This window comes from Comamonas sp. SY3, assembly GCF_041730275.1.
Taxonomy (GTDB): Bacteria; Pseudomonadota; Gammaproteobacteria; order Burkholderiales; family Burkholderiaceae_C; genus Comamonas; species Comamonas sediminis.
In genome coordinates this window covers 57672-396148 of record NZ_JBGTYN010000003.1, presented here as the reverse complement: position 1 = coordinate 396148, position 338477 = coordinate 57672, and the positions used below count along the sequence as shown (strand labels likewise).

At 63.6% G+C, this 338477-nt stretch carries 295 protein-coding genes, 2 pseudogenes and 1 riboswitch (1 of these 298 only partly in view); of the genes and pseudogenes, 180 read left to right on the top strand and 117 right to left on the bottom strand.

The annotated features are described in order from the left end of the window. The first annotated feature begins 14 nt into the window (after positions 1–14). The 4 genes from ACCQ08_RS06635 to ACCQ08_RS06620 all read left to right on the top strand — a co-directional run bounded on the left by ACCQ08_RS06635 (position 15) and on the right by ACCQ08_RS06620 (position 4462). Positions 15–2855, top strand: a complete 2841-nt coding sequence (locus tag ACCQ08_RS06635; RefSeq protein ID WP_373449271.1) for an RHS repeat-associated core domain-containing protein — start codon at positions 15–17, stop codon at positions 2853–2855. A gap of 52 nt (positions 2856–2907) precedes the next feature. Next, positions 2908–3189, top strand: coding sequence for a hypothetical protein (locus tag ACCQ08_RS06630; RefSeq protein WP_373449270.1), 282 nt, complete (start codon positions 2908–2910; stop codon positions 3187–3189). 294 nt (positions 3190–3483) lie between these two features. Next, complete coding sequence (locus ACCQ08_RS06625) at positions 3484–3942, top strand: hypothetical protein (protein WP_373449269.1); 459 nt, start codon at positions 3484–3486, stop codon at positions 3940–3942. Between the two features lie 58 nt (positions 3943–4000). Beyond that, entirely contained in the window at positions 4001–4462 is a 462-nt protein-coding gene (locus ACCQ08_RS06620; RefSeq protein ID WP_373449268.1) for a hypothetical protein, read from the top strand. 157 nt (positions 4463–4619) lie between these two features. Here the strand turns inward: ACCQ08_RS06620 and ACCQ08_RS06615 are convergent, their stop codons facing one another. The 4 genes from ACCQ08_RS06615 to ACCQ08_RS06600 all read right to left on the bottom strand — a co-directional run bounded on the left by ACCQ08_RS06615 (position 4620) and on the right by ACCQ08_RS06600 (position 10022). Beyond that, positions 4620–6335, bottom strand: a complete 1716-nt coding sequence (locus ACCQ08_RS06615; RefSeq protein ID WP_373449267.1) for an FAD-dependent oxidoreductase — start codon at positions 6333–6335, stop codon at positions 4620–4622. A gap of 42 nt (positions 6336–6377) precedes the next feature. Beyond that, positions 6378–7865: a polyamine aminopropyltransferase gene (locus ACCQ08_RS06610; RefSeq protein WP_373449276.1), complete on the bottom strand. Its 1488-nt coding sequence runs from the start codon at positions 7863–7865 to the stop codon at positions 6378–6380. A gap of 304 nt (positions 7866–8169) precedes the next feature. Further along, positions 8170–8388 (bottom strand): DUF350 domain-containing protein, encoded by a 219-nt coding sequence (locus tag ACCQ08_RS06605; RefSeq protein WP_021027983.1) that lies wholly within the window; start codon positions 8386–8388, stop codon positions 8170–8172. A gap of 68 nt (positions 8389–8456) precedes the next feature. Continuing rightward, positions 8457–10022: a DUF4178 domain-containing protein gene (locus ACCQ08_RS06600; protein WP_373449266.1), complete on the bottom strand. Its 1566-nt coding sequence runs from the start codon at positions 10020–10022 to the stop codon at positions 8457–8459. A gap of 214 nt (positions 10023–10236) precedes the next feature. On the opposite strand from ACCQ08_RS06600, the gene ACCQ08_RS06595 reads away from it, so the two are divergent. Together ACCQ08_RS06595 and ACCQ08_RS06590 are read left to right on the top strand one after the other, a co-directional pair. After that, positions 10237–10497, top strand: coding sequence for a DUF2061 domain-containing protein (locus ACCQ08_RS06595; protein ID WP_239810043.1), 261 nt, complete (start codon positions 10237–10239; stop codon positions 10495–10497). A 68-nt stretch (positions 10498–10565) separates the two neighbouring features. Then, positions 10566–10865, top strand: a complete 300-nt coding sequence (locus ACCQ08_RS06590) for a hypothetical protein (protein WP_373449265.1) — start codon at positions 10566–10568, stop codon at positions 10863–10865. A 9-nt stretch (positions 10866–10874) separates the two neighbouring features. On the opposite strand, the gene ACCQ08_RS06585 is transcribed toward ACCQ08_RS06590, so the two are convergent. From ACCQ08_RS06585 to ACCQ08_RS06540, 10 genes are all read right to left on the bottom strand, one after another. Beyond that, the gene (locus tag ACCQ08_RS06585; protein ID WP_373449264.1) at positions 10875–11663 is read right to left on the bottom strand and encodes a peptidoglycan DD-metalloendopeptidase family protein; all 789 of its coding nucleotides are present in this window, start codon (positions 11661–11663) and stop codon (positions 10875–10877) included. Beyond that, positions 11660–12295 carry an FMN-binding negative transcriptional regulator gene (locus tag ACCQ08_RS06580; RefSeq protein ID WP_373449263.1) on the bottom strand — a complete coding sequence of 212 codons (636 nt, stop codon included), beginning with the start codon at positions 12293–12295 and terminating at the stop codon, positions 11660–11662. The genes ACCQ08_RS06585 and ACCQ08_RS06580 overlap by 4 nt, the downstream gene beginning before the upstream one ends. Before the next feature lie 23 nt (positions 12296–12318). Beyond that, on the bottom strand, positions 12319–13578 hold the full coding sequence (locus ACCQ08_RS06575) for an amidase (RefSeq protein WP_373449275.1): 1260 nt from the start codon (positions 13576–13578) through the stop codon (positions 12319–12321). A gap of 12 nt (positions 13579–13590) precedes the next feature. Continuing rightward, positions 13591–13755, bottom strand: a complete 165-nt coding sequence (locus tag ACCQ08_RS06570; RefSeq protein ID WP_373449262.1) for a hypothetical protein — start codon at positions 13753–13755, stop codon at positions 13591–13593. Between the two features lie 91 nt (positions 13756–13846). Beyond that, the gene (locus tag ACCQ08_RS06565) at positions 13847–15409 is read right to left on the bottom strand and encodes an ABC transporter substrate-binding protein (RefSeq protein WP_373449261.1); all 1563 of its coding nucleotides are present in this window, start codon (positions 15407–15409) and stop codon (positions 13847–13849) included. A gap of 48 nt (positions 15410–15457) precedes the next feature. Continuing rightward, complete coding sequence (locus ACCQ08_RS06560; RefSeq protein ID WP_312453227.1) at positions 15458–16321, bottom strand: alpha/beta hydrolase; 864 nt, start codon at positions 16319–16321, stop codon at positions 15458–15460. Positions 16322–16350: 29 nt separating this feature from the next. Then, positions 16351–18027, bottom strand: a complete 1677-nt coding sequence (locus ACCQ08_RS06555) for a dipeptide ABC transporter ATP-binding protein (RefSeq protein ID WP_373449260.1) — start codon at positions 18025–18027, stop codon at positions 16351–16353. Beyond that, positions 18024–18842, bottom strand: coding sequence for an ABC transporter permease (locus ACCQ08_RS06550; RefSeq protein WP_312526375.1), 819 nt, complete (start codon positions 18840–18842; stop codon positions 18024–18026). The genes ACCQ08_RS06555 and ACCQ08_RS06550 overlap by 4 nt, the downstream gene beginning before the upstream one ends. Continuing rightward, positions 18839–19783, bottom strand: a complete 945-nt coding sequence (locus ACCQ08_RS06545) for an ABC transporter permease (RefSeq protein ID WP_182326223.1) — start codon at positions 19781–19783, stop codon at positions 18839–18841. Before ACCQ08_RS06545 ends, ACCQ08_RS06550 begins: the two co-directional genes overlap by 4 nt. A 5-nt stretch (positions 19784–19788) precedes the next feature. Further along, complete coding sequence (locus ACCQ08_RS06540; protein ID WP_239810034.1) at positions 19789–20940, bottom strand: C45 family peptidase; 1152 nt, start codon at positions 20938–20940, stop codon at positions 19789–19791. A gap of 242 nt (positions 20941–21182) precedes the next feature. Here ACCQ08_RS06540 and ACCQ08_RS06535 point away from each other — a divergent pair, with 242 nt between their 5' ends. Then, positions 21183–22058: a GntR family transcriptional regulator gene (locus ACCQ08_RS06535; protein ID WP_312414622.1), complete on the top strand. Its 876-nt coding sequence runs from the start codon at positions 21183–21185 to the stop codon at positions 22056–22058. Between the two features lie 9 nt (positions 22059–22067). Here ACCQ08_RS06535 and ACCQ08_RS06530 read toward each other — a convergent pair whose 3' ends face one another. The 11 genes from ACCQ08_RS06530 to ACCQ08_RS06480 all read right to left on the bottom strand — a co-directional run bounded on the left by ACCQ08_RS06530 (position 22068) and on the right by ACCQ08_RS06480 (position 32932). Next, a complete protein-coding gene (locus tag ACCQ08_RS06530) occupies positions 22068–22814 on the bottom strand; it encodes a siderophore-interacting protein (RefSeq protein ID WP_373449259.1) in 747 nt (248 codons plus the stop codon). A gap of 141 nt (positions 22815–22955) precedes the next feature. After that, entirely contained in the window at positions 22956–23945 is a 990-nt protein-coding gene (locus ACCQ08_RS06525; protein ID WP_373449258.1) for a 2-hydroxyacid dehydrogenase, read from the bottom strand. 23 nt (positions 23946–23968) lie between these two features. Beyond that, a complete protein-coding gene (locus ACCQ08_RS06520; protein WP_373449257.1) occupies positions 23969–24919 on the bottom strand; it encodes a sugar kinase in 951 nt (316 codons plus the stop codon). Between the two features lie 46 nt (positions 24920–24965). Further along, on the bottom strand, positions 24966–25772 hold the full coding sequence (locus ACCQ08_RS06515; RefSeq protein ID WP_373449256.1) for a sugar phosphate isomerase/epimerase family protein: 807 nt from the start codon (positions 25770–25772) through the stop codon (positions 24966–24968). Between the two features lie 223 nt (positions 25773–25995). Next, a complete protein-coding gene (locus ACCQ08_RS06510; RefSeq protein WP_312414637.1) occupies positions 25996–26751 on the bottom strand; it encodes an amino acid ABC transporter ATP-binding protein in 756 nt (251 codons plus the stop codon). Positions 26752–26893: 142 nt separating this feature from the next. Then, on the bottom strand, positions 26894–27685 hold the full coding sequence (locus tag ACCQ08_RS06505; RefSeq protein ID WP_373449255.1) for a transporter substrate-binding domain-containing protein: 792 nt from the start codon (positions 27683–27685) through the stop codon (positions 26894–26896). 44 nt (positions 27686–27729) lie between these two features. Beyond that, positions 27730–28383, bottom strand: a complete 654-nt coding sequence (locus ACCQ08_RS06500; protein ID WP_230774107.1) for an amino acid ABC transporter permease — start codon at positions 28381–28383, stop codon at positions 27730–27732. Positions 28384–28399: 16 nt separating this feature from the next. Further along, positions 28400–29071, bottom strand: a complete 672-nt coding sequence (locus ACCQ08_RS06495) for an amino acid ABC transporter permease (RefSeq protein WP_230774108.1) — start codon at positions 29069–29071, stop codon at positions 28400–28402. A gap of 118 nt (positions 29072–29189) precedes the next feature. Then, on the bottom strand, positions 29190–30341 hold the full coding sequence (locus tag ACCQ08_RS06490) for a LacI family DNA-binding transcriptional regulator (protein ID WP_373449254.1): 1152 nt from the start codon (positions 30339–30341) through the stop codon (positions 29190–29192). Between the two features lie 240 nt (positions 30342–30581). After that, positions 30582–31562 carry a LysR family transcriptional regulator gene (locus ACCQ08_RS06485; protein ID WP_373449253.1) on the bottom strand — a complete coding sequence of 327 codons (981 nt, stop codon included), beginning with the start codon at positions 31560–31562 and terminating at the stop codon, positions 30582–30584. Between the two features lie 206 nt (positions 31563–31768). Further along, positions 31769–32932, bottom strand: coding sequence for an NADH:flavin oxidoreductase/NADH oxidase (locus ACCQ08_RS06480; RefSeq protein WP_373449252.1), 1164 nt, complete (start codon positions 32930–32932; stop codon positions 31769–31771). Positions 32933–33607: 675 nt separating this feature from the next. Between ACCQ08_RS06480 and ACCQ08_RS06475 the strand changes: the two genes are divergently transcribed. Continuing rightward, the gene (locus ACCQ08_RS06475; RefSeq protein WP_373449251.1) at positions 33608–34435 is read left to right on the top strand and encodes a hypothetical protein; all 828 of its coding nucleotides are present in this window, start codon (positions 33608–33610) and stop codon (positions 34433–34435) included. Position 34436: 1 nt separating this feature from the next. On the opposite strand, the gene ACCQ08_RS06470 is transcribed toward ACCQ08_RS06475, so the two are convergent. Genes ACCQ08_RS06470 through ACCQ08_RS06460 form a run of 3 tightly spaced genes read right to left on the bottom strand, consistent with a single transcriptional unit; the run spans position 34437 to position 36911 of the window. Then, positions 34437–35111 (bottom strand): hypothetical protein, encoded by a 675-nt coding sequence (locus ACCQ08_RS06470; protein ID WP_373449250.1) that lies wholly within the window; start codon positions 35109–35111, stop codon positions 34437–34439. After that, positions 35092–35694: a 7-cyano-7-deazaguanine synthase gene (locus tag ACCQ08_RS06465; RefSeq protein ID WP_373449249.1), complete on the bottom strand. Its 603-nt coding sequence runs from the start codon at positions 35692–35694 to the stop codon at positions 35092–35094. The genes ACCQ08_RS06470 and ACCQ08_RS06465 overlap by 20 nt, the downstream gene beginning before the upstream one ends. Then, positions 35691–36911, bottom strand: coding sequence for a PfkB family carbohydrate kinase (locus tag ACCQ08_RS06460; RefSeq protein ID WP_373449248.1), 1221 nt, complete (start codon positions 36909–36911; stop codon positions 35691–35693). The genes ACCQ08_RS06465 and ACCQ08_RS06460 overlap by 4 nt, the downstream gene beginning before the upstream one ends. A 717-nt stretch (positions 36912–37628) precedes the next feature. Here ACCQ08_RS06460 and ACCQ08_RS06455 point away from each other — a divergent pair. From ACCQ08_RS06455 to ACCQ08_RS06440, 4 genes are all read left to right on the top strand, one after another. Then, on the top strand, positions 37629–38168 hold the full coding sequence (locus ACCQ08_RS06455) for a cysteine hydrolase family protein (protein ID WP_373449247.1): 540 nt from the start codon (positions 37629–37631) through the stop codon (positions 38166–38168). Positions 38169–38417: 249 nt separating this feature from the next. After that, on the top strand, positions 38418–39374 hold the full coding sequence (locus ACCQ08_RS06450; protein WP_373449246.1) for a sulfurtransferase: 957 nt from the start codon (positions 38418–38420) through the stop codon (positions 39372–39374). Between the two features lie 81 nt (positions 39375–39455). After that, complete coding sequence (locus ACCQ08_RS06445; RefSeq protein ID WP_373449245.1) at positions 39456–40736, top strand: YeeE/YedE family protein; 1281 nt, start codon at positions 39456–39458, stop codon at positions 40734–40736. Between the two features lie 164 nt (positions 40737–40900). Then, on the top strand, positions 40901–41764 hold the full coding sequence (locus tag ACCQ08_RS06440; protein ID WP_239810018.1) for a methylglyoxal synthase: 864 nt from the start codon (positions 40901–40903) through the stop codon (positions 41762–41764). A gap of 18 nt (positions 41765–41782) precedes the next feature. Here ACCQ08_RS06440 and ACCQ08_RS06435 read toward each other — a convergent pair whose 3' ends face one another. After that, positions 41783–42187 (bottom strand): VOC family protein, encoded by a 405-nt coding sequence (locus tag ACCQ08_RS06435; RefSeq protein WP_373449244.1) that lies wholly within the window; start codon positions 42185–42187, stop codon positions 41783–41785. 172 nt (positions 42188–42359) lie between these two features. Next, positions 42360–43967, bottom strand: a complete 1608-nt coding sequence (locus ACCQ08_RS06430; protein ID WP_373449243.1) for an alkaline phosphatase — start codon at positions 43965–43967, stop codon at positions 42360–42362. A gap of 312 nt (positions 43968–44279) precedes the next feature. Between ACCQ08_RS06430 and ACCQ08_RS06425 the strand changes: the two genes are divergently transcribed. From ACCQ08_RS06425 to ACCQ08_RS06415, 3 genes are all read left to right on the top strand, one after another. Then, a complete protein-coding gene (locus ACCQ08_RS06425; RefSeq protein ID WP_230774122.1) occupies positions 44280–45641 on the top strand; it encodes an aspartate aminotransferase family protein in 1362 nt (453 codons plus the stop codon). An 81-nt stretch (positions 45642–45722) separates the two neighbouring features. Further along, positions 45723–47240 carry a CoA-acylating methylmalonate-semialdehyde dehydrogenase gene (locus ACCQ08_RS06420; protein ID WP_373449242.1) on the top strand — a complete coding sequence of 506 codons (1518 nt, stop codon included), beginning with the start codon at positions 45723–45725 and terminating at the stop codon, positions 47238–47240. A gap of 89 nt (positions 47241–47329) precedes the next feature. After that, positions 47330–48268 carry an IclR family transcriptional regulator gene (locus ACCQ08_RS06415; RefSeq protein WP_373449241.1) on the top strand — a complete coding sequence of 313 codons (939 nt, stop codon included), beginning with the start codon at positions 47330–47332 and terminating at the stop codon, positions 48266–48268. A 7-nt stretch (positions 48269–48275) separates the two neighbouring features. On the opposite strand, the gene ACCQ08_RS06410 is transcribed toward ACCQ08_RS06415, so the two are convergent. Further along, entirely contained in the window at positions 48276–49529 is a 1254-nt protein-coding gene (locus ACCQ08_RS06410) for a Zn-dependent hydrolase (RefSeq protein ID WP_373449240.1), read from the bottom strand. A gap of 162 nt (positions 49530–49691) precedes the next feature. On the opposite strand from ACCQ08_RS06410, the gene ACCQ08_RS06405 reads away from it, so the two are divergent. The 6 genes from ACCQ08_RS06405 to ACCQ08_RS06380 all read left to right on the top strand — a co-directional run bounded on the left by ACCQ08_RS06405 (position 49692) and on the right by ACCQ08_RS06380 (position 56686). Then, complete coding sequence (locus ACCQ08_RS06405; protein WP_369460306.1) at positions 49692–51362, top strand: ABC transporter substrate-binding protein; 1671 nt, start codon at positions 49692–49694, stop codon at positions 51360–51362. A gap of 126 nt (positions 51363–51488) precedes the next feature. Continuing rightward, positions 51489–52439, top strand: coding sequence for an ABC transporter permease (locus ACCQ08_RS06400; RefSeq protein WP_239810011.1), 951 nt, complete (start codon positions 51489–51491; stop codon positions 52437–52439). 27 nt (positions 52440–52466) lie between these two features. Further along, the gene (locus ACCQ08_RS06395) at positions 52467–53369 is read left to right on the top strand and encodes an ABC transporter permease (protein ID WP_230774131.1); all 903 of its coding nucleotides are present in this window, start codon (positions 52467–52469) and stop codon (positions 53367–53369) included. 3 nt (positions 53370–53372) lie between these two features. After that, entirely contained in the window at positions 53373–54422 is a 1050-nt protein-coding gene (locus tag ACCQ08_RS06390; protein ID WP_373449239.1) for an ABC transporter ATP-binding protein, read from the top strand. A 15-nt stretch (positions 54423–54437) separates the two neighbouring features. Next, the gene (locus tag ACCQ08_RS06385) at positions 54438–55454 is read left to right on the top strand and encodes an ABC transporter ATP-binding protein (RefSeq protein WP_373449238.1); all 1017 of its coding nucleotides are present in this window, start codon (positions 54438–54440) and stop codon (positions 55452–55454) included. Between the two features lie 41 nt (positions 55455–55495). Further along, entirely contained in the window at positions 55496–56686 is a 1191-nt protein-coding gene (locus ACCQ08_RS06380) for an amidase (protein ID WP_373449237.1), read from the top strand. A gap of 16 nt (positions 56687–56702) precedes the next feature. Here ACCQ08_RS06380 and ACCQ08_RS06375 read toward each other — a convergent pair whose 3' ends face one another. The 3 genes from ACCQ08_RS06375 to ACCQ08_RS06365 all read right to left on the bottom strand — a co-directional run bounded on the left by ACCQ08_RS06375 (position 56703) and on the right by ACCQ08_RS06365 (position 58393). Continuing rightward, positions 56703–57236: an ureidoglycolate lyase gene (locus tag ACCQ08_RS06375; RefSeq protein ID WP_373449236.1), complete on the bottom strand. Its 534-nt coding sequence runs from the start codon at positions 57234–57236 to the stop codon at positions 56703–56705. Positions 57237–57308: 72 nt separating this feature from the next. Next, positions 57309–57680 carry a hypothetical protein gene (locus ACCQ08_RS06370; RefSeq protein WP_373449235.1) on the bottom strand — a complete coding sequence of 124 codons (372 nt, stop codon included), beginning with the start codon at positions 57678–57680 and terminating at the stop codon, positions 57309–57311. 80 nt (positions 57681–57760) lie between these two features. Then, entirely contained in the window at positions 57761–58393 is a 633-nt protein-coding gene (locus ACCQ08_RS06365) for a hypothetical protein (protein ID WP_239810004.1), read from the bottom strand. 321 nt (positions 58394–58714) lie between these two features. On the opposite strand from ACCQ08_RS06365, the gene ACCQ08_RS06360 reads away from it, so the two are divergent. The 3 genes from ACCQ08_RS06360 (at position 58715) to ACCQ08_RS06350 (ending at position 62324) form a co-directional block, all read left to right on the top strand. Then, positions 58715–61027, top strand: coding sequence for an NADP-dependent malic enzyme (locus ACCQ08_RS06360; RefSeq protein WP_239810003.1), 2313 nt, complete (start codon positions 58715–58717; stop codon positions 61025–61027). 326 nt (positions 61028–61353) lie between these two features. Further along, positions 61354–61764, top strand: coding sequence for a ribonuclease (locus ACCQ08_RS06355; RefSeq protein WP_239810002.1), 411 nt, complete (start codon positions 61354–61356; stop codon positions 61762–61764). A gap of 134 nt (positions 61765–61898) precedes the next feature. Further along, positions 61899–62324 (top strand): barstar family protein, encoded by a 426-nt coding sequence (locus ACCQ08_RS06350; RefSeq protein ID WP_027010748.1) that lies wholly within the window; start codon positions 61899–61901, stop codon positions 62322–62324. 74 nt (positions 62325–62398) lie between these two features. On the opposite strand, the gene rsmA is transcribed toward ACCQ08_RS06350, so the two are convergent. The 3 genes from rsmA to ACCQ08_RS06335 form a co-directional block, all read right to left on the bottom strand. After that, positions 62399–63178 carry a 16S rRNA (adenine(1518)-N(6)/adenine(1519)-N(6))-dimethyltransferase RsmA gene (gene rsmA / locus ACCQ08_RS06345; protein WP_312453390.1) on the bottom strand — a complete coding sequence of 260 codons (780 nt, stop codon included), beginning with the start codon at positions 63176–63178 and terminating at the stop codon, positions 62399–62401. A gap of 119 nt (positions 63179–63297) precedes the next feature. After that, entirely contained in the window at positions 63298–64707 is a 1410-nt protein-coding gene (locus ACCQ08_RS06340; RefSeq protein WP_239810000.1) for a peptidylprolyl isomerase, read from the bottom strand. A 14-nt stretch (positions 64708–64721) separates the two neighbouring features. Next, on the bottom strand, positions 64722–67187 hold the full coding sequence (locus ACCQ08_RS06335) for an LPS-assembly protein LptD (RefSeq protein ID WP_373449234.1): 2466 nt from the start codon (positions 67185–67187) through the stop codon (positions 64722–64724). Between the two features lie 123 nt (positions 67188–67310). Here ACCQ08_RS06335 and ACCQ08_RS06330 point away from each other — a divergent pair, with 123 nt between their 5' ends. From ACCQ08_RS06330 to ACCQ08_RS06260, 15 genes are all read left to right on the top strand, one after another. After that, positions 67311–68456: an aminoglycoside phosphotransferase family protein gene (locus tag ACCQ08_RS06330; protein ID WP_373449233.1), complete on the top strand. Its 1146-nt coding sequence runs from the start codon at positions 67311–67313 to the stop codon at positions 68454–68456. Positions 68457–68509: 53 nt separating this feature from the next. Then, positions 68510–69244: a 16S rRNA (uracil(1498)-N(3))-methyltransferase gene (locus ACCQ08_RS06325; protein ID WP_312414721.1), complete on the top strand. Its 735-nt coding sequence runs from the start codon at positions 68510–68512 to the stop codon at positions 69242–69244. A gap of 314 nt (positions 69245–69558) precedes the next feature. Continuing rightward, positions 69559–70338, top strand: coding sequence for an IclR family transcriptional regulator (locus tag ACCQ08_RS06320; RefSeq protein ID WP_239809996.1), 780 nt, complete (start codon positions 69559–69561; stop codon positions 70336–70338). Between the two features lie 45 nt (positions 70339–70383). Continuing rightward, positions 70384–71124 (top strand): transporter substrate-binding domain-containing protein, encoded by a 741-nt coding sequence (locus ACCQ08_RS06315; protein WP_312414727.1) that lies wholly within the window; start codon positions 70384–70386, stop codon positions 71122–71124. A gap of 63 nt (positions 71125–71187) precedes the next feature. Then, positions 71188–71856 carry an amino acid ABC transporter permease gene (locus ACCQ08_RS06310; protein ID WP_239809994.1) on the top strand — a complete coding sequence of 223 codons (669 nt, stop codon included), beginning with the start codon at positions 71188–71190 and terminating at the stop codon, positions 71854–71856. After that, positions 71853–72629 (top strand): amino acid ABC transporter ATP-binding protein, encoded by a 777-nt coding sequence (locus tag ACCQ08_RS06305; protein ID WP_312414731.1) that lies wholly within the window; start codon positions 71853–71855, stop codon positions 72627–72629. The genes ACCQ08_RS06310 and ACCQ08_RS06305 overlap by 4 nt, the downstream gene beginning before the upstream one ends. 10 nt (positions 72630–72639) lie before the next feature. Continuing rightward, positions 72640–73236, top strand: a complete 597-nt coding sequence (locus ACCQ08_RS06300; RefSeq protein ID WP_373449232.1) for a HutD family protein — start codon at positions 72640–72642, stop codon at positions 73234–73236. 4 nt (positions 73237–73240) lie between these two features. Further along, a complete protein-coding gene (locus ACCQ08_RS06295) occupies positions 73241–74638 on the top strand; it encodes a formimidoylglutamate deiminase (RefSeq protein ID WP_373449231.1) in 1398 nt (465 codons plus the stop codon). Between the two features lie 3 nt (positions 74639–74641). Further along, entirely contained in the window at positions 74642–75469 is an 828-nt protein-coding gene (gene hutG / locus ACCQ08_RS06290; protein ID WP_373449230.1) for an N-formylglutamate deformylase, read from the top strand. A gap of 134 nt (positions 75470–75603) precedes the next feature. Continuing rightward, positions 75604–77031 carry an FAD-binding oxidoreductase gene (locus ACCQ08_RS06285; protein WP_239809990.1) on the top strand — a complete coding sequence of 476 codons (1428 nt, stop codon included), beginning with the start codon at positions 75604–75606 and terminating at the stop codon, positions 77029–77031. A gap of 243 nt (positions 77032–77274) precedes the next feature. After that, complete coding sequence (locus ACCQ08_RS06280) at positions 77275–78507, top strand: ammonium transporter (RefSeq protein WP_312453463.1); 1233 nt, start codon at positions 77275–77277, stop codon at positions 78505–78507. A 98-nt stretch (positions 78508–78605) separates the two neighbouring features. Next, positions 78606–78929: a hypothetical protein gene (locus ACCQ08_RS06275; protein WP_373449229.1), complete on the top strand. Its 324-nt coding sequence runs from the start codon at positions 78606–78608 to the stop codon at positions 78927–78929. A gap of 157 nt (positions 78930–79086) precedes the next feature. After that, positions 79087–80427, top strand: a complete 1341-nt coding sequence (locus ACCQ08_RS06270; protein ID WP_373449228.1) for an aspartate aminotransferase family protein — start codon at positions 79087–79089, stop codon at positions 80425–80427. 34 nt (positions 80428–80461) lie between these two features. Continuing rightward, complete coding sequence (locus tag ACCQ08_RS06265; RefSeq protein ID WP_373449227.1) at positions 80462–81031, top strand: carboxymuconolactone decarboxylase family protein; 570 nt, start codon at positions 80462–80464, stop codon at positions 81029–81031. Between the two features lie 33 nt (positions 81032–81064). Continuing rightward, positions 81065–81592, top strand: a complete 528-nt coding sequence (locus ACCQ08_RS06260) for a GNAT family N-acetyltransferase (RefSeq protein ID WP_373449226.1) — start codon at positions 81065–81067, stop codon at positions 81590–81592. Between the two features lie 66 nt (positions 81593–81658). Here the strand turns inward: ACCQ08_RS06260 and ACCQ08_RS06255 are convergent, their stop codons facing one another. Next, positions 81659–82177 (bottom strand): PepSY domain-containing protein, encoded by a 519-nt coding sequence (locus ACCQ08_RS06255; RefSeq protein ID WP_239809984.1) that lies wholly within the window; start codon positions 82175–82177, stop codon positions 81659–81661. Between the two features lie 217 nt (positions 82178–82394). On the opposite strand from ACCQ08_RS06255, the gene tkt reads away from it, so the two are divergent. Then, a complete protein-coding gene (gene tkt / locus ACCQ08_RS06250) occupies positions 82395–84434 on the top strand; it encodes a transketolase (protein WP_239809983.1) in 2040 nt (679 codons plus the stop codon). 112 nt (positions 84435–84546) lie between these two features. Here tkt and ACCQ08_RS06245 read toward each other — a convergent pair whose 3' ends face one another. Beyond that, complete coding sequence (locus tag ACCQ08_RS06245; protein WP_312414759.1) at positions 84547–85542, bottom strand: glycosyltransferase family 2 protein; 996 nt, start codon at positions 85540–85542, stop codon at positions 84547–84549. Between the two features lie 368 nt (positions 85543–85910). On the opposite strand from ACCQ08_RS06245, the gene gap reads away from it, so the two are divergent. Further along, positions 85911–86912 carry a type I glyceraldehyde-3-phosphate dehydrogenase gene (gap, locus tag ACCQ08_RS06240; RefSeq protein WP_239809981.1) on the top strand — a complete coding sequence of 334 codons (1002 nt, stop codon included), beginning with the start codon at positions 85911–85913 and terminating at the stop codon, positions 86910–86912. Positions 86913–87065: 153 nt separating this feature from the next. Continuing rightward, complete coding sequence (locus tag ACCQ08_RS06235) at positions 87066–87473, top strand: OsmC family protein (protein WP_373449225.1); 408 nt, start codon at positions 87066–87068, stop codon at positions 87471–87473. A 162-nt stretch (positions 87474–87635) separates the two neighbouring features. On the opposite strand, the gene ACCQ08_RS06230 is transcribed toward ACCQ08_RS06235, so the two are convergent. After that, the gene (locus ACCQ08_RS06230) at positions 87636–87878 is read right to left on the bottom strand and encodes a hypothetical protein (RefSeq protein ID WP_239809979.1); all 243 of its coding nucleotides are present in this window, start codon (positions 87876–87878) and stop codon (positions 87636–87638) included. Positions 87879–88190: 312 nt separating this feature from the next. Between ACCQ08_RS06230 and ACCQ08_RS06225 the strand changes: the two genes are divergently transcribed. Next, complete coding sequence (locus tag ACCQ08_RS06225; protein WP_239809978.1) at positions 88191–89102, top strand: pirin family protein; 912 nt, start codon at positions 88191–88193, stop codon at positions 89100–89102. Here ACCQ08_RS06225 and dinG read toward each other — a convergent pair. Next, positions 89099–91279, bottom strand: coding sequence for an ATP-dependent DNA helicase DinG (gene dinG, locus ACCQ08_RS06220; RefSeq protein WP_373449224.1), 2181 nt, complete (start codon positions 91277–91279; stop codon positions 89099–89101). The genes ACCQ08_RS06225 and dinG overlap by 4 nt on opposite strands. Before the next feature lie 309 nt (positions 91280–91588). Here dinG and ACCQ08_RS06215 point away from each other — a divergent pair, with 309 nt between their 5' ends. The 9 genes from ACCQ08_RS06215 (at position 91589) to ACCQ08_RS06175 (ending at position 102613) form a co-directional block, all read left to right on the top strand. Further along, entirely contained in the window at positions 91589–91942 is a 354-nt protein-coding gene (locus tag ACCQ08_RS06215) for a DUF2304 domain-containing protein (protein WP_239809976.1), read from the top strand. Positions 91943–91981: 39 nt separating this feature from the next. Further along, positions 91982–93442, top strand: coding sequence for a mannose-1-phosphate guanylyltransferase/mannose-6-phosphate isomerase (locus tag ACCQ08_RS06210; protein ID WP_373449223.1), 1461 nt, complete (start codon positions 91982–91984; stop codon positions 93440–93442). After that, on the top strand, positions 93439–94248 hold the full coding sequence (locus ACCQ08_RS06205; protein ID WP_312414772.1) for an ABC transporter permease: 810 nt from the start codon (positions 93439–93441) through the stop codon (positions 94246–94248). The genes ACCQ08_RS06210 and ACCQ08_RS06205 overlap by 4 nt, the downstream gene beginning before the upstream one ends. Then, positions 94245–95462, top strand: a complete 1218-nt coding sequence (locus ACCQ08_RS06200) for an ABC transporter ATP-binding protein (protein ID WP_312414775.1) — start codon at positions 94245–94247, stop codon at positions 95460–95462. The genes ACCQ08_RS06205 and ACCQ08_RS06200 overlap by 4 nt, the downstream gene beginning before the upstream one ends. Then, positions 95459–96736, top strand: a complete 1278-nt coding sequence (locus tag ACCQ08_RS06195) for a class I SAM-dependent methyltransferase (RefSeq protein ID WP_373449222.1) — start codon at positions 95459–95461, stop codon at positions 96734–96736. Before ACCQ08_RS06200 ends, ACCQ08_RS06195 begins: the two co-directional genes overlap by 4 nt. Positions 96737–96740: 4 nt before the next feature. Next, complete coding sequence (locus ACCQ08_RS06190) at positions 96741–99233, top strand: glycosyltransferase family 4 protein (protein ID WP_373449221.1); 2493 nt, start codon at positions 96741–96743, stop codon at positions 99231–99233. Between the two features lie 193 nt (positions 99234–99426). Next, positions 99427–100461, top strand: coding sequence for a GDP-mannose 4,6-dehydratase (gene gmd, locus ACCQ08_RS06185; RefSeq protein WP_373449220.1), 1035 nt, complete (start codon positions 99427–99429; stop codon positions 100459–100461). Next, the gene (locus ACCQ08_RS06180) at positions 100461–101408 is read left to right on the top strand and encodes an NAD-dependent epimerase/dehydratase family protein (protein ID WP_373449219.1); all 948 of its coding nucleotides are present in this window, start codon (positions 100461–100463) and stop codon (positions 101406–101408) included. Before gmd ends, ACCQ08_RS06180 begins: the two co-directional genes overlap by 1 nt. A gap of 8 nt (positions 101409–101416) precedes the next feature. Next, on the top strand, positions 101417–102613 hold the full coding sequence (locus tag ACCQ08_RS06175; RefSeq protein WP_312414788.1) for a glycosyltransferase family 1 protein: 1197 nt from the start codon (positions 101417–101419) through the stop codon (positions 102611–102613). A 33-nt stretch (positions 102614–102646) separates the two neighbouring features. Here ACCQ08_RS06175 and zigA read toward each other — a convergent pair whose 3' ends face one another. After that, the gene (zigA, locus tag ACCQ08_RS06170; RefSeq protein ID WP_373449218.1) at positions 102647–103888 is read right to left on the bottom strand and encodes a zinc metallochaperone GTPase ZigA; all 1242 of its coding nucleotides are present in this window, start codon (positions 103886–103888) and stop codon (positions 102647–102649) included. Between the two features lie 174 nt (positions 103889–104062). Here zigA and ACCQ08_RS06165 point away from each other — a divergent pair, with 174 nt between their 5' ends. The 11 genes from ACCQ08_RS06165 (at position 104063) to ACCQ08_RS06115 (ending at position 117623) form a co-directional block, all read left to right on the top strand. After that, positions 104063–104317, top strand: coding sequence for a hypothetical protein (locus ACCQ08_RS06165; RefSeq protein WP_373449217.1), 255 nt, complete (start codon positions 104063–104065; stop codon positions 104315–104317). A gap of 27 nt (positions 104318–104344) precedes the next feature. Beyond that, on the top strand, positions 104345–104773 hold the full coding sequence (locus tag ACCQ08_RS06160; RefSeq protein WP_239809965.1) for a Fur family transcriptional regulator: 429 nt from the start codon (positions 104345–104347) through the stop codon (positions 104771–104773). Between the two features lie 328 nt (positions 104774–105101). Beyond that, complete coding sequence (locus tag ACCQ08_RS06155; RefSeq protein WP_373449216.1) at positions 105102–105833, top strand: metal ABC transporter ATP-binding protein; 732 nt, start codon at positions 105102–105104, stop codon at positions 105831–105833. Then, a complete protein-coding gene (locus ACCQ08_RS06150; protein WP_239809963.1) occupies positions 105833–106723 on the top strand; it encodes a metal ABC transporter permease in 891 nt (296 codons plus the stop codon). The genes ACCQ08_RS06155 and ACCQ08_RS06150 overlap by 1 nt, the downstream gene beginning before the upstream one ends. Further along, on the top strand, positions 106720–107712 hold the full coding sequence (locus ACCQ08_RS06145) for a metal ABC transporter substrate-binding protein (protein ID WP_373449215.1): 993 nt from the start codon (positions 106720–106722) through the stop codon (positions 107710–107712). Before ACCQ08_RS06150 ends, ACCQ08_RS06145 begins: the two co-directional genes overlap by 4 nt. A 673-nt stretch (positions 107713–108385) precedes the next feature. Continuing rightward, positions 108386–108880, top strand: a complete 495-nt coding sequence (locus ACCQ08_RS06140; protein ID WP_373449214.1) for a type IV pilin protein — start codon at positions 108386–108388, stop codon at positions 108878–108880. After that, positions 108880–109380, top strand: coding sequence for a GspH/FimT family pseudopilin (locus ACCQ08_RS06135; RefSeq protein WP_369460271.1), 501 nt, complete (start codon positions 108880–108882; stop codon positions 109378–109380). The genes ACCQ08_RS06140 and ACCQ08_RS06135 overlap by 1 nt, the downstream gene beginning before the upstream one ends. Then, entirely contained in the window at positions 109374–109898 is a 525-nt protein-coding gene (locus ACCQ08_RS06130) for a hypothetical protein (protein WP_312526501.1), read from the top strand. Before ACCQ08_RS06135 ends, ACCQ08_RS06130 begins: the two co-directional genes overlap by 7 nt. Before the next feature lie 145 nt (positions 109899–110043). Then, positions 110044–111099 (top strand): PilW family protein, encoded by a 1056-nt coding sequence (locus ACCQ08_RS06125; protein ID WP_373449213.1) that lies wholly within the window; start codon positions 110044–110046, stop codon positions 111097–111099. Then, positions 111096–111680, top strand: coding sequence for a hypothetical protein (locus ACCQ08_RS06120; protein ID WP_239809958.1), 585 nt, complete (start codon positions 111096–111098; stop codon positions 111678–111680). Before ACCQ08_RS06125 ends, ACCQ08_RS06120 begins: the two co-directional genes overlap by 4 nt. A gap of 81 nt (positions 111681–111761) precedes the next feature. Continuing rightward, positions 111762–117623 carry a PilC/PilY family type IV pilus protein gene (locus tag ACCQ08_RS06115; RefSeq protein WP_373449212.1) on the top strand — a complete coding sequence of 1954 codons (5862 nt, stop codon included), beginning with the start codon at positions 111762–111764 and terminating at the stop codon, positions 117621–117623. Positions 117624–117748: 125 nt separating this feature from the next. Here ACCQ08_RS06115 and ACCQ08_RS06110 read toward each other — a convergent pair whose 3' ends face one another. Further along, positions 117749–119674, bottom strand: coding sequence for an ATP-binding protein (locus ACCQ08_RS06110; protein ID WP_373449211.1), 1926 nt, complete (start codon positions 119672–119674; stop codon positions 117749–117751). A gap of 86 nt (positions 119675–119760) precedes the next feature. After that, positions 119761–120471 (bottom strand): response regulator transcription factor, encoded by a 711-nt coding sequence (locus ACCQ08_RS06105; RefSeq protein WP_239809955.1) that lies wholly within the window; start codon positions 120469–120471, stop codon positions 119761–119763. Positions 120472–120949: 478 nt separating this feature from the next. On the opposite strand from ACCQ08_RS06105, the gene ACCQ08_RS06100 reads away from it, so the two are divergent. From ACCQ08_RS06100 to dld, 6 genes are all read left to right on the top strand, one after another. Further along, the gene (locus ACCQ08_RS06100; RefSeq protein WP_373449210.1) at positions 120950–131503 is read left to right on the top strand and encodes a putative Ig domain-containing protein; all 10554 of its coding nucleotides are present in this window, start codon (positions 120950–120952) and stop codon (positions 131501–131503) included. Further along, the gene (locus ACCQ08_RS06095; protein ID WP_373449209.1) at positions 131500–132060 is read left to right on the top strand and encodes an SMI1/KNR4 family protein; all 561 of its coding nucleotides are present in this window, start codon (positions 131500–131502) and stop codon (positions 132058–132060) included. The genes ACCQ08_RS06100 and ACCQ08_RS06095 overlap by 4 nt, the downstream gene beginning before the upstream one ends. Before the next feature lie 734 nt (positions 132061–132794). Next, on the top strand, positions 132795–134477 hold the full coding sequence (gene lldP / locus ACCQ08_RS06090) for an L-lactate permease (protein ID WP_373449208.1): 1683 nt from the start codon (positions 132795–132797) through the stop codon (positions 134475–134477). Between the two features lie 66 nt (positions 134478–134543). After that, on the top strand, positions 134544–135320 hold the full coding sequence (gene lldR / locus ACCQ08_RS06085) for a transcriptional regulator LldR (protein ID WP_239809951.1): 777 nt from the start codon (positions 134544–134546) through the stop codon (positions 135318–135320). Between the two features lie 68 nt (positions 135321–135388). Next, positions 135389–136525: an FMN-dependent L-lactate dehydrogenase LldD gene (lldD, locus tag ACCQ08_RS06080; protein ID WP_239809950.1), complete on the top strand. Its 1137-nt coding sequence runs from the start codon at positions 135389–135391 to the stop codon at positions 136523–136525. A 22-nt stretch (positions 136526–136547) separates the two neighbouring features. Beyond that, complete coding sequence (gene dld / locus ACCQ08_RS06075; RefSeq protein WP_373449207.1) at positions 136548–138308, top strand: D-lactate dehydrogenase; 1761 nt, start codon at positions 136548–136550, stop codon at positions 138306–138308. 121 nt (positions 138309–138429) lie between these two features. Here the strand turns inward: dld and ACCQ08_RS06070 are convergent, their stop codons facing one another. Then, a complete protein-coding gene (locus tag ACCQ08_RS06070) occupies positions 138430–139344 on the bottom strand; it encodes a LysR family transcriptional regulator (RefSeq protein WP_239809948.1) in 915 nt (304 codons plus the stop codon). Between ACCQ08_RS06070 and ACCQ08_RS06065 the strand changes: the two genes are divergently transcribed. Together ACCQ08_RS06065 and ACCQ08_RS06060 are read left to right on the top strand one after the other, a co-directional pair. Further along, positions 139343–139639 carry a hypothetical protein gene (locus ACCQ08_RS06065; protein ID WP_373449206.1) on the top strand — a complete coding sequence of 99 codons (297 nt, stop codon included), beginning with the start codon at positions 139343–139345 and terminating at the stop codon, positions 139637–139639. The two genes, ACCQ08_RS06070 and ACCQ08_RS06065, sit on opposite strands and share 2 nt — an antisense overlap. 404 nt (positions 139640–140043) lie before the next feature. After that, complete coding sequence (locus ACCQ08_RS06060; protein ID WP_239809947.1) at positions 140044–140295, top strand: hypothetical protein; 252 nt, start codon at positions 140044–140046, stop codon at positions 140293–140295. Positions 140296–140421: 126 nt separating this feature from the next. Here the strand turns inward: ACCQ08_RS06060 and ACCQ08_RS06055 are convergent, their stop codons facing one another. Beyond that, the gene (locus ACCQ08_RS06055; protein WP_373449205.1) at positions 140422–141918 is read right to left on the bottom strand and encodes a CitMHS family transporter; all 1497 of its coding nucleotides are present in this window, start codon (positions 141916–141918) and stop codon (positions 140422–140424) included. Between the two features lie 174 nt (positions 141919–142092). Further along, positions 142093–142344: a TIGR04438 family Trp-rich protein gene (locus ACCQ08_RS06050; protein ID WP_239809945.1), complete on the bottom strand. Its 252-nt coding sequence runs from the start codon at positions 142342–142344 to the stop codon at positions 142093–142095. Between the two features lie 3449 nt (positions 142345–145793). Between ACCQ08_RS06050 and ACCQ08_RS06045 the strand changes: the two genes are divergently transcribed. Next, positions 145794–148787, top strand: coding sequence for a DUF5979 domain-containing protein (locus tag ACCQ08_RS06045; protein ID WP_373449204.1), 2994 nt, complete (start codon positions 145794–145796; stop codon positions 148785–148787). Positions 148788–150520: 1733 nt separating this feature from the next. Here ACCQ08_RS06045 and ACCQ08_RS06040 read toward each other — a convergent pair. Together ACCQ08_RS06040 and ACCQ08_RS06035 are read right to left on the bottom strand one after the other, a co-directional pair. Beyond that, positions 150521–151777 (bottom strand): hypothetical protein, encoded by a 1257-nt coding sequence (locus tag ACCQ08_RS06040; protein ID WP_373449203.1) that lies wholly within the window; start codon positions 151775–151777, stop codon positions 150521–150523. A 608-nt stretch (positions 151778–152385) separates the two neighbouring features. Continuing rightward, on the bottom strand, positions 152386–153117 hold the full coding sequence (locus ACCQ08_RS06035; protein ID WP_239809939.1) for an SDR family oxidoreductase: 732 nt from the start codon (positions 153115–153117) through the stop codon (positions 152386–152388). 128 nt (positions 153118–153245) lie between these two features. Between ACCQ08_RS06035 and ACCQ08_RS06030 the strand changes: the two genes are divergently transcribed. Next, positions 153246–154073 carry a LysR family transcriptional regulator gene (locus ACCQ08_RS06030; RefSeq protein ID WP_239809938.1) on the top strand — a complete coding sequence of 276 codons (828 nt, stop codon included), beginning with the start codon at positions 153246–153248 and terminating at the stop codon, positions 154071–154073. Positions 154074–154147: 74 nt separating this feature from the next. Here the strand turns inward: ACCQ08_RS06030 and ACCQ08_RS06025 are convergent, their stop codons facing one another. After that, positions 154148–154639: a putative signal transducing protein gene (locus ACCQ08_RS06025; RefSeq protein WP_373449202.1), complete on the bottom strand. Its 492-nt coding sequence runs from the start codon at positions 154637–154639 to the stop codon at positions 154148–154150. A gap of 1193 nt (positions 154640–155832) precedes the next feature. On the opposite strand from ACCQ08_RS06025, the gene ACCQ08_RS06020 reads away from it, so the two are divergent. Both ACCQ08_RS06020 and ACCQ08_RS06015 read left to right on the top strand, forming a co-directional pair. Then, complete coding sequence (locus ACCQ08_RS06020; protein WP_312414871.1) at positions 155833–156087, top strand: hypothetical protein; 255 nt, start codon at positions 155833–155835, stop codon at positions 156085–156087. Between the two features lie 759 nt (positions 156088–156846). Then, the gene (locus tag ACCQ08_RS06015; protein WP_373449201.1) at positions 156847–157452 is read left to right on the top strand and encodes a hypothetical protein; all 606 of its coding nucleotides are present in this window, start codon (positions 156847–156849) and stop codon (positions 157450–157452) included. 212 nt (positions 157453–157664) lie between these two features. Here ACCQ08_RS06015 and ACCQ08_RS06010 read toward each other — a convergent pair whose 3' ends face one another. The 8 genes from ACCQ08_RS06010 to dnaA form a co-directional block, all read right to left on the bottom strand. Beyond that, positions 157665–157952 carry a GNAT family N-acetyltransferase gene (locus tag ACCQ08_RS06010; RefSeq protein WP_373449200.1) on the bottom strand — a complete coding sequence of 96 codons (288 nt, stop codon included), beginning with the start codon at positions 157950–157952 and terminating at the stop codon, positions 157665–157667. An 81-nt stretch (positions 157953–158033) separates the two neighbouring features. Further along, a complete protein-coding gene (locus ACCQ08_RS06005) occupies positions 158034–158444 on the bottom strand; it encodes a DUF2251 domain-containing protein (RefSeq protein WP_239809933.1) in 411 nt (136 codons plus the stop codon). Between the two features lie 98 nt (positions 158445–158542). Then, positions 158543–159385 carry a hypothetical protein gene (locus tag ACCQ08_RS06000; RefSeq protein WP_373449199.1) on the bottom strand — a complete coding sequence of 281 codons (843 nt, stop codon included), beginning with the start codon at positions 159383–159385 and terminating at the stop codon, positions 158543–158545. 197 nt (positions 159386–159582) lie between these two features. Then, the gene (locus tag ACCQ08_RS05995) at positions 159583–159786 is read right to left on the bottom strand and encodes a hypothetical protein (protein WP_373449198.1); all 204 of its coding nucleotides are present in this window, start codon (positions 159784–159786) and stop codon (positions 159583–159585) included. 47 nt (positions 159787–159833) lie between these two features. Beyond that, positions 159834–160244, bottom strand: a complete 411-nt coding sequence (locus ACCQ08_RS05990) for a helix-turn-helix domain-containing protein (RefSeq protein WP_373449197.1) — start codon at positions 160242–160244, stop codon at positions 159834–159836. 332 nt (positions 160245–160576) lie between these two features. Beyond that, positions 160577–163153, bottom strand: coding sequence for a DNA topoisomerase (ATP-hydrolyzing) subunit B (gyrB, locus tag ACCQ08_RS05985; RefSeq protein ID WP_373449196.1), 2577 nt, complete (start codon positions 163151–163153; stop codon positions 160577–160579). Positions 163154–163272: 119 nt separating this feature from the next. Then, a complete protein-coding gene (gene dnaN / locus ACCQ08_RS05980) occupies positions 163273–164391 on the bottom strand; it encodes a DNA polymerase III subunit beta (protein WP_133856196.1) in 1119 nt (372 codons plus the stop codon). 129 nt (positions 164392–164520) lie between these two features. Then, positions 164521–166056 carry a chromosomal replication initiator protein DnaA gene (dnaA, locus tag ACCQ08_RS05975; protein WP_312414898.1) on the bottom strand — a complete coding sequence of 512 codons (1536 nt, stop codon included), beginning with the start codon at positions 166054–166056 and terminating at the stop codon, positions 164521–164523. Between the two features lie 446 nt (positions 166057–166502). Between dnaA and rpmH the strand changes: the two genes are divergently transcribed. From rpmH to ACCQ08_RS05940, 7 genes are all read left to right on the top strand, one after another. After that, positions 166503–166637: a 50S ribosomal protein L34 gene (gene rpmH, locus ACCQ08_RS05970; protein ID WP_084635723.1), complete on the top strand. Its 135-nt coding sequence runs from the start codon at positions 166503–166505 to the stop codon at positions 166635–166637. Between the two features lie 59 nt (positions 166638–166696). After that, positions 166697–167179 carry a ribonuclease P protein component gene (locus tag ACCQ08_RS05965; protein ID WP_373449195.1) on the top strand — a complete coding sequence of 161 codons (483 nt, stop codon included), beginning with the start codon at positions 166697–166699 and terminating at the stop codon, positions 167177–167179. Beyond that, positions 167176–167460, top strand: a complete 285-nt coding sequence (gene yidD, locus ACCQ08_RS05960; RefSeq protein WP_084635722.1) for a membrane protein insertion efficiency factor YidD — start codon at positions 167176–167178, stop codon at positions 167458–167460. Before ACCQ08_RS05965 ends, yidD begins: the two co-directional genes overlap by 4 nt. Continuing rightward, positions 167457–169160: a membrane protein insertase YidC gene (gene yidC, locus ACCQ08_RS05955; RefSeq protein ID WP_239809927.1), complete on the top strand. Its 1704-nt coding sequence runs from the start codon at positions 167457–167459 to the stop codon at positions 169158–169160. The genes yidD and yidC overlap by 4 nt, the downstream gene beginning before the upstream one ends. Positions 169161–169292: 132 nt before the next feature. Next, entirely contained in the window at positions 169293–170876 is a 1584-nt protein-coding gene (locus tag ACCQ08_RS05950; protein WP_239809926.1) for an ABC transporter substrate-binding protein, read from the top strand. A gap of 172 nt (positions 170877–171048) precedes the next feature. Next, entirely contained in the window at positions 171049–172518 is a 1470-nt protein-coding gene (gene mnmE, locus ACCQ08_RS05945; protein ID WP_373449194.1) for a tRNA uridine-5-carboxymethylaminomethyl(34) synthesis GTPase MnmE, read from the top strand. Positions 172519–172688: 170 nt separating this feature from the next. Then, positions 172689–172904, top strand: coding sequence for a plastocyanin/azurin family copper-binding protein (locus tag ACCQ08_RS05940; RefSeq protein ID WP_373449193.1), 216 nt, complete (start codon positions 172689–172691; stop codon positions 172902–172904). Between the two features lie 161 nt (positions 172905–173065). Here the strand turns inward: ACCQ08_RS05940 and ACCQ08_RS05935 are convergent, their stop codons facing one another. Continuing rightward, complete coding sequence (locus tag ACCQ08_RS05935; RefSeq protein WP_312414935.1) at positions 173066–173992, bottom strand: class I SAM-dependent methyltransferase; 927 nt, start codon at positions 173990–173992, stop codon at positions 173066–173068. 185 nt (positions 173993–174177) lie between these two features. On the opposite strand from ACCQ08_RS05935, the gene ACCQ08_RS05930 reads away from it, so the two are divergent. Both ACCQ08_RS05930 and ACCQ08_RS05925 read left to right on the top strand, forming a co-directional pair. Then, positions 174178–174654, top strand: a complete 477-nt coding sequence (locus ACCQ08_RS05930; RefSeq protein WP_021024746.1) for a Crp/Fnr family transcriptional regulator — start codon at positions 174178–174180, stop codon at positions 174652–174654. 180 nt (positions 174655–174834) lie between these two features. After that, positions 174835–175602 (top strand): hypothetical protein, encoded by a 768-nt coding sequence (locus tag ACCQ08_RS05925; RefSeq protein WP_373449192.1) that lies wholly within the window; start codon positions 174835–174837, stop codon positions 175600–175602. A gap of 33 nt (positions 175603–175635) precedes the next feature. Here ACCQ08_RS05925 and ACCQ08_RS05920 read toward each other — a convergent pair whose 3' ends face one another. Next, complete coding sequence (locus ACCQ08_RS05920) at positions 175636–176190, bottom strand: adenine phosphoribosyltransferase (RefSeq protein WP_133856207.1); 555 nt, start codon at positions 176188–176190, stop codon at positions 175636–175638. A 140-nt stretch (positions 176191–176330) separates the two neighbouring features. Between ACCQ08_RS05920 and ACCQ08_RS05915 the strand changes: the two genes are divergently transcribed. The 4 genes from ACCQ08_RS05915 to ACCQ08_RS05900 are packed head-to-tail and all read left to right on the top strand — an operon-like array spanning position 176331 to position 179325. Further along, positions 176331–177329, top strand: a complete 999-nt coding sequence (locus ACCQ08_RS05915) for a KpsF/GutQ family sugar-phosphate isomerase (protein WP_312835113.1) — start codon at positions 176331–176333, stop codon at positions 177327–177329. After that, the gene (locus ACCQ08_RS05910) at positions 177329–177901 is read left to right on the top strand and encodes an HAD family hydrolase (RefSeq protein ID WP_239809915.1); all 573 of its coding nucleotides are present in this window, start codon (positions 177329–177331) and stop codon (positions 177899–177901) included. The genes ACCQ08_RS05915 and ACCQ08_RS05910 overlap by 1 nt, the downstream gene beginning before the upstream one ends. Further along, positions 177898–178497: an LPS export ABC transporter periplasmic protein LptC gene (gene lptC / locus ACCQ08_RS05905; protein WP_373449191.1), complete on the top strand. Its 600-nt coding sequence runs from the start codon at positions 177898–177900 to the stop codon at positions 178495–178497. The genes ACCQ08_RS05910 and lptC overlap by 4 nt, the downstream gene beginning before the upstream one ends. A 6-nt stretch (positions 178498–178503) precedes the next feature. Beyond that, positions 178504–179325 carry an SDR family oxidoreductase gene (locus ACCQ08_RS05900; RefSeq protein WP_239809913.1) on the top strand — a complete coding sequence of 274 codons (822 nt, stop codon included), beginning with the start codon at positions 178504–178506 and terminating at the stop codon, positions 179323–179325. A gap of 85 nt (positions 179326–179410) precedes the next feature. On the opposite strand, the gene ACCQ08_RS05895 is transcribed toward ACCQ08_RS05900, so the two are convergent. Both ACCQ08_RS05895 and ACCQ08_RS05890 read right to left on the bottom strand, forming a co-directional pair. After that, positions 179411–180028, bottom strand: a complete 618-nt coding sequence (locus ACCQ08_RS05895; RefSeq protein ID WP_373449190.1) for an RNA recognition motif domain-containing protein — start codon at positions 180026–180028, stop codon at positions 179411–179413. A gap of 255 nt (positions 180029–180283) precedes the next feature. Continuing rightward, a complete protein-coding gene (locus ACCQ08_RS05890; RefSeq protein WP_256460942.1) occupies positions 180284–180697 on the bottom strand; it encodes an RNA-binding protein in 414 nt (137 codons plus the stop codon). Positions 180698–180928: 231 nt separating this feature from the next. Further along, positions 180929–181042, top strand: a riboswitch (yybP-ykoY riboswitch). 96 nt (positions 181043–181138) lie between these two features. Here ACCQ08_RS05890 and ACCQ08_RS05885 point away from each other — a divergent pair. After that, entirely contained in the window at positions 181139–181711 is a 573-nt protein-coding gene (locus tag ACCQ08_RS05885) for a TMEM165/GDT1 family protein (RefSeq protein WP_373449189.1), read from the top strand. Between the two features lie 105 nt (positions 181712–181816). Here ACCQ08_RS05885 and putA read toward each other — a convergent pair whose 3' ends face one another. Continuing rightward, positions 181817–185680: a trifunctional transcriptional regulator/proline dehydrogenase/L-glutamate gamma-semialdehyde dehydrogenase gene (gene putA, locus ACCQ08_RS05880; protein ID WP_373449188.1), complete on the bottom strand. Its 3864-nt coding sequence runs from the start codon at positions 185678–185680 to the stop codon at positions 181817–181819. Between the two features lie 104 nt (positions 185681–185784). On the opposite strand from putA, the gene ACCQ08_RS05875 reads away from it, so the two are divergent. From ACCQ08_RS05875 to ACCQ08_RS05840, 8 genes are all read left to right on the top strand, one after another. Continuing rightward, complete coding sequence (locus tag ACCQ08_RS05875) at positions 185785–186276, top strand: Lrp/AsnC ligand binding domain-containing protein (RefSeq protein ID WP_230780145.1); 492 nt, start codon at positions 185785–185787, stop codon at positions 186274–186276. Between the two features lie 151 nt (positions 186277–186427). Next, on the top strand, positions 186428–187585 hold the full coding sequence (locus ACCQ08_RS05870; protein WP_373449187.1) for a homoserine O-acetyltransferase: 1158 nt from the start codon (positions 186428–186430) through the stop codon (positions 187583–187585). Continuing rightward, positions 187582–188169 (top strand): methionine biosynthesis protein MetW, encoded by a 588-nt coding sequence (metW, locus tag ACCQ08_RS05865; RefSeq protein WP_239809909.1) that lies wholly within the window; start codon positions 187582–187584, stop codon positions 188167–188169. Before ACCQ08_RS05870 ends, metW begins: the two co-directional genes overlap by 4 nt. A 143-nt stretch (positions 188170–188312) precedes the next feature. Beyond that, positions 188313–189791 (top strand): M20 family metallopeptidase, encoded by a 1479-nt coding sequence (locus tag ACCQ08_RS05860; RefSeq protein ID WP_239809908.1) that lies wholly within the window; start codon positions 188313–188315, stop codon positions 189789–189791. Between the two features lie 95 nt (positions 189792–189886). Next, complete coding sequence (locus ACCQ08_RS05855) at positions 189887–190249, top strand: Rieske (2Fe-2S) protein (protein WP_373449186.1); 363 nt, start codon at positions 189887–189889, stop codon at positions 190247–190249. Between the two features lie 116 nt (positions 190250–190365). Further along, the gene (locus ACCQ08_RS05850) at positions 190366–190767 is read left to right on the top strand and encodes a YkgJ family cysteine cluster protein (protein WP_021025658.1); all 402 of its coding nucleotides are present in this window, start codon (positions 190366–190368) and stop codon (positions 190765–190767) included. A gap of 169 nt (positions 190768–190936) precedes the next feature. After that, on the top strand, positions 190937–192910 hold the full coding sequence (locus ACCQ08_RS05845; RefSeq protein ID WP_373449185.1) for a tetratricopeptide repeat protein: 1974 nt from the start codon (positions 190937–190939) through the stop codon (positions 192908–192910). Between the two features lies 1 nt (position 192911). Then, positions 192912–194606: a glycosyltransferase gene (locus tag ACCQ08_RS05840; protein ID WP_373449184.1), complete on the top strand. Its 1695-nt coding sequence runs from the start codon at positions 192912–192914 to the stop codon at positions 194604–194606. Between the two features lie 20 nt (positions 194607–194626). On the opposite strand, the gene ACCQ08_RS05835 is transcribed toward ACCQ08_RS05840, so the two are convergent. After that, positions 194627–195979 (bottom strand): hypothetical protein, encoded by a 1353-nt coding sequence (locus tag ACCQ08_RS05835; RefSeq protein WP_373449183.1) that lies wholly within the window; start codon positions 195977–195979, stop codon positions 194627–194629. Positions 195980–196001: 22 nt separating this feature from the next. Beyond that, positions 196002–196901, bottom strand: coding sequence for a LysR family transcriptional regulator (locus tag ACCQ08_RS05830; protein WP_239809902.1), 900 nt, complete (start codon positions 196899–196901; stop codon positions 196002–196004). Between the two features lie 80 nt (positions 196902–196981). Between ACCQ08_RS05830 and ACCQ08_RS05825 the strand changes: the two genes are divergently transcribed. The 3 genes from ACCQ08_RS05825 to ACCQ08_RS05815 are packed head-to-tail and all read left to right on the top strand — an operon-like array spanning position 196982 to position 199744. After that, positions 196982–198367, top strand: coding sequence for an acyclic terpene utilization AtuA family protein (locus ACCQ08_RS05825; protein WP_373449182.1), 1386 nt, complete (start codon positions 196982–196984; stop codon positions 198365–198367). Next, entirely contained in the window at positions 198364–198750 is a 387-nt protein-coding gene (locus ACCQ08_RS05820; protein ID WP_373449181.1) for a hypothetical protein, read from the top strand. The genes ACCQ08_RS05825 and ACCQ08_RS05820 overlap by 4 nt, the downstream gene beginning before the upstream one ends. A 22-nt stretch (positions 198751–198772) precedes the next feature. After that, on the top strand, positions 198773–199744 hold the full coding sequence (locus ACCQ08_RS05815) for a Bug family tripartite tricarboxylate transporter substrate binding protein (protein WP_373449180.1): 972 nt from the start codon (positions 198773–198775) through the stop codon (positions 199742–199744). 162 nt (positions 199745–199906) lie between these two features. Here ACCQ08_RS05815 and ACCQ08_RS05810 read toward each other — a convergent pair whose 3' ends face one another. Next, entirely contained in the window at positions 199907–200827 is a 921-nt protein-coding gene (locus ACCQ08_RS05810) for a LysR substrate-binding domain-containing protein (RefSeq protein ID WP_021028161.1), read from the bottom strand. A gap of 219 nt (positions 200828–201046) precedes the next feature. Here ACCQ08_RS05810 and ACCQ08_RS05805 point away from each other — a divergent pair, with 219 nt between their 5' ends. The 9 genes from ACCQ08_RS05805 (at position 201047) to ACCQ08_RS05765 (ending at position 209303) form a co-directional block, all read left to right on the top strand. After that, entirely contained in the window at positions 201047–202081 is a 1035-nt protein-coding gene (locus ACCQ08_RS05805) for an ABC transporter substrate-binding protein (RefSeq protein ID WP_239809898.1), read from the top strand. Positions 202082–202187: 106 nt separating this feature from the next. After that, a complete protein-coding gene (locus tag ACCQ08_RS05800; protein ID WP_373449179.1) occupies positions 202188–203240 on the top strand; it encodes an ABC transporter ATP-binding protein in 1053 nt (350 codons plus the stop codon). A 25-nt stretch (positions 203241–203265) separates the two neighbouring features. Continuing rightward, a complete protein-coding gene (locus ACCQ08_RS05795) occupies positions 203266–204096 on the top strand; it encodes an ABC transporter permease (RefSeq protein ID WP_312412202.1) in 831 nt (276 codons plus the stop codon). Positions 204097–204099: 3 nt separating this feature from the next. Beyond that, entirely contained in the window at positions 204100–204894 is a 795-nt protein-coding gene (locus ACCQ08_RS05790; protein WP_230780082.1) for an ABC transporter permease, read from the top strand. A 9-nt stretch (positions 204895–204903) separates the two neighbouring features. Further along, a complete protein-coding gene (locus ACCQ08_RS05785; protein ID WP_373449178.1) occupies positions 204904–206046 on the top strand; it encodes an NAD(P)/FAD-dependent oxidoreductase in 1143 nt (380 codons plus the stop codon). After that, positions 206036–206377, top strand: a complete 342-nt coding sequence (locus tag ACCQ08_RS05780) for a (2Fe-2S)-binding protein (RefSeq protein ID WP_312412130.1) — start codon at positions 206036–206038, stop codon at positions 206375–206377. The genes ACCQ08_RS05785 and ACCQ08_RS05780 overlap by 11 nt, the downstream gene beginning before the upstream one ends. Continuing rightward, complete coding sequence (locus tag ACCQ08_RS05775; RefSeq protein WP_373449177.1) at positions 206370–207767, top strand: FAD-dependent oxidoreductase; 1398 nt, start codon at positions 206370–206372, stop codon at positions 207765–207767. Before ACCQ08_RS05780 ends, ACCQ08_RS05775 begins: the two co-directional genes overlap by 8 nt. Position 207768: 1 nt before the next feature. Further along, positions 207769–208908 (top strand): NAD(P)/FAD-dependent oxidoreductase, encoded by a 1140-nt coding sequence (locus ACCQ08_RS05770; protein WP_373449176.1) that lies wholly within the window; start codon positions 207769–207771, stop codon positions 208906–208908. A 38-nt stretch (positions 208909–208946) separates the two neighbouring features. Further along, positions 208947–209303: a RidA family protein gene (locus ACCQ08_RS05765; protein ID WP_373449175.1), complete on the top strand. Its 357-nt coding sequence runs from the start codon at positions 208947–208949 to the stop codon at positions 209301–209303. A gap of 66 nt (positions 209304–209369) precedes the next feature. On the opposite strand, the gene ACCQ08_RS05760 is transcribed toward ACCQ08_RS05765, so the two are convergent. Both ACCQ08_RS05760 and ACCQ08_RS05755 read right to left on the bottom strand, forming a co-directional pair. Then, positions 209370–210065 carry a glutathione S-transferase N-terminal domain-containing protein gene (locus ACCQ08_RS05760; RefSeq protein WP_239809892.1) on the bottom strand — a complete coding sequence of 232 codons (696 nt, stop codon included), beginning with the start codon at positions 210063–210065 and terminating at the stop codon, positions 209370–209372. Positions 210066–210151: 86 nt separating this feature from the next. Continuing rightward, positions 210152–210712 carry a DUF1439 domain-containing protein gene (locus ACCQ08_RS05755; protein WP_373449174.1) on the bottom strand — a complete coding sequence of 187 codons (561 nt, stop codon included), beginning with the start codon at positions 210710–210712 and terminating at the stop codon, positions 210152–210154. A 348-nt stretch (positions 210713–211060) separates the two neighbouring features. Here ACCQ08_RS05755 and ACCQ08_RS05750 point away from each other — a divergent pair, with 348 nt between their 5' ends. The 8 genes from ACCQ08_RS05750 to ACCQ08_RS05715 all read left to right on the top strand — a co-directional run bounded on the left by ACCQ08_RS05750 (position 211061) and on the right by ACCQ08_RS05715 (position 220574). After that, positions 211061–212674 carry an ABC transporter substrate-binding protein gene (locus ACCQ08_RS05750; RefSeq protein ID WP_312412118.1) on the top strand — a complete coding sequence of 538 codons (1614 nt, stop codon included), beginning with the start codon at positions 211061–211063 and terminating at the stop codon, positions 212672–212674. A 130-nt stretch (positions 212675–212804) separates the two neighbouring features. Beyond that, positions 212805–214421 (top strand): ABC transporter substrate-binding protein, encoded by a 1617-nt coding sequence (locus ACCQ08_RS05745; protein ID WP_239812798.1) that lies wholly within the window; start codon positions 212805–212807, stop codon positions 214419–214421. A 178-nt stretch (positions 214422–214599) separates the two neighbouring features. After that, complete coding sequence (locus ACCQ08_RS05740; RefSeq protein ID WP_239809889.1) at positions 214600–215574, top strand: ABC transporter permease; 975 nt, start codon at positions 214600–214602, stop codon at positions 215572–215574. Then, positions 215574–216500, top strand: a complete 927-nt coding sequence (locus ACCQ08_RS05735; RefSeq protein WP_239812797.1) for an ABC transporter permease — start codon at positions 215574–215576, stop codon at positions 216498–216500. Before ACCQ08_RS05740 ends, ACCQ08_RS05735 begins: the two co-directional genes overlap by 1 nt. Continuing rightward, positions 216500–217477, top strand: coding sequence for an ABC transporter ATP-binding protein (locus ACCQ08_RS05730; RefSeq protein WP_373449173.1), 978 nt, complete (start codon positions 216500–216502; stop codon positions 217475–217477). The genes ACCQ08_RS05735 and ACCQ08_RS05730 overlap by 1 nt, the downstream gene beginning before the upstream one ends. Beyond that, positions 217474–218478 carry an ABC transporter ATP-binding protein gene (locus tag ACCQ08_RS05725; protein ID WP_373449172.1) on the top strand — a complete coding sequence of 335 codons (1005 nt, stop codon included), beginning with the start codon at positions 217474–217476 and terminating at the stop codon, positions 218476–218478. Before ACCQ08_RS05730 ends, ACCQ08_RS05725 begins: the two co-directional genes overlap by 4 nt. Before the next feature lie 31 nt (positions 218479–218509). Next, entirely contained in the window at positions 218510–219388 is an 879-nt protein-coding gene (locus ACCQ08_RS05720; RefSeq protein ID WP_373449171.1) for an alpha/beta hydrolase, read from the top strand. 40 nt (positions 219389–219428) lie between these two features. Further along, positions 219429–220574, top strand: coding sequence for a M20 family metallopeptidase (locus ACCQ08_RS05715; protein WP_239809885.1), 1146 nt, complete (start codon positions 219429–219431; stop codon positions 220572–220574). 26 nt (positions 220575–220600) lie between these two features. Here ACCQ08_RS05715 and ACCQ08_RS05710 read toward each other — a convergent pair whose 3' ends face one another. After that, positions 220601–221080 carry an RDD family protein gene (locus ACCQ08_RS05710; RefSeq protein WP_373449170.1) on the bottom strand — a complete coding sequence of 160 codons (480 nt, stop codon included), beginning with the start codon at positions 221078–221080 and terminating at the stop codon, positions 220601–220603. A gap of 113 nt (positions 221081–221193) precedes the next feature. Here ACCQ08_RS05710 and ACCQ08_RS05705 point away from each other — a divergent pair, with 113 nt between their 5' ends. Further along, a complete protein-coding gene (locus ACCQ08_RS05705; protein ID WP_373449169.1) occupies positions 221194–222030 on the top strand; it encodes a DUF4261 domain-containing protein in 837 nt (278 codons plus the stop codon). A 155-nt stretch (positions 222031–222185) separates the two neighbouring features. Here the strand turns inward: ACCQ08_RS05705 and map are convergent, their stop codons facing one another. Both map and ACCQ08_RS05695 read right to left on the bottom strand, forming a co-directional pair. Continuing rightward, a complete protein-coding gene (gene map, locus ACCQ08_RS05700) occupies positions 222186–222980 on the bottom strand; it encodes a type I methionyl aminopeptidase (protein WP_373449168.1) in 795 nt (264 codons plus the stop codon). Further along, positions 222977–223211 (bottom strand): annotated as a pseudogene (locus ACCQ08_RS05695) (ParD-like family protein). The gene map and the pseudogene ACCQ08_RS05695 overlap by 4 nt, the downstream one beginning before the upstream one ends. Positions 223212–223383: 172 nt before the next feature. Here ACCQ08_RS05695 and ACCQ08_RS05690 point away from each other — a divergent pair. Together ACCQ08_RS05690 and bla are read left to right on the top strand one after the other, a co-directional pair. After that, on the top strand, positions 223384–224031 hold the full coding sequence (locus ACCQ08_RS05690; RefSeq protein ID WP_312412098.1) for a PadR family transcriptional regulator: 648 nt from the start codon (positions 223384–223386) through the stop codon (positions 224029–224031). Between the two features lie 108 nt (positions 224032–224139). Continuing rightward, positions 224140–225048, top strand: coding sequence for a class A beta-lactamase (gene bla, locus ACCQ08_RS05685; protein ID WP_239809880.1), 909 nt, complete (start codon positions 224140–224142; stop codon positions 225046–225048). A 12-nt stretch (positions 225049–225060) separates the two neighbouring features. On the opposite strand, the gene ACCQ08_RS05680 is transcribed toward bla, so the two are convergent. Then, complete coding sequence (locus ACCQ08_RS05680; RefSeq protein ID WP_373449167.1) at positions 225061–226038, bottom strand: hypothetical protein; 978 nt, start codon at positions 226036–226038, stop codon at positions 225061–225063. 45 nt (positions 226039–226083) lie between these two features. Further along, a complete protein-coding gene (locus ACCQ08_RS05675) occupies positions 226084–226845 on the bottom strand; it encodes a tyrosine-protein phosphatase (protein WP_373449166.1) in 762 nt (253 codons plus the stop codon). A 192-nt stretch (positions 226846–227037) separates the two neighbouring features. On the opposite strand from ACCQ08_RS05675, the gene ACCQ08_RS05670 reads away from it, so the two are divergent. Continuing rightward, positions 227038–228270 carry an acyl-CoA dehydrogenase family protein gene (locus tag ACCQ08_RS05670; RefSeq protein WP_373449165.1) on the top strand — a complete coding sequence of 411 codons (1233 nt, stop codon included), beginning with the start codon at positions 227038–227040 and terminating at the stop codon, positions 228268–228270. Then, positions 228267–229304, top strand: coding sequence for a phosphotransferase family protein (locus tag ACCQ08_RS05665; RefSeq protein WP_373449164.1), 1038 nt, complete (start codon positions 228267–228269; stop codon positions 229302–229304). The genes ACCQ08_RS05670 and ACCQ08_RS05665 overlap by 4 nt, the downstream gene beginning before the upstream one ends. A 108-nt stretch (positions 229305–229412) precedes the next feature. Here the strand turns inward: ACCQ08_RS05665 and ACCQ08_RS05660 are convergent, their stop codons facing one another. From ACCQ08_RS05660 to ACCQ08_RS05645, 4 genes are all read right to left on the bottom strand, one after another. Continuing rightward, the gene (locus ACCQ08_RS05660) at positions 229413–231056 is read right to left on the bottom strand and encodes an MFS transporter (RefSeq protein ID WP_373449163.1); all 1644 of its coding nucleotides are present in this window, start codon (positions 231054–231056) and stop codon (positions 229413–229415) included. Between the two features lie 44 nt (positions 231057–231100). Next, positions 231101–232999, bottom strand: coding sequence for an amidohydrolase (locus ACCQ08_RS05655; RefSeq protein ID WP_373449162.1), 1899 nt, complete (start codon positions 232997–232999; stop codon positions 231101–231103). Between the two features lie 89 nt (positions 233000–233088). Next, a complete protein-coding gene (locus tag ACCQ08_RS05650; RefSeq protein ID WP_373449161.1) occupies positions 233089–233784 on the bottom strand; it encodes a hydrolase in 696 nt (231 codons plus the stop codon). A 64-nt stretch (positions 233785–233848) separates the two neighbouring features. Beyond that, positions 233849–234559, bottom strand: coding sequence for a pirin family protein (locus ACCQ08_RS05645; RefSeq protein ID WP_312527860.1), 711 nt, complete (start codon positions 234557–234559; stop codon positions 233849–233851). Positions 234560–234680: 121 nt separating this feature from the next. Between ACCQ08_RS05645 and ACCQ08_RS05640 the strand changes: the two genes are divergently transcribed. Beyond that, complete coding sequence (locus ACCQ08_RS05640; protein WP_373449160.1) at positions 234681–235628, top strand: LysR substrate-binding domain-containing protein; 948 nt, start codon at positions 234681–234683, stop codon at positions 235626–235628. Between the two features lie 15 nt (positions 235629–235643). Here ACCQ08_RS05640 and ACCQ08_RS05635 read toward each other — a convergent pair whose 3' ends face one another. After that, positions 235644–236600, bottom strand: coding sequence for a DMT family transporter (locus ACCQ08_RS05635; protein ID WP_373449159.1), 957 nt, complete (start codon positions 236598–236600; stop codon positions 235644–235646). A 292-nt stretch (positions 236601–236892) separates the two neighbouring features. On the opposite strand from ACCQ08_RS05635, the gene ACCQ08_RS05630 reads away from it, so the two are divergent. Continuing rightward, positions 236893–237276, top strand: a complete 384-nt coding sequence (locus ACCQ08_RS05630) for a VOC family protein (RefSeq protein ID WP_312412072.1) — start codon at positions 236893–236895, stop codon at positions 237274–237276. A gap of 54 nt (positions 237277–237330) precedes the next feature. On the opposite strand, the gene ACCQ08_RS05625 is transcribed toward ACCQ08_RS05630, so the two are convergent. Together ACCQ08_RS05625 and ACCQ08_RS05620 are read right to left on the bottom strand one after the other, a co-directional pair. Further along, positions 237331–238527, bottom strand: coding sequence for a multidrug effflux MFS transporter (locus ACCQ08_RS05625; RefSeq protein WP_312450971.1), 1197 nt, complete (start codon positions 238525–238527; stop codon positions 237331–237333). Between the two features lie 206 nt (positions 238528–238733). Continuing rightward, a complete protein-coding gene (locus ACCQ08_RS05620; protein WP_373449158.1) occupies positions 238734–240761 on the bottom strand; it encodes an acetoacetate--CoA ligase in 2028 nt (675 codons plus the stop codon). A gap of 747 nt (positions 240762–241508) precedes the next feature. On the opposite strand from ACCQ08_RS05620, the gene ACCQ08_RS05615 reads away from it, so the two are divergent. The 4 genes from ACCQ08_RS05615 (at position 241509) to ACCQ08_RS05600 (ending at position 244257) form a co-directional block, all read left to right on the top strand. Beyond that, the gene (locus tag ACCQ08_RS05615; RefSeq protein WP_373449157.1) at positions 241509–242567 is read left to right on the top strand and encodes an acyltransferase family protein; all 1059 of its coding nucleotides are present in this window, start codon (positions 241509–241511) and stop codon (positions 242565–242567) included. 104 nt (positions 242568–242671) lie between these two features. After that, a complete protein-coding gene (locus tag ACCQ08_RS05610; protein ID WP_373449156.1) occupies positions 242672–243304 on the top strand; it encodes a DUF924 family protein in 633 nt (210 codons plus the stop codon). A gap of 106 nt (positions 243305–243410) precedes the next feature. After that, positions 243411–243953, top strand: a complete 543-nt coding sequence (locus ACCQ08_RS05605; protein WP_239809865.1) for a ferritin-like domain-containing protein — start codon at positions 243411–243413, stop codon at positions 243951–243953. Positions 243954–244014: 61 nt separating this feature from the next. Further along, positions 244015–244257, top strand: a complete 243-nt coding sequence (locus ACCQ08_RS05600; protein ID WP_312527879.1) for a hypothetical protein — start codon at positions 244015–244017, stop codon at positions 244255–244257. A 406-nt stretch (positions 244258–244663) separates the two neighbouring features. Here the strand turns inward: ACCQ08_RS05600 and ACCQ08_RS05595 are convergent, their stop codons facing one another. From ACCQ08_RS05595 to ACCQ08_RS05565, 7 genes are all read right to left on the bottom strand, one after another. Continuing rightward, positions 244664–244990: a DUF4148 domain-containing protein gene (locus ACCQ08_RS05595; RefSeq protein WP_373449155.1), complete on the bottom strand. Its 327-nt coding sequence runs from the start codon at positions 244988–244990 to the stop codon at positions 244664–244666. Positions 244991–245134: 144 nt separating this feature from the next. Then, positions 245135–245452: a DUF4148 domain-containing protein gene (locus ACCQ08_RS05590; protein WP_239809862.1), complete on the bottom strand. Its 318-nt coding sequence runs from the start codon at positions 245450–245452 to the stop codon at positions 245135–245137. A 371-nt stretch (positions 245453–245823) separates the two neighbouring features. Further along, complete coding sequence (locus ACCQ08_RS05585; RefSeq protein ID WP_373449154.1) at positions 245824–246609, bottom strand: tRNA-uridine aminocarboxypropyltransferase; 786 nt, start codon at positions 246607–246609, stop codon at positions 245824–245826. A 67-nt stretch (positions 246610–246676) separates the two neighbouring features. After that, on the bottom strand, positions 246677–247288 hold the full coding sequence (locus ACCQ08_RS05580) for a class I SAM-dependent methyltransferase (protein WP_239809860.1): 612 nt from the start codon (positions 247286–247288) through the stop codon (positions 246677–246679). A gap of 104 nt (positions 247289–247392) precedes the next feature. Further along, positions 247393–247737, bottom strand: a complete 345-nt coding sequence (locus ACCQ08_RS05575; protein ID WP_373449153.1) for a hypothetical protein — start codon at positions 247735–247737, stop codon at positions 247393–247395. A 39-nt stretch (positions 247738–247776) separates the two neighbouring features. Further along, positions 247777–248310, bottom strand: a complete 534-nt coding sequence (locus ACCQ08_RS05570) for a hypothetical protein (protein WP_312450961.1) — start codon at positions 248308–248310, stop codon at positions 247777–247779. Between the two features lie 55 nt (positions 248311–248365). Continuing rightward, positions 248366–251302, bottom strand: coding sequence for a DNA topoisomerase III (locus ACCQ08_RS05565; protein ID WP_373449152.1), 2937 nt, complete (start codon positions 251300–251302; stop codon positions 248366–248368). Positions 251303–251464: 162 nt separating this feature from the next. On the opposite strand from ACCQ08_RS05565, the gene ACCQ08_RS05560 reads away from it, so the two are divergent. The 3 genes from ACCQ08_RS05560 to ACCQ08_RS05550 are packed head-to-tail and all read left to right on the top strand — an operon-like array spanning position 251465 to position 253909. Continuing rightward, complete coding sequence (locus tag ACCQ08_RS05560; protein ID WP_373449151.1) at positions 251465–252175, top strand: SET domain-containing protein; 711 nt, start codon at positions 251465–251467, stop codon at positions 252173–252175. Further along, positions 252172–253023, top strand: coding sequence for a biotin--[acetyl-CoA-carboxylase] ligase (locus ACCQ08_RS05555; protein ID WP_239809855.1), 852 nt, complete (start codon positions 252172–252174; stop codon positions 253021–253023). The genes ACCQ08_RS05560 and ACCQ08_RS05555 overlap by 4 nt, the downstream gene beginning before the upstream one ends. A gap of 40 nt (positions 253024–253063) precedes the next feature. Beyond that, positions 253064–253909, top strand: coding sequence for an SPOR domain-containing protein (locus ACCQ08_RS05550; protein ID WP_373449150.1), 846 nt, complete (start codon positions 253064–253066; stop codon positions 253907–253909). On the opposite strand, the gene ACCQ08_RS05545 is transcribed toward ACCQ08_RS05550, so the two are convergent. Together ACCQ08_RS05545 and ACCQ08_RS05540 are read right to left on the bottom strand one after the other, a co-directional pair. Continuing rightward, entirely contained in the window at positions 253906–255360 is a 1455-nt protein-coding gene (locus tag ACCQ08_RS05545; RefSeq protein ID WP_239809853.1) for a sensor histidine kinase, read from the bottom strand. The genes ACCQ08_RS05550 and ACCQ08_RS05545 overlap by 4 nt on opposite strands. A 64-nt stretch (positions 255361–255424) precedes the next feature. Next, entirely contained in the window at positions 255425–256111 is a 687-nt protein-coding gene (locus ACCQ08_RS05540) for a response regulator transcription factor (protein ID WP_239809852.1), read from the bottom strand. A 296-nt stretch (positions 256112–256407) separates the two neighbouring features. Between ACCQ08_RS05540 and ACCQ08_RS05535 the strand changes: the two genes are divergently transcribed. After that, positions 256408–257331 carry an SdiA-regulated domain-containing protein gene (locus ACCQ08_RS05535; protein WP_313329672.1) on the top strand — a complete coding sequence of 308 codons (924 nt, stop codon included), beginning with the start codon at positions 256408–256410 and terminating at the stop codon, positions 257329–257331. A 19-nt stretch (positions 257332–257350) separates the two neighbouring features. Here the strand turns inward: ACCQ08_RS05535 and ACCQ08_RS05530 are convergent, their stop codons facing one another. Continuing rightward, the gene (locus ACCQ08_RS05530) at positions 257351–257839 is read right to left on the bottom strand and encodes a MarR family winged helix-turn-helix transcriptional regulator (RefSeq protein ID WP_239809850.1); all 489 of its coding nucleotides are present in this window, start codon (positions 257837–257839) and stop codon (positions 257351–257353) included. Between the two features lie 186 nt (positions 257840–258025). On the opposite strand from ACCQ08_RS05530, the gene recA reads away from it, so the two are divergent. The 5 genes from recA (at position 258026) to ACCQ08_RS05505 (ending at position 261625) form a co-directional block, all read left to right on the top strand. After that, positions 258026–259102: a recombinase RecA gene (gene recA / locus ACCQ08_RS05525; protein WP_239809849.1), complete on the top strand. Its 1077-nt coding sequence runs from the start codon at positions 258026–258028 to the stop codon at positions 259100–259102. An 87-nt stretch (positions 259103–259189) separates the two neighbouring features. Beyond that, entirely contained in the window at positions 259190–259639 is a 450-nt protein-coding gene (recX, locus tag ACCQ08_RS05520; protein ID WP_373449149.1) for a recombination regulator RecX, read from the top strand. 97 nt (positions 259640–259736) lie between these two features. Continuing rightward, positions 259737–260714, top strand: a complete 978-nt coding sequence (locus ACCQ08_RS05515; RefSeq protein ID WP_373449148.1) for a tripartite tricarboxylate transporter substrate-binding protein — start codon at positions 259737–259739, stop codon at positions 260712–260714. A 73-nt stretch (positions 260715–260787) separates the two neighbouring features. Then, positions 260788–261039, top strand: coding sequence for a VF530 family protein (locus tag ACCQ08_RS05510; RefSeq protein WP_312450940.1), 252 nt, complete (start codon positions 260788–260790; stop codon positions 261037–261039). 106 nt (positions 261040–261145) lie between these two features. Further along, positions 261146–261625, top strand: coding sequence for a VOC family protein (locus ACCQ08_RS05505; protein ID WP_312527909.1), 480 nt, complete (start codon positions 261146–261148; stop codon positions 261623–261625). Positions 261626–261645: 20 nt separating this feature from the next. On the opposite strand, the gene yddG (ACCQ08_RS05500) is transcribed toward ACCQ08_RS05505, so the two are convergent. From yddG (ACCQ08_RS05500) to ACCQ08_RS05480, 5 genes are all read right to left on the bottom strand, one after another. After that, on the bottom strand, positions 261646–262566 hold the full coding sequence (gene yddG, locus ACCQ08_RS05500) for an aromatic amino acid DMT transporter YddG (protein ID WP_312411993.1): 921 nt from the start codon (positions 262564–262566) through the stop codon (positions 261646–261648). Positions 262567–262696: 130 nt separating this feature from the next. Further along, positions 262697–262846, bottom strand: coding sequence for a hypothetical protein (locus tag ACCQ08_RS05495; RefSeq protein ID WP_239809843.1), 150 nt, complete (start codon positions 262844–262846; stop codon positions 262697–262699). Positions 262847–263002: 156 nt separating this feature from the next. Continuing rightward, complete coding sequence (gene yddG, locus ACCQ08_RS05490; RefSeq protein WP_239809842.1) at positions 263003–263941, bottom strand: aromatic amino acid DMT transporter YddG; 939 nt, start codon at positions 263939–263941, stop codon at positions 263003–263005. Between the two features lie 167 nt (positions 263942–264108). Continuing rightward, positions 264109–265065 (bottom strand): 2-hydroxyacid dehydrogenase, encoded by a 957-nt coding sequence (locus tag ACCQ08_RS05485; RefSeq protein WP_373449147.1) that lies wholly within the window; start codon positions 265063–265065, stop codon positions 264109–264111. A gap of 50 nt (positions 265066–265115) precedes the next feature. Next, a complete protein-coding gene (locus ACCQ08_RS05480) occupies positions 265116–265961 on the bottom strand; it encodes an IclR family transcriptional regulator (RefSeq protein ID WP_239809840.1) in 846 nt (281 codons plus the stop codon). A gap of 200 nt (positions 265962–266161) precedes the next feature. Here ACCQ08_RS05480 and ACCQ08_RS05475 point away from each other — a divergent pair, with 200 nt between their 5' ends. From ACCQ08_RS05475 to ACCQ08_RS05445, 7 genes are read left to right on the top strand one after another with little or no spacing between them, the layout of a single operon-like run. Beyond that, complete coding sequence (locus ACCQ08_RS05475; RefSeq protein ID WP_373449146.1) at positions 266162–267235, top strand: ABC transporter ATP-binding protein; 1074 nt, start codon at positions 266162–266164, stop codon at positions 267233–267235. After that, entirely contained in the window at positions 267232–268089 is an 858-nt protein-coding gene (locus ACCQ08_RS05470) for an ABC transporter permease (RefSeq protein WP_133856288.1), read from the top strand. Before ACCQ08_RS05475 ends, ACCQ08_RS05470 begins: the two co-directional genes overlap by 4 nt. A gap of 17 nt (positions 268090–268106) precedes the next feature. Next, entirely contained in the window at positions 268107–268901 is a 795-nt protein-coding gene (locus tag ACCQ08_RS05465; protein ID WP_373449145.1) for an ABC transporter permease, read from the top strand. Beyond that, complete coding sequence (locus ACCQ08_RS05460) at positions 268901–269254, top strand: (2Fe-2S)-binding protein (protein WP_230779845.1); 354 nt, start codon at positions 268901–268903, stop codon at positions 269252–269254. The genes ACCQ08_RS05465 and ACCQ08_RS05460 overlap by 1 nt, the downstream gene beginning before the upstream one ends. Next, positions 269251–270684 (top strand): FAD-dependent oxidoreductase, encoded by a 1434-nt coding sequence (locus ACCQ08_RS05455; protein WP_373449144.1) that lies wholly within the window; start codon positions 269251–269253, stop codon positions 270682–270684. Before ACCQ08_RS05460 ends, ACCQ08_RS05455 begins: the two co-directional genes overlap by 4 nt. Next, the gene (locus tag ACCQ08_RS05450; protein ID WP_373449143.1) at positions 270677–271801 is read left to right on the top strand and encodes an NAD(P)/FAD-dependent oxidoreductase; all 1125 of its coding nucleotides are present in this window, start codon (positions 270677–270679) and stop codon (positions 271799–271801) included. The genes ACCQ08_RS05455 and ACCQ08_RS05450 overlap by 8 nt, the downstream gene beginning before the upstream one ends. Positions 271802–271812: 11 nt before the next feature. Then, on the top strand, positions 271813–272874 hold the full coding sequence (locus tag ACCQ08_RS05445) for an ABC transporter substrate-binding protein (protein WP_312411961.1): 1062 nt from the start codon (positions 271813–271815) through the stop codon (positions 272872–272874). A 99-nt stretch (positions 272875–272973) separates the two neighbouring features. Here ACCQ08_RS05445 and ACCQ08_RS05440 read toward each other — a convergent pair whose 3' ends face one another. The 4 genes from ACCQ08_RS05440 to ACCQ08_RS05425 all read right to left on the bottom strand — a co-directional run bounded on the left by ACCQ08_RS05440 (position 272974) and on the right by ACCQ08_RS05425 (position 276422). Beyond that, positions 272974–274104: a c-type cytochrome gene (locus ACCQ08_RS05440; RefSeq protein ID WP_373449142.1), complete on the bottom strand. Its 1131-nt coding sequence runs from the start codon at positions 274102–274104 to the stop codon at positions 272974–272976. Between the two features lie 12 nt (positions 274105–274116). After that, positions 274117–274785: a cytochrome c gene (locus ACCQ08_RS05435; protein ID WP_373449141.1), complete on the bottom strand. Its 669-nt coding sequence runs from the start codon at positions 274783–274785 to the stop codon at positions 274117–274119. 141 nt (positions 274786–274926) lie between these two features. After that, positions 274927–275859 (bottom strand): N-acetyl-gamma-glutamyl-phosphate reductase, encoded by a 933-nt coding sequence (argC, locus tag ACCQ08_RS05430; protein WP_373449140.1) that lies wholly within the window; start codon positions 275857–275859, stop codon positions 274927–274929. Positions 275860–276215: 356 nt separating this feature from the next. Further along, positions 276216–276422, bottom strand: coding sequence for a hypothetical protein (locus tag ACCQ08_RS05425; RefSeq protein ID WP_312835162.1), 207 nt, complete (start codon positions 276420–276422; stop codon positions 276216–276218). On the opposite strand from ACCQ08_RS05425, the gene sucC reads away from it, so the two are divergent. The 8 genes from sucC (at position 276421) to ACCQ08_RS05385 (ending at position 283657) form a co-directional block, all read left to right on the top strand. Next, a complete protein-coding gene (gene sucC / locus ACCQ08_RS05420; RefSeq protein WP_021026617.1) occupies positions 276421–277581 on the top strand; it encodes an ADP-forming succinate--CoA ligase subunit beta in 1161 nt (386 codons plus the stop codon). The genes ACCQ08_RS05425 and sucC overlap by 2 nt on opposite strands. A 16-nt stretch (positions 277582–277597) precedes the next feature. Further along, positions 277598–278494: a succinate--CoA ligase subunit alpha gene (sucD, locus tag ACCQ08_RS05415; RefSeq protein ID WP_021026616.1), complete on the top strand. Its 897-nt coding sequence runs from the start codon at positions 277598–277600 to the stop codon at positions 278492–278494. A gap of 112 nt (positions 278495–278606) precedes the next feature. After that, a complete protein-coding gene (locus ACCQ08_RS05410) occupies positions 278607–279290 on the top strand; it encodes a TerC family protein (protein WP_239809830.1) in 684 nt (227 codons plus the stop codon). Positions 279291–279626: 336 nt separating this feature from the next. After that, the gene (locus ACCQ08_RS05405) at positions 279627–280205 is read left to right on the top strand and encodes an FHA domain-containing protein (protein ID WP_373449139.1); all 579 of its coding nucleotides are present in this window, start codon (positions 279627–279629) and stop codon (positions 280203–280205) included. A gap of 412 nt (positions 280206–280617) precedes the next feature. Beyond that, a complete protein-coding gene (locus ACCQ08_RS05400) occupies positions 280618–281097 on the top strand; it encodes a pilin (protein WP_373449138.1) in 480 nt (159 codons plus the stop codon). A 66-nt stretch (positions 281098–281163) separates the two neighbouring features. Then, entirely contained in the window at positions 281164–282225 is a 1062-nt protein-coding gene (locus tag ACCQ08_RS05395; RefSeq protein ID WP_373449137.1) for a hypothetical protein, read from the top strand. Then, the gene (locus ACCQ08_RS05390) at positions 282215–282859 is read left to right on the top strand and encodes an isoprenylcysteine carboxylmethyltransferase family protein (protein ID WP_239809827.1); all 645 of its coding nucleotides are present in this window, start codon (positions 282215–282217) and stop codon (positions 282857–282859) included. Before ACCQ08_RS05395 ends, ACCQ08_RS05390 begins: the two co-directional genes overlap by 11 nt. An 18-nt stretch (positions 282860–282877) precedes the next feature. Next, positions 282878–283657: a hypothetical protein gene (locus ACCQ08_RS05385; RefSeq protein WP_239809826.1), complete on the top strand. Its 780-nt coding sequence runs from the start codon at positions 282878–282880 to the stop codon at positions 283655–283657. Between the two features lie 344 nt (positions 283658–284001). On the opposite strand, the gene moaC is transcribed toward ACCQ08_RS05385, so the two are convergent. After that, positions 284002–284496: a cyclic pyranopterin monophosphate synthase MoaC gene (gene moaC, locus ACCQ08_RS05380; RefSeq protein WP_373449136.1), complete on the bottom strand. Its 495-nt coding sequence runs from the start codon at positions 284494–284496 to the stop codon at positions 284002–284004. Positions 284497–284710: 214 nt separating this feature from the next. On the opposite strand from moaC, the gene ACCQ08_RS05375 reads away from it, so the two are divergent. Beyond that, complete coding sequence (locus ACCQ08_RS05375) at positions 284711–286393, top strand: M48 family metalloprotease (RefSeq protein WP_373449135.1); 1683 nt, start codon at positions 284711–284713, stop codon at positions 286391–286393. On the opposite strand, the gene ACCQ08_RS05370 is transcribed toward ACCQ08_RS05375, so the two are convergent. From ACCQ08_RS05370 to ACCQ08_RS05360, 3 genes are all read right to left on the bottom strand, one after another. Next, positions 286361–286717 (bottom strand): phage holin family protein, encoded by a 357-nt coding sequence (locus ACCQ08_RS05370; RefSeq protein WP_373449134.1) that lies wholly within the window; start codon positions 286715–286717, stop codon positions 286361–286363. The two genes, ACCQ08_RS05375 and ACCQ08_RS05370, sit on opposite strands and share 33 nt — an antisense overlap. 126 nt (positions 286718–286843) lie before the next feature. Next, on the bottom strand, positions 286844–287284 hold the full coding sequence (locus ACCQ08_RS05365; protein WP_230779768.1) for a hypothetical protein: 441 nt from the start codon (positions 287282–287284) through the stop codon (positions 286844–286846). Between the two features lie 67 nt (positions 287285–287351). Further along, complete coding sequence (locus tag ACCQ08_RS05360) at positions 287352–288095, bottom strand: TerC family protein (protein ID WP_373449133.1); 744 nt, start codon at positions 288093–288095, stop codon at positions 287352–287354. 470 nt (positions 288096–288565) lie between these two features. Here ACCQ08_RS05360 and ACCQ08_RS05355 point away from each other — a divergent pair, with 470 nt between their 5' ends. Beyond that, positions 288566–288994, top strand: coding sequence for a DUF3717 domain-containing protein (locus ACCQ08_RS05355; RefSeq protein ID WP_373449132.1), 429 nt, complete (start codon positions 288566–288568; stop codon positions 288992–288994). On the opposite strand, the gene ACCQ08_RS05350 is transcribed toward ACCQ08_RS05355, so the two are convergent. Together ACCQ08_RS05350 and purB are read right to left on the bottom strand one after the other, a co-directional pair. Next, a complete protein-coding gene (locus ACCQ08_RS05350; RefSeq protein ID WP_021026607.1) occupies positions 288978–289538 on the bottom strand; it encodes a YaeQ family protein in 561 nt (186 codons plus the stop codon). The two genes, ACCQ08_RS05355 and ACCQ08_RS05350, sit on opposite strands and share 17 nt — an antisense overlap. 134 nt (positions 289539–289672) lie before the next feature. After that, entirely contained in the window at positions 289673–291052 is a 1380-nt protein-coding gene (purB, locus tag ACCQ08_RS05345) for an adenylosuccinate lyase (protein WP_239809822.1), read from the bottom strand. A 159-nt stretch (positions 291053–291211) separates the two neighbouring features. Here purB and ACCQ08_RS05340 point away from each other — a divergent pair, with 159 nt between their 5' ends. Beyond that, entirely contained in the window at positions 291212–291835 is a 624-nt protein-coding gene (locus tag ACCQ08_RS05340; protein WP_312411887.1) for a glutathione S-transferase N-terminal domain-containing protein, read from the top strand. Positions 291836–292386: 551 nt separating this feature from the next. Here the strand turns inward: ACCQ08_RS05340 and glnE are convergent. Next, on the bottom strand, positions 292387–295122 hold the full coding sequence (gene glnE, locus ACCQ08_RS05335; RefSeq protein ID WP_373449131.1) for a bifunctional [glutamate--ammonia ligase]-adenylyl-L-tyrosine phosphorylase/[glutamate--ammonia-ligase] adenylyltransferase: 2736 nt from the start codon (positions 295120–295122) through the stop codon (positions 292387–292389). A gap of 121 nt (positions 295123–295243) precedes the next feature. Between glnE and ACCQ08_RS05330 the strand changes: the two genes are divergently transcribed. The 4 genes from ACCQ08_RS05330 to ACCQ08_RS05315 all read left to right on the top strand — a co-directional run bounded on the left by ACCQ08_RS05330 (position 295244) and on the right by ACCQ08_RS05315 (position 302985). Beyond that, complete coding sequence (locus ACCQ08_RS05330; RefSeq protein WP_373449130.1) at positions 295244–299395, top strand: YhdP family protein; 4152 nt, start codon at positions 295244–295246, stop codon at positions 299393–299395. A gap of 104 nt (positions 299396–299499) precedes the next feature. Next, entirely contained in the window at positions 299500–300315 is an 816-nt protein-coding gene (locus ACCQ08_RS05325; RefSeq protein WP_312835174.1) for a carbon-nitrogen hydrolase family protein, read from the top strand. Then, a complete protein-coding gene (locus tag ACCQ08_RS05320) occupies positions 300315–302345 on the top strand; it encodes a nitrogen regulation protein NR(II) (protein ID WP_373449274.1) in 2031 nt (676 codons plus the stop codon). Before ACCQ08_RS05325 ends, ACCQ08_RS05320 begins: the two co-directional genes overlap by 1 nt. 10 nt (positions 302346–302355) lie before the next feature. Further along, the gene (locus ACCQ08_RS05315) at positions 302356–302985 is read left to right on the top strand and encodes a response regulator transcription factor (RefSeq protein WP_239809817.1); all 630 of its coding nucleotides are present in this window, start codon (positions 302356–302358) and stop codon (positions 302983–302985) included. 78 nt (positions 302986–303063) lie between these two features. On the opposite strand, the gene ACCQ08_RS05310 is transcribed toward ACCQ08_RS05315, so the two are convergent. Both ACCQ08_RS05310 and ACCQ08_RS05305 read right to left on the bottom strand, forming a co-directional pair. Then, on the bottom strand, positions 303064–303714 hold the full coding sequence (locus tag ACCQ08_RS05310; protein WP_133856321.1) for an OmpA family protein: 651 nt from the start codon (positions 303712–303714) through the stop codon (positions 303064–303066). A 151-nt stretch (positions 303715–303865) separates the two neighbouring features. After that, a complete protein-coding gene (locus ACCQ08_RS05305) occupies positions 303866–303994 on the bottom strand; it encodes a hypothetical protein (protein ID WP_021026473.1) in 129 nt (42 codons plus the stop codon). Between the two features lie 28 nt (positions 303995–304022). On the opposite strand from ACCQ08_RS05305, the gene ACCQ08_RS05300 reads away from it, so the two are divergent. Then, entirely contained in the window at positions 304023–305168 is a 1146-nt protein-coding gene (locus ACCQ08_RS05300; RefSeq protein ID WP_373449129.1) for a murein transglycosylase A, read from the top strand. 75 nt (positions 305169–305243) lie between these two features. Here the strand turns inward: ACCQ08_RS05300 and ACCQ08_RS05295 are convergent, their stop codons facing one another. Beyond that, positions 305244–305741 carry an Lrp/AsnC family transcriptional regulator gene (locus tag ACCQ08_RS05295; RefSeq protein ID WP_373449128.1) on the bottom strand — a complete coding sequence of 166 codons (498 nt, stop codon included), beginning with the start codon at positions 305739–305741 and terminating at the stop codon, positions 305244–305246. Between the two features lie 213 nt (positions 305742–305954). Between ACCQ08_RS05295 and ACCQ08_RS05290 the strand changes: the two genes are divergently transcribed. The 5 genes from ACCQ08_RS05290 to ACCQ08_RS05270 all read left to right on the top strand — a co-directional run bounded on the left by ACCQ08_RS05290 (position 305955) and on the right by ACCQ08_RS05270 (position 315550). Next, complete coding sequence (locus tag ACCQ08_RS05290; protein WP_373449127.1) at positions 305955–309554, top strand: indolepyruvate ferredoxin oxidoreductase family protein; 3600 nt, start codon at positions 305955–305957, stop codon at positions 309552–309554. A 355-nt stretch (positions 309555–309909) separates the two neighbouring features. Continuing rightward, positions 309910–310242: a preprotein translocase subunit YajC gene (gene yajC, locus ACCQ08_RS05285; RefSeq protein ID WP_021026469.1), complete on the top strand. Its 333-nt coding sequence runs from the start codon at positions 309910–309912 to the stop codon at positions 310240–310242. Positions 310243–310312: 70 nt separating this feature from the next. After that, positions 310313–312205 (top strand): protein translocase subunit SecD, encoded by a 1893-nt coding sequence (secD, locus tag ACCQ08_RS05280; protein ID WP_312450875.1) that lies wholly within the window; start codon positions 310313–310315, stop codon positions 312203–312205. A gap of 11 nt (positions 312206–312216) precedes the next feature. Further along, positions 312217–313167 (top strand): protein translocase subunit SecF, encoded by a 951-nt coding sequence (secF, locus tag ACCQ08_RS05275; RefSeq protein WP_239809813.1) that lies wholly within the window; start codon positions 312217–312219, stop codon positions 313165–313167. 25 nt (positions 313168–313192) lie between these two features. Continuing rightward, a complete protein-coding gene (locus ACCQ08_RS05270) occupies positions 313193–315550 on the top strand; it encodes a DUF1631 family protein (protein ID WP_373449126.1) in 2358 nt (785 codons plus the stop codon). A gap of 12 nt (positions 315551–315562) precedes the next feature. Here the strand turns inward: ACCQ08_RS05270 and dprA are convergent, their stop codons facing one another. Both dprA and ACCQ08_RS05260 read right to left on the bottom strand, forming a co-directional pair. After that, positions 315563–316735: a DNA-processing protein DprA gene (dprA, locus tag ACCQ08_RS05265; RefSeq protein ID WP_373449125.1), complete on the bottom strand. Its 1173-nt coding sequence runs from the start codon at positions 316733–316735 to the stop codon at positions 315563–315565. A 29-nt stretch (positions 316736–316764) separates the two neighbouring features. Continuing rightward, positions 316765–317988 carry a LysM peptidoglycan-binding domain-containing protein gene (locus ACCQ08_RS05260; protein ID WP_373449124.1) on the bottom strand — a complete coding sequence of 408 codons (1224 nt, stop codon included), beginning with the start codon at positions 317986–317988 and terminating at the stop codon, positions 316765–316767. A 171-nt stretch (positions 317989–318159) separates the two neighbouring features. Between ACCQ08_RS05260 and def the strand changes: the two genes are divergently transcribed. The 9 genes from def to ACCQ08_RS05215 all read left to right on the top strand — a co-directional run bounded on the left by def (position 318160) and on the right by ACCQ08_RS05215 (position 324987). Beyond that, positions 318160–318681 (top strand): peptide deformylase, encoded by a 522-nt coding sequence (gene def / locus ACCQ08_RS05255; RefSeq protein ID WP_312411845.1) that lies wholly within the window; start codon positions 318160–318162, stop codon positions 318679–318681. A gap of 55 nt (positions 318682–318736) precedes the next feature. Next, positions 318737–319207 (top strand): hypothetical protein, encoded by a 471-nt coding sequence (locus tag ACCQ08_RS05250; protein ID WP_373449123.1) that lies wholly within the window; start codon positions 318737–318739, stop codon positions 319205–319207. Between the two features lie 54 nt (positions 319208–319261). Beyond that, positions 319262–320245, top strand: coding sequence for a methionyl-tRNA formyltransferase (gene fmt / locus ACCQ08_RS05245; protein ID WP_373449122.1), 984 nt, complete (start codon positions 319262–319264; stop codon positions 320243–320245). Beyond that, positions 320242–321066, top strand: coding sequence for an AzlC family ABC transporter permease (locus ACCQ08_RS05240; protein WP_133856333.1), 825 nt, complete (start codon positions 320242–320244; stop codon positions 321064–321066). Before fmt ends, ACCQ08_RS05240 begins: the two co-directional genes overlap by 4 nt. Beyond that, on the top strand, positions 321063–321407 hold the full coding sequence (locus ACCQ08_RS05235; RefSeq protein WP_373449121.1) for an AzlD domain-containing protein: 345 nt from the start codon (positions 321063–321065) through the stop codon (positions 321405–321407). Before ACCQ08_RS05240 ends, ACCQ08_RS05235 begins: the two co-directional genes overlap by 4 nt. A gap of 127 nt (positions 321408–321534) precedes the next feature. Continuing rightward, positions 321535–322728 (top strand): phosphoglycerate kinase, encoded by a 1194-nt coding sequence (locus ACCQ08_RS05230; protein WP_373449120.1) that lies wholly within the window; start codon positions 321535–321537, stop codon positions 322726–322728. Positions 322729–322901: 173 nt separating this feature from the next. Beyond that, complete coding sequence (locus tag ACCQ08_RS05225; protein ID WP_239809804.1) at positions 322902–323540, top strand: hypothetical protein; 639 nt, start codon at positions 322902–322904, stop codon at positions 323538–323540. Beyond that, positions 323540–324115 carry a FlgO family outer membrane protein gene (locus ACCQ08_RS05220; protein WP_312411824.1) on the top strand — a complete coding sequence of 192 codons (576 nt, stop codon included), beginning with the start codon at positions 323540–323542 and terminating at the stop codon, positions 324113–324115. Before ACCQ08_RS05225 ends, ACCQ08_RS05220 begins: the two co-directional genes overlap by 1 nt. Positions 324116–324468: 353 nt before the next feature. Further along, entirely contained in the window at positions 324469–324987 is a 519-nt protein-coding gene (locus ACCQ08_RS05215) for a DUF2165 family protein (protein ID WP_239809802.1), read from the top strand. A gap of 31 nt (positions 324988–325018) precedes the next feature. On the opposite strand, the gene ACCQ08_RS05210 is transcribed toward ACCQ08_RS05215, so the two are convergent. Beyond that, on the bottom strand, positions 325019–325903 hold the full coding sequence (locus ACCQ08_RS05210) for a DMT family transporter (protein ID WP_373449119.1): 885 nt from the start codon (positions 325901–325903) through the stop codon (positions 325019–325021). An 86-nt stretch (positions 325904–325989) separates the two neighbouring features. Here ACCQ08_RS05210 and pyrF point away from each other — a divergent pair, with 86 nt between their 5' ends. Both pyrF and ACCQ08_RS05200 read left to right on the top strand, forming a co-directional pair. Further along, entirely contained in the window at positions 325990–326811 is an 822-nt protein-coding gene (pyrF, locus tag ACCQ08_RS05205) for an orotidine-5'-phosphate decarboxylase (RefSeq protein ID WP_373449118.1), read from the top strand. Positions 326812–326965: 154 nt separating this feature from the next. Then, positions 326966–327961 (top strand): Bug family tripartite tricarboxylate transporter substrate binding protein, encoded by a 996-nt coding sequence (locus tag ACCQ08_RS05200; protein ID WP_373449117.1) that lies wholly within the window; start codon positions 326966–326968, stop codon positions 327959–327961. A 1-nt stretch (position 327962) separates the two neighbouring features. Here ACCQ08_RS05200 and ACCQ08_RS05195 read toward each other — a convergent pair whose 3' ends face one another. Together ACCQ08_RS05195 and ACCQ08_RS05190 are read right to left on the bottom strand one after the other, a co-directional pair. Then, positions 327963–328904, bottom strand: coding sequence for an EamA family transporter (locus ACCQ08_RS05195; protein ID WP_373449116.1), 942 nt, complete (start codon positions 328902–328904; stop codon positions 327963–327965). Between the two features lie 93 nt (positions 328905–328997). Further along, entirely contained in the window at positions 328998–330197 is a 1200-nt protein-coding gene (locus tag ACCQ08_RS05190; protein WP_373449115.1) for an NAD(P)/FAD-dependent oxidoreductase, read from the bottom strand. A gap of 42 nt (positions 330198–330239) precedes the next feature. On the opposite strand from ACCQ08_RS05190, the gene ACCQ08_RS05185 reads away from it, so the two are divergent. Continuing rightward, complete coding sequence (locus ACCQ08_RS05185; RefSeq protein WP_373449114.1) at positions 330240–331397, top strand: PQQ-dependent sugar dehydrogenase; 1158 nt, start codon at positions 330240–330242, stop codon at positions 331395–331397. Here the strand turns inward: ACCQ08_RS05185 and ACCQ08_RS05180 are convergent. Together ACCQ08_RS05180 and uvrA are read right to left on the bottom strand one after the other, a co-directional pair. After that, entirely contained in the window at positions 331394–331855 is a 462-nt protein-coding gene (locus tag ACCQ08_RS05180; protein WP_373449113.1) for an N-acetyltransferase family protein, read from the bottom strand. The two genes, ACCQ08_RS05185 and ACCQ08_RS05180, sit on opposite strands and share 4 nt — an antisense overlap. A 44-nt stretch (positions 331856–331899) precedes the next feature. Next, entirely contained in the window at positions 331900–335046 is a 3147-nt protein-coding gene (uvrA, locus tag ACCQ08_RS05175) for an excinuclease ABC subunit UvrA (RefSeq protein WP_373449112.1), read from the bottom strand. A 326-nt stretch (positions 335047–335372) separates the two neighbouring features. Between uvrA and ACCQ08_RS05170 the strand changes: the two genes are divergently transcribed. Further along, entirely contained in the window at positions 335373–336572 is a 1200-nt protein-coding gene (locus tag ACCQ08_RS05170; RefSeq protein ID WP_312412191.1) for an MFS transporter, read from the top strand. A 191-nt stretch (positions 336573–336763) separates the two neighbouring features. Continuing rightward, positions 336764–337351, top strand: coding sequence for a single-stranded DNA-binding protein (gene ssb / locus ACCQ08_RS05165; protein ID WP_373449111.1), 588 nt, complete (start codon positions 336764–336766; stop codon positions 337349–337351). A gap of 61 nt (positions 337352–337412) precedes the next feature. On the opposite strand, the pseudogene ACCQ08_RS05160 reads toward ssb, so the two are convergent. Beyond that, positions 337413–337744: pseudogene (locus ACCQ08_RS05160) on the bottom strand (IS5/IS1182 family transposase); the annotation flags it as partial. A 207-nt stretch (positions 337745–337951) separates the two neighbouring features. On the opposite strand from ACCQ08_RS05160, the gene ACCQ08_RS05155 reads away from it, so the two are divergent. Further along, a protein-coding gene (locus ACCQ08_RS05155; RefSeq protein WP_373449110.1) for a Fic family protein crosses the window boundary here: on the top strand, positions 337952–338477 show its beginning. Its footprint extends 533 nt past the window's final position; 526 of the gene's 1059 nt are visible here — the first part of the coding sequence; it begins with the start codon at positions 337952–337954; its stop codon lies off the right edge, out of view.

The following is a 338477-nucleotide window of genomic DNA, read 5'->3' as shown; positions in this document are numbered from 1 at the left end:
ACCAGCTGGGGGTTGTGAGTACCTGGCGCTATGACAGCAAAGGCAATGTCATCGAATGGGTGGAGGCCAAAGGCCTGCCCGAGCAGCGCACCACCCTCTACACCTACGACCCATACAGCCAGCTCACCAGCAGCACCAAGGGCGCGGGGGATGCCACCCAGGCGGATGCCATTACCCAAAGCTGGCAGTACGACAGCGCGGGCAACGTCACCGCCCAAACCGATGGCGAGGGGCACACGAGAAAGATGGCGTATGACTTGCGCGGGGCGCCCATCAGCAAGACCGATGCACTAAACCGCACGACCAGCCTGGAGGTGGATGCCGCAGGCAATGTGACCAAGGCCACCAATCCGCTAGGCCACGCCACCCAAATCCGCTATGACGCCAGAGGCCGGCGGACGCATGTCATCAGCCCCATGGGCAACACCCAGGTCACCCGCTACGACCAGCGGGGCCGGGTGGTTGAAATCCTGGCGCCCGGTGAGAGCGAAGGCGCAGGTCGCAGAACCGTGTATGACAGCAATGGCTGGCCTATCCAGTCCATCAGCCCAAGCGGCCTGGTCACGGAAACCACCTATGACGAAAGAGGCCGCATCCAGGCCATTAAGTATCCTGCAGGCAATACCACCCGCTACGAATATGGACAAGACGGCACCGAGCAGGCAGGGCTGCTGATAGCGACCCACTACCCCACGTACAAAGAGACCTACCAATACGACCAGCGAGGCAGGCAAACGGCCACCACCCAGCACCTGGGCGTTGGAGAGAGCCGCACACAAAGCCAAACCTACGATGTGCTGGGCCAGTCCGTAGCGAGCACCGATCCCGCAGGCAAGACCACGCTGGTTGAGTACGACGCGCTGGGCAGAAAGAGCGAGAGCACGGACCCGGCAGGGCAATCCACCCGCCAAAGCTGGAATGCCTTTGACCAGCTGACCAGCCTGACGGATGCCAACGGCAACACCCACCGTTTCGAATACGACAAATCAGGACAGCAGACCAAAGAAACCCGCCCCATGGGCGGAGCCATTGCCTACCGCTACGACGCGGCCCACCAACTGGTCTTGCGCACCGATGCGGGAGGCAATACACGAGCCTACAGCTATGACGCGGCCGGCCGAATGACCGAGGCGCAACACCAGCTTGGCGGCACCACCCTTGATGAAAAAACCAGCTACCAGTACGACAACGACGGGCGCCTGGCTGCTTACGAACAGCAAGACGATAACGGCCAACTTATCAGCAGCGCCAGTTACAGCCACGATGCCCAAGGGCGCACAGCACAAAGCCAAACAACGTATGGCAAGGTAGAAGGATCAGGGAGCTTGAGCTTCACCACCGGCCAAAGCTTTAACAGCGACGGCCAACTGGCAAGCCACACCTACCCCGACGGGAGCACGCAAACCTATGGCTACACCCAGGGGCAGCTCGCCCAGATCACGCTACCGAACAGCAGCGAGATTCGCTACCAAAACTACCAGTGGAACGTTCCTACCAGCATCCGAACCCCAGGCGCTGCCAAGTCCTTGGAACTGGATGCCCTGCAACGCCCCACCCGCATCCAGGTCCAGAACGGCAGCAACCAGGTTCTGGCCAGCAAAGCCTACCAATACGACAAGGCTGGCAATATCACCCAGATCGACAGCGACCTGGGCACCACCCAATATGGCTATGACAACCTGGACCGCCTCACCCAGGCGACCCCCGACCAAAGCCTGCAGGCCCTGGGCCTGCCCAGCGAACACTATGGCTACGACGCCGTCGGCAACCGCACCAGCAGCGCGCACCAGCCAGGTGCCTGGGACTACAACGCCGACAACCAAATGGTTCGTTACCCCAGCAAAACACCCTTTAGCCCAAGCCCTGCGGTAGACACCCAGGTGAGCTACACCCCGCAGGGCCATACCCAACAAGAAACGAGTGGGCAGGACAACAAGACCTACCGCTACAACGCCGCCGAGCGGCTGATCACCTACGAGAGCACTGACGGCACGCAAGCGCAGTACCGCTACGACCCGTTCGGCCGCAGAATCAGCAAAAGCGTGACCAAAGACGCGGCCACGCAAGTGACCTACTTTGTCTACAGCGAGCAGGCACTGATGGGAGAGTTGGATAAGGATGGCAAGCTGCAACGGGCTTATGGATTCAATCCGGTTGCGGGGCAGCAGGGGCTGTGGAGTACGGATCCGGTTTGGCAGGCGGAGGCTGTTAATAGTGATTTAGCTAGTTCCCAAACCGGCTATCACTATCTGCATACGGATCATCTGGGTACGCCTCATATGGCGACCGATAACGCGGGAGTTACCACATGGAAAGCTATTGCTGAATCATTTGGCGCGACAGAGGCTGTTGAAAATTCAGTGCAAGTGAATTTGAGATTCCCAGGGCACTATTTTGATAATGAGTTTGGAAATAATTATAATTTCCTGAGAATTTACAAACCAAAATTTGGTAGATATTTGCAGCAGGATCCCCTTGGGATTTATGGGGGTATCAATAATTATGTTTATGCGAACATAAATCCTTTGACATTCATGGACTTTGCCGGAGAAATTGCAGTTGCTCCGATAATAGTTTGGGGTTTGCCTGTCGTTGGTGGATTGGTCTATGGATTAACAAGGAAGGCACCTCGTCTGCCTCCACCATTTTCAGGTGGTGGATCCGATGAAAACACTGGAGGCGAGCCATGGCCAAAGGAGAACAAGGCTGCATGCATTAGAACCTATGCTAATTGCGTGAATTATGGCTGGAGTGGATCTTGTCAAGCGTGCCTTGATAGATGTATCGCTTCACGTGCAGGAGATTGGCCATTTCATCTTTGCAAACCTAAAAAGAACGGAGGATTTTGTGAATAGTGGTTCTTTGCAATTAGCATTTGAATTTCTTTCTCAACTTAAGGATGGCGTCATGAGTGAGAAAGAAGCTTTTACGAACGAGCAGGTGCAATTGCTACATAAACTATGCAAGGATTTATTGCCTGATCGCGACTTTGATATAAATAATTTAAGTGAGCTAATTTCTGATTTATCGTGTGTTGATAGTTTTTGGAATAAAAAATGTCAAACGGTAATCAATAAATTTTATCATCTGAGTGAAATGGGTCAAAAAGACCAGGCGCATGAGGTTTTGCGGAGTTTTACCGAAGCATGCCCATCTGAATGGTATTGCGAGATAGTTAAAAATCTGTAATTGTTTATATAATCGGTGTGTGTTGATTTTTTGATCAATATACTTTCATTCTTACGATTTGGCAGCAAAGATCGCGCAAATGCGTTAATTTTAGTTTTAGGCAGTATACGCTTCACAGTTATTGTTTTTAGAGTCTCTATCAAAATTGTTCGAGAAAGTTTAATAAGATTTGAGAAACAAAGATTGAGAAAGCTATTGCGTAACGCGGAATTGAAGCTCAGGGATTGGGTGAAAAAGAGAGTCATCACATTTGACATCTATCGGATAGGTGAAAAATACTTATAAGGATAAATAATGGTGTTGAATATTTTGCGAAAAATTTTGTTTCTTGCAATAATTTTGTATTCCAGATCGTCTTTATCTGATAGTAGCTGTCCAGTAGATTTCATCTTGATAGAGAAAGGTAACGGAAGGCTTGAATTAGGTCTCGAGAATAATATGAGCAAACCTCATGAAATTCAATACGACCGACTACCGTGGGTGCTTTCGTCTGGCGGTGTGGAATTCCATGTGTCGGTTGACGGCAAACGAATCCAACAGGTGCATGGAGTTGGACGAAATACATTGGTTTTAAAATTAGGTTCTAAATCTTCTATCTCTAGTGAGGTAAATATTGGCTATTTGGCCTCGTATTACTCTGGAATTTCTATTGATAGAGTTTCAATTGCATGGGAATACGTTATTCCAAATAGTGAGATTTTTGAAAAGCATTGCCGTCGTTTCGAGGGTGTGCTCAAGTCTCCTCCCACATAAAACTATCAAACCATAAGTGGGATTTTTAATGATGTAAATGTGAGAGCTAACGATAAAGGTGATTGATATTAAATCTTTATGGGTGCTGGTTGGCTTAAGCGCATCGGTTCAGGCGTGCCCTGTGCATGTTAGCGTTGAGCCAAAAAATAACGATGTGTTAGTCGTCTCGATCGATAACATTTCGTCCCAAGACTTGGACATTCTCTACGATTTTCTTCCTTGGTCTGTATTCGGTTTCGGAATAAACTATTCTGCGAAATACAGAGAGGCGAAAACAGAGATTAGGCCTATATATGCCTTTGGACATCGCTCGGAGATTGTTGTGCTGAAGGCAAATACTTCTATGCAGCAAGAAGTATCTTTATACAAGCGATTCAATGATTTGAAATCAGATGCTGGGGTCGTTGATGTAGCTTGGGTCTACAGATTTCCGGAACCGGGAAAAGGGACAGAGGGCTGCGCTCAGTTCAAAGGCCAATTTTCTATTTTTGAAACACCCACCAAACGGACGTCAGAATGAGTTCGTTCGACCAGTAGCATTTGGCGGTGGTGGGTACACTGCTTTCTGCGATGCGGCGAGAGGCATGTACAGATGGAATGCCAGCAGTCGTTTTGCTGCTTCTCTCAGCGCCTGCGCCAACCCGAACCCGATCTTGGCGCAGATTCCAAAGCACCCATCACCCCACCCCCGCCCCCGCATACAACCCCCGTGTAAACGCCTCCTCAAACACCGAATACCCCGACCAATCACTGTGCGCAAAATGCAGGCGCCCGGTGCTGGGGGTCGGCAGGGCCTGGAGGCGTTCGCCGTTGATCAGCGCTGGGCGCTTGGCGCTGCTGGCGGGTTGGCCGATGCGGCTCAGCACGGTTTGGGTGCCGGGGCGGGGGATGGCCATCGCGTGGCCGTAGCGCATGACCTCGACATGGCTGGTTTTTTCGTAGATGTCGGCGTGTGCGCGGGCCAGGGTGGCCAGGGTTTGGTCGCGGGCGGCTTCCCAAGTTTGGGCCAGCAGCTGCTGGCGCGCGGTGCGGGTGCTGGCGCCTGGCTGGTTGCCGCCTAGCGCGCGGTAGCAGGTCAGCACCGTGGGCAGTTGCTGCATCGCATTCAGGCGCTGGTGGCCGGCGTTGACGTAGCCCAGGCCGCCGTGGGCCACATCGTCGTACAGCACATTGTCCCAGGCCAGTTCGGCGCCGGGGCGGTCACGCAGCGGCGCGCGGATGTGGACGTTGGTCACCTGCCAGGGTGCCCAGTCCAGCGCCTGCACGGCGGCGCGCAGAAAGTCGGGCGGGTCTTGCACCACATGGGCCGCGATAAAGGTCGGTAGCGCCACGATGCAATGCGCGGCCAGCCAGCGCTCCATGCGCTGGCTGGCGTGGTTGAAGCTGTCGATCTCCACACCTTGGCGCGTCTCGGCAATCCGCATCACCGTGTGGCCGCTGTGTAGCCAGCCGGCGGCCTGCACCGGGGCCGTGAGCTGCTCGCTGAGCCAGCCATTGCCTTGCGGCCAGGTCAGCACGCTGTCATGCGCATCGTCCGCCGTGCCTGGCGCCTGAAAGCCGTGGCGGCTGGCAAAGTAGTGCAGGCCGGCCCAGGCCGATACCTGGGCGCAGCCGGCGCCAAAGTCGTCCTGGCAGGCATAGTCCAGGTACCAGCGCAGGTGCGGGTCGTCCAGCTGCTGCTGGGCCAGCCAGGTGTCAAAGCGGATGGCATCCAGCGCCTGGTGGGCGGGCGCCAGGCCGCCTGGGGCCTGCCAGCTGCGCATCGTTGGCATGCTGAAGGGCTGGGCGCGCATGGCGCTGTCCACCAGCTGGGCAAAGCGCTGGTACTGGGCCAAGGTGCTGGCGGCCACGTCCTGCGTGGGCAGCAGGCCTTCCTGCCATTCGCCGTGGATAAAAAGGCGCTCCTGCGGGCTGAAGCACAGGTACTCGTCCTGGTACTGCCAGCGGCCGGCCACGCGCTGGCGCACGCCCAGCTCTTCGAGCAGATCCTGCACCTCGGGGGCGTTGTCACCAGGCACCGGCAGGTAGTGGGCGCCCAGGGGGCAACGCAGGCCCTGCACGGTGCCGCCACGGCTGTTGCCGCCGGCCTGGTCTTCCAGCTCCAGCAGGGCCACATCGCTGGTGCCTGCTAGCCGCAAGGCGCGGGCGGCCGACAGCGCGGCAATGCCGCCGCCGGCAATCAGCACCTGCACGCGGTGGGTGCGGCTGGGCGCGGGCAGCGGCAGGCCTTGCGCCAGGCGGTCGCGCATCGCATGGCCGCGCTCCCAGGCCTGGCCCACAAAGCCGCCTTGGATATGGGCGGCGCTAGTGCTGGGTGGCGCGGGCTTGCAGCCGGCCAGCGCGCTGCTGCCAGCCAGCGCGGCGGCGCCTTTCAGGACAGAGCGGCGCTGCATCACTGGGCGGTCCGCAGTGGGCTAGGGTGGCAGGCCGTCATGTCAGTGCGCCACCTTGCCCCATTCGCGCTCATAGGTGTGCACCAGCACCTGGTTGGACAGGCGGTTCACCTCGGTCGGCACCCGCGCCATGTCGGGCGGAAAGTCAAACAACAGCGGCAGGCTGGGCAGGCTCAAAAAACGCATGCCGTCGGGCAAGGTGCTCGGCAGGCTCCAGGGGCGGCGGCTGGCAATCACAAAGCCCCATTCGCCAAAGCTGGGCACATGGGCGTGGTAGGGCGTGGCCTGCATGCCCACCGATTCGACGGTGGTCACCACGGTCCAGAAACTCTCGCGCGCAATCAGCGGTGACGTGGTCTGGATCACCGCAAAACCGCTGGCCGCCAAATGCTGGCCCAGCATTGCGTAAAAGCTGTTGGTGAACAGCTTGCCCACCGCAAAATTCGTCGGATCGGGGAAGTCCACGATGATCACATCGAACACCTCGTCGGCCTTTTGCAGCCACTGGAAGGCATCGGCATTGATGATGCGCACCTTCGGGTTGTTCAAGGCATTGCTGTTGAGCGCCTGCATGCTCGGCACGTTCTGGAACAGGTCGGTCATCTGCGGGTCCAGCTCGACCAGGGTCACCGATTCGACCGAGGGGTACTTGAGCACCTCGCGCACGGCCATGCCGTCGCCACCGCCAAACACCGCCACCTTGCGCGGCGCGCCAAAGCGGCTCATCACCGGATGCACCAGCGCCTCGTGGTAGCGGTATTCATCGCTCTGGGCAAACTGCAGGTTGCCGTTCAGGTAGAGGCGCGCGCCGCGCTTGCCCTGGGTCACCACAATGCGCTGGTAGGGCGTGGTGCGCGCCAGCACTATGGGCTCCTGGTAGAAGTGGTCCTCGGTCAGCGATGTCAGGCGCTCGGCGCCCACCAGGCCGCCCAGCAAGGCGGCAATCACCAGGCCGCAGGCCAGCACATGGCTGCCAAAGCGGCGCAGCTCTTCCTTGAAGAGAAACAGCGCCCATACCGCCACCAGCGCATTGAGCAGGCCAAACACCAGCCCGGTGCGGATCAGCCCCAGGTGCGGCACCAGCAGCAGCGGGAAGGCCAGCGACACCGCCAGCGCGCCCAGGTAGTCAAAGGTCAGCACCTTGGAGACCAGATCGCGCAGCACCACATTGCGCTTGAGGATGCGCATCACCAGCGGTATCTCCAGCCCCACCAGGGTGCCCACCACCAGCACCGTGCCATACAGCATCCAGTGGAAGGCGCTGGGCACATAGGCGTTGATGGTGGACAGCACGGCAGGCAAGGCCCCGCCCACCAGCGCCACCATCAGCTCGATGCGCAGAAAATGCGCCGGCAGCTCGCGCACCAGGTAGCGCGACAGCCAGGAGCCGATGCCCATCGCAAACAGGTAGGTGCCGATGATGGTGGAGAACTGCAGCACCGAATCGCCCAGCAGGTAGGACGCGAGCGCTGCTGCGGCCAGCTCGTACAGCAGGCCGCAGGCCGCCACCACAAACACGCTGAACAGCATCGCCACTTCCAGCGGGCTGGCGCGCCGCACGCCGCCTTCCGGCAGGGCGGCGTGGCCAAACTCCAGCGCGTCGCCCGCGCCCAGGGGGCTACCCGGACTGGGGCTGGGGGATGCGTTGGCAGAAGGGGTGGCGGGGGTGGAGGTCGACACGAGCGGGAGCTGCAGAAGCCGTGCAGGGCGCACAGGCGCCCGCAGTGTTGGCTGAAAAAGAGAAAAAAGACAGGGCGCCTGCGTACTAAACAGGCGCCGCTAGCGTGGCAGAGGGCGGCTGACGGCGATGGCCAGCGCCCGCGCAGGCGCAGAGCTAGCCGATCGCCGCTGCCACGATGATGCTGATGCCCAGGCTCATCGCCGCCACCACCACGCCCAGCGCGAGGTTCTGCTTTTCCACAATCTCGGCCCACATGTCCACGGGGGTGATCTTGTCGATGATCAGAAAGCACAGCCAGAAGACCACCACGCCCACCATGGCGAACAGGATGGAGCCAAAAAACGCCGCAGGGCGGAACCATTCCAAATCCATCACAACTCTCTCCTTCGTCAAAAGCGCGCCCTTATCGGGCTGTGCGCAGTGCTGTTGCCAGCGATTGTTTATTTGTGGCTGCCGCCGGAGCTGTAGCCACCCCATGAACCGCTGGACGACCGGCCGCTGCTCGTGCCCGTGCTGCTGCTGCACTTGCTCACATAGGTCGGGTCGGCGGCCAGTTTGCGCCGCTCCAGCGCAGTATCGCAGCCCTTGGGCCACAACCAGATGAGCAGGAAGAACAGCAGGAACAGGCCAATGATGACCGGCATGCAGCCGAGCTTGGGCACCGTGAAGCTGCTGGTCTCGGGTTTGAACAGCGCCACCTGGTCGCCCATGCCAAAGGCCGAGGCGACCGACTCGGGCGTCATCTTGCGGCCCAGCGACCAGCTCAGCTCGCGCGGGCCCTGCTCCAGGTTCAGCAGCTGCGCGCCATCCTTGCCCCGGGCAAAGTCCACATTGTCGGTCTTGTCGCCCCGGGCCACCGGCCAGTAGAACTCGCCCAGCACATAGGTGGTCTCGGCGCGGTAGCGCGATTGCAGCTGGTAGGTCTGCTGTTTCCAGGTCGCCGTGCTGCGGCCTGCGCGGTAGTCGGGTGCGCCGGTCAGGGTCTTGACCAGGCTCCAGCCTTCGCTGCTGTTGACCAGGAACTGGAAGCCCTGCTGGCTGTGGTAGAGCAGGTACTCGTCCCAGCCAAAGTATTCGTCGTCGTCGGGCTCGATGCCGATGCGGTGCTGAAACCCCACCAGCTGCCATTTGCTGCCAGCCAGGTTCGCTATCTTGCCCAGCGGCACCAGGGGCTTGACCGGGTCCTTCTGGATGGCGGCGCGCAGCTCCCCGCCAATGCCTTGCGACACATCGATGAGCGAGCCGCAGCTCGGGCAGGTCAGCGCCTGGGTCGTGTCCAGCTTGATATCGACCCGCGCCGCGCAGCGCGGGCAGTTGAAGTGCCGGCCCTCGTCCTTCTTGTTGGACGTGGTCTTCAGCCCTGCAATCTTGAGCGCGCCCAGCAGCACCGGCGCGCCCAGGTAGACGGCGGGCGGGTTCTCGCTGTAGTCGATGGACAGCACCTTGTCGTCCTCGGTGCGCAGCTCCACCACGGTAAAGGGCTTGCCCAATTCGGGCTGGTGCGGCATCTCGCCCTCGGCCGCCATCAGCTGGGCCAGTACGACGCTGGTCACGCTGTACTGCACGCCGCTGATCGCAATGCGCTGGCCCGGTTGCCAGCGGTCGGCCGGCGGCAGGTTCTTGGTGGCGGCCTGGCTGGCGCGGCTCAGCACAAACTGGCCGTTGTCTTCGCTGATGACAGCGGTCTCGCCGCTGTCGCCCAGCGCCATCCACTCGTTCCAGCTGCCGGTCTCGCCCTTGTACTGCAGCCGGCCCACCAGGCGGAAGCCCTCGGGCTTGCCCTGGCTGCCCTTGGCGAACTGGCCGGTCTGGTTCAGCTTGAGCGGGCTGTAATCGTTGAAGACCTCGGCCATCTTGCCGATGCGCTTCAGGATATCGCCATTGCGCACGATGGAGCTTTGGCAATACAGGCAGACGGCGAAGGCGGACTGGGCGCTGGCAAATTCCACAGGTGCACCGCAGCCCGGGCAGGGCGCCGTATAGCTGCGTTGCTGGTCCGTCGTCATAGGTCGTCTGGCTTGTTATGAAGGTGTTATGGAGGCGCCCATTCGGCAACCGCACCGCATCATAGCGCAGGGCTTGGCGCGCGGGCCGCCAGCGTGCGACTGGCGGTATTAGCCAGGCCTATGGTTTTTTTAGCGAGGATTCATTGGCTTTTGCCATTGCTAATAAATATCATTTACAGCACTGCCATCGATTTATTGCAAGAAAGAGCCCGCCATGTCCTCCATCCGCCGCAGCCTGCAGAACAACCGCCAGACGCTGAAGAAGACCGCCAGCTACTACCTGATCCACATCACGGTCGCCGCGATGGTGGCATACGCCGTCACCGGCAACCTGATCGCCTCGCTCACGCTGAGCCTGCTGGAGCCCACGGTGCAGGCCTTTGCCTTTTTCTTCCATGAAAAGGCCTGGCAGCGCTGGAATGCGCGCTCGGCTGCCGCTGTGGCCACCGCGCCCGTAGCGGTGCAAGCCAGCTGACAGGCCCCCTGACAGCAGCGGCCGGATGTGCGACAGTAGCGCATTGCCGCTACCCACAGGATGCACCGATGACCCCCTCCATTTCGCGCAAGCGATTGTCCCTGGCCGCCTGGCCCGCCCTCTGCGTCGCCGTGCTGGCCTTGCAGGGCTGCGACGTGGTGGCGCCCGTTGGCAGCAATGCCGTGCTGTCGGACCAGGCCATTGCCGAGAAAACCGCCAACTACTTCAGCAGCACGGAGGCGCATGTGCAGGTCTTCGGCTTTGACCGGCAGCGTGAATCGACGCGCTACCAGGCAAGCTTTCAAGGCAACAAGTACAACTGCTCGATCTACATGAACCAGGTGCGCTGCGACCCGGCTGGCCAATAAGCTGAGCCCTCAGCTGCGCAGCGCCTCATCATCGGCGCGCAGCAGCGGCGCCGGGTTCGGGAAGATGTCCTGCCAGACCGGCGCAAAGGCCTGCTCGCCGACACCGGGCGCATCGCTGAAGTCGGGCAGGCGCAGCAAACAAAGCTGCAGGTGCAGATGGGGCAGCCACCAGCCGTTCTCTGCAAAGTCGCCCAGGTGGGCAAACTCGCTGCCAGCGGCAATCTGATCGCCCGGCTGCCAGCGCCGGGCCGATGCATGGCTCAGATGCCCCCAGATGCTGAAAAACTCTGGGTGCGCAGGGCCCTGGTGGCGCAGCACCAGCATGCCGCCGTAATCCAGCCGGATATCACGCACTTCAGCCACCACCACCTCTGCGGCCAGCGGCAGCCGCAGCGCAGTGCCTGCCGGCGCAAACAGGTCTACGCCCAGGTGGCAGTCGCGCATCGCGCCTTCCAGCCGGGTGGATGCGTAGTTGCTGCTTTGGTAGACACAGCGCTGCTCCATCCAGTGGCCCACACCCATCTCAAACCCCTGGCTTTGCTGCAGGGCCTCATAGGCGCGGGTGGCGCCTTCGCGGTCCATGCTGGCGCTGGCGGCGGCCACGGCAGAGTCAGCGCTGCGGAAATCGATATGGCCCATGCGCGCCTGCGCCAGGCCGGGCATCAGCCCACTCCAACTGCCGCGCTGCTGCGCCACCCAGGCATGGAAGGCGGCAGCCTCCGGTACGGCGCTGAGGCCGCTTTGGTGGCGCGCAATGGCCTGGGCGATGGGGTCGGTCTGTGTGTCGGCGGTGGTCATGGTTGTTGGAGTTGGCAGTGTTGCTCTATGGTATCGGCCAGCGCATGCTGGTTCTGCTCGCGCAGGCGCGCCACGGCGCCGCGCATGTCAGCGGGGCGCTCGTCCTGGCCGAGCTTGAACTTGGCTTCACAGCGCGCCACCGGCATCTCATAACCCACAATGCCGGGCAGGCGCCGCTCCAGGCCGCCGGGGCCCAGCTCGCTGCTGTCCCAGGGGCAGCGGCGGCCGCGCTCCATGTGGCCCACCAGGTCCTGCAGGTGGGCGACCAGTTCATCTTCTTCCAGCATGCGCGGGGTGCCATGCAGGTGAACCACCTGGAAGCCCCAGGTCGGCGCGCTGTCGCGATGCGGGTAGTGGGGGTACCAGGACGGCGAGATATAGCTGCCCGGGTCCATCAGGATGGCGACGCTCGGCAGGCCCTGGCGCAGAAAGCGCACATGGTCGCTGGCCGATGCGACGTGCGACACCACCGTGCCCAGCGCGCCACGCGTGGTGTCGAGCCGGAACACCGGGTGGGACAGCGCCACGCCTTCGCCGTGCGGCGTGACCAGGGTGCCCAGCACCACGCGGTCGACCAGCTCCTTGATTTGCGCGGGCTGCTGGGGTTGGTAATAGGGTTTGGTGTAGAGCATGAGTGGGGCGGGTCAGAGAGAGATCAGGCGTGGACGGGGGGCAGGCGCTGGTTCCAGGGCAGGGCCTGCTCCAGCTGCGCGGCCAGCTGGAGCAGCCGGCTTTCTGCGCCATAGGGGGCGATGAACTGCATGCCCATGGGCAGGCCGCTGGCGCTTTGCCACAGCGGCACGCTCATCGCGGGCACGCCAGCCGCATTGGCTGGGCGGGTGAACACGGTCGCATCCATGAACTCCTGCATGAAGTGCTGCGCATCGGGCTGGCGCACATCCAGCGCCTGCAGGCCCTGGGGCAGGGTCGGCATTACCGGGCAGAGCAGCAGGTCATAGCGGCCAAACATCTCGCCCAGGCGCCGGGCGATGCTGTTGCAGGTATTGCGCGCGCTCAACAGCTCGACAGCGCCCAGGCGCCGGCCCTGCTCGGCCAGGCCCAGGTTCACCGGTTCAAAGAACTCCGCCGTCGCTGGCCTGCCGGTGCTGCGCACCAGGTCATCCACCTCCAGCGCGGTATAGGCGGCAATGATGCGGCTGAAGGCGGCGGCCAGGTCGGCGTGCGAGAAGTTCCATTGCGCCTCTTCGGTCACATGGCCCAGTTCCTGCAGCAGGCAGCGGCTGTCCTGCAGGCCTTGCAGGATGCTGCTGTCCAGCGCATGGCCCGGGCCTGCCTCCTGCAGCACGCCAATGCGCAGCCGCCCGGGCGGGCGCAGCAGCGCCTGGCTGAAGTCTTCCACCTTGGCCGGCGCGGCATAGAGCGAGCCGGGCTCCAGCGCATCGCTCAGGTCCAGCATCAGGGCCGAGTCGCGCACGCTGCGCGTCAGCACATGGTGGCTCACGAGCCCGCCCCAGTTCTCGCTGGAGACGGGGCCGCAGGCCACGCGGCCGCGTGAGGGGCGCAGGCCAAACAGCCCTGTGCAGGCCGCCGGTATGCGGATCGAGCCCGCGCCGTCATTGCCATAGGCCAGCGGCACCATGCGCGCGGCCACGGCAGCGGCCGAGCCCCCCGAGGAGCCGCCGACATTGTGCGCAGCACTCCAGGGGTTCAAGGTGCGGCCGTGCAGGCTGGGCGCGGTCGCCACATTGGCCGAGAACTCGGGCAGATTCGTCTTGCCGACGATCACCATGCCCGCCTGCTGGTAGCGCCGCACCAAGGTGTGGTCAGTGGCCGAGACGTTGCCCAGTGCCGCGCGCGAGCCATAGGACATCGCTGCGCCCGCATAGCTGGGGCAGTCGTCCTTGAGCAGCACCGGCACGCCGCGCAGCGGCGCATCGGCCCGCAGCTGGCGCAGCTGCTCGTCTGCCTACTCACGCATGGTCAGGATCACGGCATTGAGCTGGGGGTTGCAGCGCTCGATGGCGTCAAAGGCATGGTCCACCGCGGCCTGCGGGGTGAGCGCACCAGCGCGGATGGCCTGGGCCAGGGCCGTGGCGTCGGCATGGCGGTAATCGGTTGCAGAGAAAGACATACAGGGTGTGAAACGCAGCGATCGGAATGCGGGGAAAGAGGCATGCGCGTGGCAGAACCAGAGCGTTTTGGCCACGCGCGCGGAGGTTGGCTTAGGGCGCTGCGCGGCTCACGCCCCAGAAGCGGTGCGTGCCGGCGGGCCAGCCCTTGTAGCCCTTGATGCTGGGCGCCATCGCGGTGACGACGGGCAGGTTGTACAGGCCGATGATCGGCACCTCCTTGGCCATCAGCGCATGGAGCTGGTTGAACAGGTCCTTGCGGCGGGCCGGGTCGCGCTCCATCGCCACCTGCTTGAGCAAGGCCGAGGCCTGCGCATCGTCCCACTGGCGGGTCGGCTCGGCCTTTTTGTCGCCGATCAGCGATTCATACATCAGCAAGGGGTCCAGCCGCGCCGAGTAGGCAAAGATGGCCAGCTCGTACTGGCCCTTGCCGTACAGATCCAGCTGCGAGGCCCAGTCGCGCACCTTGATGTCGATATTGATGCCGGCCGAGCCCAGCAGCGCCTGCAGGATGGTGGCCAGCTGCACGCGCTCCTGGCGGTTGGCTACCAGCAGGCTGATGGGCTGGCCCTTGTAGCCCGCCTGCTTGGCCAGCGCGCTGGCGCCCACCGGGTCATAGCCGGGCCAGGCCTTGCTGCGCTGGTCGTAGTAGGGGCTCAAGGGCGATATCACCGAGGGGTTGGCGGTGAACAGGCCCTTGCCGGCGGCCTCGGCCACATCGGGCAGGCTCAGCGCCTTGGCAATGGCCTGGCGCATGCGCACATCCTTGAGCGCGGGTGCCTCGGTCTGCACCTGCAGCACCACCCAGCTCGGGGTGGGCTGCACCTCCACCTGCACGCCCTTGCCCTTGAGCTCCTTGATGGTGTCGGGGTCTACATCGTCGATCACATCAAGATCGCGCGAGAGCACGCCGTTGGAGCGGGTGCTGGCATCGGGCACGGTCACAAAGCGCAGGGTGGCAATGCTGGCCTGCTTGTTGCCGGCATAGCCATCGCGCGCGCCGGGCAGCGCGCTGTAGTCGGCAAAGCGCTTGAGCTCGGTGTAGCGGCCGGTCTGCTTTTCGGCAAAGCGGTAGGGGCCAGTGCCGATGACCTGGCTGACGCTGCCGTTGGCGGCTACCGACTCCGGGTGGATGATCCAGGGCGTGCACTGGATGGTGGCCAGGGTCATCAAGAAGTTGGGCGCGGGCGCCGAGAAGCTGAAACGCACAGTTTGCGCGTCGACGGCCTTCACCTCCTGCAGCGCCGGGCCGATCTTGCCGTTGTAGCGGTTGATGCACTGGAAGTTGGTCTTGGGATCGAGGTAGCGCTTGAAGTTCCACACCACATCGGCGGCCGACAAGGTCTTGCCATTGTGAAAGCGCACATTCGGGCGCAGCTTGAAGTCGTAGCTGGTGCTGTCGTCATTGGCTGTCCAGCTGCTGGCCAGCATGGGCTTGACAGTCAGGTCCTCGCCATAGGCGACCAGGCCCTCGACCACATGGGCCATCACCATGTCGGAGTTGGCGTCGCGGTTGACACCGGGGTTGACGCTGGCGATATCGGCATGCAGCGCCACGCGCAGCATATCGGGGGCGCCGGCGGCCTGGCTGTGGGCACTGAGCGCGCAGGCTGCAGCGAGCAGCGCGGGCGACCAAAGAGAGCGGCTGGTGGGCATGGTCTTCCTTAGGGTGGGGACGTTGGCGAGGAGACTTTGAACAGGTTCTTACACCGGGGCGGCTTGCGGCGTGCGCAGGCACTGCTGCAAGAAGGCCTCGACCGGCTCGATGACCTTGAAGGGCTCATGCGCAATGCCGGGCACCGTGTCGCGCTGCACGCGGATGCCATGGGCGGCAAAGCTGTCGGCCAGCGCGGTGATGCGCTCGATGCGGTTGTCGCCCTGCAGCTGGGCGCCATCCATCCACAGCGCGCTGTCGCGCGGAATGGTGATCTCCCAGGTGGCGGTGTCCGCCGTGCCGATGATGGTCTGCACCGTCACCGCGCGCATCGCCGCCAGGTTGAGGCTGCGGCCAAAGCGCTGCTCGATGTCGCGCACGCCCACCCACCAGTCGTAGTCGGTATTGAGCAAGGTGACCACGCCCGGCGCGCCGATCGACACGGCATGGAGGCGCTCCGGGTGCAGCAGGAAAAAGCGCTGGCTGAACTGCCCGCCGCCCGAGAAGCCGTAGAGCATGAAGCGCTCGCTGCGCAGGCGGTACTTGGCCGCCACCTCGTCAACCATGGACAGCAGCACCTGGTCATAGCGGATGCCATGGAAAAGAATGCGCTTGTAGTTGGCCAGGTCACCCGCCACGCCAATGCCGGCGGGAAAGAGCGGCGCCAGCACGATGCAGTCATTGCGGTCGGCAAAGTCGGCAAAGCGGTCGCGGTACTGGCTGGCGGTGCGGCCCGTGCCGTGCACGATCACCGCCAGGTCGTAGACCTTGTCCTCGCTCTCGCTGTAGTTCTTGGGCACATAGAGGCAGTAGCTGAAGCGCTGGTCGTATTGGCTGGCAAAAAAGGTCGTGGCGCCAAAGTCGTAGTAGCTCAGCTTGATGCCGTGGCCCTGGCGGGCGGGAGGGGATGACATAAGAGGACTCCTGGAAGGTTGCTGAATTTTTAGGCAGGGCAGGCGGCGCTGTCTGCAGGGGCGGTGGCGCGGCCCTCGGCATGGCGCCAGCGCAGGTGCACGCCGCCATCGGGCGTGGCCTGCAGCATCGGGATCGCGTCCAGCAGCTGGCGCGTATAGGGGTTCTGCGGCTGGTCGAACACGGCATCGCGCGAGCCCTGCTCGGCAATCACACCGCCCTGCACGACGATGACCCGGTCGGCAATCTGCTCGACCACGCCCAGGTCGTGGCTGATGAACAGGCACGAGAAGCCATAGCGCTGCTGCAGCTCGGCCAGCAGGTCCAGCACCTGGGCGCGCACCGTCACATCGAGCGCGGAGACCGCCTCGTCGGCAATCATCAGCGCCGGGCGCCGCACCAGCACGCGGGCAATGGCCACGCGCTGGCGCTGGCCGCCCGAGAGCTCATGCGGATAGCGCGTCGCAAAATCGCCGCCCAGCCCCACATCGGCCAGCGCCTGCTGGACGCGCTCGCGCTTGCCGCTGGCGCTCAGGCCCTCGGCCATGCGCAGCGCCTCGGCCACCAGCGCCTGCACCGTCATGCGCGGGTCCAGCGAGGAGTACGGGTCCTGGAAGACCATCTGGCAGTTGTAGCGGTAGTCCTTGAACCCCGGGCTGCCCGGCCGCAAGGGCTGGCCCTTGTACAGCAGGCTGCCGCTGGTGGGCTGCAGCAGGCCCGACAGGATCATGCCCAGGGTCGTCTTGCCCGAGCCCGATTCGCCGACCACGGCCACCACCTCGCCGGGGAAGATATCCAGGCTGATGCCCTTGAGCACGCGCGCTGGCGCCCCCTTGCGGAACCAGCGCTGGCGGCCGCCAAACTCCAGCACCAGGTCGCGGGCCGACATCAGCGGCGCCGTGCGGTCGATCTGGCGCGGCGCCCGGCGCTGGGGCAGGGTGCGCAGCAGCTGGCGCGTGTAGTCATGCGCGGGGGCGGCCAGCACCTGGGCGGTGGGGCCGGTCTCGACGATGTCGCCCTGCTTCATCACCACCATGCGGTCGGCGTAGCGGGCGACCATCGGCAGGTCATGGCTGATCAGCAGCACGGCGGTGCCGTTCTCGCGCGTCAGCTCCAGCATCATCTCCATCACTTCGCGCTGCACCACCGCGTCCAGCGCCGTGGTGGGCTCGTCGGCAATCAGCAGTGCCGGGCGCAGCAGCATGGCCGAGGCGATCATGATGCGCTGGCGCATGCCGCCCGAGAACTCATGCGGGAACGCACTCAGGATGCGCTGGGTATCGCGCAGGCCGACGCGCTCCAGCATCGCATGGATGCGCGGCATGTGCTCATTGCGCGCCTGGGGCAAGTGCATGCGCAGGCCTTCGAGCAGCTGCTCGCCAATGCTCAGGGTGGGCGTGAGCGAGGTCATCGGCTCCTGGAACACCATGGCCACGCGCGGGCCGCGCACAGCGCGCAGCTGGCGCTCGTTCATCGCATAGAGCGACTGGCCGTCGAGCAGGATGTCGCCGCCACTGCGGCTGATGGCATGGGGCGTGAGCCGCATCACGGCGCGGCTGAGCATGGTCTTGCCCGAGCCCGATTCGCCGACGATGCCAACAATCTCGCCAGCGGCCAGCTGCAAGGATGCATCGCGCACCACCTGCTTGCCGGGGCCTGCCGAGAGGCTCAGGTTCTGGATCTGCAGCAAGGCAGGGGATGTGGTCATACGCGCCTCCGCATGCGTGGGTCGAGCCGGTCGCGCAAGGCGTCGCCGAGCAGGTTGATGCCCAGCAGTGCCAGCGAGATCGCCAGCCCCGGAAAAATCGCCAGCCAGGCCGCCTGGCTGACATAGGAGCGGCTGCCCGCCAGCATGTTGCCCCAGGTGGGCGCCGGTGGCGCCACGCCCAGGCCCAGAAAGCTCAGCGAGCTTTCGGCCAGGATGATCCAGCCGCACATCGAGGTGGCCATGACGATCACCGGAGCAATGCAGTTGGGCAGCACATGGCGCAGCAAGGTGTAGGTCTCTGAGTTGCCCATGACGCGCGAGGCACGCACAAAATCACGCTCGCGCAGGCCCAGCACCGTGCCGCGCACCACCCGCACTACCGACGACGCATAGGCCAGTGCCAGCGCAATGATGATGCCGCTGGCGCTGGCGCCAAACACCGCCAGCAGGCCCAGGGCCATCAACAGGCCCGGGAAGGCCAGCAGCGCATCGTTGATGGCCATCAGGATGCGGTCGGGCCAGCCGCGCAGGTAACCGCTGAGCGCGCCGATCAGCACACCAAAGAAGGTGGCCAGAAACACCGTGCTGAGGCTGATGCGGATGCTGGTGGCAGTGCCGCGCATCAGGCGGCTGAGCACATCGCGGCCCAGCTCGTCGGTGCCCATCCAGTGCTGCCAGCCGGGCGCCGCCAGGCGGGTCTTGAAGTCGAGCTTGAGCGGGTCATACGGCGTCCAGAACGTGGCCAGCAAGGCCACGGCGACCACCACGGAGACCAGGCCAGCGCCCAGCCAGAAGGAGAGGGAGCGGCGTTTCATGATGCGGCCACCCTCGGGTCGAAGATGGGATAGAGCAGGTCCACAAAGAGGTTCACCAGGACATAGATGCTGGCGATGAAGAGCAGGCAGCCCTGGATCAGCGGGTAGTCGCGGGCAAAGATCGCATCGACCAGCAGCCGGCCCAGGCCCGGAATGGTGAACACGGTCTCGATCACCGCCACCCCGGCGAGCAGGTTGCCCAGGATCAGGCCCAGCAGGGTCCAGGTCGGGCCAAAGGAGCTCTTGAAAGCATGGCGCAGCATCACCGTCATCTCGCTCAGGCCCTTGGCGCGGGCATGGGTGATGTAGTCCAGGTGCAGCACTTCCAAGGTGGAGGCCCGGGTCATGCGCAGGATCACGCCAATCTCGTGCAGCAGCAAGGTGGTGATGGGCAGCACCAGGTAGAGCAGCGCCTGCTGCGGGTTCTCGCCAAAGGCGACAAAGCCGACCACCGGAAACCAGCCCAGCTTGAGCGCAAAGAACATCAGCAGCAGCAGCCCCATCCAGAACGCGGGCAGCGACAGCAGCAAGGTGGCGGTGGCGACCAGGGCCAGGTCGGTGAGGCGGCCTTGGCGCCAGGCCGCCAGCATGCCCAGCGGCACGGCGACCAGGGTGGCCAGCAGCACGGCAGGCAGCACGATCTGGGCGCTGACGGCAAAGCGCTGCCAGATCAGCGCGGCAACCGGTTGGCGGTTGGAGATGGACTGGCCCAGGTCGCCCTGCAGCACATGGCCGGACCAGACCAGGAACTGCGTGGGCAGGCTGGCGTTGAGGCCCAGCTGCTCGCGCAGGGCCGCCAGCGATGCGGCATCGGCCGAGTCACCCAGCATCAGCGCTGCCGGGTCACCGGGGATCAGGCGCACCAGGATGAAGACGGCCAGTGCCACGATCACCAAGGTCGGAATCGCCATGCCGATTCGGGTGGCAGCGAATTTCCACATGGCGGTCAGTGCTCCAGCGCCGCAGCGGCTGCGGCAGACGGTTCGGCCGCGCCATCGCCATGCAGGCGGTAGGTGGTGAACTGGCGGTTGATGGCGGGCAGCGGTGCAATCTCCATGATGCCCAGCGCCGGCTCCATCACGATCATCGCGACGGTGGCGGTCAGGTTGCCGCCATCGGCAGGCCGGGGCGGGCGGCATACCGCGTAGGGCGAGAGGAAGTCGTCAAACAGCGCCTTCTTCAGCGATTCGCGGGTCAGCAGGCGGCCCTGCTCCTGCAGGATCTTGCGCACCCGCCAGTCGCGGTAAAAGCTCTCGGGCACATGGGGGATGCCGGTGTCGCGCAGCTTGGCCAGCGCCACCGGGCTGACCCAGTGGTTGGCGTGCACGATCATGCCGTCCTCGGGGTAGAGCGGGAAGGCCTCGTCAGGCGCGCACTCAAAGTCAATGCCAAAGCCTGCGGCCGACGCCACCATGATGTTGTTGGAGCAGGACTTGGGCGTGGTGGCCACGGCCTTGGCGGCCAGCGCAAAGTGTTCCTGTTCCAGCACCTTGCGGCGGATCAGGCCCAGCGGAATGCCCAGCTTGGTGTAGTCGCGCTCGCATTCCAGGTAGTTGGCGGTGATCGAGATGCCAGCGGCATTGAGGCCGCTGCGGGCGAGGCCGCCAGCTTCGACAAACGTCAGGTAGTCGGGGCCATGGTCCTGGCGCACGCGCAGCACCACGCCGGTCTCGGCGCATTCGGCGCGCCAGTCCCAGTTCTGGCCATGGATCAGGTTGCCCGAGGCGCTGCGCTCGGGCAGCAGCATGGCGCCGGTGCAGCCGTCGTCGAGCTCGTCATCGACCGGCTTGCTGGACTGGGCGCGCGCCAGGGCCACCACCTCGGTGCGGGCATTGATCATCACGATGTCGTCCAGCGCGACGCCCGAGCCCTCGGCAATGCCGCGCATTTCTTCGAGGTAGTTCTCGTCAAAATCGGCGATCTTGCGGGCGTACTCGGCGATCAGCGCGGCCTTGTGTGCGGCGCTGATGCCGTACTTCTCCAGCGCGCCGCCATAGAGGGCTGCGCTGCGGGCAATGCGGTCTTTGAGCGCCGCGCCATACTGGCGCCCACGGGCTTGGGGGGCGCCAGACAGCGTGACGAGTGGAAACGGCGACATCTTTTTCCTTTTGTGTTTTGTGAACTTTTAATACATTAATTTCGTGGTCATTGACTGTCAATTTGTTTTTTATAGAATCAAACAAAACTTAGGGAAACTACGATGAAGGATGCTGCCAAGACGGGAAGCCTGGCGCGTATGCTCGGGGCTGGCCGGCAAAAACAAGAGGCTGCGCGCCGCCGCCACTGCCACCGCATTGCGCAGACGCGGGCCGCAGCAGCACAACCCAGGGGAGAATCGGTTTGAAGCAATCGCTGAGTTCTTTGCAGATCGACGTCGCGCGCAAGCTGACGGCGCTGATGCATGCTGGCCGCTGGCGCGTGGGCGACCGCATCTCCGACCTGCACCTGGCCGATGAGCTCAAGGTCTCGCGCACGCCGGTGCGCCAGGCGCTGATGCTGCTGACCGCCCAGGGCCTGGTGGCCTACCACCCGGGCCGGGGTTTTCGGGTCGAGCGCGTGCCCGATGGCGACGATGCACTGGAGCAGCTGGTGCCCCCCTCCGACGCCGAGGCGTTGTACAGCCAGATCATGAACCACCGCGCCAGCGGCCAGCTGGCTGGCGAAGTCTCCGAGGCGCAACTGGTGGAGCTATTTGGCGTGACCCGGGGCGCCGTGCGCCGCGTGCTGATGCGCTTTGCCGCCGAGGGCCTGACCGAGCGCCTGCCCGGCCACGGCTGGCGCTTTACCGAGAGCCTGGACAACCCCCAGGCCGTGCACGAGAGCTATGACTTTCGCTTGATCGTCGAATGCGGCGCGCTGAAGATGGCCGGCTTTGCGCCCGATCCCGAGCAGCTGCAGCAGCTGTTCCGCGAGCAGTCAGACATCTTGCAGATGCCGGTCGAGCAGCTGCGCCAGGATGTGTGGTTCAAGGCCAATGCGAATTTTCATGAAACCCTGGTGTCCTGGTCGCGCAACCGCTTTCTGATCGAGTCGGTGCGCAGGCAGAACTCGCTGCGCAAGATCTCGGAGTTCGCGCACTTCAGCCACCTGAGCGAGCAGCACATCCGCCAGGCCTGCACCGACCACCTGGGCATTCTCAAGGCGCTGAAAGAAGGCGATGCCGACTATGCCGCCGCGCTGCTGCGCCGGCATATTTCGCGCTCGGCGGAAATCTAAAAACAGGGTCTAGGTTTTTTCCAGGTCCGCCTTGGGCGCGCGCAGCTCGTTCTCGCTCATGCCCCGGCGCCAGTAGGCCACGATCAGCTGCTCCTGCTTGCCCAGGCCCAGGCTGTCCACCGCCCATGCGCGCAGCGCTTGCGCGGTCGCAAATTCGGCACCTACCCATAAAAAGCGGCTTGCACCTGCGGTGGGTGGTGCGGCGCTCCAATCCAGCGCTTGCACGGCCTGCTGCAACTGCTCGCCGGTACCTGAGGGCGCGCCTGCGCGGTAGAGCCAATGCCACTGCATGCCCGGCGGCAGGGGGATGTCGATCGCGTCTCGCGGGTTTGCGATCTCGCAGACCACATGGCCGCGTGTGCTGGCGGGCAGCTGCTCTGCGATGCGCGCCAGCGCGGGCAGTGCGCTGTCGTCACCGGCCAGCACCATCCAGTCGGCGATGCGGGCCGTGCGGCCACCGGGTTTGAGGATCTCGACCCGGTCGCCGACCTGCGCCTGCTGGGCCCAGCAGGCACCCGGGCCGGCATCGGCATGCAGCAAAAAATCGATCTCCAGCCATTGCGCATCGGCATCGAAGGCACGCACGGTGTAGACGCGTGTGCTGCTGGCGCCGTCGCGTTGCGGCGACGGAAACACCAGGCGGCAGTGGATGTTGTCGTGCTGGCAAAAGGGCGCCAGCTGCGCGCCGGCAAAGCGGATGCGGCGGTAGCCGGCAGAGGGGGAGCAGAGGGAGAGAACCTGGAGCGTGGAGGGCATGCCGCAGTCTAGAGACGGTACGAGAGGGGAGGCGGCTGGCACCAAGCGGGTGGCCAGCGTCGGAAGGTCTGGCGGCCATTATGCGGGCGTGCCTTCCCTTATTCAGTCTCGCGCGGCGCAGCCCATGGCGCCGCTGTGGGCTCAGGCGTGGTTCAGGTCGAATCTGCCTGCAGGTTGTTCACCCGCCAGCACCTGCAGCAGGTTGCTGGTGGCCATCTCGGCCATCGCGTGGCGCGTCTCGTGCGTGGCCGACCCGATATGCGGCAGCGCCACTACCTTGGCATGGGTGCGCAGGGGGGATTCGACCGGCAGCGGCTCGGTGGCAAACACATCCAGGCCGGCGGCGCGGATCTGGTCGGTGTCGAGCGCATGCAGCAACGCAGCCTCGTCGACGATCGCGCCGCGCGAGCCGTTGATGACAATGGCGCTGGGCTTCATCATGGCAAAGGCCTCGGCGCCCAGCAGGTGCTTGGTCTCGGGGGTCGACGGCACAACGGAGACGACAAAGTCTGCCTCGCGCAGCAGCGCATCGCGGGCGACATAGTGCACATGGCCGGCCAGCGCGCCCAGTTCGCTGTCGGGCACAACGCTGCGGTTGTTGTAGAGCACGCGCATGCCAAAGCCCAGCGCCGCGCGCCGGGCCAGTGCCATGCCGATGCGGCCCATGCCCAGAATGCCCAGGGTCTTGCCATGCACATCCCAGCCAAACAGGTCCTCGCCAATATTGCGCTGCCATTGGCCGGAGCGCACATACATCGCCAGCTCCGGAATACGGCGGCTGGTGGCCATCAGCAGTGCAAAGATGGTGTCGGCCGTCGTCTCCGTCAGCACGCCCGGCGTGTGGCACAGCGCAATGCCGCGCTCGCGCAGCGCTGCCAGCGGGTAGTTGTCCACGCCCACCGAGATGCTGGAGATCACCCGCAGCTGCGGTGCTTCATCGAGCAGCGCATCGGTGATCGGGTAGCTTGACCCGATCAGTGCCTGGGCCTGCGGCAGCGCTGCAAAAAAGGCATCGCGCTGTGCAGCCACGCGGGGATTGGCCACGGTCACATCGTGCGCGGCTTGCAGGCGGGCCAGCTGGTCGTCGGGCAGTTCACGAAAAACCAAAATCTGTTGGCGGGTGCTGCTCATGGCTGCTCCTGGATGCGTTGAAATCAATAGCCGGCGGCGGTCAAGGCGTCGCGGGTTGGCAAGCCTTCGGAGTCGCCCAGCACCTGCACCTGCAGCGCGCCAATCCAGCAGCCGCGCTTGACGGCATCGGCCACCGAGCGGCCATCGAGCAGGCCGCTGATGACGCCCACCGCAAAGGCATCGCCGGCGCCCACGGTGTCCACCACCTTCTCGACCGGGCAACCGGCCACATAGCCGGTGCCGGCCTGGGCGTCGTCGTAATAAGCGCCTTCTTCGCCGAGCTTGACGACCACCAGGCTGGCGCCCTGGTCGCGGTAGAAACGGGCGACCGCTTCGGGCGTCTTGTGGCCGGTCAGCAGCTCACCTTCGGCCAGGCCGGGTAAGACCCAGTCCGCACCAGCGGCCAGCGCATTGATCTCGCGGCGCATCGTGGCCTCGTCCTGCCACAGGGTGGGGCGCAGGTTGGGGTCGAATGAGATGGTGCTGCCGGCAGCGCGGGCGATCTGCAGGGTACGCTGGGCAGTGGCCAGGCTGGTCTGCGAGATCGCGGCAAACACGCCGGTGGCATGCAGGTGGCGGGCCGAGGCCAGCCAGGGCTCGTCGATGTCGGCGGGGGTCATCAGGCTGGCGGCCGAGCCCTTGCGGTGGTATTCCACCTGCGGGTCGCTGCCGTCATCGGTGCGGCCCTTGATCTGGAAGCCGGTCTTCTGCGCCGGATCCAGCACCACATGCTCGCAGTGCACGCCTTCGCTCTTCATCTGGTTGATGAGGTAGCGCGCCATCGAATCGGCGCCCAGGCGGCTCGCCCAGTGGGTGTTGAAGCCCAGGCGCGCCAGGCCGGTGGCCACATTGATCTCGGCGCCTGCAATGCGCTTGGTGAAGAACTCGGCGTTCTCCAGCGGGCCGGCGCGGTCGGCGATCAGCAGCATCATGGCTTCGCCAAAGGTGGCGATGTCGAAGGTCTTGGTGGTCATGGCCGTGTCTCTCTTGGGGGCGGTGGGCTGTTGGTTTATCGGGGACTTAGCGGGTTTGCAGTGCCGTGGCATCGCGCAGCACGGCCAGCTCCTGCCGGGTGACGGCGACCAGGTCGTCGCCGATCAGCGGGTACTCGATGGCGCGGGGTGCATCGCTGGGCAGCGCGCGCAAAATGGCGCGCCAGGCGGCGGCCGATTCGGCCAGCGGCACTGCCACCCATTTGGCCGGCAGGCGTTGCACGCCCTTGGCATGCACATAGGCCACGCGGCTGCCAAACAGCTGGGCCGCTTGCAGCGCGCACTCGCCCAGGTAGTGCCAGTTGCCCATGTCAAAGGTCATCGGCAGCGGCAGACCGGCGGCATCGGCCGCGGCAAAAAAGCGCTGCAGTGCCTGCACGGTGCCGGCGGCCGTGGTCTGGTCGTTTTCGATCAGCAGGGTCAGGCCCGCGCCATCGATGGCGCTCTTCAGCGCCGCAAAGCCCTGGGCCGAATGCGCGACCGACTGGCTGGCAAAGCCGCCGATCGACATCTTGAGCCAGGTGGCCCCCAAGGTCTGGCTGGCGGCGATCGCGTATTGCACGGCAGCGGTGTTCAGGCTGCCGTCCATCGCAAACAGCGGCTGGGGGCAGGAGTAGACCAGGTCCAGCTGGTGATCGCGGCCATAGGCGGCCAGCGCAGGCAGCTCGTCGGCGGGGTTCAGCAGCAGCTCTTCGCGCACTTCATAGCCATTGGCACCGGCGCGGTGCGCGAGCTGGGCAAAGTAGAGCTGGCCGTGGCGGCGCACTTCGGCATTGCCAAAGGAGGTGAGGGAGATCAGGGCGGGCGAGCCCGCGTTTTGCAAAGACAAGGCCATGGTTTTCGTATTTTTTGGCCGCTTACGCCCGTATACCAAGCGTTGACAGCTATTGATAAGTGAGCAAACAATCTGCAGTAACTTCGCACGTTCTCAAAAACTGGCGCGGCCCATCGGCGCACACCGAGCAAGGGCCGCCCCGCAGCGAAGGTGGGGTCCCCCTCCCGCGTAGCGAGAGAGGGGGCGCCCGGCAAGGGGAAGGCGCGAAGCGCCTCAGGGGGTGTTAGTGATTACTCAGGATCTGGCCCAGGAACTGCTGGGTCTTCGGGTGTTGGGGGTTGTCAAAGAACGCAGCCGGTGGGCCTTGCTCGATGATCCTGCCGTCGGCCATGAAGATCACGCGGTCAGCCACGCTGCGGGCAAAGCCCATTTCATGGGTCACGCAGAGCATGGTCATGCCGTCTTCGGCCAGGCCGATCATGGTGTCCAGCACTTCCTTGACCATCTCGGGGTCGAGGGCCGAGGTGGGCTCGTCAAACAGCATGATCTTGGGGGCCATGCACAGCGCACGGGCAATGGCCACGCGCTGCTGCTGGCCGCCCGACAGCTGGCTGGGGTACTTGTTGGCCTGGTCCGGAATGCGCACCCGCGTCAGGTAGTGCATCGCGCGCTCCTGCGCCTCGGCCTTGCTCAGGCCGCGCGAGCGCATCGGCGCCAGCATGCAGTTCTCCACAATCGTCAGATGCGGGAACAGGTTGAACTGCTGGAACACCATGCCCACTTCCTTGCGGATGGTGTCGATGGCCTTGCTGTCACCGGTCAGGTCCGTGCCATCCACGGTGATCTGGCCCTTCTGGATGGCTTCAAGCCGGTTGATGCAGCGGATCATCGTGGACTTGCCCGAGCCCGAAGGCCCGCAGATGACGATACGCTCGCCAGCACGCACGTCGAGGTTGATATCGGTCAGCACCTGGAAGTTGCCATACCATTTCTCGACGCCTTGGAGGCGAATGATGGGTGCTTGCGAGGGGGTCGTCATAAAGCAGTCGTTTTTAAGATGATTGCAACACTGGCATGCCCGAGCTAAGAGACAGCCAGCAAGGGCCGCCCCGCAGCGGTGCCGTCGTCCCCCTTCCAGGGGGAAGGCGCGCAGCGCCTCAGGGGGTAGCCCGTTCTAGGTTTTAGTCCAGCTTGGGCAGGTCGGCGCCCAACCACTTTTGGTACAGCTTGTTCAGCTCACCATTGGCGGTGTTCTTGGCGATGAAGGCGTTCACGGCTTCGGCCACTTCGTCCTGGCCAGGGCGCAGGGCGACGGCCATGTTCTGCTGCAGCAGCTGGAACTTGTTCTCGAACTGGCCGGCAGGGGCGCGCTTGGCGATCTGGGCCGCGACGGTCACCGAACAGCCGATGGCATCGACCTGGCCCGACAGCAGTGCTTGCATGGCCGATGCGTCGTCGTCAAAGCGGCGGATTTGCGTGCCTTCCGGCGCAGCCTTGGTGACGGCCACGTCTTGGGTGGAGGCACGTGCCACGCCCACGCGCAGGCCCTTGAGGTTTTCCGGGCCCTTGATGGCGGTCTTGGTGGCGCCGTACAGCACGATCGATGCGGCCGAGTAAGGCTTGGAGAACAGCACCTGCTTGGCGCGCTCGGGCGTGATGGCCAGCGAGGCGATCAGCATGTCGACCTTGTTGGTCAGCAGAAAGGGGATGCGGTTGGGGCCGGTCACGGGCACGATGTCGGCGGTCACGCCCCATTCCTTGGCCAGCAGCTTGGCCACATCGGCGTCGTAGCCATCAGGCTGGTTGCTGCCGTTCAGGATGCCGTAGGGCGGGAAGTCCACCAGCATGCCGATGGTGATCTTGCCCTTCTTCTTCAGATCGGCCAGCGACTGGGCCGATGCGGTCAGGGGCAACAGGGCGCTGGCAGCCAGGGCGGCAGCAGCGGAGGTGAAAGTGCGGCGGGAAATCTGCATGCTCATGTCTCCTAGTAGAAAATTCAAGCGACGACCAAAAAGGTTCAGCGGGCCAGGGCCTTGGCCTGGCGCTTCTCAAGGCGGCCCGCCCACAGCGACAGCGGCCAGCACAGGATGAAGTAAACGGCACCGACGACACCGAACACCAGCATCGGCTGGAAGGTGGCGTTGTTGATGATCTGGCCGGCGCGGGTGATCTCGGTAAAGCCGATGATGGCTGCCAGCGAGGTGCCCTTGATGATCTGCACCAGGTAGCCCACGGTGGGGGCCACGGCAATCTTCATCGCCTGGGGCAGCACGACGGCACGCATGCGCCAGTAGTAGGACAGCGACAGCGCATCGGCCGCTTCCCACTGGCCGCGTGGCACGGCCTGGATACAGCCACGCCAGATTTCACCGAGGAACGCGCCGCTGTTCAGAATCAGCGCAGCAGCCGCTGCAATCCAGGGGTTGATCTCAAAGCCCAGAATGGGCGCGCCAAAGAACACCAGGAACAGCTGCAGCAGCAGTGGCGTGCCCTGAAAAATCTGGGTAAAAGCGGTAGCAATGCCGCGCGCCAGGCCGTTCTCTGACGTGCGCGACAGCGCAATCACCAGGCCCACCAGGGCGCCGCCGATAAAGGCGATCAGGGACAGGGCCACGGTCCACTTGGCCGCTTCCACGATGAACCACAGCTCGGGCCAACCAAAAGTACGCATTTCTTGTTCTCCGAGTTCAGCGACGGTCTGGGTAGTTCAAGGCCATCTGGTAGATGAGCTTGAACAGCAGGTTGAAGGCCAGCGACAGCAGCAGGTAGATGGCGGCTACGACGATGTAGACCTCAAAGCTGCGGAAGGTCTCGGACTGGATGTTGGCGGCCACCGAGGTCAGGTCGTCGGCCGAGATCACGGACACCACGGCCGAGCTCAGCATCAGCAGGATGAACTGGCTGGTCAGCGCCGGGTAGATGGTCTTGAGCGCGGGCTTGAGGATCACGAAGCGGAAGATTTCCCAGCGCTTCAGATCCAGCGCCAGGCCGGCTTCGATCTGGCCCTTGGGAATGGATTCGATGCCGGCGCGGATGATCTCGGTGGCATAGGCGCCCAGGTTGACCACCATGGCCACCAGTGCGGCGGTTTGCGGCGACCAGCGCAGGCCCACGGCCGGCAACGCAAAGAAGAAGAAAAACAACTGCACCAGAAAGGGCGTGTTGCGGATCAGCTCGATGTAGGCATTGATGACAAAGCGCAGCGGCGCCGGGCCCGAGGTCTTGCCCCAGGCGCAGACGATTGCGACGGCCAGGCCGATGATCATGGCGAGAAAGGACAGCTGGATGGTCACCCAGGTGCCCTGCAATAGCTGCGGCCAGGCTGCCAGGACCTGGTCGAATTGGAACGTGTAGTTCATGGCGATGCGGCGCGTTTGAAACCGGTTTCAGTAGCGCCGCAGTTTAACGGAAGGTTACGGAACGATTACTAGGGTTTGCCCTAGTTTGGTGCGTAACGCCTTTTTTAACCGTTGTGAATCAATTGTTTGGCGATTTTGTGGAGCCGCGCACAATGATGGTGCCTGGTAACTCGACTGTTCGGGCGGGGCTTTGCAGGCCCTGGATGCGCTCGATCAGGCAGGTGGCCGCCGCCTGTCCCAATGCATCGGTGGGCTGGGCCACCGTGCTCAGGCCCGGGCCCACCAGCGCGGCCCACTCGGTCTCGTCCACACCGATGATGCCCAGCTCGCGCCCAGGCACCCAGCCCATTGCATGCACGGCGGTGGCCACGCGCAGGCTGGCGACGGCGTTGCCGGCCAGCACGGCGGGGCGGCGGCCGGCTTGCTGCGCCTGCTGCTGCCAGTGCTGCAGGTGCTGCTGCAGGGCGCTGGCGCCGTCGGCGGTGCTTTCCCACACGCTGCCTTGCATGGTGGGCGCCTGGCTTTGGATGTAGCGGGCAAAGGCCTGCTGGCGCGCGGTGCGCGAGCTCACATCGGCAATCGGCTCGGTCACCAGCAGCACCTCGTCAAAGCCTTGCTGCTGCAGATGGTCCATCGCGATCTGCACCACGCCGGGGTTGTCCACGGTCACAAAATCGGCGTCCATCCCTTCCTGGAACCGGTCCACCAGCACGATGGGCTTGCCGTGCAGCTGCGCGTCCTGCCAGAGCTGGACGCTGGTGTCCACGCGGTTGAGGATCATGCCGTCGAGCTGGTAGGCGGACAGCGCATGCATGGCATCGCGCTCGCGCCCGGCCTCATTGCCCAGGTTGAACAGCACCAGCAGGTAGCCGGCGGCTTGGCAGGCTTTTTCTGCGCCCTGCAGCACCGCCACCGAGAAGGGGTTGGTCACATCGGCCACCGCCAGGCCGATCAGGCGGGTGCGGCCATGCTTGAGGGCCTGGGCCATCGGGCTGGGCCGGTACTGCAGGCGGGCAATGGCCTCCTGCACGCGCTTGGCCATGTCGGGGGTGAGGATGTCGGTGCGCCCATTGAGGTAGCGCGACACCGTGGCCTTGGAGACCTGCGCCGCCAGTGCCACATCGGCAATCGTGGCCCGGGCCTTGGCAGGGGCCGCAGGCTTGGCTGCGCCGGGCGGGCAGGGGCGCGATGGGGTGGCGGTGGGCGCAGGCTTGGGCACGGGGCAGTCCAGGGTGGTCGTTACGGTAGCGATGGTAGCGCCGAACCGCATGCCTGCTGCGTTGGCCGACCTGCGCGCGGAGGGAGGCAGTCGCGCAGGTGCGGCCCCGGAGGCCCGGTTGGTGCCGGACGTTTGCTGCAGTGCAAAAGCGGCAGTTTTCCGATTCTCACCCTGTGGATAATTTTGTGCAATGTTCCCGTTGTTGCGCGAGAAACTCCCTGCAATCTCCCTCTAGGAAAGAAATGCACACCGGGAAGCCGGTTTCTGTGGATAAGTTAATTTCATAGCAACTTAGTCAACTGCTGTGTGGGCATCGAGGAGGCAGTCAATAAAGGCCTGCGCCACACGGCTCGGAGCGGGCGATAAGCGCCACATGGCCACGAATTGGCAACGGTAATGGAAGCGTTCTGGCCGTACAGCCCGCATCAAACCTTGGTTTTCAAAACTGGCCGCGTAGTGGTCGGGCAAAAATCCCAAAAAACACCCGGACAAAATCAAGGTGGCAATCGACTCCTGGTCAAACCCGGTGGCCGCGCGTGGCAGCCGCACGCTGTGGCTCAGCTCCATATTGGGCGAGTGGTAGCCCAGGCCGGCAAAGGGGTAGCTGCGCAGCTGCTCCCAGTCCAGCGTCTGGTGCTGCTGCTCCCACAGGTCATGGCCGGCGGCGCAGTACAGCTGCATGTTCTCGGCAAACAGATCGCGGTAGACCAGGCTGGCCGAGCTGCGGTGCGCCGGGATGATGCCCACATGAAAGCGCCCGTCCATCAGCCCGCGCTCGATCGCGTTGATCGAGCTGACATGCAGCTGCAGGTTCACATCCGGGGCCTGGCCGTGGAACTGCGCAATCGCGCGGTGGATCTGGGCCTGCGGGTTGCTCACCGTCTTGTCGAAGATGGCGATCTCCAGATTGCCGCCCATGCGGGCGTGGATATCGTCAATGCGGCTGCGGAACAGATCCACGCCGCCCAGCAGCTGCAAGGTGGCCTCGTAGACCTGGTGGCCCTCCGGCGTCAGCGCAAAGCCCGCGCGCCCGCGCCGGCACAGCACCATGCCCAGGCGGGTCTCCAGGTCCTTCATGTGGCGGCTCAAGGTCGACGTGCCGATGTTGAGCTCCAGCTCGGCGGCCGACATGCCCCCGCACTCCACCACGCTCTTGAAGACCTGCAGCAGCCGCAGATCCATATCGCTGAGCTGGCCCAGCACCGCGCGGGCGCGGCGGGCGGCGGCAGGGGGGTGGGGCGGGGAGGCAAACACGGGAGGGCGGGCAGGCATCCGCATAGCTTAGCGGCTTTGGCTGCTGCCGCCCTCAGTGTTTACAGAAGCTGTTTAGAGCCACTTACACGGCCCAGCAAACCGAAGGTTTGCGGTTGAGACTAGGCGTCCCCGACTAGGCGCCAAGCCGCAGGCAGTACAGAAGTACGACAAGGCTTGGCGCGGCCGGCCAGGCAACGACGTATCAAGGGTTGTGTGAGTGGCTCTTAGCGCACGCCTACCGCTGCGCCACGGAACAGCTTGCTGTACTCCCGCGGCTGGCTGCGCCAGTACTGGCGCGGTGCATCCACCTGCGCGCCCAGGCTGGCGGCCGCATGCCAGGGCCAGCGCGGGTCGTACAAGGCAGCGCGGCCAATGGCGACCGCATCGGCCTGGCCCGAGGCCACAATATGCTCGGCCTGCGCAGGCTCGGTCACCAAACCGACGGCAATCGTGGTCAGGCCCGTAGCCTGTTTGATGGCCTCGGCAAAACCCACCTGGTAGCCCGGCTGCACGGGGATTTGCTGGGCGGTCGACAGCCCGCCCGAGGACACATGGATGGCACTGCAACCCAGCGCCTTCAGCCCCTGGGCCAGCGCGATCGAGCCATTGATATCCCAGCCGCCCGGCGCCCAATCCGATGCCGAGATACGCACCCACACCGGCTTGGCCGCAGGCACGGCCGCGCGCACGGCGGCAAACACCTCCAGCGGGTAGCGCAGGCGGTTCTCCAGGCTGCCGCCGTAGGCATCGCTGCGGGTGTTGGACAGCGGCGAGAGGAACTCGTGCAGCAAGTAGCCATGGGCCATGTGGATCTCGATGCCATCGATGCCCAGCGCATCGGCCGCCTTGGCCGCTGCCACAAACGCGTCCTTCACCTCTGCCAGCTCGGCAGGGGTCATCTCAGCTGGCGGCACCTCGCCCGCTGCATGGGCAATCGCCGAAGGCGCCTGCGCCACCCAGCCCCGGGGCGCATCCGGCGCAATTTGCGCAGCGCCTTCCCAAGGCAAGTGGCTGGACGCCTTGCGGCCCGCATGGGCCAGCTGGATAGCGACCGGAATCGCCGAGAGCTTGCGCAGCGACCCCATCAGCCGCCCCAGCGCCTGCTGGTTGTCAGTGGAATAAATGCCCAGATCCGCATCGGTAATGCGCCCCACCGCCGACACCGCCGTGGCCTCCAGCACCAGCATGCCCGCGCCCGACACGGCCAGGCTGCCGTAGTGCATCAAATGCCAGTCATTGGCATTGCCCTCTTGCGCCGAGTACTGGCACATCGGGGCAATGACGATGCGGTTGGGGAGGGTGAGCTGGGAGAGCGTGAGTGGCTGGAACAGCTGCGAGGGGGTGGTGGTGCTGGCGGGGGTGAGCGACGGGTCGGTGGTTCTTTGCATGGGGGGGTGTCTGTTGAGTCAATGCTCTGCGAGGGCGATGCTTTCAGTAGTAGAGATTGCGCAGGGCAGATGCATCGACAGGTTACTGGAGTACAGCGTATTCGCATATTTAAACCTGGGTGCTGTGGAGGCTATGCGGGTGATGTTGGGGTGAGAGGGATGGCCTATAGGGGTTAGGAGTCTGAAAGTATGGCCCGATTGGAGCGGGTGCCATCGATCGCAGATGAGGCTCCTATGGCGGCTATAGGGCAGTGATTTATCGATTGCGAAGCTCTCGTGAGGAATGGCAATCGTTGCGCAGCCTACATTGGCGTCAAGCGTAGGGATGCCAGCATCGGGCCGCCAGGCGACAGTCACTATTGGGCAGGAGGAACGAGTCTGCTGGAGGCTACCCGAGCTAGTTTCTACATGCGAGCGGCTAGTTTTTAGTCGAGCAGCCAACGGCAGTTCTGAAGAAAAGTAGAAAGCGTACTCTTTGTCCAGCGAAGATTGGGTGGGCGGCCTTGAAGCACATGAGCGTTAGCACTCTGCAATCCAGAGTGCTAAGGCGAAGTGGATAGAAACCGTTAAGATTCTGCGCCCGAGCTTCGCTAATTAAGCAGCTCTGGATCTCGTGGGATGCTAGTGGGTCAGCGACTTGTCACCACATGTAACCACTTCACTTTTGATCACGCCATGTTTCAGTCTGCTGCAGTCTATTCCAAGGTCGGGATGTTCAAACTAGAGCTTCCTTCTCCTGATGTTGAGATTGTCAACGGAGTACGTTGGGGCGCAATTGACGCGTTCCCCACACCCGCCTATTGGCTGTTCCAGATCTTTGAGCGCCGCTTAACTGGCGGCCCCCCGAACTACAAGCTTGGCCGGAGCTTGGCAGAAGAGTTAGGGGCATGCATTCTCGGAGGGCATGGGATCCCCGCTGACGTAGGGATTGCCGCCTACAAGCGGCTTCGATCAGAAGGTGTTTTCGACTCGAATGCTACGCCCAATGAACAACGAATCCTTGACATGCTTTCGAGCCCACTGGATGTAGAGGGACGCCAGATCCGCTATAGATTTGCAGGTCAGAAGGCCAAATATCTTTCTAGTGCGCTCGGGTTGATCTCCCAAGCTCCTTCGAACAGTACTGGCCGAGTGCTTCGAGACTGGCTAGTGACGCTTCCGGGTGTTGGGTTGAAGACGGCATCCTGGATCGCCCGCAACTGGAAAGGCGCAGATGACGTTGCCATTCTCGATATTCATATCCTACGATTCGGCCAGTCAATCGGTCTCTTTGACAGGGCATTAAAGGTTGAACGTGACTACTTGAAGCTTGAGGAACTGTTCCTTGCGTTCAGCGCCGGAATGGATACCAAGCCTTCGGAGTTGGATGCAGTCATCTGGCACGAAATGGCCAACTCTCCTCTCGCGGTTCGAGAATTGACTAGGGCAGCGGAGCCCCAGCCTTCGCCATTGCGCAAGATGCGTCGACAGGTACAGGATCTGCACCAGCTAGCTCTGGTCTAAATCATTCCGGTCTTCCGCCAATCAATACTAGTCCCACCCCAACCATCACCCCTTTGAAAGCGATGGGAGAGACAAAGGGAGTGCCTGTTGCACCAAGCGGGCAGATGTTGAGACTTAGAGCTTCAGCTCCCCATGTAAGCGCTCCGATGATGACGCCTGCATCCCGCCAGACGAGGCTTTCAGGAAAGTGATATTTGGCTGCGGTCTTACCTGGCTCTGCTACTAGTGCTAAAAGGGTCGAATCTCCACTCGGAACGATTGCGTCGGCAGAATCTCGTGCAGCAATTGCAAAATCACTTGTACCCTGTACTTGAATCAAGGTGTGGCCAATGGGATCGTAGCGTTCCCATCCTGATTGGCGATTACGCTGAACTAGGACATGGATGGGATGCACGGCGCCTGCTGAGGGAACTCCCCTGAATTGTTGTTCGAAACCTAAATCAGAGGTGCTCCAGCTGTATGCGCGGCAGCACATTGACAGCAGCACTTCCAACTTTTCGAGAGATAGATGGGTAAAGGTGCGCCTCGAATGGCGTCCCAGAACCATTCGGTGAAAGTCCAGCATTTCCCCAGAGACGCTTTGTCCTAATGCGAGCGTGGAGCCATTTGGCCAGCTAAAAGGCTCATATGGCTGCACATGTTTTCTCGGCTCGGGCTCAGGAAGCTCGGTTGCCATATCCAAGCGCTTCCATAGACTCGATGTACTTGTTGCAGCCACGGCAGTTGGCGCACGGAATGTCTCCTTTGTGGCAGCTATGCGCGTAAGCCAGAATGCCTGCCGGTACCTTGGCTTCGTTAACCAATTCAACGGTTGTAAGATCGATGGCCGGCGCTTCGATACGAAGGCCTCCCTCCTGATACAAAACCAAATCGTTTATCAGTCGGATGAAGTCTTTAGTTCCATCACGATGCCCCTCGTCAGATGAGACGGTTCCGATATACAAGACTTTCGCGCCCAAGCCAATGGCCTTCATCGCTGCCAGTGTGATAAGGAGCTGATTGCGGTAGGGCCACCAGTCACTCGCTGGCGCAGCTGCGTCAGCAGCGGACCCGGCCATATCGCCTGACCCTAGACTGCGGCAATCCACACTCACAATGTGGTGCGCAATGCCTATTTCGGCACACAGAGCTGCCGACACTGTACGTTCGGCAATAGCAGCCTTTTGCCCATAGTCGATAGTAATAGCATGAGTAGGCTTCTTCCACCATGCAATGGACAATGAGTCCATGCCCCCTGAGAGTAGTAATGCTGAATTCATTGCGATACAGCAGTCCAGAGAGCTGCATAAAGTGATGATGTGTATGAGCGACGAATAATGCAGTCAGTCCCCTCGGCCATTTTCATTGACTCCTCAGATTCACGTTCGCAAAGAATAACCACGGGTTTGTGCAGTGCGCGTGCGTACCCGACCTCGTATATAGTTCCAGCATCAAGGCCGTCAGCTATTGCAAAAATAATATCGGATTTTTCAATTCCCAAAATGTCGAGCTTGACTACGTCCGCAGCAGACCCCATCCCGATATCGTGAAATGGCGAAAAAACATCAAAGCCCATCTCTTGAAAATTCTTGCGCGCTTCTTCGATAAGCCAGACCTGCGCCGTATCGAAGAATGGCCCAGCAAGGTAAACCCTAGGGCGCTTGCCATCCAAAAAATCTTGTTTTACGCGTATTGCATCGGGGTTAAACTCCGATAGGTATTCACGGCACGGCAGAATCTTTTTATCGCAATAGTATGCGGTTGCTAGTGAAGCTTGGGCAGCCGCTTCGTGTGCTGAAACGCCGTCGTTCATCCACGCTCTTGCAAAATGCGCCACAAACGTATCTCCCGAACCAATCTTCCAGACGTTTTCAGTCTTGTAAGCAGGAACAGTTTGCACAGCCCCTTGCGACCATACAAGCGCTCCTGCAGGCCCCATCTTGATAACAATGACTTCGGCCGATTCGAGGGCTGCCAGTATGTGTGCACACTCCTCTGCGCTAGCCGTCGGACTCGAACTCATCACGCGAGCTTCATAGAGGTTTAACACCAATGCTAGGTGCTTAGCACTAGACCCATTCTGTCCAAACAGTTCAGCAGAACCGGCGTTTTGAGGGTCATAAACAGCCCACTCTGCATTGACTACTGCAGAGCCTTCCAGCATGCCAAATCGGATAATTTTTTCAGCTTCTAGGTAAATGGCATCCAACGGGGCATCTGGCACACCATAAATATCCGGGTGTGATGAGTCGTGTAGATATCGAAAAAGGAGCGTACTTTCGCAAGGAACTGCCTCTAATGTGAGAGTTGAAGGAAGCTGTGCCGCATAGCTCCGAAAATCTTCTACCACGGCGGAGCTTGCGTACGTATGTAGATAGACCTCATTTCCCATCGTAGCAATTGCTGCTGCAGCGCGACCTGCTGAGCCATAAAGTTGGTCCCACCACGGACGTACACAAAGCTCTTTGTATAGGCCCCCAACTACATGAATAGTCATATCTTAAATAGAGTCAATCTTCACAATGATCTGGGCCCCTGATACGGCTGTAACTACAGCTTGGTATTGGGTTCCGCTCAAAATGCATTCTCGTAGCCGATTCGTCTGACCGCCAACAAGCCCACCAAGATATGTTCCATCATTTCTCACAACAGCCACTACCTGTGAATTGTTTATGAGCTGAACCTGCACCGTACACAAATCTCCGACTCGTACTGTCGAAACTGCTGCTGGGTTAGGTGTGGATATCTGCGCGCTGAAACTCAGAAATTCGCAAGCAACCGGGCTTCCTCCACCTCCACCAGCACTGTACGTACTGCTACCACCTCCGCTACCGGACATAAAAAGCTCCCAGGATTGAAACAATTGTTTGGTTATCTTACCAAATTAATTTGGTTTGACAATTGACATGCGCGCTTAGGTCGCGTTGGCGGAAAAATAGTCCGATACCTACTCTAAGATAGTTTTCTTACAAGATCAACGTTAGAGGACCAATCCGGCGCGAGGCTTGTGCTTACAAGAGAAGATTGCCAGAACAGCAATCTCATATACGTGGATTGAAAACTTAGACACCATACGCCGGACATTGGTGATATCTGGATATCGGCCATAAGTTGACCTACTCATAAAGCATCAAAAAATGCTGAGCCAACCGGCCTAATGAACGCTCATATCCAACCTAAAATCCTGCGTGTCCTCATGCAACAGCACCCGTCCATGCCTGCCCTCCTCCTAATAGACATCCAACAATCCCTCTGCACCGGCCCCAACGCCGCATGGGATTGCCCCACCCTGATCGCCCGCATCAACCAGGTCACCGCCGCCGCGCGCCAGGCCAACACCCCCATCATCTGGGTGCGCCACGCCGAGCCTGGCCTGGAAGCGGGCACGCCCGGATGGCAATTGGCCGATGGCCTGCAGGTGGAGAGCAGCGACCTGACCCTCGACAAAACCACCGGCGATGCGTTCTGGAAAACCGACCTATTGCCCATGCTGCAAAACCTGGGTGTGCAGGAGCTGGTGATTGGCGGGATGCACACGGAGTACTGCGTGGATGTGACCACGCGCGCGGCGCTGCGCCATGGCTACCCGGTGGTGCTGCTGGCGGATGCGCACACCACTTGCGGCAATGCCGCCGTCACGCCGCAGCAGGTGATTGCCCACCACAACATCACCCTCAGCAGCACCAGCAGCTTTGGCCCGCGTGCGCGGCTGCAGACGGCGCAGCAGTGGGCGGACTCGGTCGGCCAGGCTTGAAAAAACCGGCTTGGCTGGGGTTAGCCCAAGGCGCTACGGCGGCGTTCTAGCTCCCAAAGTCGAAGCAGTCCAGCCCAGTGCAGGCTGGCGCTGCACCGATGTCGTTCAGGCTTGGCCCCTGTCAAGCGCGCAGATCACATATGCATCTGCGCATTCCTCAGTTGGAGTAGCTGCTTGCAACATGCACAGTGCAAGCAGGCCCTGCCGTGATGGCAGCCTTTTCTCCCATGACCTGAAGGACGACACAGCATGACTATCCGCACAGCAGCGCCTTGGCGCGTTTTGATTGCCGGTACCGCAGCGGCAGCCGTTTGGGGCGCGAGCCCTGCCTTTGCCAACACGCCGCAGGCGGTGCCTGCGGGCGCGCTGGTCAGTACCGAATGGCTGGCGGCCAATCTGCAGCGGCCCGATGTGCGGGTGATCGAGGTCAGCGTGAACCCGGGGCTGTATGAGCGGGCGCATATTCCGGGGGCGGTCAACTTCTCCTGGCACAACGACCTCAATGACAAGGTGCGCCGCGACATTGTCGGCAAGGAGGCGTTTGAGCAATTGCTGTCCAAGGGCGGCGTGAGCGACAACACCACCGTGGTGCTGTACGGCGATACCAACAACTGGTTTGCGGCCTGGGGCGCCTGGGTGTTTGATGTGTATGGCGTCAAGAACGTCAAGCTGCTCGATGGCGGCCGCAAGAAATGGGAGGCCGAGAACCGCGCGCTGAACAACCGTGCACCCGACTACGCCGCCACCACCTACCGCGTGGGCCAGGTCAACACCGATTTGCGGGCCCGCCTGGGCGATGCGCTGGCGGCGGTGGAGGGCAAGGGCGCCACGCAGCTGGTGGATATCCGCTCGGCCGATGAATACCAGGGCAAGGTGTTTGCGCCTGCCGGTGTGCCGGAGCTGTCGATCCGCGCGGGCCACATCCCTGGCGCAGTGAATGTGCCCTGGGGCAAGGCGGTCAATGAAGACGGCACCTTCAAATCGCGGGCCGATCTGCAAAAGCTCTATGCCGATGCCGGCATTGACGGCAGCAAGCCCATCATCACCTACTGCCGCATTGGCGAGCGCAGCAGCCACACCTGGTTTGCGCTCAGCAAGATTCTGGGCTACCAGGTGAAGAACTATGACGGCTCCTGGACCGAATACGGCAACAGCGTTGGCGTGCCGATCAACAACCCGGCCGGCACGATCTGGGCTGCGAAATAAGCATGGTCTGAATGTCTCCGCATGGGCTCGGTCCTGTGTTCAATGCCCGCCCAGCGCGGGCATTTTTTTGGATGGAATGCCATGACTGATTCCAGCGTGGGTTTGGGAGGTGCGGGCAGCGCTGCCGGGCAGCGCGCGGCCGGGGGCATCAGCGCCTATTGGCAGCCGGTGGCAGCGGCCGTGCTGCTGCTGGCGCTGTGGCCATTGCAGCAGGCCTTGCTGCAGCGCGATGGCGGGCGCACTCTGGTGTTTGCGCTGGCGATGGGGCTGGCGCTGGGTGTGGTGCTGCAGCGCTCGCGCTTTTGCTTTTACTGCCATGCGCGTGATTGGCTGCAACGGGATGACCCGCGCGGTATCTTGGCAATCATCCTGGCGCTGGCCGTGGGGCTGGTGGGCATGACGGTGGTGCAGAGCAGCTGGGTGCCCAACCCCCAGGCGGGGCAACTGCCGCCCGATATGCACATTGGCCCGGTCAGCTGGGTGCTGGTGCTGGCGGGCCTGGCCTTTGGCGCGGGCATGCTGGTGTCGGGCTCCTGCATCAGCGCGCACTGGTACCGGCTGGCCGAGGGCTCGGCGGCATCGCCATTTGCGCTGCTGGGTACCGCGCTGGGCTTTGCGTTGGGTTTTCAGACCTGGAACCCGCTCTACAGCCTGGCGGTGGCCGAAGCTCCCGTCGTCTGGCTGCCGCAGCACCTGGGCTATGGCGGCGCGCTGCTGCTGCAGCTGGGCGTGCTGGCGGCCTGGGCGGCCTGGGTGTGGCAGCGCCATGTGCAGCAGCGCCGGCGCAGCCTGCCGCTGCCAACTGCGCCCATAGATCCCGCAAGGGCGGCGCCGCGCAGCTTGCCCGCGCTGTGGCGCAGCCTGTGGCAAGGGCGTTGGAACTATGCCCTGGGCGGCCTGCTGGTGGGCCTGATCGCCACCGCCGCCATTGTGCGCATGCGGCCGCTGGGCGTGACGGCCCTGATCGGCAGCCAGGTGCGCGGCGCACTGCAAGGCCAGGGCTGGGTGCCTGAGCGGCTCAATGGCCTGGATGGCTTTGCCGGCTGCGCCACCTTGCCGGCAGCAACCTGGGCCACGCCCAATGCGCTGGTGCTGCTGGGCCTGCTGGCCGGCGCATTCATCGCCGCTTTTGCCAGCCGCCAGTTCCGCCCGCGCATGCCTACCGGACGAGATGCGGGCCGGGGTTTGCTCGGCGGTGTGCTACTGGGCTGGGGCGCGATGACCGGTATTGGCTGCACCGTGGGCACCTTGCTGTCCGGCGGCATGGCCGGTGCGCTGAGCGGCTGGGTGTTTGGCGCGGCCATGCTGCTGGTGCTGTGGCTGGGGTTCCGGTGGCAGACCTGGTGGGCCAGCCGGGCTTGAGCAGGCTGGATGGCAGCGCAAGCACAGTGTGGCTGATCGGCGATGGTTGTCCGAAGTTATGAATTGGGCGCAGCATTTAGCGACTGCGGCAGTCGGCTGTCATACCGGCGCTGTGGATTTGGCGCTATGCTTTCCACTCGCTTGCCACACCCACGGGATAGACCATGCTTTTAGGCCTTGCCGCCAACCGTTTGCACCACCAGAACGAGGATGCCGCGCTGTTCAGCTTTTTGCGCGCCTGCGAGCAGGGCATCCGGGAGCTGAACATCGGGTTCCATGCGGTGGGCCGCACCTATGACGCGATTGCAGCGGCAGAAATGCTCAAGGGCCACAAGGGCCTGGTGCGCTATCCCTATGGCCGCGAAGGCGGGCTGATGAAGCTGGTGGCCGAGGTGGTGGGCATGCCGGGCGACAACCGCGTGCTCGATGGCGCCATCTACCTGATCGACCCGGTGGACCCGTCGTCGATCTTCCCGGAGGCACTGGCCTTGAAGCGCCAGTGCGTGATCCACGGCAAGCCCTTTATCTCGACAGCAGCCAGCGCGCGCGACTGGGTGGAGATGGAACGTATCCACGCCGGGCTGGCGCCCGACCGCCATGCCGACCGCCTGCACGACTATGGCAACCAGACCCTGGCGCTGATCGCCCACGATGCGATGAAGCCGGCGATGCTGGACTTTTGCGAGCGCAATTTTGCGCTGCTCTCACGCTACCGCCGCCGCGTGGGCACCGGCACCACCGGCCAAAAGCTCAATGAGCTGGCCTGGAGCAAAGGCTGGCCGGCTGACAAGCCCTGGGTGGACCGTTTCAACAGCGGCCCGCTTGGAGGCGATGCGCAAATCGCCGACCTGGTGCTGGAGCGCCGCTGCCAGCGCGCGATCTTCTTTGAAGACCCGCATGTGGCACGCCAGCATGAAGCCGATATCCAGCTGCTGGAGCGGGCGGTGACGACCGTTACCCAGGAGGTGGTGTGCATGACCTCGCCAGCGGTGGCCCAGCGCTGGTGCGATGCGGCGGCCAAACGGTAAGTCCCAGCGCGTCAGTCATCAGCCAGCCTGCACCTCGTTCGCGACCTCGATCAGGTTCTCATCGGGGTCGTAGAAATACAGCGACTGCAGCGGGGCCTGCGCACCGGTGGCCCGCACCGGCCCCTGCACGATGGCGACCTGCTCGCGCTGCAGATGGGCGATCACCTCGGCCAGCGGCATGCGGGTCAGAAAGCAGACATCGGCAGAGCCTGGCGTTGCATGTTTCACGTTCGGGTCCACCACGTGGCCCAGCTCGTGCAGGTTGATCTTTTGCCGGCCAAAGTGCAGCGCATAACGGCCGGGCTTGAACTCTCGGGCCTCCATGCCCAGCACCCGCTCGTAAAAGGCAATGCTGCGCGGGATGCTCTGCACGGTGAGCACCAGGTGGTCGAGGGCATCGACCAGTGAGGTGGTGGTAGGCATGGGGCTTGCTCCAAAGATGGACTCCAGCGCGCAGTATGCGCCCCAACGGCGCCTTTGCCCACCGTGGCCCGGGGGGGCGCGCTTCGGCCGGTGTGGCCCTTGTCAATAGCCGCAGCACCCATGGCGTCTGCGGCTTCTGTATCTGGGCCTGGCTGGCGTGCCTGCCCTTCGCTCAGGCCTGCTGCGGCTCCAGCGTCTTGGTGTAGAGTGCGGCGCCGTTCAGGTCCTTGAGGACCACGGTCAGCGCGCGGCTCTGGTGGTGGATGTCGAGCTGGCCAAAGAACTGGTAGCCCTCGCTGGGGGCGGAATTGGCCTTCGGCGGCGCCTTGTGGAAGACAACATCCAGACCAAAGGTCTGGTCCGCCTCGTTGGGCCCGAAGCCACCGGCATTGAGGGGGCCGGAGACGAATTCCCAGAACGGCGCAAAGTCTTTGAACTGCGCGCGCTCGGGGCTGTAGTGGTGGGCGGCGGTGTAGTGCACGTCGGCGGTGAGCCAGACGACGTTGCGGATGCCCGCATCCTTGATGCCCTTCAACAGCCGCGCCATCTCCAGCTCGCGCCCCTTGGGCACGCCGTGCTCACCGTTGGCAATGGCTTCCCACTGGGCGCGGCCTTCGGCGTCCTTGCCGTCGGGCACGAACAGGCCGATGGGCATGTCGGCGGCAATCAGCTTCCAGGTGGCAGTGCTGGCCTTGAGGCCGGCCAGCAGCCAGTCGAGTTGGGGGCGGCCGAGGAAGTCGGTATCGGTGCTTTCCACCGCCTGCAGGTTGTGGCTGTTGGGGCCCCGGTAGCTGCGCATGTCCAGCACAAAGATATCGGCCAGCGGGCCCTGCGGCAGGTGACGGTAAACGCGCTGCTGCTCGGCCGCGCCAAAGGGGCGCATCGGTGCGTATTCCATAAACGCGCGGCGGCCCCGGGCCGTGAGCAGCTGCACATTCTTTTCGGAATAGCGCTTGTCGCTGGCCACGCTCTTGCTGTCCGAGTAGTTGTTGGTGACCTCGTGGTCGTCCCACTGCCAGATCTGCGGGACCTCGCTGCCCAGCGCGCGCACGTGGTGGTCCATCAGGTTGTAGCGGTAGCGGCCCCGGTACTCGTCGAGCGTTTCGGCCACCTTGGCAACCTGGGGCGTGACCAGGTTCTTCCAGGTGCTGCCATCGGGCAGCGCGATGGTCTCGGGGATGGGGCCGTCGGCGTAGATGGTGTCGCCGCTGTGCAGAAAGACATCGGGGTTGGTCTTGCGCATCTCGTCATAGATGCGCATGCCGCCGATGCCCTCGTTGATGCCGTAGCCTTGGCCGGCGGTGTCGCCGCTCCACACCAGGCGGAAAGGGCGGGTGGCCGGGCCCTGGCTGGCCAGCGGGGTGCGGAAATGCCCCAGCACTGCCGGGCTGCGGGTGTTGCTGCTGGCCAGGTCATCGAGCACCACGCGGTAGAAGATGTCCTGCCCGGCGGGCAGGCCCTGCAGCTCGACACGGCCAGTGCCATCGGTATCGGGCAGCAGATCGGGGCCGCGCACCAGCGTGCTTTGGGCAAAGTGGCTGGTGGTGGACCATTCCACCCGCATGCGCGCCTCGCGGCTGGCCCGGGCCCAAACGATGGCGCTGTGGGCCAGCACATCGCCGCTTTGCAGGCCCGACAGCAGCAGGGGCCGCGCCGCATCCTGCGTGATGGCCGCAGGCGCCGTTTGCGCGCGCAGTATGCCGGGCAGCAGGCCGGTGCCGGCGATGGCGGTGGAAGAGAGCAGAAAGCGGCGGCGCGCAGAGGGATCGTGGGAGGTCATGGCGGTGGTAGCAATGGCAGAAAAACCGCCACGATAGCCGGGCTGTGTGACGCCGGGATGAAGCGTGAAAAAGCGTGTAGACAGGCTCTGTGTATGCATTCGAAGCTATCTATTCAGTAGCGTTTTTCAGGCAGAAGGGCCCTGCATGCGGGCGGGAGGAGCGGCGCGTATAGCGCGAATGCGTCACCCGTTTTACTTGCAAATTTCAGCAAGTGAGCTTTGATATGTCAATATTTGAATAAGAAAAGAACCGGCCCACAATCGCCTATCAACACTGGAAAAATGGAACGCCGCCGTTCCAAGGAGAAAACCATGAGCTTTGTGCAGATCGACGACCAAAACGCAGGCACCACGCTGCGCACCGATGCAGCCTGGCTGGACGCGCACTGGATGCCCTTCACCGGCAACCGCAACTTCAAGGCGCAGCCCCGCATGATCGTCAGCGGCCAGGGCGCCTACTACACCGATGCCGATGGCCGCAAGATTTTTGACGGCCTCTCGGGCCTGTGGTGCTCGGGCATCGGCCATGGCCGCAAGGAAGTGGCCGAGGCGATTGGCAAGGCGGCGTTGCAGCTCGATTACGCACCGGCTTTCCAGTTTGGCCACCCTGCCTCGTTTGCGCTGGCCAACAAGATCAAGGAACACACGCCCGCAGGTCTGGACCATGTGTTCTTCACCGGCTCGGGCTCCGAAGCGGCCGACACCTCGCTGAAGATGGTGCGTGCCTACTGGCGCCTCAAGGGCCAGGCCGGCAAGACGGTGCTGGTGGGCCGCGAGAAGGGCTACCACGGCGTGAACTACGGCGGCATCTCGGTGGGCGGCATTGCCGGCAACCGCAAGATGTTTGGCCAGGGCATTGTGGCCGACCACCTGCCGCACACCCAGCCACCGGCCGGCACCTTCCAGAAGGGCATGTCCGATGAAGGCGGCCGCGCGCTGGCTGACAAGCTGCTCGATGTGATCGCGCTGCACGACGCCAGCAACATCGCCGCAGTGATCGTCGAGCCGTTCTCGGGCTCGGCCGGTGTGGTGATCCCGCCCAAGGGCTATCTGGAACGCATCCGCGAAATCTGCACGCAACACGGCATTCTGCTGATTTTTGATGAGGTCATCACCGGCTTTGGCCGCTGCGGTGCCTGGACCGGTGCCGAAGCCTTTGGCGTGGTGCCGGACATCATGAACTTTGCCAAGCAGGTGACCAATGGCGCCCAGCCGCTCGGCGGCTGCGTGGTGACGAAAGAGATCTACGACACCTTCATGGCCGCAGGCGGCCCTGAGTACATGCTGGAGTTTGCCCATGGCTACACCTACTCGGCCCATCCCGTCGCTTGCGCGGCAGGCCTGGCGGTGATGGACATTCTGGAGAAGGAAGACATGCCCGGCCGCGTGAAGGCGCTGGCACCTTACTTTGAAAACGCCGTGCACAGCCTCAAGGGTGCCAAGCATGTCGCCGACATCCGCAACTACGGTCTGGCCGCAGGCTTCACGATTGCCGCGCTGCCGGGCGAGCCCGCCAAGCGCCCTTATGAGATCGCGATGAAGTGCTGGGAAAAAGGCTTCTACGTGCGCTATGGTGGCGACACCATCCAGCTGGCGCCACCCTTCATCAGCGAGAAGGCCGAGATCGACCGTCTGATCAACGCGCTGGGTGACGCGCTGGCTGAGACCAACTGACACCCGTAAGAGCTATGTGCTATCTGGCGCCACTACGTTGGCGCCGGTGCTGTTTTTGAATGGAACCCAAGAGAGACTGACATGAACAACGACAAGAATGTGACGGCCACCGTAGGCCATTTGATCGACGGCAAGATCGTGCACGATGGCGGCCGCACGCAGCCGGTGTTCAACCCGGCAACGGGCCAATCGACCGTGAGCGTGGAGCTGGCCAGCAAGGCCACGGTGGAGGCCGCGATTGCCTCTGGCGAAAAGGCCTTCCCCGCCTGGCGCAATACGCCGCCGCTCAAGCGCGCGCGCATCATGGGCCAGCTCAAGGTGCTGCTGGAGCAGAACGCCGACAAGATCGCCGCGATGATCACCGCCGAGCATGGCAAGGTGCTGGCCGATGCGCATGGCGAGTTGCAGCGTGGCATCGAGAACGTCGAGTTCGCCAGCTACGCGCCGGAGCTGCTCAAGGGCGAGCACAGCCGCAATGTGGGCCCCAACATCGACAGCTGGAGCGAGTTCCAGGCGCTCGGTGTGACAGCCGGCATCACGCCCTTCAACTTCCCCGCAATGGTGCCTTTGTGGATGTGGCCCATGGCCGTGGCCTGCGGCAATACCTTTGTGCTCAAGCCCTCCGAGCGCGACCCGACCAGCGCGCTCTTCATTGCCCAGCTGGCGCAAGAAGCGGGCCTGCCACCGGGCGTGCTCAACGTCGTCAACGGCGACAAGGAAGCGGTCGACACCCTGCTGCATGACCCGCGCGTCAAGGCAGTGAGCTTTGTCGGATCGACCCCGATCGCCGAGTACATCTACGGCGAAGGCTGCAAGAGCGGCAAGCGCGTGCAGGCGCTGGGTGGTGCCAAGAACCATGCGGTGGTGATGCCCGATGCCGACATCAGCAACGCGGTGACCGCGATGATGGGCGCCGCCTACGGCAGCTGCGGCGAGCGCTGCATGGCCGTGCCGCTGGTGGTGGCCGTGGGCGACGAGGTGGCTGACCAGATGATCGCCGGCCTGAGCGCCGAGATCGCCAAGATGAAGGTGGGCCCGGGCACCGACAACAGCAACGACATGGGTCCGCTGATCACCAAGCCGCATTTCGAGAAGGTCAAGGCCTATGTGGACATCGGTGTGGAGGAGGGCGCCAAGCTGCTGATCGATGGCCGCAGCCTGCAGGTGGCCGGCCATGAGGACGGCTACTTCCTCGGCCCCTGCCTGTTCGACAACGTGCGCCCCGGCATGAAGATCTACCAGGAAGAGATCTTTGGCCCGGTGCTGGGCATTGTGCGGGTCAAGACCTTGCAGGAGGCGATGGACCTGATCAACGCGCATGAGTACGGCAACGGCACCTGCATCTTCACCCGCGATGGCGAAGCAGCCCGCTACTTCAGCGACCACATTCTGGTCGGTATGGTCGGCATCAATGTGCCGCTGCCTGTGCCTGTGGCCTACCACTCGTTCGGCGGCTGGAAGCGCAGCCTGTTTGGTGACCTGCACGCCTACGGCCCCGATGCCGTGCGCTTCTACACCAAGCGCAAGACCATCACCCAGCGCTGGCCCAGCGCCGGTGTGCGCGATGGTGCGGTGTTCAGCTTCCCCAGCAGCCGCTAAGACCTTGCCGCAGCCGCCCCGCAATGGGCCCGGCTGCAAGTTGGTGCGTTTCTTGCGAAGGCCAAGGCATTGCCTCCCGCCCTTGCACCATGCGCACCAGCACCGCCCACCGCCGGTCTTCGGACACCGCAGCGTCAGCCGACGCTGCAGCCCCCCGCACATCCCCAGGCACGCCACCGGCACACCCACCGGTGGCGGCTTTGTCTGTGCCCGCAGCAGTATCCACGCTGGCGCCCGCGCCGGTGATTGCGTCTGAGCCTGCCTCCGACAGCCTGTTCAACCTCTCGCTGGCCAAGGGTCTGCAGGTGCTGCGCGCCTTCAGTGCGGCGCACCGCAGCATGACTCTGGCCGAGATTGCGCAGGCCGCCGGCATGACCAAGGCCTCGGCGCAGCGCTCGGTGCACACCTTGCAGGCGCTGGGCTATATCGGCAAGCACCCGAGCACGCGGCGCTTTGTGCTGCTGCCGCGTGTGGTGGAGCTGGGCTTCAACTACCTGGATGCGCATCCGATGATCAGCGCCGCCCACACCTATCTGGCGCAGCTGGCGCGGCAAAGCGGTGAGACGGCGACCTTGTCCGAGCCAGCGGGCACGCACATGGTGTACCTGGCCCAGGTGCTGACGACCCAGCACATCCCGGTGCTGACACCGGTGGGCACCCAAGTGCCGCTGTATGCCAGCAGCTGCGGCCGCGCCTACCTGAGCCAGCTGCCGGCCGCGCAGGCCCAGGCATTGCTGCAGCAGGCGCCCATGCCGCCACGCACCCGCGCCACGTTGACGACGGTGGATGCGGTCATGGCGCAACTGGCGCAGTGCCAGCAGACGGGCTATGCCACCAACTGCGAAGAGCTGTTCCTGGGCGACATGGGCATTGCCGCGCCCGTGTTCAATGCGCGCGGCGTGGTGGTGGGCGCCATCCACCTGGCGCCGCCCACCAGCCGCTGGAACATGGCCGATGCCCAGCAGGCGCTGGCCCCGCTGGTGATCGAATGCGCGCGGGCGGTGTCGCAGCTGTTGCCAGCGGATTAGGCCGCTCTCAGGCCACCCCGGCATGCGCCAGCATCGCATGCAGCAGCACATTGCAGCCAGCGGCCAGGTGCTCGGACTTGGCGTCCTCGATCTCGTTGTGGCTGATGCCATCCTTGCAGGGCACAAAGATCATCGCGGTGGGCGCCACGCTGTGGACGTAGACGGCATCGTGCCCGGCGCCGCTGACGACCTCCATGTGCGCATAGCCCAGGCTATCGGCCGCGCCGCGCACGCTGGCCACGCAGCCGGGGTGGAAGATGCAGGGTGCAAAGCGCACCACCTGCGTGATCTCCACCTGGCACTGGCACTGGTCGGCGAGGCGCGCAAACTCCGTGCGCATGGCGGTGTCCATCGCATCCAGCCCGGTCTGCGAGAGGTTGCGGAAGTCGACGCTGAACTTGACCTGGCCGGGGATCACATTGCGCGAGTTGGGCAGCACCTGCAGATGGCCGACGGTGCCGCGCCCGTGCGGGGCCTGGTCCAGCGCGATGCGGTTGACGGCATCGACCATGCGGGCAGCAGCCAGCATCGCATCATGGCGCAGGTTCATCGGCGTGGGGCCGGCATGGGCGTCCATGCCGGTGACGGTCACGTCATACCACTGCTGGCCCAGCGCGCCGCTGACGATGCCGATGGGCTTGTCATAGGCTTCGAGCACCGGGCCTTGCTCGATATGCGCTTCAAAGTAGGCGGCAAAGGCGCCACCGGGTACATCGCCACAGGCCACATCGCCCAGGTAGCCGATGCGGGCCAGCTCCTCGCCGACGGTAAGGCCTGCACCATCTTGTTGCGAGCGGATGTGGTCTGCACCAAAAATTCCCGCAAATGCACCAGAGCCCATCATCACCGGCGTGAAGCGCGTGCCTTCCTCGTTCATCCAGAAGGCCACTTCCAGCGGCGCAACGGTCTGGATGCCGTGGCTGTTGAGCGTGCGCACCACCTCCAGCCCTGCGAGCACGCCGTAGTTGCCATCGAACTTGCCGCCGGTGGGCTGGGTGTCGATATGGCTGCCGGTGGCCACGGCGCGCGCCTGCGGGTCGGTGCCGGGGCGGCGGCCAAACACATTGCCCACTTCATCGACGCGCACCTGCAGGCCCGCATCGCGGAACCACTGCACCACCTGGTCGCGGCCGGCCTTGTCCTCGTCGGTCAAGGCGATGCGGCAGACGCCGCCTTTGGGCGTGGCCCCTATCTGGGCCAGGGCCATCAGCGATTGCCAGAGGCGGTTGTCATCAATGCGCAGGCGGTCTATTTGGGTCATGCGGTTACTCCTGAAAGTGAGGCGAACAATGCGCAGAGCGTTCGCATAAAGCATGCCAAAAATATCGATGAATCAATCACTTGTATCGATAAACGATATGTGTGATGTGGCACGCAGCTTGCTTTGGACTTGTCATCCCCCACTTCTTGGAAAGGTCCTGTGATGCAAGCGTCTTCCGGTTTCTCCGTCTCCCGTCCCGCGCTCAAAAGCCTGGCTCTGGCTGTCACCCTGGCGCTGGGCGCAGGTGCTGCCCTGGCCCAGGAAAAGGTGCTGCGCATTGCGATGACTGCGGGCGATATCCCGCGCACCTCGGGCCAGCCGGACCAGGGTTTTGAAGGCAACCGTTTCACCGGCATTCCGATGTATGACGCGCTGACCCAGTGGGACCTGAGCAAAGCCGACAAGCCCAGCGAGCTGGTGCCGGGCCTGGCGCTCTCGTGGGAGGTGGATGCCAAGGACAAGACCAAGTGGCTGTTCAAGCTGCGCCCCGGGGTCAAGTTCCACGACGGCAGCGCCTTCAATGCCGATGCCGTGGTCTGGAACGTGAACAAGGTGCTGGACAAGGAGGCCGAGCAGTTTGACCCGGCCCAGGTGGGCGTGACGGCATCGCGCATGCCGACGCTCAAATCGGCCAGGAAGATCGATGACCTGACGGTGGAGCTGACCACCACCGAGCCCGATTCCTTCTTGCCGATCAACCTGAGCAATCTGTTCATGGCCTCGCCCGCGCACTGGGCCAAGAAGCTGGCGGCGGTGCCGGCCTCCGTCAGCGGCAAGGCCGAGCGCAGCAAGGCCGCGTGGACGGCGTTTGCCGCCGACCCATCGGGCACGGGCCCGTTCAAGGGCGCACGCCTGGTGCCGCGTGAGCGCTTCGAGATGGTGAAGAACGCCAGCTACTGGGACCCCAAGCGCACGCCGACCATCGACAAGGTGGTGCTGCTGCCGCTGCCCGAGGCCAACTCGCGCACCGCTGCGCTGATGAGCGGCCAGGTGGACTGGATCGAGGCGCCGGCGCCCGATGCGCTCGATGCGATCAAGGCGCGCGGCTTCAAGGTCTATTCCAACCTGCAGCCCCACATCTGGCCATGGCAGTTCTCGTTTGTCGAGGGCTCGCCCTGGCTGGACAAGCGCGTGCGCCATGCCGCCAACCTGTGCGTGGACCGCGCCAGCATGAAGCAGCTGTTGAACGGCCAGATGGAGCCGGCCACCGGCATCTTTGAGCCCGGCCACCCCTGGCGCGGCAGCCCCAGCTTCCAGATCAAGTACGACGTGAAGGCCGCACAGGCATTGATGACCCAGGCTGGTTACAGCGCCAGCAAGCCGATCAAGGTGAAGATCCAGACCTCCGCGTCGGGCTCGGGCCAGATGCAGCCGCTGCCGATGAACGAGTTCATCCAGCAGAACCTCAAGGAATGCTTCTTTGACGTCGAGTTCGACGTGGTGGAGTGGAACACGCTGTTCTCCGGCTGGCGCCTGGGCGCGAAGGACCCGGGTGCCAACAAGGCCAGCGCCACCAATGTGACGGCAGCCACCATGGACCCCTTCTTTGCGATGGTGCGCTTTGTCAGCACCAAGTCCTTCCCGCCGCTGTCCAACAACTGGGGCTTCTACAGCAACAAGCAGGTCGATGCGGTGGTGGACAAGGCCCGCACCACCTTTGATGCCAAGGAGCGCGACAAGGCCCTGGCCGAGCTGCACACCCTGGTGGTCGATGAGTCGCCGTTCCTCTTTGTGGCACACGATGTGGGCCCGCGCGCGATGTCGGCCAAGGTCGGCCACGTGGTGCAGCCGCAAAGCTGGTTCATCGATATCGCGACGATGACGATGAAGTAAGCCGGGCGGCCCCGGGCATGCAAACCGGTGCAGAGACACCGCTGCATGCCGGGTGCAGGCCGATGGCCCATCCCGCCAGTGCGGCCCCGCATGGTCCGCCTCTCCCCCACGAACCTTTGAACCGCCATGCTTGCCTATCTGATCAGACGCATTGTCTACACCCTGCCCATCATGCTGGGCGTGGCCCTGCTGTGCTTTGCCCTGGTGCATATCGCGCCGGGCGACCCCCTGGTGTCGGTCCTGCCTGCCGATGCATCGGCCGAGCTGCAGGCCCAGATGCGCGAGCTCTATGGCTTCAACCGGCCGCTGCCCGAGCAGTTTCTGCGCTGGGTCTGGCGCGCGCTGCAAGGCGATCTGGGCCAGTCGATTGCCACCAGCCGGCCGGTGACCACCGAAGTGATGGCTGCCGTGGTCAACACCCTGCGCCTGGCCGTCGTGGCGACGTTGATCGGCTTTGTGCTGGGCAGCCTGTTTGGCTTTGTGGCGGGGTATTTCCGCAACTCCTGGGTGGACCGCAGCTGCTCGATGCTGTCGATGCTGGGCGTCAGCGTGCCGCACTACTGGCTGGGCATGGTGATGGTGATTGTCTTCTCGTCGCAGCTGATGTGGCTGCCCGCCACCGGCGCGGGGCCGGGCGGCTCGGGTGACTGGGCCTGGGACTGGGCGCATGTGCAGTTCATGATCCTGCCGGCCATCACCATGTCGGTAATCCCGATGGGCATCATTGCGCGCACGGTGCGGGCGCTGGTGGCCGAGCTGCTGGACCAGGAGTTCATCCTCGGCCTCAAGGCCAAGGGCCTGGGCCATCTGGGCATCTTCCGCCATGTGCTGAAGAACGCGGCGCCCACGGCGTTGGCGGTGATGGGCCTGCAACTGGGCTACCTGCTGGGCGGCTCCATCCTGATCGAGACCGTGTTCTCCTGGCCGGGCACCGGCTTTCTGCTCAACCAGGCCATCTTCCAGCGCGATCTGCCGCTGCTGCAGGGCTCCATCCTGGTGCTGGCCGTTTTCTTTGTGCTGCTCAACCTCATCATCGATGTGGTGCAGACCCTGCTCGATCCCCGCATTGCCCGCTGAGCGCAGACCCCCGGAGGTTCCGTCCCCATGACCAGTCTTACCCTTCCCGATGCAGCAGCGGCCCAGGTGCAGCCGCTGCCGGCCCAGCGCTCACGCGGCTATTGGTCCTCGGTGCTGCAGCGCCTGCTGCGCGACCCGGTGGCCATGGGCGCTGCCGCCGTCATCCTGCTGCTGATTGCAGTGGCAGCGCTGGCGCCGTGGATCACGCCGTCCGATCCCTATCTGGCCTCGATGCTCAAGCGGCTCAAGCCCATCGGCACCGCCGGCCTGCCGCTGGGCAGCGATGAGCTGGGCCGCGACATGCTGTCGCGCCTGATGATGGGCGCGCGCCTGTCGCTGTTCATGGGCATCACTCCGGTGCTGATGGCCTTTGTGATCGGCACGGGCATCGGCATTGTGGCCGGCTACGCCGGTGGCCGCACCAACACGGTGATCATGCGCACCATCGATGTGTTCTACGCCTTCCCCTCGGTGCTGCTGGCCATTGCGCTGTCGGGCGCGCTGGGCGCGGGCATCTTCAACTCGCTGGTGTCGCTGACGATTGTCTTCATCCCGCAGATCGCCCGCGTGGCCGAGAGCGTGACGGCCCAGGCCCGCAACCGCGACTATGTGGAGGCGGCGCGGGCCACTGGGGCCAGCGCCTTCACCATCGTGCGGGTGCATGTGCTGGGCAATGTACTGGGCCCCATCTTTGTCTATGCCACCAGCCTGATTGCGGTGTCGATGATCCTGGCCTCGGGCCTGTCGTTTCTGGGTCTGGGCGTGAAGCCGCCCGAGCCCGAATGGGGCCTGATGCTCAACACCTTGCGCACGGCGATCTACACCCAGCCCTGGGTGGCAGCCTTGCCGGGGCTGATGATCTTCATCACCTCCATCTCCTTCAATCTGCTCTCCGATGGCCTGCGCTCGGCCATGGACAACAAGGGTTAAGCCATGCTCCAGCATTCTTCTTTGGCCCCTGCCACTGCCGTGGCCGCCGATGTGGGCGGCCCGGCCCAGCCGCTGCTGACGGTGCGCGGCCTGACCAAGCATTTCCCGCTCAAGAACGGCAAGCTGGTGCGCGCGGTCGATGGCGTGGATTTCGAGGTGCTCAAGGGCGAGACCCTGGGTGTGGTGGGCGAGTCCGGTTGCGGCAAATCGACCACCGCGCGGCTGCTGATGCACCTGATGGACCCGACCGCTGGCGAGCTGGTGTTCGATGGCCGCACGGTGGGATCGCGTGACCTGAGCCTGAAGGAGTTTCGCCGCCAGGTGCAGATGGTGTTCCAGGACAGCTATGCCTCGCTCAACCCGCGCCTGACGATCGAGGACTCGATCGCCTTTGGCCCGCAGGTGCATGGCGTCTCGCGCAAGGAGTCGGTCGCCCGCGCCCACCACCTGATGGACCGGGTCGGCCTGGCGCCGGCCCGCTTTGCCGAGCGCTACCCGCATGAGCTCTCGGGCGGTCAGCGCCAGCGCATCAACATTGCCCGCGCGCTGGCGTTGCAGCCGCGCATGGTGATTCTGGACGAGGCGGTCTCGGCGCTCGACAAATCGGTGGAGGCCCAGGTGCTGAACCTGCTGGCCGACCTGAAACGCGAGTTCGGCCTGACCTATGTCTTCATCAGCCATGACCTGGGCGTGGTGCACTACATCAGCGACCGGGTGATGGTGATGTACCTGGGCCAGGTGGCCGAGATCGGCCCCTCGGATGCGCTGTTTGCCGCGCCGGCCCACCCCTATACCAAGGCCTTGCTGTCGTCGGTGCCGTCGATGGACCCCAGCCACCGCACCTTGGTGGCACCGCTGGCCGGGGACCCGCCCAACCCCATCAACCCGCCCACCGGTTGCCGTTTTCACCCGCGCTGCCCGCAGGCCGCGCCGGTCTGCGCCCAAGCCGTGCCGGCCGTCACCCCGGTGCAGCTGCACCATGCCGCGCGCTGCCTGGTGCATGAGCCCGGCAGTGGCCACCCCCTGGCCGCCGCTGCTGCGCTGGCCGCCTGAACCCGGAGCACCACGATGAACACAGCCTCTCCTCCACTGGTCCGGATCCAGGACCTGAATGTGCAGTTTGCCAGCGGCAAGAAAGTGGTCCAGGCCGTCAGCGGCGTGAGCCTGTCGGTCGCCAAGGGCGAAGCGGTTGCGCTGATTGGCGAATCCGGCTCCGGCAAGAGCGTGACCCTGCGCAGCCTGCTGCGCCTGCACCCCGAGCGCAAGACCACGATGAAGGGCCAGATCCAGGTCGCAGGCCAGGATGTGCTGGCGCTGCGCGGCGGCGCGCTCAACGACTTTCGCGGCAAGACCTGCGCGATGATTTTTCAGGACCCGTTGCTGGCGCTGGACCCGGTCTACCCGGTGGGTGCGCAGATTGTCGAAGCCATACGCCGGCACGAGCGCGTGAGCCAGACCGAGGCGCAGCAGCGTGCGCTGGCGTTGTTTGAGCGGGTGCGCATTCCCAGCCCCGAGCAGCGCCTCAAGGCCTACCCGCATGAGATGTCGGGCGGCATGCGCCAGCGGGCGATGATTGCGCTGGCGCTGGCCTGCAACCCCCAGGTGCTGCTGGCCGACGAGCCCACCACCGCGCTGGATGCGACGGTGCAGATCCAGATCCTGCTGCTGCTGCGTGAGCTGCAGCGTGAGCTGGGCCTGGGCATTGTGTTTGTGACCCACGATATTGGTGCGGCGGTGGAAGTGGCCGACCGCATTGCGGTGATGTATGCCGGCCGGATTGTCGAAGAAGGCACGGCCGAACAGCTGATCCGCAGCCCGCGCCACCCCTACACCATGGCCTTGCTGCAAAGCCGTTCGCACGGCGCGATGGAGCGCGGCCAACCGCTGCAGACCATTGCCGGCGCGCCGCCCGATCTGACCGCCATCCCACCGGGCTGCGCCTTTGCGCCGCGCTGCAAGCTGGCCACAGCCGCGTGCCTGCAAGCGGTGCCGGCACCGGTCACGCTGGCGCCTGGCCATATGGCGCGCTGCGTGCACACTGCAACGGCGGCGGCCTATGCGCCCAACGTGCTGGCCGCCGCGTAGGCCACTGCATTTCCATTTTTTTGCCCAGGACTGACTCCACCATGCCCTTGCACGACCCTGCCCATGCCTTTGTTCCCTACCCCGATGTGCCCGTGTGCCATGCGGGCACCGGCCCGCTCAGCGGCCTGTACTTTGGGGTGAAGGACTTGTTCGACATTGCCGGTTACCCGACCGGTGGCGGCAACCCGCTGCTGCTGGCCCTGTCCGGCATCAAGACGCAGACGGCGCCCACGGTGCAGAAGCTGCTCGATGCAGGCGCGGCGCTGGCGGGCAAGACAGTGACCGACGAGCTGGCGTTCTCGATGAACGGCAACAATGCCCACTTTGGCGCGCCGATCAACGGCAACGCGCCCGAGCGCATCACCGGGGGTTCGTCGTCGGGCTCGGCTTCGGCGGTGTCCAGCCGGCTCTGCGATTTTGCGCTGGGCACGGACACGGGCGGCTCGGTGCGCGCGCCTGCCAGCCACTGCGGCCTGTATGGCATACGGCCCACGCATGGCCGGGTGAGCCTGGAATCGGCTCTGGCGCTGTGCCACAGCCTGGACTCCTGCGGCTGGTTTGCGCGCGATGCCCTGACCTTTGCCCGCGTGGCCGATGTGCTGATGGCGCCCGACACCACGCCGTTGCCTGCGCGCCCGCGTTTGCTGATGCCCAGCGACGTCTGGGGTCTGGTGGACAGCGCGGTGCGCCCGGCCTGGGACGGGGCGCTGCAGCAGATCACGCAGCTGCTGGGCCGCGCGCAGGACTGCACGACCGTGCTCGATTCCTTTGATGCGATGTACTGGAGCTTTCGCTACATCCAGGGCCGTGAGGCCTGGATGACCGATGGCGCCTTCATCAGCCGCTATGCGCCCGTGCTGGGCCCGGGTGTGAAGGAGCGCTTTGACTGGTCGCGCCAAGTGACCGATGCGCAGGTGCAGCAGGCCGAGCAGTTCCGCACGCGTTTCCGCCAGCATCTGGCCGATGTGCTGGGCAGCGATGGCGTGCTGGTGATGCCGACCATGCCCGATATTGCGCCGCTGCGAACCGCAGACGAGGCATCGCTGGAGGCCTACCGCAACCAGGCGGTGCAGATGCTGTGCCTGGCCGGATTGTCCGGCTTTCCGCAAATTTCACTGCCTCTGGCCAGCCGCGGCGGCGCGCCGCTGGGTATCTCGCTGCTCGGCCCGGCAGGCACGGACCGCAGCTTGATCGCCATTGCGCAGCAGCTGGCGGCGGCCGCTGCTGCTTAAGCCTTAGAACAGGTTCTTAGGCCAGGTCAGCCGGCAGGCGGACCTGCAGCGGCTCGCTGATCGCTTCGCAGCGGCAGTCCAGCGCATCGGCGCGCCGCTCGATGACGGCAAAATCGCCGCCCTCGACGGCGAGCAGGGCATGGTGCCAGGTGCCGGGTGCCAGCACGATGCCTTGGCGGCCATCGGTCACAAAGGCCTGCAGATCCGCAGCCTTGGGGGCCGGGCCGGCAGCGGCCACGACCACGACAAAGCGCTGCGTGCCCAGCGGCACAAAGCTCTGGCTGCCCAGCGCATGGCATTCCACCTCGGTCACCATGAGCGGAAACTGCCGCGCCTGCGCACGGAACAGTGCCAGCATGGGCCAGCCGCCCTGCGCCGTCAGCTGCAGATCGGGCAGCAGGTCATAGCGCAACGCATTGCCCTGGTTGATGGGCTGGCTGGGCAGGCTCGGGTCGGCGAGGCCGATAACGGTGCCAAAGGCCGAGAAATTGTGCGCCGTCAGAGGCCGGGCCTCCAGGATCAGCGCGGGCATGTGGGGGGCTGAGGTCATGAACTGCTAGCTAGCAAGGATGGTGCCTGAGAGCCAAGGTGGCGGCCGTCCCCATGAACCGCTTCTTGCGTCTTATGGCTTGCCATCCGCTTCGTGCTGCGCGCCCTTGCTGTCGGTGATGACGGCGCCCATGCCGGCAGAGGGGTTCACACTGCCGCCTTCAGCCGTCGTGCCGCCGTTGGAGGCCTTGGGGTCGTCGGCCGAGGCCAGCGGCACAGCCGGGGGCAGTGGGTCGTGTTTGTCGGCCTTGGCATGGGGCAGCACCGAGTGCGTATCCACAATGGGCGCGTTGAACAGCGGCTTGTCAGGCAGGGGCTGGCGCGATGCCGCGACGGTGCCGGAGATGGGCTTCATCGGTCCGGGACGCTCGTCACAGGCGCTGAGCAGGCTGGCGGTGGCAACAACGGCTGCCAGGGCGGCAAGACGGGTTGGAATGGCTGGCATGGGCTTTCCCTGGGTTGGTGGTGTCAATCCGCTGATTGTCGCCGCTGGCGCTGCGCCCAGCTGTCAGCCAATGGCGAACATCAGCGCTCGCCCAGCAGCGCCAGATAGGCATTGCGCGTCTCGGGCGACACGCTCTGGATGACCTGCTCGTAGGTGGTCTGGTTGCGCAGCTGCATGCGCGCCGATGCGACGGCCTTGGATTTGCAGTACCAGTGGCAGGTGTGCTGCATCAGGTACATCTCGGCCAACAGCGTAAAAGCGCGGTCCTTGGGGCTGCGGCCGGCCGTGTTGGCGACCACGCGGGCGATGCCGTCAGCATGCAGGCGAATGGCGGTGCGCAGGTCAAAGGAATGGCGGTTGCCCTGCAATTTTTCCAGCAGGTGCGAGAACGGAAAGTAGAAAGCCTGGGTGCTGATCTTGAAGCTGGCGCCGTTGGCGGGCTCGGGCGCCTTGGCCAGCGTATCGGCAAAGCTGCTGAACTGGCTGGCCAGGCTGTTTTCTACCGATGCCTGCAGCTCCCAGATTTGCTGCTGGCGGTTGCTGTCTTTCTCATCGAGCGCACGCATATAGCTGCTGACGAGGCGCTCCATCAGCTTTTCAATGTCGTAATTACGCAAATATTGGGCCAACAAGGCGATGCGCTGCTTTTGGGCCTTGGCACGCAGCACAAAGCTCACGCCCAAGATGAGAACGACCAGAAGCATTAAATCCATGACAAATGAGCCCTTGCGGAGCCTATATAGCGCAAACGTGAGCCATTGTAGACCTTCGCTTCTGGCAGCAGTGGAACCGTTTGCGCTATCTATGCATAAGGTGGAAAAAGCTATAAATCTTTTTCATAGTTCTAGTCGGCGACTGGAATACTTGATTTTTAGCCTGCGCCTAGAATGGAGCGTGCCTTGTATACGATCCACAGCTGTCGGCTGTGCGGACACCGATCTGGGCCCTTGGACATACTGTTGGGACATGCATGCAGATGGCAGCATGTTCCAGCCGTTTTTCGTAGTGAACGCTGCGTGATGCCGGAGACCGCCATGACTGAGAAGAATTCAACCCCCACTGCTGTCGACAAGCGCGCACTGCTGCGCCAGTCCGCACTGGAGTACCACCAGTTTCCCCGCCCCGGCAAGGTGGCGATTGCCGCCACCAAGCCGATGGCCAACCAGCATGACCTGGCGCTGGCTTATTCGCCCGGTGTCGCGGCGCCTTGCGAAGAGATCGTCAAGGACCCGGCTGCAGCCTTCAAATACACCAGCCGGGGCAACCTGGTCGCGGTGATCTCCAATGGCACAGCGGTGCTGGGCCTGGGCGATATCGGTGCGCTGGCCTCCAAGCCCGTGATGGAAGGCAAGGGCGTTCTATTCAAGAAGTTTGCCGGCGTTGATGTTTTTGACATCGAAATCAACGAAAAAGACCCCCAGAAGCTGGTCGATGTGATCGCAGCACTGGAGCCCACGTTTGGCGCCGTGAACCTGGAAGACATCAAGGCGCCCGAGTGCTTCTATGTGGAACGCGAGCTGCGCAAGCGCATGAAGATCCCGGTCTTCCACGATGACCAGCACGGCACGGCCATCACTGTCGCGGCAGCCATGGTCAATGCGCTCAAGGTGGCCGGCAAGAAGATCGAGGACGTGAAGCTGGTGGCGTCCGGCGCGGGCGCTGCGGCGCTGGCCTGCCTGAACCTGCTGCTGGAGATCGGCCTGAAGCGCGAGAACGTGATGGTCACCGACATCGTCGGCGTGGTCTACAAGGGCCGTACCGAGCTGATGGACGAAGATAAGGAGCTTTTCGCTCAGGAAACCGACAAGCGCACGTTGTCGCAGGTGATCGATGGCGCCGATGTGTTCCTGGGTCTGTCGGCGGGCGGTGTGCTCAAGCCCGATATGGTGCAGCGCATGGCGGTGCGCCCCATCATCTTTGCGCTGGCCAACCCCAACCCCGAGATCTCGCCGGAAGACGCCAAGGGCGTGCGCGACGACATCATCATGGCGACCGGCCGTTCGGACTACCCGAACCAGGTCAACAACGTGCTGTGCTTTCCCTATATCTTCCGGGGTGCACTCGATTGTGGCGCGACGACGATCACCACCGAGATGGAAATCGCCACGGTGCATGCGATCGCCGACCTGGCCCAGGCCGAGCAGACCGAAGAGGTCGCCAACGCCTATGCCGGCCAGGACCTGTCGTTTGGCCCCGAGTACCTGATCCCCAAGCCGTTTGACCCGCGCCTGATGATGAAGATTGCGCCGGCTGTGGCGCAGGCAGCAGCGGAATGCGGCGTGGCCGAGCGCCCGATCCAGGACATGGATGCCTACCGCGAGCACTTGCAGACCTTCGTCTACGCCTCCGGCACGGCGATGAAGCCCATCTTCATGGCGGCCAAGCGGGCGGCGAAGAAGCGCATTGCCTACGCCGAGGGCGAGGAGGAGCGCATCCTGCGTGCGGCCCAGATCGTCGTGGACGAGCGCGTGGCGCGCCCCACCTTGATCGGCCGCCCCGCCATCATTGCCCAGCGCATCGAGAAATTTGGCCTGCGCCTGAAGGAAGGCACAGACTACGATGTGGTGAACGTCGAGCATGACGACCGCTACCGTGATTTCTGGCAGTCGTACCACCGCATGGCCGAGCGCAAGGGCGTGACGGTGCCGATCGCCAAGATCGAAATGCGCCGCCGCCTGACCCTGATCGGCTGCATGCTGCTGCACAAGGGCGAGGTCGATGGCCTGATCTGCGGCACCTGGAACAACACTGCGATCCACCTGCACTACATCGACCAGGTCATTGGCAAGCGTGCCGGCACTGCCACCTATGCCTGCATGAACGGCCTGCTGCTGCCCGAGCGCCAGGTCTTCCTGGTGGACACCCATGTGAACTACGACCCGACGGCCGAGCAGCTCGCCGAGATCACGATCATGGCGGCCGAGGAGATGATGCGCTTTGGTATCAAACCCAAGGCCGCACTGCTGTCGCACTCGAACTTTGGCTCCAGCAACCAGCCCAGCGCCGTCAAGATGCGCCAGACCCTGGAGCTGCTGCGCATCCAGGCCCCGTGGCTGGAAGTGGATGGCGAAATGCATGGCGATGTGGCCATTGACCAGAAGCAGCGCGCCAGCATCATGCCCGAGAGCCCCCTGGTCGGTAACGCCAATCTGCTGGTGCTGCCCAATATCGATGCGGCCAATATCAGCTACAACCTGCTCAAGACAGCCGCAGGCGGCAATATCGCCATTGGCCCCATTCTGCTGGGCGCCGCCCAGCCGGTGCATATTTTGACCCCGAGCGCGACGGTGCGCCGCATTGTCAATATGACTGCAGTTGCGGTGGCGGACGCGAATTTTGCGCGTTGATGCTGCTATTTGTGGCTAAGTTGCGCTGATTCCGCAGCACTTGCTGCGGTTAAATACTGAGAAGCCTGCTCAAATTTTGGGCAGGCTTCTTGCATTTTGGGGGGCAATCCGTCACACTGACCGGCTGAACTTTCGGTGAGTCTAGGAATTCTCCGCAAAACTCCCTGCCATGGCCGGACTGCGGGCACGGGCGATTCGCGGCGTTGTCTTCCTTGTCAATAGCTCGCTATGGGCTGCAAAAAGACGTCTTGCGTCTCCTCCCTATCCGCGCCCGTTCCCTGGGCGCAGGTGGTGCAGAGAATCCCTGGTTCTGAAAGGTGTTGTTGATGCTCAAAGCATGGGGTTATCTGGCCCGCTCGTCTGTGAAGGCTGGTGTGCTTGCTGCGGTCTTGGCGGTGTTGCCGCCTGTCGTGCAGGCCCGCGGTAGCGGGACTTCTGCATTCGATGGGCCGGTGGTAGCCGTAGCCGAATTGCCGCCCCAAGGCCGCAAAACCTATGCGCTGATCCTCGACGGCGGCCCTTTTCCCTATGACAAGGACGGCTCGGTATTTGGTAACCGTGAACGCATACTGCCCAGGCAGAAGCGGGGTTACTACCGGGAATACACGGTCAAGACACCCGGCTCCCGCGATCGCGGGGCGCGCCGCATCATTTGTGGCGGTCAGGTCGCCACAATGCCCGATACTTGCTACTACACCCAGGATCACTACAGCAGCTTTCGGCGCATTGTGAATTAGCCAGTCAGATTCCTCCTATGTCGCTTTTCCGCAAGAGATGTCTTGCGCTCAGTGATGTGCTAAGTCAACAATGCCCAATGAGCCCCAGGATGGGGTGTGGTTTTTAAAAAATGCTAATGGAAAGAGCAACGGAGATGGACACTCCACTTCGTCAGGTACAAGATACATCGCTGCGTTTCGTGCGTCCGAACATCGTGCAGGCCATCCGTGCCTACCGGTTGGAAGACCTGCGCGACGCAGCCCAGAACCTGGGGCAGCACTTCCTGTACGCCAATCTGGCGCATGCGCTGTCCAAGGCCGATGTGCTCGAGTTGATTGGCATGCAGTTCTATTTTCCGTCGCACTATGGCAAGAACTTCGATGCGCTGTTCGACTGCCTGACGGACCCTTTGCACAAGAGCGGGCCCCAGCCCGGTTTTGTCGTGGTGCTGGACCAGATCCCCACTGCGATGAAGTTCGACCGCGAGGCGCGCGAGCAGCTGCTCGATGTGTTCCGCGATGCGGCCGAGTACTGGGCCGAACGCAAGGTGCCGTTTCGCTGTTTTTACTCTTTCCTCTGATCGGCGTCCTGATTCCCCAGAAAAACGCCCGGCGCAAGCCGGGCGTTTTGCTTGGGGGCGGGGCTGCTTCAAGGTCAGGCAGCGTTGGGTGCGGCCGACAGGCTGGCGGCCGCTTGCTCGTATTCGGCAACCGGTACTTCTTCGGCGCGGCGCTGCAGATCAAAGCTGCCGCCATAGCCTTTGTCCTCCAGCCATTTGCCCAGGGTATTGCGCAGGATCTTGCGGCGCTGGCTGAAGGCGACGCGCACCAGCTCTTCGAGCAGCCTGGCATCCAGCTGGGCGGGTTGCGCGCGCGGGACCATGCGCACCACGGCGCTGTCGACCTTGGGGGGTGGGTCAAAGCTCTCGGGCGGCACGAACAGTACGTTCTCCATCGCATAACGCCACTGCAGCATGACCGTCAGGCGCCCATAGTCCGAGGTGGCAGGCGCGGCCACCATGCGGTCGATGACCTCTTTTTGCAGCATGAAGTGCTGGTCTTCGACCACATCGACCTGTTCGAGCAGGTGGAACAGGATGGGGCTGGAGATGTTGTAGGGCAGGTTGCCGGCGACGCGCAGCTTGGCCACGCCCAGGCGCTGGGCCAGCGCGCGGAAGTCCACCTTCAGCACATCGGACTCGACCACGTCGAGCTGCGGGTGCGTGCGCAGCCGCACGGCCAGGTCGCGGTCCAGCTCGATGACGCTGAGCTTGCCCAGGCGCTCGACCAGCGGCTGGGTCAGCGCCATCAGGCCGGGGCCGATCTCCACCACCGTTTGGCCGGGCAGCGGGTTGATGGCGTCGACGATCGCGTCGATGACGGCGCGATCGGTCAGGAAGTTCTGGCCAAAGCGCTTGCGGGGAATGTGTTTCATGCAATGACAAAGCGGTGCGAAAGCACCGCTCTAAAAGTGGCTTGCCGAGGGCCGGATGATGACACCGCCCCAGCGCCACAGCGCCGGGCAGGGTCATCGCGCCCGGGGCATCCGGGCTGTTACTGGGGCGGCTCGCGGTATTCCACGTAGGCGCGTGCACGGGCTTCCTGTGCCCAGGTGTTGAACGCCTGTTCGAGCTTGTTCTCACGCACGATGGAGCGCACCATGTCACGCTGCTCGCGCTGGTTGAGCTTGGCTTCGCGGCGCTCCAGCAGCTGGATCAGGTGAATACCGAAGCGGCTGGCAATGGGCTGGCTGATCTCGCCGGGCTGCAAGGCGTTGAGCGCTTCTTCGAACTCAGGCACAAACTTGCGCGGGCTGGCCCAGCCCAGGTCGCCGCCTTCCTTGGCGCTGCCGTCTTCGGAATAGCGCTTGGCCAGGTCTTCAAACGTGTCCTGGTGGGCCAGCACGCGGCGGCGGTAGTCTTCCAGGCGCTCAACGGCCTGGGCTTCGCTCAGCTGCGGGCTGGGGCGCAGCAGGATGTGGCGTGCATGGCTCTGGGTGACGATCGCGGGGACTTCGCCGCTGGTCTTCTCCAGCACCTTCAGGATGTGGAAACCGGCGGGCGAGCGCACCGGGCCGGCAATGGCGCCCTGTGGCGTGGCCTGGGTGGCCTTGACGAACAGCTCCGGATAGCGGTCGGCCGGGCGCAGGCCCATGGCACCACCGCCCTTGCCGTCGGGCACATCGGAGAACTCGGCCACGGCCGCATTGAAGTCTTCGCCTGCGCGGATCTTGTCGGCCGCCTGCTGGGCCTTGGCCTGCAGCTGCTTGACCTGGTCTTCGCTGGCGTTTTCCGGCACGGTGATCAGGATGTGGCCCAGGTTGAGCTGGGTGGCCGCGCCGGCGAGGCCTGCCTTGGCCTTCTGCTCGCGCAGGTACTGGTCGATCTCCAGGTCGCTGACGCGCACCTTGGAGTCGACTTCGGCCTCGCGCAGCTTCTGGATCACCAGCTGCTTTTTCAGATCGGAGCGGAACTGGGCTTCGGGAATACCTTCGCTGGCCAGGCGGCGGCGCAGCTCGGGCATGGTCATGCTGTTCTGGCGGGCGACCGACTCTTCGGCCTGCTGCACCGCAAAGTTGTCCACCGTGATGTTGCGCTCGGCAGCCATCTGCAGCTGGATCTTCTGGCCGATCAGCATCTCGAGTGCCTGGCGGCGAGCGGCTTCGGCCGGCATGTTGTTGGCCTCGGCCTGGGCGCGCAGGCGTTCGAACTGCTGCTGCACCTCGACATTGGTGACCGGCTCGGAATTGACGACCGCGACGATGAAGTCCGCCGAGCGGGGCGCACTGGCATTGCGCTGCGCAGCAGCAGGTGCGGCTGCCGTGGGCGCGCCCCGGCCGGTGCCGGGGGCACGCATGCCGGCGGATGCGCCGTCACTGCCAGCCTTGATGCCTTGCGCCGCGCCGGCACCAGCCAGCAAGGCCAGGCTGCAGGCCACGCTCAAAGAGAGAATGCGTTGTTTCATGGTCAGGGAATGCTTCAATCGTAATTGCTGAAACGGCTGGGCACTGCGGAGCCGTTGCCGCTGGGCAGGGACTGGTAGCCGGGCACGTTTTCGCGCATGCTGGCCAGCGGGTCAGCGCCCAGCGTGAGTTTGGTCAGGCCAGTGAATTCCATCTGGAACAGCAGCTTGGTGTTGGACTGCACCAGCGAGTTCTGCAAACGCTGGAGCACGATGCGGCTGCTCCAGCAGCATCCGGCGTATTCCACGCCCACCACCGAGTCCACCAGTTTCTTGTCGCGCATGCTGTAGTTCAAGCGGCCCACAGTGTACCAGCGGCCTTCACCCTTGGCTTTTTTGCCCTTGGAGCCAAAGATTTCATCGACCGGCCACTGCCAGCCCAGGTCCATCTGCTCGCTGTTCTGTGCCTGGTAGCGGTAGGCCAGCGCCAAGGTCTTGTAGTCGCCCGGCTTGTAGCGCGCCTGCATCGTCGATCGCACCGAGCGGCCGCTGTCGGGATTGAACTGCACCGTGGTGTCGAAACCCCATTTGGGCGTCCAGTTGATGCCGGCGCCCAGCATGATGTCCGACCAGCGCTCGTTGACCGGGCTGGCATTTGGCATGACCACGCGCTGGTCCGAGAAGCGCAGGCGCTGGGCGATGCCAAAGCGCGCCGCCTCGGTGCCGGTTTCGGCATCGAGGAAACGCGTGGTGGCGCCGACGGTCAGCATGTTGTTGTCGGCAATGCGGTCGTAGCCGCTGAACGAGTTCGAGCTGAAGATGGTCGCAAAGCTGAAATCGTAGGGCGCCGTGTCGTAGACCGGGATCATGCTCTGATCGCGGTAGGGCGTGTAGGTGTAGAAGGCGCGCGGCTCCAGTGTCTGGATCAGGTTGCGGCCAAACAGCCGCGTGCTGCGCTCAAAGGTCAGGCCGCTGTCCAGGCTCACGGTGGGCACCGTGATGCTGGCGCTGCTGACGGTGGCCAGGCCCGAGTTGTCAAAGTTGTAGTGCCGGGTATTGAGCATCAGCTTGGGCGTGATGTAGCCCTGCGGCGCAATGAAGGGGCGGCTCAGCTCGGCCTGCACATAGCCCCGGTCGGCATTGGGCTGGTTGAGCAGGCTGGTGTCGGCACGGAAGCGCGTGGCATCGGCCTCGATCGAGCCTTCCAAACCCAGCGGCAGGTTTTGCGGCGTGTAGCGGTACTGCAGCTGGGGCATGCGGTCATACGGCGGCACGATCGGCGAGAGCGGGTCCTGCAAGGTCTGCCACTTTTGTGCACGCAGCAGCAGGCTGTGGTCGTCACGCGACCAGCTGGCCGACGCTTCGCTGTTGAGCAGGCGCTCGTTGAGCTTGTAGCTGTTGCCCTGGAAGTCACGCCAGTAGTCGGAGTCGCTGACGCGTTTGGCGTTGATGTTCAGTCCCACGCCGCCGATCGGCGTGTCGATGCTGCCGATGTGCTGCCACAGCCAGGACCAGCGGTCGCGGTCGCGCAGGCGGTCGCCGGGCATGTACAGGCCCGCCAGCGTGCCGTAGTAGGTGGGTTCGAGGTAGCGGAACTCGCCGCCCAGCGCCAGGCCGCGTTTGACCATCGCCGTCGGCGTGATCGTCGCGTCGCGGTTGGGTGCGATGTTCCAGTAATAGGGCTGGGCGTAGGTGAAGCCGCTGTCGCTGTCGAGCGACATCGTCGGCGGCAGCAGGCCCGATTTGCGCTTTTCCGATAGGGGAAAGCTCATCTTGGGGATGGGGATGATCGGCACGCCTTTGAATTCAAGCACGCCGTTCTCGGCGACACCGACTTCTTCGAGGTTGTCGATGCTGATTTTTTCAGCACGGATGATCCAGTCCGGCTGCCAGCTGGCTTCATCGTTGCGCTGGCAGGTGGTATAGGTGCCTTCATGCACGACCGAGCGTTCGCGGTCGATGAAATCCACACGCGAGGCCACGCCATAGCCGTTGTTGGGCAGCAGGCGGTAGTAGGCGTCCTTGAAGAAGCCTTCGTTGGAATCGAGCTGCATCTGCAGCTCGGTGCCGTCAAACACGCTGCCTGCACGGTTGATGTGCACATTGCCATCGGCATAGGCGGTATTGCTGGGCTCGTAAAAGCGCAGACGGTCGGCGCGGATCATCGTGTCGGCGCGGCGCAGGCTGGCATTGCCGGTGACGGTGGTCATGTCTGCCGTCTGACCGGTGAGTTCATCGCCTTCAAGGTAGACCGGCATCTTGCCGCGCTGCTCGGAGCTCAGGTTCTCCTGCAGCCGGGGGCTGGCGCGCAGCACCAGGCCGGCGTCATCGCTGTCAGCGGACGTCTGGGCCAGAACCAGCGCCGGCGAGGCCCAGAGCATGGCCATGCACAAGCCGGCAATGGCGGTCGGAGAAAAGCGGGGTGCGGAGAGGGACAAGGTGCGGGGCGATGGGGGCTTGCCTGCGCGCGCGCGCAGCCCTGCGGCGGCGCCAGCGGGGCGGGGCGAGGCTGGCGCCACATCGGTGAAAGCGTGAATATCCATGGGAAATAGCCACTGGCCTGTGCATCTGCGGTGCATACATGCACACGGATCTGGATCTGGGCCCCAGCCGGGCGGCAGGGCTTTGTAGAATCTGCATTATCCATGAGCCAATCTATTTCCCCCATGTCTGACCCTATTGCTGCACCTTCTGTAGCACCCCAGCCTGACAGCACCGTGCAATCTTTACAGGGCGTTACCCCAGTGGTTTGGGCAGACGCTGCCCGCGCCACACAGTTTGGCGAGTGGCTTGCTGCGGTATCGGCCAGCCATGGTCTGCGCGCCGAGAGCGTTCGCCTAGCATCGGCGGATGCGAGCTTTCGCCGTTATTTGCGGGTGGATGACTTGCAGGGTGGCACGCGCATCATCATGGATGCGCCGCCGGACAAGGAGAACAGCGAACCTTTTGTGAAGGTGCAGGCCTTGCTGGCCCAGGCAGGGCTCAACGCCCCCGAGGTGCTGGACTGGAATGCCGCCCATGGCTTCATGCTGCTGTCCGATCTGGGCACGCAGACGGTGATCGAGAAGCTGCAGCCGCCCGATGCCCAGGCCGCCTACCAGTGGTACATGCAGGCGGTGGATATTCTGGTCGACTGGCAGAAGGCATCGCGTGAAGGCGTGCTGCCGGTCTATGACGAGGCCATTCTGCGCCGCGAGCTGCAGCTGTTCCCCGATTGGTACATCGCCCAGCACCGCCAGGTGCAGCTGAGCGACAAGCAGCAGGCCGTGCTCAACAACGCCTTTGACGCGATCGTGGCCCAGAACCTGTCGGTGCCTCGGGTGTTCGTGCACCGCGACTTCATGATGCGCAACCTGATGGTGCCGCCCACCGCTGGCGCGCCGCTGGGCGTGCTGGATTTCCAGGATGCCCTCTACGGCCCCATCACCTATGACATCGCCAGCCTGATGCGCGATGCCTTCATCAGCTGGGAAGAGGATTTTGTGGTGGACATCACGATCCGCTACTGGGAAAAGGCGCGCAAGGCGGGCCTGCTGGGCGCTGGCAGCCCGTCGGGCTTTGGCGCGGATTTTGGGGACTTCTACCGCGCGGTGGAATGGATGGGCATCCAGCGCCACCTCAAGGTGGCCGGCATCTTTGCCCGCCTGACCCTGCGCGACGGCAAGCCGCGCTACCTGGCCGATGCGCCCCGCTTTCTCCACTACATCCGCGCGACGGCCTCGCGCTACCGCGAGCTGGTGCCGCTGATGCGCCTGGTCCATGAGATTGAAGGCATCGAGGAGCAAGGCGGCTGGATGATGGGCCGGGGCTGAGCCTCTGACCTGACCTACCCGCCCCTGACATCCGTCCACTTTGACCGATCCCCATGCCCCGTTTTTATTGCCCCGTTGAGCTGCGCGCCGGCGCCACCCTGGATCTGCCACCCGAGGCTGCGCGCCATGTGCAGGTGTTTCGCATGCAGCCCGGCGAGCACATCACCTTGTTCAACGGCGAGGCGGGCAGCCCGGCGGGCGAGTACGACGCCAGCATCGTGCAAATGGGCCGCAGCCACGTGACCGTGCAGATAGAGGGCCACACGGCCATCGAGCGCGAAGCGGCCCGTGCCGTGCACCTGCTCGCCGGCATTACCGCTGGCGAGCGCATGGAATGGCTGGTGGAGAAGGCGACCGAGCTGGGCGTGGCCAGCATCACGCCGCTGGAGGCCGAGCGCTCGGTCACCCGCCTCAAGGGCGACCGCGCCACCAAGCGCCAGGAGCGCTGGCAGGCGATTGCCGCGAGCGCCTGCGAGCAATGTGGCCGCAACCAGGTGCCGCGCATCCATGCGCCGGTGGACCTGGCGCAATGGATCAAGGCCGGGAGCCTGGCCGATGCGCAGCGCCTGGTGCTGTCGCTGGCCGAGGGCACGCAGCCGCTGGCCCAGGCGGTGCAGCAAGCAGGTACGCAGCCCCTCGTCTTTCTGTCCGGCCCCGAAGGCGGCCTGTCGCCTGCGGAAGAAGCACTGGCACGCGGCCAGGGCTTTGCGCCCGTCACCCTGGGCCCGCGCGTGCTGCGCGCCGAGACGGCGCCGCTGGCGGCTTTGGGTTATCTGGCGGCCCTTTGACCGCAGTCTGGGCGCTGGCCAGGTGCTGATCAAGCGCTGATCGAACGGCGGCCCTGCCAAAGGGCTGCCACCCACTCCCCCGTTCCCCCAGTCCACCGCCTTGCAAGGCAGCGGTCGCGTTCGCCTGCGCGTCCAGCGCCGCACCATGCTGGGGCTTTTTACATTTCAAATTCCCATTAAATGGGAATTGAATTCTCCATTCAATTCCGACCTAGGGTTTGCGCTAGGTATTTATTCAGAGAGCAATTCGACAATTCTGGCATTGATCTTGCAAGATCATCTGTGTCATTAGTCCCGAGGAATGGGAATTGCAAATGGATGCTTCAGAGTTGTTGGTTGGCGAGCGTACGGCAGCGGATGCCCCGGGTTCCGAGGTGTCGGCGGCCGACCGTGTGCTGCAGGTGCTGGCGGTTCTGGCTTGCGCCGGGCGGCCGCTGTCGGCCAACGAGCTGATGCAGGGCACGGGTTTGCCCCGCAGCAGCCTGTACCGGCAGCTCGCGCGCCTCAAGCGCTTTGGCTTTGTGGCCGACAGCGGTGCGCTGTATGCGCCCGGGCCGCTGGGGCTGCAGCTGGCGCGGGGCTTTGATGATGGCTCCCATTTGGTGCATGTGGCCCGCCCTGTACTGGTGCAGCTGTCACAGCAGACCCAGGAAAGCGCAGGTTTGCTGGTCGCCGCCAATGGCCAGGCCGTGTGCCTGGACATGGTGGAAAGCCCGCTGTCGTTGCGCTGCTCCTTCGACAAGGGCAGCAGCGTGCCGCTGAAGGTTGGGGCGTCTGCCAAATGCGTGCTGGCCTATCTGCCCGCCGTGCAACGCGAAGCGCTGCTGAACCAGCACTATGGCGAAGGCACCCCCGCCCGCGCCGAAGCCGCTGCCGAGCTGCAGGAGCTGCGCACGCAGGGCTACATCACCACGGTGGGCCAGGTCGATGCCGGTGTCTGGGGCTGCAGCGTGCCGGTGTTTGCCAGCGGCCGCCGCGCCGTGGCGGCGCTCAGCCTGATGGCGCCCCACCAGCGTGTGCAGCACCAGCAGGCCCAGCTGGTGCAGGCCACGTTGGCCGCAGCGGCCCGCATCTCCCGCAGTCTGGCTGGATGACATTGATATTTTTGCTTGGTACTTGAATTGAAAAAGGACTCTCCCATGAACTTCCGCCGCCTGGTCTTGAAGACCTCTTTGATCGCCCTGGCCTGTGGTGCAGGCGCTGCCTTTGCCCAGAACAATGTGCTGCGCGTGGCCACCGATGCCACCTTCCCGCCGATGGAATTTGTCGAAAACGGCAAGAAGACCGGCTTCGACGTCGAACTCGTCGAGGCCGTTGCGGCCAAGATGGGCAAGAAGGTCGAATGGATCGATATCGATTTCAAGGGCCTGGTACCCGGTCTGATCGCCCGCCGCTACGACATGGCCGTCTCGGCCATCTACATCACCGATGAGCGCAAGAAGGTGGTGGACTTCACCCAGCCTTACTACGCCGGTGGCCTGGTGGCGATGGTCAAGGAAGGCAGCCCCATCACCAAGCTGAGCGATCTGGACGGCAAGAAGGTGTCCGTGCAGGTGGGCACCAAGTCCGTGGGTTACCTGACCGAACACTTCCCCAAGGTGCAGCGCGTCGAGGTGGAAAAGAACCAGGAAATGTTCAACCTGGTGGATATCGGGCGCGCCGATGCCGCCGTGACCGGCAAGCCTGCTGCGTTCCAGTACAACCGCACCCGTGGCGGCATGAAGGTGCTGGCCGAGCAGATCACCACCGAGGAATACGGCATGGCCATCCGCAAGGACACGCCCGAGCTGACCGCCGCGGTGAACAAGGCGCTCGAGCAGCTCAAGGCTGATGGCGGCTACAAGGCCATCGTGGACAAGTGGTTCCCCGGCAGCAAGTAACCGGCATGGGTGCCGCAGCGCGCTGCCCGGGCAGTGCGCTGATCTGAGACGACAGGATTGACTATGGATTTGGATTTTTCGCCCGTCTGGGCAGGGTGGCCCGATCTGCTGCGCGGTGCAGCGGTGACGGTGGAGATCACGGCCGCAGCGCTGGTGCTGGGTTGCGTGATGGGTCTGCTGATCGGCATTGGCCGGCTCAACCCCAAGAACAGGATCATCTACAGCATCTGCACAGCCTATGTGGCCGTGATCCGGGGCACGCCGCTCCTGGTGCAGCTGTTCATCCTGTTCTTTGGTCTGCCGCAGTTCAACATCATGCTGCCGGCCTTTGCCTGCGGCGTGCTGGGTCTGGGCATCTACTCGGGCGCCTATGTGTCCGAAGTGGTGCGTGGCGCCATCCAGTCCATCGACCGCGGCCAGATGGAGGCAGCGCGCTCCATCGGCATGTCGTCCGGCCAGGCCATGCTGTCGGTGATCCTGCCCCAGGCCATCGTGCGGATGATTCCGCCGCTGGGCAACGAGTTCATTGCACTGATCAAGAACTCGGCGCTGGTCTCGCTGCTGACCATCCACGATGTGATGCACCAGGGCCAGAAGATCATCAGCGTGTCCTACCGCTCGCTGGAAGTGTATTTGGCGATTGCCGTGATTTATTTTGTGTTGACCGGCGTGACCACCCTGGCACTGCGCCATTTTGAGAAGCGCATGCGCGCTGGAGGCATGGTGCAATGACCGCAGCTCCGTTGAATTCCGAATCCATGATCCGCATCCGTGGCCTGCGCAAGGCCTATGGCACGCATGTCGTGCTCGACGGCATCGACTTCGATGTCAAGCCCAAACAGGTGGTGGTCGTCATCGGCCCCAGCGGCTCGGGCAAGAGCACCTTTCTGCGCTGCTGCAATGGGCTGGAGGCGCCGCAAGGCGGCCGCATCGACATCTGTGGCCGCACCCTGGTGCAGGACGGCCAGATGCTGCCCGAGAAAGCCCTCAACGCACTGCGCGAAGAGGTCGGCATGGTGTTCCAGTCCTTCAACCTGTTCCCGCACCTGTCGGTGCTGGACAACGTGACCCTGGGCCCGCGCAAGCTCCATGGCCTCAGCCGCAAGGATGCCGATGCGCTGGCGCATGACCTGCTGCAAAAGGTGGGCCTGGCCCACAAGGCCGATGCGATGCCCGGCAGCCTCTCGGGGGGGCAAAAGCAGCGCGTGGCGATTGCCCGTGCGCTGGCGATGCGCCCCAAGGTGATGCTGTTTGACGAGCCCACCTCGGCGCTCGACCCCGAACTGGTGGGCGAGGTGCTGCAGGTGATGAAGATGCTGGCCGCAGAAGGCATGACGATGATGGTGGTGACCCATGAAATGGGCTTTGCCAAGGAAGTGGCCGATGTGGTTGTCGTCATGGATGGCGGCGGCATCATCGAAGCCGGCGATCCGCAGACCATCTTCAGCAACCCGACCAAGGAGCGCACGCGCAGCTTTTTGCAGGCCGTGTTGACCAAGCAATAAACGGGTAGCTATGAGCATGCAATTTTTCAGCAGCAGCGCGCTGCCCGCTACGCCATGGAAGAACGGCGGCGGTACCACCCAGGAGGTGCTGTGCTGGCCGCCTGGCGCAAGTATCGACAGTTTTGCTTGGCGCATCAGCATTGCGCAAATTGCCAGCAGCGGGCCGTTCTCGGCCTTTGCCGGCGTCGACCGCATCATCACCTTGCTGGACGGTGACGGCGTGCATTTGCAAGCAGCCGATGGCAGCGTGGACCACCTGCTGCAGCACTGCCTGCAGCCTTTTGCGTTTTCGGGCGATGTGGCGCTGGACTGCCAGCTGCTGGGCGGCGCCTCGCAGGATCTGAATGTGATGACCCGGCGTGGCCGGGTGCAGGCGCAGGTCACCATCCACCGGGGTGGCAGACTGGCACTGACCAGTGCCCAGGGCCTGCTGCTGGCGCGGGCGGGCAGCTGGCGCTTGCCTGCGCAGTCGGCCACCTTGACGGCCGGTGGCGAAGACGGCCTGTACTGGACCGCCGCGCTGGGCCAGCCATTGCAGCTGGAGGCGAGCAGCCACGATGCCTGGTTGATCGCCGTCGCGCTGCAGGAGGTAGCTGCCGGTGTCTGATGCGATGAATACCCATAACCAACTGTTTGCCGCCCAGGCCCTGCTGCCCAGCGGCTGGGCCCAGAACGTGCTGCTGCGCTGGGATGCGCAAGGCCGCTTTACCTCCATCGAAACGGGCGTGGAGGCAGCCCGCTGCGCTGGCGTGGCGCAGGCCGCCGGCCCGGTGCTGCCGGGCATGCCCAACTTGCATTCGCATGCCTTCCAGCGCGGCTTTGCCGGGCTCTCGGAGTTCCGGGGCCAGGCGCAGGACAGCTTTTGGAGCTGGCGCAACCTGATGTACCGCTTTGCGGCCCGGCTGGGCCCTCAGCACCTGGAGGCGATTGCCACCTGGCTGTACATCGAGATGCTCGAAGCGGGCTACACCAGCGTCTGCGAGTTCCACTACCTGCACCACCGACCCGATGGCCAGGCCTATGCGCCCGATGGCGAGCTGAGCCTGGCGCTGCTGCGTGCGGCGCAGACGGCGGGCATCGGCATCACCTTGCTGCCGGTGCTGTACCAGAACAGCGGTTTTGGCGGCCAGGCGCCCAATGAGGGACAAAAACGCTTCATCCGCAGCACCGACAACATGCTGCGCCTGCTGGAAACCTTGGCACCGGCCTGCAGCGCCCAAGGCGCAGCGCTGGGCCTGGCACCGCATTCGCTGCGCGCCGTGGCGCCCCAGGCCTTGCAGGAGGCCGTGCAGGGCCTGCATGCACTGAGCGCCCAGGCGCCGGTGCACATCCACATTGCCGAGCAGATGGCCGAGGTCAACGCCTGCGTCGCCTGGAGCGGCCAGCGCCCGGTGGCCTGGCTGCTGGACCATATGCCGGTGGACGCGCGCTGGTGCCTGGTGCATGCAACACACATGGACGAGGCCGAATACGCCGCCGCCGCCGCCTCGCAGGCGGTGGCCGGCCTGTGCCCGCTGACCGAAGCCAACCTGGGCGACGGCATCTTCGACCTGCCGCGCTGGCAGGCCGGCGCGGGCCGCTGGGGCATTGGCTCGGACAGCCATATCGGCGTCAATGCCGCCGAAGAGCTGATGATGCTGGAGTACAGCCAGCGCCTGCAATCGCAGCAGCGCAATGTGGCGGCCAGTACGCAGCAGCCGCATGTAGGCAGCCATATGCTGCTGGCGGCCGTGCAGGGCGGCGCGCAGGCCAGCGGCCGCGCGGTGGCTGGCCTGGCCGTGGGCCAGCAGGCCGATTGGGTGGTGCTCGATGGCCAGCACCTGGCGCTGGCCGGCTTGCCGGCGGCCGAGCAGCTCGATGCCCATGTGTTTGCCAGCAGCCGCAGCAGTGCGGTGGCCAGTGTCTGGGTGGGCGGCCAGTGCCGCGTAGCCGACGGCCGCCACCCGCTGCACCACAGCGCGCAGCGCAGCTTTGTCGCCGCGCGCACCGAACTTCTTCAGGAGCCATGATCCATGCATTTTGAAACCGACCGCGCCGCCTTCGAGTTCCGCCAAGGCACGGCGCCGCTGCTGATCTCCTTCCCCCATGTGGGCACCTATGTGCCGCCGGCGCTGGCCGAGCGCTTTACGCCCGAGGCGCGCGAGGTCCATGACACCGACTGGCACCTGCCGCTGCTCTACGCCTTTGCGCAGGAGATCGGCGCCTCGACCCTGGTGGCCACGCATTCGCGCCTGGTCGTGGACATGAACCGTCCCCCCGATGGCGCCAGCCTCTACCCCGGCCAGAGCGTGACCGGCCTGTGCCCGGTGGACACCTTTGCCGACACCCCCGTCTACCAAAGCGCCGCGCTGCAGCCCGATGATGCCGAGATTGCCCAGCGCCGTGACCAGGTCTGGAAGCCCTACCACGACCAGCTGGCCGCCGAGCTGGCCCGCATCCAGGCCCAGCATGGCGCTGCGGGCCTGTGGGATGCGCATTCGATCCAGTCGGTACTGCCGCGCTTTTTTGACGGCAAGCTGCCCGATCTGAACCTGGGCACCAACAAGGGCGCCAGCTGCGGCGAAGGCCTGGGCGAGGCGCTGCTGGCCGAGGCGCGCAAAGGCGAGGCCGACGGCTTCACCAGCGTGCTCAATGGCCGCTTCCAGGGCGGCTACATCACGCGCCACTATGGCCAGCCGGCACAGAACGTGCATGCCATCCAGCTGGAGATGACGCAGAGCAGCTATATGCAGGAGCACATGCCGTTTGACTACCTGCCGGCCGTAGCCGCCAAGGTGCAGCCCCATGTGCGCCGCATGGTGGAGACCTTGCTGGCCTACGTGCAGCAATCGGCACGCTGATCCCGGCTCCTCCAAAGCGGTATCCAGCGCTTGCACGGCAGGCCAAGGATGCCGCTTTTTTGCTGTACCGGCCCAGCAGGTTTTGCTGCTGGCAGCGCGCGGCTGCCGGGCAAACCGCCCGACAATAGCGGGCTATGACTACTTCTCGCACCGACAACGCGGCAGCCGCTCCTGCGGCGGCTTTCTGGACCGACCTTGAGCAAGCGCTGGGCCCCAACGGCTTTTCGCGCGGCGCAGACGCCATTGCGCAGAAGTACTGGACCGACTGGAGCGGCACGCCGCCGGTGCCGCCGCTGGCGCTGCTGCGCCCGCGCAGCACCGAAGAGGTCAGCGCCTTGCTGCGCATCTGCCATGCCCACCGGGTGCCGGTGGTGCCGCAGGGCGGCCTGACCGGGTTGGCCGGCGCGGCGGTGCCAGTGGCCCATGGCGTGGCGGTGGCGATGGACCGCATGCAGCAGATCGAGGACGTGAATGCGCGCACCGGCCTGATGACGGTGCAGGCAGGGGTGAGCCTGCAGACGGTGCAGGAAGCGGCCGTGGCGGCCGGCTGGGTGTTTGGTGTGGACCTGGGCGCGCGCGGCAGCTGCCAGATTGGCGGCAATGTCTCCACCAACGCAGGGGGCAATGGCGTGCTGCAAAACGGCATGATGCGCGAGCAGGTGCTGGGGCTGGAGGTGGTGCTGGCCGATGGCACGGTGCTGCCGATGCTGCGTCCGATGCTGAAGAACAACACCGGCTACGACCTCAAGCAGTTCTTTATCGGTGCCGAGGGGACCCTGGGCATCATCACCCGCGTGCTGCTGCGCCTGCGGCCCGCTCCGCAGGCCAAGGCCACCTGCATGGTGGCCCTGCCGGGTTTTGACGAGGCGCTGGCGGTGCTGGCGCGCATGCAAGGCCGCTTTGGCAACAGCGTGGCCGCGTTCGAGCTGATGTGGAGCGACTTTGTGCAGACCTCCATGCAGTGGCAAAAGCTCCAGCCCGCGTTTGCCCAGCAGCATCCGCTGCAGGCGCTGATCGATGTGGACGGCAAGGACGAGGCCGCGTTGCGCGCTGCGGTGGAAGAGGCCTTGGGCGAGGCCATGGAGGCCGGCGAGGTGGTGGACGCGGTGATTGCGCAATCGGGCGAGCAGGCCAGGAGCCTGTGGAAGCTGCGTGAGGCGCCGGCCGAGATGACGGCGCACATGCACCCGCCGGTGAACTTCGACGTCAGCCTGCCCCAGGTGGATATTGGCCGCTTTGCCGCTGCCTGCCGCGCCGCCTTTGATGCGCGCTGGCCCGGCCACCACAGCCTGTTCTTTGGCCATGTGGGCGACGGCAACCTGCACGTGACCACCGACAGCCAAACCATCAACGGCGAGGACGAGGCGCTGGAAGCCGTGCTGTACGGCCTGGTGCAGCAGTTCCAGGGCAGTGTTTCTGCCGAGCATGGCATTGGCCTGCACAAGATGCCCTACCTGGGCTTTAGCCGCACCCCGCAGGAGCTGGCCGCCATGCGCGCGATCAAGCAAGCGCTCGATCCGCTGGGGCTGATGAACCCGGGCAAGGTGTTCGCGGCGGACTGAATCCCGTTTTCGCCCCTGTCTTGGAGACCGGCGCCTGCAGCGATGCATGCGCCGGTTTTGCTTTTGGGGGCTGGTCCATGGCCCAGGGCACCGATGTGGTGCGATCTGGCTTTACCCCTTGGCCTCGCCCGCACTGCGCATGCCCGCAGACCCCGTCTCCAGGCGCTTTCCCGTCCGATGGCATAGAAACTGCTACCTTTTGAAACAAACCCGCAATGGATGACAACGTACAAAGGGGATGGCATGCAAATGGTGCAGATGGCTGCGATTGACAAGGCCGATACGGCCTGGCTCTTGGTCTCTACGGTGCTGGTGTTGCTGATGACACTGCCGGGCATTGCGCTCTTCTATGCCGGGCTGGTGCGGCGCAAGAACGTGGTCAATACCATGGTGGCGGTGTTTGCGGTGGCGGCCATGGTGGCGCTGACCTGGTTTGCGCTGGGCTATTCGCTGGCATTCAGCAAGTCGTCGGCCTGGCTGGGCGGGCTGGAGAGGGCCTGGTTCTCGCCCATGCGCCTGGATGCGGCGGCCGGCACCGTGTCCGTCAGCCACCTGGCGCCGCACCTGCCCGAATCGCTGTATGCGCTGTTCCAGATGGCGTTTGCCGTCATCACCACCACCTTGATCATTGGCGCCGTGGTCGAGCGCATGCGCTTTTCGGCACTGCTGCTGTTCTCTGCGCTGTGGAGTGTGCTGGTCTATGCACCGGTGGCCCATTGGGTGTGGGAGAGCGATGGCTGGCTCAACAAGCTGGGCGCGCTGGACTTTGCCGGCGGCGCGGTGGTGCACGTCAATGCGGGGGTGTCAGCGCTCGTCTGCGCGGCCATGCTGGGCCGGCGCCAGGGCTATGGCCGCCAGGCCTTTGAGCCGCACAGCCTGGGCTGGACCGCGATGGGCGCCGCACTGCTGCTGATTGGCTGGTTTGGCTTCAATGCCGGCTCGGCCCTGTCGGCCGATGGCCGGGCCGCGCTGGCCATGCTGGTGACCATGGTGGCCGCTGCGGCTGGTGCGCTGTCCTGGATGCTGGTCGAGTGGTGGGTGCGCGGCGCCCCCACCTTGCTGGGTGTGCTCTCGGGCCTGATTGGTGGCCTGGTGGCCATCACACCGGCTGCCGGTTTTGTGCAGGTAGGCGGTGCGGTCGCCATTGGCCTGATCGCGGGCGTGGCCTGCTTTTGGGGCGCCACCTGGCTCAAGCGCCGGCTAGGTGTGGATGACTCGCTTGATGTGTTTGGCGTGCACGGCGTGGGCGGCATTGCCGGCTCACTGCTCACCGCCGTGTTTGCCGACCGGGCCATTGCCGGGGTGGACGCCACGGTGCTGAACCAGCTGGTCGCGGTGGCGGCGGTGGCCCTCTACAGCGCGGTGGGCAGCGCCATTTTGCTGACCTTGATTCGTGTGGTTCTGCCTTTGCGGGTGACCGCGCAGCAGGAGCTCGATGGGCTGGATGTCAGCCTGCACCAGGAAAGCCAAAACTGAGTTGCCATGCGCGGTGCCGCGCTGCGCCGCCGCGCCACCGGGTTGCACCGCCTTGGGCGTGCAGCCTGCCCATCAGGTTCTGCCACGGAGGAGCTTGTATGAACGACAGTGAACGCCTGGCCATCGCCGCGCATTTGCATGTGGCGCTGCGCCGCAAGACGGGCCGGGTGACCGATACCGAGTGGATGGCCAGCGATACCGCCTATGGCCAGGCGATGGCCCAGTTTGCGCTGAACCATGCCCGCAGCCACCAGGATGCGGAGCTCGAGCGGCTGGCGCTGCGTTTTGCGGCCAGTCTGCCGGGCGCGCCAGCACCGGCGTCAGCGACCCTGGCAACTGCAGCAGCGGTGCCGGCCGCCGATCCAGCTGCACCGCAGGGTCTGGTGGCTTCTGCCAAGCGCTATGTAGGCGGCTTGCGTTGAGGAGATTGCGAGAGGGAGGGCGGAGAAGCCCGAGAACGGATACAGATGGATTCGGAACAAATGATCCAATAATCTATTGAAAAAATACAAATGATCCTTATACTATGCGTATCGCTGCCGGCGCAGGGCTGGTGACGCATTGTGAAGGAGTGCTCGCATGAGCCATGTCATCCATCGTTCTCTGGCCCATGTGCCTCTTGTCGCAGTGGGCGGCAAAGGCGTGGAATTGTTCGACCAGGCCGGCAAGGCCTACCTGGATGCCAGCGGCGGGGCGGCGGTGTCCTGCCTGGGCCATGCGCACCCGGATGTGCTGGCGGCGATGCACCGCCAGCTCGACCAGCTGGCCTATGCCCACACCAGCTTTTTCACCACCGAGGTGCAAGAGGCGCTGGCCGACCACCTGGTCGCGCATGCACCCGCAGGCATGACCGGTGTCTACTTTGTCTCCGGCGGATCCGAGGCGGTGGAAGCGGCGCTGAAAATGGCGCGCCAGTATTTCGTCGAGATCGGCCAGCCCCAGCGCACCCACTTTGTTGCACGCCGCCAAAGCTACCACGGCAACACTTTGGGTGCCTTGGCTGTCGGCGGCAATGAATGGCGCCGCAAGCAGTTTGCCCCCATCCTGATGGACGTGGGCCGCGTGGCCCCGGCCTATGAGTACCGCGACCGCCTGGACGGCGAGAGCCAGCCCGCCTATGTGGCGCGGTTGCTGGCCGAGATCGATGCCAAGTTCCAGGCGCTGGGCCCGGGCAACGTGATCGCCTTTGTGGCCGAGCCGGTGGTGGGCGCAACCCTGGGCGCGGTGGCGGCGCCACCGGGTTACTGGCAAGGACTGCGCGCGCTCTGCGACCGCTATGGCATCTTGCTGATTGCCGATGAAGTGATGTGCGGCATGGGCCGCACCGGTACCCTGCATGCGGTGGAGCAGGAGGGCATCAGCCCCGACCTGATGACCATTGCCAAGGGCCTGGGGGGCGGCTACCAGCCGATTGGCGCGGTGCTGGCACAGCGCAAGATCGTCGAAGCCATGCGCAGCGGCAGCGGCATGTTCCAGCATGGCCATACCTATATTGGCCATGCGATGGCGGCGGCGGCCGCACTGGCGGTGCAGCAGGTAATCCAGCGCGACCAGTTGCTGCCCCAGGTACTGGCGCGCGGCGCCTACCTGCAAAAACAGCTGCATGCCCGCTTTGATGCGCACCCGCATGTCGGCGACATCCGGGGCCGGGGCTTGTTCTGGGGCGTGGAGCTGGTGCAGGACCGCAGCAGCAAGGCCACGTTTGACCCGGCGTTCAAGCTGCATGCCAAGGTCAAGGCCCAGGCCATGGCCCATGGCTTGCTGTGCTACCCCATGGGTGGCACGATTGACGGTCTGCATGGCGACCATGTGCTGCTGGCACCGCCCTTCATCAGCAGCGAAGCGGAGCTGGACCAGGTGGTCGAGCGCCTGGGCGATGCCATTGACACCGTGCTAGCCACGCAAGCCATTGCTGCCTGAACCCCTTGCATTTCTCGATCTGAAAGACCTGCCCATGACGCCCTCCCAGGACCGCATGCCGCCCTTGCCCCCGGAGGCCTGGAGCGAAGAACAGCGCCGCTATGCCCAGCCCATCATTGATGGCCCGCGCGGCGCACTGATATCGCCCTTTGTGCCCTTGCTGCGCAGCCCCGAGCTGATGGACCACACCCAGCGCCTGGGCGAGTACCTGCGCTACCGCAGCGCCATCGGTGTACGCCTGACGGAGCTGGCGATCCTGGTGACTGCCCGCCAGTGGACGCAGCAGGTGGAGTGGGCCATCCATGCGCCGATTGCGCTGCGCGAAGGGGTGAGCCAGGCGACCGTGGACGCCGTGGCCCAAGGCCGCCGCCCCGATGCGATGCCTGAGGACGAGGCCGTTGTGTATGACTTCTGCATCGAGCTGCACCAGCAGCGCCAAGTGAGCGACGCCACCTGGGCGCGGGCCCAGCAGCGGTTTGGCGACAAGGGCGTGATGGACCTGATCGGCATCAATGGCTATTACAGCCTGCTGTCGATGGTGATGAATGCGGCGCGCACCACGGTGCCGGCATCTACGGCGCAGCCGCTGGCGCCGCTGGGTTGATGGGATGGCTGCGGCATCGCCGACAATCGGGCGATGCGTTTTTCTTCCCACGACCAGCCCCGCTGGTCTCTTGAACCTCTGACCGCGCAGCACCTCGATGGGCTGATGCAGGTGCAGCTGGCCTGCTATGGCGCGGACTTCATGGAGAGCGCCGCGCTGTATGCCGAGCGCTTGGCCAGCCCTGGGCAGTGCTCGCTGGTGATCGTGCAGGGCCGTGAAGTGCTGGCCTATCTGGCCGCCTACCGGTCCGTGCTGGGCAAGGTGACGCCGCTGCATGGCGGCTTTGCCTGTGCCTCCCCCGCCGATACCTTGTACCTGCATGACATGGCCGTGGCCCCTGCGCGCGCGGGCGAGGGCCTGGCCTCCGCACTGTTGCAGGCCATGCTGCAACAGGCGCAGGCCGATGGGCTGCGCTACTCGGCGCTGGTCTCTGTGATGGGCTCGCAGCCCTATTGGCAGCGCAAGGGCTATGCGCCGCTGCTGCCCTGGTTGGCCCAAGAGCGGGATGCGCTGTACAGCTATGGCGGCGATGCGCAGTACATGGCGCAAACATTGGGCTGAGACCGGTCATCGGGCACAAAAAAGGCCAGCGCTGGGCTGGCCTGGGTGTCTTGCTGCGCGACCCAATTACTGGTGGATGTTGCCGTTGATGGCATGCACGCGCACTTCCACCTCGGTGTTGGCCGCATTGATGATCTTCACGTCATAGGTCAGCACGCCCAGGTGGTCGTCCAGGTCCACCTCGATGGCCTTGCCGGGGGTGTGCTTCAAGGCGGTGGCGATGGCGTCGCTGATGCTGATCTTGGCAGCGGCCAGACGGTCGCTGTCCTTTTTCTCGGCGGCGCCGTCGTCCTTGTTTTCCAGCACCTGGGCGGCGTCCAGCGCGCTGAACTTGAGCTTGATCTCACGGCCTTGGGCGTTGATGCCGCTGACTTCGTAGATGGGCTGCTTTTTCTTGGTGTCGATCTCGGCTTGCAAGACCTGGAGGCCATGCTGGCTCTGTGCGCTTTGGATGGCCTGCGTCAGATCGAAACGGGCCGCTTGCACAGCGGCGATCTTTTCTGCAGTGCTGGCAAAGGCGCTGCCGCTCAGCGATGCCAGCGCGAGCGTCAAGGCCAGGGCGGTGGTGGACAGGGTGCGTTGCATGGTCAATCCTTTCAAGCTGGAATTCATTAACGATAGTATGTATTAATAATATTAATAGATTTTTAAAGGCAATAGCTTGCGCATTGTCAGTGTTTGCGCCAGCTGTTGCAGTAGGTGGAGGCCCTGCACCGCCGTAGGCCAAGACTGCCATGCCGGGCGCCAGAAGCGGCAGCCCGCTAAAATGCGGCCTTTGTCGCTTTTTTCCCCCTCCACTCCCATGGTCAACAATCAGAATATGGCGAATGCGATCCGCGCACTCGCAATGGATGCCGTTCAACAAGCCAATTCGGGCCATCCCGGCGCCCCCATGGGCATGGCCGATATGGCAGTGGCCTTGTGGAGCAAGCACCTCAAGCACAACCCGCTCAACCCCCAGTGGATCAACCGCGACCGCTTCATTCTGTCGAATGGCCACGGCTCCATGCTGATCTATGCGCTGCTGCACCTGACCGGCTACGACCTGCCGATCAGCGAGCTGAAGAACTTCCGCCAACTGCACAGCAAGACCCCCGGCCACCCCGAAGTGGACATCACCCCCGGCATCGAGACGACCACCGGCCCGCTGGGCCAGGGCATCACCAATGCGGTGGGCTTTGCGCTGGCAGAAAAGCTGCTGGCGGCTGAATTCAACCGCCCCGGCCACGATGTGGTGGACCACCACACCTATGTGTTCCTGGGCGATGGCTGCCTGATGGAAGGCATCAGCCACGAAGCCTGCGCGCTGGCTGGCGCCTGGAAGCTGAACAAGCTGATCGCGCTGTACGACGACAACGGCATCTCGATCGACGGCAAGGTGCAGCCCTGGTTTGTGGACAACAGCGCCCAGCGTTTCGAAGCCTACGGCTGGAACGTGATCGGCCCGATCGACGGCCACGACCCCAAGGCCGTGAGCGATGCGATTGCCAAGGCCAAGAAGGTTGCGGACAAGCCGACTTTCATCATCTGCAAGACCTCCATCGGCAAGGGCAGCCCCAACCGCCAGGACACCAGCAAGGCCCACGGCGAGCCGCTGGGTGCCGAAGAAATCGGCCTGACCCGCGCCGCGCTCGGCTGGAGCTCGGCACCGTTCGAGATCCCTGCCGATGTCTACGAAGCCTGGGACCACAAGACCTTTGGCGCCAAGGCCGAATCCACCTGGGATGCGCAGTTTGCCGAATACGCGAAGGCCTTCCCCGAGCTGGCCGCTGAACTGAAGCGTCGCATGGCCGGTGACCTGCCCAAGCAGTTTGCCCAGGTCGCCGTGGAAGCCGTGGCCCAGGCCCACACCAAGGGCGAGACCGTGGCCAGCCGCAAGGCCAGCCAGCTGGCGCTGGAAGACTTCACCGCTGCGCTGCCAGAGCTGCTGGGCGGCTCGGCCGACCTGACCGGCTCCAACCTGACCAACACCAAGTCGACCCCCGCCTTCCGCGTGGACGACAGCGGCGCTGTGGTCAAGACCGAAGACGGTAAGATCGGCCGCCACATCAACTACGGTGTGCGCGAGTTCGGCATGGCCGCGATCATGAACGGCGTGGCGCTGCATGGCGGCTTCATCCCCTATGGCGGCACCTTCCTGACCTTCAGCGACTACAGCCGCAATGCCATCCGCATGGCTGCGCTGATGAAGCGCCGCGTGGTGCATGTGTTCACCCATGACTCCATCGGTCTGGGCGAAGACGGCCCCACCCACCAGTCGATCGAGCATGCAGCCAGCCTGCGCCTGATCCCCAACCTGGATGTGTGGCGCCCTGCCGATACCGCCGAAACCACCGTGGCCTGGAGCGTGGCACTGAGCAACCGCAACAAGCCTACGGCGCTGCTGCTGTCGCGCCAGAACCTGCCTTACGCGCCCAAGAATGGTGATGCCATCGGCAACATCAGCCGTGGTGCCTATGTGCTGTCCGAGCCATCGGACATCGGCCTGAACAAGAAGGCGCAAGCGGTGATCATCGCCACCGGCTCTGAAGTGCAGCTGGCGCTGAAGGCCCAGCGCCTGCTGGCCGAGCGCAAGATTGCCGTGCGCGTGGTCTCCATGCCCAGCACGACCACGTTCGACCGCGAAGACGTGGCCTACAAGCGCAGCGTGCTGCCCGCAGGTCTGCCGCGCGTGGCCGTCGAGATGGGTGTGACCGACTTCTGGTGGAAGTATGGCTGCGCTGCCGTCGTGGGTATCGATACCTTTGGCGAATCGGCCCCCGCCGGCGTGCTGTTCGAGCACTTTGGCTTTACCGCCGACAACGTGGCCAACACGGTGCAAGTGGCGCTGCAAAAGGCGTAAACGCGCACTGCCTCAGCAACCCATAACGCAGGGAGGCGGGCCGCAGGGCCTGCACCCTGCGTTTTTTCATGGGCGCCTGCGAGGTGGGTGGGTGCCGGTGACGGGGCAGTGCCTATCGGGGCAGACCCTCGCCGTCATGGCGGTGCGATTGCGTGGGCTCGGAGGCTACATCGAACGCGATAAAGGCCAGCACCAGCTGCACGCCCAGGATGATGGGCAGCGCACTGACCATGACGGTACCGGCCGTGGTGGCGACGTTGGAGACGATGGACTGCACCCAGTGGAACAGGCCAAACACGGTGCCCCAGCTGATCAGCGCCAGGCCCAGCGGCAGCTCCAGCGAGGCCACCGACATGCCGCGCAGATAGTAGTTGTAGAAAATGCGCTTGCAGAAATTGCGCAGGTGACCGGCCATGAATTCGGTCAGCACCTTGTGGATCTTGAGGTTGCTGACCTCGTCCTCGTAGCGCGAATCGATAGGGATGTCCAGGACCACTGCGCGCACCGTGTTCAGCCGGAACAGCATGTCGGTCTCGAAAAAATAGCGCTGGCTGATCTTGTGCAGCGGCAACTGTGCGGCCGTGCTGGCGGCAATGGCGGTAAAGCCATTGGTGGGGTCAAAGCTGCTCCAGTAGCCGGTGGAGAACTTGGTCATGAACGACAGCACCGCATTGCCAAAGATGCGGATGCGCGGCATGCGGGTGATCTTTTCGAGGTTGAAAAACCGGTTGCCCTTGGTGTAGTCAGCGCGGCCGCTGGCAATCGGGGCGACAAAGCGCGGCACCAGCGTCGGGTCCATCTGCCCGTCGCCATCGATCTTGACGAGCACGCCATAGCCGTCCGCAATCGCTGCGCGGTAGCCCGCCATCACCGCGCCGCCCACGCCCAGGTTGACCTCGTTGAACAGCACGCGCACGCGGGGGTCCTGGCAGTGTTCCTGCACAAAGCGGCCGCTGCCGTCGGGGCAGCAGTCGTCGACGATGTAGATGCCATCGACCTCGGGGCCAATCTCGGCAATCACCGCCAGGATGTGGCGCGTGACCTTGTAGCAGGGAATGATGACTGCCGTGCGCAGGCTGGAGGGCGAAGAGGGGTGCGACAGACTCATGGCGTTTGTGAGGCGGCCCACCATCTGGGGCGGTGTTGCTGCAGGCTATGGATGACGGTGGCGGGAGGCCCCCGTGCTGCCCAGGATTGTTGCACAGCCTGAGTCATGGGCTGCCCACGGCTGCTGCGCGCCGGCAGTCACGCCGGCGATAGCTGGCCGGGGGCGGGCAATGGCCCACTATTCCATGGCCCAGCCAGTGTTCTCTACAATACGCGGCAAAATCAGACCGCCCCGTCTCCGCACCGCACTTTGCAGCGTGCCCATGTCGGCGGATTGGCAGGTCTGGCCCATCCGGCAACGTGGCGCCAGCGGCAGCAAGCGTGACCCAGGCCGGAGGGCATGCGGCATTTCATTACTTGGAGATCACTATGGCAATCAAGGTAGGCATCAACGGCTTTGGCCGTATCGGCCGCAATGTGCTGCGCTCTGCGGTGCAGAATTTTTCCGATATCGAGATCGTTGCGATCAACGACCTGCTCGAGCCTGACTACCTGGCCTACATGCTGCAGTACGACAGCGTGCACGGCCGCTTCCAGGGCACGATTGCCGTCGAAGGCAACACCTTGATCGTCAACGGCAAGAAGATCCGCCTGACGCAAGAGCGCGACCCTGCCAACCTGAAGTGGAACGAAGTCGGCGCCGATGTGGTGATCGAGTCCACTGGCCTGTTCCTGACCAAGGAAACGGCACAAAAGCACATCGATGCGGGCGCCAAGAAGGTGATTCTGTCGGCCCCATCGAAGGACGACACCCCCATGTTCGTGTTTGGCGTGAACTGCAAGACCTATGCCGGTCAAGCCATCATCTCCAACGCATCCTGCACCACCAACTGCCTGGCACCGGTGGCCAAGGTGCTGAACGACAAGTGGGGCATCAAGCGCGGCCTGATGACCACGGTGCATGCAGCCACTGCGACGCAAAAGACCGTGGACGGCCCGTCGAACAAGGACTGGCGCGGCGGCCGTGGCATTCTGGAAAACATCATCCCCTCAAGCACCGGCGCTGCCAAGGCCGTGGGCGTGGTGATTCCTGAGCTGAACAAGAAGCTGACCGGCATGTCCTTCCGCGTGCCCACCTCGGATGTGTCCGTGGTCGACCTGACCGTGGAGCTGAACAGCGAAGCGACCTACGAAGAGATCTGCGCCGAGATGAAGGCCCAGTCGCAAGGCGCGCTCAAGGGCGTGCTGGGTTACACCGAAGACAAGGTGGTGGCCACCGACTTCCGTGGCGAGACCTGCACCTCGGTGTTCGACGCCGAAGCCGGTATTGCACTGGACAAAACCTTTGTGAAGGTCGTCTCCTGGTACGACAACGAGTGGGGCTATTCGAACAAGTGCCTGGAGATGGTGCGCGTCGTTACCTCCAAGTAAGCGCCTGGCGCGCTCTGTGCCCGGGTTTAGGCCCGAAGCATAAGACACACAAAACCAGCACTGGCAACGGTGCTGGTTTTTTTGTGCCCGTTTGCAACCGTGGTTTGGCAGAAAAGCCTATATTGCCGTATCGAACCAAGGAGATATAGCGATATGGCGCAGCAGGCACAAGCCCAGGCACAGAGCACGACCAGCAACTACCGTGTGGATCTGCACAACCCCCAAGGCCATGCATGGCATGGCGATGAGCCGCAGGCCGTTGGCGGCGGGGATACGGCGCCCAGCCCCATGCAGCTGCTGCTGTCGGCCCTGGGTGCCTGCACGACGATCACGGTGCAGATGTACGCACAGCGCAAGGCCTGGCCATTGACCGGCGTGAAGGTGAAACTGGCGCTGAATCCCGATGGCGGCGCCGCTTCGGGCAACGACATCGTGCGCAGCATTCAGCTGGAAGGTGATTTGAGCGAGGAGCAGCGCAGCCGGCTCAAGCAGATTGCAGAAGCCTGCCCGGTGCACAAATTGCTGGTGGGGGAGGTGAGGGTGGTCACGGCACTGGCTTGAGCATGCCAATGCATGCTCGGGCGGGCCGGACACCCGGAATAAAGCACGCCCTTGCAGGCATGCGGGGAACGCACTTCACAGTGCCATGACAGCCGTCAACCGTTGAAACGGCGCATGGCTCCAACAGGAGGCGTGGCGGCGTGTCAACAGCGTCAAGGCGGTTTACTGCACCACAATGTTGCGGTGGTCCACGTGGTAGTCAAAGTCCGGCTTCGCCAGCGAGACGGTCACGGGTTGGCCTTCGATGGTCCAGGACAGCACAAAGCTGGCAATGGCCGTCGAGACATCCACTTCCATGGGGGTGGGAATGGTTTCCAGCTGACCGTCTCCGATACGGTGCTGAACAATGCCTACCACGCGAGCCTTGAAGTTCTCGGGGTAGTTGTGGGAGTGTTGAGTCGTCATTGGTTGTCTCCTTTCCATGAGGGGGCACCGAATTCCAGCTTTGCAGCCGGGGCTGCAAAGCCGCAATGATGAAAACCGCCAGCACGACCTGGCAAATCTGAGAGTTGCACCGGCTGCCAGAGCGAATCTCTGAGAGCCTGTCGTCGCGCCACGCAATCTTGGCGCTAACACGTTGAATGTGGCAGCCATGCCCTCTCTGGTCACAACTGCCTCACCACTTGTTTGTACCATACTGCCAAGGCAATCATGTGTAGGCGTGTTTCGGCGGAATCTGCGCGAGCCGGCAGCAGGCGCTGATCAAGGAGATGGAAGATGGATAACAAGGCATTGCGGCACTACCCTGGACGGGTGGCCGATGTAGGTGGTGTTCCGGTGTTGCGTGCGCTGCCGCAGCGCGGGCGGCGCATGGTGGGCGCGTGGTGTTTTCTGGACCACGCGGGCCCTTCGCACTTTGAGAGCGGGCCCGGCATGCAGGTGGGACCGCACCCGCACACCTGTCTGCAGACCTTTACCTGGATGATCGAGGGCGAGATCCTGCACCGCGACAGTCTGGGCAGCGAGCAGCCGATTCGCCCCGGCCAGGTCAACCTGATGACCGCTGGCAAGGGCATCGCGCATTCGGAAGAGAGCCTGGGCAAGCCGGACTTTCATGCGGTGCAGCTGTGGATTGCGCTGCCCAAGGACCAGCGCTTTATGCCGCCGCGCTTCCAGCATTACCCGCAGTTGCCCCGGCTGCAGCAGCAGGGCATCCAGATGACGGTGCTGGCCGGTGACTGGCTGGGCCAGCAGGCGCCGACGGAGGTGCACAGCCCGCTGGTGGCCGTCGATATGGAGGCGGCGCAGGCCACGAGCGCTACCTTGGCACTGCGGCCCGATTTTGAGTATGCGGTGCTCTGCCTGTACGGCGATCTGCAGGTCAATGGCGAGCCTGCCCCCGGCAATGAGCTGGTCTACCTGCCCGATGGGCAGACGAGCCTGGATCTGCAATGCGGCGCCGGCAGCCGCTGCATTCTGCTGGGCGGCACGCCCTATGAAGGCGGCGTGATGATCTGGTGGAACTTTGTCGGCCAGAGCCAGGAAGAGATCGAAGGCTTTTTGCGCGACTGGCAGAACGGCGAAGGCTTCGGGGCGCCCGTCGCATCGCCCTTGCCAGCGCTGGTGCCACCCTCGCTGGAAGGCGTGCATTTGCGCAGCCCGGGCGAGGCACCTGCCAAGCAGGGTTAGGCGTTGGCCATGCGGCGGTGCAAGGTAAAGGGCGGCAGGCTGGCCAGCAGCCGCTGGCCATAGCCGGTACGCACCAGGCGCTTGTCGTAGCAGTAGACATGGGCCTGGTCCACCTCGGTGCGGATCGCGCGGCCCACCCATTGGGCCAGGCGGATGGCGGTGGCGGGCACCACGATCTCGCTGAACGGGTCGCGGCCCGAGTTCTTCAGCCACTCGGCGCGGGCCTCGTCGACGGGGTCATCGGGCGGCGCAAACGGCAGCTTGGTGATGAACAGCGATTCACACAGCGCGCCAGGCAGGTCCAGCCCCTCGCCAAAGCTTTGCATGCCAAAGATGATGCTGGGCAGGCCGGCGGCCACGCGCTCGCGGTGCTGGTGCAGCAGCTGGCTGCGCGGCAAGGTGTTTTGCACCAGCACGTGCTGGCGCATCGCCGTGGGCAGCGCATCGACCGCCAAGCGCATCTGCTCGCGCGAGGTGAACAGCACCAGGCCGCCCGATTGCACCTGCGCCAGGTCTTCGAGCAGCGCATCCACCATCTCGCTGGTGAACTGCTGGGGCGTGCGCGGGTCGGCCTGGGTCTCGGTGACGACCAGACTGCCTTGCTCGGCGTAGTTGAAGGGGCTGGCGACTTCCAGTGTGGAGACGGCCGTATCGTTGTACAGGCCCGATTCGCGCAAGAAGAAATCGAACTGGCCGCCGCTGGTGAGCGTGGCCGACGTGAGCACGGCGCCGCGCACCTGGCTCCAGAGATGGTGGCGCAGGGTGGAGCCGGGGATCACCGGGCTGGCATAGGCCTTGATGGCGACAAAATCGCCCACGACATCCAAGGTGAACCACTTGGCTGCCGGCACACTGCCCTGGGGCGCATCCTGCAGCAGCAGCTGGGTGGTGTCGTGCACGGCTTCCAGGCGCGGGGCCAGGCTGCCTACCTGGGCATACAGGGTGGACAGGCGCTTGGCCTCATCGGGCTGGTCGCGCATCTGCGAGCGCAAGGCCTTGGAGATGGCCTGCAGCACATCCAGAAAGGCGCTGGCGTGGTGCGCGGCCTGGGCCAGCGGCTCGACCAGCGCAGGGGGCAGCTCGCCACGCGGCAGGCGCACGCGGGCAGGGCCCCGGCCACCCGATTGCAGCTGCTGGCGCATGCCCTCGCCGTACTCGTCCATCAGCAGCCTTGCGCAATCCTGCAAATGCTGGCGCAGCTGGGCGGAATGGCGCGGGATGTCGGCAATCTCGCTGACCTCCACCAACCCGCCTACGCGCTGCGCGCGGCTGGCGAGCTTGTCGATCCAGGTGAGCTGGCTCAGGTTCATCTCACAGGCAAACTGCGACAGCGCGGTGCCGGGCAGGTGGTGGGCCTCGTCCAGGATCAGCAGGCAGTTGTCCAGCTCGGGCAGCAGGCGTGCGCCCAAGGTGGACAGCAGCAGATCATGGTTGGCCACCAGCACCTGGGCCTGGACCAGGTCCTTGCGCTTTTCGTAATAGGTGCAGCTGCCAAACACCGGGCAGTGCTTGCCGGTGCAGGAACTGCCTTCGGCAGCGACCGGGCTCCAGACCTCGGGCTCGGGCGGGGTATCCAGGCTGTCGCGGTCGCCATCCCAGCCCCGCGTGGTCAGCGCGTCGGCCATGCTGGTGTAGAACTGCAGGCGCGCGGCATTCTCTTGCGGGCTGCGCTGTGATTGGCGTGCCTGCGCGGCTTCTTCGGGAAAGAAATCGTCGTCGATGGGCTCGCCGCCGTCCGTGCCATCGCCCTGGGCCACACTGGCCAGGCGCTCCAGCTTGAGCTTGCAGACATAGCGGCCCCGGCCCTTGGCCAGCGCGTATTTGAAAGGCTGGTCCATCTGCTGGGCCAGTGCTGGCAAATCCTTGTTCACCAGCTGCTCCTGCAGCGCCACGGTGGCCGTCGAGATCAGCACCCGGGTGCCGCGCTCCAACGCCATCGCAATGGCTGGGACCGCATAGGCCAGCGATTTGCCGACCCCCGTGCCGGCCTGGATCACCGCAATGGCGCGTTGCGGCTCCTCGTCTTCTTCGAGCTTACCCAGCTGCGCTGCAGCAAAGGTCTCCGCTACTTTTTCGGCCATCAGCCGCTGGCCGGGGCGCGAGCGAAAGCCGCCCTCGACATTGACCATGCGATCGAAGGCGGAAACAGCGTTGCGGGCCCATTCGGAATTAGACATAGGCGGGAAGTGTGGCATGGATCACCGCAGCGGGCGGGTACTGGGGTTTTATGCGGTACTGGTGGGTGCCGGACTGCCAGTGCCACGCAGGGGCCTGCAGCCATCGCAGGCATCAACCCGCTGAGAACGGTGACATTTGGCAGCAATCCCTTGCCTCCGTGCACAGTAGAATCATGCGGCTGTTCAAATAAGTGATTTGAACGGGGTAAAAGAATTTTCTGTTTCAGGCAGTAAAGACGCCGCCATCGGACATGCGCCGCCTGTGTCTTTCCAGGCCTTCTCGGTATGTTCCTGTGAATCAAGGTTGGAATGGCCAATTATCAAATTACGACAACAGTTCTGGGCGTGCTTTTTGCCGCTGTGATTCTGTTTCTGATCCGGGGTGACAGGCTGTATTTGCGCCTGGGCCTTTTCTGGATGGCCGTCGCGCTGCTGGCCGTGCTGCTGGGCGTGTGGCCGCGCATGCTCGACCACTTTGCCGATGGCCTGGGCATCCGTTATTCACCGACCTTGCTGCTGGTCTGCGCCGTTGGCGTCTTGTTCATCAAGGCGTTGCATGCGGACATGGTCAACACCCGCATCGAGCGGCAGGTGCGGCGCCTCAACCAAAGTTTGGCGCTGCTGCAGCTGAAGAACCAGCAGGTTTCCAACGACAAGCGCTAAAGCGCCGCTGCAACTCCTTATTTATCGAGATTGATTCGAATGCCAAAACTAACGCCCGTCATTCTGTGTGGTGGCAGTGGAACCCGCCTGTGGCCTTTGTCGCGCGAGCACTATCCCAAGCAATTTTTGAGCTTGCAGGACGATGGCCAGTCCATGCTGCAGAACACGGCAGTGCGCCTGCATGGCGTGCATCCCAGCATCGCGCAAACCAGCCCCGTGCTGGTCTGCAATGCGGACCACCGTTTTTTGGCCGCGCAGCAACTGCAGGAACAAGGCATTGCCGATGCCAAGCTGGTGTTGGAACCTACCGGTAGAAACACCGCCCCTGCGCTGACCTTGGCTGCCTTGGCGGCTGAAGCCGATGCGGTATTGCTGGCGATGCCTGCCGACCATGTGATGACGCGCCCCGAGCAATTGCACCGTGCTGTGGAAGCGGCCTGGCCGCTGGCCAGCGAAGGCGCGATGGTCACTTTTGGCATTGTGGCCGACCGCCCCGAGACGGGCTATGGCTATATCCAAAAGGGCGCTGCTGATAGCCACGGCGCGTTTGCGATCGAGAGCTTCGCAGAAAAACCTTCGCTGGAGGTCGCTGAGCAGTATCTGCGCAGCGGCCAGTACCTGTGGAACAGTGGTTTGTTCATGGTGCGTGCCGACCAGTGGCTCAAGGCCATGGCCGCCCTGCAGCCTGCGATGCTGCAAGCCTGTGAGCAGGCCATGGCGCAGAGCAGCCGGGATATGGACTTTATCCGCCCCCATGGCGAGCTGTTTGGCGCCTGCCCCGCAGATTCCATCGACTACGCAGTGATGGAGAAATTGCCGGTTCGCCCTGAGTTGGGCGTGCCTGCACGCGTGGTGCCGCTTGATGCCGGCTGGTCTGATCTGGGTGCCTGGGATGCCCTGTGGGATGTGCTGCCACGTGACGGACAAGGCAATGCCGGCACTGGCGAAACCCTGGCCATTGATACCAGAAACAGCCTGCTGTTCTCGGAAAGCCGCTTGATCGCAGCGGTAGGCCTGGACAACGTGGTGGTGGTGGAGACGGCCGATGCGGTGCTTGTTGCCGATAAATCGCGCACCCAGGATGTGAAGAAAGTGGTGGCCCAGCTCAAGGCCCAGAACCGCAGCATGGCCTCAGCCCACCGCAAGGTGCACCGCCCCTGGGGTTGGTACGACAGCATCGACAGCGGCAGCCGCTTCCAGGTCAAGCGCATCGTCGTCAATCCGGGTGCACAGCTGAGCCTGCAGATGCACCACCACCGTGCCGAGCACTGGATTGTGGTCAAGGGAACAGCCGAAGTAACGAACGGGGATCAGATCTTCCTGCTCGGCGAAAACGAATCCACGTTTATTCCGCTGGGCCATGTCCACCGCCTGGCCAACCCTGGCAAGGTGCCGCTGGAGATTATCGAGGTGCAGTCGGGCAGCTATCTGGGTGAGGACGACATCGTGCGTTTTGAAGACACCTACGGACGCGCGCCAGACACTGTGAGTGGCAAATGAGTTTGCCGGGTTTCACGATGATGCGCTCGTTGTGGGCGTACCGGGGCTTTGTTTGGAGCAGCGTCATGCGCGAGTTCCATGGCAAGTACCGCGAGTCACTGTTTGGTGCGTTCTGGGCAGTGGCCAATCCCTTGGCCATGATCCTGATCTACACCTTGGTCATGGGCCAGCTGATGCGCCCGACCTTGCCTGGTTATGAAAAGACGCCTTTTGCATTCCCCATCTATCTGTGTGCGGGGGTCATCAGCTGGAATTTCTTCTCTGAGGTGGTGTCGCGGCTGAACGGGGTGTTCATCGACAACGGCAATCTCATCAAAAAGTCGAACTTTCCTCGTGTTTGCCTACCGATTATTGTGGTGGTCTCGGCCTTCCTTAACTTTGCCATCGTGATGGCTATCTATCTGGTCTTTCTGGCATTGATAGGCCATTGGCCAGGACTGCCCTTGCTGGCCATGCTGCCACTGCTGTTGTTGCAAACGTGTTTTGCGGTTGGCCTTGGCGTATTGCTGGGGACTCTGAACGTTTTTTTTAGAGACGTGGGGCAGCTCACCGGTGTGGTGTTGCAGTTCTGGTTCTGGCTGACGCCCATCGTCTACACGTTGGGAGCCTTGCCAGAAAAGGCGCGCCCCATCATGCAAATGAACCCCATGACGCCCCTGGTGCAGAACTACCAGCAAATATTCCTGACCCAAAATTGGCCTACTTGGGCACCATTGCTCAATCTCTTGCTGATTTCCTTGGGGCTGCTGGCCTTGGCTGCGTGGTTTTTCAGTGCTCGCGTGGGTGAGCTGGTAGATGAACTATGACGAATGTCTTGACTGTCAGCCATGTGGGCAAGGCCTATAAGCGCTACCCCAATAAATGGGTACGTGCATGGGAGTGGGCGTCAGGCCGAACCACCCATGAGAAAACCTGGGTTCTGAAAGATATTGACTTCAGCGTCAAACCTGGCGAAGCCGTTGGCATTATCGGCGTCAATGGTGCCGGCAAAAGCACGCTTCTCAAGATCATCACTGGCACCACCCAGCCCACCACTGGTGGGGTGCAGCGCAGTGGCCGCGTGGCTGCGCTGCTTGAGCTTGGCATGGGTTTCCACCCGGATTTCACGGGGCGTCAGAATGTCTTCATGGCTGGCCAGTTACTAGGCCTGAGCCAGGCTGAGATCGACGAGCACATGCCTGCGATTGAGGCATTTGCAGAAATTGGTGAATACATTGACCGGCCTGTCCGCCTCTACTCCAGCGGCATGCAGATGCGGCTGGCGTTCAGTGTGGCGACGGCTGTGCGTCCAGATTTGCTGATTGTGGATGAAGCCCTCTCGGTGGGGGATGCCTATTTTCAGCACAAGAGCTTTGACCGTATCCGCGCGTTTCGGGACCAGGGCAGTGCACTGTTGATTGTGTCGCACGACCGTGCAGCTATACAGGGTTTATGCAGCCGAGCTTTGCTGCTCGAACGAGGCGTTGTCGTGAAGGACGACAATCCCGAGGCGGTGATGGATTTTTACAATGCATTGATCGCAGAGCGTGAGAACCAAACTGTGCAGGTCGTCCAGTTGGCTGATGGGAGAAGCCAAACCACATCAGGTACAGGTGAGGCGAAGGTCAAGAATATTGCCTTGGTCAATGAGGCAGGAGAAGCCGTTGAAATCATCAACGTTGGCCAGCAAGTTCATCTGCAGATAGATATTGAGTTGGGTGCAATCCTTCCGGGCCTCGTACTTGGTTACTCCATCAAAGACCGGCTGGGTCAAACTATCTTTGGTACCAACACGCACCACCTGGGTTTAAATTTGGATGCCCATGTGAGAGATGGCTGTGTTCGTGTGCAGTTCACATTTCCCGCAAATCTTGGCCCTGGATCATATTCCATTGCAACCGCCTTGCATAAGTCAGACACCCATTTGGCCGCCAACTATGAATGGCGTGATCTTGCACTAGTGTTCAATGTGCTGAATATCAATCGGACTCCATTCGAGGGTAATTGCTGGATACCTCCAGAAGCAAAGTGTATTGCATGAGCTCCGATAATTTTTACCGCGCCTTCGAAGATCGCCACAGGGGTTCTCGCGAACTCATTCTGGAGCGGTTGAAGGTATATATTCCATACATTAGTCCGCTGCTGGCTTTGTATACACCCGCCAGGGTGCTAGACCTTGGATGCGGTCGAGGCGAATGGCTGCAGCTTTCTCAATCACATGGCTTTGAAGCCCGTGGGGTAGATCTGGATGAGGGCATGCTACAGGCATGCATTGAGCGCGGCTTGTCGGTCACTCAAAGCGATGCCATCGATTACCTGAGTGCGCAGCCTGACTCGTCATTGGCCGTCGTGTCGGGGTTTCATGTTGCTGAACATATTCCTTTTGAATTGCTCGATAAACTGGTTGGAGAGGCACTGCGCGTTCTTAAGCCAGGAGGTTTGCTAATCCTTGAAACCCCTAATCCTGAAAATGTTGTGGTAGGGACGGCCAATTTCTATCTGGATCCGACGCACCAACGCCCCATCCCTCCGCTGCTGCTGGAATTTCTACCCAGCCACCACGGTTTTGCGCGTGTGAGTACGCTGAGATTGCAAGAGCCCGATGACATACACTCGCGCTCTGATATTTCACTGATGGATGTGCTCAACCATGTCAGTCCAGACTATGGGGTGGTGGCGCAGAAATCAGCGACCCCGGAGGTCATGGCATCATTCGATAGCGTTTTCAACGTGCAAAGGGGCGTGGATTTGCCCAGCCTAGCCCATCGCTTCGACCAGCGTCAGAACGAGTTAATGGCGGCACACCACGAAACGCGTTTGAAGAGTCTTGCCACAGAGGCAGCGTTGGCAAGCACGCGCGGTGACATTCAGCTGTTCCAAGGCAATGTGCGAGTATTGCAGCGTGACTTGCAACTGCTGCGAGGTGAGTTATCGGCCTTTCGAAGTGAGCTGCAGTCCTTGCACGCTGAATTGGCTGCGACCCAAGCGGCGCGGGACGCCTTGCTCCATAGCGCGTCTTGGAAGGTGACAGCGCCGTTGCGAGGCATGGGCGCCTTTGTTGCTTCGCCTATGACTTTCATGATGGACAAAGTCTTGCAATATCCTCGTCTCAGCGACTGGATAAACCGAGCCATCAGCCAGTTGCCTTGGCTACATGCGCATTTGCGTCACAAGGCTATCTCAAGAGGTCTGCTGTGCGAACCTGTGTCTGTCAGCGAGATGAGTGCCGATCACCCCACCATTGCCGATCTCTCACCCCGCGCAAAGCAAGTGCACACTGCATTGGAGCAAGAAATTGCTCGTTTGAGAGGCTAAGACCATGAGAATCTTGATTGATCTTCAAGGAGCGCAGTCTGCGAGTCGGCACAGAGGGATAGGCCGGTACACGCTTGCGCTGGCCTTGGCGATGGCTAAAAACAAGGGTGAACATGAGATTCATCTGTTGCTCAATGGCATGCTGGCTGAAACGATTCGGCCGATACGTGATGCGTTTAAGCCATGGATACCAGCCAATCACATCCATGTCTGGCATGCGCTCGCGCCGGTAAATAGCAGCGAGCCAGAAAATGCGGTGCGCCGAGGTATTGCAGCCATCATCAGAGAAGAGGCCATTTGCCAGATTCAGCCTGATGCGGTGCACATCAGCAGTCTCTACGACGGCTTCGGCGACAACTCGGTGCACAGTGTCCATGAGCGGGCGGGGTGCCCGGTAGCGGTCACGTTTTACGATGCGATCCCGTTGATCCAGGCATCCACCTATCTGGACAACGACACGGTCTATCGTGATCACTACTTAGCCTGTACTGCGCAAGCGAAAAAGGCAGATTTGCTGTTGGCCATATCTGAATCTGCAAGGCAAGAAGCCATCACGCACCTTCAGGTGGATTCACATAGCGTCGTCAACATTTCCTCGGCGATAGACCCCTGCTTCAGGCCGGTGAGCTATTCAGCCGAGCAAACACGTGATTTGCAAAGGCGCTTGGGTATTCGCAAGCCCTTTGTGATGTATTCCGGTGCAACGGATGAGCGTAAGAACCATAGAGGCCTCATCAGCGCATTTGCGCAGCTCTCAACTGATTTGCGCCATGCCCATCAATTGGTACTGGCCGGTGGGTTGCCACCAGATCACCGTGAGCAGCTAGAGGCCCATATACGCGACTGCGGATTGGGCCAGGCTGAGGTGGTGATTACGGGACGCATCAGCGATGACGACATGGTGCAGTTGTACTGCCAATGTGCCCTCTATGTGTTTCCGTCCTGGCATGAAGGCTTTGGCTTGCCGGCACTGGAGGCCATGTCCTGTGGTGCAGCCACCATTGGGGCCAACACTACCAGTGTTCCCGAGGTCATAGGATGGGAGCGAGCGCTCTTTGATCCGTATGATCCCGCAGACATAGCGCAAAAGATGGCCGAAGCGTTGACCGATGCAGACTTCCACCAAGAGCTTCGGGCGCACGCTTTAAGGCAGGCAACCCAGTTTTCCTGGGAGAACTCGGCGCTCCGAACCATTGCAGCGCTGGAGGACTTGGTCTCAAAGACGACCGTGACAGAGGCATCTGTTCGGTTGGATCTGCTGCCCGCCATTGCGCAGATGGCGGCGGAAGATGCAAGCCTGGACTTGATGGGCCTGTCGCAGGCCATTGCGCGTAACCACAGAGCTGCCAAACCGCAGTTATTGGTCGATATCTCAGAGCTGGTGCAGCGCGACGCCCGAACCGGGATTCAACGTGTAGTACGCAGCATTCTCCATGAATGGCTTTCACACCCGCCGGATGCCTATGAAGTCCGAGCCGTTTACGCGACGACAGAAAAACTCGGTTATCGCTACGCTGATCAATTTGTTCAGAGTTTTTTGGGCAAGCCAGGCGCGTATGCGGCTGATCCGGATGCCGCCATTGATTACGCTTCCGGCGATATATTTTTGGCGCTAGATATGCAGCCGCAAGTGCAGATCTATCAGTCGCCCTTTTATCAGACTTTACGTAATCACGGCGTCGATGTGCGATTTGTGCTGTATGACTTGCTGCCCATCACGATGCCGCAGTTCTTTCCCGAAGGTGCTGAAGCAAACCATTCCCGTTGGGTAAGCGTGGCTGCGCAGACTGATGGGGTCATTTGTATATCGCAGTCTGTCGCGGATGAGTTCAAAGCATGGTGTCGAAAACAAGGATCAACAAATCTGCCGCAGATTGACTGGTTTCACATGGGGGCGGACATTGAAAGTTCTACTCCCAGCCAAGGACTGCCGGCCGATTCATCGGAAACACTCGATAAACTTTCCATGCGTCCGACCTTCCTGATGGTGGGGACAGTGGAGCCACGTAAAGGGCACGCTCAAGTCTTGGATGCGGCCAACGCCTTATGGAACTCTTCTACCGATTTCAACCTAGTGTTTGTTGGAAAGCAGGGGTGGAAGGTAGACAGACTGGTGGATGACTTACAAGGACATCCCCAGCTCGGTGAGAGGCTCTTTTGGTTGCAAGGAATAAGTGATGAATATCTTGCAAAAGTATATGCGCAATCGGATTGTTTGATTGCCGCCTCTTATGGTGAGGGGTTTGGATTGCCCTTGATTGAGGCTGCTCAAATTGATCTCCCAATTATTGCTCGCGATATTCCGGTGTTTCGTGAGGTGGCCGGTGATTACGCTATATATTTTAATTCTGCAGCTGGGCTGGAAGCAGTGATCAGCAGTTATGTAGCTTCATTTGACAATCGCCAGGAAAGAAATTCTAAGCACATGCCGTGGCAGACTTGGGGGCAAAGCGCAGCGCAGCTACTTCAGCGTATTGCTACCAAGGTTGAAGTTTGAGAATATTTAACTGGTTATCTCCAGTGGCAGGTGTTAACATAGTGAGAATGAGTAATGGGTATATTTTAATTTAGTTGATAGTATGCCGCTGCAGCACGAAGATATGAAGGCTGCTGCAATGATTGAGATTTCCGAAATCTTGCCATCCTGATGTATGCTTTCGCGTCGTCAGAATATTATTTATGTACATCCAATGAAAAAAGCCATCATCACCGGTATCACCGGCCAAGACGGGGCCTACCTGGCCGAACTCCTGCTCTCCAAGGGCTACACCGTTTACGCCACCTTCCGCCGCACCAGCTCGGTCAATTTCTGGCGCATCGAAGAGCTGGGCATCCAGAACCACCCCAACCTGCATCTCGTCGAGTACGACCTGACCGATCTGTCGTCCAGCATCCGCCTGTTGCAGACCACAGAAGCCACCGAGGTGTACAACCTGGCGGCGCAGAGCTTTGTCGGTGTGTCGTTCGAGCAACCAGTGACCACGGCAGAAATCACCGGTCTGGGGGCCGTGAACCTGTTGGAAGCCATTCGTATCGTCAATCCCAAGGTGCGCTTTTACCAGGCCAGCACCTCGGAGATGTTTGGCAAGGTGCAAGCGGTGCCCCAGAAGGAAGACACGCCTTTCTACCCGCGCAGCCCCTATGGTGTTGCCAAGCTGTATGCGCACTGGATGACGGTGAACTACCGTGAGAGCTATGGCATCTTTGGCGCCAGCGGCATTTTGTTCAACCACGAAAGCCCGCTGCGCGGCCGCGAGTTCGTCACCCGCAAGATCACCGACAGCGTCGCCAAGATCAAGCTGGGCAAGCTCGATGTGATGGAGCTGGGCAATATCGACGCCAAGCGCGACTGGGGTTTTGCCAAGGAATATGTGGAAGGCATGTGGCGCATGCTCCAGGCCGATGAGCCCGACACCTTTGTGCTGGCCACCAACCGCACCGAGACCGTGCGCGACTTCGTGCGCATGGCCTTCAAGGGCGCCGGCATGGATGTGGATTTCCAAGGCAAGGCTGAGGAAGAGACCGCCATTGATACTGCCACCGGCAAGACGGTGATGCGCGTCAATCCCAAGTTCTACCGCCCAGCTGAGGTGGAGCTGCTGATTGGCGACCCCGCCAAGGCCAAGGCCAAGCTGGGCTGGGAGCCGCATACCTCCCTGGAGCAGCTCTGCCAGATGATGGTCGAGGCCGATATGCGCCGCAACCAAGCCGGGTTCTCGTTCTGATGAACGCCGCTGCCAATGCCGTGGGTGCAGCAGCCCAAAAGCGGGTACTGCTGACAGGTGCGCAGGGGTTTACCGGTCAGCATCTGGTGCCCTTGCTGCGCGCTGCTGGCTGGGATGTCTGGTCGCTTGATCGCTCCGCGTCCGGTGGCGCTGGGCTGATTCCAGCAGCGCAGTGCCTGCAGGCGGATTTGCTCGACGAGGCAGCGCTGAAAAGCGCTGTTCACCAGATCAGTCCGCAGGCGGTGGTGCATTTGGCAGCGATTGCGTTTGTGGGCCACGGCTCGGCGGATGACTTCTACCGCGTCAATGTGGTGGGCACCCGCCACCTGCTGCAGGCCTTGAGTACTTTGCCTGTCAAGCCGCAGTGCGTGTTGCTGGCCAGCAGTGCCAACATCTACGGCAACAGCCATGAAGGTGGCTTGCCCGAGAGCACCACCGCCAACCCTGCCAATGACTACGCCGTGAGCAAGCTCGCGATGGAATACATGGCGCGGCTGTGGCTGCCGCAGTTGCCGGTGGTGCTGGTGCGGCCGTTCAACTACACGGGCCTGGGCCAGTCGCCGCAGTTTCTGATCCCCAAGATCGTGGACCATGCGCTGCGCAAGGCCGACGTGATCGAGCTGGGCAACCTGGATGTGGACCGCGATTTTTCTGACGTACGCGATGTGGCGGCCGCCTATGTGCGCTTGCTGGATAGCGCCGCGCAGGGCACTGCAGTAGGTGGGGTGTTCAATGTCGGCTCGGGCCGCACCTGGTCGCTGCGCGACGTATTGGAACAGGTGCAGCAGATCAGCGGTCACACCATGGAAGTACGGGTGAATCCGGCCTTTGTACGTGCCAACGAGGTGCGCATCTTGCGCGCTGACACCACAGCGCTGGAGCAGGCCATCGGTGAGTGGCGCAGCTACCAACTGGAAGACACCCTGCGCTGGATGCTGCGGGCTTGAAGGACCTTATGGGTTTAGACATCATCTTGGGCGCTGATGCGCTCCATGCGCCGTTGACCGGCATTGGGCGTTACAGCTACGAGCTGGCCAGCCAGCTGCGCCAGCACCCTGATGTAGACCGTTTGCGCTACTTCTCACATGGCCATTGGGTGGCAGATCCGTTGGCGGCGCTCGGTGGACAGAGTCCAAGTCCCACCGTCCCGGCGCCTGGTGTGCAAACCACCCCCAACACTGCGCCCACCTTATTCACGCGTCTGCGTAGCACCTTGTCGGCCAACCGCGCAGCAGTGCGGGTGTACCAAGCGCTGATGCCTGCCATTTCGCGTTGGCGAGTACGCGGGGAAGGGCAGGCCATTTTTCACTCGCCCAATTACCTGGTTCCGCCTTTCCCAGGCCGCACGGTCAATACCGTGCATGACCTCTCGCATGTGTTCTACCCCGAGTTCCACCCGCAGGCGCGGGTGGAATTCATGAACATGGCCTTTGGCAGCAGCCTCAGGCACACCGAGCATGTGATCACCGATACGGAAACGGTGCGCCAGGAATTCATCCAGCACTTTGGCTGGTCGGCGGACAAGGTCACGGCCATTGGCCTGGGTATGGATGCCGCCTACCATCCGCGCAGCGATGCCGAACTGGCCCCTGTGCTGGCCAAGCATGGCCTGCAGCCGCGCAGCTACGCGCTGTATGTGGGCACGATCGAACCGCGTAAAAACATAGGCCGTTTGCTGGAAGCCTATGCGCAACTGGACCCGGCCTTGCGCAAGGCTTGTCCGCTGGTGCTGGCAGGCGGCAAGGGCTGGAAATCCGAAGACATACACCGCCGCATGGAGCAAGCGGCCAACGAGGGCTGGCTGCATTACCTGTCCTATGTCGACCAGGCCGACCTGCCCATGCTCTATGCGGGCGCGCGCCTGTTCGCCTACCCTTCGCTCTATGAAGGCTTTGGCCTGCCGATCGTGGAGGCCATGGCCAGCGGCACGCCGGTGCTGACCTCCGATGCCTCCTGCATGCCCGAGGTGGCGGGCGGTGCAGCGGCGCTGGTCAACCCGCTGGACGTGGACGACATTCTGCGCGGTCTGCAACGCCATCTTGGAGACGAGGCATGGCTGCGCGATGCCAGTGCCAAGGGCTTGGAGCGGGCGGCCAACTACTCCTGGCAGCGCTGCGCAGCGGAGACCCTGGCGGTTTACAAGGCGCTGTAAGGCTGCATGGGTCTTCGCGCTTGTGGGTGCCTGTTAGATCTTGCTGTCGGGCCAATCCACAAACGAATGCCGCCACCCCGTCCACACCGCGGGCCCCTGCGCCATCTCCGCATCGCTCAGCAGGCAGCTGTCCAGCTGCGCGCGCAGCGCCGGCTCGTCCATGTCCATGCCGATCAACACCAGCTCCTGGCGGGCGTCGCCTACGCGGTCGTCCCAGGCTTTGCGGATCAGGGCCAGCGCCTCTTCGTCCTGCGGCCAGCGCTCTTCGGGCACGGCGGCCCACCAGTAGCCAGCCGCGCTGTGGCGCGCCACGGCACCGGCTTGTGACCACTGGCCGGCCAACGTCGGGTGGCTGGCCAGCCAGAAAAAGCCTTTGGAGCGCACCACCCCTGGCCATTCCTGGTTGATCAGCGCAAAAAAGCGCTCGGGGTGGAAGGGGCGGCGGGCGCGGTAGACAAAGCTGGCAATGCCATAGGCCTCCGTCTCGGGCTGGTGGCTGCCGCGCAGCTCCTGCAGCCAGCCAGGGGCCTGGGATGCCTGCTCAAAATCGAACAAACCTGTTTGCAGTACCCTGTGCAGCGGCACCTGGCCAAACACGGCCAGCACAATGCGGGCGCGGCGGTTCAGGCCCCGCAAGATGCCCATCAGTTGCTCGCGCTCTGCGTCAGACACCAGGTCGGCCTTGTTGAGCACGATCACATCGCAGAACTCGATCTGCTCGACCAGCAGGTCGACCACGGTGCGCTGGTCCTCATCCCCCAGCGATTGGCCGCGTGCCCGCAGGTGGTCGCGCGAGCTGTAGTCTCGCAGAAAGTTGAAGGCATCGACCACCGTGACCATCGTGTCCAGCTGCGCCACATCGCCCAGGCTGCGGCCGTCCTCGCCGGCAAAGGTAAAGGTCTCGGCCACCGGCAATGGCTCGGAGATGCCGGTGGACTCGATCACCAGCTGGTCAAAGCGGCCTTCGCGGGCCAGGCGGCTGACTTCTACCAGCAGGTCCTCGCGCAGGGTGCAGCAGATGCAGCCATTGCTCATCTCCACCAGCTTCTCATCGGTGCGCGACAGCTCGGCCCCGCCTTGGCGCACCAGGGCGGCGTCGATATTGACTTCGGACATGTCATTGACGATGACCGCCACGCGCCGGCCTTCGCGGTTGTTCAGGATGTGATTGAGGAGCGTGGTTTTGCCGGCCCCCAGAAAACCGGAGAGCACGGTGACGGGGAGTTTGGCTGGGCGTGCCGTTGCCAGTGGATAGGAGAGGGCGGTGGAAGTCATCGTGGAATGCGGGGTTGCGCTGGCTCGGGCGGCTTGCTGCATGCCCCGGTCAGCGCTGGGTGGTACCTGTGTTGACGATTCGATATGTTATAACATAACAAATCCAAGCTGATTTTTCTCAAGCGTTCACTGGGAACCGGGGTTGGCAGCTGTTGAGATGTGGAAAGGACAGCGATGATTCCCCGAACCTACGCGCAGTGGCGGCACTGCATCACCGTCGAATGCGCCATCCCCTTGAGCGCGGACTACATCGCGCAGCGGCTGGCGGTCTGGCGCAATGCGGAGTTGGAGGAGACGCGGCGCTTCAGGCGCCTGTACGGCGATGCGCATTGGCAGGCGGTGCAGCGCTGGTTGCTGCAAGCCGCCCAAGAGCAGGAGCGCGCCGCTGCGGAGCCCCCGCTGGCAGCGTCCGCACAGCAGAGCGGCTAAACTCGGGCCTCTGCCTTTGTTGTCACCATGTCCACAGCCGCCAAAACGCCCCCGCCCGAGTTGACCAAGCACCAAGCCCTGGTGCTGCAAGCGCTTGCGCGTGAGGCCAATCCAGCCAGTGCCTATGCCTTGCTGGACCAGCTGCGTGACGAGGGCCTGCGTGCGCCCCAGCAGGTCTACCGCGCGCTGGACAAGCTGATCGAATACGGCCTGGTGCACCGGGTGGAAAGCCTCAACTCTTTTGTGGTCTGCGCGCATGCCCATGCCGAAGGCCATGACCATGGCCTCGTGGTGTTCGCCATCTGCGATAGCTGCGGCCAGGTCGATGAGTTCCTGGAGCCTGCGGTAGAGCGGCGCCTCAAGACCTGGTCCAAGGCCAACGGCTTCCGGCCCAGCAGCACCCATGTCGAGATGCATGGCACCTGCAGCCGCTGCGCTGCTGCGCCCGCCGCTTAGCGCGCCGGATCGCTGTTTCTCTCCCTTTCCTGTACCGCGTTTCTTCCCGCACCGCTTGGCCGCCGTGGTCAGGCAGAGCCGCGCTTTTTTCGTGAGTCTGGTGTTTTGATGTTATAACATCACATTTTTGGAATGTGCCGGGTGTTTAGCCCGCGCCGCCCAGGCAAACTGGGTGCGCGACACCTGCGAATGGGCGAGCTATGGGATCAATACACACAACCAGGCGCCGCAGCGCCTTGCAGGCCTCGGCGCTGGCACGTTGCCTGCTGGCGCTGGGCCTGAGCGCGCTGTTATGGGGCGTGGTGGCATGGGCGGTACAACAGCCATGATGCAGTCCGTTCCCCCTTTGCCAGTGCCGGGCTGCAGCGTGGACTTTGAACTCTCCAACCTGGGCCTGGGCTATGGCGGCAGGCTGGCACTGCGCGGTGTCAGCGGGCAGTTTGCGGCCGGATCGATGACGGCCATCGTCGGCCCCAACGGGGGCGGTAAATCGACCCTGCTCAAAGGCTTGCTGGGGCTGCTCGCGCCCATGCAAGGGTCGCTGCGCTGCCGCTATCCGCGTGCGGCACTGGGCTATCTGGCGCAGGCCTGCGAGGTGGAGCGTGACTTCCCCATCAGCGTGGAAGACTTCGTCAGCCTGGGCCTGTGGGCGCAAACGGGCGCGCTGGGGGCGGTCAGCGATGCGCAGCGCGCGCAGATCGGTGCAGCGCTGGCAACGGTAGGTCTGCAGGGCTGGCAGCCGCGCTGGATTGCCGAGCTCTCGGGCGGGCAGTTTCAGCGCATGCGCTTTGCCCGGCTCTGGGTACAGAACCCGCCGGTGATCTTGCTGGACGAGCCGTTCACCGGCGTTGATGAGCCCTCCGTCGATGTGCTGCTGCAGCTGTTGCAGCAGTGGCATGCGCGGGGCAGAACGGTGCTGGCCGTGCTGCATGACCGCGAGATGGTGCAGCGGTATTTCCCGCAGGCATTGGCACTGGCGGGGACGCAGCTGGCCTGGGGCGACACCGCCGATGTGCTGCCGGGCCTGGCAGCGCGCGCTGCCGCCAGGAGGCGCGCATGATGGCCGAGCTGTTGTGGCATCCCTTTGTGGACTACGGCTTCATGCGCCGCGCGCTGGCCGGCTGCCTGGCCCTGAGTGCTGGGGCTGCGCCCTTGGGCACCATCTTGCTGCTGCGCCGCATGAGCCTGGTGGGCGACGCCATGTCACATGCCATCTTGCCGGGCGCGGCCCTGGGCTATTTGCTGTTTGGCCTGTCCTTGCCGGCGATGACGATCGGCGGTTTGGCAGCGGGACTGGTCGTGGCCATGCTCTCGGGTGTGGTGACCCGCTACACCGCCTTGCGCGAAGACGCAAGCTTTGCCGGTTTCTACCTGATCTCGCTGGCGCTGGGCGTGTTGCTGGTCTCGCTGCGCGGCTCCAATGTGGATCTGCTGCATGTGCTGTTCGGCTCGGTGCTGGCGCTGGACGATCCCACCCTGTATCTGACCGCCACCATCGCCAGCCTGTCGATGCTGGGCCTGGCGCTGATGTACCGGCCCTTGCTGATGGAATGCCTGGACCCCGGCTTTTTGCGCCTGCAGGGGCGCATGGGCAGCATCAGCCATGCGCTGTTCATGCTCTTGCTCGTGCTCAACTTGGTGGGGGGCTTCCATTCGCTGGGTACCTTGATGGCCGTGGCCCTGGTGGTGCTGCCCGCCGCCAGTGCGCGGTTCTGGCTGCGCGGTGTGGGCCTGCAGATGGCGTTGTCCACCGGTATCGCGATGGCCGGCAGCGTGCTGGGCCTGCTGCTGTCCTACCACGCGGGCATTGCGGCATCGGCCGCCATCACCTTGAGCCTTGGCGGCCTGTACCTGCTGTCCTTGTGCCTGGGCCGGCTGGGCAGCGTGCGCGCGCAGCGCCACAGGCCGGGCAACGATTCTGTGTCTGAACCAATGGGAGTATCCGAATGAGCAACTTTTACCTGAACCGCCGCGCGATGCTGGGACTGGCGCTGACCAGCGCCCTGCCCGCCGGCTCCGTCTGGGCTGCGGGCCAGCCGCTGCCCGTCGTGGCCAGCTTCTCCATCTTGCAGGATCTGACGCGCCAGGTGGGCGGTGACTTGGTGACCGTCTCTGCGCTCGTCGGCCCTGATGGCGATGCCCATGTGTTTGAGCCCACACCGCAGCAGGCGCGCCAGCTGCAGCAGGCCAAAGTGCTGGTTTCCAATGGCCTGGATTTTGAAGGATGGTTGCCGCGCCTCAAGAAGGCCGCAGGCTTCCAAGGCCAGGAGATCATCGCATCGCAGGGCATTGCGGTACGCGCCTTGCCCAAGGGCCAAGGACACGATCACAAACAGGACCACGGGCATGACCACGGCGCTGACAAGGCGGGGCATGACCACGACCATGGGCACGGCCACCACCATGGCCCCAACGACCCCCATGCCTGGCAGGATGTGAAAAACGCCATCGTCTATGTGCGCAATATCGCCAAGGGCCTGGCCACGGCAGACCCGGCCAACGCGGCCCGCTACGACCAGCAGGCCACCCAGTACATTGCCCGCCTGACTGCGCTGGATGCCAGCCTGCGCCAGCGCTTTGCCGCCGTGCCCGCAGCGCGGCGCACCGTCGTCAGCACCCATGATGCCTTTGGCTACTTTGCCCAGGCCTATGGCCTGCGCTTTGTGCCGGTGCGCGGCCTGTCGACCGAATCCGAGCCCTCGGCCCGCGACATGGGGGCGCTGGTCAAGCAGGTGCGCGAAGAGCGCATCGGCGCCATTTTCCTGGAGAACATCTCCGACCCGCGCCTGCTCGAACAGCTTTCGCGCGAGACGGGTGCTGCCATCGGTGGCCGCCTCTACTCCGATGCGCTGTCGCCTGCAGGTGGCCCCGCTGCCACCTATGTCGATATGGTCGAGGCCAACGCTGCCACCTTGCTCAAGGCCTTGCAAGCGGGCTGACCAACGCCGGTTGCAGAGCACGCTGCCTGTCCCTGCGCCAACGCAGGCAGCGTGGATGCTGCACCCCGCTTCTCAGCGGCTGCGCCAAAGCCGACCGGCTGCGTTACCTGCTCGGTTTGCACCGGCGGTCCTTTGCACTGCCGCTGTGGTCGGGGGCTGTCCTCGTGGCCTTCCACCGCAGCGCATCTGTAAGCTTGATCTTTCTCAAGATGCGCATTTGCAACGGCATTCTGGATTTTGTGAGCAGATACATGAAATTGAATGTATCAACATTGCGCCGCGACGCCACGCAAAGCCGGGCTACGGGCTGGGCGCGGCCCACTGCTGGTGTTAATGCCAGCGTCCGATGATTTGTCGCTTGCGTTGCTATCAAAACTTCCTTGCCTGCAGATGTCGGTGTGGCCAAGCGCCGAGCCGCTGCTCCGTGACTCTGCGCTGATCTTCAGCGTAGTTATTGAATCTTGGTATATCTATTGACGTAAGTTATTGGTAAGAAAACACCAGGCATCCCCTATGATGCGGCCTTGTTGGAAATAATATGAATTTCTAAATATCAATAAATTCTATTGATGATTGGGTCGGTGGCTGCTCATCTCCATGCCTCAATGCGATCTCTTCATCCAATGGTCTAGAGGATCGCAGCGCCACGCGCAAGCGGGTGAGGGAGGGTGTAATGATGGTGTTTCAAGCAGCAGGCCAATGGCTGCCGGCTCAACCTGCAAGCCGCCGTGCCGTGCGTCTGGCAATCGCGCCCGCGCGGCGCGGCTTCACGCTGATCGAGGTCATGATTGTGGTCGCCATTGTGGCGATTCTGTCGGCGATTGCCCTGCCCAGTTACAGCGAGTACATCAAGCGTGGCCAGATTGTGGAAGGCATCACTCCGTTGGCCGATATGGGCGCCAAGATGGAGCAGTTCTTCCAGGACAACCGAACGTACAGGAAAGCTTGTGATAGCAAGGTAGCCGCCGCACCACCGGATACCAAACGCTGGGACTACAGGTGCTTTCCGTTGGGGAGCAGCTACACCGTCAAGGCTATAGGCAAGGGATCCATGTCCGGCTTCGAATTTGTCCTGACCCACGAAGGTGCCCGCAATACTGCCAGCGTGCCACCTGGCTGGACCAAAGGCACGGGCTGCTGGTCCATCCGAAGAGACGGGAGCTGCTGATGGCCTGGCAGCGTTCCAACCTGGGATTTACATTGATCGAGCTGATGGTGGGCTTGGCCCTCACTGTCTTTTTGCTGTTGTTGGCCATCCCATCGGTCTCCGTTTACATCCTCGATTCTAAAATCCGCGCGGCCGCCCAAGCCTACTACGATGGTGCGCAACTGGCGCGGGCCGAAGCGCTGCGCCGCAATGCCTATGTGGCCCTTGGCATGACTGACAGCAACCTGGGCTGGACAGTCACGGTAGGCAACTCACAAATCGCCAGCAAAACCGTGGAAAGTGCAACCGGCCTGACTGTGGAGGCGGAACAAAGCACCGTCACCTTTGACAGCGTGGGCCGGACCCCGCAAGCCAATGCGGTGAACTTCAAGCCCACCAATGCGACCTGTCTCGAAGACAGTGGCGCCCAGCGCTGTCTGCGCGTGCTTATCTCGCCCGGTGGCCAGGTGCGCATGTGTGACCCAGCTGTCAGTGCCGACGGAGACAACCGCAAATGCTGATGCCTCGTATGACCGCGCCTGCATATGCGGCGGCAAGTGGCCAGCGGGGCATGATGCTGATCGAGTCATTGGTCGCCATCATGATCATCGTGTTTGGCATTCTGGGCATTGCCGGGCTTACTGCGCGATCGGTTAACTGGTCGGGCCAGGCGCATTACCGCACTGAGGCAGGTATGTATGCAGCCCAGATTGTGCAGGCCATCTCTCTTCGGGTGGATCGCAGCTCGCCTGAGGCGCTGGCTGCATCTCTGCAAAATATGCAGCACCAGCCGGATGGCAGCTTGGAGCTTTGCAGTTTCAGCGGGAAGCAGGCAGAAAACGTCGACGTCCTCAATTTGCTGTCTGCCGCGCGAGGTGGCCCACAACATGTGCAGGGCCTGCCAGGTGGAGTGCCGACAAGGCAGCAGATTTTGGTGAATACCAGCAATGGGTTGAACCAAGTGACGGTCACGCTGTGCTGGCTGTCCCCGCAGGACGCGGCATTGCGCAATTACCAGATTCAGGCCTATGTGCACTAGCCTCCATCCTATGGACACAGGCAGCATGGCCTGGTTGCAGCGGATCCGGCTTGCAGGATGCCGCCATCCGCAACGCTCGCTACAAGGCCAAGCTGGTTTTTCCATCATCGAAATCCTGATTGGCCTAGCTATTGGCCTGGCCAGCATGCTTGTCATCTACCAGCTCTATGGCGTGTCAGAGAAGCAGCGCCGTACGGTCTCCTCTGTGAGCAACGCCCAAAGCGCTGGCGCATTGGCACTGTTCAGCATCGAGCGTGATATTCGCTCCGCCGGCCTGGGCTTTGCTTCGATGGAGCCTCGGCATTTGGGCTGCTCGGTGCAGGCGCATAACAATGGCCGCGCCTTTACGTTCCCGCTAGTGCCTGTGCGTATCACAGCCACCAGTGGAAATACGCAGTTGTGGGTGCTCACCGGCTCGTCCGCCAACATGGTGATGGGCTCACGCTACGAGGCCAGTGCCAACGGCGTCTTCAGCATGGAGAAATCCAATGCCGGCTTGCATGCCGGCGATGTGGCCGTGGGTACCTCAGACACCAATACCCAAGAGTGCTTGCTGATGGAAATCACCGCTGGCGCCCGCTCCACGGTGGCTACGGATTCGGGCAGCGAACCCTATCCCGACAAGCGGGTAAGCCAGGGTGCCGGAAGCTATAGCAACTTCTATACCGGGACTAGCGTAACCCCTCGTTTTAACGGCGGCAGCCGCCGCAACATGCTCGATGGCGGCACCACCAGCCTGGGTGAAGGGGCGCTTTACAACCTGGGTCCCGAGCCGCAGTTGCACGTCTGGAGCCTGCAGGGCAATGAGCTGGTCTATTACAACTTTCTGAACGAGACCAGCGAGAGCAGTGTGTCTGTCGCACACGATGTGCTCAGGTTTCAGGCGGAGTATGGCTATGACATCAACGGAGATGGCCAGATTGACAACCGGGCTGAGTGGACAGCTTCGCCGTCGTCGACCGGCTCCAACACCGAACCGGACTGGGAGAAGGTGCTTGCCGTACGCATAGCGGTGGTAGTACGCAGCTCACAGTACGAGCGTGACGAGGTCACCCAAAGCCCACCACGCTGGGCCAGTGGCAGCAAGCAGTTCTGGACAGATGACGACGCGCCCGACTCGGACTGGAAGCACTACCGCTACCGCGTCTACGAAAGCGTGATCCCGCTGCGCAACACCCTGTGGGGGCAACTAGCACCATGACGATCCGATACCGCCAACCATTTCCCGCCACGCGTCCACACAGCGCACGCGGCGTCGTGCTGCTGGTCGCACTGGTCGTGCTTTTGGTAATGACGCTCACCAGCCTGGCGCTGGTGCGTACCACCACGACGGGCTCTTCCATCGCGGGCAGCCTGGCACTCAAACAAACAGCCACTACCGGTGCCGACCTGGGCCTGGAGTATGGGCTGGCACAACTCGATCAGCTGTCGCAAAACGGCGCGGCGCTGGACGGTGACAACGCCGGCGCAGGCTACTTTGCCAGCTTCGACCCCAGGGTCGCGGCCAAGGAGCTGCTATGGGATGCCAGTGGCAAACAAGCCACCGCCGATGACGGCTTGGGCAATGAAGTGCGCTACATGATCCATCGCCTGTGCAGCGCAGCGGGCCCACTGAATGCCGCAGGCCAATCGTGCGTGGCACCCGAAGGCACGGGCTGCCCCGGCTCATCCGACAGCCCTGGCAGCGTAGTGCCCTGCAATGACCGGCCCATGTACCGCATCAGCGCGCGTGCAGTGGGCCCGCGCGCCACCGTGAGCTATGTGCAGATGACCGTGTATTGATGACTGCAGCGCGCAGGCGCGCCCCCTGGCATGCCCCTTACTCCCGGGCAGCAGCCAACGACGAGAACCAAGGAGAGGGAAATGCTTCAAAAATTCAAACCCCCGCTGCGATGGCCCCGGGCCGCAAGCCTGTGGGCCATGCTCGCTGCCGCCACCGTAGTGGCTGGCTTGTTTGCCAGTAACGCAGCCGCCGACTCCACATCCAGCGATGCGGTCGATATTGCCGATATCCCGCTGGGCATTCTGGGCGACCAGACCAAGCCCAATGTGATGCTGCTGCTCGACACCTCGGATTCGATGAAATGGAGCCACATGCCCGATGGCTGGGAGCGGCGTGAAACCAAGTACTTCCCGGTGGGCTACAAAAGCGCGCTGTGCAACGCGCTTTACTACAACCCCGATACCAGCTACCCGCTGCCCAAGCAGGCCGATGGCACCACCGACATGCCCGTGCCCACTTTCTCCGCAGCTTGGAAGGACGGCTACGACCAGTCGCAGGGCGTCGTCAATCTCGCCACCTCATTTCAGGCATACGACGCTAATACGCGCAGCCGAGACCTCTACGTCGATCCACCGCAGCGTGCCTATCACTTCGTTTGGACGCCTCGCGACAGCCGCTTCCCCACCATGCCCAGCTGGGAACGCGAAGAAACCTGTACCTGGCCCGCAGAGCCCAAACTGTTCGATGATGACGGCAGCGTGCAAGTCAGCGACTTGGTCAACATGTTTGTCAGCGGGGTGCCCAATGGTCGTGTGACGGGGCGCTGGTCGCGCGTGAGGATCACGGCGGCACAAGAGCGCAACTTTGCCATCTGGTACAGCTACTACCGCACGCGCATCAACATGGCCAAGTCCTCCGTCAGCCTGGCCTTTGGCACGCTGAACGACAACTTCCGCATCGGCTTCATGACGGTGGCCAAGCCCGGCTCGGGCGCGCACAGCCACTTCCTGCCGGTGAAGGATTTCTGGGGCACTGACAAGCAGACCTGGTTCCAGACCATCCAGAGCGCCAAAACGGGCGGCACCTCGCCCACGCGCGAGGCCCTGGCCCGCGTGGGCCGTTACTACGCCGGCAAAAGCGACAGCATCAACGACACGATGCTGCCCTTTGTCGACCCCGTCATCTCCGCCTGCCAGCGCCACTACACCATCGTCACCACCGACGGCTACTGGAACACTGGGCAAGAGACCAAGGGCAGAGGCCCGGTGCAGATCGATGGTGTGACCCTGGTCGGCCAGCAAGATGGGCCGCCTTTGGGGCTGACGCCGCCAGAGGGCTTGATTCCGCGTCCTATTTACGATGGCTCGGTCAGTGGCTATCGCCTGGCGCACGATGCCGATGTCGATTACGCACTGGCCAGCTGCACGCTTGGCTGGAGGGTGACGGTGCCTGGGGGAGGCACCAAGACCGAGACGACCTATAAGCGAGTCGCTAAAAAGGACCGGTTTTATCAACAATGGTATTCCGGCAATTTGATCTGGTGGCGCAAGGAAGTCAGCCAGAGCATGCAGATCTTCCGCAAAGCGCCGACCTCGAGCGGCAATGACCTGATGAGCACCCGCCAGTACTGGACTGCCCAGGGCAGGCACACGATCACCAAGAACCTGCACCAGCAGCGCCTGAGCTGGAACTACATCAATAAAAAGCAGTACCGCAACAAGCTCACCACCACCTGGAGTACCGAAACCCAGACGCCTTGGGCACGGGCCACAGCCAGTCAAGTGCGCGAGAAGCGCTACTTCTACTGGTACAAAGACCCGGCGCAGGGCGAAGTGGAGTTGAAGACCACGGACAAGTCGGTCTGCGAAGCCTTTCCCAGCGGCTGTACGGTGGAGCCGCGCGGCGGGGACAACTGGAAAGTGGTACAGGCTTGTACCCCCGGCATGGCCGGTGACTACAACGTGGAGTGCGATGGCCCCCGCCAAGAAGATGTCGGCATCTCGATGTGCAGCCGCAATGGCCAGTTTGTACCGGGCGTGGGCACCATTGCTTGCGAAGGCGTCGCCGTTCCCGCCTATAGCGGCCCGGTACTGACCTGCAATAACCTGCATCCCCAACTGGCTGCTGCTATCCGGGCCGCTGGGGGCAACACGGCCTTGGTGCAATACAGCAATTGCGACAGCAGCCACCGCCAGGAAAGCTATGTGTCAGAAGAGCAGTGCATCAGCGAAGCTGGTACCCAGTCCAACGGCTTTCGCCATACCAGTTGTGCGCGCGAAGCAGTCAATGGGTTTGAAGGAGAGACGGACAACAGCTGCCAAGTGACCAGCACCCCGGCATGGGATGCTGCGAGCAACACCTATACCGAATGCACGCAGCAAAGTGCTTCGGAAATGGTGGCGTCCTGCCAACCCGGTTCACTGCCTGACCAACCGGGCCGCATCAACGTGCGGTGCGCAGGCCGAGGCATGCCGCAGAGTAGTACGGTTGCACCGCGCAACTGCCAGGCAGGCATCGAAGGTGACTATGCTGTCAGCTGCACTGATGCCCAAAGCACTTGGGGTCCACCGACAAACATTTGTAATGCAGGGATCGGACCTGACTATGACTTGAGTTGTGAGCGGCGCACCACCCCCTGGCGCGGCGTGGCCTCCTGCACGCCAGTGGCCCCCAGTTTTTCTAATGGCTGGGTCGGCACCGAGTGCCAAAACACCCCCGTCCAACCACCAGAATCGGGTTTTTGCACGCCGGCCCGTGGCAAGGAAAGCCTGCTGCCGCCGTCGCCCACGCCCACCAACCCTTTCACTTGCACCCCGCAGGTTGCGACACCAGAAAACGGCTGTATCTACAGCGTGTGCCAACAGGTAAGTAGTGAGCCGGAACTGGTTTCTGCCTGTGTCGCCAATGCACCCAGGGCCCCAGATTGGGTGCGGACCTCCTGCTATGGAGAATCGGATCCTGTTCGCCATGTTCCGAATTGCACAGATCCGATCGTGGACGGGTATAAAAAACTGGGCTTGTGTTTTTTTGAAAATTCTGCGGAGGACATGCGCTATGGCACCTGCGCAGCCCGGTTGGCAAATCTGCCCTTCGGACCGCAGCCAAGGCCAGAAAACGACTATGTCACAAGCGCTTGTTATTCACTCGACGGAAGCACCTCCGATGGTGTGACTTACCTGCAGTCTGAAGCTGAATTCGCTGCCTGCGAAGAGAGCACCGATGCCAATGGCGTGGAGTACCTGTGCGTGAAGGAAGGCCCTGTAACGATTGACGTGCCCCAAGGTGAGTTGTGCGTGCCTGGCTATAACCGCTACACCCGCAAGGTGACCGACTGCAGTGGTGTGGGTGTGGGCTCCACGGAGATTTATCCCACCAGACCGGCCCGCTGCCCGGCAGAGACCTGCGAAGAGGTCACAGGCAGAAAGAAGGTGTACAGCGGCCACCGCTGGACCGACCATGTGACCCTGACAGGTACCGCCGAAACGGGCCGTACCCTGGTCAGCCCTCCAGGACGGGTCGCGTTCAATGGCGACCTGGAATCGCCTGCGATCTGCTATCCGCTTGAACCTGCGCCGCAACTGCCGCCCGCCGGAAGACCCCAGCACGGCACAGCCCCCTGGGCCGCCCTGCCAGCCACCCATACCCGCTGCGGCAGCCTGCCCTGCAACGAGGACCACCTGAACCCGGCCACCGGCGGCAGCAGCAACTCGCTGGCCGATGTGGCGCAGTACTACTACGCCACCGATCTGCGCCCCGGTGACGAGAACAGTACCCCACGCGGCTGGCCCAACCAGGTGCGGCCGGTGGGCACAGGGGCGGAGGATGACAAGGCCACCTGGCAGCATATGAGCACCTATGTGATCGGCATGGGGGTATCGGGCACGTTGAAGTACCACAAGGACTACAAGGCTGGCGCGGGCGACTTTGCCGATCTGCGCAGCGGCCTCAAGACCTGGCCGATCTGGCCGCGTGATGGGGCCAATGAGGAGAGCCCGGAATCCATCGACGACTTCTGGCACACGGCCGTCAATGGCCGGGGCCTGTACTTCAGCGCCAATGACCCATCGGCCATCCAGTCCGGCCTGGCAGAGGTGTTTGCCGATATCCGCGCGGCGCTGGGCTCTGGCGGCAGCGTGGGTGTGACCTCACCGATCACCGAGGCAGGCAACAACTTTGCCTATGCCGCCACCTACCGCACTGGCCGCTGGTCAGGCGATCTGCAGGCTTTTGAGATTGGCCTGAGCTCCGGCAAACGCACGCAAATCGAAGGCTGGTCTGCCAAGGATGCGCTGGACAGGCGCGACCTGGCCACCGACAACCGACGCATTCTCTTCATGAATGGGGGCAGGCTGGCCGAATTTACCTACGCCAACCTGGGCAGCCTGCGCAGCCATTTCGAAGCATCCGCCATCAGCACCCGCCTGGCCCAGTACGCGCAGATGAACGATGCGCAAAAGGAGGCCGCCCAAGGCGCCAATCTGGTGAACTACCTGCGCGGTGACCGCAGCCTGGAAGACTTTGCGTTGGGCGACGCGCGCAAGCTCTACCGCCCGCGTGAAAGCCGCCTGGGCGACATCATTAGCTCGCAACCCCTGTACGTGGGCAAGCCCACGCGCCGCTACCGCGATGCCGGCTATGCCGCCTACCGCCTGAGCCAGCAAAACCGCAGGCCCATGGTGTATGTGGGCGGCAATGACGGCATGCTGCATGCCTTCCATGCCGAAACCGATCTGCGCAAGACAGAAACCATCGGCGGCAGAACGGTACCCGTGGCCGCGCGCGAAGCCTGGGCCTTTGTGCCCACCGCCGTGATGCCCGAGATGGCGCGCCTGGCCAGTGTGGACTACGACAGTGCCCACCGCTACTTTGTGGATGGCTCGCCCGTGGTGGCCGATATCCACGACGGCAGCGCCTGGAAGACCATCCTTGTCGGCGGCTTCAACAAGGGGGGTAAGGGCTACTACGCGCTCGACATCACCAACCCGCTGCAACCCCAGCCGCTGTGGGAAGCCAGCCTGCCCGAGATGGGCCTGAGCTTTGGCCGGCCTATGGTCTCCAAACACCCCAATGGCACCTGGGCGGTGTTCCTCACCTCGGGCTACAACAATGCCGACGGCAAGAACCATGTGTTTGTGCTCAATGCCAGCACCGGCGCGACCATCGCGCAAATGACCACCCCCAACGGCACCGGCCTACGTGAGATCAACAACTACTTGCGCGACCCTGCCGGCGACAACACCACCCGCTTGCTCTACGGCGGCGATCTGGACGGCAATGTCTGGCGTTTCCAGTGGGATGTGGCCGCGAGCCGGTTCCAGGTGCAGCGCGTGGTACAGCTGACGGGCCAACCCATCACCACCCGCATAGAGCTGGTGCAAGGCGGCACACAACTGCCGCGCATTCTGGTCGCCACCGGCCGCTTGTTCGGGTCTGCTGATATGACGGATAAAAGCAAGCAGTCCATCTACGGCTTTGATGACAAGCCCGAGGGCTATGCCATCAGCGCAGCCTCATTCCGGGCAGATCTCAAAGAATCCATATTGGAAGAATACAGGGATACCGAGGGCAAACTTGTGCGCAGACTGCGCTGTGCAAGCCGTGACCATGCCGTCTGCAATGACCGCCGCAAAGGCTGGTATGTCGATCTGCCCATTGAGCGTGAACGGGTGAACGTCAATATGCTGTTGGCCGGCACCACCTTGGTGGTGGCCAGCAATGTGCCATCCGACGAGCCTTGCCTGGCGGGCGGCTATGGCTGGCTCAACTACCTCAACTTTGAGACGGGGTTGGCGGTGAATGGCAACCCGGAAGGCGGCGCCGCTGGCGAGCAGGTACCCGATACGATGATCGTCGGCAATGCGCTGACGGCTAACCGGGATGGCACCGTGACCAGCCACATCCAGACCGGTGTCGTGGGAACGCCGATTGATATCATCATCCCCGTGGCGACCCCCAAGCCACAGGGCAAACGCATCAGCTGGCGCGAGGCGGTGACCAACTAAGCACTGAGCCGCTCACACGCATAGTCAAAGGCCACCACAGCTATTGATCTGTGGTGGCCTTTTTTATCGTTCAGCGTACGGTGGGCGCTGTGGCTGGTCAGGCGTTCGGGGATGAGGCCCAGCACTCACCGGGGCTCCGCCCCCGGCGCCGCCGCCGGCAAACCGGTGCCCAGCTGCAGCACGGCCGTCACCATTGTTCCGGCAGGGCTCGATTGCACGCTGAAGCTGGCGCCCAGGCGCTGGGCGCGGGCGGCCATGCTGCGCATGCCCACCGATTGGCCAGCGCGCTGCACCGCCTGCACATCAAAGCCCACGCCATCGTCCTCGACCCGCACCAGCAGCTGGTTGGGCTTGGGCTGTGAATATTCCACCCGCACCTTGCTGGCATGGCTGTGCTTGATGACGTTGGACAGCGCCTCCTCTACGAGCCGGGTCAGCAAGAGGCACTGCAGCGCATTGGGGCGCTTGCCTTCTTCGACCGTGCCCTGCCACTGCGCGGCAATGCTCCAGTGCGTCTGCACACCAATCTCATCGAGGATGCGGGTGATGCGGTGGCGCAGCGGTGCGGCCCATTGCACAGGGGTCTCAGGCACTGCCGCGCCAGCGCTGGAGCCGTAGTCGATCAGCTGGTTGAGGTCGTCGCGCATGCCTTTGAGCAGCGACAGCACGCGCGCGCTGCTGATGGTGTCGGGCGACTGCTCGACCAGCGCCATGCTGCGCACCAGGCTGCCGCCCAGGCCATCATGCAGGTCATGGGCCAGGGCCATGCGCTCCTGCAGCTTCGCGTTCTCCAGCGCCTGCAGATGCTCGCGCTGCAGGGCCTGTGCCAGCTCGCTGCGGGCCGATTCCACGCCCACCTTCAGCTCGCGGTTGAAGCGCCGCACCTCGTGCATCTGCCGTACCAGCTGGCCGCCCAGCAGCAGCATCAGCAGGCCGATCACCAGCACGCCGCTGAGCGCCGCCCAGTCGCGCGCCACCTGCCAGCGGTCCAATACCGAATAGAGGTTGTTCAGCGCCACCAAGGTCAGCAGCAGCCAGATGCAGGCGAGCAGGATATGCGCCAGATTGCGCGGCCGTTTGCGCGGAAACCAGGCATGGACCTGGAACTGCAGCCCATTGACCAGGAACACCGCCGTCGCGCCCTGCCACACCAGGCTGAAGCCCTGGCGTGCATGCTCGGGCGGCACCAGGCAGGTGATGGCAGCGCCGATGAAGGCCAGCAGCCACAAAAAGCGCTCCACCCAGGGCAGCTTCTGCGCACCAAAGCGGAATGTGAAAATGCACACGCTCAGCACATAGCCGAGCAAGGCAATAAGGCTGAAGCGGCTGCGGGTCAGCGAATCGGGCCAGGGCCACTGGGTGCCCGCCAGGTAGGTGCTCAGGTACAGCATCCAGCACAGGGCCATCAGCGCAAACCAGCCATAGGTGCGGGCCTTGCGCTGCAGCAGCCAGATGCTGAAAAACAGCACGCCGGCCATCGCGCAGAGCACGGCATTGACAAAGTAGACCGTGCGCTGGCGCCATTGCTTGCCCGCTTGTACATCGGCTACTTCCTGCGGCGTGCCCAGGCGCAGCTGGCCCAGGCCGGGGCTCAGCGCCCGGTGGCCGACCGCGTAGACATAGATGGTATTGGTGCCTGGCTGCAGCGTCGATTCCGGCAGCAGCCACCAGCGCGGCACATTCCAGCTGCGCGACAGCGGCTCGACCAGCGAGGCATCGCTCCACAGCAGGTCATGGTTCACATAGACCGCTCCCGCCACGCTGATGCCATCGATGCCCAGCGCAACCGCCGTCGGTGCCACCGCAGACTCGGCATCGAGCACCTGCGGTGGGCCATCACAGGCGCGTTCCCAGGCAATGCGGTACCAGACGGCGCCATCGTGCGTGGGCCAGCGGCTGGTCCACAGATCGGGCAGCGTGACCGGCTCCCAGCCATCGGCCGGGGCGGGCAGGGCGGGGTTGAGCGTGCTGGCGCGGGCGGCATCGGTCTGCAGAATCCGCACGCTGCAGCTGGCCACGTTGCTGGGGCCCGATGGCGGGTGTTGGGCCATGGCCGGCCCTGCCCCCAGCCAAAACCACAGTGCGAGCAGATACGCCCCGGCTTGCAGCAGCCGGGGGAGGGGGTTCCAGCGCCGGCTCACTCAATCATTCCCCGGGCACGCGCTTCGCGCACGGCCATCATGCGCGACGAGACCGCGAGCTTGCGGTAAATGCGCTTGACATGGCTCTCCACGGTGTGGCGCGACAGATGCACTTCGTTGGCGATTTCCCGGTTGCTCATGCCATCGGCGACCAGGCGCAAAATCTCGGCCTCACGGGGTGTCAGGCCCACGTCCAGCTCGCCACTGTGGGCTGCGGGGGTGGCGCTGCCCGCCGGCTTGGGCGCACGCATGGGCAGCAGCTGCAAGATGCGCCGCGCGATGAAAGGGTCTATCGGTGCACCACCGCGCAGTACGCTGCGGATGGACAGCATCACCTCAAAATCATCGCGCTGCTTGAGCACATAGCCGGTGGCCCCGGCGCGCAGCGCGCTCAGGATCAGCTCTTCGGAGCTCCAGGCCGATACCACCAGGATGCCCAGGCCCGGGTCTTCGGCCCGCAGCTCTTCGATCAGCGACTGGCCATTGCCGTCAGGCAGGCGCAGATCCACCAAGGCCAGGCCCACCGGCTCTTCGGCCACCACGGCACGGGCTTCGGCCAAGGTGCCGGTAAAAATCAGCGCATCGTCCTCATAGCCCAGCTGCCTGAGCACCTGGCGCAAGCGTTGCTGCAAAAGCGGCTCGTCCTCCACGACCAACACCGGGACCGGCAAAAGGGCATCTTCAACAAGCAACGAGGGTTCAAGCATGGGCAACCAGACAAACGCGGGGGCGGACCCCCGCGATGGTATGCGAGTGGACAAAAAATGCCATCCCTGAAACTGGGGAATTTGTCGGGAATGGTGTTGTAGCGGCGCTGCGTTGTTTTGGCGTCTATCTCGCTGTGGTAGCCCGGAAACCGATAAAGGCCTGTGTTCCATAAATGGGGACTGCGCCCTCTGAGGAAATGCGGGCGTGGCATCCCAAGATGCCCCAAAAATACCCGCGGGTTATGGGTGTAAGAAATAAATAAGTTAAGAAACCATAAGTAACTATAGTGCTTTTTAAATACAGTGATAGTTGAAAACAAAGGTTTCAAGCGAGAATCTCGCCCATTTCTATAATCAAGCGATCGGGTGGGGTATGACAGGTCAGCAGGCGCCGCAGCGACAAAAAACAAAGCTGCAACGAAAAATAATTCAAGTAAGCAGTTTTTGGTTAGGTGTATGGTTTTTGCTGGTGGCCGGCATGGCCGCCGCGCAGACGGCCAGTTTCACTGTGGAACGGGTAAGCCTTTTTCTCAGCGATGGAGCCGCTACCGAAGAAATACGCCAGATTCCGGCTGAAAGCCTGGCGCCGCTTCAAAATGGCTTGACCCTCGTCAATACCGAGAAGTCCAGCTTTGGCAAGGAGGGAGTGCAGTGGAAGTGGTTACTTCGCAATAACTCCGCATTGCCGCTGGAAAATGTCCGTATTACCGGCTTTGTGGATATAGACCAGGACGCCGCCCAAAATACCTTCTTCAACGAAGCGGTGGTCGCGCCGTCGCTGACAGCGCCTGCCGGCCATATCGCTGCAGACCGCTGGGAAGCGGGGGAGATGGGTTATTGGAATGGCTCCCTGCTCGCCCGTGCGGCAACCGGCGATCTCAGTAACAGTACCTTGCCGAATGCCGGCGGTGAGGATATGGCCATTGCGATGTCCGCAGTACCAGGGGCCATCGCACCCGGGCAGGATGTCCGTGTCTGGCTGGTGGTCGGCGACGAAGAAAATGCCGGTGCCACGCAAAATGACCTGGCATCGGCGCGCAGGCATTTTGCGCAGTTTTATCTGTTCAAAGGTGCCGCTCCCGATACCCGGGCGCAGGTGGATTACGCGGTCACGCAGACAGTGGCACAGGCCCACTACCAGGTGGGCGAGCGGGTGCAGTACCGCCTGGTGGTCAGCAACGCCGGTCTGGCTGCCGGTACGGGCGTGACGCTGAGCAGCGCCGTGCCCGCGTCGCTGGCCGATGTGCAATGGTCGTGCAGTGCCCAGGGACTGGCCGCCTGCGATGCGAGCCCTCGCACAGGCTACCAGTTGCGGGTCGATGCCCAGGTGCCTGCGGGCACGGGCAACCAGGTGGTGGTCACGGTCACCGGCACAGCGACCGTAGACGGCGTGCTGACGCACCGCGCCACGGTGGCGCCAACGCACACCGATACGGTGGACACCGATGCAGCCAATAACGACAGCCTGGTGCAGGTCAGCGTCGGCTCGGCAGGCGCTGCGCAGGCCGATCTGGCCGTATCCAAGACCACCAGTACGCCCCATGTGTTGCCTGGTGGCCCTGTGGCCTTCCAGCTGGTGGCGGTCAACCATGGCCCGGCCGCAGTCACCGCTGCGCAACTGGAAGACCTGGTGCCCTCGGGCGTGGAAGCGGTGCGCTGGACCTGCAGCGCCCGGGGCGGCGCTGTATGCGGCGCAGCATCTGGCCAGGGCAGCGATGTCCGCGTGCGTGCCGAGATGCCGGTGGGCGCCTCCATCACCATCGATGTGACTGGCGTGATGGCGCAGGAGGATGGCCCGCTGGTCAACACCGTGACCTTGGCATCGGAGCTGCCCGATCCGGTGCTGTCGAACAACCGCGCCTCGGCCTCCATCAATGCACCTGCCGGTGCGCTCAAGGCCATTCCTGCGATGGGATGGCTGGCGCTGAGCGTGCTGTCGGTCAGTACCCTGGTGTTGGGCGCCCTGTGGCTGCAGCGTAGAGACGCGCTGCGCAGCCGGCGCGGCTGGACCCTGGCCTTGCTGCTGGTGCTGGGCCTGGGTGCGGGCGGCGATTCGCACGCGATCTTTGTCAATGGCGATTTTGAAAGCCAGACCCTGACAGGCTGGACCAAGCGCTTTGGCCTGAACCCGGGCTTGACCGGTGCGCCTCCGTTCCAGGTGGGTGATGTGCGCTTCAATGGCGGAGGTGTTGAAAAAGTCACCGTGGTGGACGGCCGTTTTGACCCGCGCGCACCACAGCTGGTGCTGCCGCGCCAAGGCAATTTCTCGGCCAAGGTCAATGACGATGACAACGGCGCACACATCAACGAGATCAGCCAAAAAGGCGTGATCACCGAGACCGACCGCGACCCGGGCGACAGCAAGCTCCACGTGCGATTCAGCTACGCAGCGGTGCTGGAGGACCCCAGTCACGAGCCCACGAACCAGCCCTACTTTTTTGTCGAGATCAAGGATCTGACCAAGGGCGAGACGCTGTATTACGACTTTGCGTTTGCCAACCAGCCTGGCCGCGTGTTCTACACCACGGTCTACAAGGGCAGCAAATGGGTGTCCACGCCGTTCATCGATGTGGACCTGGAGGTGCCCGACAGCAGCCTGGGCCATGAGCTGCAAATCCGCGTCGTGGGTGCCGATTGCTCCCAGAGCGGTCATGGCGGCTATGTCTATGTCGATGCCTTTGGCTCGGTCAGCATTCCGCCGCAGGGTGCTTGCGTCAATGACCTGCAACTGCGCGCCAAACCCGGCAATGTGCAGCTGACCTGGGCCGATACGGGCGCTGCCAGCTATGCGGTCTACCGTGCCGACAAGTTGGAAGGCCCCTTTGTGCGCCTGGGCACCACGCAATCGCGCCACGCCACCTGGCTGGACCGCACGGTGCAGCCGCAAAAGACCTACTACTACAGCATCCGGGCGCTCGATGTGGATGGCCACGCGCTGTGCAGCTCTGGCGAGGTAGCGACCTATGTACCCGCGCACTGGAGCGTAGGCGACCCGGTGAACCGCCCGCCGATCTTCACCAGCCAGCCGGTGCTTGCCGGGGATGTCCGCCAGTTGTATGAATACCAGGCGACAGCAGTCGATGCCGATGGCGACCCGCTCAGCTACCAGCTGATGTATGCGCCGGTGGGCATGACCGTGGATGCCGCCAGCGGCAAGATCAGCTGGCAGCCCGGCCTGATGGGGGATTTCCGCGTCAACCTGCAGGTGAGCGACGGCAAAGGCCTGCTGGCCAGCCAGGCCTTCTCCATTCATGTGGTGGATGGCAACCTGCCACCGCAGATCACCAGCCATTTCCCGGCCAAGGTGCCTGCGGGTGTGAGTTTCTCCCACCAGGTCACCGCAACAGATCCCGAGAAAGGGCCGTTGCAGTACACCTTGGGCAGCCAGGCAGAGGGCATCAGCATTGATGCGGCTGGACGCATCTCATGGATGACCCCCCAGCCCGGCACCTATCCACTGGTGATTCAGGTCACTGACCAGCATGGCGCCCGTGATGTGCAGCGCGTGGTGGTGTCGGTGCAGGCGTTCCCGGAATTCACCAGCCTGCCCGTGGTGACGGCCACCGTCGCCCAGCCCTATAGCTACCAGGCCTTGGCCAGCGACCGCGATGGTGACCCGGTCATCTACAGCGTGCTCAGCGGCCCGGCAGGCCTGGTGATCAACGCCAGCAGCGGCGCCGTGACCTGGCCCTCGCCAGTGACGGGCACAGCAGCGGTGGTGCTGGCCGCCACCGATCCGGATGGCAACCAGGGCAAGCAGAGCTTCAGCATCCGCGTGACGGCCTCGCCCAACCGGGCACCGGTGTTTACCGCCACGCCGGTGACCTATGTGGCCTACCCCAACACCTATGGCTACACCGCTTCGGCCAGTGATGCCGATGGCGACAACCTGGTGTGGACGCTGTTGCAGGCACCAGCGGACATGGCGATCAACGCGCGCAATGGCGCGATCGCCTGGAAATTTGCTAGCAACACCGCCGGCAAGTTTGCCGTGCGCGTGCTGGTGGACGACCAGCGCGGTGGCCAGACCGAGCAGGCGTTTGAAGTCCAGGTGCCCGTGTATGGCAATGGCGCCCCCACCATCACCAGCCGCCCACCCAGCCAGGTGCGCGCTGGCGCCATCTATAGCTACTCGGTCAGTGCGACTGACCCAGAGGGCGAAACGCTCAGCTACCGCCTGGCCTCCGGGCCTGCAGCAGCCGCCTGGGTTGGCAACCAGCTGAGCTGGGCCACCAGCGCGGCCGATGTGGGCGTGCATGCGATGCTGATCGAGGTGGCCGATACCGCCGGCAATGTCGCGCAGCAAAACTGGCAGCTTGAAGTGCTGCCGGCCAGCGGCAACCAGCCGCCGGTGATCAGCTCCACCCCCAAGGTGACGGCCGTTGCCGGCGGGGTGTATGAGTACCAGGTCGTAGCCACCGACCGCGATGGTGACCCGCTCAGCTACCAGTTGCTGACCGGCCCCGCAGGCATGACGCTCTCTGCCACCGGCAAGCTCGAATGGCCCGTGCCAGCAGGCTTCGCTGGCAGCGAGACGGTGGAGATCCAGGTGGCCGATGGCCGGGGCGGTGAAGTGACCCAGGCCTATGCGATTGGCGTGGGCATCACCGCCAACCGGCCGCCGCTGATCAATTCAACACCGGTTGCTACCGGCACGGCCGGTGCAGCCTACCTGTACCAGATTCTGGCCAGTGACCCGGATGGCGATGCGCTGACCTACAGCGTCTCCACCAGCGAGCCCGGTATCTCCGTTGATGCGCAGACGGGCCGGGTTTCCTGGGCTGTGCCGGCCGGCGCCAGCGGCCAGGCGCAACTGACCGTGCTGGTGACAGATGGCAAGGGCGGCACCGCATCGCAGACCTATGCGATTGGTGTGGGCCAGCCCGGCAACCGTCCGCCTCGGGTAACCACGCAGCCAGGCACCAGTGGTGTCTCCGGTGCGAGCTATACCTATGCGCTCAAGGCCGTGGATGCTGATGGTGACACCTTGGCCTATGCGTTGACGGAGTTCCCGCAGGGCATGATGATCGACAGCAGCACTGGCGCCATTCAGTGGAGCATTCCGGCCAATGTGGCAGGGCTGGCGTCGGTAACGGCCGAGGTGACGGACGGCAAGGGCGGCATCGCCACCCAGGGCTATGCCATCTCGGTCTCCGGTGCGTCCAACCGCGCGCCGGCTTTCAGCTCTACCCCAGTCACCTCGGCCACCGCAGCTACGGCTTACGCCTACACCGCGCGGGCGACCGATCCGGACGGCGATGCCATCAGCTATACGCTGGACGCGGCCCCTGCTGGTATGTCCATCAACGCCACATCGGGCGCCATCAGCTGGACACCTACGTTGGCGCAAGGCGGCACCCATGCGGTTGCGGTGCGCGCCACCGATGCCAAGGGGGCCTATGCCACGCAAAGCTTCGGCATCTACGTGCAGCTGCCCAACAACAACCCGCCACAGATCAGCAGCAAGCCCACCTTGCGCTGGGCGCCGGGCGTGCCCTACCAATACCAGGTCACGGCCACCGACCCTGAAAACGACCCACTGACCTATGCCCTGGACAAGGCCCCTGCCGGTATGGCGATGGCGGCCGGCACGGGCCTGCTGACCTGGAATAGCCCGGTACTGGGCAGCCATGCGGTGGAGATCAAGGTGCAGGACACCCGGGGCGCCTATGTGGTGCAAAGCTACACCCTGCAGATTGCGGCCAACCGCGAGCCGGTCATCACCAGCGCGCCCGTGCCCTCTGCGGCCATCGCTACGCCTTATGCCTACCAGGTGGTGGCCACGGACCCGGACGGCGACTTCCTCACCTACCGGATGAGCGGCGCACCGGCCAGCTTGACGATGTCGGCCACAGGCCTGATCTCGGGCGCGCCGACGGCGCAAGGCACGCATGCGATCACCGTGACGGTGTCGGACGGCCAGGCCTCCGTCACCCAGAGCTGGACCTTGCGTGTGACCGAGCCCGCAGCGGGCGGACCGCTGGAGGCCGGCGTGACGCCATCGCCCAAGTACCTCAACCTGGGTGAATCGACGACCCTGCAGGTGTTTGCGCAGGGCGGCACCGCGCCCTATACCGTCAGCAGCCTGACCGTGAACGGCCGCGCCGTTACGGTGGATGCCGCCTACCAGGCTGTCTTCACGCCCACAGCGATGGGCAAGCACAACCTGCGCCTGACCTTGCGCGATGCCAAGGGCAGCAGCGTGACCGTGGACGACTGGTTCGGCGTCAAAGACCCCAGCGATGTGCTGGCGCCGTTGGCCGCCATCACTGCGCCAGGCAGCTCGGACGACATCACGGTGACCGATGTGTATGAGCCCACGGCCATCATCGGCACGGCCTCCGATGCCAACCTGGCCGAGTACCTGCTGATGATCTCGCCAGCCGGGCAGAACCAGTGGAGCAAGCTGGGCGGCGGCACTGCCAGCGTCACTGCGGCCAAGCTGGGCGACCTGAACCCCCAGACCCTGGCCAACGGTTTGTATGACCTGGGTTTGATCGTGCGCGACGTCTCCGGCAACGAGACCAGCGCCAAGGTGACGGTGGCCATCAGCGGTGAGCAAAAGGCGGCGCCGCTGCAGCTGACCTTTACCGACATGGCTTTTGAGATCGAAGGTCTGCCGCTGACGGTTCGCCGCAGCTATGACTCGCTCAAGCGCGCGCAGCGCATGGACTTTGGCTACGGCTGGTCGGTGGACTACCAGGACGTCTGGTTGCAGACCAACGGTGTGCTGGGCCGCTCCTGGGTCATGCAGGAGACGGGCTCGGGCTTCAACCGCAAGATCTGCGTGCGTCCCCAGGGCTCCCGCGTGGCATCGGTGCGTATGCCCGATGGCAGGCTTGAGCAGTTCGACCTGCGGGCCAGCCCGGAGTGCGTGAGCGTGCTGCAGTGGGCCTCCAACCCCAGCGTCAGCCTCGCGTTCAGCGCCAAGGCCAGCAACAAAAGCGGCAGCAAGCTCGAAGCGCTGGGCTACAGCGATCTGCGCCTGGCCGGTGGTGACCTGTTCGACATGGGCACGACGGAGACCTTCAACCCCACGCAGTACAAGCTCACCACCCTGGATGGCATCGAGTACATCCTGAACAAGGACTTCGGCATTCAGCAGATCAAGGACCGCAATGGCAACAGCCTGCAGTTCACGCGCAGCGGTATCAGCCACTCCGGCGGCTGGGCACTGGCCTTTACCCGCGATGCCCAAGGCAAGATCAGCAAGATCACCGGCCCCGGCAGCCAGGTGCTGAACTATGGCTACGATGCGGCCGACAACCTGATCTCGGTGGTCGACCAGAGCAATGCGGTTTCCGACTTCCGTTACGAGAACCCCAAGGTAGCGCATGGCCTGACCAGCTACACCGATCCGCTGGGCCGGCTGGCGCTGAAGACTACTTATGACGACGCCGGGCGCGTACTCAGCCAGACCGATGCCGCCGGCAAGGCCGTGACGGTGAGCACCGACAACACGGCCAACAAGCAGACCATCAAGGACCGCAACGGCAACACCACCGTGTATGACTTTGATGACCGGGGCAATATCACCCGCGTCGTGGATGCCGCAGGCGGCATCACCCAGTACGCCTATGACGCCCATGACAACGAGATCGAGGTGATCGATGCGCTGGGCCGCAAGACCACGCGCAGCTACGACGCCTTCGGCAACGTCACCAGCGAAACCGACCCCGCCGGCCGCGTGACCCAAACGGCCTTCAATGCGCAAGGCAATGTCACCACCATCACCGATGCGGCTGGCAACATCACCACCAATGGCTACAACGCCAGCGGTGATCTGACCGCCATCACCGATGCCGCTGGCAAGGCCTTTGGCATGGGCTACAGCCCCACAGGCAGCTTGAGCAGCATGACCGACAAAGCCGGCAATGTCACCCGCTACACCTATGCCAAGATAAACGGCACCACGCTCAAGCAGACCGAGACCGCTCCGGACGGTACGGTGACCACCTACGCGTATGACAGCGCAGGCAACGTCACCTCCACAACGCGCGCCATCGTCACCCAGCCGGGCCAGCCTGCCACCACGGTGGTAGAAAAGACCAGCTACGACAGCAAGGGCAATGTCACCAGCCGCACCAACGCGGTGGGCGATACCACCACCTACCTCTACGATGCGGCCGGCCAGCTGGTGCAAGAGACCGACAGCCAGGGCCGCAAGACGGCGCATGAGTACAGCCTGCGCGGTGAAAAGTCCAAGACCACCTACCCCGATGGCAGGGTAGAGAGCTGGGCCTATGACAACAACGGCAACGAAACCCAGAGCTGCACCGGCAGCCTGTGCACGCGCACAGCCTACGATGCGCTGGACCGTGCCACCAAGGTCACCGACCCGATGGGCTTTGCCGTGGAGAGTGTGTACGACGCAGCAGGCCAGCTCAGCTCCAGCAAGGATGCGCGCGGCAACAGCACCGCGTTTGAATACGACCTGGCCGGCCGTGAAACCAAGCAGACCAATGCCGCTGGCATTGCGGTGACGCGTGAGTACGATCTGGCGGGCAACCTCGTCAAGACCACCGATGGCTTGGGCCGGGCGACGGTCCACGCCTACAACAGCACCCAAAAGCGCACCAGCACCACCTTGGCCCATGGTGCGGTAACGCAGTTTGCGTATGACGCCAATGGCGTGCTGCTGAGCGAGACCAACCCGCTGGGCCATGCCTACCAGTTTGGCCACGATCCGCTGGGCGCCCTCAAGACAGTGACCGACCCGCTGGGCAAGGTGACCGGCTACACCTGGAATGGCAGCAACCAGCTGCTGACGCAGACCGATGCCAACGGCCATACCACCCGCTATGGCTATGACAGCGCTGGCCGTCGTGTGGCCCGCACCCTGCCAGGCGGCAAGAGCGAAGGCTTGGTCTACGACAGCGAAGGCCGTCTGGTGTCCCGTACTGACTTTGACGGTAGCCAGACCATCTACAGCTATGACGTGGGCGGCAAGCTCAGCAAAGTTACGCGCAGCGATGGCCGCAGCCTGAGCCAAGGCTATGACAGCTTCGGCCGCATGAACAGCCAGACCGATACGGCCTATGGCAACCTGGGTCTGACCCTGGACGGCAACGACCGCGTCACCCGCGAGGTCTGGAGCCACAACAGCCTGGGCACCAGCTTCAGTGCCACCCTGGACTACGCCTGGGACGCCAACAGCAACCGCACCCAGGTCAGCACCTCGGGCCAGGCCATCAAGGCCAGCTACAACACGCTCAACCAGCTGGAGACCCTGACCCACCCCGATGTCACCACCACCCGTTTTGCCTACGACAACGCCGGCAACCGCGTGCAGGTGGTGCGGGCGGACGGCAGCACCACCGACTACCAGTACAACCTGGCCAACCAGCTAACCGCCGTGCTGCACAAAAAGGCAGACGGTGCAGACATTGCCAGCTTTGTCTACACCCTCAACGCCGCAGGCCAGCGCACCCAGGTGGCTGAGCGCATGGTGGGGGTAGGCAGCCCGGCAGCGACGGTGGAGCGCTCGGTGCACTACCAGTACGATGCCGCAGGCAAGCTGCTGCAGGAGCGCGTGGCACAAACCGCCCCTGCGGTGTTCGACTCGACCATCGACTACGTCTACGACGACGTAGGCAACCGCAGCCGTCGCACTGTCGGCCACAACGGCCAAGTCACTACCTACCAATACGACAGCCATGACCGTCTCACGCAAAGTGTGGACAGCCTTACCGGCACCACCACCTACCAGTGGGACGAGCGCGGCAACCTGGCGCAGAAGGCATCACCAGCGGAGACCACCACCTATGCCTGGACGGTGGACAACCGCCTGGCCAAGGTCAGCACCGGCGCCAAAACGGTTGAGTATGGTTATGACAGCAGCGGCCGCCGCATCAAGCGCCTGGTCAAAGAGGGCGCCACCACCACCGAGACCCACTACAAAGTGGACCACCAGCGCGGCTACAGCGAGATCCTGGTGGAGAGCACCAAGGTCAACAGCGGTGCCTGGGTCGATACCGTGCATGTGCACACCCCTGATGGCCTGGGCGAGTTGATCGCCAGCACCTCGGCTGGTGCGCAAACCCAGCTGTTCAGCGATGGCCTGGGCAGCGTGCGTATCGCCCAAACGGCTGCCACCAACCATGTCTTCAGCTACGACGCATTCGGCATTGCACTGGGCGCCACCGAAGGCATGCCTGCCAATGCGGCCGATGCCGCTGCCACCAGCCACCGCTACACCGGCGAATATGCCGACAGCCAGACGGGCCTGCTGCACCTCCGTGCGCGTGATTACGATCCGCAAGTTGGCCGGTTTATCTCGATGGATGAGCACCCGGGTGCGAATCGCATTCCACTGACTTTGAACAAGTACCTGTATGGCAATGCGGACCCGGTGAATACGGTGGATCCGAGTGGGAACATTGCATTGGGTGGGATGATGAGCGCGGGGATGAACATATCGATCGCCTATGCTCGAATGTCTTTATTTGACATGTTCTCCAATGCTTTGTTGTCCCCTATCATTGATTCCGCAGTCAGCAATATCACTTCCAGCAATGCGACCTTTGGCAATGCGGGAGTGGCAGCCATGCTGACTGGTTTTGCAGTTCAATGCAGGGTGAGCAAGAAATGCTTTCTTAGGAAAATACCGACATTAGTCAATGGAGTTCAAAGTCCTAATACTTCCATGCACATAATGGATTCGCTAATGGGTAATGGCAGCACGGCGGACGGAATACCGCGACCTTTGGCATTTTTGTTGATGCGTGGATCGAGGAGGCCGGTTTCCGATAGTTTGATGGCAATTGCCTGTGGAAAACCACGGCCGGTCGGCACGAATTGCGATGAATACCCATATGCTACATCTTTGCAAGGAGGAACGCTTATGTACTTAGCGGGGCATGTTTCGTTGCGCTCTGTTCCGGCTTGGGACAATCAAGCACATGGAAATAGGTTGGGGAGATTTTATGGAGGCGCTAAAGTAGGTTCGAATGATGTGTTTTTAAATTTATCTGCGCCTTTTCTTCCAAGTTTCTATATAGATAAAAATGGACATAATCACAATTTACCATGATTGAAAATACTCAAGATCGAATTATTGAATTGGTTACTAAGCTGAATGACATTGGCTTTCCAAAATCCAACGGGATAGATGATCATCAAATAGATGCCCTTGAAGTGCAGCTTCATAAGGAGATGCCTGCACTATGTAAAAGTCTTCTGCGTATGGTAAATTGGCCAGGGGAGGATGTTCCAGTTAACCCAGTTGTTATCCAACATGACTCACCAATTGGCGAGATTGTTTTTAATGGTTTTTATTCTGCGTTGCAATGGAGTGATTTGACTAGCTCAAGTCAAAGCGATCTCGAATGGTGCAAAGAGTTGGATGTCGAGGATAAGGTTGTTGTAGAAGGTGCAGCTAAGCCTGAAATTTATAATGAGAATAGGATTTTCTTTTCCTATGGAAATGGACTCTATTGGTTTATGGACTTGGATCCTGGTGATGGAGGTGTAAGTGGGCAGGTGGTAATGCTATATCCTATGTACCAAGAACACTACATCAAGGTAGTGGCGCCTGATATACTTTCCTTTGCGGAGTTGATTGTCTCTCATTGGGCTGGTAATAGATAATATGAATAATCAGCTGTATATTAGCAAAGCTTTTTATTAAATTTTTCTCATTAGTCGAGAGAAGCCGACTTAGGGTTTCTAGTCCATCTATCTCGTTGCAGCAGCCGCATCTCGCCATGAGATGCGGCTTTTCATTTGCGACGCAGCAATGCTGCTGCATCGACCACTAAATAGGTGCCCACGCCACCGGCGTGCCGCACAAGGTCCCACATTCCCACCCAGATATCCGACTGCCTCAACAAGCACAGGCAAGCGCCTCCGCGCGATACACAGCCCGCCATGTACCAAGGGCTGTAACAACCAACCCCTTACAGAACCCACGCTGCGGCTGAGTCGCCCAGCCCAACATGGTCTGCCCGGGCAAGTGCCAGAGACGCCTTGACGTAAGGCAATGGAGCTAAGCGCCACTGGATGTGCGTCCAGCTCTAGTTGATAAATTGGTATTACCAATAAGGTAATTTAGCCCTTAGATTGTCAAATTACGGGTTTACCCTGGCAGTAAATCCGCGTGATTCCTCAATAATCGCCCAACTTTGCCGCAGATTGGCGTTTCCATGGTTTATTGGTAATACCAATTTAAGCCAAAGGTCCAACCAACGGCTCAGCGAACAAGCCATTCACCAGGCTAGGCCAAGCACAGGGCAACCCTAGCAGCCCGTTAGCCCCATACCCCTGGTGAACAGCCCAAGAACAAGGCGCGCCATGCGCCCGTCCTATAACTTCGAGACATCGCCATGCAAACTCTCTGGCAGCAAAACTACGACCCGGCTGGCAACATTTGGGTGTCGGCCCTGGTGGCATTGATTCCGATCCTGTTTTTCTTTTTGGCGCTGACCAAGCTGCGGCTCAAGGGCTACCAGGCGGGGACCGTCACGGTGGTGCTGGCCCTGGCGGTGGCGTTGTTGTTCTACCGCATGCCCGTCAGCACGGCGCTGGCCTCGGCGGTCTATGGCTTCTTCTATGGTTTGTGGCCCATTGCCTGGATCATTGTGGCGGCCGTGTTTCTGTACAAGATCTCCGTCAAGACGGGGCAGTTCGATGTGATCCGCTCGTCGATCCTGTCGGTCACGCCGGACCAGCGCCTGCAGCTCATCCTGGTGGGCTTTTGCTTTGGCGCGTTTTTGGAAGGCGCAGCAGGTTTTGGCGCGCCGGTCGCGATCACGGCGGCCTTGCTCGTCGGTCTGGGCTTCAAGCCGCTGTATGCCGCAGGGCTGTGCCTGATCGCCAATACCGCGCCGGTGGCCTTTGGCGCGATGGGTATTCCGATCATCGTCGCTGGCCAGGTCTCGCAGGTCGATGCGTTTGCGATTGGCCAGATGGCGGGCCGCCAGCTGCCGTTCATGACCGTGCTCGTGCTGTTCTGGCTGATGGCCATCATGGATGGCTGGCGGGGTGTGAAGGAGACCTGGCCTGCGGTGCTGGTTGGCGGCGGCTCGTTTGCGATCGTGCAGTTCCTCACCGCCAACTACATTGGCCCGGAGCTGCCCGATATCACCTCGGCCATCGTGTCCTTGATCGCGCTGACCCTGTTCCTCAAGGTCTGGCAGCCCAAGCGCATTTTCCGTTTTACGCTGGAGGCGGGTGAGCAGGCTGCTACGGCCGTGCCCGCAGCACCGGTACCCTCGGGTGCGCCACTGACGGCCCTGGCCGTCATCAAGGCCTGGTCGCCCTTCATCATCCTGACTGCGATGGTCACCGTCTGGAGCATCAAGCCCTTCAAGGCGCTGTTTGCCGCAGGCGGCCCGCTGGCGTCCACCGTCATCAATATTCCGGTGCCGTTCCTGCACAACCTGGTCGAGAAGACGCCGCCCGTCGTGGCCGCTGCCACCTCTTATGGCGCTATCTACACCTTCAACTGGCTGCTGGCCACCGGCACCGCCATCCTGATTGCGGCGCTGATCACCATCGCCTTCACCCGCCTGTCGCCGTCCAAGGCAGTGGCGACCTTGGGTGAGACCTTCAAGGAACTGGCCGTGCCGATCTACTCCATCGGCATGGTGCTGGCCTTTGCCTTTGTTGCCAACTACTCGGGCCTGTCGGCTACCTTGGCACTGGCTCTGGCGCACACGGGCCAGGCCTTTACCTTCTTCTCGCCGTTCCTGGGCTGGATTGGCGTGTTCCTGACAGGCTCGGACACCTCTGCCAATGCGCTGTTTGCCGCGCTGCAAGCCACCACCGCGCAGCAGCTGGGCCTGCCCCAGGTGCTGACCGTTGCTGCCAACACCACCGGCGGCGTCACCGGCAAGATGATCTCGCCCCAGTCCATCGCGATTGCCTGCGCTGCTGTGGGCCTGGCGGGGCGTGAGTCGGACCTGTTCCGCTTCACCGTCAAGCACAGCCTGGTCTTCGCCGTCATCATCGGTTTGATGACTACGCTGCAGGCCTATGTGTTTCCGTGGATGATTCCAGGCCATTGAAGGTCGCTGCGCCATCCGCCGTTGATGGCGCCCGCGCCGAGAACACACAACCCCTGAAAGCTTCCCATGCGCCTCGCTGACCATGTCGTCGAAAAACTGCTTGCCCTGGTGCAGGCCCGTGGGCTGCAGCCGGGCCAGCGCCTGCCGGCCGAGCGGCAGCTGGCGCTGGAGCTGGGGGTGTCGCGCACGTCAGTGCGCGAAGCGCTGCAAAAGCTCATCAGCCAGGGGGTGCTGTCGGCACGGCGCGGCGATGGCACCTATGTGCAGACGGTGCCATCGGCCGATTGGCTGCAGGAGGCCATGGGCCCGCTGGCCGGCCTGATCGAGTCGGACCCCAACTACCGCTACGACGTGCTGGAGACCCGCCATGCGCTGGAGAGCAGCACCGCCTGGCTGGCTGCGCAGCGCGCCACCGCGCAAGACAAGGAGCGCATCCAGCGCTGCTTTGACGTGATGATCGACCACCAGCAAAGCGGCCATGCCGAGCTGGCCGCGCGTGCCGATGCGCAGTTCCACCTGGCGATTGCCGAGGCCTCGCACAACCTGGTGCTGGTGCAGGTCATGCAAAGCCTGTTCACCGTGGTGCTGTCCACCGTGGAGCGCAACCGCCACGACATGTTCCGCCTGAGCGCCCCCGTCACCCTGCAGCAGCTCACCGTGCAGCACCAAAGCCTGATGCAGGCGATTTTGGAGGGTGACCCGCAGCGCGCCCGCGCCTGTATTGGCGAGCATCTGGAGCATGTGCGCCACACCATCCAGCAGATGGACGAAGAGCGCGCGCGCCGCGAGCGCTCAATGCGCCTGCCCGCCGAGCTGATGCCCAGCCTGCCCGCTGCGCGATAGCCTGCGCTGCGCCACACAAAAACCCGAGACAACAGCCGAGACAAACACCCAGCCCTGAGAGAGCCACCATGATCATCTCTTCCGCATCCGACTACCGCGCCGCCGCGCAAAAGCGCCTGCCGCCGTTTCTGTTCCACTACATCGATGGCGGCGCCTATGCCGAGCAAACGCTCAAGCGCAATGTTGCCGACTATGCCGATGTGGCCCTGCGCCAGCGCGTGCTCAAGGACATGAGCCAGCTCGACACCAGCACCGAGCTGTTTGGCGAAAAGCTCTCCATTCCCGCCATCCTCGCGCCCGTCGGCCTGCTGGGCATGTTTGCCCGCCGGGGCGAGGTGCAGGCATCGCGCGCTGCCGCCGCCCATGGCATTCCCTTCACCCTGTCCACCGTCTCCGTCTGCCCGATTGAAGAAGTGGCACCCGGCCTGGGCCGGCCGATGTGGTTCCAGCTCTATGTGCTCAAGGACCGGGGCTTTATGAAGAATGCGCTGGAGCGCGCGCAGGCCGCTGGCTGCTCCACCCTGGTGTTCACGGTCGACATGCCCGTGCCCGGCGCCCGCTACCGCGATGCGCATTCGGGCATGAGCGGCCCCAACGCCGCGATGCGCCGCTACTGGCAGTCCGTCACGCACCCGGCCTGGTCCTGGGATGTGGGGCTGAACGGCCGCCCGCATGACCTGGGCAATATCTCCGCCTACCGGGGCAGCCCGACGGGCCTGGCCGACTACATCGGCTGGCTGGGCAGCAATTTTGATCCATCGATCTCCTGGAAGGACCTGGAATGGATCCGCGACTTCTGGAAGGGCCCGATGGTCATCAAGGGCATCCTCGATCCGGAAGATGCCAAGGATGCCGTGCGCTTTGGCGCCGATGGCATTGTGGTCAGCAACCATGGCGGCCGCCAGCTCGATGGCGTGCTGTCATCGGCGCGCGCGCTGCCGGCCATTGCCGATGCGGTCAAGGGCCAGATCAAGATCCTGGCCGACTCAGGTATCCGCAACGGCCTCGATATCGTGCGTGCCATCGCGCTGGGCGCCGATGCCACCTTGCTGGGCCGCGCCTTTATCTATGCGCTGGCCACTTCGGGCCAGGCCGGCGTCAAGCACCTGCTGGAGCTGATGGAAAAGGAAATGCGCGTTGCGATGACCCTGACCAGCGTGGCCAAGGTGGCCGATATCAACGGCGACCTGCTGGTGCGCCCCTGAACCCCGTCACCGTCCAGACCCCATGACCGCCGCTACCGCCACCACCACCCCCGTCTCGCGCGATGCACTGCTCGCCCAGCTGCGTGCCGCCGTGGGCCCTGCCCATGTGCTGACTGGCGACCAGGCCACGCGCCGCTTTCGCAAAGGCCACCGCACCGGGGAAGGCCCGGTGCTGGCGGTGGTGCGCCCTGGCAGCCTTTGGGAGCAGTGGCAGGTGCTGGAGGCGGCCGTGGCCGCAGACCGTATTGTCATCATGCAGGCGGCCAACACCGGCTTGACAGGCGGATCGACGCCCGACGGCAGCGGCTATGACCGCGAGATCGTGCTGATCAACACCTTGCGCATCACCGGGGTGCAGGTGATTGCCGGCGGCGCCCAGGTCGTCTGCCTGCCCGGGGCGACGTTGGACAAGTTGGAGCAGGTGCTGGCGCCCCTGGGGCGAGAGCCGCATTCGGTCATCGGCTCGTCCTGCATCGGTGCCTCGGTGCTGGGCGGTATCTGCAACAACTCCGGCGGCGCCCTGGTGCGGCGCGGCCCGGCCTACACCGAGCTGGCGCTCTACGCCCAGGTGCAGGCCGATGGCCGGCTGGTGCTGGTCAACCACCTGGGCATTGCGCTGGGCGCCACGCCGCAAGAGATATTGACCCGGCTGCAAAGCGGCGACTACCGCGAGGCCGATATTGCCCATGATGCGCAGCGTGCCGCATCCGATCCGCGCTATGCCGCCGCCGTGCGCGATGTGGACCAGGACTCGCCCGCGCGCTTCAATGCCGATCCCTCGCGCCTGTTCGAGGCCTCGGGCTCGGCCGGCAAGCTCTGCCTGTTTGCGGTGCGGCTCGATACCTTTCCCAAGGTGCCCAGCACCGTCTTCTACATCGGCAGCAATGCGGCCGACGACCTGACCACCGTGCGCCGCCATCTGCTCACCGCCTTGCCGGAGCTGCCCATTGCCGGCGAGTACATCCACCGCACCGCCTACGACATTGGCGAGAAATACGGCAAGGACACCTTCTTGCTGATCGACCGCTTTGGCACGGCCCGCGTGCCGGCGGCCTTTGCGCTCAAAAGCCGGGTCGATGGCTTTTTTGAACGGCTGGGCCTGCGCGGCGTCAGCGACCGCATCATCCAGGCCTTGACCAACCTGCTGCCCAGCCACTTGCCGCCGCGCATGCGCCAGTGGCGCGAGCGCTATGCGCACCACCTGCTGCTGCGCGTGTCCACCGACACGGCCGATGCCACGCGCGCGTTCCTTACGGAGCATTTCAGCGGCAGCGCCAGCGGCGGCTGGTTTGAGTGTGATGCGGACGAGGGCCGCAAGGCGTTTTTGCACCGCTTTGCGATTGCCGGTGCTGCCATTCGCTACCGCGAAGTGCACCGCGCCGAGGTGGAAGACATCGTGGCGCTCGATGTGGCGCTGCGCCGCAATGACCGCGACTGGGTGGAGCAGCTACCGGCCGACGTCGAGGCCGACATGGTGCACAAGCTCTACTACGGCCATTTCTTCTGCCATGTGTTCCACCAGGATTACATCGTCAAAAAAGGCGTCGATCCGCTGGCGATGGAGCACCGCATGTGGGCGCTGCTCGATGCGCGCCGGGCCGAGTACCCGGCAGAACATAACGTGGGCCACCTCTATGTGGCCAAGCCTGCGCTGGCTGATTTTTATCGGGAACTGGATCCCAGCAACAGCTTCAACCCCGGCATTGGCCACACGGCCCGGGGCAAGAACTGGGAGGCTTGCTGTGATCGGCGAACACGCTGGCCTCAGGGTTATGCGGACTAGGGCTTGAGCCCGTCCATCGTTGTGGCGTTGGCTGGCGGGTTGGCTGGCGGCATGGGAGGGCGCTGATAAGCGCACGTTGCTGGGGTCGGCTTGGTGGGGATGCTGGCGCCGCCGGGCGCTCTTACAGCTCGTCGCAGAGCATGTCCCAGAAGGTCTGCACCAGCAGCGGCGTATCGGCACGCCGGCCATGCTTCATCAGGCAGATCTTTCTGGCCAGGTGCGGGCGGCTCACCGGCAGGTAGCACAGCTGCGGGTCCTGGTGCGCCTGCCGGCTCATGCTGGAAATCACGCCCACCTTCAGATCGCTGTGCACCACGGCATACAGCGACTCGATCGACGACAGGTTCTGCGGGCCGTTGATCTCCACCCCTTGCTCCTTGAGCGCCGAGGCCACCATGTCGTAGGTATTGCCCCGGCGCAGCACCACCAGCGACTGGTCTTTCAGGTCCTTCCAGTACAGCTTGGGCAGGCGGGCGAGCGGGTGCCGCTGCGATACCACCACCATCATCTCGTCGGTCGTGATCAGGCGCGAATCGATGTGCAGCGGCGTGTCGAAGTGCAGGCCGATGGCGATGTCGGCATCTCCTTGCGTGATCGACTCAGCCAAGGTGTCGCTGTGCATGTCATCGAGCTCGAACTGCACCTGCGGGTGGCGCTGCTGAAAGCGCCCCATGCGCGGTGCGATCCACTGCGAGGCCGATGGAATGCAGTGCACGCGAATCAGCTGGCTTTGGCGCTGCAGGCGCTGGTGCATGTCTTCCATGCCCTGGTCAAAGGTGGCGATCATCCAGCTGACCTGGGCGCGTACCGATTCGCCGGCAGGCGTCAGCCGCACGCGCCGCATGCTGCGGTCAAACAACGTGGCCCCGAGGGTGATTTCCAGCTCGCGGATCGCGGACGAGAAAGCCGGTTGGCTCATGTCCAGCGCCTGTGCGGCCTGGGTAAAAGTAGGGTGCTCGGCAGCTTGCTTGAAACAGCTCAGCTGCCGCAGGGTGGGGATGGGTGCCGATCTCTGCGGCTGAAATACGTGCGTCATGATGAATTCATTTTTTCAAATAGCGTTAAATCATCCAATTGTAAATTCCTATGTTATGCAGTTTTTACTAAAAAGTAAGGAATTGAAGAGAATTCACCGTTCCTGTGAGGCCCGTAGCGCAATGCTGCAGCGCGAAACGGGTACTGACTTGTCGCCTGGAAAGCCTTTGTGGATGGGGTTTTCACCGGTTTACAACAGCTTAGGAGGCTCTGTTTCGGGCGCGGTTCCGCAGCGGCAAAGGGCGCAAGCGCCCAAAGGCATAACATTTGTTAAATTAATTAACTATTATTCCTGATAGGTGTGATATATCATTCGTGCTGCTTTTTTGGGGTGGGCACGCGCCCCGCGCTTGCGGCCGGCAACCTGGTGCAGGTGCCTGGCAAAGAACGGGCGTTTGGCAAGGGGCGTGTGCACTAAAGCGCTGCGCCCGGCGGCTAGGTTGCCGCCTCACCGGTGGGTGGCGCGCACCCGGAATGCCGGCGCCCCAGGGTCGCCGCTGCAGGCAACAGCGCGCCTCGTCAACCCGGTGCCTGTATGCCCCGGCCGCCGCAGCGCGCGGGGCCTGCGTTGCCGCTTCTTTCCTTCCCCATGCCCATAGCAGCATCGCTCACTGGCGATAAAGCGCAGGCCCGTCTGCCCCCGCAGTGTCCGGTGCTGCAGCGGCGTTGGACACGACACTTTTTTTATATGAGCTCTGTGATGAAATTTTCAGCAATTGATTGGAACCAGGCCCCCGCCAACGCACGCTGGTGGGCGATGGATGGTGACGGCCATGCCTATTGGTACTGCACGCCGCAGATCGCGTCGGCGACGACGTTCTGGTTTGCGGCGCGCCACCCGGCGCCCAGCTTTGGCTATGCCCGCGACTTCCGGCTGTCGCTGCAGGAGCGCCCGGCTGCCGCAGACGATGCACCGGCGCTGGCAGCGGCAGCGCGCATGCTGCGCCGCTGAGCAGGCGCCTCGCGCCCCCACCGCTGCCCCACCGCCCCGGCAGGCACAGCAACGACAACGGCGCCCTCGGGCGCCGTGCTTGTGCCAGCTGCGGGGCAACCTGCCAAGGCCGCCCGCACTGCGCGTTCAGATGATGCCGAGGAACCAGGTCGCTGCCAGCAGCGACAGCGACACCCCCCAGACCCAGAAGAACGAGTAGCGGATATGCTGGCCCATCGACAGCTTGGCCAGGCCCAACCCCATCCACAGCGCCGGTGAGAACGGCGAGACAAAGGTGCCCACGATGCTGCCGATGACCATTGCGTAGGCGGCAGAGGTCGGTGGCACGCCAGCCTGCGAGGTGATCTGCTCGACGACCGGGAACAGCGCAAAGTAATAGGCATCGGTGCTCAGCACCAGCTCCAGCGGAATGCCGATGGCGCCAATGACCAGATGCACATAGGGCAGCAGCACCTCAGGCAGCACATGGACCAGCGCCAGCGCAATGCTGTTGAGCATGCCCGACTCCTTGAGGATGCCCAGGAAGGTGCCCGCTGCCAGGATGATGCTGGCCATCATGATCGCGCCACCCGCATGGGCATTGATGCGCTCGATCTGCACCTTGGGCTGGGGGTAGTTGATCACCAGTGCCACGCACAGCGCAATCATGAAGGTATAGCCCGGCGGGAACACGCCCATCACCAGCACCGCCAGGGTCAGCAGAAACACCAGCGCGTTGACCCAGCGCAGCCGGGGGCGCAGCAGCAGCTTGCGCGCGTCGTCGGCCGTTCTGGCCGCTGCTTCCTGTATCGCCAGCTCGGTGGCCGCATGCGGCTGCAGCGCTGCAGCCAGATCGGCCAGCGGCGCAGGGGCCACCGCTGCCGCCGGGGCGGCTGCCACTGCTGCGGGCTGTGTAGGTGCCTGCGCATCCAGCGGTGTGGGCGCCGTTGCCTGCGCGTCCGCGTTCATCGCCGCATCGGCCGCGCCATCACCCGCTTGCACTGCCTGCGCTGCGCGGCGCGCCTGCAGACGAATGCGGCGCTGCTCACGCAGACCCAGGAACACCGCCAATGCCAGCAGCATCGCCAGGCCCATGGCCTGCACCACGATCAGATCGCGCCACAGCACGACGGCATCCATCTCCAGCACCGTCGCCACACGGCCCAACGGGCCGCCCCAGGGCAGCATGTTGACAATGCCTGCACTTGCGGCCAGCAGCAGGAACAGCAGGTAAGGGCTCATCTTGAGCCGCTGGTACAGCGGCAGCAGCGGCGGCACCACCAGCAAAAAGGTCGATGCGCCAGCCCCGTCGAGCTGGGCGATCGCCGAGATCACCACCGTGCCGACGGCCACCGCAATCACATTGCCGCGCGTGATACGCACCATCGCGCGGATCAGCGGGTCGAACAGGCCCACATCGTTCATCACGCCAAAAAACAGAATGGCGAAGATGAACATCGTCACCACCTGCACCACCGAGCCGATGCCATGGCGGTAGAAGGCGTTGATCTCGGTGGTACTGAAGCCGGCGACCAGCGCGCCAACCAGCGGAACCAGCACCATGCTGATGACGGGCGAGACTTTCTCGGTCAGCAGCAAGGCGACGATGACAACAATAATGGCTAAACCAATCAACGTGAGCATAGGTACTTGTTTCTTATAGTGCGTGGGGGGAAGTGGCCGCTACCTGTCAACGGATGCGGCCGGCGGGCGCGAAGGCCACACACGCAGGGGACGGGGGCACTGGGGCCTCCCGTCTTGTCTCCTCGGCAAACCGGTGCCCGGATGGGCGGGTTGGCCGGGCCGTGTGGGCAGTTCCTACCGGCTGGGCGGCCGGGGTGTGGCGTTGATCTTGCAAAGGCCTTTGTCCTGGACATAGCGGGCCGACCGCCTGCGGGCGTGGCGCGCCCGCAGGCGCCTGCGCGTGTAGCCGGACCAGTCAGCCCAAAGCTTCCACAGCAGCGCCATGAAAGAGGGCAGCAGCACCTCCATCCACAGCCAGCTATTAACCGGTGGAATGTCATAGATTTTCAGCATCAGTACGACGACAGCGATGATCAGCAGGTACATGGCAGCGGTGCGGGAGGGTGTGCACTGCAGGCCGGCTTGCCGGGCTGGGGAGCATGGTGGCAAGGCGCAGCGGCGCTGCAGTGCGGGCAGGCGGCGTGGGCTCAGACCAGGAGTGGCACGCCTGCCCATGGTGATGGGGGGAGCCGGAGCGCCGAGCGGGAAGGCATCTGCCCATCCCCGCGCGGCAAGCGGCACGAAGCATGCCTACCGTGCAGCGCGCTACAGCGTGCGCTGCCGCCAGGCATGACTGCGCAAATTATAGCGATGTACTAACAAAATAATTAAACCAATCATTAACGTCTATTCAATGCGTTGGTTCCACCCCCAACCGGTGGCCGGCCTGGGTGGCCGCGTTCTGCCGCCGCCACCCCTTTTTCAGCTGTTTTGGCGCCGTACCGGCATGGCCCGATGCCCGTGCGGGCACGCCTTTTGCCCTCGGCGCAGCGCGGTGCGGCCCCCATGCAGCGCACTGCCGTTATCCCCGCCGCCATAGGCCGGGCCGCAGCAGTATGGGTGGGCTGCCATGGCGCAGCGATTCAGCCCTTTAACCGCTGAAAAGCCCTGCATTGCCCGACCAGACTGCAGGGTTTGGTTTTCAGAAATTAACAAACAGAAGTATGTGAATAAGCACATTCATCTAACGATTAATTAATCAGAAATGATTGCCGTTTCATCAGAAATTAGCAGCGGAAGGAGGCCCGTATCCCCTTGCTAATACAGGAAATTTTCCGATTGAATAGCGGTGTTACTTTTTGATTCACTGCACTGAAATCGTCGTGGTTCGATGCGTACATAAACCATTGGTTACAAAATATGCATAAATGCTATACCCATCGATTTTCCATCAATCTTCAACCCCGGCGCCACGCTTAACAAACCGGTTTCTGCGCAATAAGCGCTAGCAGCCTAGCTAATGCTGGCCGATGGTTTCTGAGGTTTTCAAGGGGGTGGGAGCGCCCGCCACATCGGGCCGTGCGACGCCTGGGTAAACCCTGGTTTGGCGCACGTCTGCTGCACAAATGTCAATTTTTCTAAACCAGTGTAGAAAAGGTGGTTTTTACGCCGTTTGTTGTGACAGATGCTACTTTCATCGCAGCAGCCATTAGAATTCTTAAATATTAATATTTTCAATGAATGGAGTTGTGATGATAAAAAATCGCATCAATCTGCTGTGGCCGGGGGCGCACGCGCACCCGCTCCGCAGCGCCGCCAGGGAGGGGGCGCCGCTACGGGGCGCACTGGGTAAAACACTGCTGGCCTTGGCCGGCTTTTGCGCTTTGGCCGCCCCGGCCCATGCCGCCATCAGCATCACCAGCGTGGTCGTCAGCGCCGATGGCGCCGGCCCCTTTGATGCCGACAACAGCCCCGGCAATGACAGTGGCCCGCTGAACGGTGTTGTGCGTACGCAAGACACCGTTCTGTACACCATCAACTACAACGCGTCGAACACCGCCAGCAGCACGATTACCGCGACCTTGCCGGCTGGTATGCGCTGGGATCCAACCGCTACTGCGGCTACCGTGTGCAATGGCACCGGTGGTGGATCGCTGAATGCGGCCCGTACCGTGCTGACTTGTAACCGCGCGCCAGCCAGTGCTGGTGTGGAATCGTTCCAGGTGCTGAGCTGGGTCGGTGCAGTGGCCAATGGTGCTGCGGTGACGATGACGGCTGCCTCGGGTGGTTCGTCGGCGACTTCGGGGCCGGTGACGGTGTCGGCTACGCCGAAGACTGATACCCGTGTGCGGGTGGAAGTGCCAGGTATTCAGCGCCAGGAGACCTCGCCCGGTGTGTGGCAGCGCGTGATGCCTGTTGCTATCAGTGTGGGTGCTGTGCTGCCAGCTAGCGGCAATTACAAAGGTTATGAGGCTTTGCAAAGCCCCTTATCAGTCACCATCAAGGTGCAGCCTGGTGCTACAGTGGCTGTCTGCCCCAGCGTAGCAACTTGCACGCAATCTGCGCCAGGCGCTGATATTGTGGTGCAGTATCCCAACTTGGTGACGAACTATCTGGATGCCGTCTATCCTGCTGGCTATCAGACAGATTGGCGACAAACGACACAGATTTTGGTGCGAGTTGCGGTCCCTGAAGATCCGAATTTCCCACCTGGTGTCGTAAGTCGAATTACCGCGCAGCTCACCAATTTTGCGCCCTTGGGTCTGTCGGGACAGCCTAATGTTGTGCCTGCCCCTGGCTATGACCCTGGTTTTAGCTGCACGCCTGATGTGAACTTGAATGCAACGCAAACTTGTTTTAATAGTCCGGTGAACCGCAGCCAACCTGTAATACTGTCGATTACTGGCGGTGCCACAGCAGACGCAACTGATTATATTTATGGCGATGACCATGGATATACGCGTGGAAATGAGAAGGTGCTGCCTGGCCAGGCCTTCTTGGCGTTGTCGGGTGTGAGCAATCAGAGCATTTCTGAAGAAGCTGCGACCGATGTCCAGTCATGCGTTGCTTGGGACCCTGCGTTGCTGGAGTTGCGTGCTGCCTCAAGCCTGAAGCTTGCCGTTTCTACGGGCTTTTTCAGCCCGCCAGGCACAGGGCCTGATGTTGCTCCCGCTGATATGGTGGTGGAGTATTCAGCCCAGCCTTATGCCGATAATGCGGCACGACGCGCTGCCAATTGCGGCGTAGCAGGCGATGGCAACACGGCATGGACGAGTGACTATGCGTCACTGCCACCCAACACGATCACCAGCGTGCGTTATGCCTATCGCCCAGATCTGCTGCCAGGCCAAACGGTTGGCTTGGTAATGCCTATGCAGCGCAGCACCAGCGCAATATCTCTGGCTTTGGCAGACAATGCCCCACTTCCATGGTTCCGCCAGTACTTTACTAGCAGCTCGGGCCGTGTGTTTTCTACCTATAACGGTACCGGTGACGCGGGTGTCGGTGCTGCGGGTGGTGGCTATGTGCAAGCGGCATCCGCACTGGCTCGCCATACCATCGCAATGCCAGGCAGCGTGGCCCCTGGCAGTCTTTTTCCAATCACGGTGACACCACGCACTGTTGGTTCGCCAATAACAGGGATTGACGGTGTATCTCGTAATGTCGAAATCACCATTGATTTCCCCAACACCTATATCCAGCCTGTTGCAAGTTCGATTGGTGCATCATTGCCACCGGGCGCTGCCTTTGATCTGACGCCTGCAGACTTGGGCGATGATGGCCTGCCTGGAACAGCGGATGACGGCGCTCCAGCCAAGCTGATAGTGCGTTTGAATGACTTGGCCGCTCCGGGTGGTGCTGTTGGACCGGCACCCCATCAGGGCCACGTAACCGTTCACCCGGCCTTCACCTTCCAAGCCCAGGCGGCATTTATTGCGCCGGTCGGGGCCTACCCTGTATCCAGCTTGGTTTCTGCCAGCAATGACTTGAGCTTTGCGGATTACACAGGTCTACCGACTATCCAGCCACAGGCGCTGCTTCAAGACCGCCGTGAAGTGGCTACGACCACGGTTTCCGGCGTAGCCGGCTTCCAGATGAGCAAGTCGCTGGTCGCAGGTGGAACGGAAGATAATTCCGACCCAGCTAACCCCGTTACCCGCATCACCGCGGGTGAGCCCTTTACCTATGCGATCGCTTTTGGCAATGCCACCAGCCTGACCAAGGGCCGGCTGCGCATGGTCGATGTGCTGCCGTTTGACGGTGACCTGCGTGGGACTACCGGCCTGGGCGCGCTGCAGATGCTGAGCGTGGATGCGGCCATGGGCGGTGCGGGCCAAGGCACGATTGGTATCGAGTACACCACGACCCCTTCGGCGACCGTGCAAGCAGCAGTGCGCACGGTAGGCAATGAAGACGCCGCCACCGGCGTTGCGTGGCAACCCTACACGGCGGGCGCAGCGTTCCCCGCGGGTGTAACGGCCCTGCGCTTTACCACCAGCTCGGTACTGAATCCCGGCTATAGCGGTATTGCGAATCTGCAGATGCGCACGGTGTCGCCCCTGTCGCCGACGACCCAGCTGTTCAACGACGTGTTTGGCCGCGAACAGACCCCCGGCGGCCTGGTGCTGACGGCCAGCGGCTCGGTGCAGCTGAGCGGCCAGGCAGCGGCCAGCCTGACGGGGAGCGTGTTCCTCGATGCGAACATGAACAACACGCCGGATGCCGGTGAAGCCGGTATTGCCGGTGTGACGGCGACCCTGACCTGCGATGCAGGCCCCGCTTGCGTGGCCGGTGAGACCCATACCGCAGTGACCAACGCCTCGGGCGTCTACAGCTTTGCGCCTGGCGCTACGGTCGATGGCCAAGCCAACTTCCCCGGCCTGGCCAGCGGATCGTGGACCCTGAGCATTACGCCAGCTGCGACGTTGCGCAATGTGGGCTCGACGGCCGGTACCGTCAACGGCGCCGCATCGGGCACGCCCGTGGGCCGCAGCATCAGCGGCATTGTGGTGGCCACCGGCGCTACCGCCATTGACTACCGCTTTGCCGAGCATGAAGTGGGTGCGCTGACGATCAACAAGGCGCTGACCTTGCCCGGCGGCGTGAATGGTCCGTTTGACTTTGGCTTTACCGCTACCTGCGACCTGCCAACGGCGGGCTTCACCTACCCTGCCACCCTGGTGGGCTACCCCGGCGCAACCTCGGTCGCGATTGAAGGCCTGCCTGCTGGCGCCACCTGCACGGTGACCGAAGACACGCTGCCTGCGGCCCCGGCCTTGTACGAATGGGCTGCGCCGACGACCCCGGCTGCGGTGGTGATTCCTGCCAGCAGCAATGCGGCCGTGACGGTGACCAATGCGCTGAACCCGCTGCTGGGCGGCATCACGATCACCAAGGATCTGGCCTTGCCTGGTGATGCTCCTGGTCCGTTCACGTTCACCTACACGGCGACCTGCGACCTGCCCACGGCCGGCTCGGTGTTCCCTGCGAGCCTGACCTACCCGACCGCAACGTCGACCACCATTGCCAATGTGCCTGCCGGTGCACAGTGCGTGGTGGCTGAAGGCCCCCTGCCTGCAGCCCCTGCGAACTACACCTGGGGCCCAGCGGCTGCCAATGTGCCAGTGACGGTGCCTTTGAACGCAACGGCCCCGGTGACGATGGCCAGCACCCTGGTGCGTGTGCTTGCCGGTATTGAAGTGACCAAGACGCTGGCCCTGCCAGACGGTGTGACCGGTCCCTTCAGCTTTGGCTTTACCGCTACCTGCAACCTGCCTACGCCCGGCTCGGTCTTCAGTGCTACCTTGGCCAACTACCCGGCCAACACGCGGGTGACGATCCCCGGTATTCCATCGGGTGCCAGCTGCGCGGTGACGGAAAACGCTCCGCTGCCTGCGGCGCCGAATGGCTACCAGTGGGGCGCCCCTAGTGTGCCTGCGCCGGTGACGGTGCCTGCCAGCGGTGTGGCGTCGGTCGGTGTGACGAATACGCTGGTTCAGCAGTTCGGCACGATCACCATCAACAAGACCTTGACCCTGCCCCAAGGCGTGAACGGTCCGTTCAACTTCAGCTACACGGCCACCTGCGATCTGCCGAGCGCTGGCACCGTGTTCCCTGCCAGCTTGAGCTACCCGGGCGCGACCTCGACCACGATCGCCAACGTGCCTGCCGGTGCGCAGTGCGTGGTGGCCGAAGGCCCAGCGCCCACGGCCCCCACCAACTTCACCTGGGGCCCTGCGCCTGCCAATGCGACGGTGACCGTGGTGGCCAACAGCGATGTGGCGACGACGATGGCCAGCACCCTGGTGCGCGGACAAGCCGGCATTGAAGTGACCAAGACCCTGGCGCTGCCCAGCGGTGTGACGGGCCCCTTCAACTTTGGCTTTACCGCTACCTGTGACCTGCCCGCTGCCGGTACCACCTACACCGCGACCTTGGCCAACTACCCGGCCAACACCAAGGTGACCATTGCCAACGTGCCGGCCGGTGCCAACTGCTCGGTGGTCGAAGACCAGCCGTTGCCGGCCGCCCCGGCCAACTACAGCTGGGCTGCCCCTTCGGTGCCCGCCCCTGTGGTGGTGCCTGCCACCGGTGCCGTGGCAGTCAGCGTGACCAATGCGCTGACCGGCAAGCAAGGCAACATCCAGGTGAATGCCACCACGACCTTGCCTGACGGCGTGGCCGGTCCGTTCAGCTTTGTGCTGACTGCCACCTGCGACCTGCCCACCGCTGGCACGACCCACAGCGTGACCCTGACCGCGCCGCCTGCGGCGTCGGCCATGATCACCGGTGTGCAAGCCGGTGCCCAGTGCACGATCACCGAGACGCTGCCTGACGCACCTGCCGGCTATCGCTGGGCGGACCCTGCGTTCGACCAGACCACGGTGACGGTGGAGGCGGATTCGGATATGCCGGTGGCGTTGACGAACGAGCTGACCAAGGTGCAAGCGGCTAATCCCGTGCCTGTGCCTGTGGACAGCCGTGTGGCGTTGATGTTGCTGGCGATGCTGATGATGGCGGCTGCTGGCGTGCATATGCGCAAGCGTTAAATCCGCTGGGCAGCGGCGCGGGCCACTCCGCGTTGCTGTCTGGTTGATGTGAGTGAGGACCGGGGCTTTGGCCCCGGTTTTTTTTTGTTTGTGTTTTTGTTTTTGGTGCGGTTTTGCCTTTGCTGATGCCTGCGGCGTTGCTGAGTTTTGTTGGCTGGCCGTTGTGCTTGTTTATTGGTTTTGTTTACTACTGCGTAGGGCGGCTGGCCGGGATGTGCGCCCGGCGGCGCAGTCACTTTCATTTGGCGCCAAATGAAAGTAACCAAAGCAAAGGCGCCCCTGCTGCTTGCGTCCCTTCGCGTTGCGAAGGGCAACCTGTGTCGTGGCGTTTGCGGGGTGTGCCGCGAAACTCTCTACGCGCCGTAGGCGCTCCGTTCGGACAGACGCGGCAAGCTAGTTGACGAAGCGCTGGCACTCTGCGGTGCCAGCGCCACCCCGCAAACGCCAAGCCCCAGGCGCATGCAAAAGGGGGGATTCGGGATAGCTTCTTTGGGTGTTTTGGGGCTAGGGCTTTGAGAGTCTGGTTGGCTGGCCGTTGTGCTTATTTTTTGGTTTTGTTTACTACTGGCGTAGGGCGACTGGCCGGGATGTGCGCCCGGCGGCGCAGTCACTTTCATTTGGCGCCAAATGAAAGTAACCAAAGCAAAGGCGCCCCTGCTGCTTGCGACCCTTCGCGTTGCGAAGGGCGACCTGTGCCATGGCATTTGCGGGGTGTGCCGCGAAACTCTCTAGGCGCCGTAGGCGCTCCGTTCGGACAGACGCGGCAAGCTAGTTGACGATGCACTGGCAGTCTTCGATGCCAGCGCCACCCCGCAAACGCCAAGCCCCAGGCGCATGCAAAAGGGGGGATTCGGGATAGCTTCTTTGGGTGGTGGAGGACTTGGTCCTTTGCAGTTAAGTGTGGCTTCTGGTTTGCTTTCCGCTGCGCATATTTATAGGCGCTGTTTACTACTGGCGTAGGGCGGCTGGCCGGGATGTGCGCCCGGCGGCGCAGTCACTTTCATTTGGCGCCAAATGAAAGTAACCAAAGCAAAGGCGCCCCTGCTGACTGCGTCCCTTCGCGTAGCGAAGGGCAACCTGTGCCGTGGCGTTTGCGGGGTGTGCCGCGAAACTCTCTACGCGCCGTAGGCGCTCCGTTCGGACAGACGCGGCAAGCTAGTTGACGATGCACTGGCACTCTTCGGTGCCAGCGCCACCCCGCAAACGCCACGCCCCAGGCGCATGCAAAAGGGGGGATGCAAACAACAGCCAAATACCAGTAGGCCGTCGCTGCGCTCGGCCCCCAAACAGGCCGAGCGCAGCGATGGCCTGCGTCTGCGAATCTCCCCTTCTGAATGCGCCGAGGAGCACAGGGTATGGGCTGGGCAGTTGCACCGAAGAGTGCAACTGCTTCGTGAACTGACTCACCGCGTCTGTTTGAACGGAGCGCCTCTGGCGCGTAGTGAGTTTCGCGGTGCAGCCCATGCCCGAGCACCACAGGTTGCCCGCAGCGAAGCGGAGGGACGCAGTCAGCAGGGCGACCTTCTTTTGGGTACTTTTCTTGGTCGCCAAGAAAAGTACCTCGCCCGCCGGGCGAAATCCGGCCAGCAAAACCAAGCCGCGCCGCAGGCACATGCAAAAGCATGAACATGAACATGAACATGAACATGAACATGAACATGAACATGAACATGAACATGAAGAGCCCCGCGCCAAAGCAACGAGGCATGAGGGCACAGTACCCCGTTAGCTGATCAAACCAGCTTGCGGCGCGCCACGCCCAGCAGCAGCAAACCCAAACCCGCCAACACCAGCGGATGACCCACAGGCACCGCCTTGGGCACAACCACCACCGGCACATCCACCTGCAACGTCACATTCGCGGTATCGCACTGCGTCGCCTGCACGGTGCTGCAGATCTGGTAGCCCAAGGTGTACGCGCCAGCCGCCGCTGTAGGGCCGACCAGCACATTGCCATCCGGCGACACGGTGATGCCCGCAGGCCAGGTGCCCACTGCCGTCAGTGTGACGCTGCCCGGGGTGGCCGCTACGCCGTCCACCGTGTCATTGGCCAGCACGTTGACCGCTGTGACGGTGCCCGTCGCGGGGCGGGTCAGCGCAGGGGCTGCGTCGTCGGTGGCATCGACACCGATCAGCTGCACACCGCCAATGCCCTTGAACGCAAAGATGAAGGTGTTGGGCGTGCCATCGGTATTGGGGGTGCCCGGGGGGTTTTCACTGGGCTTGCCCAGCGAATAGGCCTCGGCGCCAAAGGTGGCCAGCGCGGCCAGCGCATCGGCCTGGTTGCCGGCGACACCGTAGCCGATGGTGAACTCGACCTTGGCACCCGGCGCAATGGTGCCGAAGTTGAAGCGGAAGTGCGCGCCATGGTCGGTCGGGCCGCTGTCGTCGACGTCCTGGTTCACAAACAGAATGCCGGGGTCGTCTTCCAGCGGATCGGCGGTGTGGAAGCCGTTGTCGCTGGAGAACACCAGCGCCGTGCTGCTGCCGCGCTGGATCGTGGTGTATTCGTTGAACTGGGTGGGAAACACATCCCAGTCCATCGCGCGGCCATAGAGCGCCTCGACCGGCGCGGACGAGATGTTCTCGATGGTTACCTTGACTTCGTAGATGTTGTTGGTCGTCGACGGCGCAAAGGCATGGGTGACGCGGAAGGTGCCAAAGGCGTTGGCGACCGCCGTGGCCGTGGTGGCCGTCGAGGTGAAGGATTCCGAGGTAATGCCATTGATGCCGACACTGGCCCCGGTGAAACCGGAGGTGCTGGTGACTGCATCGGCAATGCCCCAGGCCTCGCAATAGCATCCCGGCGTCAGTCCATCGGCGCCATTGGCCAGGTAGGTAATGCCCGTCAAGGGAGATATATCCTCCGGCATCAACGAGCCATCGGCCCGCACCCCAATCCGCAATGTTCCGTTCTCGATATTGGCCTGCGCCAACACCATTGCCGGCACACTGACCAGCACGCCCGCCAACCATTTTCCCCATGTCATACGCTCACCTTTTTAAGTATTTAAATTTATGATGAGCATTTCTATCATAGTTATATTGGATATCAAAATTACTATGAGTGTTTGGTTCTGTTAGTAAGAGTGGATTGAAAACATGCACTTAGGCCCGATGGAGCGATGATTTTGTGGAAGCGTGCGCTCATTAACATTTGTCAAAGATTGTCAAAATCATGAACTCCGTCAACGCGCTGACCTATATCAAAACGGCGTTTTAGGCGGTTGGCATACCTAGGGTTTACGCGTATTCAAGCCTCGACGATGGATGGCGGGGAGTTTGTATTGATTAGTGAACAGATCAATAAGCAAAACTCTCGGTATTCAGATTGCTCTGCTACGAGGCCGATATTGCAGGCCATATGCTTGTAGGCGATTGAAGGAGTCCTGTCCTGCAAAAACACAGCTCTAGCCGTTGAGTGTGTAATATTTGCTTACTAATTCAGCTGCATTTACTTCCAATACAAACAGGGCTGGCTCGGACGGCGCTGCGCGTTCCGGTGCCTTTTGCGGCGGAGCCAGCCATTGCTGGGCACAGGGCCCTCGCCGCGAAGACTTGCGGCGATGGGGTCAGGTTCGGGTGGGAGAGAGGGCCCTCAGGCTTGCTGGCGGGTAGCAGCCAGCACAATCTCGCGGATGCAGACGCCATCGGGCTGCGCATAAGCGTAGTGGATGGCGTTGGCCACATCCTGAGCCGACAGCACCTTGCTGCCCATGGAGGTCTTCCATTCCTCGTAGCCGGCCTTGATGCTGTCATCGGTGGTGTGGCCGAGCAGCTCGGTCTCGACCGCGCCGGGGGCGATGGTGGTCACGCGCACATTGTGGGCGGCGAGCTCTTCGCGCAGGTTCTCCGTCAGGCCATGCACGGCGAACTTGGTACCGACATAGGCGACATGGTTGGGAAAGGTCTTGCGGCCGGCCACCGAGCTCACATTGATGATGCTGCCGCGCTGGCGCTGCACCATGCCGGCGGCGACGGCATGCACGCCGTTCAAGACGCCTTTGACATTCACATCCAGCATGCGGTCCCACTGGTCCGGGTCCTGGCGCGTGATCTCGCCCAGCAGCATGACGCCGGCATTGTTGACGATGGCATCGGCCGGGCCAAAGCGGGCTTCGCCTTGCTGCACGGCGGCGGCCAGTGCGGCGCGGTCGGTCACGTCGACGGAGAGGGCCAGGGTGTCGGGGAGGTTCAGGGCCTGCATGTTTTCCAGCCGGCGGGCCAGCAGCAGCAGCGGGTGGCCCAGCGATGAAAACAGCTGGGCGGTCGCCAGGCCAATGCCCGAGCTGGCACCGGTGATGACGATCAGGGGTTTGCGGTTTTGCATAATCCGGGAGCCTTCTTAGAAATAGATATTTCTGATGAATCAGTAGAGAATCTAGTGTAGAGCGAGCTTATGGTGTTTGAAAAATGGTTTATTCTTCTTTCACTCATACGTTTTGCTTATGGCTTGCCATGGATTACCGCCAGTTCCGCGCCTTTGTGGCCGTCTTTGAAGAGCGCAATATCACCGCTGCCGCGCAGCGCCTGCACTTGAGCCAGCCGGCGCTGTCGGGCAGCATCCGCCTGCTGGAAGAGGCGCTGGGCACTGCCTTGTTTGTGCGCAAGGCGCGCGGTGTGGATGTGACGGACGACGCCCGCGCGCTCTACCCCCAGCTGCGCCGCATGGTGGCCGAGGCCGATGACCTGGCCCAGCGCTTTCGCAAACGTGACGAGCGCGAGCGCCTGACCATTGGCGTGGAAGAGGATGTAGCCCGCAGCACCGTGCAGTATTTGGCCGCCACTGCCCGCGCCTGTGTGCCCGGCGTGCAACTGCATTTGCTGGCGCAATGCGAGGGCGATGCGCGCCTGGCCAGCGAAGAGCTGCGCTGCGAGGACGAACTGTTCCTGCCCCTGCTGAGCGAGCGCTATGTGCTGGCCCTGCCCGCCCAGGCCCTGCTGCCAGACAACGCAACGGCTGCCCCGCAGGACCCCGCCACCGACTGGATCGTCTGCCCCACCCACGCCAGCCACCAGCGCCTGATGCCGATCTACGGCAGCCGCGCCGACTCGCCCGCTGCGCTGGCCAGCAACTTCTCGCTGGCGCTGGACTTGGTGGCGGCCAGTGTGGGCAAGGCCATCGTGCCCGAATCCCTGGCGCAAGCAATGCCGGGCGTGCAGACCCAACCGCTGGAGGTGGAGCTCAAACGCCGCATTGGGCTTTGCTACAACGTGCAGGCTTTAGGTAATGGGGCGCTGGCGCGTTTGCGGGATGGGGTGGTGGGCGAGGGTTTGAAGGCCTAGCCCTCAACGAGTTGCTGCCCGGTGGGCAATAGACGCGCTGCTGGGGCGTGGGAGCGCTGATCTTCTTCAGGGCTTTATGACGCCATGGCGCCACATTGTTTGCACTGGTGCTGTTTGGCCGGTGGATAGGGCGCACTCCACAGCCAGAGCATCAGAAAGGCAGCCAATATAGAACTGAGTGGGGTTTTGCGCAAAAACGCCTGCCCACCACACTGTTTGCATAGCAAGGCAGGGGTGGGAAAGTCCAGTTCCAAAGCCTGTAGTAGCAGCCCCTCATCACGCTCAGCCAGTAGGGCCTGTGCCTGCTGCATCAGCGCTGCAGGCACTACCACCCGAACACCTCCCAAGGCCAGCGACATGGGCCATTGAATCCCAATATGGTGCTCGCTGCACAAATGCGCTGGTATGCCTTCAGACTCCAACAGCCCACGGCATACGTGTACCTGCCAGGCCGTGTCGTGAATCTCCAAGGTAATGAAGCGAGTCTCGTGTTCCATGTTTTTCCCCTGAGCTGCGGCATATTCTGCGTAAAGAGTCCACGTTTCAGCCTCTTGCTTCAAGGGCATGGGCTGCAATGCTGCTGACATATGCGGAGCAACAGCTATTGCTAATGCATAAATGCCACAGTGGCTTGGTTTACAAAGCTAAGGCATGCGCGGCAGAACGCCCGGCTACGGTTTGTGATGACGGTGGACAAGCCACGCTGTCCTGAAGATTTTGCGATGTTGCTGCAGTGGATGGGGCGCCTGGTCTTACGGATCGTCCCGATCTTATGAGGCAGTCGAAGCCCAAGATATACTTTCATTCATTGCAAATATCCTTCTCTTGACTGTATCCGTAGTGAGGGTTTTATCCAGTCGGTAAATAAATATCTAAAGATATTCTGGCGCCTATGCGGCCTGCAAAGGGTTGGCATGCAAACATGCTGAATCTGCTATCGCTTGCATCTAGAGCGATAGCTCGAAAGCAGCAATATTGGCTGTAGCTATAGAAAAATGTTTCCGGGACAAATGGTGTGATAAATTCTCTAGATATTTTTATAGAGTTAAACTGGATTAAAATATATCCTATTGTAGGAGTTTTAATACTTGTTTTTACTAAAAACATCGTCGGCACGCGGGTGGTTAAGTTATTGATGATTTTGGTTTTTACTGTATTCTGCTTGTATTATGGTGGTATATATTGGGGTGTGATTCAGGTGGCGGTATTCTTTGCAGTCAGTGTTTTCTTGAATGGCATACATGGAAACGCCAAATACAAATAGAATAGTCTCTTGGTGCACTTATCTCTGTGGCAGTGGTGTGTGCTGGATGTAATGGTTTCATTGCTACATTTCATGTTAAGCACAAATCGAGAGAGTAGTAACCCATGCGTGCAATAGTGATTGTATTAATTGGTTTGGTTAATTTAATTCTAATTGGATTAACTTTTTCAAAAAATACTGAAGCCGTCTTTGTTCTCAATCAGTTTTTCTATTGTTGGTACTTGATATCGTCGCTGTCGTTTGTGTCTTTGCTTTTTTTGAAACTGCAGAGCTTTTCAGCGATCGCAATTTTTCTGCTTAACTGCTTTTTGTTGAGTCGATTGGCAAGAGTTCTGGATGGGAATCATGCCACTGTTGGTCTTATGATTTTATTTGTTGCACTTATGACTGCGTGGATTGCTATGCGCTTCAAGAAATAAATCTGTTGGCTTGAGTATTTTTGATGTGAGAAATTGGGATTTCTAGATTTTTATATCTTTCTGCTGGATGGTAGTGATGAACAGAATTGCAACGATATTTTTCCCTCTGTTTATATTGCTGGTTGGTGTGATTTTATGCTTTTTAGTTAAGTTTATTTTTTCCCTACCCTCCCTGAATATATTAAAGTCCTTCGGCATTGGGTTGCTGTTGGGTGTCATTGAGGTGCAATTCCTAAGAAAAATTGAAGAAGATAAACTAAAGTATATTCTTCTGGATGGTGCCATCTTCCCTTTCTTTTCTATGGGGATTGCTGCAGGTTTCCTCCTGTAGATATTTTTGGGTGAGTGCTATCAAGGTAGAAGCGTAGTAGAACGTATGCAGGAGTTGTTATGAGGGGTCGATGCGAAAATTGCGGAGAGTTCCTATTCTGGAAAGCGATTTTTAGCGCTATGGAGAAATGCTGCAGCTGTGGTGCGCATTTGAAAAAATCAAAGCTCGATACTTGTCTTTACTTGCTTCCTATATCTGTATTTCCTGTTAAGACTTGGATAGCGGATCCTTTGCTTTCTGATATTTTTGTCAAAAATGTCGTCTTGACCATATATCTGTTTGTTTCCTTTGTGCTTGTTTTGTTGTTCAGATGGTGGTTCGGGTATCAGGTGAAAAATTAAGATTTGGCATGAGTCAGGTTCAAGGCTAAAGGGTACTGATGAAAAATTCCTGCTTATAAACCCAATATTGATTTTGCTCGTAGTGCAGGGGCTTGAGTATAAATACTATGGCGCAGTACTATTCTCATTTTTGGCTTCTGTAGCTTGTGTGGCTAATCTGACATCCATTGCGAAAGCTGCAAATGAAAATAGAGGCAAGATCGTTGCTGCATTGGTTTTGATGTCGCTGGCCTTGTTCTACTTTCGGCTGTAATGGTTTTCTTTGTGAGGGTTGTTGCTATGAAAGTGCGAATCAAAAAGTGGTTGTTTTTCGTTGTCTGGGTGTTGCTTTGTATCCCTGGCGTGATGCATCTGATGCAGTATTTTTCAATGTGACGCTGCGGGCTTCAGAGAAATAACGACATGCTCTTAATTTTTAATGAATCGCCCCGCCATGGTAAGTAACTATCCATTGATAAAAATAAATTTAAACCAAAGGTGTGTTGGGCACATTGCCTTGCCTGGGATCGTGGTGCACCATTCCGACCTTATGGGCATCGCAGGATTTTTTAGAAAGATATCAGCCGCGCAACAGGAATACCGTTTTCTGAGGTTTCCCGCAGATGCTGGTAGCGATGCACGTTATTTGTGCATTCAATCTTGGCGAAGTGATGATATGGATCAGGATTTCTCCGGTATCCGGATGAAAGCGTTTTATGCCACAACGCCTTTCGCAGGATTCTCATCCGATCTTGTCTTTGGTTCACGCTCAGAAGACCCCTTTTTGTACTTGCCTGTGTTGGGTATTTTCGAAGAGGGCTGGCCTATCTCTATGGCCAAGAACGGAGGCCATCGAACGATCATGCCGGCTCGTAAGCGCATGGCATATATGGCAGCGCCGCGTCATATTTTTTATATGATGGCGCTTATCCTGGAGGGCTTTGCCAAGCGGGATGATGCGCAGACATTGCGCTTTGAGCAATCTGCAGCGGGGGGCGGTGTTGGAATGCCCAGCTATGAGCTGGAATTCCAGAAAGCAATATAGCGCTGCTTTTATATCCAGTCATGCAGGCGGTCTTTTGCCAAGAGTTCGATGCCTAGCCATATAGATATGGCAATTTTTAGATGCCCTTTTAAGGTAAGGGCTGAGGACAGCTCAGCGGATAGCTATTGGGGCTGCTGTCCGTGCAGTTTGGGTCACCCTCTGAGCATGCGTATGTGGGGCAGAGAGTCGTGATGCGCTCTGCCCTAGCCGTATCAGGACAGCACATCCCGCAGCGACGCATCCTTGGCGAACTGGGCCTTAGCGAAGGGGCACAGTGGCAGCACCTTGGTGTGCGTCTCACGGGCCCAGGCGACCAGCGCATTGAGCAGCTGGCGGCCCGCGCCTTCACCGCGCAGTGAATCGTCCACTTCCGTGTGGTCGATGATGATCATCGTGGCATTGGTGCGGCTGTAGGTCATCTCGGCCACGCGTGACGCATCGCGGTTGATAAAGAATGCGCCTTTGGAATCGGCTTCTTCGTGTTGGACGGTGTATGGCATGCGGGCCTTTGGCTGAACAAAACCCCAAGAATAAGGGAAGGCTGCAGCCTTGCGATCGGCAGGGCTGTGTTCCTTGTCGTATCAGCTCTCCGTCGCAAACAGCTCGACGGCATCGTCGGACCATTCATGGCCGCTCCAGCCGGAATCTGCATCGGGCGGCGGGAAGGCGGTGCGGCAATAGCCATGCTTGGCCGCAAAATCAAACACCGCATGCGGGTAGCCATTGATCAGCAGGACGACCTTGCTGCCATCGGTGGACCAGCCCATCGTCACCTCGGACGGCAGGTGCTTGTCTGAGACATCGGCCACGTTGTAGATGTGCAGCGCGTTCTGAATGGGTTGCTCGGCATTCGCAAAATCCAGCGCGTAGAAGTAGGCAGTGTCGCCATCGTCTTCGAATACAGCGGCATAGCTGCCTTCAGGGGCGTTGCCTTGGATGGGCTCGGCGGCGCCGATCTGGATGGTGTCCTGGGCAGTAACGACGATGGGCATGAACAGTCCTTGTCATGAATGAGAGGGAAGCCGTGGGGGCCAGCAAGGGCCCAGCATAAACCGGCTTTGTGGCAGCGCTGGGTAGACCAAGCTTGTTATCACGTGCCGCGGATATGGGCGATCACTTCGCGCAAGGTGGTGGCATCGGGCACCCACCAGTCGGCCAATGCACCCAGGGCCACAGCGCAGACCAGGGCGCCGAGCAGCGGCTTCCAGGTCAGTCGCACGGCAGAGGCGAGCCAGCCTGCGCGCTCCACCTGCACCAGCGCGCGGGCGGTCATCATCGAAAAGGCCAGTTCCACCGCCACGGACAGCAGCACATCGACGCCAAAGTACAGCCACAGCAGCGCGCCAAAGCCAAAGAAGGCGAGCAGCAAACCGGCAAACACCGCCAGGATTGGCACGATGATGATGCCCTCATCGCCGCCGCCGATATCGACCACATCCACGGCGTCAGTCCAGGAGCTGGAGGCCTCTGAAGCGTTGGATGCTGCTGAAGATACCTCTATATCGACCCAATCACCCGATGCGCCCCCGCCCCCAAAATCACCACCCCCTCCGGCCTCCCAATCTGGTGTGCCCTCGCCAGACTGCAGGCCCGGTGTAGGGTCCACGCCATCCACCCAGGAGTCATCGCGCTTGCGTGCATAGGCATTGCGCACCAGGTAGGCGGCCCACAGCCGCAGCGCCAGCAAATAGACCACATACCCGACCCCCAAGCTGATGGCGTAGCGCAGCGCCATCGAGTGGACCCCGGAATGGAGCAGCGCTGCCGTGACGGCCCACATGACCAGCATGACCAGCAGCCCCATGCACAGGCCATGCAGGCGCAGCCAGTGCTTTTTCTGCAAGGTCGCCGTAATGCGTTGGGGCATGCGCAGCGATGCCCAGCTGGACTTGCGCTTGCGCAGCGCGGCGCGGTTTTGGGGGGCTTGGGCCAAGGCTCTGGGGCGGGGAGTGGGGTCGGGAGCAGTGTAGCAGTGCGGATTTTGTGGCTGGCTCCTGTAGTCATGGCATGCAAAATCAGGTGCGGTGGATGCATCAGGCGCCTATTACCCCCCAGAGCTTCTGTGAACCGCCAAGCGCATGCGCAGGGGGCGGGCGCATACACCCATTGCGGCGGAAGGCAATTCTCGGACTACCTCCGCCGCTCCAGCATCTCTACCATCACGATATGGCGCATGGCCAGGGCAACACGCAGGTGTTGTGGGTTGCCCTGGATGTGCGGTGCATCGTCGCGCAACAACTCTGCGGCGGCCTTGTCGATATGGCCACGCGTCTCGTCCAGAATGCGGCCCGCCATGCCTGCAGCCAAGCCCAGCGCGACCCCGGCTTCGGCCACGCTGGGCCGCCTTGCTGTACACCACGAGCGCGCGGTTGAGGGGATGCTTAGCGATTGCGGGGCTTGGGCTGTGGCGCCGACTCGGTGGTTGCCGGCGCCGCCGTCTTTGCCAAATCCTCCATGGCCAAGTGGAACCCTGTAGGCTGAATTTGGGTGGGAGGCTTGTCCAGCGCTGCTGTTATGCGCTCGACCGCATCCGGGTCGCCTCTGGAGAGCTTGAGCAGCTGCTGCATGGCCTTCGGGTCAGAGATGTCGGCATACAAGCGGGTACCGAACTCCTCCAGATGGCGCAGAACCGTTCCCAAGGAAACTGTGTCTTTGCCATATTCCAGATTGGAGGTCGTTTGTTTGCTGACGCCGACGATGCCCGAGAGGTCATCCAGCCGAATGCCCGAGGCTTTGCGCACGGCTCGGATGGCATGGGCGAGGTCTGACGAGGACTTGATTTCGTGCTTCACTGTTCCTGGTTAACTAGGCATTTTTAAAAAAACCTCCCACCGTGGATTCAACAATGCCTGGCAGACTAGGATTTTGGGATGCAGTCACGCGGTACTTGCTTGAAATCCTAGTGCAATAGGATTTATGGCGGCATAGTCAGCCACGTTGGTGGAAAACGAGCGTGTTAACTGCAGCCAGAGTACGACTGCATGCCTGAAGCGGAAGTGCGCCAGCAGACGTAAAAACAGCCGCTTTCGCGGCTGTTTGTAGGGAGGCATTAGGCTGAAGCTAAGCAACGGTCAAAAGAGAGGGTGCTAAAACGGCGCCTCAGTCTTTGACGGCCCATGGGCCATCACACATCAATATTCCCCGCTCGCAGCGCATTGGTCTCGATAAAGTCACGGCGTGGTTCCACCTCGTCGCCCATCAGCATCGTGAAGACGCGGTCGGCTTCGATGGCGTCGCCGACCTTGACTTGCAGCAGGCTGCGGACCTCGGGGTCCATCGTGGTTTCCCAGAGCTGCTCGGGGTTCATCTCGCCCAGGCCCTTGTAGCGCTGGCGGGCGGTGGTGCGTTCGGCCTCGCTGATGAGCCATTGCATGGCCTGGCGGAAGTCGGTGACCTTCTCCATCTTGGCTTTTTCGCCTTCGCCCCGGGTGACCTTGGCGCCTTCGGCGAGCAGGCCGTGGAAGTTCTGGGCTTCGGCGGCCAATGCGGCGTAGTCCTGGCCTTCGACGAACTCCTGGGTCAGGATGGAGCTCTTGATGTTGCCGTGGTGGTGGCGGCTGATGCGCAGGATCGGCTTTTCGGTGTGCGGATCGAGCTCACCGGTCACCTCGGCGGGCACGCCGGTGGTGGTCAGCTCGCGCAGCTTGGCTTCCAGCACAGGGGCGCAGACCATGGCATCGTCCAGCGTGTCGAGGCGGATCTGCACGCCGTCGGCGATGGCGCGCAGCGCTTCGGCGTCGAGGTAGGACGATAGGCGCTCAATGACGGTTTCGGCTGCCAGGTGCATGGCCGCCAGGCGGCTGAGCTCTTCCCCATCGATGTTGCGCGGGTTGGCGCCGCCGGTGCTGACGCTGGCGCCTTGCAGCGCCACGCGCAGCAGGAACTGGTTCAGCGCGGGGCCGTCCTTCAGGTACAGCTCTTCCTTGCCGTTCTTGACCTTGTACAGCGGCGGCTGCGCAATGTAGATGTGGCCGGCTTCGACCAGGTCCGGCATCTGGCGGTAGAAGAAGGTCAGCAGCAGGGTGCGGATGTGGGCGCCGTCGACGTCCGCATCGGTCATGATGATGATGCGGTGGTAGCGCAGCTTGGCGAGGTTGTAGTCATCGCTGCTGCTCTTGCCCGACTCTTCGCTGACCTTGCCGATGCCGGTGCCCAGCGCGGTGATCAGGGTGACGATTTCGCTGCTGGAGAGCAGTTTCTCGTAGCGGGCTTTTTCCACGTTCAGGATCTTGCCGCGCAGCGGCAGGATGGCCTGGAACTTGCGGTCGCGCCCTTGCTTGGCCGAGCCCCCTGCGGAGTCACCCTCGACGATGTAGATTTCAGACAGCGCCGGGTCTTTTTCCTGGCAGTCGGCCAGCTTGCCGGGCAGGCCCATGCCGTCGAGCACGCCTTTGCGGCGCGTCATTTCACGGGCCTTGCGGGCGGCTTCGCGGGCGCGGGCAGCTTCAACGATCTTGTTGCAGATGATCTTCGCGTCGTTGGGCTTTTCTTCCAGGTACTCGGTCAGCAGTTTGCCGACGATGTCTTCAACCGGCGCGCGCACTTCGCTGGAGACCAGCTTGTCCTTGGTCTGGCTGCTGAACTTGGGCTCAGGCACCTTGACGCTGAGCACCGCGCACAGGCCTTCGCGCATGTCGTCGCCGGTGACTTCAACCTTGGCCTTCTTGGCCAGCTCGTTGTCGGCAATGTACTTGCCGATGACGCGGGTCATCGCCGCGCGCAGGCCGGTCAAATGGGTGCCGCCATCGCGCTGGGGGATGTTGTTGGTGAAGCACAGCACCTGCTCGTTGTAGCCGTCGTTCCACTGCATGGCCACTTCGACACCGATCTCGGTGCCGGGGATGCCGCCATAGGTTTCAGCCGGGCGGCTGCCCTCGGCGTGGAACACGGTGGGGTGCAGCACTTTCTTGGTGCCGTTGATGAACTCGACAAAGCCCTGCACGCCGCCGGCGCCGGAGAAGTCGTCTTCCTTGCCGTCGCGCTCGTCCTTGAGGCGGATGCGCACGCCGTTGTTCAGGAAGGACAGCTCGCGCAGGCGCTTGGCCAGCACTTCGTAGCGGAACTCGTAGTTTTCCTTGAAGATTTCCTGGTCGGGCAGGAAGTGCACTTCGGTGCCGCGCTTCTCGGTCGCGCCGACGATGCGCATGGGCGAGATTTCCACGCCCCCGACGACTTCGATCAAACGGTTTTGCACAAAGCCGCGCGAGAAGTCGATCTGGTGCACCTGGCCTTCGCGGCGCACGATGAGCTTGAGCTTGATGGACAGCGCGTTCACGCAGGAAACGCCCACGCCGTGCAGACCGCCCGAGACCTTGTAGCTGTTCTGGTTGAACTTGCCGCCCGCATGCAGCTCGGTCAGTGCGATTTCAGCGGCCGAGCGCTTGGGCTCGTGCTTGTCATCCATCTTCACGCCGGTGGGAATGCCGCGGCCGTTGTCCACCACCGACAGCGAGCCGTCGGCATGGATGGTCACCAGGATGTCGTCGCAATAGCCGGCCAGGGCCTCGTCGATGGAGTTGTCCACCACTTCGAACACGAGGTGGTGCAGGCCGGTGCCGTCCGAGGTATCGCCGATGTACATGCCCGGGCGTTTGCGCACAGCCTCCAGCCCTTCCAGGATCTGGATGGCGCCTTCGCCATAGCCGCTGGCATCGGGGCGTGGCGTGCTGGGGGTTTGTTCCGGCTGGTTTTCTGCGGTCATGAAGCTGCCTTGGTACTGCACTGGCAGGGCGCGGCGCCCTGCCATGTCTTTGAATCAAATAAATCTCGGTCCTGCGCCGGCCTGCATCTGCGAGCCGGCGCGCGGGTCGTGTCCGTCGCTTACATGCGCATCGGCATGACCACGTACTTGAAGGTATCGTTTTCCGGGTTGGTGATCAGCGCCGAGTTGTTGTTGTCGGCAAAGTCGATGCGCACCATGTCCTGGCCCATGTTGGAGAGCACATCGATCAGGTAGGTGACGTTGAAGCCGACTTCGACAGCCGGGCCGCCGTAGTCGATGTCCAGCTCATCCACCGCCTCTTCCTGCTCGGCATTGTTGGCCGCGATGCGCAAGGTGCCGGGCTCGATGGTCAGGCGCACGCCCTTGAACTTGTCGCTGGTCATGATGGCCGTGCGCTGCATGCTGGCGAGCAGCGGCGCGCGGCCCAATGTGATGCTGTTGGGGTGGTTGCGCGGGATGACGCGGTTGTAGTCGGGGAACTTGCCCTCGACCAGCTTGGTGACGAATTCCATGCCGGCAAAGGTGAAGCGCGCCTGGTTGCTGGCGAACTGCATCTCGATGACGGGCTGGTTGTCGCCGCTGGCATCCGACAGGAGGCGCTGGAGTTCCAGCACGGTCTTGCGCGGCAGAATCACTTCCTGCTTGGGCACTTCCACATCCAGGGTGGCGCTGGCAAAGGCCAGGCGGTGGCCATCGGTGGCCACCAGGCTCAGGGTGTTGCCTTCGGCCACGAACAGGATGCCGTTGAGGTAGTAGCGGATGTCCTGCACGGCCATCGCGAACGAGACCTGGCTCATCAGGTCCTTGAGCACCTTTTGCGGCACGCTGAACACGGGGCCGAAGGAGGGCGCCTCCTGCACCAGCGGGAAATCTTCCGCAGGCAGGGTCTGCAGGGTGAAGCGGCTCTTGCCACCCTTGAGGATCATCTTGGACTGCTGCGTCTCCAGGCTCACGGTCTGGTCGCTGGGCATGGTCTTCAGAATGTCGATCAGCTTGCGGGCACCCACGGTGGTGGTGAAGTCACCCATGTCACCGCCCAGCTCGGCCGTCGTGCGGATCTGGATTTCCAGATCGCTGGTGGTCAGCTGCAGCGCATTGCCGGTCTTGCGGATCAGCACATTGGCCAGAATCGGCAAAGTGTGGCGCCGCTCGACAATACCGGCGACCGACTGCAGTACTGCGATGACTTTGTCTTGTGTGGCCTTCAGAACAATCATTTCAACCTCTTGTCAAATTGCGGTGTTGTTGTGGACGGCAGCTGTGCACGGAGCCCCCTCTGCACCTGTCCCATTTGCCATTGTGCCTGCGGCGCGCAGGCAATTGGCGAAAACAAAAAATTCCATCGGCTAGCCCTTGAGGGTCTGCTCCAGCACGTGCAATTGCTGGTTCAGCTCGGTCAGTTGCTGGCGCTCGCCACCAATTTTGCGCACGGCGTGCAGCACGGTGGTGTGGTCGCGGCCGCCAAACAGCTCGCCAATCTCCGGCAGGCTCTTCTGGGTCAGCTCCTTGGCCAGGTACATCGCAATCTGGCGCGGGCGGGCAATGCTGGCCGGGCGCTTCTTGCTGTACATGTCGGCGACCTTGATCTTGTAGTAGTCCGCGACGGTCTTCTGGATGTTCTCCACGCTGATCTGGCGGTTCTGGATCGACAGCAGATCGCGCAGCGCCTCGCGCGCCAGCTGGATGGAGATCTCCTTCTGGTTGAAGCGCGAGTAGGCGAGGATCTTGCGCAGCGCACCTTCGAGTTCGCGCACATTGGAGCGCACGTTCTTGGCGACGAAGAAGGCTACTTCCTCGGGCATCTCGGTGCCTTCGACCCTCGACTTGTTGATCAGAATCGCAACGCGCATCTCCAGCTCGGGCGGCTCGATGGCCACCGTCAGGCCGGAGTCAAAGCGCGAGACCAGGCGTTCGTGGATGTTGGCCAGACCCTTGGGATAGGTGTCGGACGTCATCACGATATGGCTCTTCTTGGCCAGCAGCGCTTCGAAGGCGTTGAAGAATTCTTCCTGCGTGCGGTCCTTGTTGGCGAAGAACTGCACATCGTCGATCAGCAGCAGGTCGAGCGAGTGGTAGCGCTCCTTGAACTCGTCAAAGGTGCGGCGCTGGTAGGACTTGACCACATCCGAGACGAACTGCTCGGCATGGATGTAGAGAACTTTGGCGTCCGGGTTGTCGGCCAGCAGCTTGTTGCCCACCGCATGCACCAGGTGGGTCTTACCCAGACCGACGCCGCCGTAGATGAACAAGGGGTTGTACAGATGGCCGGGCGAGGCTGCCACATGCATGGCCGCCGAGCGCGCCATGCGGTTGGCGGTACCTTCGACCAGCGTGTCAAAGGTGAGCACCGGATTGAGCCGGTTGCGGAAATTGCCGCTGGCGTTGCCGGTATCGCCCTCGGCGCTGCCCTGGCTCGCTGGGGCAGCGCTGCCGTCGCTGATCTGGATGCTGTTGCGGTACTGCTCGGCAGCACTGGCGGCGGCCTGGGCAGGGTTGCGGCTGGCCGGCCCGTACGAGGGGCCCAGGCCCAGGCCGGACGAGGTGCCGCTGCCTTGCGCGGAGGCGGCGAGTGCGCCTCCGCTGCGCAGCGGCGGGCGCACGACGGTGCGCACGGCGGCATCGCGCTGCGCAATGGCCAACTCGATGGCCACCGGTTGTCCGTAGGTTTCTTCCAGCATGGCGGCCAGGCGGCCGGTGTATTGGGCGCGGATCCAGTCGAGCTTGAAACGGTTGGCCACATAGAGCGTGACCTTGGACAAGTCGTCCGACACGACAGCGGTCAGCGGCTTGATCCAGGTGTTGAACTGTTGCTCGGGCATTTCTTGGGCGAGTTGCTCTACAACTGCGCGCCACAAACCTTGGCCCAGGCTGGCTTCATCCATTGTTATCCCACGGAAATATTCGTCCCCCACGCTGTTGTTGTTGTGGATAAGGGGGAAGGTTGATCGGCTGCCTATTGTAGCTTGTGCAAAAGTTATCCACACGGCGGACGGGTCTGCACATGCCCCATGCTCGGGTTTCCTCGATGGGCTGGCCGCCGACTTGGCAAAAGTCTGCGCATATTACAGAAAAAACCGAGGACAAAGCCAAGTAATTGCCAAGGACAGTAAACACTGCGATAATTTGCGGTTTCCCTGCATGTCAGGGCGAATTTTACGCGCGTGTCCGCCGCGCTGGCAGCCTGGCTTGCGCCATTGCCATGGGGGTGGTCCGCACTATTTCACCGGTGTTGCGCTTGAGCAGGGCTTGAGCTTGGTTGCCTTTGTGTTCATTCATTTGGGCGCAAGCAGCCAACAAACCGGAACCAAGCCTCTCTAGGAATTGCATCATGAAACGTACTTACCAACCTTCCAAAGTCCGCCGCGCCCGTACCCACGGTTTCCTCGTCCGCATGAAGACCAAGGGTGGCCGCGCTGTTATCAACGCACGCCGCGCCAAGGGCCGCAAGCGTCTGGGCCTGTAAGGCCAGCAGGGTGACAGGCACCTCTCTGGTGCCAGGTAGTGCACCAGTGGATGACACTTATGCATCGCCTTAAGACTCGCCCTCAGTTCCAAGCCGCCATGGCAGGCGGAACCATCGCCCGTACTGCGCACTTTGCGCTGCACAGGCTGGTTTTGTCTGCTGACGCCTCGGGCAGCGATGCTGCCCCATCAGGGCCTGGTGACCAACCTGCCAAGGTTGTGCCACCGGCTCTTTTTGCGTTTGAGGCGACCTGGCTGGGCGCCATGGTGCCCAAGCGCTGGGCACGCCGCGCGGTCACGCGCAATGCGATCAAGCGGCAGATCTATGCCGTCGCTGCGCTGCATGAAGCGCAGTTGCCGGTGGCCGCCCACGTGGTGCGCCTGCGCAGCACGTTTGACCGCAAGCAATTCATCAGCCCCAGCTCCGACGTGCTCAAGCAGGCGGTGCGGGCCGAGCTGATGCAGCTGTTTGCCCGGGCACACAGGAACAGCCTGCCCGCCAAAGCCGAGCGCAACGAGGGCGCCAAGGCGCTTAGCGTATGATGCAACGCTTGCTCATGGGTTTGGTGCGCGGCTACCGGCTGCTGCTGAGCCCTTGGCTAGGTTCTGCCTGCCGGTTCGAGCCCACGTGCTCTGCCTATTCATTGCAGGCGCTGGAACAGCACGGTGCTGCCATGGGCAGCTATTTGACGGTGCGCCGCCTGGTGCGCTGCCATCCCTGGTGCGAGGGCGGCCATGACCCGGTCCCCGCGCATCCGCGCTGGTTCAGTCGTCTGGTGACTCCCGCCGATTCATCCTCTTCCCCCTCTGAGAAGTCTTCATGAACGATATTCGCCGCACCATCTTGTGGGTGATATTTGGTTTCTCCCTGGTCCTGCTCTGGGACAAGTGGCAAATCCACAATGGTCGCAAACCCACATTCTTCCCCACACCTGAGGTGACGGCCCAGGCGCCTGCAGACGCAGTCAGCACCGACAACGGTCTGCCCGCTGCCAGCGCTACCAGCCCTGCGGCAACTGCGAACGCCAGCAACGTGCCCGGCACGGCAGGCGCCGATGCAGCAGCCCCCGCTGCTGCACGCGAGAAGCTGACCGTGGCCTCCGACCTGCTGCGCCTGACCTTTGACAGCGAAGGCGCATCGCTGGTGGGTGCCGAGCTGCTCAAGTACGCGGACCAGGACGACAAGACCAAGCCCGTGAAGCTGCTCGACGAAAGCGCCAACCGCGTCTACGTGGCACAGACCGGTCTGATCGGTGGCAACTTCCCGACCCACAAGACGGCGATGACCCTCAAGCCCGGTCCGCGCGAGCTGGCCGAGGGCCAGAACGAGCTGAACGTGGTGTTCGAGTCGCCCGATCTGGGCGGCGTCAAGCTGGTAAAGACCTGGACGCTCAAGCGCGGTGACTACGCCATTGGCCTGAAGCAAGAGGTGGTCAACACCGGCTCTGCGGCGGTCAACCCGCAGCTGTACCTGCAGCTGACGCGCGATGGCAACAAGCCTGCCGGTGAATCCTCGTTCTATTCCACGTTTACCGGCCCTGCCGTCTACACCGAAGCCAAGAAGTACCACAAGGTCGACTTCAAGGACATCGAAAACGGCAAGACCGACAGCGTGGACAAGGCAGCCGACAACGGCTACGTGGCCATGGTGCAGCACTACTTTGCCAGTGCCTGGCTGCTGCCCCAAGGCACGCAGCGCGACATCTATGTGCGCAAGGCCGGCACCAACCTGTACTCGGTCGGCGAGATCACCCACCTGGGTGAGATTGCACCCGGCCAGAGCAAGGCCATCGATGCGCGCCTGTTCGTGGGCCCGCAGATCGAAAAGACGCTGGAAGCCATCGCTCCCGGTCTGGAACTGGTCAAGGACTACGGCTGGGTGACGATTCTGGCCAAGCCGCTGTACTGGCTGCTCGACAAGCTGCACGGCTTCATCGGCAACTGGGGCTGGTCGATCGTCGCGCTGGTGCTGCTGCTGAAGATTGCGTTCTACTGGCTCAATGCCAAGGCCTACGCATCGATGGCCAAGATGAAGGCGATCAATCCCCGCATCATGGAGATGCGTGAGCGCCTCAAGGACAAGCCCCAGCAGATGCAGCAGGAGATGATGCGCATCTACCGCGAAGAGAAGGTCAACCCCATGGGCGGCTGCTTCCCGATCGTGATACAGATTCCCGTGTTCATCGCGCTGTACTGGGTGCTGCTGTCGTCGGTGGAAATCCGCAACGCGCCCTGGATCGGCTGGATCCATGACCTGTCGGTGCCCGATCCATTCTTCATCCTGCCGGTGCTGATGACCCTGTCGTCGCTGCTGCAGACGGCGCTGAACCCCGCACCACCCGATCCGATGCAAGCCAAGATGATGTGGATCATGCCGCTGATGTTCAGCGTGATGTTCTTCTTCTTCCCGGCTGGTCTGGTGCTGTACTGGCTGACCAACAACTTGCTGTCGATTGCCCAGCAGTGGATCATCAATACCCGCATGGGTGTGCCACCGCAGTTCAATCTGCCAAAGTTCAAGTAGCCGGCATTTGTCAATGCAGGGATTGCCTAGGCGGGCATTCCCGGATACTCCTCCCAAACGGTCGCATTTGCGACCGTTTTTTCGTTAGCATCAACTGTTTGAAAGTGTGTTCAACAAAATAGGGGTTCAGGTATGGCGAAAGTATCGGTTTTTCGACCTAGCGCGCTGGCGCTGGCAGTGTTGCTTTGTGCAGGCGCAGCCCAGGCGGCCACCTTGCGCTGGGCAGGTGCCAACGACATCCTGACCCTGGATCCGCACGCACAGAACCACCAGACCACCCATGCGTTCCTGCAGCAGGTCTATGAGCCCCTGGTGCGCTATGGCAAGGATTTCCAGCTGGAGCCGGCACTGGCCACCAAGTGGACCGAGGTGAGCCCCACCCAGTGGCGCTTCGAGCTGCGCAAGGGCGTCAAATTCCATGACGGCGCACCCTTCACCGCCGATGACGTGGTCTTCTCGCTGACCCGCATCATGACCCCGCCATCGAACATGATGAGCGCCACCCAGAGCATCAAGGAGGTCAAGAAGGTCGATGACTTCACCGTGGACCTGATCCTCAAGGGCCCCAACCCGATCCTGCTGCGTGAGCTGACCGAGGCGCGCATCATGAACAAGGCCTGGGCCGAGAAGAACAATGCCGTCAAGACCCAGGACTATGCCGGCAAGGAAGAAAGCTACTCCAGCCGCAACACCAACGGCACGGGCTCCTTCATCGCCGTCAGCTGGCAGCCCGATGTGAAGCTGACCCTGAAGAAGAACGCCGCCTGGTGGGACAAGCCCACCGGCAACGTGGATGAGATCGTCTTCACGCCCATCAAGTCGGCCGCGACCCGCACTGCGGCGCTGATCTCCAACCAGGTGGACTTCATGGTCGACCCGCCACCGCAGGACCAGGAGCGCATCAAGAAGACCGCCGAGCTGAAGCTGCTCGAAGGCACCGAGAACCGCACCATCTACCTGGGCTTGGACGTGTTCCGCGACGAGCTGCCAGGCGCTGGCACCCCGGGCAAGAACCCGATGAAGGATGTGCGCGTGCGCAAGGCCATGTACATGGCGATCGACACCGAAGGCCTGCACAAGCGCACGATGCGCGGCATGTCGATCACCGCAGGCACCATGGTCGCGCCAATGGTGCATGGCTGGAGCAAGGAGCTCGAAGAGCGTGCTGCCAAGTACGACGTCGAAGGCGCCAAGAAGCTGCTGGCTGAAGCGGGCTACCCCAATGGCTTCAACCTCAAGCTCGAATGCCCGAATGACCGCTATGTGAACGACGAGGCGATCTGCCAGGCCGTCACCGCAATGTGGACCCGCATTGGCATCAAGACCAGCCTGCAGGCCACGCCGATGGCCCAGTTCGTGACCCGCGTGATGAACTCCGACCCGAACGCCTACCTGTTCGGCTGGGGCGTGGCGACCTTTGATGCGCTCTACTCGCTGGACGCGCTGATCCACAGCAAGGGCGCCGCAGGCGGTGGCGTCTACAACGGCGGCCGCATTGCCGACAAGGAGCTGGATGCCAAGATCGACGCGCTGAAGACCGAAACCGACACGGCCAAGCGCGATGCCTTGATGAACGACGCGTTGAAGATGGCCAAGGACAACTTCTACACGATCCCCGTGCACCACCAGATCTTCCCCTGGGCCATGCGCAAGGGCATCGAGACCGTCTACCGCGCCGATGCACGCCCCATCCCCGCCTGGACCACGGTCAAGTAAGCAGCCGCTGCTGGATCCGACTACCCCAAAGCCTGCGCCAGCAGGCTTTTTTCATGGGCGTTTCAGTAGGCACCTGGGCGGGCACCGGGCCGGCCAATAGCCTGCGGTGCAGGCGGCTGGCGCAGCCGCCCGATAATGTGGGCCTTGCCCCACTAGCGCCAGAGACCTGCCCATGCTTGCCCGCCACCACGATCCGATTGTTGCCATTGCCACTGCCCCCGGGCGCGGAGCAGTGGGCATTGTGCGCGTGTCGGGCAAGGCGATTGCGCCGCTGGTCGAGCGCCTTTGCGGCAAGGCCCTGAAGCCGCGCGAGGCCAGCTACCTGCCTTTCAAGGCGGCGGACGGCCAGGCCATCGACCAGGGTCTAGCCTTGTACTTTCCCGCGCCGCACAGCTACACCGGGGAGGACGTGCTGGAGCTGCAGGCCCATGGCGGCCCCGTGGTGATGCAGCTGCTGCTGGCCCGTTGCCTGGAAGCCGCGCAGGCAGAGGCCGATAGCGGCAAGCCGCTGCTGCCCGGCCTGCGCCTGGCCGAGCCAGGGGAGTTCACCGAGCGCGCATTTCTGAACGACAAGATCGACCTGGCCCAGGCCGAGGCGATTGCCGATCTGATCGATGCCAGCACCGAGGCGGCGGCACGCAGCGCCAGCCGCTCCTTGACCGGCGCCTTCTCGCAAGAGGTGCACCGCCTGCGCGATGCGCTGGTGCACCTGCGCATGCTGGTCGAGGCCACCTTGGATTTCCCCGAAGAGGAAATCGACTTTCTGCAAAAGGCCGATGCCTATGGCCAGCTGGACCAGCTGCGCGCCACCGTGCAGGCCGTCATGCAGCGCACCCGCCAGGGCGCCTTGCTGCGTGAGGGCATCAAGGTGGTGATCGCCGGGCAGCCCAATGCCGGCAAAAGCTCGCTGCTCAACGCGCTGGCCGGCGCCGAGCTGGCCATCGTCACGCCGATAGCCGGCACCACGCGTGACAAGGTCGCGCAGACCATCCAGATCGAAGGCGTGCCCCTGCATGTGATCGACACGGCCGGCTTGCGCGAGAGCAGCGACGAGGTCGAGCGCATCGGCATTGCCCGCGCGTGGGAAGAAATTGCTGCCGCCGATGCCGTGCTGTTCCTGCACGACCTGACCCGCATGGCCGCGCCCGACTACGCCGAGGCCGACCGCCAGATCGCCGCCACCTTGCAGCAGCAACTGCCCGCCACCGTACCGGTGCTGCAGGTCTGGAACAAGGCCGATGCCATGACCGCCGACGAGGCCCGCCGCCAAAGCGCCGAGGCCGCCGCGCAGTTTGGCACTGCTGCTGCCGCTGCCCCGGCGGGCGGCCAGGCCCCGCTGGTGCTGTCGGCCAAAACCGGCGATGGCCTCGACACCCTGCGCCAGCAGCTGCTGGCCATGGCCGGCTGGCAGCCCGCCGCCGAAGGCACCTATATTGCCCGCGCCCGTCATGTGCAGGCGCTGCAACAGGTCGAAGAGCACCTGGACATCGCCTATGCCCAGCTGCATGTGGACAGCCCCGCGCTCGACCTGCTAGCCGAGGAGCTGCGCCTGGCCCAGCATGCGTTGAATGCCATCACCGGGGAATTCACGTCGGATGATTTGCTGGGGGTGATTTTTTCGAGCTTTTGTATTGGCAAGTGATGCGAAGTTCGGGCGCGTGCGCAGCGCCAGCGAGCATCTAGGGGATCTTCAAGCCTATGCCCTACGTATGGGGTTCCGCCGAGCTTTCAGCAGACGGTTAACGGCCTACGTGTAAGAACTGCTGCCGTTCATCGCGGCAGCAGCCCCCTGAGGCCACCAGCACCGAGGCGGTGATCCGCGAAGGCCAGCGCTCCGGCCCCGGGCGCGCCTGGCCCAGCCGGGACGATGCCCGCGTGCTGGCTGCCACCCAGATGCTGTCGGGCGGTGCGCATGCCTCGGTGAGCTTCCCGGTCGAGCGCTTGAGCCAGGGCGAGGACTACACCTATTTCTGCTCCTTCCCCACCCATGCCGAGCCTATGCGCGGCAAGCTGGTCGTCATCGACTAAGAGCCGCTAACACAACCCTTGATACGTCGTTGCCTCGCCGGCCGCGCCCTGCCTTGTCGTACTACTGTACTGCCTGCGGCAGGACGCCTAGTCTCAACCGCAAACCTTCGGTTTGCTGGGTCGTGTTACCGGCTCTAAACCGCTGAAGCAACGGCCCGGCCTCAGCTGGGCATGCGGTAGGCCAGCACTTTGAGCGCCCGGTCGGGCGAGACATCGGCAAAGATCGCGGGGTTGGCCACCTGCTCGATGAACTCCAGCGCCGGCGCCAGCTCGGCCATCTGGTCCTGCAAAAAGGCCAGCGGCAGCTCGGGGGCGTTCAGGCACAGCAGCGCAAAGCCGCCCGGCGCCAGCAGGTCGGGCAGGCGCTTGATCAGGCGCGCGTAGTCCTTGGTAGCCACAAAGCTGCCCTTTTGGTAGCTGGGCGGGTCCATGATCACCAGCTGGTAAGGCCCGGTGCGGGTGATCTTGCCCCAGCTGCTGAAAATGTCATGGCCCCAGAACTGGCCGCCGGCCAGCTGGTTGAGCCGGTGGTTCTGCTGGCCACTGGCCAGTGCAGCCTTGCTCATGTCGATATTGACCACCTGGCCGGCGCCGGCCTGCAGTGCTGCGACCGAGAACGCGCAGGTATAGGCAAACAGGTTGAGCACCTTGCAGCGCTCTGGGTCCGGCTGGCGCGCAATGAACTGGCGCACCCAGCGCCTGCCCTCGGCCATGTCTAGAAACAGGCCATGGTTCTGTCCGCGCAGCACATGCACCTGGTAGCGGGCATCGTCCTCCTGCACGGTATGGGGCTCGGGCAGGCTGCCCTGGACCAGGCGGGTCTCGGCCGCGCCCAGCGCCCGGCATTGGTAGACCCAGGTGAGCGGCTCACCTGGGTAGAGCTGCTGCCAGCGCTGCTGCAGCGCCTCGCCCACGCTGTGCAGCGCCTCGTCGGCCAGCGGCGCAAAGCTGGTCAGCACCACGGCCGGCGGGTACAGGTCCAGCGACAGGTGTTCGCAGCCCGGAAACAGGCCGCCTCGGCCATGGAACAGGCGTTGCGCCTGCTGGCTTGCGGGCATAGTGGCGATGGCCTCAAGTAATGCTTGCATGGATTCAGATGTCGGGAAGAGAAACGGGGGTGCAGTGCTGGACCAGAAATGTGGGCTGCGGGATACTTCTTACAAATATTCCCCGGCCCGCCCTCCAATTGTGCGGCTGCTCGGTTAGATTTCTTGGGTTATGAGTTTCGACAGATCACTGGTGGATCACCGCCAGGATTGAGGAGGAGGTTTTCATGTTCAGTAGCGCCAATGACATCAAGCCCCTGGTGACCGCCATCAACAACTGCCAGGACGAGGAAAGCATGATCAACCCGCTGACGGCAGCGCAGTGGGAGATCCTGGCCCCTTATCTGACGCAGACCCAGCTGGCGGCATCCCAGGTGTTGTTTCAGCAAGGCACGCAGGAGCGCACCTTGTTCTTCGTCGAAAGCGGCAGCTTGAGCGTGCATTTCGAGGACGAAAAGCAGCGCATTCGCCTGGCCATCGTCGGCGCGGGCTCCATTGTCGGGGAAGGCGCGTTCTTCTCGCACCAGCCGCGCAATGCCACCGTGCAGGCGGTGGCCGGCTGCCGCCTCTGGGGGCTGTCCAGCATCCGCTTTACCGAGCTGTGCAACCGCCAGCCCACCGTGGCCGTGGCGCTGGCGATGGCCGCCGGATCGGTGCTGGCCAAGCGCCTGGGCAACCGCAAACGCCGCGTTGCCGCAACATAAAAGCTTGGCATGTGTCAAATGGCACGCGCTTTTCTGACAAGTGTATGCAATACTCCATCCCTACAATTACAAATGCCTGTTGCACGGTGAAACGGGTGACCGTTTTGCATTCTGATCAGGGTAGGGAGTGGCATGTCTATATTTGCCAAATGGTTCAGTCGACCAGAAAAAAAACCGGCCGTGGCTGCCTTTGGGCCGCAAACAATGTTCGCCGAGCCGTTGGGCCACAGCCAGCACGATATGCTGGCCGCCCAGAGCCCGTTGGTGGGCGCCAAGTCCATGGCTGCGGCGTCCCCGCACGACAGCGCCGCGCCGCGGCCCGGTGAGCGTTCGGCCCGGCGGGAAATGGTGTATTCGGCGGTGCGCGAGTCCATGGTGCGCTCCGGCATTCTGTCGGCAGCTTACAAATTCAAGGTGCTGGCGCTGGACAAGCGCGCGACGCAGTTCATTGTGATGGTGGACCTGGCGCAGCAGCACTGCGCCTCGCCGGACAAGCTCACCCAGATCGAAGCCTTGATCGCCTATTCGGCCAAGACCCGTTTCGAGATCGTCATCACCTCGGTGTACTGGCGCCTCAACGCCCAGCTCGGTGCCGTCAGCAGCAAGGCACCCCGTGTCGCCAGCGCTGGCGCCGCGCCGTCCCAGGCGCCGATGGCACCGGTGCCGCTGGGCATGGACCCGGTCGATGAGGCAGAGATTGCCGCCTTCAAGAAGGCCTTGCTCGACGCCGCGATGAACCCGGTGCCGGCGCTGGAGGGGGCACCGGCCAGTCAGCGCGCCGCGACCAGCACCGCGCCACGGCCGGCGCCGATTGTCCCGCCCGCACGCCGTGCCACTGACCCGACCCAGATCGCACGGGAAGCGGCCCGCCGGGGCGGCGCGCCTGCGCCCACCGCCGACACCAGTTTTGGCGGCCTGAGCAATACCCAGTACGGCGATCTGCATTGAGCGTCCACGCCGCTGCAGCGCTGCAGCGGAGGCTCAGTGGCCCGCGAAATCCACCAAGGTGAACAGCGGCAGGCCTGCGTCGGTCAGCCGCTTGGAGCCGCCCAGTTCGGGCAGGTCGACAATGGCAGCGCCCTCCATCACCTGGGCGCCGAGTTTCTCCAGCAGGTTCTTGCCGGCCATCATCGTGCCGCCGGTGGCAATCAGGTCATCGACCAGCAGCACCTTGTCGCCGGGCTTGACTGCATCGGCATGCAGCTCCACGGTGGCGCTGCCGTACTCCAGCTCATAGGTCTCCTCCACCGTGGTGAAGGGCAGCTTGCCTTTTTTGCGGATCGGCACAAAGCCCACCTTGAGCTGGTAGGCAATGACGGCGCCGAGGATGAAGCCCCGCGCGTCGAGTCCTGCCACCACATCGGGGCGCATGTCGCGCGACATGTAGCGGTGCACAAAGGCGTCGATCAGCACATGGAAGACCTGCGGGTTCTGCAGCAGCGGGGTGATGTCCCGGAACTGCACGCCCGGCGCTGGCCAATCGGGAACGGTGCGGATGTGGTGACGCAAAAAGGCGTTGACGTCGGGAGCGTGCATGGTGGGGCCGGAGAAGGGGGAGGACCCGCACATGGTAGTGCATGTGCGGTTGCTGCAGTCCAGCGGCGGTGCTTTGTTAAGCATGTTTGGCAATGACCTGCGTCCGCCGGGGCGCGGGCGCTCCGATAAAATCGGCCTCCATGAGCACCCTACAGCCCAAGCGCCCCCTCGAAGCGGCGCAGATTCTGCGCCTGGCGGCGTCCACCTTCGCGATCGAGGCCGAAGCCATTGCCGCGCTGACACAACGCCTGGACGACAACTTTGTCCAGGTCGTGCAGCGCATGCTGGAGATTCCTGGACGTGTGGTGGTCACCGGCATGGGCAAGAGCGGGCATGTCGGGCGCAAGATTGCCGCAACCTTGGCATCGACCGGTACGCCCGCATTCTTTGTGCACCCGGGTGAGGCCAGCCATGGCGACCTGGGCATGGTGACCGGCCAGGACCTGGTGCTGGCCATCTCCAACAGCGGTGAGAGTGGCGAGATTTCGGTGCTGCTGCCGGTGCTCAAGCGCCTGGGCGTGCCCATCGTGGCGATGACGGGCAACCTGCAGTCCTCAATGGCCCGCCACGCCGACTGGGTGCTCAACACCCAGGTGGACAAGGAAGCCTGCCCGCTGAACCTGGCCCCCACGGCCAGCACCACGGCGCAAATGGCGATGGGCGATGCGCTGGCCGTCGCGCTGCTGGATGCGCGCGGCTTCAAGGCCGAGGACTTTGCCCGCTCCCACCCCGGTGGCGCGCTGGGCCGCCGCCTGCTCACCCATGTGGCTGACGTGATGCGCAGCGGCGATGAACTGCCTACCGTATTGCCCAGCGCCAGTTTCAGCGATCTGATGCGCGAGATGAGCGCCAAGGGCATGGGCGCGGCTGCCATCGTCGATGCGAACGGGCTGCTGCAGGGCGTCTTCACCGATGGCGATCTGCGCCGCCGTATTGAGGCCGGTGCCGATTTGCGTGGCCTGACTGCGGCCGAGGTGATGCATGCGGCGCCGCGCCAGATATCGGCTGACGCGCTGGCGGCCGATGCCGCCGCGATGATGGAGGCCCACCGCATCACCAGCGTGCTGGTCACCGATGCGGCCCGGCGCCTGGTGGGCATCGTGCATGTGGGCGATCTGATGCGGGCCAAGGTGATCTGATGGCCAGCACCCTGACCTTGCCCCCCATCACCCCCGCCCAGCAGTGGCCCGCCGGGTTGCTGCTGCGTGCCCAGGGCATCAAGATCGTGTTTTTCGATGTGGATGGCGTGCTCACCGATGGCGGCCTGTACATCAGCGAGCAGGGTGAAACGCTCAAGCGCTTCCACACGCTCGACGGCCATGGCCTCAAGATGCTGCGCGAAGCCGGCATCGTGCCGGCGGTCATCACCGGGCGTGACTCGGCGCCGCTGCGCCACCGCCTGGCGGCATTGGGCATCGCGCATGTGCGCTATGGGACCGAGGACAAGCTGCCCGCCGCCCAGGCCATGCTGGAGGCGCTGGGCCTGGACTGGCACCAGGCCGCTGCCATTGGCGATGACTGGCCGGATCTGCCGGTATTGCGCCGCTGCCAGCTAGCCTGCGCCCCCGCCAATGCCCACCCCGAAGTGCTGGGCGTGGCACACTGGGTGACCACCCGCCACGGCGGCGCAGGCGCCGCGCGCGAGCTGTGCGATGCTGTGCTGGCCGCCAGCGGTGCCTATGTCAACCTGCTCGATCGGTACGGACAATGAAATCTCGTGTGCGACGCCTCATGGACCTGTCGTCCATCTACCTGCCGGTGATCCTGATGGGTCTGCTGGCGCTGGGCACCTGGTGGCTGGTGCGCAATGCCCCCAAGCCGCAGAGCGTGCGTGAGGCGGTGGTGCCCGGCCACGAGGTGGATTACTACATGAGCGATTTTTCGGTGCGCAACTTTGACGGCACCGGCGTGCTGACCAGCGAGATCCTGGGCAACAAGATGCGCCACTTCATCGACACCGACACGCTGGAGATCGATACGGCCACGATGCGCTCGTTGCGGCTGGATGGATCCACGACGGTGGCGACGGCCGACCGCGCGCTGTCCAATGCCGATGGCTCGGAAGTGCAGCTGTTCGGCAATGCCAAGGTGGTGCGCAGCAGCAACAAGCCGGGTGTGCCGCAGATGGAGTTCCGGGGCGAATTCCTGCACGCCTTTGTCAATGAAGAGCGTGTGAGCTCGAACAAGCCGGTCGAGATCATCCGGGGCAAGGACCGCTTCACGGCCGATTCCATGGTCTTCAACAACATCACCCAGGTGGCCGAGCTCAAGGGCCGGGTCAAGGGTGTCCTGCAGCCCGCACGCTGAGCGCCCATGGCCACCCCCCTGAGCGACGCACCGCTGGTGCTGATCACCGGCGCCTCCAGCGGCATCGGCCAGGCGCTGGCCTGGCGCTACTACCAGGCCGGCTACCGGCTGGCGCTGGTGGCCCGCCGCAGCGCAGTGATGCAGGCATGGGCGCAGGCACAAGGCATGGACAGCAGCCGCTATGCCATCTATGGCGCCGACGTGGCCAATCAGGACCAGATCATTGCCGCCTGCGCGCAATGCCTGCAGCAGCAGGGCCTGCCCGATGTGGTGGTGGCCAATGCCGGGGTGAGTTACGGCATCGACACGGCAGAGCGCGAGGACCTGGACGTCATGGCCCAGACCTATGCCACCAACGTGATCGGCATGGCCGCGACCTTCCACGCCTTTGTGCGGCCCATGCAGGCGCGTGGCAGTGGCAAATTGGTGGGTATTGCCAGTGTGGCCGGCATACGCGGCCTGCCCGGCCACGGCGCCTACTGCGCCAGCAAGGCGGCGGTCATCAGCTACTGCGAGAGCCTGCGGGTGGAGCTGCAGCGCAGCGGCGTGCAGGTGGTCACGATCAGCCCGGGCTTTGTGGCCACGCCGCTCACCAGCCATAACCGCTACGGCATGCCGTTCCTGATGCAACCCGAGGCCTTCGCCGACAAGGCCTTCGCGGTGATTGCCAAGGCGCGCAGCTATGCCGTCATCCCCTGGCAGATGGGCTGGGTGGCCAAGCTGTTGCGCTGCCTACCCAATGCGCTGTATGACCGCGCGCTGGCCAACCGCCCGCGCAAGCACCGCCACCGCGAACGGGTGCAAGAGCTGCCGCCAGGCCGGGACTGACGCAGGTCTGCGCCGGCCATGAAAAAAGCCCCTGGCGGGGCTTTGTCGTTGCTGGAGGCGCACCGCCAGGGTGTGCCTGCAGACATCAATAATCGTCGTTGTTGTCGTAGCCTTGGTTGCCGCCGCGGTTGCGCGAACCATTGCCGTAGGGGCTGCGGAAGCCGCCATCGCGGTCGCCGCCGCGATCACCGCCACCAAAGCCACGGTCATTGCCGCCACGGCCGCCGCCGCCATCGCGACCGCCACGGTCGCCATAACCACCGCCACCGCCGCCGTAGCCGCCACGGTCACCGCCGCCGCCGTATCCACCACCACCGCCGCCGCCGTAGCCACCGCCACCACCGCCGCCGTAGCCACCACCGCCGCCACCGAAGCCGCCGCGGTTACCGCCGCCACCGAAGCCACCACCGCGTGGGCCGCCAAAGCCACCACCGCCGCTGCGGGGAGGACGGGGCTCCATCGGACGCGCTTCGTTCACGACCAGATTGCGGCCGCCCAGAGGCTGACCGTTCAGACCGTTGACCGCTGCTTGGGCTTCGTCATCGCTGCCCATTTCTACAAAACCGAAACCCTTGGAGCGACCCGTGTCGCGTTCCATCATCACCTTGGCGCTGGTTACGCTGCCAAACTGACCAAAGGCCTGTTCCAGATCGTTGTCGCGAACCTGGTATGGCAAATTACCGACGTAAAGCTTGTTGCCCATTTGAGGGACTCCTGATAACTCTTAAATAATGCGATAGCGCCCTGTAGAACACCGGTCATTCATCGCAGTAGCCCGATGGAGGAATACTCCATCCTTTATTTTCTGGCATAAAAACCGACAATGGCATAGTTCCGCCCCTCAGTTGTGGCGCGGAAGCTGCAACCAGATGCAAAAAAGGCCTCAAAGAGGCCTTTTTTTCGGGAAAACCCGTCATCTAACCGTCAAAACCCGTAAGAGGTTTTGCAGGTGAGGTGCTTAGTAGCTGCCGCCACCGTAGCCACCACGGCCACCGCCGCCGAAGCCACCGCGATCGCCGCCGCCGAAGCCGCCGCGGTCACCGCCGCCGAAGCCGCCGCGGTCACCGCCGCCGAAGCCGCCACGGTTGCCACCACCGAAACCACCGCTGCGTGGAGGACGGGCTTCCATGGGACGGGCTTCGTTCACAACCAGGTTACGGCCGCCGTAGCCTTGGCCGTTCACGCCTTCGATAGCAGCTTGTGCTTCAGCGTCCGAACCCATTTCCACAAAGCCGAAGCCCTTGGAGCGGCCGGTGTCACGTTCCATCATGACCTTGGCGCTGGAGACGGTACCGAATTGGCTGAAAGTGCTTTCCAGATCGCTGTCACGGAAAGAGTAGGGCAGGTTGCCCACGTAAAGTTTGTTGCCCATTTGAGGACTCCGAAAAAAGTAAAAAAAGCGATGGAGCCTGATGCAATCAACAAACCTGTGACAACTTCCAAGACGGATCACCGCGCGCTCTAGTGTACCCGGGGGCACATTGAGCTTCACCATTATGGGTGAATCGCCTTACGCTGTGTTGACAGTTCCCGCAAGCGGGGCTTGGTATTTTCCCTGGCGGCAGTGGGTGTTGCGGCGCAGCATCGCTTTTGGGCGTATGATGCGCCAGTCTTTGGGGAGTAGCCTGCCGGGCGTGCAATGCGCCGCGGAGTGTGCGTCAACAAACTTGGGCCTTCGCGGCCTATGGCGTACACGGCACCTTGTGATGAGGATGCTGGGCGAGACCATTGACCACGTTGCGATCCAATGCCGGAGTCGCGATGCGGTCAATGCTGTCTTGCTATATCCGGCTGCAATAACGATCCCCACACCATGGAAGCCTTTCTCCTCTCGACCGCTGTCGTCGCCCTTGCCGAAATGGGCGACAAGACACAGCTGCTCTCCCTTGTCCTTGCTGCCAAATACCGCAAACCCTGGCCCATTGTGCTGGGCATCTTTGTCTCGACCCTGGTCAACCATGCACTGGCCGGTGCCGTCGGTGCCTGGATCACCACGATGCTCGGCCCCGATGTGCTGCGTTGGATTCTGGGCGTGTCCTTCATCCTGATGGCCGGCTGGATGCTGATTCCCGACAAGATCGACGAGGACGAAGCCGGCAAGAGCAGCGGCCGCTGGGGCGTGTTCGGCACCACGGTGCTGCTGTTCTTCCTGGCCGAGATGGGCGACAAGACCCAGCTGGCCACCGTGGGGCTGGCCGCCAAGTACCCGGCTTCCTATTACTGGGTGGTCGCCGGCACCACGATCGGCATGATGCTGGCCAATGCGCCGGTGGTCTGGTTTGGCGACAAGATCACCAAGAAGCTGCCGATCCGCTGGATCCACCGTGTCTGTGCGGTGATCTTCCTGATGCTGGGCGTGGCTGCGCTGTTCACGACGATGGACTGACAGCGCTGGCGGCGCCAGCAACACCGGCAACGCTCAAACGCAAAGGGCTGGGGATCCTGCGATCTCCAGCCCTTTTTGGATGGGGCAGCGCCCCAAGCCTCAGCCTCAGTCCAAGGTCATCAGGCTCGCATTGCCGCCCGCTGCTGCGGTGTTGATGCTGATCGCATGCTCGGCCAGCAGGCGGAACAGCGGCACGCTGCCATCGGCGGCCTGGGCGGTGATCGGCACAATGGCGCCGGGGCGGCCCGCCAGGCTGCTGCCGGTGGGCAGCCAGCCGCTGGCGGCATCGGCGATCAGCGCATCGAAGGCTTCGGACTGCAGGAAGGCCTGCGCGCTGTGCGCAGACAGTTGCACCGAGGCACGCACCGATGCGGGCAGTTGTGCCAGCAGGCTGGCGTACTGGCTGTTGGCGGGCCACACGGCGGTGGAGCCAGCCGTCAGCACGGCGGCGAGCTGGGCCAGCAGCAGGCTTGTGGTGCTGGCCACGCAGCCCACGCGCTCGCGGCCGCTCAGCACATACAGATTGCGCTCACCGGTCGGGCCGGGCAGCTCGGCCGCAAAGCCATTGCCGGTATGGGCGGCATAGCGTTGGCACAGCGCTGCCAGCTCGCCCTGGCCTTGCTGGCTGGCCCAGCTTTGCAGCGCATCCAGCGCAGCGGCCGGGGCGGCATCGGCCTGCTCCAGGCCATGGGCATGGCCACGCTGGCCAGTGGCGGGCGCCGGCGCCTCATTGCCCGCCATGCGGGGCAGGTGGGCCAGCGCATCGACCGTGGCCGTGGCCGGCATGCGGCTGAGCAGGCGCAGCATGTACAGCGGGCCGCCCGCCTTGGGACCCGTGCCCGACAGGCCTTCGCCGCCAAAGGGCTGCACACCGACGACGGCGCCGACGATGTTGCGGTTCACATAGATATTGCCGGCATGCGCAGCAGTGACCACCTGGCTGATGGTCTCGTCAATGCGGGTGTGCAGGCCCAAGGTGAGGGCGTAGCCGGTGGCATTGATGTCGGCCAGCAGCTGGGGCAGGTTCTCGCGGCGGTAGCGCAGCACATGCAGCACCGGGCCGAAGACCTCGCGCTTGAGTTCGGACAGCTGGCGGATGGCGATCACCGTCGGCGGCACAAAGGTGCCCTGCGCGCTGGCGCCGCCGTTTTGCCAGACCTGGTGGCCGGCGGCCTGCATGCGGGCAATGTGCTGGTCGATGACGCCCTTGGCTTCGGCGTCGATGACGGGGCCGACGTCGGTCTTGAGCTGGCAGGGGTTGCCGACCTGGAGCTCCTGCATCGCGCCGCGCAGCATGTGCAGCAGGCGGTCGGCGGCCTCTTCCTGCACGCAGAGCACGCGCAGCGCCGAGCAGCGCTGGCCGGCCGAGTCAAAGGCCGACGACAGCACATCGACCACCACCTGCTCGGCCAGCGCGGAGGAGTCCACGATCATCGCGTTCTGGCCGCCGGTCTCGGCCACCAGGGTCACGGGCTGGCCTTGGGCATCAAGGCGCTGGGCCAGGGTCTTTTGCAGAATGCGGGCCACTTCCGTCGAGCCGGTGAACATCACGGCCTGCACGCGGCTGTCGCCCACCAGGCGGGCACCCACGGTCTCGCCGGTGCCCGGCAGCAGCTGCAGCACATCGTGCGGCACGCCTGCCTGCCACAGCGCCTGCACGGCAGCGGCGGCGATCAGCGGGGTCTGCTCGGCCGGTTTGGCCAGCACGGTGTTGCCGGCGGCCAGCGCAGCAGCAATCTGGCCGCTGAAGATGGCCAGCGGGAAGTTCCAGGGGCTGATGCAGACCACCGGGCCCAGGGCCTGGTAATCCGCCTGGCCCCAGCTGCGCACCTGGGCGGCGTAGAAGCGCAGAAAGTCCACCGCTTCGCGCACTTCGGCAATCGCGTTGGAGCAGGTCTTGCCCGCCTCGCGCACCAGCACGCCCATCAAGGTGGGCATATGGGCTTCGAGCAGGTCACCGGCCTTGGCCAGGCAATCGGCGCGCTGGGCCGCCGGGGTGGCCTGCCAGCGGGCGGCGGCGGCCTGGGCAGCAGCCAGCGCAAACTCCACCTGATCGGCCGATGCCTGCGTGACCGTGCCGACCTGGTCGCTGTGGTCGGCCGGGTTCAGCACGGGCTCGCTCGGCTGGGTAGAGGCGGGGGCGCCGTCTGCCAGCAAGGGCTGGGCATGCCAGGTCATCTGTGCGCTGGCCTGCAGGTCGTGCTGCAGCGCACGCAGGCGGTTGTCGTTGGACAGGTCCAGCCCGGCCGAATTGCTGCGGCTTGCGCCATACAGCGCGCGTGGCTGGGCAATGTGCGGGTTGGGCAGGCCCAGCTGGCCTTCGCTCTGTGCCCATTGCTGGGCGGTGGTCACGGGGTTTTCCACCAGCTTGGCCAGGGGGATGTCCTGGTCGGCGATGCGGTTCACAAAGCTGGTGTTGGCGCCGTTCTCCAGCAGGCGGCGCACCAGGTAGGCCAGCAGGGTTTCATGCGTGCCCACGGGGGCATAGATGCGGCAGGGGCGGCCCAGGTTCTCGCTGGCCGTGCGGCCCACGACTTGCTCGTACAGCGGCTCGCCCATGCCGTGCAGGCACTGGAACTCGTACTGGCCCGGCTGGTAGCGGGCCGGGTCGGCCAGGTGGTAGATGGTGGCCAGGGTGTGGGCATTGTGCGTGGCGAACTGGGGGTAGACCGCATCGGGCGCGGCCAGCAACTGGCGCGCGCAGGCCAGGTAGGACACATCGGTATAGGCCTTGCGGGTGTAGACCGGGTAGCCTTCGAGACCGTCGATCTGGGCGCGCTTGATCTCGCTGTCCCAGTAGGCGCCCTTGACCAGGCGCACCATCAGGCGGTGCTGGCTGCGGCGGGCCAGGTCGATGATGAAGTCCAGCACATAGGGGCAGCGCTTTTGGTAGGCCTGCACGACAAAGCCGATGCCGGCAAAACCGGCCAGCTCGGGTGCGAAGCAGAGTTTTTCCAGCAGGTCCAGCGACAGCTCCAGGCGGTCGGCTTCTTCGGCGTCGATATTGAGGCCGATGTTGTAGCTTTTGGCGAGCACGGCCAGCTGCAGCACCACCGGGTAGAGCTCGGCCATCACGCGGTCGTACTGGGCGCGGCTGTAGCGCGGGTGCAGGGCCGACAGCTTGATCGAGATGCCCGGGCCTTCGTAGACGCCCCGGCCATTGCTGGCCTTGCCGATCGCATGGATCGCGTTTTCGTAGTCGCGCAGGTAGCGCTTGGCGTCATCGCTGGTCATCGCCGCTTCGCCCAGCATGTCGTAGGAGTAGCGGAAGCCCTTGGCCTCCAGGCGCTCGGCATTCTTCAGCGCTTCGCCAATCGTCTCGCCGGTGACGAACTGCTCGCCCATCATGCGCATGGCCATGTCCACGCCCTTGCGGATCAGCGGCTCGCCGCCCCGGCCGATCAGGCGGGTGAGCGACTGGCCCAGCGAGCCCTCGCTGTGCGTGGCCACCAGCTTGCCGGTCAGCACCAGGCCCCAGGCGGCGGCATTGACGAACATCGACGGGCTCTTGCCCACATGGGCCTTCCACTGGCCGTGGGCGATCTTGTCGCGGATCAGCACATCGCGCGTGGCCGTATCGGGGATGCGCAGCAGCGCCTCGGCCAGGCACATCAGCGCAATGCCTTCTTGCGACGACAGCGCAAACTCCTGTAGCAGGCCTTGCACCAGGCCGGAGCGGCCGCTGTCGGCCTTGCGCTCGCGCAGCGTGCGGGCCAGCTGCAGCGCCAGCGCATCGCCGGCCTGGGCGATGGCGGCGGGTGGCGTGGCCTGGGGCAGCAGTGCCTCCAGCGCTTCGGTCTCGGGCTTGCGGTAGGCGGCCGTGATGGCCGCGCGCAGTGCCGAGGCGGGCTGCAAGGCCGACACCAGCTCATTAAAAACAGGAGCACTGGCGCCAGATGGGCTGCTGCCCGTGGTCGAAAATGGCGAGGTAGTGGAGGGCTGGTTGTCAACAACGGCGTTGGCAGTCATGGCGGGCTCGTGTTCAGAGTAGATAGTGAATGCCGCCAGTGTGATCGTTTGTGGTTTGAATTTCTCTCCATAATGTGGCCCATTCTTAGTGAAAAATTCTGCCCATGACCGCCATCATCGACCCGCCGGACGACCTCGACCGCATCGATCTGCGCATTCTGGCCGTGCTGCAGCGGGACGGCCGCATCTCCAACCTGAAGCTGGCCGAGGCGGTGTCGCTGTCGGCCACGGCTGTGCTGGCCCGGGTGCAGCGCCTGACCAAGGAAGGCTATATCACCGGATACGAGGCGCGGCTGAACCCGCAAAAGCTGGGCGCGGCGATGCTGGTCTTCATCGAGGTGCTGCTGGACCGCACCACGCCCAATGTGTTTGACGAGTTCAAGGCGGCGGTGCAGGTGCGGCCCGAGATTATGGAGTGCCATATGGTGGCCGGTGGCTTTGACTACCTGGTGAAGATCCGTGTGGCCGACATGAACCACTACCGCCACTTTGCCGGTGAGGTCTTGTGGCAGTTGCCCGGCGTGCGCGAGACCCGTACCTACGCGGTGATGGAGGAGGTCAAAAGCTCCAACCGGCTCTACCTGGGCGGCAGTTGACGCAGCCCATGCGCGGCCGATTTGCAGTACACTCAGATTTCACGGCGCCGATTTGCTTCAGCTTGCGGGCGCTTTATAAATCCAGCTAAAGACTCGGTAGGCGACTGCATTCCATCGACCCGGCCTCGTTTTTAGCGTTGCCGGGTTTTTTATGTCATTCGTTGCGACACCCCAATCAATGCATTTCCCGGAGGCGCTCCCTCTTCAAAGTGGCGCCTCCATCCGCGACTACCATCTGGCCTACGAGACCTACGGCCAGCTCAACGCCGACCGCTCCAACGCCATCCTGGTCTGCCATGCACTCAATGCCTCCCACCACGTGGCCGGCCACTACGAGGGCCAGGCCAAGAGCGAGGGCTGGTGGGACAACATGATCGGCCCGGGCAAGCCGGTCGATACCAACCATTTCTTTGTCATCGGCGTCAACAACCTGGGCTCCTGCTTTGGCTCGACCGGGCCCATGCACCAGAATCCGGACACCGGCGCGGTCTACGGCGCCGATTTCCCTGTCGTGACGGTGGAGGACTGGGTCAATGCCCAGGCGCTGCTGCTGGACCGGCTGGGCATCCGCCAGCTGGCCGCCGTGCTGGGTGGCAGCCTGGGCGGCATGCAGGCGCTGTCCTGGACCTTGCAGTACCCCGACCGCATGCGCCATGCGGTGGTGGTGGCCAGCGCCCCCTGTCTGTCGGCCGAGAACATTGCGTTCAACGAGGTGGCGCGCCGCGCCATCGTGACCGACCCGGACTTCCACGGCGGCCACTTCTACAGAGAAGGCGTGGTTCCCAAGCGCGGCCTGCGCATTGCGCGCATGATCGGCCACATCACCTACCTGAGCGACGATGTGATGAACCAGAAGTTTGGCCGCCAGCTGCGCGAAGGCCTGGACCTGAAATACAGCACCCAGGATGTGGAGTTCCAGATCGAGAGCTATCTGCGCTACCAGGGCGACAAGTTCAGCGACTACTTCGATGCCAATACCTATTTGCTGATCACCCGTGCGCTCGACTACTTCGACCCGGCCAAGCCGTTTGGCGGCGACCTGACCCAGGCGCTGGCCGGCGCCAAGGCGCGCTTCATGCTGGTGAGCTTCAGCACCGACTGGCGCTTCTCGCCAGCGCGCAGCCGCGAGATCGTCAAGGCCTTGCTCGACAACCGCCGCACCGTCAGCTACGCCGAGATCGACGCGCCCCATGGCCACGATGCCTTCTTGCTCGACGATGCCCGCTACATGGGCGTGATGCGCTCCTATTTTGAAAACATGGCCCGCGAACTGAGCGCCGGCCTGCCCCGCAGCCAGGAGGCCGCATGACCGAGTCTTCTTCCACCTTCCAGGCGATTGCCAACCTGGTACCCAAGGGCGCCCGCGTGCTGGACCTGGGCTGCGGCGACGGCAGCCTGCTGGCCTACCTGCAGCGCGAGCGCGAATGCAGCGGCTATGGCATCGAGTTTGACGACGCCAATGTGCTGGCCTGCGTGCGCCGGGGCGTGAACGTGCTGCAGCTGAACCTGGAAGACGGCCTGGCCATCTTCGAGGACAACAGCTTTGATGTGGTGCTGCAGATCGACACCTTGCAGCATCTGCGCAATGCCGAGGTGATGCTGCGCGAGACTGCGCGCATCGGCAAGCAAGGCGTGGTCGCCTTCCCCAACTTTGCGCACTGGCCCAACCGCCTGTCGATCCTGCAAGGCCGCATGCCCGTGACCAAGCGCCTGCCCTACCAGTGGTACGACACGCCCAACATCCGCGTCGGCACCTTCAAGGATTTCGAGGTGCTGGCGCTCAAGAACAAGCTGCACATTCTGGACAGCTTTGGCCTGCAGAACGGCGAGGTGCGGCGCTGGCTGCCCAATGCCCGTGCCGGCACGGCGGTGTTCCACTTCGAGCACGCCTGAGCCCACGGCGCGCCACGCGGCGGGCTCTGCGCTGTACAACGGCAGCAGGGCTTTGCCGCAGGCGATAGCCGGGTGGCGCCTGCGCTGGTACGCTTATGCCTGCGGCTGCCCTTTTCGTGGCAGCACCTCCAGGAGATTCGCCCATGAACGCCCGCCTCGACGCCGCCCAGCTGCAAGCCGATGCTGCCCTCAGCCATATCAGCCAGCAGTGGGACCGCGACATTCTTCGCCAGCTGACCGACTACATCGCCATCCCCGCCAAGTCGCCGGGCTTTGATGGCAACTGGGAGCAGCATGGTTTCATCGACACCGTGGTGCGCAATGCCGCCAGCTGGATCGAGGCGCAGAAGGTCGAAGGGCTGAAACTGGAAGTGGTGCGCGTGCCGGGCCGCACGCCGGTGCTGTTCTTCGAGGTGCCTGCTACCCAGGCCCAGAGCGAGCAGACCGTGCTGATGTACGGCCACCTGGACAAGCAGCCCGAGTTCTCCGGCTGGCGCAATGACCTGGGCCCCTGGACCCCCAAATACGAAGACGGCAAGCTCTATGGCCGGGGCGGCGCCGACGACGGCTATGCCACCTACGCCAGCGTGGCCGCCATCCAGGAACTCAAGCGCCAGAATGTGCCGCACCCGCGCATCGTGGGCCTGATCGAGACCTGCGAGGAAAGCGGCTCGGGCGATCTGCCGGTCTACATCGACATGCTCAAGCCCCGCCTGGGCGATGTGGGCCTGGTGATCTGTCTGGACAGCGGCGCCGGCAACTACGACCAGCTGTGGCTGACCACCAGCCTGCGCGGCATGGTCGCGGGTACCCTGAAGGTCGAGATCCTCACCGAAGGCGTGCACTCGGGCGATGCCTCGGGCGTCGTGCCCTCGTCCTTCCGCATCATGCGCCAGGTGCTCGACCGCCTGGAAGACAGCAAGACCGGCCGCCTGCTGCCCGAGAGCTTTCACTGCGCGGTGCCGGCAGAGCGCCTGGCCCAGGCGCAGGCCACGGCCGGCATTCTGGGCGACGAGCTGTACAAGCGCTTCCCCTGGGCGCATTTCGACTGCAATGGCTCCAGCCTGTTTGCGCTGCCCACCACCACCGACCCGACGCAGGCGCTGCTCAAGCGCACCTGGGAGCCGACCCTGTCCGTCACCGGTGCCGAGGGCCTGCCCGCGCTGCAGGATGCCGGCAATGTGCTGCGCCCCTACACCGCCTTCAAGCTGAGCCTGCGCCTGCCCCCGCTGGTCGATGCCACGCAGTGCATGCAGGAGCTCAAGACCCTGCTCGAAGACAACGCGCCCTACCAGGCCAAGGTCACCTGGGAAGGCGCCAGCGGCGCCAACGGCTGGAATGCCCCCAACACCAGCGACTGGTTCCTGAACGCGCTCAACCAATCGAGCCGCGCGCACTTTGGCGCGGACTGCGGCTTTATCGGCCAGGGCGGCTCGATCCCGCTGATGGGTATGCTCAGTGCCGGCTTCCCCAAGGCGCAGATGATGGTCTGCGGCGTGCTGGGCCCCAAGAGCAATGCGCACGGACCCAATGAGTTCCTGCATGTGCCGTATGCCAAGAAGCTCACCGCCGCGGTGGCCCAGGTGATTGCCAGCATGCCCACCAAGGCGGCCAGCGTATAACGGCCACCAGCCCGCCGGGCAGCTGCTGCGTGCACCCGGGCACGCAGCGGCTGCCTTTTCTTTTTGACGACCACAACCACGACAGCGCGCCCGCCATGACCGAGCCCACCGCCCCCACCATCTTGTTTGACGGCACTGAACCGCTGGGTGCCAGCGCCGACCTGCATGACAACGGCAAGCCCTTTTTCTTTCAGCTGCCCAATGGCCAGAAGGCCTTTGTGATCCGCTGGCAGGGCCAGCTGCACGGCTGGATCAACGAGTGCCAGCACGCCAGCGTGCCCATGGACTTTGATGGCGACATTCTGGAGAGTGGCCGCCAGTTCATTCTGTGCCCCTACCACGGGGCCATCTACCAGCCCGATACCGGCAAATGCGTCGGCGGCCCCTGCCGGGGTACCAGCCTCGACGCGGTGGCAGTCGAAGAGCGCGATGGCGCGGTGTGGCTGAAGCAGGGCTGAGCGCCTGCCAGGCCACCATGCCCCAGCGCGCGCCCCAGACATCGCTTTGGCGCGATACTGGCGGCCTTCAAAAATGAGCGGCCGCGCCTGCCGGACCGCTCGCGCAGCGCCCCGCCATGAAATCCCCGATCCGAATCGTTGATGTTGACCGCCTGGAGACCTGGACCAAGTACAAGGCCGGGCTCTGCGACAGCTGCGCAGCCAACTGCTGCACGATGCCGCTGGAGGTGCAGCTGCCCGACCTGGTGCGCCTGGGCCTGGTCGATGCCTTCGAGGTCGACAACATCGCGCACAAGCTGATTGCCAAGCGCCTGCTCAAGGCCCGGCTGATCGACCATTACAACCCCAAGCACAATATCTTCACGATGGCGCGCCGCGCCAGCGGCGATTGCCAGTTTCTCGATCCGGTGGCGCGGCGCTGCACCGTTTATGAAAAACGGCCAGAGACCTGCCGCCTGCATCCGAAAAAAGGGCCCAAACCGGGTTTTTGTGCATATGGGCACAAAGATTTGCAATAAATGCCGCGCCCCTGATGATCCAGCGCTGTGCGGAGCGGACTGTTGGCTCAGCGCCCGGCCTGGCTTATACAGAGGCTTAATACTCCTCTAGAATGGCTCGCGCACCTGCCGCAGGTGCTGCCCGGTCCCTGCAAACGCAAGGCTGGGGCACTACTGAGCCAACTAGCCGATGCAAAAATCAAAAATTTTCTGGTCTTTGGGCGTGCTGGCGCTCCTGGCCGCCGTCTTCACGATTTATGGCCTGGGCCTGCACAACAGCCTGGTATTTGACGACGGACGGCTGTCGGACGGCACCATTTTTGGCCGTTATGGCAGCCTGATCGAGCCCAAGGTGCGGATGCTGTCCTATGGCAGCTTTGTCTGGATACAGTCGCTGTTCGGCGAGAGTATGGCCGTGCAGCGTGCCTTCAATATCGTGCTGCACCTGGCCACCTGCTATGCCATTTGGCTGCTGGTGACCGAACTGTTCAGGCACACCGCGTTTTCCGATGAAGCGCGGGCCGAGCCGGGTTTTGACACCCATATCCGCATCGCTATTTTTGCCGCCGTCGCGCTGTTTGCGGTGCATCCCGTGGGCGTCTATGCAGTAGGTTATCTGGTCCAGCGCAGCATGGTGATGATGACTTTGTTTTCCGCGCTGGCCTGCTGGGCGTATATCCGCGCCTTGTCGGGTGCGGGGCTGCAGTGGGCGGCGCTGTCCGTGGTCTTCCTGCTTTGCGCATTGATGAGCAAAGAGCATGCAGTGGTACTGCCGGCGCTGGCCTTGCCGCTCTATGTGTTTGTCAAACGGCCTTCCTGGAAAAAACTGCTGGCGATTGGCGCGGCGATCGTGGTGCTCATCGGCGTGCTGACCGCGCTGCTGTGGACGCAGCTGGGCGCCTTTGTCGGCGCCGTGGCCACCGATGACACCTCCTGGGCCTATGTGCGCCAGCTCGAGCAGCTCTACCCGGGGATCACCGCGTCGATCTACCCGCTGAGCCTGCTCAACCAGGGCAAGCTGTTCTTCGAGTACGGCCTGCTGTGGCTGCTGCCCAATGTGCAATGGATGGCCTTGGACCTGCGCCCGGTCTTCCCGCTGGGCTTTGGCAGCCTGCCCCATCTGCTGGGGGGCTTGGGCTACGTGGCGCTGGTGATCGGCAGCGCGGTGCTGCTGCTGCGCAAGCGCGATGCCTGGGGCCTGGTGGGCCTGGTGCTGCTGTGCACGGCGCTGCTGTTCAGCACCGAGTTTGTCACCAGCTGGTTGCAAGACCCGTTTGTGCTGTACCGCAGCTACATCTGGGCGATGCTGCTGCCGGCCCTGCTGGCACTGGTGCTGCTGCTCTTTCCGCGCAAGCTGATGGTGGCGCTGGCCTGCGCGGCCGGTCTGGTGCTGACGGCGCTGGCCGCAGAGCGCAGCCTCAGCCTCAAGACCGAATACAGCGCCTGGAGCGATGCGGCCCAGAAGGTGGACCTGCAGGCGCCATTCAATGCCTTTGGCCGCTGGCGCCCGTTCATCAACCGGGGCGCCTACCTGCTGGAGAACCTGAACTACGAGCAAGCGCTGCAGGATTTCGAGAAGGCCGTTGCGCTGCAGGAGCCACTGGGCTCTGCGCAGTTCAACCGGGGCATGGCGCTGGAGCTGCTCAAGCGCTACCCCGAGGCCATCACTGCATTCGACAGCGCCCGGAAGCAGGGCTTTGACAATGCAGCGCTGGCCTACCACCAAGCGACAGCCTACAAGATGACGCAGCAGATGGAGCCGGCGTTCCAGGCTTACGCCAAGGCGCTGAGCATGCAGCCCGAAGCGGTGCTGTTGCCCAAGATTCTGCTCGAGCAGGCCGAGGTGGCCATTCCCTCGGGCCACTACGATGTGGCCATTGCCAACTACCAGCGCCTGCTGCAGATGTCGCCGGGCAACACCCGCCTGGAAGTGGGCCTGGGCATCGCATTCATTGGCAAGCGCGATTTTGCGCAGGCCCTGCAGATCTTTGATGCATCGCTGGCACGCCAGCCCAACCCGCCGGCCTACTACGGCAAGGCCCTGGCCTACCGCGAGCAGGGCGACCGGGCCCAGGCCATTGCCAACCTGCAACGCGCCAGCGCCATGGACCCGGCCAATCCGGTCTACCAGCGGCTGCTGCAGCAACTGCAAGGCGGCCAATAACATGGGGCGCAATTGGTGGCGCCGGCCTGGCGCCGAGCCCTTGCATGCACCGCCCGAGCAGACGCCGCAGCGGGTGCTGCATGTGGGCAAGTTCTATCCGCCTTACCGGGGCGGCATGGAATCGTTTCTGGCCGATCTGATCGAGCAGCAGCGTGCCAACGGCATCGATGCCCGCGCGGTGGTGCATGGCGACCCCTTGCCCGATGACCCGCCCTGGCTCATCCGCGTGCCGGTGCAGATCACCTTGGTGTTCGCGCCGATTGCGTTGGGCTTTCCGCTGGCGTTGCACCGGGCGATACGCGCCTTCAAGCCCGATGTACTGCATCTGCACATGCCCAACAATGCGGCATTCTGGGCACTCATCATGCCGGCCGCGCGCCGCGTTGCCTGGGTGACGCACTGGCACTCGGATGTGCTGATCTCCCAATGGGACCGCGTGCTGCAGCTGTGCTACCAGATCTACCGGCCGTTCGAGACCAAGCTGTTGCGGCAAAGTGCTGCCATCCTGGCCACGTCGCCACCGTATATGGCCGCCAGCGTTCCACTGCAGCGCTGGTTGTTCAAGACACTGGCCATTCCGCTGGGCCTCAAGCCGCTGCACCAGGAGGTGCTGGAGCAGGCCCAGGCCGAGGCGCCACAACTGCAGCTCTGGGGCGATGCGCGGCTGCGCGTGCTGTCGGTGGGCCGGCTGACTTACTACAAGGGCTTTGACACCCTGATCTCGGCGGTGGCCGGCTTTGCCGATGTGCAGCTGATCATTGCCGGTGAAGGCGAGCAGCGCAAGGAGCTCGAAGCGCTGATTGCGCGCGAGCGTGCGCAGCAGGGCTGCGCCAACGTCCTGCTGCTCGGCCAGGTCAGCGAAGCGCAAAAGCATGCGCTGTTCAACAGCTGCGATATCTTCGCGCTCGCGTCGCGCGAGCGCACCGAGGCCTTTGGCCTGGTGCTGATCGAAGCCATGCAGCATGGCAAGCCCTGCATTGCCTCCGACCTCGATGGCTCGGGCATGTCCTGGGTCGTGGGGCAGTCGGGCAGCGGGCAGTGCTATGCGCCCGACCAGGTCCAGGCCTGGAAAGAAGCGATCCGCCAGGCGCTGGCCGCCAAGGCGCAGCTGGCCGAGCGGGGCCTGGCGGCGCAGCAGGCGGCGGACGCCTATTTCACGATCGGCCAGTGCGAGCGCCGCATTGCCGAGGTCTACGCCAGCATCCGGCCTGCCACGGAGGGGCTGCCCATTCTGCGCCCGCCAGCGGCAGCAGCCCGGCCCCTGCAGGTGGCCGTGGTGCAGCAGGCCGCGCAATGGCCGTTGCTGCAGCGGTGGCAGGCTGCCCATCCCGGGAGCCTGCTGCTCTGCGTCGATGCCAGCGGCCAGCGCAGCCCGGATCCGCAAGCGCTGGGCGGCCTGGCGTATGTGTCACTGGCCGAGCTGGGTTGGTCCGATGTGGTGGCACTGATCCAGCGGCTGGCCGGCGAGCAGGTGCTCAGTGCGCTGTCCATCCGGGCAGCTGCCGATCTGCTGGGCGAGACGGGCAGTGAGCCGCCCCAGGCAGCACCAGCGGGCATCTGGCAGCGCTGGCTGGCGCGGCGCGGTATCCGCCACCTGCAGTTGGGGCGCACCGCCTTGCTGCTGCGCGGTGAGGAAGTGGGTGCCTGGGCCCGCGCACGCCATGCGCTGGTCGGCCGGCATTTGTTTGTGCGTTAGGGTGCCTGGGCGCTGCTGGCTCAGCAGCCCAGCAGCATCGGCGGGCGCACGACGGCCAGCACACTGGCCGCCATGCCCGCGCCCAGCAGCAAGCCCCGGCGCCAGCGCGGCCAAAGGCGGGTGACATGCTCCATGCCCAGCGCAGCGGGCGCCGCGGCAAAGAAGATACCGTAGTTCAGCACGCGCAGCATCCAGTTGGTGTCGAGCAGCCACCACGAGGCGGCAACGGCCAGCAGGCCCAGCAGCGCAATGCCGACCAGCACACAGACCAGAAAGCGGGCCATGCCTGGATCGATGCGGTGGTGGTGAAAGCCGCCCAGCCAGCGGCCGGCGCCCACCAGCAAGAACCCGGCAAACAGCAGATTGCCGGACTGGAACAGCACAAACCGCAGCCAGGAGCCGCCATAGGGCGCCCAGGCCGCAGGCGGCAGCAGATAGGCCTGCATCGTCAGCATCAGCAGCGCAGCGATGCACAGCGACCATCCCGCAGCGCGCTGGTGGCGCACCAGGCCTGCCACTGCGGCCGTGGGCCAATGGATGTCGCCGTGCCACCAGCGGCGGCTGGCCCAGGTCGCTGCCGCCACGGCCACCAGCATCGCCAGGGAGGCCGGCAGGCTCAGCGGCCAGTGCTGGAAATGGGCCTGGCGCAGGTCGCGCAGCATATCGGTATACGGCCCGCCGGGCCAGGCATAGACGGCAAAGCTGGCGATGCACAGCACGGCAACGGCCAGGTGGCGCAGGCTCCAGCGGCGCTGCGCCATGCCATGGGCTGCCACCAGCACCAGGCAGAGAAACACCAGCACCGCATGGCTCAGGATATGGGTGAAGGCCACCCCCGGCAGCGCCAGGAAGAAGGCCAGGCCACCCCGGTGCTGCAGCCAGCGCCAGGCCGAGATGGTGCCCAGAAACACCGCCAGCTGCCCCCATTGCTGCGGGCGTGCCTCCATCAGCGGTGCCCAGAAGTAGCTTGACAGCGCCAACGTGGCAAACACCGGCACCAGGCTTTTGAGTCCCAGGCGGTAGTAGCCCCAGCTCAGGCCGCCGACGACGATAAACACGCCGCAGACCCCCATCCAGGGCATCACTTGCGCATGGCTGGAATTGGTCACCCATGCCGCCTGGCGCAGCGTGTTCACAAACGCAGGCCCGGAGACCGGCCAGGCAACGCCCTGGTCGAGCTGCTGGGCGATGCCGATCCAGTTGCGCTCGTCGTTGACGCACAGCGGGTAGCTCAGCAGCATGCGCATCGCGCAGGCCAGCAGCGCAAACAGCGCCGCCCAGGCCAGCAGCGACCAGACCCGGGTGCGCAGCGCCAGATAGGGCAGAGGAGGGGCGCCGACAGGCGTTGTCAGGGGCGGGCTGGTCAAAGGCATCAGCGCTGCAGTGTAGAGCGCATCAGCCAATATGGGAGAAATCTGGGCGTTTTTGTTGCATTAATTGGTACAGCGCCTGCGCCACCAGCGACAGGCTGGGCTCGCGCCTGCGCACCATGTAGATCTGGCGGTCCCTGCCGGGCAGATCCAGGGGCCGGGTGACCAGGCCAGGCTGCACAAAGTGAAACAAGGTCAGGGCCGGCACCACGCTGATCCCCAGGCCGGCCTTGACCAGGCCCATCACGGTGGCCAGCTGCTCCACCTCCACCAGGGTCTGCATGGTCTGGGGGAAGAAGGCGGCATCCAGGTACTGGCGCACGCTGCTGTGCCGGGCCAGGTGCACAAAGGGCCAGGCGGCCAGGTCGGACAGCTGGACCTCGTCCCGCGCAGCCAACGGGTGGTCCACCGGGCAGACCAGGTGAAAGCGGTCGCTGCAAAAGGGCTCGGCGCGCAGATCGGGCGTGTCCGCACGGATGGCGGCCAGTGCAAAGTCTGCATCGCCATTGGCCACGGCGGCAATGCAGGGCTCGGACAGCACATCAAGCACCTGCAGTTGCACGCCTGGGTGCTGGCCCGCAAAGCTGCGCAGCACCGGGGGCAGCCAGCCCGCCGCCAGCGACGGCAGCAGCGCCACACTCACCCGGCCCTGGGCGAGCTGGGCGGTATCACGCATGGCTTGTTCGCAGGCAGCGAATTCGGCGGCCAGCCGCTGGGCCGACAGCAGGAACTGCTCGCCCTCGGGCGTCAGCAGCACATGCCGGGTGCTGCGCTCGAACAGGCGCAGGCCCACCGTGGCCTCCAGCGCGCGGATGAGCGCGCTGAACGCCGGTTGGGACAGGTGGCACAGGCTGGCTGCGCGGGTGAAGTTCTTCTGGCTGGCCAGCGCCAGAAAGGCCTGGATATCGCGGTGGGAAAGATTCATTTGCGTTGCAGATTAATCAATCTCAATTATCGATTTCACAACATAGAGCCTATTTTCTATAGTGGCCTGCAGGAGATGCTATGCAGACAGACAAGACACCGAGTGCGCCGATGCTGATTGGCTGCGCAGCCGGTTTTTCAGGCGATCGGGTGGATGCGGCAGCGCCGGTGGTGCAGGCGCTGATCGCGTTGCAGCAGCCCGCGTTTCTGATTTTTGAAACCCTGGCCGAGCGCACCTTGGCGCTGGCCCAGCTCGCCCGTCGCGATGACCCCGATGCCGGCTACGAGCCGCTGCTGCTGGAGCTGCTGCGCCCGGTGCTGGCCGATTGCCTGGCGCACCGCATCCGTATCGTCAGCAATTTTGGCGCCGCCAACCCGCAGGGCGCTGCCCGCGCCATTGCCGCGCTGGCCCGCAGCCTGGGCCTGCGCGCGCCCCGTATTGCCGTGGTGCAGGGCGATGACCTGAGCGGCCCGGCCCACCGGCCCATGTTGGCCCAGGCCCTGGGTGCGCAGATGCCCGAGCAGCCGCTGGTCAGCGCCAATGCCTATATTGGCGCGCGGCCGATTGCCGAGGCCTTGGAGGCGGGCGCCGATATTGTGGTCTGTGGCCGCGTGGCCGATCCTTCACTGGTGCTGGGCCCGGCAATGGCGCATTTTGGCTGGGCCTGGGACGACTGGGACCGCCTGGCCCGCGCGACGATGGCTGGGCACCTGCTGGAATGCGGCACCCAGGTCAGCGGCGGCTATTTTGCCGACCCCGGCTACAAGGACGTGCCGTGCATGGACCAGCTGGGCTACCCGATCGCCGAGATCGACGACAGCGGCCACTGCAGCATCTTCAAGCCCGAGGGCACCGGCGGTTGCATCACCACCGCCACCGTCAAGGAGCAGCTGCTCTATGAGATCCACGACCCGCGCTGTTACCTGACCCCCGATGTGGTGGCCGACATCAGCCAGGCCCAGGTGTGGGCCGAGGGCGAGAACCGCGTGCGGCTGGAAGGCGTCGTCGGCCATCCGCGCCCGGAGGCGCTCAAGGTCAACGCCTGCTATGCCTCGGGCTGGTTTGCCGAGGCCGAGATTTCCTACGCCGGCCCGCGTGCGGCCGAGCGTGCGCGGCTGGCCGCGCAGACCGTCGCCCAGCGCCTGCGGGGCATTGCGCCGCTGCGCAGCGACCTGATCGGTGTCACCAGCGTCTGGGGCAACGATGCCAGCGACTGGCTGGCAGGCGCCGACCTGTCGGCCGCATCGCCTGATGTGCGCCTGCGCATGGCCTGGCAGCATGCCGACAAGGCCACTGCTGCCCGCCTGCCGCGCGAGATCAATGCGCTGTACTGCTGCGGGCCCGCCGGCGGCGGCGGCGTGCGCAGCCATATGCGCCAGCGTCTGGGCATGGTCTCCTGCCTGGTGCCCCAGGCACGGATTGCCACGGGCTTTGTCTGGGCCGCACAAGAGGAGGCCGCCGCATGAACGACCACGTCACCGTCCCGCTGTACCGCCTGGCCCATGGGCGCACCGGCGACAAGGGCAACCGCTCCAACATCAGCGTGATCGCCTGGCACCCGGCGCTGTGGGATGTCCTCTGCGCGCAGGTCACCGAGGCCGCCGTTGCCGCGCTGTTTGCCGACCGGCACCCCCGCCAGGTGCAGCGCTATCTGCTGCCGCAGCTGCAGGCCATGAACCTGGTGCTCGACGAGGTGCTGGACGGCGGCGTCAACGACGCGCTGAACCTCGACAGCCATGGCAAGACCCTGTGCTTTCGCGTGCTGCAAATGCCGATCGTGCTGCCGCTGCATTTGCAGACCCATCTGGTGGGGCCGGCCGATGCGGCCCTCCCAGCCCCCACGGAATAAGAAACCAACCGGAGACAAAAAGATGAAATTTTCCACCCGCCGCCACCTGCTGGCCTGTGCCTCGGCCCTGGCCATCAGCCCGCTGGCCTTCGCGCAAGCGAGCTTCCCGTCCAAGCCCATCACCTTTGTCGTGCCCTTTGCGGCCGGCAGCGCCACCGACCAGCTGGCCCGTGCGCTGGGCCAGGCGGTGACCGAGCAGACGCACCAGCCGGTGATTGTCGAGAACAAGGCCGGTGCCAGCGGCATGATTGCGGCGCAGGCGGTGGCCAAGGCCCCGGCCGATGGCTACACGGTGCTGATCACCACCAACACCACGCATGCGGCCAATATCCATCTCTACCGCAAGCTGTCCTATGACCCGGTCAAGGACTTCACGCCGATCACCGGCCTGGGCAAGGGCGGCCAGGTGCTGGTGGTGCCGGCCAATGCGCCTTACCAATCGGTGGGCGAGCTGCTGGCCTATGCCAAGGCCAACCCGGGCAAGCTCAGCTTTGGCAGCGGCAGCTCGTCCAGCCGGGTCGCTGGCGAGATGCTCAAGCAGCTGGCCGATGTGGACATCCTGCATGTGCCCTACAAGAGCAATCCGCTGGCCATCACCGACCTGCTGGGCGGCCAGATCAACCTGATGATCACCGACGTCTCCACCGGCGTGCCGCAGATCAAGGCCGGCAAGCTGCGCGCGCTGGGCTACTCGACGCAAAAGCGCAGCGCCCAGCTGCCCGATGTGCCGACGATTGCCGAGGCCGGTGTGAAGGGCTATGACATGGGCTACTGGTTTGCCGCCTATGCGCCAGCCAACGTGCCCGCTGCCGTCAGCGCCAAGCTCAACCAATTGCTGGGCCAGGCGGTGGGCAGTGCGGCTGCCAAGTCTTTCTTCGAAATGTCGGGCTCGGACTCCTGGACCACCAGCCAGACCGAGCTGGCGCAGTTCCAGGCGACCGAGACTACCAAATGGGGGCAGGTGATCAAGGCGGCAGGTATTACGCCGGAGTAACCCGCGCTTCATAGAGCCACTAACACGGCCCAGCAAACCGAAGGTTTGCGGTTAAGGCTTGGCGCCCCCGACGAGACGCACTGCCGCAGACAGTACGGTAGTACGGCAAGGCAGGGCGCGGCCGGCGAGGCAACGACGTATCAAGGGTTGTGTTAGTGGCGCTCAGAGAATCCAGCGTTTGGGCAGCATGCGTTTGATTTCTGCCTTGGCCAGGTCGATGAAGGGCTTGAGCACCAGGGTAGAGGCATGGCGGTTGGAGACCACCATCGAGTATTCGCAGGGCACGGCGGGCTCGAACAGCACAAACTTCACATCGGGCCCGTGGTAGCTGCAGGCGGTCAACGGGTCGATGATCGCCAGCCCGGCGCCGGCCTCGACCAGCTTGATGGCGGCGTACGAGATCTGGGTCTCGATGTTCACGCGGCGCTGCACGCGGTTGACGAGGAACAGGCTGTCGAGCTTGGTGCGCGTCTCCATCATCGTCGGCAGCGACACCAGGGGTTCATCGACAAAGTCGACCGGTGACAGGCTGCTTCTGCGGGCCAGCTTGTGGCCGGCGGGCACGGCGACCACCAGCTTGCCGATCACCAGGGTCTCCAGCCCCTTGAAGCGGGTGTGGTCGGGTGAGAGCATCACAAAGCCGATGTCGCAGCGCTCGGCCTGCACCATGTCCAGTGCGGCCGGCGAGGCCTGCATGTGCAAGGTGACCAGGGTCTCGGGGAACTGGGCGCTGAACTTGGCAATGGCGCTGGGCAGGAACGAGGTCGCCATCGCCGGTGCGGCTGTCACCTCCAGCCGCTGCAGACGCCGAAAGCGCACGTTCTCGGAGATGTTGCGGATGCGCTCGATGCCCATCAAGGCCTGGTGCACGTCTTCCAGCAGCAAGGTCGCAGCCGACGTCGGCTGCAGCCGGCTCTTGACCCGCTCGAACAGCGGCATGCCGATGCGCGCCTCGAATTCGGCGATCAGCCGTGTCACCACGGGCTGGGTCACTTCCAGCGACTGTGCCGCTGCGGTGACCGAGCGGCGCAGCATCAGCGCGCGAAACGCCTCCAGATGGCGAAGTGTGATCTTCTTATCCATGTTGTAAAGACATGAGTTAATGGCCTAATGCAATCGAATAGTCTACAAAATTACTAATTTTGTCGTTATTTCAATGACTTATCGATTGAGAAATTTCCATCCCATTAAGGCATTGAAGCAGGAATCCACCGATTCAATTTTGCCTGCAGATGCCTATCATTGGCTACCAGACAGATTGAATTCCACTTGGTTCCCATCTACTTTCTGGAGGTAATTTCGATGACTGCATCCCGTCTGGCTCTCTCCCTGGCCGCAGCCTTTGCTGCCACCGCTGGCATCGCCCATGCTGAAGACATTTATGTCGGTGGTTATGGCGGCTCTACCGAGACCGCCTTCAAGCAAAAGATCATTCCGGCCTATGAGAAGCTGACCGGCAACAAGGTCATCTACGTGCCCGGCAACTCCACCGACACCCTCGCCAAGCTGCAGGCCGAAAAGAACAACCCGCAGTACGACGTGGCGCTGATGGACGACGGCCCGATGGAGCAGGCGGTGCAGTTCGGTTTCTGCGGCGACATCGAGGCCGCACCGGTCTACAACGACCTCTACCCGATGGCCAAGACGGCGGGCAACAAGTCGCTGAACCTGGGAGTCATCGCCACGGGCCTGTTCTACAACGAAGAGGCCTTCAAGAAGGCCGGCTGGGCCGCTCCCAGTTCGTGGAACGACCTCAAGGACAAGAAGTTCAAGAGCAAGACCGTGATCCCGCCGATCAACAACGGCTACGGTCTGCAGACCCTGCTGATGTTTGCCGAAATGAACGGTGGCGGCGCCAACAACATCGACCCCGGCTTCCAGGCGCTGATCAAGGAGGTGGGCCCGAATGTGCTGGCCTGGGAACCATCGCCGGGCAAGATGACCGAGCTGTTCCAGAACGGCGATGCCGTCATCGGCGTCTGGGGCAGCGGCCGTGTCAAGGCGCTGGCCGATACTGGCTTTCCGGTGAAGTTCGTCTACCCCAAGGAAGGCGCGTTTGCGCTGTTCACCTCCGTCTGCCCTGTGGCCAAGAAGCAGCCCAAGGCGGGCGCGCAGAAGTTCGTGCAGTTCCTCTACACCCCTGAGGCGCAAACCGCGCTGGCCGAGACCCAGGCCTGGGGCCCCATGAACAGCAAGGTCAAGCTCGACGACAAGGTCGCCAAGCAAGTGCCTTACGGCCCCGAGCAGATCGCCCAGTTGAAGACCGTGGACTACAAGATCGTCAACGTCAAGCGCTCGGAGTGGACCAACCGCTGGAACCGAACCGTCGAACGTTAAACCTTCATCCCTGGCCTCCTTGCCAGGACGCCAGGGATAGGCGCTAACGCAGTCATACACAGGCCCTGCCGGCGCCCCACGCGGGCTGCAGGCCCCGGAGTTTCACATGAGTTTTCTACGTATCGAGGGCCTCGCCAAGAGGTTCGGGGATTTTGTTGCCGTCAAGGACTTCCACCTGGACGTCCATCGCGGGGAGTTTGTATCGCTGCTCGGCCCTTCGGGCTGCGGCAAGACGACCACGTTGCAGATGATTGCCGGCTTTCTGGACCCCAGCCAGGGCCGCATCGTGCTCGACGGCAAGGACATCACCCAGCTGCGCCCCGAGCAGCGCGGCATGGGCGTGGTGTTCCAGAGCTATGCGCTCTTCCCCCACATGACGGTGGAGCAGAACATCTCCTTCGGGCTGGAGATGCGCAAGCTCAGCCGCGAGGTGCAGCGCCAGCGCATCCAGGACGCGCTGGCGCTGGTGCGCCTGCATGGCCTCGGTGCCCGTTACCCGCGTGAACTCTCCGGCGGCCAGCGCCAGCGTGTGGCCATTGCCCGTGCGTTGGCGATCCAGCCCGAGGTGCTGCTGCTGGACGAACCCATGTCCAACCTGGACGCCAAGCTGCGCCAGGAAATGCATGTCGAGATGCGCGCCATCCAGCGCCAGCTGGGCATCACCACCATCCTGGTGACGCATGACCAGGTCGAGGCGATGACGATGAGCGACCGCATTGCGGTGATGCACAACGGCCAGATCGCCCAGGTCGATACGCCGCAGAACATCTACGACAAGCCGAGCTGCGACTTTGCCTCGGTGTTCCTGGGCAAGACCAACCGTTTCGAAGGTCAGGCCCAAAGCCGCGAGACCGTGAAGATTGCCGACATGGTGCTGGGCGCGCCCAGCCCGGTGGACAGCGGCCCGGTCTTGGTCTACCTGCGGCCCGAGCGCATCGCGGTGGCCCCGGCCGGCGAAGGCGGCCTGCCCGGCACGATCAAGACCTTGCTGTTCCTGGGCAGCCAGTGGGTGGTCAATGTCAGCACCGCGCTGGGCGACATCCACATCAGCCTGCCCAATGCACGCCGCGCCGCGCTGCATGAGGGCGATGAGGTGGGCCTGAACTGGTCGCCCGAGGATGTGCGCGTGCTGACCCAGCAGGAGGCCAGCCGTGGATAGCAAGAACCGCTGGAAACCCTGGGCCATGTCCGGGCCCGGTCTGCTGGTCTTTGTGACCATGCTGCTGGCGCCGCTGGCTTTGACGGCCATTCTGTCGCTGAATGTCTTCAATGGCATGGAAGGCATCCAGAAGGTCTATTCGCTGAAGAACTACCTGGAGATCTTCAGCGACAGCTACTACCTGGAGATCTTTGGCCGCACCGCGCTGATGTCGGCCATCGTCACCGTGCTGTGCGTGGTGCTGGGGGTGCCCGAGACCCTCATCATCTCCCGCATGCGGGGCCGCTGGCGTGGTGTGTTTCTGCTGATCATCCTGGCGCCGCTGCTGATCTCGGTGGTGGTGCGCACCCTGGGCTGGTCCATTCTGATGGGCAACAACGGCCTCATCAACAAGGGGCTGATGCTGTTCCACATCATCGATGAACCGCTGCGCCTGGCCTTCACGATGACCGGCGTGACCATCGCGATGGTGCATGTGATGGTGCCCTTCATGGTGATCTCCGTCTGGGCCTCGCTGCAAAAGCTCGATCCCCAGGTCGAGAACGCCGGCCTCTCGCTGGGTGCCAGCCCGCGCACCGTGTTCCGCCGTGTGGTGCTGCCCCAGCTGCTGCCGGGGATCCTCTCGGGCAGCATCATCGTCTTCGCGCTGTCGGCATCGGCCTTTGCCACGCCGGCACTGCTGGGCGGGCGCCGCCTCAAGGTGGTGGCCACGGCCGCCTACGACGAGTTCCTCAACACCCTGAACTGGCCCCTGGGCGCTGCCATTGCCGTGGTGCTGCTGGTCGCCAATGTCGTCATCATCGTGGGCTGCAATCGCTGGATCGAGCGCCGCTTCAAAGCTGTCTTCGAGGGTTGAGCCATGCAAAAAAACAGTCCTCTGGCGCTGGTCTACCACGCGCTGTTCATCACCTTCATCCTGGCGCCGCTGGCCGTCGTGGTGGCGGTGGCCTTTACCGACAAGGGCTTCATCTCCTTTCCCACCGATGGCCTGTCGCTGCGCTGGTTCCGGGCTATCCTCGACGCGACCGAGATCAAGTCGGCCTTCTGGTTCTCGGCCAAGCTGGGCCTGGCGTCGGCGTCGATCGCCATCGCGCTGGCGGTGCCCGCTGCGCTGGCCATTACCCGCTACCGCTTTGCCGGCCGCGAGGTGCTGATGGCCTTCTTCATGTCGCCGCTGATGATCCCCCACGTCGTGCTGGGTGCGGCTTTCCTGCGCTTTTTCAACATCGCCGGGCTGTCGGGCTCGTTCTTCTGGCTCATGTTCACCCATGTGATCTGCATCATGCCCTATGCGTTGCGTATGGTGCTGGCTGCGGCCACCGGCATGAACCGCGAGATCGAGCATGCCGGCCTGTCGCTGGGCGCATCGCGCAGCACCGTCTTCATGCGCATCACCGTGCCGATGCTGATGGCCGGTATTGCCGGCGGCTGGATGCTGTCCTTCATCCAGAGCTTTGACGAGCTGACCATGACGGTGTTTGTGGCCACCCCCGGCACGATGACCTTGCCGGTCGCCATGTACAACCACATCGCGCAGACCATCGACCCGCTGGTGACCTCGGTCTCCACCGTGCTGATCGTCGGCACGCTGGTACTGATGGTCATCCTGGACAAGCTGGTCGGCCTGGAGAAGGTCCTGATTGGCAAAGGTTGAGAGACAACAATGAACAACAACACACATAGCAGCGATGTCATTGTGATCGGCGGAGGCCTGGTGGGCAGTTCCGTGGCTTACGGGCTGCTGCGCCAGGGTCTGTCGGTCACGGTCCTCGATGGTGCGGACGACACGATTCGCCCTTCGCGCGGCAATTTCGGCCTGGTCTGGGTGCAGGGCAAGGGCCACGGCATGGCGGACTACGCCCGCTGGAGCTTTGGCTCGGCCCGCCAGTGGCCTGCGCTGCGCGATGAGCTGCAGGCGCAGACCGGCATCGACGTCGAGCTGATGCAGCCCGGCGGCCTGCACATCTGCCTGAGCGAGGAAGAGATGGCCCAGCGCGTGGCCAAGCTCCAGTGGCTGGAGTCCGAGGTGGGCGACCCCGGCTACCGCACGACGGTGCTGAGCCGCGATGAGGCCGCGCGGCACCTGCCGGGCCTGGGCCCGGAGGTCGCGGGCGCCACCTACTCGGCGATGGACGGCCACTGCAACCCCTTGAAGCTGCTGCGCGCGCTCTACAGTGCCAACATCGCCAACGGCGCACGCATCCACAACCGCATGCAGGTCAGTGCGATCCGGCAGGAAGGGGGCATCTTCCATGTCAGCGCGGGCGCGCAAGTGTGGCAGGCGCCGCGCATCGTGATTGCCGCCGGCCATGCCACGCAACAGCTGTCGGCGATGGTGGGCATGTTCGTGCCGGTGCGGCCCAACAAAGGCCAGGTCTTCATCACCGAGCGGGTGCAGCCTTTTTTGCCGCACCCCACCAACTATGTGCGCCAGACCGATGAGGGTACGGTGCAGATCGGCGACTCAATGGAAGAGCTGGGCTTTGACGACATGGTGCGCGTGCCGGTGAACGCCAGGATTGCGGCGCGCGCGGTCAAGTGCTTCCCGGCGCTGGCCAACGCCCGCGTGGTGCGTACCTGGGCCGCGCTGCGGGTGATGTCGCCCGATGGCTTCCCGATGTACCAGGAGTCCGAGAGCCACCCGGGCGCGTTTGCCGTGACCTGCCACAGCGGCGTCACCCTGGCGGCCCAACACGTCTTTTGCATCGCCCCCTGGGTGGCCACGGGCCTGCGGCCGGCCGCCATCGAGGCATTCCCGGCAACCCGATTTACGCCGGAAACGGAAGTGAAACCCTATGGCATCTAAAGCCCTTTTCAAATACCTCCCTGGCCACCAGGCCGGGGCCGCTGGCACGGTGTCGGTGCTGGTCAACGGCACCGTGGTGCGCATGTCGCCGGCCGCCAGCCTGGCCGCTGGGCTGTTGGCGGCCGGCATCACCGCGGTGCGCGTCTCGCCGGTGGGCCAGGGCGCCCGCGCGCCGTACTGCATGATGGGCGTGTGCTTTGAGTGCATGGTCGGTGTCAATGGCCGGCCCAACCAGCAGGCCTGCCTGATCACCCCCGCAGACGGCATGGAAGTGACCACCATGCAGGCGGCGCCCAGCCTGCTGGACGCGCAGGAGGCCAAGCATGTCTAACCCCGTTATCCCTTTGAACGACGCGCCCGGCCAGGTGCGCGATCTGGTCGTGATCGGCGCCGGCCCTGCCGGCATGGCCGCCGCGCTGGCGGCCCAGCGGCGCGGCCTCGATGTGCTGCTGCTCGACGAGCAACCCCAGGTGGGCGGCCAGATCTACCGCAGCATCACCGAGACCGATGGCCAGCGCGAGCGCATCCTGGGCGCGGACTATGTCTACGGCAAATCGCTGGCCGGGCAGGTCCGCGCCAGTGGCCTGGCGCACTGGGCGGGCGCATCGGTCTGGCAGATCGACCCCGACAAGACCGTGCATGTGCTGCGCCATGACCGCACCATCCGCATCGAGACCCGGTCGCTGGTGATCGCCACCGGCGCGATGGAGCGGCCCTTCCCGGTGCCGGGCTGGACCCTGCCCGGCGTGATGACCGCCGGCGCCGGCCAGATCCTGCTGAAGAACGCCGCCGTCGTGCCCCAGGTGCCGGTGGTGCTGGCCGGCTGCGGCCCCTTGCTCTATCTGCTGGCGGCGCAGTACCTGCGCGCCGGTGTGGACATCCGCGCGGTGCTCGACACCTCGGCGGGCACCGACTGGCGCTTGGCGATCCGCCATGCCTCGTCGCTGCTGGCCGGCTGGGGCTATGTGCGCAAGGGCCTGGGCCTGCTGCGCGAGATCAAGTCGGCCGGCATTCCCTTCTTCAAGGATGTGGGCGGCTTGCGCATCATGGGTGAAGATGCAGTGCGACAGGTCAGCTTTAGCAGCGCGGGCCGCGCCCAGCAGATCGATTGCGAACTGGTGCTGCTGCACCAGGGTGTGGTGCCCAACACCCAGGTGTCCTGGTCCTTGCGGGCCGAGCACCGCTGGGACGATGAACAGCTGTGCTGGGTGCCCGTGCTCGATGGCTGGGGCCAGACCAGCCTGCCCGGCATCTATATCGCCGGTGACGGCGCCGGCATTGGCGGCGCGCTGGTGGCCGAGCTGCAGGGTGCGTTGGCCGGCATAGCCGTGGCCAACAGCCTGGGCTTTGGTGCGAGCGAAGACGGTGCCCAGCAGCGAGCCCAGATTGCGCAGCACCTGCGCATCCGCCCCTTCCTGAACCAGCAGTACCGGCCCAAGGACGAGTTCCGCATCCCGGCCGACGAGGTCGTGGTCTGCCGCTGCGAAGAGGTGACCGCCGGCGCGATCCGCGAGCAGGTGCAGCTGGGCTGTGTGGGCCCGAACCAGACCAAGTCCTTCAGCCGCTGCGGCATGGGCCCCTGCCAGGGCCGCCAATGCGGTTTGACGGTGACCGAAATCATCGCCAGGGAAGCGAAGCTCTCGCCGCAGGACGTGGGCTACTACCGCATCCGCCCGCCGCTCAAGTCGCTGTCGCTGGCCCAGCTGGCCGCAGGCGTGTGACATGGTCTGCATAGCCAGCCCGGCATCGGGCAGCAGCGATGTGCTGGTGATCGGGGGCGGCCTGCAAGGCCTCTCCAGCGCCTTCCAGCTGGCCAAGGCAGGTTTGCGCGTGCGCCTGCTGGAGGCCGAGTACTGCGGCCGCCATGCCTCCGGCGTCAATGCCGGTGGCGTGCGCACCCTGGGCCGCCATGTGGCCGAGATTCCGCTGGCCTTGGCCGCGCGCGAGCAGCTCTGGCATGGCCTGGCCGACATCATCGGCAGCGACGGTGGTTTTGTGCCCTCGGGCCAGCTGCAGGTGGCCGAGAACGAGGCCGATGCCATCAAGGCCAAGGCACGCGTGGCCATGCTCAACGGCCTGGGCTTCTTCCATGAGCAATGGGTGGACCAGCAGCAGGTGCGCGAGCTGGTGCCCAGCATCTCGCCCCATGTGGTGGGCGGCATCTGGGCCGACCGCGATGGCTATGCGCTGCCCTACAAGGTGGCCACGGCCTACCGCCTGGCGGCAGAAAAACGGGGCGTGCAGATCGTCGAGCAGGCGCCGGTGCTGCGGGTGGACCACCAGAGCGGCATGTGGCAGGCCAGCACCGCGCAGGGCGCGTTCCATGCGCCCTGGCTGGTCAACACAGCGGGCGCCTGGGCGGCCGATTTTGCCGCGCAGGTGGGCGACCCGGTACCGATGGTGGCGGGCGGCCTGATGCTGATGGTGACCCAGCGCGTGGCCCCTTTCGTCAAACCCGTGCTGGGCGCGATGGGCCGGCCGCTGTCGTTCAAGCAGTTCGACAATGGCACGGTGGTGATTGGTGGCGGCCTGCGCTGCGAGGCCGATGCCAGCCAACGCCATGCGATGGTCGACCTCAACCGCATGCCCAAGAGCGCGCAGACGGTGATCGACCTGTTCCCGCATCTGCGCGATGTGAGCATTGCACGGGCCTGGACCGGTATCGAGGGCTTCATGCCCGACGAGATTCCGGTCATCAGCCCGAGTGCCGGGGCTGATAACCTCGTGCACGCCTTTGGCTTCTCTGCCCATGGCTTTGAGCTCAGTCCGATTACCGGCTGCATTGTGGCCGAGCTGGTGACCCAGGGCACCAGCACCTTGCCGATTTCGGCGTTTCGTGTGGACCGCTTTACCGCAGCCTAGCGGCGCGGCGGTCGTATTTTTATCTCAGGGAGTAAATGATGAGCAACGACATCCAACGTATCGACAGCAATGAACGCCTCAGCCGCATCGTTGTGCACGGCGGCGTGGTCTATGTGGCGGGCGTGACTGCGGGCGATATCTCGGGCGACATTGGCGCCCAGACCCGCGACGTGCTGGCCAAGATCGACGGCTACCTGCAGCAAGCCGGCACCAGCAAGTCGCGCCTGCTGACCGTGCAGATCTGGCTCAAGGACATCGACAAGGACTTCGCCAGCATGAACCAGGTCTGGGGCGAATGGGCCGACAAGGCCAACATGCCCACCCGCGCGACCTGCGAAGCCAAGCTGGCGCGTCCAGAGTTGCTGGTCGAAATCATCGTGAGCGCAGCCGTCTAAGCAACCGCCTGCAAAGCAAAATGCCAGCCCTCGGGCTGGCATTTTTTTGCTTAAAAACAAAGCAGATCAGGGGATCAGCAGACCGCGCTGAACGGCCGGACGCTGCAGCCAGTGGCTGAGCACGCGGCTGACTTCGGGGTACTGGCCCCAGCCGATCAGGGCCTCGGCGTTGTAGCGCACGATCATGTTGCGGATCCAGGGGAAGATGGCCATATCGGCAATCGTGTAGGTATCGCCGGCCACCCATTCCTTGCCCGCCAGGTGCTTGTTCAGCACGGTCAGCAGGCGCTTGGATTCGTCCACATAGCGGGTCAGCGGGCGCTTGTCCTCAAAATCCTTGCCGGCAAAGATGTTGAAGAACCCGACCTGGCCAAACATCGGGCCGATGCCGCCCATCTGGAACATCAGCCACTGCAGCGTCTCGTAGCGCAGCACCGGGTCCTGCGGCAGGAACATGCCGGTCTTCTCGGCCAGGTAAATCATGATGGCGCCGGACTCGAACAGTGCAATCGCCTGACCGCCCGGGCCGTTGGGGTCGATGATGGCCGGAATCTTGTTGTTCGGGAAGGTGCCGACAAACTCGGGCGAGGTCTGGTCGCTGCTCTCGAAGCTGATCTTGTGCACTTCATAGGGCATGCCCAGCTCTTCGAGCAGGATGGAGACTTTGACGCCATTGGGCGTGGGCAGCGAATACAGCTGCAGCAGGTCGGGCCGGGTGGCCGGCCATTTGCGGGTGATACTGAAATCGGCAAGGGTGCTCATGGGGGAATCTCCAGACGATAGGCAGGCGGTTGGCAGGTGTGCGCCCTGCCAGCAGCATAAAGCAGATTGTGCGCGGACCTGTCGGCCTACTTCGCGTCCTGGGGCTTCACAAATTCGATGCGCAGGCCTTCGGCGGTGACCTGGAAGGTGGCAGGCAGATCGGCCGCCTTGTCCAGCCGGTCGAGGTCTTCCTGGCGCAAGGTGTGCACGACCACATCCTCCATCGCATGCTCGGCTGCGCGGGGCGCATAGGCATGCAGCATCGCTTGCATGGCCTCGGGCAGGCCGTTCATCTGCAGCGACTGGACCTGCACCTGGGTGGCGCGCAGGCTGTGGTCGGCGGGCGAGTAGCGCAGTGCAAAATCCAGCACCATCGTGCCATCGAGCCGGTGGGGCAGCACCTTGCCCGACATCTCGGCGCGCATCGTCGCCTGGATGCGGTTGGTCTCGGGCAGCAGCTGCAGGCTGGGCGCCTGCACATCGAGCTGCAACAGGCCGAGCAACGGATAGGAGCGGGGGAAGGACTTGGCCACAATGGTCTGCAGCTCGGCGGCAGACAGCGTGTAGCTCGGAGGGGCAAGCAAGGAGCAGGCGGCCAGCAGGCTGGCGGCGAGCAGGCTGGAGGCCAGAAAAAGGCGGCGGCGCATAGGGAGTGGAAAGCGTATTGGCAGAGGTCGGGTGGAGCGCATCGTACCTATCGGAGGCCGGGCGCTGTGCTGGATTTTCCCACCCACAGGGATCGCATTGTTGCGCAGCTTGCATAACATTGTGTGTTGCACGAACAATAAGCTTTGATTAATTCCCATCTCCTTGTTTTATTGGGGTAAATGCCCACTTTTCGCAGTCTGCGTGCGCGTGAGTCGATGTAATTTTCGTGTGAGAATTCGCAGGCTTTCCGGCTGCGGACGATGGCGCACGCGGGTGCGCCATCGTCCTGCCTTCCGGCTCGAAAGCGCTGCCTGCGGGCAGTGCTAGCCAAGATCCCAAGGACAGACATGAATTTCGCATTGAACAAGCGCGCCCTGGCGCTGGTGGGTGCCTCGCTCATTGGCGCAGCCCACGCCCAACACCTGACCATCGCCCTGGCCTCCGAGCCGACAGCGGCCGATCCCCACTACCACAAGATGACGACGAACGACTCGTTCTCGGCGCATGTCTATGACTCGCTGGTGGGCCGTACCGCGAGCATGGAGCTGGTGCCGTCGCTGGCCACCTCGTGGAAGAACCTGGACGACCTGACCTGGGAGTTCAAGCTGCGCAAGGATGTGAAGTTCTCCAACGGCGCGCCTTTCACGTCGCAGGACGTGCTGTTCACCATCTGCCGCACGTTGAACAACGAGACCAATGTCTCGCAGTCGTACATGGATACGACCAAGCTGATCACCGATGTGCAGACCCCCGATGACCTGACGGTGATCGTCAAGACCGCCGAGCCGGTGCCGCTGATCCCGGCCGAATTTGCACGCAACCTGCCCATCATCTCCAGCAGCATCGTCAAGCACGACAAGCTCAGGTTCGCGCCCAAGGAAGGCTGCGGCTACAAGGGCCCCTGGCCCACGGTGGCCGATTTCAACAGCGGCAAGATGGCCATCGGCACCGGCCCGTTCAAGCTCAAGTCCTATGTGAAGGGCAATGCCATCAACCTGGAGCGCAATGACGGCTACTGGGGCGCCAAGCCTGCCTGGCAGACCGTCAAGATGGTGGCCGTGCCCAATGCGGGCCCGCGCCTGACGGGTCTGATGTCCGGTGACTACGACCTGATCGAGAACCCGGCCGCCCGCGACCTGGCCCGCATCAAGGACGACAAGAAGCTGGCCTTTGTTGCCACGCCGTCGACCCGCCTGGTGTTCTTCCAGCCCGATATCGGCCGCGACAAGTCGCCGTTCGTGACCGCCCCCGATGGCAAGAACCCGCTGCAGGACCTGCGCGTGCGCAAGGCCATCAACATGGCGATCGACCGCAAGGCCATCGTGCAGCGCCTGATGGACGGCATGGCCACCCCCGCCTACCAGTACATGCCCGATGGCATGTTTGGCAGCGTGAAGGCCCCCGAGATCAAGTTCGACCCCGAAGGCGCTAAGAAGCTGCTGGCCGAAGCCGGCTACCCCAACGGCTTCGAGATGACCCTGTCGTCGACGAACGACCGCTACATGAACGATGCGCAGATTGCGCAAGCGGTCGCGCAGTACCTGACCCGCATCGGCATCAAGACCAAGGTCGATGCGATGACCGCGTCGATCTACTTCCCCAAGCGCGCCAAGCGTGAGTTCAGCTTCCCCATCGGCGGCTGGCCTTCGGAGAACGGCGAGGCCTCGGGCCTGTTCCAGCTGTGGGTGGCCAGCACCGATTCGCCCAAGGGCCTGGGCACCAGCAACTACGGTGCGTTCAGCAATGCCGAGTTCGACAAGGTCTACATTCCGGCTGCCAAAACGGTGGATCCGGTCAAGCGCAAGGCCATGCTGGAGCAGGCCACGCAGATCGCGCTGGACAACGTGCCGCTGATCCCGCTGCACTTTGAAAGCAGCATCTGGGCCTTCAAGAAAGAGCTGAGCTACGAAGGCCGCCGCGACCAGTACACGCTGGCAACGTCGGTCAAGCCGGCGAAGTAAGAGGGCGCTGAAGCAGCCGGGGGCGCAGTCCCCGGCCTGTGGATCGGATGGGTTGCTGTGGCATGGCATTTGCATGGCCTGACCGCAGAGGCTTTTCACCAAGGAGGAACGACCTGTGTCTATCAAGAAGATCTCGCGCCGCACACCCTTGTCGCTGGCCAGCCTGGCTGCGTTGGCCCTGCCTGCGGGCATGGCCGCCGCCCAGTCGCTGACCATCGGTCTCGCTTCCGAGCCCACCGCCGCTGACCCGCATTACCACAAGGTCACCACCAACGACGCGTTCTCGGCCCATGTCTTCGAGTCGCTGATCAACCGCAATGCGCAGATGGAGCTGGTCCCGGGCCTGGCCCAGTCCTGGCGCGCCATCGATGACAACACCTGGGAGCTGAAACTGCGCCAGGGTGTGAAGTTCTCCAATGGCGAGCCCTTCACCTCCAAGGATGTGCTGTTCACCTTGTGCCGCGTGCTGAACAACGAGACCAATGTTTCGCGCTCCTACATGGAGCCGGCCCAGAGCTTCAGCGATGTGCAGACGCCCGATGACTACACCGTCATCATCAAGAGCGAGCGGCCCATCCCGACGATGCCCAATGAGCTGGCGCGTTCGCTGCCCATCATCTGGAGCGGCATCGCCAAGTTCGACAAGCTGCGCTTTGCGCCCAAGGAAGGCTGCGGCGTCACCTCGCCCTGGCCCACGGTGGCTGATTTCAACACCGGCAAGCTGTCCATCGGCACGGGTCCGTACAAGCTCAAGTCCTATGTCAAGGGCACTGGCATCGAGTTGGAGCGCAATGAAGGCTACTGGGGCAGCAAACCGCACTGGAAGACGGTGAAGATGGTGCCCGTGCCCAATGCCGGCCCGCGCCTGACAGGCCTGATGTCCGGCGACTACGACATCATCGAAAGCCCCGCTGCGCGCGACCTGCCGCGCATCAAGGACAACAGCAAGCTCGACTTTGTTGCCACGCCATCGACCCGGCTGGTCTTCTTCCAGCCGGACGCGGGCCGCGCGCAAAGCCCGTTTGCCAAGGCCGCCGATGGCAAGAACCCGCTGCAGGACCTGCGTGTGCGCCAGGCCATCAACATGGCCATTGACCGCAAGGCGATCGTGCAGCGGCTGATGGATGGCATGGCCACCGTCGCCAACCAGTACATGCCCACCGGCATGTTCGGCAGCCTCGACCAGCCGACCGAGATCAAGTTCGATCCCGAAGGCGCCAAGAAGCTGCTGGCCGAGGCCGGCTACCCGCAAGGCTTCGAGCTGACCCTGACCACCACCAATGACCGCTATATCAACGACGGCCAGATTGCGCAGGCGGTGGCCCAGTACCTGACGCGGATCGGCATCAAGACCACGGTGGATGCGCAGGCGGCAGCCATCTATTTCCCCAAGCGCGCCAAGCGTGAGTTCAGTTTCGCGATCGGCGGCTGGCCCTCGGAGAACGGTGAGGCCTCGGGCCTGTTCCAGTACTGGGTGGCCACCACCGACAAGGACAAGGGCCTGGGCACCAGCAACTACGGCGGCTTTAGCCTGCCCGCGTTTGACCAGGTGTTTGTGCCGGCGATGTCGCAGATGGACGCGAACGCACGCAAGGCCGCCTACCAGCAGGCCACGCAGATTGCGCTGGCCAACGTACCGCTGATTCCGCTGCACTTCGAGAGCAGCATCTGGGCATTCAAGAAAGGGTTGAGCTACGAAGGCCGACGCGACCAGTACACGCTGGCCATGTCGGTCAAACCGAAATAGCAAGCTGATGCCACACCGGGCGCAACGCAAGGCCCGGTCCCTGGCATGGCCCGCATCCAGCTCCAGTGGTGGGGCCATGCGGGCTTTGTGATTTTGTACGCCCCCGATGAAAAGACTCCACAGAGGGCGACAACCATGCAGGTGACAGCGCATGGCATTCTAATTTTGAGGACGTAATGTGATCGTCTATATCCTGCGCCGCATGGTGCAAAGTTTTCTGGTGCTGCTGGCGGTCTCGCTGGTGGTGTTCATGGCGGTCTACGCGGTGGGCGACCCCATCGAGCTGCTGGTGAGCGCCGAGGCCAGCGATGCAGACCGCCAGGCGATGATCCAGCGCCTGGGCCTGGACCTGCCGGTCTGGCTGCAGTACTGGAGTTTTCTGACCCGCGCCTTCCAGGGTGACCTGGGCACCTCGTTTGTGCATGGCATTCCTGCGATCGAACTGATCGTGCAGCGCTTTCCGGCCACTTTCGAGCTGGTCGTGGTGGCCATTGGCCTGACCTGCCTGATCGGCATTCCGCTGGGCCTGGTGGCCGGCCTCTTCAACGACAAGCCACTGGGCCGCAGCCTGATGGGCGGCTCGGTGCTGGGCTTTTCGTTGCCCAACTTCTGGCAGGGCATGATGCTGATATTGATGTTCGCCGTCTGGTTGCAATGGCTGCCGTCGTCGGGCCGGGGTGACACGGTGAATGTGCTGGGTGTGCCGCTGTCGCTGTTCACCGCCGATGGCTGGAGCCATGTGATGCTGCCGGCCATCAACCTGGCGCTGGGCAATATCGCGCTGGTGCTGCGGCTTACGGCCACCGGCGTGATGGAGGCCAAGACCCAGGAGTATGTGAAGTTCGCGCGCGCCAAGGGCATCAGCGAGCGCCGCATCCTGACCCGCCACATCCTGCGCAACATCCTGATCCCCGTGGTCACCGTGATCGGCATGGAGTTCGGCACCCTGATCGCCTACTCGACTATCACCGAGACCGTCTTCGCCTGGCCCGGAATGGGCAAGCTTTTGATTGACAGCATCTACAAGCTCGACCGCCCGGTGGTGGTGGCCTATGTGATGCTGGTCACCTTCATCTTCGTGATGATCAACCTCCTGGTGGACCTGGCCTATGCCGTGCTGGATCCGCGCGTACAGCTGCAGGAGGCCCCATGATGCAGCCCGACAAATCCCTGATGACCATCGATCCCAGCAAGCGGGCCCAGCCCCTGCAAGACACGCCCCAGCGGCGTGCCATTCTGAAGAAACTGCGCAGCAAGCCCTCCGTCAAGGGCGCGGTGATTGCCCTCGTGCTGCTGCTGGCCGTGGTGCTGCTGGCGCCGTTTCTGTCGCCGCAAAACCCCTATGACCTGGGCGCGCTCGACCTGATGGACGGCCGCCTCAAGCCGATGTCCGAAGCCGCTTCGGGCATGACCTACTGGCTGGGTACCGACGACCAGGGCCGCGACATGCTCTCGGCCATTCTGCATGGCCTGCGCATCAGCCTGATGGTGGGCCTGAGCGCCGTGGTGCTCGCCACCATCATCGGCAGCCTGGTGGGCCTGGTCGCCGCCTATTTTGGCGGCTGGGTCGATACGGTGCTGATGCGCATCGTCGACTTCATCCTCGGCTTTCCCACCATCCTGGTGGCGCTGGTGCTGCTGGCCATTCTGGGCCGGGGCGTGGACAAGGTGGTGATTGCCATCGTGATGGTGCAGTGGGCGCATTACGCGCGCATCATGCGCGGCCGTGCCCTGCAGGAGCGCAAGAAGGAATACATCGAGGCGGCCAAGAACCTGGGCTTCCCCGGCTGGCGCATCATGACGCGCCACCTGCTGCCCAACTGCATGGGCCCGGTGATGGTGTTTGCCACCATCCAGATTGCCAATGCCATCGTGCTCGAAGCCACCCTGTCCTTCCTGGGCGTGGGGGTGCCGATCACCGAGCCCTCGCTGGGTCTGCTGATTGCCAACGGCTTTCAGTACCTGATGTCGGGTGACTACTGGATCAGCATGTTCCCCGGCCTGGCGCTGCTGGCCCTGATCCTGTCGATCAACCTGATCGGCGACCGCCTGCGTGAAGCTCTGGACCCGAGGAAGTAATGACGATCCCTTTGCTTGAAGTACAAGATCTGCAGACGGTGTTCCACACCGAAGAGGGCGCATGGCCCGCCGTCAGCGACATCGATATCCGCCTGGAGGCGGGTGAAATCCTGGGCCTGGTCGGTGAATCCGGCTCGGGCAAGTCGGTCACCGGCTTCTCCATCTTCGGCATGATCGATGCCCCCGGCGAAGTCACCCAGGGCAAGGTGCTGTTCAAGGGCCAGGACCTGCGCGCGCTGTCGGCCGAGTCCATGCGCCAGCTGCGCGGCGACCGCATCGCGATGATCTTCCAGGATCCGCTGATGACGCTCAACCCGGTGCTGCGCATCGAAGAGCAGATGCTCGAGGCCATCGACGCGCACCAGAAGCTGCCCAAGGCGCAGGCGCTGCAGCGCTGCGTGGAGGCGCTGGCGATGGTCGGCATCCCCGCGCCGGAGAAGCGCCTGCGCAGCTACCCGCATGAGTTCTCGGGCGGCATGCGCCAGCGCGTGGCGATTGCGATTGCGATGCTCAACCGCCCCGACCTGATCATCTGCGACGAGCCCACGACGGCGCTGGATGTCACCATCCAGGGCCAGATCCTCTACCGCATGCAGCAGATCTGCCAGGCCCAGGGCACGGCGCTGATCTGGATCACCCACGACCTGGGCGTGATCGCCGAGCTGGCCGACCGGGTGGCCGTGATGTATGGCGGCCGCATTGTCGAGACCGGCACCGTTGCCGAGGTGCTGGATGCCCCGCGCCACCCCTACACCCAGGGCCTGCTCAACTCGCTGCCCGCCCAGGCCACGCCAGGCGAGCGCCTGACGCAGATCAACGGCATGGCGCCCAGCCTGTCGGGCCGCGTGCCCGGCTGCGCCTTTGCGCCGCGCTGCGGCCGCGCCACCCCGCGTTGCGTTGATGAGCAGCCCCCCGTCACTACCATTCCCGGCCGCGCATTCCGCTGCTTTGTACCGCTGGAGGCACCTGCCGCATGACCGCGATGACCCCCCCTGTGATTGAACTGCGCGACGTGCACAAGCGCTTTGTCAGCGCGCCCGATCTGCTGCAGAAAATCGTCGGCGCCGTCGCCCGGCAGCCCGCGCAGACGCGCACCGTGCATGCCGTCAACGGCGTCAACCTGCAGATCGCCAAGGGCGAGGTGCTGGGCCTGGTGGGCGAATCCGGTTGCGGCAAGTCCACCTTGGGCCGCGTTGTGGCCGGCCTGCACCCTGCGACCGAAGGCCAGCTGCTTTACCAGGGCCAGGATGTGAGCCAGCTGGGCGGCCAGGACAAGCTGGCCTTCACCCTGGGCGTGCAAATAGTGTTCCAGGACCCGCAGGCCTCGCTCAACCCGCGCCAGAAGCTGCACCAGATTCTGGGCGAGGCACTGCATGTGCACAAGCTGGCCCCTGCGGCCGAGGTGCCCGCAAAGGTCGATGCCGCGCTGGCCGAAGTGGGCCTGGCCAGCGAGTACCGCGCCCGCCTGCCGCACCAGATATCGGGCGGCCAGCGCCAGCGCATCGGCATTGCCCGCGCGCTGATGGTGACGCCGGAGTTCCTGGTCTGCGACGAGCCGGTGGCCGCACTCGATGTGTCCATCCAGGCGCAGGTGATCAACCTGTTCATGGACCTGCGCGCCCAGCGCGGCCTGACCTACCTGTTCATCAGCCATGACCTGGGCGTGGTGCGCCACATCTCCGACAAGGTGGCCATCATGTACCTGGGCAAGATCGTCGAGATGGCGCCCACCGCCGAGATCTTTGGCCAGGCCCAGCACCCCTACACCCAGGCGCTGCTGGCCGAGGTGCCCGATGTGGGCCGGCGCAAGCGCGTGTTCACGCCGATCAAGGGCGAGATCCCTTCGCCGCTGAACCCGCCCTCGGGCTGCACCTTCCACCCGCGCTGCCCGCATGCGATGGAGCGCTGCAAGCAGGAAGTGCCACGCCTGCGCGAGACGGCAGCCGGCCATGTGACCGCCTGCCATTTGTTGGACTGACCGCCTGGACGGCTACAAGGAACACCACCGCATGGACTGGCAACGTTTTACCCGGCAGCACGGCCGTTTTGCCATCGACTGGCAAGCCGGTGACGGCGCGCTCTATCTGCCGATCACCCTGAACTGCTACCGCCCCGAAGGCGTGGCCGCCGATGCGCCGGTGGTGCTGGTGCAGCACGGCGTGCTGCGCAATGGCGACGACTACCGCGATTTCTGGATGCCCGCTGCGGACCGCTATGGCCTGCAGATCATCGCGCCGACCTTTGGCAACGCGCACTGGCCGGGGGTGGAGAGCTACAACAACGGCAGCGTCTGGAGCGAAGAGGGCGACCTGCAGCCGCGTGACTACTGGGCCTACCAGGCGGTAGTGAACCTGGCCCAGCAGCTGCGCGATGCCGGGGTGGTGCAGCAGCAGCCGCTCTACCTGTTTGGCCATTCGGCCGGCGGCCAGTTTGTGCACCGCCTGGTCAGCACCCTGGGCGCCGACGGTTTTGCCGGCGTGGCGGCGGGCAACCCGGGCTGGTACACCTTGCCCGATGCCCAGCACGACTTTCCGCAAGGCCTGGCCGGCATTGGCCTGGCCGATGGGGCGCTGTCCCGGCTGCTGCGCACCCCGCTGGTCATTTTGGCGGGCGACCGCGACACCGATACCCAGGACCCCAACCTGCCGGCCGAGCCCGCCGCGCTGCGCCAGGGCCCGCACCGCTTTGCCCGTGCCCGCCACTACTACGCTGCCGGCCTGCAGGCAGCGGCCCGGCTGGGCATGCCGCTGGCCTGGCAGCTGCATGAGGTCGCAGGCATCGGCCACGATGGCGAGGCCATGAGCCATGTCTGCGCCCATCTCTGGTTTGAAGGGCGCATGCCCGATGCGGACTGGCTGGCCCCCTGGGCCGGCCGCGTGACCGCCTGACTCCCAACGATCACTTTTCGACAAGACCCAAGGAACAAGGATGCAAGCAACAACGCAACAACTGGTGGACGGCATCTCGGAATGGATGCGCTGCGAATCGCCATCGAACAACCCCGCATCGATCGCCCGCATGGTCGAGATGATGCGCGCCCAGGCCGCAGCGGCGGGCCTGCGTGCCACGGTGATCGAGACCCAGGCCGAGGGCAAGCATGCGCCCGGCCCGGTGCTGCCCGTGCTGCACATCACCAACCGCGCCGAGGGCGATACCCGTGAAGGCCTGCTGATCCTGGGCCACGCGGACACCGTGCACCCCATCGGCATGCTGGCCGACAACCCGATCCGCATCGAAGGCGACCGCCTCTACGGCCCCGGCGGCTACGACATGAAGGCCGGCATCTACCTGGCGCTGACCGCACTGAGCGCGGTGGCCACGCCGGGTAGCACCCCGCTGCCGGTGGACCTGCTGATCGTGCCCGACGAGGAGACCGGCAGCCACGCATCGCGCAAGCACATCGAGGCCTTTGCCCGCCATGCCCGCTACTGCCTGGTGGCCGAGCCCGCACGCGCCAACGGTGGCCGCTGCGTGACCGCGCGCAAGGGCACCGGCATGCTGCGCCTGGGCGTCAAGGGCCTGGCATCGCACGCCGGCGTCGCCCATGACAAGGGCCGCAGCGCGATCCGCGAAATGGCGCACCAGATCCTGGCGCTGGAAGCGATGACCGACTACCAGCGCGGCGTGACCGTGAGCGTGGGCACCATCGAAGGCGGCACCACCACCAACACCGTGCCCGCCTTCTGCAAGTGCGTGGTCGATTTCCGCCTGCCCGATCTGCAGGCTGCCGATGAGCTGGTGGGCAAGATGCGCGCACTGCGCCCTGTCGGCGAAGGCCTGGCGCTGGATATCGATGTAGAGGTGAACCGCCCGCCAATGGTCAAGGACGCGCGCGCCGAAGCGCTGCTGGCCAAGGCCCAGCAATCGGCCCGCGAGGCCGGCTTTGCACTGGAAGAAGCGCCCCCTACCGGCGGCGGCAGCGATGCCAACTTCACCTCGGCCATGGGCGTGCCATCGCTGGACGGCCTGGGTGCCGACGGCGACGGCGCCCACACGGTGTACGAGCACATCCTGGTGTCGACTCTAGAGATGCGGGCGCGCTTCTGGCTGCACCTGCTGACCCACCTGGATTAAGACCAGGGGCTGGCCCCAGTTGCAGTTCAGTCGGGGTCGCGCGGCGATCCCTTGAACTGCACGGGCTGGGTGCGCCCACCCTTGCGGCGCACCACCACGGTGCCCGCGATCTTGTCGTGCCAGCCCTGCTTGCGCGGGTCAAAGGCCACCCAGATGAGGCCCAGGCAGAGCGGGATGATGGACACAAAATAGCCGAGGTAGCGGACGACAGATTGGCCCAGGCTCATCGCCTCGCCGGTCCCGGCATCCACAATCTCGGCCCCAATCAGCATCTTGCCTGGTGTGGCCCGCAGCTTGTGCCACAGCCAGATGCAGGCCACAGCGGGCAGCACCCAGCTGATCAGCACATCGGCCGGGCCCTGCACCAGGCCTTCCGCCATGAAGTACTCCCCGCCATAGATGGCCACTAGGGCCGGGGTGATGATGACGAGCAACACCACGGTGTCGATCAGGGCCGCACCGACGCGCGCCCAAAAGCCTACATATTCCAGATCGCTGTTGTCCATTTTTTGCTCCCACGGGATGGCGCCATCTTAGGCCGCGCAGGTAAAGCTTGCGTAAGCCGGACCTCGCGTAGCCATGGCAAGATGCGGCTTTCTCCACTGCCCGAGAGCGCACCATGGCACCCCCCGATTCCGAGCTCCGCATGGCCCCCGATATGTGGGCCTTTGAAGCGCTGTACGCCCAGCCGGCAATGCTGGATGGCGAAACCCTGCGCGCCGCACTGGCAGAGCGCCTGGGCGCGGTAGATCTGGTCGCAGACGGCGACACCATCTTGCTGGCGCTGCGCGACTACTGCGTGGACTACAGCGACAAAAAAGGGGTGCCCAGCGAGATCGCGATTATCCGCGCAGGTGAGGCTATGGACCCCACGGACTACGCCAGTGCGCTGGAGCAGACCTGGGACTGGCCCGAGAAAGAAAGCGCATTGGCCCAGTGCCAGCACTGCGTGCTCGTGAGCGAGTTCATGGGTAGAGGTCTTTCAGTGCCCGAGCGGCTGGAGATTCTGCAAGCGGTCATGCATGTGCTGATCGAGAACGGGGGCGTCACGGCGATCAGCCAGACCAATGCCGGCTGCCTGCTGAACCCGCAGCGCTACCTGCAGGCCCATGCCGAGGGCTTTGTCTACTACGGCGTCGTCAATGTGCGCTTTTTCAACATCAGCAACCGCCCCGGCGAGATGCTGATGGACAGCCTGGGCGGCGCCACCTTTGGCGTGCCCGATGTGCAGCTGCTGTTCTCCGAGTTGGACCCTGCCGAAGTCTCGCGCTTTGTGTTCAATACCAGCGTCTACCTGGTCGAGCAGGGCGACGTGATCGCCGACGGCCACACGGTGGCCGGCATCGATGGCCACAGCAAATGGGCCTGCAAGCACCTCGATGCGCTCGTCGAGCCGGAGCGGCTGGTGGTCGATATCGATCCACGGCCCACTGCTGAGGCCGACCAAGCGAACTGAGGTTTAGAGTCGCTAACACAACCCAGCAAACCGAAGGTTTGCGGTTGAGACTAGGCGTCCCCGACTAGGCGCCGAGCCGCAGGCAGTACAGTAGTACGACAAGGCTTGGCGCGGCCGGCCAGGCAACGACGTATCAAGGGTTGTGTTAGCGACTCTCAGACCGGTGCGTAGCTGCCGGTGCCGTTGGGCCAGGCCGTCAGCACCTCATGGCCATCGGGCGTCACCGCCACCATGTGCTCCCACTGCGCCGACAGCGAATGGTCCTGGGTCACGACGGTCCAGCCATCGGCCAAGGTCTTGACCTGGCGCTTGCCGGCATTGAGCATGGGCTCGATCGTGAACAGCATGCCGGGCTCCAGCACCAGGCCCTCGCCCGGGTTGCCGTAGTGCAGCACATTCGGGGCATCGTGGTAGGTCTGGCCAATGCCATGGCCGCAGAACTCGCGCACCACACCAAAGCCCGCGCCCTTGGCCACCGTCTCGATCGCATGGCCGATATCGCCCAGGGTGGCGCCCGGCCGCACCTGGGCAATGCCGGCACGCAGCGCCTCGTAGGTGGTCTCGACCAGGCGCTTGGCCAGAATGCTGGGCGTGCCGACTAAGTACATGCGGCTGGTGTCGCCAAACCAGCCATCCTTGATGACCGCCACATCGATGTTGACGATATCGCCCTTTCTCAGCACCCGGTCCTCGGACGGAATGCCGTGGCAGACGACATGGTTCACCGAGGTGAGGATGGTCTTGGGGTAGCCCTGGTAACCCAGATTGGCCGGCACCGCCTTTTGCACGTTCACGATGTAGTCGTGGCAGATGGCATCGAGCGCCGCGGTGCTGACCCCCGGCACCACATGGGGCGCAATCATCTCCAGCACCTCGGCCGCCAGCTGCGCCGCCTGGCGCGCACTGGCCAGCTCGCTGGCCGTATGCACAGGCGTGATGCGCTGCGTCATGCCGCCATCCTTGCCTTGGCCACCAGCGAATGGATATCCAGGCCGCCGTCCAGCTCCGCCTGCACCAGCACCTGGCAGATCGCGCGGTGGTCCAGATCAGGGTACATCTCGGCGAGCATGCCCACCCACCCGCATCCAGTGCTCGGCCTGCGCATTGATCGAACGGCTCAGCGCCGCGCCCGCGACCCGCAGGTTTTCATGCATCGGGTCGGAAATTTTGACGATGCCCATGGCTATCCTCTATAAAACATATTCGAATTGTATGTGTTTTATATATTTTTCGTTGACGCGCGGTCTGTGTGGCGCTGTCGGCAACGGCAGTAAAGATATATCTTTACAAAAACCGGCTTGAAATCTTTGATTGAAAGATATATCTTAGATGCATCTTAGTAAAGGAACACAGATGCCACATCCCCATCACCACTTTCATCACCACCACCACCTGCACAGCCCCCGTGGCCGCCATATGGGCGACGAGGGCGGCCCTGGCCGTGGGCCGCGCCACCATGGCGATGGACCCGGCCACGGCCCGCACGGCCATGGCCATGGGCCGGACGCTGCGCGCCACCTGGCGCACAAGCGTGAGCGCATGTTCGAGGCTGGCGGCCTCAAGCTGCTGGCGCTGCATTTGATTGGCCAGCAACCCAGCCATGGCTACGACGTGATCCGCGCCGTGGGCGAGCTGGTCGGCGGCGACTACCAGCCCAGCCCCGGCACGATCTACCCCACCTTGAGCTACCTGGTAGACATGGGCCATGCAACGGCCAGCGAATCCGAAGGCGGCCGCAAGCGCTACACCATCACTGCCGAAGGCGAGCAGGCCCTGGCCGAGCAAGCCGATGCACTGCAGCTGCTGCTGACGCGTCTGGCGCGCGGCAAGGACCGCGATGCCCGCCAGCGCCCGCCGCAGCTGGTGCGCGCGATCGAGAACTTCAAGATGGCCCTGCGCCTGAAGATGGCCGGCGACGGCGAGACGGCACTATCGGCCGAGCAGATCGACAAGATCGCTGCGCTGCTCGACGAGGTCGCTCTGAAGATCGAAAAGGCCTAGGCTGTTGCGCTGCCGCAGCAAAGCTTGCGCCATCGCCTGGCGCAGGCTTGGGGCCAAGGTATGCTTGGTGGATCGCCACAGCCGTGGCCCCCTTCAGCGAGCAAAACCATGCAACGACGCCACTTTGTAGCCGCCACCCTGGTCATGGGTAGCGGCTCCGTTTTTGGCCTGGCCGGATGCGCATCCCGCCAGTCTGCCCATCCCCGCGCCGACCGTGCGCTGCACAAGGCGCTGACCCTGATTGAAGCCCAGAGCGGTGGCCGCCTGGGCGTTTATGCGTTCGATGCCGAGACCGGTGGCGAGGCCGGCTACCGCAGCGATGAACGCTTTCCGATGTGCAGCACCTTCAAGACCTTGCTGGCCGCCCATGTGCTGTACCTGGGGCAGACCGGTGCGCTCGACCTGGGCCAGCAGGTGCTGGTGACCTCGGCCGACATGGTGCCCTATGCGCCGGTGACGGAAAAGTACAAGGACCAGCCTGGCGGCATCAGCCTGCTGGAGCTGAGCGAGGCGATTGTGGTGCTGAGCGACAACGTCGCCGCCAACCTGCTGCTGCGCGCCAGCGGCGGGCCCGAAGCCTTGACGGCCTGGCTGCGCACCCTGGGCGACAAGGCGACACGCCTGGACCGCATCGAGCCCCTGCTCAACACGGCCGAGCCCGGCGACCCGCGCGACACCACGACGCCGCGTGCGATGCAGGCGACCCTGCAGGCACTGCTGCTGGGCGATGTGCTCAAGGGCTATGGCCGCGCGATGCTGCAGCAATGGCTGAGCGACAGCCGCACCGGCGACAAGCGCGTGCGCGCGGGCCTGCCATCGGAGTGGCGCGTGGGCGGCAAGACCGGTGCCGGTGCCCACAGCACCGCCAACGACTGCCTGATCGCCTGGCCCCATGCGGCCTCGGAAGGCCTGATCATCACCGCCTACCTGACCGGCGGCGAGCGCACGACCGCGCAAAGCGACGAGGTGATGGCTAAGGTGGGCGCAGCGATTGCGCAATGGCACGCCGCGCTGTAAGCGAGCCTGCTCCTACGATTTGGCAACTGGCTGGCGTGGCCCGGCCAGCAAGCCCTTGCACAGCTGCAGCAGCGCCCAGACCAGCACCAGCGGTATCACGAGGGTCTGCAGCGCAAACACCACCATCAAGGTCACCAAGCGCTCCACCTGCTGGTCGAGCTGCTGCTGCAGCTCGCCGAGCTTGTCGCGCAGCGCATCGCCCGGGTTGCGCACGAGATCCTGCACCCCCGATGCCGCCTGGCTGGCCGATTGCTGGGCCTGCTGGCCCCATTGCTTGAAGCGCTCCCAGAGGCTGGATGACGGCGCCACGGCGGGGCTGGCCGGCGGGGTCGGCGTGGCTGCGTCCGCAGCTGGCGCCTTGGCCGGCGCGCGCACATCAAACTGCTGCAACTGGCCTACCGCACTTTCGGTGGCGATCTGGTTCTCCTGGTAGGTCTGCGCGATGAAGTGCTGGAACAGCGCCTCGCTGCCGATGATGGTGACGGGCATCACCAGCCGGGTGAACAGCAGCACCACCAGCAAGCGGCTGAGCCAGGTCGGCACCGCCTGCTGGCGCCAGCGCAGCAGCAGCCAGGCCAGTGCGATGAGGCTGAGCAGCCCCGTCACGCCATAGCTGCCCCCCATCGACAGCAGCAGCTTTTGCAGCCCAAACGCAATGCTGGCCCAGAGCATCCAGTCGGCAAACTGGGCGACCAGGTCGCTGATGGGGGCCAGCACCTGGCCAAGGGTCAAGGTCAGGCCCACGCCCATCGGCTGCACGGCCAGCTCGGTGCCCTGCAGCACCGAGACGACGCTGTGCAGCGCACGGGCCGTAGCAAAGCTGAGCAAGGAGCGTTGCAGGCCGTCATCCACATAGCGGTCGGCCATGGTCTGAAAAGCCGGCAGCCAGCACAGCACAACGGCCAGCACCAAAAGGCTGGCCAGTGCGATCTGGCGGGGTGTCCAACGAAAGGAGCCCGGCGGGCGAGGGGAGGAGGGAAGGTTGTTCATCGGCTGGCGGCTCATAGTGGAGCCTTAGGTCGAAGGAACAACCGATTATTCCAGATACATCTGCGCGAGCTTTTGCTGGGCTTTTGCATCCACGCCCAGCACCTTTTCCACATAGTTGGGGATGCTGCCGTAGTCCTGCAGCACGGGCTGGATCGCGGCGGTCAGGAAGGGCTCCTGCACCCGCCACAGCACCTGCAGCACGTCCTCGGGGATGTGGGCGGCAGCGGCCACGGCTTCGGCCGGGCGGTGGTAGTAGTCGTTGGTCAGCAGGTAGTCCTGCAACACAACATCCTGGGGCACGCCCAGCGTGGTCAGCAGCAAGGTGGCGGCCCAGCCGGTGCGGTCCTTGCCGGCGGTGCAGTGGAAGACGATAGGCGCATCGCTGTCGAGCAGCATCTCGAAGAACTGCGCAAACGGGGCCGCATGGTCGTGGATGAAGCTGCGGTAGGTGTCCTGCATCAGCTCCACCGTGTGGGCGGCCGTCAGGCGCTGGCCTTGCTGCATCAGGCTAAAGGCGCGCTGCACCAGGGTCGGCTCGATGGCCAGCGAGTGGTGCTGGAGGCCGTCGATCGCATAGTGGTCCACCGTCTGCTCGCGCTGGCCACGAAAATCGGCCGAGCGGGCCACGCCCAGCTCGCGCAGCAGCTGCAGTTGGGATGCGGGGCTGAGCAAGGCCAGGTGGTCGGAGCGGAACAGCTTGCGCCAGCGCACGGTGCGGCCGTCCAGGCCCTGGTAGCCGCCCAGATCGCGGAAATTGGTGGTGCCCGCCAGCGGCAGGTGGCGGGTATAGGCCTCAGCGGTGGCCACGGGGGTAAGAGCTGCAGATTCGGCTTGGATGGGCATCCTTTGTTTATAGCCCATCTCCAAGTCCGGGGTACGACGCCAGGGCGTCTTGGGCAGGCGCTGGTGTGCAGTGCCGGGCCGCTCTGTCTCAACTGTGACGGCCTGGCACGCGGCGCATGGCACCATTTGCAGGCCCCCTTACCCGAAGACCGCACCATGGATTTTTCCCTGTCCCCCGAACTGCTGGCGCTGCGCGACAAGACCCGCGCCTTTATCGCCGCGCAGGTGATACCGCTGGAGAACGATGCCCGGCAAAGCCGCCATGGCCCCGATGAGGCGCTGCGCCGCGAGCTGGTCGAGCGCGCCCGCGCGGCCGGCCTGCTCACGCCCCATGCGTCGCGCGAACTGGGCGGGCTGGGCCTCACCCATGTCGAGAAGGCAGTGGTGTTTGAAGAGGCCGGCTACTCCTGGCTGGGCCCGACGGCGCTCAACATCCATGCGCCCGATGAAGGCAATATCCACCTGATGGAGGCGGTCGCCACCCCGGCCCAGCAGGCGCGCTGGCTGCGCCCGCAGGTCGCGGGCCAGCTGCGTTCCTGCTTTGCGATGACCGAGCCCGCGCCGGGTGCCGGCTCCGACCCGGCGGCGCTGGCCACGGTGGCGGTGCGCGATGGCGATGACTACCTGATCAGCGGGCAGAAATGGTTCATCACCGGTGCCGAAGGGGCGGACTACGCGATCATCATGGCCCGCACCGAAGACGGTGGCGCGACGATGTTTTTGAGCGATATGGACCAGCCCGGCATCACGCTGGAGCGCTCGATGGATGCGATGGATGCCTGCTTTACCGGCGGCCACGGCGTGCTGCGCTTTGACCAGCTGCGCGTGCCGGCCAGCGCCATTCTGGGCGAGGTCGGCAAGGGCTTTCGCTATGCCCAGGTGCGCCTGGCGCCCGCGCGGCTGACGCACTGCATGCGCTGGCTGGGCCAGGCCCGGCGCGCGCAGGATGTGGCGCTGGCCTATGCCCGCCGCCGCACGGCCTTTGGCAAGCCGCTGTCCTCGCACGAGGGCGTGGGCTTCATGCTGGCCGACAACGACATGGACCTGCACACCGCGCGCCTGCATATCTGGCACACCGCCTGGCTGCTGGACCAGGGCGAGCAGGGCAGCTATGAATCGAGCCGCGCCAAGGTGGTCTGCTCCGAGGCCGAATGGCGCGTGGTGGACCGCTGCGTGCAGATCCTGGGCGGCCAGGGCGTGACCATGGAGACCCCGGTGATGCGTATCTTCATGGACATGCGCGCCTTTCGCATCTACGACGGCCCCAGCGAGGTGCACCGCTTCAGCATGGCGCGCAAGCTAGTGCAGGCGGCCGAGAAGGATGCGCAGGCCGAGCGCGGCGTGCCGGCGATCATCCAGGCGGTGCCCGCAGCACCGCGCCCGCTGTGAACGCCGCCAGCCACAGCCCGCAGGCGCTGGCGCAGCGGCTGCAGCCCTATCTGCACGGCCTGGGCCTGTCGAAGGGTGAGTCGGTTGCCGTCAGCGTGCTGGCGGGCGGCCAGTCCAACCCCACCTACAAGCTGCAGCTGGGCGGGCGGCAGATGGTGCTGCGCAAGCAGCCCGCTGGCAGCCTGGTGGCCGGTGCCCACGCGATCGACCGCGAGCACCAGGTGATGCAGGCCTTGGCCGGCACAGCCGTGCCGGTGCCCCGCATGCTGGCCTACTGCGACGATACCGAGCTGCTGGGTACGCCGTTCTACCTGATGGATTTTCTGGACGGCCGGGTGCTGGTGGACCCGGCCTTGCCCGGCATGCAGGCGGCCGAGCGCGGCGCGCTGTATGGCGAGATGAACCGCGTGATCGCCGCGCTGCACCAGCTGGACCCGGCCGCGCTGGGCCTGGGCAGCTATGGCCGCCCGGGCGGCTATGTGGCGCGCCAGACCAGGCGCTGGAGCCAGCAGACCCAGCAGCTGCGCGTGCCGGTAGACCCTGCGATGCAGCAGCTGATGGACTGGCTGCCCCAGCACCTGCCTAAGGCTGAAGAGACCACCCTGGTGCATGGTGACTACCGGCTGGACAACCTCGTCTGGCACCCCAGCGAGCCGCAGATCATCGGCGTGCTGGACTGGGAGCTGTCCACTCTGGGCGATCCGCTGGCCGACCTGGCCTACCACGGCATGGCCTGGCGCGTGCCGCCCGCGCTGTGGCGCGGCATGGGTGGTTGTGATCTGGCGGCGCTGGGCATCCCCGACGAGCGCCAGTACCTGGCGCTGTATGCCGAGCGCACGGGCCGCGACCCGGGCCCCCTTTGGGAGTACTACCTGGCCTTCAACCTGTTCCGCATGGCCGCCATCCTCTACGGCATTGCGCAGCGCGCCGCCGATGGCACGGCCGCTGCCGCCGATGCCGTGGCCACCGGCGCCAAGGCCGGCCCGCTGGCAGCGCTGGGCTGGCAATGTGCGCAGGCTTTTGAGCGCGGCTGATCGGCTTTGAGGCGTCTGCACGCCCGGCGACAGCGGCGGGCGTGCAGACCCCTTTCAAACGCAGCACCCAGGCGGCCGGTGGGCAGCCTGGGTGGCCAGGTTCAATGCTCAGGCATGGCCTTGGGCGGGGTGGTTCACCGACAGGAAATGCTGGACCACCGGGGGTTCACTGCCTTGGTGGTACTGCGCCACTTCGCTTTGCACATCGGCATCGCTATGGGTCACCCGCTTGTGCTGGCGCAGGTGCTCGGCCCAGGATTCCACCTGGAACCACTCCATGAAGTGGTCCTCGGAGGCGGTGTCCTGCACGATGCCCCAGGCATAGGCGCCGTCGCGGCGGCGGGCGGCAGACAGGCGGGCGAGGGCCTTGAGGAAGGGGGCGTGGTTGTCCTTGGCCACGTGGTAGCGGATCTGGATCATCACCGGGCCCCTGTCCTTGTCGACCGGGTGGGCGGTCAGCGGCTCGGGCCAGTGGTTGGATGGCACCAGGTCGGCTTCACCTTCGGGCAGCTTGATGCGGTGGGCGATCAGGCCCATCACGACCAGGCCAGCAGCACCCGCCAGCAAGGTGTTGGGCACTCCCAGTGCCTTGGCGGTAAAGCCCCAGCTGAGGCTGCCGAAAGTCATCGCGCCGTTGAACACGGTCAGGTAGACGGCCAGCGCACGGCCCCGCACCCAGTTGGGCAGAATGGCCTGGGCGGCACCGTTGAGCGTGGTGAGCGCGGTGATCCAGGACTGGCCCAGCAGCAGCAGCGCCAGCACAGCAGCCCATTGGGGCGGCGACACCGCCAGGAAGGCCATCACGGCAGCCGAGACCAGGGCCGACATCAGCAGCAGGCCATCGGACGACAGGCGGGCACGCAGCTTGGGCAGCAGGAAGGCACCGCCAATGGCACCGACACCAACGGCGCCCAGCAGCACACCGTAGAAGCCGGCACCACCGCCCAGCAGCTGGCGGGCCACCAGGGGCAGCAGCGCCCAGACCGAGCTGGCCAGTGCAAAGAACAGGAAGGCACGCAGCAGCACCACATGCAGCTCGCGGCTGGAGCGGGCATAGCGCAGGCCGGCACGGAAGGCGCCTGCAAAGCGCTCGCTCAGGTCGTCCTGCTCGGCCTTGGGGCGCGGCCACCACAGCAGCGCCGCAATCACAAAGGCGTAGCTGATCACATCCACCCCGTAGGTGACCGAGGCACCCAGGCCGGCCAGCACCACACCACCCAAAGCCGGGCCGATGGCGCGGGCAATGTTGATGCCCAGCGAGTTGAGGGCCACCGCTGATTTGAGGTCCCGCTTGGCAACCAGCTCGGGCACGATGGCCTGCCAGGTCGGGCCCATCAGCGCGGCGCCAATGCCGCCCAGAAAGGTCAGTGCCACGAGCGAGCCCACGGTCTGCATGCCCATCGCCGACAGGGTCATCAAGGTAATGCTGACGCAGGCCAGCAGCACCTGGATGGCAATCAGGAACTTGCGGCGGTCCAGGATATCGGACAGCACGCCTGCCGGGATGGCCAGCAGAAAGGCCGGTGCCGAGGCTGCCGCCTGCACCAGCGCCACGGCCGTTGGCGAGGGCGAGAGGTCGGTCATCAGCCAGGCGCTGGCCACATCGCGCACAAAGCTGCCGGTGTTGCCGACGACGGTGGCAATCCACAGCACGGCAAACAGCTTTTGCTGCAAGGGGGCAAAGCTGCCGCCGGAAGGCGGGGCCGGGGCAGCGGGCTGCGCCGGGGGATGGTCGGGGTGGGAGGGGTTCATGGCGGGTCTCGGATCAGCAGATATGGATAGGGTGGGCAGACCGCTCAGGACATCCAGCAGGAGCAGCCCAGCGCGCCAAAGAAGCCTTGCATGTCGGAGGCCGGCACCTGCGAGGCCCAGGCATCGGCATGCTGGTGGCCGTGCATGCCGCAGTGGCTGCCGCAGCCGCAGCCAGCAGCCAGGCTGCGGTAGCGGGCGGGGTTCAGCGAGTGTTTGCCGGCACCTTCGGGCTCGCCCCAGGCGCCATAGCCACCAAAGCGGCGCACGGGCGACCAGTCGGGCATCGCTGGGGGCAGCGGGTTGTCGTCATGGCGGGCAAAGCTGCCTGCGCCGTACACCACCCGGCCACCGACCACGGTCAGGTCCGAGGTGAGGAAGGAGATTTCATCCTCGGGCACCTGGAAATAGTCCTTGCTCGGCACGATCAGGTCGGCAAACTGGCCCACCTGGATGCGGCCACGCGCACCTTCCTCGTTGGAGAACCAGGCCACGTTCTCGGTCCACATGCGCAGCGCGGTTTCGCGGTCGAGCAGGTTGCGCTCGGGGTACATCTGCATGCCGCCGACGGTCTTGCCGGTCACCATCCAGGACAGCGACACCCAGGGGTTGTACGAGGCCACGCGGGTGGCATCGGTACCGGCGGAGACCTTCACGCCTTTTTCCAGCATCTTCTTCACGGGCGGCGTGGCTTCCATCGCCTGGTGGCCATAGCGTTCGGCAAAGTACTCGCCCTGGTAGGCCATGCGGTGCTGCACGGCAATGCCGCCGCCGAGCGCGGCAATGCGGTCGATCGAGCGGTCGGAGATGGTTTCAGCATGGTCAAAGAACCAGTTCAGGCCGTCGATGGGCGTTTCCTGGTGCACCTTTTCGAAGACATCGAGCGCGCGGCTGATGGTCTCGTCATAGGTGGCATGCAGGCGCCAGGGCCATTGGTTCTGCACCAGCACGCGCACCACGTCTTCGAGCTCGGTCTCCATCTGCGGGGGCATGTCGGGGCGGGGCTGGCGAAAGTCTTCAAAGTCGGCCGCCGAGTACACCAGCATCTCGCCGGCGCCATTGTGGCGGAAGTAGTCGTTGCCTTGCTTGTACTTGACCGACTGCGTCCACTGCAGAAAGTCGTCCTTTTCTTCCTTGGGCTTTTGCGTGAACAGGTTGTAGGCCAGGCGCACGGTGATCTGGCCTTGCTTGTTGAGCTCTTCGATGACCTGGTAGTCATCGGGGTAGTTCTGCGAGCCGCCACCGGCGTCGATGACACCGGTCACGCCCAGGCGGTTGAGCTCGCGCATGAAGTGGCGCGTGGAGTTGACCTGGTACTCGAAGGGCAGCTTGGGGCCCTTGGCCAAGGTGGAATAGAGGATGGTGGCATTGGGCTTGGCCAGCAGCAGGCCCTGCGGGTTGCCCTGGCTGTCGCGCACGATTTCGCCGCCCGGTGGCTGGGGCGTGTCGCGGTGGTAGCCCACGGCGCGCAGCGCAGCGGCGTTGAGCAGGGCGCGGTCATACAGGTGCAGCAGGAACACAGGGGTGTCCGGCGCAATCGCATTGATCTCGGCCAGGGTCGGCAGGCGCTTTTCGACAAACTGGTGCTCGGTAAAACCGCCCACCACGCGCACCCACTGCGGTGCGGGTGTGATCGCCACCTGCTGGCGCAGCATCTCCAGCGCATCGGCGAGCGAGCGCACGCCGTCCCAGCGCAGCTCCATGTTGAAGTTCAGACCGCCCCGGATCACATGGGTGTGGTTGTCAAACAGGCCGGGCAGCGCGCTGCGGCCTTGCAGGTCGACCTTGCGGGTGCCGCTGCCGGCCAGCGCCAGCACCTCGGCATCACTGCCCACGGCGACAAACTTGCCATCGCGGATGGCCACTGCGCTGGCCGTGGGCTGGGCCTTGTTCAACGTGGTGAAGCGGCCGTTGTGAAAGATGATGTCGGGGCTGGAGGTGGTCATGGCAGTGGCGTGCTGGGTGGTTGGTGAGGGGTGGCGGCGGTGGGTGTCTGGGCCTGCGTGCGAAGACGCCAGCCCCCACCTGGAAGCAATTAAACAGCAGGCTTGGGGCCGATGGTGTTGCCGTGCTGTGCACGCTCGGGCGCTTTGTGCACCATCGTGTAGGCATAGTCCACGCCCATGCCGTAGGCACCGGAGTGTTCGCGCACGATGTCCATCACCGCGTCATAGGTCTCGCGCTTGGCCCAGTCACGCTGCCATTCCAGCAGCACCTGCTGCCAGGTGACGGGCACCACACCGGCCTGCACCATGCGCTGCATGGCCTGGTTGTGCGCTTCGAGCGAGGTGCCGCCCGAGGCGTCGGCCACCATGTAGATCTCGTAGCCGGCGTCGTGCATGGCGCTCAGTGCAAAGGTGGTGTTGCAGACCTCGGTCCACAGGCCGGAGACGATGATCTTCTTGTGGCCCTTGGCGACGTTGGCAGCCAGCGCATCACGCACATTCTGGTCGTCCCAGGAGTTCATCGAGGTGCGCTCCAGGATGGGGTTGCCGGGGAAGACGTTCAGCAGCTCGGGGTAGGTGTGGCCCGAGAAGCTGTGGGTCTCGACCGTGGTGATGGTGGTCGGCACGCCGAACACCTTGGCCGCCTTGGCCAGGCCCACCACATTGTTCTTCAGGGTCTGGCGGTCGATGGACTGCACGCCGAACGCCATCTGTGGCTGCTGGTCGATGAAGATCATCTGGCTGTTGGCGGGGGTCAGGACTTCGAGGAATGCTTTGTTGGTCATGGTGCGTGCTCCTGGAAAAGTGAAAACGGGGAAGGCGTGTGTTGAAAAAGGAATCTGGGCTGACTTAGTTCAGGGCCGGTGCATCCACCAGCACGATTTCGGTGTCTTCGGTGGCAGTGATGCGGATCGTGGTTTCGCCATGGATCGCGGCACCATCGCGGCTGGACAGCGCCACACCGTTGACCGAGGCACTGCCCTTGGCAAGGACCAGGTAGCCATAGCGGTCGGCATGCGCAAAACCGTAGTCCAGGCTCTCACCCGCCTTGATCGTGGCACCCAGCACCCGGGCATTGGCGCGGATGGGCAGCGCGTCGCTGTCGCCATCCATGCCGCTGGCCAGGGTCACGAACTTGCCGCTGCGGTCACCCTTGGGGAAGGGCTTGGCACCCCAGCTGGGCTTGTCGCCCTGGCGGTCGGGCAGGATCCAGATCTGGAAGATGCGGGTCGTCGTGGGCTCCAGGTTGTATTCCGAGTGGCGCACGCCGCTGCCGGCGCTCATCACCTGCACATCACCGGCTTCGGTGCGGCCCCGGTTGCCCAGGCTGTCTTCGTGGGTGATGGCACCTTCACGGACATAGGTGATGATTTCCATGTCGGCATGGCCGTGCGGTGGGAAGCCGGTTTGCGGCGCGATGGTGTCATCGTTCCAGACCCGCAGAGCGCCCCAGTTCACGCGCTGGGCGTCGCGGTAGTCGGCAAAAGAGAAGTGGTGCTTGGCATCGAGCCAACCGTGGTTGGCACCGCCCAGGCTGTCAAAGCTGCGTCGTTCAATCATGTCTTTCTCCAGGTGTTTGTCGTCGATGAAGAAAGTGTAGGCCGCGTTGAATATGATTAAAATAGAAAATATAGAAAAGCATTCATTCCATATTTGATGTGATCGAGAAAGCGATGAAGCGATGAGCAAGCTGCCTGACCTGGAGGCCTGGGCCATTTTTGCCAAGGTGGCCGAGACCGGATCGTTCGCGCGCACCGCTGCCGAACTGGCGCTGTCGCAGGCAACGGTATCGAAGGCCATTACGCGGCTGGAGGGCCGCATGAAGACCAGCCTGTTCCACCGCACCTCGCGCCGCATGGCACTGACGGACGCCGGCAGCAGCGCGCTGGAGCGGGCCACGCGCATCCTGCAGGAAGGCGAGGCGGTGGAGGCCGATATCACCGACCGATCCACCAGCCTGCGCGGCCAGATCCGCATTGCCGCGCCGATGTCGTTCGGCATTGCGCGGCTGTCGCCGATCCTGCCCCGGTTCATGGCGATGCACCCGGATGTGGAGCTGAACCTGCACTTTGCCGACGAGCAGGTGGACCTGATCCGCGACCGTTTCGACCTGGCGCTGCGCATTGCCAACCTGAGCGATTCGAGCCTGATTGCGCGCACCTTGTGCAAGGTGCGCATCTTGCTGGTGGGGTCGCCGGCCTACTTCGAGCGCTATGGCCGCCCGGTGCACCCGCGTGATCTGGCCAAGCACAAGGGCCTGCAGTACAGCCTGGCGCGCTATGGCACCAGCTGGCGCTTTCGCCATGCAAGGCATGGCGAGTACACGCAGGTGATGCCGATACAGATGCAGGTGAACAATGCCGAGGCGCTGCAACCGGCGCTGCTGGCCGGCATGGGCCTGGCCTTGCAGCCCTCGTTTCTGGTGTGGCAGGAGCTGCGCGATGGCAGCCTGCAGACGGCCATGCCGGGCTGGGAGGCGGATGTGCTGTCGCTCAACATCGTCACCCCGCCGGGCCGCAGCCGGCCCGCGCGCGTGCAGGCCTTCATGGACTATGCGGCCCAGCAGTTCATCAACGAGCCCTGGGCTGAGCTGCCGCCGCAGCTCAACGAGGACCCGCTGGCCGTGTGACGCCGGCTTGGACCTTTAGCGCGCGGCCGCTGCAGCCGCCACCGCACGCGGTGTGCGCCGGCCCCAGTTCATCACCACGGTGCCGGCGATGGCCATCGCGCCACCCAGCAGCATCGAGGCATCGATCTGCTCGCCCAGCCACAGGGCCGAGCAGGCCACGCCAATCACCGGCACCAGGGTGATGTAGCCGGATGCGGCACCGGCGCCCAGCGCCTTGACGCCATCAAAGTACCAGGCGTAAGCCAGCGCCGTGGAGCCCCAGGCCAGGAACAGCAGCGCGCCCCAGGCGGGCAGGCCGGCATCGAAGGCCCGGGCCATGCCCTGCGGCCCTTCGGCGACCAGGCTTGCGGCCAGCAGCATGACCGCGCCGATGGTGGCGGTGACGGCGGTGGTGGACAGCGCATCAACCCCGGCCAGTATCGCCCGGCCCAGCAGGGTGTAGCTGACCCAGCAGGCCACGCAGCCCAGAATCAGCAGCTCGCCCTGGCCCAGGCCGCCGGCCAGCAGCTGGGCCGGATCGCCGTGCGAGATGACTAGCACGGCCCCCAGCGCTGCCAGCGCCATGCCCAGCGCGATGGTGCGGTTGATGCGCTCACGAAAGATCCAGGCGGCCAGCAGCAAGGTGAGCACCGGGTTGAGCGTGATGACGAGCGCCGCCTTGCTGGCGGGCAGGTACTGCAGACCGCTCAAAAAGCAGGCGGCATAGCCAAACACGCCGGTGGCTGCAGCGGCCACCATGCCGAGCCAGCGCTTGGGCGGCCATTGCCTGAGCCCGCGCATGCCGCCTGCGGCATAGAGCCAGACCAGCAGCACCACGGCGGCCAGCACAAAACGCAGGCCTGACGCCGCCAGCGGCGGCATGTGCTGGGCGACGATGCGGCCGCTGGGCCAGGAGGCGCCCCAGAGCAAGGCCATGCCGATCAACCGCAGGTGCGAGGCGGCCTGCGGGCCGAAGGTATTTTGTAAATTCATGTGTGGATTGCCCGGCCGAACCCGGCACGCACAACGCACCCCAGCAGGCCCGGGGGCGACTATAGCGACTGTGCGGGCTGGGGAGGTGGCAGGCCGGCGACAGGTGACCAGAGCGAGGGGCTAAGCAGTGGCGCTGGCACAGCCTCGCACTGTTGTGTGTTGGCTGCAAACCGGCAGCGATGATGGTGGATACTGCGCGACAAGCGTGCGTTTTCAGCCGCCTGGCAGCGCCGCTATAGTGGCGGCTGCCCGACCGACCCCCTTCTTTTCCCACCCCTGCAAGGAGACTTTCATGTTCAGCCACATCATGCTCGGCACCAGCGATCTGGAGAAATCACGCCAGTTCTACGATGCCTTCCTCGCCGAGCTGGGCGTGCCCCCGGGTGCTGCCAACAAGAACCGCTATTTCTGGCGCGGCAATGGCGGCACCTTCAGCGTCAGCACCCCCATCAATGGCGAGGCAGCCAGCATCGGCAATGGCAGCACCACCGGCTTTGCCGCCAGCAGCACCGAGCAGGTCGACAAGGCGCATGCGGTGGGCGTGGCCCATGGCGGCGTGGCCTGTGAAGACCCACCGGGCTGGCGCGGCGAGGGCCCTGCAGCCCTGTACCTGGCCTACCTGCGCGACCCCGATGGCAACAAGCTCTGCCTGGCCTACCGCCAGCCCAAGGTTTAATCCGCCCCCCGTAAAAACGCCCCGCAGCTGCGGGGCGTTTTTCGTTGGCGGGTGTCAGACCTTTGCGCCGCGCCGCCCGCCCAAGGTGATCCAGGTCAGCAGCACGCCACACAGCGCGCCGGTGGCCATGCCCACCACCATCGGCAGCGGTTTGCCGCTGGAGAACACGCCCACAATCTGCATCGCCACCGCACCGGTCAGCATCTGCAAGGTACCCAGCAAGGCCGAGGCGGTGCCGGCGATCTGGCCATGCGCCTCCAGCGCCAGCACCGAGGTCGTCGGGATGACCAGGCCCATCAAGCCGCTGGCAACAAAGTACAGGCCAATCAACACGGCGAGCTGGTCGCCGCCCATCAGGTAGTAGGCCAGCAGGCAGCACATCACCACGCCGCTGGCGGTGGCGGCCAGTTTGACGACGGGCACCAGCCCAAAGCGTTTGCCCAGCATGCCGGTGAACTGCGCCGCACCAATGAACGCAATCGCATTGAACGCAAAGGCCATGCTGTACTGCGTGGTGCTGAGGCCATAGTGGTTGATCAGCACAAAGGGCGAGCCCGCCAAGTAGACGAAGAAGCCGGCCATCGCGCAGGCGCCGATGAACACCAGCCCCAGGTAGTGCCAGTCACGCAGCAGCAGGCCATAGGCTTTGAGCACGCCGCCCAGGCTGCTGTCCACCCCATGGCTGGCCGCGCGGGTCTCGGGCAGGCCACGCGCCATCGCGGCCATGCCGATGAGGGCGGCAGCGGCCACCACCCAGAACACCATGCGCCAGCCGCCAACCGCAATCACCCCGCTGCCGGCCAGCGGCGCGAGGATCGGCGAGACGCTGAACACCAGCATCAGCAGCGACATCATGCGGGCGGCTTCATGGCCGGTGTGCAGGTCACGCACCACTGCACGCGGAATGGCCATGCCCGCTGCAGCGCCCAGGCCCTGGACAAAGCGCAGCACCACCAGGGTGTGAATATCTTGCGCCAGCGCGCAGCCGACACTGGCCAGCACAAAAATGGCCAGGCCCAGGTAGAGCGGCTTCTTGCGGCCCCACATGTCGGCCAGGGTGCCAAACAGCGGCTGGCCCACGCCCAGTGCTAGGAAGAAGGCCGTCAGGCTGGCTTGCACGGCCCCGACGGGCGCTTGCAGGCTGGCGCCAATCTGCGGCAGCGCCGGCAGGTACATGTCGATGGCAAAAGGGCCAATGGCCGATAGCAGGCCCAGGATGAAAACCAGGCGCAGGGAGATGGCTGAAGACATACGCATTACAGACACGCAGGCCGTGGGCCTGCGGTCGTTCATAGGGTTCGGTGTCGGAAAAGGCCTGTGGGTGCGGAACGCGAGGGTTCAGGCACCCAGGCCGGATGCAGCGTGTGCATCGAGAGGGATCTGCATTATTGCACCAGGCCGCCGCCATCGTCCGTTGCAAGGCTGCTTGGCAGCACCTGCCTCTGCCCCCGTGCCGGCTAGGGGGTGGCGGTCTGCGCGCTGTGCTGGGCCAGATGCCGGGCGGCATAGGCCTCGTACCAGGGCAGGCAGCCGGGGTTGGCCATGGTCTGGGGGTTCAGCACCTTGCCCGCAGGCTGGCCCAGGAGCAACTTCTTGATCGGCAGCTCCAGCTTTTTGCCGGTGAGGGTGCGCGGCACTTCGGCCACCTGCACGATGGTGTCGGGGACAAAGCGGGGCGACAGCGCGGTGCGTATCGCCTGCGCGATGCGGTCCTGAAGGGCGGCATCCAGCACCAGGCCCTCGCGCAGCACGACAAACAGCGGCATATAGCTGTCGCGGCCCAGGTACTCCAGGTCGATGACCATCGAATCCTGCACCTCGGGCAGCGCCTCGATCGCGTTGTAGATTTCGCTGGTGCCCATGCGCAGGCCCTGGCGGTTGATGGTGGCATCGCTGCGGCCATAGATCACGCAGCTGCCGTCGCTGTTGATCTGAATCCAGTCGCCGTGGCGCCAGATGCCGGGCCAGTGGTCGAAATAGCTGTCCAGGTAGCGCTGCTTGCCCGGGTCGTTCCAGAAGTACAGCGGCATCGACGGAATGGGCCGGGTACACACCAGCTCGCCCACCTCGTCGCGCACGGGCTGGCCCTGCTCGTTCCAGGCCTCGACCGCATGGCCCAGCCAGCGGCATTGCATGCGCCCGGGTGCCTGGGGCAGGCTGCGGTTGCCGCCGATGAAGGCGCCGCAGAAATCGGTGCCGCCCGAGATATTGCACCAGAACACCTCGGCAGCCCCCGCAGCCGCCAGCTGGGCGCTGCCCCAGCGCTGCACTTCGGGGGCGAGCGGCGAGCCGGTGCTGCCCAACGTGCGCACCTGTTGCAGGCCGGCGATGGCGCCCACGTCCAGACCGGCTTTCATGCAGTTGCTGTAATAGGCGGCCCCTGCGCCAAAGATGGTGGTGCGATGCCGGGCCGCAAAACGCCACAGCACCCCCCAGTCGGGCTGGCTGCTGCTGCCTGCCGGATGCCCGTCGAAGATGGTGATCGTGGTACCAAACAGCAGGCCGCTGACCTGGATGTTCCACATCACCCAGCCGGTGGAGCTGTACCAGAGAAAGCGCTCGCCGGCATGGCTGTCGCTGTAACTGGCGCCCAGGTCGTTGTGCAGGCCCGCCACATGCAAGGCGAGCAGGATGCCGCCAGTGCCGTGCACGATGGGTTTGGGCAGGCCGGTGGTGCCGCTGGAGTAGACGATCCAGATCGGGTGGTCAAAGGGCAGCCATTCGGGCTCGAAGCCGGCCACAGCCTGCGCATCCTGGCCGGTGGTGGCCCAGTCCCAGTGGTGGCTGCCCACGGGGGCGGCCGCATAAGAGGTCTGCACGGTCAGGCAGTGCTGCACCGTGGGCAGCTCGGCCAGCAAGGACTGCACCACGGCACTGCGGTCCAGCGGCTTGCCGCCGTAGTACACACCGTCGACGGCGATCAATGCCTTGGGCTCGATCTGCTTGAAGCGGTCCACCACGGCAGCCACGCCCATGTCGGGGGCGCAGACGCTCCAGACCGCGCCGAGGCTGACGCAGGCCAGCATCGCGACCACCGTCTCGGGGATATTGGGCATGTAGGCGGCCACCCGGTCGCCCCGGCCAATGCCCAGGCTGCGCAGCGCCACTGCCACCGAGGCCACCTGGCGCTGCAGCTCGGGCCAGGCCATCTCGCGCACCTGGCCCAGCTCGTTGTCGCTGACGATCGCCGGCACGCCCGCTTGCTGGGCGAGCGCCGCATGGCGCAGCAGCTGGCGCGGCAGGCTGACCTGGGCGCCGCTGAACCAGCGCGCATCGGGCATCGGATCGGCGCTCAGTACCTCGGTGATCGGCGTCGGGGATTCGAGCTGGTAGTAGTCCCAGATGCTGCGCCAGAAATCGGCCAGATGCGCCACGGACCAGGCGTGCAGGGCCTCGTAGTCCTCAAACTGCAGGCCATGCTGCTGGCTGAGCCATTGTTCATAGTGCTGGATCTGGGGCAGGGGGGAGGAAACAGAGGTGGTCATGGCAGATGAGAAAGCTTTTGCCGAGCGTACGCAAAGCGGGGCCCGCTTGCACGAGGGGAAGCACGCAAGCTGTCACCCTGGCAGCAGGGACTGTTTTTCACAGGGTTGGACCCGCCGCTTCTGCTTTGCAATGTTATTTTTTGTCAGCCTGATCAAGCCCTTTGCCGGCGCAGCGATTGGCTTGCTGGCACAATTCGCGCCCGGGTGCTGACGGGCGCCTTTCGTTTTTTCCTACACAGTGCTGACCTGCCTGCAAGCGATCATCACCACGCAGGCGCTGCATGTCGTGCAGCGCAGGCAGAGGCCCCGGGCGCAGACCCCGGGAGCCAGGCAAGGCAGAGGGGATGGAAGGCGAGGAGCCCGCGTGCTGCGTCCAAGGACGCAAGCGCTGCACGGTGACTGCAAGATGCATGCAATTGCACTGCATTGGTCACAAAATAAAGCATCCACGCTGGAACTTAGTCGATAGGCTCGGGTTCTCAACCGTCGCGCTCTGGCGCATGGTTGGTCTTCCCTGCATGCCCTGGAAACCAGCGGCAACGCGGGAACCGCAAAGCCCGATGGGTCAGCTTTCGTGCCGCTTGGCGCGTTAAGCACAGATGTTTAATTCCCAGCAAGCACTGCTGGGGGCAGCCTTCGGGCCTGGCCCCGGCAGCGCAAAGAAACGACACCTAGTCTGGGAGCGCAGCAACGGCCATGGGGCCTGCTGCGGTTAGATGGAGATCATTGGTTTTGTCTGGATTCCGTATGAAATACAACCCTGCGCTGGACGGTATGCGCGCAGTGGCAATCGTCCTGGTGTTTCTGTCGCACGCCCATGCGCCGATGTTTGATGGCGCGTTCTTTGGCGTGGATCTGTTCTTTGTGCTCAGCGGTTTCCTGATCACCTCGCTGCTGCTCAAGGAACACCAGCAATCGGGCCGCCTTGACTTCTGGCGCTTTTACAAGCGCCGCTTCCTGCGCCTGGGCCCGGCGCTGCTGCTGTTCCTGGCTGCCTACTGGCTGTTTGCGCCGCTGATCTGGCCGGGCCTCGATGATGTGAACCAGGATGTGGTGGTCTCGGCGCTGTACCTGGCCGACTACGGCATCGCCTTCTTTGACAGCCCGGACACCTTGCTGCACATGTGGTCGCTGTCGGTGGAAGAGCACTTCTACCTGATCTGGCCACCACTCCTGGTGCTGCTGCTGGCGCATACGGCGCGCAAGCAGCTGTGGCGCCCCGTGCTGCTGCTGGTGGTGCTGATGTTTGTCTGGCGCGCCTACTGGGTGGCCCAGGGCCAGCACTTCTATGAAATCTTCTTCCGCTTCGACACCCGCGCCACCGGCATGCTGCTGGGCAGCGCGCTGGCCGCTGTCGCCGTGCACCGCCCCGAGTGGATGGACGCCCTGCACGCCCGCCAGAAATACCTGCTGTGGCTGCTGCCGGTGCTGCCCTTTGCAGTGATTGGCTACGAATGGGACGACGCCGGTGCGCTACTCTGGGGTTTTGCGCTGGTCGAACTGGTCGCCGCCGCCATCATTGTTGCGGTGAGCAAGCAAAAGGGTGTGTTGTTCGACATGCTGAGCCTGCCGGCGCTGGTTTGGGTCGGCAAGATGTCCTACGGTATCTACCTGTGGCATTACCCTGTGGTGCGCCTGCTGCGCGCCCACACCGACTGGCAGTGGGTGGTGATTTTGGGCCTGCCGATCTCGGCTGCCTTTGCCGCGCTGTCCTTCTACACGATCGAGCGCTGGGCACTGGGCCTGCGTGACCGCTCCGGCAGCAGCAAGCCGGTGGCGCAGCCTGCGGGCTCGCGCACCGCATAAGCGGCCGCCTCTCCCCACAAAGCCGGGCCTTGCCCGGCTTTGTGGTTCTTGCAAGGCACTTCTGCATGGTAAAAAAGCGGGGTTTGATTTACACAGGCCTTGCCATGACCTCAGCGTTCCCCTCCGCGCCCATCGCCTCAGCCGACGAGGTACTGCAATTCTGGTTGGGCAGCACCCGCCCCAGCAACGGCGAGGCCTTGCAGCACAAGCAGCAATGGTTCAGCAAGTCCGATGCATTCGATGCGCGCATTCGCGAACGCTTTGGCAAGACCGTGCAGGCGGCGTTGAGCGGCGATCTGCCTGGCTGGACAGATGGCGTTTGGGACACGCTGGCCCGCATCCTCTTGCTCGACCAGTTCACGCGCAATATCTACCGGGGCACGCCGCAATCCTTTGCCGGGGATCCGCAAGCGCTGCAGCTGGCCCTGGGCTTGTGCGACAGCGGCCTGGACCAGCAACTGCCGGCAGCGGTGCGGGTATTTGTTTATCTGCCACTCGAGCATGCCGAGGATGCGGTATTGCAGCAGCGCAGCGTGGATCTGTTCACCCGATTGCGGGACAGCCACCCCGAACCTGCCGAGCTCCAGACCTACCTGCAGGGCACCTGGGACTATGCGCTGCGCCACCAGGACGTCATCGCCCGGTTTGGGCGTTTTCCACACCGCAATGCGATCCTGGGCCGCAGCAGCACCGCCCAGGAGCAGGCCTATCTGGCCCAGCCCGGCGCCGGCTTCTGAACTTTTTGCGCAAGCACTGTAGACCTTGTCTCACAGACGCGGACGGTGTGGGCGCGTACCTTGTCAGGGTAGTGTTCAATAACAGCCACCCCCAAAGGAAGCCGCGATGCTAGACAAAACCCGCACCCCGCTGGCGCTTGATACCAAGCGTCTCGACGCCGCCAAGAACAGCCTGGAAGAAGGCGCCGTGCTGCCGGATGACACGCCTTTCCGCGAGGACATCATTCGCCTGCTCAACGATTCGCTCGCCACCGAGCTGGTCTGCGTGCTGCGCTACAAGCGCCACCACTTCACCGCCACCGGTCTGGAATCGCCTGCGATTGCAGAGGAGTTTCTGGTGCATGCGCAAGAAGAGCAGGCCCATGCCGACCGCATTGCCACGCGCATCGTGCAACTGGGCGGCGAGCCGGACTTCAATCCTGACAGTCTGAGCGGCCGCAGCCATGCCGACTACAACGACGACATGGACCTGCATTCGATGATCCGCTCCAACCTGGTGGCCGAGCGTGTCGCCATCGAGGCCTACACCCAGATGGTCGATCTGATCGGCGACAAGGACCACACCACGCGCCGCCTGATCGAGCAGATCCTGGAGCAGGAACAGGAACATGCCGATGAGCTGTCCGACTGGATGAAAAAGGCCCAATAAGGACCACCACCCGAGCCGCAACCGAGTTGCGGTTTTTTTATGCCGATGGAGAACGACAGGGATGACCGATACCGAAGCAACACGCAAGAATGCCAAGCACCTGCTCTACCTGATGGTCAATGAGGAACTGCTGCGCGCAGGCGATGGTCTGGACGCGGAGTCATTGGGCAACGTGCTGGAACGCCATGGCGTCGGCGCCGCCGAGCAGCAACCTGCACTGGACTATGCCTGTGAGCAAGGCTGGTTGCAGAAAGGCGAGAACGGCCAGCTGCAGATCACCGAAACCGGTTTTGCATTGGATTGAAAGCCGTGAGCGCAGCCCAGCAAACCGCCGGTTTGCGGTTGAAGCTGGGCGTCCCCAATGAGGCGCCCCTACTAGGCGTCCCCTACTAAGCGTCCCCGACCAGGCACCGAGCCGCAGACCGTACGGGCGTACGACAAGGTGAGGTGCGGCCGGCCAGGCAACCATGTGTCGAGGCTGGTGGTCGCGGCGGGAGACGTAAAAAGACCACTGCCGGCGAACCGGCAGTGGCTACCAAGAGCACGGCCCAGACACAATGGGACAAGGTCTGGCCGGGCTACGCACTAAATGCGTTTCTGTTGTGTGGCGGGCGATGCCCGCTCTCATGCTTCTCCAGGCCTCAGCTTCTACAGAGAGCCTGGAATCTGACCGCTCTGCCAGCATCTGCCTGGCAGAGCGATTCTTTCACTTATTCGCCGAAGGACTCGCCTTCAGGCAAGGTGCCAGCAACCAGGGCGTCATGGGCTTGCTGTTGCACCTGGGCGCGGCTCAGGGTGGAGGGGGCGCTTTCCGCACGGAAGGTGTTCATGCGATCACCGATCACGGCCATCGAGCCATTGCGCTGGGCTTCGGTTACCTTGGCCTGCACTTCGGCGCGGGTCAAGGTGCTGTGGGCGGCAGGGTAGGCGGGGTAGTCCGAGCCATTGCCCACAGGGGCAGTCGTGGCGGCGCTGGCAGCACCGGCAAACACCAGGCCAGCGGCCATCATCAAAGCGGACATATTGCGTGCAAACATGGTTTCTCTCCACGGACCCGCGCTGCTGGCAAATCGCTGATTTGCGCTATGGTAGCGGCGGCGTCCAAAAAATAGGTTGTTGATTCGGAATTCGGGGGGATGCGAGAGCGGCCTGCGGCCCACTCTCAGCGCGGTTGCCTGGGCTTATTCGCCGAAGCTTTCGCCTTCAGGCAAGGTGCCGGCAACGCGGGCGTCGTGGGCGGCTTTCACCACTTCGGCGCGGGACAGGTTGCTGCTGCCCTTTTCAAAGGCATTGGCCTGCAGCTGGTCACCCTTGAACAGCAAGGTGCCGTTCTTTTGGGCTTCGACGAACTGTGCTTGCACATCGGCGCGGCTCACGGCGCTGGTGGCAGCCACGGGGGGCGCAATCGAGCGGTCGCCTTCAAAGGGGTTGGCCTGGGCAACACCGGCACCCAACATCAGAGCAGCTACACCGGCGATCGAGAAAATACGTGCGTTCATTTTTAACTCCTGGAGAACTCCAGCGACTCACCATGAGGGGCTGGTTCGCTCAACGGGTGGTGCGGTGCACCTTGTGTGGTTCTCGTTGATCGATGTAGTCAGTGTATGCAGTGCGCCGCCGCCGATAAATAGCCTAAATCGGAATAGATTGTTCTGAAATACGATCTAATTTTTTTGGCACTGTGTAATCGCCCCTAGCGGCTGGAGTGTGCCGTCTCCATGCCGGAGAGGCGCTCGCGTAGGAGGATTCCGGCAGATATGGGATTTTGCGGGGCGGGAGAACCCAGCGGCAAACCCTGTCAGGGTTGACCCGAGATGCTGGCTGCCATAGCAACCAGATTAGCTTGTTTTATACGACAGTGACAGCGCTGTCACAGCCCGATTTGCAGGCGCTGGAGCTGTTGGTGGGCCGCGCTGTGCCAGTCGGGCGGCAGCTGGTGCTTGGCCTGCAGGTAGTGATGGGTGTAGATGTCCAGGTAGGTTTCCAGGGTCTGCGCTGCCCGCTGGTCGCCGGCGAGATCCAGGCACAGAGCAGCGACCTCGGCGGTGCAGAAATGGTCGTCCCGGCGCGAGCGCCGCAGCTGGTAGCGCGAGATCTGCTCGGGGTGCAGGCTGAGCACCGGAAGGCGGTCCAGGTAGGGGCTCTTGCGGAACATCTTGCGTGCCTCGGGCCAGGTGGCGTCCAGCAGGATGAACAGCGGCCTGCGATCCGTGCCCTGCTGCGCGGAGGGTGCCAGTTGCTGCACGGCGCGGCCGGGCTCATGCACAAACTCCTGCGGAAAGACGACATAGGGCTGCCATTGCGGATCGGCCAGCACGGCCTCCAGCCCGGCATCCATCTCCGTGCGCGACCAGCCAAAGGCCCAGGTCTGCGCCACCACGTCGGCGATCAGCCAGCCGGTGTTGCTGGGCTTGAGCGGCTCGGCATCGTGCATCAGCAGGCACATGCCTGCCGTTGTGGCCTGCGTGGGCCGCAGCGCGCAGAGGCAGTGGCTCGGGCGCAGGCGGCAGCCCTCGCAGCGCTCACCCTTGGGGCCGCCCCGCGCCAGAAAAGGGCGGGTGCTGCGCTGCAGCCGTTCGGCGCGCAGGCGTGAGACGGCATGGGGGACAACGGCGCCAGCGGTGCTGGCAGCGGCAGAAGATGGGGATGAAGACACGGGCGCTATTGTCGTCGCCCTGCCCAACCCAGCAGCGCAGCGGGTTTAGCGCTGCCCTTGGTGCGGCTCAGTGCTGCAGCGCTTCGAGCGCGAACAGCGGCACATCGGCGCGTTGGCTCAGCCAGACGCCGCCGCCCAGCTCGGTAAAGCCCTGGGCCAGGCCGCGGCGGTAGAGCTCGGCGCGGTGGCGGTACAGGCGCGGGTCGGTCAGCTCGTCGTCGATGATGTCGCGCTCATAGTCTTCGCGGGCAACGGCTTCCACATAGAGCGCGCCCCGGCTCAGCCGCGCCAGATTCGCCAGCGCCAGCTTCAGGTCGGCGGGGCTCAGATACGGCAGCACGCCTTGGCAGATCACCAGGTCAAAGGGCTGGCCATCGGCCGGCGCATAGTCCACGACCGAGCCCCGCTCCCAGCCGTAGCGCTGGCACAGGTAGTCGCTGTACTCCACGCCGTGGTAGCTGGCCTGCGGAAAATGCTGCGCAATCGCATCGCGCCACAGGCCAATGCCGCAGCCGACATCCAGCACACGCTGCACGGGCACGCGCACATACTGCAGATAGCTGCAGACAAAGGCGCCCAGGCGCGCGGCATGGGCAGGGTCGACCACGCTGGTTTTCTTGTCGAAATAAAAGCGCTGGTAGTACGCCTCGTCAAACCATTGCCTGTCCGCTGATTGCACGCATGTCCTTTATCGATGCCATGCAGCACCACGCTGCATAGCGCAGGCAGTATCGCGCAGATGCTGCGCACCGGTGGGGCGCTGCGGTATTGCGGCGGGCCGGTTCAGCGCGGGATGACGGACAGGTTCTCCGGCACGATCTGGCCCTGGCTGCCTGCCGGGCAGGGGCCGTCGGTGTAGATGGTCTGGCCGTTCAACTGGCATTTGCGCGGCACGGCAGCGGGGCGTGTGTGGCCGGTGCCGCCCTCGGGCGCCGCGCGCCGTGCCTGGCCGCGTTGCAGCGCTTCGTCGCTGGGGGGTGGAGGGGCCGAGGCCTTGCGCCACAAGGCGCTGGCGGCCTGCTCGGCGTCGCCAATGATCGCCGGGCCACGCCAAGCGTATAGCGCAGCAGCGCAGGCAGCCACCAGGGCCAGCCAGATCAGCCGGCGGTAGGCAGGGCGGAGGTACATGGCAGTGGCAAAGGGCGTTGGGGTATGACAGGCACTGTATCAGCCTCCTTGGTAGAAGCGCACATCCAGGTACAGCAGCAGGAAAGCCAGCAGGCTGATGCCCCTGTTCAGGCGCCGGGCCAGCGGCAGGTAGGCCGCGCTGAAATACCACTGCCGGTGCGCGGGCAGGTGGCGCAGGATGTAGAGCAGCTCCATCTCCTGCATATTGCTGAAATGCGGATGGCTGTCCTTCTTGAGCTTCTGGATGATGGAGGCATCGCAGAGCATCACCACCGACAGCACGGTGGCAATGAGGACCGCGCCGAGCAACCACTGCTGCCAGGGCTGCGCATGCGGGCCATTCAAGCCGAGGCTGAACCAGTGGCTCAGCATCAGCACCGCAAGCACTGCAAACAAGCGGTAGAAGATGGCGCGCCAATGCGCAGGGCTGGGCTCGGCCGGCTGGCCTTGGCGGCGCGCCTCCCGGTCAATGATGCGGGCGAGCAGCCAGGCCATGCCATGAAAGCTGGCCTCCAGCAGCAGGTAGATGCCCAAGGCCAGCGCGAGCAACTGCAGCGGCTCGCCCTTGGCCATGCTCAGCACGTCTGGCAGGCCCGGCGGGCGGTGCGGTGGTGCTGCATCCCGGCGCTCAGCTCACATGCTTGCCAACAATGCCGGCGATCTCGAACATGCTGATCTGGTCCTTGCCAAACAGCGGCTGCAGCTTGGCGTCGGCGTTGATCGCGCGCTTGTCCTTGGCATCCTGCAGACCGTGGGCCTTGATGTAGTCCCACAGCTTTTTGATGACCTCGGGGCGCGAGGTGGCCTCGCTGCCGATCACCGCTGCCAGTGCGGGGCTGGGGGTCAGCGTCGCGGCGACCTTGCGGGGCGTTTTGGCGGCGGCCTTGGTGGCCGACTTGGTAGCGGTTTTGGCCGCCGTCTTCGTGGCCTTGGCAGCGGTCTTGCTTGCGGTCTTTGTGGAAGTCTTGGCCGCCGTCTTGGCGGCCGCGCCCTTGCGCGGCGGGAACTTGCTGTCGCGCGGCTCGAACTCGAAGTTCACCTTGCCGGCCTCCTTGTCCCAGGCCAGGAAGGCCTTGAAGCTGCGGCGCGTGCGGTTGGAGACGAACTTGTCGAGCAGGTCGGTCTTGCCGGTCGCCAGCAGCTTGGCCATCTGGTCGCGCTCGATGGGCTGCTGCAGGATGATCTGGCCGCTCTTGAAGTCGCAACTGGGCGTGGGCTGCTGGGCCGTGGGCACGGCCTTGCTGCAGACATAGTTGGCGCCGTGCTCGAACACTGGCGCGCCACACTTGGGGCAGGCGCCCAGAGTATTCTGGCTTCCAAAGTCCACCAGCTCGCCCGATTCCTCATCGGACTTGTTGTCTTCGAACAGGAACTCGAACTTGAAGTTGTTGTTGTCCTCGTCGCGCACGATGGCCACCTCGGCAGCAAACGGCCAGCCGGCCTTGGAGCGGAAGCCGTCGAGCGGGCCCAGCTTGCGGTCGCGCAGCAGCTGGTCGGCCTCGGCGGTCTCGAAGGTGCGGCCCGCAGGCGATTTGGTGAACGAGAAGCCGCAGCCCTCGCCATTGCCGCCCACGCCGGTGCAGGCATAGCGGCGGTAGTTTTCCTTGACGACGCCGCCGCAGTTCGGGCAGGGCGCGGACAAGGTGGCGTAGTCGCCCGGGATGGTGTCGCGGTCGTATTCCTTGGCCTTCTTCACCAGGCGCTCGGTCATCGACTGGATCTCGGCCATGAAGGCTTCGCGCGAGAGCTGGCCCTTTTCCATCTGTGCGAGCTTGTACTCCCACTCGCCGGTCAGGTCGGCGCGCGAGAGCTCTTCCACCTGCAGACCGCGCAGCAAGGTCATCAGCTGGAAGGCCTTGGCCGTGGGGATCAGCTCGCGGCCTTCGCGCAGCATGTATTTCTCGGTCAGCAGGCCTTCAATGATGGCTGCGCGCGTCGCAGGCGTGCCCAGGCCTTTTTCCTGCATGGCTTCGCGCAGTTCGTCGTCGTCGATCTGCTTGCCGGCGCTCTCCATCGCCCCCAGCAGGGTCGCTTCCGAGTAGCGGGCGGGCGGCTTGGTCTTGAGTCCCTTGGGGTCGACCGGGTCGGCCACCGGCTTCTCGCCAGGCTGCACCGGCACCAGGTTCTGGCCCTTGTCGCCTTCCTTGGCGTCTTCCACTTCGTGGGCCGCTTCCTTGCCGTAGATGGCCAGCCAGCCGGGCTTGACCAGCACCTTGCCTTCGGTCTTGAAGTGGTGCTCATCGACTTGACTAATACGGGTGGTGACCTGGTACTCGGCGCTGGGGAAGAACACCGCCATGAAGCGGCGCACCACCAAGGTGTAGAGCTTGTGCTCGGCCTCGCTCAGCGCGCCGGGCGCCTGCGTGGTCGGAATGATGGCAAAGTGGTCCGACACCTTGCTGTTGTCGAAGATGCGCTTGTTCGCGCGGATGTAGTTGGCGCCAATGGCCTGCTGCGCAAACGGCGCGAGCTGCTGCATGCTGCTGTGGGCCAGCATCTCGAAGGTCTGGCGGGCGACCGGCAGGTAGTCTTCGGGCAGCGCGCGCGAATCGGTACGCGGGTAGGTCAGCGCCTTGTGGCGTTCGTACAGCGCCTGGGCCAGTGCCAACGTGGTCTTGGCCGAGAAGCCGAACTTGCTGTTGGCCTCGCGCTGCAGGCTGGTCAGGTCAAACAGCAGCGGCGATGCCTGGGTGGTGGGCTTGGACTCTTCGGTCACCGTGGCGGGCTTGCGGCGCACGGCATCGGCAATGGCTTGGGCTTCCTGCTGGGTCCAGACGCGGTCGGCCTTGGCCTCTGCGTCGTCGCTCTTCTTCCAGCCTGGGTTGAACCACTTGGCCGGGTAGGCGCCCGCCTGGGCGTTGAACTCGGCGTGGATTTCCCAGTAGTTGCGGCTGACGAACTTGCGGATCTTTTCTTCGCGCTCGACCACCAGCGACAGGGTGGGCGTCTGCACGCGGCCCACGGTGGTCAGGAAGAAGCCGCCATCGCGCGAGTTGAACGCGGTCATCGCCCGCGTGCCGTTGATGCCGACGAGCCAGTCGGCTTCGGAGCGGCTGCGGGCGGCATCGGCCAGGCCCAGCATCTGGTTGTCCGAGCGCAGCTTGTTGAAGCCGTCGCGGATGGCTTGCGGCGTCATCGACTGCAGCCACAGGCGCTGGATCGGCTTGCCCAGGCCACCCTTGGCACCGCCGGCATATTGCTCGATCAGGCGGAAGATCAGTTCACCTTCGCGGCCCGCGTCACAGGCGTTGATCAGCGCAGTGACATCCTTGCGCTTGGCCAGCTTGACGACGGCATTCAGGCGCGTCTTGGTCTTGTCGACCGGCTTGAGTTCAAAGTAGGGCGGGATGACCGGCAGATGGGCAAAGCTCCATTTGCCGCGTTTGACATCGAATTCTTCGGGGGCCTGGATCTCCACAAGGTGACCCACCGCGCTCGTCACGATGAAGTTCTCGGCTTCAAAGTAGTCGTCGTGTTTGGCAAATTGGCCTGCCACCGGCGTCAGTGCACGGACGATGTCCTGTGCAACGGACGGCTTTTCTGCAATGACCAGGGTCTTGGACATGGGTTCACTCTCATCAAACTGGGGTCTGCCAGCACTGTGGGTTGCTGGCTCTCTGAGCACGCTCTTACAATGCACGCTTTACGCGCATGTGCGCGGGCGCCTGCATGTGTACGTGTGCGCACATGCGCATGTGCTTATTTTTAAAGTAGCAGAAAAAATCCCATGCCGAACCATGTTCCCCATTTTTCAACAGGTCGTCGTATCCAGGTACGGCGTTCGGGCGTGCACGGCAGGGGCGTTTTTGCGTTGCAGGATATCGCAGAAGGCGAAGTCATTGTCGAATATGCGGGCAAGGTCATCAGCTACGAAGAAAGCCAGCGCCGCCACCCGCACGACCCGGACCACCCCAACCACACCTTCTTTTTCCAGATCGATGGCGACCGCGTCATCGACGGCGGTGATGGCGGCAACTCGGCCCGCTGGATCAACCACAGCTGCGACCCCAACTGCTTTGCCGAAGAAGTGGATGACCGTATCTTCATCAGCGCGCTGCGCAATATCAACGCCGGCGAGGAACTGGGTTATGACTATGGCCTGATCATCGAAGAGCGCTACACCGCCCAGCTCAAGGCCGACTACGCCTGCCACTGCGGCGCGGCCGAATGCCGGGGCACGATGCTGGCGCCCAAGCGCGGCTGGAAGCCCAAGGTGCCAGCATCGGATTTGCCCGAGCCGGTGCTGCCCAAAAAGCGCAAGGCCAAGGCGGCCGCTGCCGATAGCGCAAAGCCCGCCAAGCCTGCCAAAGCGGAAAAGCCCAAGGCCAAGGCAGCAGACAAGGCACTGAGCAAAGCCAAGGACAAGAAAAAGAGCGGCCAGAAAGCCAAGACCGGCAACAAGACCAAGGGCCAGAAGACGGCCAAGGCGGGCGCATGAGCGACACACCGAACATGCCCATCCGCTGGCCGGCCGAAGCCATCTGGGAAGCGGTGGAGCCGCAGTTGCCGGGCTTCACGATCGAGGTGCTGCCCAGCATCGACTCGACCAACACCGAGCTGATGCGCCGCGCCCGTGCGGGCCGCCAGGAGCCCATCTTGCTGGTGGCCGAGCAGCAGACCGCAGGCCGTGGCCGCATGGGCAAGCCCTGGCGCAGCGAGGCCGGTGATTCGCTGCTGATGTCGCTGGGCCTGCCGCTGGCGCCGGCCGACTGGTCGGGCCTGTCGCTGGCTGTTGGCGTGTCGGTGGCGCAAAGCCTGCAGCCTCAGCTGCCCGAGCCCGGCTCCAGCACGCCTACCATCGGCCTCAAGTGGCCCAACGACCTGTGGCTGACCGGCGACCACAAGCTGGCCGGCATCCTGGTCGAGACCGCGAGCTTTGTTTCGGCCCGCACGCATGCGGGCGATGGCCAGCAGCAGGCCGAGCGCTATGTGGTGATTGGCATCGGCATCAATGTGCGGGCGCCGCAGGCCGAAGGCCTGTCGACCATCCCGGGCAGCCTGCAGATGCTCGACAGCCGCTGGGACGCGCCGCAGGCGCTGCAGGCGGTGGTGCCGCCGCTGGTCGCTGCGATCCTGGCTTTTGCGCAGCAGGGCTTTGCGCCGCTGCAGGCGGCCTATGCGGAGCGTGATGCGCTGGCTTGCCGCGAGGTCGGCCTGAGTGACGGTACGGCCGGCCTGGCCATGGGTGTAGGCGCCGATGGCGCCTTGCGCGTGCAGACCGCTGCGGGTGTGGTGGATGTGACCAGCTCGGAAGTCAGCGTGCGGCCCAAGGCGGGCGCGGCTTGAGCGCGCTGCAGGACCAGAGAGTGAAGAGACAGGAGCGGAGATGATTCGTTTTGCCATCGTGCTGCTGCTGCTGGCCAATGCCGGCTACTACGCGTTCTCGCAAGGCATGCTGCGCAGCCTGGGTTGGGGCCCGGAGGACCCGTCCGAGCCCGAGCGGGTGCAGCAGCAGGTCAAGCCCGATGCGCTGCGCATTCTGACCCCGCAAGAGGCCCAGCAGGCCCAGCAGCAGCCGGCGCGTACCGTGCCTGCCGAGCCCGCCCCGGCACCGGTGGCGGAGCCGGCTGCCCCGGCCGCTGCCGAGCCGCCCGCAGACCCTACTGACAAAACCTCCGCCGATGCGGACAAGCTGGCTGCCAAACCAGCGGACAAGCCCCAGGACAAACCAGCCGAAAAGCCGACTGAAAAGCCGGAAAAACTGGAGAAGGCGGAAAAACCGGAGAAAAAGGAATGCCTGGTCGCCGGCAGCTTTGATGCCAAGCAGGTCGAGGCGCTGCGCCTGCAGCTGGCCAAGCTGCCCGAAGGCAGCTGGCGCCTGGACAGCAGCACCAGCGCGGGCCGCTGGATGGTCTATGTGGGCAAGTTCAGCAGCCAGGAGGCGCTGGATACGCGGCGCGACGAGCTGCGTGCGCTCGATATCAGCACGGACCGCGCCCGCATTGCCAGCCTGGAGCCAGGCATCTCGCTGGGGCGCTTTTCCAGCGAGGAGGCGGCCGAGCGCCATTTGGCCACTATCGGCAAAAAAGGCGTGAGCGGCGCCAAGGTGGTGGTCGAGCGCCCAGAGACCGTCAGCTACACCGTGCGCCTGCCCAAGCTCGATGCGGCGACCAAGAAGCGTGTGCAGAGCTGGCATGTGATGGACGGCAAGGACCTGCGCAGCTGCTCCTAGACCTGGGGCTGCGGGGCCCGTGTGGTCGGAAAGCAGACGCTGAACACCACGCCGCGCTGGGCCTGGCGCGGGTGGGCATCTTCCAGGCCCACGGTGGCGCCATGCTGGCGCGCAATTTCCTGCACGATGGGCAGGCCCAGCCCCGAGCCATCGACCTCGCTGCCCAGCACGCGGTAGAAGGGCTGAAAAATACGTTCGCGCTCTTCTTCGGGAATGCCGGGGCCGGAGTTTTCCACCTGCAGCACGATCACGTGGCCAAAGGGGTCGGCCATCAGCCGCACATTGATGATGCCCGGCGCGCCGGCGCTGGAGGGCGTGTAGTTGATGGCATTGTCCAGCAGGTTGCGCACCAGCTCGCCCAGCAAGGTGGCATTGCCGTTGACCCATACCTCGCGGTCATCCACCTGCATGCCGTCGTAGCCCATGTCGATGTGCTTGGCCAGCGCCCGGTCGATGCCGTCATGCATGGCATCGAGCACAATCTCGGCCAGGTTGCAGGGCGTGCGCTGCAGCAGCGCGCTGGGGCCTTCGGCGCGGGCCAGTGACAGCAGCTGGTTGACGGTGTGGGTGGCGCGCATGCTCGAACGCCCGATCTGCTGCAAAGACAGCTTGAGGTCGTCCTCCTTGGCATCGGCGCGCTGGGCCATCTCGGCCTGCATGCGCAGGCCGGCCAGCGGTGTCTTGAGCTGGTGTGCAGCATCGGCGAGAAAGCGCTTTTGCGTCGCCAGCGAGTGGTTGAGGCGCTCCAGCAGGCCATTGACCGAGTCGACCAGCGGCACCACTTCCAGTGGCACATCCTTGTGGTGGATGGGCGAGAGGTCTTCGGACTTGCGCGCGCGGATGCGCTCTTCCAACAGGTGCAGCGGCTTGATGCCTCGCGCCAGCGCCAGCCATACGAGCAGCACCGCCAGCGGCAGGATGACGAACTGCGGCAGCATCACGCCCTTGATGATTTCGGTGGCCAGCACGCTGCGTTTCTCGCGCGTCTCTGCGACCTGGATCAGTGCCAGATTCGGCTCGGGCAGCGACAGCTGCACCCAGATCCAGGCGATGCGCACATCCATGCCGCGCAACTCGCCATCGCGCAACTGCACGACGCCGATGCTGCGCTCGAGGTCCTTGGCAGGCATCGGCAGCGCCGATTCACCGGCGAGAAACATGCCCGCCGGCGTCGTGACCTGGTAGTAGACCGTGTCGGCATCGTCGGCCCGCAGGATCTCGCTGGCTGGCTGGGGCAGGTTGAAATAGGTCTTGCCGCCCTGCACGCCGACGAGCTGCGCCAGTGCATGGGCGTTGTACTCCAGCGCGCGGTCGAAAGGCTTGTTGGCCAGGTCCTGGGCCACCAGCCAGGTCAATGCCAGCGATACCGGCCACAAAAGCAGCAGCGGCGTGAGCATCCAGTCAAGGATCTCACCGAACAAAGATCGCTGCTCGCTGCGAAACAGGGCCAAGGCTGTCCTTGCGTGATGGGGGCCGGGGGCGGCCATCGCCCCGCAGTCGCCCGGTGGTGGATGCTCAGTGTGCTGCGGGCGGGTGGATTTTTTCCAGGCAGTAACCCAGGCCGCGCACCGTGGCTATGCGGATGGGGCCCTTCTCTATCTTCTTGCGCAGGCGGTGGATATAGACCTCGATCGCATTGGTGCTGACCTCTTCGCCCCATTCGCAGAGGCGCTCGACCAGCTGGTCCTTGCTGACCAGGCGGCCCGAGCGCTGCAGCAGCACTTCCAGCAGGCCCAGCTCGCGCGCCGACAACTCCAGCATGCGGCCGTCGAAGGTGGCCACCCGCCCGGCCTGGTCATAGGCCAGCGGGCCGTGCTGGATCAGGCTGGTGCTCATGCCCACGCCCCGGCGCGTGAGGGCACGCACCCGCGCTTCCAGCTCTGACAGCGCAAAAGGCTTGGCCATGTAGTCGTCGGCGCCCAGATCCAGGCCCTGGACCCGGTCATCCACGCTCTCGGCGGCGGTGAGGATCAGCACGGGAATGGCCGAGCCCCGGGCGCGCAGCTTTTTCAGCACCTCCAGACCATGCATGCGGGGCAGGCCCAGGTCGAGGATCAGCAGGTCAAACGCATTGTTGGCCATCAGCGCCGCATCGGCTTCGGTGCCGCTGGCGACATGGTCGACCACGGCGCCGGAGTTGCGGAGACTGCGCAGCAGGCCATCGGCCAGCACCTGGTCGTCTTCGGCAATCAGTATTCGCATGCGGTCTCCTATCGCTGTTGTAGTGGTGATACGTGCTGTGCCAATGATTCTAGGACAGGCCATGACCCTGATGGCGGCACTGGGATAGATCACCGCCAGAAGGCGCCAGCGCGGGGGGCATGCCGCTGGTGAGCGCCGTCATTTTTGTTGCAGAGACGTAAAACACCCGCAGACGTCACCAAAGCGCCGCATCGCTCACGTAGGATAACGCCTCGTCTTGACGGCGTCGCAAGGGCAGCAGGCCCGTGGCTGGGGGCGGCGTTTGGCAACCCATCGTGATGAAAGCAGGTTCAACAGTGCGCAAAGGATCGCAGTCTTCGGTACGGCAACGCCGCTGGGTGGTGGTGGCGGCCCTGGTCGTGCTGACGGCGCTGTACCTGCAATGGCACCACATCGTCGCGATGCCCGGCCATGCCCATGCCTGGCAATCGCCACCCCCGTCGGCGCCGGCGGCCCACTTGCCGCACTACCTGGCCAGCATCGATGCCAAGGCGGTCAGCGGCATTGCCGACAACCTCTCGGGCCTGACCTACAACCCGGAAACCAAGACCTTGTTTGCGGTGACCAACCGGCCGCCCCAGATTGCCGAGCTGACGACCGATGGCGCGCTGCTGCGCCTGGCCCCGCTGCACGGCGCCAGGGATACCGAAGGCATCGCCCATATCCAGGGAGACTGGTTCGCGATTGCCGATGAGCGCAACAACCGCATCCACTGGGTGCAGTTTGGCAAGGGCGTGACGGAAGTATCGCTGGACAACAGCCCCTATGTGCAACTGGGCGATATCGCCATCAAGAATTTTGCACTGGAGGGCCTGGGCTGGGATGCCAAGCGCCAGCAACTGGTGGCGGTGACCGAGAAATGGCCGATGCAGGTGCTGATGATGGAGGCGCCGCTGTCCAGGCTCAAGCCGGGCCCGGTCGATCTGAAGGTCAGCGTCTGGGACGTGCCGGCCGTGGAGGACATGCCCAGCACCGACCTGGCTGCCGTCGAGGTCGACCCGCGCAGCGGCAACCTGTTGCTGCTCGGGGAGGAGTCTTCGGTGCTCTACGAATACAGCCGTGCCGGAGACCTGCTCAGCGTGATGCCGCTGTGGGCCGATATGGCCGGGCTGGCCAACCGCATCCCGCAGCCCGAGGGGCTGGCCATGGACAATGGCGGCAATATCTACATCGTCTCCGAACCCAACCTGTTCTACAAGTTCGAGCGCAAGCGCGGCTGAATGCAGCACATGCAGCCGCTCAGCTGTCGGCCCCATACACTTCCAGCCCGAGTTTGACCACGGTAGCGACCTGTTCGCCCACTTCAGCGCGGAACTCCGCCTCGGCCTGGGTGACCGCCCGCTCGAATGCCTGCAGCCACAGCAGGCCCGTCTCGGTAAAGCGGACGATGCGGGCGCGTGCATCGCGGGGGTCGCGCTCACGGGTCACCAGGTTCCAGGCTTCGCACTGGTCCACCAGCTGGGCCATCGCCTGCTTGCTCATGCCTGCACGCTCGGCCAGGTCCACCAGACGGTCGCCTGCCAAGGACAGGTGCCGGGTGATATGGATATGGGCGGCGCTGACCTGGTCGCGCTCGGCCAGATGCGACAGCGCCAGCGGCACGGCGTCATCCCGCACCATCAAGTGCAGCACGCGGGCGTCGAAGCGGCGCATTGCATGGCCCAGCAGCCGGCCCATGTGGGTCAGGCGCCAGCTGTCATCAGGCAAATGGGGCAGAAGTGTCGGCATGATGGGCGCTCCCGAGGGTGTTGTGCGGCTTTTTCAGTATGCTGCATTTAGTCAAGCAAACTGACTAAAAAAATGCTTTTATAAAATATACCCATCCCCTAAACTACTGTTCAAGCATCCAGGCTGTATATGCAAACAGCAGGATCCCAGACCTAAGACATGACTATCAAACGCAAGGAGAAATCCATGAACGCCACCGCAACCAAGCCCGAAGCCAACAGCGAAAAAGCCAAGGCGCTGGCCGCCGCACTGGCCCAGATCGAAAAGCAGTTCGGCAAGGGCACCATCATGAAACTCGGCGAAGGCGAGGCCGTCTCGGACATCCAGGTGGTGTCCACCGGCTCGCTCGGCCTGGACATTGCGCTGGGCGTGGGCGGCCTGCCGCGCGGCCGCGTCATCGAGATCTACGGCCCTGAATCCTCGGGCAAGACCACCTTGACCCTGCAGGTGATTGCCGAGATGCAGAAACTGGGCGGCACCTGCGCCTTCATCGATGCAGAACACGCACTCGATACCGGCTATGCCCAAAAGCTGGGCGTGAACCTGGGCGATATCCTGATCAGCCAGCCCGACACCGGTGAGCAGGCGCTCGAGATCGTTGACAGCCTGGTGCGCTCCGGCGCGGTGGACCTGATTGTTGTCGACTCGGTGGCGGCCCTGACCCCGAAGGCCGAAATCGAAGGCGAAATGGGCGACCAGCTGCCCGGCTTGCAGGCCCGCCTGATGAGCCAGGCGCTGCGCAAGCTCACCGCCACGATCAAGAAGACCAACTGCATGGTCATCTTCATCAACCAGATCCGCATGAAGATCGGCGTGATGTTCGGCAGCCCAGAAACCACCACCGGCGGTAACGCGCTGAAGTTCTACGCCTCGGTGCGCCTCGATATCCGCCGTACCGGCACCATCAAGCGCGGCGACGAAGCCATCGGCAACGAAACCAAGGTCAAGGTGGTCAAGAACAAGGTATCGCCTCCGTTCAAGACGGCCGAGTTCGACATTCTGTTTGGCGAAGGCATCTCGCGCGAAGGCGAAATCCTGGACATGGGCGTCAATGCCCGCATCATCGAGAAAAGCGGTGCCTGGTATGCCTACAACGGCGAGAAGATCGGCCAGGGCCGTGACAACTCGCGCGAGTTCCTGCGTGAAAACGCCGACCTGGCGATCGAGATCGAGAACAAGGTGCGCGAGAGCCTGAACATCAGCCTGCGCCCCGCTGAAGACGGCGTGGTCGATGGCCCTGCGGCCAACGGCACCGAGGGCTGACCGCTTCTGAAGCGAGAACGCTGAGATAGCTGCTTGTGCACAGATGCTGTGCGCAAGCAGCTATTTGTTTTATAGCAATGAGGATGAATGTCTTTTAGCAAACTCTCCCTCAAAGGCCGTGCGCTGCGCTATCTGGCGCAGCGCGAGCATTCGCGCGCTGAACTGCAGGGCAAGCTTGCCTCCCATGTGGAAGAGGGCGAGGACCTGGCGGCCATCCTCGACGAGCTCGAAGCCAAGGGTTTCATCAGCGCCGAGCGTTTCGTCGACAGCGTGATCCACACCAAGGCCGCCCGCTATGGCGCCAGCCGGGTGTTGCAGGAGCTGCGCCACAAGGGCGTGGATGCCGAGCTGATAGCAGATGCCCGGGAGCGCTTGCGCAGCACCGAGCTGCAGCGGGCCCGCGAGGTCTGGCAACGCCGTTTTGGCACACCGCCCGACAGCCCGCAGGAGCGCGCCCGGCAGATGCGCTTTCTGGCGAGCCGGGGCTTTGGCGGCGATGTGGTGCGTAAGGTGCTGCGCGGCGGAGACGGGGACTAGCCCGGCGCTATGCCGGTTTGTAATAGCTGTTAGTGGCGTGTGGCACTGCCTCACAGCGCGGCGTTGGCCCATAGTCGGTCTCCTCAGGAGACCCATGATGCAAAGACGACAGTGCAGCGCCGCGCTGCTGGCGCTGGGCGCGCTACCGTATACAAGCGCGGCGCAGCCGCGGCTGCCTTCACGTCCGATCCGGCTGGTGGTGCCGTTTGGCCCCGGCGGTGTTGCCGATCTGATGGTGCGTATCGTGTCGCGGACCCTGAGCGAGATGCTCGGCGGCCCGCCCATCGTGGTGGACAACCGGCCTGGTGCCGGTGGGGTGCTGGCGGCCGAGCAGGTGGCCCGCGCCGCGCCGGATGGCCAGGTGCTGCTGCTGATGTCCAACGCCAATGCGGTGGCCGAGTCCTTGTTCACATCGCTGACCTACAGCACCGTCCGCGATTTTGCGCCGATCTCGCTGCTGGGGCGCTTTGACCTGGCCATGGTGGTCGCACACACGAGCCCGCTGCTATCGTTCCAGGGGCTGCTGGCACAGGCCCGGGCCCGGCCAGGGCAGCTCAACATCGGTACGTTGTACAGCGGCAGCACACCCCATCTGGCGGCAGAACTGCTCAAGAGCACGCTGGGTCTGGATGTGCAACTGGTGCCTTACAACAGCTCTGCCGCGCTGTTCCATGCGCTGCGGGGCCAGCAGGTGGATGCCGCGGTGGACATGCTCGCGCCGGTGCTGGCGCATGTCGAAGGCCGGCTGCTCCGGGCGCTGGTGGTCATGGGCGGCAGGCGTGCAGCGGCCTTGCCTGGCGTTCCGACGGTGAGCGAAAGCGACGCAGCGGCCAGCGGCTTTGATGTGACCTCGTGGAATGGACTGGCGGCACCCGCGAACACCGCCCCTGCGACCATTGCCAGGCTCAGCGCGGCTGCCAATGCAGCGCTGGCCTCGGCCGATGTCGCTCAGCGGCTGCAGCGTCTGGGCGTGGTGCCGGAAGGCAGCACCCCGGCGGAGCTGGCAACGCTGCTGCAGCGCGACATACAGCGCTGGGCGGGCGTGATCGCGCGTGCCGGTATTGCCCGGCCCTGAGAGCGCAGAACGGCCCTGCCGGGATCGCCGCAAAAGGCCCGCCAGGCCTGCTGCCGGTGCCTGCTCGGCGACAATGGCGGCCATGAGCAATGCCGAACAGCCCAACAATCCTCTCCATGGCCTGACGTTGGAGAACCTCCTGAACGAGCTGGTCGCGTACTTTGGCTGGGAAGAGCTGGGCGAGCGCATACCGATCCGTTGCTTTTGCCTGGACCCGAGCATCAGCTCCAGCCTGCGGTTTTTGCGCAAAACGCCCTGGGCTCGTGAGAAGGTCGAGGGCCTGTATCTGTTCATGCTGCGCGAGAAAAGGCGCAGCGGCGGCTAAGGCCTGACCGCCGGCAGCGGGCTGCCCGTCGCCGTGCAGCGCTGTCCTACTTGCGGGCGGGCCGTGAGCCGCTAGGCTGGTCGTCTGTGCAAACAGGAGACCGACGATGACCGCGAAAAATACCGTATGCCTCTGGTACCGGGGTGATGCGCTGGATGCTGCGCAGTTCTACGCCCAGACTTTTCCCGACAGCTCGGTAGGCGCCGTGCACCGCGCGCCGGGCGATTACCCCGATGGCAAGCAGGGCGATGTGCTGGTCGTGGCGTTCCATGTGGCCGGTGTGCCGTGCATAGGGCTCAACGGCGGCCCGCATTTTCAGCACAACGAGTCCTTTTCCTTCCAGATCGCGACCGACGACCAGGCCGAAACCGACCGCCTGTGGAACGCCATCGTCGGCCATGGCGGGCAGGAAAGCGCCTGCGGCTGGTGCAAGGACCGCTGGGGCATCTCCTGGCAAATCACCCCGCGCATGCTGACCGCTGCACTGTCCGACCCCGACCGCGCAGCCGCCAAGCGCGTCTTTGAGGCGATGATGGGCATGACCAAGATCGATATCGCCGCGCTGGAGGCGGCGCGCAAGGGCTGAGCAATCAGCCCTGTTTCGTTCTACTTGCTGCGGGTACACCACCAGCAGATCAGCGAGCCGGCCGTTACCAGCACCACCCCTTGCCAAAAGCTCCAGGAGGGTTGCACCTGCAGCCAGACGGTGCCGACCAGCGCCGAAAGCACAGGGGTGAAGTAGGAACCCACGGCCATCACCGTGAGGTTGCCGGCGCGCAGGCCGTGGTCCCAGCAGCTGTAGCCCAGGGCGGTGAGGCCGCTGAGCATGCACAGCTGAGCGGCGGCGGGCAGCGAGAACTGCAGCGCCGGCTCTGCGCTGAGTGCGTACTTGACCCACAGTACCGCCCCGACGGCCCAGAGAAATGCAGGCAGCGCATTGGCGCCATGGGCATAGCGCTTGGCCATGACCGAGTAGCAGGGCCAGAGCCAGGCGGCCGAAAACGCCAGGCCATAGGCGAGCGGGTTGCTTTGCACATTGGCCCACAGGCTGGCGATGGACAGCGCGCTGTCCCCCTTGAGCACCAGCACAATGCCGGCCATGGCCAGCAACACCCCCGGCACCAGGCCGGCGCGAAAGCGCTGCAGCCCAAAGGCGGTCGCCAGCACGATCGTCAGGCTCGGCCAGAGGTAGTTGATCATCCCCAGCTCCAGGGTCTGGCTGCGGTTGCTGGCAAAGCCCAGCGACAGCGACAGTGCAATCTCATAGAGCACAAACAGCAGGCCACAGCCCCAGAGATAGGCCGGGTGCATGGCGCGCAGCTGGGCCAGGCGCGGCATGCCAAAGCGCAACGTCACCAGCAAGGCTCCCAACGTAAACACCGCCGCGGCCCCGCCAATGGGGCCCAGGTGCTCGGCCACGCTGCGGAACAGGCCCACCGAGGTGGACCAGCACAGCACGGCCGACAGGCCAATCAGGGTGGCGCGCTGCGAAGGGGCCTGGGGAGCGGGAATCGGAGAGGAAGACATGGACGCGGGCAGATGCAGAGGGAGCGGAAGGCGCCCTGCATCCTAGCCGGAAAAGCGCAGTGCTGCAGCCATGCTACCGCACGGCGGTGCCAGGCGGGCGGGCGCAGTGGGGCGTTGGGCAGCGGTGTCTTTAAACGATGTGGCTGCCAAAGACCAGGGCGGCGGCGATGGTGGCCACGACGGTCAGCGCCGCAAATGCGATCAGGCCGCGCAGTTCCAGGCGCTTTTCGGCCTCTTGCTCGGCGGTGGTGGGGATATGGTTGGGGCGGGTGTAGTCCATGGGCAGTTCGGAAAAAACGCGGGCAACCCGCCCACTATAGTGCGGTGCCCGCCGTTGGCGATGGGGCGCCACCTAGGTGTTTGCATGTGTATACAAGGGCTGGCGATGCTGCCCGGCCCGGGTGATGAGCGCGCAGTGCTGGACGGCGTGCGGCCCTCAGCCCGCCAGCTTTTTGATGTCGGCCGGCGCCGGGCTGCGGGTGGTCCACCAGCAGACCAGCGAGCCCAGTGTGACCAGCAGCACCCCTTGCCAAAAGCTCCACGATGGCTGCACCTGCAGCCAGAGGGTTCCCACCAACGCAGACAGCACCGGCGTGAAGTAGGAGCCCACGGCCATCACCGTGAGGTTGCCGGCACGCAGGCCATGGTCCCAGCAGCTGTAGCCCAGGGCTGTCAGGCCGCTGAGCAAGCCCAGCTGCAGCAGTGCCGGCAGCGTAAAGCGCAGCGGTGGTTCAGGGCTGAGCGCGTATTTGATCCAGAGCACGGCGGCCACGGCCCAGAGGAAGGCCGGCAGCGCATTGGCGCCCTGGGTGTAGCGCTTGGACACCACCGAATAGCAGGGCCAGAGGCAGGCTGCACACAAGGCCAGCGCATAGGCCAGCGGGTTGCTTTGCACATTGGCCCAGAGGCTGGCCAGCGACAGCGCATTGTCGCCCTTGACCACCAGCACAATGCCCGCCATCGACAGCAGCACCCCCGGCACCAGGCCGGCGCGAAAACGCTGCAGGCCCATCACCGTGGCCATCACCAGGGTCAGGCTGGGCCAGAGGTAGTTGATCATGCCCAGCTCCAGGGTCTGGCCCCGGTGGCTCGCCCAGCCCAGCGACAGCGAAAAAGCGATTTCGTTGAGCACAAACAGCAGGCCGCAGCCCAGCAGGTAGGCCGGGTGCATGGCCTTGAGCTGCGCGGCGCGCGGCAGGCCAAAGCGCCAGGTGACGAGAAAGGCGCTGAGCGAGAACACGCAGGCGGCCCCGCCTATCGCCCCCAGGTGCTCCGCAACACTGCGGAACAGGCTCACCAGTGCAGACCAGCAGAGCACGGCAGAAAGCCCAATCAGCGTCGCGCGCTGGCTGGGCACAAGAGGAGGGGTGGACATGGGAGGAGGGGGGATGCAGACGAGGGCGGCTCGCATCCTAGCGGCTATTGCGCAGCCCTGGTTTTACTGAGGGCTTGGCACTGCAAAACGCTCGGATATGCGGCCAGCGGCTGCGCTGCACCGGCCCGGCTAGAGGCGCCCTGGCCGGCTTCCTTTATCGGCCTGGATCAGTAACCGCGCGCCCGGTCAAAGCAGTTGTCCAGCGCCTGCCCGGCCTGCCACTGCGCCATCGACAGGGCCACCTGGCGTGCCTTGGCGCGGCGGCTGGCGCTGGCGGCGATGTGCGGCGTGAGGATGACGCGGGGATGCGTCCACAGCGGCGAGCCGGCTGGCAGCGGCTCCGGCTCGGTCACGTCCAGCAGTGCGCCGGCCAATTGGCCGCTGTCGAGCGCGGCCACCAGATCGGCACTGTTGAGCTGGGTGCCCCGGCCCGCATTGACCAGCTGGGCGCCGGCCGGCAGCTGGGCAAACAGCGCGGCATTGAGGATGCCCCGGGTCGAGGGCGTATCGGGCAGCAGGCAGATGAGCACCTGGCTGCTGCGCAGAAATTCTGGCAGTTCGTCCTGGCCGCAGTAGCTGGTCACGCCCTCGATCTGCTTGCGTGTTTGGGACCAGCCCTGCACCGGGTAGCCGACGGCGCGCAGCATCTGCGCGGCTGCAGCGCCCAGGGTGCCCAGGCCCAGAATGCCCACGCGCAGCTCGCTGGCCACATAGGGCGGGTTGAACTCGATCCACTGCTGCTGGCGGTGCTGGGCCAGTGCGCGGGGCATGTTCTTTTGCAGCATCAAGGTGGCCATCAGACAGAACTCGGCCATGCGCTGCTGTGATTCGCCCGTCACCATGCGCACGATGGGCAGGTGAGCCGGCAGGTCGCCGTCGGCCAGGATATGGTCCACGCCGGCCGCCGAGCTGAAGATGGCCTTGAGCTGCGGAAAGCTGGCCAGCACGCCGGTATCGGGCTCCCAGACCATCGCAAAATCCACCAGGCTGCGGTCGGCGGGGGGCGTGTTCCAGTCATGCACAACCACATGGGGCGCCAACTCGGCAAACAGCGCCGTCCATTCCGGAATGGCGGCGCTGCCGCCGCTTTTGATGATGAGGTGCAAGGGGGTGCTGGGGGGCATGGCGTGGGATGCGTTGAAGTGCAGAAAGACGGAAGGTGGCAGGGCCGGGCTCACATCGAGCGGGTGCGGTCCCCGGTGGAGATCGCATGCATTGGGTGGCGCAGGGTCGGGTCAAAGGGGTTGATCTGCGCGCTCAAGGTCTTGGCTTCGCGCAGCAGCATGTCGCGCACGATGGGCAGGCGCTCGTCACTCAGGCGCGCGGTGTGCGTGCCGATCGACAGCGCGGCCACCACCTGGCCATTGCGGTCAAACACCGGCACCGCCAGGCCGGCCATGCCTTCGAGCAGGCCGGAGTTCTTCGCGGTATAGCCCTGGCGGTGCGCCTTGTCGATCTCGGTGCGCATGTAGACCTCGTCATAGACGTTGTAGTGCTGCATGCGCGGCAGGTTGAAGCGCAGCACCTCCTCGCGCTCGGCCTCGGGCAGGTTGGCCAGGATGACCAGCGAGCCCTGGCCCACGCCCAGCGCCACACGGCCGCCGATATCGCCGGTAAAGGTGCGGATGGGGAACTGGCCTTCGATGCGGTCCAGGCAGACCGCGTCGAAGCCCGAGCGCACCATCAGGATCACCGTGTCATTGAGGCTGGCGCACAGGCGCAGCAGCACCGGGCGCGCCAGGCTGCGCAGGTCGCTCACCGCACCGGCCTGGGCGGCCAGCGAGAACAGATCCAGGCTCAGCCGGTAGAGCTTGTGCACCTGGTCCTGCTCGACCATGCCCTCCTGGATCAGGCCCTGCAGCAGCCGGTGGGTGGTGGCCTGGGTCAGGCCGATTTCCTTGGCCAGGTGGGTGACCCGCACACCTTCGTTCTGGTGCGCGGCCAGCGCGCGCATCACCAGGAAGCTGCGATGCAGGGTGCCGCGCTGGTGGCTGTTGTCCTCAGAGGTGTCTGTGCTCATGGTTTTCCGGAATAAAAATTCTGCGACACTCATTTTTATTCCATTTATCGGAATAAATCAAATTTATCTTCCATTATCAGTGTTTACACCGTGTATGGATTCAAACCACATTCCGAAAATAGATAAATAGTTGCAAATGTCGTTCATCCCAGCGACATGGCCGACGGGCCCTGCAACCCTGTGCCACCGAGGTGATTTCCATGAGTTTTCTGCGTCTCCACAACGTCTCCAAACAGTACGGCCCCAACCGGGTGGTCAGCCAGTTCAACCTGGATGTGCAAAAGGGCGAGTTCGTCTCCTTGCTCGGCCCCTCGGGCTGCGGCAAGACCACGAGCCTTCAGATGATTGCCGGCTTTGTGGATGTGACCGAAGGCCGCATCGAGCTGGACGGCAAGGACATCACCCGCGCCAAGGCCAATGAGCGCGGCCTGGGCATCGTGTTCCAGACCTATGCGCTGTTTCCGCACATGACCGTGCGCGAGAACGTCGAGTTCGGTCTGGAGATGCGCAAGGTGGCGCAGCCCGAGCGCAGCGAGCGCGCCACCGAGGCACTGGCCCTGGTGCACCTGGGCCCCTATGCCGACCGTTACCCGCGTGAACTGTCGGGTGGCCAGCGCCAGCGCGTGGCGCTGGCCCGGGCGTTGGTCATCAAGCCGCCGGTGCTGCTGCTCGACGAACCGCTGTCCAACCTGGATGCCAAGCTGCGCGAGGAGATGCAGTTCGAGCTGCGCGAGATCCAGCGCAAGGTGGGTACGACCACCATCATGGTGACCCATGACCAGAGCGAAGCCATGTCGATCAGCGACCGCGTGGTGGTGATGGAGGCTGGCCGCATCACCCAGGTGGATACGCCGCACACGGTGTACGAGCACCCGCACAACGCCTTTATCTCCACCTTTGTCGGCAAGGCCAACCTGCTGCAGGCCACCGTGCATGCCCAGGGCGGCCAGTGGCTGGCGCATGTGGGCGATGTGCAGATGGCGGTGCAGGATGTGCCGGCCGCCGCGGCCAGCCAGGGCACGCGTTTGCTGCTGGGCCTGCGCCCCGAGAAAATCCAGCTCTCGGCCACCTCGGCCGGCCGCACCCAGGGCACCGTGCGCGAGCGCTTCTTCCTGGGCAACCTCTGGCTCTACACGGTGGAATGCCCGCTGGGCAGCATCACCGTGACGGCAGCCAACGATGGCGAGGCGCCCCACCAGGTGGGCAGCCAGGTGGGCATCGACTGGTCCGACCGCAATGTGCGCCTGATCGCCGGTGACGGGGTGGCCGCATGAGCGAGCGCCGCACCTGGGCCCCCTGGGCCATGAGCGCGCCGGCGCTGCTGCTGTTTGCGGTGATGCTGGCGGTGCCGCTGCTGCTGACGACCATCCTGTCCTTCAATGCCTACAACGTGGACACCGGTCCGGTCGCGGGCAGCTTCACGATCGAGCACTATGTGCACATCGTCACCGACAGCTACTACTACGAGATCTTCTGGCGCACCCTGTGGATTTCGGGCCTGGTCACCCTGATCTGCATCGCCATCGGCGCGCCCGAGGCCTACATCCTGAGCAAGATGCGCGCGCCGTGGCGCTCCATCTTCTTGCTGATCATCCTGGCGCCGCTGCTGATCTCGGTGGTGGTGCGGGCCTTTGGCTGGAGCATGCTGCTCGGCCCCGAGGGGCTGATCAACGACATCTTCCGCCTCGTGGGCATTGGCCCGGTCAAGCTGCTCTACAACGAGACGGCCATCGTCATTGCACTGGTGCATGTGATGCTGCCCTTCATGGTGATCCCCGTCTGGACCTCGCTGCAAAAGCTCGATCCGTCGGTCGAGAGCGCCTCGCTGTCGCTGGGTGCCTCGCACTTCACCACCCTGCGCCGCGTGGTGTTTCCGCAGGTGCTGCCCGGCATTCTGTCGGGCAGCCTGATCGTGTTCGGCCTGGCTGCCAGCTCGTTTGCGATTCCCGGCCTGCTGGGCGGGCGCCGGGTCAAGATGGTTGCCACCCTGATCTATGACGAGTACCTGCACGAGCTGAACTGGCCGCTGGGCGCGGCCATCGCCTTTGTGCTGCTGGCCGCCAATCTGGTGATCATGCTGGGCTGGAACCGCATGGTTGAAGGCCGCTATAAGAAGACCCTGGGCTGAGAGGCGAGGTGACTGACATGCAAAAAAACGGACCCCTTGCCCTCATCTTCAACGCGCTGGTCATCATCTTCATGCTGGCGCCGCTGGTCATCGTCTGCCTGGTGGCCTTCACCCCGGCTGAAACCTTGACCCTGCCGACCACCAGCTTCTCGCTGCGCTGGTTCGAGCAGGTGCTGCACCATGCCGACTTTGTCCAGTCGTTCTGGAACAGCCTGGGCCTGGCGGTGGCAGCCGCCTCCATCTCGACCGCGCTGGCCGTGCCCGCCGCCATTGCGCTGGTGCGCTATGAGATCCCCGGCCGTGGCGCGCTGCAGGCGCTGTTCCTGTCGCCGCTGATCATTCCCCACCTGGTGCTGGGTGTGGCCATGCTGCGCATGTTCTCGCTCGTGGGCGGCCAGGGCAGCTTTGGCTGGCTGATCTTTGCCCATGCGCTGGTGGTGATGCCCTACACCATGCGCCTGGTGATGGCCGCGCTGATCGGCTTTGACCGCAGCGCCGAGCAGGCCGCCTACTCGCTGGGCGCCAGCAATGCCACGGTGTTCAAGCGCATCACCTTGCCGATGATCCTGCCCGGCATCACCGGCGGCTGGCTGCTGGCCTTCATCAACAGCTTTGACGAGCTGACCATGTCGATCTTTGTGGTCTCGCCCAGCACGGTGACCTTGCCGGTGCGCATGTACATGTATGCCACCGAGTCGCTGGACCCGATGATGGCAGCGGTGTCGGCGCTGATCGTGTTCATCACCCTGGGGTTGATGCTGCTGCTCGACAAGGTCTATGGTCTGGACCGCATCCTGATTGGCAAGCACTGATGGCACACGCAATCCCTCTTTTGCCGGCCGGCCAGCTGCAGCGCCTCAAGGAGCAGGGCCGCCAGCCGCTGCAGTTTGTGCTCAACGGCCAGCCTGCCCAGGCGCTGCAGGGCGACACGGTGCTGACGGCGGTGCTGACCCAGTCGGCCCAGCTGCGCAGCCATGAGTTTGCCCATAGCCCGCGCGCCGGCTTTTGCATGATGGGCGCCTGCCAGGACTGCTGGGTCACCCTCGGCGGCGAGCAGGCCGGCCGCAAGCTGCGCGCCTGCTCCACCTTGCTGCAGCCGGGCATGCAGATCTGCACCACGGCAGAGGCCGTGGCCCAAGCTACCGCCACCCAGGTGCAACCATGATTGCCAGCGATTTCTACCTGGACGACCCCCGGCCCGCAGACGGCCCGCCCGTCATCGTGGGCGCCGGGCCTGCCGGCATCCGTGCCGCACAAACCCTGCTGGCCCACGGCCTGCGCCCGGTTGTCATTGACGAGGCGCCCAAGGCCGGTGGCCAGATCTACCGCCGCCAGCCCGATGGCTTCAGCCGCAAGCCCAAGGACCTGTATGGCTTTGAGCACGGCCGCGCCAGCGACCTGCACCAGACCTTTGACCGCCTGCGCCCGCAGCTGGACTACCGGCCCGACACCCTGGTCTGGAACGCCCAGGGCCACAGCCTGGACCTGCTGCACACCGCGCAGCGCACGGCAGACAGCCTGCGCTGGCGCGATCTGATCGTGGCCACCGGTGCCACTGACCGTGTATTGCCGTTGCCAGGCTGGACCCTGCCCGGTGTCTACACCTTGGGCGGCGCGCAGGTGGCCCTCAAGTACCAGGGCTGTGCGATTGGCGACGCGGTGGTGTTTGCCGGCACCGGCCCCTTGCTCTACCTGGTGGCCTACCAATATGCCAAGGCGGGCGGCCGGGTGCTGGCGGTGCTGGACACCGCCCCGGCCGTGCAGCGCTACAAGGCTGCGCCCGCGATGCTGGCCCAGCCGGCGGTAACTGCCAAGGGTGTGTACTTTTTGAGCTGGCTGATGTTCCACGATGTGCCGGTGCACCATGGCGTGCAGCTGCTGCGCGCCGAAGGCGCCGACCGCGTGCAGGCGCTGGTGTGGAAGGATGCACAGGGCGCCGAGCAGCGCACTGCCTGCAGCGCCATCGGCCTGGGCTATGCGCTGCGGCCCGAGACGCAGCTGGCCGACCTGCTGGGCTGCGAATTCGCCTTTGCACCGCTGCACCGCTGTTATGTGCCGCAGATCGATGCCGACCGGCGCAGCAGTGTGCCCGGTGTCTATTTGGCGGGTGATGGCGCCGGCATCATGGGCGCCGATGCGGCCGAGCTGTCGGGCGAGCTGGCTGCGCTGGCTTTGCTGCAGGACCGGGGCATTGCGACCGATGCAGCGCGCCAGGCCAGGCTGCGCCAGCAGCTGGACAAGACGCAGCAGTTCCGCCAGGCGCTGGAGGTGGCGTTTCCCTTTCCCGACGACTGGGCCGCGCGTGCACCGGACGAGCTGGTGGTCTGCCGCTGCGAAAACATCACCGCTGGCGAGCTGCGCGCCACTGCGGCGACCCAGCCGCAGGGTGATATCAACCGCATCAAGGCGCTGTGCCGGGTGGGCATGGGCCGCTGCCAGGGCCGCATGTGCGGCGTGGCGGCAACCGAGATCCTGGCCGACACCTTGAAGGTGCCGGTGGCGCAGATCGGCCGCATCCGGGGCCAGGCGCCGATCAAGCCGCTGCCGCTGGACATGACGGTGCTGCCGCAGGACCAGGAGGCCTCCCATGGTTAAGCAACTGGCCACCGAGGTGGTGGTGATCGGCGGCGGCATCATGGGTGCGAGCACGGCGCTGTTCCTGCGCCAGCGCGGCATCCAGGTAGTGGTGCTGGAGCGCGATCTTTGCGGCTCCCGCTCCAGCGGCGTCAACTTTGGCGGTGTGCGCCGCCAGGGCCGCTCGTTGGCGATGCTGCCGCTGTCCCAGCGCGCCCACCAGCACTGGGGGCGGCTGACCGAACTGATCGGCACCGAGGCCGAGTACGAGCGCTCGGGCCACTTCAAGATTGCGCGCTCGCAGGCGGACATGGAGTCCCTCGTGCGCTATGCCGAGAAGACGCGCGACTGCGGGCTGGACCTGCAGCTGCTCGACGGCGCGGCGCTGCACAAGCGCTTTCCGGTCGGCGGCGCCAAGGTGGTGGGCGGCTCCTTCTGCCCGGATGACGGCCAGGCCAATCCGCGCCTGCTGTCCCCGGCCTTTGCCACGGCGGCCGCGCGGGCCGGTGCCCAGGTGTTGGAGCACTCGCCGGTGCTGGAAGTGGCGCACAATGGCCAGCGCTTTGTGGTGCGCACGCCGGAGATGGAGATCCGCGCGAATGTGGTGGTCAACGCTGCAGGTGCCTGGGCCGGCCAGTTTGCCGAGCAGTGTGGCGAGCCGGTGCCCATGCGCATCCGGCCACCGGCGATGGGGGTGACCGAGCCCTTGCCGTTCTTCTTGCACTGGAGCCTGGGCGTGGAAGGCGGCAGCATCTACTGCCGCCAGGTGCGCCGGGGCAATGTGGTGTTTGGCGGCGGGCCCGGCCTGGTGCTGGACGACACCCGCGCCCGCAACCGTCACACCACCGTCTGGGCACAGCTGCCGCAGCTGGTGGAGCTGCTGCCCCAGTTGAAGAACGCCCAGTTGATCCGCACCTGGAGCGGCAATGAGGGCGCCTTGCCCGACCACGAGCCCATCATCAGTGCCAGCAGCCGCCAGGCTGGCCTCTACCATGCCTTTGGTTTTGCCGGCGGCGGCTTCCAGCTGGGGCCGGGCGTGGGCGATGTGATGGCCGAGCTGATCGCCGAGGGCCGCAGCAGCACGCCGATTGACGCTTTCCGCATAGACCGATTTACCGACCCCGCATGTTCTACCTGAAAGGAATCCACATGTCTTCTTGGACGACGACCCTCAAAACCCCTGTGCGCGCCATCGCCCTGTTGGCCTCTGTGGTGGCTGCGGCCAGCGCGGTGCAGGCGCAGACCAAAACCATTTACATCGGCATGAATGGCGGCAACATGGAGCGCACCTATTCGCAGTTCGTGTTCCCCGCATTCGAGAAGGCCAACAACGTCAAGGTGGTGGTGGTGCCGGGCACCTCGACCGACATCCTGGCCAAGGCCCAGGCCTCCAAGGACAAGGCCCAGATGCAGGTCATGACCCTGGATGACGGCGTGATGTACCGCGCCATCAGCATGGGCCTGTGCGAGAAGCTCAAGCCCGCTGCCAGCTACGGCGACATTCCGGCCATCGCCAAGATCAAGGACAGCGCGATTGGCCTGTCGATGGGCCTGACCGGCCTGGCCTACAACACCAAGATGTTTGCCGACAAGGGCTGGGCGGCGCCCACTTCCTGGAACGACCTGGCGGACCCCAAGCTCAAGGGCAAGGTGGTCGTGCAATCAATGCCGGCATCGTCGTTTGGCCTGCATGCCTTCCTGATGTTCAACCGCCTGAAGGGCGGCACCGAGAAGAATGTGGACCCGGCCTTCAAGGCCTGGCCGACGACGATCGGCCCGAACGTGGTGGAGTACATCCCCAATTCGTCCAAGGTGGTGGAGATGATGCAGGCCGGTGATGCGGCCATCTTCCCCTACACGCTGACGCAGGCCGAGCTGATGAAGTCCAAGGGCATCCCGATGGAATATGTGGCGCCCAAGGAAGGCGCGGTGGTGCTGATGACCGCCATGTGCGTGCTCAACAACAACCCCGAGTCCGATCTGGCGCAAAAGCTGGTGGAATACCTGGTGAGCCCTGAAGCCCAGGCGCTGGCGATGGAAAATGGCAGCTACAACCCGGTGAACCCCAAGACCAAGCTGCAAGGCAAGCCGGCCGAAGAGCAGAACAAGATGAACGCCATCCTGAAGAACGCCGTGGCTGTGGACTGGGATGTGGTCAACGCCGACCGCCCCGAATGGAACAAACGCTGGAACCGCACGGTGGAGCGCTGATAGCTGGCAGGTGCCTGGCGGCATAGCGCCAAGCATCTGGTGGGACCGATAGCAAAGCTGCCAACGCATGCCCTTCACCGGATCGGCGTTGGTAGCTTTTTATTTTGTGCCCTGGCCCAGTTGCTGGCCGTTGACGGTCTGGCCGTAGAGCGAGAACGCGCTGTCGTGGAAGCGCTTGCGCGTGTCTGCGATGTTGCCGGTGAAGCGCGGATCCTGCGGGCGCTCGTGGCTGTTGATGTAGGTGGCCACATCCCAGGCATCCTGGTCGCTGAGCGTATGGCCCTTGCCCAGCGGCATATTGGCCTGGATGAAGCCGGCCGCCTTGTCCACCTCATGCATGCCGGCGCCCCAGTTGTACGACTGCTTGCCCCACAGCGGCGGGAAGACCTGCACATCGCCGCTGCGCTGGCCCTGGCCGTCATCGCCATGGCACAGCGCGCACTGGGCGTTGAACACCTTCTGGCCGCGTGCATAGTCAGGCGCCTGGGCGGGTTTGGCCAGCTTGGGGTAGCTGGCGCCGGGCAGCTTCTCGCCCACCGGCGCGCCCTTGGACATCCAATAGGCATAGGCCTCCAGGGCCACCAGCACCTCATCACCAGGGGGCGGGGCCTTGCCGTTCATGCTGTACATGAAGCAGCCGCGCAGCCGCTCGGAGAAGGTATCGACGCTCTTGGTCTTGCTGCGGTAGGCGGGGTATTGCGTGTAGGCGCCCCACAGCGGCGCGGAGTCGGCAGCGCGCCCTGCATCCAGGTGGCAGTTGACGCAGTTGAGCGTATTGCCGACAAAGGCCTTGGCCTGGGTGCTGGTGTGAAGAAAGATCTGCTCGCCCCGGCGGATCACATCGCCCATCGGGCCTTCGGGAATCGCATCGGCAGCGGGTGGGGCGAAGGCGGCAGTGCTGGCTGCAGTTGGCGCTTTGGCTGCGCTGGCGGCGGGCGTGGCAGCTGCAGCGGCTGGTTTGGGTGCATCCGCTGCGGCAGTAGCGGGTGCCGGGTTGAGGCTGGCGGGAGCTGCTGCTGGTTTTTGCGCGGTCTGGGCGGGTGCTGCGGCGGGCCGCTCATCGGCCAGCTCGCCCATACTTTTGTTCACCTGCACCCCAAAGCTGATGGCGGCCACGAGCACGATGGCGACGACGACCACCACAAAGATCTTGAGGTACTGCCACTCGCTGTGCTGGACGCGGGCCTGCTCCTCGGGCGTTTCCAGATGGTTGGGGCGCTGGTAATCCATGCTGTTCTCCGCTCAAGGCTTGGCGGCGCCCGAGGCGCCGGCGTAGTACTGGGCGATGGCGTTGACATCATCGCTGCTGAGCTTTTGGGCAATGCCTTCCATGAGGCCCAGCGGCCCGGGAGGGCGGCTGCCTTTTTTCCAGGCATCGATCTGCGCTTGCATATAACCGGCGCTGAGCTTGGCAATGGCGGGGAAATGCGCACCCACGCCAGCCCCACCGGGCCCGTGGCAGCTGTTGCAGGCGGGGATGCCCTCTTGCATGCGGCCACGCTCCACCAGCCAGGCGCCCTTGTCTTTGGCACCGGCCTGGCCGGCTGTGGCGGCGATGCCCGAAGGCAGGCTGGCAAAGTAAGCGGCGACATCGGCGCGCTGCTGCGGCGTCAAACCCTTGGCAATGGGCGCCATGATGGGGTTGCCGCGCGAGCCATCGGCAAAGGCATCCAACTGGCTGCGCAGATAGCTGCTGCCCTGGCCGGCCAGCGGCGGGAAGGCGGCCATGCCCTGGCCTTTGGCGCCATGGCAGCTGGCGCAGGAGGCCACGCTGGGCGGCAAGCCGTTGTTGGCGATCTGCTCGCCTTGCTGGGGGTTGGCGGTTTGGGCCTGGGCTGCGGCGCACAGCAGCAGCGCCCAGGGCCAGACTGCGCCAAGCCGGCGCATAGGGCGTGTGGGGGTGTGTCTCATCGTGTTATGGCTGTAGTTTGGACAGATGGTAGGCAGGGAATGCCTGGGGCAGTGTCGGCCAATGCCGATGGTGTTGCCCACCTTGCGCACATGAAAAAAGCCGCTGGCAAGCGGCTTGGTGGGGGGGAGCGGTCTGGGAACTCAGAGGCCCAGCATCAGCTTGAGGTTTTGCACCGCTGCGCCGCTGGCGCCCTTGCCCAGGTTGTCCAGGCGGGCGATGACAACGGCCTGGCGCAGCTGTTCATTGCCGAACACGCGGATTTCCAGCTTGTTGGTGCCCGCCAGGGTATCGGCGGCCAGCTTGTTGTCGTCGGTAGGCGGCAGCACCTGCACCCATTGCTCGTCCTGGTTGGTTTGGGCGTAGTGGGCGGCCAGGGCGTTGTGCAGGTCGCTCAGCAGCGGCTTGCCGGGGAGGTCATCCAGGTGCAGCGGCAGTTGCACCAGCATGCCCTGGGCAAAGTTGCCGACCGCAGGGATGAACACCGGGCGGCGGGTCAGTCCGGTGTATTTCAGGATTTCGGGGATGTGCTTGTGCGTCAGGCCCAGCGCATAGGCCTCATAGGGCGCGGCACCACCGGCCTCGTAGGCTTCCATCATCTGGCGGCCGCCACCGGAGTAGCCGGACACCGAAGGCAGTGCCAGCGCGGCATCGGCAGGGACGAGGCCGGCATCGATCAACGGGCGCAGGATGGCGATGGCACCGGTGGCATAGCAGCCAGGGTTGGAGACGCGCTTGGCCGCTTGCACGGCGCTTTTCTGGCCGGCGCTCAGCTCGGGAAAGCCATAGACCCACTGGTCGTTGACGCGGTGGGCGGTGGAGGCATCGATGATGCGGATGCTGCGGCCGGTTTCCTGCTCGATGGCATCGACCATGGCTGTGGTGTCCTTGGCTGCATCGTCGTGCAGGCACAGGATGACCAGATCCACGCCCGCGATCAGCGCGCGCTTGGCGGCAGGGTCCTTGCGCAGCTCGGGGGCAATGCTTACCAACTCCACGCCGGGCATATCCACCAGGCGTTCGCGAATCTGCAGACCGGTGGTGCCAGCTTCGCCGTCGATAAACACTTTTGCCATTGCCATCACTCCTGCTGTGCGTTGGCCCCCTGCACGGGCAGCGGGCACTTGGGTTCGGGAAAGTGCTTATTGTCATACAAAGCTGCGCAAGACGTGCAGGACGATGGCAAATTTGCCTGTGCGCAAGGCCGGGGCGCGAGTTGCGCTGGGTATGCCGTTGTGGCGTCTGCGATGGCCAGATGCCGGGCTCCAGCGCAGTGCGCACTAGCGCAAAAAGGGGTAAGCGCTGGGCGGTTGTGCCAAAAATCCTGCACTGCCGAGGTTTTTACAGACAAGTTTTGCGCCCGCCTCCGACATGCGTTGACTGCAGTGGCTGACAGACGCATTGGACGGAGATGGCTGCTGAATCTGGCTGGTTAGCTATACAAATAATAGCTATAAGCATTCCAACGGCTGCCAAACCCCGGAAGCGCGTTAGGGCTCCTGCAGGCGCTGCCGCCCATGGCGCAGTGCAGCATGGTAAATTCGCGGACTGCCAGGCCTTCTGCCTTGTTTGCGAGTTCTTTGTTCTGCGCGCTCGGCCGCCGGGTTTTTTCCCATTTTGTTTTACTGAGAGACATCATGAAAATTCATGAATACCAAGGCAAGGAAATCTTGCGTCAGTTCGGCGTGCCCGTTCCGCGCGGTATCCCCGCCTTCACTGTGCAAGAAGCAGTGGAAGCAGCACAGAAGCTGGGCGGCCCCGTGTGGGTGGTGAAGGCCCAGATTCACGCAGGTGGCCGCGGTAAGGGCGGTGGCGTGAAGGTTGCCAAGACCATTGACGACGTGAAGGCGTTGTCCGAGCAAATCCTCGGCATGCAGCTGGTGACCCACCAGACGGGCCCTGAAGGCCAGAAGGTGCGCCGCCTGTACATCGAAGACGGTGCCGACATCCAGCAGGAATACTACCTGTCTGCCGTGACCGACCGTGGCACGCAGAAGGTGGCCTTCATCGCTTCGAGCGAAGGCGGCATGGACATCGAGGAAGTGGCGCACAGCACCCCTGAAAAGATCATCACCGTGCTGGTCGATCCCATTGCTGGCTTCACGCAAGCCAATGGTGAAGAGCTGGCCAAGGGCATCGGCATGCCTGCTGATTCGGTGGCCCAGTTCATCGATATCTGCCAAAAGCTGTACAAGTGCTACATGGACACGGACGCTTCGCTGGTGGAAATCAACCCGCTGAACCGTGACTCCAAGGGCAACGTGATTGCACTGGACTCCAAGTTCAACTTCGATCCCAACGCGCTGTTCCGTCACCCAGAACTGGTGGCCCTGCGCGATCTGGACGAAGAAGATCCTGCTGAAGTGGAAGCTTCGAAGTTCGACCTGGCCTACATCAGCCTGGATGGCAACATCGGCTGCCTGGTGAACGGCGCTGGCCTGGCCATGGCCACGATGGACACCATCAAGCTGTTCGGCGGCGAGCCTGCCAACTTCCTGGACGTGGGCGGCGGTGCCACCCCCGAGAAGGTCACCGAAGCCTTCAAGATCATGCTCAAGAACCCCAAGGTCAAGGGCATTCTGGTCAACATCTTCGGCGGCATCATGAAGTGCGACACCATCGCTACCGGCGTGATCACCGCTTGCAAGGCGGTGAACCTGAGCGTGCCACTGGTTGTGCGCATGAAGGGTACCAACGAAGAGCTGGGCAAGAAGATGCTGGCCGAATCGGGCCTGCCCATCATCTCGGCCGACACCATGGCCGAAGCCGCCACCAAGATCGTTGCCGCAGTGAAGTAAGCCCTGGAGAACACACATGTCTATCTATATCAATAAAGACACCAAAGTCATTACCCAAGGCATCACCGGCAAGACCGGCCAGTTCCACACTGAAAAGTGCCAGGAATACGCGAACGGCAAGAACTGCTTCGTCGCTGGCGTGAACCCCAAGAAGGCTGGCGAAAAGATTTTCGACATCCCCATCTACGGTTCGGTCAAGGATGCTGCCAAGGACACCGGTGCCACCGTGTCCGTGATCTATGTGCCACCTGCAGGCGCTGCTGCTGCCATTTGGGAAGCGGTGGAAGCCGATCTGGATCTGGCCATCTGCATCACCGAAGGCATCCCAGTGCGCGACATGTTGGAAGTGCGCAACAAGATGAAGGCCAAGGAAGCGGCTGGCGGCAAGAAGACCTTGCTGCTGGGCCCTAACTGCCCTGGTCTGATTACCCCCGGTGAAATCAAGATCGGCATCATGCCCGGTCACATCCACAAGCCAGGCCGCATCGGCGTGGTGAGCCGTTCGGGCACCTTGACCTATGAAGCCGTGGCGCAGCTGACCGAGCTGGGCATTGGCCAGTCGTCGGCAGTCGGTATCGGTGGTGACCCCATCAACGGTCTGAAGCACATCGACGTGATGAAGGCGTTCAACGACGACCCGAACACCGACGCGGTGATCATGATCGGCGAAATCGGCGGTCCAGACGAAGCGGAAGCCGCGCTCTGGTGCAAGGCCAACATGAAGAAGCCTGTGGTGGGCTTCATCGCTGGTGTGACTGCCCCTCCCGGCAAGCGCATGGGCCACGCTGGCGCACTGATCTCCGGCGGCGCCGACACGGCAGATGCCAAGCTGGCCATCATGGAAGAGTGCGGTTTCACCATCACCCGCAACCCATCCGAAATGGGCCGCCTGCTGCAAGGCCTGCTGAAGTAAGCAAAATTACGCATGCCAGGGGCTGCGTGCCCCGCTAAACTGCGTACTCCATAAAAAGAAGACGCCAGATCGTTCAGGTCTGGCGTCTTTATTCATAACTACGGAGCGCAACATGGATTACGTCAATCATCCCGACTTCTGGATCGGGCTGGTCAAGATCATCTGGATCAACATCATTCTCTCGGGCGACAACGCCGTCGTCATCGCGCTTGCAGCGCGCTCCCTGCCCCCTGAACAACAAAGAAAAGCCATCATGTTCGGCTCCGGTGCCGCCGTGGTGCTGCGCATCGTGCTGACCGTGGTGGCGGCCAAGCTGCTGGAGCTGTCCTTCCTGCAGATCGTTGGCGGCTGCCTGCTGCTGTGGATTGGCCTGCAACTGCTGACCAGCCACGACGAAGAAGAGGGCGCGGGCAAGGGCACCGGCACGATGATGGCCGCCATTCGCACCATCCTGATCGCCGATCTGGTGATGAGCCTGGACAATGTGATTGCCGTGGCGGCTGCTGCGGGCGGCAATATGCTGCTGCTGATCCTGGGCCTGGCGATCTCGATCCCGCTGGTGATCTTTGGCTCCACGTTGATGATCAAGCTGATGGAGCGCTTCCCGGTCATCGTGATTCTGGGTGCCGGCCTCATCGGCTGGGTGGGTGGCGAGACCATCATGAACGACAAGCTGCTGCACGGCTTTGTCGAAGCGAATCCTGCACTGCACTACCTGGCTGCCGCTGCTGGCGCCGCGCTGGTGGTGGGCTTGGGCCTGTGGCTGCAAAAGCGCAATACAGCGCCTGCACACTGACCGGGTCTGCATTTCTCTCTCGCTAAAGCGCCTTAGGGCGCTTTTTGCTTTTCAGGGCTTCGGTTTTGCACGGGCCACGTGTACCGCCCCGGTGCGCCCCTGCGGCAGCTACGGCGTGAGCAGCGCAACGCCCGCGAACCCATTGCAGGCATCAAGATAAACCGCTGCTGCGCTTGGCGATGTGCTTCAGGGGGCGCATCGATCAAGGGTATTTATAGGGTTAACCATTAGCTAAATCACGGGAGTCCGCAACACATCGTGATCCTTTGTCAACAGCGTATCGCCAACGTCATTTGTATAGCTTATTTGCATATAATCGCGCTGAGGTTTATCAATATGCCAAGACTCATAGTTTCGCTAGATGGTGTGGTGATACAGGACTACGTGCTGACCGAGTCCAGGGTCACCTTGGGGCGCCGTTCCACCAATGACATCGTGCTGACCGACATGGCGGTCAGCGGCGAGCATGTGGCGTTCACCTATGAGAAGAAGATCGGCATCGTCGTCGTCGAAGATCTGGGCAGCACCAACGGTACCAAGGTCAACGGCTTGAAAGTGCGCCGCCAGGTACTGCAAAGCGGCGACCTGCTGGACGTCGGCAAATGCCGCATCCGCTTTTTGATGAACTCTTTGGTGCCCGAGAGCCATTACCTGCATGCCAGCGAAGCCGGCAGCCTGACCGCCAAGCCCGCGCATGCCGATGACGGCGAAGACAGCCCCACCGTCCCCGCAGACTTCCCCCCCGCCGAAGGGCAGCCCTACACCCCCAGCCCCTACCTGCGCGCCGTCAGCGGCGAGCGAAGACATCATTTTGTCCAAGGTCGTCACCACGGTCGGCCGCCCCGGCATCGCCGTCGCTGCACTGACCAAGCGCGGCAAGGGATACGTTGCTACCAAGGTCGATGGTTCGGCTGATGTGGTGCTCAACGGCCAGGCGCTCAATGGCGTGGCTTTGTCGATGCACAAGGGGGACAGGATTGAGCTGGCGGGGATGGCTTATGAGTTTTGGGGTTAGGACTCTGAACCTTGGGCTTATATAGTCAAGTCCTCAAGAGACGCAGCGGCACTTTCGGGTGCCGTTTCTGTTTCTGCCGCCCATGCGCATAGCTTGCACAGGCGTTCAGAAGGTGACAAAAATGGCAGACATCTTGGCTTGCTGACATTTATGAACGTCTTGCACAATAAGTTAACAAAACGCCGCATTTTTGTCAGTCAACGCCGCGAGATGTATGGGCGCTAGAAGTTGGCACAGCACTTGCAGTAAGTGAAGCACGCCAAGTCGTTCGACAAGGCTACCTAATCACTGGTTACATAGAGAGGATTCAAAATGTTGCGTAAGATGCAAAAGGGTTTCACCCTGATCGAACTGATGATCGTTGTGGCGATTATCGGTATTTTGGCTGCTGTGGCTTTGCCTGCTTATAACGATTACGTCACCCGCGCCCAGGTGGCGGAACCAACAGAACTGCTGGGCGGGCTGAAGGCTCCGTTGTCTGAATACGGTGCTAATGAAAATGCATGGCCACGCCTGGTCCAATCTGATGGAACAAATAACCAATCAGTTGCTGCTGGATCGATCGCAGTGAATTTGACCGGTAAATATTCATCGTTAGGCGGCACTGTTGCCGGCACCTATCCGAATGGCACTATAACTGGGACGATGGGCTCTAATTCCCGCGCATCGGGCCAAACTATCACTTTTGCAACAACGAATGGTGGTCAATTGTGGGACTGCACAGGCGGTACTGTAAATCAAAAATTCCGTCCACAAGCCTGCCGTGCAGCAGCGGCGGCTCCTAACCCTTAATAAATAAAGATATATCTATTAAAAGAGGCTTCGGCCTCTTTTTTTTAATTATTATAAGGAGGGGAGATGAGAGGTTACTCCAAGGCGGCAATGGGTGGCTACTCACTCTTGGTATTGATCGCAGTTTTTATAGGATTAAATGAGGCTTGGATCGCGCCTTTTGGTGTTTTGATGATGATTTTTTCGAATTTCATGAATCATCCTCATTTTATGGCCTCTTATAAACTTTTTTTTGAAATGTATCCAAAAATTAAAACAAGTGAGTTTCAAAAAACGTTTCAAATCCGTTGGTGGGTCGCTGCTATCATAGTTCCACTAGGGTTGTCGATATTATTAGTTATTGGTATTGTAAAGTATTTGCATGGCGATGATTTCGTGCTTACCTTAGTCATTTTTCTCTACGGGATCAGTGTGGGGTGGCACTATGTTAAACAGGGTTTTGGCATGGCAATGTCGGAGGCGGCTCTGAAAAGATGCTATTGGCAGCCGAAAGTACGGCGCTGGATGCTATGGAATGCCTATGCGTGCTGGGTATTTAGTATGTGCTTGTTGTTTTCTGCTGAAGGCGGGGTTGGTTTTTTAGGCTGGTATTTCCCATTGGAGAGAAGCTCCTTGCAGCAATGGTTATTGCCCGCTGCAATTTTTTTTGGTATTACTAGTGTTGGTGTAATAATTGGTATTCGGAGGAATATTGGTTACTGGCGTCAAATAGGCAAACATCAAAAGGATTGGCCGAGTGCAGGGTTAATGGGATATCTGGTGTCTTTGTATGTTTGGGTCGCGATTGGTGTCTCTTTTCCGTTGTTAATGCTTGTGATTCCATTTTTTCACTCTATGCAATACATGCATGTGGTAGAAAAATTTTACGACAATAAAGAAAAAAAACAATCTAAACAAGAAAAAACTCGCCGTTGGTTGTATTTGATTGGATGGGGATTTGTTTTATTTTGGTTAATTCCAGGTGTGTTGGATTATATAAATTCGGGGAAGGTTAACTTAATGTCGCAGGTGGGGATGCTTTTTACAGCCGCATTTTGGTTGTTCATAAATATCCATCACTACTTCATTGATAATGTAATATGGCGTAAGGAGAATAAATATATCTGGGAGAGTTTAAATGCTTGCTGAATTTATTAATAATCTGTGGGCTCGTTACAAAATCCTGCGGTTTGGTGTGCGGATTATTGTTGTGGCTTTGTTATTCAATTTCTGTTTGCAGGCTTTTGAGGTGTACAGCCAAACAAAAAAAATAAATTATTTTCTCCTCCTGATTGCTGAATTGTTTACGGTAGGGTTGGTTATTTTTTCTAGAGATACGAAGAAGGTTAATTTGTCAATTCTGGCAATTTTTTCTACAATCGGTGGTAGCTTTTATTATATTTTTTTTGATTTTTTTCAATATCCACATGTCTCATTGATCCCTTTGTCTTATGGCGTCTCGCTCCAGTGCCTGGGAATAGTGATGCAGATTTTTTCTAAGGCTTCGCTGGGCTTCAGTTTTGGCCTGGCTCCAGCCAATCGAGGTATTCAGCAAAGGGGAGCTTACCGCTTTGTGCGGCATCCTATTTATGCTAGTTACTTGGTGGCACATATCGGATTCATTCTGTCATTCTTCAGTTTTTTCAATTTGCTAGTGTTGTGTTTCAACTGGATGTGCCAATTCATTCGCATTTTTGAAGAGGAGAAAATTTTAAGGAAAGACCCTGGCTATATAATCTACGCTAGAAAAGTGCGCTGGCGGTTGGTGCCTGGGATCTTTTAAGAGAAACCAATTAATTTTATGAGTTTTACGATCAAGTATGTTAAGGTGATTAAGGCTTGTGGCATTCACTTGTTAGTAAGCGCGGGCATTGCAGCGCTGGCAGCAATATTGGTGTTTAAGGCATGGTTTCCATTTCCCTTTCGCGAACTTGCCGGAGGAACCTTTCTTTTTTTGGTTGTGATAGGGGTAGATCTGGTGTGTGGGCCTCTCCTAACACTGGTCCTGTTCAAGACCACTAAATCCAGACGTGAGCTGATCTGGGATCTATCCCTTGTAGGCGCTGTGCAGTTAAGCGCACTGTTTTATGGTCTATATAGTATTAGTCTAGCGCGTCCGGTGGCAGTTGTATATGAGGTGGATCGTTTTGTGATGGTAACTGCGGCGGAGATTGAATCGAAGTCCTTGATGCAAGCGGACAAGGCTTATCAATGCATGCCATGGTGGGGGGGGCCATGGTTGCTCAGTATTCGATCGCCTCGTAGTAATAAAGAGGTGAGTCAGAACCTGTCACTTTCCTTGCAAGGCCATGAACCTAGTACTCGGCCAGACTGGTGGTGGCCTTATGAGCCAAACCGGGCGTTTGCTCAAGTGAATATGCAGCCGCTGATCCAACTTTACCAACGCTTGTCCCCATTACATCGCTCAATGATAGACGATGCTGTTCAGAAAACAAATTTGACGATCAATAAGCTCTCTTATTTGCCGCTGGTCAGTCAGAAATCACTGGATGGCTGGATTGTGCTATTGGATGGGCAGGCATATATTGTAGGATATGCACCGATAAGCGGGTGGGAGTAATGATATTTAGATTTGGGTGTACGCTCGAAACAATGAAGTTCGCAAATTTATTGCAGGGATTCTGAGTATTGCGAATATTAATACTTTGCTAAATGCTATATGGATTTGATATATATTTTTAAGATTTTTAAAAATTGTGCTAGTGCGGTCATAAATAAATGATTCTGTTCTGATGCGGCATCTGCCAATGTGCGTCGGTGTTTTCTCAGTCTGTCGCGGTGTAAGTTGGGGGTAATTAAGTAAAATGGAATTGGGGTTTGTATAAGTCTAATAAACCTTATCCGCATATTCAGTCAACTGCGCCCCTAAATTGTCACCTTGCGATTTATAAAATACAAGCAGCTTTACTTGGGAGTAAATTTGCCTAATCGATTAAGATTGATATTTCTGCCCCCGTGCTTTTCAAGTAAGCGTGTGCCATTTATTACCATCTCCCTTTCCACCGCCTTGCACATATCATATATAGTTAATAGCGCAATCTGCACTGCAGCCAGCGCCTCCATCTCCACCCCCGTCTGCCCTACCGTCTCTGTCCGCGCTTCGCATCGCACAGCATTTTTCTCCGGCAGCACCTCAAACTCCACCGCCACCTTGGTCAACGCAATCGGGTGGCACAGCGGTATCAGCTCACTGGTCTTCTTCGCCGCCATGATTCCGGCGATGCGGGCAATGCCCAGCACGTCCCCTTTTTTGGCAGTGCCCGCAGCAATGATGTCCAAGGTGGCCGGCTGCATGGTGATGAAGCCCTCCGCGATTGCAATGCGGTGGGTGTTAGGCTTGGCGCCGACGTCGACCATATGGGCCTGGCCCTGGGCGTCGAAATGGGTGAGTTCAGTCATAGTGCTTCCGTGTTCAATGCGTCACAAGCTGCAATACAGGGTGCAACTTGTGCAGTGGTGCTTCATCATACGTGTTGGCGTTCATGCATGATGGCGGGGAGCGCGCCCCGGGCTGGCTCTCGCCTTGATGCAGATTCAGCCTCTGTTGCAGCACGGATTATTGATGAATACATGGTTTTTTAAACGCACAGCATGTGCCTTGCTCGCGGCCCATATGGCGGCAGTGACCGCCCTGGCCCCCCTGCAGGTGCGGGCGGATACCAGCTTGCCGGCGATGGGCGAGGGCGCCGAGATGACCACCAGCGAGGAGCGGCGCCTGGGGGATGACATTGCGCGCGAGATTTATCGCGATCCGCAGTTTCTGGATGATGCGATTCTGTATGAGTACGTCAACGGCATCTGGCAGGAGTTGATGCTGGCGGCGCGCCAGCGCGGCACCTTGACGTCTGAACTGCAGGAACGCTTTGCCTGGCAGGTGATGCTGATCCAGGATGCGACCGTGAACGCCTTTGCGCTGCCAGGCGGTTTTATGGGGGTGCAGACTGGTCTGGTGGGCGTGGTCGGGAGCCGCGACGAGCTGGCCTCGGTGCTGGCCCACGAGATGAGCCATATCACCCAGCGCCATATTGCGCGCATGCTGGCCCGCCAGTCGCGCATGACGCCGGTGATGATTGCCGGCATGATTTTGGGCGCCTTGGCGGCTAGCAAGAACCCGGCTGCCGCCCAGGCGCTGATGGTGGGCAGTTCGGCCGCCGCCATCCAGTCGCAGCTGAACTTCTCACGCGATATGGAGCGCGAGGCGGATCGCACCGGCATGAGCCTGATGCCGCCTGCCGGCTACTCGCAAGCGGGTTTTGTCAGCATGTTTGAAAAGCTGCAGCAAGCCAACCGCATGAACGACAACGGCAGCTGGCCCTACCTGCGCACCCACCCGCTGACGACCGAGCGCATTGCCGACATGCAGTCACGCTTGCCGGCCGGTGCTGCACGCAAACCACAGGACACGGGCATGGTGGCGCAGATGATGTCGGCCCGGGCCCGCATACTGTCAAAGCCTGAGCCCCAGGTATTGCACCAATGGGTGCAATTGACCACGGCGGCCGATTTTGCCAACCGCTCTTTGGAGCAGCGGGCAGGTGTCTGGTATCTGGCCGCCATGTCCCAAAACCAACTCGGGCGCCATGCTGAAGCGCTGGCCGCATTGGACCAGCTGGATGCCACCGTGCAGGCCCACCCCGATGCGATGCGCCAGGCGCAGCTGTTGCGCGCCGATCTGGCATTGCGCAACCGCCAGCCGCAGGATGCGTTGGCGGCGCTGGCCAAGATCCAGCCACTCAAGCCCCCGCCCAGCAAGGCGGGTAGCACCTCGGTGACCGTCAGCAATGCGATGTCTGGCCTGGTCAATGAGGCGGTGATCACGCAGGGCTCGGACAAATCGCTGAGCATCCAGGACAGCAGCCGCGATGTGCTGCTGCCGGAGGTCAAAGCGGTGGTGGGCGACGATGCAGGCCAGAGCAGTGACCGGCCCGAGCTGGTGCTGGCTGCACAGGCACTGGCGCAGCTGCCTGCCACAGGTTTGGCGGCCTATGACGGAGTGTTGCGCCAGACCAGCAGCCGCCTGCAGACCCTGGTGGTGCAGTGGCCCAAGGATGCGGGGGCCTGGCTTGCATTGTCATGGGTGCTGCGCCAGCAGAACCAGCCGCTGCGCTCCATCCGTGCGGAGGCCGAGAGCCGGGCTGCACAGTATGACTATCCAGCAGCGGTAGACCGCCTGCGCGCCGGGCAGGACATGGCGCGCAACAGCCCCAACCGCAACGACTACTACGAGGCCTCGATCATCGACACCCGCTTGCGCGAGATGCAATCACTTGCCAAGGAGCAGGCGGCCCGTAAGTGATTCGATGACGAGGCTGATGATGGAGTAGAGCACCGAGCCGATCAGCGCAGCCCAAAATCCGTGCGCCACAAAGCCGCTGCCTGCGATGCCGGACGCGGCCCAGAACATCAGCGCGTTGATGACAAAGATGAACAGACCCAAGGTCAGGATGGTGACGGGCAGGGTCAGCACGATCAGCACGGGCCGCACTATCGCATTGCACAGCCCTATCAGCAGCGCTGCAATCAGCGCCGCGCCAAAGCTGCGGACTTCCACGCCACTGTAAAGGTAGGCGACACAGAGCAGGGCGACTGCGGAGAGCAGCCATTTGAGTATGAGTTTCATGGCTCCAGCATAGCGGATGGCAGGCGCGCTGTGTATAGGCCGGCATCCAACGATAGCTGGCTTGGCAAACCCCGCCATGAAAAAAGCGCCCGAAGGCGCTTTATGTGGGGTGGTGCGGCTGATGGCTTACGCGCCGTCGAGTACCAGGCTGAAACAGATACCCAGAATGCCCAGCAGCGAACCTGCCAGCTTGGCAGGGCGCGGCACAAAGTCGGCCGATGGCGGCTCGGAGATGGCCTTGGGGCGGCGCCAGTCCAGCACTTCGGCCTCGGGGTACTCGGCATGCAGTTGGGCGGTCATTTGCTGAACGCTCACTTCCGAGATATGGGTCGAGACGCGGGCGCGCTGCAGCTGGGTGCTTTGCGGGATCAGGCCCTCAAACAGGTTCTTGGCCCACTTGTTGCGCCACTTTTCGAGGGTGCTGCGATTGCCCCAGCGGCTGGCCCTGCGGGTGATCTTGGGGGCACAAGCCACCAGCACCCAGTGCTCGTCGTTGATGGTTGCGCGCTCGTTCAAGCGCTGCAGGGCAAAGGCGGCATCATCTACAAAGACTATTTTTACGTTCATCCAAGTGGCCTAAGTGGGGCTGGCAGCGCGGGGCTGCCAGCGGTGGTGATAGAGGGCGGGTATAGGCTTAGTGTACGTTGGCCGCCGGGAGTTCCTTGGCTTTTTTGCCGGCCAGCCATTTGCCCAGCACCAGCACGATCAGTGCGCCAGCGGCAGCGGCTGCATAGTGCAGCGTCTTGCTCTGGTCGATCTTGAACATCCAGGTCCACTTGTCAGGGTTGGCAAACACGGGGTCGGACACCAGCATGCCACCTGCAATCCAGCCCAGCAGCATGCCGCCGGCGGTGATGACCATCGGGAAGCGCTCCATCAGCTTGATGACCAGCTGGCTGCCCCAGACGATGATTGGGATCGAGATCAGCAGGCCCAGGATGATGAGCAGCATGTGGTGCTCGTCACCGGCGTTCTGTGCGGCGCCGGCAATGGCGATCACGTTGTCCACGCTCATCACCAGGTCGGCAACGATGATGGTCTTGATGGCGGCAAACAGGCGGTCGCTGCCCTGGATGTTGCCGTGGTCTTCGTCTTCAGGCACCAGCAGCTTGATGCCGATCCAGAACAGCAGGACGGCGCCGACAAACTTCAGGAACGGCAGGGCCAGCAGGAACATCGCGAACGCGATCAGGATGACGCGCAAGATGATCGCGCCAGCGGTACCGAAGATGATGCCTTTGCGGCGCAGGTCAGGGGGCAGCTTGCGGCAAGCCAGTGCAATCACCACCGCGTTGTCCCCGCCGAGCAGGATGTCGATGATGATGATTTGGCCCAGTGCAATCCAGAAGGGCGCGTGCGTCAGAAAATCCAAGTCCATGTAAGCACCTAATTTTTGAAAAAGCGGCCCATGCACCATGCACAGACCAGCCAGTAGGGTGTCGTTACAAGTCAGGGAGGCGACGTGGTTCGGCGTTGACGCTAGAAATGGCCAACAGCCGGGGCAGTAGCTTCGAAAGACCTGTGGTGCGGCACCATGGTTTTCAAAGGTCTTGCTCAGATCATGTGGGCCATGAACCTAACGCGCCGGAAGCCGTGAGGCTTCGTACTGACGACGCATTACATGTCGCTGCGCTTGCCGCAGGCAAGGCATCGACGGGAGCTACTCCCCTTCGTCAGCGCGTATTGGAACACAAACACGGCGCTTTGGGGTGACAAAGACCGGGCCAGCGCACAGAGTATTCCCGCATGTTTGTGTTTGCCCACACCTGTGGATAACAAGCTGTGAACAAGTGGATGCGGGCTGGCGTTTGGTGATTTGGTTGCTGCAGAGCTATCATCCCCGCAGCTATGGAATCCATCCACCTGACTGATCTGGAAGCGGCCATCAACCACTGGCGCCAGCGCGCGCCCAGTGGCCCGGGTGCGTCGCTGTCACCCCAGGTTGCTGCGCTGGCCGAGGTGTATGCGCGGATGGTCTACCAGCGCCAGGATGCGGTGGAGGCCCGCGAGCTGGGGGATGCCGCGATGCGGGCCTGGCTGGATTGGTGGGAGACCACCCCGGACACGCCCTGCATCGCCATCTGCTCCACCAGCCAGGGCGATGAGGTCTGCACGGGCTGCGGCCGCAGCTTCGACGAGGTGCAGCACTGGCTGGCCTACACGCCTGTGCAAAAGCGGGCGGTGTGGCGGCGCATCACCGCGCAGGGCACGGCCTGGCGCTTCAACCGCTATGCGGAACGTGCGCATTCCGCAGGCGGCATCACTTCCAGCGAATAGGTTCTACAAAGACGGTGCCCTTGTCGCTGGACAAGGTCAGCTGGCCTTCCTGGATGGTGGCCTGCAGCTGCATGCTGCGCTCGGCCAGGTCGGCCAGCGATTGCGACACCTCCGTCGGCAGGCGGAACACTTCGAGCTTTTCCTGGCGCGCGAGCTTGCCTTCCAGGCCCTTCCACCAGATCTCGGCGGCATGGTTGAAGCAGTAGACCAGCATATGGTCCGACTTGTTGCAGGCCTTGGTGATCGGCTTTTCTTCGGGCTGGCCCACTTCGATCCAGATGCGCTTGGCGCCGGTGAAATCGGTCAGGTGCACATCGGGGTTGTCCGGGTCGGACAGGCCGGCGCCAAAGCCCAGGGTGCCGTCGCCGTTGCACAGGTCCTGCAGCTGGTGCGCGTTCAGGGCCAGCGCCACCAGGCGCACCATCATGCGCTCGTCGGTTTCGCTGGGGTGGCGCGCCAGGGTCAGGTTGTGGTCGGCGTAGTAGTTGTGGTCGATATCGGCAATCGACAGATTGGCCTTGTAGATCGTGGATTTGATAGCCATGGGGCAGGGTCTGGTGACGAAGCCTGGGCTTCGGGGGTGAATCCGGCGCGCCCGGCAGCCGCATTGCTGTCCGCCGGGCGGTGAGAGAAAAGGCAAGAGGCCAGGGGGTACCTGGCCTCTGGGGGCGCACGGGCTTAAACGCGCTGGGCCAGCTCGGTGGCCTTGCCGATGTAGCTGGCCGGGGTCATCGCCAGCAGGCGTTCCTTGTCGGCCTGCGGGATCTCCAGGCTGTTGATCAGCTGGTGCAGGTCTTCGGCGCGCACCGTCTTGCCACGGGTGACTTCCTTGAGCTTTTCGTAAGCGCCTTGCACGCCATAGCGGCGCATGACGGTCTGGATCGGCTCGGCCAGCACTTCCCAGGCATTGTCCAGGTCTTCGGCCAGGCGCTCTTCGTTCAGCTCCAGCTTGTTCAGGCCGGTCATCAGCGAGGTGTAGGCCAGCGCGGCATAACCGGTGGCCACGCCGATGTTGCGCAGCACGGTGGAGTCGGTCAGGTCACGCTGCCAGCGGCTGATCGGCAGCTTTTCCGACAGGTGGCGCAGCAGTGCATTGGCCAGGCCCAGGTTGCCTTCGGCGTTTTCGAAGTCGATGGGGTTGACCTTGTGCGGCATCGTGGACGAGCCGATCTCTCCGGCCTTCAGGCGCTGCTTGAAGTAGCCCACCGAGACATAGCCCCAGATGTCGCGCGACAGGTCGATCAGGATGGTGTTGGCGCGGGCAATGCCGTCAAACAGTTCGGCCATGTAGTCATGCGGCTCGATCTGGATCGAGTAGGGCTGGAAGGTCAGGCCCAGGCCCTGGGGTTCGTGCTTTTCCACGACGTTCTTGCTGAAGCTTTCCCAGTCGAAGTCGGGCCAGGCCGACAGGTGGGCGTTGTAGTTGCCCACCGCGCCGTTCATCTTGGCCAGCAGCTTGACGTTGGCAATGCGGTCCATCGCGCCTTGCAGGCGCACCACCACATTGGCCAGTTCCTTGCCCACGGTCGTGGGGCTTGCGGTCTGGCCGTGGGTGCGGCTGAGCATGGGCACCGCAGCGTACTGGTGCGCCATCTCGCGCAGCTTGAGCACCACGCGGTCCAGGCCAGGCAGGATCACCTGGTCGCGGCCGGCGCGGATCTGCAGCGCATGGCTGGTGTTGTTGATGTCTTCACTGGTGCAGGCAAAGTGCACGAACTCGGCCGCCTTGAGCAGCTCTGGGCGCGCCTCGAACTTGCTCTTGATCCAGTATTCCACCGCCTTGACATCGTGGTTGGTGGTCTTTTCGATGTCCTTGATCGCCTGCGCGTCGGCTTCGCTGAAGTTGTTCACCAGGCCGTGCAGGTAGCTGCGGGCACCTTCGGACAGCGGCGAGAACTCGGCAAAACCGGCATCGGACAGCGCGATGAACCAGGTGATTTCCACCTGTACGCGGCGATGCATGTAGCCGAATTCGCTCATGATCGGGCGCAGGGTGGAGAGTTTGGAGGCGTAGCGGCCATCCAGCGGAGAAAGGGCGGTAAGGGAAGACAGGCTCATGGGCCGCTATTGTAGGAGCGGGGCGTTTGCCGCATCTACAGTCTGGATTTGCCTATTTACAATCTGCGGGTCCGGATACCCGCAAGGCCCTCCACGCCGTCTGCCGGCTGGAGGTCACCTGGTGACCGAAAGGACACCGCCAGCATGGGTTTTACTGCTATGAAATTGCTAGGAAGTCTGACCAGCCCATTTGTGCGCAAGGTGCGCGTGGTACTGGCCGAGAAAAAACTCGATTACCGTCTGGAGACGGTGGATGTCTGGGGCGACAGGGCGACGATTGCCCTGGTCAACCCACTGGGCAAGGTGCCTTGCCTGGTGCTCGACGATGGCTCGGCGCTGGTGGATTCGCGCGTGATCGTCGAGTACCTCGATACCCTGTCCCCCGTAGGCCGTCTGATTCCCAGCCTGGGCCGCGAGCGCGCTGAAGTGCGCAGCTGGGAGGCGATGGCCGATGGCGTGCTCGATGCCGCCGTGCTGGCCCGTATGGAATATGCCTTTGCAGGCCGCACTGAGCTGCAGCGCAGCCCTGCCTGGGTGGAGCGCCAACTGGGCAAAGTCTGGGCCGGGCTGGACGCGATGAGCCTGGGCTTGGGCGAGAAGACCTATTTTGCCGGCAACGGCGTACATATCAGCCTGGCCGACATCGCCGTCGGTTGCTGCCTGGCATGGTTGCGGTTCCGCTTCCCGGAGCTGGACTGGGCAGGCCGCTACCCCCAGCTGGCCCAGCTGCTCGATCGCCTGGAGGCCCGGCCCAGCTTTGCGGCGACCCAGCCCCAGGGCTGATCCACAGCGCTTCTCTGCGCAATGCTCTGCCGGGCTCTGCATGCCGGCTTGCCCGGACCGCGCCCGCCCGTTTGGCGGCGGTCCGGCAACCTATTGCTGAATATTCTCCGGGCCTGCGGACGGTGGCTGGCAGCGCGCAGCCAAAAAAAGGCCCAGCCGTTGAGGGCTGGGCCTGGGTATAAAAAAAGTTGCGAAGCGTCCCGAAGTGAATGATAGAGAGGGAGGGAGGAGAAGCACTTCAGGTTTGCAGTCATGCCGTTAGGGCCTGAAAGACTTCGCAACATTAAAACCGGTATGAAAAACTATGCCTATCGCTTTCCCTCAGTACAGAGATGGATCGCCGGTTTAAGTTTCCAGCGCTGATGCTAAATGTATTGTAAACAAATAAATAATTTGTTTCTTTCTGTTATCATTTGTCGAATTAATCGCTGCCTGAGGCCTGATAGTGCATTGTTTTGGTGGCGCTTGCACGTAAGTGAATGCTAGCGAATGGCAGCGTCACAGTATAAACCCTTATGAAAACCCGAGTTCCATCGGTCTTTCTACAGGGTTTATGTGCTCTGCAACACCGCCTTCCATAGCGTTCTTACCGTCTGTTGTTCCTCCAGCAACGCAGTCTCCGGCACCTGGGTGGGCGCCTCGTTCAAGCGGGCCAGATGCTGCACACGCCGCAGTGCGCGGTAGGCATTGGCCGCCGCCTCACCCATACCGGCAGGCAGCAGGCCTGCGTTCTCGGCGCGGCGCAGCAGACTGATGTTCCCCAAGTTGGGCCGCAATTGGGGATTGCAAGCGGAATGCAGCAAAACCAGGTACTGCACGACAAATTCCACATCCATCATGCCGCCGACGCTGTGCTTGACATCGAACAGGCCCGCCGGCACCTTGTGGGCGCTGCGCACGCGCTCACGCATCGTCGCGATTTCACTGCCCAGCGCCACCGCATCACGGGGCGCCGTGATCACTGCCTCGCGTACCGCGTCAAAGCGCGCTGCCAGCTCTGCACTGCCCATCACAAAGCGGGCGCGGGTCATCGCCTGGTGCTCCCAGGTCCAGGCGGTGTTGCTGCCCCGCTGCTGCTGGTAGTTGGCGTAGGACTCAAAGCTGGTGACCAGCAAGCCGGAGTTGCCGTTGGGACGCAGCGCGGTGTCGATCTCGAACAGATCGCCCTCGCCGGTCTTGACGGTGAGCCAGCTGATCAGCTTGCGCACGAAAGCCGAGTAGACCTCGGGTGCGCGTTCGTCATCGTCATCGAACACAAAGACGATGTCCAGATCGCTGCCGTAGCCCAGCTCTTTGCCGCCAAGCTTGCCGTAGCCGATGATGCCGAACTGCGGCTCTTCGCGGTGGGCGCTCTTGAGCCGGCCCCAGCACCAGCGGGTCGTCACGCGCAGCACGGCGTCAGCCAGTGCCGAGAGGTCATCGGCCACCTGCTCGACGGTGATCTGCTGCTCGATGTCGCGCGCCAGGGTGCGGAAGGTCTCTGCATGGTGGGCGCGGCGCAGCAGGTTCAGCAGGTTTTCGTCATCATCTTCGGCAGTCGATTGCAGCGCGGCGCGGCGCCGCTCCAGATCCGCTTCGAACTCCTGCGGATTGAAGCGCTCATGCATCAGCGCATCGCTGGCCAGCTCGTCGATCACGCCGGGATGCTGCAGCATGTAGCGGGCAGGCCATTTGGCGGCGCCCAGCATGTGCATCAGCTTCTCGTGCACGGCCGGGCGTTCCTGCAGCATCGCCAGATAGCTTTCGCGGCGCAGCAGTGATTCCATCCAGTCGGCCAGCCGCACTGCGGCGATCTCGCTCACCTGGCCCTGGCCCAACCACTGGGCGGTGCGCTGCAGCAGCAAGACCAGGCGGCCCCGGCCGGCATCGCTCAGGTAGCTGTAGCGGGGGTTGCGCTGCCACTGCAGCACGCGATCGCGCACCGCCTCGGGCAGCTTGGGCAGCACCGTTTCCAGCTCCGGGGCGCTGGCCGCTGCGCCCTTGGCGCCGCCGCACTGGCCGCTCTTGCAGGCCTCGTTGCCGCCCAGCAGCTTGTCAAACTCCTGGGCGACCAGCTCGCGGTGGGCATCGAGCTGGTGCAGAAAGCGGCACTCGTCGTCATAGCCCAGGGTCTGCGCCATCCACCGCAGGTCGTCATCGCGGGTCGGCAGCACGTGGGTCTGTTGGTCGTCCAGGTACTGGATGCGGTGCTCCACCTTGCGTAGGAAAACATAGGCATCGGCCAGCGCCTGCGCTGTCTCGGGTGCCATCAGGCTGGCGCGCTCGAGCCGCTGCAATGCCTCCAAGGTGGCGCGGCAGCGCAGCTCGGGGAACTGGCCGCCCCGCACCACCTGCAGCAGTTGCACGATGAATTCGATCTCGCGGATGCCGCCACGCGAGAGCTTGACGTCGTTGGCGCGCTCGGGATGGCCCGCGCTGCGCTTGGCCGCATGCTCGCGGATCTGGCGGTGCAGGCTGCGCAGCGAGTCGAACACGGCGTAATCCAGGTAGCGCCGAAACACAAAGGGCAGCACCGCGCCGCGCAGCGCCTGCACATTGGGGGTGCGGATATCGGCCAGCGGTGCCACGATGCGGCTCTTGAGCCAGGCAAAGCGCTCCCATTCGCGGCCATGGGTCTGCAGGTAGTCCTCCAGCGCTGCCACCGAGATGGCGGCCGGGCCCGAGTTGCCATTGGGCCGCAGCATCAGATCGACGCGGAACACAAAGCCGTGCTCGGTGGTCTCTCCAATCAGCTGGTAGATCAGCTTGACCGCACGGATGAAGTACTCGTGGTTGCTGATCTTGCCCCGGCCATCGGGCTGGCCCTGGGTCTCGCCTTCTTGCTCATAGATATAGATCAGGTCGATATCGCTGGACACATTGAGCTCGCGCGCGCCCAGTTTGCCCATGCCGATCACCCACAGTTGCACCGGGTTGCCCTCGGCGTCGCGCGGTGCGCCATGGCGGCCGTCAAGCTCTGCGCGTGCTGCGGTGCAGGCGGCGTCCAGTGCCAGCTCGGCCAGCTCGGTCACCCCTTGCGTGATGGTCTGCAGATCAGCCTGCGAGTCGCAGTCAAGATGCACCAGCCGCTCCATGACCAGCTGCCGAAGAATGCGCAGCGCAGCCCCCAGCGCATACCCCTGGGCCTGCAGCGCCGCCAAGGTGGCGGCCATCGTTGCATGGCTGGGGGCACCACTGGGCAGCAGATCCAGCAAACCCTCGTAGCGGCGGTGCAGGCGCTGGATGAAGCGCGAATGCTCAGACAGAGGCAGGCTGGCCTGCGGGGGCGTGATATCCGTGTGTGCCATAGCGCTTTATCGACAATGTCCTGCGGCAGAACTGTTCAAATGCTCACATATGCGACGCGAGCGAGGGACTTGCCGCGGGTCATAATTTCGCTTTCCCCTAACTGATTGGACTCGATTGACTGTGCGCGCGCCCCGATTGCTCAAGCTCGCTGCCAAGCTGGTGCAATGGTCTGTGGGCTTATTGCTGGGCTTGGCGCTGCTGCTGGCACTGGCCGTGGCGGCGCTGCATTGGTGGATTGTGCCCCGTATCAATGACTTTCGCCCGCAAGTGGAATCTCGGCTGTCGCAGGCGCTCGGCGTGCCGGTGCGCATTGACCATTTGCAGGCCGAAGGCCATAACAGCCTGGTGCCGGCGATCGCGGTCAAAGGGCTGCGCATCGAGCAGCCCGATGGATCCACAGGGTTTACCCTGGATACGATCAAGGTGGCGTTGTCGGTGCCGTCGCTGCTGCGGCTGCGGACCGAGCAGATCGTCATCGACGCGCCGCAGCTGACGGTGCAACGCGCTGCCGATGGCAGTGTGCGCGTGGCCGGCGTGCTGGTCGATACCTCGCAGGACAGCAACAGCGGCAGTGCTGGCGACTGGTTGTTCCGCCAGCGCGAGGTGCTGCTGCAAGGCGGCAGCATCGTCTGGGATGACCAGCTGCGCGGCCTGCCCCCCATCACTTTCAGCGATGTGCATCTGCTGCTGCGCAACCCGGGCCTGCGCCACGAATGGCAACTGCGCGTGCGCCCTCCCGAAGACTGGGGGGATACGCTGGAGCTGCGCGGCCGCATGCACCAGCCGCTGTGGGCGCTGCACGATGGCAACTGGAAGCACTGGAGCGGTCAGGTCTACCTCGAAGCGCTCCAGCTCAACGCTGCGGCGATGGCGCCCTATCTGCCGCCTGCGGTGGGTCTGCAGCAGGGCCAGGGCTCGGCAAGGCTGTGGCTGGATGTGACGCGTGGCAAGCTTGCGAACGGCACCGCCGATGTCGCCTTGCGCGATGTGGGCGTGCGCCGCCCAGCCGCCGCTGCCGGTGATGACAAAGCGGCGCAGGGCTCGGTGCTGCTGCTGCGCTCGGTGCAGGGCCGCATCGGCGGCGCTGCCGATGACAGCGGCTTTCGCTTGCTGACGGAGAACCTGGCGGTCGAATCGGCCAACGGCGAGCAATGGCCCGGCGGCAGCGCCCGCATCAACCACGTCTATGCGCAGGGCAAGCAGCCCAGCGAGACCGAGGCCAGTGCCCAGTCGCTCGATATCGCCTCCCTGGCCCAGCTGGCGCGGCTGCTGCCCATCCCCGACAACGCACGCCAGTGGCTGCAGAGCAACCGGCCGGCCGGTCTGATCCGCAGTGCATCGGCCCACTGGCGCGGTGATATCGACCGCTGGCAGGACTGGCAGGTCAAGGCCGATGTGGGCCAGCTGGCCTTTGGCATGCCGGCTGCGGCACCCAAGGCCAATGCCGCGCGTGACAGCCATGGCGGCCTGGTGCTGGCCGCCGGGCAGCCGCACGCCGGCCTGCGCGGGCTGGATCTGGCCATCGAGGCGCGCGCTGGCGGGGGGCAGGCCAAACTGCGCTTTGCCGATGGCGCGCTCTACCTGCCTTCGGTCTTTGAAGAGCCGTTGCTGCCAATCACCTCGGCCAACACCGAGCTGCAGTGGACGGTGCAGGGCGATCGCATCCAGATGCAGTCCGAACGGCTGGAATTCGCCAATCCGCATGCGGCGGGCCATGCGCGCTGGAGCTGGCACACGGCAGACCCGCAGAAGTCCGGCTCGCAATCGCGCTTTCCCGGCATTCTGGAACTCAAGGGCGTGCTTGACCGGGCCGATGGCACGCAGGTGCACCGTTATCTGCCACTGCATATTCCGCCCGATGCGCGCCACTATGTGCGCGATGCCGTGCTGGCCGGCCAGGCCAGCAATGTGCAGTTCGAGATCCAGGGCGACCTCTGGGAAGTGCCTTTTCCCGATTCGCGCCATGGCCTGTTCCGTATCGTCGCGCCGGTGCGCGATGTGCGCTATGCCTATGTGCCCAACTCGCACCTGCACCCGGGCGACAAGCCCTGGCCCGAACTCCATCGCCTCTCGGGCGAGCTGGTGTTTGAAGGCAACGGCATGCAGGTCAACAAGGCCAAGGGCATTCTGGACGGCAACGCGCGCATCGTCGTCGACCAGACCAGCGCGCAGATTCCCAATTTCCACGAGACCCGCGTGCTTGTCAATGCGCAGGCCCGTGGGCCGCTGGCGGACATGCTCTCGACCGTGCGCGGCAGTGCCATTGATGCGCTGACCCAGCATGCGCTGGCGCAGACCCAGGCTGATGGCGATACCCAGTTGCAGCTCAAGCTGGACCTGCCGGTGCATGAGATGGCCCAGTCCAAGGTCGAAGGCAAGGTACTGCTGCCGGGCAACCGCATCCAGTTCCACGATGACTCACCGGTGGTGGAGAAGGTCACCGGCGAGGTACAGTTTTCCGAGCACGGCTTTGCGCTGCAGGATCTGCAGGGCCAGGCCTTTGGGGGGCCGGTGAAGTTTTCCGGCGGCATGGATGTCAGTGGCATGCCCGCAGGTGCGGACCATGGCCCCCGGCTCAAGGTGCGGGCCCAGGGCGTCGCTACGGCGGACGGTCTGCTGCGCGCCAAGGAGCTGGGGCCGGTGGTGCAGCTGGCGCAGTGGGCCCAGGGCCAGGCCGCCTACCAGCTGGACATCGGCATGGCCCAGGGCGTGCCGCTGGTGGAGGTGCGCAGCGATCTGGCCGGCATGGCGCTGGCGCTGCCGCCACCGCTGAAAAAAGCCGCCGACGAGGTCTGGCCGACCCAGTTTGCCAGCACCGTGCCCGATGCCCCGCGCGCCGCGCTGGTGCGCCAGAACATGCAGCTGGATGTGGGTGGCCGCCTGCAGCTGCGCTATGTGCGGGATATCAGTGCCGACGACAACATCCCTGACAAGGTCGTCAGCGGTGTGCTGCGCCTGGGCGCCGGTGCGCTGACCTTGCCCGCCAAGGGGGTGATTGCGGAAGTGCAACTGCCCCAGGTCGATGTGCAGGAATGGCAGGCGCTGGCCCAGCGCATCAAGGCCATGGCGCCGCCTGCGCGGGCCCCCGCTGCCGAGGGCGCCGCGGCCTCGCCGCCCGCCAGCGACGCGTACCAGGCTTTCCTGCCAGACCATTGGGATATTCGCCTGGGCACCGTGCAGGTGCGCGGGATCGACATCCATAACCTGCACCTGAGCGGCTCGCGCACGGGGCAGCGCTGGCGCAGCCAGGTCAGCTCCAGCCTGCTCGATGGCCAGCTGGAATACGAGCAAGAGGCCAAAGGCCCGGGCACCATCCGTGCGCGCCTGAGCCAGTTGCGCGTGGGCCAGGACGGCGCCGACAGCAAGCCCGGTGCCAGCCACGATGACGCGCCCGAGCAGGAGCCGGGGCAGTTGCCGGCGCTGGATGTCGTGGTCGAGGACTTGCGCTGGCGCCAGCATTCGGTGGGGCGGCTGGAGGTGCAGGCGGTCAACCAGCGCCAGTCCGACAGCTCCTGGTGGCAGCTGAAAAACATGGTGCTCTCGAACGATGCCGCCAGCCTGCAGGCCAGCGGTGATTGGGGCGCCAAGCGCAGCAGCTCCGGCGGGCGCCGCACCGAGCTGGAAATGCGGCTGGACCTGAAGGACACCGGCGCGCTGCTGGCCCGCCTGGGCATGGCTGGCGTGGTGCGCCAGGGCAAGGGTGCGGTACAGGGCCGCATCGGCTGGACAGGCAGCCCGGTGAGCCCCGACTACAACAGCATGGATGGCAAACTGCATGTCGATGTGGGCCAGGGCCAGTTCCTCAAGGTGGAGCCTGGTGCCGCCAAGCTGCTGGGCGTGCTCAATCTGCAGGCCTTGCCGCGCCGCCTGACCTTGGATTTCAAGGATGTGTTCAGTGCCGGTTTTGGTTTTGACTTTGTGCGCGGCGATGTGCTGGTGAGCGACGGCGTGGCCTCGACCACCAACTTGCAGATGAAGGGCGTCACCGCCGCCGTGCTGCTCGAAGGCAGTGCCAATCTGCGCGACGAGACGCAGGACCTGCATGTAGTCGTCATTCCCGAGTTGAACACCACGACGATGGCGCTGGTGACCACAGCCATCAATCCGGTCATCGGCATCGGCACCTTTTTGGCACAGGCGCTGTTCAAGGGGCCGTTGACGCAGGCAGTGACCCAGGAGTTCGAGGTCAGTGGCTCCTGGTCGGAGCCCGAGGTCAAGCGCCTCAACCGCCGCCAAGAAGCCGACCCCAACGCCATCGGCACGCCGCATTGAACGCCCGGCCCCTGCTGCGCTGAGTCACCTTCGATATCCGCAAGTGCCGCCCCAGGTCGGAGCTTACGGATAATAGCTGCCAGTTTCTCTTGCAGGATGCATCGATGAAAGTAGCCGCACTCCAAATGGTGACCAGCACGCGCTGGGAGCACAACCGCGCACAGGCCTGGCAGTTGCTGCAGCAGGCCGCCGCCGCCGGCGCGGAGCTGGCGGTGCTGCCCGAGTACTTCTGTCTGATGGGCCAGCGCGATACCGACAAGCTGGCACTGGCCGAGGCTTTTGGCGAAGGCCCGATGCAGCAGTTTCTGGCTGACAGCGCCCGCAGCCTGGGCCTGTGGATCGTCGGCGGCACCCTGCCTTTGCAGGGGCCCGATGCCGACCATGTCTACAACAGCAGCTGCGTCTACAACCCGCAAGGCGACTGTGTGCTGCGCTACGACAAGATGCACTTGTTTTGCTATGCCAACGAGCGCGAGTCCTATGACGAGCACCGGGTCATCGCGCCGGGCAGCACGCCGGTGCAGTTTGACCTGCCCAGCCGCGATGGCCAGCGCTGGCGCATTGGTTTGAGCATCTGCTACGACCTGCGCTTTCCCGAGCTGTACCGCCTGCATGCGCAGGCCGGCGCGCAGCTGATGCTGGTGCCCAGCGCCTTTACCTACACCACCGGCCAGGCCCACTGGGAGCTGCTGCTGCGCGCGCGGGCCGTGGAAAACCTGGCCTATGTGCTGGCAGCAGCCCAGGGCGGCCAGCATGAGAACGGCCGCCGCACCTGGGGCCACAGCATGGCCATCAACCCTTGGGGTGAGGTGATGGCGCTGCAGGCCAGCGAGCCTGGCGTGGTGCTGGCCGAACTGGATTGGGCGCAGCTGCAGCGCTGGCGCCAGCAACTGCCGGCCTTGCAGCACCGCGTATGCTGATGGCGCATTGGGCGCAGGCACTGGCGCAGCGCTGGCACCAGAGCTGGCGCCGCTGGTCATTGTGGTCGGCGCTGGTACTGCTGGTGGCAGGCACCCTGGTCACCCAGGTCTGGCTGGCGGGGCGCTATGAGATCTCCGAAGTGCAGCAGCGCCTGGACCGGGAGGCCCAGGATGCCGTCAGCGACATCCGCAGCCTGTTCAACGACAACGTCAACCGCCTGCGCAGCATGCCACGCTATGACAGCGATGTGATGGCCTGGCAGTCGGCGGCCGCGACCATCCTGCGCAACCAGCGCGATCTCGCCCATATCGAGTGGCGCAACCCGCAGTTGCAGATCGAGGCCAGTGAGGAGTCGCCTTATCTGAGCCTGCAATGGTCGGCGATTGACCGCACCGGCATGAACACCGAAAGCCATACCGCCTGCCTGCGCGCCCGCAATACGGGCGCCGCCTCGTATGCGGGCAGCTATTTCCTGTCGCAGGGCAATGGCACCGGGCTGGAGCTGCTCGAGCTGTGCGTGCCGGTGATCACCGGCGACCAGCTGCACGGCTTTGCCGTGGCCACCTACATCCTGCAGAACGTGCTGTCGGACCTGGTCAACGAGAGCCTGCGCCGCAACCATGAGCTGTCCTTCACCGAGACCGATGGCACGCGCCTGGCGATCGTCAGCACCCCGCGGCGCGGCACGCGGGTGTTCACCTCCAACCAGCTGCTCGATCTGCCCGGCGTGGCGCTGATGCTGCGGGTGGACAGCTGGCATGCGGCGCCGAACGTCTTCCCGAACGTGCTCACCGCGCTGGTCACCGGCATGTCGATCGCGCTGATCACCGTGCTGGTGGTGCTGGTGCGGGACAACCGCCGCCGCTTGAAGGCTGAGCGCGACCTGGGCGACGCGTTGGCTTTTCGCAAGGCGATGGAGGACTCGCTGGTAACGGGGCTGCGCGCGCGCGATCTGCATGGCAAGGTCACCTATGTGAACCCGGCGTTTTGCGAGATGGTTGGGTTCTCGGCCGAGGAGATTCTGGATCCGAGCAAGGCCACGCCTTATTGGCCGCCCGAGATGGCGCCTGAATACGCGCGCCGCCAGCAGATCCGCCTGTCGGGCCATCTGCCACCGCCGCGCGAGGGCTATGAGTCCACCTTCATGCACAAGGATGGCCGGCGCTTTCCGGTGCTGATTTTCGAGGCACCGCTGATCAATGCCGCCGGTCTGCATACCGGCTGGATGAGCGCCTTTGTCGACATGAGCGAGCAGCGCCGGGTCGAGGAACTCTCGCGTGCCTCGCAGGAGCGCCTGCAGGCCACCGCGCGCCTGGCGACGGTGGGCGAGATGGCCTCGCTGCTGAGCCACGAGCTCAACCAGCCGCTGGCCGCCATCTCCAGCTATGCGACGGGCATCATGAACCTGCTGCCCGAGGGCGCCTCGCCCGATGAGGTACAGGAGCACCTGCCCGATGTACGCATGGCCGTGCAGCGCATGGCCTTCCAGGCCGAGCGCGCGGGCAAGGTCATCAAGAGCGTGCACGGCTTCGTGCGCCGGCGCGACCAGTCGCGCGAGTTTGTGCAGGCCTCCGAGCTGATGGATGCGGTATTGCCCTTGGTGCGGCTGCAGGCGCGTAAACTCTATGTCGATGTGGCCACCGAGCTGGCGCCCGGCTTGCCGGCCGTCTTCTGTGACCGGACCATGGTCGAGCAGGTGCTGCTCAACCTCAGCCGCAACGGCATGCAGGCCATGGACTATGGCGGCACGCACCCCCGGGTGCTGCAGATGCTGGTGCGGCTGGCGCCCAGCGACGATGGCCGGGCCTGGGTGGAGTTTGTCGTGGCCGATGTGGGGGAGGGCATCTCCGAGGAGGTGGCCGCGCGTCTGTATACGCCGTTCTTCACCACCAAGGACGAAGGCATGGGGCTGGGTCTGAGCCTGTGCCGCACCGTCGTGGAGCAGCATGGCAGCCATTTGCGCTACCTGCCCAACCAGCCCCGTGGAACCATCTTCAGTTTTACCCTGCCAACCTGGCGCAACGATTGAAAGTTCAGAGATGCAGCCGCTAGTGAATGCGACCGTGTATATCGTCGATGATGATGCCGAGGTGCGCGATGCGCTGGCCTGGATGCTGCGCTCGCGCCGCTTGCTGAGCGAGAGCTTTGCGTCGGCCGAGGCCTTTGAAGCCATGCTGCGCAGCCGCCCGCCGCAGGTGGACCCGGCCTGCGCTCTGTTGGATGTGCGCATGCCCGGCATGAGCGGGCTGGCGCTGTTTGATCGCCTGGTCGAGATGGATGTGATTGCCGCCTTGCCGGTGATCTTCCTGACTGGCCATGCGGATGTGCCGACAGCCGTGGCCACCGTCAAGCGCGGAGCCTTTGATTTCTGCGAAAAGCCGTTCTCCGACAATGTGCTGGTCGACCGCATCGAGCATGCGCTTCAGGCATCGAGCGCTTACCTGGAAACCTTGCGCTCGCAGCAAGGCGTGCGCGAGCGCGTGGCCGAGTTGACGGACCGCGAGCAGGCGGTCATGCGGCTGGTGATCGATGGCCTGCCCAACAAGCTGATTGCCGATGAATTGACCATCAGCGTGCGCACGGTCGAGGTGCACCGCGCCCGGGTGTTTGACAAGATGCAGGTCAAATCAGCGGTGGAGCTGGCCAACCTGCTGCGCGACCTGGCCTGAGACGGCCGCCAGCGCAAGGCCCGCAAAAAAGGGCGCCAGTCCCACTGGCGCCCTTTGTGCGTTCCGCACAGCCTGGTGTTAGCGGCCTTGCTGCACCTCACCCACATAGATCTCGACGCGGCGGTTGTGCGCGCGGCCGGCCGGCGTGTCATTGCTGGCCACGGGCTGGCGCGAGCCCATGCCCTGTACCTGGATACGCGCGCCGTTCACGCCGCGCTGCGTCAGGTAGTTGCGTGCGCTCTCGGCACGGGCCAGCGACAGCGGGTCGTTGATGCCGTCGTTGCCGGTGCTGTCGGTGTGGCCGATGATGCGCACCTGGGCGTTGGGGTTGTTGCGCAGGCCTTCGGCAAAGCGGTCCAGGATGGGGGCGAAGTTGCCCTGGATGTCCGAGCGGTTGGTCTGGAACGAGATGTCGCTGGGGATGTCGAGCTTGAGCTGGTTGTCCGGCGTCTGGGTCACCACCACACCGGTACCCTGGGTGGCTTGCTCCATCTCCTGCTTTTGCTTTTGCATGTGCTGCGACCAGATGTAGGTGCCCAGCGCGCCGATGCCCGCGCCGATGACGGCGCCCGAGCCTGCATGGCCGCCAGCAATCGCACCGACGGCAGCGCCGCCCAGGGCGCCCACGCCGGCGCCGGTGGCCGTCTGGCGTTGCGTGTCGGACATGTTGGCGCAGCCGCTCAGAATGGCCAGGCTGGCAACGGCAGAGACTAGAATTTGTTTACGCATGCTTGAACTCCTCTGATGCAAGGGCATCCCCGGAAATGGGGACGGCCGTGGATGCAAATTGTGGGCAGTAGAACTGCCAAATGCCAGAGACAAAGTTCAAAAATGGTAAAAATGACGGCAATGAGCGGCCATGTCCTACGATTTGCGCAAGCTAGTCGCGAGGAGGCTGCTCATCTTTGCTTACGATTTCCCCTTTTTTGCGACCGGCAAACATCGTCCACCAGACGATCGCCACCAGTATGACCAACGCCAATAGCGCTTCCAGCAATATCAGTCCCATCGGTACCCGCTCCTTACGTACGCTGTCGATGGCTGCGATTGTAGGAATTCTGGCCGCCTGCTCCAGCCAAGTCCCTTTGGACCAGCCGTCTTCGCCGACCACCCGCCCGCCGGTATCGGGCAGCATCGAGGTGCTGCCACCCGATGCGAATGAGCCGCTGCCCCCGGCGATCCAGCAAGCCAAGAGCCGCTGGGTGCCGGTGCACTGGTCGTCGGTGCCCGGTCTGGAGCAGGACAACCTGGCCGATGCCTGGAATGCCTGGATCAAGAGCTGCAGCCGCCCGCCCGCGCCGTTTGCGCAGTTCTGCTCCGAGGTGCGCCGCATGAGCCTGGCTTCGACCGAGGAGCAGCGCGCCTGGATGGTGTCGCGCTTTCAGCCCTACCGGGTCGAATCGCTCGACGGCAACCCCGACGGGATGCTGACCAGCTATTTCGAGCCCATGCTCGATGGCACGCGCCAGCCGGGCAACGGCTATTCGATCCCGCTGTACCGGTCGCCGGCCACGCTGGGCTCGCGCAAGCCCTGGTTCAGCCGCCAGCAGATCGAGACCCTGCCGCAGGTGCAGGCCGAGCTGCAGGACAAGGTCATTGCCTGGGTCAACGACCCGGTCGATGCGATGGTGCTGCACATCCAGGGCTCGGGGCGGGTGCGCATCCAGGAAGCCGATGGCTCGGTGCGCCTGATCCGCGTGGCCTATGCTGCCACCAATGACCACCCCTACAAGAGCATCGGCAAGTGGCTGCTGGACCAGGGCCTGGTGCGCGATGCCACCTGGCCGGGCATCAAGGCCTGGATTGCCGCCAACCCGACCCGTGTCAATGAGCTGCTCTGGAGCAACCCGCGCTATGTGTTCTTCAGGGAAGAGCCGCTGTCGCCGCTGGATGCCGAGTTTGGCCCCAATGGCGCCCAGGGTGTGCCGCTGACCCCGGGCCGGTCGATTGCGGTGGACCGGGGCAGCATTCCCTACGGCACGCCCGTCTGGCTGTCGTCCACCGGGCCCACCGTGCAGCTCAACCGCCTGGTGATGGCGCAGGACACGGGCAGCGCCATCCTGGGTGCCGTGCGCGCCGACTACTTTGCCGGCTGGGGCCACGAGGCGGGCGATTTTGCCGGCCGGGTCAAGCAGCCGCTGCGCCTGTGGGTGCTGTGGCCCAGGGGCGTGGCCAAGCGCTGATCTCCGCAGATGGTGCCACCCAGGCCAGCCCCAGGCTGGCCTTTTGCATGGTGGCGGCTCGGATAGGAAAGGGGATCAACGCGAAGGCGTGCCCTTGGGGTTGGCCGTCATCGGCAGCGGCAGGGCGCTGCTGGATTTGACCTCGCCCAGCGAGAAGGTGGTGTGCACGTCTTTCACGTTGGGCAGGTGCAGCAGCACGTTGCGGATAAATCTGGAGAAGCTCTCCAGGTCCTTGGCGACCACCTGCAGCTCGAACGTGCCCGCGCCGCTGATGTAGTGGCAGGACGTGACCTCGGGCAGCAGACGGATCGATTCCTCCATGCGCAAGGTGATGTCGGCGGTGTTCTGCGCGGCATCGACGCGCACAAAGGCCAGTACACCGAGGCCGAGCTTGTGGCGGTCCAGGGTTGCGTGGTAGCCGGTGATGTAGCCGGCCTCTTCGAGCGCACGCACCCGGCGCCAGCAGGGCGCGGCCGACAGGCCCACACGCTGGGCCAGTTCGGCATTCGTCAAACGGGCGTTTTTTTGCAGCTCGTAGAGGATGGCCCAGTCGAATTTGTCAATTTGGTTCATTTATTGCCATTATTGAGCAAGATTCTTTCAAATACTAGGTAAACCCCGGCAAGGAAAAGAATACTTTATTCTCGCTGCCCGTCATACACTGCAGCGATGAAGGCTGGGGTGTTTTGCCCTGCCTGCTGGACTTGGTTCCAGCTTCTTATAACGCCCCACAATCCCGGACCTGCCACAAGCGGCTACCGGGGGCTCTCCCCAGGAGACAAGACGATGAATGCCTCACTCCCCGAGTCCGTCCGCAAAGCGCTGGAAACCGTCACGCTTGAGGATAAGTACGCACTGGCCCATGGCCGTGCCTTCATGAGCGGGGTGCAAGCCCTTGTTCGCCTGCCGATGCTGCAGCGCCAGCGCGATGCATTGGAAGGTCTCAACACCGCAGGCTTTATCAGCGGCTACCGTGGATCGCCTCTGGGCGGCTACGACCAGGCGCTGTGGGCGGCCAAGAAGCACCTCAAGGACAACAACATCGAGTTCCAGCCCGGCGTCAACGAAGAGCTGGGCGCCACCGCCGTCTGGGGCACGCAGCAGCTCGACCTGTATCCGCAGAGCAAGAAGTTCGATGGTGTCTTCGGCATCTGGTACGGCAAGGGTCCGGGCGTGGACCGCAGCGTGGACGTGTTCAAGCATGCCAACATGGCCGGCACGGCCAAGCACGGCGGCGTGATTGCGCTGGCCGGCGATGACCACATCAGCAAGTCCTCGACGGCGGCGCACCAGAGTGACCACATCTTCAAGGCCGTGGGCTCGCCGGTGTTCTTCCCCTCCAGCGTGCAGGACATCCTGGACATGGGCCTGCATGCCTTTGCGCTGAGCCGTTTCTCCGGCGTCTGGTCGGGCATGAAGACGATCCAGGAGATCGTGGAGTCGTCGGCCAGCGTCTCGGTGGACCCGGACCGGGTCAACATCATCACCCCCGATGACTTTGTGATGCCGCCTGGCGGCCTGCACATCCGCTGGCCCGATGCGCCACTGGAGCAGGAAGCGCGTCTGATGGACTACAAGTGGTATGCGGCGCTGGCCTATATCCGCGCCAACAAGCTGAACTACAACGTCATCTCCACGCCGAATGACCGCTTTGGCATCATCGCCAGCGGCAAGGCCTTCAATGACACGCGCCAGGCGCTGATCGACCTGGGGCTGGACGATGACACCTGCCGCCAGTTGGGCATCCGGCTGCACAAGGTCAACGTCGTCTGGCCGCTGGAGGCCTCCATCACCCGCGACTTTGCGATGGGTCTGCAGGAGATTCTGGTGGTCGAGGAAAAGCGCCAGATGATCGAGTACCAGCTCAAGGAAGAGCTGTACAACTGGCGCTCCGATGTGCGCCCCCATGTGCTGGGCAAGTTCGACGAGATCGAGGGCGACCACTCGGGCGGCGAGTGGTCGGTGCCCAACCCCAGCAACCACTGGTTGCTTCGCCCGAAGGCCGACCTGACCCCGGCGCTGATTGCGCAGGCGCTGGCCAAGCGCCTGAAGAAGCTCGGCGTGCCCGACGACATCGTGCGCCGCATGGATGCGCGCCTGCAGGTGATTGCCGCGCGTGAACAGGGTCTGAAGGACAGCAAGCAGGAGTCGGTGGACCGCCTGCCCTGGTTCTGCAGCGGCTGCCCGCACAACACCAGCACCCGCGTGCCTGAAGGCAGCCGCGCGGTAGCCGGCATCGGCTGCCACTACATGGTCAACTGGATGCCCGACCGCAACACCAGCACCTTCACGCAGATGGGCGGCGAAGGCGTGACCTGGGTCGGCCAGGCGCCGTTCACCACCGACCAGCATATTTTCTCGAACCTGGGCGATGGCACCTACTTCCACAGCGGTTTGCTGGCCATCCGCCAGAGCATTGCCTCGGGCGTGAATATCACCTACAAGGTGCTCTACAACGACGCGGTGGCGATGACCGGTGGCCAGCGCGTGGGCGAGCGCCCCGAGGGCCACTCGGTGCTGCAGATCATGACCAGCCTGTTGTCCGAAGGGGTCAAGAAGCTGGTCATCGTCAGCGACGAGCCGGAAAAGTATGACGGCGTGCAGCTGGGCGCCGGTGTGACCGTGCACCACCGCGACGAGCTCGAGCGCATCCAGCGCGAGTTCCGTGAGCTCAAGGGCACGACGGCCATCATCTACGACCAGACCTGCGCGACCGAAAAGCGCCGCCGCCGCAAACGCGGCACGCTGGCCACGCCGGCCAAGACCGTCATCATCAACGAGGCGGTCTGCGAAGGCTGCGGTGACTGCTCGGTGCAGTCCAACTGCCTGTCGGTGGAGCCGGTCGAGACCGATTTTGGCCGCAAGCGCAAGATCAACCAAAGCACCTGCAACAAGGACTTCTCCTGCGTCAAGGGCTTCTGCCCGAGCTTTGTCACCATCGAAGGCGGCCAGCTCAAAAAGGCCAAGAAGGAGAAAAAGGGCGATATGGCCAAGCTGCCTGCGTTGCCCGATCCCGTCCTGCCCGTGGCCACCCAGGCCTGGGGCATTGTGGTGGCGGGTGTGGGCGGCACGGGTGTGATCACCATTGGCTCGCTACTGGGCATGGCCGCCCACCTGGAAGGCAAGGGCGTGGTCACGCAGGATGCGGCCGGTCTGGCGCAAAAGGGCGGCTCGACCTGGAGCCATATCCAGATCGCCAACTCGCCCGACGCGATCTACACCACCAAGGTGGACACCGCCAAGGCCGACCTGGTCATCGGCTGCGACCCCATCGTCGCGGCCAACAAGACCACGTTGGCTGCCATGCAGCAGGGCCGTACCTTTGTCGCGCTCAACACCCATGGCGCGCCCACAGCGGCCTTCGTGCACAACCCGAACTGGCAGTTCCCCGAGGCGGGTTGCGAATCGGCGATTCTGGCGGCCGTGGGCCAAGAGGGCGTGGGCATGTTCGATGCCGAGCACATTGCGACCCAGGCGCTGGGCGACAGCATCTACACCAACCCGCTGATCCTGGGCTATGCCTGGCAAAAGGGCCGGGTGCCGCTGTCCCATGCCGCGCTGATGCGGGCGATGGAGCTGAACGGCGTGCAGGTGGACAACAACAAGGCTGCGTTTGAATGGGGCCGCCAGTGCGCCGCCAACCTGCCCCAGGTGCAGGCCATGTTTGCCGCCCAGCAGGTGATCCAGCTGGTCAAGAAGCCCTCGTTGCAGGAGCTGGTGGCCAAGCGCGTGGCTTTCCTGACCGATTACCAGGACAGCGCCTATGCCGCCGACTACGAAGCCTTCGTGAACAAGGTGCATGCGGCCGAAGCCAGGCTGGGCAGCAGCACGCGCCTGTCGCAAGCGGTGGCGCGCTACCTGTTCAAGCTGATGGCCTACAAGGACGAGTACGAGGTGGCGCGCCTGCACACCACGGCCGAGTTCAGCGAGAAGATTGCCAGCATGTTCGAGGGCGACTACAAGATCGTGCACCACCTGGCGCCGCCCACCACGGCCAAGCGCAATGACAAGGGCGAGCTGGTCAAGAAGGCCTATGGCGGCTGGATGCGCAAGGCTTTTGGTGTGATGGCGGGGCTCAAGGGCCTGCGCGGCGGTGCGCTCGATATCTTTGGCCGCACCGAAGAGCGCCGCACCGAGCGTGCACTGATCCAGGAGTACCGCGCTTGCATTGAGGAGCTGCTGCAGCGCCTGAGCGCCGAGCGCCTGGCGCTGGCGGTGGAAATCGCCAGCATTCCCGAAGACATCCGTGGTTACGGCCATGTCAAGGAACGCCACCTGGCCGCCGCCCGCAGCAAATGGCAGCAGCTGATGGCACGCTGGCGTGCGCCTGCCGATGACGCAGCGGCAGCCGCGGCTGCTGCCAAGCCCGAACCGGCACAGGTATGAAGCCCGGTTGACGGGTGAAAGCGAGTGGATCGAGCCGCCTGCGCGCCAAGCCAGGCGGCTTTTTTGTCAGCGGCTGCAGCAAACGGGCGTGACAAATTTGTCACAGCGCGTGGAGCAGGGCGGTGCTCGCGGCGACTTTGGCGCGTAAATACCACTTAAGCGGCAGTATCTGCCATAGTGGCTTCTACCAATGCGCTGGCATGAAAGCTGCTTAATTCCATGAAAACAACCGGAAAAACCAGAGGCATCCAAGGTATTGCCTGGGTGTTCGCAGAGGGGCACGCATACAATGCTTCTCTTTGGGTCTTGGTTTTGGTCATCCAGGCAAGGCCTGCATCCACGTTGGGAGCTTCATTTGTTTATCTCTTCTGCTTTTGCCCAGACCGCACCGGCTGCTGCTGCCTCCGGCGGCATGACCTCCACCCTCACCAGCATGCTGCCCTTGGTGCTGATGTTTGTGGTGCTGTATTTCCTGATGATCCGTCCTCAGATGAAGCGCCAAAAGGAAGCCCGTGCCATGATCGATGCGCTGGTCAAGGGCGACGAAGTGGCCACCAATGGGGGCCTCGTGGGCCGCGTGGTGGGCCTGGACGAACAGTTCCTGCAAGTAGAGTTGGCCCAGGGCGTGGTCGTGCAACTGCAGCGTGGTGCTGTGGTGCAGGTGCTGCCCAAGGGTACGCTGAAGTAATCCATCGTTGAAACAGCAATTGGCGCAGCATGGCTGCGCCTTCTATTTTGCGTAAGGTAAGAGCGCGATCATGAACCGTTATCCGGTCTGGAAGTACGCGATCATTGTGATCGCGCTTCTGGTAGGGGTTGTTTACACCCTGCCCAACTTTTTTGGTGAGGCGCCTGCTGTCCAGGTGGCCTCGGTCAAGGCCACTGTCACCGTGGATTCTGCATTGCAGCAGCGCGTGGAGTCGGCGCTGGCCGATGCCGACGTCAAGCCGCTGAGCATTGCGCTGGAAAACGGTTCGATCCGCGCCCGCTTCGACAAGGAAGACGAGCAGCTCAAGGCCAAGGGCGTGCTCGAGCGCGTGCTGATCCCTGACAGCAGCGACCCCTCCTATGTGGTGGCGCTGAACCTGATCTCCCGCTCGCCCGCCTGGCTTACCGCCCTGCATGCCAAGCCCATGTACCTGGGTCTGGACTTGCGTGGTGGCGTGCACTTCACCTTGCAGGTGGACATGCAGGCGGCGCTGACCAAGCGCACCGAAGCGCTGACCAGCGATGTGCGTCTGGCGCTGCGCGACAAGAAGATTCGCCACGGTGGTGTGAACCGCGAAGGCCAGTCGCTGGAAGTGCGCCTGCAAGACGAGGCCACGGCCACGACGGTGCGCAACCTGATTGTGGACACCATGCCGGACCTGCAGGCCAATGTGGTCAGCACCGGCGGCGCCTATGTGGTGCGGGCCAACATCAAGCCTGAATCGCTGCGCAGCGTGCAAGAGCAAGCGCTCAAGCAGAACATCACGACCTTGCACAACCGTATCAATGAGCTGGGCGTGGCCGAGCCGGTGATCCAGCAGCAAGGCTCCGACCGCATCGTGGTGCAGCTGCCCGGTGTGCAGGATCCGGCACAGGCCAAGGACATCCTGGGCCGTACCGCTACCTTGGAAGTGCGCATGGTCGACGACAGCTCGGACGCGCGCGCCGCCGAAATGGGCACGGGCCCCGTGCCATTTGGCTCTGAAAAATACAGCGACCCGCATGGCCAGTCCATCGTCGTGAAAAAGCAGGTCATCCTGACCGGCGAGAACCTGAACGACGCGCAGCCCGGCTTTGACAGCCAGACCCATGAGGCGACCGTCAACCTGACCCTGGATGGCAAGGGCGCGAACATCTTCAAGGACGTCACGCGCGAGAACATTGGCAAGCGCATGGCCATCCTGCTGTTTGAAAAGGGCAAGGGCCAAGTGGTGACCGCCCCGGTGATCCGCTCCGAAATCGGTGGCGGCCGCGTGCAGATCTCGGGCAGCATGACGACCAAGGAAGCCAGCGATACCTCGCTGCTGCTGCGCGCCGGCTCGCTGGCCGCGCCGATGGAAATCATCGAGGAATACACGATCGGCCCGAGCATGGGCAAAGAGAACGTGGAAGCCGGTATCAAGAGCATCGTGGGGGGCTTCATCGCGATTGCCGTCTTCATGTGCATCTACTACATGGTCTTTGGCGTGGTCTCGACCATTGCGCTGGGCGTGAACGTGTTGCTGCTGCTGGCCATCCTGTCGATGCTGCAGGCTACGTTGACCCTGCCGGGCATTGCCGCCATGGCGCTGGCCATCGGTGTGGCCATTGACTCGAACGTGCTGATCAATGAACGGGTGCGCGAAGAACTGCGCGCCGGTGCGTCACCGCAGGCGGCCATCCATGCCGGTTATGAACATGCCTGGCACACGATTCTCGACTCCAACGTCACCACCCTGATCGTGGGCCTGGCGCTGCTGGCCTTCGGCTCCGGCCCGGTGCGCGGCTTTGCCGTGGTGCACTGCATCGGCATTTTGACCAGCATGTTCTCGGCCGTGTTCTTCTCGCGTGGCCTGGTCAACCTCTGGTATGGCCGCCGCAAGAAGCTCAAGAGCGTGTCGATTGGCCAGGTCTGGAAGCCCGAGGGCGAAGACCACCGCTCCGTGGCATCTGCTAAACGTTAAGGAGGAAGACCATGGAATTCTTCCGTATCAAAAAAGACATCCCTTTCATGAAATACGCGTTGGTGCTCAACGCGATTTCGGTCATCACCTTCGTGCTGGCGGTGTTCTTCCTGACCACCCGTGGCCTGCACCTGTCGGTGGAGTTCACCGGCGGTACCGTCATGCAGGTGGCCTACGAGCAGCCTGCCGATGTGGGCAAGATCCGCGAACAGGTCGCCTCGCTCGGCTACCAGGACATCCTGGTGCAGAACGTGGGCAGCGCCGACCGCGTGATGATTCGCCTGCCGATTGAAAAAGGCGTGACCACGGCCCAGCAGGGCGAGAAGGTCATGGGCGCGCTGAAGGCGGCCGACCCCGGCGTGACCTTGCTGCGCAGCGAGTTCGTGGGCCCCTCTGTGGGTGAGGAGCTGGTGCACGGCGGCCTGATGGCGCTGGCTGCGGTGGTGCTGGGCATCGTGATCTACCTGGCGATGCGCTTCGAGTGGAAGTTCGGTGTCGCCGCGGCCATTGCCAACTTGCATGACGTGGTGATCATCCTGGGCTTCTTCGCCTTCTTCCAGTGGGAGTTCTCGCTGGCCGTGCTTGCCGGTGTACTGGCGGTGCTGGGGTACTCGGTCAATGAATCGGTGGTGATTTTCGACCGGATCCGCGAGGCGTTCCGCAAGTTCCGCAAGCTCAGCACGCCCGAAGTGATCGACCACGCCATCACCTCGACGATGAGCCGCACCATCATCACCCACGCTTCGACCGAGGCAATGGTGCTGTCGATGTTTCTTTTTGGCGGCGCCAGCTTGCATTACTTTGCATTGGCGCTGACCATTGGTATTCTTTTTGGTATCTACTCGTCGGTATTCGTGGCCGCGGCCATCGCGATGTGGCTGGGCGTCAAGCGGGAAGACCTGGTCAAGGTCAGCCAGAAGGACCTGGACCCGAACGACCCCAATGCCGGGGCCACGGTATAAAGATCGATAAAGGGATGGGATTTCTGTGGCTGTTGCACCTTCGCACCATCGCAGCTGGCAAAAAAAGCTCGCCCGTGAAGCGCGGCTGAGATTTGTCGGTGGTTTGTGCGCGGGTCTGCCCGGGGTGGCGGCGCGCTTGCGCGCCGAGCTTCTCCAGATCATCGCGCGGCCCAGCACCGATCCCTCCCGCTCGCATGTGGCGCTGTCTGCCGCGATTGCCGAGTTTGACAGCCGCCAGCAAGCCTGGCTGGACAGCGCCAACAAGCTGCTGCGCCAGAGCCTGCTGGCTGGCGAGCCGGCCCCCGAGCCGGTGGCTGCGCCCCCGACCATCACCAGCTTGGAGCTGGTCAGCAACGAAGCCATCGAGGGGCGCATCATCGCCTCGCGCCTGGCAGCCCAGCTGCTGGAGCTGGTCGCAGCCGAGCTCAACAGCGTGCGCCGCGTGACCCAGTTTTTGGAAGACCAGGAGCTGGGCCCCGCCGACGCCCTGCGGCCCGAGACCTGGTGCCTGCGCCTGATCGAGGCCTGGGAGGCGGCCGGCCTCAGCCGCAAGACACTGGAGCTGCTGTGGACGCCGATGCTGGAAATCCTGGCACCGCTGGGCATCAGCGTCTACACGGCGGTCCGGCGCTTCTACGACGAGCAAGGCGCTGCCACCGAAGACGAGCTGCGCAGCTACCGCATCAAACGCACGGAAACCGAACGCCCCGCAGCCGCTGCCGCCGCCATGGCTGCCGCTGCTGCCCAGCAGTTGGCGGGTGTGGCGGCAGCACAAGCGGGTGCGGTCTCCGGTGTCGCCAGCATGCCCTCGGGCTTGATGCCGGCAGGCGGTGCCGGTTGGGCCGCGATCGGCGCAGCGCGCCAAAAGAGCCAGGGCGTGCTCGCGCAGCTGCGCGGGTTCTTGCAGGGCGTTGCCGGTAGCCGCTCCAATGGTGGCCCCACCTCGGTGCGCGCATCGCTGGGGGCAGCGGGTGGCTATGTGATCTCGCCGGCGCTGCAGCACGCACTGGTGTCGCCGCCCACGGCGATCCAGTCGGCCTGGTTCCATACCGCGCCGGCCGATGACGATATGGACGCTGTCCAGGTGGTGGCACCGGTGGCGTTGGCGGTGCGCCAGCAGTCCTCGGCGCTCAAGAGCGTGGCCTCGTCCGACGAGGAAAAGGCGATCATCGAGATCATCGCCTTGATGTTCCAGAGCATTCTGAACGAGGACCGCATTCCGGCCGGTATCCGCATCTGGTTTGCGCGCCTGCAGGTGCCGGTGCTGCGCGTGGCGCTGGCCGAGCCGGCGTTCTTCAACGACACCGAACACCCGGCGCGCCAGCTGATCGACCGCATGGGCGCTTGCGTGCTGGGCTTTGAGGCGGCCGCGCTCAATGGCACGACATTGGAGGCCGAGGTCAAACGGGTCGTGCAGGTCATCGAGCAGTACCCGGACACCGGCAGCCGCGTGTTCCAGCTGGTGCTCAAGGAATTCCAGAAATTCCTCGAAAAGAACCTGACCGGCCAGACCGCGACCGCGCGCGAGCTGGTCAGCTTGGCCCAGCAGATCGAGCAAAAGGAGACGCTCGCCATCCAGTACACCATCCAGCTGCGCGACATGCTGCTGGAGATGCCGGTCGACAGCGATGTGCGGGAGTTCCTGTTCAAGCAGTGGTCCGATGTGCTGGCGATGTCGGCGATCCGCTTCGGTGCCGAGCACGAGAACACACAGAAATTCAAGAAGGCGGCGCTGGACCTGGTCTGGTCGGCATCGGCCAAGCCCAGCAAGGAAGAGCGCGCCCGGGTGATCCGCCAGCTGCCGCTGTTGCAGACCGTGCTGCGCCAGGGCCTGACCCTGTCGAACATCATCGGCGAGCGCCAGGACGAAATCATCAAGAGCCTGATGGATATCGTGGCCGAGGCCTTCTTGGCCAAGACCAATGAGATCCCGCAGGAGCGCATCATTGCGCTGGCAGAGCGCCTGGCCCATCTGGAAGACGCACTCGACGAGGTGGTGACCGAAGAGTATCCGCTCAGCGCCGAGAGCATCGAGCTGATGCTGGGCATCGACACTAGCAGCATCCAGGTGATTGCCGATGATGGCGCGCTGGTGCAGCCCGAGGTACTGGAGTGGGCGAAGAATCTGTCGCTGGGCAACTGGTTCCTGCTGGACCACAATGCCAGCCCGCTGCAGGTGCAGTACGTCTGGCACAGCCAGCACAAGCAGCTGCATCTGTTTGCAGCGCTGAGCGGCTCCTGCTTTCTCTTCCAGATGCGGCGCATGGGCCATTACCTGCAGGCCGGCCTGCTGCTGCCGCGCGATGCCGAAGGCATCACGGCCCGTGCCGCACGCGATGCGCTGGCCAAGATCGAGGCCAACCCCGAACGGCTGTTGCAGTAAGCGGCTGCGGGTCTAGCCTGCCTCCAGGCGCTGGAACAAGCCGCCCGGCAGGCGCGCCACCCGGCCTTGCAGCTCCAGCTCCAGCAACTGAATCTGCAGGCGGGCGATATCGATGCCGGTACGGCTGCACAGGCTGTCCAGATCGACCGTGTCAAAACCCATTGCCTGCAGCAAGCCCTCGTCTTCATGCCTATCGTTGCTGGCCGCTGCGCCAGAGGTATCCACCGGCGCAGGTTCTGCGGCTGGCACCCGGGCCGCAGCGCCCAACGCAGGCAGTTCTTCCAGAATATCTTCCACCGATTCCACCAGCTTGGCGCCCTGGCGGATCAGCGCATGGCAGCCTTTGCTTTGTGGCGCATGGATGGAGCCGGGGATCGCAAAAACCTCGCGCCCCTGCTCGCTGGCGAGGCGGGCGGTGACCAGCGATCCCGAGGCGGTCGCGGCCTCGACCACCAAGGTGCCGCTGGCCAGACCCGCTATCAGGCGGTTGCGTTTGGGAAAGTTCTGCGCCAGCGGGGGCGTGCCCAGGTGGTATTCGCTGACGATCCAGCCCTGCTCGGCAATCTGTGCAGCCAGCGCATGGTTGGCGCGGGGATAGACCCGGTCAATGCCGGTGCCGATCACGGCGATGGTGGCGGGCTGCTGGCCGGTTGCGGCTTCCAGCGCACCGGCATGGGCAGCGGCATCGATGCCCAGCGCCATGCCGGAGATGACGGTGATGCCCTGGCGCACGAGGGTCTGGGCAAAAGCACGGGCATTCTGCACGCCCTGCGGCGTGGGGTTGCGGCTGCCGACCATCGCCAGCGCCTTGTGCGGCCATGCAAGACCTGGCCCCTCGAACCAGCGGGCATGGCCGGTGATGTACAGCAACACGGGCGGGTCGGCGGTTTCGAGCAGCGCGGACGGGTAGCCGGCGTCGCCCAGGGTCAGCACATGCCGCACCAAAGGTGCTGGCGCGCTGGCCAGCCAGCTCCAGGTGGTGGCCTGCAGCGCCTGCAGCTCAGCGCTGGGGTTCAGCAGCGCCCGCGCTTGCGCAGGTGTGATGCAGCTCTCCAACTGTGCCGCAGTCTGGGCCAGTACCGCACCTGGTAAGCCAAAGCGCGCCAGCAAACGCCGGATGCCGGTGTTCCCCAGGCCAGGGGTCGCTGCCAGGCGTATCCAGTCGTGCAGCTCTTGTTCGGTCATGGGCCAGCGCTGCGGTGCCGTCTACTGCGTCAGGGGCGGTAGTCGGGCGAGATCAGCGCGTCGCCGACCTTCACCCCTTCCTTGGCTTCGAGGATCAGCGCGTAGGACACCTTGTCGAAGGTGCGGAAGACCATGGCCAGGCCATTGGCCTCGTTGGGCAGCTTGATGACGGTCTGGTCGCTGTCGGTCTTGTCCTTGATGCGCGCGCCGCGTGTCATCAGGCGGAAGACATGGCCGAGCTCGACACCGTCGGCCTGGCCCCGGTTGATCGCGATCACATTGTTGCGCGATGCATAGGCCACGCTGTTGCTGCCGTAGATCGACATCACGCTGCCCTGCAGATGCTCATCGGGCGCATGCGGCACATAGCTGGTGACCTGGATGCGCGGCATCGGCAGCAGCTTGTCGCCGACGCGGATTTCCTCCTTCACTGCGGTGATATCGAGCGATGCGGGCACCGGATCGGTGTGCGCATTGCCCTTGGCGTCCAGGGTCGTCTCCTGGCGCTCGCCCGCCATCAGCTGCACCTTGCCGAGGTACTGCGCTTCATAGCCCAGGATGGCATTGGTTTCCGGGTCGGTCATCGGCACCGCATTGCGGAACACGCGGTAGTACTGGCGCTCCTGCCCCATCTCCAGCGACTGGTCGGCCGAGCGGCCATAGACACGGTCGCCGGGCGACAGCAGTGCGCGCTCTTGCGCGGCACCGACCAGGCGCGGGGCTTTTTCGCTCTCGCCGGCGGACAGCACCTCGGGCTCCACCAGGAAGGCCTCGATCAGGCGCTGGTTGACAGCCGGCAGCGCGGTGCCCGACAGGCTTTCACTGCGCACGCGCGGCGAGATGCGGATGACTTCCTCCTCGCCCGAGCGCGACGTGACCAGACGCGCCATGCCATTGCGGCGTTCCAGGTACAGGGTCTGGCCGGGGTAGATCAGGTGCGGGTTGGCAATGGTCTGCAGGTTCATGCCCCACAGCGCGGGCCAGCGCCAGGGTTGCTGCAGGTAGACGCGCGAGATGTCCCACAGCGTGTCGCCACGCTTGACGACATAGGTATCGGGTGCATTAGCGGCCAGCTCGGCCTCGGGGATGCCCTGCGCCGCCACTTGCTGGGCGGTGCTGCGTTGCTGCGCGGTGATCGGCAGCTGCGCAGCCGGCGTGGCGGCCCAGGCACTCAGGCCGGCGCAGGCCATGCAGGCGGCTGCAATGGCGCTGCTGCGCAGCTGGTGGAACAGGGGCGTGGTGGATGCTCGCATGGCCGGGTGACTCCCTCTCAGTCGCTGGCAGGCCACAGTGGGCCTACTGTCAATGTTTGTAATTGCCTCTGATTCTCGGGCCAAGCCCTTGATCGATCAATGATTATTGCAAGGCATCCGGGCATTGAAGCGCAAAAGTGGCGAAAATAACGACATTCACAAGTGAAAACTATGTCTATCCTCCCGATTCTCTGCTACCCCGATCCCCGTCTGCACAAGGTCGCCAAGCCCGTGGCCGTGGTCGATGACCGCATCCGTACCCTGGTCCAGGACATGCTGGCCACCATGTACGACGCCAGCGGTATCGGCCTGGCAGCCACGCAGATCGACGTGCATGAGCGCGTGGTGGTGATCGATGTCTCCGAAGAGCGCAACGAGCCCATGGCCCTCATCAACCCGGAAATCATCTGGGCCAGCGACGAGAAGCAGGTCGGCGATGAGGGCTGTCTGTCGGTGCCCGGCATCTACGACGGCGTGGAGCGTTCGGTAGCGGTCAAGATCAAGGCGCTCGACGAGCACGGCAACAGCCGCGAGATCGACGCCGAAGGTCTGCTGGCCATCTGCATCCAGCATGAGATGGACCACCTGCTGGGCAAGGTGTTTGTCGAGTACCTGTCGCCGCTCAAGCGCAACCGCATCAAGTCCAAGCTGGTCAAGCAGCAAAAGCGCGAACTGGCCGACGCCAAGGGCTGATATGGGCACCACGCGATCTTCACGGAGCTGGCTGCCTGGCCGCGCGTGGGGCGCAATGGCCTTGCTCATCCTGTGCGCGGCCCTGGCTGGCTGCGCCTATCCGACCCAGTTCAAGCCCGGCACCCCGCAGCAGGAGGTGCTGAGCAAGCTGGGGCCTGCCAATACCGTCAAAAAGCTCGATGGCGGCGGTGAGCGCTGGCTCTACACCACCCAGCCGATGGGGCGCGAGGCCTACCAGCTGCAATTTGGTGCCGATGGCCAATTGCAGACGACCTCCCAGGTGCTGACGGCCGGCAACTTTGGCGCGATCCCGCTGGGCCAGTTCACGCAGCAGCAGCTGCTGCAGGATTTTGGCCCGCCGATGGAAATCACCCGGGTCTGGAGCTTCACGGGACAGGTCTGGACCTACCGATTCTGGGACAATGGCATCAAGCGATTCGCGCATGTGCACGTCGATCCGCAAGGTGTGGTGCAAAAGCTGATGTTCATCGATGAGCCCCTGCCCGAGCCCCGCCAGCGTGACTGAGTGCCGCTGTGCCTGGGCGGATCGCCGCTTGCCCCTTACTCCCCCTGAAAAGACATGAAAGTAGTTTTCGCCGGCACGCCGGAATTCGCCCGTGTGGCGCTGGAGCAGCTGCTGGCCGCCGGTCATGAGGTGCCGCTGGTGTTGACCCAACCGGACCGGCCTGCCGGCCGAGGCATGAAGCTGCAGGCCTCCCCAGTCAAGCAGTGCGCGCTGGCGCACGGCATTGCCGTCAGCCAGCCGCTCAGCCTGCGCCTGGATGGCAAATACCCCGAAGAAGCGGCCGCCGCGCGCGCAGCGCTGCTGGCCGCCCAGCCCGATGTGATGGTGGTGGCGGCTTACGGATTGATCCTGCCGCAATGGGTGCTGGACTTGCCTGCCAAGGGCTGTCTCAACATCCACGCCAGCCTGCTGCCGCGCTGGCGCGGTGCCGCACCCATTCACCGTGCGATCGAGGCCGGTGACGCGCAGACCGGCGTCACCATCATGCAGATGGACGCGGGTCTGGATACCGGCGATATGTGCCTGGTCGAGGCGCTGGACATTGCCCCCCAGGACACCACCGCCAGCCTGCACGACAAGCTGGCAGCGCTGGGCGGCCGCATGCTGGTGCAGGCGCTGGCCTTGAGCGACGAAGGCCGCCTGCAGCGCGAGCCGCAGCCGGCAGAAGGCATCACCTACGCGCACAAGATCGAAAAGACCGAAAGCGCGATCGACTGGTCAATGGGAGCGGAACAGATCGATCGCCGCGTGCGCGCCTTCAACCCCTTCCCGGCAGCCTCCACCCACGTCGGGGACGAGGTGGTCAAGATCTGGGCGGCGCAGCCCGAGCGGCATTCGCCCGCCGAGGCCGTCCCCGGCCAGGTGCTGGTGGCGGATGACCAAGGCATCGTGGTGGCCTGCGGCGAAGGTGCGTTGCGCATCAGCGAACTGCAGCGGCCCGGTGGCAAGCGCTTGCAGGCCGCAGATTTTCTGCGCGGCCATGCGCTGCAACCCGGCCAGGTTCTGGGCGACGGCAGGCCATCCGTGGCGGCTCCATGAGCCTGCACCACCGGCGCCGCGCGATCGACCATCCCAGTTTCCGTGCCGGCGTGGTCGACATGTCGGGCACGGCCGTGGGCATTGCGGCCTGGGCGCTGGTCACTGGCGTGGCGATGGTCAAGGCGGGTATCTCCGCGCCCATGGCCATCTTCATGTCCCTGGTGGTCTATGCCGGCAGCGCCCAGCTGGCGGTGCTGCCGCTGATGGCGATGGGCTCGCCGATGTGGGTGGTCTGGTTCACGGCGGCCTGCGTGAACCTGCGCTTTGTCATTCTGTCGAGCATGTGGCGCAGCTATTTTGCGCACCTGCCGCTGTGGCACCGCCTGTGCATTGGCTATTTCAGCGGTGATGTGATCTTTGTGGCCTTCATGCGCCGCTACACCGCGCCGGTGGCCAAGCCCCAGCAGGTGTACTACTTCTGGGGTGCCTCGTCGCTCAACTTCATTACCTGGCAGGGCTTCTCGATTGCCGGCATCCTGCTGGCCAATGTGGTGCCGCTGGAGTGGGGCCTGGGCTTTGCCGGCGTGCTGGCGCTGCTGGGCGTGCTGTACTCGATGCTGATCGACCGCGCCACCAAGGTGGCGGCGCTGGTGGCCGCGACAGCGGCGATTGCGGCCTACGGCATTCCGCTCAAGCTCAACATCCTGGTGGCGATTGCCTGCGCCGTCACCATCGGCCTCCTGGTCGAGGCGGTGGACCAGCGCGGCCGCAAGCCCAAGATCGTGGTCGTCGCCAAGAACAAGCCGCTGCCGTCGCCCGGGCCCGAGCAGCCCGACGATGGCACGACAGCCGTGCCCGTGCGTGAGGAGCATGTGCGATGAGCCAGGACGACTGGGATCTGCTGTACCAGCTGACCGCCATTGTGGGCCTGACCGTCATCACCGTGGTCACCCGTGCGTTCTTCATGATCCCGAAAAACGAGCTGCCGTTGCCCGACTGGCTCAAGCGCGGCCTCAAATACGCCCCGCTGGCGGCCCTGATGGCCGTCATTGCGCCCGAGCTCTTGATGGTCAAGGGCGAGCTGACCGACACCTTGCTCGACGCCCGCATTCCGGCGGTGATCTGCGCGACCATGTATTACTTCAAAAAGCGCGGCATCCTGGGCACGATTGTGGTGGGCATGGCGGTCTACCTGCCTTTGCATATCGGCCTGGGCTGGTAAACCTGCGAAGAGACGCCGGCGCGACCGCCAGCTTGGGAGAGGCTGGGCAGGCCTCTACAATGGCGGCCATGCTCGGCCGCTCCCAAGGCCTGTGCCCCAGTTTCTAGACTCTTTGGTAGCCATTCCCATGAACATCCTTCGTTTCTCCGACCTGTGTGCCCAAGGCAAGGTGCAAGGCCAACGCGTTTTCATCCGCTCCGATCTGAATGTGCCGCTCAACGACGCGGGCGAGATCACCGAAGACACGCGCGTGCGTGCGTCGGTCCCTGCGATCGAGATGGCGCTGAAGGCCGGCGCCGCCGTGATGGTGACCAGCCACCTGGGCCGCCCCACCGAAGGCGCCTTCAAGCCCGAGGACTCGCTCGCCCCCGTCGCCCAGCGCCTGGGCCAGCTGCTGGGCCGCGAGGTGCCGCTGATCGCCGACTGGGTCGATGGCGTCAACGTGGCACCCGGCCAAGTCGTGATGCTGGAGAACTGCCGCACCAATGTCGGCGAAAAGAAAAACCTGCCCGCGCTGGCGCAAAAGCTGGCCCGGCTGTGCGACATCTATGTGAATGACGCCTTTGGCACGGCCCACCGCGCCGAAGGCACGACCTACGGTATTGCCGAGTACGCGAAGACCGCCTGCGCCGGCCCGCTGCTGTCGGCCGAGATCGATGCCATCACCAAGGCACTGGCAGCGCCAGCGCGTCCGCTGGTGGCCATCGTCGCGGGCTCCAAGGTGTCGACCAAGCTGACCATCCTGCAATCGCTGTCCAGCAACGTGGACCAGCTGATCGTCGGCGGCGGCATCGCCAACACCTTCATGCTGGCTGCCGGCCTGAACATCGGCAAGTCGCTGGCCGAAGCCGACCTGGTCGGCGATGCCAAGGCGGTGATCGATGCGATGGCCGCTCGCGGTGCTGATGTGCCGATTCCGACCGATGTGGTCGTCGCCAAGACCTTTGCTGCCGATGCCGAGGCGACCATCAAGCGCGCCACCGACGTGGCCGATGACGACCTGATCCTGGATATCGGCCCGGAGACGGCCGCCCGCCTGGCCGAGCAGCTCAAGAAGGCCGGCACCATCGTCTGGAACGGCCCGGTGGGTGTGTTCGAGTTCGATGCGTTTGCGCACGGCACCGAAACCTTGGCACAGGCCATTGCCCAGTCGCCCGCGTTCAGCATTGCCGGCGGTGGTGACACCTTGGCCGCCATTGCCAAGTACGGCATCGAAGGCAAGATTGGTTATATCTCCACCGGAGGTGGTGCGTTTTTGGAAGTATTGGAAGGCAAGACCTTGCCAGCTTTCGAAATTCTGCAAAAGCGCGCCGCAGGCTGAGCTTTCAGGGCGGGCAAATGACCGTTCCAAAGTGTGAGCAAAAACAACAAAATGCATGGCTCTGTTCGCACTTTGGATCGTTTCTCTTGTCTTGGCACCACCACATCTACAACAATGGATGCAAGCCTGGGCGGGTGTTGGCCCGTCGGCTATCTAATTCCGAGGAGGGAAACATGGCTTTGAAAAAGACCATCGGAGCGGCGGCGCTGGCAAGCGCCGTGCTTGCGTTGACGGGTTGCGCGGTAGAGGCGCCCGTTCCATACGGCGCCAACTATGCGCAGCCAACCCAGATGAAGGTGCGTGCCGCAGGCCACTGGGACCTGATGGCCAGCGAAGTGGTCGCTGACACCCTGGCGACGCTGGAGCGCAATGGTCTGAACGCCAAGACGCCCTTGTATGTGGCCCTGCCACAGAACGCCAGCGCCTTTGACAGCGTGTTCCACGACCTGGTCGTGACCAAGCTGGTGCAGCATGGCGCATCGGTCTACACCACCCCCGGCCAGCAACTGGAGGTGAGCTACGACGCCAAAATCGTGCACCACAACCTGCAGCAGGCCGGCAACTGGGCCTATGAAGGCGACAACGGCCAGGTCATCGCTGGCGTGAGCCCGACCATCGGCACCGACTACCAGGCCGCCACCATCGCTGGCGCTCCGGCTTACTCCGAAGTGCTGCTGACCACCACGGTGCTGCGCCAGGGCCAGTACGTCGCGCGCAAGTCCAACGTCTACTATGTTGACAACGCCACGGTTGGCCAGTTCGCGAAGACGCAAGCCTACCGCGCCGTCAACATGAAGGTGGTGAACCAATGATGCGGCGACTGACCACCCTTGCTGCTGTGGCCTGTGCCACTGTGCTGGCGGGTTGCGCCAGCTGGACCGAGCCTGCCCAGCCCGTGAGCACGGTGCGCAGCGAGCCTACCTACCAGTCCGCCGATGCCAGCATCTTCCTGGCCAACAGCCAGGATGCGATCAACAAGCTGACCGCCTCGGTCGCGCCGCAGTCGACCGGAACCGGTCCGGTGCTGGTGGCCACAGTGGTCAACGTGAACAACATGGGCGCCTCGTCGCCCCTGGGCCGCACCTTGTCCGAGATCTATGCCAACCAGATGGCTGCCCGGGGCTTCTACGTCAAGGAAGTCAAGCTGCGCACCGATCTGTATGTGCGCGAAGGCACCGGCGAGCTGCTGCTGTCGCGCGAGATGCGCGACATCGCCCGCAGCCAGAACGCCTCGATGGTGCTGGTCGGCACCTTCTCGCCGGCGGCCAACTTCACCTACGTCAGTCTCAAGCTGGTGCGTACCGAAGACAGCCGCATCCTGTCGGGCTACGACTATGCCTTGCCCAACGACCGCGATGTGACCCGTCTGCTGAACGCGCCTCGCTGATCCCCGGCCGGGCCCGCGCCCGGCTGCAACAAAGAACGCACTCCCCTTGGGCAGTGCGTTTTTTTATGGCCGGAACGGCCGGCGTTGACAGCCGCCATCACAGGCTGGCAGAATCCAGCCTCCCTCCTGGCGCGACATTCGATCCCGTCGGCCTGCGTGTTTCCCAGACCCGCTGCCGGCTTCAGGTTTTCCAGTCCCGATCTGCGCGCCTGCGTGCTTCTTGCACACCTCCCCGCCAACGCTGCGTTGGCACATCTTTGATGGATCAGGTGCCGAACCTTGTCGTTCGGCGCCACGGCATCCGTCTGTCTTTTTCCTATCCCTTTGTCACTCTCTCACGTCTGGAGCTTCGAATGATGATTCGTCTGTCCAAGTCCGCCATGGTGCTGGCCATGGCTTTCTTCGCCACCCTGGTGGCTTTTGGCAATATCACCGACTACGCCACCAACTTTGCCTTTGTGCACCATGTGTTCCTGATGGACACCACCTTCCCCGGCAACGGCATCATGTACCGCGCCATCGAGGCGCAATGGCTCCACCACCTGGGCTATGCCGGCATCATTGCGCTGGAAACGCTGACGGCCGTGCTGTGCTGGATCGGGGGCAGCAAGCTCTTGCGGGCCCGCCATGCCGATGCCGCCGGCTTTCGCGCCGCCAAAAAATGGGCGATTGCAGGGCTCACCCTGGGCTTTCTCACCTGGCAGGTGGGCTTCATGTCGGTGGGCGGCGAGTGGTTTGGCATGTGGATGTCCAAGGAGTGGAACGGCGTGCCCGATGCCTTCCGCTTCTTCATCACCTTGCTGCTGGTGCTGGTCTACCTGACGATGGACAACGACAGCCTGGCCGAACCCGTGCCACCTGCAGCCCGCTGATACCAGCGGCCCAGGACGGCCTCATGCAGGCTCAGCCGCGTGCCCGGCTGGGCCAGAGCACCGAGGCAATGGCCAGCACCATCAAGGCCACCGCGGTGCAGTCCTGCCAGTGCAGGATCTCACCCAGCCACCAGGCGCCGCTGAAGACGCCGAGCACGGGGATCAGCATCACGCTCAACGTGGACGCCAGCGGTGGCAAGGTGCGCACCAGAAAGAACCAGGCCACCTGGGCAAAGCCGATCACCAGCACGGCATTGAACAGGATGGTGCCCCAGGCCACCGGGTCAGGCGCATGCCAGCGTGGACGCTCGAGCACCGTGGCCAGCAGGCACAGGCAGGCGGTGGTCATCACCGTCATCCAGAAGGCCAGGGTCAACGTGGCGGCCGGGATGCGGGTGCGGCGCAGCAGCTGGGTGCCCAGCGCCCAGCTGGCCGCCGCCAGCAGCATCAGTGCCACGCCGGTGGGCTTGCCGCCGAGCTTGTCCATCTCATTCCACAGCAGCAGCAACACGCCGCCCGCGGCAGCGGCCACACCCATCCAGGCGCGCGGGGGCAGCCGGTCGCTGAAGAACAGTGCGCCCAGCGCTGCTGAAAAAATAGGCATGGTGTAGCCGAGGATGGCCGCCCGGCCGCTGGGCAACAGCGGGATGGCCACGATGATCAGCGTGTGCCACATCACCATGTTGAAAAAACCCAGCACCAGCAGCGGGCCCCAGTAACGGCGCTCCAGCCGGAACGGCACCTTCAGCGCCACCAGGCCCAGTGCCAGCAACGGCAGACCGATCAGCATCGACAGCGCGCGAAAGCTCAGCGGCGGGAAGTGCTGAACCCCTGTTTTCATCACCGGCCAGTTCAGGCCCCAGACCAGGGTCAGCAGGCCCAGGGTCACCAGTTGTTGTCTCGACAGCGTAGGCATGGGCTGCGATTGTGCCTGCAATCCCCGTGTGACGCAGTCAGCCCTGCGCAGAGCGGGGCCCCTGGCCAGCTTTTACAATAGCGGCCATGCCTTTCATCGACCAGCTGCGCGCCGCAGCCACCCAAAACAACTCCATGCTGTGCGTGGGCCTGGATCCGGAACCGAGCCGCTTTCCCGCCACGATGCGCGGCGATGCCAGCAAGATCTATGATTTTTGCGCAGCCATCGTCGATGCCACCCATGACCTGGTCAACAGCTTCAAACCGCAGATCGCCTATTTTGCAGCGCACCGCGCCGAGGGCCAGCTGGAAAAGCTGATGGCCCATATGCGCCGCGTGGCCCCGCAGGTGCCGGTGATTCTCGATGCCAAGCGCGGCGATATCGGCTCGACCGCCGAGCAGTACGCCAAGGAGGCCTTTGAGCGCTACGGCGCCGATGCGGTGACCTTGTCGCCGTTCATGGGCTTTGACTCCATCACGCCCTATCTGCAGTACGAAGGCAAGGGCGCCTTCCTGCTGTGCCGCACCTCCAACCCCGGCGGTGACGACTTGCAGGCCCAGACCTTGGCCGATGTGCCCGGCCAGCCGCCGATGTTCGAACATGTGGCGCGCCTGGCCCAAGGCCCCTGGAACACCAATGGCCAGCTCGGCCTGGTCGTCGGCGCTACCCGCCCGCAAGAGATCGAGCGTGTGCGCGCCGTCGCCCCGCACCTGCCGCTGCTGATTCCCGGCGTTGGCGCACAGGGCGGCGATGCGGTGGCCACCGTCAAGGCGGCCCGCATTGGCGGCGGCCCGATCATCATCAACTCCTCGCGCGCCATCCTGTACGCGAGCAGCGGCGAAGACTTTGCCAGCGCCGCGCGCGCCGCTGCGATCAAGACCCGCGATCTGCTGAACGCCGTGGAATAAACACACCCCAGGCCCAGGACAACAAGGTCCGTGCTGCACGCTGGCACGGACCCTGCTTCTTTTCCGGGACAGTGCGCGGGCCTCTTGCGCCAAGACACAATGCGGCCTGCCGCTTTTCCTCTGACGACGCTCCTACCCGCCACAAGGATTCCCGATGCTCCCAGCGCTTTTTTCTCGCCCCCGCCTTGCGGCCACCGTCGGTCTGATGGCATGGGCGGCCAGCATGGCGGCAGGCGCCCAAGCAGCTGCGCACTACCCGAGCAAGCCCATCACCTTGGTGATTGCCTACCCGCCCGGGGGCAGCACCGATGCGGTGGGCCGCCTGGTCGGCACCGAGCTGGCGCAGCGGCTCAAGCAGCCGGTGGTGATCGAGAACCTCGGCGGTGCCGGCGGTGCGATCGGCGCGCAGAAGGTGGCCCGGGCACCCGCCGATGGCTACACCCTGCTGCTGGCGGCCAACAACGAGATGGCGATTGCACCGCTGATCAACAAGGCCATCAAGTACCGCGTGTTTCAGGATTTCACGCCCATCAGCCTGGTGGCGACGCAGCCGATGGTGCTGGTCGCATCGCAAGCCAGCGGGGTCAAGAACACGCAGGCGTTCCTCAGCCTGCTGCGGCAGAACCCCGGCAAGTACAGCTATGGCAGCTCGGGCGTGGGCACAGCGCTGCATATCGCCGGTGAGATGGTGCAGCAGGCCGGCGATGTGACGATGGCCCATGTGCCGTACAAAGGCGTGGCTCCGCTGACCAATGACCTGCTGGGCGGCAGCCTCGAATTTGGCGTGTTTGTGCTGTCCTCGGGCCTGCCGCACATCCGTGCCGGCAAGGTGGTGGCGCTGGGCACGACCGAGGCCAGGCGCTCCCCCGTGACGCCCGATATCCCTGCGTTAGCCGAGACTTCGGCGTTTGCCAAGGTCGATATCAACAGCTGGTTTGCGCTGATGGGCCCGGCCAAGCTGCCACCCCACGTGCTGGCTGCGTTGCGCGGGGCGCTGGCCGACACGCTGCAATCGCCAGGTTTTCGGGCCAAGCTCGAAGCCAGTGGCAACGTGGTGGCCGCACCGAGCCAGGACATGGGCGCTTTCTTGAAAGCCCAGGTGGGCAAGTACCAGCAGATCGTCGAGGCTGCGAAGATCGACGACCGCTGAGCTAGCGCCGCGCCGCCTGCAGCCAGCGGCCGCCCCAGACCACGACCACCAGGGCCAGCACGACAAACACCGCGCCGGCCCATTGCCAGGCCGTCACCGTCTCGCCCAGCACCAGCATGCCGGTGGTCAACCCGATCACTGGCACGCAGAGGCTGAAGGGCGCCACGCGGTTGGCAGAGTAGCGCTGGATCAGTTTGGTCCACAGCCCGTAGCCGACGATGGTGGCCACCCAGCCCAGGTAGGCGATGGAGGCCCAGGCCAGCCACGGGATCTGCTGCCAGGTCTCGGCCTGCAGCCACTTGCCGACGCTGCCATCGTCCAACCAGGCGCTCAGCCCGATGAAGGGAATGATCGGCATCAGGCTGCTCCAGGCGATAAAGCTCACCGGGTCGTAGCGCGCGTTTTCCTTTTGCGCCAGGCGCACCACCACGTTGGAGCAGGCCCAGGAGGTGGCCGCGCACAGCACCAGCAGCAGGCCAGCCAAGGTGGTGCCACCGGCGCCATTGCTGCGCAGCTCATTGATCAGCAGGCAGGCCAGGCCCAGCGCCGCAATGCCCATGCCCGCCACCAGCGGGCGGCCGGGCCGCTCGCGCAGCAGCACCCAGGTCCAGACGGCGGTAAGAAACACCTGGGTCTGCAGCACCACGCTGGCGAGCGACGCCGTCATGCCCACCTTGAGCGCGGTGAACAGAAAGCCGAACTGGCCCACGCCTTGCAGCAGGCCAAACAGCACCACCCAGCGCCAGTGCACGCGCGGCGGCTTGATGAACAGCACCAGCGGAAAGGCTGCGCACAGGTAGCGCAGGGCGCCCAGCTCGAACGGGGTCAGGCTTTGCAACCCCCATTTCATGATGACGAAGTTGATGCCCCAGACGACGACCACGACCAGCGCCAACGCGAGGTCAGTAGGGCGGAACGGGGCGGGGGAGCTGGAAGCAGACATGGCTGGAGGCGCTGGTGTGCGCAGCGCCGGATGTTATTCAAGGTTTTCCAGCAGTGTGCCAGCAAGCGCGGCCGCGTGCTGTCACTGCGCCATTCAGCGCAAGGCTCTGGTGGGCGACAGTGCCTGGGGCTGCACGCCCTGGCAGGCAAGGGCCGGGTCCAGCGGCTCATGCAAGGCGAGGTTGCGCGCCAGCAGTCCGTAGCCGTAGGCGCTCTGGATGCCGTAGCCGCCCTGCGCGGCCACCCACAGAAACTGCGGCGCCTGGCCATCCCAGCCGATCACCATCTCGCCATCGGCGACAAAGGAGCGCAGGCCCGCCCAGCTGTGGCCGGGGCGGCGGATCTCGAAGTGGCTGGCCTGCATGATGCGGTCAATGCCTTCGGCAATGTCGAGCATCTCGGGCTGCACATCATGCGGGTGGGTGGCATCGGCATTGGCGGGCGAGCCCAGCAGCTGGCCGGCATCGGGCTTGAAATACCACTGCTCTCCAATATCGATGACGGCCGGCCAGTGCTGGCCGTCCATGCCTTCGGGCATCGCAAAGGTGAAGGCGCTGCGGCGCTTGGGTGTGAGGCCAATCGCAGCGGCACCGGCCATCTGGCCCAGTTCATCGGCCCAGGCACCGGCGGCATTGACGACATGGCGGGCCTGCAGCTGGCGGCCATCGGTCAGGCCGATCTGCCAGCGGCTGGCGCCGGCATCCCAGTGCAGGCTCTGCACCCGTGCATCGTTCCACAGCTGGCCGCCGCGCCGGCGCATGCCCTTCAAAAAGCCCTGGTGCAGCGCATGCACATCGATATCGCGGGCGCCATCGTCGGTAAAACCGGCTTCGAGCACGTCGGTGTTCAAGGCCGGCAAGAAGGCTTTCAGTTCGGTCTTGTCCAGCCAGCGGGCGCCGGGCGAATGCTGGCGCGCCTCGTCGTAGGCGGCTTGCAATGCGGGCAATTGCTCGGGTGTCGCCACATACAGCACACCCCGGGGGCTGACCAGCGCCTGCTCGGCAAAATCGGCCGGCGGCTGCTCGTAAAACGCGCGGCTGGCCCGGGTGAGCGCTTGCACCTGGGCTGGGCCATAGTGCTCTTCGAACAGCGCGGCCGAGCGGCCGGTGGTGTGGTAGCCGGGTTGGGATTCCTGCTCCAGCACCAGCACCTGGGCGCTGCTGGCCAGGTGCCAGGCGGTGGCGCTGCCGGCCATGCCGGCGCCGATGACGACAAAATCCCAGACGGCCGGGCGGGCGGCGGCAGAGGCTGACGGGGTGGGGGTGGCCGAAGGGGAACTGTTGGGGGTATCCATGGTCAGCATGGTAAGGTCAGTGACACTTCGCAAAGGGCAAACATGAGACAGAAACAGGCACGCAAGGGTTTTCATTCATGGGCGCTGGGTGCCTGCGGGCTGCTGGCCGTCTGTGCGGCCAGCACTGCGCAAGCACAATCGGCGGCGCCCGCGCTGCCCCAACCCACGGTGGTGGGCAGCGGCTACCTCAACCCCTGGGCCATTGCGCCGTTGCCGGACAAACGCTTTTTGCTGACCGAGCGCGGCGGCAAGCTCTGGCTGCTCGATGCCGATGGCCGCAAGCAGTCCGAGCTGCAGGGCGTACCCAAGGTGGTCGATGCCGGCCAGGGCGGCCTGCTGGATGTGGTGGCCGACAGCCAGTTCGCCAGCAACCGCCGCATCTATTTCTGCTTCAGCGAAGCCGGGCCCCAGGCGGGCACCAACAGCACGGCGCTGGCCACGGCGCGCATTGCGGCCGATGAGCGCCAGCTCGACGAGGTCAAGGTTCTGTTCAGCCAGCGCCCCAAGGCCAAGAGCAATGCCCACTTTGGCTGCCGCATTGCCGAGACGCCTGACGGCAACCTGTTCCTCAGCCTGGGCGACCGCTTCTCGTTGCGCAACGATGCGCAGACCCTGAACAACCACCACGGCAAGCTGGTGCGCATCGCCAAGGATGGCAGCGTGCCCAAGGACAACCCCTATGTGGGCCGCCAGGATGCGCTGCCGGAAATCTACAGCTATGGCCACCGCAACAGCCAGGGCCTGGCCGTGGCCGCCGATGGCAGCCTGTGGCAGCACGAGCACGGCCCCCAGGGCGGCGACGAGATCAATCGGCCCCAGCCCGGCAAGAACTATGGCTGGCCGGTGATCACCTATGGCGAGGAATACGGCGGCGGCAAGATCGGCGAAGGCACGCAGAAGGCCGGCATGGAGCAGCCCTTGCACTACTGGGTGCCCAGCATTGCACCGTCGGGCATGGCCTTTGTCACGAGCGACCGCTATGGCCCGGCCTGGAAAGGCGGCCTGCTGGTCGGCGGCCTCAAGTCGCGCAGCGTCGCCCAGCTGACGGTCAAGGACGGCAAGGTGACGGGCGAGAAGCGGCTCTATGAATCCCTCGGTGAGCGCATCCGCGATGTGCGCCAGGGTGCCGATGGCCTGGTCTACCTGCTGACCGATGGGCCCGATGGCAAGCTCATCCGCCTCACGCCCTCGGGCACTTAAAGCTTGCGCTTGAAACCCAGATGGCTGGGCACAAAGCCCAGCTTTTCATAGAAACGGTGGGCATCGGCCCGGCTTTTGTCGGTGGTCAGCTGCACCACCGAGCAGCCCCGCTCCCGGCACTGCGCCACCGCCCATTCCAGCATCTGCTGGCCCGCGCCGGCGCCACGCAGTTCTGCCGCAATGCGCACCGATTCGATCTGGCCACGCCAGGCGCCCGTGTGCGACAAGCCGGGCACAAAAGACAGCTGCAGGGTGCCGACCACCTTCCCGTTCAACTCCGCCACCACCAGGCGCTGGTTCGCATCGGCGCAGATCGCATCAAAGGCTGCGGTATAGCGCGCATCGGGCGGGTCGGTCAGCACCTCGCGCTCGCGGCCCAGCGCATCATCGGCCAGCAAGGCGATGATGGCGGGCAGGTCGGCAAGGGCTGCGGTGCGGAACATCAGGTGGGTCGGCATCGCTGTGGCGCTCCAGGTCGTGGTGGTTGCATCGCCCAATAGGGTCAGCGCTTCAGGTAGGGCGCCAGATAGCGGCCGGTATGGCTGGCCGGGTTGGCCGCCACCTGCTCGGGCGTGCCCTGGGCCACCAGTTGCCCGCCACCGGCGCCGCCTTCCGGCCCCATGTCGATGACCCAGTCTGCCGTCTTGATGACGTCGAGGTTGTGCTCGATGACGACAATCGTGTTTCCTGCATCGCGCAGCTGGTGCAGCACCTTGAGCAGCAGGTCGATATCGGCGAAGTGCAGGCCGGTGGTCGGCTCATCGAGGATGTAGAGCGTGCGGCCGGTGTCGCGCTTGGACAGCTCCTGCGCCAGCTTGACGCGCTGGGCCTCGCCCCCCGACAAGGTGGTGGCGCTCTGGCCCAGGCGGATATAGCTCAGGCCCACATCCAGCAGGGTTTGCAGCTTGCGGGCAATGGTGGGTACATCGCGGAAGAAGTCGTGCGCATCCTCCACCGTCATCTCCAGGATCTGCGCAATGTTGCGGCCCTTCCACTGCACCTGCAGGGTTTCGCGGTTGTAGCGCTGGCCGTGGCAGATGTCGCAGGGCACATAGACATCGGGCAGAAAATGCATCTCCACCTTCACCATGCCATCGCCCTGGCAGGCCTCGCAGCGGCCGCCGGCCACATTGAAGCTGAAACGCCCCGGGCCATAGCCGCGCTCCTTGGCGGTGTTGGTTTCGGCCATCAGCTCGCGGATGGGGGTGAACAGGCCCGTGTAGGTTGCCGGGTTGCTGCGGGGCGTGCGGCCAATCGGGCTCTGGTCCACATTGATGACCTTGTCGAAATAGTCCAGGCCTTCGATCTCCCGGTAGGGCGCAACATCGCCCTGGGCGCGGTTGATCTTGTGGGCCGCTGCGGCATACAAGGTGTCGTTGACCAGGGTCGACTTGCCCGAGCCCGAGACGCCGGTCACGCAGGTGAACAGGCCGACGGGGAAATCCACCGTCACATCGCGCAGGTTGTGGCCGCTGGCGCCCACCAGGCGCAGGCTTTGCACCGCATGCGGGTCCACCGGGGCGGGCGCTGCTTCCTGCGCGCTGCGGCCCTTGGCGCTGCTGGTGCTGCTGGCCTTGCCGCTGGGCTTTTTCTCCAGCGAGGTGCGCACCGTGGGGAACTGCGAGCCGCTCTTGTCCGCCACGGCCTTGCCCACGGGCGCACCCACGGTGCTGGCCAGCACCGGCAGCCAGGGCGTGCGGCGCGCAGGCACGGCAATCGATTTCTGGCCGCTCAGGTACTGGCCGGTGAGCGACTGCGGGTGGGCGCAGATGTCGGCATAGCGGCCCTGGGCCATGATCTGGCCGCCGTGCACGCCGGCGCCCGGGCCCATGTCGATGATCTGGTCGGCCGCGCGCATCATGTCCTCGTCGTGCTCGACGACGATCACGCTGTTGCCGATGTCGCGCAGGTGCTGCAAGGTAGCGATCAGGCGGTCGTTGTCGCGCTGGTGCAGGCCGATCGAGGGCTCGTCGAGCACATACATCACGCCGGTCAGGCCCGAGCCGATCTGCGAGGCCAGGCGAATGCGCTGCGCCTCGCCGCCCGAGAGGGTCTCGGCGCTGCGTGCCAGGCTCAGGTAGGTCAGGCCCACATCGTTGAGGAACTGCAGCCGCGTGCTGATCTCCTGGATCACCCGGGCGGCAATATCGGCCTTGGCGCCCGTCAGCTGCACCGTGGTGAACCAGGCGTGGGCCTCGCTCAGGGTGACCTGGCTGATGTCCTGGATTGCACGGGCCTGGTCGCCGTCGCCCACGCGCACAAAGCGCGCCTCGCGGCGCAGGCGCGCGCCGTGGCAATCCGGGCAGGGCTGCACGCTCTGGTAGCGCGCCAGCTCGTCGCGCACGATGCTCGAATCGGTCTCGCGGTAGCGCCGCGTCATGTTCGGCAGAATGCCTTCAAACGGGTGCTTCTTCGTGACCATCTTGCCGGCGTTCTCGCCGCTGGCCAGCTCGTACTTGAAGGCAATTTCTTCGTCGCCCGAGCCATGGAGCACCACCTGGCGCACCGCCTCGGGCAGGCTCTCGAAAGGCTGCTCGATGTCGAACTTGTAGTGGCGGCCCAGGCTTTCGAGCATCGCAAAATAGTAGCCATTGCGCCGGTCCCAGCCCTTGATGGCGCCGCTGGCCAGGCTGAGCGTGGGGAAGGCCACCACACGCTCGACGTCGAACACCTCATGCAGGCCCAGGCCGTCGCAGGACGGGCAGGCGCCCTGGGGCGAGTTGAAGGAGAACAGGCGCGGCTCCAGCTCGGCCAGCGCATAGCTGCAGACCGGGCAGGAGAACTTGCTGCTGAACAAATGCTCCTTGCCGGTGTCCATCTCCAGCGCCAGCACCCGGCCATTGCCTTCGTTGCCGCCCACGCGCAGCGCGGCCTCAATGCTTTCGGCTAGGCGCTGCTGCAGCCCGGCGCGTACCTTGACCCGGTCGATAACCACGTCGATGTCGTGCTTCTCGTTCTTGGCCAGCGCGGGCAGGGTCTCGTGCTCGTACATCTGGCCATCGACCCGAAAGCGCACATAGCCCAGCGCCTGCATCTGGGCAAACAGCTCGACGAACTCGCCCTTCTTGCCGCGCGCCACTGGCGCCAGGACCATCAGCCTGGTGTCCTCGGGCAGGGCCAGCACGGCATCCACCATCTGGCTGACGGTCTGGGCCGCCAGCGGCAGGTTGTGGTCGGGGCAGAAGGGCGTGCCTGCGCGGGCGTACAGCAGGCGCAGGTAGTCATGGATTTCGGTGACCGTGCCCACGGTCGAGCGCGGGTTGTGGCTGGTCGCCTTCTGCTCGATCGAGATGGCCGGCGACAGGCCCTCGATCAGGTCGACATCGGGTTTGTCCAGCCGGCCCAGAAACTGGCGCGCATAGGCCGAGAGGCTCTCGACATAGCGGCGCTGGCCTTCGGCATACAAGGTGTCAAAGGCCAGGCTGGATTTGCCCGAGCCGGACAGCCCGGTGATCACCACCAGCTGGTGGCGGGGGATGTCCAGGTCGATGTTCTTGAGGTTGTGCGTGCGCGCGCCACGGATGGCGATGCGGCTGTGTGCCAGCCGCGCACCCAGGTAGCGGCTGTCGTCCTGGCGCGCCTCGGACACGCCGAGTTCGTGGTGCAGGTCGATGGCAGCGGATGGGTCGGTGGGGGTGCGTGGTGGCATGTGGGCGTCAGGATCCAAAACCCCTCATGATAGCCAGCCTGCCCGTTCGTTGTGCAATCTGCCGGGTATCGCTGCACATGCTTTGCGGATAAACCGGGCGCCGCCCCAGGGGAGCGGCCTACAACTTGCCGCCAAAACCGAGGTAAGGGCTTGCTGCAGCTTTGCGCCCAGCTATCGTTTCTGAAGGGCCTGCAGCCGCGGAGATTCCGTCTGCCAGCAGGGCTTGCGGCTGCGCTCTACACTTGCCGCTGGCGATCGTCGCCATCCGTCCCTTGTTTGCCAGCGTATCGCCCTTGTCTCTCACTTCTGTTTCTTCATCCACGGCCATGCTGCCGGCCGAGCGGCGCGCCAGCTTCAGCCTGGCGCTGATCTTTGCATTGCGCATGCTGGGCCTGTTCCTGGTGCTGCCGGTGTTCGCGCTGGAGGCCCACAAATACCCTGGTGGTGATGACCCGGCGCTGGTCGGGCTGGCCATGGGCGTCTATGGCCTGACCCAGGCCGTCTGCCAACTGCCGCTGGGCATGGCGTCTGACCGCTATGGGCGCAAGAAGGTCATCGTGCTGGGCCTGCTGGTGTTCGCCGCCGGCAGTCTGATCGCCGGCATGGCCGGCAACCTCCATACCTTGCTGCTGGGCCGGGCGCTGCAAGGCGCGGGCGCCGTGTCCGCCGCCGTCACGGCGCTGCTGGCCGACCAGACCCGCGATGTGGTGCGCACCAAGGCCATGGCGCTGGTGGGCGCGAGCATTGGGCTGATGTTTGCGCTGGCGCTGGTGCTCAGCCCGCTGCTGGTCGTGCATATCGGCCTGAGCGGCCTGTTCTTGATGACCTGCGGCCTGGCGCTGGGCGGCATTGCCGTGGTGCTGTGGGTGGTGCCGCCGGAGCCGCTGGAGCACCGGGGCGGCGCACGCGGCGGCCTGCGTGAGGTGTTTCGCCATGCCGATCTGGTGCGGCTCAACGCCGGGGTGTTTGTGTTGCACACGGTGCAGATGTCGATGTGGGTGGCCGTGCCCGCGATGCTGGTGGCCGCGGGTCTGCCCAAGGCCGAGCACTGGCAGGTCTACCTGCCGGCCGTGGTGCTGTCCTTTGTGCTGATGGGCGGGCTGTTTGCGCTGGAGCGGCGCGGTTACCTGCGCGGCGCGCTGCTGGGCTCGATCGGGCTGGTGGCCCTGGTGCAAATAGCCTTGGGACTGGTGGCGACCTCCGGCCAGGCGCCCACGCTGTGGCTGATGGGGGTGCTGCTGTTCGTGTTTTTCTGCGGCTTCAATGCGCTGGAGGCGACGCAGCCGAGCCTGGTGTCGCGCATGGCGCCAGCCTCCCTGCGTGGTGCGGCGCTGGGCAGTTACAACACTTTGCAATCGCTGGGCTTGTTCGCCGGCGGCGCGTTGGGTGGGGTGCTGACCCGCTGGGGCAGTGTGACCGATTTGTTCATCGCCACCAGCGCCTTGGCGCTGCTGTGGCTGGTGCTGACCTGGCCCTTGCAACCGCTGGCCCGCACCGCCGCTGGCGCTGGCGCTGCACAAAAGTAAGCGCTGGCTGGGAATGGGGCCGGCCCGTCAGGCCCCTTTGCAGAATCTGCGGGTACTGGGCAAGAAATGCCTGGCCGCTTTGGGGTAGGATACGCCCCTGTATCTCAGTGATGGGCGCTTTGAAGGCTGCAATGCCTGCAACACTGCCAACGCATAGTAGGCGCCCATTTTTCAAAGGAAAAACCTGAACCATGGCATCCGTCAACAAAGTCATCATCGTCGGCAACCTCGGCCGCGACCCTGAAATCCGCACCTTCCCCTCGGGCGACCAGGTAGCCAACGTCACCATCGCCACCACCGACCGCTGGCGCGACAAGAACAGCGGCGAGAACAAGGAAGCCACCGAGTGGCACCGTGTGGTGTTCAATGGCCGTCTGGCTGAAATCGTCGGCCAGTACCTGCGCAAGGGCAGCCAGGTCTATGTGGAAGGCAGCCTGCGCACCCGCAAGTGGACCGACCAGGCCACCGGCCAGGAGCGCTATGCGACGGAAATCCGCGCTGACTCCATGCAAATGCTGGGCAGCCGCCAAGGCCAGGGCGGCGGTGGCGGCCAGGGCGGTGGTGATGACTACGGCTATGGCGACAGCGGCTACGGCGACCAAGGTGGCGGCGGTGCACCCGCTGGCAACTACCAGCGCCGCGCCCCGGCACCGGCCATGGCCCCAGCGGCCGCACCCCGCCAGACGCCACCTCCCCGTCCTGCGCCAGCGCCCATGCCAGCGCCGGCCCCACGCGCTGCGTCGGGCTTTGACGACATGGACGACGATATTCCGTTCTAAGTCCTACCGGCGTTGCTGCATACCTCGGCCATAAGCTGAGACATCCTCGATTCCACTGGATTTATGCAGCAGCGACCGTCTGGGGGCGTGGCCAGCGCGGTAAATGATTGAGGATTGACGCTCGAATATTGAGCTCGGGCACTTGGCGCTCAAACGTCCTGGCCATCACCTTCTCGCCCAGACGCTTGGAGCAATTCATCTTGGCCTCTACCAGAGACCAAGAGGGCAGCCGCTCCATCTTTTCCAGATAGCCCGCCCCAACCTCCCACGCGCCTTGACCGCTTCATCGCGGTGAGCAAATGCCAGCTCTTTGCACAGCTTCGCTCTTTGCGGGGTGATTGGACTGGCCCCTCGCAGGTAGCACTCCTTATGTACATCCTGCGTGTCGGATGCCCATCGGTAGCGTTGAGCCCCTGCAGTCGCGCAGTGCCTCATCATGCAGGGCTTACGCAGCATGCGGTCAATGTGTATAGATGACCGCAGTTAGCTATGCAGATGGAGGCCGCGTTGCGCGAAAAGCTGCATTAAACGCAGCTTCTATACACGTGGGCGGCGATATGTATAAGAATTGGCGTTTTCTATACATGTTGGGTTGACCTCATGGAATCCCTTGCCGCGCTGCGGGCCGAGCGCTTTGACACCGCCCCCATCCTCAAGAAGTTGGCCAGCGCCAGCCGCAAGCTGGCGGAGCTGAAGGGCATTGCTGCGGCCATACCCAATCAAGGCATTCTCATCAACACCTTGGGTTTGCAGGAGGCCAAGGACAGCTCAGAGATTGAGAACATTGTCACCACGCACGATGAGCTCTTCAAAGACGAGGTGTCCCTTGAGAGCAAACTGTCTGCCGCCAGCAAAGAGGTGCTGAGTTACCGGCAGGCGTTGTATACGGGCTTCCGGCTAGTGAAAGAGACTGGCTTGCTGACAGCCAACCATCTGATCGAGATGCAGCGTGCACTGGACCGCAACCATGCAGGCTTTCGCAAATTGCCCGGCACGGCCTTGAAGGATGGCGCAAGTCGCACGGTGTACACACCGCCGCAGGAGCCAGATGCCATCGTAGGGCTGATGCGCGATTTGGAGCAGGTCATCAACGACCCCGAGGCAGTGCCCGTAGACCCGCTTATCA

Excerpts from the sequence above, each read along its gene's own strand:
- ACCQ08_RS05710 (WP_373449170.1), bottom strand. The coding sequence starts at position 221,080 with ATGGACAACAGCGATCTGGAATATGTAGGCTTTTGGGCGCGCGTCGGT.
- ACCQ08_RS06585 (WP_373449264.1), bottom strand. The coding sequence starts at position 11,663 with ATGACCACCGCCGACACACAGACCGACCCCATCGCCCAGGCCATTGCG.
- ACCQ08_RS05250 (WP_373449123.1), top strand. The coding sequence starts at position 318,737 with ATGGCCTTGCTCATCCTGTGCGCGGCCCTGGCTGGCTGCGCCTATCCG.
- dld (WP_373449207.1), top strand. The coding sequence starts at position 136,548 with ATGACCGCCGCTACCGCCACCACCACCCCCGTCTCGCGCGATGCACTG.
- dnaN (WP_133856196.1), bottom strand. The coding sequence starts at position 164,391 with ATGATTGTTCTGAAGGCCACACAAGACAAAGTCATCGCAGTACTGCAG.
- ACCQ08_RS06120 (WP_239809958.1), top strand. The coding sequence starts at position 111,096 with ATGACGATCCGATACCGCCAACCATTTCCCGCCACGCGTCCACACAGC.
- ACCQ08_RS05425 (WP_312835162.1), bottom strand. The coding sequence starts at position 276,422 with ATGATGTCTCTCAGTAAAACAAAATGGGAAAAAACCCGGCGGCCGAGC.
- ACCQ08_RS05405 (WP_373449139.1), top strand. The coding sequence starts at position 279,627 with ATGCCAAGACTCATAGTTTCGCTAGATGGTGTGGTGATACAGGACTAC.
- ACCQ08_RS06520 (WP_373449257.1), bottom strand. The coding sequence starts at position 24,919 with ATGACCACCAAGACCTTCGACATCGCCACCTTTGGCGAAGCCATGATG.
- ACCQ08_RS06020 (WP_312414871.1), top strand. The coding sequence starts at position 155,833 with ATGAACAGAATTGCAACGATATTTTTCCCTCTGTTTATATTGCTGGTT.
- ACCQ08_RS05770 (WP_373449176.1), top strand. The coding sequence starts at position 207,769 with ATGGTCTGCATAGCCAGCCCGGCATCGGGCAGCAGCGATGTGCTGGTG.
- ACCQ08_RS06270 (WP_373449228.1), top strand. The coding sequence starts at position 79,087 with ATGAGCCATGTCATCCATCGTTCTCTGGCCCATGTGCCTCTTGTCGCA.
- ACCQ08_RS05615 (WP_373449157.1), top strand. The coding sequence starts at position 241,509 with ATGAAATACAACCCTGCGCTGGACGGTATGCGCGCAGTGGCAATCGTC.
- ACCQ08_RS05670 (WP_373449165.1), top strand. The coding sequence starts at position 227,038 with ATGGATTTTTCCCTGTCCCCCGAACTGCTGGCGCTGCGCGACAAGACC.
- ACCQ08_RS05835 (WP_373449183.1), bottom strand. The coding sequence starts at position 195,979 with ATGCCTTTGACCAGCCCGCCCCTGACAACGCCTGTCGGCGCCCCTCCT.
- ACCQ08_RS06100 (WP_373449210.1), top strand. The coding sequence starts at position 120,950 with ATGGCCGCCGCGCAGACGGCCAGTTTCACTGTGGAACGGGTAAGCCTT.
- ACCQ08_RS06165 (WP_373449217.1), top strand. The coding sequence starts at position 104,063 with ATGATTCCCCGAACCTACGCGCAGTGGCGGCACTGCATCACCGTCGAA.
- ACCQ08_RS06425 (WP_230774122.1), top strand. The coding sequence starts at position 44,280 with ATGAGCTTTGTGCAGATCGACGACCAAAACGCAGGCACCACGCTGCGC.
- ACCQ08_RS05350 (WP_021026607.1), bottom strand. The coding sequence starts at position 289,538 with ATGGCTATCAAATCCACGATCTACAAGGCCAATCTGTCGATTGCCGAT.
- ACCQ08_RS06215 (WP_239809976.1), top strand. The coding sequence starts at position 91,589 with ATGGCCAATTATCAAATTACGACAACAGTTCTGGGCGTGCTTTTTGCC.
- lptC (WP_373449191.1), top strand. The coding sequence starts at position 177,898 with ATGAAATCTCGTGTGCGACGCCTCATGGACCTGTCGTCCATCTACCTG.
- ACCQ08_RS06505 (WP_373449255.1), bottom strand. The coding sequence starts at position 27,685 with ATGCAGATTTCCCGCCGCACTTTCACCTCCGCTGCTGCCGCCCTGGCT.
- ACCQ08_RS05200 (WP_373449117.1), top strand. The coding sequence starts at position 326,966 with ATGCTCCCAGCGCTTTTTTCTCGCCCCCGCCTTGCGGCCACCGTCGGT.
- ACCQ08_RS05260 (WP_373449124.1), bottom strand. The coding sequence starts at position 317,988 with ATGCGAGCATCCACCACGCCCCTGTTCCACCAGCTGCGCAGCAGCGCC.
- ACCQ08_RS05720 (WP_373449171.1), top strand. The coding sequence starts at position 218,510 with ATGGACTGGCAACGTTTTACCCGGCAGCACGGCCGTTTTGCCATCGAC.
- ACCQ08_RS06230 (WP_239809979.1), bottom strand. The coding sequence starts at position 87,878 with ATGACGACTCAACACTCCCACAACTACCCCGAGAACTTCAAGGCTCGC.
- ACCQ08_RS06145 (WP_373449215.1), top strand. The coding sequence starts at position 106,720 with ATGAGCAACTTTTACCTGAACCGCCGCGCGATGCTGGGACTGGCGCTG.
- ACCQ08_RS05300 (WP_373449129.1), top strand. The coding sequence starts at position 304,023 with ATGGCTGCGATTGTAGGAATTCTGGCCGCCTGCTCCAGCCAAGTCCCT.
- ACCQ08_RS05650 (WP_373449161.1), bottom strand. The coding sequence starts at position 233,784 with ATGACCAACAAAGCATTCCTCGAAGTCCTGACCCCCGCCAACAGCCAG.
- ACCQ08_RS05625 (WP_312450971.1), bottom strand. The coding sequence starts at position 238,527 with ATGTCTTCAGCCATCTCCCTGCGCCTGGTTTTCATCCTGGGCCTGCTA.
- ACCQ08_RS06580 (WP_373449263.1), bottom strand. The coding sequence starts at position 12,295 with ATGCTCTACACCAAACCCTATTACCAACCCCAGCAGCCCGCGCAAATC.
- ACCQ08_RS06455 (WP_373449247.1), top strand. The coding sequence starts at position 37,629 with ATGCCTGCCCTCCTCCTAATAGACATCCAACAATCCCTCTGCACCGGC.
- ACCQ08_RS06160 (WP_239809965.1), top strand. The coding sequence starts at position 104,345 with ATGTCCACAGCCGCCAAAACGCCCCCGCCCGAGTTGACCAAGCACCAA.
- ACCQ08_RS06515 (WP_373449256.1), bottom strand. The coding sequence starts at position 25,772 with ATGGCCTTGTCTTTGCAAAACGCGGGCTCGCCCGCCCTGATCTCCCTC.
- ACCQ08_RS05435 (WP_373449141.1), bottom strand. The coding sequence starts at position 274,785 with ATGAGACACACCCCCACACGCCCTATGCGCCGGCTTGGCGCAGTCTGG.
- ACCQ08_RS05875 (WP_230780145.1), top strand. The coding sequence starts at position 185,785 with ATGACCGCCATCATCGACCCGCCGGACGACCTCGACCGCATCGATCTG.
- ACCQ08_RS06410 (WP_373449240.1), bottom strand. The coding sequence starts at position 49,529 with ATGACCCAAATAGACCGCCTGCGCATTGATGACAACCGCCTCTGGCAA.
- ACCQ08_RS06615 (WP_373449267.1), bottom strand. The coding sequence starts at position 6,335 with ATGCAGCGCCGCTCTGTCCTGAAAGGCGCCGCCGCGCTGGCTGGCAGC.
- ACCQ08_RS06130 (WP_312526501.1), top strand. The coding sequence starts at position 109,374 with ATGCTGATGCCTCGTATGACCGCGCCTGCATATGCGGCGGCAAGTGGC.
- ACCQ08_RS06465 (WP_373449249.1), bottom strand. The coding sequence starts at position 35,694 with ATGAATTCAGCATTACTACTCTCAGGGGGCATGGACTCATTGTCCATT.
- ACCQ08_RS06355 (WP_239810002.1), top strand. The coding sequence starts at position 61,354 with ATGCTCAAAGCATGGGGTTATCTGGCCCGCTCGTCTGTGAAGGCTGGT.
- ACCQ08_RS05315 (WP_239809817.1), top strand. The coding sequence starts at position 302,356 with ATGCAGCCGCTAGTGAATGCGACCGTGTATATCGTCGATGATGATGCC.
- ACCQ08_RS05895 (WP_373449190.1), bottom strand. The coding sequence starts at position 180,028 with ATGGGCAACAAGCTTTACGTCGGTAATTTGCCATACCAGGTTCGCGAC.
- ACCQ08_RS05570 (WP_312450961.1), bottom strand. The coding sequence starts at position 248,310 with ATGGCCAAGGGCGAGCCGCTGCAGTTGCTCGCGCTGGCCTTGGGCATC.
- ACCQ08_RS06295 (WP_373449231.1), top strand. The coding sequence starts at position 73,241 with ATGAATACCCATAACCAACTGTTTGCCGCCCAGGCCCTGCTGCCCAGC.
- ACCQ08_RS06570 (WP_373449262.1), bottom strand. The coding sequence starts at position 13,755 with ATGTCTTTCTCTGCAACCGATTACCGCCATGCCGACGCCACGGCCCTG.
- lldR (WP_239809951.1), top strand. The coding sequence starts at position 134,544 with ATGCGCCTCGCTGACCATGTCGTCGAAAAACTGCTTGCCCTGGTGCAG.
- ACCQ08_RS06600 (WP_373449266.1), bottom strand. The coding sequence starts at position 10,022 with ATGACGACGGACCAGCAACGCAGCTATACGGCGCCCTGCCCGGGCTGC.
- ACCQ08_RS06435 (WP_373449244.1), bottom strand. The coding sequence starts at position 42,187 with ATGCCTACCACCACCTCACTGGTCGATGCCCTCGACCACCTGGTGCTC.
- ACCQ08_RS06065 (WP_373449206.1), top strand. The coding sequence starts at position 139,343 with ATGATGAATTCATTTTTTCAAATAGCGTTAAATCATCCAATTGTAAAT.
- ACCQ08_RS05760 (WP_239809892.1), bottom strand. The coding sequence starts at position 210,065 with ATGAGCACCCTTGCCGATTTCAGTATCACCCGCAAATGGCCGGCCACC.
- ACCQ08_RS06245 (WP_312414759.1), bottom strand. The coding sequence starts at position 85,542 with ATGAGTCTGTCGCACCCCTCTTCGCCCTCCAGCCTGCGCACGGCAGTC.
- gyrB (WP_373449196.1), bottom strand. The coding sequence starts at position 163,153 with ATGACCGCAGAAAACCAGCCGGAACAAACCCCCAGCACGCCACGCCCC.
- ACCQ08_RS05735 (WP_239812797.1), top strand. The coding sequence starts at position 215,574 with ATGCAGCCCGACAAATCCCTGATGACCATCGATCCCAGCAAGCGGGCC.
- ACCQ08_RS05455 (WP_373449144.1), top strand. The coding sequence starts at position 269,251 with ATGATTGCCAGCGATTTCTACCTGGACGACCCCCGGCCCGCAGACGGC.
- ACCQ08_RS06475 (WP_373449251.1), top strand. The coding sequence starts at position 33,608 with ATGTTTCAGTCTGCTGCAGTCTATTCCAAGGTCGGGATGTTCAAACTA.
- ACCQ08_RS05575 (WP_373449153.1), bottom strand. The coding sequence starts at position 247,737 with ATGTACCTCCGCCCTGCCTACCGCCGGCTGATCTGGCTGGCCCTGGTG.
- ACCQ08_RS05410 (WP_239809830.1), top strand. The coding sequence starts at position 278,607 with ATGGATTACGTCAATCATCCCGACTTCTGGATCGGGCTGGTCAAGATC.
- ACCQ08_RS06320 (WP_239809996.1), top strand. The coding sequence starts at position 69,559 with ATGGATGCTTCAGAGTTGTTGGTTGGCGAGCGTACGGCAGCGGATGCC.
- ACCQ08_RS06040 (WP_373449203.1), bottom strand. The coding sequence starts at position 151,777 with ATGACATGGGGAAAATGGTTGGCGGGCGTGCTGGTCAGTGTGCCGGCA.
- ACCQ08_RS06190 (WP_373449221.1), top strand. The coding sequence starts at position 96,741 with ATGAGAATCTTGATTGATCTTCAAGGAGCGCAGTCTGCGAGTCGGCAC.
- secD (WP_312450875.1), top strand. The coding sequence starts at position 310,313 with ATGAACCGTTATCCGGTCTGGAAGTACGCGATCATTGTGATCGCGCTT.
- ACCQ08_RS06360 (WP_239810003.1), top strand. The coding sequence starts at position 58,715 with ATGACTGAGAAGAATTCAACCCCCACTGCTGTCGACAAGCGCGCACTG.
- ACCQ08_RS06105 (WP_239809955.1), bottom strand. The coding sequence starts at position 120,471 with ATGCTTGAACCCTCGTTGCTTGTTGAAGATGCCCTTTTGCCGGTCCCG.
- ACCQ08_RS05640 (WP_373449160.1), top strand. The coding sequence starts at position 234,681 with ATGAGCAAGCTGCCTGACCTGGAGGCCTGGGCCATTTTTGCCAAGGTG.
- ACCQ08_RS05195 (WP_373449116.1), bottom strand. The coding sequence starts at position 328,904 with ATGTCTGCTTCCAGCTCCCCCGCCCCGTTCCGCCCTACTGACCTCGCG.
- ACCQ08_RS05295 (WP_373449128.1), bottom strand. The coding sequence starts at position 305,741 with ATGAACCAAATTGACAAATTCGACTGGGCCATCCTCTACGAGCTGCAA.
- dprA (WP_373449125.1), bottom strand. The coding sequence starts at position 316,735 with ATGACCGAACAAGAGCTGCACGACTGGATACGCCTGGCAGCGACCCCT.
- ACCQ08_RS05385 (WP_239809826.1), top strand. The coding sequence starts at position 282,878 with ATGAGTTTTACGATCAAGTATGTTAAGGTGATTAAGGCTTGTGGCATT.
- ACCQ08_RS05900 (WP_239809913.1), top strand. The coding sequence starts at position 178,504 with ATGGCCACCCCCCTGAGCGACGCACCGCTGGTGCTGATCACCGGCGCC.
- ACCQ08_RS05230 (WP_373449120.1), top strand. The coding sequence starts at position 321,535 with ATGAACATCCTTCGTTTCTCCGACCTGTGTGCCCAAGGCAAGGTGCAA.
- ACCQ08_RS06445 (WP_373449245.1), top strand. The coding sequence starts at position 39,456 with ATGACTGATTCCAGCGTGGGTTTGGGAGGTGCGGGCAGCGCTGCCGGG.
- ACCQ08_RS05485 (WP_373449147.1), bottom strand. The coding sequence starts at position 265,065 with ATGCCCCCCAGCACCCCCTTGCACCTCATCATCAAAAGCGGCGGCAGC.
- ACCQ08_RS06025 (WP_373449202.1), bottom strand. The coding sequence starts at position 154,639 with ATGCCCTTGAAGCAAGAGGCTGAAACGTGGACTCTTTACGCAGAATAT.
- ACCQ08_RS06630 (WP_373449270.1), top strand. The coding sequence starts at position 2,908 with ATGAGTGAGAAAGAAGCTTTTACGAACGAGCAGGTGCAATTGCTACAT.
- rpmH (WP_084635723.1), top strand. The coding sequence starts at position 166,503 with ATGAAACGTACTTACCAACCTTCCAAAGTCCGCCGCGCCCGTACCCAC.
- ACCQ08_RS06460 (WP_373449248.1), bottom strand. The coding sequence starts at position 36,911 with ATGACTATTCATGTAGTTGGGGGCCTATACAAAGAGCTTTGTGTACGT.
- yidC (WP_239809927.1), top strand. The coding sequence starts at position 167,457 with ATGAACGATATTCGCCGCACCATCTTGTGGGTGATATTTGGTTTCTCC.
- ACCQ08_RS06480 (WP_373449252.1), bottom strand. The coding sequence starts at position 32,932 with ATGCAAAGAACCACCGACCCGTCGCTCACCCCCGCCAGCACCACCACC.
- ACCQ08_RS05765 (WP_373449175.1), top strand. The coding sequence starts at position 208,947 with ATGAGCAACGACATCCAACGTATCGACAGCAATGAACGCCTCAGCCGC.
- moaC (WP_373449136.1), bottom strand. The coding sequence starts at position 284,496 with ATGACTGAACTCACCCATTTCGACGCCCAGGGCCAGGCCCATATGGTC.
- ACCQ08_RS05850 (WP_021025658.1), top strand. The coding sequence starts at position 190,366 with ATGAAATCCCCGATCCGAATCGTTGATGTTGACCGCCTGGAGACCTGG.
- ACCQ08_RS05725 (WP_373449172.1), top strand. The coding sequence starts at position 217,474 with ATGACCGCGATGACCCCCCCTGTGATTGAACTGCGCGACGTGCACAAG.
- ACCQ08_RS05340 (WP_312411887.1), top strand. The coding sequence starts at position 291,212 with ATGAAATTGCTAGGAAGTCTGACCAGCCCATTTGTGCGCAAGGTGCGC.
- ACCQ08_RS05705 (WP_373449169.1), top strand. The coding sequence starts at position 221,194 with ATGGCACCCCCCGATTCCGAGCTCCGCATGGCCCCCGATATGTGGGCC.
- ACCQ08_RS05360 (WP_373449133.1), bottom strand. The coding sequence starts at position 288,095 with ATGGACTTGGATTTTCTGACGCACGCGCCCTTCTGGATTGCACTGGGC.
- ACCQ08_RS06200 (WP_312414775.1), top strand. The coding sequence starts at position 94,245 with ATGACGAATGTCTTGACTGTCAGCCATGTGGGCAAGGCCTATAAGCGC.
- ACCQ08_RS06030 (WP_239809938.1), top strand. The coding sequence starts at position 153,246 with ATGGATTACCGCCAGTTCCGCGCCTTTGTGGCCGTCTTTGAAGAGCGC.
- fmt (WP_373449122.1), top strand. The coding sequence starts at position 319,262 with ATGAAAGTAGTTTTCGCCGGCACGCCGGAATTCGCCCGTGTGGCGCTG.
- ACCQ08_RS05215 (WP_239809802.1), top strand. The coding sequence starts at position 324,469 with ATGATGATTCGTCTGTCCAAGTCCGCCATGGTGCTGGCCATGGCTTTC.
- ACCQ08_RS06380 (WP_373449237.1), top strand. The coding sequence starts at position 55,496 with ATGCCCTTGCACGACCCTGCCCATGCCTTTGTTCCCTACCCCGATGTG.
- ACCQ08_RS05620 (WP_373449158.1), bottom strand. The coding sequence starts at position 240,761 with ATGACCACCTCTGTTTCCTCCCCCCTGCCCCAGATCCAGCACTATGAA.
- ACCQ08_RS05170 (WP_312412191.1), top strand. The coding sequence starts at position 335,373 with ATGCTGCCGGCCGAGCGGCGCGCCAGCTTCAGCCTGGCGCTGATCTTT.
- ACCQ08_RS05660 (WP_373449163.1), bottom strand. The coding sequence starts at position 231,056 with ATGAACCCCTCCCACCCCGACCATCCCCCGGCGCAGCCCGCTGCCCCG.
- ACCQ08_RS06485 (WP_373449253.1), bottom strand. The coding sequence starts at position 31,562 with ATGCCTGCCCGCCCTCCCGTGTTTGCCTCCCCGCCCCACCCCCCTGCC.
- zigA (WP_373449218.1), bottom strand. The coding sequence starts at position 103,888 with ATGACTTCCACCGCCCTCTCCTATCCACTGGCAACGGCACGCCCAGCC.
- ACCQ08_RS05800 (WP_373449179.1), top strand. The coding sequence starts at position 202,188 with ATGAGTTTTCTACGTATCGAGGGCCTCGCCAAGAGGTTCGGGGATTTT.
- ACCQ08_RS06015 (WP_373449201.1), top strand. The coding sequence starts at position 156,847 with ATGAATCGCCCCGCCATGGTAAGTAACTATCCATTGATAAAAATAAAT.
- ACCQ08_RS06260 (WP_373449226.1), top strand. The coding sequence starts at position 81,065 with ATGCGTTTTTCTTCCCACGACCAGCCCCGCTGGTCTCTTGAACCTCTG.
- ACCQ08_RS06155 (WP_373449216.1), top strand. The coding sequence starts at position 105,102 with ATGCAGTCCGTTCCCCCTTTGCCAGTGCCGGGCTGCAGCGTGGACTTT.
- ACCQ08_RS05780 (WP_312412130.1), top strand. The coding sequence starts at position 206,036 with ATGGCATCTAAAGCCCTTTTCAAATACCTCCCTGGCCACCAGGCCGGG.
- ACCQ08_RS05450 (WP_373449143.1), top strand. The coding sequence starts at position 270,677 with ATGGTTAAGCAACTGGCCACCGAGGTGGTGGTGATCGGCGGCGGCATC.
- ACCQ08_RS05815 (WP_373449180.1), top strand. The coding sequence starts at position 198,773 with ATGAAATTTTCCACCCGCCGCCACCTGCTGGCCTGTGCCTCGGCCCTG.
- ACCQ08_RS06180 (WP_373449219.1), top strand. The coding sequence starts at position 100,461 with ATGAACGCCGCTGCCAATGCCGTGGGTGCAGCAGCCCAAAAGCGGGTA.
- ACCQ08_RS05730 (WP_373449173.1), top strand. The coding sequence starts at position 216,500 with ATGACGATCCCTTTGCTTGAAGTACAAGATCTGCAGACGGTGTTCCAC.
- hutG (WP_373449230.1), top strand. The coding sequence starts at position 74,642 with ATGCATTTTGAAACCGACCGCGCCGCCTTCGAGTTCCGCCAAGGCACG.
- ACCQ08_RS06590 (WP_373449265.1), top strand. The coding sequence starts at position 10,566 with ATGACCCCCTCCATTTCGCGCAAGCGATTGTCCCTGGCCGCCTGGCCC.
- ACCQ08_RS05475 (WP_373449146.1), top strand. The coding sequence starts at position 266,162 with ATGAGTTTTCTGCGTCTCCACAACGTCTCCAAACAGTACGGCCCCAAC.
- ACCQ08_RS05910 (WP_239809915.1), top strand. The coding sequence starts at position 177,329 with ATGGCCAGCACCCTGACCTTGCCCCCCATCACCCCCGCCCAGCAGTGG.
- ACCQ08_RS05225 (WP_239809804.1), top strand. The coding sequence starts at position 322,902 with ATGGCTTTGAAAAAGACCATCGGAGCGGCGGCGCTGGCAAGCGCCGTG.
- ACCQ08_RS06305 (WP_312414731.1), top strand. The coding sequence starts at position 71,853 with ATGACCGCAGCTCCGTTGAATTCCGAATCCATGATCCGCATCCGTGGC.
- ACCQ08_RS05890 (WP_256460942.1), bottom strand. The coding sequence starts at position 180,697 with ATGGGCAACAAACTTTACGTGGGCAACCTGCCCTACTCTTTCCGTGAC.
- ACCQ08_RS06300 (WP_373449232.1), top strand. The coding sequence starts at position 72,640 with ATGAGCATGCAATTTTTCAGCAGCAGCGCGCTGCCCGCTACGCCATGG.
- ACCQ08_RS05820 (WP_373449181.1), top strand. The coding sequence starts at position 198,364 with ATGAACGACCACGTCACCGTCCCGCTGTACCGCCTGGCCCATGGGCGC.
- ACCQ08_RS06555 (WP_373449260.1), bottom strand. The coding sequence starts at position 18,027 with ATGACCACATCCCCTGCCTTGCTGCAGATCCAGAACCTGAGCCTCTCG.
- ACCQ08_RS05560 (WP_373449151.1), top strand. The coding sequence starts at position 251,465 with ATGCCGAACCATGTTCCCCATTTTTCAACAGGTCGTCGTATCCAGGTA.
- ACCQ08_RS06390 (WP_373449239.1), top strand. The coding sequence starts at position 53,373 with ATGCTCCAGCATTCTTCTTTGGCCCCTGCCACTGCCGTGGCCGCCGAT.
- ACCQ08_RS06150 (WP_239809963.1), top strand. The coding sequence starts at position 105,833 with ATGGCCGAGCTGTTGTGGCATCCCTTTGTGGACTACGGCTTCATGCGC.
- ACCQ08_RS05885 (WP_373449189.1), top strand. The coding sequence starts at position 181,139 with ATGGAAGCCTTTCTCCTCTCGACCGCTGTCGTCGCCCTTGCCGAAATG.
- ACCQ08_RS05395 (WP_373449137.1), top strand. The coding sequence starts at position 281,164 with ATGAGAGGTTACTCCAAGGCGGCAATGGGTGGCTACTCACTCTTGGTA.
- tkt (WP_239809983.1), top strand. The coding sequence starts at position 82,395 with ATGGTCAACAATCAGAATATGGCGAATGCGATCCGCGCACTCGCAATG.
- ACCQ08_RS06315 (WP_312414727.1), top strand. The coding sequence starts at position 70,384 with ATGAACTTCCGCCGCCTGGTCTTGAAGACCTCTTTGATCGCCCTGGCC.
- secF (WP_239809813.1), top strand. The coding sequence starts at position 312,217 with ATGGAATTCTTCCGTATCAAAAAAGACATCCCTTTCATGAAATACGCG.
- ACCQ08_RS05750 (WP_312412118.1), top strand. The coding sequence starts at position 211,061 with ATGAATTTCGCATTGAACAAGCGCGCCCTGGCGCTGGTGGGTGCCTCG.
- ACCQ08_RS05240 (WP_133856333.1), top strand. The coding sequence starts at position 320,242 with ATGAGCCTGCACCACCGGCGCCGCGCGATCGACCATCCCAGTTTCCGT.
- ACCQ08_RS06605 (WP_021027983.1), bottom strand. The coding sequence starts at position 8,388 with ATGGATTTGGAATGGTTCCGCCCTGCGGCGTTTTTTGGCTCCATCCTG.
- ACCQ08_RS06385 (WP_373449238.1), top strand. The coding sequence starts at position 54,438 with ATGAACACAGCCTCTCCTCCACTGGTCCGGATCCAGGACCTGAATGTG.
- ACCQ08_RS05390 (WP_239809827.1), top strand. The coding sequence starts at position 282,215 with ATGCTTGCTGAATTTATTAATAATCTGTGGGCTCGTTACAAAATCCTG.
- ACCQ08_RS05795 (WP_312412202.1), top strand. The coding sequence starts at position 203,266 with ATGTCCGGGCCCGGTCTGCTGGTCTTTGTGACCATGCTGCTGGCGCCG.
- sucD (WP_021026616.1), top strand. The coding sequence starts at position 277,598 with ATGTCTATCTATATCAATAAAGACACCAAAGTCATTACCCAAGGCATC.
- lldD (WP_239809950.1), top strand. The coding sequence starts at position 135,389 with ATGATCATCTCTTCCGCATCCGACTACCGCGCCGCCGCGCAAAAGCGC.
- ACCQ08_RS05480 (WP_239809840.1), bottom strand. The coding sequence starts at position 265,961 with ATGAGCACAGACACCTCTGAGGACAACAGCCACCAGCGCGGCACCCTG.
- ACCQ08_RS06340 (WP_239810000.1), bottom strand. The coding sequence starts at position 64,707 with ATGAAACAACGCATTCTCTCTTTGAGCGTGGCCTGCAGCCTGGCCTTG.
- ACCQ08_RS06325 (WP_312414721.1), top strand. The coding sequence starts at position 68,510 with ATGCCCCGTTTTTATTGCCCCGTTGAGCTGCGCGCCGGCGCCACCCTG.
- ACCQ08_RS05680 (WP_373449167.1), bottom strand. The coding sequence starts at position 226,038 with ATGAACAACCTTCCCTCCTCCCCTCGCCCGCCGGGCTCCTTTCGTTGG.
- ACCQ08_RS05915 (WP_312835113.1), top strand. The coding sequence starts at position 176,331 with ATGAGCACCCTACAGCCCAAGCGCCCCCTCGAAGCGGCGCAGATTCTG.
- ACCQ08_RS05305 (WP_021026473.1), bottom strand. The coding sequence starts at position 303,994 with ATGGGACTGATATTGCTGGAAGCGCTATTGGCGTTGGTCATACTGGTG.
- mnmE (WP_373449194.1), top strand. The coding sequence starts at position 171,049 with ATGCTTGCCCGCCACCACGATCCGATTGTTGCCATTGCCACTGCCCCC.
- ACCQ08_RS06225 (WP_239809978.1), top strand. The coding sequence starts at position 88,191 with ATGGATAACAAGGCATTGCGGCACTACCCTGGACGGGTGGCCGATGTA.
- ACCQ08_RS05810 (WP_021028161.1), bottom strand. The coding sequence starts at position 200,827 with ATGGATAAGAAGATCACACTTCGCCATCTGGAGGCGTTTCGCGCGCTG.
- ACCQ08_RS06545 (WP_182326223.1), bottom strand. The coding sequence starts at position 19,783 with ATGTGGAAATTCGCTGCCACCCGAATCGGCATGGCGATTCCGACCTTG.
- ssb (WP_373449111.1), top strand. The coding sequence starts at position 336,764 with ATGGCATCCGTCAACAAAGTCATCATCGTCGGCAACCTCGGCCGCGAC.
- pyrF (WP_373449118.1), top strand. The coding sequence starts at position 325,990 with ATGCCTTTCATCGACCAGCTGCGCGCCGCAGCCACCCAAAACAACTCC.
- ACCQ08_RS05290 (WP_373449127.1), top strand. The coding sequence starts at position 305,955 with ATGAATGCCTCACTCCCCGAGTCCGTCCGCAAAGCGCTGGAAACCGTC.
- ACCQ08_RS06440 (WP_239810018.1), top strand. The coding sequence starts at position 40,901 with ATGCTTTTAGGCCTTGCCGCCAACCGTTTGCACCACCAGAACGAGGAT.
- uvrA (WP_373449112.1), bottom strand. The coding sequence starts at position 335,046 with ATGCCACCACGCACCCCCACCGACCCATCCGCTGCCATCGACCTGCAC.
- ACCQ08_RS06280 (WP_312453463.1), top strand. The coding sequence starts at position 77,275 with ATGCAAATGGTGCAGATGGCTGCGATTGACAAGGCCGATACGGCCTGG.
- ACCQ08_RS06110 (WP_373449211.1), bottom strand. The coding sequence starts at position 119,674 with ATGGCCCAACACCCGCCATCGGGCCCCAGCAACGTGGCCAGCTGCAGC.
- ACCQ08_RS05870 (WP_373449187.1), top strand. The coding sequence starts at position 186,428 with ATGTCATTCGTTGCGACACCCCAATCAATGCATTTCCCGGAGGCGCTC.
- ACCQ08_RS05440 (WP_373449142.1), bottom strand. The coding sequence starts at position 274,104 with ATGGATTACCAGCGCCCCAACCATCTGGAAACGCCCGAGGAGCAGGCC.
- ACCQ08_RS05470 (WP_133856288.1), top strand. The coding sequence starts at position 267,232 with ATGAGCGAGCGCCGCACCTGGGCCCCCTGGGCCATGAGCGCGCCGGCG.
- ACCQ08_RS05860 (WP_239809908.1), top strand. The coding sequence starts at position 188,313 with ATGAACGCCCGCCTCGACGCCGCCCAGCTGCAAGCCGATGCTGCCCTC.
- ACCQ08_RS05715 (WP_239809885.1), top strand. The coding sequence starts at position 219,429 with ATGCAAGCAACAACGCAACAACTGGTGGACGGCATCTCGGAATGGATG.
- bla (WP_239809880.1), top strand. The coding sequence starts at position 224,140 with ATGCAACGACGCCACTTTGTAGCCGCCACCCTGGTCATGGGTAGCGGC.
- ACCQ08_RS06275 (WP_373449229.1), top strand. The coding sequence starts at position 78,606 with ATGAACGACAGTGAACGCCTGGCCATCGCCGCGCATTTGCATGTGGCG.
- ACCQ08_RS05965 (WP_373449195.1), top strand. The coding sequence starts at position 166,697 with ATGCATCGCCTTAAGACTCGCCCTCAGTTCCAAGCCGCCATGGCAGGC.
- ACCQ08_RS06375 (WP_373449236.1), bottom strand. The coding sequence starts at position 57,236 with ATGACCTCAGCCCCCCACATGCCCGCGCTGATCCTGGAGGCCCGGCCT.
- ACCQ08_RS05445 (WP_312411961.1), top strand. The coding sequence starts at position 271,813 with ATGTCTTCTTGGACGACGACCCTCAAAACCCCTGTGCGCGCCATCGCC.
- ACCQ08_RS06115 (WP_373449212.1), top strand. The coding sequence starts at position 111,762 with ATGCTTCAAAAATTCAAACCCCCGCTGCGATGGCCCCGGGCCGCAAGC.
- ACCQ08_RS06525 (WP_373449258.1), bottom strand. The coding sequence starts at position 23,945 with ATGAGCAGCACCCGCCAACAGATTTTGGTTTTTCGTGAACTGCCCGAC.
- ACCQ08_RS06095 (WP_373449209.1), top strand. The coding sequence starts at position 131,500 with ATGATTGAAAATACTCAAGATCGAATTATTGAATTGGTTACTAAGCTG.
- ACCQ08_RS05830 (WP_239809902.1), bottom strand. The coding sequence starts at position 196,901 with ATGAATCTTTCCCACCGCGATATCCAGGCCTTTCTGGCGCTGGCCAGC.
- ACCQ08_RS05930 (WP_021024746.1), top strand. The coding sequence starts at position 174,178 with ATGTTCAGTAGCGCCAATGACATCAAGCCCCTGGTGACCGCCATCAAC.
- ACCQ08_RS05235 (WP_373449121.1), top strand. The coding sequence starts at position 321,063 with ATGAGCCAGGACGACTGGGATCTGCTGTACCAGCTGACCGCCATTGTG.
- ACCQ08_RS05920 (WP_133856207.1), bottom strand. The coding sequence starts at position 176,190 with ATGCACGCTCCCGACGTCAACGCCTTTTTGCGTCACCACATCCGCACC.
- ACCQ08_RS06330 (WP_373449233.1), top strand. The coding sequence starts at position 67,311 with ATGTCTGACCCTATTGCTGCACCTTCTGTAGCACCCCAGCCTGACAGC.
- ACCQ08_RS06005 (WP_239809933.1), bottom strand. The coding sequence starts at position 158,444 with ATGCCCATCGTCGTTACTGCCCAGGACACCATCCAGATCGGCGCCGCC.
- rsmA (WP_312453390.1), bottom strand. The coding sequence starts at position 63,178 with ATGAAACACATTCCCCGCAAGCGCTTTGGCCAGAACTTCCTGACCGAT.
- ACCQ08_RS05180 (WP_373449113.1), bottom strand. The coding sequence starts at position 331,855 with ATGCCGACCCACCTGATGTTCCGCACCGCAGCCCTTGCCGACCTGCCC.
- ACCQ08_RS05310 (WP_133856321.1), bottom strand. The coding sequence starts at position 303,714 with ATGCGTAAACAAATTCTAGTCTCTGCCGTTGCCAGCCTGGCCATTCTG.
- ACCQ08_RS06470 (WP_373449250.1), bottom strand. The coding sequence starts at position 35,111 with ATGGCAACCGAGCTTCCTGAGCCCGAGCCGAGAAAACATGTGCAGCCA.
- ACCQ08_RS06125 (WP_373449213.1), top strand. The coding sequence starts at position 110,044 with ATGCTTGTCATCTACCAGCTCTATGGCGTGTCAGAGAAGCAGCGCCGT.
- ACCQ08_RS05540 (WP_239809852.1), bottom strand. The coding sequence starts at position 256,111 with ATGCGAATACTGATTGCCGAAGACGACCAGGTGCTGGCCGATGGCCTG.
- ACCQ08_RS05775 (WP_373449177.1), top strand. The coding sequence starts at position 206,370 with ATGTCTAACCCCGTTATCCCTTTGAACGACGCGCCCGGCCAGGTGCGC.
- ACCQ08_RS06310 (WP_239809994.1), top strand. The coding sequence starts at position 71,188 with ATGGATTTGGATTTTTCGCCCGTCTGGGCAGGGTGGCCCGATCTGCTG.
- ACCQ08_RS05565 (WP_373449152.1), bottom strand. The coding sequence starts at position 251,302 with ATGTCCAAGACCCTGGTCATTGCAGAAAAGCCGTCCGTTGCACAGGAC.
- ACCQ08_RS06050 (WP_239809945.1), bottom strand. The coding sequence starts at position 142,344 with ATGTACCTGCTGATCATCGCTGTCGTCGTACTGATGCTGAAAATCTAT.
- ACCQ08_RS05605 (WP_239809865.1), top strand. The coding sequence starts at position 243,411 with ATGCTAGACAAAACCCGCACCCCGCTGGCGCTTGATACCAAGCGTCTC.
- ACCQ08_RS06255 (WP_239809984.1), bottom strand. The coding sequence starts at position 82,177 with ATGCAACGCACCCTGTCCACCACCGCCCTGGCCTTGACGCTCGCGCTG.
- ACCQ08_RS06420 (WP_373449242.1), top strand. The coding sequence starts at position 45,723 with ATGAACAACGACAAGAATGTGACGGCCACCGTAGGCCATTTGATCGAC.
- lldP (WP_373449208.1), top strand. The coding sequence starts at position 132,795 with ATGCAAACTCTCTGGCAGCAAAACTACGACCCGGCTGGCAACATTTGG.
- ACCQ08_RS06285 (WP_239809990.1), top strand. The coding sequence starts at position 75,604 with ATGACTACTTCTCGCACCGACAACGCGGCAGCCGCTCCTGCGGCGGCT.
- ACCQ08_RS05515 (WP_373449148.1), top strand. The coding sequence starts at position 259,737 with ATGCAAAGACGACAGTGCAGCGCCGCGCTGCTGGCGCTGGGCGCGCTA.
- ACCQ08_RS05375 (WP_373449135.1), top strand. The coding sequence starts at position 284,711 with ATGGCGGCAGTGACCGCCCTGGCCCCCCTGCAGGTGCGGGCGGATACC.
- ACCQ08_RS06400 (WP_239810011.1), top strand. The coding sequence starts at position 51,489 with ATGCTTGCCTATCTGATCAGACGCATTGTCTACACCCTGCCCATCATG.
- ACCQ08_RS06365 (WP_239810004.1), bottom strand. The coding sequence starts at position 58,393 with ATGGATTTAATGCTTCTGGTCGTTCTCATCTTGGGCGTGAGCTTTGTG.
- ACCQ08_RS06500 (WP_230774107.1), bottom strand. The coding sequence starts at position 28,383 with ATGCGTACTTTTGGTTGGCCCGAGCTGTGGTTCATCGTGGAAGCGGCC.
- ACCQ08_RS05355 (WP_373449132.1), top strand. The coding sequence starts at position 288,566 with ATGGAATCCATCCACCTGACTGATCTGGAAGCGGCCATCAACCACTGG.
- ACCQ08_RS05550 (WP_373449150.1), top strand. The coding sequence starts at position 253,064 with ATGATTCGTTTTGCCATCGTGCTGCTGCTGCTGGCCAATGCCGGCTAC.
- ACCQ08_RS06350 (WP_027010748.1), top strand. The coding sequence starts at position 61,899 with ATGGACACTCCACTTCGTCAGGTACAAGATACATCGCTGCGTTTCGTG.
- ACCQ08_RS06610 (WP_373449276.1), bottom strand. The coding sequence starts at position 7,865 with ATGCTGTTCAGCGTGTTTGTGGTGGCGGCCTGCGGCCTGCTGTACGAG.
- ACCQ08_RS05185 (WP_373449114.1), top strand. The coding sequence starts at position 330,240 with ATGAGACAGAAACAGGCACGCAAGGGTTTTCATTCATGGGCGCTGGGT.
- ACCQ08_RS06405 (WP_369460306.1), top strand. The coding sequence starts at position 49,692 with ATGCAAGCGTCTTCCGGTTTCTCCGTCTCCCGTCCCGCGCTCAAAAGC.
- ACCQ08_RS05950 (WP_239809926.1), top strand. The coding sequence starts at position 169,293 with ATGGCGAAAGTATCGGTTTTTCGACCTAGCGCGCTGGCGCTGGCAGTG.
- sucC (WP_021026617.1), top strand. The coding sequence starts at position 276,421 with ATGAAAATTCATGAATACCAAGGCAAGGAAATCTTGCGTCAGTTCGGC.
- ACCQ08_RS05630 (WP_312412072.1), top strand. The coding sequence starts at position 236,893 with ATGTTCAGCCACATCATGCTCGGCACCAGCGATCTGGAGAAATCACGC.
- map (WP_373449168.1), bottom strand. The coding sequence starts at position 222,980 with ATGACGCAGCGCATCACGCCTGTGCATACGGCCAGCGAGCTGGCCAGT.
- ACCQ08_RS06490 (WP_373449254.1), bottom strand. The coding sequence starts at position 30,341 with ATGCGGTTCGGCGCTACCATCGCTACCGTAACGACCACCCTGGACTGC.
- ACCQ08_RS05510 (WP_312450940.1), top strand. The coding sequence starts at position 260,788 with ATGGCGGCCATGAGCAATGCCGAACAGCCCAACAATCCTCTCCATGGC.
- ACCQ08_RS05220 (WP_312411824.1), top strand. The coding sequence starts at position 323,540 with ATGCGGCGACTGACCACCCTTGCTGCTGTGGCCTGTGCCACTGTGCTG.
- ACCQ08_RS06495 (WP_230774108.1), bottom strand. The coding sequence starts at position 29,071 with ATGAACTACACGTTCCAATTCGACCAGGTCCTGGCAGCCTGGCCGCAG.
- ACCQ08_RS05805 (WP_239809898.1), top strand. The coding sequence starts at position 201,047 with ATGACTGCATCCCGTCTGGCTCTCTCCCTGGCCGCAGCCTTTGCTGCC.
- ACCQ08_RS05400 (WP_373449138.1), top strand. The coding sequence starts at position 280,618 with ATGTTGCGTAAGATGCAAAAGGGTTTCACCCTGATCGAACTGATGATC.
- yddG (WP_312411993.1), bottom strand. The coding sequence starts at position 262,566 with ATGTCTTCCTCTCCGATTCCCGCTCCCCAGGCCCCTTCGCAGCGCGCC.
- purB (WP_239809822.1), bottom strand. The coding sequence starts at position 291,052 with ATGAGCCTGTCTTCCCTTACCGCCCTTTCTCCGCTGGATGGCCGCTAC.
- gmd (WP_373449220.1), top strand. The coding sequence starts at position 99,427 with ATGAAAAAAGCCATCATCACCGGTATCACCGGCCAAGACGGGGCCTAC.
- ACCQ08_RS06175 (WP_312414788.1), top strand. The coding sequence starts at position 101,417 with ATGGGTTTAGACATCATCTTGGGCGCTGATGCGCTCCATGCGCCGTTG.
- ACCQ08_RS05210 (WP_373449119.1), bottom strand. The coding sequence starts at position 325,903 with ATGCCTACGCTGTCGAGACAACAACTGGTGACCCTGGGCCTGCTGACC.
- ACCQ08_RS05190 (WP_373449115.1), bottom strand. The coding sequence starts at position 330,197 with ATGGATACCCCCAACAGTTCCCCTTCGGCCACCCCCACCCCGTCAGCC.
- ACCQ08_RS05635 (WP_373449159.1), bottom strand. The coding sequence starts at position 236,600 with ATGAATTTACAAAATACCTTCGGCCCGCAGGCCGCCTCGCACCTGCGG.
- ACCQ08_RS06010 (WP_373449200.1), bottom strand. The coding sequence starts at position 157,952 with ATGCCATACACCGTCCAACACGAAGAAGCCGATTCCAAAGGCGCATTC.
- ACCQ08_RS06205 (WP_312414772.1), top strand. The coding sequence starts at position 93,439 with ATGAGTTTGCCGGGTTTCACGATGATGCGCTCGTTGTGGGCGTACCGG.
- ACCQ08_RS05465 (WP_373449145.1), top strand. The coding sequence starts at position 268,107 with ATGCAAAAAAACGGACCCCTTGCCCTCATCTTCAACGCGCTGGTCATC.
- ACCQ08_RS06210 (WP_373449223.1), top strand. The coding sequence starts at position 91,982 with ATGCCAAAACTAACGCCCGTCATTCTGTGTGGTGGCAGTGGAACCCGC.
- ACCQ08_RS05505 (WP_312527909.1), top strand. The coding sequence starts at position 261,146 with ATGACCGCGAAAAATACCGTATGCCTCTGGTACCGGGGTGATGCGCTG.
- ACCQ08_RS06370 (WP_373449235.1), bottom strand. The coding sequence starts at position 57,680 with ATGCCAGCCATTCCAACCCGTCTTGCCGCCCTGGCAGCCGTTGTTGCC.
- ACCQ08_RS05610 (WP_373449156.1), top strand. The coding sequence starts at position 242,672 with ATGACCTCAGCGTTCCCCTCCGCGCCCATCGCCTCAGCCGACGAGGTA.
- ACCQ08_RS06415 (WP_373449241.1), top strand. The coding sequence starts at position 47,330 with ATGCGCACCAGCACCGCCCACCGCCGGTCTTCGGACACCGCAGCGTCA.
- dinG (WP_373449224.1), bottom strand. The coding sequence starts at position 91,279 with ATGTCTAATTCCGAATGGGCCCGCAACGCTGTTTCCGCCTTCGATCGC.
- ACCQ08_RS05825 (WP_373449182.1), top strand. The coding sequence starts at position 196,982 with ATGCAGACAGACAAGACACCGAGTGCGCCGATGCTGATTGGCTGCGCA.
- ACCQ08_RS06510 (WP_312414637.1), bottom strand. The coding sequence starts at position 26,751 with ATGACGACCCCCTCGCAAGCACCCATCATTCGCCTCCAAGGCGTCGAG.
- ACCQ08_RS06070 (WP_239809948.1), bottom strand. The coding sequence starts at position 139,344 with ATGACGCACGTATTTCAGCCGCAGAGATCGGCACCCATCCCCACCCTG.
- ACCQ08_RS06530 (WP_373449259.1), bottom strand. The coding sequence starts at position 22,814 with ATGCCCTCCACGCTCCAGGTTCTCTCCCTCTGCTCCCCCTCTGCCGGC.
- ACCQ08_RS05690 (WP_312412098.1), top strand. The coding sequence starts at position 223,384 with ATGCCACATCCCCATCACCACTTTCATCACCACCACCACCTGCACAGC.
- ACCQ08_RS05600 (WP_312527879.1), top strand. The coding sequence starts at position 244,015 with ATGACCGATACCGAAGCAACACGCAAGAATGCCAAGCACCTGCTCTAC.
- ACCQ08_RS06430 (WP_373449243.1), bottom strand. The coding sequence starts at position 43,967 with ATGACCTCCCACGATCCCTCTGCGCGCCGCCGCTTTCTGCTCTCTTCC.
- ACCQ08_RS05495 (WP_239809843.1), bottom strand. The coding sequence starts at position 262,846 with ATGGACTACACCCGCCCCAACCATATCCCCACCACCGCCGAGCAAGAG.
- ACCQ08_RS06060 (WP_239809947.1), top strand. The coding sequence starts at position 140,044 with ATGAAATTTTCAGCAATTGATTGGAACCAGGCCCCCGCCAACGCACGC.
- yddG (WP_239809842.1), bottom strand. The coding sequence starts at position 263,941 with ATGTCCACCCCTCCTCTTGTGCCCAGCCAGCGCGCGACGCTGATTGGG.
- ACCQ08_RS05935 (WP_312414935.1), bottom strand. The coding sequence starts at position 173,992 with ATGCAAGCATTACTTGAGGCCATCGCCACTATGCCCGCAAGCCAGCAG.
- ACCQ08_RS06395 (WP_230774131.1), top strand. The coding sequence starts at position 52,467 with ATGACCAGTCTTACCCTTCCCGATGCAGCAGCGGCCCAGGTGCAGCCG.
- yidD (WP_084635722.1), top strand. The coding sequence starts at position 167,176 with ATGATGCAACGCTTGCTCATGGGTTTGGTGCGCGGCTACCGGCTGCTG.
- ACCQ08_RS05320 (WP_373449274.1), top strand. The coding sequence starts at position 300,315 with ATGGCGCATTGGGCGCAGGCACTGGCGCAGCGCTGGCACCAGAGCTGG.
- ACCQ08_RS06265 (WP_373449227.1), top strand. The coding sequence starts at position 80,462 with ATGACGCCCTCCCAGGACCGCATGCCGCCCTTGCCCCCGGAGGCCTGG.
- recX (WP_373449149.1), top strand. The coding sequence starts at position 259,190 with ATGTCTTTTAGCAAACTCTCCCTCAAAGGCCGTGCGCTGCGCTATCTG.
- glnE (WP_373449131.1), bottom strand. The coding sequence starts at position 295,122 with ATGGCACACACGGATATCACGCCCCCGCAGGCCAGCCTGCCTCTGTCT.
- ACCQ08_RS05655 (WP_373449162.1), bottom strand. The coding sequence starts at position 232,999 with ATGACCACCTCCAGCCCCGACATCATCTTTCACAACGGCCGCTTCACC.
- ACCQ08_RS05530 (WP_239809850.1), bottom strand. The coding sequence starts at position 257,839 with ATGCCGACACTTCTGCCCCATTTGCCTGATGACAGCTGGCGCCTGACC.
- ACCQ08_RS05645 (WP_312527860.1), bottom strand. The coding sequence starts at position 234,559 with ATGATTGAACGACGCAGCTTTGACAGCCTGGGCGGTGCCAACCACGGT.
- ACCQ08_RS06560 (WP_312453227.1), bottom strand. The coding sequence starts at position 16,321 with ATGTCATCCCCTCCCGCCCGCCAGGGCCACGGCATCAAGCTGAGCTAC.
- argC (WP_373449140.1), bottom strand. The coding sequence starts at position 275,859 with ATGGCAAAAGTGTTTATCGACGGCGAAGCTGGCACCACCGGTCTGCAG.
- ACCQ08_RS05590 (WP_239809862.1), bottom strand. The coding sequence starts at position 245,452 with ATGAACGCACGTATTTTCTCGATCGCCGGTGTAGCTGCTCTGATGTTG.
- ACCQ08_RS06235 (WP_373449225.1), top strand. The coding sequence starts at position 87,066 with ATGGCGCAGCAGGCACAAGCCCAGGCACAGAGCACGACCAGCAACTAC.
- ACCQ08_RS06625 (WP_373449269.1), top strand. The coding sequence starts at position 3,484 with ATGGTGTTGAATATTTTGCGAAAAATTTTGTTTCTTGCAATAATTTTG.
- ACCQ08_RS05460 (WP_230779845.1), top strand. The coding sequence starts at position 268,901 with ATGGCACACGCAATCCCTCTTTTGCCGGCCGGCCAGCTGCAGCGCCTC.
- dnaA (WP_312414898.1), bottom strand. The coding sequence starts at position 166,056 with ATGGATGAAGCCAGCCTGGGCCAAGGTTTGTGGCGCGCAGTTGTAGAG.
- ACCQ08_RS05555 (WP_239809855.1), top strand. The coding sequence starts at position 252,172 with ATGAGCGACACACCGAACATGCCCATCCGCTGGCCGGCCGAAGCCATC.
- ACCQ08_RS05855 (WP_373449186.1), top strand. The coding sequence starts at position 189,887 with ATGACCGAGCCCACCGCCCCCACCATCTTGTTTGACGGCACTGAACCG.
- ACCQ08_RS06335 (WP_373449234.1), bottom strand. The coding sequence starts at position 67,187 with ATGGATATTCACGCTTTCACCGATGTGGCGCCAGCCTCGCCCCGCCCC.
- ACCQ08_RS05840 (WP_373449184.1), top strand. The coding sequence starts at position 192,912 with ATGGGGCGCAATTGGTGGCGCCGGCCTGGCGCCGAGCCCTTGCATGCA.
- ACCQ08_RS06565 (WP_373449261.1), bottom strand. The coding sequence starts at position 15,409 with ATGCCCACCAGCCGCTCTCTTTGGTCGCCCGCGCTGCTCGCTGCAGCC.
- ACCQ08_RS06550 (WP_312526375.1), bottom strand. The coding sequence starts at position 18,842 with ATGAAACGCCGCTCCCTCTCCTTCTGGCTGGGCGCTGGCCTGGTCTCC.
- def (WP_312411845.1), top strand. The coding sequence starts at position 318,160 with ATGTCTATCCTCCCGATTCTCTGCTACCCCGATCCCCGTCTGCACAAG.
- ACCQ08_RS06450 (WP_373449246.1), top strand. The coding sequence starts at position 38,418 with ATGACTATCCGCACAGCAGCGCCTTGGCGCGTTTTGATTGCCGGTACC.
- ACCQ08_RS05595 (WP_373449155.1), bottom strand. The coding sequence starts at position 244,990 with ATGTTTGCACGCAATATGTCCGCTTTGATGATGGCCGCTGGCCTGGTG.
- ACCQ08_RS05755 (WP_373449174.1), bottom strand. The coding sequence starts at position 210,712 with ATGCGCCGCCGCCTTTTTCTGGCCTCCAGCCTGCTCGCCGCCAGCCTG.
- ACCQ08_RS05325 (WP_312835174.1), top strand. The coding sequence starts at position 299,500 with ATGAAAGTAGCCGCACTCCAAATGGTGACCAGCACGCGCTGGGAGCAC.
- ACCQ08_RS06135 (WP_369460271.1), top strand. The coding sequence starts at position 108,880 with ATGGCCTGGCAGCGTTCCAACCTGGGATTTACATTGATCGAGCTGATG.
- ACCQ08_RS05845 (WP_373449185.1), top strand. The coding sequence starts at position 190,937 with ATGCAAAAATCAAAAATTTTCTGGTCTTTGGGCGTGCTGGCGCTCCTG.
- ACCQ08_RS05365 (WP_230779768.1), bottom strand. The coding sequence starts at position 287,284 with ATGAACGTAAAAATAGTCTTTGTAGATGATGCCGCCTTTGCCCTGCAG.
- ACCQ08_RS06055 (WP_373449205.1), bottom strand. The coding sequence starts at position 141,918 with ATGCTCACGTTGATTGGTTTAGCCATTATTGTTGTCATCGTCGCCTTG.
- ACCQ08_RS05790 (WP_230780082.1), top strand. The coding sequence starts at position 204,100 with ATGCAAAAAAACAGTCCTCTGGCGCTGGTCTACCACGCGCTGTTCATC.
- ACCQ08_RS06540 (WP_239810034.1), bottom strand. The coding sequence starts at position 20,940 with ATGTCGCCGTTTCCACTCGTCACGCTGTCTGGCGCCCCCCAAGCCCGT.
- ACCQ08_RS06195 (WP_373449222.1), top strand. The coding sequence starts at position 95,459 with ATGAGCTCCGATAATTTTTACCGCGCCTTCGAAGATCGCCACAGGGGT.
- recA (WP_239809849.1), top strand. The coding sequence starts at position 258,026 with ATGAACGCCACCGCAACCAAGCCCGAAGCCAACAGCGAAAAAGCCAAG.
- metW (WP_239809909.1), top strand. The coding sequence starts at position 187,582 with ATGACCGAGTCTTCTTCCACCTTCCAGGCGATTGCCAACCTGGTACCC.
- ACCQ08_RS06035 (WP_239809939.1), bottom strand. The coding sequence starts at position 153,117 with ATGCAAAACCGCAAACCCCTGATCGTCATCACCGGTGCCAGCTCGGGC.
- ACCQ08_RS06140 (WP_373449214.1), top strand. The coding sequence starts at position 108,386 with ATGATGGTGTTTCAAGCAGCAGGCCAATGGCTGCCGGCTCAACCTGCA.
- gap (WP_239809981.1), top strand. The coding sequence starts at position 85,911 with ATGGCAATCAAGGTAGGCATCAACGGCTTTGGCCGTATCGGCCGCAAT.
- putA (WP_373449188.1), bottom strand. The coding sequence starts at position 185,680 with ATGACTGCCAACGCCGTTGTTGACAACCAGCCCTCCACTACCTCGCCA.
- ACCQ08_RS05370 (WP_373449134.1), bottom strand. The coding sequence starts at position 286,717 with ATGAAACTCATACTCAAATGGCTGCTCTCCGCAGTCGCCCTGCTCTGT.
- ACCQ08_RS06595 (WP_239810043.1), top strand. The coding sequence starts at position 10,237 with ATGTCCTCCATCCGCCGCAGCCTGCAGAACAACCGCCAGACGCTGAAG.
- ACCQ08_RS05785 (WP_373449178.1), top strand. The coding sequence starts at position 204,904 with ATGAACAACAACACACATAGCAGCGATGTCATTGTGATCGGCGGAGGC.